Below are 445,806 nucleotides of genomic sequence, written 5' to 3'. Positions count from 1 at the left end.
CGCTGCAGGCTGAGCGAGAGCCTCAACTCGAGCGTGACTTCGGGCATGTGGTACCATGTCGCCTGCAGCCCGTAGCCCGATAGCACCGGATCGTTGTCGATCAGCGTCTGGGTCGCGATGGCGGCGAGGTCCATGGTCCTCTGCGCCTGGGCCACGCCGTCCGCCACCTTGGCGAGCACCTCGCCGAGGGGGCGGACCAGCACGTCCTCGATGTCCGTCGGCACGGCGCACCGTCCTTCCGCTGGGTCGTGAGACTGCCGTTCAGGGCGTGGGGCCCGCGGGTTGCGCCACCGTGATCTTGGGGATGGTCCGTTGCGGCGGCGGTACGGGGCGCAGCACGGTGCGCAGCAGGCTCGCACCCTCCTCCTTGTAGTTGAACTTGCCGGTGTAGGAGGCGTTCATCGTCGCGCTGTAGGCGACCGTGGTCGTGTTCTCCACGCTCGCCTTGGCCGAACCCGCCAGCAGCTTGAGCAAGCCGCCGGACTGGAAGGCGGCGTTGAACTTGGTCTTGTTCTGATAGCTGAAGGTCTGGCCGAAATCGAACTTCGTCGCGCGCTCCACCGCCATGGTGATCGCCATCTTCACCTCGATCACCGTCTCGCTGAAGGCATAGAAGGTCGGGTTGATGCCGTAGACGAGGAGCGGCATCTCCTTGTCGTTGTACAGAACCTCGGTGTTGGTGACGTTGCCGTCGGCATCGACGGTCTCCTTGATCGCGACCACCACCGTGCCCTCGGGCAGAGTGGTGTTGGCGAGGGCCTGCGCCGTCTTCACGCTGTTGAGGTCGAGCGCCATCTGCGCCTCGGCGATCGCGAGGGCGAGCTTCTCGACCATCTCTGGAAACGGCACGTCGAGAAGGGCCTGGCCGACGCTGCGCTGGGTGACTGCCATGGATCTGTCCTCCGGGTTTCGGTTCAGCCGCCGACCGGCCGGCCATCAAGGTCAAGGCGGATGCGGCGGATCGGGCGGGGCGCGAGTTCGACCCCGCCAAGGTGCCGCACGCCGGGCAGGGCAGCGACAGCCTCTTTCATCGCCTCGGCGAAACGGGCGATCACGGCACCCGATGCCAGCGCGATCACGACACGGCCGCCCGAGCCGCGGACCAGTTCCGTCACGCGCCGCTGCGCGTTCGGGCCTTCGGCCAGGATGAGGAAGTGACGCTCTGACATCCTTCGCGACACGGCTCTCGGCAACCGTCGCGAAACCTAAGGAACTTTTTCCTTTGCGTCAACGAAAATGTTTGGCTGGCGTTCCTGCTCGCCGAGCCCGGCGTCCGGAACTCGGCGAACGGCGTCAACCGCGCAGTGCTTTCACCATGGTGCTGCCGAGAGCGGCCGGGCTGTCGGCGACGTGGATGCCGGCGCTGCGCATGGCCTCGATCTTGTACTGCGCGGTGTCCTTGCCGCCGGAGATGACGGCCCCGGCATGGCCCATGCGCCGCCCCGGCGGGGCGGTGGTGCCGGCAATGAACCCGACGACGGGCTTCTTCGTTCCCGAACGCCGGATGAAGTCCGCCGCCTCCACCTCGCTCTGGCCGCCGATCTCGCCGATCATGATGATCGCCTCGGTCTCGGGGTCGGCGAGGAAGAGTTCGAGCACGTCGATGAAGTCCATCCCCTTCACCGGATCCCCGCCGATGCCCACACAGGTGGATTGGCCGAGCCCGGCGGCGGTCGTCTGCGCCACCGCCTCGTAGGTCAGGGTGCCGGAACGGGAGACGATTCCCACCTTGCCGCGGCGGTGGATGTGGCCCGGCATGATGCCGATCTTGCATGCATCGGGCGTGATCACGCCCGGACAATTGGGCCCGATCAGCCGCGTCTTCGACCCCGCCAGCACGCGCTTCACGCGCACCATGTCGAGGACGGGAATGCCTTCGGTGATGCACACCACGAGCTCGAGCCCGGCGTCGATCGCCTCCAGGATCGCATCCGCCGCGAAAGGGGGCGGCACGTAGATGGCCGAAGCCGTGGCGCCGGTCTTCGCCACCGCCTCGGCCACGGTGTCGAACACCGGCAGATCGAGATGAGTCGTGCCGCCCTTGCCCGGTGTCACGCCGCCGACCAGTTTCGTGCCGTAGGCGATCGCCTGTTCCGAGTGGAACGTCCCTTGCGCGCCGGTGAAGCCCTGGGTGATGACCTTGGTGGTGTGATCGACCAGGATCGCCATCGTCAGGCCGCCTTCTTCACTTCGCGCACGATCTTCTCCGCTGCGTCGGCCAGGTTGTCGGCCGAGACGATCGGCAGGCCCGAAGCGGCGAGGATGCGCTTGCCGAGCTCCACGTTCGTGCCCTCGAGCCGGACCACGAGGGGAACGTTGAGGCTCACTTCGCGCGCGGCCGCCACCACGCCTTCCGCGATCACGTCGCAGCGCATGATGCCGCCGAAGATGTTGACCAGGATCCCTTCCACCTTCGGGTCGGAGAGGATGATCTTGAACGCCGCGGTCACGCGCTCCTTCGTCGCCCCACCGCCGACATCGAGGAAGTTGGCGGGCTCGCCGCCGTAGAGCTTGATGATGTCCATCGTCGCCATGGCGAGGCCCGCGCCGTTGACCATGCAGCCGATGTTGCCGTCGAGCGCCACGTAGTTGAGATCGTGCTTGGCGGCCTCGAGCTCGCGAGGGTCCATCTCCGTCTCGTCGCGCAAGGCGGCGAGGTCGGGGTGACGGAACAGGGCGTTGTCGTCGAAGGCCATCTTGGCATCGAGCGCGACCACCGCGCCGTCCTTCGTCACCACGAGCGGGTTGATCTCGAGGATGCCGCAATCGAGGTCGACGAAGGCGCGCGCCGCCGCCGTGACGAAGGCGGTGAACTGGGCGACCTCCTTGCCCTTGAGCCCGAGCCCGAAAGCGAGCTTGCGCGCCTGGAAGGGCATCAGCCCGGTTGCCGGATCGATCGTCTCGCGCAGGATCCGTTCCGGGTGTGTGGCGGCGACTTCCTCGATTTCCACCCCGCCTTCCGAGGAGGCGATGACGGCGACCCGCCCCGCCCCGCGATCGACGAGAAGACCCAGGTAGAGTTCGCGCGCGATGTCGCAGCCCTCTTCGACGTAGACGCGCTGCACCTTCTTCCCCGCCGGTCCCGTCTGGGCGGTGACGAGGACATGCCCGAGCATGGCGCGCGCGTGCTCGGCCGCCTCCTCGGGCGAGCGGGCGAGTCGCACGCCGCCTTTGCCCGACGAATCGCCTTCGAAACGGCCCTTGCCGCGCCCGCCGGCGTGGATCTGCGCCTTCACCACCGACACGGGGCCCGGCAGCGAGGCGGCGATGCGCCCCGCCTCGTCGGCGGTCCACGCCACCCCGCCCTGCAGCACGGCGACGCCGTATTTCCGCAGGAGCTCCTTCGCCTGGTACTCGTGGATGTTCATCGCGACCTCCCTTCCGCGGCGGCGTGCGGGTTCAGCCGACCAGGCGACGGGCGGCCTCGATCAGCTCGCGCACCGCCTCGCAGGAGCGGACGAAGGCAGCCCTCTCCTCATCGTTCAGCGCGATCTCGACGACGCGTTCGACACCGTTGGCGCCGATCACCACCGGCACGCCGACATAGAGGTCGCGCACGCCGTACTGGCCGGTGAGCCAAGCCGCGCAGGGGAGCACCCGCCTCTTGTCCTTGAGGTAGCTCTCCGCCATGGCGATGGCGGAGGCGGCCGGCGCGTAGTAGGCCGAGCCCTTCTCGAGCAGCTTGACGATCTCGCCGCCACCGTTCCGCGTGCGTTCCACGATGGCATCGATCCGCTCGCGCGTCGTCCAGCCCATGGCGATGAGGTCGGGGAGGGGGATGCCGGCGACGGTCGAGTAGCGGACGAGGGGAACCATGGTGTCGCCATGGCCGCCGAGGACGAAGGCCGTCACGTCCTCGACCGAGACGTTGAACTCGTGCGCGAGGAAGAGGCGAAAGCGCGCCGAGTCGAGCACGCCCGCCATGCCGACCACGCGATGATGCGGCAGGCCCGACTTCTCGCGGAACACCCAGACCATCGCATCGAGTGGGTTGGTGATGACGATGACGAAGGCGTCGGGGCAGTGCGTCCTCACCCCTTCCGCCACCTGGGCGATGACGCCGGCGTTCTTGGCGACGAGGTCGTCGCGGCTCATGCCCGGCTGGCGCGGGAAGCCCGCGGTGATGATGACGACGTCCGAACCCGCGATGGCGGCATAGTCGTTGCCGCCGCTCATCATCGCGTCGAACCCTTCAACGGGCCCCGACTGCATGATGTCGAGCGCCTTGCCGGCGGCGACACCGGCGAAGACGTCGAACAGCACGACGTCGCCGAGCTCCTTCAGACCGATCAGGTGGGCGAGCGTGCCGCCGATGTTGCCGGCGCCGATCAGCGCGATCTTCTTGCGGGCCATGCCGGGTTGCTCCGTGGGACGTGCGAACGGGGAGGTGGAGGGGGCTCCTGCCTCGGCCGTGGGAAGGCGAGGCTCCCGTAGCCCGTTTGCCGCGGCGCGACAAGGCGAGGTCGCGCCGTCCCGCCGCCCGGCCGGACATGCGCATCGAGCCGGGGGCCGCTCCGGCGGCGACGCGGTGCCGCAGCAGACGTGAGCGCCGGCCACCAATCTCGGCCCGGTCCGATCGCGGCCCGGGGTGAGGCTGCACCCTGCCTGGCCCGGTGATGCGCGAGGGCCGAATGTCGGCGCCCAGGCAGGTCAACCCGCGCGGCGCTGGCCAGCCTCGTCCAGGGCCGCCTGCTCCTTGCGGGCGCGCCGGCGCGCCTCGTCGGCCGCCCGGCGTTCCGCCATCACCTCCACCGCACGTTCGGCCGCGCGGGCTTCGGCGAGCGCGAGGCGGGCCGCTTCCACCGCCTGTTCCGACGCTTGCGCCTTGGCGGCGGCACTGAGCGCGCGTTCGATGCCGCGCGGCAACCAGGCGGCGTAGAGGGCCGGGTCGGAGGCCGCCTCACGCTCGAGCGCGGCGAAGGCCTCGCGCGCCTCCGTGGCATGGGCCGCCGCCTGAGCCAGCGCATCGGCGAGATCCCGCCGGGCTTCCTCGACCTCGGCGCGGCGGAGCTTCAGCAAGGTGGCGAAGGGGTCGGTGCGACGGCTCATGATCCTGCCCTGACGATCACATCGGTTCGCCCAACACTGCGGCGAGGCGGGCGAAGGCCTCGGCCGGGGGCGAGACCTCGTCCTTCTCCTGGGCGAGGAGTTTTTCGATCTCCGGGGCGAGGCGAACGGCCTCATCGGCCTCGGCGTCGTTGCCTGGGCGATAGGCACCGAGCCGCACCATGTCCTCGAGATCGGCGTAGAGGGAGAGCAGGCGGCGCGCACGGGCGATGAGCGCGCGTTCGCGCGCATCAAGCACCCCGTTCGCTGCCCGGCTGACGCTCCGCAGCACGTCGACGGCCGGGTAGCGGCCGCGTTCGCCGATGCGGCGATCGAGCACGACGTGTCCGTCGAGGATGCCGCGCACCGCGTCCGCCACCGGCTCGTCGTGATCGTCGCCCTCGACGAGGACGGTGAACAGCCCGGTGATCGAGCCGCCCGACCCTTCGAGCCCCGGCCCCGCGCGCTCGAGGAGCCGCGGCAGTTCGGCGAACACGGACGGCGGGTAGCCGCGCGTGGTGGGCGGCTCGCCGGCGGACAGGCCGATCTCGCGGAGCGCGAGACAGAAGCGCGTCACGCTGTCCATCATCAGCAGCACGCGCTTCCCCCGATCGCGGAAATGCTCGGCCACCGTCATGGCGGCGAGCGCGGCTTCGCGGCGGAGAAGCGGCGGCGCGTCCGAGGTGGCGACGACGACGACGGAACGCGCCATCCCCTCGGGGCCGAGATCGTCCTCGACGAACTCGCGCACCTCGCGCCCGCGCTCACCCACCAGAGCGATGACGGCGACATCGCATTCCGCCTTGCGGGCGAGGGAGGCCATGAGCGTCGATTTGCCCACCCCGGAGGCGGCGAACAGACCCAGGCGCTGGCCTTCCCGGCAGGCGGTGAACAGGTCGAGCACGCGCACGCCCAAGCCGAGACGGGGGCCGAGGCGCGCGCGCGCCGTGGCTGGCGGCGGCGAGGCGCGCACGGGCCGCATCTGCCGCCCGCGCGGCAGGGGCCCCTTGCCGTCGATCGGCGCGCCGAGCGGATCGATCACCCGCCCGAGCCAAGCATCGGACGGCGCAAGCCCGGGCGCACCGACGCGCTCCGCCCACAGCCCGGGGCCGAGACCCGCGAGATCGCCGAGCGCCATCGCCTGGGCCAAGCCGCCACGGAAACCGACCACCTCGAGCGGTACCGCCCGGCCGTCGCGCGCGGTCGCGACCAGCCTGTCCCCCACCGCGAGCAGGCGGGCGATGCCATCGACCTCCACCATCAGCCCGGTGAGGCCGACGATGCGGCCGCGGATGCGGGCGAACGGCAAGGCGGCGACGGCGGCGGCGAAGGCCTCGAAACGCTCGGCGACCGAAAGCTCGGCGGTGGTGGCGGAAGCAGGCATCCTGGCCCCGCACAGTGCCAAGCGGTCCGTTAAGCGATCGCCAATGGCGCCTGCCGCAGGCGCGCTCCCTCAGCCGCGCACGGGCCGCTTGCGCCCCTCGGCGTCGAGGGCGACGAAGGTGAAGATCGCCTCCGTCACCTTCACATGCCCCGCCTGGTCGGGCCGGCGTCGCCAGGCGGAGACGCGGTAGCGCAGCGAGGTGGTGCCGACGGCGAGGAGTTCCGCCCACACGCTCACCTCGTCGCCGACCTTGACGGGGCGCTTGAAGGTCATCGCATCGACCGCGACCGTCGCCACGCGCCCTTTCGCCTCCCGGCTCGCCGCCAGCCCTCCGCCCAAGTCCATCTGCGCCATCACCCAGCCGCCGAAGATGTCGCCGGCCGGGTTGGTGTCGGCCGGCATGGCGACGGTGCGCAGGACGGGCTCGAGGGGTGGCGGATGGTCGCCGCCGTTGCGATCCGTCGTCACGGCAGATGGGGCAGGCCGAGATAGTCGCGCGACTGCATCTCCATCAGACGCGAAGCGGTGCGCTTGAACATCTCGGCGTTTTCGCCACGGTCATAGAGGCGGTCGGGATGATCGGCGGCGGAGGCGATCAGCTTCACGCGGTGATCGTAGAGCGCGTCGATCAAGGTGATGAAGCGCCGGGCGGCGTCGAAGTTCTCCGGGCCGAGGCGGGGGATGCGGTCGATCAGCAGCGTGTGCATGTGGGTGGCGAGCGCCAGATAGTCGGCCGGCCCCAGGGCCTGGCCGCAAAGTTCGGTGAAGGAGGCGCGCGCGACCCCGTTCGCCGCACGGGGCAGGGTGAGGCGGCGGCCGAGCACGGAGAGGGTGAGGGGGGCGCCGGGTTCGCCCGCGAACTCGAGGAAGGCGGCATCGAGCGCGGCCTCCGCCGCCGCATCCGCCGGCACGTGCCACACGCCGACGGCGGCGAGCCGATCGCGCCGGTAGTCGCGCCCCACTTCGAGCACGATCACATCGAGGCGCTCCTTGATCAGCCGGATGAAGGGCAGGAAGCGGTCGCGCTGCAGCCCGTCCTTGTAGAGATCGTCGGGCAGGGTGTTCGAGGTGGCGACGACGACGACGCCACGCGCGAACAGGGCCTCGAACAAGCGGCCCAGAATCATCGCATCGACGATGTCGTGCACCTGGAACTCGTCGAAGCAGAGAAGGGCGGCGCGGGCCGCGATCTGGTCGGCGAGCGGCGGGATCGGGTCGATCTCGCGCGCGGCCTTGCGGCGGAATTCGTGCAGGAAGGCGTGCGCCTCCTGCATGAAGCGATGAAAGTGCACGCGGCGCTTGCGGGGGAGCGGGGCGGTGTCGAAGAAGAGGTCCATCAGCATGGACTTGCCGCGGCCGACCGCGCCGACGAGATAGAGACCCTGCGGCGCCTCGGTGCCGTCCTCGCGCGGGGTGCGCAGGCGGTGGAAGCCGAGGCGGGAGCGGAGCGAGGAGAGGAGCCCGCCCGACCGTTCCCGCTGCGGATCGTATCCGGCGAGCGCGCGCCAGAGCTCCTGCAGCCGTTCGGCGGCGAGTGCCTGAGCGGGGTCGTGCTCGAGGAGGCCGGCGGCGACGCGGGCACGCAGGCCGGGGAGGGGCCCCTGGGCCGAGGCGGCGACGACCTCCGCCGGCAAGGCGGGCCCGGGCGGCGGGTGCTGCATGACGGCCCGCGCCCTAGCCCGGGCGGGGCGGCGGCTTCAAGTGCCGCCCGCGCGGTTCAGAGTTGCCAGGGCCTCGGCACGAACAGGTAGCCCTCGCCGTCCGGCACGATGCGGCCGAAGGCGGGCCACGGGAGATGCACCCCGCCCACCAGCATACGCTCGGCGGCGAGCATCGCGAGGGTGGCCAGGCGCGAGGCCACCGCCGCGTCGGGGTCGACGTCGATCGCGAGGCGCCAGCGCGGGTTGGCGAGCTGGATCACCGTCTGGTGCGTCACGTCGCCCCAGATCAGCATCGCCTCGTTGCCGGACGCGATGCGGTAGGAGACATGGCCAGGCGTATGGCCAATGGCGGGGACGGCGGTGATGCCCGGCAGCACCTCGGTCTCTCGCCCGGCGTCGAAGGTGCGGATGCGATCGGCATAGGGCCCGACCGCACGCCGCGCGGCCTGGATGAAGCGCGGGCCTTGGGGGACGCGCGATTCCATCGCCGGGTCGGTCCAGAACGCGTGGTCCTGGGCGGACACGACGACCTCGGCGTTAGGGAAGGCGCGCCGGCCTTCGCCGTCAACGAGGCCGAGCGCGTGCTCGGGGTGGATGTGGGTGAGCAGCACGGCATCGACCTGTTCCGGGCGATAGCCGGAGGCGGCCAGTGCCTGGTGCAGTCGGCCCGTGCCGGGAAAGAACCAGTCGGCACCGCCGCAATCGATCAGCGCAAGATGGCGCCCCGTGTTGATCACGTATGCGCCGACCGGCTGATGCAGGAAGCCCTCGACCCAGAAGGCGCGTTCGCGCAGGCGACGCACGACGGCTTCGTCGTAGTCGCGAAAGAAACGGGGCGCGTTCGCCTCCGGCATGCGCATGCCGCCGTCGAGCAAGGCGGTGATTTCGACCTCGCCGAGGCGGATGCGATGAAAGCCCGGGGCCGCTACCCCGGCCTTCGGTGCTGCGGCGGAGGCGGCCCGGGGCGCGCTCGCCGCGGCGAACGGCAGGGTGGTGAGGCCCACGAGAGCGGGGCGGCGAGGGATCATCGTTCGGTCTCCCAGTTCGATAGGGCACGAGCGGCGCGGTGAGCGGGCGCACACCGTTCCCGGCCGCACTGTCCTACCGTCGTCTTCACCCTTTGGTGACGGTTTCAGCCCATGCTTGCGCATGCCCCGGCTGAAGGGAAGGACACGATGATGAAAGCGCCTCGCCCATCTCCCGCCCGTGCCGCGCCGGCGAGCCCGCTCGTGGTGTCGGACCGGCTGATCACCCTCGCCCAGTCCGCTTCGGCGCATGGTCGACGTGAGGCTGCCCTCGTACTGCTCGCCGCGGCCCATGCCGTGCTCGAGGCGCCGAAACGCACGGCGGCAGGGCGGTCGCGGCGGCCGGCCTCCTGAACCTGCCCCCTCTCTTGCCGCAGGCGGCCCCGCGCGCGTAGAGAGAGGCGCGCTTGGGGCGTCGCCAAGCGGTAAGGCAGCGGATTTTGGTTCCGCCATTCCCAGGTTCGAATCCTGGCGCCCCAACCATAGCCCCATCTTCCGGACCGCGGCGCCACCGACAGGGACACGACGAAGGCCGCGCCCTTTCGGCAGAAAGTGCGGGCAGGGCCGGGGGGCCAGCGCGCGCCGCGCTGCCGGGGCCGCGCGGCGTGCCGGCGCGGGCCCGACGTTGCGGCGCCGCTCCCATCAAAGCCAGAGGGTGTCGTCGAGGCGCACGAGGGCGTCGGCGAACTGCAGCTGCGCCACGCCCGCGAGCAGATCCGTGCCCTCGTCGCCATCGACGGGGTTGAGGTCGACGATGACGAACCGCCCGTCCGGTGCGCGCGTGATGGAGAAGTCCTCGCGCAGCCCGTCGTAGAGCGCGACCACCGTGCCGCCGCGGCCGATGATCACGTCGTCGCCCGCTCCGCCCTTCACCGTCTGCCGCGCCGAGCTGATGGTGCCCGCCGACGCCTCGGCGGCGAAGGCGAGCTCGATCACGTCGTCGCCGGCCCCGCCGTCGACGTAGACCTGAGCGCCACCACGACCCTGCGCGCCGATGGTGATGGCGATCGCGTCATCGCCGAAGCCCGTGAGCACGAAGGCCCAGCGTGCGCCCTCCACCGTCAGCGTCTGCGCCCCATGCCCATCGAGGCGGAGTTGCACGTCCTGGAAGCCGCGCACGGTGAGCGCCTTGCCGGAGAACTCGTCGATTCGCACGCCGCGCACCGCGTCGTAGCCGGCCTCGTTGCGCAACAGGGCGGTGTCGCGATCGATCCAGTCGAGGGTCGCGACGGCGCCGGTCTGCGACGGGCCACGCTCGAAGAACGCCTCCCGAATGGTGACGTCACCGAGCGAAGCGAGGAAGCGATTGACGTGCGAGCCGGTCGAGTCCGTGAGCTCGCGGCTGTCCTGCACGCCTGCCACCCGCTCCGCCTGGTAGCGGAAGCCGGTGGAGAGATTGTCCTGCGCGTTGCGCCCGGGGCCTTCCGCTGTCGGGAAGCGGGTCATCGTCTTCGCGAGGTCGAAGGTGATCGCCCGCGTCGCCTCGACCGTGAATTCACTGACGACGCGCGGCGCCTCGAACGACCCGTCGGGCTTGGCGCGGTAGTCGTCGATGCCCCACGTGCGCACGGTGAGGATCCCCGTGACGGCGTCGACGTCGAACTCCGTCCAGCCATAGGTGTGGGCGGCGAGGTAGTCGCCCTGAAGCAAAGTGGCCTCCAGCAGGGCGCGCGCCTGCGGCAGCACGGCGTTCAGCCCGACCGGGTCGTAGCCGAGCGGGGTGATGTTCTGGTCGATGATCAGCTTGAAGACATCGTCCTTGTCGTTCGGGATGCTGTCCCCATCGGGTGCGATCGGCAGCGACTGCCACAGCGCGAACTGGGCCGGGGTGATGAGACCGAGCGCGCGCGCGAGCCCGATCGCGGCCGGCGCGAAGGGCGGGTCGAACGCGACGGAGCCCGTGGTGATCTCGAAGGACGGCAGCGCGATCTGCGCCCCGCCCGGCGCCCGCTGGTAGGTGAGGTTGTTCGTCACCGTGCCGTGCACGTCGGCGGCGACGAAGACGACGTTGTCGATCCGGTTCTCGTCGATGAAGCGCAGGAGCTCGGTGCGTTCCGCCGCGTAGCCCTCGAAGCGGTCGACCGCGGCGAGCGGGCCGAGGTTCTGGATCGGCTCCGGCACGTGCACGAACTTCCAGGTGATGCCCTTCGCTTCGGCATCGAGCAGATCCGCCTTCAGCCGCTCGATCTGCGGGCGGCCGAGCATGGTGCGGCCGGGCGTGAAGGCCTCGGCGAGGAAGCGCGGCAGGTCGGCCGGCGTGCCGTTCCAGGCGGCGATCGGCGCGTCGCGGAAGGAGCGCGCATCGAGCACGAACACCGCCGCATCCGACCCGAAGGTCTGGTAACGGTAGAGGTCGTAGCGACCGTCGACGCGTGCGTCGCCGGTGCCGGACCAGACCCGGTCCTCGATCGCGTTGTACTCCTGGAACGCCTGCAGCCCGTTGCAGAAGAGTTCCGTCTCGTTGATCAGGCCCGTGGTTTCCGGGAAACGCGGATCGGACGAAGCGGGGGCTCCGCCCGAGAAGTCGTTGATCACCTCGTGGTCGTCGATGGTGGCGAGGATCGGTGTGACCTTCTGCAGCGCGCCCCAGAAGTTCGGCCCCGGCGCCTTGCCGTACACCTCGGCGTGCTTCAGCCGGTACTCGGCGAGGGTCTCGGCCTGCGGCTTCGGCACGAGGGGGGTGGCGTAGTCGGCGTAGATCGTGTCGCCGAGCTTGACGAAGAGGTCGAGGTCACGTGCCGCGGCATTGGCGATCGCCGGGAAGGGAGCGAGTTCGCCCCGCCAATCGCCCGAGACGCCGAAGCGGAACCCCGCGTTGACGCCGAGCGCGTGCGCGGTGGCGAAGGTTCCTTCCTCCATCCGCCCGAGCGAGTCGATGAAGCGGTAGTGGTAGCGCGTGCCGGCCTCGAGCCCTTTGGCGAGCACCTTCACCGGCAGGGTGGGGTCGGTGACGGTGACGGTGGCGGAACCGGCAAGCGTGGCGAAGGTCGGATCCGTCGACCACTCGACGCGCACGGCCCCGCGCACGGGAACGAGGGCCCAGAGCACCGCGCTGTCCTGATCCACGTCGCCCGAGGAGACGGCGTTGGGGAACGGTGCGGGAGCAAGACGAAGCCCGAGCAGGAGCGGGTCGTGGTCGGAGGTGCGCCAGGGCACCATGCCGTCGAAGTAGGTGGGAAGCCGGCCGAAATCGAGGTTGTAGTCAAGCGCATCCGCCTCGTCGGCGTTGATGTGCCAATCCGCGATGCCGGTCATCTGCCCGAACAGGGAGGGCGAGAGCAGCATGTGGTCCAGGCTGCCCTTCTGCCCGTCGAACACGAAGGAATAGGCCTTCGGTGCGTCGAACAGCGGATTGATCCAGCCCCGGTCGAGCAGGAAGCGGATCGGGTCCTCGCGCATGTAGGCATTGAGGTCGCCGAGGATCAGCTTGTCGGGGTCGGTCGAACCGGTCGGGTTGGTGGCGAGCCAGAGGTTCAGCGCCTCGGCGGCGAGCAGGCGCTGGTTGACCCAGTTGCCCTGGCCGTCGAGCCGATCGGCGTCCGCCCCCGTGCCGGTGCCGGATTTCGACTTGAAGTGGTTGATCGCCGCGGTGAAGGTTTCGCCCGAGGCGATCTCCTCGAAGGTGACCGCAAGCACGGCGCGCGAGGTGTCGGGCCCGTCGAAGATGCGGCCGATGGTGGAGCGCGCGAGCAGCGAGGCATCGAGAGAGGCGACGACGGCGTCGGTCAGGATCGCCGGGCGCGTGCCCTCGGCGAGGCGCACCGCGCCGGTGTCGAAGATGAAGCCGACGGCGATGGCGTCGTCGCCCAGGAAGCGCACGCCAGGATCGACCCAAGCGTAGCGGTTCTCGCCCAGCGTCTCGTTCATCAGATCGACGAGGAAGGCGAGCGCATTGCCCGCGCTGCCCGCGAGGAAGTCGTTCTCCAGCTCATTCAGTCCGATGATGTCGGCATCGAGGGTGAGCAGGGTGGTGACGAGTTTCTGCGCCTGGCGGTCGAACTCGGCGGTCGAATTCGCACCGCGCGGCGCAAGCCCGATCGCCGTGCTGGCGCCGGGCGTGTTCAGCGTGGTGAAGAAATTGAGCACGTTGAACGAGGCGACCTTCAGCGTGCCGCCCACATCGGGCACGTCGGGGCGCGGGTTGACGCCGCGGGTGAACTCGTTCGACCCATCCAGCACGGAGCGCACGCGCCAGGTCGACCCCGACGCCGCCGCCCCGGCCCACTGGTAGTCGAGCACGCCGGTGAGCCCGGTGATGGTGTCGCCCATGCGCGGCGCGGTGACGGTGGCGTAGGGGGCGAACCCGTCGAGCAGGTCGACCGGCAGGTTCTGCGCGTTGATGCCGTCGTCGTAGGTGATGGTGCGGGCGCCGACCGCGCGCAGGTGCGCCTCGAACCCGGCGACGGAGGGATCATTCACCTGGGTGAAGGAGAAGGGGCGCTCGCCCGGTTCCTCGCCGGCGTAGAGCCGGATCTCGTTGAAGCGGTCGAGGTTGAACTGCTCGCTGATGGTGAGCGTCTGCGGAAAGCGCACCAGCATGCCCTCGAAGCGCTCGAGGTCGGGCTGGAAGCGGCCGTTCTGGTTCAGCGTCACGCCGGCGGTGGGCAGCGTGACGGGCACGGCGAGGGAGAGGATGTCGGCAGGCTCGACCGCGCCGGCCTGCACCACGGTGATGGCGGAAGCGCGGAGCTGGGTGAGGCCGAAGAACTCCTCGACCGTGCCGGTGACGCGAACGCGATCGCCGAGCGAGACGGCACCCGCGACGGCGGAAGGCTGGAAGATGAAGAGACCCTCCGAGGTGAGCGGGTCGGCATCCCAATCGGCCATCTCCTCCTGCAGGAAGAAGCCGCCCAGGTTGCGCTTGGTGTCGGCATCGCCGTTCTGGAAGTCGCCGATGACGATCGCCTCGACGGTGACGGTCTGGCCCAAGAGCGGCGAGGTGTCGCCCGGGCCCTGCACGGCGGAGATCCTGGTGATGACGGGGCCGGGCGGCGGTGGGGGCGGCGGGGCGTTCAGCGCACCGGGGGTGTTGCGCGCCTCGCCCGCGGCGACCGGCCCGCCGGGCAGGCCCGGGATGCCCTCGCCATTGAAGGCGTTGCGCGTCCAAGCGCCGTCGCCATCCGGGATGCGCGAGGCGCCGCCGGGCGCGAAGGCGCCGCCGGCGAAGGCGGGGCCGAGCACCTCCACCCCCGCGTAGGTGCGATCGTTCGCCCCGCCGTCGCTGACGGCGATGCCGTCGACGATCGCGGCCCACGGGGTTGCGTCGAGCACGCCGTCGTTGTCGGTGTCGAGGTCCTGGTTCAGCGTGCCGGTGAAGTCGCGCACGAGCAGGAGCGTCTGCGTGCCGTTCTGCAGGCTGTCCTGCGGCAGGAAGCCGGTCCACCAGATGCCGTCCGCATTGGTGAGGCCGAGCTGGGTGCGGAAGATGACGTTGCCCAGCGTGGTCCCGCTGTCGCCCTCGATGAGCACGAGCCAGAGGTCGGCGAGGCTCGCGTTCGGGTCGCCGAACACCTCGACGTATTCGCGGGTGTCGATCCCCGTGTGGTTGAAGACGAATTCGTTGATGCGCGGCATGCGGGACATGGCTCACTCCCTCATCGCGGCTCTCGAAGCGAAGCGGGGGGCCGAAGCCCCCCGCCGGTTTCGTCAGATCGGGAACAGGAGATCGTTCAACGCGACGACCTGGTCGGCGAACTTCACCTGCCGCACGCCGAACAAAAGGTCGGTGCCCTCGTCCCCGTTCGTCGGATCGATGTCGGTGATGCGATACTCGCCGGCACCGGTGCGCACGATCTCGTAGCCCGCGCGCGGCCCATCGTAGAGCGCGGTGACGATGGCATTCTCAGTCACGCGGATCACGTCGTCGCCCTCGCCGCCGCGCACGCTGGCGCGGCCGCCCGCGATAATGAACACGTCGTCGCCGGCGCCGAGATCCACCGTGGCGTTGAGGAAACGATCCGACGCCGCCGGCCCCTTGCCGAAGGAGAACGTGCCGGCCGCGCCGAACTCGACGCGATCATCGCCCGCCCCCGTCTCCACCCGGAAGGTCGCACGTGCCGCCTGGTTCGCCGCCGCCACGCCGATGGTGACGACATCCGCCGCATCGCCCGTGAAGACGCTGCCGCGCGAGGCGCCGTCGATCTGCACCACGCGAGCGAGGTCGGGCCGCGGGTCGGCATCGCGCAGGTCGACATCGACGCGCACGAAATCGAGCACCGTCAGCGCGTCGCCGGTGAAGGCGGTGATGTCGATCGCGGCGATCTGCCCGCGCGTCTCGGCGGCCACCGTCGCCTTGCGCGCCTGCCAGTCGATGGTCAGCGCCGGCTTTGCGTCAGACCCCAGCGAGCCCGTGCCGTCGAAGTCGATGCGCGAGACGGTGATGTCGCCGTCGCCGGCGCGGAAGCGGGCGAGCGACGCCCCCGTCGGGTCATCCGCCGCATTGCTGTTGAACGTCCCCGCGACCTTCTCCGCCGTGTAGACGAGGTTGGTCATCGGGTTGCGCAGCGTCTCCGCGTCGCCGCGGAACGTCGCGGTGCGGTGCAGGCCGAACTCGAGCACCGGTTCGACGGTGTCGAGGCGGAACACCGTCTGCTGGATGCGGATATCGAGCTCCACCGGCGTGTTCGGCGCGTTGTAGGCCGTCTCCGGCGTGGCGTGACGGGCGGCGAGGAACTCGGCGAGCGCGTCCTGCTCCGTCCCGTCGTCGGCGAAGGTCGCAACGCCGGTGCGCTGGCCGGGGACGACGAGGTCGACCCGGTCCTTGCCCAGTGTGGCGAAGGGATAACCGTCGCCGCCATTGGCGAGGAAGTTGAGGGTGACGATGCGGATCTCGCGCCCGGCATCGCCGACGAGCTCGCCGTCGCGGACCAGCACGTCGACGATGTCCCCCGCCTCGTTCACGATGACCGCGTTCTGGATCCTCGACCCGGCGGGCCTGGTGAGGTCGAAGCTGAAATTGACCCCTGAGACCTGCGGGAACTGCCCGGGCGTGTTGGTGGCGGTGAGCGTGCTGACGCCGTGCTCAAGCACCTGGCGCAACCCGTCCGCGGTCAGCGTGAGCAGGGTGAGGCTGTTGTTGAAGCGCAGCGCGTTGACGATGTCGAGCTGGCTCACCGCCCCGGCCGGTTTGCCGGCGTCGGGGTTGGCGAGCGGCGGCACCTCCTCGGCGATGGGCGTGCCGACGACCGCGCCGATCGAGTCGCGAATGCCGCCGCCGTTCTTGATCGAGACCATCACCGTCGGGTCGGTCTTCTTCGCCTCTGCGAGGTTGGCGTCCGCCGTGAGGTTGCCGAGGTTGGTCTCCTGCCGGCGCACCTCGATGCGACGCCCGGAGAGGAAGACGTCGGTGAAGCCGAACCAGTTGCCGTCCTGGGCGTTGATCACCGCCCCGACGGCATCGGCGAGGTCCTTCACCAATTGGCCGGTGGAGCCTGGCGCGAAGGCCTCGGAGGCGAACAGGTCTTCCGGTGCGACGCCCCAGGCCTCGGCGACGCGCTCCGGCGTGGTCGCCCATGCGCCGTTGACCGAGACGTAGTCCGCCAGACGGTCGGTGACGATGCGGCCCTCGGCATCGAACTCGACGACCAAGCGGCCGACATACGCGTATTCGTTCGGCGTCGAGACGATCAGCACCGGGTCGCCGTCGGCGTTGAACCGCAGGACCGGATAGCCTTCGGCCGGCACGTCGCCGGGGCGGAGCACGTCGTCGTCGTCGGCGAACAGGGCGTGCGAGCCGGCGGCGAGCACGATGTCGACTCCCTTCAGCCGGGTCGCGAGGTCGAGCTCGAACGCGTACTGCTGCAGATGCGACATCAACACGATCTTGTTGATGCCCTGTTCGGCGAGCGCGTCGATCTTCGGCTGCAGGATGGCGGCGAGTGCGGCCATGTCGTTCTGCTGCGGCCCGATCACGCGCACCGCACCCGGCGAGGAGATGGAGGCGAGGAGCTGCGTCGTCGCGCCGACGAGGCCGATCTTCTCCCCGCCGATCGTCACCACCGCGGTGCCGGCGATCCGCCCCTTGATGGAGGAAGCCTCCTGCCCGTCCGCGGTCACCGCCGCGGCGAGGTTGCCGCCGATCGCCCCCGTGTCGGCCGAGAAGTCGAGATTGGCGGAGAGGTAGGGGAACAGCGCGCCCGGATACTGGCCCGAGGGGCGGATGATGCCGGCGATCGGGTTGGTGCCGAGGTCGAACTCGTGGTTGCCGAAGGATGCCGCGGTGACGCCGACGGCGTTCATCGCCGCCATCGTCACCCGGCCCGAGGTCTGCGCGCCGGAGGGCAGGTTGATCGGCGTGCCGAGGAGCTGGGTGTAGAAGCGTTCGAGCGGAACCTCGAGCGAAGGGTCGGCCTCGGCGGCGTAGAACGGGCCCGGGATCCAGAGGTCGCCCGGAGTGAGCACGATGGTATTGGCGTAGTCCTGCTTGAACCGCTCGTGCAACGACGCCCACAGCGGCATGCGGGAGACGGCCTGCAACCCCGCCTCATGGTCGGAGGAGTGCAGCACCTGCAGGGTGAAGTTCTGCGACAGCGCATAGACCGCCGAGGTGTTCGACACCTCGGAGGGCACGATCAGCAGCGGCTGGCCGCCGGTGTTGGAGGAGACGGGGACGGTGACGAACACCTCCGGCGCCTGGTGGCCCGGGGTGGCGATCACGCCCTGCAGGGTCGCGTCCGGCAAGCCATCGCCGTTCGCGTCGCCGATGCGGAACACCGCCACCGCGTTCGACCGCTCGAGCCCGACGAAGGCGTAAGCGGCGGTTCCGATGGTGGCGATGGTGAGGTGTTCTGGCTCGGGGCCCTTGTTGTCGGAGCGGCTGTCGTCGCCGAGCCCGTCCTTCGTGCCGATCTGGGCAGCGGTGGGCGGTGTCCAGTTCGGATCGAGCAGGGCGATCGCTTGCTCGATCGCATCCCCCGAGTCCCAGACGAGCGTGCCGTCCGTGCTCCAGAAGGAGAGCGAGCGGGCGCCGAAGACGTGGATCTGGTCGAAGCGCCCGTCGCCGTTCGTATCGCCCGTGGCGTTGGATACGGTGAGCCGGCCGAGATTGGCGGCCTGCTTCAGCACCGCGGCATTGGGGAACGTGCCGGGATCGAGCACGTAAGAGGCGGCGCCGACGCGCACCTCCTCGTTGAAGCCCGGCCAATCCCGCGCGTCGCCCTCGTTGGCGGAGGCGATGTACTCTACTCCGTTGAAGGTGAAGGTGGCGATCCCGTCCGGCTGGTACATGCCGAAGACCGGCCAGGTGCGGATGTTGATCGCCGGGCCGTTGCCAGGGCCGTCGCGATCGGAGGCATCGAGCCCGTTGCCGGGGAGCGAGTGGTCCTTGAGCCCGAGCGGGAGGATGGAGACGAAGGCGGCCTGCTCGATGTCGAGCACGGCGATCGCATTGTTCTCCTGCAGCGCGACGAAGGCCGTCTTCCCGTCGGCGGAGACGGTGATGTACTCGGGCTCGAGGTCCTGCGCGACGGTCGCACCGGGGCCGAAGATGCGGACGCCGGCAGCACGCAGCGCGTCGATCTCGCCGTTGAAGGCGGTGAAGTCGGCGGTGCGCACGGTGCCCGAGGCGAGGTCGATGATGGAGACCGAGCCTTCCGGGTCGACGTCGCCCGGGCGGTAGCCGTTCGGCTCGCCCTCGTTGGCGACCAGAAGCTTCGTGCCGTCCGGGGTGAAGGTGATCTGGTCCGGGTTGGCGCCGACCGTGTAGGTGGCGACCGGCGTGACGGTCGGGCGGAAGCCCGCGACCGGGTCGACCTCGCCGCCGATGCGGAACGTCAGCACCGTTCCGGGCTGGGTCTTGTCCGGCCCGGCGAGGGCGATGCCGAGCAGGCCGTCGTGGAAGGCGATGGAATTGGCGTTGCCGCCGAAGGGAGTGACGTCGACGCTGGCGAGGATGGTGCCTGCCGGCTTGCCCGGGCGGGCGACGGCGGTGACGATGTCGACCCCGTTCGGCCCCATGATGAAGGCGAGGCGCAGCACAGGGTCGTAGGCGGCGACCTCGGCTCCGCCGGCGGGTGTTGCCGCGTGGTTCACCGTGAACAGGCGCTGCGCCGTGAACCCCGCCGACGTCGGCAGCGGGATGAACGCGTTCGTCATCCGTGGACCTCTTCCTTCCCCCTTCGCGAGATGCGCTGAGGCTAGAGAGAGTCACGCGCCCGCATGACGACAGTTCGATGAAAGAACAATGACGAATGCAGGTGTAAAGCGGACCGACAGGCGAGGATCGTGTCGGCCTCGTTTCGTCTTCCAGTCGCAGTCGCGCGATCGGTCCTCATGACCAAATCGGCATCTCCGGCACACAATCGTACTTGGTTCGCTTCCGTTCCGACAGTAGTCGCCGCGATCTATCGTTTCGAAGCCGAACACCATCTCGTCGACGGTACTGCACTGGCGCGCGCATCGCGTGGGGGATCTTGGATTGCGAACAGCCGCGGTCAGCTGTGGCTTGCCGGCAGGCGGACCATGCTTGTCGCTGCCGCCGGTGCCTCTGTCATCGATCTGTCGCTGTCGGAAAATTTTACACCGTCGCCGCTGGCAGGCGGGCACGCCGCCCTCGACGCGCCGATCGCGGGAGCGTTCTCGGCGCTCGGCGTGCGATGGCACGCAGCCTGCTTCTCATGCGGCCGCCTGAACGAGGGAGATCGTCCGTGCTGCCACGCCGTCTTCGCGTCGCCGTTGCCTCTGCCGTCGCAGTCGCTTTCGCCCCCGCGCTCGCCCAAGCCGGCGTCGTGCTCGAGGGGCGGTTCCTCAAGTTCCAAATCAGCGATCTGGGCACGATCGGCCCTGGCCTCGACGAGGGCTTCGGCATCGTGGTCGACCCCCGCGGCGGCGGCCGGCACTGCATCGACATGCTGAACGGGCTGCGCCACGAGGGCTTCGGGGTCGTCTCCGACCAGACGGGTTTCGTCGAGAACGCCAACGGCATCGCTGATCTTGGCAGCGGCGCCGTGGAGGCGATCGATGGCGGCGCGCGCTGGACGGGATCGTTCGGCAGCCTCTTCGAGATCTCGCACACCTATCTGTTCGATCCCCACGGTACGAGAATCGTGATCGAGACCACGATCACCGCCCTGCAGGATCTGGAGAGCCTCGCCTTCGTCCGTGCCGTCGACCCGAGCCCCGACGCTTCGCTCGAGCTCGACGACACCGTCGATCCGTTCGAGACCGACAACACGCGGGGCGGTGCCGGCTTGAGCGCAGCCGATCGGATCTTCGGACGCGGTCCGCTGACGGGGCTCGGCCTCGCCCTGATCAACCTCACCACCGACTACCCGAGCAATACGCTCATCGGCGGCGAGTGTTGCACCACCGACTCGCCGCTCACCGTGCTCGAGGGGGCGGGGGCGGTGTCTCCGCGCGTCGAGCGCGGTGACTTCAGCCTGCAGATGGCTTGGTTCATCGGCGATCTCGCCGCCGGCGAGAGCGTGACCCTCCGCTACGCCTATCAGATCGAGGTTCCGATCGAGGTGGTGGAGCCGGCCAGCCTCGCCTTGCTCGGCTTCGGCCTCGCCGCCCTCGGCCTGGCCCGCCGGCGGGTCTGAGCGAAGACGTCACGACACGGCACGGCGCGCGGGTGAGACGCCGGCGCGCCTGTCGTTTCCGCACTCCCGGCGGAACCGCTCAGGCGGCGAGTCGGCCTTCCTCCACCGCGTGGCAAGCGACGAGCGCCTCGCCCTCGGCACGAAGCCGCGGCACCTCCGCCCGACAGCGCGCATCCGCGAACGGGCAGCGCGGATGGAACGCGCAGCCCGGCGGCGGCGCGATCGGGGAGGGCACCTCGCCGCCGACGGGAATGCGCCGCCGCCCCGTCATCTCGAGGTCCGGGATCGCATCGAGCAACATCCGCGTGTAGGGGTGGCGCGGGGCTTCGAACAGCGCATCGGTCGGTGCGAGCTCGACGATCCGCCCGAGATACATCACCCCGATGCGGTCCGACATGTGCCGCACCACCGCGAGATTGTGGCTGATGAAGAGGTAGGTGAGGCCCATCTCCTCCTGCAGGTCCTTCATCAGGTTCAGGATCTGCGCCTGCACCGAGACGTCGAGCGCGCTCGTCGGTTCGTCGCAGACGAGGAAGTCGGGGGTGGCGGAAAGCGCGCGCGCGATGGAGATGCGCTGGCGCTGCCCGCCCGAGAACTCGTGCGGATACTTCTCGCCGTCCTTCGGCGACAGGCCCACGTGCCGGAGGAGCTCGGCCACTCGCTCGGCGATCGCACGCTCGTCCTCGAGCACGCGGAAGGCGCGCAAGGGTTCGGCGATGATGTCGCGCACGCGCCAGCGCGGGTTGAGCGAGGCGTAAGGGTCCTGGAAGATCATGTTGATCCGGCGGCGGATCGATCGCGCCGCGTCGTCCGCCCCGAGCGCCGTGATGTCCGACCCGTCGAAGCGGATCCTGCCCCGTGTTGGCCGATACAGGCCGACGACCAGGCGCGCCACCGTCGTCTTGCCGCAGCCCGACTCGCCGACGAGGGAGAGCGTGGTGCCGCGAGGGATGGCGAACGAGACGCCGGCGACCGCGTGCACGATGCGCCGCGGCTCGCCGTTGAGCACGCGGAACAGCCAAGGCCGCGAGACGTCGAAGTCGCGCGCGAGGTCCTCGACCTCGACCAGCGCCTCCGTGGCGACGGTGCGCGAGGCGTCAGGCGGCATGGCCGAGGGCCTCGTCGCGTGACGACGGATCGTGCAGCCAGCAGGCGGCCCGGTTGGGCCCGTCGGTCGCCATCAGCTCGGGGCGGTCGCGCCGGCAGCGGTCGAAGGCGCGCGGGCAGCGCGGGTTGAAGGCGCAGCCGGGAGGGATGTCGGTCAGCCGCGGCATCGCGCCCTCGATCTGCGCCAGCCGGCGCACGCGATGCGAAAGGGGGGGGATCGAGCCCATCAGCCCCTCGGTGTAGGGGTGGCGGGGGTGCTTCACCACCTCGCGCACGGGGCCGATCTCCGCGATGCGCCCGGCATACATGACCGCCACTCGGTCGGCGGTCTCCGCGATCACGCCCATGTCGTGGGTGATCAGCATCACCGCCGTGCCGTGGTCACGACAGAGACGTTTGAGGAGCGCGATCACCTGGGCCTGGATGGAGACGTCGAGCGCGGTGGTCGGCTCGTCGGCGATCACGAGCTTGGGCTCCGCGCACAGGGCGAGCGCGATCACCACGCGCTGGCGCATGCCCCCCGAGAACTGGTGCGGATAGGCATCGATCCGCTCGGCGGCGGCGGGAATGCCGACCTCCTCCAGCCAGCGAATGGCCCGCGCCCGCGCCTCCTTCGCGCCGAGACCGAGATGGGTCTGCATCGTTTCCGCGAGCTGGCGCCCGATGGTGTAGAGCGGATTGAGCGTGGTCAGCGGGTCCTGGAAGATCGCGCCGATCTCCCGCCCCCGCACGCTGCGCATGCGCTCCGGCGGCAGGGTGTCGATGCGCCGCCCATCCAGCCAGATCTCGCCGCCGGCGATCCGCCCTGGCGGTTCGATCAGGCGGATAATCGCCGCCCCGGTGATCGACTTGCCCGCACCCGATTCGCCGACGACGCCGAGCACCTCCCCGGGCTCGATGCTGAACGAGACGTCATCCACCGCGACGAGCGTGCCGCGCCGGGTGGGGAACTCCACGCGCAGGTTGCGCACATCGAGGAGAGGCATCGCGCGCCGGCCTTGCTAGCGGAGCTTCGGGTTGAGGGCGTCGCGCAGCCAGTCGCCGAGCAGGTTGACCGACAGCACCATGATGGCGAGCGCGGCTCCGGGAAACACCGTGATCCACCACTCGCCGGAGAAGAGGAAGTCGTTGCCGATCCGGATCAGCGTGCCGAGCGAGGGCTGGGTGGGCGGCACGCCGACGCCGAGGAAGGAAAGCGTCGCCTCGGCCAGGATGGCGAAGCCGAGCTGCAGCGTGGCGATGACGAGCACCGGGCCCATCACGTTCGGCAACACGTGCGACCACATGATGCGCGCCGGTGAGAGGCCGATGACGCGCGCGGCCATCACGTACTCCTTGTTCTTCTCCACCATGGTCGAGCCGCGCACGGTGCGGGCGAAGGGCACCCAGTTCGAGATGCCGATGGCGAAGATCAGCACCCAGATCGCAATGCGGTCGTGGAGTTCGCGCGGCAGCACGGCCCGCACGATGCCATCGACGAGCAGCGCGATCAGGATGGCGGGAAAGGTGAGCTTGATGTCGGCGATGCGCATCAGCACCGCATCCACGGCACCCCCCGCGTAGCCGGCGACGAGCCCGATGGTGACGCCGAGCGTCATCGCGAACAGGACGGAGCAGAAACCGACGAACAGGCTGATTCGTGCCCCGTAGAGGATGGTGGACAGCACATCGCGGCCCTGGTCGTCGGTGCCGAGCGGGAAGCGCGCGTCGCCACCCTCGAGCCAGATCGGTGGGGTGAAGGCGTCGAGCAGGTTCAGGGTGGCGAGATCGAACGGGTTGTGCGGCGCGACCCACGGCGCAAAGGCGGCGGAGCCGATCATCGCGACCGCGACGAGGGCGGAGACGACGACGGTCGGCGAACGGGTGAACGACCACCAGAGATCGGAGTCGAAGATGCGCGCGAGGTAGTGCATGCGGGCGAAGGCGCTCATCGGCTCAGCGCCCCGATGAGGCGACGAGCCCGCTGCGCAGCCGCGGGTCGACCGCGTAGTAGAGAAGGTCGACGATCAGGTTGATCACCACGAACAGGAGCGCGATCAGCATCAGGTAGGCGGCCATGATCGGGATGTCGGCGTTCGCCACCGCCTGGATGAAGAGAAGCCCCATGCCCGGCCACTGGAACACCGTTTCGGTGACGATGGCGAAGGCGATGATGGCGCCGAGCTGCAGGCCGGTGATGGTGATCACCGGAACGAGCGTGTTCTTCAGGGCGTGGCCGAAATGCACGATGCGGTCTGGCAGGCCGCGCGCGCGGGCGAACTTGATGTAGTCGGTGCGCAGCACCTCGAGCATCTCGCTGCGCACGAGGCGCATGATCAGAGTCATCTGATAGAGCCCCAAGGTGACGGCGGGCAGAATCAGGGCCTTCAGCCCCGAGGCGGTGAGAAGCCCCGTGCTCCACCACCCGATCGTCACTGTCTCCCCGCGGCCGAACGAGGGCAGCCAGCCGAGGATCACCGCGAACACCAGGATGAGCAGGATGCCGATGAGGAAGGTCGGCAGCGACACCCCGATCAGCGACACGGTGAGGAACACGCGCGACAGCCAGGAGTCGCGATAGAGCCCCGTGTACACCCCCAACGGCACGCCGACGAGGAGGGCAAGCAGGGCGGCGGTGAGCGCGAGTTCGAGCGTGGCGGGGAGGCGTTCGAGGATCAGGTCGGCCACCGGGCGACCGAGGCGATAGGAAATGCCGAAGTCGCCCCGCAGCACGTTTTGCAGGAATTCGACGAACTGTACGAAGAAGGGCTGATCGAGCCCCAACTCGCGCACCAGTGCCTCGCGCTGCGCCTCCGTGTAGTCCTGGCCGAGCATGATCGTCACCGGATCGCCCACGTAGGCGAACATGGCGAAGCTGATCAGGCTCACCGTCAGCATGACGGGGATCGCCTGCAGCAGCCGGGAGACGATGAAGGCGAGCATGCGAAGCCGAACGCTCCGTCTCAGACCGCCGGGGTCGGCGAGGCGGCGTCAAGGTGCCCCTCGCGCTGGAGCGGCGCGAGGGGCCTCCGGGCACGGGCGATCAGTTGACCCGCGCCCAGCGCATGTAGGGCTGGTTGTTCGCCATGTGCGGCATGGTGATGTTGGCGCGCATCGCCCAGGGGATCATCTGGTGGTGCAGCGGGATGTGCGGCACGTCCTCGTGGTAGATGCGCATCGCTTCCGCGATCGCCGCGTTGCGCTTCTCGGGATCGGATTCGTTCTTGATGGTCTCCACGAGCGCATCCATGCGCGGGTTGGAGTAGTTGCCGTAGTTCCAGATGCCGTTGCCGGGGCGGCCGTCCCTGGTCGCGAGCAGCGACTGGATCGAATACAGCGCATCGAGCGTGGGCACGCCCCAGCCCAGCAGGTAGATCGAGGTGTCCTCGCGCTGGATCTTGGGGAAGAACTGGGCGAGCGGCATCGCGTTGAGCCGCGTGTTGACGCCGACCCGCGTCCACATCGCCGCCACCGCCTGGCAGATCTGCTCGTCATTGATGTAGCGGTTGTTCGGGCAATCGAGCGTCACCTCGAAGCCCTGCGGGTAGCCCGCTTCGGCGAGCAGGGCGCGGGCGCGGGCGGGATCGAAGGGCAGACGCTTGTCCCATTCCTTGGCGTAGCCGTTGACCTGCGGCGGAAACAGCGTGCCGGTGACGATCGCCTGACCGCGCATCACGCGGGTGCGGATCGCCTCGATGTCGATCGCGTGGTAGAGCGCCTGGCGCACGCGCAGGTCCTTGAACGGGTTCTTCCCCTTGACGCTGGAATAGAGAAGCTCGTCGCGCTTGACGTCCATTGCGAAGAACAGGGTGCGCACCTCCGGCCCCTCGAGCACGGTGATGTTCGGCGCGCGCTTCAGCCGTTCGAGATCCTGCAGGGGCGGGTCCATGACGAAGTCGACCTCGCCGGAGAGGAGGGCGGCGATGCGCGTCGCATCGGACGCGATCGGGCGATAGACGATCTCGGTGATGTTGCTGTCGTTCCCAGGAACGTTCCAGCCCCACCACTGGTCGTTGCGCACCATCACCGTGCGCACGTCGGGTTCGCGGATGGTCAGGCGGAAGGGGCCGGTGCCGTTGGTGTTGCGCACCGTGTGAGTCTCCTCGCGCGCCCGCGTGTTCTGCGGCTGGCGGACGTTGTTCGCCTCAGACCATTCGCGATCCATGATGTACACCGAGGCGAGCTTGTTCGGCAGGATCGGGTCGGGGATCTTGGTGACCACGTCGACGGTGAAGTCGTCGACCTTCACCGCCGACTGCACGGTGTCGACGAAGATGCCGTAGTTCGAGGTGGGGGCGAGCGCCCGCTCGATCGAGAAGACGACGTCGTCGGCGTTGAAGTCGTTGCCGTTGTGGAACTTGACCCCCCGGCGCAGTTCGAACCGCCAGCGCGTCGGCTCGAGTTGCCGCCAGGCGGTAGCCAAGCCCGGCTCGAGGCCGAGGTCACGCGTGCGCAGGATCAACGGCTCATAGATCTGATTGAGGATCTTCGTCACCGTTCCAAGGTTCTGCGAGTGGGGATCCATGGTGTTGGGATCGCCCGCCGCCGACCAGCGGATGGTCCGCGCCTCGGCGGAAGCGAAAGTCGCGGCGAGGGCGAGGGCCGCCGCAGCGGCAAGGAGCGTGGTGCGCATCGTTGTTCCGTCTCCCGAGCGAAACGGGCGGTGTCGGCCGCCCGAGCACTGGCAGGGACCCTAGCGGATCGCGGGCGCGGGATGAAGCATCGACCCTTCCGCGAGACGCGGCTGCACGAGGCGGCGGTTCGCGGTAAGGTTGCAGCCATGTCGCTGATGCCCCGCCTCGACGCCACCGACGCCCGCTACGAGGTGCTGGCGCGCAACGCCCTGTTCGGCCGCCTGCCGGCGGAGGACATCGCGCGGCTTGCCGCCTACGCGCATGTGCGCCCGATGCGGCGGGGCGAAACGCTGTTCCGCCGCGGCGACCCCGGGGCAGGGCTGATCGCGGTACTCGCCGGCCGGGTGCGCATCGTTCTCCCCTCCGAGGACGGCAAGGATATCGTGTTGAACACAGTGCGCGCAGGCGAGGTGTTCGGCGAGATCGCGCTGCTCGATGGCCGGCCGCGCTCGGCCGATGCGGTGGCGCTGACGGACGGGCGGCTGATGACGCTGGAGCGTCGCGACGTGTTGCCGCTGTTGGAGGCGCGCCCGAAGCTCGCGCTCGCCGTGATCGAGGTGCTCTGCGAGCGGCTGCGGCGCACCTCGGCCCAGGTCGAGGAACTTCTCTTCTTTCCGCTCGAAGTTCGGCTTGCGCGTGCCCTGCTTCGGCTGGCCGCGGCGCAGAACCTCGCCTCCATCCCCGCGACGCAGAAGGAACTCGCCGAGCTCGTCGGTGCGGCGCGGGAGAGCGTCAACCGCGCGCTGAAGGCGTGGGAGGCGGACGGTGTGGTGTCGCTGATCCCGGGCCGGGTGACCATCCGCAACGAGGCGGCGCTCAGGGCCCTGGCGCAGGAAGGGGACGAGCGCTAGCGCGTCGCCCCCGCCGCCCTCTCCGGCCCAAGGCCGCTCAGAGCGCCCGCGCCGCCTCCAGCACCTCCGCGGCGTGCCCGTCCACCTTCACCTTCTTCCACGCCCGCGCGATGCGCCCGTCCTTGTCGATCAGGAACGTGCTGCGGATCAGCCCGATCGAGCGGCGCCCCATGAACACCTTCTCGCCCCACGCGCCGTAGGCCTGGGCGGTGGCGTTCTCCGGGTCGGAGGCGAGCGGGAAGTCGAGCCCGTATTTCTGCGCGAACTTCTCGATCGCCGGCATCTTGTCGGGGCTGACGCCGATCACCTCGAGCCCGAGCCCCTTGAACTGCGTCAGCGCCTCGTTGAAGGCGCAAGCCTCGGTGGTGCAGCCGGGCGTGTCGGCCTTCGGGTAGAAGTAGAGCACGAAGGGCTTGCCCTTCATCGCCTCCAGGCTGACGGTGCGTCCGCCGGTGGCGGGAAGCGAGAAGGGCGGGGCGGGGTCGCCTTCCTTGACGCCGGGCGGAATGGCCGCCGGGGCAGGGGCGGCCTTGGTGGCGGTCGCCTTGCTGGCCGCGGCCTTCGACGCGGTGGCCTTGCTCGCCGCCTTTGCCGCCGTCGCCTTCGCGGCGGCGGCCTTCGCCGTCGTCTTCGTCGCCGTCTTCGCGGCGGCCGTCTTCGGCGGCGTCTTGGCCGCCGTCTTCGCCGCCGGTTTCTTCGTCGTCGCCATCGACGTGACCCCTCTCCGTCGTTCCCTTCGCTCAATCGTCCGCTCGCGCACCGATCGCGTGCTCCGCGATCGGGCCGAGATCGGCGACATGCCGGTTGAAAGCCGCGCGAATTCGTTGCGCAGCGTCTCGCATCTGGGCGGCAAGTTCCCGCAGGTCAACGGCGTCGGCGGCCCCGGAGGCGGCGGCGGCGCGGCAGAGCGCCTCGGCCACCGGCCCGGGGATCTCGGCCTCGGATCGCGGCTTGCCGACGGTGAGGCGCAGCACGCCCTGCACGGCGCGGAAAAGGCGCATGGCGGCGGCGAGCTCCTCCGCCTCCTCGGCGGAAAGCACGCCCACGCGGGCCAGCCGTTCCAGCGCCTCGGTGGTCGTCGTCGCGAGCACCTCGGGGTGGCGTGCGGCGTGGATCAGCTGCAGCACCTGGCAGACGAACTCGCCCTCGAGCAGCCCGCCCGCACGATACTTCACGTCCCATTCGGAGAACGGGGGCAGTTCGCGCGCGATCCGACGGCGGAGCTCGGCCGCGTCCCGCCGCACCGCATCCGCCTCGCGGGGGCGAGCGAGGGCGGCGCGGATGGCGGCGCGTGCCCGCCGCCGCAACGACGGCGGGCCTGCGATGACGCGCGCCCGGGTCAGCGCCAAGTGCTCCCAGGTCCAGGCTTGCTCGAGTTGGTAGCGCGCGAAGCCTTCGATGTGCACGGCGATCGGCCCCTTGTTGCCGGAGGGCCTGAGCCGCATGTCGACCTCGTAGAGCTTGCCCTCGGCGGTGGGCGCGGTGATCGCGGCGATGAACCGCTGCGTCAGCCGCGCGAAGTATTCGGGTGGGGAGAGGGCGCGCCCCGAGGCCCCGACCGCCGCTTCCACCCCCGCCGCGTGGTCGTAGAGCAGGATCAGGTCGAGATCGGAGGCGGCCATCATCTCCCGCCCGCCGAGCTTGCCGAGGGCGACGACGGCGAGCGCACCGCCGGGGATGGTGCCGTGCCGCGAGGCGAAGTCTTGCTCGACCAGCGGCAGCAGGGCGCGCAGGGCGGCGTCCGCGTGGCGGGCGCGCAGGAGGCCGGCGTGATCGACGGCGATCGCGCCCTCGAGGGTGGCAACACCGACCAGGAATTCGCGCTCGCGCACAACCCGCCGCACCACCTCCATCGCCTCCTCGAGGAAGCGCGTCTCGGCGAGCCGTGCGCGCAGCGCCTTGGCGATCGGACGCTCGGGCCCCGCGCCGACGAGCAGCCCATCCAGCACCTGCGGATGGGCGGCGAGGTAATCGGCGAGCAACGGTGCGGCCCCGCAGATCAGCGCCACGCGATCGAGAAGCCCCGGATTGCGCTGCAGCAGGCTCAACAGGTTCACCCCCGCCGGCAGCCGGTTCAGGAATGAATCGAAGCGGCGGAAGGCGGCGTCGGGATCCTTCTGGCGGGCAAGCGCGGCCAGCAAGGCGGGCATCAGCTCGGTGAGGATCTCCCGCGCGCGCGCACTGCGTGTGGCCCGCGGCCGCCCGTGGTGCCAGGCGCGCACCGCCGCTCCCACCGCCTGCGGATTGGCGAAGCCCATACGAGAGAGGGTGGCGAGCGTCTCGGGGTCGTCCTCCACCCCGGTGAAGACGAGGCTTCCCGGCCCGCCGAGCTCGGGCGCTTCCTCGAACAGCGCGCTGTAGTGCCGTTCCACCGCCGAAAGGTGGGCGAGCAGCGCCTCGGCGAACGCCTCCCTGGAGGGGAAGCCGGAGAACCGCGCGACGCGCTCGAGCCCGGCCTCGTCCGCGGGCAGGGTGTGTGTTTGGCGGTCGTCGATCATCTGCAGCCGGTGTTCGATGCGGCGCAGGAAGCGGTAGGCGGCGGACAGCTCACCGAGGGCCACTTCGCCGATCAGCCCCGCCCGGGCGAGGGCGGCGAGGGCGGGGAGGGTGGCCGGCTCGCGCAAGGCGGGATCCCGCCCGCCCCAGATCAACTGCTGCACCTGGGCGAAGAACTCGATCTCGCGGATGCCGCCGCGGCCGAGCTTCAGGTTGTGCCCCGCCACCGCGATCGCGCCGCCGCCGCGATGGGCCTGGATCTGGCGCTTGATGGAGTGGATGTCGCGGATGGCGGCGAAGTCGAGATGGCGTCGCCAGACGAAGGGCCGGAGTTCGGTGAGGAAGGCCCGCCCGGCCTCCCGGTCGCCGGCGATGGGCCGGGCCTTGATCATCGCCGCCCGCTCCCAGTTCTGCCCGAGCGAGCCGTAATAGGTCAGCGCCGCCTCGACGGAGACGGCGAGCGGGGTGGCACCGGGGTCGGGGCGGAGCCGCAGGTCGGTACGAAAGACGTAGCCCCCACCGGTGCGCTCCTCCATCAGCCGCACGAGGTCGCGCGCGAGGCGGACGAAGAAGGCGAGCCGGTCTTCGCCGTGGTAGGGTGCGCGCTCGGGATCGAAGAGGACGACGAGGTCGATATCAGAAGAGTAGTTGAGTTCGCGCGCGCCGAGCTTGCCCATCCCGAGCAGGATCAGGCCCGAAGCGCGCGTCGGGGCGAGGGGGTCGAGGGGGCCGATCAGGCCGCGGCCCGCCGCCTCGAGGAGAAGGAACCCCGCGGCCGCCTCGACGGTCGCCTCCGCCAAGTCGCTCAGCGCACCGGTCACCTGTTCGAGCGACCACCGCCCGAACAGGTCGGCGAGCGCGATGACGAGGGCGGCGCCGCGCTTCGCCGTGCGCAGCGCCTCGGCGAGTTCACTGCGGGTCGCGCGGGCGAGCGCCTCGCCGGTGGGAATGACGGTCATCGCCTGCGCCAGCGCCGCCTCTGCACCTTCGGCGAAGAACCGGTGCAGCGTCTGGGGCTCGCGCAGGGCGAGCGCGGCGAGATGCGGGCTCGATCCGAACACCGCCGCCAGCGCCTCGCGCCATGCGGGCGGCAGCCCGCCCGCCTCGTCGGCGAGCCGGGCGAGCGCGCGCTCTGCGGCCTCGTGGTCGTAGGGAAGCGGCAGGCTTGGGGAGAGGCCGTCCATGCGCGCGGAGGCTGGAGGCCCTTGCCGGGCCGCGTCAATCGGGCCGGCCGACGCGCGGGGGCGGCATGATCCTGGCCTCCGCCCGCCTGCTGCGGCGGATCGCCACGGCCGTCGGAGCGATCCTCGTCCTCGCCTGCGTCGTCGCCGGTGCTCTCGCCTGGCGTCTTGCCCAGGGCCCGCTGCCGCTCGATCCGCTTGCCCGTTTCATCGAGGCCCGGGTGGCGGCCACCGAGGGCGGGCGACGGGTCGAGATCGGCGGGGCGGCCCTGGTGTGGGAGGGGTTCGGCGAGGGGCTCGACCGCCCGATCGACCTGCGCCTCTCCGGGATCCGCTTCATCGACGCGGACGGCACGCTGGTCGCCGAGGTGCCGGAGGGCACGGTGAGCCTCGGGCTGCGCGCCCTCGTCCTGGGCCGCATCGAGCCGCGCGCGCTCGAATTCGCCGGCGTCACCCTGCGTCTGCGGCGCGGAGCGGATGGCGTCTTCGCCGTCGATATCGCCGCCCCGCAGGAGGGGCGCGGCGCGGAAGAAGCACCGGCGGGAGACGATCGGGGGCTTGCCGAACGGCTGCTCGCCGAGCTCGGCCTGGAGGGGGAGGCGCGGGCGGAAAGCCGGATCTCCCGGCTGACGCGTCTGCGGATCCGGCGCGGCACCGTTCTCGTCGAGGACGAGCGGCTCGGCCTGCCCTGGCGGGTCGAGGAGGCGCTGCTCGACCTCCGCCGTCTGCCGGGCGGCGGGGTGGCGGTCGCGCTGGAGGGGCTTGCCTCGGCCGGCCCTGCCCAGGTTGCCATCGCGGCGCGCGGCGAGGTCTCGCCGAGCTTCGCTGCCGATCTGGTGGTCGAGCTTTCGCCCTTCCGCCCGGCGGTGCTCGCGCCGCTTTCGCCGGTGCTGGCCCCGCTCGCCGCGCTCGATGGTCTCGTTTCCGCTTCGGCCCGACTTGCGCTTGCCGAGGGACTGGCGCCGCACTCGGCACGGATCGACGTCACGGTCGGCGCCGGACGACTGGTCCTGCCCGAGGGCGGGGGTGCCCTTCCGCTGACCTCGGCCCGAGCCATCCTGCATCTCGATGCCGACGGGGTGAGGGTGGAGACCGCCCGCCTCGTTTTGCCCGCACAGCATGGCCCTTCGCCGACCGTCACCATCGCCGGCCGGGCAGCGCGCGATGGCGCGTTGTGGCGGGCGGAGGTGCAGCTTGCTGTCGAGAGTGTGGCCTTCGCCGACCTCCCCACCCTCTGGCCGGAGGGGGTCGGGCGCAACGAACGGGCGTGGATCACCACCAACCTGACGGCGGGCGTGGTGCGCGAGGCCCGCTTCGAGGTGGCACTCCGCCTCGATCCCGCGACAGGTGGGGTCGAACCGATCGCCTTCGCGGGCACGGGCCGTGCCGATGACGTAACGGTGCACTACCTGCGGCCGATGCCGCCCGTCACCGGGGTGGCGGCGGAAGCCCGCTTCGCCCTCGACCGGATCGAGATTTCCGCCCGCGACGGGGTGTTGGGCGGCATCCGCGCGCGGGCGGCGACCATCGTGCTCTCGGGCCTCGACACCCGGCCGCAATGGGCCGAGCTTGCCCTGGCCATCGAGGCCCCGGTGGCGGAGGCGATCGCGCTCCTGTCCCACCCGAAACTTGCGTTCTTCGCCCGGCGCGGGCCGCCGCCCCCCGGGTTGGCGGGCCGGGCGCAGGTCGATCTCGCGCTGCGTTTTCCCCTGCTTGATGCGCTGACGTTGGACGATCTCGACGCGCGCGCCACCGCGCGCATCGCGGAGGCGAGTCTGCCCGCCGCCGTGCTCGACCGTCCGCTCGAGCGCGGCCGCTTCACCCTCACCGTCGATCGCGACGGGCTGAAGCTCGAGGGCACGGGGCAGCTTGCGGGGCTCGACTCGCAACTCGCCTACGAGGCCGATTTCCGCGCCGGCCCGCCGTCGCAGGTGATCGAGCGGGCGACGCTTCGCCTCCCGCCGCAGCCGGGGGTGGCCGACGCCTTCGGCGTTCCGCTCGCTCCCTACCTGACGGGGGCGGTGGGGGGCGAAGCCCGCCTCACCGTGCGGCGCGATCGCCAGGCGACCGTCAGCCTGCGCGCCGACCTCACGCGCGCACGCCTCGGCGTGCCCGAGCTCGGCTGGGAGAAACCGGCGGGCGAGCGCGCGTCCGCCGAAGCGACCGCGCGCCTCGCCGGGCCGCGCCTGACCGCGATCGAGCTCACCCGACTGGAGGGGGCGGGGCTGGCGGCGCGCGGCCGGGCGACGTTCGACCGCGAAGGGCGTCTCGAGCGGGTCGAGATCGCCGACCTCGCGCTCGGGCGCAGCCGGGCCGCGGGCGAGGTGCGGGCGCCGAACCGACCCGGCGACCCTTGGGTCGTGTCCTTGCGCGGCCCCCTGCTCGACCTCTCGCGCCGCCCGCGCGACGAACCGGGGGCCGACGATGGCGGCGGCATGCCGATCGTGCTCGACGCCCGGTTCGAGCGCGTGCTGCTCGGGGCCGAGCCGGGGCGCGAGCTGCGCGAGGTGTCGCTGTCGCTGACCCGGCACGGCGGGCGCATCGCCGCCCTCGACACGCGCGGTCGGGCGGGGGCGGAGGGCACGTGGCAAGCCAGCATCCGGCGGTCGGGCGGACGGCGCAGCCTCGAGGCCGAAGCCTCCGATGCCGGCGCCTTCCTCGCCGCGCTCGGCATCGTCTCGACCATGAACGGGGGGCGGCTGCGGCTGAGCGGGGCGTGGGACGAGGGCCGGCCGGACGCGCCTCTGGTCGGCGAAGCGACGATCGAGGAGTTCCGCTTGCGCGAGGCGCCGGCGATCGGGCGCGTGCTGCAGGCGATGACGCTCTACGGGCTGATCGAGGTCGCGCGCGGGCCCGGCCTCTCCTTCCTCCGCCTGGTCGCCCCCTTCTCCTACGACGGCGAACGGCTCGAGCTGCGCGATGCCCGGGCCTTCGGCGCCTCGCTCGGTTTCACCGCGCGCGGAACGGTCGACCTCGCCCGCCGGCGCATCTCCGTCGACGGCACCATCGTGCCGGCTTACGCCTTCAACACCATCCTCGGCCACATCCCGCTGATCGGACGGCTCTTTTCCCCCGAAGCCGGGGGCGGGGTGTTCGCCGCCACCTACCGCGTGCGTGGCTCGCTCGACGACCCGGAGGTCACAGTGAACCCGCTCGCCGCCCTCACCCCGGGCTTCCTGCGTGGCCTGTTCGGCCTGTTCGAGGGTGACGGCACGCCAGCTTCCCAGCCGCAGGGAGAGCCCGAGCGCGGGCGTTGACCTTTGCTTCACCTGACCGGGCGATCTTCGCGCCGGTTTGGCAGGTTGAGGATCCGACCATGAAACCATCGGCACGCCATGCACTGGTCGCCGGCTTGGCCGGCCTTCGTCGCCGGTTCGGCTTGGCCACCCAGGTGGTGGTCTCGGGCGTGGTGGTGACCGCCGCCGCGGTCGCCCTGCTCACCTGGCTGAAGGTGAGCGAGATCGCGGAGAACGAACGTCAGCGGGCGCAGGCCAATCTCGAAATGAACCTGCGCGCGTTGAAGGACCAGGTGCACCGCTTCGGGCGCGAGTTCCGGGTGGACGGGGATCGTCTCCTGGTCGGCGAGACGGCCCTGAACGGGCGGAACGATCTGGTCGATGCGGTGCGCGACATCGCGGGCGGGGTCGCCACCCTCTTCCTGGGCGACCTGCGCATCGCCACCAACGTGGTGCGTCCGGACGGGTCGCGCGGCGTGGGCACGCGGCTCGCTCCCGGCCCGGCCTACGACGCCTCGATCACGCGCGGCCAGATCTACCGCGGCGAGAACGAGATTCTCGGCCGACGCCACCTCACCATCTACGAGCCGATCCGCGACGCCTCCGGGCGCCAGATCGGGCTCTGGTTCGTCGGCGTGCCGATCGACCAGATCGACGCCGTCGTCGCCGCGGCGCGCCGCGAGGCCATCCTGGTCGGGCTTGCCGTGATCGCGGCGGTGGCGCTCGCACTCTGGCTCGTCATCCGCACGTCGCTCCGCCCCGTGCTCGCCCTGCGCGATGCCACCCTGAAGGTGGCGGAGGGCGACACCGAGGCGCCGGTTCCGGGCACGGACCGCGGCGACGTGGTGGGGGCGCTGGCGCGGGCGGTGGTCACCTTGCAGGAGCGTACGCGGGAGGCGAAAGCGGCGCGCGAGCAGGTGGAGGCCGAGCGCGCCCGCAACGCCGAGGAGCGCCGGCAGCAGCGGCTGGAGCTCGCGGGGCGTTTCGAACGCGAGGTGATGGCGGCGGTGGCCGCGGCCACCGAGGCGGCGCAGCGGCTTCGCCTCGCTGCCGATCAGATCGCCGCAGGGGCCAAGGATACCGAGGTCCTGTCCGGCTCGGTCGCCAGCGCCTCGGAGCGGGCGGCCGGCGGCGTGCAGGCTGTGGCCGCGGCCGCCGAAGAGCTCTCCGCCTCCATCCGCGAGATCTCGCGCCAGGTGACGGAGACGGCTTCCGCGGCGCGGTCAGCCGCCGAGGAGTCCGAGCGCACCAACGCCCAGGTGGCGGAGCTCGCCCAAGCCGCCTCCCGCATCGGCGACGTGGTGCGGCTGATCAACGACATCGCCGGGCAGACCAATCTCCTCGCGCTGAATGCAACCATCGAGGCCGCGCGGGCGGGCGAGGCCGGCAAGGGCTTCGCCGTCGTGGCGTCGGAGGTGAAGAACCTCGCCTCGCAGACGGCGAAGGCGACAGAGGAGATCGCGACCCAGATCTCGGCCATGCAGGCGGCGACCGACGGCGCGGTCGGCGCGATCAAGGCCATCGGCAATCGGATCGACGAGATCAGCCGGCTGGCCTCCGCGGTCGCGGCGGCGGTGGAGGAACAAGGCGTGGCGACGGCCGAGATCGCGCGCAGCGTGCAGGATGCCGCTGCCGCGACCTCGGAGGTGTCGCAGGCGATGCGCCAACTCTCCGCCAATGTCGAACGGGCCGCGGCAGGCGGCGAGGCCGCGCGCAGCGAGTCCGCACGGATGGCGGAACAGACCGGCACCGTCCGCCGCGCCGTCGAGACCTTCCTCGGTCACCTGCGGGCGGCCTGACGGCGACCGGCGGCCGGCGGGGGGGTGGCCGTCGGCGCGATCGGCCGCCTCCGCTGGGGGATGGGTGTCGGAGGACTCGGGCGACAGGGACAGGCCCGCCGCCGGCGATGCTCTGTTCGGCGCACGTGCCGGCCGCCGCATGGGCCTAGGCGGTCGCGATCACAGGCGGAGGGCCGAGGAAAGTCGCTCTGTTCCACGCGACAGGTCGCAGTTGCCAGCGCCAACGACGCCGCGGTGGTGCAGGTGTCGACCGCTGAGTCAAACCGCGTCTTCGAGAGGGAGCCTGGCGCTGCCTTGCCGCCCGCCTCACCCGCTCAGCCGAACGAAATTCGCGTGTAGTCCTGGAACCAGTTGCGCGCCTGCACGAAGCCGCGCACGCGCGGCGACAACGCACGCGGGTTGAGGTCGTGCACGACGAAGAGCGCTGCCGCCTCCTCGACCAGGATCTCGTGCAGCCGCGCCATCGCGGCGCGGTTCTCCTCATCGCCGAAGGCGGAACGTGCGGCGGCGAGCTGCGCCTGCACCGCGGGCGAGTCGTATTCGCCCCAGTTCACCCCGCGCGGCGGGGCGAGGTCGCGATCGTAGATGATCCAGCCCGTGGTCGGGTCCATGGTCGGGATGGCGATGTTGATCGCCGCCGCCCCGCGTGCCGTTGGTGCTCGCGCCCCGGCGCGCAACATGTTGATGATGGTGGCGAAATCGACAACCTGGAAGGTGACGTCGATCCAGATCGCGCGCAGCATCTCCTGCAGCGCCTCGTTCATCGGCATCGGCACCATCTGCCCGCCGCCGCCCGAGGCGATGATGACGGAGATCGCCGCCCGGCGATCCGGCCCAAAGCCCGCTTCGCGCATCAGCGCCCGGGCGGCGTCGGGATCGTACCGGAGGTCGAATGACGGCCTGCCGAACCACGGATGATCGGGCGTGATCTTGCCCTTCGCCGGCAGGGCGGAACCCGCCAGCATGGCGACGATCGCGTCACGATCGACGGCGAGGTTGGCGGCGCGGCGGACGCGCACGTCGCGGAACGGGCTGTCGGGCAGGACGGAAAGCCGCCAGGCCCAGACGTGCGGGTAGGCGTTCATCACCACGCGCAGGCCGGCGGCGCGCAGGGACGCGATGGTGTCGGGCGGCACGGTCTCGACCACATCCACCTGCCCCGCGCGCAGGGCCGCCACCCGCGCCGTCCCTTCCGGCATCGGCAGCAGCACCGTGCGCGGCACGCGCGGGATGCGCTCCTTGTCCCAGTAGTCGGTGTTGGGTTCGAATTCGGCGCGCTCGCGCGGACGAAGCGAGACGAAGCGGTAGGGCCCGGTGCCCGAGGGGTTGGCGGCGAAACGCTGCCAGTCTCCGCCGAGCGCGCGCCAGTGCGCGGGCGAAACCATCCACAGGAACGGCGCCTGATAGGGAAAGAGGGCGTCGGGCGCGTGCGTCGTCACCTCGAAGGTCATCGGGTCGATCACCCGCCAGGAGGCGATCGAGGTGAGGCGCGTGCGCACGAGCCCCGCCCTTAGCGCGTCGAACTGCGGCGCGCCCTGATCCAGCACCGAGGCGAAGTTCCACGCACAGGCCTCGGCGTCGAACGGCGAGCCGTCGTGGAACCGCACCCCGGGGCGCAAGGAGAACACCCACTTGCGCCGATCCTCGGGATCGACCCGCCAGGAGGTGGCGAGGCCCGGCACGAGGCCTGAGGGCCGGTCGGCCGAGGAGAGGTCCCAGTTGATCAGCGCGTCGTAGAGGAACAGGGCGCCGAAACGGATGCCCTCGAACCCTGCTTCAGGTCCGCCCCACAGGCGCGGGATGTCCGAGATCGACGTCGCGATGCGCAACGGTGCGGCTTGCGCCTCCGCCGTGCGGGCCGAGAGCCAGTGGGGTGGCGGCAGCTGCGGCGAGCAGGCCGCGGCGGGTGAGCGCGGGTGCAGGTCCGGCCATGGGGGTGCCTCGTCGGTGTGACGGTCGACGCGGGTGCAGCAAGCCGCGTGCCGCCCCGCCGCGGCAAGCCCGACCGGCATGGTCGGCCTTGCCCTGCCCATCGCTCGAGCAGGGGCTGATGCCGCCCCGGGCAGACGGCCGCGGCGTCAGCCGGCGCGAACCAGCACGGCCTGCTTCTTGCCGAGCGACAGGCGCGCCGCCCCGTCGCGCAGGCTTTCGGGGCCGATCAGCTGCGCCTCGTCCGTCACCGGCGCATCGTTCAACCGCACCGCCCCGCCGCGGATCTGGCGCCGTGCTTCCGCGTTCGACGCGAGGCCGAAGGCGCGGGCGACGAGCTGGAAGGCCGGCAAGCCGTTCGACAGTTCCGGAATGGTGACGGAGGGCAGCCCCTCCTCGCCCGCTCCCGACGCGGCCTTGCGCGCCGCTTCCGCCGCCTCGCGGCCGTGCAGGAGTGCGGTCGCCTCGGTGGCGAGCACGATCTTCGCTTCGTTGATCTCCGCCCCGCGCAACGCCTCCAGGCGCACGATCTCGCTCTCCGGCAGTTCGGTGAAGAGCCGGAGGAAGCGGCCCACGTCGGGGTCCTCGGTGTTGCGCCAGAACTGCCAGTAGCCGAAGGGCGCGAGGCGATCCGCGTTCAGCCACACCGCGCCTTGCGCGGTCTTGCCCATCTTCGCCCCCGAGGCGGTGGCCAGCAGCGGCACGGTCAGGCCGAAGCACTCCGCGCGGTCGGTGCGGCGAATCAGGTCGGCCCCCATCACGATGTTCCCCCACTGGTCCGACCCGCCCATCTGCAGGCGCACGCCGAAGCGGCGGTAGAGCTCGCGGAAGTCGTAGGCCTGCAGGATCATGTAGTTGAATTCGAGGAAGGTGAGCGGCTGGTCGCGCTCGAGCCTGAGCCGCACGCTGTCCATCGACAGCATGCGATTGACGGAGAAGTGCACGCCAACCTCGCGCAGGAGCGGGATGTAGCGGAGCTCGTCGAGCCAGTCGGCGTTGTCGGCCTCGATCGCGTCGGTCGGCCCGTCGCCGAACCGAAGGAGGCGCGCGAAGGGCTTGCGAATGCCCTCCTTGTTGGCCGCGATCTCGGCCTCCGACATCAGCCGCCGGCTCTCGTCCCGCCCCGACGGGTCGCCGATCTTGCTCGTGCCGCCGCCGAACAGCACCACGGGCCGGTTGCCGGTGCGCTGCCACAGCCTGAGCAGCATGATCGAGATCATGTGCCCGACATGCAGGCTGTCGGCGGTGAGGTCGTAGCCCACGTAGGCCGAGACGGGGCCGGCCGCGAGCAATGCGTCGAGCGCCTCGAGATCGGTGCACTGGTGGACGAAGCCGCGGGCGTGCGCCTCGGCGAGGAAGTCGGAGCGGAAGCGGGTCATCGTGCGTCCGTTGCGGTGCGGCCGGGCGCCTAGCACAGTCGCGTCATGGGCACAAAAGCCGATGCTTCGGGCCTGTTCATCGGCCTGATGAGCGGCACCTCGCTCGATGGCGTGGACGCCGCGCTGGTGGAGACGGACGGGCGGCGCATCGGCCGTCTCGGCCCTGCACTCACGCTGGCGTACGACGATGCGCTCCGCCGCCGCCTGCGCGCGTTGCTCCATCGCGCGCCGACGCTTCCGCGCGACGATCCCGACCTCCGTTCCGTCGAACGCGCGCTCACCGAGCGGCACCGCGAGGCGGTAGCGGTCCTGCTCGAGCGTGCCGGCCTCGCGGCCGCTGACGTGACCGCGATCGGCTTCCACGGCCAGACCATCCTGCACAGACCGGCGGCCGGGCTCACCTGGCAGATCGGCGACGCCGCCCGGCTGGCCGAGGCGACGGGGATCGCGGTGGTGCACGACTTCCGCACGGCCGACGTGGCTGCGGGCGGGCAGGGGGCGCCGCTCGTTCCCCTCTTTCACGCCGCTCTGGCCGCCGATCTCGCGAAACCTCTGGCGGTGCTGAACCTGGGCGGGGTGGCGAACGTCACCTGGCTCGGCGCGGGGGGCGAGGTGATCGCCTGCGATGTCGGGCCCGGCAACGGACCGCTCGATGATTGGATCGCCTCCCGCACGGGGCAGGCCTACGATGCCGAGGGGCGGATCGCCGGCGCGGGCCGTGCCGACGGAGCCGTGCTCACCCGCCTGCTCGCCGATCCCTTCTTCGCCGCCCCACCGCCGAAATCCCTCGACCGTCTCGCCTTCGCCGGCGTGATCGCCGGCTCGGGTCTCGCCGCGCTCACGACCGAGGACGGGGCGGCGACCCTCGTCGCCTTCACCGCCCGCGCCGCCGCGGCCATCGTTCGCCATTTGCCGGCCGCGCCCGTCCTTTGGATCGTCACCGGAGGCGGGCGGCACAATGCGGCGCTGCTCGCTGCCCTGCGCGAGAGCCTCGGCGCGCCCGTTGTTACCGCCGAGGCCGTCGGCTGGAACGGCGATGCGCTGGAGGCGCAGGCCTTCGCCTTCCTTGCCGCCCGCAGCCTGGCAGGGCTGCCGCTCAGCCTGCCGACCACGACGGGGGTGCCGCGACCGATGCCCGGTGGCCGGGTGGTGCCGCCGCCTGGTCAGGTCCGAACCGCTCGGCGAGGCTGAACCCCGTCACACGCCGGCCCCTCGGCGCCGTCCCTCCGCCTCATGGCCTCGCTCGCGATCGATTCCCGCGGGTTTCCGCCGACGCGATCTGCCGTCCGTCAATCGGCGGCGAGCTTCATCCGCTCGTCGCGGCCGAGCGCGGTCAGCAGGTGGTCCTCCGCCGCTTCGGCGAGGCGGTCGCAGTGGTTGACGAAGAAGTGGTCGCAGTCCTCGAACACCCGGTAGTCGATCCGAATGCCCTTCTGCGCATTGAGCTTGGCGACCAGCTTGGCCACCGCCGGCTCGGGCACGATCTCGTCCTTGCCGCCGGTGACGATCAGCCCCGACTGCGGGCAGGGGGCGAGGAAGCCGAAGTCGAAGTGGTTGGCGGGCGGCGTGACGGAGATGAAGCCGCCCACCTCGGGCCGCCGCATCAAGAGCTGCATGCCGAGCCAAGCGCCATACTGGTAGCCCGCGACCCAGATCGTCTTCGAGCCCGGGTTGATCCGCTGCAGCCAATCCAGCGCTTCGGCGGCATCCGAGAGCTCCCCTTCGCCTCCCGAATAGCGGCCCTGGCTCTTGCCGACCCCGCGGGTGTTGAACCGCATCACCGAGAAGCCGAGCTTCTGGAACACTTGGTACAGCGTGTAGACGACGCGGTTGTTCATGTTGCCGCCGTGCAGCGGGTGCGGATGCAGCACGAGCGCAAGCGGCGGGTTGGTCGTCTTCGCGTGGTGGTAGCGGGCCTCGAGTCGTCCATCGGGCCCCTGGAACATCACCTCGGGCATCGCGTTCCGCTTTCCATCCTGGGGCACCCCTGCGCCCCGACCCCTGACAGGACACCTGTCCGCCGGTGGCGAGCCGGCTTCGCGTCGGGCCGCTCCGGGCACGCCCCAGTCAGCCCCGCGACCGCCACCGTTCATTGACGGCCCTCGGCAGAGTGCCTAGCGTTCCCGGACGAAGACCCGGCGGAAGCGCGCTGTGACGTCCTCGATCGGCCGCTGCCACGCGCTCACCTGCCCGTCGGACAGTCTGTTACTATAGGGACCGTCACACCGAATTCACATAGGAATCGCGCTGAGCATGGCGGGACGCTGGGTTGAAGGAATCGATGCGGTGCTCGCCCGCGATCCGGCCGCCAGGTCCCGGCTCGAGGTGCTGCTCTGCTATCCCGGCGTCCACGCCTTGGGGTTGCACCGAATCGCGCATCGGCTGTGGCGTTGGGGGCTGAAACTGCCGGCCCGCATGGTCGCCCATCTCTCGCGCATGCTGACCGGGATCGAAATCCATCCGGCAGCGCGCATCGGGCGGCGACTCGTCATCGACCACGGCGACGGCATCGTGATCGGGGAGACGGCCGAAATCGGCGACGACGTGCTGATCTACCACCAGGTGACGTTGGGCGGCACCTCCCTCGTCGGCGGCAAGCGGCACCCCACCATCGGCAACAACGTGATTCTCGGCGCCGGCGCCAAGGTGCTGGGGCCGATCACAATCGGCGACGGGGCGCGGGTCGGCGCGAACGCGGTCGTCCTGTCGGACGTCGCACCCGGCCAGACGGTGGTCGGCATTCCGGCGCGCCCCGTGGACCGCCGTCCGGCCGGAGCGGACCTGCTGCTCTACGGCACGCCCTGCGACGAGGGGCTCGACCCCGGCGTGCGGGCGATCGAGGCGTTGCGGGCGGAAGTCGCGGCCCTTTCCGCTCGCCTGGCGGCTTTGGAAGCGGAGCGCGACCGCGTGGTCGCGCCGAAAGGATAGGTCCCATGCGTCTGACCACCCGCGGCCGCTACGCGGTGATGGCGATGGCGGAGCTTGCTGCGCGCACCCTCGCCAACCCCGAGTCGCGGCCGGTGACCCTGGCCGAGATCGCCGCCCGCCAGGGCCTCTCCCTCTCCTACCTCGAACAGTTGTTCGGCCGGCTTCGCCGCGCCGGCCTCGTCACCTCGGTCCGCGGCCCGGGCGGCGGGTACCGGCTGGCGTTTCCGCCCTCGGAGACCCGGATCTCCGACATCATCCTCGCCGCCGACGAGCCGATCCGCGCCACCCGCTGCACGGTGGGCAGCCCCAAGGGCTGCCTCGGCGGCCAAGTGCGCTGCCTCACCCACGACCTGTGGGAGGAGCTCGGCAACCAGATCCACCTCTTCCTCGCTTCCGTCTCGCTCGAGGACGTGGTGAAGAAACGGGTGTTGGGCCGGGCAGGATTGCTGCACGCCAAGCTGCGGCAGGTGGAGGGCCCGAGGGTTGACGGCGAGGAGCACGACCTCGCCGCCGAGTGAGCGGCGGAGGCGGGGGTGACCGTACCGCTTTATCTCGACGCCAACGCCACCGAACCGCTGCGGCCGGAGGCGCGCCGGGCCGTCATCGAGGCGCTCGACGTCGCCGGCAACCCCTCCTCCGTGCATGCGCTGGGGCGGGCGGCGCGGCGCGTTCTGGAGGACGCGCGCGAACGCGTGGCGGCGATGCTGGATGTGGCCGCCTCGGCTGTCTTCTTCACCGCCGGAGCGACGGAGGCGAATGCGATCGCGCTGGCCGGCGCGATGCGTGAGGGCCGGCGCGTGCTGGCCTCGGCGATCGAGCACGACTCCGTGCTGCGGGCGGTACCAGGGATCGAGATGGTGCCGGTCACCGCGGCGGGGGTGATCGATCTCGCCGCGCTCGAGGTGGCCCTCGCCGCCGACCCGCGCCCGGCCCTCGTCGCCGTGATGGCGGCGAACAACGAGGCGGGGGTGATCCAGCCCCTGAATGAGGTCGCCGCGCTCTGCCGCGAGGTCGGCGCTCTTCTCCACGTCGATGCGGCGCAGGCGCCCGGGCGGTTGCCCCTGCGCGAGATCGCGGCGTGCGGGGCGGCCTCGCTCGTTCTCTCCGCCCACAAGGCCGGCGGGCCGAAGGGGGCGGGCGCGCTGGTGCTGCCGACGGGCTGGTGGCCGGGCGCGTTGATCCGCGGCGGCGGTCAGGAGCGGGGCTTGCGCGGCGGCACCGAACCCCTGCCGGCGATCGCGGGCTTTGCGGCAGCACTCGAGGCGGCGGAGGCCTGGCGCGCGGGCGGCGGGGCGGAGCGGATCGCTCGCTTGCGTCGCGCGATCGAGCAGGGCGTGCGGGAGCGGGTGCCGCAGGCGGTGATCGTTGCCGAACACGCGCCGCGTCTGCCGAATACCGTTTGCCTCGCTCTCCCGAGGATCGCCTCCGCCACCCAGGTGATGGCGCTCGACCTCGCCGGGGTCTCCGTGTCCGCCGGCTCGGCCTGCTCCTCCGGCAAGGTGGCGGAGAGCCACGTGCTCTGCGCGATGGGGCTGGGGCCGCTCGCGTCCTCTGCCATCCGCGTCAGCCTGCCCTGGGACGCGGCGGACGATGTGCCGGCGCGCTTCCTCGCCGCCTATGCCGCGATGGCGGGTCGGCTTGCGTCGCGGGCGGTTGAACCCGTGCCGGCCTGACGCGACATCCCCTGCCATGCACGGCCCCGTCGCGCCGCCAAGGCTTCTGTATCTCGACCATCACGCCACCACGCCGTGCGACCCGCGCGTCGTGGCCGCGATGCTGCCCTGGTTCGCCGACCGCTTCGGCAACCCGCACTCGGCGGAACACGCGTTGGGGCGCGAGGCAGAGCAGGCGGTGGAGCAGGCGCGGGCCGAGGTCGCGGCGCTGATCGGGGCGGAGGCGCGCGAGATCGTGTTCACCTCCGGCGCGACGGAGGCGAACAACCTGGCGATCAAGGGCGCGGCCCGCTTCGCGCGCTCCCAAGGGGCGTCGCGCACGCGGATCGTCACCGTCGCCACCGAGCACAAGTGCGTGCTGGAAAGCGTGCGCGACCTCGCCACCGAGGGCTTCGAGCCGGTGATCCTCCCCGTCCGGCCCGACGGGCTGCTCGACCCCGACGTGCTGGCGGGCGCGGTCGATGAGCGCACCCTGCTCGTCTCGGTGATGGCGGCGAACAACGAGATCGGCGTCGTGCAGGATCTTCCCACCCTGGTGCCGATCGCGAAACGGGCGGGCGCTCTCTTCCACACCGACGCCGCCCAGGCCGCGGGCAAGATCCCGCTGGACGTCGAGGCGCTCGGGGTCGATCTCGTCTCGCTCTCCGCCCACAAGATGTACGGGCCGAAGGGGGTCGGCGCGCTCTACGTCCGTCGTCGCCCCCGCGTCCGCCTCACCCCTCTCTTCTCCGGCGGCGGGCAGGAGCGTGGGCTGCGCTCCGGTACCTTGCCCGCGCCCCTCATCGTCGGCTTCGGCGAGGCGGCTCGCCTCGCGCGCGTGGAGATGGCCGAGGAGGCCGAGCGGCTGCGGGGCTTGCGCCGGCGCCTGTGGTCGCGCCTCGTCGACGCGATCCCTGGGCTGAGGCTGAACGGCCACCCCGATGCCCGGCTGCCCGGCAACCTCAACCTCACCTTTCCCGCCGCTCGTGCGGCCGACCTGATCGCCCGCTGCCCGGGCCTCTGCCTCTCCACGGGCTCCGCCTGCTCCTCGGCCGAGATCGAACCCTCCTACGTGCTGCGCGCGATCGGACTGTCGGCGGAGGAGGCCGGCCGCACCTTGCGCATCGGGCTCGGCCGCTCTACCTCCGCCGCCGACATCGACATTGCCGCCGCCGCGCTGATCGCCGCCCACGAGGCCTGCGCCGCGGCCGCCTGAGGACGGACGGTTCTGCCCATGCCCAAGATGGTCTTCATCGAGCGTGACGGGACGCGCCGCGAGGTCGACGCGCCGCTCGGGCTTTCGGTGCTGGAGATCGCGCACCGCCACGGCATCGACATCGAAGGGGCCTGCGAAGGCTCGCTCGCCTGCTCGACCTGCCACGTCATCGTGGAGAAGAAGTGGTTCGACATGCTCGAACCCCCCACCGAGGACGAGGAGGACATGCTCGATCTCGCCTTCGGTCTCGAGGAGACCTCTCGGCTCGGCTGCCAGATCGTGATGACGGAGGAACTCGACGGGCTGACGGTGCGGCTGCCGAAGGCGACGCGCAACGCGATGAAGTCCTGATGCGCGGTCGGGGGGTGGCGTGATGGCGGAAGGGGGATTCTCAGCGAAGGCGCGCGACGCGCTCGCCGCACCGGGGACGCTCTTCGCCCGGCTGCGCGATGCCGCCCGGCCCTCCTGGGAGGCCTACGTCGCGCACCCCTTCGTGCGCGGCCTGACCGACGGGTCGCTGCCCGAGGCCGCGTTCCGCCGCTACCTCACCCAGGACTACCTGTTCCTCATCCACTTCGCCCGCGCCTATGCGCTCGCCGCCTTCAAGCACGCCCGTGTGGCCGACATCCGCGAGGCGGCCGCCACACTGCACGCGCTGATCGACCATGAGATGAAACTCCATGTCGCCTACTGCGCCCAATGGGGCATCGACGAGGCGGCGATGGAGCGCGAGCCGGAGGCCGAGGAGACCATGGCCTACACCCGCTACGTGCTGGAGCGGGGTCTCGCCGGCGACGTGCTCGACCTCGAGGTGGCGCTCGCGCCGTGCGTCATCGGCTACGCCGAGATCGGGGCGCGGATGGCGCGCGACCCGGCTCTGAGAGTCGAGGGCAACCCCTATCGCGCCTGGTTCGAGATGTACTCGGGAGCGGAATTCCGGGGGGTGGCGGAGGCGGCGATCGCGCGGCTCGACCGCCTGGGCGCGGCGCGCGGGGCGGAGGCGCGGTGGGACGACCTCGTGCGCACTTTCGACTCCGCCTGCCGGCTGGAGGCGCGGTTCTGGCAGATGGGCCTCGCCGCCGCCGGCTGAGCGGCGGCTTTACGCCTTTGCCGCTTTGGCGCTGTGCGCCGGGGGCTGATCGGGGCGCGGCGGTGTCGCGGCCGGGGCGAGTATGGGCCGCCCCTCCGTCAATGCCGGACGTGGGCGGCGCGCGCGTCCGGCTGATCGTTACGATTGCATGCGCGCCGCCGGCTTGGGCAGAGTTTCGCCCGTGCCCGAGGCCCCGCTTCCTTCCCGGCCGGCGACGGCGGAGACCCGGCCGGCCGCCTCCGCGCCGCGCCAGCCGAGCTCGTTGCGGCGTTGGCTCCACGCCCGCTGGCCTTGGCTGGCGGCGGCCGTGCTGCTCGCCCTCGCGGCGGGGCTGACGGCGCGGCTGCTGCCCCTTCGTGCGGTGGCGATGGACGAGCCCGCGCCATGGGCGTTGCGCTGATGGATCGAACCACCGGAAACCCACGCCTGGGCGCGGCTGCCCGTCGTGCGGGCTCACCTGGGCGCCGTCGCGCTCTCGGCGGACGGGCGGACGGCGCTGGCGGTGGGGGAAAGGGGGACGATCCTGCGCAGTGCGGACGGCGGCCTGACCTGGAACCGGGTTGGCCTGCACCGGCGCGGTGTGCCGCCCGTCTCCTGGCTCCTGCTCGCGGTCGCCTTCGTCTCCGCCCTGCCCGCCTTCCGCCCGCCGCCATCCCCCGAGCGACGAAAGGCGGCCGGCGACGCCGCCGGCCTGTTCGCCACCGACCGCCCGCGCGCCCCCGGCGACCGCGACGTCGCCGGCGCCGACACCCTCGCCCGCCGGATCTCCGCCTTCCTGCGCAACACCCGCACCGTACCCCCGCTGACGCTGGCCATCGTCGGCCCCTGGGGCAGCGGCAAGAGCAGCGTGCTGAACCGGCTGCACGACGACCTTCGCGCGCACGGGCTGCGCCCGGTGTGGTTCAACGCCTGGCACCACCAGAGGGAGGAGTACCTGTTCGCCGCCCTGCTGCAGGCGGTGCGGGCGAAAGCCGTGCCGGGATGGTTCGCGCCCGGTGGCTTCCGGCGAAGCATCGAACAGCCGTTTCAGAGCGCCGTCGTCCGCGAGGTGGCGTTGCGCCCAGGACAGGACCGACTCGCAAACCCGCACGGTGGGTACAATGGCGCGAGCAGTCGCTCCGTCCGCGCCCGATCGATCAGCCCGGCGAGACGTCCGGCCGACGATCGGAGCCAGCACCCGCAGGCGGCAGCGCCTCCGGCGAGCTGTCCTGCCCGATCCGACGCCGAGCCATCCCCGCCTCGCCTTGCCCGCCACGAGGCTCGGCGACCCAGGACATGACGCTCAGCCAGGCGTTTCGAAGAGGTTTCCCGGGTGCGAGCCGTTGACAAGGAGAGCTCGTGATCTACAGTCATTTCGCTGGATGCTCGCGAAGCGGTGACGAAGCAGCGCCTCCGGCGCGAGTCCGAGCGGCTCCGTCTGCGGCCGCCGGATTGGGCAGGCGTCCCGCAGACGCGAGAGGAAGACATCCCTCCATGCAAGCCATCCGAACTCTGGCACTGGCAGCGTTCGCGAGCGCCTGGTCGCTGTCGGCCCAGGCGGCGCTGCTCGACTTCACCTTCACCTTCTCCAACCGTGCCCTCGGCCTGAGCGGCACCGTCACGGGCATCGTGCGCGGCCTCGCGGACAATGCCACCTCCGCGGCGGGAAGCGTCGAGATCCTCTCGAACACCGATGGGTTCGGGCTGGGCGAATATGTCGGAAGCCCGACCAACAACACCTGGACCGTGGCGGCGGGCATCATCACCGGCTACGACTTCGTCGTCTTCGGGTCCTTCAACACCGCACCGGCCGTCACCTGCTGCACGCTGTACCTCAATTCCCTGTCCGTGAACGGCACGGCCCTGTTCGATGCCCCGGACGGCGGCGCCTTTAGCGGTACCCCCAAGGACATCCTCTTCGCGCGCGCGACGACCGTCGTGCCCGAGCCGGCCTCGGCGCTGCTGTTCGCGGGGGCGCTGGCCGCCGCCGCCCTGCTGCGCCGCCGGCCCACCACCGCCTAAGCCCGAGCCGGAGGACCCGCCCTCCGCGCCGGTAGTCGAGCGACCCGCGATCGTTCAACCCATCGCCGCGCCGCCGCCCGACTGGTGGTGGCTCGCCGTCCTTCCCGTCGTCCTGCTGCTCGGCTTGGCGGCGTGGCTGCAGGGGCGACGGCCTTCCCTCGCGCTGGTCGAGGTGGACACGCCGGAATTCACCCGCGCGCTCGAGGCTTGGGCCGAGGCGGCCTTCCTTGCCCGCGAGAGCCCGCGCGAGATGAAGCGCTTCCTCAACCGCCTGCGCTTCGCCAACACCGGGCCAACGACGCCGGACGGGCCGACCATGGTCGGCCTCGCCGTGCTCGCGCACAAGGACAGGAGACGGGTGGAGGCGTTCCGCGACGGCCGGATCGGGCTCGAGGCGCTCAGCGGCACGTCCCGCAACGACCAGGACGCCTTCGCCGAGGCCGTGGAGCGTGCCATGGCCGCGCTGCGGTCGGACGGGCTGCCGTTCCAGCCCTCGCCCGAGGACGCGCGCGCCTTCCTCGACGCCTGGACCGCGGTGACGGTGCGGGCCTGAAACGAGGACGGCAAGCACGGCGCCGAAACGAAAGCGCGGGAGCCCGCACGCCCCCGCGCCGAAGAAGGCGAGCCGAAGCGCCTTCGCCGCTCAGAACCCATAGCGTACCGCAGCCCCGATGATCCACGGATCGAGGTCGGTCGTCGCCGTCACCGCGCCGCGGTTCACCGACACGTCGGGCCGAAGCCGGCGCTTCTTCACGTCGACGTTGAGCCGCCCGTTCGGGCTGAACTCGTCGTCGAGCTCCATGTTGAGCCCGTAACCCCACGCGTTCTCCACGTCGACAACGGTGATGCCGGCGGAGCGGCTGCCGCCCTCGCTGTAGAACACCGTGCAGTTCACCCTGGCCCGCTTGTTACCGCCGGCGGCATGGGTGTTCTCGACCCCGATCGGAAGAGGGAGATGAGCCGCTGCTTGTGCGGCACACTGTTGCGCCCGTGCCACGCCCGCGGTTGGGGGCGCATGCCACCGCTTTGCCGCCCCAGGTACGGTGAAGGGCTGCGTGTGCGTGACTGCATTCGGAATGGTTTGATCATCCCTCCGAAGTACAATCATCGGTTGCCGACACAATCTGGTGCTTGACCATTCGATGACAGCACGGCGTAGTTTTGGACGCGGTGCACAACGCCGTACCGTTTCTAGCTGCCACCAGGAAATCATCAGGGGGTCCAAGATGAACACGGTTACGAAACTGTTGGGGGTTTGTGCGGTCGCCGCCGGGGTCTCGCTCGCGACACCCGTGCAGGCCGGACCGATCACGCTGCTCGATGTGCGCGCGTTCGACGGCAACCTGCTGGTCCGTAACGTCGGCGGCCCAGCCGGCTTCAACCTGTTCGTCAATCCGCTCGGCGGCCCGGCGACGTTCAGCTATACCATCCCGCCCAACGGCTTCTACCGGGTGTTCGTCACCGCGATCGGCGAGATCGTCGGCGAAACCACCGTCGGCGGCGAGTACATCAATCGCCTTGCCTTCACCGGGCATCTGAGCTTCTCCGGCACGCCCGCGACCGGGCTGACCGCCGCCTTCGACGGTCTGGTCAGCCCCGCACTCACCGCGTTCCTCAACGCCAACGGCATCACCGTGCCCTCGCCGGCGGTGGGGACCATCACCGTCGGGCTCGTCCCCGGCATGGTTCCCGGCCAGATCGGGCTTGCCGTCAGCGGCACCGGCGCCTTCGCCCCGGTCGAAACGATCCTGCTCGGCCTCGTCGGCCTCGACGGTCAAGAGGATCTGTCGCTCGGCATCAAGCAGCTGACCATCACCGCCGAGGCGATCCCCGAGCCCGCCGCACTGGCCCTGCTCGGTCTCGGCTTCGCCGGGCTGATGGCGTTGCGCCGGCGCGAAGCGCAGGCCTGACATCGGCCGCCGATCCCGCAGCGACGCGCTCCGCTGGAATGGGCCTCGGTTCGCCGAGGCCCTTCTTCTTTCCGCGACGGCTGGCCTGCGGGCCGATTGGTGAGACCGTGCCGGCGCCGCCACCGCCTTGACCGCGCCGCACTGCCCCCGCATCTCGCCCGCATGCGCATTCTCGTCGCCATGTCGGGCGGGGTCGACTCCGCCACCGTCGCCGCGCTTCTCGTCGAAGCCGGGCACGAGGTGGTGGGCGTCACCATGCAGCTCTACGACCACGGCCGGGCCGTCGGGCGGAAGGGAGCGTGCTGTGCGGGGCAGGACATTCACGACGCCCGCCGGGTGGCCGACAGCTTGGGCATTCCCCATTACGTGCTCGACATGGAAGCCCGCTTCCGGGAGGCCGTGATCGAGCCCTTCGCCGCAGCCTATGCGCAGGGGATGACCCCGATCCCGTGTGCCGCCTGCAACCGGCACCTGAAGTTCACCGACCTGATCGGGCTTGCCCGCGACCTCGGCTGCGAGGCGCTCGCCACCGGGCATTACGCGCGCATCGAGACCGTCGACGGCGAGCCGGCACTGTTGCGCGCGACCGACCCCGTGCGCGACCAGTCCTATTTCCTCTGGGGCATTCGCCGCGAGGACCTCCCGTTCCTCCGCTTTCCCTTGGGCGGGATGCGCAAGGAAACCGTGCGCGCCGAGGCCGCGCGGCTCGGCCTGCCGGTGGCGGAGAAGCCCGACAGCCAGGACATCTGCTTCGTTCCCGAGGGGCGCTACGACCGCGTGGTGGCAGCGCTTCGCCCCGAGGCCGCCGAGGAGGGCGAGATCGTTGCGCTCGACGGCCGCGTGCTCGGCCGGCATCGCGGCATCGCGCGCTTCACGGTGGGCCAGGCGAAGGGCCTGGGCGAGGCCTCGGCACGGGTGGGCGAGCGTCTGTTCGTGGTGGCGATCGAAGCCGGCCGCCGCCGCATCGTCGTCGGCCCCCGCGCCGCCCTGGGGCGGACCGAGGCTTGGGTCGATGACGTGTCCTGGCTGATCGACCCGCCCGCCGCACCGGTCCGCTGTGCGGTCAAGCTGCGCGGGCGCGAGGCGGCGCAGCCGGCGGTCTTGGCCTGGGACGGGGCGCGGGTGAAGATCAGGCTCGAGGCGCCGGCCGTGGTCGCGCCCGGCCAGGCGGCGGTGTTCTACGACGGCGAGCGCGTCTTGGGCGGCGGCACCCTGGCGGCGTCGCGGGTCGGGGCTGCCGCGGGCGGCGTTGACAGCGACGGGGACGGCGCCCTAACTGCGGCTGAGGCGGCGGCGTAGCTCAGCTGGTCAGAGCACGGCACTCATAATGCCGGGGTCGGCGGTTCAAGTCCGCCCGCCGCTACCACCGCCGCAGACGCCCCGCAGCGTTCCGTCACGAACGAGATCAGCCGCCGCTGCGCTGGGTGGCCGACCGCTCAAAGGTCGAGATCGACCCAGATCGCGTGGTGGTCGGACGCCGCGTGCACAGGCGCCGTGAGCTCCGGATAGACTTCCCAACGCCGAGGCTTCTTTCCGGGCCAGGCGCCCTTGCGGAAGATCCCGCCCTTGGTCACACGCGCGAACAAGGCGGGCGAGAGCAGGATGTAGTCGATCTTCTCGTCGTCGCGCCCGTTGCCGTAGGTGCCGATGCCGCGCCCGCCGGTGCGCGCGCGATACTCGAACTCGGTGAAGGCCTTGTGCTCGCTGACGTCCTTGAGGTCGGTGTCGCGCAGGAGCGGGGCGAGGGGGTCGCTCTCCGGCGTATCGTTGAGGTCGCCGCACACGACGACGTTCTCGTGCCCCTCCTGGCGCAGGCGGCGGTAGATGTCCGCCACCGTCTGCGCCTGCAGCCGTCGCTTGTCGTTGGCGCGGCGCTGCCCGTCCTTGCCGGGGGCGAACTTGCTCTTGAAATGGTTCGGCAACACGACGATCCGCTCGCCCGAGGGGGTGGTGACGACGTATTCCGGGCAGTCGCGGCTGAACACCGGCTCGCCGGAGGGTGCGCGGAGGTCGACGTTCGAGCGCATCAGCCCGATCGGGAAGCCCTCGCGCGTGGCGAGCCCGACATCGATGCCACGTTCGTCGTTGCCGTCGATCAGCATGATGTGGCGGTAGCCCTGGGCGGGCGCGACCCCCAGCTTCGGCAGCAGAAGGTCGTGGAAGCGGCGCAGGACCGGCCGGCTCTCCGCCTCCACCACGGCGAGGATGTCTGCGCCGACGTCGCGGATGACGCGCGCAGTGTTCAGCATCGCGATCTCGTCCACCGCCTCGGTCACGAGTTCGCACCAGCCGACCCAGTCCGACCGCCCGCCCGCGACGATCTCCGGCTCGCCGCCGCGCGGCGTGTGCACGAGCTTGCCGCGAATGCGGCGGATCAGCGCGAACGGCCCGGCGTAGCGCGGCGGGCGAAGCTCGAGCGCCGCCATCAGCGCGAGCATGCGGCGTTTCGTCCGCGCATCGTACGTCGCCTGCTCGAACAGCCGGTTCAGTTCGGCATGGGCGTCGAGCACTGCCTGATGGGCCCCCGGCGTGTCGGCGTTGAGCGCCTTCGCGCGGTCGAACAGGTTCTCGACGTTGAAGGCGGCGATGCGGACGGTCATGGCGGTCTCACCGATGGTTGCCCATCGCGGGCAAGCCTCGCGCAACGGAACCCGCCGCGGAAGCCGTCATCCGCCCGTTGTCACGGAAACGACACGAGCGGGATCAGCCGCGCGCCCTCACGCCATGCGGGCGCGAACGACCGCCGCGAGCCGTCCGATCAGCGGCCAGAGGAGGAGGACGAGACCCGCCGTCATGATGATCCCGGACAGCCAGCCGTGGAAGAACACGGCGAGCGATCCTTCCGAGAGCAGGAGCGACTGGCGGAAGGCCTGTTCCGTGCGGTTGCCGAGCACGAGTGCGAGCACCATCGGCGCGAGCGGGTAGTCGAGCTTCTTCATCACGTACCCGACGAGACCGAACACCAGCATCAGCACCACGTCGAACATCGCGTTGTTCACCGTGTAGGCGCCGATCGCGCAGGCGATGAGGATGAGGGGCGCAATGATGGCGAAGGGAATGCGCAGGATGGCGGCGAAGAGCGGCACGAGGGTGAGCACGACCAGGAAGGCCGCGACGTTGCCCAAGTACATCGAGGCGATCAGGCCCCAGACGAAGTCCTTCTGTTCGACGAACAGCATCGGCCCCGGCTGCAGGCCCCACATGATGAGCCCGCCCAACAGCACCGCCGCAGTGGGCGAGCCCGGCACACCGAGGGCGAGCATCGGCAGCAGCGCCGACACACCAGCGGCATTGTTCGCCACCTCCGGCGCCACAACCCCCTCGATCCGCCCGGTGCCGAAGGCGGCGCCGTCCTTCGAGAGCTTGCGCGCCATCCCGTACGACATGAAGGAGGCCGGCGTGGCGCCTGCCGGTGTGACTCCCATCCAGCAGCCGATGAAGGAGGAGCGGAGCGCGATCGCGGCATAGCGCGGCAACTCCTTCCACACCCGGAACACCACGCCGGAGTCGATGCGCGCCTTGGCACCTTCGAACTTCAAGCCTTCTTCGACCGCGATCAGCACCTCCGAGATTCCGAACAGGCCGATCACCGCGACCAGGAAGTCGAAGCCGCGCATCAGCTCCATCGACCCGAAGGTGAGCCGCAGCAGCCCGGTCACCGTATCGAGCCCGACGCAGGCGAGCAGGAAGCCCGCCATCATGGCCGCGATCGTCTTCCAGGCCGAGCCACGGCCTTGGCCGACGAAGGCGGCGAAGGAGAGGAACATCACGGCGAAGAATTCGGGCGGGCCGAAGCGCAGCGCGAAGCGGGCGACGAGCGGGGCGATCGCGGTGATCATCACGATGGCGACGAAGGCGCCGAAGAAGGAGGAGGTGAAGGCCGCGACCAGCGCCTCCGCCGCGCGCCCCTTCTGCGCCATCGGGTAACCGTCGAAGGTGGTGGCGACCGACCACGGCTCGCCCGGAATATTGAACAGGATGGAGGTGATCGCGCCGCCGAACAGCGCGCCCCAATAGATGCAGGAGAGCATGATGATCGCGCTCACCGGCTCCATCGAAAAGGTGAGCGGCAGCAGGATGGCGATGCCGTTCGCGCCCCCGAGCCCGGGCAGCACGCCGATGACGACGCCGAGCAGCACGCCGACCAGCATCAGCACGAGGTTGGACGGCGTGAGCGCGACCGCGAAGCCCGCGGCAAGCGCGGCGAGGTTCTCCATCGCTCAGTACCCGAGCAGCTCTTCGAGGGGACCCTTGGGGAGCGAGACGAGGAACCAGAGTTCGAAGACGACGAAGACGACGACGGCGGCAGCGATGCCGGAGGCGATCGAGACGAGCCAAGGATACCCGCCGAGTCGGATCATGAACCAGGCGAGCAACCCGGCCGAGGCCACATAGAGCCCGACGAGGTGCATCGCCGCCACGTAGACGGCGGCCGGGATGAAGACGCGTGCGACGGAAGCGAGCTGCTCGTTGGTGGCGAACATCGCCCGCGTGCGCCGCAGCACCGCGCCGGCGAGCACCGCGCCGGAGGCGAGCATGAGCAAGCCCCCGACCCAGTACGGGAAGGTGCCGGATTGCGGCCCGTCGAACCCCCAGCCGAAGCCGATGCGGGCGGAGTCGAACATCGCGAGCCCGCCCAAGGCGGCGAAGGCAAGCGCCGTGGCGATCTCGACGGGGCGCGCGCGCAAGCCCCGCGGCACTTCGCTCATCGCAGTCGATCCGGAACGAGGCGCGCGGTCAACGGGCGAGGAAGCCCGCTTCCGCCATCAGGCTGCGGTGCCGCTCCTCCTCGCGCGCCACCCACTGCGCGAAGGGCTCGCCGGTCATCGTGGTCAGGTTGAACGCGCCCTCGGTCATCAGCTGCTGCCACTCGGGGGTGGCGCGCACGCGATCGAGCAGGTTCACGTAATACTGCACCACGGCGGGTGCGATGCCGGGGGCGCCGAAGATGCCACGCAGCATCAGGTACTCGACGTCGAGCCCGGATTCCCGGCAGGTCGGAATGTCCGACCAGGCCATGGTCTCCGTCACCTTGTCGGTCACGGTCAGGCGCTGCGTGTCGAACACGCAGAGCGGGCGCAGCGTGCCGGAGCGCCAGTGCTGTACCGCCTCGATCGGGTTGTTGACGGTGGAATCGACGTGCCGGCCGACGAGCTGCACGGCGACTTCGCCGCCGCCGCGGAACGGCACGTAGGTGAAACGGGCCCCCGTGGCGCGTTCGATCGCCACCGTGATGATCTGGTCTTCCTGGCGCGAGCCGGTGCCGCCCATGCGCAGCCGGCCCTCGCGCGCGGCGGCGATGAACTCGGGCACGGTGCGCCAGGGGCTCTCCGCGTGCACCCAGAGCACGAACTGATCGAGCGCCATCATCTTGATCGGCGTCATGTCGCGCCAGGACACCGGTACGCCGGTGGCCAGCGGCGTGGTGAACAGGTTCGACAGCGTGATGACCAGAAGGTGTGGGTTGCCGCGGCTGTTCTTCACCTCGAGGAAGGCTTCGGCGCCGGCCCCGCCCGGCTTGTTCTGCACCACGATCGGCTGGCGGGCGAGGTTGTGCTTGGAAACGATGCCCTGGATGGCGCGCGCCATCTGATCCGCCCCGCCACCCGTGCCGGCGGGCACGAGGATGGTGATCGGCCGCGAGGGCTCCCAGGCTTGCGCCGCCGCCCGCTCGGGCAGGGCGGCGAGCGCGAGCGAGACGGCGAACAAAGGTGCTGCCGCGCCGAACAGCGTGCGTCGAGACGTCATGCCATCCCCTTGCGTGTGGTCGAGCCGGGCTCTCATCGGACAAGGGCGGGGAAATAGGGTTGCGCAGGTGGTAAATCAAACGAAAAGTCCTGTCGCAAATTTACATTGCGGCGCAACAGAATAGCTGTCCGCCGATCCGGGGGCTTGCGCCGCGGGCGGTCCCGCTGCATCCGTCCCGCGCTCCATCGTCGAAAGTCGCCCGATGCCCGCTCACGCCACGCTTGCCGACCTGATCGCCGCCCGCGACCCCGCCTCGGTCGCCTTGCGCGCCCCCGGACGCGCCCCGCTCACCTCCGCTGCCCTCGTCGACTTGGCCGAACGCACGCGCGCGAGGCTGAACGCGCTCGGCATCGGCCGGGGCGATCGGGTGGCGATCGTGCTGCCGAACGGGCCCGAGATGGCGGCCGCCTTCCTCGCGGTCGCCACCGTCGCCACCACCGCGCCCCTCAACCCCGCCTATCGCGAGGACGAATTCGCCTTCTATCTCGAGGATCTGCGCGCCAAGGCGCTGATCGTGCTGAAGGGGGCGGAGACGGCGGCGCGGGCGGCGGCGGCGCGGCTCGATGTTCCGGTGCTGGAACTGGTGCCCGGCGAGGCGGCCGGCGATTTCACGTTGGAAGGCGGCTCACCCGGCTCGGCGGCGAACCCGGGGCCGGCCGGCACGGACGACGTCGCCCTCGTGCTGCACACCTCGGGCACCACGGCGCGGCCGAAGATCGTTCCGCTCACCCAGGCCAATCTCTGCGCCTCGGCCAACCACATCGCCACCACGCTGGCACTCTCGCCCGCGGATGCGTGCCTCAACATCATGCCGCTCTTCCACATCCACGGCCTGGTCGCCGCCGTGCTCGCCTCGATGCACGGCGGTGGGGCGGTGATCTGCACCGGGGGCTTCGATGCGCTGCGCTTCTTCCGCCAGCTCGATGAGGAGAGGCCATCCTGGATCACCGCGGTGCCGACCATGTACCAGGCGATCCTCGCCCGGGCCGACCGGAATGGCGAGGTGATTGCGCGGGCGAAACTGCGCTTCCTCCGCTCGTCCTCGGCGTCGCTGCCCGCGCCGGTGATGCTGAAGCTGGAGGAGACCTTCTCCTGCCCGCTCGTCGAGAGCTACGGCATGACCGAGGCCTCGCACCAGATGGCCTCCAATCCGCTGGCCGGGCCGCGCAAGCCGGGCTCGGTCGGCCTGCCGGCCGGGCCAGAGATCGCGATCATGGACGAGGCAGGAAACCTCCTGCCGCAAGGGGCGACCGGTGAGGTGGTCATTCGCGGCCCCAACGTGACCAAGGGCTACGAGAACAACCCGGAAGCGAACGCCAAGGCCTTCACCAATGGCTGGTTCCGCACCGGCGATCAGGGCGCCTTCGATGCCGACGGCTATCTCACGCTGACCGGGCGGCTGAAGGAACTGATCAACCGTGGCGGGGAAAAGGTGAGCCCGCTCGAGGTCGACAATGTGCTCTCGGCCCACCCGGCGGTGGCGCAGGCGCTCACCTTCGCCGCCCCCCACCCGAAGCTCGGCGAGGAGGTGGCGGCGGCGGTGGTGCTGCGCGACGGCATGGAGGTGAGCGAGCAGGGCTTGCGTGACTTCGCCGCCCGAAGCCTCGCCGACTTCAAGGTGCCGAGGCGGATCGTGTTCGTGCCCGAAATCCCGAAGGGAGCGACCGGCAAGCTGCAGCGCATCGGGCTCGCCGAGAAGCTCGGGGTGCGGTTCTGATGCGGATCTGCATTTTCGGGGCGGGCGCGATCGGCGGGTTGATGGCGGCCCGCCTCGCGCACAAGGGCGAGCACGAGGTGACGGTGATCGCGCGCGGGCCGCACCTGGCCGCCATGCAGGAGAAGGGCCTCGTTCTGCGCTCGGAAGGTGCGGAGATCGTCACCCGCCCGCGCGCGGTGGCCACCGCCGCCGAGGCCGGGCCGCAGGACTACGTCGTCGTCACCCTGAAGGCGCATTCCCTGCCCGGGGTGGCCGAGGCGATGCAGCCCCTCTTTGGCCCCGACACCGCGATCGTTTCGGGCGTGAACGGGATTCCGTGGTGGTATTTCCACAAGCACGGCGGGCCGTTCGACGGCCGTCACGTCGAGAGCGTGGATCCGGGCGGCAAACTCCTGCGCCTCCTGCCACCCGAACGCTGCATCGGCTGCGTCGTCTACCCCGCGGCCGAGGTGGTGGAGCCCGGGGTGGTCGAGCACACCTACGGCGACCGCTTCTCGCTCGGCGAACCCGATGGGTCGAAGAGCGAGCGGGCGCAGAAGCTCTCCGAGGCGCTGATCGGCGCCGGCTTCAAGGCGCCCGTGCGACCGCGCATCCGCGACGAGATCTGGGTCAAGCTGTGGGGCAACCTGACCTTCAATCCTGTCTCCGCCCTCACCCTGCAGACGTTGGATGTACTGACCGGTGACCCCGAATTGCGCGCAGTCTGTCGGGCGATGATGGTGGAGGCGCAGGCGATCGGCGAGGCCTTGGGCATCCGTTTCGGCATCGATGTCGACAAGCGCATCGCCGGGGCGGCGGAGGTGGGGGCGCATCGCACCTCCATGCTGCAGGACCTCGAGCGCGGCCGGCCGATGGAGATCGATGCGCTCCTCGGCGTGGTGGTGGAGTTCGCCGACCTCACAGGCGTTCCGGCGCCGACCTGCCGCACCGTGCTCGCGCTTTTGCGGGCTCGCGCGCGGGCGGCGGGGCTCTACCCGCCGCCCGGCTGAGGCGCGTCAGAGCACGGCCGACGAGGTGAGGCGCGCCACGCCGGCGCGTTCCATCTCCGCCCAGGCGCGGGCCAGCGACCCGTCGAGATCGATCGCGCGGCAGGCATCCTCGATCACGGCGCAGGCAAGCCCGAAGCGGCGCGCATCGAGCGCACTCCAGGCGACACAGAAGTCGGTGGCGAGGCCGCAGAGATGCACCTCGCGGATGCCGCGCGACGCGAGATACCCATCGAGCCCGGTCTTCGTCGCCCGATCCGCCTCGAGGAAGGCAGAGTAGGAATCGACCTCGCGCCGATAGCCCTTGCGGATGACGAGTTGCGCGTGCGGGATGTCGAGACCGGGGGCGAAATCGGCGTCGCGCGTGCCCATCACGCAGTGGTCCGGCCACAGCACCTGCGTGCCGTAGGGCATCTGAACCGTCTCGAACGGCTTCCGCCCCGGGTGCTGCGAGGCGAAGGAGAGATGGTCGGCCGGGTGCCAGTCCTGTGTGAGCAGCACGTTGCGGTAGCGCGCGGCGAGGCGGTTGATCAGCGGCACCACCTCGTCGCCTTTCGGCACCGGCAGGTTGCCACCGGGAATGAACCCGACCTGGACGTCGACCACGATCAGGGCGAGGTCGGGGCGGGCGGTGTCGGGGCGGCTCATCGCGGGGCGAGCGGCGAGCAAGGTTGGCGCGGCGGCCGCCGCCGCGACCAGGGTTCGGCGTGTGGTCGGCATCGTCGCACCTCCGCCTCCGTCTTCGACACCATGCGCGAGCGTAGCGCGAGGGAGGTTCGTCCCGCCAGCATGCTGTGGCCGCGAAGGCCTCAGCCCGGCTCGATCACCGCCTCGACCGGACGGCGCAGCGACATCGGCAGGGCGGGGCCGCTGCCGAGACGAAGCACAAGATCCGGTCGTTTGCCGCCAAGGTCGAGTGCGGCGGCGAGTGCTTGGCGAAGGTCGGGCACCTCGACCGCCTGGTTGATGTGGGCGTGGGCGAGGCCGAGCGCGGTCGCCGCCAGGGCGAAGCGGGCGTGGAGACGGCCGGCGGCCAACCAGCCGGCGGGCTCGTCACGGTCGGAGACCACGATCGCCAGCGCGGAGGAGGAACGGATCGGTCGCGCCAGCCGGGCCAGCGCGGCGCGGCGTCGCATGAGAGTGATCAGCAGGCGTCGGCCAAGCCAGCGCGGCAGGGACGAGTTCGGCGAGCGGGGCCGGGTCGGGCAGGGGGCGGCGGATCTCCGCGGCGAGGCGGGCGATGGGGTCGGCCATGCGGCAGACTGGCACGCGCTTCGCGGAAGGAGTTCGATCGGGCGCAAGCGGCGGTGGCGACGCCACCGCCCGCGCCCCCGCGCCGCGTTTCCCGCGAGGGTTCCGTCCTCGCCCGCTGCCTGACTTCGCCCCGGCGCCTCAGTGCACGCTGACCGGGATCATCTCATGCTGCACGATCGCCGCATCCGCCAGCGGCCGGTTCGGCGCCAAGCCGATCTGCTGCCCGTCCGCCGAGAAGATCGCGTAGGCCGTCTGCCCGTTGACGATCACCGGCCGGACGTACGCGAGGCCACCCACGCCGAGGGCGGCGAGCTGCTCCGGGGTGGGAATGGGGAAGTTGCGGACTGGGTGCTTTTCCTTCTGCGTGTTCATCGCTCGGTCCTTCCGCGCGCCATCATGGCCGCGCCCTGGTTGCCGGTCCCTTGACGAGCCCCGGCTTGGTCATGGTCCGCCCGCTCAGACGCCCTCGGCCGGACGCGGGGTGATCCGGATCGGCTTCACCCGGCTTTCCGGCTGCGGGCGAACGAGGTCGATGTGCAGCAGGCCGTTGTCCAGCCACGCGCCCTTCACCTCGATTCCTTCGGCGAGCACGAAGGTGCGCTGGAACTGCCGCGCGGCGATGCCGCGGTGCAGGAACACCCGGTTCTGCCCGTCATCGGCCTGCTTGCCGCGGATCACGAGCTGGCTGTCCTCCAGCGTGATCGAGAGGTCGTCCATCGTGAACCCGGCCACCGCCAGCGTGATGCGCAGGCTGTTCGGCCCGGTCTGTTCGATGTTGTAGGGCGGGTAGGTGTCGCCTCCGTTCTTCGAGAGGCGTTCGAGCATCTGCTCGAGATGGTCGAAGCCCAGGAAGAGCGGGCTGCCGAAGGGGAAGGTGCGGGACACGGGTCTGCCTCCTCGTCGCGAGCGGGCCTTGCGCGCAGGGCCCCGAAGGCACCCCGCGCATCCGGTAAATGGGAAGATGGTCCGGGCGTTGCAAGGGAGGAGTGCTGCGGTCAGACCGAGCCTCCCGTTGCGAGGGCGCGGCCTCGGCGCTACCTCCCCGGGCATGGACGAAACCCTCGTCGCGGCGGTCGCCGACGCCGCGCCCCTGCCGATCCTGATCGCGCCCGACCCGGCGCTGCGCCGCAAGGCCGCCGTGATCGGCCCTGCCGACCAAGCGACGGTGCGTGAGGCGATCCCCCGCCTGTTCGCCGCCATGTACGCCGCCCCCGGCATCGGGCTTGCAGCACCACAGGTCGGCCTCTCCCTCCGCCTGTTCGTCATCGACCTGCAGACGGACGGGCGGCGGGAGCCGATGGTGGTGATCAATCCCGAGATCCTCGAGCGTTCGGCCGAGGTGGAGACGCGCGAGGAGGGGTGTCTGTCCTTCCCCGACCAATACGCGGACGTCACCCGCCCACGCGCCATCCGCGCCCGATGGCTCGATGAGACAGGGGCCCGGCACGAGGGGGCGCTCGAGGGGCTGCTCGCGCGCTGCTTCCAGCACGAGACGGACCATCTCGACGGCATCCTGTTCGTCGATCACATCTCGGCGCTGAAGCGGAACATGATCATGCGCCGGCTCGCCAAGCGCCAGCGCGAGAAGGACGCCCGGCGAGCGTGAGGCTCGCCTTCTTCGGCAGTCCGGATTTCGCCGTTCCCGCCCTGCGCGCCCTGGCGGAGGCGGGGCACGACATTGTCGCCGTCTACTGCCAACCGCCGAAACCGGCCGAGCGGGGGCTGAAGGAGACGAAGTGCGCGGTGCAGCGCGCGGCCGAAGCGCTCGCGCTGCCCGTGCGCACGCCCGTGCGCCTGAGGAACGACACGGACGAGCATCGTTTCTTCGCCTCCCTCGGGCTCGATGCCGCCGTCGTCGCCGCCTACGGCCTGATCCTGCCGAAGCCGATGCTGGAGGCGCCGCGCCGCGGCTGCCTCAACATCCACGCCTCCCTGCTCCCCCGCTGGCGCGGGGCCGCCCCGATCCAGGCCGCGATCCTCGCCGGCGATGCCGAGACCGGCATCACCATCATGCGCATGGACGAGGGCCTCGATACGGGGCCGATGCTGCTCAAGGAAGCCGTGCCGATCGGTCCGCGGGATACCGCCGCCAGCCTGCACGATCGCCTGGCGGAGGTCGGCGCGCGGCTGATCCTGCGTGCGCTGGCCGAGGATCCGCCCGCCGTGCCGCAGCCCGCCGAGGGCGTGACCTACGCGCCCAAGCTCTCCCGCGCCGACGGTGCGATCGACTGGACGAGGCCCGCTTGGGAGATCGACCGCAAGGTCCGCGCCTTCGACCCCTGGCCTGGTACCACCGCGCGGGTCGGGACGGAGACGGTGAAGGTTCTCGCCGCCGAACCGGTCGAGGAACGATGCGAGGCCGCACCGGGCACCCTGCTCGACGACGCGGGCCGTGTGGCCTGCGGAGACGGCACGGTGCTCCGCCTCCTGCGCCTGCAGAGGCCGGGACGGGCCGCCCAGGAGGCCGCGGCGTGCTTGCGCGGACTCAGGCTCGCCCCGGGCACGCGCTTCTCCTGATGCCGCGCTACGCGCTGCTCATCGAATACGACGGGGCGGGCTTCGTCGGCTGGCAGAGGCAAGCGACGGGGCCCTCGGTGCAGCAGGCGATGGAGGAGGCGGCCGCAAGCCTCGCCGGCGGCGCGGTGCCGGAGATCATCGCTGCGGGGCGAACCGACGCCGGCGTCCATGCCGAAGGCCAGGTCGCCCATCTCGACCTCGACCGCACCCTCGAGCCCGACCGCCTCGCCGAGGCGCTCAACTTCCACCTCGGGCAAGCGCGGATCGCGGTGCGCGCGGCCGCCCGCGTGCCCGACGCGTTCCACGCCCGCTTCTCGGCCAAGGGGCGGGCCTATCGTTACGCGATCCTGAACCGCCGCGCTCGCCCGGCCCTCGCCTCGGGACGCGTGTGGCACGTCAAGCACGCGCTCGATCTCGACGCGATGCGGGACGCCGCCCGCCACCTGATCGGCCGGCACGACTTCACCTCCTTCCGCGCCGCCGCCTGTCAGGCCGCCTCGGCGGTGAAGACGCTCGATCGGCTCGAGATCCTGCGCGAGGGCGAAACGATCCTCGTCATCGCCGAGGCGCGTTCCTTCCTCCACCACCAGGTGCGCAACATCGTGGGAACCTTGAAACTGGTCGGCGAAGGCAGGCTTTCGCCGGACGACATGCCGCGCATCCTCGCCGCTCGCGACCGTTCCGCCGCCGGGCCGACCGCGCCGGCGGAAGGGCTCACCCTGACCGCCATCCGCTATGACCCTGATCCGTTCGCCTGAGGCGGATCAGCCTCAGCGCGCGGTGCCGAGCGAGAGCGTGAGCCCGGAGAGGAACAGCCCCAGCACGAGATCGACCCCGACCACGGCGGCCGCCCGCGGCCCCGGGATGACGAAGGCCTCGCGCGCGACGAACCATTGCAGCCACAGCACGTAACCGAGGGCTGCGAAGGTCACCCCACCCGCAAGGGCGGCCGGCAAGGCGGAGGCGACCACGGCGGCGGCGAGGAAGACGGCGAGCTGCACCACGTTCGACCAGTTCCACGCGGCGACAAACAGCGGCCAGCGCGCCTCGCGATCGAGCACGCGCGCCACCGCCAGCATGACGAGGGCGGTCGCGAACCAGCTGACGACGTAGCCGATCGCCTCCGCCGCGACGAGCCGAACGGGGTCGATGCCGCGCGGCAAGGGCGGGGTGGAGACGACCTTCAGCCCGAGATACATCGGAGCGGCGATCAGCATGGCGAGGAAGCTGCGCCACGCCGTCGCGGCGGAACCGTCGAGCAGGCGAAGCCCCTCGGCCCGGCCGCGCGCCATCAGGAAGGCGCAGGCGAGCCCGGCTGCCGTGTGGCGCACGCTCACGCGACGAAGTCCTCGAGCACGCGCTCGTAGATCGCGCTCAGAGCGCGCAGCTCGGCTACCGGCACCCGCTCGTCGGCTTGGTGCATGGTGCTGCCGACGAGACCGAACTCGGCGACCGGGCAGAGCGGGGCGAAGAAGCGCGCATCCGAGATCCCGCCCCCCGTATCGAGGCGCGGCGTCACACCAGAGGCGGCGGCGATGGCGCGGGTCAGCCGCGCCACCTCGGGCCCCGGTTCGGTGAGGAAGGCCTCGCCCGAGCAGGCGATTTCGAGGGTGAACCGTTGCGCATGTCGTTCGGCCGTCGTGCGCAGCATCGCTTCCAGCGAGGCGCGCGTGTGGCGGTCGTTGAAGCGGATGGCGAGGCGGGCCTCCGCGCGCGCGGGGATGACGTTGCCCACCGGGTTGCCGACATCGATCGAGGTGATCTGCAAGGAGGAGGGTTCGAACCACGCGGTGCCCTCGTCGAGCGGACGCGCGATCAGCTCGTGCATGATCCGCACCAGACGATGCACCGGATTGTCGGCCCGCTGCGGATAGGCGACGTGCCCCTGCACGCCGTCCACCGCGAGCCGGGCGGTGAGGCTGCCGCGCCGGCCGATCTTCACCGTGTCGCCGAGCACGGCGACCGAGGTGGGTTCCCCCACCAGCACGAAGCGCGGCATCTCCCCGCGCGCGGCGAGCCACTCGACCACCTTCGCCGTGCCGTCGATCGCTTCCCCTTCCTCGTCGCCGGTGATGACGAGGGCGATCGCGCCGCGCAAGGCGCGCGTGCGGGAAAGGAGGCGGGCGGTGGCGGCGAGGAAGGCGGCGATGTTGCCCTTCATGTCCACCGCACCACGGCCATAGAGCACGCCGTCGCGAACCTCGGCGGCGAACGGATCGACACTCCAGGCGGCGGCACCGGTTGGCACGACGTCCGTGTGGCCGGCGAAACAGAACGCCGCCGGGCCGTCGCCCAAGCGCGCAGAGAGGTTGCGCACCCGGCCGAACGTCAGCTCCGTGCAGGCGAAGCCAAGACGCATCAGCGCCTGGCGCACGACATCGATCGCGCCCGCGTCTTCGGGGGTGACGGAGGGGCAGCGGATCAGCGCCTGCGCGAGCGGCAGCGGGTCGGCGAGATCCGCACCGGCGAAGGCAATCGTGTCAGTCACGCAACAGGTCGTTGATCGAGGTCTTGGCGCGCGTGCGCTCATCCACGCGCTTGACGATCACCGCGCAGGCGAGCCCGGGCCCGGGCGACCCGTCGGGCAGCGGCCGGCCGGGCAGCGTGCCGGGTACGACGACGGAATAGGCCGGCACGCGACCGATGAAGACCTCGCCGGTCGCGCGGTCGATGATTTTGGTCGAGGCGCCGAGGAACACGCCCATCGCCAGCACCGAGCCCCGCTCGACGATCACCCCCTCCGCCACCTCCGAGCGCGCGCCGATGAAGCAATCGTCCTCGATGATCACGGGGTTCGCCTGCAGCGGCTCGAGCACGCCGCCGATCCCGACGCCACCCGAAATGTGGCAGTTCTTGCCGATCTGCGCGCAGGAGCCGACGGTGGCCCAGGTGTCGATCATCGTGCCGCGATCGACATAGGCGCCGACATTGACGAAGCACGGCATCAGGACGACGCCCGGCGCGACATAGGCGGAGCGGCGCACCACGCTGCCCGGCACGGCACGGAAGCCCGCCTCGCGGAAGCGGGTCTCGTCCCAGTCGGTGCACTTGAGGGGAACCTTGTCGAAAGCGCCCGGGTGGGTGGCGACGGGAACCGAATCGTTGAGGCGGAAGGAGAGCAGGACGGCCTTCTTCAGCCACTGGTGCACGATCCAACCCGAGGGGGTCGGTTCCGCCACCCGAGCGGCACCCGAGTCGAGCAGGTCGAGGGCGGCCTCGACTGCCGCCCGTGCCGCCCCCCCGGTCTCGGGCGAGAGTTCACTGCGCTGGTCCCACAGCGCCTCGATGTCCTGCGCCAGCGTGGCGTGCATGCTCCGTTCCTTCCAGCCGTCCGCGGCGGCACCCTCGCGACGGCCTCGCCCGGTGTCAACGAGGACGGCGGCAACCCCGCGTTAACGATCGCGGCGTTCTACTGGCGTCGCCTCCGCGCTTGGGGAGACCATGACCGTCCAGCTCCTCCCGTCCTCGGCCGACGCGGCGCTCCGCGCCGCCCTGCTCGACAGCCGCCAGCGCTGGCGGGACTTCGTCGCCATGGCCGCGGATTTCGCCTGGGAGACGGACGAGGAGGGCAGACTGACCTTCGTCCATCCCGACCCGGCGCTGGGCTGGGCGGCGGCCGAACTGCTCGGTCGCCCGGCCGAGGATCTGCTTGCCGAGGCGGCGACCGGCAAGCCCGCCTTCAGCCCCTTCCGGCCGGTCGAACAGCGGCGGGGCGCGAGGGCCTGGCTGCGGCGGGCCGACGGCGAACTCGTCTGCCTCTCCTTCGCCGCCGTCCCCTTGTTCGATGGCGCCGGGCGGGTCAGCGGGGCGCGCGGTGTGGCGCGCGACGTGACCGAGGAGGAGAAGCGGTCGGCCTGCCTCGCCGCCGCGCTGCGTCGCGAGGCGCTGATCGACGCCATCCTGCAGGAGGCCCGCACCGAAATCCTGGCCCGCGACATGCTGCGCGCGGCGGTGCGCGCCATGCTCCCCGCGCTCGGCGCGGCGGGGGCGGCGGTTCTGGCCGAGCGCAACGGCGGGCTCGCCGTGGTGGCGAAGGACGGCCAGGGCATCGACGGGCTGGTCGCCGTGGCCACACGGCTCTTGCCGCACCTCGGCGCCGGTGCCTGGACCGAGACACCGCCTCGCTCGGGCCCCTTGCTGGCCGTTGCCGCCCGTCAGCCGGGGGGGGAGCTCGGCATGCTGTTGGTCTGGCGTGCGGTGGGTGGACGCGGCTGGGACGAGGAGGAGCAGCATCTGGTCGCCGCTGCCGGCGATTTCGTCGGCCTCATCCTCGCCCAGGACACCATGCAGGCCGAGATGCTGCGCCAGGCCCGCACCGATCCGCTCACGGGCCTGCTCAACCGACGCGCCTTCCTCGAGGAGCTCGAGCGCCGGTTCGATCGCCTCACGCGCGAACGGCGCCCCGGCGCCCTGCTGTTCGTCGATCTCGACAACCTCAAGCAGGTCAACGATCGCCTCGGCCACGACGCGGGTGATGCCGCCATCCGGGCGGCCGCCGAACTGCTGCGCGCCGCCGTCCGGCCGACGGACCTGGTCGCGCGGCTCGGCGGCGACGAATTCGCGCTTTGGCTCGACGGGGCGGACCAGGCGATCGCGGTGGCGCGCGCCGAACGCCTGGTCGCCGACGCGCGGCTTGCCCTCGCGCACACCGCCCCGCCGGACGTCACGTTGTCCCTGTCGATCGGCATCGCCGTGCGCACGGCCGGCGACGAGACCGTCGGCCACCTGCTCATGCGTGCCGACACCGCGATGTACGCAGTGAAGCGTGGCGGCAAAGCGGGGTGGTCGGTCGCGCCATGATGGCAGCGAGGGCGAGGATGAACGCCAACGAGTACGAGGAGGCGAAGCGCATCGCCCGCGCGGGCACGGTGGAGGAGCGCGCCGCCCTCGCTCGCCGCAGCGACATGCCGCCCGAGCTCCTGTTCTATCTCGCTGCCGATCAGGAAGGCGTGGTCAGAGCCGCCGTCGCCGCCAACGACACCACGCCGGCCCAGGCCAACCGTCTGCTCGCCGAGGATGCCGACGAGCAGGTGCGCACGGCGCTGGCCCGCAAGATCGCCGCCCTCGCGCCCACCCTCGATGCCGAAAGCCGCGACCGGCTGCAGCGGTTGACATACGAGACGCTGCAGAAGCTGGTGGAGGACGCCGCCGTCTCCGTGCGCGCCGCGATCGCCGATGTGGTCAAGGACATGCCGGACGCGCCGCGGGACCTGATCCTGCGTCTTGCGCGCGACGTCGAGATCCCGGTGTGCGGGCCGGTGCTGGAATTTTCGCCCCTGCTGACCACGGAGGACCTGCTCGGGCTGATCGATCAGCCGCCGAACCCCGATGCCCTCGCCGCGATCGCCCGCCGGCCGCACCTGAACGAGACCGTCTCCGACGCGATCGCCGCCACCGCCTCGAGCCCGGCAATCGTCGCGCTGCTGCGCAACGGGTCGGCGCAGATCCGCGAGGCCACCCTGGATTCCCTGATCGCGCAGGCTGCCGATCACGTCGAGTGGCATGAGCCGCTGGTCCGGCGGCCGAAACTGTCACCGCGGGCGGCGCGCGCGCTGGCGGCCATCGTGGCCGACCACCTGGTGCGCGCGCTGGCGGAGCGGCCGGACCTCGACGAGGCCACTGCCGAGTTCTTGCGGCGACAGACCGTGAAGCAGATCGCTTGGCGTGGACCGGAAATCCCGACTCACCGGTCCGACCGCCCGCAACCGGCCGAGGCGATGGCGAAGGCAACCGAGCTCACCACGCGCGGCCTGCTGGACGACACCACACTGCTGGCGGCGGCGACGCGCGGCGAGGCCCGCCTGGTCGCCGCCATGCTGGCGCGCGCCGCTTCGCTCCCCCTCGCGGTGGTCGACCGCGCCGCCACGCTGCGCTCGGCCAAGGGGCTCGTTTCGCTCTGTTGGAAGGGCGGGTTTTCGCCCAAGGTGCTGGAGCCGGTGCAGGCCTTGCTCGGTCGTCTGCCCCCCTCCGGCATGCTGGTCGCTGTCGATGACGGCTGGCCGCTGTCCGAAGACGAGATGCGTTGGCAGCTCGCCTTCCTGATGCGCGAAAGCCGCGCCCGCGCCTGAGCGGGTAGCCAGCCGCGGGCGGCGTTTCCCGACGTCCGCAGCCAAGGCAAGCCTGGTCGGGCCCCGCGGCGGCGGGATGACGAGCGCGGCGTCCTGGGTAGGGCTGGTCGGCGCACCGTTTCCGGCAGTGCTCTGACTCTCCGACCAAGTGACCCGGTGCGGGGGCTGCCGTTCCGTCCCGGTCCGACGCGAGCCGACGGGGCCGCCACGGTCGCGACCAGTGTGGGGCGGACGGTCAGCGCGTTCCGGCTGCTTCAGGGCATGTTGCGACGCCGCCTTGGGACGCCATCACGTCCCGCGGGAAGCACGCGTGGGGGTGGCCGATCCTGCGGCCAGGCGGTGCCGGAACGGCGCCGTGCACGGTGCCCTTGCGGTGAGGAAGCCCTCCCAGCGCAGCGGCCAACGCCTCGCCGCCGGAACGGAGGGCGACGAAAGCCCGACCGGGCGTCGGAAACCTGCCGTCCGGGCGGCAACCACACAGGAAACCCGATCCGCGGCCTTCTCGGTGTGATACGGATCACACACATCGGATGTCCGCTCCGGCACGCTGAACGCGGGTTCTGCCGGGGACGGAAAGACGATGATCGGCACGGAGGGCGAGGCGAGGCTCACCTTAGGAGATTTCGCCGTCGAGCGACCGGGGCGGCCCGTCGCATCGCCCGCGAGCGACCCCAGCGCGGCTTGGGCCGCCGAGGAGGCCGTGCTGTGCGCCGAATTGGTGCGGCAGGGCAAGGACGGGCGTGCGATCGGCCCTCTGATCGTCGCTGCCTTGCGCGCCACCGACGCCTTGGCGCAGACGCCGCTGCCGGCGGAAGTTCGGGCCGCGCTCGAGGCCTCCGCCTGGGAAGCCCTGCGTGCGCTCGCCCGCTCCGACGGACGGCAACGCCGCCGCGACCGCCGTCCTGACTAGGCCGCGCGGTGGGCAGCAGCGGTGGCGTGAGGGTCCAGCAGCCGAACCGCATGGGCGAGTGGCGCGACCGCTGGCAAGCCCGCTACCGCGACGGGCCTTGGCTGTTCGGCCGCGAACCCAGCGCCTGGCTGGCCAGCCTTGACTCCGTCCTGCCGCGGCAGGGGCGCGCCCTCTCGCTCGGCGAAGGCGAGGGGCGGAACGCGGTATGGCTCGCGCGACGGGGGCTCTCGGTCACCGCAGTCGATTTCGCCCCGACCGCGCTCGCCCGCGCCGCTTCGCTCGCTGCCGAAGCGTGCGTTCGCCTGACGCTGATCGAGGCGGACGTCACGCGATGGCGCCCGCCGGCGGCGAGCTTCGACCTCGTGCTGCTGATCTTCCTGCAGCTCTCCGCAGATGAACGGGTCCCGGCGCATCGGGCGGCGTGCGAGGCGCTGGCTCCGGGCGGCCTGTTGGTGCTGGAGGCCTTCGCGCGTGGGCCTTGGCGCGACTGCGGCCCGAAGAGCGACGAGGCGCGCTACGACGCGGCAACCCTGGAGCGGGATTTCCGCGACCTCGACATCATCGAGCTGAGCAGCGGTCGGGCCGTGCTCGGCGAGGGGGAAGGGCATCGCGGCGAGGCCTCGGTGGTGCGGCTGATCGCACGCCGCCCAACCCTTGACGGAGAGGGGCGAGCCCCGACCTCGGGAGCATGGACGAGAACGGCTCCTTCGCCGCCCTGAAGCTGTTCCTGGTGTTCGGCCCTCTCCTCGGCCTCCTGCTGCTCGATCGCTACCACCTGATGCGGGACCGCAAGCGCGAGGAGGAGGCGAGGGCCCGCGCGAACACCGCTTCGGCCGACCGATCGCCCACGGGCTGAACCATCGCGCACAGGCGGCCGTTGCACTCTGGGCGCGCCGGCGGTGCCGGACGCTTGTTCGGTGCTAGGGTGACGGAGTGGAGACCCTCGCCCGCTACGAATTCCTGATCTTCCTCGCCCTGCCCCTGATCTGGGGGCTTCGCGAGCTCTGGCTTCTTCGGCGCGAGCGGCGGCGGGCGGAGCGTGAGAGGGAGCGCTGAGGCCTCAGCCGCGCCGCGGCATGCGGAACGGCAGCAGCAGCTTCACCCAGGCCTGCCGGAAGCGATCAAGCGCCAGCGCCTCGTGCACGCCACGCGCCTCCTTGCCCCACAGCCGGCTCGCCACGTCGCTCCGCGCGTAGAACGGCGCGTCCTCCAGCGTGCGCACGAGGCGCGGGTCGGTTCCGGCGTCGGCTCGGGTGGGGCGCGGCACGCGCCACAGCGTGCCGGGCAACCGCGCGGGGGGAGGGGCCTCGCGCTCCTCGATCCGCCCGTCGGGACGGAACAGCAGGGCGAGCGAGAGGGCCGAGCCGTCGCGGCGTTCGACATCATAGAGCACCCCCGTGCCCGACCCGATCGTCGCCCGGCTCCAGGTCCAGAAGCGGAACCCGTCTTCCAGCGGCTCCGCCCCGGCGTTCGAGTCGAGATACCCATGCCCCGACCAGAGAAGGGCGGGTTCGCGCATCGCCACCTCCACGCGCGCGTGCGGCGCAAGCGGCGTCCAGACGTGGCGGCGGCCGGGATCCAGCACGAAGGGGCTGGCCGGCAGGGCGGCCGGAAGCACCCGCACCACCCCGCGCACCCGGCGGGGCAACGGCACCGCGATCTCGTCGATGGCGATGGTCAGCGCGGCACCGTCCCAGGCCAGGGACGACCGCCCGACCCGCCAGCTGGTCGCGTCGCGGGCGAGCGCGGCCCGCCCGCGTTCCGTCATCGTCCAGCGCGCGCGCGGCCCGTAGAGGGCGACGTTCAGGGCGACGTGGTTTTCCGGCTCGGCTCGTCCCCGCCCCCGCGCCCAGGCGTAGTAGGGCGAGAAGACGGAACCGACGAAGGCGATGACGGTCAGGCCGTGGGTTCCGTCGTCGCTGAGCGCATCGACATACCACCAGGCGTAGCCGCCCGGTGGCACCGCCGCGTCGAAGCGTGGTCCGCCATTAGGGCCGAGGCAGCGAGGCGCCCCGACATCAGCGCCATCGGCACCCCCGGCCCCGGGTGCACGCTCCCCCCCGCCAGGTAGAGACCCGGGAGCCGTGTTCTCGCCCCCGGCCTCTGGAACGAGGCGCGCCACCCCGCGAGGTCCCGCCCATAGAGCGCTCCCCCTGTCGCTGGGAACAGCCGCGCCCACTCCGCCGGGCCGGTCCGCCGCACCGCCCCCGGCTCCCAGGCGATCTTCAACCCGCAGCGTGCCAGAAGCGCGAAGGTCGCCTGTTCGCATCGCTCGATCTCCTCTCGCGTGGGTTGGCCGCGATCGCCGCGGGCGGGGGCGTTGACCAGAACGAGCAGCCGTTCCGGCCCGCCCGGGGGCGACCCGTCATCGCCGCGGTCCTGCGCGCACACATAGACGGTGGGCTCGTTCGGCAGGTGGCCGCGCGCGATGCGGTCGAACTCGTCGCGGTAGTCGCGCGAGAAGAACACCGTGTGCCGGGTCAGCGGGAACCCCTCCGCGCGGGCGAGCCCGGTCCACGTCAGCGCCGAGAGCGAGCGCGGCACCCGCCCCTGGTCGGGCACGGCCCGGCGCGCGGCCTCGCCGAACAGCCCCGCCGAGAGGGCGGCGACGTCGGCGTTCACCACCACCCGTTCGGCGGCGATCCGCTCGCCGTCGGCCAACCGCACGCCGGCCACGCGGCCGCCCTCGATGAGGATCTCCGAAACCTCCGCCCCGAAGCGGAAGGTCGCGCCGGCGCGTTCGGCGAGCAGGCCGAGGGTTCGGGCGAGGGTGTGCATACCCCCCTCCACCGCCCACACGCCGCGCTGTTCGACATGGGCGATCAGCATCAAGGTGGCGGGGGCGGTGAACGGGTTGGCCCCGCAGTAGGTGGCGTAGCGGCCGAACAGCTGGCGCAGGCGTGGGTCGCGAAAGTGCTTGCCGAGCTCGTCCCACAGCACGGCGAAGGGTGACACACCCCAAAGCCGGGCCAGTCCCTCCAGTCCCGCCCGCCCGACCAGGGTGAGCGGGTTGGGGCGGGCGGCGCGCATGAAGGTGCGATCAAGGGTGGCATGGATCGCTGCCGCCCGGGCGGCGAAGCCGCGGAAGCCCCGGGCTTCGGCCGCTCCCGCGAAGCGCGCGATCGCCTCCGCACTCGCCTGCTCGTCGGCGGCGAGATCGAACACGCCGTCCGACCCGTCCCAGGCGTGGCGGGCGAGCACGCCGAGCGGGGTGAGGCGGAGGTGCTCGTCGGTGGCAAAGCCCGCCTCGGCCAACAGCTCGTCGAGGATCCAGCGCATGGTGAACACGGTGGGGCCCCCGTCGACCAGCGTCTCGCCGGCCGGCACGGCGCGCATCTTGCCCCCCGGCTGATCGGCCTTCTCCAGCACCGTCACCCTGAAGCCGCGCGCGGCGAGGCTGAGCGCGGCGGCGAGCCCGCCCATGCCGGCGCCGATCACCGCCACCCGTTCGCCGCCCATCCCGTTCCCCTCCGACATCGTCCCGTCGCAGCGGCGATTGTGCTTGACGCCGCTGTCAACTTTCAATGACAGTTGTACTGACAGGCACGCTTGACAGTCGGGCCGTCGGCGACCCGACCCAGGCGAGGTGGAGGGAACGATGGACGCTGTGAACCGAATCGAGAAGGCGCTGGGCGAAGCCCTCGACATCGCGAACGGCCCGGGCCGTCCGCCCAGGCTGGCCGAAGCCATGCACTATGCGGTGTTTCCGCGCGGCGCCCGCGTGCGCCCGCGGCTCGTGCTCGCCGCCGCTGCCGCCTGCGGCGACGACGCGCCACACCTGACCGACGCCGCCGCCGCCGCGATCGAACTGCTCCACTGCGCCTCGCTGGTGCACGACGACCTGCCGTGCTTCGACGACGCCGCCATCCGCCGCGGCAAGCCCGCGCTGCACGTCGCCTACGGCGAACCGCTCGCCGTGCTGGCGGGCGATGCGTTGATCGTGCTCGCCTTCCAGGTTCTTGCCCGCGCCGGCACCACCTCGCCCGACCGCCTGCCGGCTCTGCTGCACATCATCGGGGATGCCGTCGGCATGCCGTTGGGGATCGCCGCCGGCCAGGCCTGGGAGTGCGAACCGCGCGTCGATCTCGGCGCCTACCAGCGCGCCAAGACCGCCTCGCTGTTCTCCGCCGCCACCATGAGCGGGGCGGCCGCCGCCGGGGCCGACCCCGAGCCCTGGCAGCGCCTCGGCGAGAAACTCGGCGAAGCCTACCAGGTGGCGGATGATCTGCGCGACGCGCTAGCCGACGAGGAGGAGGCGGGCAAGACCACCGGGCGCGACGCCGTGCTTGGCCGGCCTTCCGCCGCACTCACCCTCGGCATTCCGGCCTGTCTGCGCCACCTCGAGGATCTGGTGGGCGAGGCGATCGCCGCCATTCCGCCCTGCCCGGGGCGCGAGGCGCTGGAGCAGCTGATCCTGCTCGAGGCCCGGCGGCTGGTGCCGAAGGCCGCCGCGGCGCACGCCGCGTGAGCCTCGCCGCCGCCGCACCCTCCCCTCCCGCCGTGCCGCGCGGCGGCTTCGGCGGCCGGTTGCGCGACCGGCTTCTCGATTGGCGCGACCGCCTGCTCGCCTCGGCCCGCTTCCGCCGCCTCGCCGCCGCCTTTCCCCTCACGCGCGGCATCGCGCGGGCCGAAACCCGCGCCCTGTTCGACCTCTGCGCCGGCTTCGTCTACTCGCAGGTGCTCGCCGCCTGCGTGCGGCTCGACCTCTTTCGCCGCGTGCGCGAGGCGCCGCGCACGGCCGAGGAGGTCGCGGCGCTGACGGGGCTACCGGCCGAGGGGGCGGCGCGCCTGCTCGACGCCGCGGTCGCGCTGCGGCTGCTCGATCGCCGCTCCGGCGGCCGCTACGGCCTCGGCGCCCTCGGAGTCGTCGTTGCCGCCGACGAGGGGGTGGCGGCGATGGTCGCCCACCACGCCGCGCTCTATCGCGACCTCGCCGACCCGGTGGCACTCCTGCGCGGCGAGCGGGCCACGGCGCTCGCCGAGTACTGGCCCTATGCCGGGGCGGAGGACGCCGCATCGCTCGCCGCCGACCGGGTGGCCGACTACTCCGCCCTGATGGCCGCCTCGCAACCGATGGTGGCGGCCGAGATCCTCGCCGCCGGCCGGCTCGACCGCTTTCGGTCCTTGCTCGATGTCGGCGGCGGCGAGGGGGCGTTCCTCGCCGCGGTCGCCGCCCGCCACCCGGGGCTTTCGCTCGCCCTGTTCGATCTGCCGGCGGTGGCGGAGCGGGCGCGGGCACGGCTCGCCGCGTGCGGCGTGCGCGCCGAAGTGTTCGCCGGCGACTTCCGCCGCGACCCGATCCCCCGCGGCTTCGACGCCATCACCCTGGTGCGGATCGCGCACGACCACGACGACGCCACCGTCTCCGCCCTGTTCCGCGCCGTCCGCCGCGCCCTGCCGCCGGGCGGGACCTTGCTCCTTGCCGAACCGCTCGCCGGCACGAAGGGCGCCGAACCGGTCGGGGACGCCTATTTCGGCCTCTATCTCTGGGCGATGGGGCGGGGGCGGCCGCGCACAGCCGACACCTACCGCCGCATGCTGGCCGAGGCGGGGTTCGCGGCGGTGCACGAGCGCCCGACCCGCATCCCCCTGCTCGTGCGCGTGCTGGAGGCGCGGGCTGGGCAAACCGATGCTCACGGTTCCGCGAGTGTCAATCATGCTTGACCTTATCGAGCGTCAAGTTAGACTGACACTCGTCCCAGGGAGGGAACCGGAGCCCCGGATGGACACCGTCGCCGTCCTGCTCGAAGAGCCGATGCGCCTCAGTCTCGCACGGCTCGACCTCGCCGAACCGGGCGAGGCCGACGTGGTGGTCGACGTCGCCTTCTCCGGCATCTCCACCGGCACGGAACGCCTGCTGTGGTCGGGGCGGATGCCGCCCTTCCCCGGGCTCGGCTACCCGCTCGTTCCCGGCTACGAGTCGGTCGGCACTGTCGTTGCCGCCGGCCCCGGTTCGGGGCGGCGGGTCGGCGAGACGGTGTTCGTGCCCGGCTCGAACGGATTCGTCGGCGCGCGCGGCCTGTTCGGCGGTGCCGCACGGCGCATCGTCGCCCGCGGGGCGCGCGTCCTGCCCATCGACCCTGCCTTGGGCGAGGAGGGCGTGCTGCTGGCACTCGCCGCCACCGCGCGGCATGCCTACCCCGACCCCGCTTGGCAGCCCGAGCTGATCGTCGGCCACGGCGTGCTCGGGCGCCTGTTGGCCCGGCTCGGCGTCGCCCACGGCGCGGCCCCCACGGTATGGGAGACCAACCCTGCCCGGCGCGATGGCGCGATGGGCTACACGGTGGTTCATCCCGACGAGGATCGCGGCGGGCCCTATCGCGCGATCTGCGACGTCTCCGGCGACTCCACCATCCTCGATACGCTGATTGCGCGCCTCGCTCCGCAGGGCGAGATCGTGCTCGCCGGCTTCTATGCCGATCGCCTCGCCTTCACCTTTCCTCCGGCCTTCATGCGCGAGGCGAGGATCCGCATCGCGGCGGAATGGAAGCCCGCGGATCTCGTTGCCGTTTCGCAACTCGTCGGCTCGGGGCGTCTCTCGCTCGCGGGGCTGATCACGCACCACGCCACGGCCGACCGCGCGGCGGAGGCCTACGAGACGGCCTTCACCGACCCGGCCTGCCTCAAGATGGTGCTCGACTGGAGGGGAGTGTCATGACCGTCGTCGTCCGCCCCGAGCCGCGCGATCCGCTCGAACGCCGGAAGGAGGCGCTGCGCGCCGAAGCGGCGGCGGAACAACCCGCTCCCGAGACGAGCACGCCGACCAAGGCGACGCAGATCGTCGCCATCTACGGCAAGGGCGGCATCGGCAAGTCGTTCACCCTCGCCAACCTCAGCTACATGATGGCGCAGCAGGGCAAGAAGGTCCTGCTCATCGGCTGCGACCCGAAATCGGACACCACCTCGCTGTTGTTCGGCGGCCGCTCCTGCCCGACCATCATCGAGACCTCCTCGCGCAAGAAGGCGGCCGGCGAGGAGGTGAAGATCGGCGACGTCTGCTTCAAGCGCGACGGCGTGTTCGCGATGGAATTGGGCGGCCCCGAGGTCGGGCGCGGCTGCGGTGGGCGGGGCATCATCCACGGCTTCGAACTCCTTGAGAAACTCGGCTTCCACGAGTGGGACTTCGACTTCGTCCTGCTCGACTTCCTGGGCGACGTGGTGTGCGGCGGCTTCGGCCTGCCGATCGCGCGCGACATGTGCCAGAAGGTGATCGTCGTCGGCTCGAACGACCTGCAGTCGCTCTACGTCGCCAACAACGTCTGTTCCGCGGTGGAATATTTCCGCCGCCTGGGCGGCCATGTCGGCGTCGCCGGCATGGTGGTGAACAAGGACGACGGCACCGGCGAGGCGCAGGCCTTCGCCGCCAAGGCCGAGATCCCCGTGCTCGCCTCCATTCCGGCCGACGAGGACATTCGGCGCAAATCCGCCGCCTACGAGATCATCGGCAAGCCAGGCGGGCGCTGGGGCCCGCTGTTCGAGAGCCTCGCCCGCGCGGTGATCGAAGCCCCGCCGCTGAGGCCGAAGCCGCTGAGCCAGGACGAACTGCTCGGTCTGTTCAAGGGCGAGACGGTCGGGCGCGACGTCGTGCTCGAGCCGGCGACCGAGGCCGACATGTGCGCGGCCGAAAAGATCGTCAGGCCGTCGCTCGAAGTGATCTACGAGGGCGTGTGATGGAGCAGGGCACCTCCCCCATCCCGCCCTCCACCCCGCCCGAGGTGGCGGCGCTCGCCACCGGTGGGGGTTGCCACGGCGGGCGCGAGACGATGGAGCGCGCCGCCCGCGCCGCCGGCAAGGGCGAAGCCCTTGACCGTCTCGCCGAACTCTATCCCCGCGGCCCGCACGACCAGCCGCAGTCGATGTGCCCGGCCTTCGGCTCGCTGCGCGTGGGCCTGCGCATGCGTCGGGTGGCGACCATCCTCTCCGGCTCCGCCTGCTGCGTCTACGGCCTCACCTTCACCAGCCACTTCTACGGGGCGCGCCGCACCGTGGGCTACGTCCCGTTCAACTCCGAAACGCTCGTCACCGGCAAACTGTTCGAGGACATCCGCGAGGCCGTCCACAGGATGGCCGATCCCGCCCAGTACGACGCGATCGTGGTGACCAATCTCTGCGTGCCGACCGCCTCGGGCGTGCCGCTCGATCTGTTGCCGAAACAGATCAACGGCGTGCGCATCGTCGGCATCGACGTGCCGGGGTTCGGCGTGCCGACGCATGCCGAGGCGAAGGATGTGCTGGCAGGAGCGATGCTCGCCTATGCCCGCGCCGAGGCCGAGGCGGGGCCGGTGGCGCGACCCCGTGATTTGGTCGAGGGCGAACCGACGGTGGCGCTGATCGGTGAGCTCTTCCCCGCCGATCCGGTCGGCATCGGCGCGCTCCTCGCGCCCCTGGGGCTCGGCGTCGCTCCACCGACGCCGGCGCGCGAGTGGCGCGATCTCTACGGCGCACTCGACTGCGTCGTCGCTGCCGCCCTGCATCCCTTCTACGTTTCCGCCGTGCGCGAGTTCCGCACTGCCGGTCGCCCCGTCGTGGGCTCCGGTCCGGTCGGGCGCGAGGGCACCGCCGCCTGGCTGGAGGCGGTGGGGCGGGCGGCGAACGTGGGGGCGGAGGCGATCGATCGCGCCAAGGCGAAGGCGCTGCCCGCCATCGAAGGCGCGCTCGCCGCCAACCCGATCCGCGGCACCGTCACGGTCTCCGGCTACGAGGGCTCCGAGCTGCTGGTCGCGCGGCTCCTCATCGAGGCCGGGGCGCGCGTGCCGTATGTCGGTACCGCCGTGCCGCGCACGGAATGGTCAGAGCCCGATCGCGAGTGGCTCGCCGCGCACGGCTGCCACGTGCAGTTCCGCGCCTCGCTCGAACAGGACATCGCGGCGATGTTGGAGGTGCGCCCCGATCTCGCCGTCGGCACCACGCCGCTTGTGCAGAAGGCGAAGGAAGCCGCCATCCCCGCCCTCTACTTCACCAACATGGTCTCCGCCCGGCCGCTGTTCGGCCCGGCGGGAGCGGGCTCGCTCGCCGGCATCGTCGCCGCCCAGGTTCGCCAGGCGGACCGGTTCCGCCGCATGGTGTCGTTCTTCGACGGCGTCGGTTCGGGGCAGACCGCCGGCTACGGCTTCCGCGACATCCCGCGCGAACCGCCGGGCTTCCGGGAGCGGATGGCGCGCGCGCGCGCCGCCCGTGCGAAGGCCCTCGAGGCGGTGGGGAGCTGAGCCGATGCTGGTGCTCGATCACGATCGCGCCGGCGGCTACTGGGGCTGCGTGTACGCCTTCACCGCGGTGCGCGGCCTGCGCGTCGTCATCGACGGGCCGGTGGGCTGCGAGAACCTGCCCGTCACCGCGGTGCTGCACTACACCGACGCGCTTCCCCCGCACGAGCTTCCCGTCGTCGTCACCGGGCTCGACGAGGATGCGCTGTCGCAGACCGGCACCGAGCAGCAGCTCGCCCGTGCCGACACGGTGGGCGATCAGGACCTTCCTTCCGTCGTCGTCACCGGCTCGATCGCGGAGATGATCGGCGGCGGCGTGGTGCCCGAAGGGTCGAACCTTCGGCGGTTCATTCCGCGCACGATCGACGAGGACCAGTGGCAGGCGGCGGATCGCGCCATCTACTGGCTGTGGACGGAGTTCGGCGCGAAGAAGACCCGCATCAAGCGCGCCCGGGCCGAAGGAGCCAAGCCGAAGGTCAACATCATCGGGCCGATCTACGGCACCTTCAACATGCCCTCCGATCTCGCCGAGATCCGCCGTCTCGTCGAGGGCATCGGCTGCGAGGTGAACATGACGTTCCCTCTCGGCGCGCACATCGACGACATCCCCAAGCTCGCCGAGGCCGACGTCAACATCTGCCTCTATCGCGAGTTCGGCCGCAAGCTGTGCGAGGCGCTGGATCGGCCCTACCTGCAGGCGCCGATCGGCCTCTTCGCCACCACCAACTTCCTGCGCACCCTCGGCGAGCTCACGGGGCTCGACCCGGAGCCGTTCATCGAGCGCGAGAAGCACACCACGCTGAAGCCGCTGTGGGATCTCTGGCGCAGCGTCACCCAGGACTTCTTCGCCTCCGCCCCCTACGGCGTGGTGGCGACCGACACCTACGTGCGCGGGCTGACGCGCTTCTTCACCGAGGAGCTCGGCATCCCGCAGGCCTTCGCCTTCGCGCGCAAGCCGGGGCAGAAGCCGGACAACGAGGCGGTGCGGCGGGCCATCCGCGAGAAGCCCGCGCTCGTGCTGTTCGGCTCCTACAACGAGCGCATGTACGCGGCGGAGGCGAAGTCGCGCGCGATCTTCATCCCCGCCTCCTTTCCCGGCGCGATCGTGCGCCGCGCCACCGGCACGCCGTTCATGGGCTACGCCGGTGCCACCTACCTGGTGCAGGAGTTCTGCAACGCGCTGTTCGATGCGCTGTTCCACATCCTGCCCTTGGGGACCGATCTCGACCGCATCGAAGCCACACCGGCCAAGGCCTCCGAGCCTTGGGACGAGGAGGCGCGGGCCTTGCTCGATCGTCATCTCGAGACCGAACCGTTCCTGGTGCGCATCTCCGCCGCGAAGCGCCTGCGCGACGCGGCGGAGCGGGCGGCGCGCGAAGCGGGCGCCGAGCGCGTGACGGTCGATCACGTCGCGCGCGTGCTCGCCGATCAGACCGCGAGGGTGCCGGCATGAGCGCGCCGCGAGGCCTCGAGCTTCCGGTCCGGAGACGGAACAGACCGACTGCGGACCGGTTAACCCGTCGGGCGGGCGGGATCACCCCCGCCCGATCCCTGCCGCGCGGGAGTAGCGCGGTAACGGCCGCAAGGCCATCAGCCGAGAGGTAACGCTATGGCTGATCAACCCGGTGGCTCGCTGTCGGGGCTGACGGAGAATGAGGCGAAGGAGTTCCACAACGTCTTCTCCTCGTCCTTCGTCATCTTCACGGCGGTCGCCATCATCGCCCACATCCTGGCTTGGACGTGGCGTCCGTGGTTGCCTCCCGTCGGGGGCTACCGCGACGCGTCGTTGATCGACGGTCTCGCCACCGTCGCGACCTACCTGACCTGAGGAGGGCCCCGACATGTGGCGGATTTGGCTGATCTTCGACCCGCGCCGCGTGCTCGTCGCACTGGGCACGTTCCTGCTGGTCCTGGCGCTGCTGATCCACTTCATCCTGCTCAGCACCGACCGGTTCAACTGGCTGGACGGCCCGCGTCCGACGGTGGCGGCGGCGCAGAACACCGCGCTTCCGTCCCGCTAGGGACGCGTGGGCAGGCCGGATGACGGACGCCGCTCTGCGCACCGCACGGCGGCGTCCGTCTCCGGCAACCCGCCCGGAAGCGGGTGTGTCAGCACGAGAGAAGGGTGACGCGTCATGTCGATGCTGAGTTTCGAGAAGAAGTACCGGGTGCGCGGCGGAACCCTGATCGGGGGCGACCTGTTCGACTTCTGGGTGGGGCCGTTCTACGTCGGGTTCTTCGGTGTCACCACGCTGTTCTTCACCGTGCTCGGGACCGCGCTGATCCTGTACGGTGCGGCGCTGCAGGGCACGTTCAACGTCTGGACCATCAACATCGCGCCCCCAGACCTGAAGTACGGGCTCGGTTTCGCGCCGCTGAAGGAAGGCGGGCTATGGCAGCTGATCACCATCTGCGCGATCGGAGCCTTCGTCTCCTGGGCGCTGCGGCAGGTCGAGATCAGCCGCAAGCTCGGCATGGGCTACCACATCCCCATCGCCTATTCGGTCGCGGTGTTCGCCTACGTCACGCTGGTGGTGTTCCGCCCGCTGCTGATGGGAGCGTGGGGGCACGGCTTCCCATACGGCATCTTCAGTCATCTCGATTGGGTATCGAACGTCGGCTACCAGTACCTCCATTTCCACTACAACCCGGCGCACATGCTGGCGATCACCTTCTTCTTCACCACCACGCTGGCACTCAGCCTGCACGGCGGCCTGATCCTCTCCGCGCTCAACCCGCCGAAGGGCGAGCCGGTGAAGAGCCCGGATCATGAGAACACCTTCTTCCGCGACCTGATCGGCTATTCGATCGGCGCGCTCGGGATCCACCGCCTCGGTCTCTTCCTCGCGCTTTCCGCCGGGTTCTGGAGTGCCGTCTGCATCATCATCTCGGGTCCGTTCTGGACTCGTGGTTGGCCCGAGTGGTGGGGCTGGTGGCTCAATCTTCCGATCTGGAAGTGAAGGCAGGAGGAGCTCCTCACATGCCGCTCGAATACCAGAACATCTTCACCCGGGTGCAGGTGCACGGGCCTGCACCGAACCCGGGCGTGCCGCTGCCGCCGGGCGACGAACCGCGCCTCGGCAAGGGCACCTTCGTCCACCTCTTCGGCCGCTTCGGCGAAGCGCAACTGGGGCCGATCTATCTCGGCCGGCTGGGCCTGCTCTCGATCGTGTGCGGGCTGATCGCGATCGTCATCATCGGGCTCAACATGTGGGCCTCGGTGAACTGGGATCCGATCCAGTTCGTCCGCCAGTTCTTCTGGCTCGCGCTGGAGCCGCCGCCGCCGCACTACGGTCTGCGCATCCCACCCCTGCAGGACGGCGGGTGGTGGCTGATGGCGGGCTTCTTCCTCACCGCCTCCATCCTGCTGTGGTGGTTGCGCACCTATCGGCGGGCGCGCGCGCTGGGCATGGGCACGCACGTCGCCTGGGCCTTCGCCGCGGCGATCTGGCTCTACCTCGTGCTCGGCTTCATCCGCCCGGTGATGATGGGCTCCTGGGGCGAGGCGGTGCCGTTCGGCATCTTCCCGCACCTCGACTGGACCGCGGCGTTCTCCATCCGCTACGGCAACCTCTTCTACAACCCGTTCCACGCCCTCTCGATCGTCTTCCTCTACGGCTCGACGCTCCTGTTCGCGATGCATGGCGCGACCGTGCTCGCGGTGTCGCGCTACGGCGGCGAGCGCGAGCTCGACCAGACGATCGATCGCGGCACGGCCTATGAGCGCGCCGCGCTGTTCTGGCGCTGGTGCATGGGCTTCAACGCCACCTCGGAGTCGATCCACCGCTGGGCTTGGTGGTTCGCCGTGCTCACACCGCTCACGGGCGGCATCGGCATCCTGCTCACGGGCACCGTGGTCGACAACTGGTACCTCTGGGCGGTGAAGCACGGGTTTGCGCCGATGTACGAGCCCGTCGTGCCCGGCGGGATCGCCGACCCACTCCTTGCGGCCGGGAGATAGGCCATGAGCAAGAAAAAGGACTTCGATCTCGTCTCCACGGTTGGCTGGACGGCGACCGCGGTGCTCGGGGTGGCGGCGGCGTTCTACCTCGCCTCCACCTTCGAGCGGCCCCCGGTCATCGCCATCCAGTGGGGCCCGCGCGGCACCGCGATGGAGCTCGTCTACAACCCGCGCACGGTGGTGCGCGAACTCCCCCGACACGCGGTGCCGCCGAAGGAAGAGGAGGTCGACAAGTCGGGAATCCCCTCGCGCGAGGCCTACCAGAACGTGCAGGTGCTGGGCGATCTCGACTCGGCCGAGTTCCTGCGGCTGATGAACGCGCTCACCGCCTGGGTGTCGCCGCAGCAGGGCTGCAACTACTGCCACAACCCGGAGAACCTGGCCGACGATTCCGTCTACACCAAGGTCGTCGCGCGCAAGATGTTGCAGATGACCAAGGTCATCAACGAATCCTGGCAGGCGCATGTCGGCCAGACGGGCGTCACCTGCTGGACCTGCCATCGCGGCCAGCCGGTGCCGGCCTATGTCTGGGCGACGGAAACGCCGCAGGCGGAGCGGCGCACACGGGGGCTGATGGCCACCGCGGCTGGGCAGAACACCGTCTCCACCGCGGCGGGCCTGTCCTCGCTGCCGACCGATCCGTTCACGCCCTTCCTGCTCGAGGACAAGCAGATCCGCGTCACCACCACCTGGACCCCGATGTCGCTCGGCGACAACCGGATGTCGATCAAGCAAGCCGAGTGGACCTACGCGCTGATGTTCCACTTCTCGGCGGCGACGGGCGCGAACTGCACCTTCTGCCACAACTCGCAGAACTTCGGGAAATGGGAGGGGTCGACGCCGCAACGCGTCACCGCCTGGCACGGCATCTACATGACGCGGGCGATGAACAACGACTGGATCGAACCGCTCACCCCGCTCTGGCGCGAGAACCCGAAGGGCCCGCCCGAGGCGGGTGCGGCGGCCGCTCTCGCGCGGCTCGGCCCGATGGGCGACGCGCTGAAGATCAATTGCATGACCTGCCACCAGGGCGCGCACAAGCCCATGTTGGGCGCGCAGATGTTGGCCGACTATCCGGAACTGAACGCAGTCAGCCTCTCACCCGTGCCGCTGCGCGCGGCGATGCGCTGATCATCCGACGTCTCCCGCACCGTCTCCGGGGGTGCGCTTGGCGCACCCCCGCTCTTTGTTCAGCCAGCTCGGTCCTGCAGCCGAAGCCAAAGGTCGACCGCGTGCGCGATACCGGCGACCGCGAGGGCAGCACCGATCGCCGCGCCGCCCCCGCCCGCCAGCGCGGCGCGGAGTGCCACCAGCAGCGCAGTGCCGGAGACGAGCATCGGCATCAGCCGCCATCGACGTTGCCATAAGAGAACGATCGCCTCGAGAGCGAGGCAGCCGAGGATCGCGTCGATCAGCCGCGGGTCGGCAAGCAGCGTGCTCATGCCCACGGCTTGTCCGTGCTGCCGTTCCTCGGCAACGCCGCGTCGGCGGAGAGACCGGCTTCCGCCCCGGGTTGATGAGGCGGAAGCGATGGTCTAGGCAGCCGGCGCGCTGGGTCGAACAGGAGGGCTCTCGCCGCCATGAACTCCTTCGAGCTGAACAAGATCGCCGCCGCGGTGCTGACGGCGCTGTTCGTGTTCATGATCAGCGGCTTCATCGGCGAGCTCCTGGTGCATCCGAAGCGGCTGGAGAAGAGCGTGCTGGCGATCGACACCACACGGCGGGAGGCGCCGGCGCAGGCGGCGGCGCCCGCGGTGCCGACCATCGAGCCGATCGCGCCGCTGCTCGCCGCCGCCAATGCCGAAAACGGGGCGGCGATCGCGCGCCGGCAGTGCGCCTCCTGCCACTCCTTCGATCAGGGTGGGCGGCACGGGGTGGGGCCCAATCTGTGGGGCATCGTCGGCGCGGATCATGCGCATGTGGATGGCTTCAACTACTCGCAGGCGCTTCTAGGCATGCGCGGCACGCCGTGGGGCTTCGAGGAGCTCAACCGCTTCATCGCCGCACCGCGCGCCTACGCGCCGGGCACGCGGATGGCGTTCAACGGGCTCGCCTCGGCGCAGCAGAGGGCGGACCTGATCGCCTTCCTCCGTTCGCTCGATACGGATCCGAAACCCCTTCCCTGAGGAGAGGCCTCACGCGGCCCCGAGCCGGGCCAGCACCTCCCGCCACGACTCCTCGCGCGCCTCCGCCGCCCGACGGGCCTCCGCCAGCGCGGCCTCGATCGCGATCAGGTCGAGCGTCTCCGCCAGCGCCGCTTCGCGCAACGCGGTCTCCTTCGCTTCCCAGGCGAGGGTCGCCCGCTCATAGGCGGACAGCGCCTGGGCGAGCGCCTCGCCGGCCTCGGGGGAGAGCCCGGCGAGCCGGTCGCGCCAATCGGGCGGCAGCAGGGCGAGGCGTTCGCTGCCCAACGCCTCGATCCGTGGCGCAAGGGCGGCGGCGGGTGGAAGGATGGGCCCCGCCTCGTCCTCGGCGAACCCCATCAGGCGCAGCAGACGCCGGCGTGAGGCCGCCGGCCCCAGGGCTTGGGGGGCGGCGCGGGCAGCAAGGTCGGGCAACGCTTCGGCGAGCGGCGGGTGACGGGCGGCGAGATCGGCGGCCAGTTCCATGGTTTCGGGTGCGGCGGCGAGGCGCCAGAGCAGAAGGGCGGCCTCGCTCCACAGCGCAGCCTCAATGCAGGCTTCCACGAGGTCGAGCGGGGAGGGGCTGTGGCGGGGGCGCAGAGCAGCGGCGCGGGCTGGGGCCGCCTCCTGCAACACCGCAAGCGCCCGGCGGCGAATGGCGGCGTCCAGATCGAGCCTCCGCTCGGCCGGCGCGACATCGGCCTCGACCAGGGCGGCGGCGCGGACGAAGAGGGCAAGACCCGCCTCCTCCCCGACCAGGGCGAGGAGCCGCTCGCTGAAGGCGGACGCTGTCTCGTCGGCGGCCGGGAAGTGCTGCGGGTCGAGCGCGGCGAGCGCCTCGGCCAAGCGACGACGCAGGGCCGCGCCACGATCGCCGAGGCCGAGCAAGGCGAGCAGCCCGGCAGGGGTGAGCCCCCGCGGCGGGGGGCAGACCATGCCCTCGGCGGGCGGCCTACCTCTGTATGCCATGCCCGCGAGCATGCCACGCGACGGTCCGTCACGCTACCGCGACGAAACCCATCTGTCTCAGGCGGCGGCGATGGCGGCCCGCACGGCGGCGACGATGCGATCCTGCGTCGCCTCGTCCAGGTAGGGGTGGAAGGGGATCGAGAACACCTCGCCAGAAAGCCGCTCCGACACCGGCACGCCACCCTCCGCCACGGGGCAGTGCGCGTAGGCGCGCTGCCGGTTCAGCGGTTTCGGATAGTAGATGGCGGTCGGGATGCCTTCGGCCCGAAGCCTGGTCAGGATGGCCTCGCGGTCCCGTCCCGGCACGCGGAGCGTGTACTGCGCCCACACCGAGCGGTTCCCGGGAGCGACGCGGGGGACGATGGCGACGTCGGCGAGGGCGGCGGCGTAGCGGGCGGCGATGCGGTCGCGGGCGGCGCACTCGGCATCGAAGACGGCGAGCTTCGCCAGCAGCACGGCCGCCTGGATGGTGTCCAGACGACCGTTCATGCCGATGCGCACGTTCTCGTACTTGTCCTCCAGGTGCTGGCCATGCACGCGCAGCGACAACAGCGTCTCCAGCGTCTCGCGGTCGTGGCAGAACACCGCGCCACCGTCGCCGTAGCAGCCCAAGGGCTTGGCGGGGAAGAAACTGGTCGCCGCCATGTCGCCCGTCGCCGCCACCTGACGGCCCTGCCAGGTTGCGCCGAAGGCTTGCGCGCAATCGACCAGCACCTTCAGCCCCTCGGCGGCCGCGAGCGGCAGGATGGCGGCATAATCGGCCGCCTGGCCGAACAGGTCGACCGGGATCACCGCGCGCGGGACGAGGCCGAGCCGGCGGGCGGTGGCGATGCCGCGCGCGAGGCTCTCGGGGTCCATGGTGAAGGTGTCCTCGCGCACGTCGACGAACACCGGTGTGGCGCCGAGCCAAGCCACCACCTCGGCGGTGGCGGCGAAGGTGAAGGCCGGCACGAGCACGGCGTCGCCGGGCTTGATCTCCCAGGCCATCAGGGCGAGGGCGAGCGCGTCGGTGCCGTTGGCGCAGCTGACGACGTAGGGGGCGCCGGTGTAGCGGGCGAGCGCGGCCTCGAGTTCCGCCACTTCGGGGCCGAGGATGTAGCGGCCGGAGCGGACCACGCGGAGCACCGCCTCCTCCAGCGCCGGGCCGAGGGCGCGGCGCTGGGCGTCGAGGTCGATGAACGGGATCGGGGCAGGCGGAGAGCCCTCGGGCATCGCGGTCGTGCTCCGGTCGGCGCGGCGGTGTGCTCGGCTCCCCCTATACGACCGCCGGGTGGCCGGAACGAGGCGGCTTCGCCCAGATGCTGCCGTGCTCAGGGCGCGGGGCGCAGCGCGCCCGCCTCGAGGCGGACGCGGTCGCCGACACCGAAACCGACGGCGTCGCGCAGCACCACCGCGACGACGCTGCCTGCGTCGTCGCGCACCAGCACCTCCGCCGCCGCCCCGCCGAGCGGGCGGATGACGGCGACCGTGCCGGTGCGTTCCGCCGGTCGATCCTCCAGCGCCGCCCGGTCCGTCGGAGCCGGCGGCGGAGCGGGCGTGGCACAGGCGGCGAGCAGAAGCGGGACGAGGGCGATGGCGGTACGCATGGGCGGCGGTGCATCGGTGTCGGGTGTGGCGATGCTGCCACCCCGATCGGCGAAATGCGACCCGAAGCCGTGAAGCCGCCGGCAACGGTTGCCGGTTTCGCCACGATTTCTTAGGAGGTTGTCGGCCACTCCTCGCTCGCGGCGTGAAGCTCGTGCGCCAAGCCGCGATGTTCTCTCTCTGTTCTGGAGGATCGCCTCGGATGCGCAACCAACAGGGCTCGGCTGCAGGATGGGCGAGGGGTGGAGGCTGGCGTCTCGCCGGCCTCTTCGCCCTTCTGCTCGCCGCCGCCTGCGCCTCGCAGCCGCCGCCGGTGCGCACGACCCATCAACCGATCCGCAGCTACGAACCGCCCGGCCCCCCGCACGACCCCTGGGGCCCCTACATCCGCGAGGCCGCCGAACGCTTCGACGTCCCGGAGGTGTGGATCCGCGAGGTGATGCGGGTCGAGTCGGGCGGGCGCTGGGATGCGATCTCGCCTGCCGGCGCGATGGGGCTGATGCAAGTGATGCCGGCGACCTACGAGGAACTCCGTCGCAACCACGGGCTTGGCGACGATCCGTTCCATCCGCGCGACAACATCCTCGCCGGTGCCGCCTATTTGCGTGAGATGTACGACCGCTTCGGCCGGCCTGGCATGCTCGCCGCCTACAACGCTGGCCCCGGCACCTTCGAACGCTACCTCGCCGGCCAGCGTGGCCTGCCGGACGAGACGCGCCGCTACGTCGCCGCCATCGCGCCGCGAATCCGGCACGCGAGCCCGCGCAACCCGGCCCCGCCCGAGGTGTACCGCATCGCCGCCATTCCCGAGACCATTCCGCCCGGGCGCCGTCGCCCCGCGGGTCGCCCGACCCAGCTCGCCTGGTCGGCGCCGACTCCGCCCGCACCGCCCGCGCGCGCGCCTGCTCCCGTCACCGCCCCGGTGCGCGAGCCGGTGGTGGCGCAGGCGGCACCGCGTCCGCCAATCCCGCCCGCCATCGTGCTCGCCGCCGCCCCTGCGCCTGCGCCCGCCTCCGGTGGCTTCCGGCTCGTCTCGCAAGCGGTTGCCGCCCCTGCCGCCTCGGCTGGCCGGCCCAACACCCTGCAAGGCGGTTGGGCGATCCAGGTCGGCGCCTTCCAGCGTGACACCGTCGCCCGCGCCGCGATCGAGGACGCCCGCCGTGCGGCACCGGACGTGCTGGGCCGTGCCCGGGCGGTCACCGCGCCGGTCCGCACCTCCTCCGGCACGCTGGTGCGCGCCCGCCTGGCCGGTCTTTCGCAGGACGCGGCCGTCGCCGCCTGCCGCGCGCTCGCCCGCCGCGGCCAGACCTGCGTCGCCCTCGCCCCCGACGCGCAAGGCTGACCCGCGCGCCGACTCGCCCCGTTGCCGAGGCCGCGGCGTCGCGCCATCCTCGCGCCGACGGAGGGAGACGAAAGGCAGCGCATGACGACGGAGCCAAGCCCGGGGCCCGAGGCCCAGTTTCGCGCCTTCCTGGCGGAGGGCCGGCTGATGCTGCAGCGGAGCCGCACGACGGGCCGCTACGTCTTCTTCCCCCGCATCGCCGTCCCCGGAAGCGGCGAGCGCGACCTCGAGTGGGTCGAGGCCTCCGGCCTCGGCACGGTCTACGCCACCACCGTCACCCGCCAGCGGCCGAACCCGGATGGTTCGTCGGCCGACTACAACATCGCGCTGATCGACCTCGATGAGGGGGTGCGGATGATGAGCCGCGTGGAGGGCATCCCCCCCACCGAGGTGCGGATCGGCATGCGGGTGAAGGCGCGCATCGCGACGATCGATGGCGCGCCACAGGTGGTGTTCGACCCCGCCTGAGGGGTCGTTCTCTCAGGGTAGCGTTCCAAAATCATTCCAGTTGCGAAAGGGGCAGGCATGGCACGCGCGCTGAGGGGCAAGGTGGCGGTGGTCGGCATCGGCACCGCTGGCATGGGCGAAGCACCCGGCCGCTCCGCGATCGAACTGCTCGCCGAAGCGGCTCTCGCCGCCCTCGACGACGCGGGTCTCAGCCTCGCCGAGGTCGATGGGCTGTTCACCGCGACCTCGGTGCACGCCTTTCCGACCCTCTCGGTCGGCGAATACCTCGGCATCCGTCCGCGCTTCTTCGACGGCACGAATGTCGGCGGTTCCTCCTTCGAGGCCCATCTCTTGCACGCGGCGATCGCGCTCGAAGCCGGCTTCTGCGATGTCGCGCTGATCGCCTACGGGTCGAACCAGCGCACGGCGGGCGGCAAGTTCGTCTCGTTCTCGGAACCCTACGCGTGGGAGGCGCCGTACAGGCCGCGCGTGCCGCTCACCGCCTACGCGCTCGCCGCCTCGCGCCACATGCACGTCTACGGCACCACGCGCGAGATGCTGGCCGAGGTGGCGGTCGCCGCGCGCGCCTGGGCCAACCTCAACCCGCAGGCCTTCGCCAAGGGCCCGCTCACCATCGCGGACGTGCTCGCCTCGCGCATGGTGTCGGATCCGCTCACCGTGCTCGATTGCTGCCTGGTGACGGACGGGGCGGCCGCTTGCGTGTTGACGCGGGCCGATCGCGCGAAGGACCTGCGCAAGCCGCCCGTCTACTATCTCGGTGCCGCGGGAGCGCAGTGGCACCGCGCGATCAGCGCGATGCCGGATCTCACCATCACCGCCGCCGCCGAGTCGGGGCCGCGTGCGCTCGCCCACGCCGGGGTCTCGATCGGCGAGGTGAACCTCGCCATGCTGTACGACGCCTTCACCATCAACACGATCCTGTTCCTCGAGGATCTCGGCTTCTGTCCGAAGGGCGAGGGCGGGCGCTTCGTGCAGGGCGGCGCGATCGCGCCGGGCGGCAAGCTCGCGGTCAACACCAACGGCGGCGGCCTCTCCTGCGTTCATCCCGGCATGTACGGCATGTTCCTGATCGTCGAGGCGGTGACGCAGCTGCGCGGCGAGGCGGGGGAACGGCAGGTGCGGCCCTGCGACGTGGCGCTGGTGCACGGCAATGGCGGTACGCTGTCGTCGCAGGTGACGGCGATCCTGGGTTCGGCGCGCACGGTGTGAGCACGGCTGCGGGGCGCGTCGCGGCGATGGCTCCCACGGGCGGGCTCGACGCCCTCCTTCGCCCGGCTTCGATCGCCATCCTCGGGGCCTCCGACGATCCCACGCGAATCGGCGGTCGGCCGATCGCCTACATGCGAGCGCGGAACTTTCCGGGCACGATCCATCCGGTGAACCCGAACCGGCGCACCGTGCAGGGACTGCCCGCCTTCCCGAGCCTTGATGCCGTACCGGGGACGGTGGAGGCGGCGATCATCGCCGTGCCGAAGGAGGCCGCGCTCGAGGCGGTGCGGGCTTGCGTGCGCAAGGGGGTGGGGGCGGCGATCGTCTTCACCGCGGGCTTCGGCGAGACCGGGGAGGAGGGCGCAGCGCTGGAACGCGCCTTGGTCGCCGAGGCGCGTGCGGGGGGCTTGCGCCTCCTGGGCCCGAACTGCCTCGGCCTGTTCGATGCCACGCGCGGCTACTTCCCGATCTTCTCCTCCTCCTTCGAGAACGGCTGGCCGCTGCCCGGTCGGGTCGCCATCGCTTCGCAGTCGGGCGCCTTCGGCACCCATCTCTTCGCCCTGTTCCGCGACCGCGGGGTCGGCACGCCGAAACTCGTCACCACCGGCAACGAGGCCGACGTTTCGGTCTCCGAACTGATCGCCGCCTTCGTCGCCGACCCCGAAGTGGACGTGATCGCGGCCTATCTCGAGGGGCTGAAGGATGGTGCGGCCTTCCGCTCCGCCCTCGAGGCGGCGCGGGCCGCGCGCAAGCCGGTGGTGCTGCTGAAGGTCGGGCGGTCGCGCCTCGGTGCGGCGGCGGCGCGCAGCCACACCGCTGCGCTGGCGGGCGACGATGCCGTGTTCGACGCGGTGGTACGCGCGCACGGCGCCCATCGCGCGCGCGACGCCGAGGAACTGGTCGATGTCGTGCAGGCGGCGACGCGCCGCCTCTATCCGCATCCCAACGCGCTCGGCGTGGTCACCATCTCCGGCGGCGGCGGCGTGCTGATCGCGGATGCGGCGGAGGAAGCGGGGCTCGCCATGCCGCCGATGCCCGAAGCGGCACAAGCGAAACTCCGCGCCCTCGTGCCGTTCTGCGCCCCCGCCAATCCGGTCGATTGCACCGCGCAAGCCTTCAACGACATGCGCCTCGTCGGCGCCTTCACGGAAACGATGCTGGCCGAAGGCGGCTACCCTTCGGCGATCGGCTTCTTCACCCAGGTCGGCGCCTCGCCTTCCGTCGCCCCCGCCTTGCGCGCGCAGCTGAAGGAGATCCTCGCCCGTTTCCCCGACCGGCTGTTCATTCTCTCCATCCTCGCCCCACCCGAGGTGCAGCGCGCCTACGAGGAGGACGGTTTCCTCGTCTTCCCCGACCCCTCGCGTGCGGTGCGTGCCGTCGCCGCCATGGGCCGGTTCGGCGAGGCCTTCGCGCGAATGCCGACGCGGCCGCCCCTCGTTCCGATGCCCGACCTGCCGGAGGGGCCGGCGGACGAGACGGAAGCGAAACGTCTCCTGCGCGCGATCGGCATCGCCACACCTGAGGAGGTGGTGTGCGCGACCGCCGAGGAGGCCGTCGCCGCCGCGCGTCGCTTCGGCTTCCCCGTCGTGCTCAAGGCCGTCTCGCCCGACCTCTTGCACAAGAGCGAAGCGGGTGGCGTGCTGCTCGGCCTCGCGGACGAGGCGGCCGTGCGCGAGGGCTTCGCCCGCATCCTGGCCTCCGTCGCCACCCGCGCGCCGCACGCGCGGTTGCGCGGTGTGCTGGTCACCCCGATGCTGCGCCCGATCGCCGAATGCGCCATCGGCTTCGCGCGCGATCCCGTCTTCGGCCCCGTGGCGATGGTGGGCTTGGGGGGAATCTTCGTCGAGGTTCTGCGCGACTTGGCCCTCGCTCCTTGCCCCTTCGGCACGATGGAGGCGGAAGCGATGATCCGGTCCTTGCGCGGCTTTCCCCTGCTCGATGGCGCGCGCGGGCGGCCGAAAGCGGATGTCGCTGCACTCGCCGAGGCGCTCGCGCGCCTTTCCGCCTTCGCCGCCGCCGCCCCGGCCAACCTCAGGGGAATCGACGTCAACCCGCTCGCCGTTCTCGAACGGGGCCGCGGCGTCGTCGCCCTCGATGCGGCGCTCGAGTTCGCCAGCCAGAACGATCCGGCACGCGCATGATCGACAAGATCGTCGCCTCCGCCCGCGAGGCGGTGGAACCGGTCGCAGACGGCATGACGGTGCTGATCGGCGGCTTCGGCCAGGTCGGAACCCCGAACCACCTGATCGAGGCGCTGTGCGAGAAGGGGGTGCGCGACCTCGTCGTCGTCTCCAACAACGCCGGCACCGGCACGCACGGGCTCGCGCGGCTGATGGCCGAGGGACGCGTGCGCAAGGTGATCTGCTCCTATCCGCGCTCGCGCGGCTCGGTGGTGCTGGAGGAGCTCTATCGCGAGGGCCGCATCGAGCTCGAGATCGTGCCGCAGGGCACGCTGGCGGAACGGTTGCGCGCGGCCGGTGCCGGCATTCCGGCCTTCTACACGCCGACCGCCGCCGGCACGCTGCTGGCGGAAGGCAAGGAGACGCGGATTTTCGGCGGCCGCGCCTGCGTGCTGGAACATGCCCTGCCCGGCGACGTCGCGCTGATCGAGGCGTGGGAGGCAGACCGCTGGGGCAACCTCACCTTCCGCAAGTCGGGGCGGAACTTCAACCCGGTGATGGCGATGGCCGCGCGACTGACCATCGCACAGGTGCATCATGTCGTGCCGCTCGGCACCCTCGACCCCGAGCGCATCGTCACCCCGGGCGTGTTCGTGGACCGGGTGGTACACATCCCCTATGGTTCGCCGAGGCTGACGTGACGGGAGGCTGGGGGGTGGCCGTAAAGACGGAGACGATCGGGCTCGCGCGGCGTGATCGGGCGGCGATGGCGGCACGGGTGGCGGCCGACATTCCCGAGGGCTGGGTGGTGAACCTCGGCATCGGCCTGCCCACCCTGGTCGCCGACCACGTGCCGCCCGACCGCGAGGTGATCTTCCAGTCCGAGAACGGCGTGATCGCCATGGGCCCCGCCCCTCTGCCGGGGGAGGAGGATCCCTGGCTGATCAACGCCGGCAAGCAGATGGTCACGCTGCGACCCGGTGGCAGCTTCGTCTCGCAGGCGGACAGTTTCGCGCTGATTCGCGGCGGGCGGCTCGATCTCGCCGTGCTCGGCGCCTTCGAGGTGGCGGAAAACGGGGATCTCGCCAACTGGGCGCTCGCCTCCAACGAGAAGGCGCCCGCCGTCGGCGGTGCCATGGACCTTGCCGCCGGCGCTCGTCGCGTCTGGGTGCTGATGGAGCATACGACCAAGGACGGCACGCCGCGCCTGGTCCGCCGCTGCCGCTATCCCTTGACCGCGCCGCGCTGCGTGTCTCGGGTTTACACGGACCTCGCGGTGATCGACGTCACCGCCGAGGGCTTCCTTGTGCGCGAGATGGTCGCCGGCCTCTCGCGCGAATCCCTGCAGTCCCGCACCGACGCCCCGCTTCGCTTCGCATGAGCCTTGCCGACACGCCCCCCGTCCTCATCGCCCGCGAGGGGCCGCTCGCCATCCTCACCCTCAATCAGCCGGCGAAACGCAACGCGCTCAGCATGGCGATGCGCGCCATGCTCGCGGAGGCGCTCGAGGAGATCGAGAGCGACGGCGACGTGCGCGCCGTGGTGCTGACGGGGGCGGGCGGGCATTTCTGTTCGGGCGGCGATCTCGGCGCGATGGAGATCGCTTCGCTGGCGGCGGGGCGCGAGCGCATGCGCCGCAGCCATCGCCTGATCAGGGCGATGATCGAGGCCCGCGTGCCGATCGTGTGCGCGATCGAGGGGTGGTGTGCGGGGGCGGGAATCTCGCTCGCCTGCGCCTCCGATCACGTGGTCGCCGCCGGTGATGCGTTGTTCCGCGCCACCTTCGGCCAGGTCGGGCTGATTCCCGATCTCGGCCTCTTGCACACTCTGCCGCGGCGGGTGGGCGAGGGGAGAGCGCGCGAAATCCTGCTGTTCGGCGAGACGATCGATGCCGCGCGAGCGCACGAGATGGGCCTGGTCGACCGCCTCGCGCCACCCGGCCGCGCGCTCGAGGAGGCGAAGGCGCGCGCGCTCTTGCTCGCCGCCAAGGCCCCCCTCTCGCTTGCGCTGACCAAGGCCGCCCTTGCCGCGGGACTTGCCGAATCGCTCGCGCGGGAGCGCGACCTGCAGGCGGCCCTCTTCCTCAGCGCCGACCATGCCGAGGGCAAGCGCGCCTTCTTCGACAAGCGCGCGCCGGACTTCCGGGGAGAGTAGAACGGATGAGCGAACTGTGGCGGCTTTCCGCGCTGGCTCAGGCGAGACTCATTCGCACCCGCGCGGCTTCCGCCGTCGAGGTGATGCGGTCGTTCCTGAGCCGCATCGAAGCGGTCAACCGCCGTGTGAACGCCGTGGTGGAGCTCCGCCCCGAGGAGGCGCTCGCGCTGGCCGAGGCCGCCGATCGCGCCGTGGCGGCGGGCGAGGCGGTGGGGCCGCTGCACGGCGTGCCGGTGACGATCAAGGTCAACGTCGACCAGAAGGGCTACGCGACGACGAACGGCGTCGTCGCTTATCGCGACCTGATCGCTCCCGACGACTCGGCGGTGGTGGCGAACCTTCGCCGTGCGGGCGCCATTCCCGCGGGGCGCACCAACACGCCGGCCTACTCGTACCGCTTCTTCACCGACAACGCGCTGCACGGGCGCACGCTGAACCCCTGGAACCCTGCGCTCACCCCCGGCGGCTCCTCCGGCGGTGCGTCGGCCGCGCTCGCCTCCGGCATGGGAGCGATCGCGCACGGCAACGACATCGGCGGTTCCATCCGCTATCCGGCCTATGCCTGTGGCGTGATGGGTATTCGCCCCTCGCTCGGGCGCGTGCCGGCCTTCAACCCGTCGGCCGGCACGACGGAGCGGCCGATCGCGATGCAGCTCTTTTCCGTGCAGGGGCCGCTGGCGCGCACCGTGGCGGATCTGCGCGCTGCGCTGGTCGCCATGATGGCGCCGGGGCACCCCGACCCCTGGCACGCGCCCGTTCCCTTCGAGGGGCCGCCCGCCCCGCGCCCGCGCCGTGTCGCGCTCGCCCTGCTCGGCGCCGACCCGCCGGTCGCCGAGGCGCTGCGTCGTGCTGCCCGCTTCCTCTCGGAAGCCGGTTGCGTGATCGAGGAGGTCGATCCCCCGCATTGGGACGAGGCGGCCGCCCTTTGGCGCGCCGTGCTGATGGCGGATTCCATGCGCTTCATGACGCCACTGATCGAGGCGAACGGCGACGAGGCGACGAAGCGGTCCTGGCGTGGCTGGTGCGCCAACGTGCCGGCGCCGAAGGACGAGGCGTTCCACGCCGGCCTCGCCCGCCGCACCGCCATCCTGCGCGACTGGCAGCGCTTCTTCGCCCGCCACACCGCCCTGCTCTGTCCGGTGAGCCGGGAACCACCCTTCCCGATCGATCTCGATCAGACTCCGGAAGGCCAGAAGCGCATCCTGCGCGCGCAGGAAACGCTCTACGTGTTCAACTTCCTCGGTCTGCCCGGCGCGGTGGTGCCGACCGACCTCGTGCACGACGGGGTGCGGCTCGGCGTGCAGATCGTCGCCGACCGCTTCCGCGAGGATCTCTGCCTGGAGTTGGCCGAAATCATCGAGGCGCGGGCGGGCGAGGCGGCGGTGACCGACCCGGTCGCATCATGATCCGAACGGACAACGAGCGGGAGAACGAACCATGGCCGTCACGCACCGATTGACCATCGCCCTCGCCGCCTGCGGCGTGTTCCTGCTGGCGGCGCCGCTTGGCGCGCAGGAGCGACGGATCGTCTCCACCCCGAACGCGCCGGCCGCGATCGGCCCCTACAGCCAGGCGGTGCAGACCGGAAACATCCTCTGGCTCGCCGGCCAGATCGCGATCGACCCGGCGACCAACCAGGTGCGCCACGGCACGATCGAGGAGGAAACGAAGCTCGTGCTCGACAACCTCAAGGCCGTGGTCGAAGCCGCCGGCATGACGATGGCGAACATCGTCTCGGTCACCGTGTTCCTGAAGGATCTGGACGAGTTCCCGCGCATGAACGCGGTCTATGCCACCTACTTCCCGACCAACCCGCCCGCGCGCGCCACCGTGCAGGTCGCCCGCCTGCCGCGCGACGTGAAGGTCGAGATCGCCGCGGTCGCGGTGCGTTGACTCGTCGCGCATGAGCGCCCCTTCGCTCTCGCAGCGCGTGCAGAACTGGATCATCGCCAAGCCGCCCGCGCGCGGGGCGAGGGGCGTCGTGGTCGCGCAGGCGGGGCGCGCGGCGGAGGTCGGTGCCGAGGTGCTCGCCGCCGGCGGCACGGCGGCGGATGCCGCCGTGGCGGCAGCCTTCGTGCTCGCCGCCGTCGAGCCGTGGAACTCGGGCTTGGGTGGCGTCGGCTTCGCGCTGATCCATCCGGCGGGAGAGGCGCGCGCCCACGTGGTCGACTTCGGCCCCCTCTCGCCGGCGCGGCTCGATCCGGCCGCCTTCCCGATCGTTCCCGGCACGTCGCAGCACCTGTTCGCGTGGCCGAATGTGGCCGGCGAGCGGAACGTGCACGGGCCTCTTTCCTTCGTCGTGCCTGCGGCGGTGGCGGGCTATGCCGAACTCCATCGGCGCTGGGGCCGGCTGCCGTGGCGCGAGCTGCTTCTTCCTGCCATCGCCGAGGCGCGGGCGGGGCTCGCCGCGGACTGGTTCGTTGCGCTGAAGATCGCCTCCGCCGGGGCCGATCTTCGCCGCTACGACGAGGCTGCGCGGATCTATCTGCCGGACGGGCTTGTGCCCGCACCACCCTATGTCGGGCCGCTGAAGCGGCTCAGGCTGGGGCGGCTCGCCGACACGCTGGAGCGGCTTGCCGACGCCGGTGCCGAGGATTTCTATCGCGGTGAGATCGCGCACGCGATCGCCGCCGACGTCGCCGCACTGGGCGGCGTGCTCGACGCCGAGGACCTCGCGCGGTGTGCGGCGCGCGTGACGGCGCCGAGCCTGCACCCGTGGCGCAACACCGCTGTGCAGGGCGCGGGCGGGCTGACCGCGGCGCCCACCCTCGCTCGCGTGCTCGAGGCACTCGCCCCGCTGCGTTTCGCCGGGCCAGACGCGGCCTTCTTCGCCGCCCTCGCCGAAGCCCTGCAGGGGGCCTACCGCGAACGCCTCGCTTCACTCGGTGACCCCGCCGCGCATCCGCGCGCGGCGGAGGCCTGCACCACGCATCTCACCGCGGTGGATGGCGAGGGCACCATGGTCTCGCTCACCTCCACGCTGCTCTCCTCGTTCGGCAGCCGGGTCGTTCTGCCCGCCACGGGGATCCTGATGAACAACGGCGTGTTCTGGTTCGACCCCCGTCCCGGCACGCCGAACGCCATCGGCCCCGCCAAGCGGCCGCTGTGCAACATGTGCCCGGTGATCGTCGCCCGCGATGGCCGCCCCGTGCTCGCCGCCGGCGCCTCGGGCGGACGGCGGATCCTCGCTGCCGTCGTTCAGATCCTCCTTTTCGTGCTCGAATTCGGCATGGACGCGACCGCCGCCGCCCATCATCCGCGGATCGACGTCTCGGGCGAGACCGGCGTGGCGATGGACCCGCGCCTTGATCCCCTGATTCGTGCCGCGCTGCGCGACCGCTTCGGTGCGGAGGAGATCGAGCACACGGTGCTTCCCGTCAACTATGCCTGTCCGAACCTGATCGTCCGCGAAACGGAGGGAACGTGCACCGGCATCTCCGACGTGATGACGCCGGGTAGCGCCGCCATCGCGGTCGCCTGAGCGCGGCATGAGCGACACCGCCACCTTGTCCGCCACCACCCTCGCCCGTGCTTATGCCCGCCGTGATCTCTCGCCGGTCGAGGTGGCGGAGGCCGCCCTTTCCCGCATCGCCCGGCTCGAGCCGACCCTCAACGCGATGGTGCTGGTGGATGCGGAGGGCGCGCTGCGGGCGGCGCGCGAAGCCGAAAACCGCTGGTTCGCGGGCCGCCCGCTCTCCCCGCTGGACGGCGTGCCGGCCACCGTGAAGGACCTGATGGATCTGGCGGGTTTTCCCACCCGTCGCGGCAGCCGCGTCACCGACCCCCGCCCCGCGTCGCACGACGCACCCGCGGTGGCCGCCCTGAAGGCGGCCGGCTGCGTCATCCTCGGCAAAACGACGACGACGGAGTTCGGCTGGAAATCACCGGGCGACTGTCCCTTGAACGGAACGACCCGCAACCCCTGGGATGCGCGGTGCACGCCCGGCGGCTCCTCCTCCGGCGCCGGGGCGGCTGCCGCCGCGGGCTACGGGCCGTTGCACATCGGCACCGATGCCGGCGGCTCGATCCGCATTCCCGCCGCCTGGTGCGGCATCGTCGGCGTGAAACCGACGTTCGGGCGGGTGCCGCAATGGCCGCTCGGTGCCTTCGCGCAGGTGGCGGTGGCCGGGCCGATGACGCGCAGCGTCGCCGACGCCGCACTGATGCTCGCCGCGATGAGCCGCCACGACTGGCGCGATCCGTTCGCCTTGCCCGATCCGCCGCGCGGTTGGCTCGACGACATCGATGCGCCGATCGAGGGGCTGCGCGTGGCGCTCGTGCGCCGCCTCGGCTTCGACCCGCCCGCCGAGGCCAGCCAATGGGCGGCGGTGGAGCGCGCGGCCGAGGCGCTCGGCGAGGCCGGCGCCATCATCGAGGAGGCCGACCCCGTGATCCCGGATGCGCGGGCGGTGTTCGTGCAGGTCTGGGCCAATGCGCTCGCCCGCCTGGTCGCCTCGATTCCTCCCGAACGCCGCGACCTGCTCGATCCTGCCCTTCTTGCGCTCGCCGAACGCGCCCCGCCGATGAGCGCGGGCGAATATCTCTCCGTGCAGGCGGCGGCGATCGAGATCGCGCATGGGCTCGCCGCGTTCCTCCGGCGATACGACGCGCTGCTCTGCCCTGTCGTTCCCGGCCCGGCTCCGCGCGCCGACGAACCGCTCGAGCGGCCGGAGGAGGAGCTCTGGCAACGCTGGGCGCCCTGGACCTTCGCCTTCAACCTCTCGCGCCAGCCGGCCGTGGCGGTGCCGGCAGGGCTCGGTGAAGACGGTTTGCCGCGCGCGGTGCAGATCGTCGCCCCGCTCTACGAGGACGCCCGCGCGCTCAGGCTCGCGCGCACGATCGAAGCCGCCCTCGCGCCGGCAACACTCGCGCCCCTCTAGCCCATGCACGGGCCGGCGATCGGCGTCCTGGCCAAGGCGCCTGTGCCGGGTCTGGCCAAGACGCGGCTGGCCGCCGCGTTCGGTGCGAAGGCGGCCGCGCAGTTGGCGGCGGCGATGCTCCTGGACACCGCGTCCCTCGTGCGCCGCTGCGGCCTGCCCGCGTACCTGATCGTCACGCCAGCGGAGCATTGCGCGAGCGTGTCGTCGCTCGTCGATCTGCCGGGTCTGCCGCAAGGCGACGGCGATCTCGGAGAGCGCATGGCGGCCGCCTTCGCGGCCCTGTTCGCGCTCGGCCACGCCCCGGTGGTGCTGATCGGCACCGACACGCCGCATCTGCCGCCCGCTCATTTGCGGGAGATCCTCGACCTCGCCACTGGCGAACCGAACGTCGCGGTGATCGGCCCCGCCGAGGACGGCGGTTACTGGGCCATCGCGCTCTCGCGAGCGGCCCCGGCGCTGTTCACGGGCATCCCGTGGAGCAGTGCCGACGTGCTGGAGGCGACGCGCCTCGCCGCAATGCGCGCGGGCGTTGCTCTTCGCCATGGTCCGCTCTGCTACGACATCGACACGAGCGACGATCTCGCCCGGCTGTACGCGTCGGAGGGTGCCGAGCCGGATCGCGCGCCGCGCACGCGCGCCGCCGCCGCCGCGTTGATCGCGCCCGGAGGCGGGGCTAGGCTCGTGTCCGAGAACGTACACCCAGGGGAGGATACCGTGTCATGATGATCCGCCGCCGCAGGTTGTTCGCCGCCTCCATCGCCGCCGCGGCGGCCCTGCCGATGCTGGCGCCGCGCACCAGCCGTGCCCAGCAGCGCTTCGACAGCATCTTCATGTTCATCCCCGCCGGTCCCGGCGGCGGGTGGGATTCGACCGGCCGGGCGATCGAGCAGGCGGCGCGCGCGGCAGGGCTCGTCGGCAGCTTCCAGTTCGAGAACGTGGGCGGTGCGGGCGGCATGGTCGGCCTGCCCCGTTTCGTCAACCAGCGCCGCGGCCAGCCGAATGCGCTGATCGTCGGCGGCTCGGTCATGGTCGGCGCCGGGATCACCAACAAGAGCCCGATCACCATCCGCGACGTGGTGCCGATCGCGCGGCTCACCGAGGAAGCGGGCGTGGTGGTGGTGCCGCCGAACAGCCCGCATCGCGACTGGGCGTCGCTCGCCGCCGCGCTGCGCGCCAACCCGGGCTCCGTCCCGGTGGGCGGGGGGTCGGCCGGCGGCACGGACCACATCGCGCTCGGCCTGATCCTGAAGGCCTTGGGGCGCAACCCGCGCGAGGCGTCCTACGTCGCCTTCGCCGGTGGCGGCCCCGCGCAGGCGGCCATCCTCGGCGGGCAGGTGGCGGCCGGCATCAGCGGCTACTCGGAGTTCGCCGAACAGATCAAGGCCGGCCGCATGAGAGCCCTCGCCACCACCGGCAACGAGCGTATTCCGGGCACCGACATTCCCACCTTGAAGGAGCTCGGCGTGAACGTGACGGCGGCCAACTGGCGCGGCGTGTTCGCCGCCCCCGGCATCACGCCCGCGCAGCGCCAAGCGCTGATCGACCTCATCACCGCCGTGCACGCCACCCCGCAGTGGAAGGAGATCCTCGCCCAGCGGGCCTGGACCGACGCCTTCCTGGCCGGCGATGCCTTTGCCGCCTTCCTGCGCGAGGACATCGCCCAAACCGAGGCCGTGCTGAAGGATCTCGGCCTCGCCTGATCGGCCTCGCGTGCGCGCGCGCCCGCGGCGGGACGAGCTCGCCTTCGCGCTTCTGCTCGTCGCGCTCGCTTTGCTTTCGCTCTGGCAGACGCTCGCCATCCCGGTCTCGCCGATCTACGCCCGGGTTGGCCCGACCGCGTTCCCCTGGATCGCCTCCGTCGGGCTGCTCGTCTTCTCGGTGGTGCTTCTTTGGCAGGCCTTGCGCGGCGGCTTTCCCGGCGTGGATCGGCAGAAGGCGGCGGACTGGCGAAGCCTCGGCTGGGTCGGGGCGGGGCTTGCCGCCAACGCGGTGCTGATCACCACCTTGGGCTTCGTCTTCGCCGCCATCGCCCTGTTCGCCTGCACGGCGCGCGGCTTCGGCAGCCAGCGGCCCCTGCGCGACGCGCTGATCGGCGCCCTCGTCGGGCTCGCCGCCTTCCTCGGTTTCGCCCGCCTGCTCGGCGTGAACATCGGGGCCGGCGTGCTGGAGGGGCTCCTGTAGGCGGATGGAGACGCTCGCCCTGCTCGCCGGGGGTTTCGCGACGGCGCTGACGCCGCAGAACCTCCTGTTCGCCTTCGCCGGCTGTTTCCTCGGCACGGCCGTGGGCGTGCTGCCGGGGATCGGGCCAGCGCTCACCGTCGCCCTCCTTCTCCCCATCACCTTCAAGGTGCCGGCGACTGCGGCCTTCATCCTGTTCGCCGGCGTCTACTACGGCGCGATGTATGGCGGCTCGACCACCTCGATCCTGCTCAACACGCCGGGCGAGAGTGCCACCATCATCACCGCCCTCGAGGGCTTCCAGATGGCGAAGCGCGGTCGGGCGGGGCCCGCTCTCGCCACCGCCGCGATCGGCAGTTTCGTTGCCGGAACCATTGCCACGGCCGCACTCACCTTCTTCGCCCCCGTGGTGGTCGAACTCGCGCTGAAGCTCGGGCCCGCCGAGTATTTCTCGCTGATGGTGATCGCCTTCGTCGCGGTCTCCGCCGTGCTCGGCTCTTCGGCGGTGCGCGGGCTCGCCATGCTGTTTCTCGGCCTCGTGCTCGGCATCGTCGGCGTCGATCTGCAGACCGGCCAGCCGCGCTTCACCTTCGGCTTGATCGAGCTTCTCGACGGCATCGAGGTGACGATCGTCGCGGTCGGGCTCTTTGCGGTGGCCGAGACGCTGCATCTCGCCGCGCGCCATCGCTACGGCGAGGACGAACTGCTGCCCCTCTCCGGTTCGATTTGGCTCACGCGCGAGGATTTCGCCCGCTCCTGGAAGGCGTGGCTGAGGGGCGCCTTGATCGGCTTTCCCTTCGGCGCCATTCCGGCAGGCGGTGCCGAGCTCCCGACGTTCTTTTCGTATTACGTCGAGCGCAAACTGTCGCGCCGGCCGGAGGAGTTCGGCCGCGGCGCCATCGAAGGTGTCGCCGGGCCCGAGGCCGCCAACAACGCCTCCGCCGCCGGTGTGCTGATGCCGATGCTCACCTTGGGCCTGCCGACTTCGGTGACGGCGGCGATCATGCTCTCCGCCTTCCAGTCCTACGGCATCCAGCCGGGGCCCTTGCTGTTCCAGAACCAGGCCGACCTCGTGTGGAGCATGATCGCGAGCCTCTACATCGGCAATGCGATGCTGCTCGTGCTGAACTTGCCGCTGATCGGGCTCTGGGTGCGCGTCCTGCGCATTCCCCGCCCCCAGCTCTACGGCGGCATCCTGGTCTTCGCCACCATCGGCGCCTACGGTGTCGCCAATTCCGTCATCGACCTCGCCGTGATGTACGCCGTCGGCGTGTTCGGCATGCTGATGAAGCGTTACGACTTCCCGGTCGCTCCCGTCGTCATCGGCATGATCCTCGGCCCCCTTGCGGAGCAGTCCTTCCGCCAAGCGATGACGATCAGCCAAGGCGATCCGACCACCTTCCTGACGCGGCCGATCTCGGCTTCCTTCCTTGCCATCGCCGCCGCCCTGATCCTCGCCCCGCCGCTCCTGCGCGCGATGGCCGCCTCCCGGCGCCGCGCCTGATCCTCGCCACGATCGGCTGGCAGGCGTGCCGGCATGGTTGCGCGACGCCTCGCCTATCTCTGCTTCGTCGTCGTTCTGGCCGCCATCCCGCTCGCGCTGCTCGCCCGTGCTCTCGCCGAGGGTGGCTGGACGGTGGCGGAAGCCGGGATCCTCGCCCTCGCTTGCCTGATCGCGCCCTGGGTCGCCAATCTCGGCGCCTCGGCCCTGGTCGGTTTCGTCGTGCTGATGCGGCGGGGCGATCCCTTGCGCGCAGTATGGCCGGAGGTGGTGTTCGACGAAACGGCCCCGATCACGATCGACACCGCGCTCGTGCTCTGCATCCGCAACGAGGACACCGCGGCGGTGCTCGCCCGACAGCGCCCCCTGCTCGAGGACCTCGCGGCGCGGGGCCTTGCGCAGCGTTTCGCGCTGGCCGTGCTGTCCGACACGCAGGACGCGGCGCACGCCGAAGAGGAGGAACGGGCGGTGATGGCATTCCGCGCGAGCCTGCCCGACGGCCTGCGGCTTCTCTACCGCCGACGGGAACGCAATGAAGGGTTCAAGGCCGGCAACGTGATGGAGTTCGTGCGCCACCGTGCTGCGGGGTTCGAGGCGATGGTGGTGCTCGACGCGGACTCGGTGATGACGGCCGACTGCGTGCTTCGCCTGGTGCGACTGCTGCAGGCGAATCCGCGCGTGGCCTTGATCCAGACCCTGATCGTCGCCCGCCCCGCCCTGTCGCCCTTTCCGCGCCTCTTTCAGTTCGGCATGCGCCACGGGATGCGCACCTACGCCGCCGGCATCGCCTGGTGGCAGGGGCCGGACGGGCCGTATTGGGGCCACAATGCCATCGTCCGCATCGCTGCCTTCCGCGAGCACGCCGAGTTGCCCACGCTCCCCTCCGGCGCCCGCATTCTGAGCCACGACCAGGTGGAGGCGGCGCTGCTGCGCGGTGCCGGCTGGGAGGTGCGGCTCGACCCGCTGGAACAGGGGTCCTACGAGGCGAACCCGCCGACCTTGCCCGACTTCCTCGCGCGCGACCTGCGGTGGATGGCCGGCAACCTGCAGTATTTTGCGCTGCTGCGCCTGCCGCTGTTCCGACCGATGGGCCGGGTGCAGCTCGTGCTCGCCATCCTGCTCTTCCTCTTCTCGCCCATCGTGTGCGCGATCGCTCTCCTCGCGCTGATCAACGCGCACGATGCCGCCGCTGCCGCCGCGGTGTCCGCTCCGCACGGCCTCGTCGCGACCGCGCTGTTCGCGCTCCTTTTCTTCGCGCCGAAGCTGCTCGGTGCGCTCGAGGTCGCACTGAAACCGACGTCCTTGCGCGCCTGGGGCGGGGGGCCGCGCTTTGCGCTCTCGGTCGCCCTCGAGTTCGTCTTTTACCTCCTGCTGCTGCCGATCTCGGCGATCAACCAGACGGCGGCGATGGCGGCGATGGTCTTCGGCAGACGGATCGGCTGGGCACCGCAGGCGCGCGAGGACCGTTCGGTGCCGCTCGCCGATGCCGTGCGCGCGCTCTGGTGGCACGCGCTGATCGGCATCGGGCTCCTCGCAGCGCTCGCTGCAGCCTCTGTCACCGCGTTCCTGTGGGCCCTACCCCTGCTCGCCGGTGCCGCGGTCGCGATCCCGTTTTGCGTGGTCACCGCGGACCCACGCCTCGGCCGCCTCCTCGCCAAGCGTGGTCTCTGCGCGGTCCCGGAGGAGTTCGACCCGGCCTCGCCCTTCCCGCCCCTTGTTCAGCCGGCGACCGGACGGGCGGTGCGGGCGGCATAGAGGTCGCCGGAATTCGCTGCCGCCGGCAGGCCATCGAGCCATCGACGCAACGTTCCGGTATCGACAGGTCCGGGGAAGACGTAAGCGAGGCTCTCGCCGAGCGAGGCGTTGAAGCGGGCGTAGCCGAGGGCGGCGAGGCGGTCGAGTGCCCGGTGCGCGACCGCGCGCGCGATCGTGGTGAACTCGACGGAGAGGGCGTGCGGGGCGAGGTCGAGCCCGGCGAGGGCGGCGTCCTCGAAGCCTTCGACGTCGATCTTGACGAAGTTCGGACGACCGAACCGGGCGGCGAGTGCCGCGAGGGTGGTGCCGCGCACGCTCGTCCGCCGCGTCCAGGCTTGGCCTTCCCAGCCCGGTGCACCGTCCGCCGCGTGGACGAAATCGACCGAGGCGGTGGAGACCGTCGGGTTCGCTTCGTTGAGATGAAGAACGATCCGCCCTGGCGATGCACCGACCGCCGCCTCCACCACCGCCACGCTGCGGTCTCGCGCGAAGCGGGCGCGCAGGAAGCGCGCGAGTGCCGGCTGTGGTTCGACGGCGACGACGCGTGCGCCGAGGCGACGGAACGCCTCCGTGCGGTCGCCGACATGCGCGCCGATGTCGAAGGCGAGGTCGCCAGGGCGGAGGAAGCGCGCGTACCAGCGGATGAGCGCGGCGCGGCGGATCATGCTGCCGCGATAGAGGGCGACGGAGCGGGCGATGACGGCCGGCGAGACCATGGTTCAGACGAACAGGAGCGCAGCCCCGCCCGCCTGATCGGGCGGCAGGAGAAAACCAAGCTCGGTCTCCCGCCCCGATCCTGCGGCGAGACGACGGATCGCCGCCCCGCCGTCCTCCGTCCGCAACACCACGCCAGCGATCCAGGGAACGGTGGAAGCGGCAACGCCGGGGAAGGGCTCGCCGCGCACCACCCGCACGCGCCCGCGCGGAAGCGCGATCACCCCATCGCGCGCCGCCATGCCGGTCAGACGCGCGAGCCGCGCGATCGTTTCTGCCGGGTCGGCCACCACGAACACCACCTCCTCCAGTGCGACGACGCGGTTGGCGTGGGAGAGAAGGTCATCCCGCCACAGCAGTTCCGGCGTCAGGTGGCGGATGAGCTGCAGACGTCCTTCCGGCGCGTCCGGCAGCGGAAGCCTGGCGAATCGCGCCGTTTCCGTCCGGCCGTCGAGGGCGATCGGCCGTTCGAGCCAGGCGACGCCGTCGATCGCCGCACCGGCGTCACGCAGCCGCGCCAGTTCCGCCCGCTCATCGTCGATGCCGAAGGCGACGATGTGCAGCCCCTCGTAGCGGGCGAGCATGCCGGCGAGGGTGGCGGATGGTCGGGCGGGGTCGATCTGCGCGATCAGTTCGAGATAGCCCTCCCGCAACATCGCGCAGCGGTTGCCGGTGCCCGTCGGTTCGGCCGTGCCTGAGGGGCCTGGTGCGTAATGGGCGGCGCGCGGCGTCAGCGAGAAGCCCAAGCGCTCGTAGAGCGCGGCGGTGCGGTCGAGGTCGCGGCAGGCGAGACCGACATGGTCGAGCGACGACGCGCTCATTGCGGAACCGTCATGTACTTGGTGGTCTTCCATGCCGGTGGTTCCGCCGCCGCCGCCGCGTACCAGTCGCGCATCAGCGGGTGATCGAGCACGGCGCGCACATAGGCCCGGCTCTCTTCGGCAAGTTCGGGGCGCCAGGTGGCGAAGCGCGTCACCACCGGGGCGTAGAACGCATCGGCCAGCGTGAAGCGCTCGCCGAACAGGAAGGGGCCACCGTCGCCGAAGCGCGCGCGCGTCGTGCGCCAGATCGTCTCGATGCGGGCGATGTCGGCGAGCGCCTCCGGGGTGCGTTGTTTGCCGGCAGCCTGTTCGGCGAAACGGGAATCGAGATTCATCCACATGGCGGACCGAAGCCCGCGGAAACCCGCGTGCATTTCCGCCACGATCGACCGCGCATGGGCCCGCGCCCGCAGCTCCGATGGCCACAGCCCGGGGGCGAGTTCGGCGCAGAACTCGGCGATGGCGAGACTGTCCCACACCAGCGCGCCGCGATACGAAAGACACGGCACCATGCCCGAGGGCGACACCTCGGCGAGGCGCGCCTTCGTCTCCGGCTGATCGAGCGGGATCACCACCTCCTCCACGGCGAGCCCGGCGAGCCGCACCGCAAGCCAACCGCGCAAGGACCACGAGGAGAAGGTGCGCGTGCCGATCCAGAGCGTGCCATCCGCCATTCAGGGCATCTCCGTCAGAAGCGGACGGACCCTGCCACGGAAGCCCCTGTCCTGCCAGCCCGCTCGCCCTTGCCGCGGCGGGGCGCGAGTGGCACGGTGCACCCACACCCCGGAGGGCCCGCGATGACCGTCTCCTTCCGTCCGAACGACCTCTCCGCCTTCTGGATGCCGTTCACCGCCAACCGGGCCTTCAAGGCCAATCCGCGCCTGCTCGCGCGTGCGGAGGGGATGCATTACTACACCCCCGAAGGCCGCGAGATCCTCGACGGCACGGCGGGGCTCTGGTGCGTGAACGCCGGTCACGGCCGACGCGAGATCGCGGAGGCGATCAAGCGCCAGGCGGACGCGATGGACTTCGCGCCGACCTTCCAGATGGGCCACCCGATCGCTTTCGAGGCGGCCAACGCGCTCGTCGCCTTCCTGCCCGACCACCTGCCGCACGTGTTCTGGACCAACTCGGGAAGCGAGGCGGCGGACACCGCGCTGAAGATCGCGCTCGCCTACCATCGCGCGCGCGGCGAGGGGCAGCGCGTGCGGCTGATCGGGCGCGAGCGCGGCTATCACGGCTCCGGCTTCGGGGGCATGAGTGTGGGGGGCATCGTCGCCAACCGACGCCAGTTCGGCGCCCAGCTTCCCTTCGTCGACCATTTGCCGCACACGCATCTTCCGCAGACGAACCGTTTCGCCCGCGGTGAACCCGAACACGGCGCCCATCTTGCGGATGCGCTCGAGGACCTCGTGCGGCTGCACGGCGACACCATCGCCGCCGTCATCGTCGAACCCGTCGCCGGCTCGACGGGCGTCCTCGTCCCGCCGCGCGGCTATCTGCAGCGGCTGCGCGAACTTTGCACGAGGCACGGCATCCTGCTCATCTTCGACGAGGTGATCACCGGCTTCTCGCGCCTCGGCGCGCCCTTCGCGGCGGATCGTTTCGGCATCAAGCCGGACATCCTGACCATGGCCAAGGGCCTGACCAACGCGGCGGTGCCGATGGGTGCGGTGGCGGTGACCGCCGAGATCCACGACACCATCGTGCACGGCGCGCCGGCGGGGATCGAGCTGTTTCACGGCTACACCTACTCCGGTCATCCGCTCGCCTGCGCGGCGGCGATCGCGGCGATCGCCATCCACCGCGAGGAGGACTTGCCCGGGCGGGCGCGCGACCTCGAGCCCTACTGGCGCGCGCGCGTGCACGAGCTCGACACAGCACCCGGCGTGGTGGATGTGCGCGACATCGGCATCATCGCGGGGGTCGAGCTCGCGCCGCGCGAAGGGCGGCCCGGCGAGCGCGGGGCGGCGGTGCTGCAGCGCTGCTTCGAGGGGGGCCTGCTCGTTCGTGTCACTGCCGATACGGTCGCGCTTTCTCCGCCGCTCATCGTCGATCGCCCGCACATCGACCGCATGGTTGAGACGCTCGATCGCGCCATTCGGGCGGAGCCGGCTTGACCCCTCCGACGACGTTCGCCATGAGAGGGCTCGTCACCCTCCTCTCCCGCCTCTGGCCGTGCCGGCTGGGATTGGCCGCCGCGCTGGTCGGGCTGGTGGCGGTCGCCCTTGCCGCCACCTTCGTTCGTGAGCGGTCGCTCGAGCCGCTGATTCTGCGTGCGATGGATCGCGCACCACGCATCGCGGCCGGGCTGTCGCTGGCGCACGAGCGGCTGACCCTGTCCGCCCTCGAGGCCCGCGCCGATGCCGCCCCGCCGTCGCGCCTGGCCGGCGACCTCGCCACCTTTCACGCGGCGATCGCGAGCCTCGAGGAGGAGAATCAGCGCGCGCTGTTCGCCGACGTGCCGCGCTTCGCCGACCTGCTCGATCGGCTGCGCGCTTTCCGTGCCGAGACCGAGGCGTTGGAGATCGCGCTGCGGCAAGGCGAGGGGGGACCACCCCCAGCGCTGCTTGCCACGCTGGCTTTGGAACTCGCGCAGCTTCGCGATCCCCTGTCCGACCTGGTCGACAGCGCGATCGCCCGGCAGCGGCTGGAGATCGTCCGTCGGACGCGCGAGGTGCGGCAAGCCGACCGCGTGGTGATCGCCACCTCGACGCTTGCGGGTCTGCTCGGCGGCCTTCTCTTTCTGGTGCTGCTGGCAGGGCCCGGCACCGGCCGTGCCGCCGACGCATCCCCAAGTGCCGGGCAGCCGTCAGTCCCCGGGGTCGATCCGCTGCTGGTCGCGCAAGCGGGGCGCGACCTGGCCGCGAGCTTGCACCGCACCGTGGGCCGGCTCGGCCTGCTCGTCGGCGCGGATGGCGCGGCGGCGGAGCCTCTGCGCGCGAGCCGGGAGAGCGCCGAGACGGCGCTCGCGACGGCCGAACTCCTCGTCGACGCCGTCCTTCTGCTCGCCGGGCAGCGCGTGCCGCAATGCACGTCGTTCGAGCCCGAGCTCGCCCTGCGGCAGGCCCTCGAGGAGCCCGGGGCCCCGCAGGTGCCGGTGCAGACCGATGAGGGCATGCCCCGGTTCTGGCGCGGCGACGCCGCCCGCTTCGTCGCCCTGGTGCGTGCCTTGCTGTGCGATGCCGCCTCGACCGGGCCCGTGCCACCGCGCGTGCTGCTCGCAGCCGAGGCGGACGGCCTGGTGGTGACGATCGGCGAGGGGAACGAGGCACCGTTCGAGCCGCTCGATCCCGCCGCCTCAGCCTCGGGCTTCGCCGCAGCGACGCTGATGGCGCGCGCCCTCGGCGGGCGGCTTCTGCGCGTTCGCCCGACCGCCGGACGGGCGGAGCAGATCCGGCTCCATCTGCCGTTCGTCCCGGTGGCGGGGGAGGAGGCCGTGTCCCCCGAGGGCTCCGGCCTGCGTGTGCTGGCGGTCGACGATGTGGCGGCGAATCGGCAGCTCCTCGTCACCTTGCTCGACCGGTACGGTCATCGCTGCGAGACGGCGGCCGACGCTGAAGCGGCACTTGCCCGTCTTTCCGCAGGCGGCATCGACGTCGTGCTGCTCGATGTGCACATGCCGGGCATCGACGGCGTGGCGGCGGCGCAGCTGATCCGCTCCCTTCCGCCGCCCGTCGGCAGGGTGCCGATCGTCGCCGTCACCGCCAAATCCGCGGCCGAGGAGAGGGACGCGCTGCGTGCCGTCGGCGTGGTCGAGGTGATCGAGAAGCCGATCTCGTCCCCCGAGCTTCTGCTCACCCTCTCCCGCGCCGTCGGCTGCGAGGTGCCGCCGGTCCGCCCCGCCGAACCGGTGATCGATCGTGCCGCCGTCGCCCTCCTGCGCTCCACCCTCTCGGATCAGTCCTTCGACCAGTTGATCGTGGAGACCCTGGCGGTGGCGGAGACGGCGCTGGTGGAGGCGGAGGCGGCCGAAGCGGCTTCGGATCGAGCCCGTCTCGATGCCGCCCTCGACCGCCTGTGCTTGGCCTTCGAGCCCTTCGCCGCGGCGCGGCTCGGCGCAGTCGCGGCGGGGCTCCGTCGCGGCGAGCAGGACCTTGCCGAACTCCGCCGCGTGGTGACGGACACGTCCCGCGCCATCGGCCGTCTGCGCTTCATGCCGGCTGCGGGTGCCTGAGTCGCACGGCGCCGGTTTGGCGGGCCGCGGCGCGCTCTCTATATCCGAGCGGTCTTCGCTGCTTCCTTGCTTGCGGATCTCGTTGCCATGACGACCCCTCGCGCACCCGTTCCCGTCACCGTGCTCACCGGCTTCCTCGGCGCCGGCAAGACCACCTTGCTCAACCGCATCCTCTCCGAAACCCACGGCCGGCGCATCGCCGTCGTCGTCAACGAGTTCGGCGAACTCGGCGTCGACAACGACCTCGTCATCGGCTCCGACGAGGAGGTGTTCGAGATGAACAACGGCTGCATCTGCTGCACCGTGCGCGGCGACCTGATCCGCATCATCGGGGCCCTGATGAAGCGGCGGGACCGTTTCGACCGCATCGTGGTCGAAACCACGGGCCTCGCCGATCCCGCTCCCGTGGCGCAGACCTTCTTCGTCGACGAGGACGTGCGCGCCTCGGCGAAGCTCGACGCCATCGTCACCGTGGTCGACGCCAAGCACTTCCCCGCCCGGCTTGCCGACGCACCGGAGGCCGAGAAGCAGGTGGCGTTCGGCGACGTGATCGTGGTCAACAAGACCGATCTCGTCTCGGCCGAGGAACTCGCTGAGGTCGAGCGCCGCATCAGGGCCATCAACCCGGCGGCCGAGCTGCATCGCGCGGAGCGGTCGCGCGTGCCGCTCGAGGTCGTGCTCGATCGCGACGCCTTCTCGCTCGAACGCGTGCTCGAGCGGATGCCCGATTTCCTCGCCGACGAGGCGCACGCCCACGAGCACGACGCGGGCGTGACCTCCGTGTCGGTCGCGTTGCGCGGCGAGGTCGACCCCCGCCGCTTCGAGGCCTGGGTCACCGATCTGCTCGCGCGCAAGGGGCCCGACCTGTTGCGGACGAAGGGCATCCTCGCCTTTCCGGGCGAGGCCCGCCGCTTCGCCTTCCAGGCCGTGCACATGATCACCGATGGCGACTTCGTCGCCCCCTGGGGCGAGGACGAGGAACGCACCTCGCGCATGGTGTTCATCGGCCGCAACCTGAGCCGGCCCGAACTCCGGCGCGGCTTCGAGGCCTGCCGGGCGTGAGGAACGCCGCGCCGGGGGTGGGGGCGGCCGAGGCGGGCGCGCCGGAGGACGTGCTGCTGCGCGAACGCGGGCGTTCCTTTGCCTGGGACGCCTTCGTCGTCGCCTGCGCCTTCGACCCCGGCGGCGGCTTCGCCGCCTGGGGCCTCGGCGACGGCACGGTGCGGCTCGTCACGTTGGAAGAACGAACTGACCCCGTCACAGTCCCGGCGCATGAGGGCGCGGTGCTGGCTCTCGCGCCGGACTGCACCGCGGGCGGCGTGCTCGCGGGCGGCGATGACGGGCGCCTGATGCGCGTGTCTCCCTCGGGGGTGGAGGAGATCGCCGCTTGGCCCGGGCGCTGGGTCGAGCACGTGCTCGCCTGGGCGGGGAAGTCGCCCTGGCGCGCGGCATCGGTCGGCAAGACCGTGCACCTCTTCGAGGCCGAAGGCGTGCGGCGCAAGAGCCTCGACCACCCCTCCACCGTCACCGGGCTCGCCACCGACGCGAAGGGCAGGCGGCTTGCAGCGAGCCACTACGGCGGGGCCTCGCTCTGGTTCGCCGCGGCGAAGGAGGACCGACCGCTCAAGCTCGAGTGGAAGGGAAGCCACATCGGCATCGCGGTCAGCCCCGATGGCCGCTACGTGGTGACCGCGATGCAGGAAAACGCGCTGCACGGCTGGCGGCTCGAGGACGGCGCGCACATGCGCATGACGGGCTACCCCGCGAAGACGAAGTCGCTCTCCTTTTCCGCCAACGGGCGGTGGCTCGCCACCTCGGGGGCGGAGAGCATCGTCTGCTGGCCCTTCGACGGCAGAGGGCCGATGGGGCGCGCCCCACGCGAACTCGCCGGCGGGGATACGGTGGCGGTCACGCGCGTCGCCTGCCACCCGGAGCACGAGGTGGTGGCGGCGGGCTATGCCGATGGCCTCGTCCTGCTCGCCGAATTCGCCTCCGGCACGGTGCTGCCGGTGGCGGGCCCCGGCCGAGGCCCGGTCAGCGCGCTCGCCTGGAGCACGGATGGGCGCTGGCTCGCCTGGGGAACCGAGACGGGTTTCGCCGCCCTGGTCGACTTCGCCCCGCGCTGAGGGGCTGCGGGAGCAAACCGAGCCCCGCCATCAAGATTTCAATCTTCGGAAGATTGCATTTTGTATCCGCATGCCCGACATGCGGTGTCGGCACGTCGGTGCCGAACGGTTCACGGAGAGAGAAGGAGGTTTTCATGCGTTCCATGCTGTTCGCCGGCGCACTCACCGCCGCCATCGCCGTCGCTGCCCCGGCGCGGGCCGATACCCCGCTCAATCTCGGCGAGCACTTCCTGCTCCGCTCCTACACGGGCCAGGCCATCGGCGCGGGGCTGCGCGACGTGCTCGCGCTGCCTTCGGTCGCGCTGATCGCCAACACGTCTTCGATCTGCTCGGCGCTGACCGGCTCCACCGCTTCGCAGGTGCTGATGAAGCTGCGCGGCGAGCAGGTCTCGCTCGCCGCCACCGCCAACGCCGAAGAGGCGGCGAAGGCGGCGAAAGAGGCCACCCGCATGGCCGGTGTTGCGGTGCTCTACGGCGGCCAGACGCCGGCGCCCGAGAACCAGGCGATGGTCACTGCACTCCTGAAGGAGCTCGCCGCCGCCAACTATCGGGGCCCGGTGTTCTTCCACCTCGCCGTCTGGGCCGGGCAGATGGTGGAGAACGCCGCTCTCGCCGACGAGACCATCGCGAAGTGGATCGCCGGCCACGACAAACTGTTCGCGCTTGCCGTCGACGCGCAGCGCTCGAAGGGCATGATCCTCAACGTCACCGTGCGCGACGGCAAGCAGGCCGTGGTGCGCGTCGCGCACGAGGTGGACATGGACAAGCCCTGGCTCGACCTCTTCCGCCGCTCGCTGCTGCGCCGCGCCTGACGCAACTCACGGGAGGTGCCTTCACACGGGGCACCTCCCACCCTTGCGGGGCCGGGCACCTTCGGGTCAGGCTTCGCGCCATGGACCCCGCCGCACAACCGAAAGTCGAAACGCCCCACCTGGCGATGCCCAAGCTCGGCTTGGGCACGTTCGGCCTGCGCGGCCCGGAGTGTGCCCGCGCCGTCGCCGAAGCGATCCGTCTCGGCTACCGCCACATCGACACCGCCGAGATGTACGACAACGAAGGTCCCGTCGGTCAGGGTGTTCGCGATTCCGGCGTGCCGCGCGAGCAGGTCTTCGTCACCACCAAGGTGTGGTGGACCAATCTCGCCGACCCCGAGGCGGCACTCGCCGCTTCGCTGCGCCGGCTGCGCTTCGACTGGGTCGATCTCTTCCTGATCCACTGGCCGAACCCCGCCGTGCCGCTCGCCCACACACTCGCGGCGATGGTGCGGCTGAAGGAACAGGGGCTCGCGCGCGCGATCGGGGTGGCGAACTTTCCTTCCGCGCTGCTGCGCGAGGCGGTGGCGACGGGGGCACCCATCGCCTGCAACCAGGTCGAGTATCACGTCATGCTGGGCCAGCGCGCCATCCTCGAGGTCGCGCGCGACCACCGCATCGCCGTCACCGCCTATTCGCCGCTCGGCAAGGGCGGTCTCGTGAACGACCCGACCCTCGCCGCGATCGCCAGACGCCACGGCGCCACCCCCGCCCAGGTCGCGCTCGCTTGGCTGATCGGCCAGGATCTGGTGGCGGCGATCCCGAAAACGGGCAATCCGCAGCGGATGCGCGAGAACCTCGGCGCGCTCGCCCTGCGCCTGACCGACGAGGACCGCGCCGCGATCGCCGCCCTGCCGAAGGATCGCCGGGTGATCTCGCCCGCCTGGGCGCCGGTGTGGGACGCGGCGGCCTAACGCGCCGCGCGCAGGGCTGCCGTCGCCGCCGCGTCGATCCTGCCTGCCGCATCGCAAACCACACCGTAGAGCTCCCGCGCGGCATCCACCGAGACGAGCCCGTCGCGCACATCCGCCGCCACCAGGGTGGGGTCGCGCATGCGAGGATCGCCCCAGCCGCCGCCGCCCGGCGAGACGGCGTGGAGTTCGGCCCCGGCGGGGAGGGTTCTCAGCCCGTAGCGCGGCGCGGGTTCCTCCCGGCCGTCGGGGAAACGGAGGGTCATCGCGCCCGGCGCCCCGTCCTGCCCGCCGCCCACCCCGTAGCCGCCGCCCGCGCCCGCACCTTCGCCGCGGAAGGACTGGCTCGAGGGGGCAAGGAGGCGCACCGCGTACCGCACCCCCGTCCCGCCCCGCCAACGCCCGGCCCCGCCGGAATCGCAGCGGAACTCCTGGCGCAGCACGCGGACGGGAAAGTCGCGCTCCTGCGTCTCGACGTTCGGGATGGCGAGGCCGCCCAGCGTACAGAGGTGGCCGATGGAGTCGAACCCGTCACGACCTGCGACCGCACCGGCGCCGGCCGCGGCCTGGGCGTGGTAGCCGACCCAGCGCGAGCCGTCCGCGTGCAGCCCGCTCATCACGCCGAACAGGTTCTTGGCCCACCCGGCCGAGGCACGGGAGGTGTCGGCCTGGGCGAGGGCCTTCCAGACCGCGTGGATGATCTCGTGGGCAAGGAAGACCGTGCACATCGTCACCGGCGCGGGCGGGCGCGGGTTGACGCAGGAACCTTCCGGGGCCACGATCGTGATCGCGCGCAGCCGCCCCTCGTTGCGCGGGATGGCGGGGTCGAAGAAGGCGGCGAGAGCGAGCCCCACGGCGGAGACGGTGTTGGCGTAGGGGCTGTTCTTGAACCCCTCCACCTGCGGCGAGGAGCCGGCGAAGTCGAGACCCGCCGCCCCGTCAGGGCCGATGGTGAGACGGGCGCGCACGCGGATCATCACAGCGTTCCGCCCGTCCGTGTCGGTCGTTTCCTCGCCCTCGTAGACGCCCGGGGGAAGGCTCTGGAAGGCGCGGCGTTGCAGGGCCTCGGCATGCGCGAGGATGGCTTCCGCGATCGCGCCCCACGCCTCGCCCACCTCCTCGGCGAGGCGGGCGATTCCCGCCGCACCGAGCTTCGCCGCGCCCAGCATGGCGCGCAGGTCGCCGTCCAAGAGATCGGGCGTGCGGGTGTTGGCGAGCAGGAGCCGCCAAAGGTCCTCGCGCACGCGCCCGGCCTCGACCAGCCGCAGCACGGGCAGCCTGATCCCCTCGTGGAAGATCTCCGTCGCCTCCGGGTTGTAGGTGCCGGCCGCCCCGCCGCCGATGTCGGACTGGTGCGCGCGCACGCAGGCGAAGCCCACGAGCGCGCCGCGCGCGAAGGCCGGCACCGCCACCACCCAGTCCGGCAGGTGGTTGCCGCCGGCGAGATAGGGGTCGTTCAGCAGGAAGGCGTCGCCGGGTGCCAGCCCCGCTGCGTCGCGCAGCACGGCGCGCACGGCGAAGCCGCCCGACCCGGTGTGGATCGGGATGCCGTCCGCCTGAGCCACCACGAAGCCCCGCGCATCGGCGAGGAAGCAGGAGAAGTCGTGCGCCTGGGCGAAGATCGGGCTGCGCGCCGTGCGCGTCATCGCGTGCCCCATCTGGCGCGAGAGGTGGTCGAGCCTGCTTTGCGCCAGCGCCCGCAGCACGGGGTCGATCCGCCCCTTCATCGTTCGGCCTCCAGAAGGATGTCGCCGGTCGCGAGCGTCCGTGCGGTCCAACCGGGCGGGATGACGACCGTGGTGGTGTCGAGCGCGAGGACGGCGGGGCCGGCGAGGGTCGTCCCGGGCGGGCCAGGAGAGTCGAGCACGCGCGTTGCCATCATGCCGTGGCCGGAGAACCAGACCGCGCGGCAGGTCTCGCGCGGTTTCTCCGCGTCCGCGTGGCGGCGTGCGGCCGGTCGCGGCAGGCGGGCGGAGGCGCTGAGGGAGAGTGCGACGAACTCGACCGCGCCCCCTGGCTGGATGTGGCCGAAGCGCGCCTCGTGTTCGGCCTCGAAGGCGGCGCGCAAACCGGCCGTGTCGCCGAACGCCACCGCGAGCGACCAGTGCTGGCCGCGATAGCGCAAGCACGCTTCCCTGTGCACGGCGATCGTCGCGGCATCGAATCCTTCGCCGGCCAGTTCGGCCCGCGCGTCGTGCTCGAGCGCAGCAAGACGTTCGGCCGCCGCCGCCACCGCCCCTTCATCGAGCGGGGCGGAGAAGGGGGCGGAGCGGTCGAGCCGGATGTCGGCCGCGAGCATGCCGAAGGCGCAGAAGGCGCCGGCGAGCCGGGGGACGAGCACGCGGTCGATGCCGAGGCCCGAAGCCGCGTCGCAGCCGAACATCGGCCCCGCCCCGCCGCCCGCCACCAGCACGAAGCGGCGCGGATCGAGCCCCCGCCGCAGCGTGATCTCCTCCACCGCCTGCACGATGGCTTGCGTGACGAGGCGGAGCACGCCGGCCGCCGCCTCTTCCACCGGGATCCCCAACGGTGCGGCGAGGCGCGCTTCGATGGCGTCGCGTGCGAGGCTCGGGTCAAGCGCAAGCGCGCCCCCCGCAAAGGGCCCCGGCGCCAGGCGGCCGAGCACGAGCTGTGCATCCGTCACCGTCGGGTCCGTTCCGCCGAGCGCATAGGCGGCAGGCCCCGGGCGGGCGCCGGCGCCGCGCGGCCCGGCGAACAGGGCCCCGGCCGCGTCGACGCCGGCGATGGTGCCGCCGCCCGCGCCCACGGTGTGGATCGCGACCGCCGGCACGGCGAGCGGGTGGCCGGCGATCGCCAGGCTTTCCGCGAGTTCCACCCGGCCTGCGCGCATCAGCGTGACGTCGCAGGAGGTGCCGCCGATCTCGATGGCGACGAAATCCTCCCCCGTCTCCGGTCCGGCGAGCGCGGCGAGGGCCGCCACCCCGGCGGCGGGGCCGGAGAGGACGAGGTTGGCGGGCCGCGCGCAGGCCTGGGCGACGGTGCAGGCCCCACCGTTCGATTGCACGAGAAGGAGCCGACGCGCGTAGCCCAAGTGCTTCAGGCGCGCCTCCAGCGCCTCGAGGTAGCGCGCAATACGTGGCGCGAGCGCCGCATGCATGGCGACCGTGGCGATGCGCTCGTACTCGCCGACGATCGGCAGGACCTCGCCCGAACAGAGGATGTGCCGCGCGGCCGGATGCTCGCCCAGCACCTCGCGCAGGAGCGCGGCGGCGCGGCGCTCATGCGCCGCATCGGCGTAGGCGTGCAGGAAGCCGATCGCCACCGCCTGCACGTCGCTCGCGCGGATCGTTTCGGCGGCGGCGAGCACGTCCGCCTCCGCAAGCGGCTCCCATTCCGTGCCGTCGGGCGCGAGCCGCCCCCGCACGGGCAGGCGGAGATGCCGCGGCACGAGGGGAGGGGGGAAGGGCGTGCGGTGGTCCCAGGGGTCTTCCCGCATGCCGCGACGGATGGCGAGGGTGTCGCGGAAGCCTGCCGTGCAGAGCAGTGCGACCGGCGCCAGCTTGCCTTCCAGCACGGCGTTGGTGGCGACCGTCGAGCCGTGCACGAGGAGGGCGGTGTCGGCGAGCAAGCGCGGGACGTCGCGGTCGAGGGCCTGGGCGGCGAGGGCGAGGGCGGCGAACACGCCCTCCTCCGGCGCGGCCGGCGTGGAGGGAGCCTTGCGGACGAGGAGATGCCCCTCGGCGTCCGCCAGCACGAGGTCGGTGAAGGTGCCGCCGACATCGATGCCGATGCGAAACGGCGGGCGGAGGGGAAGCGCAGCCGGGGTCGTCACGGGGCAGGGGGTGTGGAAGAGGGATCCTCGATTGTCGAGCCCCCGTCTTTTCCACAAGCCCCGACCCTGCCATCTCAAGGGCGATGGACGGCTCGGCCCGGCTCCGCACCACGCTTGAGGATCTGCGCGCGCTGATCGCGACCGCTCGCCCGCTGGCGCGGATCGAGCACGTCGCACTGGCGGAGGCCCTGGGGCGGGTGCTTGCCGCGCCCGTCGTCGCCCGAGCCCCCGTGCCGGCGCGGCCGCTGGCGCGCCGCGCCGGGTTCGCCGTCGCCTCGGCCGAAACGCTCGGCGCCGGCCCCTACGCCCCGCTGCCCCTCTCCCGCGCCGTTCCCGTCCGCGCCGGTGCGGCTCTGCCGGAGGGCACCGACGCCGTGCTGGCGGAGGAGGAGGCGGGGTCGTTCGGCTGCGCCGTCCAGGCGCTGGCCGCGGTGGCGCCGGGCGAGAACGCCCTGGCGGCCGGGAGCGAACTCGCGGCCGGGGAGACGGTGCTGGACGCCGGTGCGAGGCTGACCGCGCGCGCCCTCGGCGCGGCGGCCGCGGCGGGCCTGAGCGAGGTCGCGGTGCGGCCGCGCCCGCGTATCGCGGTTTCGCTCGACGGCCCTGCCGGAGCGATGCTGCGCGCCGCCGCCGGCCCGGCCCTGACCAACGACACGGATGGCGCCGACGTCGTCATCCACCCCTCGGATGGCCTGCCCCGTCTCGCCTGCCGCCCGTTGGAGGACGCTTCCCTCGCCCGCGATGGCGAGCGCTGGCGGCTTGGCCTGCCGCAGACCGCCGCCGCGTGGCTCGGGTGGGTGGCCCTCGCCCTGCCCTTGCTCGCCCGGCTGGAGGGCCGATCCTCGCCGCCGCCCAGCCCCGCCCGGCTTGCCGGGCGCGTCGCCTCCGCCGTCGGGGTCGCCGATCTCGTCCTGGTCGCGCTCGACGGTGCTCTCGCCCGCCCGCTCGCCTCGCCGGACCTGCCGACCTGGCGCGCGGTCGCCCACGCCCATGGCTTCGTCGAGATCCCGCCCGCCTCGGAGGGCATTGCCGAGGGCGGCGAGGTCGTGGTCACCCCGTTCGCCTGAGGCCCGATGCCGCCGCTCGACGCCCTCGCCGCTGTCCGCGCCGCCGCCCGCCAGGAGCAGTTCCTCGAGGTCGTTTCCGAGCAGGAGGCGCGGGCGCGGCTCGCCGCCGCTTTTCCTCCCGCCCCGCTGGGCGTCGAGACCGTCCCGCTCGCGGCCGCCCTGGGCCGCGTGCTGGCGGAGGACATCGTCGCCGCGACGGACGTTCCGCCCTTCGATCGTTCCGTGGTCGACGGGTTCGCCGTGCGCGCGGCGGATACGCTGACGGCGAGCGAGACCCGTCCCGTCCGGCTTGCCCTCAACCCGGAGGTGATCGCCTGCGGCCATCCGCCCGGCCTTGCGGTGGAGCTAGGCACCGCGACGGTGATCGCCACCGGGGGGATGCTGCCGCGCGGGGCGGATGCGGTGGTGATGGTGGAGCAGACCGAGGCCGTCGAAGATGACGCGGGGCCCGCCATCCTGATTCGCCGTCCCGTCGCGGCCGGTGCGAACGTGGGCGGGGCGGGCGGTGACATCGCACGCGGTGAGACGGTGCTGCGCGCGCGCACGCGGCTCACCGCGCGCGAGCTCGGCATGCTCGCCGCCGTCGGCTGCGCCGAGGTGCCCGTGTTCCGCCGCCCCCGCGTCGCCGTGCTCTCCACCGGCGACGAGCTCGTCCCGCCCGGCACCCCCCTCCGCCCGGCCGGGCTCTACGACAGCAACGGCACCATCATCGCGGCGGCGGCCGAGGAAGCGGGTGCCGAGACGATGCGCTTCGGCATCGTACCGGATGATGCCGATCTGCTCGCGGCCCGGCTGGCCGAGGCCCTCGCTGTCGCCGACATGGTTGTGCTCTCCGGCGGCACCTCGAAGGGGGCGGGCGATCTCTGCTACCGCGTCGCCACGGGGCTCGGCCGCGTGCTGTTCCACGGGGTGGCGCTGAAACCGGGCAAGCCGCTCTTCGCTGCCGAAGTCTCGGGCAAGCCGCTGATCGTGCTGCCTGGTTTCCCCACCTCGGCGGTGTTCACCTTCCACGCCTTCGTCGCACCGATGATCCGCGCCTTCGCGGGGCTGGCCGAGGCCGAAAGCGAGCGGGTGGCGGCGCGGCTTGCGGTGCGGCTTGGTTCCGAACTCGGCCGCACCGAATACGCCATGGTCTCCCTGGTGCGCGGCGAGGAGGGACTCATCGCCTATCCGCTGGCGAAAGGATCCGGCGCCGTCACGGCCTTCTCGCTCGCGGATGGGTTCTTCGCCATCCCCGCCCTCGCCGATGGCGTGGAGGCCGGGGCATCCATCACGGTCACGCTGCTCGGGCGTGGGCTCAGGCCGCCGGACCTCGTCGTCATCGGCAGCCATTGCGTGGGGCTCGATCGCCTGATCGGGCTCCTTGCCGAGGAGGGGGTGACCGCGAAGGTGCTGAACGTCGGTTCGCAGGGCGGCCTTGCCGCCGCCCGCCGCGGCGAGGCGGATCTCGCCCCGATGCACCTGCTCGATGCGGAGACCGGCCGCTACAACGCGCCCTTCCTGCCGCCCGGGGTGACGCTGATCCCCGGCTGGAGGCGGCTGCAGGGCATCGTGTTCCGCCCGGGCGACGCGCGCTTCGAGGGCAGGACGGCCGAGGCGGCGATCGCGACGGCGCTCGCCGACCCCAACTGTCTGATGGTCAACCGCAACGCCGGCTCCGGCACGCGGGTGTTGATCGACCGCTTGCTCGCGGGTGCGAGGCCCCCCGGCTACCTCAACCAGCCGAAGAGCCACAACGCGGTGGCGGCGGCGGTGGCGCAGGAAAGGGCGGATTGGGGGGTGGCGATCGTGCCGCTCGCCCGGGCGTACGGGCTCGGCTTCATCCCCATCGCCGAGGAGCACTACGACTTCGCCGTGCCCGAATCCCGCCTCTCGCGCGCCCCCGTCGTCCGCTTCCGCGCCGTGCTCGCCTCGGATGCGGGGCGGGCGGCACTGCGCGCCTTGGGCTTCGAACCTGCGTCGTGAGGACAACGCGCATGCGTCGTTTCGCGCTCGTCATCGTCTCGCTGCTCCTCGCCGCGCCTGCGGCTGCCGACCTGCGCGGCCACGGCGGGCCAGTGAAGGCGATCGCCGTGAGCCCTGACGGTTCCCGGGTCGTCTCGGGCAGTTTCGATGCCTCGGCCATCCTGTGGTCTCCCGCCCGCCATGCCGCGGAGGCGGTGCTGCGCGGCCATGATGGGGCGGTGAACGCGATCGCCTTCGCCCGCGATGGGCGTTTCGCCACCGGCGGCGACGACGGGCGGATCCTGCTCTGGCGGGCGGACGGCACGGGTCCGGAACGGATCCTCACGGGCCACGAGGCGAAGGTGACCGCGCTCGCCGTCTCGCCCGACGGGCGGCTCCTTGTCTCCTCGGCCTGGGACCGCACCGTCCGCCTCTGGCACCTCGAGGCCGACGCGCCGGCCCGCGTGCTGGAAGGCCATGCCGACAACGCGGTGAACGCGGTCGGCTGGTTGCCCGACGGCTCCGCTGTCGTTTCGGCGGGTTACGACGGCACGCTGCGGCTGTGGCCGCTGGATGGTTCGGCGCCGAAACCGCTCGCCGAGCTCGGCCTGCCGCTGAACGCGCTGGCCGTTCTCCCCGACGGCACGGTGGCCGTGGCCGGGGCGGAGGGAACGGTGAGCCTCGTCGCGCGCACGGGCGGCGTGCTTCGCAGGCTGGAGGGGGGGGCGGCACCGGTGATCACGCTGGCCGTCGATGCCGCGGGCAACCGCCTCGCGGCGGGCGGCATCCGCGGTTCGGTCGCGATCTGGTCGCTGCCCGATGGGCGGCTCTTGCGCACTCTCTCCGGCCCCGGGCTTCCCGTCTGGGCGGTCGCCTTCGCCCCGGACGGCGTGCTGTGGACGGGCGGGACGGACCGGATGGTGCGGCGCTGGGATGCGGAGACGGGGGTGCATCTCGGTGCGGCAGGGCTCGCCGAAGTCGAGGTCGCCTCCGACCACCCGGGCGCACGGGTGTTCCGCGCCTGTGCGGCCTGCCACACGCTGAAGGGCGACTCCGCCAACCGCGCCGGGCCGACCCTTGCGCGCCTGTTCGGCCGGCGCATCGCCACGGTGCCCGATTATTCCTACTCCGAAGCGTTGCGGCGGATGGACATCGTCTGGACGCGTGAGACGGTGGCCGCACTCTTCACCTTGGGCCCTTCCGCCTACACGCCGGGGACGAAGATGCCCGAGCAGGTGGTGGGCAGCCGCGAGGATCTCGAGGCGCTGCTCGACTTCCTCGAGATCGCCACCGGCGGCTGAACCGTGGCAGCGACCCTGCTCGACAAGCTGTGGCAGGCGCATCGGATCGCTCCGGCCGGCGGTGGCCGGGACGTGATCCACATCGATCGCATCCTGCTGCACGACCTCTCGGGCGCGCGTGCGCTGGCCGAGGTGGCGGAGAAGGGGTATCGCGTGCCCAACCCTGCTCTCGTTTTCGCCACGCCCGATCACGCCGTCTCCACCGCGCCGGGTCGCACCGCCGACACGTTCCGCGCCGGCGCGGCAGGGGTGGCGATGCTGCGCGACGGAGCACGGCGGCACGGCATTCGGTTGTTCGACCTCGGCGAGGACGGGCAGGGCATCGTGCACGTGATGGCGCCGGAGCTCGGCATCGCCTTGCCGGGGCTCTCCATCATCTGCGGCGACAGCCACACCTGCACGCAGGGCGGGCTCGGCGCGCTCGCCTTCGGGGTGGGAAGTTCGGAACTCGCGCATGCGCTTGCCACGCAGACACTGCGGCTCGCCAAGCCGCGCGCCATGCGCGTGCGCTTCGAGGGGCGTTTTCCGACGGGAACGACGGCAAAGGACGCGGTGCTCGCCGCCATCGGCCGCTTCGGCGCCGGCGCAGGTGCCGGTTGCGCGATCGAGTGGGCGGGCGAAGCGGTGCGCGCCCTTCCCGTCGAGGCCCGCCTCACGCTGTGCAACCTCTCGATCGAGATGGGGGCGAGGATCGGCTTTATCGCTCCCGACGAGACGGTGTTCGCCTGGATCGCAGGGCGCGACTTCGCGCCGCGCGGGGCGGCGTGGGACGAGGCCGTCGCCGCCTGGCGGAACTTGCGCAGCGACGACGAGGCCGTGTTCGACATCGATCTTGCCGTGGAGGCGAGCGGGATCGCGCCGCAGGTGACCTGGGGCACGAGTCCCGAGCACGTGATCGCGATCGACCGACCCGTCCCCTCGCCCGATGAGGCGCCGGACGCGACGCGGCGCGAGGCTTGGGCGGCCGCCCTCGCCTATCAGGGGCTCGAGCCCGGCCGACCGCTCGAGGGCGTGCCCGTCGACTGGGTGTTCATCGGCTCCTGCACGAATGCGCGGCTCTCCGACCTGCGCGAGGCGGCGGCGATCGTCGCCGGGCGCAAGGTCGCGCCGCACGTCACCGCTTGGGTCGTGCCCGGCAGCGAACGGGTCAAGCGCGCTGCCGAAGCCGAGGGGCTCGATCGGATCTTCCGCGCCGCCGGCTTCTCCTGGCGCGAGGCCGGCTGTTCGCTCTGTGTCGCGGCGAACGGCGAGGCGGTGCCGGCCGGGGCGCGCTGCCTCTCCACCTCCAACCGCAACTTCATCGGCCGTCAGGGCCGCGGCGCCCGCACCCATCTCGCCTCGCCGGCGACCGCCGCGGCCTCCGCCATCGCCGGGCGCATCGTCGACATCCGCAAGCCGTTCTGAGCATGCAGCGTTTCGACCGCGTCACGGGGCCGGCCGCCCCACTCCTTCAGCCCAACATCGACACCGACGTCATCATCCGTGCCGAGCGCCTGGTCGGCACGCCGAAGGAGGCGATGGGGCGCTTCGCGTTCGAGGTCTGGCGCTTCCGCGCGGACGGATCGGAGGAGCCGGATTTCGTTCTCAATCGCGCCCCGTTTCGCGGCGCCCCGATCCTGCTCGCGGGGCCGAATTTCGGCTGCGGCTCGAGCCGCGAGGCGGCGGTGTGGGCGCTTGCCGGCCTCGGCATCCGCGCCGTCATTGCGCCCTCCTTCTCCGACATCTTCGCCGGCAATGCGCTGCAGAACGGCCTGTTGCCGGTCGTGCTGCCGGAACAGACGGTGCGCGGCCTCGCCGCGCAGATCGAGGCCGACCCCGACCATGCGCGCGTCACGGTCGATCTCGAGCGACAGGCGGTGGTCGGCCCCGACGGCGCGGCGCACGGCTTCGTCATCGACCCCGATCGCCGCGAGGCTCTGCTGCTCGGCCTCGACGACATCGGGCTGACGCTGCGCCAAGCCGAGTTGATCGAAGCCTGGCAGGCGGAGGACCGTCGCCGGCGGCCCTGGGTGTGGCTCGGCGCGGCGGAAACATGACGCGATGTTCATCTTTCGGCCCAACGGCGGAAAGGTGCCGCCGGATACGCTTGAGTTGTTTGGGCGATCGTCTTTCCCGGCGGATGGTCGCCCGCAGAAGGGGCCGGCGGCAGTTCGACCTCCCAGCCGCCGGCCCATTTTCTTGCCAGCCTTCGCCATGCCAAACTGAACCCGCAGGGCGAGGATCGATCGGGCGACCGTGAGCACCGTCGAGAGGCTTCCGCGAGGGGACGATACGCTCTGGGCCGTGGTGGCGACGGTGGCGAAGACCGACCGCATCGCCGAGGTCTATCGCACGCGCGCCGCCGCACTGGCCGATTGCGCGTGGCGGGTGCAGCAGGTTCGCGCCTACGAGCACCTGCTCATTCGCCAGCGCAAGCCGGTGCCGCACTATTCGGTGGCGCCGATCCGCCGCTCCGACATTCCCAAGCGTTGGCGGCCGCTGCCGGCGCTCGGTTTCCTGCTCTCCACCGCCTGATCACCCGCTTCGCCGGCGGCCAGCCACCAGTCCGGGTAGGCGGTGCGGAGCCTGCGCTCGGCGGCGCGGGCTTCCTCGGCCGTGGCGAACAGGGCGAAGGCGGTGGGGCCCGACCCCGAAAGTCGGGCGAGCAGCACGCCTGGCAGGACGGACAGCGCGTCGAGGACCTGGGCGACGGCTGGGCAGAGCGCTCGCGCCGCCGGCTCAAGCCCGTTGCGGAGCCGCGCGAGATCGCGTGCCATGCCCACCACCTCCGGCCACCCCGCGGGGAGGACGGCCGGTGCATCGAAAGGCCCCTGGCGAGCGGCGAACACGGCGGGCGTGGCCAGCGGCACGCCGGGATTGGCGAGCAGGAGCCCGAAGCGGGGCAGGCGTGGGGCGGCTGCGAGCACCTCGCCGATGCCGCCCATCCGTGACGGACGGGACGCGAGGCAGACCGGCACGTCGGCCCCGAGGGACAGCGCGATCGCAGCGAGCCGGGCCTCGTCGAGCCCGAGGCCCCAGAGGCGGTCGAGCGCTCTGAGCGTGGCGGCGGCATCCGCCGACCCGCCGCCGATGCCCGAGGCGACGGGCAGCCGCTTGTCGAGGGTGAGACGCGCCCCAGCACCCGTTCTCGCGGCTTGGGCGAGGGCACGCGCAGCGCGCAGCACGAGGTTGCCACCCCCCGTCTCGAGGCCGGCGGCGAACGGCCCTGTGACGGTCAGAGACAGGGTTTCGGCCGGTGCGGCGGTCACGAGGTCGCCGGCCTCGGCGAACACGACCAGCGAGTCGAGAAGGTGATAGCCGTCCGCGCGGCGGCCGACCACGTGCAGGAACAGGTTGACCTTGGCCCGTGCGAGCTCGGTGACGGCGCCGCTCTCCCGTTCCGACATCGCAGGGCGCGTGAGGGGGCCTCGGTTCAGCGCGGTGTGGGTGCCGCGCTGTCGGCCGCGACCGCCGCCGGTGGGAGGGCGAGGCCGCTGCGCAGCTTGCTCTCGATCTTCGGGATCTCCTCCGGCTCCGGGCCGAGGGCAAGCGCTCGCTGCCACTGGAAGCGCGCCTCGACCTGTCGGCCCACCGCCCAGTAGGCGTCACCGAGGTGGTCGTTGATCACCGGATCGCGCGGTAAAAGTTCGACCGCGCGTTCCAGCCAGCGCACCGCGCCGCGATAGTCGCCCTGGCGGAACAGCACCCAGCCGAGGGAATCGACGATGTGCCCGTCATGCGGCCGAAGCTCCACCGCGCGTTCCAGCATGCGCCGCGCGCGGGCGAGTTCCCGTCCCTGATCCGCCCAGGAGTAGCCGAGGTAGTTCAGCACGTAGGGCTGGTCGGGCGAAAGCTCGAGCGCGCGCAGGAAATCGGCCTCGGCGCCCGGCCAGTTCTTGGCGCGTTCGTGCGCGATCCCCCGCGCGTAGTAGAGCACCCAGTGCCGACGTTCGGGCGGCCCGAGGCGAGCAATCGCGGCGTCGTAGGCCTCCACCGCCTCGCGAAACCGGCTTCTCCCGCGCAGGATGTCGCCCTTGCGGGCGAGGGGCTCCGGGCGGCCCTCCTCGGCGGCGAGCGCGTCGAGCAAAGCGAGGGCCTCGGCCGTACGGTCGAGCCGATCGAGCACGACGGCGAGACGGATTCGGGCGAGCGGCGCGTAGGGGCTCGAGCGATCCACCGCGCGCAGCAGGGCGGCGGCCGCTTCGAAGCGGCGTTCCCCCTCCAGGATGTCGGCGATCAGCAGCTTGGCGGGCGGAAAGTCCGGGCGAAGAAGAAGCGCGATGCGCAGCAGCGCCAGCGCGAACTCGGACGCCTCCTGCTGTCGCAGAGGTGCGGCGAGGGAATAGAGCGCCTCCGCCATCCCTTCCGCTGCCGAATTGACGGCGCGACGGTTCGGAGCGCGCGCGAGGCGTGCCTCGGCGAGAGCCGCCTCCTCGCTGCCGGCGATGGCCGAGGCGAGGATCCGCCCCACCTCCTCCGGTCGCCCCTCGCGGTTGGCGAAACCGGCGAGAAGCTCGGCCGTGCGCAGCGACGGCGAGCCTTCCGCCTCGGCGGCACGGAAGAATCGCTCCGCCTCGCGCGGGCGGCCGGCGAGGTCGGCGATCAGCCCGGCATGCAACGCGTAGACGGCGCGGAAGCGCGGCCCTTCCGCGAGTGGGCGGAGGGTGGCCAGAGCCTGGTCCCAAGCCCCCCGACCGGCTTGCGCCCAGGCGAGCAGAAGAGGCTGCAGCAGCTGGCCTGCTCCCTCGCGCGGCAGCGCCCGCGCCCGGGCCTCGGCGAGGTCGAACCGGCCGGCGCGCACCTCGGAGGCGAGCACCACCAGGTTCGGCATCAGCGCCTGGGGCTGGCGCTCCAGGATCCGGCCGGCGAGCGGAAGCGCGTCCCGCCCGTCGGCGAGTTCGGCGGCGAAGCTCCGCTGCAGGAGTTCCGGATTGGCCGGATCGGCGGCGAGGGCGGAGGCGAAGAAGCGGGCGGCCGCCTCGGTGTCCGCTTCGGCGGTCGCGAACCGGCCGGCGAGATAGGCACCGAAGGCCCCAGTGGGACGGAACCTGGCCTCGCTGCCGGCGCTGATGGATGCCCCACCCGTCGGCGGCGAGGCGGAGGCGCAGGCGGTGAGGAGGACGAGCGCCAGCAGGGCGAGCCGACGCTGCGAACGGGCCTGCGGCGAAAGGCGTCTGCTGAAAGGAAACCCTGCCATGCCGTAAGGCTATCGCAGCGCGGCAACGAGCGCCACGACCCTGCGTCCCTCACATCATCGCATAGGCGGGGCCGCCCCCGCCTTCGGGGGCCACCCAGGTGATGTTCTGCCGAGGGTCCTTGATGTCGCAGGTCTTGCAGTGGACGCAGTTGCCGGCGTTGATGACGAGCCTCGGTTTGCCCTCCTCGGCGCCGACGATCTCGTACACGCCCGCCGGGCAGTAGCGCGTCTCCGGGCTGCGGTAGCGCGCCCAGTTGTGGCTGATGGCGAGGTCCGGGTCGGCGAGCCGCAGGTGCACCGGTTGGTCGTCCTCGTGCGCCACGTTGGCGAGGGCGACCGAGTCGAGCTTGCCGAAGGTGAGCGTGCCGTCCGGCTTCGGGTAGTCGATCGGCGCGGCGCGTGCCGCCTCCTCGAGCGTTTCGTGGTCCGCGTGGTGGGAGAAGGTCCACGGCGCGCGGCCACGCAGCAGATAGGTGTCGAGCCCAGCGTAGACGAGGCCGCCCCAAAGGCCGAAGCGGGCGAAGGCGGGACGGATATTGCGCGCACGGCGAAGCTCGTCCCAGACCCAGGATTTCTCGAGGGCGGAAGGATACGCTTCGAGAACGTCTGGGCGGCTGCCGGCAAGCGCCTCCGCCACCGCTTCCGCCGCCAGCATGCCCGACTTCATCGCCGTATGCGTGCCCTTGATCTTCGGCACGTTGAGGAAACCCGCGGCACAGCCGATGATCGCGCCACCCGGGAAGACGAGGCGAGGAATGGCCTGCAGCCCACCCTCGTTCAACGCGCGCGCCCCGTAGCCGATCCTGCGACCGCCCTCGAAATACGGCCTGATCTTCGGGTGCAGCTTGAAGCGCTGCAGCTCGTCATAGGGCGAAAGCCAAGGGTTGCGGTAGTCGAGCCCGATGACGAAACCGTACGCCATCAGGTTGTCACCGAAATGATACAGGAACGAACCGCCATAGGTGTGCCGATCGAGCGGCCAGCCGATGGTGTGCAGCACGAGCCCGGGCTCGTGCTTGTCCTTCGGTACCTCCCACAGCTCCTTGAGCCCGATGGCGTAGGTCTGCGGGCTTCGCCCCTCGCGCAGGCCATAGCGTGCCTCGAGCGTCTTGGTGAGGTGGCCGCGGCAGCCTTCGGCGAACAGGGTATAGGTGGCGCGCAGTTCGATTCCCGGCTGGTACGAGGGCTTGCGCGTGCCGTCGCGGGCAAGGCCCATGTCGCCGGTGGCGACACCGACCACGCGGTCGCCCTCGTACAGCACCTCGGCGGCGGCGAATCCCGCGTAGATCTCGACCCCGAGCGCCTCCGCCTGGTTCGCGAGCCAGCGGCACACCTGGCCGAGGCTGACGATCCAGTTGCCCTCGTTGTGCATCTGCGGCGGCGTGGGCAGCGGGATGGCGCGGCTTTCGGTGAGGAACAGGAAGCGGTCCTTGCGTGCCGCCGTGGTGATGGGAGCGCCGAGCGCGCGCCAATCGGGCAACAGTTCGTCGAGCGCACGGGTCTCGATCACCGCACCCGAGAGGATGTGCGCCCCCACCTCCGCTCCCTTCTCGAGCACACAGACGGAGACCTCGCGGCCGGCCTGGGCGGCGGCCTGCTTGAGGCGGATCGCGCAGGCGAGCCCGGCGGGCCCCGCACCGACGATCACCACGTCGAACTCCATTCGCTCGCGCGTCATCTCCGCACCCCCGATTGCGCCCGGCCCAGATAAGGCCATTCTGCGCGGTTGGGGAGGGCAGGAGGTGAGGATGCCCGGCGAGACGGTGGGGCGGAGCGGGTCGGAGGCGACGGAGATCCTGTGGGCCCTTGCGCTTCAGATCGCCTGGGGGGCGGACGAGGCGCTCGCGGACGCCCCGCAGGACCGTTTTCGTGCCGTGGCGGCCCGCGGGCTGGTCGCGACGCCGCCGCCGTCTCGGCGCGTCGCTGACGCGTCCGCTGGTCCTGCCGTGCTGCCCGCCGCCCAGCCCGTCGCCGGCCCGGTCGCCGGCCCGGTCGCCGAGGCGGAGCGGCTGGCCGCCTCGGCCGAGACGCTCGAGGCGCTGCGCGAGACCTTTTCCCGCTTCGAGGGCTGCGCCCTGCGCGAGACCGCGACCAACTTCGTCTTCGCCGACGGCTCGCCGGCTGCGCCGGTGATGCTGGTGGGCGAGGGGCCGGGGGCGGAGGAGGACCGCGAGGGATTGCCCTTCGTCGGGCCGTCGGGGCAGCTGCTGGATCGGATGCTCGCCTCGATCGGGCTCTCCCGTCGCGACGGCACGGTGTACATCACCAACGTGTTGCCCTGGCGCCCGCCCGGCAACCGCAGCCCGACCGACGGCGAGATCGCCGTCTGCTTGCCGTTCCTGCGCCGGCACATTGCGCTGGCGCAACCGAAAATCCTCGTGCTCGCGGGCGGGGTGCCGGCGCGGGCGCTGCTCGGCGCGCGCGAGGGCATCACAAGACTGCGCGGACGGTGGCGCCTGTTGGACATCCCGCCTCTCGCCGCGCCGATCCCGACCTTGCCGACGCTGCACCCGGCCTACCTGTTGCGCAACCCGGGAGCGAAACGAGAGGCGTGGGCCGACCTGATACTGTTGCGTCGCCGCCTCGATACGCTGCTGCCACAAGTTGGGCGAAACTAAGGCACACGAGGATCGCTCGATAGCGGATTGATTGCGCGAGGCGGATCTCGATCCGCGGGATTCGTCCCACACATCGGCGTAGACGCCTGCTTTCCCCGTCGGTTAACGCGAGAGTGTCATGCAGGGGATGGATCACGCCGGGCTGCGCGGGCGTACCGCGCGGCTGATCCTGGGGGCGGCTCTCCTTGCCATCGCCGGCGGGCCACCCGCCGCCCGCGGGCAGGATCAGATGGCGCTGATGGTGCCGCGCCCGCACGCGGGACCTTCGGGGCTTCCCGCCGTGCTCGGCCCGACGGACGCAGCGGCCTATCGGCGCATCTTCGCTGCGCAGGCGCAGGGGCGCTTCGCGCAGGCCGATGCCGAGATCGCCAAGCTGCACGATCGCCTGCTCGTCGGTCACGTGCTGGCCGACCGCCTGCTCGGGCCCCATTGGCGGGCGCGCCCCGACGAGCTTACGGCGTGGCTCGCCAATCACGCCGACCATCCCGACGCCGGGCGGATCCATCGCCTGCTCAGGGCACGCAGCCCACGTGGCGCGGTGCTGCCGCCGGAGCCGGAGGAGCCGCTGCTGCCGGATCCGGACGCCTCGGTCGACGAGGCGCCCCAGCCGCCGCGATCGATCGCGCGCAACCCGGCGCTCGACCGGACGATCCGCGCGCACCTGCGCAACGACGATCCCGCCTCCGCGCTCGCCGTCCTGCGCACGGCACGCACCCTCGATGCCGCCTACGCCGCCAGTCTCGCCGGGGAGATCGCCTTGGGCCTGTTCCTGCGCAACCGGGACGCCGAGGCGCTCGCCGTCAGCCGGGAATTCGCCCGCGGGGCAGGTCTCGAGGTCGCCGATCTCGCCTGGGCGGGCGGGCTGGCCGCTTGGCGCCAGGGCCGCATCGAAGACGCGCGTCGCCTGTTCGAGCGCGCCGCCCGCGCCCCCGTCGGCTCCTCGGCGCGCCGCGCGGCGGCCGCCTTCTGGGCGGCACGCTCCGCCCTTCGCCTGCGCGACCATCGCGCCTATGTGCCCTGGCTTCTCGAGGCGGGGCAGGCGACCCGAAGCTTCTACGGCCTGCTCGCCCGCCGCGCCCTCGGCTTGCCGTCCGGCTTCGCCTGGGAACGTGAGATCGTCGGCGAGAACGAGGTCGCGGTGCTGGCCGAGACCGCGCAAGGGTTGCGCGCGCTCGCCCTGCTGCAGGTCGGCCAGGCCGAGCGAGCGGAGGGCGAGCTCCGGCGTCTCGCCGCCGCGGCGCCGGAGAACGCCGCCCTCGCCCGCGCCATCCTGGTCGTCGCCAGCCAATCCGGCATGGCCGATCTGGCGATGCGCATCGCGCCGCTGGTGGAGAGCCGCGACGGCCGGCCGCGCGACTACGCCCTGTTCCCGCTGCCCGCGTGGCGGCCGGACGAGACGGCGGTCGATCCCGCCCTCGTGCTCGCGATCGCCCGTGTCGAGAGCAACTTCAATGCGGGGGCCGTCAGCCGCGCCGGGGCGCGCGGCGTGCTGCAGATCATGCCGCTCACCGCAAGCTACGTCGCCGGCCAGCCGGAGCTCGCCGGCCGCGCCCGGCACCGCCTGCACGAGCTCGAACTCAACCTCGACATCGGCAGCCGCTACATCACCTACCTGGCACGGCGGCCGGAGATCGACGGCGATCTGTTGCGCCTTCTGATCGCCTACAACGCCGGGCCCGGTTCGCTCGTGCGAATGACGCAGTCGATGGTCCATGGGAACGATCCGCTCCTGTTCCTGGAGGCCATCCCGGTGCACGAGACTCGGGCCTACGTGCAGCGCGTGCTCGCCTTCTCCTGGATCTATGCCAGCCGGCTGCGGCGCCCCGCTCCCTCGCTCGACGCCCTCGCCTCTGGGCGCTTCCCCCGCTATGCTCATGCCGAGCAGATGACGGCCGGAGGAATGGGCGGCGATGGCCTGGCCGGACGCCAACGCCTGAACTGACCGCCACGCTCCCACCCGCCGGGAAAGGCAGCAACGATGGCGCGGATTGACGACACGCGACCCTTCATCCCCGTCAACATCGCGGTGCTGACCGTCTCCGACACGCGGTCGCTCGAAACGGACCGTTCCGGCGATACGTTGGTGGAACGGATCACCGGGTCGGGGCACCGCGTGGTCGCGCGCGAGATCGTGCGCGACGAGGCGGATGCGATCGAGGCGGTGCTGCGGCGCTGGATCGCCGACCCCGCGATCGACGTCGTCATCAGCACCGGCGGGACGGGCATCACCGGCCGCGACGTCACACCGGAAGCCTTCGCGCGGGTGATCGAGAAGCCGATCGACGGCTTCGGCGAACTGTTCCGCATGCTGAGCTACCAGAAGATCGGCACCTCGACGATCCAGTCGCGCGCCTTGGGCGGGGTCGCGGCGGGAACCTACCTGTTCGCGCTTCCGGGGTCGCCCTCCGCCTGCCGCGACGCCTGGGACGAGATCCTGCGCTTCCAGCTCGACAATCGCCACCGCCCGTGCAACCTGGTCGAGCTGATGCCGCGCCTGAAGGAGCACCTGCCGGCGGCGGAATGATGCTTCCTGCGAATGGTCTTCAGTAGAGGCGAGCGAGCAGGCGCGGCGGCACCCCTGCGACCCACAGGCCCAGCAGTACGAGGTTGCGGGCGCTGCGTCGCAGGTAGCCGTCGCGGCGGTGACGCGCCGCGCTGGTCACCGCCTCGGCCTCGAGGGCGACGAGCCTGGCGCGCCCGAGGCGGCGGACGAGGTCGACATCTTCCATAAGGGGGATGGGGCGGATGCCGCCGATGGCGCGGAGCAGGCTTGCCGCGATCAGCAGGCCCTGATCGCCATAAGGCAAGGCGAGCACGCGGCAGCGCCAGGCCACCGCGCGCTCGAGCCGCCGCGCCACCGGTGCGTCATCGTCGAGGCGAAAGCGGAAATAGCCGGCCTTGTCCGGACGGGCGGCCATGTGCTGCGCGGCGGCCTCGGCCCAGCCGGGGGCGAGGCGCGTGTCGGCATGCAGGAGGAGGAGCCAGGGTGCCTCTGCCGCGGCGACGCCGGCGGCGAGCTGGCTTCCCCGCCCGCGGGGGGCGACGACGCTTCGGCAGCCGAAGCGGCGAGCGATGTCCAGCGTGTCGTCGCATGAGCCGCCGTCGGCGACGATGATCTCGCGCGGCACGCCGCCGATCGCGCCGAGCGTGGCGGGCAGAGACCGGCCCGCGTTCAGGGTGGGAATGACGACGGCGAGGTCCATGGGCCGAGCCTGCCAGAGCATCAGGCGCGGTTCGAGTTCCCGACCTGGAAGCGTTCTTGTTTTGTTCTTGACCGGTATGGCGCGGGTCGGCATCCTTCCGCCATCGGTTCGCGGGGAGAGGGGAGAGATGGACGGCTCTCTGCATGGGTCTCCGATGGCGCAAGTCCGCAAGGGGCGCGGCGCGGTCTCGAGCCCACCCTGCCGTTATGACCGTTTCGTCTCCGTTGCGGTGGACGACGGCTGGGGCACGCTGGAAGAGGAGATGCGCGACCCTCCGCCGCTGCCCACGACGCTGACCCGCGATGCGACCCGCAGCGTGATCGCCTGGAACGACAGCCCGGACATCGGCTTCGATCGCGCGGTCAACCCCTATCGCGGCTGCGAGCACGGCTGCATCTACTGCTACGCCCGGCCCTCGCACGCTTGGCTCGGCCTGTCGCCCGGGCTCGACTTCGAAACGAAGCTGCTGTTCAAGCCCGAGGCGCCCCGCTTGCTCGCGCGCGAGCTCAGCCGGCCCGGCTACGTGCCGCGTCCGATCGCGCTCGGCTCGAACACCGACCCCTATCAGCCCGTCGAGCGCCGGCTCGGCATCACGCGCGCGATCCTTGAGGTGCTGCTCGGGGCGCGCCACCCCTGCACCATCGTCACCAAGTCGGCTCTCGTGCTGCGCGACCTCGACCTGCTGACCGAGATGGCGCGGCATCGCCTGGTGCGCGTCCACCTCTCCGTGACTACCCTCGATCGGCGACTCGCCCGGCTGATGGAGCCGCGTGCCGCCACCCCTGGCCGCCGACTGCAGGCGATCAACGCGCTTGCAGCGGCGGGCGTTCCCGCGGGCGTGCTCGCCGCGCCGATGATCCCGGGGCTGAACGACGCGGAACTGGAACGGATCCTCGAGGCTGCCGCGCGCGCGGGCGCGACCTCGGCCGCCTACGTGCTGCTGCGCCTGCCGAACGAGTTGCGCGAGCTGTTCACCGAGTGGCTCACCACCCACTACCCGGAGCGTGCGGCGCGCGTGCTTGCGCTCATTCGCGAGACGCGGGGCGGCAAGCTGAACGATCCGCGCTTCGGTACGCGCTTCTCGGGCGAGGGGGTCTACGCCGCCACACTCGCGCGCCGGTTCGAAATCGCCGCGCGGCGTCTCGGCCTCGACGGCCCGCGCGCAGGCCTCGATTGTTCCGCCTTCACGCCGCCCCGCAGGTGGGAGGGGACCGAGGCGCGTCAGCTCGCCCTGCTCTGACGCGCCCTCAGCCCCGCGCCCGCCGTGGTTGCCGGTGGTGGCGCGTGGCGGGGTCAGATGGTCAGCGTGCCGGCCTTCGCGGCAGCATAGCGCTCCGCGATCTTCCCCCAGTCGAGCACGTTCCACCAGTTGCGCACGTACTCCGCCCGGCGGTTCTGGTAGCGCAGGTAATAGGCGTGCTCCCAAACATCGTTGCCCATCAGCACGCGGTTGCCGTCCATCAGCGGGCTGTCCTGGTTCGGCTTCTGCACGATGGCGAGCCGGCCCTCGCGCGAGACGGTGACGAACGCCCAGCCGGAGCCGAACAGCGTGTTCGAGGCGCGCTCGAACTGTTCCTTGAACGCATCGAAGCTGCCGAAGTCGCGGCTGATGGCGGCAGCGAGTTCACCGGTGGGTTCGCCGCCCTTGCCGCCCATGATCAGCCAGAACATCGAGTGGTTGACGTGCCCGCCGCCATTGTTGCGGATGGCGGTGCGCACGCTCTCCGGCATCTCGGCGAGCTTCATCAGGATCTGATCGACCGGCATCTGCGCGATCGCGCTGTGGCCGGCGACGGCCGCGTTGAGGTTGTTCACCTGCGCGCCGTGGTGGAAGCGCCAGTGAATTTCCATCGTCCGCGCGTCGATCGCGGCCTCGTTGGCGTCGAACGGGTAGGGCAGCGGGGGAAGGGTGAACGGCCCCTGCGCCTGTGCGACGGCGATGCGGGCCGAAGGGGCGAGCGCGGCGGCAGCGAGGCCGAGGCCGAGCCGGAGGCTGGTGCGGCGGGTGAGCGTCATCTGGCGTGGTCTCCCGTGCGTGGTCGTGTTTGTCGCCTCTTGTAGCACCGGGCGGCGGCATTGTCCGCCGGCGGCCGACGTCCCTTCACGAAACGCGGATCACACGCTTCCGTGATCGAGTGCGCGGCCGGGCCGTCATATCGTTTCGTTTCCGGGAAGAACGAAGATTGGCGTGGCCGTCGCGGCGGTCGCGCCGGCAGCAACGGCAAGGAGGTTCGTCATGGCAGACGTCATCGTCGGGCACGGGGTCGCCCCCGGCGATGTCTCCCCGACCATCCGGCGGATCACGGTCGCAGACCTCCGCGAGGCGCTCGCACGCGGTTGGCAGGATTTCCGCGCCATGCCGACGCAGATCGTGTTTCTCGGGCTGCTCTACCCGATCGTCGGCTTCATCGCCGCCCGTTTCGCCACCGGCGGCCTGTTGCCGCTGCTCTTCCCCCTGCTCGCCGGCCTGTCGCTGATGGGGCCTCTCGTCGCGCTCGGCCTTTACGAGATCAGCCGCCGGCGCGAGCGCGGCGAGCCCGTCTCCCTGCTGACGGCCTTCGCCGCCCTCCGTTCGCCAGCGCTCGGGTCGATCCTCGTGCTCGGCGCGATGCTGTTCGCGATCTTCCTCGCCTGGCTGGTCTCCGCCCGGCTGATCTGGCTCGCCACTCTCGGCGACGGGCCGCACGGCGAGACGATCGGCGCCCTGCTCGGCGCCGCCCTGTCCAGCCCTGAGGGCTGGCGGCTGATCCTGATCGGCAACGGGGTCGGCTTCCTCTACGCCGTTCTCGTGTTGAGCCTGACCGTGGTCTCCTTCCCGCTCCTGCTCGATCGGCCGACCTATCCGTGGACGGCTGTGCGCACCTCTCTCGCCGCCGTCGCCCGCAATCCGGTTCCCATGATCCTGTGGGGACTCACCGTTGCCGTGCTGCTCGTCCTCGGCGCGCTGCCCCTCCTCATCGGGCTTGCGGTGGTGTTGCCGATCCTCGGCCACGCCACCTGGCACCTGTATCGGCGCGTGGTCGCCTGGTGACACCGGCGGGCCAAGTGGCGGTGAACACGCAGGCCGGCGCGCCGGCCGCCTGGCAGGCCGTCTCCGTCACCTTGGCCTCGGGGTGGATCAAGGCGCGGAAGAGGCCTTCGAAGGTGGCGGCGAAATAAGCGCAAGCGGGAGTGGTGGTGTGCAGCCCGCGGCCGAGCGGGCCATCGGCGATGACGAAGGCAAGCGGTGGCCCGCGATCGACTCGGAAACGACCGGAACCCGCGAAGGTCCAAGCATGGCGCGCGATCGCCCCGGCCAGCACGCCCGCCGCAAGCGCGGGCGGCAGCAGGCGCAAAAGCCGCTGAACGGCCAGGGGAATGCGATGGGCGAGCAGGTAGCGCGCAGTGCGTTCGCCGGCATCGCGCGCCACCGCCTCGAACACCTCGGGCGGGAGCAGCGCGCGGGCGGCCCGATGCAGCGCGACGACGTCGCCTTCCACCACCATCGCCTCGGGCGGGCTGAGGAGGTGGTGCGTGAGGCCCGCTTGCGCGAACACCCGCGCCGTCATCCCTGCTCCGCAGCCCGCCTCCAGCGCTTCGACGAACCGGGTGATCGCATTCGGGCCAATCCGGCCCGCCTGCGGCGCTTCGTTGCCCGCCGGGCGGGGTGCGGCGCCGCCGTCCATCGCCGCCTCAGGCGTTCGGGCGGCTGTCCGCGCTTTGCGGCAACTGCTCGCTGCCGCCGCCGCAGACCTTGACGAACTCGATGCGCTTCGCGGGCTTCGGCGCTTCCGCAGCTTCGGATGCGGTCGGCGCAAGGCTCTCCTCGAGTTGGTCGACCCCGCCACCGCAGACCTTCACCATCTCCGCCGGGCGCAGCGTGCCGCCTTTCGGCTTGCGGCGATGCACCGTCTTCCACACCGCGTTCGGCGGTGCGGCATCGGGCAGGGCCTCGAGCTTGCGCGACATGTCGAAGCCCCACTTCAGCCGCTTCTTCGTCTGCGGGCCCCAGTAGCCGAACTTGCCGAGATCGTAGAATTTCCGCTGGAAGCCGGACTTTACGTACGCCTTCAGGCAGCCCAGCATGTAACGCCGCTTCTCGCGATCGCGGATCCACGGGTAGCCGAGTAACGCCTTGCGCATGTAGAAGCGCCGGTAGTTGTGCATCGTGCGGTCGAGCAACGTGCCGCGATCCATCGCGTCCGGCTTCATGATCGGGGTGACGAAGTTGTACTTCTCGAAGTCGAACACCTCGACCTTGTCGCCGAGCTCCTGGAACAGGTCGCTGAACGGCCAGGGCGTGTACATGGCCCAGTTCGCCATGTCCGGGTCCCAGTCCAGCGCCATGCGATAGGTCTCTTCCAGCGTCTCAACCGTTTCGTTCTCGAGACCGACGATGAATTGCGCCTCAGAAACGATGCCGTTCTTGCGCAACAGTTCGATCGCCTTCTTGTTCTGCGCGATCGTCGTCTCCTTGTTGAAGCGATCGAGCTTGAGCTGGGCGGCAGCCTCGGTGCCGAGGCTGATGTGGATCAGCCCCGCCTTGCGGTACATCGGCAACAGATCCTCGTCGCGCAGGATGTCGGTCACGCGCGTGTTGATGCCCCACAGCACGGGCAGCTTGCGGGCGATCAGCTCCTCGCAGAAGGCGACGAACTTCTTCTTGTTGATGGTCGGTTCCTCGTCGGCAAGGATGAAGAAGCCGACCTGATGCTCCTTCACCAGGTGCTCGATCTCGTCGACCACCTTCCTCGGATCGCGCACGCGGTAGTCGCGCCAGAACTTCCACTGGCTGCAGAAGGTGCAGGTGAAGGGGCAGCCGCGGGCGAAATTCGGGATCGCCACCCGCGTGTTCATCGGGATGTAGATGTATTTCGGCCAGTCGAGGATGCCCCAGTCGGGCGAGATCCGGTCGAGATCGGCGATCGGGGGCTCGGCCGGGGTGGCGACGATGCGATCCTCCTCGCGATAGGCGATGCCGCGCACCGTGTGCCGCTGCTGCGGCCAGCGGCCCTCATCGACGGTACGGACGAGGTTGAGGAACACCTCCTCGCCCTCGCCGCGCACCACGGCATCGATCCACGGCGCCTCGGTCAGCACCTGCGCGTACATGAACGTCCCGTGGATGCCGCCGAGCACGGTGACAATGCCCGGATCAACTTCCTTCGCGATCTGCAGCGTGCGTTCCGCCCGGTAGATCGAGGGCGTGATCGCGGTCACACCGACGACGTCGGGCGAGAATTCGCGCAGACGCTCGCGCAACTGGTCCTCGGAGAGATCGTCCGTCATCGCATCGATGAAGACGATGTCCGAGTAGCCGCCGGCCTTCAGGTAGCCGGCCAAATAGGCCACCCAGGCGGGCGGCCAGTTGCCGGCGATCTCGGCACCGCCGGAGTGGTAGTTGGGGTGGACGAGAACGATACGCATTCGGTTCATCCTTCCCGCGGATCGGCGGGTAGGAGAACCGTAACGAAAAGGCCGCACGTCGCCTTGCGATGGATCAAGCGCGCAGCCTGCTGCCGGTGCGTTCGACGGGCGGCGCGCCGGCCCGACAGGGCTCAGGCGGCGGCCGATGGACCGAGCCGCGGGGCAGGTGCGAGCGTCTCGGCGGCTACGGGGGCGGTGGCGACGGCCGGCATCACCCAGCCCTCCGGCATCGGGCGATACTGCGTCTTCCAGCGCAGCCACACCCCGTAGGCGGCAAGCAGGCCGAGCGCACCGACGAGATCGAGCAGGCCGACACCCAGTGCCTCGCCCGCCACCGCGTAGGCGAGCGTCAGCTTGAGGCCGAGAAAGACGAGGCCGCCCATCATCAGCGGTGGCACGACGTCGCCGATCACCACGAGCGAGGGGTGAAGCGGCGGCCGGGGATCGGGCAGGCCGGCAGCGGCGATCGCGCGTTCCGCCGCGAGGATCTTGCGCCGGCGCGCATAGGCGAACCAGACGATGACAGCGGCGATCAGAAGCAGGGGAGGGCCGATCAGGTTCTGCATGGGTCTCCTCCATCGATCGGAGACGCGGGTGCGTCGATCGGCAATGCTGCAACCGTCGGACCCGTTCAGGTCAACAGGAAACTGGTCAGCGTGCGGCGCGGGCAAGCAAGGTGCGCGGGGCGCGGTCACGCCGTTCCAGCCGGTCGTACAGCGAGACGAGCCAGGCGACGCGCGCATCGAAGCCGCGCGCCGGTGCTGCTGCCGGCGAGGCGGAGGCGGCGGCTTCGACCAGATAGCGCGTGGCCTCGAGCGGCGGGGCGCGCAGATGGGTGAGCGGCCAGAACAGGCTTTTCGCACGGGCGGCCGCGAGCAGCATCACCTTGCGCGACTTCGGCACCACTGCGCGGGCGGAGACGGAATCGAGGCCGTTCCGTTCCACCGCCCGGCCGATCTCGGCGTAGATCAATCGCGCCGCCCCGATCCCTGCCCGGCAATTCGCCGGCAGGCGCGCGATGCCGGCTTCGGCGCGCAGGTACAGGCGCTCGGCCTCGGCGAGCAACCGCGCCACCACGCGCCCGAGGGCCGGCGTGAAGCGCGGCGCGGCCAGGAAGGCATCGGGGTCGATCCCCTCCTCGGCAAGCCAATCGAGCGGCAGATAGAGGCGCCCGGCGCGAGCATCCTCGCCGACGTCGCGCGCGATGTTGGTCAGTTGCATCGCCACCCCGAGGTCGCAGGCGCGGGCGAGCACGTCGGGGTCGCGCTGGTCCATCAGCAGCGCCATGATCGCGCCCACCGAGGCGGCCACACGCGCCGCATAGGCGTGCAGGCTCGCGAGATCGGGGTAGCGTCGCGCCTCGGCATCCCAAGCGAAGCCTTCGAGCAGCGCCTCGGGCAAGGTGCGCGGAATGCCGAAACGCCACACGGCTTCCGCGAAAGCGCGGTCGGCCGAGATCGGGAACGGCCGCCCGGCATAGGCGCGATCGAGCCGTTCGCGCAGGCGCGCGAGCGCGCCGAGCCGACCCTCCTCGATGTCGATCGCGTCATCGGCGAGGCGGCAGAAGGCGTAGATGGCGCAGGCCGGGTCGCGTACGCGCGGCGGCAGCAGAAGCGAGGCGGCGAAGAAGCTCTTCGAGCCCGCGCGCAGGAGTGCCCGGCAGTTGGCGTGGTCGGCCCAGGTGGGCAGGTCAGCGGAAGCGGGCGGCATCGGGCACCACCGTATCGAGCACACGCGCGGAAGAGAGGACACCGGGCACACCCGCGCCGGGATGGGTGCCGGCCCCGACGAGATACAGCCCCGCCACCTCCTCGCTTTCGTTATGCGGGCGGAACCACGCGCTTTGCGTGAGGATCGGCTCAAGCCCGAACCCCGCCCCGCGCGGGGAGAGGACGTCGCGTTCGAAGTCGACCGGGGTCGCGACGTGCGAGACGACGATCTCCGACGACAGCCCGGGCAGCAGCGTCTCCTCGAGGTAACGGGCGATGCGGGCGCGGAAGGGTTCGGCTTCGCGGCCCCAATCCGTTCGCGACTCCAGATTGGGCACCGGGGCGAGCGCGTAGAAGGTGTCGCAGCCGGGAGGGGCCAAGGTCGGGTCGGCCGCGGTCGGCCGGTGCAGGTACAACGAGAAGTCGGGGGCGAGGACCTTGCGGCGGAAGATGTCGCGCAGATGCTCCTCGTAACGCGGCCCGATCATGATGGTGTGGTGGCCGACCGTCTCGTAGCGTCGACGCGTGCCGAAATACCAGACGAACAAGCCGTTCGAGTAGCGGGCGCGGGCGAGCCGGCGGTCGGTCCACCGCCGGCGGGGGAGATGGGCGAGCAGACTCGCGTAGGTGAAGGCCGAATCGGCGTTGGAGACGACGATGTCGGCCGGAACCGTCTCCCCGTCGGCGAGGCGGACGCCGCGCACGCGCCCCGCCTCGACCTCGATCCGCGACACCTCTGCGCGATAGCGGATCGTTCCGCCAACGTGTTTGACCAGGTCAGCGAGGCCCCGCACCAGCGCCCCCGTGCCGCCCATGGCGAAATGCACGCCCCAGCGCGCCTCGAGGGCGGGGATCAGGCAATAGACCGAACTCGCCGCCAGCGGGTTGCCGCCGATCAGCAGCGGGTGGAAGGAGAAGACGATGCGCAGCTTCGGATCGCGGATGTGGTCGGAGACCACCGAATAGACGCTGCGCCAGGCGCGCAACCGGATGAGGTCGGGTACGACGCGCAGCATGTCGGCGAGCGTGCCGAACGGCACGTGGCCCAAGCCCTCGAAGCCGATGCGGCAGGTCTCCTCGGAAAGGCGCATGTAGCGTTCCCAGCCCGGAACGTCATTGGGCGAGAAGCGCGCCACTTCGGCCCGCATCGCCGCCTCGTCGCCCGAGTAGGTGAAGATCGCGCCGTCGTGGAAGCGGATGCGATAGAAGGGCTCGCAGGGTACGATGCGCACGTCGTCGGCCAGCCGCCGGCCGGCCAGCGCCCACAGCTCCTCGAGCAGGAAGGGCGCGGTGATGATGGTGGGGCCGGCGTCGAAGGTGAATCCGTCGCGCTGGAACACGCGAGCCCGGCCACCGGGACGATCGAGCCGCTCCAGCACCGTCACCCGGAAGCCGCGCGCGCCGAGCCGCACCGCGGCGGCAAGGCCGCCGAAGCCCGAGCCGATGACGATGGCGTGCGGGCGTCGATCCTGCGCGATCGTAGGGGCGGGGCGGACGGGCGCTTCGGTCAGCATGGCGCGATCATGGCGAAACGGTTTCCGTTGCCGCCTCGGTGATCAGCGCGGCGACGAGATCGGGGCGCTCCTCGTGCGCGAGATGACCGAGGCGAGGGAGGCGAACGATGCGGGCATGCGGCACGAGGGCCCGCACGCGGTCGGCATCGCCGGGTGGCACGGTGCGGTCGTTCGCGCCGACGACGAGCACGAGGTCGGGGCGAAGCCGCGGCAAGTCGCGCGTCAGCCCGTGCAGGTCCCAGGCCGCCATCATGCCCAAGGCAGCGGCGACATGGCCGGGCCGGCGAAACAGGCGCGTGTAGAACTCGAGCGACTCGCGGCCGATCTCCGACCCTGTGCCGCGCAACACGCGCTCGACCGTGCCGCGATCGGCCGCCTGCCAGGAGAGGAACCACGGCACGACCGGCAGGCTCACCATGAAGCGGGCGAGATCGGAAAACCAGGCGAGATCGCCGGGCCCGTTGCGGATCGGCACGATGGCGCCGTTGATCGAGACGATGACGCGCGGGTCGAGCCGATCGTCGAGCGCGGCACGACAGGCGATCGCCGCGCCGGCGGAATGGCCGGCGATCAGGACGGGGCGAAGGCCGAGGGCGCGCATCAGGTCGCCCACCCCGCGCGCCATGCCGGGCAGGGTGAGGAGCGGTTCGGGCGGTTCGTCGGTGAAGCCGTGCCCCGGCAGATCGGGGGCGACCACGGTGAAGCGCCGCGCGAGCAGCGGCAACACACGCGCCCAGGAGTGCGTCGCCGCCCCCGTGCCATGAAGCAGCAGCACGCAGGGGCCCTCGCCCATCACCTGCACGTGCCAGACGATGCCGGCGGCGGGGAGGAAGCGGCTCGCCTCGCGGTTCGGCCAGTCGCGCCCGTCATGCGCCCAGTCGGGGCGGCGGCTCATGGGTGCAGCTCCATCCCCGCCCGGACCGCGCGCGAGAGACGCTCGGCGTCGGCGTAGGGCAGCGCGAGGTAGCGGGCCCCCATTTCGGCAGCGATCCGTTGCGCCATCGGTTGCGGGCGGGGCGCGGTGTCGATCAGGATCGCCGGCAGCCGCTGCGTACGCAATTGGCGCGCCGCGGCGAGCGCGTCCTCCTCAGCCTTGGGCCGGCCAGGGGTGCCGTCGCGCGCGACGTTGGCGCGGCCGTCCGTCAGCAGCACCGCGATCGGCGTGCGTCCGCGCCGCGCCACCTGGTCGGCGAGCTTGCCGACGAGGTCGAGGGCCGAGGCGAGCGGCGTGCCGCCGCCGCCGGGCAGGCCGGCGAGCGCCCGACGGGCCCGCGCCAGCGCGTTGGTCGGCGGCAGCACGATCTCCGCCGCACTGCCGCGGAAGGCGATGAGGGCGACGGTGTCGCGACGCACGTAGCAGTCGGACAACAGCATCTCGACGGCACCCTTCGCCTCGGCAAGCCGAGCGAGGGCGGCGGAGCCCGAAGCGTCGACGGCGAAGATCGCCGTCCGTTCCGTCGGCGCCTTGAAGCGGACGAGGCGAATGTCCTCGCGGCGCACGATGACGCGCGGCGTGATGCCGCTCGCGGGCCGTTCGGCGCGGCGCAGCCGCTGCCACGGTGCGGCCACCCGGATGGTCTCGACCAGGGCCAGGCGTTCGCCGGGGCGCAGGGCGCCAGGTCGGGTGCCGGCAGGGCGGCCGCGACGGCGCGCCTTCCGTTCGGCACCGAGACGACCGGCCGAGCGTGCGCCACGCCGCGCCCCGAGCCCCGCCTGCAGGTCGGCGAGGAGATCGGGCGGGATCGCCGCCTTGGCTGCCTCGAGGACGAGGTCGTCGAGCGGGCGGGGATCGGTCTCGGTGGTCGGGTCCTCCTCCGGCGGCGGTGGGGGCGGTTCCTCGGGCTCCGGGTTGTCCGCTCCTTCCGGCGGGGCGGGCAGACGGGTGGCGCGGGGGGCGAGCACCAGCCGGGCGGCGAGCGCGATGTCGTCCTCGGCGAGCGCGCTGCGGCCGGCGAGAGCGGCGGCGGCGCGGGCGACGGCGAGCGCGTGCAGGGGAGCGCGCAACGTGTGGATCCCCAAGGCGAGGCCAGCCGACACCAGGGCGGTGATCGCACGCTCATCCGCCGTCACCCGCGGCAGGAGGGCACGCGCGGCATCAAGGTCCGTCTCTCCCATCCGCGTGGGCAGGAGGGCCTCGTCGAGCGCGAGGTGGATGGCGAGACGATCGGCGAGCCCGCGGGGCACGACCTCGTCTTCGGCCAGGCCCTCGTCGAGGGCGACGACGCCGAACCGCGCCGGCAGGCGCCGCGTCAGCCCGTCGCGCTCGAGCACCACCTCGCCCTCATCGATGGCGCGCGCGATCCGCGCCGCGGTGCCGGGTTCGAGACGTTCCGCCATCGCGAGGATGATCGCGCCCCCATCGCACTCGGCGAGCACGCCACGCTCGGCCACGGCACGGCCGGCGGCGAGGGTGGCGGCGAGATCGAGCCCGCCGAGCAGCCGGCTGTCGGGGATGCCGACGGGCACTCGGCGCAACGGGCGATTGTCGGGCCAAAGGCGGCGCAACAGCGCGAGCCAAGCATCGCGCGCAGGGCCGGGGCGGGCGCGCAGCAGCACACCGCAGCCCCTGGGGTCGAGCGCGAACAGGCAGGCGGCCATTGCGGCATCGGCAGCGGGAGAGGCCGGTCCCGCTTCCGCCATGGTCAGCCTCCGAACACTTCGGCGAGCGCCCGCTCGACCCGCGTGGTGGAGGCGGTTTCATCGAGCGGGTTGCGACGCAGCCGATGCCTGAGCGCCGATGGGGCGACGATGCGCAGGTGGTGATCGGTCACTGCCGGGTCGCCCTCGAAGGCGGCAAGCGCGCGGGCGGCGCGCATGAGCGTCAGTTCACCGCGCAGCCCATCCGTGCCGAGGGCGAGGCAAAGTCGGGCGGCGCGATCGAGCGCGCCATCCGGCACCGCGACCTTGCCCAGCCGATTGCGGGCCGAAACGATCTGCCGGCGTAGCTTCGTCTCTTCCTTCGCCCAGGACGCAGCGAAGCCCACGGGGTCGCGCTCGTAGGCATCGCGACGCTTCACCACCTCGATTCGCGTGGCGATGTCCTCGGGCGTGCGGACCTCGACCGAAAGCCCGAAGCGATCGAGAAGCTGCGGGCGCAGCTCGCCCTCCTCCGGGTTGCCGGAACCGACCAGCACGAAGCGCGCAGGGTGGCGGATGGAGATGCCCTCGCGCTCGACCACGTTCTCGCCCGAGGCGGCGACGTCGAGCAGCACGTCGACGAGGTGATCCTCGAGCAGGTTCACCTCATCGATGTAGAGGAAGCCGCGATGGGCCCGAGCGAGCAGGCCCGGTTCGAACGCCTTCACCCCTTCGGCCAGCGCGCGTTCGATGTCGAGCGCACCGAGCACGCGATCCTCGGTCGCACCGAGCGGGAGGTCGACCACGGGCACGGGAACCGAGGCGACCTGCGGTTCGCCCCCGTGCGTGCAGGCCGGGCAGAGGCCGGCGGCATCATCGGGGGCGCAGTTGTAGGGGCAGCCCTGAACGACGCTCATCGGCGGCAGCAGGGCGGCCAGCGCGCGCACGGTGGTCGATTTCCCCGTGCCGCGATCGCCGAAGGCGAGCACGCCGCCGACCGACGGATCGACGGCGGCGATGAGGAGCGCCCGCTTCATCTCCTCCTGGCCGACGATGGCCGTGAAGGGGAAGGGCGGGCGGCGCGTCGGCTTGCGGGTGGCGACGACGGAGGCGCCGCCGCGGCGAGGGATCGCGTCGTCCGGCACGGGAACTCCGCGCGCGCCGCGCCTCAGGCGGCGCGCTTGAGGGCGAGGTCGGACCAGATGGCGGAGAGGGCGCCGACCAGGTGGTCGATGTCCTCCTCGGTGTGCAGCGGCGAGGGCGTGATGCGCAGACGCTCCGTCCCGCGCGGCACGGTCGGGTAGTTGATCGGCTGCACGTAGATGGCGTAGCGCTCGAGCAGGATGTCGCTGATCCGCTTGCACAGCACCGGGTCGCCCACCATCACCGGCACGATGTGGCTCGGGTTGGCGAGGTGCGGCACGCCCACCTCGTCGAGCCGGCGGCGAACTAGGGCGACGTTGGCGTGCATCGCCTCGCGCTCGGCCGAAGAGCGCTTGAGGTGTCGGATGGCGGCAAGCGCGCCGGCGGCGACGGCCGGCGGAAGGGCGGTGGTGAAGATGAAGCCCGAGGCGTAGGAGCGCACGAAGTCGACCAGGTTGGCGGAACCGGTGATGTAGCCGCCGACCACGCCGAAGGCCTTGCCCAGCGTGCCTTCGATGATGTCCACCCGGTGCGCCACCCCGTCGCGTTCGGACACGCCGCCGCCGCGCGCGCCGTAGAGGCCGACCGCGTGCACCTCGTCGAGATAGGTGAGGGCATTGTACTCCTCGGCGAGGTCGCAGAACGCGGCGATGGGGGCGATGTCCCCGTCCATCGAATACACGCTCTCGAAGGCGATGATCTTCGGCCGGTCGCGATCGAGCGCGGCGAGGTGGCGGCGGAGATCATCCACGTCGTTGTGCTTGAAGATGATCCGCTCCGCCCTGGAGTGGCGAATGCCTTCGATCATCGAGGCGTGGTTGCCGGCATCCGACAGCACCACGCAGTTCGGCAGCCGCGCGGCGAGGGTGGAGAGCGTGGCCCAGTTCGACATGTAGCCGGAGTTGAACAGGAGTGCCGCTTCCTTGCCGTGCAGGTCGGCGAGCTCCTTCTCCAGTGCCACGTGATAGATGTTGGTGCCGGCGATGTTGCGCGTCCCGCCGGCGCCGGCGCCGCAGCGATCGAGCGCCTCGTGCATGGCGGCGAGCACCGCCGGATGCTGCCCCATGCCGAGATAGTCGTTCGAGCACCAGACGGTGACCGGCGCGCCGCCTTTCAGGCGATGATGCGTGGCGCGCGGGAAGCGTCCCGCATGGCGCTCGAGATCGGCGAAGGTTCGGTAGCGCCCCTCGCGACGGAGCTGGTCGAGTTCGCGGCGGAAAAAGCCTTCGTAGTTCATGACTGTCCCGTCTCCTCGCCGAATGGGGCTTGTCCCGACGCAGTCGAATGCTCCGCCGGGGGTGTGGTTCTTGCGTTGATGTGGATCAGACCGCAGCGCTTCATGGCACCCGTCTCATGGTGCTGCGGCAGTGCCGTTGCGCTGCGCCCGCTCGCCGAGGGACCAGGCCCAGAGCGCTTCGGTGCGCAGCGGCAACATCAGGAAGGCGTGCTCGATCGCGCCCAGAGCCGCGAGCGTGCCGAGGATGGCGAAGGCGGAGGCGGCGAAGGACCCTTGCTCGGCCGAGAATGCCGCCGCGAGCAGGACCACCGCCAGCACGCCCGCCGCCGTGACCGCCGTCGGAAAGAGTGGGTTCATCTGCGCGCGCGTGAAGTGGCTCGCGATGTGGTGCAGCGCGGGCGGCAGGAGCTGGGCGTAGGTGTTGCGCACGCCGAGGAACAGGTTGAGCTTGGTCGAGGTCCGCATCGCCCAGAGGATGGCGACGGTCCAGGCGCCGACCAGGTTCTCCCCACCCCACGACAGCGCGAACACGACGACGGCGAGGGCGAGGATGAGCAGTTCGTGCCAGAGGATGGCGCCGACCGCGAGCCGGAAACGGCGAGAGAGCGACAACCCGGGCGGGCGTGGCGTGCGGTTGGGCCCGGTGATCAGGCCGGTGAGGAAGGTGAGTTCCACCCAGGCCCAGACCATCAGCCCCGCGGCGAAGGAAAGGTAGGCCCCCGAGGGGGTGGGGTCCTGCGCGGTCGCCGAGATGCCCCAGAGGGCAACGCAGAGGAGGGCGGTGGCGGCACCCACCGTGATCCGATGCGTGCGGCGCGGCAGACCGTCGAGCCAGAAGATCGCTCCGGTGGAGAACCACCAGACGAACAGGGTCGCGAGCATGGCGGCCGCGATCTCCGTCATCGGTGGTGGCTCCCGGGACCGGACGTCATGCGGCGCCTCGCCTCACCAGGCCGGAGAGAGGCGCGGGTTCGCCGGCAAGTCCGCGTGCTTGCCGGGCAGGAGATAGAGGCGGAGGAAGGTCGCAGCCGCCGCGAGCCCGAGCCCGAGGCGGCGCAGCCGACCGGCAAGGCCGCCTTGCTTCTTCGCCTCCCCGAGCTTCTCCGAGATCTCGAACAACCGCTCCATGCCGCGCAGGAAGGCGGGGTTGTCGATGTCGAGCGTGACCGGGAACACCTGCTTGCAGATCTCGCTCGTGATGCGGAAGACGCGCATGTCGTAGTCGGTGGGATCCATGCCGAGCGCCTTGTGGAACTCGGGCCGGCCATGGTCGCGCACGAACATGGTGGCGAACACGGCGAGCTGGAAGAAACGCACCCAGAGCTTGTTCAGGCCGGAGAGGAGTTCCGGATGGGCGCGCATCAAGAGCGCGAAGGCCTCGCCGTGGCGGAACTCGTCGTTGCACCACTTCTCGAACCACTTGAAGATCGGGTGGAAGCGGAGTTCCGGGTGCCGCTCGAGCTGGCGATAGATCGTGATGTAGCGCGCGTAGCCGATCTTCTCCGAGAGGTAGGTGGCGTAGAAGATGAACTTCGGCTTGAAGTAGGTGTACTTCTTTGCCTTGGTGAGGAAGGAGAGATCCACCCCCACACCGCAGTCCTTCAGCGTGTCGTTGATGAAGCCGGCGTGCCGGCTCTCGTCGCGCGCCATGAAGCCGAACAGCTCCTGCATGTCGGGGTTCTTGGTACGCTTCTTGATCTCGGCATAGAGCACGCAGCCGGAGAACTCGGCGGTGACGGAGCTGACCAGGAAGTCGAGGAACTCGGCGCGCAGGCCTTCCGGCAGGTCCTCGAGACGGAAGCGGTCGAACTCCTCCGTGCGCGTGAAGTGGCCCTTGTTCGGGTCGGAGCGGAACTCGGCCATCAGCTTGTCCCACTCCTCGCGGATGGCCGAGACGTCCATCTTGTCCATCGCGTCGAAGTCGGTGGTGTAGAAGCGCGGCGAGAGCACCGTCTCGCGCAGCGCCATGCGCGTGGTTTCGTTGATCTGGCGCGGACCATGCGCGACGCGCTCGGCGACCGCTTCCATCGTCTCGGCGACCGCCTTCTCGGGAGCAGGGCTCACGTCATACATGGACCGCCTCCTTCGGCTCGAAGCCGACATGCCAAAGCTCGGCGAGGTCGAAGATCGCGCTGAACTCGGTCAGCCAGCGATCGAGCCAGCCCGCGCGCAGCACGGTGGCACGGCAGGTCAGTGTCCGCCGTTCGTTCCAGCCAATGCGCGTCGGCACGTCGTGCAGGTAGACCGTATCGCCGGGATTGATCTCGATGCCTTGCGGGATGGCATAGGCATGCAGGCTGTCGGGCGACTGTTCGATGTCCACCTCGCAGGTGATTTCGACGGCTCTTCGCCCGAGCAGGCGATCGATCAGGCTGGGCGTCATCACATGTTCCTCCCCGTTGCGACCAGACGCGCGAAGGTCTGCACCTGAGTCTGACCGAAGGCGCCGAGATCGACCAGACGCCCCGTCGCGGTGTCCTCCAGCGTCAGGCGGCCATCTTCCCAGACGCTGACCCGGAACGGAACGTCCGCGCCGCCGGCTTCGTGCAGGCGTCGCTCGCGGGCGAGTCCGCGCAAGGTGGCACGCACGAACCCGCCCTCGCCGGGTGGGATGAGGGCGACGACCGCCCCGTTGCGCGCATCGACGATGGCGACCGCGCCGTCGGGCCGGTCCTCGAAACGCAGGTCGCGCGTCGCGATCCGTACCCCGCTCGGCGGGTCCTGCGGCTGATGGAAGCCCGGGCCGAGCACCGCGGCGAGCGTGATCGCGATCATCGCGCCGCCCACAACGAGGGGGTTGGCGATCAGACGATCGAACCGCGTGCGCGCCATGGGCGAGCCTCCCTCAGGTTATGCCGGCACCGGGGCGGGGCCGAGCGGTTCCGCCGCCGCGCCGGGCTCAGCCACCGCCGGCACGGGCTGGCCCGCCGCCTGGGCGAGCGCGCGGGCGAGGATGGCGGCGACCTCATCGGCCTGACGGAGGGCGCGCAGGCTGGGCTCCGGGTCGCGCCAGTGCCAGGGCCGCACATGCGGCCAGAGCAGCACGTAGGAAACGCGATGAGGCGGGATCAGCCGCAGCGCGATGTCGCCCGTGCCGTCGCCGAACCGCTTCAGCCCGGCGGAAGCGACGAGGGCGTAGGGCAGGTTCACCGTCACCGGCAAGGCCACCCCGCAGCGGATCACCACGCGCCGGTTGGTGATCGTGTACACGGCGAGCCGTGCGGCGAGCACGGCGAAGGTGAGGATCAGCCCGAGCGCGACGAGGGCGAGGATGGTGAGCGGCACCAGCGCCAGCAAGGCCTCGCGCACCTCCGCCCCCTCGCGCAGCTCGGCATAAAAGCCGATCAGCCAGAGCACCGCGAAGTAGATCGCGACCGCACGCAGCCGATAGGCGCGCAGCGCGAGCGGCCACCAGGCCGGGCCGCCCTGCCAGAGGATGTGTTCACCCTCCGGCAGCGGGCCCGGCAGGCCGCGGATCGGCTCGCTCTCGTGCTTGAGGTAGACCGGGCGGCTCACAGCAGGGGCTCCGAACGGTCGGGCGAGGCATAGAAGTGCCCGCCGCCGAAGTAGGCCGAAATGCGATCCTCCTCCAGGCGCGTGATCTGCTCGGGGTTCTTCAGGGTCGGCGCGGTCGCGAAGTGCTTCGCCATCACGGAGACGACGTTCACCTGGCCCTTCTCGGCATCGATCGTGGTGAGGTTCCACGGCACGACGACGGTGCGCTTGCCGGTGGGCGTCTCCACCTCGACCTCGAGGTAGCGCAGCAGGCACTCCATCTTGTCGACCCAGACGTCGCGGCAGGTGCCGACCACCTGGCCATCCGCCGCGACCACCTTCATCCCCCGCGGGTCGGGGTCGCTCTCGTCGAGATGATAGTCGTTCGCCACCCGCATCGGCACGATGCGGGGAACGTTGCTCATCCACATCGTCTCGGGCTCATCGTCGCGCAGCGCATAGGCGGCGGGCCCCACACCGTCCTGCATGGGGTCGCCCGTCGGCTGCAGCGGCGAGCCCTGGTACATGTAGGCCGGGATGGCGGCGAGCGGCGGTTCGTTGTTCGGCTTGGGCACCGTCACCGTACGCCCGTCCCACAGCAGGAAGGTCTTCGGCGGCGGCGGCTCCGGCCAGCCGCGCACCGTCACACGCCCTCCCGTCCGATCCTCCGCGATCAGCGGATAGCCTTCCCGCTTGTTCTCGCGCAGGAGATAGAAGATCAGCCCGGCGAAGAACGCCCAGAAGATGTAGAGCGTGACGAACGCCAGGTCGTAGTGTTCCGAGAGACCGGCTGTGCCTAGGCTCATGGGTGGTCACCTCGCTGGTTGTGCGGCGACGGCGGAACCCGCCTGCGCCGGGGTTGGGGCGGTCGCGTCCGCCCATGCGGGCTGCACGAGCGGGCCGATCGCCGCCAGGGTTGCGAACAGGAGCGCGATCTCGAGCAGATAGACGGCGCCGTAGCCGACTTCCGGCCCGCTGAGGGCGGGGCCGAGCGCGCCGCCAACGGCGAGGGCAGCCACGGCATCACGGATGAGCCCGCCCGCCGCCATCGCGACACCGGCCGAGGTGGCCGCGACCGCGCCCCAAGCGCCGAGGGCGAGCCCCGTTTCGCTCGCCGGTGCGGTGCGGATGCAGGCGGTGAGCAGACCGACCGAAAACAGGCCGCCGCCGAAGCCGATCAGCACCGTGCCGGCGGCGAACACCGCAAGCGAGCCGGAGGGGGCGGCGGCGAGCACGAAGGTGAAGGCGACGATGCCGGCGAGCGCCCCATGCGCGGCGAGCCGGTGCGGGTCGCTGCCGCGGGCGAGCAGTCTCGCGCCGGTGGCGAAGGCGGCGACACCGCCCGCCGCGAACAGCGCCGTCAGCACCGTCGTCGTGCCCACCGCCAGGCCGAGCACCTGCCCGCCATAGGGCTCGAGCAGAATGTCCTGCATGGTGAAGCCGAGCGTGCCGAGCCCGAGGGCGACCAGGCGGCGATCCCACCGCGCCGTGCGTCGCAGCCGCCGCCAGCTCTCGGCGAAGGAAGGGATCTCGCGGTCGTGCCGCGTCCGTGCCGGATTGCGCGGCTCCTGCTTCCACAGCGCGACCACGTTGAGGATCATGGTGAGCGCCGCCGCGCCCTGGATGACCTGGATCAGCCTCAGCTGGCTGAACTCGGCGAGCGCGGCGCCGAACCCGAGTCCGGCGATCAGCATGCCGAGGAGCAGCATCAGCGACATCAGCGACACCACCGCCGGGTGCTTCTCCCGCGGCGCGAGGTCGGTCGCGAGCGCGAGCCCTGCCGTCTGCACCGTGTGCAGGCCCGCGCCCACCATCAGGAAGGCCAACGCCGCGCCGGCCTGCCCGATCCACATCGGCCCCGTGGTGTCGCCGGAGAGGAGGATGAGCGCGAACGGCATGATGGCGAGGCCGCCGAACTGCATCAGCGTGCCGAACCACAGGTAAGGCACGCGGCGCCAGCCGAGGTAGGACTTGTGGTGGTCGGACCGGAAACCGATCAGCGCGCGCAAGGGCGCGAACAGCACGGGCAGGGCGACCATGGTGGCGACGAGCCCCGCCGCCACGCCGAGCTCGACGATCATCACCCGGTTCAGCGTGCCGAGGAGGAGCACGCTGCACATCCCGACCGAGACCTGAAAGAGCGAGAGGCGAAGCAGGCGCGGCAGCGGAAGGTCAGGGCTCGCCGCATCGGCGAACGGCAGGAAACGGGGGCCGACCCGCTTCCAGGCATCGATGAAGGCGGCCTCGAGCGCTCTCATCGCCGCGCGAGCTCCATCGCTTGCGAGGTGTAGAAGCCGCGGTGGATGCGCTCCGTCCGCCCGATCGCGATGTCGGCCAACGCAGGTTCGGCAGCGATCAGACGGCGCAACGTGCGCTCCGCGACAGGTTCGATCGAGGGCGCGCGGTCGCTCTTCGGGAAGGCGCGACCGACGGCGTGCATGACCGAGAGGAGGGCGGTGCGCGGGGCGAAGGTGAACAGGAGCGAGACGCGGCTGCGCGCGGCGAGCCCGGCGAGGACGCGCACGACGTCGGCGGCGCGGTAGTGGATCAGGCTGTCCATCGCCACCACGTGGTCGAAGGTGCCGAGGGCGGGGTCGAGCATGTCGCCGACCACCCACGCGATCCGCCCCGCGTGAGGTGCGCTTGCGGCGCGCTCGCGGGCAAGCCCGACCAGGGTCGGCGACAGGTCGACCGCCACCACCTCCGCCCCCCGCTTCGCCGCCTCCACCGCCAGCGCGCCCGTGCCGCAGCCGGCATCGAGCACACGGCGTCCCGAGAGGTCCTGCGGCAGCCAGGAAAGCAAGGTGGCGCGCATCCGCTCGCGCCCTTCGCGCACGGTGGCACGGATCCCAGAGACGGGCGCGTCCGAGGTCAGCCTCTTCCAGGCCTCGACCGCGGTGCGGTCGAAGTAGTCGAGGAGCTGGCTGCGGCGCGTCTCGTAGGTCGCGGTCGGCATCAGTCGAACCCCAAGAGGTCGAAGATCTCGCGATCGCGCAAGGGTTGCGCATCGAGCGGTTCGACCCCGGCCCAGAGGGTCTCGGCGAGGCGGATGTACTCGTTCTGCACCCGAATCACCTCGGGGGTCGGCTCCATCTCGAACAAGGTCATCTTCTTCAGCCGCGACTGGCGGATGACGTCCGCCGCCGGCAGATGGGCCAGGAGTTTCATCCCGGAAGCGCGGTTGTACTTCTCGATCTGATCCACGCTCTCCGAACGGTTGGCGATCACGCCCCCGAGCCGCACCGGGTAATTGCGCGCTTTCGCCGCAATGGCGGCGACGATGCGGTTCATCGCGAAGATGGAATCGAAGTCGTTGGCGGCGACGATCAGGCCGCGATCGGCGTGCAGCAACGGTGCGGCAAAGCCGCCGCACACCACGTCGCCCAGGACGTCGAAGATGACGACGTCGGTTTCCTCGAGCAGGTGATGCTCCTTCAGGAGCTTGACCGTCTGCCCGACCACGTAGCCGCCGCAGCCCGTGCCCGCCGGCGGACCGCCCGCCTCGACGCAGAGCACGCCGCCGTAGCCCTCGAACACGAAATCCTCGGGACGGAGCTCCTCGGTGTGGAACTCCACGCTTTCCAGCACGTCGATCACGGTGGGGCAGAGCGACTTCGTCAGCGTGAAGGTGGAATCGTGCTTCGGGTCGCAGCCGATCTGCAGCACCCGCTTGCCGATCCTGGTGAAGGCGACGGAGAGGTTGGACGAGGTCGTGCTCTTGCCGATGCCGCCCTTGCCGTAGACGGCGAACACCTTCGCCCCTTCGATGCGATAGGCGGTGTCGGGGTGGACCTGGACCGAGCCCTCGCCATCGGGGCGGGAGGGAAGGACGCGGGTCCCCTTGCGCTTGAGGTCGATCGTCGTCATGCGCTCGCTCCCGCGGTGATGCCCTCGAGCCGATCTTCCAGTTCCTCTCCGGCACGGCGCAGGCGGTCGATCACCTCCTGCGGTGGCGACCAGTAGCGCCGCTCGTGCGCCTCGATCAGCCGATTGGCGATGCGCGCCGAAGCGGTGGGGTTGAGGCGGGCGAGCCGTTCGCGCATCGCGTCATCCAGCATGAAGGTCTGCGCGAGATGGTCGTACACCCACGGGGCGACCTGCCCCGTCGTCGCCGACCAGCCCATCGTGTTGGTGACATGCGCCTCGATCTGCCGCACGCCCTCGTAGCCGTGGGCGAGCAGCGCCTCGTACCATTTCGGATTGAGCGCGCGCGTGCGCGTCTCCAGCGCCACCTGTTCGGCGATGGTGCGGATTTTGCCTTCGCCGCGCGTCTGATCGCCGATGTAGACGGCGGCGTCGCTGCCCCGCACGCGCTTCACCGCGCGTGAAATGCCGCCCAGCGTGTCGAAGTACTGATCGATGGTGGTCAGCCCCACCTCGATGCTGTCGAGGTTCTGGTAGGTCACCTCGACCTTGGCGAGCAGGTGGTTCAGCACGCGGTCCTGCCGCACGGGCCTGCCATCCGTGCCGTAGGCGAAGCCCTTGCGCCGCACATAGGCCTCGGCCAGCTGATCCTCGTCCTCCCAGGCACCGGAGTCGACGAGCTGATTGACGTTCGCACCATAGGCACCGTCGGCATTGCCGAACACGCGGAGCGCGGCCTCCTCGATGGTACCGCCGTGCTCGGCGAGATAAGCGAGAGCGTGCTTGCGGATGAAATTCCACTCGAGGGGTTCGTCGGCCTGCGCCGCCAGCAGGGCGGCTTCGGCGAGCAGCTTGGTCTGCAGCGGCAACAGGTCGCGGAAGATGCCCGAGAGCGTCACCATCACGTCGATGCGCGGCCGCCCGAGCCGCTGGAGCGGCACCAGTTTCGCGCCGCAGATGCGGCCGTAGGAGTCGTGCCGCGGCTCCGCTCCCATCAGCCACAACGCCTGCGCGATCGGGCAGCCTTCCGTCTTCAGGTTGTCGGTGCCCCACAGCACCATCGCCACCGTCTCGGGCAAATCATGCCCGTCGGTGCGGTAGCGCTCGAGCAGACGTTCCGCCTGGCGCGCGCCGTCGGCAAGCGCGAAGGCGGAGGGGATCTTGAACGGATCGAAGCCGTGCAGGTTGCGCCCCGTGGGCAGCACGTCGGGCGAGCGCAGGAGATCGCCGCCCGGGGCGGGGCGGATGTAGCCGCCATCGAGTGCGTGCAGGATGGCGGGGATCTCGTGGTCGGCGGCGAGCAGCGCATCCAGCCGCGCGCGCTCCGCCTCGTCCGTGATGCCGGCCGCATCCAGAATTTCCGCTCGCTGTTCCGCGGTCGGCGGTTCGCCCACCACGTGCAGGCCGTGCGGGATCAGCGTGTATTCGAGTTCGAGCAGGGCGTCGGTCAGTTTGCGGATGGCGCTCTCCGGATCCGCCCACGGCGGCTCGGCTTCGGCAAGGCCGACCGCGTGGGCCTGCGCCTGGATCAGGCCGGCCAGCGCCAGCTGCGCATTCGGGTCGGTGTCCGGGTCCTGGCTGCGCCAGCGGTCGAGCGAGGCCTTGAGCTCGAGTAGGCCGCGATAGAGCCCGGCATGCGCCACCGGCGGGGTGAGGTGGCTGATCAGGATCGCGCCCGCACGGCGCTTGGCGAGCATGCCCTCGGAGGGGTTGTTCGAGGCGTAGAGATTGATGTTCGGCAAGTCGCCGATCAGCCGATCCGGCCAGCAGGCGGAAGAGAGGCCGGCCTGTTTGCCCGGCATGAACTCGAGCGCGCCGTGCGTGCCGAAGTGCAGCACCGCATGCGCGCCGAAATCCTCGCGGATCCAGCGATAGAAGGCGGAGAAGGCGTGGGTCGGGGCGAAGCCGCGCTCAAAGAGGAGCCGCATCGGGTCGCCCTCGTAGCCGAAGGCGGGCTGCACCAGGACCGAAACGTTGCCGAAACGGGCGCCGAGGACGAAGATCGATCGTCCGTCCGTCTGTGCCCGTCCGGGTGCGGGCCCCCATTGGCGTTCGATCTCGGCGAGATGCGGCTCGCGCCGGACGTGATCGTCGGCCGGGATGGCGGCGAGCACGTTCGCGGGCATGCCGTAGAGGGCGGCATTGCCGTCGCAGACCGCCTTCTGCAGCGCTTCCGCACTTTCCGGCACCTCGACGGTGTAGCCGGCTTGCTTCATCGCGGCGAGCACGTTGCGCACCGAGGCGAAGACGGACAGATACGCCGCCGTGCCGACCGCGCCGGCGTTGGGCGGGAAGTTGAACAGCACGATCGCCACCCGCCGTTCGGCGCGGGAGGACTTGCGCAGGGCGACAAGGCGGGCGACGCGCGCGGCAAGGGTGGCCGCCCGTTCGCGGTGCGAGACCATGTCGCGCAGGCACGCGACGCCGTCGCAGCCGGGGCATGCGGTGCCGTCGGGCGAGGGCGAGCAGCGCCCGCCGAACGTCATCGGCCAGATCGCGCCATCGAGCTCCGGGATGGCGACCATCATGGTCGCTTCGACGGGGGTAAGACCGCGGGGGTCGTTTTCCCAGTGGCGCAGGGTCTGGAACTCGAGCGGATGGGCGGCGAGGTAGGGCACATCCAGCCGAGCGAGGATCTCTTCCGCCGCGCGCGCATCGTTGTAGGCGGGGCCGCCGACCAGCGAGAAACCGGTGAGCGAGACGACCGCATCGACGATCGGCCGGCCATCCTTGATGAAGAAGCGTTCGATCGCCGGTCGCGCATCCAGCCCGGAGGCGAAGGCCGGGATGACGCGCAGCCCGCGCGCCTCGAGGGCGGCGATCGCGCCGTCGTAGTGCCCGGTGTTTCCGGCGAGGAGATAGGAGCGGAGCATCAGCACGCCGACCGTGCCGGCCGATCCTTCCGCCGGCAGATCGGCCAGGCGCTCGGTGATCCGCCCCCGCGCGCGCGGGTGGTAGAGCCCGACCTCGGGGTAGTGGATCGGCGCGCCGACCGAGAGCGTGCCGGCAAGCGCGGCGCGCGGCCCCATCGCGTAACGGTTGACCAGCAGGCGCACCAGGTTGGCGATGTTCTCCTCGCTCCCCGCGAGCCAGTACTGCAGGGCGAGGAAGTAGGCGCGCACGTCCTGCGCGGTGCCGGGAATGAAGCGCAGGAGTTGCGGGATGCGCCGCAACATCGCCATCTGGCCCTGGCCGGACGTGCCGTTGCCGGAACCCTTGCTGCCGCGGAGCTTCTTCAGCAGCGCAAGCGGGCCCTTCGCTTCCCCGCTCATCGAGAAGCGGCCGAGGCGCGTGAGCCGCATCACTTCGCCCGCCGACATCATGCAGAGCATGGCGTCGCAAGCCTCGCGCCGCGCCGCGAGGTCGGGCAGGACGAGGCGGATGTGCTCGTCGAGGAACAGCATGGTGGCGACGACGATGTCGGCCCGCGCGATGTCCTCGCGGCAGCGGGCCAAGGCCGTCTCGTCCGATGCCCACTCGTCGGCGGCGTGGACCGACAGCACGAGCCCCGGCAATTCGCCACGTCGCAGCGTCGCGGCCGCGCGCATCGCGGCCGAGGTGAGATGGCTGTCCATCGTCACGATCGCGACGCGCACGGACGTCGCGTCAGCGTGCGAAGTGCGCTTTGGCATCGTACAGCGTCTCGACCGTGATGGTGCGGATGCCGCGCTCGGCGGCGTAGCGTTCGGTATTGCGGCGCGCCTTGCCGCGGACGAAGAAGGGCACCTTGCCGAGCTCCTTCGTCGCCTCCGGGGTCCAGACCGGTGCCGCGGACGCCTCCTCCGTCGGCTTGGAGAGTGCCACCGCCGCCGCGACCGGGGAGGAGGCAGCCGCGGCGACGGTGGCCGTCGCGCCGAGGTGGGATGGCGCGGCTTCGTCGTGGAACTCGAAGTCCTCGCGGAACATCGCGAGCAGGTGCTCCTCGAGTCCCATCATCAGGGGATGGACGAAGGTGTCGAACAGCACATTGGCACCTTCGAACCCCATTACGGGGGAGTAGCGGGCTGGGAAATCCTGCACGTGCACGGGGGCGGAGATCACCGCGCAGGGAATGCGGTGCTTCTTCGCGATGTGCCGCTCCATCTGCGTGCCCAGCACCAGTTCGGGCGCGGCTTCCGCGATCTTCGCCTCGACCTCGAGATAGTCGTCGGTGATCAGCGCCTCGACGCCGTAACACGCGGCGGCTTCGCGCACCTCGCGCGCGAACTCGCGCGAATAGGTGCCGAGGCCCACCACGGTGAAGCCCAACTCCTCGGCCGCCACACGGGCGCAGCCGATGGCATGCGTGGCATCGCCGAACACGAACACGCGCTTGCCGGTGAGATAGGTGCTGTCGACCGAGCGGCTGTACCAGGGCAGGCGCGAGGCCTCCTCCTCGAGCACGGACGAGGGGTCGACGCCGGCGAGTTCGGCCACCTCGCGGATGAAGTCCCGTGTGGCGCCAACACCGAGCGGCACCGTACGCGTCGCCTTCTGCCCGAAGCTGCGAGCGAGCCAGGACGCCGCCGTGCCCGCGATCTCGGGATAGAGGACGACATTGAAGTCGGCCTCGCCGAGGCGGGCGATGTCGGCGGGCGAGGCACCGAGGGGGGCAACCACGTTGACCGCGACACCGAGGCGCCCGAGCAGGTCGGTCACTTCCCGCAGGTCGTCGCGGTGGCGGAAGCCGAGCGCGGTGGGGCCGAGGATGTTGGCCCGCGGCGGGCGGTCTGCCGGGCGCGGCGGGCGTGGCGTGCCCGGCGGCGGCGCATGGGGCCCGGCGAAGGCGCGCACCACGCGGTAGAAGGTTTCCGCCGCGCCCCAGTTCTCCTTCTTCGCATAGGAGGGGAGCTCGAGCGGCACGACCGGCACCGCAAGCCCCGCCGTGCGTGCCAGGCCTTGCGGATCGTCCTGGATCAGCTCGGCGGTGCAGGAGGCGCCGACCAGGATCGCTTTGGGACGGAAACGGTCGTTCGCCTCGATGAGCGCGTCGCGGAACAGGTTCGCCGTGTCGGCGCCGAGGTCGCGCGCCTGGAAGGTGGTGTAGGTGACGGGCGGGCGCGAGGCGCGCCGCTCGATCATGGTGAACAGCAGGTCGGCGTAGGTGTCGCCTTGCGGAGCGTGCAGCACGAAGTGGACGTCGCGCATGGCGGAGGCGATGCGCATCGCGCCGACGTGCGGTGGCCCTTCGTAGGTCCAGACCGCGAGCTGCATCGGCCTACACCTTCAGCCTCTGCGCCCGATCGACCGGGCGCGCGAACAGGCCGGCGAGATCGCCCGCCTGGTCGTAGCCCTGGATCGGGGTGAAGACGAGTTCGATCGACCACTTCGTCGTGTGGCCCTCGGCCTCCAGCGGGTTGGCGAGGCCGAGTCCGCAGACGGTGATGTCGGGACGAGTGCGGCGGCAGCGGTCGAGCTGGCGATCGACGTGCTGGCCTTCGCTGAGCGTGACGCCCTCGGGCAGGAGCGGCAGTTCGGCGGCGAGCAGGCCGCGATGCAGGTAGGGCGTGCCGATCTCGAGCGGACGCATGCCGCATTCGCGGGCGAGGAAGCGGGCGAGCGGCACCTCGATCTGGCTGTCGGGAAAGAGGAACACGCTCTTGCCCTCGAGCAGCGGGCGGTGCGCGGCGAGCGCCTTCTCCGCCCGCGCGATGCCGAGCGCGGTCGCTTCGCGGAAGCGGGAGGGGGCGACGTCGAACGCCTCGGCGGCGGCGCGCAGCCAGCCGGTGGTGCCTTCGGCGCCGAGCGGGAAGGGGGCGGGGAGGTGGCGGCAGCCGCGCGCTTCGAGGGCGCGGGCGGTGTCGCCGAGCCAGGGCTGGGCAAGGAGGAACAGCGTGCCGGGGGCGATCGCCGGCAGACCGGTCGATCGCCGCGGCGGCAGCACATCGACCCGGTCGAGCCCCATCGCGGCGAAGAGGCGAAGCATCTGGTCCTCGACCACGTCAGGGAGAACGCCGACGACGAGAAGGCGCGGCCCGGGATCCTTCGCTTCGGGGAGTTCCGGCACCAGCGCGGCGAGGCAGGCATCCTCGCCTTGGGTGAAGGTCGTCTCGATGCCGGAACCGGAATAGTTCAGCACGCGCACGCGCGGCGCGAAGCGGCGGTCGAGTCGCTCCGCCGCCCGCTTGAGGTCGAGCTTGATCACTTCGGAGGGGCAGGAGCCGACCAGGAACAGCAACCGGATGTCGGGCCGGCGAGCGAGCAGACGTTCCACCACCCGATCGAGCTCGGCATTGGCGTCGGCCAGCCCGGCGAGGTCGCGCTCCTCGATGATGGCGGTGGCGAAGCGGGGTTCGGCGAAGATCATCACCCCCGCCGCCGACTGCATCAGGTGGGCGCAGGTCCGGCTGCCGACGATCAGAAAGAAGGCGTCCTGGATCTTGCGATGCAGCCAGACGATGCCGGTGAGCCCGCAGAACACCTCGCGCTGGCCGCGCTCGCGCAGCACCGGCAGGTCGGTGCAGCCGGGCGCGGCGCGCGGGGCGGCGGCGGCGCTCATACGGCGGCCCGGGCAGAGAGGGCGGCCTCGTCGCGCCGCGCCTGGCGCAGCTTCAGCACGAACTGGGCGGCGTTGACGACGTAGGCCGCATAGGCGGCGAGGGCCACCGCCATCTGCTCGCGCGCATCGCCGATCGCGAAGATCAGCATGACGAGATACGCCGTGTGCAGGGCGATCACCAGCATCGAGAAGACGTCTTCCCAGAAGAAGGGTCGGGCGAACAGGTAACGCCCGAAGACATCCTTCTCCCAGATCGCGCCGGTGATCATGATCGTGTAAAGAACGATCGTCTTGGCGATCACCGAGATCTCGGCCAAGAGCTGTCCTTCCCCAGTGACGAGGAAGCGGATCACCAGGGCGAGGCTGACCAGGAAGACCGCGAACTGAAGGGGGGCGAGGATCCCCTGCACCACCGTCCAGGGTGAGGCGTCACGCCGCGCCCGTTCCTCCGGCGTGTAGAGCGGCGGGCGGGGGCGTCGGTCGGCGCGGGGCTTGGCGAAGTGCACCTGGGCGCACCCGGCGGAGGCGCCCCACGGGCAGGCGTCGACCGTGTCGATCAGACGATTCAGGCTGCCGAGTGTAAGCATTGCTTGACAAGATCCCCCTCGGTTGGGTCACGCTGGCGTGAGGTCGGGCGTCGCGGAGGCGACAGGTCGTCGTCGATCGCGTGGGGACGGCGGCGGCGACGGCAAATCGTTTCGGTCCCGCAGCATGTACTCCTCCCGGCGCCCGATCGGGCGCGCAGGGGAGAGGCTAGGAAAGGCAGAGGCGGAGTGTCAAGCAGGATTGACGTAAGGCGCGCTTGACAGAGGTCGCCGCATCACGGCTAGATGATCAGCACGGAGGAAGGGTGCCATGGCCGCAGTCCAGGACAGCCAACCGAGCGGCAGAACCGACCGGGCCGACGCCCTTTCCGGGCACCGCTCGCCGCTTCCTCCGCCGATCCTGCCCGATGGGGCCGCTCAAACCGGCCAAGGAGCCGGCCAAGCCCCGCACCCCGGCCTCGCCGCCGCCGTCGAGACCCGCATCCTGCCGTGGATGGTGCTCGCCCACCGCACGCCCAATCACGCCGGGTGCTGCTGCGATGCCGCCGGCGGCGTCAGCGCGGCCGACATCGCCGCGCTCGCCGACGAGGCCCGCCGCAACGACCTGGCCGCCGCCCTCGCTCGGGTCGAGTGCCTCTGGCAGGCGGGGCTGCCGCTTGATCGTCTCTACCTGGAACTCGTTGGTCCGGCCGCCGTCCGACTCGGCCAGATGTGGCACGACGACACCGCGAGCATGGCCGAGGTGACGGTCGGTCTCGCCTGCCTGCAGCGCCTGATCCACGCCCTCGGCCCCGCCTTCCACCAGGACGACCTCCGTCCCGACCCGAAGCGGCGCATCCTGCTCGCGCCGATGCCGGGCGAGCAGCACAGCTTCGCCCTCGTCATCATCGCCGAGTTCCTGCGCCGCGCCGGCTGGGACGTCGATTGCGGCCGCGTGCTCTCGCTCAGCGCGCTGTGCGCCCTGCTCAAGCGCGAGTGGTTCGCCCTGGTCGGCCTTTCCGTCAGCTGCACCGGACGGGTCGATGCGGTCGGCGGCGTCATCCACGCGCTGCGTGCCGCCTCGCGCAACCGTTCGCTCGGCGTGCTGGTCGGCGGGCCGATGTTCGTCGCCAGCCCCGACCTCGTCGCGCAGGTCGGCGCCGATGCCATGGCGGTCGATGCCCGGCACGCGGTCGCCCAGGCCGAAAGCTTGCTCTCGCTGCTTGCGCCGGTGAGTTGAGGATGCGCGGCTCATGCCGTACCCCTCCGCCCCTCACCGAGCCCAATGCTTGGGCGCATGCCGAGGTCGGAGGACGTGATCAGCTTTGCCGCCGCCCGCGAGTCGCTGGGCACACTCGATCCCGAAACCACCGCACGCCTGCTCACGGCGGCCGCGGACGTCGCCCTGGTCGTCGATGAGGATGGCGTGATCCAGGACATCGCCTTCTCCTCCGACGATCTCGCGCGCGACCTCGGCGCGGCCGAACCCCTGCGCGGCCGGCTTTGGGCCGACACGGTGGCGGAGGACAGCCGCGCCAAGGTGATCGAGCTGATCCGCGAGGCCCGCCCGGACGAAGCGACACGCTGGCGCCACGTCAATCACATCGGTGCGGGGGGCACGGCGGTGCCGGTGATGTTCTCGGCGATCAAGGTCGCCGACGCGCCCCGCGCCGTCGCCTTCGGCCGCGATCTCCGCCCGCTCTCCGCCCTGCAGCAGCGACTCGTCGAGGCGCAGGCCTCGATGGAGCGCGACTACTCGCGCCTGCGGCAGGCCGAAACCCGCTATCGCCTGCTCTTTCAGACCGCCACCGAACCGGTCCTGATCCTGGATGCCACTTCGGGCCGCATCGTCGAAGCCAATCCGGCGGCGGCCTCGCTCGCGCGCGACAAGCGTCTCGTCGGCACGCCCTTCGCCGATCTGCTCGACCCCGCCAGCCGCGACACCCTCGTCGCCCTGGTGGCCCAGGTGCGCGCCACCGGCCGCGGCGACGACATCACAGTGCGGCTCGCCACCGACCAGCGCGCGGTGCGGCTCTCCGCCACCCTGTTCCGCCAGGACGGTTCGCTTCTCGTGCTCGTCCGCCTCTCCGACGCACCCAGCGCGGAGGCCGGGCTCGTCCTGCCGCAGGACAAGACCAAGCTCCTGAAACTGGTCGAACGCGCGCCCGATGCCTTCGTGGTGACGGAGACGGACGGGCGGGTGATCACCGCCAATGCCGCCTTCCTCGACATGACTCAGGTCGCGGCCGAGGAACAGGTGCGCGGGCAGTCGCTCGAGCGCTGGCTCGGTCGTTCCGCCGTCGATCTCGATGTGCTGCTCGCCACCTTGCGCGGCGGCGCTCCCGTTCGCCTGTTCGCCACCCAGCTGCGCGGCGAGCTCGGTGCGACCACCGAGGTCGAGATCTCCGCTGTCTCTCTTGTCAACGGCGGCAAGCCCTGCTTCGGCTTCGCCATCCGCGATGTCGGCCGCCGCTTCGCCCCCGCCCAGGCGACGCAGACGCCGGTGACGCGATCGGTGGAGCAGCTCACCGAACTGATCGGGCGCGTCCCGCTCAAGGACCTGGTGCGCGAGGCGACCGACGTGATCGAGCGGCTCTGCATCGAGGCCGCGCTCGAGCTCACCAACGACAACCGCGCCTCCGCCGCCGAGATGCTCGGGCTCTCCCGGCAGAGCCTGTACGTGAAGCTGCGCCGCTACGGTCTCGTCGGCCCCGAGGACGGGGGGGAAGGCTGATGCCGGACGGATCGGCCGCGCTGCGCCTCCTCGCCGCCGAGACCGCGCTGCCTGCGCCGCGCCGGCCCGACCCGCGCGCGGTGCTCGAGCTCCTCAAGCCGATCACCTGGTTCGCGCCGATGTGGGCCTTCGGCTGCGGCGTCGTCTCCGCCGGTGGCCCATCCTGGGCTCAGCTGCCGTGGGTGTTGCTCGGCGTCATCCTCGCGGGGCCGCTCGTGTGCGCGATGAGCCAGGCGGTGAACGATTGGTTCGACCGCCACGTCGATGCGATCAACGAGCCGCACCGGCCCATTCCTTCCGGGCGCCTGCCGGGGCGGTGGGGGCTCTGGGTCGCGCTCGCCTGGACCGCGCTCTCGCTCGCGGTGGCGGCCCTCTTGGGCGGCTTCGTGTTCTGGGCGGGCGTGGTCGCGATCGCCGCCGCCTGGGCCTATTCCGCCCCGCCCATCCGGCTCAAGCGTGAGGGCTGGCTGTCGGCGACCGTGTGCGCCTTCTCCTATGAGGGCCTGCCGTGGGTGACCGGGGCCGCGCTCGTCTCGGGCGGGGTGCCCGATGGACGGATCTTCGCCCTTGCCGCGCTCTACTCCGCCGGCGCGATCGGCATCATGATCCTCAACGACTTCAAGTCGGTCGAGGGCGACCGCGCGTCGGGCCTCGCCTCCGTGCCCGCCGTGCTCGGCATCGACAACGCCGCCAACGTCGCCTGCGTGCTGATGAGCGCTCCGCAGGTGGTGGTGATCGCGCTGCTTGCCGATTGGGGGCGCCCCGTTCATGCCGCGATCGTCGCCGCCCTGCTTGCCGCCCAGGTGGTGTTGATGGCCCGCCTCCTCGGCAACCCGGTCGAGCGCACGCCCTGGTACAACGCGACCGGAACGAGCCTCTACGTGCTCGGCATGCTCGCCTCGGCGTTCGCGGTTGCTCCTCTCGCAAGGGGAACGATCGGATGACGGCACGAAGCCTGTCCTGGGCCGGCATCGTCCGCCTCGGTCTCGTCCAGACCGCACTCGGCGCCATCGTCGTGCTGACCACCTCGGCGCTGAACCGCGTCATGGTGGTCGAACTGGCGCTGCCTGCCACCCTGCCCGGGCTGCTGGTCGCCCTGCACTACGCGGTGCAGATGCTGCGCCCCCGCCTCGGCTACGGGTCGGACATGGGGGGGGCGCGCACGCCCTGGATCATCGGCGGCATGGCGGTGCTCGCGGTAGGCGGCACGTTGGCGGCGGTCGCGACCGCGTGGATGGAGACCGCCCGTTGGTCCGGCATCGCGCTTGCGGTCGTCGCCTTCCTCTTGGTCGGGCTCGGCGTCGGCGCGGCCGGCACCTCGCTCCTCGTGCTGCTCGCCTCGCGCACCGTGCCGCAGCGACGGCCGGCTGCCGCCTCCATCGTCTGGATCATGATGATTGCGGGCTTCGTGGTGACCACCGCCGCCGCCTCGCGCTTCCTCGACCCCTACTCTCCGGCGCGGCTGATCACCGTCTGCGCCGTGGTGTCTCTGGCCGCGTTCCTCGTCGCTTGCCTCGCGGTGTGGGGTGTGGAGCGCGCGACCGCGCCGCAGGCCGAAGAGAAGAAACCGCCCAAGGTGCCGTTCTTCGAGGCGCTGCGCGAGGTCTGGCAGGAGCCGGAGGCGCGGCGGTTCACCGTCTTCGTCTTCGTCTCCATGCTCGCCTATTCGGCACAGGATCTCATCCTCGAGCCGTTCGCCGGCGCGGTGTTCGGCCGCTCCTTGGGCGAGAGCACGCAACTGACGGCGATGCAGAACGGCGGCGTGCTGGCGGGGATGATCCTCGTTGCGGTCGCCGGGTCGGCGTTCGGCGCGCACCGCGTGGCGGCGCTGCGCGGCATCACCATCGCCGGCTGTCTCGCCGCCGCCGCCGCGATCATCGGTCTCGCCGTCGCCGGCTACCACACCGAGGTCTGGCCGCTCGCCACCTCCTATTTCGCGCTCGGCCTCGCCAACGGCGTCTACGCCGCCGCCGCCATCGCCACCATGATGCAACTCGTCGCCCGCGGCCGCGAGAGCCGCGAGGGCCTGCGCATGGGGCTGTGGGGAGCGGCGCAGGCGATCGCCTTCGGTGTCGGCGGGCTGGTCGGTGCGGCGGCGCTCGACGTCGCGCGTCTCGCCACCGGCTCGACGACCGACGGGTTCGCCGCCGTCTTCCTCGTCGACGGCGCGCTGTTCCTGATGTCCGCTTGGCTTGCCTGGGGCATCGCTCGCGACCGCGGCACGGCGCCGGCGATGACCTCGATCAAGGCCGCGCCGTCGCATTGAGCGGAGGATCACGCCCATGACCGGAAACGACTGTTTCGATGTCGTGGTGGTCGGCGGAGGGCCTGCCGGGGCGACGGCGGCGGCCGATCTCGCCCGCGCGGGGCGTCACGTCCTGCTGCTCGACAAGGCGGGGCGGATCAAGCCGTGCGGCGGCGCCATTCCGCCGAAACTCATCACCGACTTCGCCATCCCGGACTCGCTGCTCGTCGCCAAGGTGCGCTCGGCACGCATCGTCTCGCCTTCCGCCCGCGAGGCCTCGATGCCGGTGACGGAGGGGGGCTTCGTCGGCATGGTCGATCGCGAGCATTTCGACGAGTGGCTGCGCAACCGCGCTGCACTCTTGGGCGCGGAGCGGCGGGCCGGCACCTTCGAGCGGGTCGAGCGTGACGAGGACGGAACGACGCGGGTTCTCTACCACCCGAAAGGTGCCCCGCCCGACGCCCCGCTCGAAGCTGTACGCACGCGCGCCGTGATCGGCGCCGACGGGGCGAATTCCGCCGTCGCCCGCCAGTGCATTCCTGGAGCGGAACAGAAGCGGCTCGTCTTCGCCTATCACGAGATCGTCCGCTCGCCGAAGGACGCACCGCGTGCGCAGTTCGATGGCGAGCGCGCGGACGTCTACTACCGTGGCTCGCTGTCGCCCGACTTCTACGCCTGGATCTTCCCGCACGGCGAGACCACCTCCGTCGGCACCGGTTCGGCGCACAAGGGGTTCAGCCTGAAGGGCGCGGTGCGCGAGCTGCGCGAGATCGCGGGGCTTGATCGGGTGGAGACCATCCGCCGCGAAGGGGCGCCGATCCCGCTCAAGCCGCTCAAGCGTTGGGACGACGGACAGAACATCCTGCTCGCTGGTGACGCCGCGGGCGTGGTCGCCCCTGCCTCCGGCGAAGGCATCTACTACGCCATGCTGGGCGGACGTTTCGCCGCCGAGGCGGTGAACGAGTTCCTCGCCACCGGCAAGGCGGCGGCGCTCGCCCAGGCCCGTCGGCGTTTCATGCGCCTGCATGGGCCCGTGTTCTGGATCCTCGGCATCATGCAGGACTACTGGTACGGCAACGATGCGCGCCGGGAACGGTTCGTCTCGATCTGCCGCGACCCCGACGTGCAGTACCTCACCTGGGATGCGTACATGAACAAGGAGCTGGTGAAGGCCCGGCCGCTTGCGCATGTGCGCATCTTCTTCAAGAACCTCGCGCACCTGACCGGCATCGTTCCCGCCTGGTCGCGTGCGCGGACCGCCTGATCCGACCTGCGGAGTGCGGTGATGCCCCCTCTTTCCCCCGACCTCGAGACGAAGCAGGTTCATCTCCACGAGGGGCTGCTCGGCCCCTGCACGCGGGGCATGCCCGATGGCGCGATGGTGCCGCCGCACGGGCCGGACCTGCCCTTGCGCGTCGGCACCCGCGGCTCGCCGCTCGCGTTGTGGCAGACGCGCGACTTCCTCGCCCTCATCACGCGCTTCTGTCCGCTGTTGCGCGAGTTCGAGGCGTTCCGCGAGCACATCATCACCACGACCGGCGATCGCATCCAGGACAGGCGGCTTGCCGACATCGGCGGCAAGGGGCTGTTCGCGAAGGAGATCCACGAGGCGCTGCTCGATCGCCGCATCGACTTCGCGGTGCATTCGCTGAAGGATCTGGAGACGGAATTGCCGCCCGGGATCGTGCTCGCCTGCACGCTCAAGCGCGAGGATCCGCGCGACTCGCTGATCCTGGGCCCCGCCTGCGGTGCGATCGACCCGGCCGATCCCTGGTCGTCGCTGCCGCAGGGCGCGGTGGTCGGTACCTCCTCCGTGCGTCGGCAATCGCAACTGTTGCACGCCCGGCCCGATCTCACCGTCGTCCTCTTGCGCGGCAATGTGCAGACGAGGCTCGCCAGGGTGCGGGACGGGGCGGTGAATGCCTCGCTGCTCGCCATCGCCGGCCTCAAGCGGCTCGATCTCGCGCACGAGGCGGGCTGCGTGATCGACCCCGAGATCATGGTTCCGGCCGCCGGCCAGGGCATCGTCGGCGTCACCGTGCGCGAGGAGGACGAGGAACTGCGCGAACTCCTCGCCGCGATCGCCGACTGGGAATCGACCATCGTCGCCACCGCCGAACGCGCCCTGCTCGCCACGCTCGACGGCTCCTGCCGCACGCCGATCGGTGCCCACGCCGTCATCACGCCCGAACGCACCCTGCGCCTGACTGGCCTGGTGGCGCGCGCCGACGGCTCCTTCCTGCTCAAGCGCACCATCGAGGGTTCGCCGAAGGACGCGGCCCGGCTCGGCCGCGAGCTCGGCCGCAGCCTGAAGCGCGACTCGCCGGCGGACGTGTTCGCGTGACCGCTGCCTCCGCCGCCCTGCTCGACGCGCCTGCCACGCTGCCGCAGGACGAGCGCGTCGTGCTGGTCGATGAGCAGGATCGGGCCGTCGGCACGATGGAGAAGCTCGCCGCGCATCGCGAGGGTCGTTTGCACCGTGCCCTCTCCGTCGTGCTCCGCTCGCCCGAGGGGCGGCTCCTGATGCAGCGTCGCGCCGCCGGGAAGTACCATTCGGGCGGGGTGTGGACGAACACCTGCTGTTCCCACCCGCGGCCCGGTGAAGAGCCGGAGGCGGCGGCGCGACGGCGTCTCGCCGAGGAAATGGGGATCCACCTCCCCCGCCTCGAGCCTCTGTTCGAGACGGTGTATCGGGCCGAGGTGGGCGACGGGCTCGTCGAGCACGAATACGTGCACGTGTTCGGCGCCGTCTGGGATGGTGCGGTCGATCCCGATCCGTCCGAGGTCGAGGACTGGGCCTGGGTCGATCCCGTCGTCCTGAAGCAAGACATGGCGCGCAACCCCGAGCGCTACTCGGCCTGGTTCCGTCGCTACGCCGAGGTGTTCTGGGACCGCATGATCGGCTAACGCCCTCCCGGGCTGAACGGGGGAGGACTACATGGCCGATCTGGCCGTGGTCGGAGCCGGCATCGTTGGTCTCGCCCACGCTCTGGCCGCCACGCGGGCGGGGCTCTCCGTCGTCGTGATCGATCGCGAGGCGCGGGCGAACGGCGCTTCCATTCGCAATTTCGGCTTCGTCACCGTCACCGGGCAGGGATGGCCGGACACGTGGCGGCGATCCCGTCGCGCGCGCGAGATCTGGGCCGAGGTCGCCCCCCGCGCCGGCATCCCGATCCTGCAGCGGGGGCTGTTCGTCGCCGCGCGACGGCCGGACGCGCTTGCGGTGCCGCAACGTTTTGCCGAAGGGACGATGGGCGGGGGCTGCCGTATCCTCTCGGGGGATGACATTCCCCCGCCGTTTCGGCGGGATCTCGCCGGTGCCCTCCACTCGCCGCACGAACTCCGCATCGAGCCCCGCGAGGCGATCCCGCGCCTCGGCGCCCGGCTGGAGGCTGAGTACGGCGTGCGCTTCCTCTGGCGGACCCATGTGCGGGCGATCGATCCGCCGCGGCTCGACATCACCGCCGGCACGATCCGCGCCGACCGCATCGTCGTCTGCCCCGGCAACGACTTCCTCTCGCTCTACCCGGAGACGATCGCGGATCACGCGCCCGTGCGCTGCAAGCTTTCGATGCTTCGGCTTGCTTCTCCCGGCTGGCGGCTGCCCGGGGCGGTGATGAGCGATCTCGGCCTCGTTCGCTACGCGGGCTACGCTGATCTGCCGGGGCTCGATGCTCTCGGCCCAGGAGCTGGCCGCCCTGCCCGAGGAGCAGCGGGGGCCGCTTCGCGCCCGTGCCGAAGCCCCGCTGCCTACGGCGGGCGCGCGCTGGGTGATCGAGTCGGTCGTCGAACTGCCGGCCCTGCTGCCGATGATCGACGCGGCGCTGGCGCGCGGTGAAACACCGTGACGGCGCCGCATATGGTCACGGAACTGCAACCGATCCGTCACGGAACTGACGCCGGCCCCATGGGAGAGTGGGGCGGGCGGAATGACCCGCCCGGTCTTGCCGCAAGGGGAACGCCGGATGTTGCGTCGCACGCTTCTCGCCGCCGCGCTCGTCGCCATTGCTCTGCCCGCCGAGGCGCAGCGCACGCGGCTCACCGTCTACACCGCCTTCGAGAACGACCAGCTCCCCGTCTTCAAGCAGGCGGCGGAGGCGGCGCTGCGCGACGTCGAGATCGTCTGGGTGCGCGACAGCACCGGCGTGGTGACGACGCGCCTGCTTGCGGAGAAGGACAACCCCCGCGCCGACGTCATCTGGGGCCTTTCGGTGTTCAGCCTGATCCGGCTGGAGGCGGAGAACATGCTCGAGCCCTACACGCCGAAGGACGCAATGGCGTTGCGCCCGCAGTTCCGGTCCGCCCGCGACCCGATGACCTGGGTCGGGCTGGATGCCTTCGTCTCCGCCGTCTGCTTCAACACCGCGGTCGCTCGTCAGCGCAACCTGCCGCGCCCCGCCACGTGGGACGATCTGCTCAACCCGGCCTTCCGCGGCCTGATCGCGATGCCGAACCCGGCCTCCTCCGGCACCGGTCTGCTCACCGTGGCGGGCTGGCTCGCCACGCGCGGCGAGCAGGCCGCGTGGGACTACATGACGCGGCTGCACGAGAACATCGCCGTGTACACCCATTCGGGCAGCGCGCCCTGCAACAACGCCGCGCGCGGCGAGTACGCGATCGGACTCTCCTTCGACATGCGCGCGGTCGCGCTGAAGAACCAGGGCGCGCCGATCGAGATCATCGTGCCGACGGACGGTGTCGGCTTCGACCTCGAGGCCGCCGCGATCCATCGCGGCACGCGCCAGCTCGAGGCGGCGAGGCGGTTGATGGATTTCGCCGTTTCGAAGGAGGCGATGGCGCTCTACGGGCGGTACTACGCGCTCCTCGGTCGCGAGGACGTGCAGCCGACCGTGCAGAACTATCCGCCCGAGTTCGCCCAGCGCCTTGCCGCGGTGGACTTCGCCAAGGTCGCTGCCGATCGCGACCGCATCCTCGCCGAGTGGTCGCGTCGCTTCGACGCCAAGTCGGCACCGCGCAACTGACGACGCCCGGCTGTCCGGAGTTGTCGCCGTGGAAGGCTCGGTCGCCCGCCCATCCGTACGGGAGGTGCGCGCGACCGAGCCGGCCCTGATCGTCGAGCGGGTGACGAAACGCTTCGGCGCCTTCGTCGCCCTCGACGACGTGTCGCTCGAAGTGGGCCGCGGCGAGTTCGTCTGCTTCCTCGGCCCATCGGGGTGCGGCAAGACCACCTTGCTTCGGGCCATTGCCGGGCTTGATCCGCAGGATGCGGGACGAATCATTCAGGACGGACGCGACGTGTCCGCCCTGCCGCCGTCGGCACGCGACTTCGGTATCGTCTTCCAATCCTACGCCCTGTTCCCGAACATGACCGTGGCAGCGAATGTCGGCTACGGGCTGGTGTCGCAGCGCAAGCCGAGGGCCGAGATCGAAAAGCGCGTGCGCGAGCTCCTTGAGCTCGTCGGGCTGGCCGACCAGGCATGGAAATATCCGGCGCAGCTGTCGGGGGGGCAGCAGCAGCGCGTGGCGCTTGCGCGCGCGCTTGCGATGGACCCGGGCCTCCTCCTGCTCGATGAGCCGCTTTCCGCCCTCGATGCCCTCGTCCGCGCGCACCTGCGCCTGGAAATCAAGGCCCTGCAGCGCCGGCTCGGCATCACCACCATCATGGTGACTCACGACCAGGAGGAGGCGCTCTCCATCGCCGACCGCGTGGTGGTGATGAACCGGGGTCGAATCGAACAGGTCGGCACGCCGGACGAGGTCTACCGCCAGCCGCGCACCCTGTTCGTCGCCGGCTTCGTCGGTCGGATGAACAGCCTTCCCGCGACGGTGATCGATGCGACGACCGTCCAGGTCGGCGCCGTGCGGTTCGCCTGCACGGCCGCAGCCGGACGGGAGGCGGGGCAGCCGGTGCAGATCTGCCTCCGTCCCGAGGACATCCTGCCCGCGGTGACTGCCGAGGCCGGCACGCGGCTGGCGGCAACGGTGCGCGGTGTCGAGTATCTGGGCTCGATCGCGCGCGCCATGCTCGATGCCGCCGGCCTGCCTCTGGTGATGGAGGTGCAGGACACGGCGTTGCGGCGGCTCGCCCTTCATTCGGGTGCCGCGATCGAGATCGTCATCCCGCCCGACCGCGTGCTTTTGTTCGATCGCGCGGCGTGAGACCATGGCGGTCGCTGCTGCCGTAACCATCCGGCCGGTCTGGTCGGTCGACGACAGGCTCCTCTTCGGTGTGGTCGCGGCGGCCGGCTCGTTCCTCGCCGTCTTCCTGCTCTTTCCGCTCGCCACGCTGTTCCTCGAGAGTTTTCGCGATCAGCGTGGCGCCTTCGTCGGGCTTGCCAACTACCTCCGCTACGTCGAGACACCGGCCCTCGTCGACAGCCTGTGGAACAGCGTCTGGACGGCCGTGCTCACCACCGTGCTCGTCATCCCGGCCGCCTTCGTCTTCGCCTACGCGATGACGCGAAGTGCCATTCCGGGCAAGGCGCTGTTTCGCGCCATTGCGCTGATCCCGATCCTGGCTCCCTCTCTCCTGCCGGCCTTGGCCCTGATCTACCTGTTCGGCAACCAGGGCATGCTGCGCGACCTGCTGTTCGGACACTCGATCTACGGCCCGCTCGGCATTGTCGTCGCCCAGGTGTTCTACACCTTTCCGCATGCGTTCCTGATCCTCGCCACCGCGCTCAGCGGTGCGGATGCGCGTCTGTATGAAGCGGCGGAAGCGCTGCGCGCCTCGCGGCTTCGCGTCCTGCGCACCGTCACCTTGCCCACCGCCCGTTACGGAATCGTCTCGGCCTCGTTCGTCGTCTTCACCCTCGTCATCACGGACTTCGGCATCCCGAAGGTGATCGGGGGCTCGTTCTCCGTGCTGGCGACCGAGGTCTACAAGCAGGTGGTGGGGCAGCAGAACTTCCAGATGGGTGCCGTGGTCGGCGTCGTTCTGCTGATTCCGGCCCTGGTCGCTTTCGCGGCCGACCAGTGGGCGCAGCGCCGCCAGGTCGCGGTGGTCGGGGCGCGGGCCGTGCCCTACGTGCCGAAGCGGCGGCCGTGGCGCGACGGCCCTCTTCTGGTGTTTTGCGTGCTCGTCGCCGCCCTGATGATCGGCCTTGTCGGCGTTGCGGTTTGGGGCAGCCTGGTCACGTTCTGGCCCTGGAACCTTGCGCTGACGTTGCGCAACTATGCCTTCGGTTCCTTCATTGCCGAGGGGTGGGGGACGTGGTGGACCTCCGTCCGCCTCTCGCTCTGGACGGCCCTGATCGGGGCGCCCCTCATCTTCGTCTTCGCCTATGCCATGGAGCGGGCGCGCAAGGGTGCGGTCCTTGCTTCCCTCGTCCGCTTCCTTGCCGTCGTCCCTCTGGCGGTACCGGGGCTCGTGCTCGGCATCGCCTACATCCTCTTCTTCAACGCGCCCGCCAACCCATTGGTTTTCCTGTACGGCACGCTCGCCATCCTGGTGCTCAATTCGATCGTGCATTTCTACACGGTCGGGCACCTCGCCAGCCTGACCCAGTTGAAGAGCCTCGATCCCGAGTTCGAGGCGGTGTCCGCGTCGCTGAAGGTGCCCGTCTGGCGCACCTTTGCCGCCGTCATCCTGCCGATGTCGTTGCCCGTGCTGCTCGACGTCGCGATCTACCTGTTCGTCAACGCGATGACGACCGTCTCGGCGGTGGTTTTCCTCTACGCGCCGGGCATCATGCCGGCTTCGGTCGCGGTGGTGCAGATGGACGAGGCCGGCTTCGCTTCGCCGGCCGCTGCGATGGCGACGGTGATCCTGCTCACCTCCGCCGCGGTGAAGGGGCTGCACGTGGCGGCGGACGGTTGGCTTTCCGCCCGCACCCAGGCCTGGAAGCAACGCTGAGGCCTGTTCCGGCCGGGCGTGCCGCGCGCTAGCCTGCCGGCATGGCAGGGCAGCCCAGGCTGAAACGACCGGACCCCGGCGCCGTAGAGAGCGCGCTTGCCGAACTCCGTCAGCGCTTCGGCGAGCGATGCACGACCAGTTCAGCCGTGCGGGAACGGCACGGCAGCGACGAGTCCTGGCACCCCCCGTCGCTGCCCGATGCGGTCGTTTTCGCCGAGAGTGTGGCCGAGGTGCAGGCCGTCGTCGGCATATGCGCGGCGCACCGCGTTCCGCTTGTTCCTTACGGGACCGGCACGAGTCTCGAGGGCCACGTCGCCGCCCTCGCCGGCGGCATCTCGCTCGACCTGTCGCGGATGAACCGCGTGCTGGCGGTGCGGGCCGAGGATCTCGACTGCACGGTGGAACCCGGCGTGACCCGCAAGCAGCTCAACGCCCATCTCCGCGATACGGGCCTCTTCTTTCCGCTCGATCCGGGGGCCGACGCCTCCCTCGGCGGCATGGCCGCCACCCGCGCCTCGGGCACCAATGCGGTGCGCTACGGCACGATGCGGGATGTCGTCCTCTCCCTCGGCGTGGTGCTGGCCGACGGGCGCTTCATTCGCACCGGGCGACGCGCACGCAAGTCCGCCGCCGGCTACGATCTCACGCGGCTGTTCGTCGGCTCCGAAGGCACGCTCGGCATCATCGGCGAGCTCACGCTGCGCCTGTTCGGCATTCCGGAGCGGATCGCCGCCGCGGTGCTGCCGTTCGCCACCATGGAGGGCGCCGTGCGGACGGTGATCGAGGCGTTGCAGATGCAGATCCCGCTCGCCCGAATCGAGCTCCTCGACGAGGTGCAGATGGCGGCCTGCAACCGCCACTCCGCCCTCGGCCTTGCCGAGGTTCCGACCCTGTTCGTCGAGTTCCACGGCAGCCCGGCTGCGGTCGAGGAGCAGATCGCGCAGCTGCGCGATCTCGCCGCGGCGAACGGGTGTTCCGGCTTTGCCTTCGCTCGCGACGAGGAGGAACGGAACCGGCTCTGGCGCGCGCGGCATGAGGCCTATTACGCCGCCTTGGCGCTTCGGCCGGGGGCGAAGGGTTGGCCGACGGATGTCTGCGTGCCGATTTCGCGGCTGGCCGAGTGCATTCTGGAGACGAAACGGGATCTCGTGCGCTCGAACCTCCTCGCCCCCTTGGTGGGCCATGTCGGCGACGGCAATTTCCACCTCGTCTTTCTCGTCGACCCGAACGATGCGGAGGAGATGGCGCGCGCGTCGGCGGCGAACGATCGGCTCGTCGCGCGTGCCCTGGAGATGGACGGCACCTGCTCCGGCGAGCACGGCGTGGGCTACGGCAAGGCCGCCTTCCTTGCCCTCGAGCATGGCGAGGCGGTCGACGTGATGCGCGCCATCAAGCGCGCGCTCGACCCCTTGGGGCTCCTCAATCCCGGGAAGATTCTCCCCGGCTGATCAGCGCGCCGTTTCGCGCAGACGTCGTCTCTCCGCCTCCGCTGCGGCCGTGATGGCGGGGTCGCCGGCGGCGCGGGCAAGCCGAATCGCGCGTTCGAGCCGCCGCTCGGCCTCGGCGCGCGCCCCGTCGGCGGCCGCACTGCGCCCGGAACGGAAGGCGAGGTCGGCGGCATCGGCAAGCCGTCCCTGGCGCTCGGCCGCCTCCGAGGCGAGCGCGAGTGCACGGGCGAGGCCGGGATAGTCGCGCGCCGCCTGGCGCAGATCGGCCGCGCGCAGGAAGGCGGCGAGGGCTGCGGCGGGATCGCCGGCGAGCAGGGCGTCGCGGCCGGCAAGTTCCGCCGCATCGGCAGCGAAGTCGGGGTGGGCATCGTCGGGCAAGGCGGCGCGAGCCAGCGCGAGCGCGGCTCGATCGCCGCGGTCGGCCGCGATCAGCCCTTCGATGAACCGCGCCCGCGCGCCCGCGTCGCCGGTCGTGATCGTCGCCGTCAGCGCGGAGGCGGCGGCACCGTTGCCCAAGCGATACAGGGCGGCCGCTTCGGCGAGGACGAGTTCGGCCGGCACGGGGACACCGCGGCGAACGAGCTCGGCGCGCGCATCCGACGCCGTGTCGCGGGCCCGGGCCGCCTCGCCGAGCCGCAGTTCGGCCGCGGCAAGGGAGGCCGCCAGATTGCCGATCGCCACCGCGTCGTCGCGCGCGTAGGCGCGCTGCAGGGCATCGCGGAACAGCTCCGCCGCCTGGGCCGGTCGGTCCTGGCTCCAGGCCGCGAGCCCGGCGCGGGTGAGCCGGGCGAGGGTCGGGTCGGGTGGTTCAGGCGGCAGGTCCCGGCTGCCGCAGGCGGCAACGAGCAACGCGACGAGAACGATCCGCTTCACGGACGAATGTCACGCGCCGGCACGCGTGGCTCCTCTTCCGGCGGGCGACCGCCGCCGATCAGCGGATGCGTGCGCAGGGCGACGACGAGCCGCTCGAGCTCGGCCGTCGCCTGCTGCACCTGAACGAGAAGCCCGGGCAGGACGGCAACGGCGGCGGCGGCGTCCCGCGCAAGGCGTGGTGCCTGCGGCGAGGCGCGGGCGAGATCGCCGGTTGCGCTGCGCAGGTTGGCGAGCGCCCCTTCTGCCGCCGCAATCAGGCGCGGCAGTCCCTCGGCGGCCGCACCGGCCGAGCGGACGACACCGCGCAGATCGGCCACCGCGGCTTCGCCCTGCGCCAAGGTGCGATCGAGCTGGGCGGCGGCCGTTTCGAGCTCGCGCACCAGGGTGTCGTCGGCAAGCAGACGGCCCACGGCGCCTTCGCCACGCGCCAACCGATCGGAGATGACGGCGGCGGCGCGCGTGATCGTCGCGACATCCTCGAACACCGGCACGAGGCGCGCCCGGAGATCCTCGATCAGTTCGCCGAGCGATTCGGTCGGTGCCTGTTCGCGCGTGACCTCCAGCACGGCATAGTCCCAATCCAGCGGCTCCCCCGAGCCGCGGGTGATCTCGAGGAAGGCCGCGCCGGCGACGCCGAACTGGCGACGGATGAAGACGCGGGAATCGCGGCGCACGAAGACGTCCATGCCCTTGTCGAGCCGCACGTCCGCGTAAAGCTGCGCGCGCGGGTCGATCACGATGCGGCGCACCTGGCCTGCCCGTGTGCCCAGCACTTCCACGGCGGCACCGGCGGACAACCCCGCCGTGCCCTCCGGGGGCAGGATGACGCGCAAGGTGAGTGCCGGGCGAAGCAGAGGGCCGAGCACGCCCGCCTGCAGCACCGCGGCGACGAACAGCACAAGGGCCGCCAGCACCACCGCGCCGGCGATCTCGTTGGTGCGCGAGAAGCGGGCAGGACCGCTCACGCCGCCACCCGGTCGGTTGGTGCGAGGCGATTGCCGATCAGACGCAGGCGCCTGGTGGCGGGCACGGTGGCCGACACCTCGAGGGCCTCGCCGTAGACGAGCCACAGCACCGCCCCGCCCTCGTCGCGGATGGTCCGCGCCAGCCGAAGGATGGCACCGACGAGCGCCGTGCCGAGCCGCTCGGTCGGGTGCTCGAGCACGACGAGACGCGGCGTACCCACGAAGGCGCGGGCCAGCGCTGCCAGACGGAGATCCTCCTCCGTCGCCTCGCTCGGATAGCCGGACGGAACGCCCGGCAGGCCGAGCAGACGGCAGAGCCGCGACGACTCGATGAGCAGCCCCGAAGGGGAGGTGCGCGTGTGATAGGCGGGTCGCAAGATGATGTTGTCCGCCACGCTGAGGAAAGGCAGCCAGAGATCGTCGCGGAAAGCGCGTCCGATCCGACCGCGCAAGGCCTCCGCAGCGAGCTGCGGCATCTCCTGCCAGTCACGCCCTTCGAACAGGACCCGCCCGGCGAGGGGAGGTACGAGACCCATGAGCGCATCGGCGAAGGCCGCCGCACGGCGAGAATCGCCGAGATCGACCAGGACGAGGTCACCCGCCGTCACCGCGACATCGATCGGGGCGGTGGCACCACCGGCCGGTTCGATCGCCAGGGCCGCCCCTTCGAGGTGCAGGATCGCTTCCGGAACGGACATGAGCGCTCAAAGGAGGATGGAAACGATGCCCGAGACGAGAAGGACGGAGAGAAGGGTGTAGGCGAACCCGCGCGGCACGAGACGGGCCGGGACGCTGGCAAGGGAAGGCGCGCCGACCGGCACGGCACAGCAGACGAGCGCCACGACCGCACCGATCAGGACACCCTTCAGAGGGACGAGGATGAAGTCGTTCGGCGCCATCGCCTGCAGGATATCGTCGAGGAAGGACGGCAGGTCGAGCGGGCGGGCACTGACCAGCACATCCATGGTCCAGCCGCTGACCAGAGCGATGGCGACGAACAGGACCGTCAGCGCCGGTGCGGCAATGGCGAAGGCGACAACGCGCGGCAGGACGAGCAGGAGAAGCGGATCGATGCCGCTCGCCGCGAGCAGACGGAAGCGAGCCCCACCTCGAATTTCGCCCACTTCGATCAGTGTCGCGGTGCCGCTGCGCCCGGCCAGCAGCAGGCCGACGACGAGGGGAGCCACCTCGCGGATCAGCAGACCGGCGATGACCTGGTTGATCAGCGTGTCCTGCCCGGCGGCACCAAGCCAGTAGAGCGCCTGAAACACCATGGCGATGCCGACGAGGATCGCCGCGCCGAGGGTGATCGGGAGAGTTCCTCCCGCTGCCCCGGCAAGCAGGCGGCGCAGCTCGGAACGGACAGGGCGGCGCCAGGAGAGGGGGTCCGCCGCCGCGCGGACGGTGGCGAAAGCCATGCCGGTGACGAAACAGGGCCAACGAATGGCGGCGATCACCACGGCACCGACGGCCGCGAGTTGGCGCCTGACGGTACCGCGATGGGCGTCCAGTGCCGCCGAGCTCATCATGTCCGTGCCATCAGATAGTAGGTTGCCGTCTCGCCGCGTCCCTCCAGCCAGAAGCGACCGCGCGGTCGAACGAAGAAAGTGTCCGCCGCGAGAGCTTGGGTCCGCTCACCGACCTGGATCATGCCCTCGGCGGCCGACTCGGCGAGAGCCGTCGCCGCTTCCACCGCCTCGCCCCACAGGTTGAACCCGCCGCCGTCCTCATCGACCACGACGCCGAGGGCATCTCCCGTTGCGATGCCGATTCGGAATGCCGGGCGCCGGTCGGCCTCCAGGAACAGACTGGTCATGGCTTCCTGCAGGGCGAGCGCGGCCTGGCTCATGCGTCGCGCGCCCGCGGCGGGATCGCCGTCGAGACCGGACGCTGCGATCACGCCTTGCCCGGCAAGCCTGAGATAGCCGACTCCTTCCCGCTCGAGCACGCGGCGGATCGTGCTGACGGCTTCGGCTGCAAGCGGGCGGTCCGACGCGCTGCGGGCTGCAAGGGCGGCAGGATCGGTGAACAGCAGGACGAGGACAGTGGCATCGGTGAAGAGTTCGACGTCACCCTCCTTGGACCGGACGCCGAGAGCGGCGAGACGGCCCAGGAACCCGGTGCCCGGCCGCCGTGCTTCCGCCGTGGCGTGGCCGACTGCGGCGGGTTGAGACACCGGGGCGGTCGAGGAGCGGAGCCCGACCCCGTTTCCGGCCTCCCGGCGGAAACGACGCGCCAGAATGGTGGCGGCCGCCTCAGCGAAGACACGCGCGCCATCGGGCGCAGCGGCGGCATCCTCGATCCAGAGGAGCACGACCGTCTCGCCAGCGGATCGGATCGGCACCGAGAGAAGGCGACGGGTGCCGTTGGTCGCGAGGTAGAGTCGCGTCAGGGCGGCGGATCGCGGCTCGGGGCGCGCGGCATCGACCTCAAGCCGGCCCGTCGCCAGCGGGGCGATCGCCTCGCCGATCGTTTCGGCGGAGAGCTGCACGGCGGCGGAATGCAAAGCTGTTTCGGCATCGAAAATGTCGGCGGCGGCCAGACTGCGCCGGCCGGCGCCGATCCGCCACAGACCGACTCGGCGGGCGGAGACGGCGCGCGCGACCGTCTCCGTGATGCGCTGAAGTCCGCGCGGGGCCTGCGGGTCGCCGACATCGGGATCGGTGGCCAGCAGTGCGAGGGCGTTCGTCTCGGCCTCGGTCTCGCGCCGGTAGCGATCGAGATCGCGGGCCCGCGCATCGGCCCGCAGCCCCTCGCGCATCGACAGGGCGGCGAGAATGAGGGCAAGGAGTGCCACGACCGCGCCGGCAGCGAGGACGACGCGGCTGTTGCGGCCGACGAAACCGACGAGGTCGTCCTCCGGCACGACCAGCATCAGCACCCAGTCCCGGCCGACCAGGGTATCGAGCGGCGTGGAGAGGCTGATGTAGCGTTCCCCGCCGATGGCCATCACCCGCCGCCCCGGGCCCTCGAGGCGAAGCGCGTCGAAGGCGCGGGTGAGCACGGGATCCTCGAGCTGGTCGAGCCGCACCGGCTTCAGCGCCTCGCCGTCCTGGCGGATGGTGCGGTCCGCTTCGGGAAAGGCGACGAGGCGGCCGGCACGATCGAGGATCATCGCCTTGCCTGAGCTGCCGACGCGCAGGCTGGACAGGAAATGGCTCAGCGCATCGAGCCGGATGTCGGCCCCGACGACGGCGGCCGGCCGATCCTCGCGCTCGGGCAAGGCGAGGGAAACGGTGAGGCCCGGGACGCGATCGGTGAAGAAGACGTAGATTTCCGTCCAGTGGATGCCGGCACTCGCCATCGCTCCCTTGAACCAGGGACGGGTGCGCGGATCGAAACCATCATCGACGGCATCGCTCTCACGCACGCTCTCGGCGCCGAGGTCGCGTACCTCGATGAAGACCCGCCGTTGCGGATGGGGCTCGATCGTCTTGATCGCGATCGTCTTCTCCCCCTCCCGCCGCGCCATCACGAAGGCGCCGTCCGCACTGCCGTAGAACACGGCGGCGATCTGGGGCACGGCGCTGAGCAGGCCTGCGCCGAAATCGCGCATCCGCGCCGCATCACGACCCAGCGTCTCACCGGCGTGCAGTTCGGCCATGAGCCTGACCGCCCGCTCAGCCGGGCCGAGCCAGGCCGCGACCTCGGTCTCGATCCGTTTCTCGAGCGCCTCGAGCACCGTGTCGGCAAGACGCAGCGCCTCCGCCCGGGTGCCGATGTGACCGATGGCGACCATGCCGAGAGCAGCGGCAACCAGGGCCGCGGCGGCAAGGAAGGGAACCGCGACCCGGAGCAGGCGACGACGCGAGGCGACTTTGGCCGCGCGCGGATCGCGCGACACGTCGATCACCTCCTCGCCGAGGACGGCACGGCCCTCCCGCATGCGACAACCCTATGCCAGATCACGCGCCGGCGGGAATGCCCGCTTCAGCGGCCGAACAGGGCGCGCGGCAGCCAGGTGGCGAGCGGGGGATGCAAGGCGGTGAGCGCAAGCCCGAGCAGCTGGAGGGCGACGAAGGGCACGATGCCGCGGTAGATCTGCGCCGTACGCACCTCGGCCGGTGCGACGCCACGGAGATAGAAGAGGGCGAAGCCGAAAGGCGGGGTGAGGAAGGAGGTCTGCAGGTTCACCGCGATCAGCACACCGAACCAGATCGGGTCGACGTCCATTTGCAGGATGATCGGACCGACGATCGGAATGACGATGATCGCGATCTCGACGAAGTCGAGGAAGAAGCCCAGGGCGAAGACCACAGCCATCACCGCGGCGAGCGCTCCCGTCACCCCACCGGGCAGGGCGGAGAGGGCGGCATGCACCATGTCATCCCCGCCCAGGCCCCGGAAGACGAGGGCAAAGACCGTCGCCCCGATCAACATGGCGAAGATCATCGCCGTGATCGTCAGCGTGGAGCGGGCGACGGTGGCCAGCACGCCGGCGCGCAGGCTTAGCCACACCGCGTGCGCCAGGGAGACGGCGAGGCCCGCGGAGGCGGCAAGGGCGGCGAGGATGGCGAGGCGTTCGGTCGCGGTAGGTGCGGCGCGCCCGAGCCGAAGATCGAAGGAAGAGGCAAGCGCAACGAGCGCGACGGCGGAAAGCACGGCGAGGAGGGAGGGCCAGCGGGAAGCCGAGAGGCGTCGTGCGGCGAGCAGCAGCGCCCCGGCGGCACCGACGGCGGCAGCCTCGGTCGGCGTGGCGATGCCGCCGAGGATGGAACCGAGGACGGAAACGATCAGCACGATCGGCGGGGCGAGGGCGGCGAGCAGCGCGCCCCGCTCGACCGTGCCGCGGGCATCGGGCGGCAGGGGAGGAGCGAGCTCGGGACGCAGCCAGGCGGCGGCCAACTGGTAGGCGATGTAAAGCCCGACGAGCAGGAGCCCCGGGATCAGCGAACCGGCGAAGAGCTGGCCGACGCTCACCGTGGTGATGGAGAACTTGCCCTGGGCGAGCTGCGCCTGCTGGTAGGCGGCGGAGATGATCTCGCCGAGGATCACCATCACGGTCGAGGGCGGGATGATCTGGCCGAGGGTGCCGGCGGCGCAGATCGTGCCGCAGGCGAAACCCGTATCGTACCGGTTGCGCAGCATTGCCGGCAGGGCCATCAGCCCCATCGTCACCACGGTGGCGCCCACGATTCCGGTCGAGGCGGCCAGCAGGGCACCGACCACCGAGACCGAGACGGCGAGACCACCGCGCACGCCACCGAACAGCCGCCCCATCGTTTCCAGGAGGTCCTCCGCGATCTTCGACCGCTCCAGCATCATGCCCATGAAGACGAAGAGCGGGATCGCGATCAGCACCTCCGAGGTCATGATGCCGAAGATGCGGGGGGCGAGCGCGCCGAGGAGAGCCGGCGAGAACACGCCCATCAGCCAGCCGAGCGCGCCGAACAGGATCGCCGAGCCGGTAAGGATGAAGACGACCGGAAACCCGGACAGGATGCCCGCGCAGAGCGCGAGGAACATCAGGAGATCGAGCACACCGCCGAGCCAGTGGGTCATGGTTCAGCGGCGGGCAGGCGCGAAGGCAGGGCCCCGGTGGTCGGGGCGGTGGCCGGCAAGCGTCAGGACGCAGCGGCAGCCATGCGCGATGGCCTGCAGGAGCAGCAAGATCGCCATCGCCGGGATCAGCGACTTGAGGAGATACTGGAACGGAAGCCCACCATAGGCGATCGCCCCTTCGCGGATTCGCCATGAGGCCGCGACGAAGGGCCAGGACGTCCACAGCACGAGAAGCGCGAACGGGATCGCGGCGAGAAGGACGCCGGCGAAATCGATCAGCGCGCGCCGTTTCGGCGACAGCCCCGCCTGCAGGATGTCCACCCGCACATGGCCCTCGTGCAGCATGGTGTAGGCGATGCCGAGCATGAACAGGGTGGCGTGCGTGTACACCACGCTTTCCTGCAGCTGGATGAAGCTCGTCGAGAACCCGTAGCGCAGCAGGACGACGGCGAGCTGCAGGAAGACGAGCAGGACGGCGAGCCACATCACCACGCGCCCGACCGAGTCGCCGATGCGGTCGAGCCCACGGGCGAGAGCGGCGATCAGCCCCACCGCTGCAGCGCGCGACCGGCGTGCGTCGGCACGTAGGCGGTGCCGAAATACTCCACGCCTTGTTGGCGATAGGCGATGATGCTGCGCACGATGGCGCGCTCGAGCGGGTCGGGGATCTCGGCGAGCTCCTGCATCACCGCCCAGGCCGCCTCCGCCATGGCGCGCACGAGGGGCTCCGGCACGGCGCGGACCTGCACGCCCTGACGCTCGACCATCTCGGCGAGCGCGCGCGGGTTCATGTGGTCCCACTCGGCGATGCTCTCCTCGTTCATGCTTTCGCAGGCGAAACGGACGGCGAGCTTCAGATCCTCGGGCAGGGCATCGAAGCGCGGCTTGTGGATCACCGTCTCCAGGCTGGCGGACGGTTCCTGCCCGCACGGCTGATAGTAGAAGCGCGCCACACGGCCGAGTCCCAGCGGCCCGTCCGACCATGGGCCGGCGAATTCGGCCGCGTCGATGGTGCCGGCCTGCAGGGCCTGGAAGACCTCGCCCACCGGCATCTGCTGCACGGCGGCGCCGAGACGCTGATAGACGGCGCCGATCAGCCCACCCGCCCGGATGCGCAGGCCGCGGAAATCCTCCGGACCCGTCAGTTCGCGGCGGAAGAAGCCGGTCCATTGCGGCCCCGAATTGCCGCAGAGAAAGGGTTTGAGGTTGAACCGCGCGTAGAGCTCGTCCCACTGCGCCTGGCCGCCGCCGAAGCGAAGCCAGCCGACGAGTTCGCTGTTGGTCAGGCCGAACGGGAAGCTGCCGATGATCGCGGCGGCGCGCGAACGGCTGAACCAGAAATGCGAGGTGGCGTGGTAGAGATCGGCCGTACCCTGGCTCACCGCGTCGAACACACCGAAGGGAGGCACGATTTCGCCGGCGGCGAACAGGCGGACCGTGATGCGCCCGCCGGTGAGCTGGGTGATGCGGTCGGCCACCTTCTGCGCCTGCGTGCCCGGGCCCGGCAGATTGCGCGGCCAGGACGTGACCATCCGCCACTCCACCCGCCCTTGCGCGATGGCGGGTGCGGCGAGTGCCGCCGTCGCACCAGCAGCACCCGCACGCAGGACCGTTCGCCGTCTCATCGCCGCCCTCTCCTCCCTCGTCGTCGCGTTCGTTCGCACGCTCCCTCAGCCCCAGCGGATCGGCAGGTCGCGCGCGGCGAACTGGCCCGCGTAGGAGTAGCGCATGTACTCGGCCGACTGGTTGCGGAACGCGACATAGGCCTCGGCGATGCGACGGGTCAGCGGATCCTGGTCCTCGCGCAGGCTCTGCAGCACCTCGCCGGCGGCGTTGCCGAGCGCGATGAGGAGGTCGCGCGGGGCCTCGCGCACCACCACGCCGTGGCGGGTGACGAGTTCGCGCAGCGCGACGGCGTGGCGATGGTCGTATTCCGTCACCACCTCGTCGTGCAGGCTCTGGCAGGCCATGCGGATGGCGAGCTTGAGATCGTCCGGCAGGCGATCATAGGCGGCCTTGTTCACGCCGCATTCCTCGGCCGAGGAGGGTTCCTGCACCCCCGGCCAGTAGTAGTTCTTCGCCACCTGATGGAAGCCCAAGGGCGCGTCCGTCCAGGGTCCGACGAATTCCGCGGCGTCGATGGTGCCCGACTGCAGGGCCTGGAAGATCTCCCCACCCGGCAACGTGACCACCGTCGCCCCGACGCGGCGGAACATCTCTCCGCCCAAGCCGGCGGTGCGGAACCTGAGGCCCCGGAAATCCTCCACGCTGCGGATCTCGCGGCGGAACCACCCGAGCCACTGCGGCCCGGAGTTGCCGCAGAGGAACGGTTTGATGCCGAAACGCGCATAGGCCTCGTCATAGAGCGCCTGGCCGCCGCCATGGTTGATCCAGGCCGACTGCTCCTGCGCGGTGAGACCGAAGGGGAAGGAGCCGAAGAAGCCGATGCCGCGCAGCTTGGAGAGCCACAACGACGGCACGGAGTGATACATCTCGGCCGTGCCCTGGCTCACCGCATCGAACACGCCGAGGGCGGGCACGATCTGGCCGGCGCCGAACACGCGCACCGTCAGCCGGCCCCCGGACAGCGCGGTGATCCGCTCGGCGAGCTTGTTCGCCGCCGTGCCCGGCCCGGGCAGGTTCATCGGCCAGGAGGTCACCATGCGCCACTCGAGCCTGCCTTGCGCGATGGCTGGTGTGGCGAGGGTCGCGGCGGTGGCGGCCGCGGCGGCGGAGAGGACGTTCCTGCGACGCATGGGGGGGGCTCCTTATCGCTCGCTCGCCGTGCTCTGGGGTTTCCGGCGCGATGATAGTCCGACGCGCGGCCGGGGCCAGCCCCCGCTCAGCCGGATCGCGACGGCAAGGCGATGGGAGCGAGCGAGGCGAGCCCCCCTTCCGCCACCAGAGCGCGCAGGGCGGCGATGTCGGTTGCGGCCACACGGTCCTCCTCCCAGCGCGGGGCGCGGGTGCGGATCAGGCTCAGCGCCTGCTCGAGCGCCTCCGAGGAGCGGAGCGGGCGGTGCGCCTCCACCGCCTGGGCGGCCACGAGCGCTTCGATGGCGAGGATCGCCTCCAGGTTGTCCAGCATGGCGCCGAGGCGATGTGCGGCGGCGGTCGCCAAGCTCACGTGGTCCTCCTGGTTGGCGCTGGTCGGGATGGTGTCGGTCGAGCGTGGGTTGGCGAGCGCCTTCGTCTCGGCGGCCAGCGCGGCGGCGGTGACGTGGGCAAGCATGAAGCCCGAATCGAGCCCCGGATCGGCGGCGAGGAAAGGCGGAAGACCCGACAGGGCGGGATCCATCAGCAGGGCGATGCGCCGCTCGCTCAGGTTGGCGATCTCGGTGGTGGCGAGGGCGAGGATGTCGGCGGCGAAAGCCACCGGTTCGGCGTGGAAGTTGCCGCCCGAAAGGATCTCTCCCGTCTCGGCGAAAACGAGCGGGTTGTCGGTGACCGCGTTCGCCTCCGCCAGCAGCGTGGCGGCGGCGAAACGGATCAGATCGAGCACCGCGCCCATCACCTGCGGCTGGCAGCGCAGCGAATAGGGGTCCTGCACACGGGGGTCGCCGACCCGGTGGCTGTCGCGGATCGCGCTGCCCGCCAACAGCTCGCGCAAGCAGGCCGCCACCTCGGCCTGGCCGCGATGCCCCCGCAAATCGTGGATGCGTGCATCGAACGGCGTGTCCGCTCCGCGCGCGCCATCCACCGCGAGCGCACCGGTGACGAGCGCGGTAGCGAAGCAGGTCTCGAGCCGGAACAGGGCATCGAGGGCCAGCGCGGTCGACACCTGCGTGCCGTTCAGCAGCGCGAGCCCCTCCTTCGGGGCAAGCACCAGAGGTTCGAGGTCGGCGAAGAGCAAAGCTTCCGACCCCGCAACGATACGCCCGGACGGCAGCCTCGCCTCGCCTTCGCCGATGAGCACCAGAGTCAGATGCGCAAGCGGAGCGAGATCGCCCGAAGCGCCGACCGAGCCTTGCGAGGGGATCACCGGCAGCGCGTCTGACGAGAGGAGGCCAAGCAGCGCCTCGATGACCGCGGGGCGGACGCCGGAGTAGCCGCGGGCGAGGGCGGCGGCTTTCAGAGCAAGAACGAGACGAACGACCGCGTCGGGCAAGGGGGGGCCGACACCGGCGGCATGGCTGCGCACCAGGTTGAGCTGCAGCCGCGCCAGCTTCTCTTCGGCGATGCGCGTGGTGGCGAGACGTCCGAAGCCGGTGTTCACGCCGTAGGCGGGTTCGCCGCGGGAAACGAGGGCGGCGACGGCGGAGGCGGATGCCTCAACCCCCTCGCGCCAGCCCTCGCAGAGCCCGACGGGCCCGGCCTGACGCAGATCGCGCAGCAGGCGAAGCGGCATCGCCCCCGGAACGATGACGCGGCTCATCGCGCGCCCTGCCTGAGCATCGGCAGATCGAGGCCATGCTCCACCGCGCAGGCGATCGCCTCCTCGTAGCCCGCGTCGGCGTGCCGCATCACGCCCGAGGCGGGGTCGTTCCACAGCACGCGCGCCAACCGCTTGGCCGCCGCCGCCGTACCGTCGGCGACGATGACCATGCCGGCGTGCTGCGAGTAGCCCATGCCCACGCCGCCGCCGTGATGGAGCGACACCCAGGTCGCGCCGGAGGCGCAATTGAGCAGCGCGTTCAACAGCGGCCAGTCGGAAACGGCATCCGAGCCGTCGCGCATCGCCTCGGTTTCCCGGTTCGGCGAGGCGACCGAGCCGGAGTCGAGATGATCGCGCCCGATCACGATCGGCGCGGAGACCTCGCCGCGCGCCACCATCTCGTTGAAGGCGAGCCCGACGCGGTGACGCTGGCCGAGACCCAGCCAGCAGATTCGTGCGGGCAGGCCCTGAAAGCGGATGCGCGCTTGCGCCATGTCGAGCCAGCGATGCAGGTGCGGGTCGTCGGGGATCAGTTCCTTCACCCTCTCGTCGGTGCGCCGGATGTCGTCCGGGTCGCCGGAGAGCGCGACCCAGCGGAAGGGGCCGATGCCGCGGCAGAACAGAGGGCGGATGTAGGCCGGCACGAAGCCCGGGAAGGCGAAGGCGTCCGCAAGTCCCTCGTCCTTCGCCATCTGGCGGATGTTGTTCCCATAGTCGAGCACGGGCACGCCCATGCGGTGCCAGGCGAGCATCGCCTCGACCTGCGCCACCATCGAGCGTTTCGCCGCCTTCGCCGTGCCTTGGGGGTCGGTCCGTCGCCGCTCCTCCCATTCGGCGAGCGTCCAGCCGGCCGGCAGGTAGCCGTTGGTCGGGTCATGCGCGCTGGTTTGATCCGTCACCGCATCGGGGCGAATGCCGCGCCGGACGAGCTCTGGATAGATCTCGGCCGCGTTGCCGAGCACGGCGACACTCTTCGCCTCGCGCTTGGCGCAGGCGTCGCGGATCATCGCCAGCGCCTCGTCGAGATCGCGCGCCCAGGCGTCGAGATAGCCGGTGGCGAGCCGCTTCTCGATGCGCGAGGGCTGGCACTCGACGGCGAGCAGCGCCGCGCCGGCGAACACGGCGGCAAGCGGCTGCGCCCCCCCCATGCCGCCCAAGCCCGCGGTCAGGATCCATCGCCCGGACAGATCGCCGCCGTAATGACGGCGACCCACTTCGGCGAAGGTCTCGTAGGTGCCCTGCACGATGCCCTGGCTGCCGATGTAGATCCAGGACCCCGCCGTCATCTGCCCGTACATCATCAGCCCCGCGCGATCGAGCGCATCGAAATGCTCCCACGTCGCCCAGGCGGGAACGAGGTTGGAATTCGCGATCAGCACGCGCGGGGCGTCCGGGTGCGTGCGGAACACGCCGACGGGCTTGCCCGACTGCACGAGCAGCGTGTGCTCCTCGTCGAGGCGCTTGAGGGTGGCGACGATGGCGTCGAACGACGCCCAGTCCCGCGCCGCCTTGCCGATGCCGCCGTAGACGACGAGTTCGTCCGGCCGTTCCGCCACCTCCGGGTCGAGGTTGTTCATCAGCATCCGCAGTGCGGCCTCGGTGGTCCAGGAGCGGGCCGTGAGCGTGGGGCCGCGCGGGGCGCGGATCTCGGGGACGTTGCGTCTGGCGGGCGATGACATCGCGGGCTCCTCGGAGCAGGAAGGGGACGACGGCGAGGGGGCGATTGTCCAGTCTGGTTCAGGATCGGGTTGTCATCGAGACGTCACTGCCAGGTCACCGTGCTGAAACCGGCGGTTGGTAGGCGACGGTGTCATCGATCGGGAGACGGAGCCATGCCCCACCGCCTGCCACGCCGCGGCCTGCTCGCCGCTGCCGCCAGCCTGCCCATTGCGGCTCTCGCGCAGGAGGAGGATTGGCGGCGTCAGTTCCGGGAACTCCGCTTCGCCATGATCAGCTCGGAGAACGAGCGCGACGTGCTTGCCCGGTTCGACGCCTTCGCGCGCCACTTCACGGAGGCGCTCGGCGTGCCGTTCCGCGTCTTCCGTGCCACCGACTATGCCGCGACCGTCGAGGCGCTGCGCGCCGATCAGGCCGAGTTCGGCTATCTCGGCCCGGCGGCGTACGCGCTCGCCCGCCGTGTGGCGGGGGACAAGATCGTGCCCATCGCCTCCGGCACCGACCTCGACGGCGGGGCCGGCTACCATTCGGTCATCATCGTCCGTGCCGACTCGCCCTTCCGCAGCCTCGCCGACTTGCGCGGGCGCACCCTCGCCTGGGCCGACCCGAACAGCGCCTCCGGCTTCGCCGTGCCGCAGTTCTTCCTTCGCCGCGAGGGCATCGACCCGGCGACGTTCTTCGCTCGCACGCCGTTCTCCGGCAACCACGAGCAGAGCGTGATCGGGCTCCTCAACGGCACCTACGACGCTGCCGCCACCTGGTGGACGAACGAACGCCGCAGCAACCCGCAGCGGATGGAGGAGAAGGGCATGATCCCTCCCGGCCAGTGGCGGATCATCTGGACCAGTCCGCTGATCCCGAACAGCCCCTACGTGATGCGCGCCAACCTGCCCGAGCCGCTGAAGGCGCTCTTCGTCGAGACGCTGATGAACCTGCCCGACCGCAACCCGGAGGCTTGGCGTGGTCTCACCAGCGGGCAGTCGCGCGGCCTGATTCCGCGCAGCCACGACGACTACAAGGACATCGTCGAGATCACCGAGGAGCTCGACCGGCTGCGGCGCCAGCGTCGGACCTGAGGTGTTGCGCACGGCGGCGGGCGACGCCGCGGTCGCCCGCTTCGAAGCGCGGTATCGGGCGGAAGCGCGCCGCAAGGCGCTGACCACGGCACTCGGCGGCGCGCTCTTCCTCGCCGCCTGTACCGCTTCGGCCATCGTCGGCGAGATCGACCCCGCCCGCTTCGCCGCCGGCCTGCCCAACATCGTCGACTACGTCGCGCGCACCCTGCCGCCCGTCTCGCGCGAAACCCCGCTCGCCGATCTCGGCGAGTGGTTCTGGGCAATGGACATCTGGCTCGTCTTGCTGGCGGACACGGTGCTGATGGCGATCGTCGGCACGCTGGCCGGAGCGGGCATGGCCTTCCTATTCTGCTTCCACGCCGCGGCCAACCTCGCGCCGAATGGTTGGTCGTTCTTTCTCGCCCGCCGCAGCTTCGAGCTCGCGCGAACGGTGCCCGAACTCGTCTTCGCCCTGATCTTCGTCTACGCCTTCGGCCCGGGGCCCTTCGCCGGCGTGCTCGCGATCGCCATCCACTCCGCCGGCGCCCTCGGCAAGCTGTTCGCGGAGGCGAACGAGAACGCCGATCCGCGCCCCATCGAGGCGCTCAGCGCGGCCGGCGCGACCTGGGCAGAGACCATGCGCTTCGCCGTGCTGCCGCAGACCTTGCCCGATCTCCTCAGCTACAGCCTGCTCCGTTTCGAGATCAACGTGCGCGCCGCCTCCGTGCTGGGCATCGTCGGCGCGGGCGGCATCGGCGAGGAGCTCTACCTCGTCGTCCGTCGCTTCCTCTACGCCGACATCAGCGCGATCGTGCTGCTGATCCTCGCCACCGTCGCGCTGATCGATCTCGTCTGCGAGCGTCTGCGCAAGGGGCTGATCGAGGCAGGCGAGCGCAAGAGGACGCGATGAGACGGCTGGTGATCACGGAGGATGCGGTGGCGGCGATCCGCGCGGCGCATCCGCGCGTCTTCGCGCGCCCGGCTGCCGAGTGCCTTCGCCTCGCCGCCCTCTGGACGCTGGCGGGGCTTGTGCTCGCGATTGCGCTGTGGCGCGTGCTGCCGGACCGGCAGACCTTCATCGCCGGCTTGGGCAAACTCGGTTTCCTCGTGCGCTTCATGATCCCGCCGGCGCATGGCGGGCATCTCGATCAGATGCTCGCGGGGCTGGCCGAGACCTTGACGATGGCCTTCCTCGGCACGCTGCTCGCCGCGCTGGTGGCCGTCCCTTTGGGTTTCCTCGGCGCGCGCAACGTCGTTCCCGTCGGCCTGTTCCACTTCGGCCTCCGGCGCCTGTTCGACGGGCTCAGGGGCATCGACAGCCTGATCTGGGCGATCGTGTTCGTCGCCGCCGTCGGCATGGGGCCGTTCGCCGGCATCCTCGCCATCGCGGTGCCGGATGCCGGGACGCTGGCCAAGCTGTTCGCCGAGGCGATCGAGAACGTGGAGAAGCGCCAGGTCGAGGGGGTGGAGGCGGCGGGCGGCTCGCCGGTCGAGCGGGCGCGCTTCGGCATCCTGCCGCAGGTGCTGCCGCTGATGCTCGCCAACGTCCTCTATTTCTTCGAGAGCAATACGCGCTCCGCCACCATCCTCGGTGTGGTGGGCGCCGGCGGCATCGGGCTTCAGCTGGCGGAGCGGATCCGGCTCGATGATTGGCAGGAGGTCGCGTTCATCATCCTGCTCATCCTCCTCACCGTTTCGCTGATCGACTGGGTGTCGGGGCGGCTGCGCCGGCGTATCATCCTGCCTTGAACGGGTAGCGGCGAAGGAGGCGGAACGGCGCGCCGGCTTCGGGCTCGACATAAAGCGCGACTTCGCGGAAAGCGGGCGGTGCGGCGAGGGCGGGGGCGAAGCGTTCGGCGAGCGCGGCCCGCAACGGCGCGACCCGATCATCGGGCAGGCGCACCGTCAGCGTCATGTGAAACCGCCACTCCTCCATCACATAGGGGTAGCCCCAGGTGTCGAGCAGCCGTTGCTGGCGCGGGGTGAGACCATTCCGCACGCGTTTCGCCAACTCCTCCGCCGTGGGAGGGGCGCGGAAACGGTCGAAGGCGCGCACGGCGTCGTCGGCGAGGGCGGAGAGGGCGGCGGAGGGTTCGCCCGGCACGACGGCGAGGAAGCCGGCGAGCGAGGCCACGATGAGGGGAGGCGACGGAAAGGGCGTGCGTTCTGCGGCGAACTGCGCGAGGGCCGCGTCGAGCCCGGCTTCGGTTTCCCCCTCGGCGAGGCGGAACGGCGCCTTCAGCGTGGCGTGCCAGCCGTAGCGGGCCGCATCCGCGATCAGGCGGGCATGCTCCTCGCGGCGCGCGATCGGTTCCGGATGCGGATCGATCGTCTCGCCGGTCTCCGGATCGCGCCCGAGCCAAGCGCAGCCGGCCCGCCACAAGGGGTGGTCGCGCGGCGGCGCCCAGTAGATCGCATAGCGATAGGCCACGCCGCCCGCTCCCTCCGCTCCGCCGCCCGACTCAGGCGATGCGGCGGCCTTCCCGCCAGACCTGGCGGACGAGCGGATGGCCATCGGCGAGGTGGACCTGCACGAGATCCGCCCTCAGCCCCGGCGCGATCTCGCCGCGATCGGCAAGCCCCACCATGCGAGCGGGTTCGCGGGAGACGGAGGCGATCGCCGCCGGCAGCGCCACGCCGTGCTTCTCGTGCAGCAGGATGGCGGCCGCAAGCATGGACGCCGGGACGTAGTCGGAGGCGAACACGTCGACTAGACCGCGGCGGACGAGATCGGCCGCCGCGACATTGCCGGAGTGGCTGCCGCCGCGCACGATGTTCGGCCCGCCGGCGACCACGCCCATGCCGCGCGCCTTCGCCGCCTCCGCCGCCTCCAGGCTGACCGGGAACTCGCTGATCGTCACCCCCGCCTCGTGCCAGTGCGCGACCTCCTCCGCGGTGCGATCGTCGTGACTGGCCACCGCCACGTCGCGCCCGCGCACATGGGCGAGGATGATCTCGCGGTTGCGTTCGCGCACGCGCTCGCGCGTCTCCCACCGGCGCTTGGCGTAGGCGCGCGCCTCGTCCTCGGTCATGCCGTAGAGGCGCGCGTGCTTCTTCACATACCGATCGAGGTCGGCGAACTGGCCCACGCCGGGCGTGTGATCCATCAGGCTCACCATGCGCACGAGCGGATCGTCCGCCACCGGCTCGAAGGCCTCCGCCATCGCCTCGACGGAGATCTCGCAGCGCAGGTGCAGGAAGTGCTCGGCGCGCAGAAGCCCGCGCGGGGCGAGCGCGCGCAATTCCGCCACCCCCTCGCGGAACATCTGGTCGCGATAGTCGGCGTGCTCGACCTCGCCGACGCAAAGCGCATCGAGCACGGTGGTGACGCCGGCCGCGGCGACCTGGGCGTCGTGCGCGAGCAGGGCCGCGCGGGCCGACCAGCGAACGCCCGGCCGCGGCATCATGTGCCGCTCGAGATTATCTGTGTGCACGTCGACCAGGCCGGGCAGGAGCAAGTCCCCCTCGAGGTCGAGGGCCGAGGTGAGGTGACTGCGACCACGCTCGACCGCACCGATGCGATCGCCGCGCACCACCACCGTGCCGAGGAAGTCCTCCTCGCCCGTCACCACGCGCGCGTTGGTGAGAACGAGTTCCGCGCTCATGCCGCCTCCGCCAGCGGAGCGAGGGCGAACTCGCGCGTGGCGACACGCCGCCGCACGGCGGGGTCGTGGAAGATGCCGACGATGGCGGCCCCGCGCACGCGCGCCTCTTCGATGAAGGACAGAGCGATGTCGGCGTTCACGGCATCAAGGCTCGCGGTCGGTTCGTCGATCAGCATGATCGGATAGGGGGCGATGAACCCTCGGGCGAGATTCACCCTCTGCTGTTCGCCGCCCGAGAAGGTCGCCGGGGGGAGATGCCATAGCCGTTCGGGCAGGTTCAAGCGCGCGAGCATCGCATCTGCCGCGCGCAACGCCGCCTGCTCGCTCTCGCCCCTGTGAACGAGCGGTTCGGCCACGATCGCGCGCGCCGGCACACGGGGGATCACGCGCAGGAACTGCGACACATAGCCCACCGTGTCGCGCCGAATGGCAAGGATACGCCGCGGGTCGGCGGAGGCGATGTCGATCAACTCGCCGTGGTGGCGAACGAGGATCCTCCCCCCGTGCGGCAGGTAGGTGCCGTAGAGCGCGCGTAGCAGCGTGCTCTTGCCGGCCCCCGAGGGGCCGACGAGGGCGAGGCATTCGCCGGGAAACACGGCGAGCGACAGGTCGCGCAGCACCGGCAGCCGCACACCGCCCTGCAGGTGCAGGGTGAAGGTCTTCGCCAGGCCTTCGACGACGATCGCGGGGTCGCTCATGCGGCAAGCACGGAGGAGACGAGCAGCTGGCTGTAGGGGTGCTGCGGATCGTCCAGCACCTGGTCGGTCAGCCCCGCCTCGACGACCCGGCCACGCTGCATGACCAGGATGCGCTGCGCGAGCAGGCGCGCGACACCGAGGTCGTGCGTCACCACGATCACCGAGAGCCCGAGCTCGGCGACGAGGCGACGGATGAGGTCGAGCAGGCGTGCCTGAACGGAGACGTCGAGCCCGCCGGTCGGTTCGTCCATCAACACGAGGCGCGGATTGATGACGAGCACGCGGGCGATCTGCAGCCTCTGCTGCATGCCCCCCGAAAAGGTGCGCGGCAGGTCATCGATCCTGGCTTGGTCGATCTCGACCCGGTCGAGCCAGACGAGCGCCTGGGCGCGGATGTTGCCCCAGTGCCGGGCGCCGGCGGCCATCAGGCGCTCGCCGACATTGGCACCCGCCGAGTGGGAAAGGCGAAGCCCGTCGCGCGGGTTCTGGTGCACGAAGCCCCACTCGGTGCGGGCGAGCAGGCGACGGCGCGGCTCGTCGAGAACCGTGAGCTCGACTTCGCCGAAGCGGTCGGAGCGGTAGCGGATGGAGCCGGCCGTGGGCCGGAGGAAGCCGTGGATCGCGCGCAACAGGGTGGTCTTGCCCGATCCGCTTTCGCCCACGATGGCGAGCACTTCGCCGGGCCAGAGGTCGAAGGAAACGCCATCGACGGCGGCGAGCGCGCCGAAGCGCACGGAAAGATCGTGCACGGAGAGCAGGGGGGCGTCCGTCATGCCGCCTTGCCTTTCGCCCGGCGGCGTTCGCACCAGTCGGTGTCGCTGCAGATGAAGCGACGTGTGCCGCGATCGTCGATCAGGATCTCATCGAGATAGGAGTCGGTGGCTCCGCACAGCATGCAGGCGGCGTCGGCCTTCCAGGGGCGGAACGGATGGTCCTCGAAGGCGAGCGACACGACATCGGTGTGCGGTGGCACGGCGTAGAGCCGCTTCTCGCGCCCCGCGCCGAACAGGTGGATCGCCGGCGAGCGGTGGAGCTTGGGGTTGTCGAAGGCCGGAATGGGGGAGGGCGCCATCACGTAGCGGCCGTGCACCAGCACGGGATAGTCGTAGGCGAGGGTGATGCGGCCGTGCCGCGCGATGTCCTCGTAGAGCTTGACGTGCATGATGCCGTACTCGGCGAGGGCGTGCAGGCGCCGCGTCTCCGCCCGCGAGGGTTCGAGCCGCCACAGGGGCTCCGGCTGCGGCACCTGGTAGACCATGATCTGGCCCGGGCGCAGCGGTGTTTCGGGGATCCGATGGCGCGTCTGGATGATGGTCGCCTCCTCGGTGCGCGTGGTGGTGCGCACGCCGGCCACCCGGGTGAAGAACTGACGGATGGAGACCGCGTTGGTGGTGTCGTCCGCCCCCTGGTCGATCACCTTCAGCACGTCGTCACGGCCGATGACGGCCGCCGTCACCTGCATCCCGCCCGTGCCCCAGCCGCGGGCGAGCGGCATCTCGCGCGAGGCGAAGGGCACCTGATGGCCGGGGATGGCGAGCGCCTTGAGGAGGGCGCGCCGGATCTCGCGCTTCGTCTGCTCGTCGAGATAGGCGAAATTGTAGGGGGTCGCGCTCATTCCGCAGCCTCGCGGATGGTTTCGGCGCGCCCGGCCGCCTCCGCCCGCAACGCCCTGATCAGTTCGAGTTCGGACTGGAAGTCGACGTAGTGGGGCAGCTTCAGATGCTGCACGAAGCCGGAGGCCTCGACGTGGTCGGCGTGCGAGAGGACGAATTCCTCGTCCTGGGCGGGGGCGACGACGTCCTCGCCGAGTTCGCGCGCCTGCAGCGCGCGATCGACCAGTGCCATGCCCATCGCGCGGCGTTCCGCATGGCCGAAGACGAGGCCGTAGCCGCGGGTGAACTGCGGCGGTTCGGTTTTCGAGCCCTTGAACTGGTTCACCATCTGGCACTCGGTGACCGCGATGTCGCCGATCTCGATCGGGAACCCGAGCTCCTCCGGCACGATCTCGACCGCCACCGTGCCGTAACGGATTTCGGCGGCGAAGGGGTGGGTGCCGCCGTAGCCGCGCTGCGTGGAGTAGCCCATCGCGAGCAGGAATCCCTCGTCGCCGCGGGCGAGAGCCTGCAGGCGCAGCGCGCGCGGGGCCGGAAACAGGAGCGGCTCGCGGGTGAGATCCGGCGGGGGGGTGCCGTCATCCGGCTCGCGGGCGAGCAGCCCTTCTGCTTCGAGCGCGGCGGTGGCGCGCGGCATCTCGGCATCGACCGGGGCGTCGCCGGCGGGCGCGGGGGGAGGCTCCTCGTCCGTGAGCAGACCGAAATCGAGCAGGCGATGGGTGTAGTCGTAGGTCGGGCCGAGAACCTGGCCACCCGGCAGGTCCTTGTAGGTGGCGCTGATGCGGCGCGTGATCGTCATCCGCGCCGTGTCAATGGGCTGGCTCGCGCCGAAGCGGGGCAGGGTGGTGCGGAAGGCGCGCAGCAGGAATGCCGCTTCCTGCAGGTCGCCCTGCGCCTGTTTGACGGCGAGCGCGGCGAGTTCGCGATCGTAGAGGCTCGCTTCCCCCATCACGCGGTCGACGGCGAGGCCGAGCTGCTCTGCGATCTGCGCCACCGCGATTTGCGGCACGGTGCGGTCGCCGCGGCGGGTGTGGGCGAGCAACGTGCGGCTGGCCTCGATCGCCGCCTCACCGCCTTTCACCGCGACATACATCGGCTCAGCCCTCCCGCACCGCGGTGGTGCGCGGCAGGGCGGCGGCCTCTGTCCCGCTGACAAGAATGACGTCCACGCCGCGCGGATAGAGGGCGAAGTTGCACGCGCGCCAGCTCACGAACCCGTTCGGCAGGCCGGCCACCCGCAGCACCGTCTCCCCGGCGATGCCCGGTCCGCTGAGCCGAAGCGCGCAGCCGGTGCCGAAGGCCTCGACGAGGAGGACGAGGGTCGCCGACCGTTCGGGCGCCTCATCCGTGCCGGTGGCGAGCGCATCGAAGGGCGCCGCGACGCCGCAAGCGAAGGCGAAGGTGGCCGCGCCGGGATCGGCAACGATCGGGCTCGCGGCATGAAATCGCAGCCACGCGCGCACGGGTGGGCTGGCCAGCCGGCCGTCAAGCCACACGGGCGTGTCGCCATCGCACAAGGCGAGCGCGATCGCCGCCGCCGCCGGAGGCAAGGGGGGCGGCGTGTCGGGTTGCGGCAAGGAGACGACGGTGCCGGGCCGGGCGGTCGCTTCCAGCAGGGCGCGGAAGGCCGCCTGCGCGTCGTGGACCGGATCGGCGAAGCCGCGCGCCAGCACTGCTCACCCCATGCGCGCGAGGGTTTGGAAATCCACCCGGGTCGCCGCCGCGCGTCGCCGCACCTGCTCGCGTTCCATCGCCTGCCGCCTTTCCTCCGGCTCGATCAGCGCCTCGTTGAGCCGGGCGAACAGCGCGGTCTGCAGCAGGGCGTCGCACACCGCCGCCAGTTCCGCCCGACGCTCATCCCGCCCGGCGAGCCAGGCGTGCCCGACGGTGCCGCACGGCAAGGCGACCGAGCAGCGGGTGACCGTCATCTCACCGAGGTTGAAGGGCGACCCATCGCCGCCGATGCGACCGCGCACCATGATCATGCCCGTTTCCGGCCCGCGCAGCCGTGTCCAGGCCGGGGCCGGGTCGAGGGTGGCGAGCGCCGCCCTCAGGCTCTCACGCGGGGCGCGGGCGAGCACGCCGAGCCAGCGGCGTCGGGGTGCGGACGGATCGGTGGCTTCGGCCGAGGGGTTGGCAGACTGGGTCATGGGCGGTTGAGGCCGAAAAGATCTAGACGTTCGAACATTGGCATGACTACACTGCCGCGACAATAACCGAGCCGTCCGCGCAAACACGTGACCGTATCGTGACAGGCGCCCCCGACGACGCAGCAGGACCGCTCGATGCGGACGACGGCGTGGCCGCCACGGCCATCGCCCGCCGGGCCGGGGTGACGCTTTGGCGCCAGATCGAATCCATCCTCGCCGGCGAACTCGCCTCCGGCGCGATCAAGCCGGGCCAAAAACTGCCGACGGAACAGCAGCTCTCCGCCCGCTTCCGGGTCAACCGCCACACCGTGCGCCGTGCGATGGTGGAGCTGGAGCGGCGCGGTCTGATCCGCATCGAACAGGGCCGCGGCACCTTCGCCGCGGACGACGTGATCGACTACGCGCTGAGCCCGCGCACGCGGTTTTCCGAGATCATCGCCCGGCAGAACCGCGAACCCTCGGGGCGCATCCTCCGCGTGGCGGAGGTGCTGGCCGACGAGGCGGCGGCGAAGGCGCTCGGCGTGCGGTGCGGGCGTCTCCTGTGGCGGATCGATCGCCTCGGCTCCGCCGACGGCAGGCCGGTCAGTTTCGCCCGGCACCACTTTCCGCAAAGCCGCTTCCCGAGGCTGCCGGATGCCGTCTCGGACTCCGGCGGGTCGATCACGCGCGCCCTCGCCGCCAGCGGTGTCGCGGAGTATTTCCGACGCTCGACCCGCATCGGCGCCCGTCTGCCCATGCCTGAGGAGGCGGAGCTCCTCGAGCATCCGCGCAGCCGCGCCGTGCTGGTCACCGAAGCGGTGAACGTCGATGCCGAGGGCGTGCCGATCGAGTACGGGGTCGCCGTCTATCCGGCCGGGCGGGTGCAGCTCTCGGTCGAGTTCTGATCCTTCGCCTTGGGCGGCGATCACGACCGCTCTGTCATCGAACGATCATTCCCCCTGTGCGCCGACTGCGGCTATCTGGCCAGCCGCCTGCACACGCGAGGGAGCATGTTGGAGCTCGTCGGTCTGACCAGACGTTTCGGTCACGTCACTGCTGTCGACTCGGTGTCCCTCGCCATCCCGCAGGGGCAGATGGTCGGCATCATCGGCCGATCCGGTGCGGGCAAATCCACCTTGCTCCGCCTGATCAACCGCCTGATCGAGCCGACCGCCGGACGGGTGGTGTTCGAGGGCCGCGACGTCACCGCGCTGCGCGGGCGCGCCTTGCGGAACTGGCGTACCGACTGCGCGATGATCTTCCAGCAGTTCAACCTGGTCCAGCGGCTGGATGTGCTGACCAACGTGCTGATCGGCCGGCTCAATCACCGCGGCACGCTCTCCTCGCTGTTCAAGCTGTTCTCGGCCGAGGAGCGCGCACTCGCCATCCGCACCCTCGATCGCTTCGACCTCGCGGAGGCCGCTCTGCAGCGCGCCGACACGCTGTCGGGCGGGCAACAGCAGCGTGTGGCGATCGCGCGCGCGCTGATGCAGGAGCCGCGCGTCATCCTCGCCGACGAGCCGATCGCCTCGCTCGATCCGCGCAACGGCAAGGTGGTGATGGATGCGCTGAGGCGGATCAACCGCGAGGACGGGCTGACCGTGCTGTGCAACTTGCACACCCTCGATACCGCCCGGCAGTACTGCGACCGCATCGTCGGCATGAGCCGCGGCCGCGTCGTGTTCGATGGCGTGCCCGCGCAACTGACGGCCGAGATGGTGCGCGAGATCTACGGCATGACCGAGGACGAGCTCGAGGCGGCGGAAACGGTGACCAGCACCGCCCTCGACACGGTCGCGCGAGCCGCTGCCGCCGCCTGACCCCTTCATCGATCTGCAACGCTTTCGTCATCGAACCGCAAGCCTCGCCGGGTAGACCGCGCGGGCAGTTTTGGAGGGAGACCGAACCATGCTCACCCGCCGTCATCTGCTCGCCGGCACCGGCGCCGCCGCCCTAGCCACCCCGGCCATCGCGCAAGGTGCGGCGCCCGCCTGGGCACGCGAGGTGCCGCAGATCCGCCTCGGTCTGCTCGGCGGCGAGAACGAGGCCGACCGGCTTGCCCGCTACGGCGGCTACGCGCGTCTGATCGAGCAGACCTTCCGCGTGCCGACCCGCGTCTTCCCGGCCGGCGACTACGCCGGTGTGATGCAGGGCTTCGCCGCCCGCCAGCTCGAGATCGCTGGGCTCGGTCCATCGGCCTATGCGGGGATCTGGCTCGACACCAACGGCAACATCGAACCCCTCGTCATCACCAAGGAAACGGACGGCTCGATCGGTTACTTCGCGGTGATGTACGTGCGGGCGGACAGCGGCATCACCAGCCTCGAGCAAATGCGCGGGCGGAGCCTCGCCTGGGCCGACCCGAACTCGGCCTCAGGCTACCTCGTGCCGCGTTCGGAACTGCGCGAGGCAGGCATCGACCCCGAGCGGTTCTTCTCGCGCACCGGCTTCGCCGGCGGGCATGAGCAGGCGGTGATTGCGGTGCTGCAGCGCCAGTTCGACGCCGGCGTCACCTGGACCTCTGGCATCGGCGACGAGAGCCAGGGCTTCACCCGCGGCAACCTGCGCTCGATGGTGGACAAGGGGATGCTGAACATGGCCGACCTGCGCATCATCTGGCGGTCGCGTCAGATCCCGAACGGGCCGCTTGCCGTGCGCAAGGACCTGCCCCAGGCGTTCAAGGACGACATGCGCGCGTTCCATCTCCGGCTGCCGACCGAGCATCCGGACATCTTCCGCCAGATCGAGCGCGGGCAGGCCGCCGGTTACGCGGTGGCGAGCCACGAGATCTTCGAGCCGATCATCGCCATGCGCCGGGCCGAAATGGCCGCCCGCCGTCAGCGCGGCTGAGGTGATGGAGCGGGCGCGGTTCGGGCGTCGTTGGCAGCGGCCATGATGACCGGCGCCACCGTCGCCCTGCTCGATTCGATGGACGCCGTCGCGCGCATCGAACGCGCGCGGGCCGAGGCGCGCCAACGGCGGCGCCTCGCCACCTGGGGTTATGGCGCCCTCTTCATCGGCCTCGTCCTCCTCTCCGCCTGGGTGAGCGACTTCTCGCCCGCGACACTCGCCGCCGGCCTGCCGCGCATCGGCGAGTACTTCAGTCTGATCCTGCCCGACCTGCGCGCCGATCGCCTGTTCGCCGACAGCGAGACGGAGGGTAGTCTCGCCTACTGGATGTACCGCCTCGACGAGTGGGCGTGGCTCCTGTTCGAGACCGCGAACATGGCGGCCATGGCCACCCTCGGTGCCTCGGCGGTGGCCGCCCTCCTTGCCTTTCCGGCCGCGCGCACCGTCTCGCCCTCGCCGTGGCTCGCTGCCGCCGTGCGCCGCTTCCTCGAAATCTGCCGCACCGTGCCCGAGATCGTGTTCGCGCTCATCTTCGTCTGGGCCTTCGGGGTGGGGGCCTTCGCCGGCATCCTGGCGATCGCGATCCATTCCGCCGGCGCCCTCGGCAAGCTCTTCGCCGAGGTGGTGGAGAACGCCGACCTTCGCCCCGTCGACGGCGTGGTCGCCTCGGGCGGCACCTGGGTGCAGGCGATGCGCTTCGGGGTTCTGCCGCAGGTGCTGCCGAACTTCGCCTCCTACGCCTTGCTGCGCTTCGAGATCAACGTGCGCGCGGCTTCCGTCATCGGCTTCGTCGGTGCGGGCGGCATCGGCCAGGAACTCTACAAGGTGATCAGCTTCAACTACTACGAGGAGGTGAGCGCCATCCTCGTGCTGATCATCCTCGTCGTCGCCGCGATCGATCTCGCTTCGGAACGGGTCAGGCTCGGCCTGATCGGCGCGGCCCGATAGGGAGCCGAGCCTCGTGCGCCGACCCGTTCCGATCGATCCCGCCGAAGTCGCCCTTTGGCGCGCACGCCTGCCTGAAGCCTTCGGCGTCGGCCCCGCGCGTCGCGCGGCACGGGTCGGCGGTTGGCTCGCGCTCGCTGCCCTCGTCGTGTCCTGGCACGTCTGGTTCGACATCACGCCGAAGCGGATTCTCGAGGGTCTGGGCGGGCTCGGCACCATCGTCGTGCTGATGATCCCGCCCAGCCCCGGCGAGCACTGGGATCAGATCGCCAAGGACCTCGTCGAGACGGCCGCGATGGCCTTCCTCGGCACGCTGGTCGCCGCCAGCTTCGCCGTCCCGTTCGGCTTCCTCGGCGCGAAGACCATCGCGCGCAACCCGCTGTTCCACTTCTCGCTGCGCCGCCTGTTCGACGGCTTCCGCGGCGTGGATCAGCTGATCTGGGCGCTCGTCTTCGTCCGCGCGGTCGGGCTCGGGCCGCTCGCCGGCGTGCTCGCGATCGCCGTCGCCGACGTGATGGTGCTCGCCAAGCTCTACGCCGAGGCGATCGAGAACATCGAACATCGCCAAGTCGAGGGGGTGGAGAGCACCGGGGCACCGCACCCTCTGGTTCTCCGCTTCGGCGTGTTGCCGCAAGTGCTGCCGGTGATGGTCGCCCAGGCGCTTTACTTCTTCGAGAGCAACACGCGATCCGCCACCATCCTCGGCATCGTCGGCGCAGGCGGCATCGGGCTCGCCATCGCCGAGCGCATCCGGATCCGCGCCTGGGACGAGGTGGCGTTCATCATCCTCTGCATCCTGGTCCTGGTCGCGGCCATCGATGCCGTCTCCGCCCGGATCCGGGCCCGCCTGATCGGACGCATGCATCCGGCGCTGGCCTGACCGACGGCCGACCCCCTCTTGCCTTCGGCGCTGTCCACCGGGACCATCCGTACAGGCAGGGAGGGCGAGAATGGCGGGGAGGCTTGCCGGCAAGCGCGCGTTCATCACCGCGGCGGCGAAGGGAATCGGGCGGGCGATCGCGGTGGCGTTCGCCGCCGAGGGGGCTGAGGTCGTCGCCACCGACATCGACGAGACCGCACTCGCCGAGATCGCCGGCTCCGGTGTCGTCACGCGTCGCCTCGACGTGCTTGACGCTCCGGCGATCGCCCGCGCGGCGGCAGAGGCCGGGCCGGTCGACGTCCTGGTGAACTGCGCGGGGTACGTGCACCAGAACACGATCGAGACCTGCAGCGAGGAGGACTGGGCCTTCGCCTTCGACCTCAACGTGCGCAGCGCCTTCCGCGTCACCAAGGCCTTCCTGCCGGGCATGCTGGCGAAGGGGGCGGGCTCGATCATCGTCATCTCCTCCGCCGCCTCCTCCATCAAGGGCGCGCCGAATCGCTTCGTCTACGCAACGACCAAGGCGGCCCTGCTCGGCTTCGTCAAGAGCATCGCCACCGACTACGTGAAGCGCGGCATCCGGGCGAACGCGATCTGCCCAGGCACGATCGACACGCCCTCCCTCGCCGACCGGATTTCCGCCAATGCGGCCGAGGCGGGCAGTGTGGAGGCGGCGCGGGCGGCCTTCGTCGCCCGCCAGGCGATGGGCCGCCTCGGCCGGCCGGAGGAGATCGCCGCGCTCGCCCTCTATCTCGCCTCGGACGAGAGCGCCTTCCTCACCGGCCAGGCCATCGTGATCGATGGCGGCTGGACCCTCTGAGCACGCAGCAGGAAAGCGAATGCGATGAAACTGGTTCGTTTCGGACCGCGGGGGCTGGAAAAGCCAGGGATCCTCGATGCTGAAGGACGGGTGCGCGATCTTGCCGGCATCGTCGAGGAAATCGGACCCGAGGAGCTCTCGCCCGCGGGGCTTGCTCGCCTCGCCACCGTCGACGTCTCCGCCCTGCCGCTCGCCGACCCGGGCGCTCGTCTCGGCGTGCCTTTCACCGGCACGCGAAACTTCGTCTGCATCGGCCTCAACTACGCCGACCATGCGGCGGAGAGCGGGGCCGCGGTGCCGACGGAACCGATCATCTTCCTCAAGGCACTGACCGCGCTTTCGGGCCCGAACGACCCGGTCGAGATCCCCCGCGGCTCGACCAAGACCGACTGGGAGGTCGAACTCGGCGTGGTGATCGGCTCGCGCGCGAAATACGTCACCGAGGCGGAGGCGCTCGATCACGTCGCCGGCTATGTGATCGTCAACGACGTCTCGGAGCGCTCCTTCCAGCTCGAACGCGGCGGAACCTGGGACAAGGGCAAGGGCCACGAGACCTTCGGCCCCGTCGGGCCGTGGCTGGTGACGAAGGACGAGATCCCGGACCCACAGGATCTCGAGATGGGGCTCGAGGTTGATGGGCAAGTGATGCAGCACGGCTCGACCAGGACGATGATCTTCGGCGTGCGCACCCTCGTGTCCTACGTCTCGCAATTCATCACCCTGATGCCGGGCGACATCATTTCCACCGGCACGCCACCTGGCGTGGGCATGGGCAAGAAACCGACGCCGATCTACCTGCGGCCAGGGCAAGACATGCGGGTCTGGATCAAGGGGCTCGGCGAGCAGCGGCAGCGGACGGTCGCCGCCTGAGACGCGGGCGGCGGCTCTCGGAACGAGACCGCAGCGGGCGAGGCCGCGCGAGATTGCCCGCGTGGCCCGTGGAAGAGAGCCCAGCCGCGGCCGCGCGATCAGCCGAAGTGGCCGGTGGTGTACTCCTGGGTCTTGTGGTGTTTCGGCGCGGTGAAGGGTTCGGCCGCTGGCGCGCATTCGATCAGTTCACCGAGGAAGACGAACGCGACCTGGTCCGCACAGCGCGCCGCCTGCTGCAAGTTGTGGGTGACGATGACGATGGTGAAGTCGCGCTTTCAGCTCATCGATCCGTTCCGCGATCTTCGCCGTGCCGATCGGATCGAGCGCGGAGGTCGGCTCGTCGAACAGGATCACCTCCGGACGTACGGCGATGGTGCGCGCGATGCAGAGCCGCTGCTGCTGCCCGCCCGACAGGCCCATGGCGTTGGAGTCGAGACGATCCTTAACCTCGTTCCACAACGCGGCGCGCGACAGCGACGACTCGACGCGCTCGTCCATTTCCTTCTTCGACAACTTCTCGTGCAGGCGCACGCCGAAGGCGATGTTCTCGTAGATGGTCATCGGGAACGGTGTCGCCTTCTGGAACATGATGCCGATCTTGGCGGGCAGGGCGTTGAGATCGACCTTGTTGTCGATCAGGTTCATGCCGTCCATCATCACCCTCCCCATCGGGCGCTGGCCAGGGTAAAGGCTGTACATGCGGTTCAGCACGCCGAGCAGGGTCGACTTGCCGCAGCCCGAGGGTCCGATCATTCCCGTCACTTGCTTGTCGGGGAAGGTGATGTTGATGTTCTTCAGCCCCTTGTTCTCGCCGCAGTAGAAATCGAGGTTCTCACAGACGATCTTCGGGCGGTTCAGCTCCTCGGCCGAGCGCGCCTGCATGCCACCGAAGCTGCCCGTGTCCTCCGCGCCGATGATCCCCTGCGGCAGCATCGTTCCCGCCGCCCCCCCGTCACCCGTCATCGCCTGCTGCATCGGTCACTTCCCTTGCCGTATCTCCATCTGTCGTGCCGTCGCTGGCCGCTTCAGACGCGAACGCCACGCAGGAAGGCGCGCGCGATGGCGAGCAGGATGCCGGTGACGATGCCTTCGCGCGCGGCGCGATAGCAGCCGAAGGTGATCATCCTCCACTTCGGTGCACCGAGCCTGATCGCGGCTTCGCGCAACGTTTCGGGGATCGGTCGCAGCATGTCCTCCGTGGTGCGCACGACGATGGCGATGACGATGATCGCGAGCGCGATCGCGCCGGCCCAGGCGGAGAAACCGCCGGTGTTCACCACGATCAGCGTATAGACGAACAGACCGATCAGGATCGACGGTGCGGAGAGCAGGATCTCGGACACGAACCGCACTGCATTGCCAAGAAACGTGCCGCGGGCAGTCTCCGCGAGGTACGTTCCCACCATGATGCCGATCGGTGTGCCAAGGGCGGTGCCGATCGCGGTCTGGATCAGCGTGCCGACGATGGCGTTGAGGAGCCCGCCCGGCTGATCGGGCGCGCCCGCGATCTCGGTGAACACCTAAACGTTGAGCCCGGCGAAGCCTTTCCAGAACAGCGTGGCCGGGATCCAGGCAAGGAAAGCCACACCGATCATGGTGGCGAGCGTGCACAGGACCTTGAGCACGCGATCGGTCATCGTGCGGCGCCGCGCCAGGCCGAGATCGCGCGTGCCGGAGAAGGTGGCGGTGGTCATGGCGGCCTCCCTCAACCTTTCAGCTTCGGCCGCAGCAGCACGCGGCTGATCGCGAGCACGATGAGCTGATGACGAACAGGATGAAGCCGATCGCGAGCAGGGCGGAGAGCTTCAGGCTGCCCATCTGCGCTTCCGGGAATTCGAGGGCGAGGAGTGAGGCGATGGTGTTGCCGGGGGCGAACAGGCTGGCGGAAAGCCGGTTGGCGTTGCCGATGACGAACGTCACCGCCATCGTCTCACCGAGCGCGCGGCAGAGGCCGAGCATGATGCCGCCGACCACGGAGGTGCGCGTGTCCGGGATGACGACGTGGCGCACGACTTTCCAGGTCGTGGCGCCTAGGCCGTAGGCGCTTTCCTTGGACATCGTCGGCACCTGCATGAGCACGTCGCGCATGGTGGCGGCGATGAACGGCAGCACCATGATGGCGAGCACGATGCCGGCCGTGAGCACGCCGATGCCGAAGGTGGGGCCGCTGAAGGGCGTGTCGAAGATCGGCCAGCCCGCAGTGTTGTCCTTCAGGAACGGTTGGATGTCCTGGCCCAGGATGGGCACAAGCGCGAGGAAGCCCCACATGCCGGAGATGATGGACGGTACCGCGGCCAAGAGTTCGATCGCGACTCCCACCGGGCGACGGAACCACTCGGGCGCGAGCTCGGTCAGATAGAACGCGATCCCGAAACCGAGCGGCACCGCGAAGATCGGCGCGATGACGCTCGTGTCACGGTGCCGAAGATGGACACGAGGGCGTCGTATTCGTCGCTGACCGGATCCCAGATGTCGCTCCGGAGGAAGCCGATGCCGAAGGTCTCGAAGGCCCGCAGCCCGCCCAGGAACAACTCGGCGATGATGCCGCCAAGCAACAGCAGGACGAAGATCCCTGAGGCGGTGGCAAGGCCGCTGAAGACGGCATCGCCGACCCCCCCTCGCCGCACCTGCCGACCGGGGGCGGCGATGACCGCGGTTTCCGCTGCGGCGACGGTCTGTTGCACGGCTTTGTCCTCGATCGCCTTCACATCGCTCGGGCCGCGAACGGCAGGTCTTGGCCGACCGGCCGCCGCGTCAGCCTCGGCTCCTCAGGTCACTCGCTGCGGAAGTTGAACTTGGCGGCCCACATCTGTCGGATCGTGTTCTTCGTGCTGTCCGGCAGCGTGATGAACACCAGCTCTTCCGTGATGCTGTCGCCGTTGCGGAACGCCCACTCGAAGAAGCGCAGCACATTGCGCGTCCGCTGCGGGTCAGCCGCATGGAGGGGAACAAGAATGAACGTGGGGCGATGATCGGCCAGCTGTCCTTGCCGGGCTGGTCGTTCAGCGAAATGCCGAAATGGGGGGCAGAGGACCAGTCGGCGTTGTCCACCGCGGCCTGGAACAACGCCTTGCTCGGCACGACGAAGTTGCCTTCGCGGTTCTGCAGCTGGGTGGAAACGAGCCGGTTCAGCTTCGCGTAGGCATACTCGACGTAGCCGATCGCCCCCCGTGTTGCGCACGGCACCGGCGACACCATCGTTGCCGTGGGCGCTGATCCCCGCAGGCCAGCGAACGGACGTCCCTACCCCTACGCGCGACTTCCACTCCTCGCTCACCTTGGCGAGGTGGTCGGTGAACTGGAATGTGGTCCCTGATGCGTCGGCGCGATGGACGGGCGCGAACGGAAGATTGGGCAGGTTGACGCCCGGATTGAGCTCCGCAATCCGCCGGTCATTCCAGCGGCTGACCTTGCCCATGAAGATCGCGGCCACCAAGGGGCCGGTGGGATTCAACTGCTTGTCCTCGATCCCCGGCACTTTGACGGTGAGGACGATGGCGCCCATCGCGGTCGGGAACTGCTCAAGACGGCCCTTTTCGATGTCTTCGGCCGAGAGCGGCATGTCCGAGTTGCCGAAGTCGACCGTGCGGTTGCGGATCTGATGTATTCCGTAACCGGAACCGATCGCCCGTTAGTTGAGCTCGGGGGCGATGGCAGCCTTCGCCGCCTCTCCCCAACGCTGAGAGAGCGGGGCGGGAAACGCGGCACCGGCACCGCTGATCTGTTGCGCCCCACCGGAGGTGATCGAGAGGATGCCCAGCCCAAGGGCGGCCGCAATCGGGAAGAGTTTCAAGGCACGCTCGTTCCCACCGTGAATGCTCCCGAACCCTAGCCCCTCCACGCGACATGAGGGCTGCGGTTTGATGAAAGTTCCTGGCTGAAAACAGCGCCGTGTTCAGCGCGACGGACCGCGCGACACGTCAGCCAGGATCGCCTCGGCGGCCGCCTGTGACGGGTTGAGCCCGCCCGGGGGGCGGAGCTTGGCGACGATGTCGGCGAAGTCCGTGCGCTGTTCCTTTCGCGCCGGGCCGCCGTCCATTAGGGGGTGCAGTGCCTCGGCCAGTGCCTCTGCCGTGCAGCGTTCCTGCAAACGCTCCGGCACCACCTCCCGCCCGGCGAGGAGATTGACCAAGCTTGCGTACCGGACGCGCACGAGGCGGCGCACGATCGTGGCAGTGAGTGGATTGGCGCGATAGGCGACGACGTGCGGCAGGCCGGCGACCGCGAGTTCGAGCGACGTCGTGCCGGACTTGGCGAGGGCGGCGGTTGCGGCTGCCCAGCCGTCGTGCTTCGTCTGCGCGTCGGTGGCGATGATCGGTGGCACCGGCCAGGGGGCGGCGCGCACGATCGCTTCGAGATGCGGCAGCGTGGGCACGAACAGGGCGAGGTCGGGGTGGCGCTCGCACAGGAGCGCGCAGGCGCGGGTGAAGAGCGGCAGGTGGCGTGCGAGTTCGCCACGCCGGCTGCCCGGCATCACCGCCAGCACCGGCTGCTTGCCCTGCACTCCGAAGCGAGAGCGGAAGGAGACGGCATCGCCACGATCCGCCCCGGACTCGATCACCGGATGGCCGACGAAGTCGGTCGGGATGCCGGCCGCTTGGAAGAATGGCGGTTCGAACGGCAGCAGCGCGAGCATCCGGTCGATCTTGCCTGCGATCTTGCGCACCCGCCCGGGCCGCCACGCCCAGACCTGCGGTGCGACATAGTGGATCGTGCGCACGCCCTTCGCATGCACCCGACCGGCGAGACGAAGGGTGAACGACGGCGCATCGATGGTGATGAGGGCGTCGGGTCGTTTCGCCAACACATCGGCTTCCGTCTCAGCCAGACGTCGCAGCAGCCGCGGCAGCTTGGGCACCACCTCGGCGAGGCCCATCAACGACAGCTCCTCCATGGGGAAGAGCGAGACAAGCCCTTGTTCCGCCATGCGCGCGCCACCGATGCCGGCGAAGGTGAGGTCGGGCTGGCGCGCCCGAAGAGCCTGCATCAGCCGTGCACCCAACACGTCGCCGGAGGCCTCGCCGGCGACGAGGTAGAGAAGGGTCATGCGGGCGAGATGACGGCGGCTTGAAGATCACCGCCCGGCCAATCGGCGTGGTTGCGCACCGCGCCGTCGCGGCGCACGCGCGCGATCGCGGCGGGATCGAGTTCGGCGACGACGAGCCCGGGCGTGTCGAGACGCCCTTCGGCGAGCACGCCGTCGGCGGGAAAGCCGCGATCGGCCGGGCCGTAGATGCCGGCCCGGCCGTGGTTGCGGTCGAGGCTCTCGCACCAGGGCGCCGCACCCACGGTCGGGGCGACGGCGACGAAGACCTGGTTTTCGATCGCTCGTGCGCGGGCCGAGATGGTCACGCGCGTGGCCCCCGCGGGCGTGTCGGTGCAGGCGGGCACCAGGATGAGCCAAGCGCCCGCTTCGACGAGCGCGCGCACGATGGGGGGGAATTCGCAATCGTAACAGATGGCGATGCCCAGGCGGCCCCAGGGCGTGTCGATCGCGCACGGCTCACCGGCGCCGCTGACCGCCCAGCGTTCCGCCTCGAAGCGGGTCATCGTTCGTTTGCGTTGCACGGCGCGCCGTCCATCGGGCGCGAACAGCGTGGCCCGGTTGACCACGCGCTCCCCCTCACGCGCCGGCAGCGAGCCGCCGACGAGCCAAAGACCGTGATGCGCGGCAGCGGAGGCCATCGCGGCTTCGATCGCTTCCGCCCGCGCCACCGTCTCGGCGACTTCCGCCGCCGCGCCGCGCCCGGCCGCGACCGTCGCCCCGACCTCGACCGCGGCGTATTCGGGGAGCAGGACGAGATCGGCGCCGGCCGCGCGCGCCTGTGCCAGCCATGCATCGAGCCTAGCGGCGAAGACGTCGACCGAAGGCGACCGCTCGATTTTCCAGGCGAGGGCGGCGAGCCGCAGCATCACGACGTCTCGCGCAGCCGCTTGAGCCAGAAGGTGAGACGGTGCGGGATCTCCTCCGTCCCGTCCACCTCGCGCCACGCGAGCGTGCAGGCGAGGTCGGGCCGCTTCTCGTAGCCGCGCTTGCCCCAGAAGGAGTCGAGCGGTGTGTAGCCTTCGGGCCGCCGCGGATCGGCCGCATCGCGTTCGACGGCGCAGAAGGTCGACCACAGGATGCGCGGAAACCTGAGCGCCCACGCTTCCCGTTCGGCGAAGAAGGCGACGCCGATGCCACGCCCGCGATACTCGGGCAGCAACACCGACTCGCCGAAATAAAACACCGTATCCGGATCCCATCCCGCCTGGCGGAACGGCGCGCTGATCTCCTCGTCCTCCTCGGCGAGCGGCAGACAGGTCGAGGCGCCGACGACGCGTCCGTCATCCATCGCCAGCACCACCGCCGCACCCGGCGCCTCCGCGTAGCGTGCGAGATAGCGCCGCTCGTACGCCTCGTCGCCCTCGTAGAGATACGGCCACTCGCGGAAGACCGTGATGCGCAGGCGCGCGAGGTCGTCGAGATGCGCGCGGAGCGCCTCGCCCGAGACCGTGCGCAGCGAGATGGCGGTGGACGACATCGCACCGTGGTTTAGGGTGCCGACGGGTGCTGGGCAACGGGAGAGCGTGAGCGTGGATGCGGTGGAGCTGGTCGGGGTGGCGGCCGGAACCTTGACCACGGCGGCCTTCGTGCCACAGGCGGTGAAGACGCTGCGCACGCGTTCGGCCGGCGACTTCGCGCTGCCGATGCTGCTGATGTTCAATCTCGGGCTTGCGCTCTGGCTCGCCTATGGGCTCTTGCGCGCGGCACCGGGGCTGATCCTCGCCAACGGCATCACGCTCGCACTCGCCCTCGCCATTCTCTGGGTGAAGCTGACCACGCGGCGCTGACCGCCCGCCCGTTCACCCGGCGCGCAAGGCGGCGGCCTGGTCCGCCGCCGCGAGGAAGGCGTTCAGCCCCTCCTCGATCACCGCGCGGTCGAGGTCGCGTACGATGAAGACGAGGCGCGACCGCCGCGGCTCGCCCTCGGGCCAGGCGGGCAGCGCTGCCGGCGGGTGGAAGAGATGCTGCACGCCGTGGATGGCGACGGGTCGGTCGTGGCCGATCAGGTCGAGCACGCCCTTGATGCGCAGGAGCGACTCGCTGCGCACGGTGACCATCATCTCGAGCCAAGTGGCGAGCCCCTGCCAGGGGAGAGGCCGGTCGAAGGTGAGGCAGAAGGCCCTGATCCGGTCGTCGTGCCGGTTCGGGTCGTGGTGATGGTGGTCATGGTGGAGGTGGGCACGGCCGTGTTCGCCTTCGCTTGCCACATAGGCCTCGGCGCGCAGCCAGCCGGCGACGTCCGGCGATTTGCGCGAGGGGTCGAAGAGCCCGGCATTCAGGATTGCGGCCGGGTCGAGCCCGCCATGCCGGGCCTCCAGGATCGGTGCGGCCGGGTTGAGCGCAGCCAAGCGAGCGCGCAGGCGCGCCACGCCATCACCTTCCGCGAGATCCGTCTTGCTCAGCACGAGCCGATCCGCGACCGCGGCCTGCTTCACCGCTTCGGGCTGGGTGTCGAGCGTCGCCCAGCCGTTCACCGCATCGACCACGGTGACGATGCCGTCGAGGCGATACGAGGCGAGGACGGAAGGCTCGCCCATCAGCGTGTGCAGGATGGGGGCGGGGTCGGCGAGGCCTGTGGTTTCGATGATCACCCGCTCGAAGGCGAGCTCTCCCGCAGCGCGCCGGGACGCGAGACGGCCGAGGGCGGCGACGAGATCGCCACGTACGGTGCAGCAGAGACAGCCCGAGGCGAGCAGGACGAGATCGTCCGCGACGTGCTCGACCAGCAGGTGATCGAGCCCGATCTCGCCGAACTCGTTGATGAGCACCGCGGTGCGCGCGCCGTCGGGTCGGGCGAGCAGGGCGCGCAGAAGCGTGGTCTTGCCGGCCCCGAGGAACCCCGTGAGCACGGTGACGGGAACGGCGTCCATCAGCGCGCGGCCCCGTAAAGCGTCGCTGGGTCGATGATCGGTTGTGCGATCTCCGCCAGCTCATCGTTGCGGATGGCGGTGAAAAAGCACGACCGCCGCCCGGTATGGCAGGCGACTCCCGTTTGCGCGACGAGGAGCAGGATGGCGTCGCCGTCGCAATCGAGCCGCAGATCGATGAGCCGTTGCACTTGCCCTGAGGTCTCGCCCTTGCGCCACAGCCCGGCGCGCGAGCGCGACCAGTAGCAGACGCGTCCCGTCGCCAGCGTCTCTGCCACCGCATCTCGGTTCATCCAGGCGAGCATCAGCACCTCGCCGCTCGCGTGGTCCTGCGCGATCGCCGGCACCAGGCCGTCGGCATCGAAGCGGATGGCGGCGAGCAAGGCCTCGCGGGCAGCCGGGCTCGGTGGCACATAGTCGACGGGCATGGGCGGCGCTCCTCGCTCCACAATGTTATAGTGTAACGCGCTTCGGTCCAGGAGCGACAGGACGGCAGTGACGACCAGCGGCTTGACCTTTTCCCCCGAGATCGAGGCGCGGCTCGACGCCGCGGCTCGCCTCTGCTCGCAACAGGGGGCGACTCTCACCCCGCTCAGGCGGGAGGTCCTGGGGCTCGTGCTGGCGTCCGACCAGCCGATCGGCGCCTACGCCCTGCTCGACCATCTGCGCCGCAGTCGCGCGACGGCCGCCCCGCCGACCGTCTACCGCGCACTCGAGTTCCTGCTCGAGCGGGGCTTCGTGCACAAGGTGGAGCGGCTCAATGCGTTCATCGGCTGCCCCAGTGCGACGGACCATGCCGGCCACGACCATCCCCACGCGGTCCAGTTCCTGATCTGCACCTGCTGCGGCCGAGTGACGGAGACGGAGGATGAAGGGATCGCATCCGCGATCGCGCGGGCGGCGGAACGAGCAGGCTTCCGGCACACGCGGGCGACGGTGGAGATCGAGGGAGTCTGCCGCGCTTGCGCGGGGTGAGGAGAACCGGGGCTTCAGTCGCGGTGGGCGCGCAGCGCGGCAAGACCGCGTTCGAGATCGGCGATCAGGTCGTCGACGTCCTCGAGACCGATGTGCAGCCGGACCGCCGGGCCGCCCAGATCCTCGCTTGTGACCGTGCGCGTGATGAATCCGGTGGTCGGCAGGGCGAGGCTTTCGTAGCCGCCCCAGGAGGCGCCGATCCCGAACAGCTCCAGCGCATCGACGAAGGCGTGACTGGCGGCGACCGAGTACTCGGGGCGGAAGACGACGCCGAACAGCGAACAGGCGCCGGTGAAGTCGCGTCGCCAGAGGTCGTGTCCGGGTGCGCCAGGAAGCGCGGGATGCAGCACGCGCAGCACCTCGGGTCGTGCGGCCAGCCAACGCGCCACCGCAAGCCCGCTCGCCTCCTGCGCGGCGAGCCGAACGGCGAGCGTGCGCACACCGCGCAGCGCGAGCCAGCAATCGTCCGGCGAGGCATACTGGCCGAGCTGCAACGCGGCGGAACGCACCGCCCTCCAGTCCTCCTCGCAGGCCACGGTGATCGCGCCGAGCAGCACGTCGGAGTGGCCGACGACGTATTTGGTCAGCGCCTGGATCGAGACGTCGACACCGTGGCGGAAGGGCTGGAAGTGATGGAGGCCCCAGGTGTTGTCCATCAGCACCTTGAGCCCTCGCGCGCGGGCGGCGCGCGACAGCGCCGGCACGTCCTGGATCTCGAAGGTGTGGCTGCCGGGGCTCTCGAGATATAGGACGCGCGTATTCGGCCGGATCAGGGCGGCGAGACCCGTTTCGTCAACGCAAGGGTCGTAGTAGGTGGTCTCCACGCCCATGCGGGCGAGGAAGTGATCGGCGAAACCGCGCGTCGGCCCGTAGACGCTGTCGGGCAACAGCAGATGGTCGCCCGACTTGAGGTAGGCGAGCAGCGCGGTGGTGACGGCGGCAAGCCCCGAGGAGACGATCTGGCAGCGCGTGCCCCCTTCGATCTGCGCCACCACGTCCTCGAGCGCGTGGTGGTTGGGTCCGCCGAGCACGCCGTACACGAGCGCCTGGTCGTACCGTTTCTTGCCCGCAGCGGCCCGCTCGGCGCAGGTGGGATAGAGCACGGTCGAGCCGCGCGCGACGGGAAGGTTGACGAAGCCGTGCGTCTTCGTGCCCGGCCGCCCGAGATGGGAGAGGCGGGTGCGCAGGCCGATCTGCCGATGGGGGGGGCGCGTGTCGTCGGGCACGTTCGGTCTCCTCAGCCGATCTCGACCGGCGTGTCGTCGCGTCCGCCCCACTCGGTCCACGACCCGTCATAGACCGCGACCTCGGGCAGGCCGACAAGGTGGGCAGCGAGCGCGATCGCGCAGGCGGTGACACCGGAGCCGCACATGGCGATCGCCGGACGCGTGCCGTCGAGCCCGGCCTGGGCGAGCCGGGCGCGGAGTTCCGCGGCAGGGCGGAAGAGGCACGCGTCGTCGAGCAGGTCGAGATGCGGCAGGCTGCGCGCGCCGGGCACGTGACCGCCGCGGATGCCCGGCCGCGGTTCGGGCGCCTCGGCCCGGAAACGCGCGGCCGGCCGGGCGTCGACGAGCACGAGGTCGCCGTCCGCGAGGCCGCGCCGCACCCGGGCGAGATCAGCGACGAGTTCGGGCCGGAACGAGGCCCGGAAGCGGACGGGTGGTGGGGGCGGAACCTCGCCGGTCTCGAGCGGCAGGCCGGCCGCGCGCCAGGCGGGTAGTCCGCCGTCCAGCACCGCCACGCGGTCGTGGCCGAAGACGCGCATCATCCACCACCCGCGTGCGGCGGAACTCATCCCCTTCTGGTCGTAGAAGACGACGCGGGTGTCGTTGCCGATGCCGAAGGCGCCGATCATGCGCGCGAAGTCCTCGGGCGAAGGCAGCATGTGCGGCAGCTGCGTCGTGCGGTCCGCCACCTCGTCGATGTCGAGGAACAGGGCAGCCGGGATGTGGGCCGCGCGCCACGCCGCGCGATCGTCGCGGTTCTCGTTCGGCAGAGACTTTGTGATGTCGATCACCACGAGGTCCGGCGCGCCGAGCGCAGCGGCGAGCGCGGCGGCGTCGATGAGCGCCTCCGGGTGCGCGAAGCCCCGCTCCGTCACGGCTCGAGCACCAGGACGATGCGGCGGTTCTGCCGCCCCTTGTTCTCCACCTTGGCGATGCTCACGCGACCGATTTCCGCCGTCGCGCGCACATGCGTCCCGCCGCAGGGCTGCAGGTCGACCGGCGGGTCGCCCGCGCCGATGCGCACGAGGCGTACGCGTCCCGCCCCGCGCGGCGGCTTCACCGACAGGGTGCGCACGAGGTGCGGGTTGGCGTCCAACGCCTCTTCGCCGATCCAGTGTTCGCTCACCGGATGGTTGTCGGCGATCAGCCGCGCGAGCCCTTCGTCCAGCGCCGCGCGGTCGGGGGCGGCGGGAAGGTCGAAATCGAGCCTGCCCTTGCCGTCGCCGATCGCGCCTCCCGTCACCGCCGCGCCGGGGATGAGCGCACAGAGGAGATGGAGCGCCGTGTGCATGCGCATCAGCCGGTGCCGCCGCGGCCAATCGATCGCCGCCATCACCTCCTCGCCGGGTTCCGGCACGGCCGCCCCTTCGGCGAGCCGATGCAGGATCGAACCGTTCTCGCCCTTCACCGTGTCGATGACGGCCGCTGCAGTTCCATCGGCGCGGCGAAGCACGCCCGTGTCGCCCGGCTGGCCGCCGGCGGCGGCGTAGAACACGGTGCGGTCGAGCACCACGCCCATCGGTGTCGCGGCGACGACGCGGGCGGTGGCCTCCGCGAGATAGGCATCGGCGCGGAACAGGAGCTCGGTCATCGACCGCCATCCTCGCGCAGGCGGCGAATGCGCAGGGCCTGCAGCGCGATCACCGTGGTGGCGTTGACGATCCGCCCGGCGTCCAGCCAGGCGAAGGCGTCGTCCTCGGCGACGGCGAGCACGCGGATGTGCTCATGCTCGTGCGCCATGCCGGTGAGGCGCAAGGTCCCGTCGGCCGGGGCTGGGGGGATCTCGGTCTCGGCGAGGAAGATGGCGATCGTCTCGTCGGCGACGCCGGGTGTGAGGATGAAGCGCCCGACCGGCTCCAGCGCGCCGACCGTGAGCCCCGTCTCCTCGAGCGTCTCGCGTCGCGCGGCGGCCTTCTCGTCCTCCTCGCCGTCGACCAGGCCGGCGGCGGCCTCGATCAGCATCGGGTCGAGCCCGGCGGCGAGGGCGGGCAGGCGGAACTGCTCGATCAACACGACGCGGCGGCTGCGCGGGTCGTGCGGCAGCACGGCGACGGCCCGGCCACGCCGCACCACCTCCCAGGTGGCGGGGCCGACGCGGCGGCCGTCGAAGCCGGTGAGGCTGTAGCGGACGCGTTGCACCGCCGTCCGTCCGCGCCAGACGGTCTCGATCGCTTCGATGGCGACGGCGGGATGCGGCGGAAAGGAGAGGTCTGCCATGCGGGCGCGGACCGTAGCCCCATCCGTCTGGCGCGGCCAGAGGGGGCGCGCTTAGGCTGGCGGGAAAGGGGGAGGGGGTGCGGCAGGCGGCGGATCAGGCCGAGGCGGCGGGGGAAGGCGAGACGCGGCGACGCCGTGCCCGCGCCATCGCCGCCGTCATCGGCGCCTCCGCCACCTTCGCGGTCGCCGCGGCGATGGTGAAGACGGTGGCCGAGCGCATCCCGACCATCGAGATCGTGTTCTTCCGCTCGATCATCGCGCTCGTCGCGCTGTGGCCGATGATCGCGCGCCAGGGCGGGCTGCGCACCCTCGCCACGCGGCGGCCGTTCTGGCACGTGGTGCGGGTCACGTCGGGCGTGGTCGGCATGGTCACCGCCTTCTACGGCTACGCCGTGCTGCCGATCGCCACCGTCACCGCGCTCGGCTTCACCATGCCGCTCTTCCTCACCGCGCTTTCCATCCCGCTGTTGCGCGAGAAGGTGGGCATCCGGCGCTGGAGCGCGGTGATCGTCGGTTTCGGCGGCGTGCTGCTCATCCTCCGCCCCGGGGGAGGAGAGATCGCGCTGATCCCGGCGCTGATCGTCGTCTTCGGCGCGTTCTGCTGGGCGCTGGCCATGGCGGCGATCCGGCGCATGGGCGAGTTGGGCGAGAGCAACGTCACCATCATCGCCTGGTTCTCGGTCGGTGGCGCGGTGGTGGCGGGGCTCGCCATGATCCCGGTCTGGGTCACGCCCGATTGGTGGGATTTCACGCTGCTGGTCCTGATCGGCGTGATCAGCACGGGGGCGCAACTGTTGATGACGGAGGCCTATCGCCGCGCCGAGGCGTCGATCGTCGCGCCGTTCGAGTATATCGGCATCCTCTGGACGGGCCTCCTCGGCTTCGTGATCTGGGGCGAGCGGCCGTCGCTCTGGACACTCGCCGGCGTGGCCGTCCTCGTCGCTTCGGGCCTTTACATCCTTCACCGCGAGGTGGTGCGGCGCCGGTCGCAATGAGGCGGGTTCAGCGCTCGCGCAACGACAGGATGTAGGCGATCAGGTCGTCCGCCTCCCGGTGGGTGATCTGCAGGTCGGGCATCTGCCCGTGCGGCGTCTGCAGGAACACGCGCAGCGACAGTGCGGTGGTGGAGGCGCGGTCGGCGATCGACTGGAAGGGTTCCGCCCCGTCGCCCGCGGGCCCGACGGGGCGTGGCGAGACGAGGTGGCAGGAGGCGCACCAGCGTTCCGCGAGCTGGCGCCCGACGAAGGGATCGCCCGGCAAGGTCTGCGCGGCGGCGAGGCCCGGGGCGAGGGCAAGGCCGAGCAGGGGAAGAGACCGCAGGCTCACATCCGCCTCCAAACGGTCGTCGGTCGCGCGATCATAGCCCGAACCGCCCGAGCCCGGCGATCGCGCTCGTGAACAGGCCGAGCCCCAGGTTGAGCGTGATGAGCAGCCGGATTCGCCCCAGCGCCTCCGCCGCCTCCGCCGGGCGGCCGGCGGCGAGCGCGGCGCGGAAGGCCTGATGGGGCCCGCTCCAGAGCACGACGAACACCGCGCCCATCACGAGCCCCGTCAGGTTCATCAGGTGCACCGTCCAGTGCGCGCCGGCGAAGCCGCCGTGGAACAGGAACAGCATCGCCCAACCGGAAGCCAGCGTGATCGGCATCGCGTGCCAGACGATGAGGAAGAAGCGGCGGAACACCTCGCGATGCAGCGCGAGCCGCTGCGGTGGCTCGAGCACGGCGAGGGAGGGGCGGAGCACGAGCATGGCGAAGGCCATCCCGCCCACCCAGACGATGGCGCCGAGCAGATGAAGGACGAACAGCAGCGCGTGCATCAGGTCGAGCCCAACCAGTCCGATAGCTCGGCGATCAGGGCGCGCACCTCCGCGGCCGCTTGGCCTTTCGGCGCGCTTTCCGTCACGCCGAGCCCCCTTTGCATGGCAGCCGGATAGGCGCTGCGGTTGCGGAGCGCCGCGGCCAGCACGGGCGCTTCGGCGCGCGCGAGCTCGGCGCGCGTCGCGTCCAGAAGCCGTCCGCGGGCGGGCGCGCGGTTCAGCACCACCCGGACCGCGCGTTTCTCGGCGTGCGCGAGCGCAAGGGTCGGTTCGGTCGCCCAGAGATCGAGCGGGCTCGGCTGGAGGGGAACGAGGACGAGATCGGCCGCGCGCACGGCGAGCCGGGCTTCGGTTTCGGCATGCGGCGGGCTGTCGATCAGCACCACGTCATGGCTGCGGGCCAAGCGCGCGATTTCGCCCGCAAGACGCCAGCCCGCGCAGTCCGCCACGGTGAGCCCTGCCGCCGCAGCCTTGAGTGCCGACTTGCGGGCGGCCTGCCAGCGCATCAGGCTCGCCTGGGGGTCGACATCGAGGGCAGCGACCCGTCGGCTCGCCGCCAGCGCCGCGGCGAGCTGGGCGACGAGCGTGGTCTTGCCCGCTCCACCCTTCTGCTGCGCCACCGTGACGACGATCGCCATGGTGCGAGGCTTAGCGCGACGACTCGCCGCCCTCCAAGCGCGCCGGCCCGTCAGAACCGGGAGGGGGCGAAGGGGGTGGCGTCGATCGGCGGCGGGGAACCGGCGAGGAGGCTGGCCAGCAGCAGAGCCGAGCCGCAGGCGAGCGTCCAGCCGAGCGGGCCGTGCCCGGTATTGAGCCACAGGCCGCGGATGGAGGTGGCACCGATGAGTGGCCGCCCGTCCGGCGTCATCGGCCTCAGCCCCGTCCAGTGCTCGGCGCGCGCGTAGTCGCCGCCATCGGGGAACAGCCTGCGCAGCCGTTCGAGCGTGGCGGCCGCACGCGCGGGCGAGGGGGTGGGGTCGAAGCCTGCGAGTTCGAGCGTGCCGGCGATGCGCAGCCGCTCGCCGAATCGCGCGACGTAGACCTTGTCCGCCTCGTCGATCACCGCATGGCGGGGCGCACCGTTGCGACCGGCGATCGGCACGGTGACGGAATAGCCCTTGCCGGGGTAGATCGGCAGGCGAAGCCCCAAGCGCAGCGCGAGGCGGACGGACCAGGGCCCGGCGGCGAGCACGACGGCATCCGCCGCCACACGCTCTCCGCCCGCGAGGGCGACCCCGCGTGCCCGACCGCCCTCGACGAGGATCTCGGCCACGCGCGTGCGGAACCGGAACACGACGCCGCGCCGTTCCGCTTCGGCGGCGAGGGCGAGGGTGAAGGCGCGGCAGTCGGCGGTCTCGGCATCGGCGGCGAACAGCGCGCCGGCGTAGCGATCCGCCGCCGCGGCGAGCGCGGGTTCGCGCGCGACCATCCCGTTGCGATCGAGCAGCTCGGCCGCGATGCCCTGCGCGGCGAGGCGGTCGCGTTTCTTCTCCGCTGCCGCCAGCGCGCGCGGGTCGCGGTAGAGGGTGAGGACGCCCTCGCGATTGACGTCATCGGCGATGGCGAGTTCTCCCCGCAGCCGGATGGTTTCGTTGAACGACAGCTGCGCCAGGGTGCCGATCGCGCGCGCATTCTCCTCGTGGGCGCGCGCCGTGCAGTTGGCGAGAAACCTCAGGCCCCAGCGCCAGAGCGTAGGGTCCCAGCGTAGGCGAACGAGGAGCGGCGCATCCTCCTGCCCCAGCCAGCGCAGCAGTTTGCCCGGTACGTCGGGCGCGGCCCAGGGCCCGCTCGCGACCGCCAGGTGCCCGGCATTGGCGAAAGAGGTTTCGAGCGCGGGACCTTCCCGGGCTTCGACGACGATGATCTCGGCACCGGCACGCCGGAGCGCCCAGGCTGCCGCCACGCCGACCACGCCGGCGCCGATGACCACGATGCGCATGGCCCTACCCTGCGCTGCCCGCTGGGCAACGCAAGAGCCTCACGGCTGGGGTCAGGCCGGCCGCGGGTTTGCCGTGGCGGGCCGGCTCAGTTGCTGGCGAAGGGATTGGTGAAGGCCGGGCCGCGCTGGCGCCGCGGTGGATAGGCCTGCGCGAGGTAATTGACGATGGTCTCGCGCAGTTCGCCCTCGAGCGGGTTCATGCCATGCCGCTCGGTCATCCAGTCCATCAGCTCGTCCCACTGCTGGCGGGTGAAGCCCGAGCGGCGGATGAGCGCCGTGTTGTGGCAGGCGATGCAGTAGTAGAACGTTTCGTCCCTGCCTTCGCCGGGGGCCAGAACCTCCGGCGTTTCCTCCTCGGCTGAGATCGAAGGTGCCGTGGAAACAAGGGGAACGGCGAGAAGTCCCGCCGCAATCGCCGCAAACAGTCCCTTCACCGTTCCCCGTCCCATCAGTCTCTGCTCTTTCGTTTCGTGGTTAACGTCAGACGCAGTTTCAGCCGACCAGGATCGCGATCCGGCTGATCGGGTTCGCGCCGTAGCCCTGCGGGTTCCAGTTCGCCGGCGCATGCGGCTGCATCCGGCCCTGGCTGTCGGTCGCCCGATACCAGATCTCGAAGTAGCCATCCGAGGGCAGGCGGACGGTGCCGCTCCAGCGCTGCCAGGCGTACTTGTTGGCGGGCGGCTTCACGTCCATCGCCGTCCAGGTCGCGCCGAAATCGACCGACACGTGGACGGCGCGGACGCTGTCCTCGCCCGCCCAGGCATGGCCGCGCACGGCGATCTCGCGCGTGCCGGCGGGGAAGCGACTGCCGTTCGGGATGTTGGTCAGCACCGACCGCACCCACATCGAGTGGATGTCGCGGAAGGTTTTGCCGTCGTCGCGCGAGCCGGGAACGATCGGGATCACCGGCACGCGGTACGAGGTGCCGCCCATGCCTGGCCCGTCATGCTCGCGGTCGCGCACCCACAGCCGCGTCAGCCACTTCTGGCTCAGCGAACCGGGCCAGCCGGGCACGATCAGGCGCAAGGGCGCGCCATGGATGTGCGGGATCGGCTCGCCGTTCATCCGCACCGCGACGATGGTATGCTCCTCCATGCACTTCTCGATCGGCGTCGCGCGGCTGATCACCACGCGATTCGGGTCGCCGGAGAGATGCATGTCGCTGGCATAGGGGGCGACGTGCTTGGCACTGTCCTTCACGCCGGCCGCGCGCAGGAGGTCGCGCAGCCGCACGCCCGTCCACTGGCAGTTCGAGATCGCGCCGTTACCCCACTGGTTGCCGCGGGTCTCGGGAACGAAGAAGCCGCGTCCGTTGCCGCCGCACTCCATTTGCAGCTGGTAGGTGACGAGCGGGAAGCGGCTCTCGAGCTCGCCAACCGTCAATTCGAGCGGCGTGTTCACCTCGCCGTCGATGCGCAGCTTCCATGCCTTCGGATCCGCCGCGGGTTCCGGCGGCAGGCCGTTGTTGCGGACGAAGAACTTGGAGGCCGGTGTGATCTCGTCGTCGAGCAGGTGTTCGGGGGTCTCGAGCACGAGCGGGCGCTGGCCGAGATCGATCAGCGCCTCCTTGCCCTCGAAGCGGAACAGGCGGCGCTCGCCCGCCCCTTGCGCCAGGGCGGCAGGGACGAGGCCCGTCGGCATGCGGTTGGCGAACGGGATGGTCGCCCCGACCGCAGCACCCATGGCGGCCAACGCCGTGCCCTTCAGGGCACCCCGGCGGCCGAACACGATCCAGTCGGCGCGTTCCGGGTCGTCGCGATAAAGTTCGGAGAGGCTCCGTTCAGGCTTGCCGATCCGTGCCATCGACGTTCACTCCCGCTTCGTTGATCTTTCCGTGCGGGAAGATCGCTCCCCGCACATGTTCTAATCATCGAAGAAAGCGAGGGTCAAGCGAATGCGCGACGCCGCGGTGCTGACGGTGGCAGAGATGGGCCGCGCCGATCGGCTGACCATCGCGGGCGGTACGCCCGGAATCGCGCTGATGGAGAACGCCGGCCGTGCGGTGACGCGCGCGATCCTGCGCCGCTTTCGCCCCTGTGCCACGGTGGTGCTCGCCGGGCCCGGCAACAACGGCGGCGACGGGTTGGTGGTCGCGCGCCGGTTGGAAGAGGCGGGTTGGCCGGTGCGGGTGGCGCTGTTGGGGGAGCGGAACGGTCTGCGCGGTGACGCCGCCCTCGCCGCCGCGCGCTGGCGCGGACCCCTCGTTCCCCTCACGCCCGCGGCCCTGGTCGGTGCAAGTCTCGTCGTCGACGCCCTGTTCGGCGCGGGGCTTGCCCGCCCGATCGAGGGTTTGGCGGCCGAAACGATCCGCGCGATCGCCGCACCGGTGGTGGCGATCGACCTGCCCTCAGGCGTGTCGGGTGACACGGGAGCCGTGCTCGGCGTCGCCCCGCAAGCCGTCCTCACCGTCACCTTCTTTCGCCTCAAGCCCGCGCACCTGCTGCTGCCGGGGCGGGATCTCTGCGGCGAGGTGGTCTGCGCACCGATCGGCATCCCGGACGACGTGCTGGACCGGATCGGGCCGACGACGTTCCGGAACGATCCCACGCTGTGGCGACAGTTGCTCCGCCCCCCCGGGTCGGCGGACCACAAGTACAGCCGCGGCACGGTGACCGTCGTGGCCGGCCCGGCCATGACCGGCGCGGCCAGGCTTGCCGCCCGCGCCGCCCGGCGCGCCGGCGCAGGCCTCGTCACCATCGCCGCGCCCGACGCCGCCTCCGCCGCCGCCTGTCGGGCGGGCGAGCCGGGCGTGATCGTCACCGAGGCTTCGCTCCAGGCTCTGCTTGCCGATGAACGCCGCCGGGTCTGGCTGGTCGGCCCGGGCGGAGGGGAGCGCGCTGCGGAGATCGCACGCGCCGTCCTGGCAGCGGGGCGACGCCTGGTGGCCGATGCCGATGCCCTACGCGGGGCGCCGGAGGATCTGCGCGGCACCGCCATCGCGACGCCGCACGCCGCCGAGTTCGCCCGCCTGTTCGGCCCGTTGGGGGCCGACCGGCTCGCCGCGGTGCGCGAGGCCGCACGCCGGCTCGACGGTGTGGTGTTGCTCAAGGGCAGCGACACCATCGTCGCCGCCCCCGATGGGCGGGCGGCGATCAACCCCGCCGCACCGGCGTGGCTCGCCACCGGCGGCACGGGCGACGTGCTCGGTGGCATCGCCGCCGCCCTGCTCGCCCAGGGCCTGCCGGCGTTCGAAGCCGCCTGCGCCGCCGCCTGGCTGCATGCGCAGGCGGCGGGTCGCGCCGGCCCCCACTTGATAGCGGAGGACCTCGCCGACCATCTCCCTGCCGTGGTCGCCGGGCTATACTGACGACCCGAGCGGCCAAGGGAGACCGCGATGGAAGCCGCCACCGTTCAGGAGGGCCTGTTCGATCGGGCGCTGAAGCGTCTCCTCGGCGCCTGGGCAGCGGTTGCCGGCGGGGCGGAGGATGAGGCGGACATCGCCGCCCAGATGCGCGCCTGCCTCGAGGCGAAGGGCGGCGAGGTCTCGGCCCGCGGCCGCTCGGCCCAGCTCGCGCAGGCCTATCGCAAGGCGGATGCCGACGGGCGCACCGCCTTCCTGCGCACGCTTGCCGGCTTCGACGCCGACCCGGCCGCCGTGCAGGCGGCCTGCGCGGCCTTCGCCGCCGCGACCGATTCCGGCGAGAGGGCCATGGCACTCGCCCAGCTGCGCCGCGCCGCCGCCGCGCCGCGCGTCCGCCTCCTCACCCAGTTCACCTCCATCCCTGAGGGGGTGAAGTTCCTGGTCGACCTGCGCGCCGACCTGATGGCACGCGCCAAGGACGACCCGCTGCTCGCCGCCCTCGACGAGGATCTGCGGGGGCTTCTCGCCGCTTGGTTCGATGTCGGCTTCCTCGAGTTGCGCCGCATCGACTGGAACAGCCCCGCCGCCCTGCTCGAGAAGCTCGTCGGCTACGAGGCAGTGCACGAGATCCGCGGCTGGCGCGACCTGAAGAACCGGCTCGATGCCGACCGCCGCTGCTACGCCTTCTTCCACCCCGCGATGGCGGGCGAGCCGCTCATCTTCGTCGAGGTGGCGCTGGTGCGGGGGCTCGCCGACAACGTGCGGGCACTTCTCGACGAGAAGGCCCCCGTGATCGATCCGGCAGGGGCCGATACCGCGATCTTCTACTCGATCTCGAACTGCCAGCGCGGTCTTTCCGGCATCAGTTTCGGCAACTTCCTGATCAAGCAGGTGGTCGATCGCCTCTCGCGCGACCTGCCCAACCTGAAGACCTTCGCCACCCTCTCGCCGATCCCCGGCTTCCGGCGCTGGCTCGAGGAGCGGCTCGCGGCGGGCGACGAGCTGCTCTCGCCGGAGGAGAGTGCGGCGCTCGCCGAGGCGCTGGCGGAGGCCGAGGAGGAGGGGGCGGAGCAGGTGAGCCCGCTCGCGCGCCTCCTGTCCCGCCGCCAGTGGCATCGCGAGCCCGCTCTGGTCGAGGCGGCGAAGGCGCCGCTACTCCGCCTCTGCGCGCGCTACCTGCTGACCGAGAGCGACCGGCGCGGCAAGGCGCGCGATCCGGTGGCGCACTTCCACCTCAGTAACGGTGCGCGAGCGGAACGGCTGAACTGGCTCGCCGACGCGTCCGACAAGGGGCTGCGCGAGAGTCTCGGGCTGATGGTGAACTACCTGTACGATCGCGACACGATCGAGGCGAATCATGAGCTCTACGCGGGCGAGGGCAAGCGCGCGGCGTCCTCCGCCCTGAAGCGTCTCGCCCGCGGCTGAGGCGAGGGGGAAGGGGATGGCGGACGGGCTGGCACGGGAGACGGTCGCCGCGGGCGGGATCGACCCCCGCCGGCTCGCCGTGCTGGAGGCGCTGGAGAAGCGCGTGCTCTGGCTCGCCGCCTGGATCATTCATCACGCCAACCACGTCCGCCCAAATCGCGACGGGCTGAAGGTCGGCGGCCACCAGGCCTCCTGCGCCTCGGTCGCCACCCTGATGACGGCGCTCTATTTCGACATTCTCCGCCCCGAGGATCGGGTGGCGGTGAAGCCGCACGCCGCCCCGGTGTTCCACGCCATCCAGTACCTGATGGGGCGGGTGAGCCGCGACAAGCTCGAACGGTTCCGTGCCTTGGGCGGCATCCAGCCCTATCCGTCGCGGGTGAAAGACGGCGACGACGTCGACTTCTCGACGGGCTCGGTCGGGCTCGGGGTGGCGATCACCACCTTCGCCGCGCTCGTGCGCGACTATGTCCGCCTCAAGCGTCTCGTGCCGGAGGACGCGCCATGGGGCCGCATGGTGGCGGTCGTTGGCGACGCCGAGCTCGACGAGGGCAACATCTACGAGGCGCTCCTCGAGGGCTGGAAGCACGAGGTCGAGGGCGTGTGGTGGGTGATCGACTACAACCGCCAGAGCCTCGATTCGATCGTGCCCGACCGGCTGTTCCACCGCATCGAGGGCCTGTTCCGCGACATGCGGTGGGAGGTGGTGACGCTGAAGTACGGCCGCCTGCTCGAGGCCGCCTTTGCCCGGCCCGGCGGGGCGGCGCTGAAGCAGTGGATCGACGACTGTCCGAACTCCACCTACGCCGCGCTCACCTTCCAGGGGGGTGCCGCCTGGCGCGAGGCGCTGATCGCCGATCTCGGGCGCGATCGTCGGGTGCGCGCGATCATCGATCCCCTCAGCGACGGCGATCTCGCGCGGCTGATGACCAATCTCGGCGGCCACGACATGGGCCTCGTCGTCGACACGTTGCGCCGGGCGGCGACCTCGCGCCAGCCCACCGCCTTCATCGCCTACACCATCAAGGGCATGGGCCTGCCCTTCGCCGGGCACAAGGACAACCATGCCGGGCTGATGACGAAGGAGCAGATGGAGGCGTTCCGCGCCGCGATGGGCATCGCGCCGGGCGAGGAGTGGGAGCCCTTCGCGGGGCTCGGCGCCCTGGAGGCGGAGGCGCGCGCCCTGGTCGCCAGCGCGCCCTTCGCGCAGCACCGGCAAAGCCGCCGTCTCGTCGCCGACCCGGTGCCGATCCCCTCCGCCCTGCCCATCCCGCCGCTTGCGCCGGGCCGGAAGATCTCCACCCAGGAGGGGTTCGGCCAAATCCTGTCCGAGATCGGTCGCGGCGTGGGCGATCTTGCCCCGCTCGCCGCACGCCTCGTCACCATGAGCCCGGACGTGACGGTCTCCACCTCCCTTGGGCCGTGGGTAAACCGCCGCGGCGTGTTCTCGCGCACGCGGCGCAACGACGTCTTTCGCGACGCCAAGGTCGTCTCGCCGCAGAAATGGGTGATGACGCCCGAGGGGCAGCACATCGAACTCGGCATCGCCGAACAGAACCTGTTCCTGCTGCTCGCGGCGGCGGGCCTTGCGCACGACCTGTTCGGCGTGCGGCTGATCCCGCTCGGCACCGTCTACGACACCTTCGTCGGGCGCGGGCTCGATGCGCTGATGTACGGCTGCTACCAGGATGCGCGCTTCATCCTGGTCTCCACGCCCTCGGGCATCACGCTCGCACCCGAGGGCGGTCAGCACCAGTCCGTCTACACGCCGCTGATCGGCATCGGGCAGGACCGCCTCGCCTTCTACGAGCCTGCGTATGTCGACGAGCTCGCGGCCATCCTGGCCTGGGCGTTCCGTCAGCTGCAGGAGCCGGACGGCTCATCCGTGTGGCTCCGGCTTTCGACGCGGGCGATCGAGCAGCCTGCGCGCCTCCTTGACCCCGAGGCGGTGATCCGCGGCGGGTATTGGCTCGTGCCGCCCGAGCCGGGGGCGGCGCTGGCGCTCGTCACGCAGGGTCCGGTCGCGCCGGAGGCGCGCGCCGCGTTCGACACGATCCGGGAGGATGTCCCTGGCGCGGGGTTGCTGACGATCACCAGTCCCGACAGGCTGCACCGGGACTGGCTCGCGGCCTGCCGTGCGCGGCGCGACGGCGCGCCGGCGACGGCCTGGATCGAAACCCTGTTGGCGCCGATCTCGCCGGAGGCGGTTCTCGTGACGGTGCTGGACGGGCACCCGGCCACGCTGGCTTGGCTCGGGTCGGTGCGCGGGCAGAGGGTGGAGCCGCTCGGCGTCGACCGCTTCGGTCAAGCCGGCGATATCCCCTCCCTCTATGCCCTGTATGGCCTAGACAGCGAGGCGATGGTGTCGGCCGCCGCGGCGGGGCTCGTCGCCCGGCTGCGCGGCGGCCGGCGCGGGTGATGCGGCCTCAGCCGGCGACGGCGGTCGCCGGCAGGGCGGAGGTCACCACCGGCGGCGGCGGCTCCTCGGCCACCCGCTCGTCGGAGGGGCAGGCGAAGGCCGGTAGCGAGAGGGCGGCGAACAGCAAGGCAGCGGCGATCAGGCGCATAGGCATCATCCTTATCCTTTCCCGGTCGGTCGACGAATTCATGACACGAGCGCATGGCTCGCATCCAGTTCGGGAATGTGCCGGATCGCGATGGTGCCCTGCAACTGCGACGGCGCATCAGCGGGACGGACGGGTCGGCGCCGGGCGGGCGGCGGAGACTTGGGCGAGCAAGGCGATCGGCCGCACGGCCGCGATCGGCGCGGCGCGGTAGGAGTCGAGATCACGACCGCGCAAGTTCGCCTCCGGCGCCGCCTCGAGCGGAGCGGGTCGGAGGGCAGGAGCGGCAAGGTGGATGATCCGCCCGGCACCGCCCGCCGTTCGCGCCGCCCAGGCCGCCGCCTGCGCCTGCCGATGCGCCTCCGCCGCGTGCCGCGTTTCCTCCGGCCAGGCCGCAAGCACACGGCGCTTGTAGGCCTCGGCGAGCTCTGGCGTCTGCGAGTGGTAGTGTGCCGCGGCCTGCGTCCAGGAGTTTGCCCGCGCCTGCAAATCGACCAGGAAGCGGGCGGCGTAGTCGGCGTTGCGCGCCGGGTCGAAGGCCTCTTCGAGCGAGGCGAAGGCGTCGGGGTGGTGATGCAGGTTCACCTGCATGCACCCGACGTCGATCGAGCGCACGCCGCGTGCCTGCAGGGCGCGCACGGCGGCAATCGCTGCCTCCTTGGTGGGGAAGAACTGCCCCGTTCCCTCGGCATTGATGGTCCAGGGCCAGGGACCGAAGCGGCCGGTTTCGGGATCCCGCCGCCCGCTTTCCACCCGCCCGATGGCGAGCAGGAGTGCGTGCGGGATGCCATGCGTGCGTTCGGCAGCGGCGATCGCCGGCCGGCAGAGGTCGGCCGGCGAGATGGTGGATGGGGCCGTCGCCGCGGTCGGCCGCGCGGCGGGTTCGCCGGTGGGGCAGACCGTCAGCAGCGAAACGGCGAGGGCGGCGAGGAGATGAGGGCGCGGCATGGGGGGTGATCCGGTTGTCGAAATGCCGCTTGCCACTCGCAAGCCGCGTGCCAGCGGATCCCTGAACCATCGCGCGGACGTGATCATGCGTGCGGCGAAAAGGACCCGCGCGCATGCTGCGGCGCAAAAAACCCCTTGTCTCGGATCCGCGCCCTGCTTATCTTTCGCACTGCAGCATCGTCGTTTCGGCCATGCTGTCTGCCTTTCTTGGACGTTTCCTCCCTAAACTCGGCCGCCCTGCGAAGGGCGGCCCTTTTTTTGCGCCAGGGGCTTGCGACAGATTTCTGAGCCCCATCACGCCGCCGATTGCGCAACTCGCGGTTGCCGGCGGTTCGTCCCGGCCGCCCCGCTCAGGGTTTGAGGGAGGACCAGTCGGCGGCGGCGAGTTCGCCGATCACCTGCCCCAGCAGCGCCTTCATCCTCGCAAAGCCGGCCGCGGGCTCGATTCGCCCCTCGTCCATGTAGAGGTTGCGCGCGATCTCGATCTGCAGCGCATGCACGCCCTCCCGCGGCCGCCCGTAGTGGCGGGTGACGTAGCCGCCGGCGTAGGGCTCGTTGCGCCGCACGCGAAGCCCGCGCCGGCTCAGCGCCTCCTCCACCCGGCGGGTCGCGATCGCCGCGCACGACGTGCCATGCGCATCGCCGAGCACGATGTCGGGCGGCCGCTCCCGCGCCGGCAGGGTGGCGAGAGACGGCATCGAGTGGCAGTCGATCAGCAGGCAGCAGCCGAAGCGGTGCAGCGTCTCCGTGATCAGCGCGGCGAGCGCCTGATGGTAGGGGCGCCAGCAGGTGGCGATGCGCGCCTCCGCCTCTTCGAAGGTGAGTTTGCGGCGGTAGATCGCCTCCCCGGTGGACACCACCCGCGCAATAGTGCCGAGGCCTGCGCCCACCCGGGGGCTTGCTGCGTTGACATAGGCCGGAAGCGGGTCGGCGAACATCGCCGGATCGAGCTCCCAAGGCTCGCGGTTCACGTCGCACCAGGTCCGCGGAAAGGTGGCGTGGATCAGCGGGCAGCCGCGGTCGGGAGCAGAGCCGAACAGCTCCTCGACGAAACTGTCCTCGCTTCGGCGCAAGGTCGCCATGTCGAGACGCGAGTCGTTGAGGAAGGCCGGCGGGTAGTCGCGGCCCGAATGTGGGGAGGAGAAGACGAGGGGGGCGGTCTGCACCGCCGGCCGACGCACGACGACGGGCTCAGACCACGGCGGGACGCCAGGACGGGCGTCCGGACGCGTCGCGGAGCCATGCCTGGGCGGCAGCGTGTCCATCGCAGCCATGAAAGCATCGCCCGGGCCGCGATGTCACCCGGCCGCGCTCCGCCGGGCCGGCGGATGCTTGCGTTGCCGCCGCACCGCCGGTACAGACCGAAAAGGGCGGGCGCGTAGCTCAGCGGGAGAGCACCACCTTGACACGGTGGGGGTCAGAGGTTCGATCCCTCTCGCGCCCACCACGGCCGCATTGCTGCCGATCGATGCGGCGGTATGATCCCGGCCAGCGACGGAGTCGCCATTCGATCCAGCCACTCCAGCGACCGCGAGGTGTCCCCTGGCCCTGTTCAAGCGCCCCCGAAGCGATGGCAGCCCGAGTGGCCGCGAAGCAACGCCGCCTGAGCGAACGACGCTGGCGGCCGAGCCCATCGCCCGTCCGACCCCGACCCGCAAGGAGAGCGGCATGGCCCTGAAGCCGACCATCCCCACCCCCGGCATTCCGCCGCAGCCGACGCCGCTCGCGCCGACCCCCGCGGCCGCCGCGCGGCCCCCTTCCCCCGCCCGTCCGGCGAGCGAGCGTCGGGCCCTGGTGGTCGGGCGCGGCATCGCGCTGTCGGGTGGCGCGATCAGCGACTGCGAACGGCTCGAGGTCCACGGCACGGCCGAGGTGTCGATCCGCAACGCGCTCGAACTGGTGATTGCCGACAGCGGCGTGTTCCGCGGCGAGGCCGAGATCGAGGAGGCTGACATCTCCGGCGCCTTCGACGGCGCGCTGACGGCGACCGGGCGCCTCGTCATCCGCGGCACCGGCCGGGTCACCGGCACCATCCGCTGCGCGCGGCTGATGGTCGAGGAGGGGGCGCAGGTCAGCGGTCGGATCGAGATGATCCCGGCCCTCGGCGCTCCCGCCGCCTCTCCCACCCTGGCACAGGCCGCGATGCCGTCGTCGCCGGCCAGCCCGGTGTCGGTGGCCGCCCAGGCCGCGGCGTCGACAACGACGCCGGCGGAGCCCGCGCTGGCGCGGGGCTGAAACCGCTCCGCTTCGCTGCGCGCCGTGGCACCGCGGGTGGCCGCCGGCTTGCTGGTCGCCACCCTTGCCGCCGCTTGCGCCGGTGCACCTGCGGAAGAGGAGAGGGCGGCGCAGCGTGCGCTGGCCGACATCACCGCGGCGCGCGCCGCGCTCGAGGCGATGCGTCAGGGCCTGCCGCCGCACGCGGTCGCGCCACGCCCGGTCGCGCCCCCGCCGCGGGCCGATCGCCCCGCGGTGTTGGCCCGTTCGCCGCGCTCCGCTTCGGATCTGGCAGGGCTCGGCGAGGCGGATCTGCGCGCCCTCCTCGGCGAGCCCGACCTCGTGCGGGAGGAGGGCGAGGTACGCGCCTGGCTCTATCGCGGCCCGTCCTGCCTGCTCGATGTCTTCCTCGAAGGCGAGGGGGACGCACGCGTGGTGCTCGCCGCCGCCCGGGGCGTGGGGCTCGAGCGGGTGCCGGAGGAGGTCTGCCTCCGCTCGCTCTCGCGCGGTCGGGCCGGGCTTCCCCGGAGCTGACGACCCCGCTCAGGCGAGGGCGTAGTCGGCCTCGGCCGTGTAGTGCGCCTGATCCTTCGCGAGGTGCGAGGAGAACAGCGTGAACCGCTCCACCGGCACCGGCTGGGCGCGGAAAAGCCCGTGCAGGCGAAGGAACTCGCCGAGCCGCACCGGGTCGGGGTTGTCGAGCCGGGCAAGGGTGACGTGGGGGACGAAGCGACGCCGCTCCGGCTCGCAGCCCGCCCGCACCACGGCACTCTCCACCTTGGCGCGCAGGTGTTCGAGCGCGGCGTTGCGCTCCACCCCCACCCACAGCGCGTGCGGCCTGCCGCGGGTTTCGAACGTGCCGACCCCGCTCAAGGTGAGGTCGAAGCCGCGCGCGGCGATGGCGGAGAGCCCGGCGTCGATGTCATCCGCCCGGCCGTTGTCCACCTCGCCGATGAAGCGCAGCGTGAGGTGGTAGTTCTCGGGCGGCACCCATTTCGCGCCGGGGAAGCGGTGCGCGATCAGCCCGGCAAGGCGAAGCCGGAGCTCGTAGGGGAGTGCGAGGCCGACGAACAGACGAAGCATCCCGCGCCCTCCTTCACCACCGCCTTCACCCGCGCCCCGCCCGCGCGATCAGCGCCTCGACATAGGGCAGGATGCGCTCGACCATCACGGCCACCCCGCGCGCATTGGGGTGAATCCCGTCCGGCTGGTTGAGCGCGGGTTCGGCCGCCACGCCGTCGAGGAAGAAGGGGTAGAACACGACGTCGTGCTCGCGCGCGAGGCGGGCGTAGGCCTCGCGAAACGCCTCCGCGTATTCAGCGCCGAGGTTCGGCGGCGCGAGCATGCCGGCGAGCAGGGCGGGGATGTTGCGCTCGCGCAAACGTCGCAGGATGGCGTCCAGGTTGGCGTAGGTGGCGGCGGGGTCGATGCCCCGCAGGCCGTCATTGCCCCCGAGAGCGACGATGGCGACGTCGGGCCTGTCGGCGAGCGCCCAGTCGAGCCGGGCCCTGCCTCCCGCCGTGGTGTCCCCCGACACCCCCGCATCCAGCACCCGGGCGGGAATGCCCTTGGCGCGCAGGGCGCGCTCGAGCTGGGCGACGAAGCCGTCGCTGCGGGCGAGGCCGTAGCCCGCGGTCAGGCTGTCGCCGAGGGCGAGGATCCGGATCTCGCGCGTCTCGGCCCTCGTTCCCGCGCCGCACAACGCCGTGATGAGGAAAGCCGCCGCCGCAATCGTTGCTTCCCGCCGTCGCACCCCCGGGCCATATCGCACGCAGCGAAGAGGGGTCAGATCCGACATGGACGCCATCGTTCATCCCGCGCGGGCCGAGGCCGGCCCCGCTGCCGCCGAGCCCATCGTCGTGGTGCGGGACCTCGCCTTCACCGTGGCCTCGGCGGCCGGCCCGGTCAACATCCTGCGCGGCATCTCGCTCAGCATCGGTGCGGGCGAGGCGGTCGGCATCGTCGGCCCTTCGGGCTCGGGCAAATCCACGCTGATGATGCTGCTCGCCGGGCTCGAGCGGCCGAGTGCTGGGTCCGTGCGGGTGGCCGGCGCCGATCTCGGCGCGATGGACGAGGATTCGCTCGCCCGCTTCCGCCGCGCCCACATCGGCATCGTGTTCCAGGCCTTCCACCTGATTCCGACCATGACGGCGGAGGAGAACGTCGCCGTTCCGCTCGAGTTCGCCGGTCGCCGCGACGCCTTCGCCCGCGCCCGCGAGGCGCTGGCCGCGGTGGGGCTGGCGCATCGGCTTTCCCACTATCCCGCCCAGCTGTCGGGCGGCGAACAGCAGCGGGTGGCGCTGGCCCGCGCCCTCGTCGCCGAACCCGCACTCCTGCTCGCCGACGAGCCGACCGGCAACCTCGACCTCGCCACCGGGGCGGCGGTGATGGAGCTGATGTTCGACCTCCGCGCGAGGCTCGGCACCACGCTCGTGCTGATCACGCACGACCCCGCGCTCGCCGAACGCTGCGGGCGGGTCGTCTCGCTTGCCGACGGGCGCGTCGTCTCGGACCGCAGGCTCGGCTGAGCGCGATGGACGGCACCCTCGTCGCCGCCCCGCCGCGGCCGCTCGCTCGCCCCGCGGCTGACGCGCCGCTCCTCGCCACCGCCTGGCGCTTCGCCCGGCGCGAACTGCGCGCGGGCACGCGGGGTTTGCGCATCGTCATCGCCTGTCTCGCCCTCGGGGTCGCCGCCATCGCCGGGGTGGGGTCGCTTGCCTCCGCCGTGCTCGAGGGCATGCGCACGGACGGGCGGCGCATCCTCGGCGGCGACGTCGAGGTCTCGGTCGGCTACCGCCCGATGTCACCCGAGGCGAGGGCCTGGATCGCCGCCCGCGGCGGGCAGGTGGCGGACGTGGTCGAGATGCGCTCGATGCTGATCGCCGAGAAGGGCGCGCGCGAGCGCATGCTGGTCGAACTCAAGGCCGTCGGCCCGACCTGGCCGCTCTATGGCGAGGCGCGGGTGGCCGGCGAGACCGATGTCTTCTCCGCCCTCCGCCCGCGCGACGGGCTGCCGGGGCTCGCTGCCGAACCCCTCGTGCTCGCCCGGCTCGATCTTCGTCCCGGCGACACCGTCCGTCTCGGCGAGGGCCTCTTTCGGGTGGTGGGGGCGGTCGAGAAGGAGCCCGATCGGGTCGCCTCGCCGGCGGTGCTGGGGCCCCGCGCGCTGATCGCGCTCGATTCGCTTCCCGCCACGGGCCTGATCCAGCCGGGCAGCCTGGTGCGCTACGAGTACCGCATCCGCCTGCCCGAGGGTGCGGACCCGCGCGCCTTCGTGCGCGACCTGCGGGCGGCGTTCCCCGATGGCGGCTGGCGAATCCGAACCTACGCCGAAGCCGCCCCGGGGGTGATCCGCTTCGTCGAGCAGACGGCCCTGTTCCTGACGCTGACGGGGCTCACGGCGCTGCTCGTCGGCGGCATCGGGGTGGCGACGGGGGTGCGCACCTGGCTCGAGGCGCGCCGGCGCACCATCGCCACGCTGAAGTGCCTCGGCGCGCCGGCGTCCGTCATCTTCGCCACCTACGGGCTGCAGCTCGGCGTCATTGCGGCTCTGGCGATCGCGATCGGGCTCGCCGTGGGGGCGGCCGTGCCGGCGGTGGCGGCGGTGGCGCTGGCCGACGTGCTGCCTGTACCACCCGCCCTGGGCTTCTACCCGGTCCCGCTCGCCCTCGCCGCCCTGTTCGGGCTGGTCGCCGCCGCGACCTTCGCGCTCTGGCCGCTCGCCCGGGCGCGGGAGGTTCCCGCTGTCGCGCTGTTCCGCGACGAGGTGGCGCGCGCCTCGGCCCGGCCGCGCTGGCCCGTCCTGCTCGCCAACGTCGCGCTCGCGCTGGCGCTTGCCGGGCTCGCTGTCGCGGTGGCGCAGGACCGCCGCTTCGCCGCGGCCTTCTGCGCCGCCGCCGCCGGTACGCTCCTCCTGTTCCGCCTCGGCGCCTGGGCCCTCTCGGCGCTCGCCGCCCGGGCGCCGCGCCACCTGCCGCCCGCGCTTCGCCTCGGCCTCGCCAACCTGCATCGGCCGGGCAACACGACGGCATTGATGCTCGTCTCCCTCGGCATCGGCCTCTCCACCCTGGCGTCGGTGGCGATGATCCAGGGCAACATCCGATCGCAGGTTACGGAAAGCCTGCCCGAACGGGCGCCGGCCTTCTTCTTCATCGACATCCAGTCGGGCGAGGCGGAGCGCTTCGACCGCATCGCCGCCTCCGTTCCCGGTGTGGGGGCGGTCGAGCGGGTGCCGTCGCTGCGCGCGCGCATCGTCGCCGTCAACGGCGTGCCGGCGGAACAGGTGCGCGCGACCGAGGACACTGCCTGGGCGTTGCGCGGCGACCGCGGCCTCACCTACGCCGCCCGCCCGCCCGAGGGCACGCGGATCGTCGCCGGCGCCTGGTGGCCCGAGACCTATCGCGGCGAGCCGCTCGTCTCCTTCGACGCCCGCCTGGCCGCCGGCTGGGGCATCGGGGTCGGCGACGTGCTGACGGTCAATGTGCTCGGGCGCGACATCGACCTGCGCATCGCCAACCTGCGGGTGATCGATTGGCGGTCGATGGGGCTGAACTTCACGCTGATCGCCTCGCCCGGTCTGCTCGAGGCGGCACCCCACACGCACATCGCGACCGTCCATGCCGCGCCGGAGGCCGAAGCACCGCTCCTGCGCGCGGTGACGGATGCGATGCCGAACGTCTCCGCCATCCGGGTGCGCGACGCGCTGGAGGCGGTGAACGGACTGCTGGGCCGAATCGGCGCCGCGCTGTCCGCCACCGGCTCCATCACGCTCCTCTCCGGTGCGCTCGTGCTGGCGGGTGCGGTGGTGGCGGGGCGACGGCGCCGGGTGCGGGATGCGGTGATCCTGAAGACGCTGGGGGCGACTCGGCGGCAGATCCTCGCCGCCTATCTTGTCGAGTTCGGGCTGATCGGCGCCTTCGCGGGCTTGCTTGCCGCCGGTGTGGCCTCCGCCGCCTCCTGGGCGGTGGCGACTTTTGTGCTGCGGGCCGAGTGGGTGTTCCTGCCCGGCACGCTGGCCGCGACGGTCATCGCTTGCGCGGTGCTCGCCGTCGTCTTCGGCTGGGTCGGCACCGCCGCCGCCCTGCGTGCCAAGCCCGCCCCGTATCTGCGCAACGAGTGAGGCAGGATCGGGAATCCGATTGAATCGGAGGCCCCTTGTCCCATATTCGGGGCGTCTTTCCTTGGGAGGTGAAAGAGACCATGGCCTGGAACCCCGATCCTCGCGCCATTGCGGCGACGCAGACGGTACCGACCGCCGGCGTGGACGCCGCGCGGCTCGATGCCGGTCTGCGCAAGTACATGCTGGGCGTCTACAACTGGATGGCGTCCGGCCTTCTGCTGACGGGCATTGTCGCGCTGCTGGTGGCCACCACGCCCGCCATCTTCGACCTCTTCTACCAGCGTGTGGTCACGCCGCGGGGCGTCGTCGCCGGACCGACGATCCTGGGCTGGGTCGCGATGCTGTCCCCGCTCGCCTTCATCCTCGTGCTGTCCTTCGGCGTGAACCGGCTCTCGGCGACCGCCGCCCAGGCGCTCTACTGGGCCTTCTCCGCGGTCATGGGGCTCAGCCTGTCGACCATCTTCGTCGTCTACACGACGGAGTCGATCGCGCGCGTGTTCTTCATCGCCGCTGGCATGTTCGCCGCGATGAGCATCTGGGGCTACACGACCAACCGCGACCTGACGAAGATGGGCTCGTTCCTGATCATGGGCCTGTTCGGCATCATCATCGCGGCGCTGGTCAACATCTTCCTCGCCTCCTCCGCGCTCGCCTTCGCGATCAGCGTGATCGGCGTGATCGTGTTCGTCGGGCTGACGGCGTGGGACACGCAGCGCATCAAGTCCGACTACATCGCCTATGCCTATGCCGAGGGCACGGAGGCGGCGGCGAAGCGGACGGTGTTCGATGCGCTCGCCCTCTACCTGAACTTCATCAATCTCTTCCAGCTCCTGCTCTCGCTCCTCGGCAACCGCCAGAGCGAGTGACGCGAGCGGGATCAAGTCGCGATCACGCGGCGGCCCGGGGGCGACCCCGGGCCGCTTCGTTGCCTATGCCTCGACGACCTCGAGCACCTCGCCGCCCGGCGCGAAGCACGCGGCAACCAAACGCCCGCCGAGGCCCGAACCGGCATCGAGCGTGACCCCGAAGCCGTGCTCGATGGGTCCGTCGGCGCGGCGCGAAAAGCCGCGCACGAGCCGGGCGAAGCCGCCCCAGGGGCGCCAGCTGCCGTCGTCGCCGGCAACCCCCTCCGCCGCGCGTTCGAACCCGCTGTCGTTCCACCAGAAGGCGTCGCCCTGCGCCTCGAACGGGCGGGCGGGGTCGAGCCCGGCGGCGACGAACAGCGTGCCGGGCGCTTCGCCGGCGAGGTCGCGCGGCACGGTGTAGGCAGCGCGCTTCAGCGAGGTGAGCAACGGCTCGTGGCCCGGTCTCGCCCGGATCGAGGCCATCAGCGTGGTCGTCCAGCGCGCCCGCTCAACCGGGCCCTGGGCAGCGACGCGCAGGGCCTCGGCCACCGTGGTGCCGTAGGCGGCGAGGGTGGGCGCGATGCCGTGATCGGCCATCCAGCGCACAGCGTCGACGGCGGTGGCCGGCCCGGGCGCGAAATGGAGGCGCAGCAGCTGGTGCAGCATCTCCTCCTGCGCCCCGCGCAGCACCACGATGTCCTGCGGCTCGAAGCCGGGCCTCGCGAGCACGGCGCGGCGGAACAGCAGGAGTTCGTCCACAGCGCCGGCGACGTCGGGCCCCACCCCCAGAACGTTGCCGAGATAGACCAGCCTGTCGCCGAGCCAGACACGCCGTTCCAGGGCGCCGTGCAGGGCGGCGAGGCGCGCTCGATCCCCGCGGACGGCGGCGACGGCCCAGACCCGACGCGCGCCGGTGAGGCGGGCGAAACGATCCGACTCGGGTGAGGGCGCGGTCATCCGCCTCGGATGATGCCGCGCGTCACCCCGCGACGCGAGCGATGGATCGACGCGACGGGACGAAGCCCGCGCACACCGACGATGCGCCCGCTTCGCCCCACGCCCGCCGACCGGGCCTTCCCCCGACGGGGGCGCGAGGGCTCAGGCTGCCTTCAGGTAGGAGGCGAGCTTCGCCGCCGCCGTCGCCTTGTCCACCTGCTCGATGGCGGCGAGCTCCGCGGCCAGGCGATCGAGCGCCTGCTCGTAGATCTGCCGCTCGGAGAACGACTGGTCAGGCTGTCCGGCGTTGCGGTGCAGGTCGCGCACCACCTCGGCGATCGCCACCGGGTCGCCGGAGTTGATCTTCGCCTCGTACTCCTGCGCCCGCCGGCTCCACATCGTGCGCTTGATGCGGGCGCGGCCCTTCAGCGTGGCGAGCGCCTGCTCGATCGCCTTGCGCGAGGAGAGCTTGCGCAGCCCGGCCGACTTCGCCTTCGCCACCGGCACGCGCAGCACCATCCGGTTGTCCTCGAACTCGACGACGATCAGCGTCAGCCGATGGCCGGCGATTTCCTCGGTGACGATCCCCGTGACCCGGCCCACGCCGTGGGTCGGGTAGACGACATGGTCGCCGACCGCGAACTCGATCGCGGGGGCTGGCGCAGCCGCCGGTTCAGCCTTGCTCGGCTCGGCCGCCGGCTTTGCGGCCGTCGCGGGCGCTGGCGGAGGCGTGGTGGGCGCCGGCGCCGCCGGAGGCTGCTTGGCGCCTGCCGGAGCCGGCGCGGCCGAGGTGTCGGCGGCGGCCGGCGTCGGGGCGGCGGGCGCGGCGCTGGAACCCTGGGTGGTGACCTCGGCCGCGACCATGGCAGGCGGGGCCGCCTTCTCCGTCGCAGCCTGGGCTGCCGGCGTCTTGGCACGTGCCGCCGTCGCCGGCGAAGCCGGCTTCCGGGGCGCGCTGGTCACCTCCTTGCGCGGGGCCTTTACGGCAACCGTCTTCGCAGGGGCCTTGGCGGCCGGCTTGGTCGCCGGTGCGGACGCCCGCTTGGCCGGCTGCTTCGCGGTGCTCTTCGCCACCGCCCGCGCCGCCGGCCGGGTGGCGGTCTTCGTCTGTGCCTTTGTGGTCTTCGCCGTCGTGTCCCGACCGCGCGTCGGGCGCTGAGCCGCGGTCTTCTTGTCCTTGGCCGTCTTGGTGGTGGTGGTCGCTTTGGTGGCCATCGTCCCGTTCGAACCTGTCAGTCGGCGCTGTCCATCGCCAAAAAGACACCTATGGTCGGCGGCGTCCCGCACGACCCAGGCGTCGGTTGGTCTTTGGAGCGAGCCTTCCGGCTCAGAATTTCAATGTAGCACGAAAACCACGTCTCTTCACCCCTCGCGACCCCCTTGCCACCGTCGGCGACGGAGCAGAAACGGTCCTCAGGGATGGCCTGGTTTTTCGCTGAAATAGGCCATCTTGCCGGGCTTGCCCTTCCACTCGTCGGCGTCCGCTGGCGGCTCCCCCTTGCGCGTGATGTTGGGCCAGGCTTGCGCATACTTCCGGTTGAACTCGACCCACTGCGCTGCGCGCTCGTCGGTATCGGGCAGGATGGCTTCCGCCGGGCATTCCGGTTCGCACACCCCGCAGTCGATGCACTCGTCGGGGTGGATGACCAGCATGTTCTCACCCTCGTAGAAGCAGTCGACCGGACAGACCTCGACGCAGTCCATGTATTTGCAGCGGATGCAGGCTTCGGTGACGACGTATGTCATGGGTCAGGCTCCGGTACGGCCGTGCAGAGGATGGGCGTTCCGTGCTGCGTCGCAAGAGCCCGCCCGTCAAGTGGGATTGACGCTGCCCTGCCCCTCCTCGCCGAGGTCGCGGTAGAGGGTGGAGGCTTCGCGTGACGGGCCGCGACGTGCGCCGAGGCCGATCACCTCGACGACGCGGACTCGCCCGCCCACCACGAAGGTGAGGATGTCGCCCGGGCGCACCCGCGCATGGGGCTTCACCGTCGGCTGGCGATTGATGCGCACCCTGCCGTCGGCGGCGAACCGCGCTGCGGCGGCGCGGGTCTTGAGGAAGCGCGCGCACCACAGCCAGTGGTCGAGCCGCTGCCAGTCCGCGGCGGCGTCTCCCTCCCTCTCGCTTCCGCTCACGCGCGGACGCGCAAGGCGGCAAGGGCGGCGAACGGTCCGTCCGCCACCGGGGTGCTGGCCCGCCCGGAGGGTCTTGCGGCGCGCCGCCGCGCCCGCACCAGGATCGCCCCATCCGCTCCCGGACGCAGAGCGAAGCCGAACGCGCGCAGCACCGCGGGAAGGTCGGCAGCGCGGCAGCCGAGGCGGCACGCGAGGCCAGCGGGCGCCGGTCCTGCGCCCTCGCGGGTGAGGGCGGCGAGCATCGCACCGACCCGCTCGGCGACGTCGAGCCGGATCGCGACGGGGCCAGCCGGCAGGAACCCCACCGCACGCGGCCACCCCTCCGGCCAATCCGGCTGGGGGCGCAGCGCCACCGCGCCCGGCGCCGGGAGAGCGGGCGGCGTCAGGCCTTGTCCGATGGCCCAAAGGATGCCGCGCAGCCGCATCGGCTCGGGGCGCAGCAGCCCGGGCAGCCAAACGGCCTTGTGGCCAGCCCGCACGCCGAGGGCGCGAAGCCCGGCCTTCTCCTCGGTTGCAACCCGCGCATCCCAAGCGATGCCGAGGCCCTCCTCGAGCGCGTGGGCAAGACCGCGCCAGGCGGCATGCCGGTCGGAAGCGGCCGAGACGGCGAAGAGGGGCGCGAACACCCCGCTGATCAGCCCTGCCAGCCAACGCGCGAGCCGCGCCCGAACCCGCTCGCGACCCGCCCCGTCGAGGAACTCGGCGCCGGGGACTTCGATCAGCGGCTTGAGGGGGGACGGTCCAGGGCGAAGTCGCGCCACCTCGGCCCCACGCCAGGTGAGGCGGCCCTGATCGGTGAGCGCGAAGGCCTCGTCCCCGTCCGCCTCCAGGGCGGCGATCCGCCGCGGCACTTCCTGCGCCAGTGCCCGGCGTGCCGCCCGCAGCACGGTTTGCCGCGCGATCGCGTCCGCCTGCGCCTCCGCATGGAAGACGAAGCCGTCCATGCGCCCGACCGGGTGGCCCTCGACCACCACAATGCCATCACGGGTGACGGCGGAGAGCAGGTCGTCCGCCCCACCCTCGTCGAGACGCCGGATCAGGTGCGCCGCTCGGCGATCGACGAAGCGGGCGGTCAGCCGCTCGTGGAGCGCATCGGACAGTCGGTCCTCCAACGCGCGGCAGCGTTCCGCCAGCGGCGCGGGGTCGGCGAGCCAGTCCGCCCGGCCGGCGACGTAGGCCCAGGTACGGGTATTGGCGAGCCGCCCCATCAGCGTCTCGATGTCGCCGTCGGTGCGATCGAGCGCCTCGATCTCGCGCGCGACCCAAGCCGGATCGACCCGGTAAGGGGGTGTGCGCAGGGCGCGGAAGATCCGCCCGCACAGGCGGGCATGGCTCTCGTCGCCGAGCTTGCGGTAGTCGGGGATCTGGCAGGCTTCCCAGAGCAGGCGCACGGAGGCGGGGTCGCGGGCGAGGGCGGCGACGTCGGGATCGCGGGAGAGCGCGACGAGGGCGAGGTGGTCGGCGGCCTCAGGCCCGCGCACCAGCCCGGGCGCCGGGGGCGGCGCGTCGAGCGAGGCAAGGAGGGCGCGCAAAGACGAGAAGTCGAGGGCCGAATTCCGCCACACCAGCGCCTCCAGGGGGTCGAAGCGATGGGTCTCGACCGCGTCCACGGTCTCGGGCGACAGGGGAGGGGCATCGGCCGTGGTGCCGAAACTGCCGTCGCTCATGCCGCGCCCGGCACGGCCCGCGATCTGCGCCACCTCGGCCGGCGTGAGGTCGCGCAGACGCCGGCCGTCGAACTTGGCGAGCCCGGCGAAGGCGACATGGTTGACGTCCATGTTCAGCCCCATGCCGATCGCGTCGGTCGCGACCAGGAAGTCGACCTCCTTCGCCTGGTAAAGCGCGACCTGGGCGTTGCGCGTGCGCGGCGAGAGGCGGCCCATCACCACCGCGCAGCCGCCGCGGCGACGGCGGATGGCCTCGGCGATCGCGTAGACCTCGGCGGCCGAGAAGGCGACGATCGCCGTGCGCGGCGGCAGGCGCGAGAGCTTGATCGGGCCTGCATAGGCGAGGGAGGAGAGGCGAGGGCGGGTTTCGATCTCCGCTTCGGGCACGAGGCGGCGAAGCAGGGGGCGGATCGTCTCCGCGCCGAGGAACATGGTCTCGGCCGTCCCCCGCGCGTTGAGCAGCCGGTCGGTGAAGACGTGACCGCGGTCAGGGTCGGCGCAGAGCTGGATCTCGTCGACGGCGAGGAAGGCGAAGCGTCGCTCGAGCGGCATCGCTTCCACCGTGCAGCAGAACCAGCGCGCGGCCGGCGGGACGATCTTCTCCTCGCCGGTGACGAGCGCGACGCGCGCCGGGCCGAGCCGGGCGACGATGCGGTCGTAAGTTTCGCGGGCGAGAAGGCGCAGCGGGAAGCCGATCACCCCGCTCTCGTGCGCGAGCATGCGCTCGACGGCGAGATGGGTCTTGCCCGTGTTGGTGGGCCCGAGAACGGCACGGACCCGGGCGGACTCGGCACGCGGGCTCATCGACACGGAAGGTGGCCGAGATGGGCGGTGGCGTGCAACGCCGAAACCACCCCCGCGCGGTCAGCGCAGCGCGACGCGCCCGGCGGCGAGCAGGGGGCCCTGGCGCGGCCCATGCAGGAGAACGGCGATCCCGTCGGCACGCTCCGCTTCCGGCACGGTGAGATTGAGCTCGACCGGAGCGGCATCGAGCCGCGCCACCGGCGAGGCCCAGCGCACGACGAAGGCGTGCTGCAGCGTGTGGCCGGCATTCTCCCCGTTCGCCACGTGGACCACCTGGTGGGCGAGATAGGCCGCGACCCAAAGCTGGGCCTCGATCAGCGGCTCCTCGAGGGCGGGAATGCGCAGGGCGAGCACCGGCGGCGTTCGGTTCAGCACGCTCACTCCGATGGTGCCGATGCGCGGGGCGGCGGCGATCAGCCGCTCGACCGCGGCGTGGTCGTGGCCGATCGTCTCCGCCGCCCCCTGCACGACCATCTGCGGCGTATAGATCGACCGCTGCTTCAGGCTGCGCGCATAGGCGCGCTGGCGCTGGGCGGAGACCGGCAGCGCGAACGGATCGCGCCAGCCCATGTGATCCCAGTACGGCACGTGGAAGGCGAGCGCGATGATGCCCTCGCGACGCCCGAGCAGGCCGAGCAGCGCATCCGCCGGCGGACAGGCGGAACAGCCCTGGCTCGTGAACAGTTCGAGCACGACCGGCCCCGTCCGCTCCGTCGCCCCGCCGCGTGCGGGCAGGACGGAGGCGAGGATCAGCACGACGAGGACGAGACGCGGCATGGGGGGACAATCGCGGAGGGGGCAGGGCTGGCCAAGGCAAAGCCGCGTGAAAGGCCGGCCCCGCTTGTCGCACCGGGCTTGGCCCCGGATGCTCGCGCCATGCGCGCCGAGCCACGGGTCGCCCTCTTCTACGCCGCGATTTTCGCCGCCCCCGGCGTGACGCTGCCCTTCCTGCCCCTCTTCCTCGAGGCCCGCGGCTTCACCGCCCGGACGCTCGGTTTCGTGATGGGGGCGTCGCAACTCGCCCGCCTGGTCGCCGCACCCCTTGGTGGCGCGGGAGCCGACGCCTTGGGGGACCGTCGCCTCGCCGCGGCGCTGTCCTGTCTCGCCGGCGCGGTCGCTTTTGCCGCCATGCTGCCGGAGCTGGGGCGGACCGTGCTGGCGTTGGCGGTGATCGCGGCGTCGGCCGCCTTGGGGCCCCTGTTTCCGCTGGCGGATGCCGTCGCCCTCGGCGTCGCCGCGCGCGAGGGAGCCGATTTCGGGCGGATGCGCGCGGCGGGCTCGCTCTCCTTCCTGCTCGCCACGCTGGCCGGCGGCCTCGTGCTGGAGCGGACGGGGGCGGAGGCGGTGCCGTGGCTCGCGCTCGCCGGCACGGCGACGGCGTTCGCCTCGGCGCTGGCCTTGCCGGACCTCGGCTTGTCGCAGGCGCGCGGCTTCGGCGGCGTGTGGGCCGTGCTGCGGCTGCGGTCCTTCCTGCTGTTGCTCGTCGTCTCGGGGCTGATCCAGGGCAGCCACGCCCTCTACTACGTCTTCTCCGCCATCGACTGGGCGGCGGCGGGACTGTCCGCGACGGTGATCGCGCTCCTTTGGGTCGAGGCGGTGGCGGCGGAGATCCTGCTGCTGACGTTCGGGCGGCGGATCGTCGCGCGCCTTGGCCCGATCGGGCTGCTCGCCGCCGGCGGGGCGGGGGCGGTGCTGCGCTGGGCGCTGACGGCGACGACCGCCGACGGGCTCGCGCTTGCGCTCATCCAGCCGCTGCATGCGGCGACCTTCGCCATGACCATGCTGGGGGCGGCCGGGCTGATCGCGCGGCTCGTGCCGGCGGAGCGGGGGGCGACGGCGCAGGCGCTGCACGCCTCGCTCGGCCCTGGTCTCGCCACCGCCCTGCTCACCCCGGTCGCCGGCGCGCTCTATGGCCGCTTCGGCCGCCCCTCGTACCTCGCGATGGGCCTGGCCTCGGCCCTCGCGCTCGCTTTCCTGCCGGCGCTCGCCGCGTTCAGACGGAAAGATACTGCGCCTTGACCTCGGGGGCGGCGTCGAGGTCGGCGAAGCTGCCCTGCCAGCGAATGACGCCCTTCTCGATGATGGCGGCGCGATCCGCCACACGGGCGGCGAAGTGCAGGTTCTGTTCCGACAGCAGGACCGTCACTCCGGCCCGCTTCACTGCCGCGATCGCCTCCGCCATCTGCTCGACGATCACCGGCGCGAGCCCCTCCGACGGCTCGTCCAGGAGCAGGAGCGTGGGGTTGCCCATCAGCGTGCGTGCGATGGTCAGCATCTGCTGTTCGCCGCCGCTCATCCGTCCGCCCGGGCGGTCCTTCATCCGCGCGAGATTGGGAAAGAGCGCGAACAGGCGTTCCGGCGTCCATGGCTCGCGCCCGTCGGGCGGCGGACGGCGGCCCACTTCGAGGTTCTCCATCACGGTGAGGTCGGTGAAGATCCGCCTCTCCTCCGGCACGTAGCCGATGCCGAGACGGGCGATCAGGTGCGGCGCGAGGCCCGCGATCTCGCGCCCGGCGAAGCGGATCGAGGAGCCGGGAGCGGGGCGGACGAGGCCGATGATCGACTTCAGCGTGGTCGACTTGCCCGCCCCGTTGCGCCCGAGGAGGACGAGCACCTCGCCGCGCGCGACCGTAAGCGCAAGGTCGCGCAGGATGTGGGCGCGGCCGTAGAAGGCGTTCAGGTGTGCGATCTCCAGCATGCGCGATCAGTGCCCGCCCGAGGTCGTGCCGGAGCCGAGATAGACCTCGCGCACCGCCGGATCGGCGCGCACGGCGGCCGCGTCGCCTTCCGCGATCAGCCGGCCGCGGTTCATCACCAGGATGCGGTCGGCGTGGCCGAACACCACGTCCATGTCGTGTTCGGTGAACAGGCAGGCGATGCCGCGCTCGCGCACCAGGCGTCGTGTGAGCTCCATCAAGGCGATGCGTTCGGCCGGCGCCATGCCGGCGGTCGGTTCGTCCATCAGGAGGAGCTTCGGAGCGTTGGCGAGCGCGATCGCGAGTTCCACGCGCTTGAGGTCGCCATAGGCGAGCACGCCGCAGGGGCGATCGGCCTGTTCGCGCATGCCGACCTGGTCGAGCAAGGCCTCCGCCTCGGCGACGAAGGCGTGGCGTGCGGCGCGCCAGAACCGCCAGATCCGGCGATGGTGGGAAAGAAGCGCCACTTGCACGTTCTCGCGCACCGTCATCGAGGCGAAGGTGGCGGTGATCTGAAAGGTGCGCCCGACGCCGAGCCGCCAGATCGCACGCGGCGGCAGCCCGGCGAGGGAACGGCCCTCGAGCAGGATCTCGCCGGCATCGGCCCGGAGCTGACCGTTGAGCAGATTGAAGCAGGTCGACTTGCCCGCCCCGTTCGGCCCGATCAGGGCGAGCATCTCGCCCGCGCGCAACGAAAGCGAGACCTGATCGACGGCGACGACGCCGCCGAAACGCTTGACGAGGCCGCGCGCCTCGAGGACGGGAGCGATGCTGCTCACGAGGCGGCTCCGAACCGGGCCTCCCAACGCCTCTGCACGAAGCCCGCGATGCCTTCCGGGAAGGCGAGCACGAGGGCGACGATGGCGAGCCCCAACGCGGCGCGCCACCATTCGACCCACTGCAGCAAGGTGAGGAACAGGCCGTGGAAGGCGACTGCGCCGACGATCGGCCCCGAGACGGTCTGCACGCCGCCCAGGAGAACCATGAGCAAGGCATCGACCGATTTCGGAATCGAAATGTAAGTCGGGAACACGCTGCCCTTGGCGTAGGCGTAGACGCCGCCCGCGATGCCGGCGGCGACGGCGGCGAGGACGAAAGCGACGAGGCGCAACCGCGCGGCATCGAGGCCGATCGCCTCGGCGCGGAGTTCGGAGTCGCGCGCGGCCCTGAGCGCGTAGCCGAAGGGGGCGTAGATCGCGCGGCGCAGGAGCAAGGTGGCGCCCAGGCAGAGCACGAGCGCGAGCCACAGGAACAGCGCCTTGTCGCGCGCCCAAGGGGAGGGCCAGACGCCGAGGATGCCGTTGTCGCCGCCGGTGAGTTCCACCCACTGGAAGGCCGCCGCCCAGACGATCTGCGCGAAAGCAAGCGTGAGCATGGCAAGGTAAACGCCCGAGAGGCGGACGACGAACCAGCCGAACACGACGCCGAACAGACCGGCGAGCAGGGGGGCGAGCACGAGCCCCGCCTCCATCGGCACGGCAAGGAAACGAACGCCCAAGGCGGCCCCATAGGCGCCGAGGCCGAAATAGGCGGCATGGCCGAAGCTCACCACGCCGCCGGGGCCCATCAGCAGATGGAGGCTCGCCGCGAACAGGATGAACACGACGAGCTCGATCAGCACCGTCAGCGCATAGGGCCCGGCATAGAGGGGGGCAGCGGCGGCGAGGGCGAGCGCGATCGCGCCCGCGATCTTCAGCACGCCCGGTGCGGCACGGATGACGGGGGCGACGGAGCCGGTCGGTGCCCGCGCATGCGCCTGCGGGCGGCCGAGCAGGCCGTAGGGGCGAACCATCAGCACCGCCGCCATGACCAGGAAGACGAGGACGAGGGTGGCTTTCGGGACCAGCACGATGCCGAAGGCCTGCACCTCGGCGATCAGCAGCGAGGCGAGGAAGGCGCCCGGCACGCTGCCCATGCCGCCGACCACGACGACGACGAAGGCCTCGGCGATGATGGCGAGATCCATCTGCAGGTTGGCGTTCTGCGAGGGCAGTACGATCGCCCCGCCAAGGCCTGCGAGAGCGGAGCCGAGGAAGAACACGCCGGTGAAGAGGGCGCGCTGATCCACGCCGAGGGCGGCGACCATCTCGCGGTCCTGGGTCGCGGCCCGCACCAGGATGCCGAAGCGCGTGCGCTGGAAGAGCAGCCAAAGAAGGCCGAGCACGACCGGGCCGACGAAGATCAGGATCAGGTCGTAGAGCGGGAAGCGTTCGCCGGCGACCTCGACGAAGGCACGCAGCCAGCGCGGCCGCGGCAGCGGCAAATCCTCGGGACCCCAGAGGGCGAGGGTGACGTCCTGGACGATCAGCACCACGCCGAAGGTGGCGAGGAGCTGGAAGAGTTCCGGCGCGCGATAGATGCGGCGGAGCAGGATCATTTCGACCAGCGCGCCGATCGCGCCGACCGCGAGGGCGGCGAGCAGAAGCCCCGAGACGAACAGCCATGGCTCGCGCCCGCCCCATTCCCACAAGGCACGCACGATGGTCCAGGCGAGATAGGCGCCCAGCATGTAGAACGAGCCGTGCGCGAAGTTCACCACCCGCGTCACGCCGAAGATCACCGTCAGCCCCGAGGCGATCAGGAACAGGGCGGAGGCGTTGGCGAGCCCGGTGAGGAACTGGACGAGCAGGAAGTCCACGCGCGCGACCCCGTAGGTGGGCCGAAGCCGAACGCCTCGGCCCCGGAACGGAAACGGTGGCTTGGGGTGAGGGTCAGGTGGTCTGCGGGCGCATCCGGCGCACCTCGTCGTCGGGCGGCAGGTAGTTCGCCCCGTCGGCGTAGCGCCAGTCCACCATCGTGCCGCGTCCGCCGCGCAGCGCGGTCTTGCCGACGAAGGCACCGAGCGTGGACTGGTGGTCGATGGCGCGGAAGATGCAGCGCCCGAACGGCGACTGGAAGGGCAGGCCGCGCATCGCCTCGACCAAGCGCTCCGTGTCGAGCGAGCCCGCGCGCTTGATCGCCTCGGCGATGGCGGTGATGGTGTCGTAGCCGACCACGCTGCCGAGACGGGGGTAGTCGTTGAAGCGTTGCTGGTAGGCGCTGCGGAAGGCCGCGTGTTCAGGCGTGTTCACCTGGTCCCACGGATAGCCGGTGACGATCCAGCCCTCCGGGGTCTCGTCGCCGAGCGGGTCGAGATACTCGGGCTCGCCCGTGAGCAGGCTCACCACCGTGCGGCGCTCGAACAGGCCGCGCGTGTTGCCCTGGCGGACGAAGTTGGTGAGATCGGCGCCGAAGGTGACGTTGTAAATCGCATCCGGGCGTGCCTGGGCAAGCGCGGTGACGGTGGCACCGGCATCGATGCGCCCAAGCGCAGGCCACTGTTCGGCGACGAACTCGACGTCGGGGCGGCGGGCGGAGAGGAGCTGCTTGAACCACTTCACCGCCGACTGGCCGTATTCGTAGTTCGGTGCCACCGTCACCCAGCGCCGGGCGGGCAGTTTCGCCGCCTCCTCCACCAGCATGGCCGCCTGCATGTAGGTGGATGGACGGAGGCGGAAGGTGTAGCGGTTGCCCTTCTCCCACACGAGCGCGTCGGTCAGCGGCTCGGCGGCGACGAACAGGCGTCGCCGCTGCAGCGCGAAGTCGGAAACGGCGAGGCCGATATGGGAGAAGAACGTTCCGGCGAGGAGATCGACCCGTTCGGCGTCGAGGAGTTCGCCGGCGAGGCGCACCGCGTCCTGCGGCCGCCCCGCATCGTCCCGCCAGATCACCTCGAGCGGGCGACCGAGCACGCCGCCCGCCGCGTTGATCTGCTCGACGCGGAGCTGCCAGCCGTTGCGATAGGGGATCGTGAAGGCGGGCAGGGTGGTGTAGGAGTTGATCTCGCCGATGCGGATCGGCTGCGTGCCTTGCGCTCGGATCAAACCGGGTGCGGCGAGCGTGCCGGCGGCGGCGAGGAACAGGCGTCGCGTCGTCTTGGCCATCGTCGGGGCCTCCTTTCCCAGTCGCGTGTGGTCCACTCTAGCGCAAGCCGTCGCGCCCTTCGATCTGATCCACCGTGAGCCCGCCGACGCGCGGCAAGGGCCGACCGCTATCGGTCAGCACCAGGGCGACCAGAATCTCGTCGCGCCGCGGCGCGTGCGGCAGGCGCACCTCCATGGCGTCGAAATGGCTGCGCACATAGGCGGCATCCTTGTGGCCGAGGGGGACGTCGATCGCAGTGCCGATGCCGCCGCGCTTCTTCGCCGACGGAATGAGCGCCGGCCCCTTCTCCAGCACGGCGCGGACGGGCGCGCCGAACTTCGGATGCAGGATGGCGGCGGCGTGCTCGAGCTCGCCGTCCTCGCCGACGATCGCCGCCTTGCCGAAGGAGTGCACGGTACCGCCGGGAATGCCGAGGGCGGCGACCGCGCGTTCCGCGAGCAGCCGGCCCAGCATCGCCCCCACCTCGATCAGCTCCGAGAGGTCCTCGACGAAGCGGCCCGCAAAGGGGTTGCCGATCACCGCCACCGCCGCCGCCTTGCGGGTGGGCGGGTGGATCGCCCGGTCGGCCTCCCGGTGCGTCTCCTCGAGGATCACCGTCAGCGTGCGGATCAGCGGGTCGGACACGAGCACCTCCTCAGGCGGCGAGGGCGAGCGGGGCAGGGCCGACGACGCGACGTTCGCCGCGCAGGAACAGGATGGCGGCGGCGATCAGGCCGCGCGCGCGAAAGCGTTCCGCCTCGGTCACACCGCGGTCGAGCGCGGCGGCGATCTCATCGCCGGTGAGCGGGCCGAGGCCGACGGTGACCGCGCGCGAGCCGAGATCGCTGTCCGGGTCGAGATCGCAGGCGGGCACGCGACGGACCGCCGGGTGGCCTGGAAGATCGACCGCGTTGGCGATGAGCGTGGCGGCCACATCGGCGGTGGCGGCATCGCGCGCAAGCACCGTCACCGCGTCGGCAATGCCCAAGGAGAAGGAGCGACCGCCCGAGCCCTTGGTGGCGCGCCCCGAGGTGGCGATGCCGCCGATCCGGTCCTCGGCGCGGATGGCGGCGACGGCATCGAGCCCCGGTGCGGTAAGGTCGGCGACGATGCCGCAGCGGAACGACTGGGCGGGGTCGAGATGGAGCGCGATGTCGCCGCCGTCGTTGACGTAGGCGCGCGCGAGGGGAGCGGCGGCGCGCATCGCGGCGAGCAGATGGTCGGCGACCGCGCCGGCCACCGCCGCCATCGGCGTGACGAAGGCGGCGGTGGCGAAGGGGAGTGCCGCCTCGTGCATCCGTTGCGCCACCGGGCCTCCGGGACGCGGCGCCGGCAGCGGACGGCGGAGCAAGGAAAGTTCCGCGCACAACGCCTCGAGCAGGCCATGGAATGCGTCGCACGCAGCCCGATACGCGGCGCGCACGGCCTCCACCTCGCCCCAGGCACGGGCGATGACGTCGATCGGCCCGTGCTGCAGGTGAAGCCGCCCGCCTGGCAGCGTGGTCGCCACCGCGCTCATCGCAGCGCAGGCTCCAGCGGCCAGGGGTTGGCCTCGTTCCAGGCGATCGTCGTCGCCCGGCTCTCATCGCGCAAGGTGCCGAGCGGGCGGATGCGATCGACGTGCCCGCCCATCGCGCGGTAGTCCTCGAGCGGCAGGGTGAACTCGATCGGCGCGACCAGGGCCGGAGTCGGGACGGAACCGAAACTGTTGTCCGGCATCGCCAGCACGTCCGCCATGTAGGTGATGCCGCCGCCCGGCCAGAGATAGACGGGGGCTCCGCCGGCGGTGACCCGGGTGAGGCCGCGGCGCACGCTGCGGGTCAGGCGGATCGGGTTCTCCGTCACGCCTGCGCGCAGCGACCCGCCCGCGCCGGCCATGAACAGGATGGAGACGAGGGCGGGTTCGCAGTTCTCGCCGATGCGCGCGACGACACGCGCGACCGCTTCGGGCATCGGTGCGGGTCGCGGTGTCAGGGCCTCGTCCAGCACGTAGAACGCGGCGTGCTCGCCGGTGGTGGACACCATCAGCAGGCGAAGCCCCGGCCAGGCGATGCGCGGGTCGATGCGCTCGATGATCTCGAGCGGATCCTCCACATCCGTGCCGCCCCAGCCGCGCCCGGGGTTCGCCACCTGGAAGTAGCGCCCCGGCGTCGAGCGTCGGCCGCGCACACGAATGCCTGCCGGCCGCATGTCGAGGAAGCGCCCCGCCTGGTGCTCCGTCAGCACGCCGGTGATGTGGTCGTCGACCACGATCACCTCGTCGACATGGCCGAACCATTGGCGCGCGAACATGCCGATGGCGGCCGACCCGCAGCCCACCCGCATGCGCTCCTCGCGCACGCCGTCGATGATCGGCGCCGCCCCGGCCTGCAGCACGACGCGCGCGCCGCCGTCGATCGTCACCTCGACAGCCTGCTTGTTGGCGAGCGCGAGCAGGGTCTCGCAGGTGACCTGACCTTCCTTCTTCGACCCGCCCGTCAGGTGCCGTACGCCGCCCAAGGAGAGCATCTGCGACCCGTATTCCGCCGTGGTGACGTGGCCAATTTGCTCGCCGTCCACGCGCACCGGCGCGCATTCGGGGCCGAGGAAGCGGTCGGTGTCGATCTTCACCTTCAGCCCGCAGTAGCTGAAGATCCCCTCGGTCACCACCGTCACCATCTCCACGCCCTCGACTTCGGAGGAGACGATGAAGGGCGCGGGCTTGTAGTCGGGGTAGGTGGTGCCGGCGCCGATGCCGGTGACGAAGGCGGTGGCGCCGGAGAGGATGGAGCCGTCCCAGTCGGCGCCGAGGAAGGGGATCATGCCGTCCTTGCCGGCGCGCGCGGCGATGACGAGCGGGTCGAGCCGCGCAAGCCGCCCCGCGACGTTGCCGTAGCGGTCGCAGGCGCCGGTTCGCCCGGGCCGGATGCGACAGAGCACGGGGCAGGCGTCGCAGACGACGATGCCGGCGTCGCGGTCCTTCACGTGCGACAGCGCCTCGGCGTCGGGCGTGTCCGTCGATTGCTGCGTCTCGGTCATCATCGGGTGGCGAGGATGGCGGCGCGAAGCCGATCGGGGGTGGCGGGAACGCGCGTGACGCGCACGCCCGTCGCGTGGTCGATCGCGCCGAGGATGGCGGGCGCGGTGGCGATCAGGGCGGGTTCGCCCACGCCCTTCGCGCCGAAGGGGCCGAGCGGTTCGGCGTCCTCGATCAGGATCACCTCGATCGGGGGCACGTCGCCGATGGTCGGGATCAGGTAGTCGTGCAGGTTGTCGTTGCGACCGGGGAGGTACTCCTCCATCAGAGCGAGCCCGATGCCCTGCGCGATGCCGCCGTGGATCTGCCCCTCGACCAGGGTGGGGTTGATGGCGCGGCCGACATCGTGCGCGGCGACCATGCGCAGAACGCGGGTGGTGCCGAGCTCGCGATCGACCTCGACGAGGGCGATCTGCGCGCCGAAGGCGTAGGTCGCGTAAGGGACACCCCTTCCGTCGGCATCGAGGGCGGTGGTCGGCGGGTCGAAGCGCCCGAAGCCCACAAGCACGTCGCCGTTCGCGTCCCGTTCGAGGCGGGAGAGGTCGGGTCGGAGCGTGCGATCGCCGTCGTGGATCTCGACCCCGCCGGGGACGGGAACGATGCGGGCGTCCGGCCCCGCGTTGGCGAGCGCGAGGATCTGGCGGCGCAGGTCGAGTGCCGCGAGCCGTGCGGCGTTGCCGGAGACGAAGGTCTGCCGCGAGGCCGAGGTCTTGCCGGCGTCGCGCGTGCGCGCGGTGTCGCCGGCGACGAGCCGGATCGCGTGGGGAGCAACACCGAGCGCCTCGGCCGAGATCTGCACCATCACCGTGTTCGAGCCCTGGCCGATGTCGACCGCACCCGAATAGAGCGTGATCGTTCCGTCCGCCGCGAGCCCGATCGTCATCTCGGAGGGGTTCGACATCGCGGTGTTGCCGATGCCGTACCACATGCAGGCGATGCCGACACCGCGGCGGAACGGCCCGCTTGAAGAACGATTGAACGCGTCCGCTTCGGCACGCAGCGCCTGCCAGCGGGGGCGCAACGCTTCGAGACAGGCGACGAGGCCGACCGAATGGTCGAGCACCTGGCCGGTGGCGGTGGCGTCGCCGCGGCGCAACGCATTGCGCAGGCGGAACTCGAGGCGATCCATGCCGAGGCGGTCGGCGAGCGCGTCCATCAGCGCCTCGTGCGCGATCGCCGCCTGCGGCACGCCGAAGCCGCGAAAGGCGCCGGCCGGGGTGTCGGTGGTGTGGATGGCGGCGGTGGTGGCGCGCACGTTCGGTATCCGATACGGCCCCATCGCGTGCACCGGTACGCGCGAGGCCACCGTCGGGCCCCAGGAGGCGTAGGCGCCGGTGTTGAAGTCGCCGTGGAAGCGCACGGCGAGAAGCCGCCCCTCCTCGTCGCAACCGGCTTCGGCGACGATGCGGGCGGGGTGCCGCTTCGTCGTGGTGCGCATGCTCTCGGGGCGGGTGTAGACGCAGCGCACGGGCCGGCCTGTGCGCCAAGCGGCGATCGCGATCATCGGCTGCAGCGAGAGGTCGAGCTTGCCGCCGAAGCCTCCCCCCACCGCGGTCGGCACGATGCGCACGCGCTCGGGCGGAATGCCGAGGATGAGCGCGATCTCGTCGCGATCCATGTAGGGCGTCTGGGTACAGGCGACGATCTCGATCCCGTCGCCGATCCGCTCGGCGTAGCCGGCTTCGGGTTCGATGTAGGCATGCTCGACGAAGCCGGTTTCGATCGCGACCGCGGCGCGGTGGGGGGCGGTGGCGAGGGCGGCATCGACGTCGCCGCAGGCGATGCGGCCGCGACAGAGCACGTTGGCGGGCGCGTGCGGGTGGAGGTCAGGGGTCGAACCGGCGAGCGCGTCGTCGAACGAAACGGGCGGGAGGGGCTCCCAGGCGATGGGCACCTCCTCGTCGCGGATGGCGGCGATGGTTTCGGCATCGCCGACCAGGGCGCAGACCGGCTCGCCCAGCATGCGCACGTAGCCCTCGGCGAACACCGGCTGGTCCTTGCCGGTGGGGTAGATGCCGAACCGGTTCGCGCCCGGCACGTCCGCCGCGGTCAGGATGGCGACGAGGCCTGGGTGACGGCGGCGGAAGGCGTCGAGGTCGCCGAAGCGAAACCGTGCGTGCGGGTAGGGGCTGCGCACGGCGCGCAAGGTGAGCCAGGCGCGTTCGGGAAGCCAATCGGCACCGAAACGATCCTCTCCCGTCACCTTGGCGACACCGTCGACGCGCGCGAGACGGGCGCCGACCCCGCCTCCAACAAGGGGCTCCGCCTCGGCACCGCCGCGCGCCGCCTCCAGCACCGCGGCCACGATCTTGCGGTAGCCGGTGCAACGGCAAAGCACGCCGCCGAGCGCGTCCAGCACCTCGGCCTCGGACGGCGAGGGCACGCGCCGCAGCAGGTCCGCCGCCGCCATCAGCATGCCCGGCGTGCAGATGCCGCACTGGGCGGCGCCGTGGCGGAGGAAGGCGGCCTGCAGGGCATGCAGGCGGCCGTCGCGCGCAAGCCCCTCGACGGTCTCGACCGCACGGCCGACGACCTGAGCGACCGGAACAAGGCAGGCGCAGACCTGCGCCCCGTCGACCAGCACGGTGCAGGCGCCGCAGTCGCCGGCGTCGCAGCCGACCTTGGTGCCCTTCAGCCCGAGCACGTCGCGCAGAACCTCGGACAGCCGCATGGCGGGCGGGGCGATCGCCTCGACGTCGCGGCCGTTGACGAAGAACCGGTGCGGCAGGGCGGGCGAGCGCATCAGGCGAGGTCCGCGATGGCGCGACGGACGAGGGCAAGGGCGGCGTCGCGCCGATAGGCGGCGGTGGCGCGCACGTCGTCGATCGGTGCCAAGGGAGCGAGGTCCTCCTCACGCACGAGCGAAGGGTCGGGGCGGCGCCCGATCAGGCGCGCCTCGAGCGAGGGCAGGCGCTGCGCCACTTCGCTCGCCGCCCCGACCGCGATCCGCGCCGACGCGACGGTGCCGTCGGCGGCGAACTCGGCGACGGCGGCGACCATGACGATGGAGATCACCAGGTAGCGCCGGGCGCCGAGCTTGCGGAACGTCCCGCGCGCGGGACGATCGGGGCGGGGAACGTGCACCGCGACCAGCAGTTCGTCTTCGCGCCGCGCGGTGCGGCGATTGCCGAGCACGAACGCGGCGACGGGGAGGCGCCGGCTGCCGGTGGGTGACGCGAGTTCCACCGTCGCGTCGAGGGTAAGCCAGTTCGGCACGCCGTCGGCGGCAGGGCTCGCGTTGCAGAGGTTGCCGCCGATCGTGCCCCGGTTCTGGATCTGCGTCCCACCCACCTCGCGCGCGGCCGCCTTCAGCCCGTCGAACAGGGGCGGGAGGTCGGCGGCGAGCACGTCACGCCACGTCGCGAGCGCGCCGAACCGCCAGCCGCCGTCCGTCACCCCGATGCCGCGCAGCTCCGCGAGGGCGGAGATGTCGAGCAACGTGTCGTCGATCGCACGCCCCACTCGGGCCGGGTACAGATCGGTGCCCCCGGCCAGGACCGTCGCGCCCCCCGTGCAAAGCGCCGCGACCGCCTCACCAAGCGTGGCAGGACGAAGATATCCCGACACCGAGCCCCCACCTTCTGGCCCTCCCGGGACCGGAATGGCCAGCCAATTTGTTTGTGTGCGAACGATGGCGCGAGGGCCGGGCCGGCGTCAAGCCCGTTCGCGCCCCCCTTACCTGCCGCTTCGGTCTTTCTGCCGGCCTTGACGGCGGGGGAGGGGCTGCCGAGAAGGGCGAGCGAAGGAAACGAGGGACAACGACGGCAGGTCATGGCGCGCATCGGCTTCATAGGCCTCGGCAACATGGGCGCCCCGATGGCGCGCAACCTGCTGCGGGCCGGCCATGCCGTGCGCGTGTTCGATGTGTTTCCGGAACGCATCGGCCGGCTCGTGGCGGAGGGCGCGGAGGCCGCCGACAGTCCGGCCGAGGCCGTCGCCGAGGCCGAGTTCGCCATCACCATGCTGCCCTCCGGGCGTGAGGTGCGCGCGGTCTATGGCGGCCCAGGTGGGCTGATCGAGACCGCAGTGCCCGGTACGCTGCTGATCGACTGCTCGACGATCGACGTCGCCACCGCGCGCGAGATGGCCGCTCTCGCGCGCGAGGCGGGGCTCGGCATGATCGACGCGCCGGTCTCCGGTGGGGTCGGCGGGGCCGAGGCCGCGACCCTCACCTTCATGGTCGGCGGCCCCGAGGAGGAGGTGGAGCGCGCGCGCCCCATCCTCTCCGCCATGGGCAAGGCGGTGGTGCGCGCGGGCGAGGCGGGGGCGGGTCAGGCGGCGAAGATCTGCAACAACATGATCCTCGGCATCTCGATGATCGCGGTGTGCGAGGCCTTCGTGCTCGCCGAACGCTTCGGCCTCGACCACCAGGCGCTGTTCGACATCGCCGCGAAGTCCTCCGGCCAGTGCTGGAGCCTCACCAGCTACTGCCCCGTGCCCGGGCCGGTGCCGTCGAGCCCCGCGAACCGCGACTACGCCCCCGGCTTCACTGCCCAGATGATGCTGAAGGATCTCGATCTCGCGGCCTCGGCGGCGGAGGCCACCGGCGCGCGCGTCGAGCTCGGCGCGCACGCAGCGGAGCTCTATCGCCGTTTCGTGGCGAGTGGCGGGGCGAGCACCGATTTCTCGGGGATCATCCGGATGATCCGGGGGGAGTGAAGAGAGTACGTGCCCAAGCGGCGAGGACTGGCCTCACCGCCCGCCGGGCCTCGCTCGCATCACGGATTGCTCTGCCGGCCGCGCCGCTCCGCCGCCTCCACCTCACGCCGGTGGTAATCGTAGAGCAGGCCACCCGCGGTGCCGACACCGGCGCCGATCAGCGCTCCCCACCCGAAATTGCCGGACATCGAGCCGATCAACCCGCCGGCCGCCGCTCCGGTGGCGGCGCCAACGCCGGCGCGCGTCAGGGTGGGGTCGGCGTTCTGGCAGCCGGCAAGCAGCAGGGCAAGACCGGCGGCGAGGGCAACACGCTTCATCATCGCGATCACCTCCTCTGGGCAGAGGGTTGACCAGGGGGCTGGGGCGGACACGGATAAGCGGAGACGAGGAAGGCGAAGATCCCTTCCACCGCCGGGCCGGCAAGACGTGCCGGGTTGGCCTCCGCCCAAGCGAGAAAGTCCTCCCGCACCTTCGGTTCCGAGACGTTCTGCGGGATGCAGAACAGCGGGCGCGCGTTGCGCGGCGTGACGGCGCGGAAGTGGTCGAGCGCACCGCGCCCGTAGCCGTGGCAGAAGCCCATCGCCTCGAGATAGTGCGGGTGGGTGGCGGGAGCGCGGCAGATCGCGACCAAGTCGGCGAGCGAGCGGAGCTGGAACATGCCGGGCTCGATCTCGCCCTGAGGCTGGCGCGGCTGTGCCGTTGCGATGCCGCCCGCGCCCATGGCGAGCGCGAGGGCAAGAACCGGTAACCGCATGCGCGTCCTCCATCGATAATCTGCCGTGGACGCTAGCCCATCGCTCTGGCGCATGCCACCTCGCACGCAACGACGGCGTGTGCCGACCGTTCGTCCGCCGACGCCTCCGTCCTACCGGCCGGGGCTTCGCCTCTCACACGGTGAACTGCTCGGCGATGATGCGTTCGCTGAGCGAATGATCGGGATCGAACAGCATCGTCAACGAGACGGAACGATCCTCCGCCACCGTCACCCGCGCCACGTCGCGCACCTCCGTGTAGTCGGCGACCGCCGCGACGGGACGCTTGTCGGGCTCCAGCACCTCGAAGGTGACGACGGAGGTGGAGGGCAGGAGCGCGCCGCGCCAGCGACGCGGGCGGAAGGCGGAGATCGGGGTGAGGGGGAGAAGGTTGGCGGAGAGCGGCACGATCGGCCCATGGGCGGAGAGGTTGTAGGCGGTGGAGCCGGCCGGGGTGGAAACCAGCACGCCGTCGCAGATCAGCTCCTCCAGTCGCACGCGGCCATCGACCAGGATGCGGATCTTCGCCGCCTGGCGCTGTTCGCGCAAAAGGCTCACCTCGTTGATGGCGAGCGCCTCCGCCACCCCGCCCCGCACCGTTTCGGCATGCATACGCAAGGGGTGCAACACGGCGGCCTGGGCATGCGCGATGCGTTCCGGCAGACCCTCCTCGCGGTAGTCGTTCATCAGGAAGCCGACCGAACCGCGGTTCATGCCGTAGATCGGGCGATTGCGCCCGAGGAAACGGTGCTGCGTTTCGAGCATGAACCCATCGCCGCCGAGGGCGACGATCGCGTCCGCCGTCTCGGGGTCGCAATCGCCGTACAGCGCGACGAGGCGATCGCGTGCGGCTTTCGCCGCCTCGGTGTCGGCGGCGAGGAAGGCAAGGCGTGGGGCGGTCACGCGAGCACGCGATGGTCCATCAGCGGCATGTCGCGCCGCACCCGCGCCGTCAGGCGATGATCGAGCCGCGCGGTGGCCCAGCCCTCGCCGTCGGACGCCTTGGCGACGACGTGGCCCCAGGGGTCGGCGATCAGGCTGTGCCCGTAGGTGAAGCGTGGTTCTCCCCGCTCCTCGTGCCGGCCCCAGGTGGCGGCGGCGGCGAGCCAGCACTGCGTCTCGATCGCACGCGCGCGGATCAGCACTTCCCAATGGTCCTTCCCGGTCTGCAACGTGAAGGCGGCCGGCACCACGATCAGCTCCGCCCCGGCGCGGCGGAGCGCGAGATAGAGTTCCGGAAAGCGGAGATCGTAGCAGATGGTGCAGCCGACGGTGGTGTCGCCCGCGCGGTAGGTGACGATGTCCGCGCCACGGCCGAAAGTGGCGCTTTCGCGATAGCCGGTGCCGTCGGGAGCGACGATGTCGAACAGATGGATCTTGCGGTAGCGGGCGCGTTCCTCGCCGTCGGGACCGAACACGACCGTGGTGTTGTACAGGCGATCCCCGCCATCCTCGGCGATGGAGCCGCCGTGCAGCACGAGGCGGTGGCGTCGCGCAAGGTCGCGCAGCAAGGTGTACGCTTCGCCACCGCGGTTCGCCCCGCCCGGTTCGGGCAGGCGTTCGGCGGCGGCGCGTTTCGTGTCGCGGTCGCCGCCCAAGCAGGTCCACATCTCGGGCAGGACCACGAGGTCGGGGCGATCCTCCGCGGCGGCAGCGGAGACGAGCCGCTCCGCGGCGGCGAGATTGGCCGCCTTGTCGGCCGAAGGGTTCATCTGCACGACGGTGACGCGCATCGATGGCTCGCCGGCCCGACCCGGCTTCGCCCGCGCCGGGCTCAGCCCCCCGTGAGGCTCATGTGGCGGGCGACGGCGGGTCGGTTGCGCCGACGATCGATGACGAAGTCGTGGCCGCGCGGCTTGCGGCCGATCGCCTCCAGGATCGCGGCCTCCAGCACCGCGTCGTCGCGCGAGGCCCGCAGCGGCGTGCGCAGATCGGCGGCATCGTCCTGACCGAGGCACATGTACAGCGTGCCCGTGCAGGTGAGACGGACGCGATTGCAGCTCTCGCAGAAATTGTGCGTCATCGGGGTGATGAAGCCGAGGCGACGTCCGGTCTCCTTCACCACGACGTAACGGGCAGGGCCGCCCGTGCGGTAGTCCGTGTCCACCAGGGTCCAGGTGCGGGCGAGGCGGGCACGCACGAGGGAGAGGGGCAGATACTGGTCTGTCCGATCCTGGTCGATCTCCCCCATCGGCATGGTTTCGATCAGGCAGAGGTCGAACCCGTGCTCGCCGCACCAGGCGATCAGGCGGTCGAACTCGTCCTCGTTCGTGCCCTTCAGCGCCACCGCGTTGATCTTGATCGCGAGGCCGGCCGCCTTGGCGGCGAAAATCCCCTCGAGCGTCTTCTCGAGCTTGCCCCAGCGCGTGATGGCGGCGAAGCGGTCGGGGTCGAGGGTATCGAGGCTGACATTGATCCGTCGCACGCCGGCGGCAAACAGCTCCTCCGCATAACGCGCGAGTTGCGTGCCGTTGGTGGTGAGGGTGAGTTCGGCGAGCCCGCCCGGTCCGATGCGGGCGCCAAGGGCGCGCACGAGGCTCATCACGTTGCGCCGGACGAGAGGCTCGCCCCCCGTCAGCCGGATCTTGCGCACGCCGAGGCGGATGAAGGCGCTCGCCACACGCTCGAGCTCCTCCAGGGTGAGCAGGTCTGCCTTGGGGAGGAAGGTCATCTCCTCCGCCATGCAGTAGACGCAGCGCAGATCGCAGCGGTCGGTGACGGAGATCCTGAGATAGGTGATCTCGCGGCCGAACGGATCGCGCATCCTCTCCCCCCAAACGCGGTGTTTCTTGGCGGGAAGATAGGGGGAGCGGTGTCCGGTGTCCAATGCAGCGGCGGCTTCGGCCCTGGACAGCGTCCGCGAGGCCGGGAAAATGCTGCGATCGCATCGTCCAGTCCCGCCGGCCCCTGCCTCGGCCGGCTCCGCCGGCGGTCGCGCCGAGGCGGTCGATCGAGGGAACGAACGGTTCGGATGAGCAACCCCTGGGCGGATGCCGCGCCGACGCGCGGGTGGCGGAGTGAGGGCGCTGCCGGCGCCATCGTCCGGCGGTGAGCGGCGAAGCGGCAGCCGCCTGCCTCGCGCTGGCCGAGGCCTTGGCGTCGCGGATGGCGCATGACGCCAGTGGATCGTTGCAAGCCCTGGTTGCTGCGGTCGAGCTTCTCTCCGCCGAGGATGAGGCGGTGCGGGCCGAGGCGAGCAGCTTGGCGGCCGAGGCGGTGCAGCGGCTGCGCGCGCGCATCGGCCTGCTGCGCGCTGCCTGGGGCCGGCCGAGCGCGCCGCTGAGCCTTGAGGCGATCGTGCAACTCGTCTCGGAGGGGGTGGGACCGCCGGCGGTCACGATCGATTTCGGCCGGCTTGAGCCCGGGCCGTGGGCGGTCGAGGGCTACGATCGCGTGCTCCTGAACGCGCTGCTGGTGGCGGCGGAAAGCCTGCCGCGCGGGGGCGGCGTGCTCTGCGCCGGCACCACCCAGGGTGAGATCGCACTCGCCATCCTCGGCGAGGGCGCCGCTTGGCTGCCCGGGCTCGCTGCCGTCGCGGCCGGCGAAGATCCGCTCGGTCTGGTGGAGCCGCGGCGACTTGCCGTGTGCATGCTCGCCCTCGTCGCCCGCCGGCATGGGGTGGCGTTGTCCCTCCTGTTGGGGGGCAGCCTGCCCCTGCTTCTGCTCCGGCCCGCCGCGCCCGGCTGAGGCGGGCATGATTTACCGTTTCTTCGATCTCCTCGCGCCACTCTCCCGCTGCCGAAGCACGGAGTGGCGTGATGGACGATCTGCTCGCCGAGTTCCTGACCGAAACGGCCGAGAGCCTGGCTGAATTGGATACGGCCCTGATCCGGCTGGAGCGCCAGCCGGACGATGGCGCGACGCTGTCGCAGATTTTCCGTCTCGTCCACACCATCAAAGGCACGTGCGGCTTTCTTGGCCTGACCAGGCTCGAGCGGGTGGCCCATGCGGCGGAGAACGTGCTCGGCCGTTTCCGCGACGGCGCGCTCGCCCCCACCCCGGCGGCGATCACGGTCGTGCTCGCCGCCATCGACCGCATCAAGGTCATTCTCGCCGGGCTTGAGGCGACCGAGTCGGAGCCGGCCGGGGACGACTCCGCACTGATCGCCGATTTGAACGCCGTGATGGAGGGGCGCCTGCCGGGCGGCGTCGAGGACAGCGGGCAGCCGGCGGAGACTTCGCCGGTTTCCGACATCGCCCCCGCACGGCAGGAGCCCTCGGCGGCAGCGCCAAGCGAGCCCGCGGATGAAGCCGGCGCGGCCGTCGCCGAGGTCGCCGCCGCAGCCGGATCATCATCCGCGAGCGCGGAGACGACGGCGCCGGCCGAAGTTTCCGTCGCCGCGCAGACCATCCGCGTTTCGGTCGAGGTGCTGGAGCACCTCATGACGCTGGTGTCGGAGCTGGTGCTGGCGCGGAATCAGCTGCTCCAGCTCGCCCGCACGCAGGAGAACAGCCCCTTCGCGGTGCCGCTGCAGAGGCTGTCGCACATCACCTCCGATCTGCAGGAAGGGGTGATGAAGACGCGCATGCAACCGATCGGCAACGCCTGGAACAAGCTGCCCCGGCTCGTGCGCGACCTCGCCCGTGAGACGGGCAAGAAGATCGAGCTCGTCATGCTCGGCGCCGACACCGAACTCGACCGTCAGGTGCTCGAATTCATCAAGGATCCGCTCACCCACATGGTGCGCAACTCGGCCGACCATGGGCTGGAGAAGCCCGAGGAGCGGAGGGCCGCGGGCAAACCGGAAACCGGGCGGATCACGCTGAACGCCTACCACGAGGGCGGTCACATCATCATCGAGGTGAGCGACGATGGGCGCGGGCTGAACACCAAGCGCATCGCCGAGAAGGCGATCGCGCTCGGGCTTGCCACCGAGGCGGAGATCGCAGGGCTCTCGGAACAGGCTATCCAGCAGTTCATCTTCCGCCCGGGCTTCTCCACCGCCGCTCAAGTCACGGCCGTCTCCGGCCGCGGAGTCGGCATGGATGTGGTGAAGACCAACATCGAGAAGATCGGCGGCACCATCGACCTGCGCAGCCGCGCGGGCCTCGGCACGACGATCACCATCAAGATCCCGCTCACGCTCGCCATCGTCTCCGCCCTCATCGTGGAGGCGGCCGGCGAGCGCTTCGCCATTCCGCAAATCAGCGTGGTCGAGCTGGTGCGTGCGGGTGGCACCTCGGAGACGCGGATCGAGCGGATCGACCGCACCCCGGTGCTTCGCCTGCGCGATCGGCTGCTGCCGCTCGTCCGCCTGTCCACCCTCCTCCATCTGGAGGGCGAGCCGCAGAGCCTCGACTCGGAAGCCTTCGTCGTGGTCACGAAGGTTGGCACGCAGAGCTTCGGCCTGATCGTCGATCGCGTCTTCGATACCGAGGAGATCGTGGTCAAGCCCGTCGCGCCGATCCTGCGCGACATCACGCTCTTCTCCGGCAACACCATTCTCGGCGACGGCAGCGTGATCATGATCCTCGATCCGAACGGCATCGCGCGCGCCGTCGGGCTGGCGGCGTCCGGCGGGGCCGAGCGCGCGACGATGACGGACCTGCAGGCGGCGGGATCGGAAGAGGGCAGCAAGACCACCCTGCTTCTCTTCCGCGCGGGTGGCACCGAGCAGAAGGCGGTGCCGCTCGGGCTGGTCGCGCGGCTCGAGGAAATCGAAACCGACCGTATCGAGCGGGCAGGTGGCCGCATGCTCGTGCAGTACCGCGGTCAGCTGATGCCGCTCGTCGCCCTCGGCGACGGTCTGGAGACGGCGGGAGCGGAGCGGCGGCCGGTGCTCGTGTTCAGCGATCGCGGCCGCAGCGTCGGGCTCGTCGTCGATGAGATCCTCGATGTGGTGGAGGACCGCATTGACGTGCAGCTCGTGTGCGATCGGCCGGGCATCGTCGGCAGCGCGGTGATCGCGGGCCGGGCGACGGAAGTGATCGACACCGCGCATTGGTTGCGCTGCGCCTTCGACGACTGGTTTCACCTCGACGCAAACCGCGGCTCCGACCGTCGTGCCCGCCTTCTCGTCGTCGACGACAGCGCCTTCTTCCGCCAGATGGTGGCGCCCGTGCTGACCGCCGCCGGCTACGAAGTGACGGCGGTCGACACGGCCGAGGCGGCGCTGAAGCTGCGCGATCAAGGGCGGGTCTTCGACGCCATCATCTCCGACATCGAGATGCCCGGGCTCGACGGCTTCGCGTTCGCCCGCGCCATCCGGTCCGGACCGGCCTGGTCCGACCTGCCGCTGATCGCGCTTACCGGCCGGGTCTCCGAAGCCGACATGGCCCGCGGCCGCGAAGCCGGGTTCACCGACTATATCGCCAAGTTCGATCGCGACGCCTTGGTTGCCGGGATCGGCCAGGCGCTCGCGGCACGCGAGGTTGTGGAGGCCAACTGACATGGCGACCGCTGAGCTCGAGAGGCAGGGGACGTCGGCCGGTGTGACGCCGTCGCGCGGCACTGGGGCGGATCAGGCGCGTGACGTCTTCGTCACCCTGACGGTGGGCGGACAGCTCTGCGGCATCCCGGTCCTCGTCGTCCGCGACGTGCTCGGGCCCCAGCTGATCACCCGCATTCCGCTCGCACCGCGGGAGGTCGCGGGCAGTCTGAATCTGCGTGGTCGCATCGTCACCGCGATCGACCTGCGCACGCGGCTCGGGCTCGAGCGGGCCGATCCACGGCGGGCGATGAGCGTGGTCGTCGAACACCAAGGCGAGCTCTACAGCCTGCTGGTCGACCAGGTCGGCGAAGTTCTGCACCTCGATCCCGAACTGCGGGAGGAGAATCCGCCGACCCTGGATGCGACCTGGCGCGGCCTGTCGAAGGGCGTGTTCCGCCTGTCCGGCCAACTCGTCGTCGTCCTGGACGTGGCCGCGATCCTCGCGATCTGACCGGCGAGGTTTGGACAGAGGCGACCATGAAAACCGTTCTCGTGGTGGATGACAGTCGGATCGTGCGCAAGGTGGCCCGACGGATTCTCGAGGGGCTGGGCTTCGCCGTCGATGAGGCGGAGAACGGTGCTGAGGCTCTTGCCGCTTGCCGGAGCCGGCTCCCAGACGGGATCCTACTGGATTGGAACATGCCGGTGATGAACGGCATCGAATTCCTGCATGCACTCCGTTCGGAATTCGGCCTCGGCGAACCGCGCGTCGTGTTCTGCACGACGGAAAGCGAATTGGACGCGATCCAGCGCGCGATCGAAGGGGGTGCCAACGAATACATCATGAAGCCGTTTGACGCCGAGATCATCGAATCGAAGTTCCAGCAGGTCGGTCTGCTGTGACACCTTACCCCGCACAGCGCCTTCCGGCGTCGCACGAGACGTCGCGGAGCCGCGTTCTCGTCTGCGACGACAGCGCGGTGATCCGCGGTCTTCTGGTGCGCCTGCTGGAGACCGACCCCTCGATCCAGGTCGTGGGCACGGCGGCGAATGGCCGCGAAGTGATCGCCGCGCAGGCGAGGTTCCGCCCGGACGTCATCGTGCTCGATATCGAGATGCCGGTGATGGACGGCCTCACCGCCCTGCCCGAGCTCCTGAAGGCGGATCCCAATGTTCAGGTCGTCATGGCCTCGACGCTGACGACGCGAGGCGCCGAAGTGACGCTGCGCGCCCTGCAACTCGGTGCGGCAGACTACGTGCCGAAGCCGACGGCGGTCGCCGGCATCGCCTCCGCCGAGGAGTTCCGGCGGGAGCTGCTCAACAAGGTGAAGGCGCTGGGGAGCGCCGCGCGGCGACGGTCGCTCAGGGGCCGATCCGTGCCGGCGCCGACCTTCGCGCCGCCGCCGCGCCTGGCTCCGGCACCGGCCGGGCGGCCGGAAATCCTCGCCATCGGCGCCTCGACGGGCGGACCGCAGGCCTTGTTCCGCCTCGTGCGCGATCTCGGTCCAACCTTTGGGCTGCCGGTGGTGATCACCCAGCACATGCCGCCCGCCTTCCTGTCCATTCTGGCCGATCACATCACCAAACTGGGTGCGCTTCCCTGCCGGGAGGCGCACGACGGAGAACGCATCGAACGCGGAAGGATCTACCTCGCGCCGGGGGATCGGCATCTGCTGGTGAAGGGAGATCGCTCCGCGCCGGTGATCGCCCTGTCGAATGCGCCGCCGGAGAACTTCTGTCGCCCGGCGGTGGATCCGATGTTCCGCTCCGTTGCCGAGGTCTACGGCGGGCGGGTTCTGGCCGTCGTCCTGACCGGCATGGGCCACGACGGTCTCGCTGGGGCGCGCGAAATCGTCGCCCGCGGCGGCACCGTGCTCGCGCAGGACGAGGCGAGCTCGGTCGTCTGGGGCATGCCGGGCGCCGTGGCCCAGGCAGCACTCGCGGCGGCAGTGCTGCCGCTCGACCGCATGGCCCAGAAGATCCTCAGCATCTCTTCCGGCGCGGGAGGGGCGTCGTGAACGCCGCGTCGTTCAGCGCTCTTGCCGAGTTCCTGCACGCCCGCTCCGGCATCGTGCTGACGCCGGACAAGGCCTATTTGGTCGAGACCAGACTCGCCCCCCTGATGCGTCGGGAGGGTTGCGCCGATCTCGGTGCGCTCGTCGCCAAGGTGAAGGCCGCGCTGTCCGGCCCGATCGCGGACGAGGTCGTCGAGCTGATGACGACCAACGAGACGCTGTTCTTCCGCGACGGCAAGCCATTCGAACATCTTCGCCAGCAGGTGCTGCCCAAGCTCGCCGCCGCGCGCGGTCCACGCGGCGTGATCCGCGTCTGGTCGGCCGCCTGCAGCACCGGTCAGGAGGCCTTCTCGGTCGCGATGACGGCGCTCGAGATCGCGCCGGCTCTCGCGGGCTGCCGGGTCGAAATTCTCGGCACCGACCTCTCGCGCGAGGTGCTTCGCCGGGCGGAGACAGGCCGCTTCTCCCAGTTCGAGGTGCAGCGCGGCCTGCCCATCACCATGCTGACGAAATATTTCCGCAAGGACGGGAGCGAATGGGTGGTGAAGGACGAGGTCCGCGCGCTGGTCTCGTTCCGAGAGTGGAACCTGCTCAGGCCGCCTCAGCCGCTCGGCCGTTTCGATGTCGTGCTGCTGCGCAACGTCCTGATCTACTTCGACCAGCCGACCAAGACGCGGGTGCTGGAGAACGTCGCGTCGGTCCTGGCCAAGGATGGCGTGCTCTATCTCGGCGGGGCCGAGACGGTGCTCGGCATCAGCAGCCGTTTCGCGCCGCTGGACGGCGCGCGGTCTGCCTACGCCCTCGTCTGATCGGTCTGGCTCGAATCATCGCGCGGGCCGACATCGCAAACACGCAGGTCGGCGGGCGACCCGGCCGAGTGGCGCAAACCTTCTGCAGCGACGCGCGGTGCTGTCCGATCGCGCGGTGACGTGACGGCCCCGTCTCGCGGAGGCGGACGCGCCGGCGGGGCCGCGACGACCACGCCCGAGAACCGTAACGACGCTTGCATCATGACCCGTTTGGGCCGCACTGACGCCCTCGCTCAATCACGCAGGCGACCGGCGCCCCTCTCCCTCACTCCGCGGCGCGCGCGTACACCTCGACGCTGTCACAGGTGCAGTGCAGGTTGCGATCCCCGAACACGTTGTCGACCCGCTTCACGGGGGGCCAGTACTTTGCGGCCGCCACCCAGGGCAGTGGCATCACCGCCTGGCGTCGGGAATACGGGTGCGTCCACGTTTCGGCCGCGATTTCGTCGGCGGTGTGCGGTGCATTCTTCAGCGGGTTGTCGTCGCGCGGCCACTGCCCCTTCTCGATCGCGGCGATCTCGGCGCGGATCGCCAGCATCGCCTCGCAGAAGCGATCGAGCTCCGCCTTCGACTCGCTCTCCGTGGGCTCGATCATCAGCGTCCCGGCCACTGGCCAGGACATGGTGGGGGCGTGGAAACCGTAGTCCTGCAGGCGCTTGGCGATGTCCTCCACCGTCACGCCGGCCGAGGCCTGAAAGTGCCGGCAGTCGATGATGCACTCGTGCGCCACCAGCCCGCCTGCGCCGACGTACAGCACCGGGTAGGCGTCGCGCAGCCGGTGCGCGACGTAGTTGGCGTTGAGGATGGCGATCTCGGATGCGCGCTTGAGGCCCCGCCGGCCCATGAGCGCGATGTAGGCGTAGGAGATGGGCAGGATGCCGGCGCTGCCCCACGGTGCGGCGGCAACGGGCCCTGGGCCGGTCGCCGGTCCCGCCTCGGCCACCAGCGGATGGTTGGGGAGGAACGGTGCCAAGTGAGAGGCGACCGCGATCGGACCGACTCCAGGGCCGCCGCCGCCGTGCGGGATGCAGAACGTCTTGTGCAGGTTCAGGTGGCAGACATCGGCGCCGACCGCGGCGGGACTGGTCAGGCCCACCTGTGCGTTCATGTTCGCACCGTCCATGTACACTTGTCCGCCCGCCGCGTGCACGATGGCGCAGATCTCCCGCACCGCCTCCTCGAACACGCCGTGCGTGGAGGGGTAGGTGATCATCAGGCAGGCGAGCCGGTCGCGATGCGCGTCGACCTTCGCGCGCAGATCCGCCACATCGACATTGCCGTCCCGATCGCACCCAACGGGAACGACGCGCATCCCCGCCATCACGGCGGAGGCAGGGTTCGTCCCGTGCGCCGAGGTCGGGATCAGGCAGATGTCGCGATGGCCCTCGCCCCGGCTCTCGTGCCAGGCGCGGATGGCGAGCAGGCCGGCGTACTCGCCCGCGCTGCCCGCGTTCGGCTGCAGGCTGACGGCGGCAAACCCCGTGATCGCGGCGAGCCAAGTCTCGAGCCGCTTGATGAGCGTGCGATAGCCCACCGCCTGGTCGGCCGGCGCGAAGGGATGGATGTTGGCGAAGCCCGGCCAGGTGATGGGGATCATCTCGGCCGTCGCGTTCAGTTTCATCGTGCAGGAGCCGAGCGGGATCATCGAGCGATTCAGCGCGACGTCCTTGTCCTCGAGCCGCTTGAGATAGCGCAGCATCTCGTGTTCGGAACGATACGCGTTGAACACGTGCTGGCGCAGGAAGGGCGAGGAGCGGAGGAGGGCGGGGGGGATGCTGTCGTCAGCTGCGGCCAGTTTCATCGACCGACCCGCCGCCGCGCCGATCGCCTCGGCAAGCCGCGCGAGCTCGGCCTCGGTCACCGTCTCGTCGAGCGCGATGGCGACCCCCGTGGCGTCGATGCGGCGCAGGTTGAACCCGCGCGCGAGCGCCTCGGCCACCAGCGCGTCCGCCTTCGGGCCCGCCTCGATCGCGATGGTGTCGAAGAAATGCGGATGGCGCAGAGCGAAGCCCGCGCGCCGTGCCGCCTCGCCGAGCAGGCGGGCGGCGAGGTTGCAGCGGCGCGCGATGCGCGCGAGCCCCTCCGGCCCGTGCCAGACGGCGTACATCGCCGCGATCACCGCGAGCAGCACCTGGGCGGTGCAGATGTTGGAGGTCGCCTTCTCGCGCCGGATGTGCTGTTCGCGCGTCTGCAGGGCGAGGCGCAGGGCCGGCCGGCCGGCGGCATCCTGGCTTACCCCGACGAGGCGGCCCGGCATCAGCCGCTTGTGCGCATCGCGCGTGGCGAAGAAGGCGGCGTGCGGCCCGCCATAGCCGAACGGCACGCCGAAGCGCTGCGCCGAACCCACCACCACGTCGGCGCCCATCTCGCCCGGTGGCTTGAGCAGGGCAAGCGACAGCAGGTCGGCGGCGACGACAGCGAGCGCGCCAGCGCGGTGCGCAGCGGCGATTTCGGGGGCGAGATCGCGGATCGCCCCCGTCGTGCCGGGATACTGCAGCACGACCGCGAACGGCGCGGCACGCTCGATCGCCGCCACGTCACCTGCCGTGACCTCGACCACCGTGATGCCGAGCGGGCGGGCCCGCGTGGCGAGCACGGCGCGGGTCTGCGGATGGAGGTCGGAGGCGACGGCGAGCACGGTCGAGGGAGCCACGCGCTTCTGTCCGCGGTGCGCGGCAAGCGCGAGCGCCATCGCCTCCGCCGCCGCCGTCGCCTCGTCGAGCAGCGAGGCGTTGGCGATGTCCATCGCCGTCAGTTCCGTCACCATGGTCTGGAAGTTGAGCAGGGCCTCCAGACGGCCTTGCGCGATCTCCGCCTGGTACGGCGTGTAGGCCGTGTACCAACCGGGGTTCTCGAGCACGTTGCGCAGGATGACGGGTGGCGTGTGCGTGCCGTGGTAGCCGAGTCCGATCAGGCTCTTGATATCGGGCCGATTCTGCGCGGCGAGTGCGGCGAGATCGGCAAGCACGCCCGCCTCGTCCGCGGGCTCCGGCAGCCCCTCGCCGAGTTCCGCCCGGATGGCGCGCGGCACGGCGCGCTCGATCAGTGCCTCCAGGCTCGGCAAGCCCAGTTCGGCGAGCATGGCCGCGATCTCGCCCTCATCGGGCCCGATGTGGCGTGAGGCGAACGAACCGGCAGCGCAAAGGTCGCGGAAGTCCTCGAGTGCGTTCATCTCACAGGGTCTCCAGGTAGGCGGCGTAGGCGGTCTCGTCCATCAAAGCCTCCAGTTCCGCCGCATCCGAAGGTTCGAGGCGGAAGAACCAGCCCTCCTCCAGTGGTGAGGCGTTGACCAGGCCCGGGTTGTCCGAGAGGGCGTGGTTCACTTCCACCACCTTGCCGGAGATGGGGGCGTAGATGTCGGAGGCGGCCTTCACGCTCTCCACCACCGCGCAGGCTTCGCCCGCCGCAACCATGCGGCCGACCTCGGGCAGCTCGACGAAGACGACGTCGCCGAGCGCCGTCTGCGCATGGTCGGTGATGCCGACGGTGGCGACGTCGCCATCGAGCCTGATCCACTCATGGTCCTTGGTGAACTTCATCTCGCTCATGGCTCAGCCGGTCCGGTTGCTGCGTTTGTAACGGTGGGGGACGAAGGGCAGGGGATGGATGCGGGCGGGAACGAGCCGGCCCCGCAACGAGAGCTCGACGGGGGTGCCGTCGCGGGCAAAAGCGGTTGCTACGTAGCCCATGGCGACTGGGCCACCGAAGGAGGGGCCGAAGGTGCCCGAGGTGAGGATCCCGATCGGCGTGCCGTCGGGGCCGACCACCTCGGTGCCGGATCGCGCCGGCTGGCGTCCCTCGGGCACGATGCCGACGCGCAACCGCGCGGGCCCCTCGTCGAGTTCGCGCCTGATCCGCTCCGCCCCGGGAAAGTCCCAGGCGAGACGGCGGCGCTTGCCGATGGTCCAGACGAGGCCCGCTTCCACCGGCGAGGTGGTCTCGTCGATGTCGTTGCCATAGAGGCACAATCCGGCCTCGAGTCGAAGGCTGTCGCGCGCGCCCAGGCCCGCCGGGGCGACGTCCGCATCCGCAAGCAGGATTTCGGCGAGCCGGATCGCGTCCTCGGCCGCGACGCTGATCTCGAACCCGTCCTCGCCGGTGTAGCCGGAGCGCGAGACGAGGGCGGAGACGCCCGCCACCGTCGTCTCCGCCACGCCGAGGAAGGGCAGCGCAACGGCCGCTTGGGCGCCGGCGCGGGCGAGCACGGCCTCGGCCGCAGGTCCCTGCAGCGCGATCAGCGCGCGGTCCTCGAGCGGTGTGACGGTGATCGCGTGCGGCAGGAGCGTGCGCAGACGACCGAGATCGACCGCCTTGCGCGCCGCGTTCAGCACGAGGAAGAACCGATCGTCAGCCAGGCGGGCGATCATCGCGTCATCGAGGACGCCGCCCGAATCGGTCGTCAGCAGGGCATAGCGCTGCCGGCCGGGAGGCAGCGCGACGAGGTCGGCCGGGGTGGCGCGCTCCAGCGCCTCGGCTGCGCCGGGCCCCTCGACCAAGACCTGGCCCATGTGCGAGACGTCGAACAACGCGGCCTTGGCGCGACAGTGCGCGTGCTCGGCGAGGATGCCCGCCGGGTACTGCACCGGCATCGCGTAGCCTGCGAAGGGGACGAGGCGCGCGCCGAGACGGCGGTGCAGCGACTCGAGCGGGGTGGCGAGCAACGTCTCGGTCACAGGCGCTCCGCAAGGCCCTCGCGCCGCAGGCCCCATGCCCGCGACTCGCTGGCCCCCCTCTGTCCCGTGACCTGAGAGATTCGCGGACCCCTCGAGGCCCGCTTACTCCGTCGGTGCGTCGGCCGCCGGTTGCGCTGGGCAGGCTTCTCGTGAGCCCTCTTGCAGCGCCTGCCGGCAGCCGCCGGCTTTCCAGAGGTCCGATCCCTGGGCGGTCCCTGGTGCCTGAGCGTTTCCGGGGGCCGGTTGCGCCTTCGGCGGCGCGGGCGAGCCCGCGCTCTCTTCCGCCCGGGTGGTCCGGACCCCGCCGTTGTGCCCGACTCCCGGCTGCGGTTCAACTCCGGATCGGCGACGTGCCGCGTTCTGCTGCATGGGCGCCGAGCACGGGGGTGGCGGCAGCAAGGTAGGTTTCCACCTCCGACGCCTCGACGCGCAGCACGCTGGCCGCCTGCTGCGGCGACAGCCCGACCAAGCGGACGAGTCGCCAAGCCCGCCGCCAGGCGGTGGGCAGGGCGGTGAGGCCGGGAGGAGCGGGGGGGGCCGCTTCCGCCGCATCGAGAGCGGCGATCAGACGCTCCTCGAACGTCTCGTCCACGCCGGGTTCGGGCGGCAACGCCTCCGGGCCTTCGGCGGCCTCGGCGGGCGCGGAGGCCAGGCTGTCCAGCCGGTCGACCAGCAGCCGATAAAGCCAGGCGAGGAACGCCTGGTCATCCGCCGGCGCCTCGCCGTGGCGAGAGAGCGCGTCCAGCACGACCTCGTCGATCAGTTCGCGCGCCTCGATCAGGTCGGCGGCCGCGATGCCCCGCTCGGCCATCGCCGCCAGATCCTCGGCGGCGAAGCTCCTGAGGCCAGGCAGATGGCGCGCGATGCGGGCAGAGAGGCTTTCCAGGGCGTCCCGCCGCTCCGGCTGCAGGCCGTGCTTCAGCGCGCGCAGCCGTGCCCGGCGCTCGGTCCGACGCCAGTCGCCCTCGCGGCGCAACGCGGCAAGGTGACGCTCCGCCTGGCGGGCGAGCTCATCGAAGGCCCCGCGCAGGGCGGGCAGCACCGAGTCCCCCTCCTCGTCCGCCGTCAGCACGCCGCCGGGAAGGCGAAGCCTCAGGGCCACGCGGTAGGCTTCGCGTCGGCGGCTCCGTTCCAGCCGGCCGGCGAGGGCGATCCGCTCCTCGCCGAACCCCGCGATGGCGGGCTTCAGCCGACGCTCGGCGAGTTCGGCGACCGTCTGCCGGAGATCGGCCTGGGCGGCGCCGGAGATGCCACCGAAGCGGAGGTCGATGCGCATGGGCGGTTGGGATCGTCTGCTGTCTTGCGGTCGGGCAACACCTCGTCTCGAGCCGAGCGGGCAGGGCGCTCAGCGCGGGCGGGCGGCGATCAGCCTGCGGTTGGTGGCGAGTTCCTCTTCGTTCAGCTGGAAGCCGACGAGCACGGTGTAGTCGGAGGCCCGTTCACCGGGCCTCAGCGGCAAATCGACCGTGACCTCCTCGCCGCTCAGGCGGAGCCGGGAGCGGTTGGCGGGGAACTCGACGGGGATCTCGAACACCTGCTTGGCCGGAATGCGGCCCGAGGGGTCGGCGACGGCCACGAAGTAGGGCACCGTCAGGGTTCGCCCGGGTGCCGCGGGGCCGCGCATCACGTCGATGGTCGGTGCCAGCGCCACCCGCACGCCTTCGCGGCGGCGCTCCAGCGGCTCGCAGCGCCCCGTCACCGCGGTGAGCTTGGCCTCGACCACGAGGTCGGTGAGATCGCGACCGGCGCCGCGATAGCGTCGCAGATCGGAGGTCTCGGCGGTGCCGCCGATCTCGGGGCAGTCGAGCCGCCGGGCCTCCGTCTGGGCACCACCGCCGCCGAACATCCCGCAACCGCCCACGGCGAGGGCGACGGCAAGCCAGACGAGAGGGCGGGGCATGTCAGCGGTCGCCGGCGAGGAGCTCGTTGTGGCTGCCGTCGCAGAAGGGCGGCGTCTTCGTCTTCTTGCAACCGCAGAGCCAGACCGTCTCGTCCTTCTCGGCTTTCCACATCAGCGATTTGAGCCCCGTTCCCTTGTGCGCGCCGTCGCAGAAGGGCTGGGTGGCGGAGAGCCCGCAGGAGCACCACCAATACTTCTCGCCGGCCTTCACCTCCACGGGATAGGGCGCGGCCTGCGCCACCTTCGGCAGGGCCTCCCGCACGCTCTCGCTCATCACTCTTCGCCTTGTGTCCTGCGTCGTCCTTTCGCCCGGGGCGACGATGCCGCTTGCCCCGGCCGCGTTCGCAGGCACTATGGGGGCCGAGGTGCAACCCCGCAACCGGGCCGCGACCGATGACCGACGCCAAGCCCCCGCTCACCGTCCTGCTCGCCGGGCCGAGGGGGTTCTGCGCGGGGGTGGATCGCGCGATCAAGATCGTCGAGGAGCTGCTTCGTCGGCACGGGCCGCCCGTCTATGTGCGGCACGAGATCGTGCACAATCGGTTCGTGGTTGAAAGCCTCGCCGCCAAGGGAGCGGTGTTCGTCGAGGAACTGGACGAGATCCCGGAGGAGGACGTGCGGGCCGGCGCGCCGGTGGTGTTCAGCGCGCACGGCGTGCCGAAATCCGTGCCCGAGGCGGCGCGCGCGCGCGGCATGGTGCAGGTGGACGCGACCTGCCCGCTGGTGACCAAGGTGCACCGCGAGGCGGAGAAGCATTTCGCCAAGCGCCGCCACTTGTTCCTCATCGGCCATGCCGGCCATCCGGAGGTGGTGGGCACGATGGGCCAGCTCCCGCCCGGCGCGGTGACGCTGGTGGAGGACGTCGCGGACGCCCGCCGCGTGGCGCCGCCGCCGGAGGCCGAGGCGCTCGCCTACATCACCCAAACGACACTCTCGGTCGATGACACGGCGGAGATCATCGCCGTCCTGCGCGAACGCTTCCCCGACATCGAAGGCCCCCGCCGCGAGGACATCTGCTACGCGACGACCAATCGCCAAGCGGCGGTGAAGGCAGTCGCGCCGCGCGCCGACCTGGTGCTGGTGATCGGCGCGCCGAACTCATCGAATTCGCAGCGTCTGGTCGAGGTCGCGCTGAAGACCGGGGCACCGGCCGCACGACTGATCCAGCGCGCGGCCGACCTCGCCGCGGTTCCCCTTGATGGCGTCGCCACCCTCGGCCTCACCGCCGGTGCCTCCGCCCCCGAGGTGCTGGTCGAGGAGGTGATCGCCGCCTTGCGCGAGCGCTTCGCGGTCAGCCTCGAGGAGGTCGTGGTCGCCGAGGAGGACGTCACCTTCCGCCTGCCGGCCGCGCTTGCCGTCTGACGCGGTTTCCGAATGGCGGTCTACACGGAGGTTTCGGACGAGGCGCTCAGCCTGTTCCTCGAGCGTTACGACTTGGGCGGGCTCGTCTCCTTCAAGGGCATCGCGGAGGGGGTGGAGAACTCGAACTTCCTGCTCGCCACCGAGCGCGGCCAGTTCATCCTCACCCTGTACGAGAAGCGGGTCGATGCGCGGGACCTGCCCTACTTCCTCGGCCTGATGCAGCACCTCGCCGCGCGCGGCGTACGCTGCCCGCTGCCGGTGCGGGATCGCGAGGGGAGGCTTTGGGGCGAGCTCTGCGCCCGCCCCGCCGCCATCGTCACCTTCCTGCCCGGGGTGTGGCCGAGACGGATCCGCAACGAACACTGCGCCGCCGTCGGTGCAGCACTCGCCGAACTGCACGAGGCGGGCGCGGGCTTCGGGCTCGAGCGGAAGAATGCGCTCGGGCCCGGCGGCTGGCCGCCGCTGCTCGCGGCCTCGCTCGGCCGGGCCGACGAGGTCCGGCCGGGGCTCGGCGAAGAGCTCGTCGACTCGCTCGAGGCCATCATTGCCGCCTGGCCGACGGGGCTGCCGCGCGGGCAGATCCACGCCGATCTCTTCCCCGACAACGTGTTCTTCCTGGGCGATGCCGTGTCGGGGCTGATCGACTTCTATTTCGCCTGCACCGACCTCCTCGCCTACGACCTCGCGGTCTGTCTCAACGCCTGGTGCTTCGAGCCGGACGGCTCGTTCAACCTGACCAAGGGGGCGGGGATGATCGCCGCCTACGAGGCGAAACGGCCGCTGTCGCGCGAAGAGGCCGAGGCTCTCCCCGTGCTGTGCGCGGGCGCGGCGATGCGCTTCCTGCTCACCCGCCTGCACGACTGGCTGAACCACCCGCCCGGCGCCTTCGTCACCCCGAAGGATCCGCTCGAATACCTGCGCAAACTCCGCTTCCATCGCGGTGTGAAAACGGCGGCGGACTATGGCCGCGGCGCGTGAGAAGCCCCTGATCGAGGCGTGGACGGACGGCGGCTGCAGGCCGAACCCCGGCCCCGGCGGCTGGGCGGCGATCCTGCGCTGGCGCGATCACGAGAAGGAGCTCTCGGGCGCGGAAGCGGAGACCACCAACAACCGGATGGAGCTCACCGCCGCCATCGCCGCGCTGGAGGCGCCGAAGCGCCCCGCCCGCATGATCATCCACACCGACAGCGAGTATCTGCGCAACGGCGTCACCCGCTGGCTCGAGGGCTGGGTGCGGCGCGGCTGGCGAAACGCGGCGAAGGACCCGGTGGCGAACCGCGATCTCTGGGAGCGCCTGCTCGCCGCGGCCGCCCGTCACGAGGTGGAGTGGCGTTGGGTGCGCGGGCATGCCGGAGACGAAATGAACGAGCGCGCCGATCGGCTCGCGACGGCGGCGCGCGAAGCCCTGCTCGCGTCGCGCGAGAGGTCGGCGGGCTGACCGGTTAGCCTCCCGCCCCTCTCCGTTCGCTTGCGGACGCTCCGGCGCGCCGGGTCAGAGAGCGGCCAGCACGGCCTCGGCCTTGGATACCTCGAAGCCGCCCGGCTCCTCGACGCCGAGATAGGTCACCACGCCGTCCTTGACGATCATCGCGAAGCGTTGCGCGCGGATGCCGAGCCCGCGCGCGGTGAGGTCGAACTCGAGCCCCAAGGCCTTGGTGAACAGCCCCGACCCGTCGGCGAGGAACATGATCTTGTCGATGGCGTTCTGGCTCTTCGCCCACGCCTCCATCACGAACTGATCGTTCACCGCCATGCAGGCGACCGTATCCACGCCCTTCGCCTTCAACGCATCGAGATGCTCGAGGAAGCCCGGCAGGTGCTTGATCGAGCAGGTCGGCGTGAAGGCGCCGGGGACGGCGAACAGCACCACCGTCTTGCCCCCGAAGATCTCCTCCGTCGTCACTTCGCGCGCGCCGTCCGCCGTGACGTGCATCAGCTTGGCGGACGGGATGCGGTCGCCGACCTTGATCGTCATCGTCTCTGGTCTCCCCTTGATGCGGATCAGCCGCCCTATAGCGGCAAAGTGCCGGCGCGTCAGCGCTGGTCGGCGACCGTGTCGCGGCGCTGCGCCCGGGCGATCGCCTCCAGCACGGCGTTTTCGGAAAGCAACTCGGGCAGCACGATGCCTTGTGGCGCGCCGGGGCCATAGACCGCGTTGAACGGGATTCCCACCCGACCGTGCGCGGCGAGGAAGGCGGCGATCGCCGGGTCGGGCCGGGTCCAGTCGCCGCGCATCACCCGCACCTCGTGCTTGAGCAGGTCGGCGACCGCGCCGCGGTTGAGGACCAACGCCTTGTTCACCTGGCAGGTGACGCACCAGTCGGCGGTGATGTCGACCAGGACGACCTCGCCTGCTCGGGCGCGCTCGGGGAGTTCCTCCGGAGCGAAGGGCAAGGCGGTGGCGTCGGCGTAGGCCGCGCGGGTCGCCGGCCCCACCCCGCTCACCAGCGGCAGGGCGACGGCGGCGACGGCAAGCGCCCCGGCGGCCGGGAGCGCGATGCGACGCCCGCGTGCGAGTGCGAGGACGACCCCGGCGATGATCAGGGTGAGCGCGACGGACAGGGCGGCTGTCGCTCCGACCTGTGCGGCGAGCACCGAGACGAGCCAGACCGAGGTGCCGGCAAGGAGAAGGCCGAGTACGAGGCGGAGCCGAACCATCCACGCGCCCGGCCGCGGCAGCCAGGCGATGGCGCCGGGGGCGAAGGCGAACAGGATCCAGGGGGAGGCAAGCCCCAGGCCGAGGGCGGCGAAGACGGCAAGAATCTCGGCAGGGCCGCGCGACAGCGCCCAGGCGGCGGCGGTGCCGACGAAGGGAGCGGAACACGGCGTGGCGAGCAGGGTCGCGAAGGCCCCGGTGGCGACGTCCCCGAGCAGCCCCCGCTTCGGCGCAGCGTCCGCGGCCACGCCGGCCCAGGCGGGGGCGGGAACCGAGAACAGGCCCCAGAGGTTGTAGGCGAAGAGGGCGGTCACCGCCGCCATGAAGGCGAGGAACAGGGGCTCCTGGAACTGCACGCCCCAGCCCACGGCGCCCCCGGCGGCGCGCACGAGGGCGAGTGCCGCCCCGAGCAGCACCATCGCCCCGACCACCCCGGCCGCGGTGGCCGCGAGCTTCGTCCGCACCACTGTGCGGTGTCGGCCCGCCAGGGCGGCCACGCCGCTCACCTTCATCGCCAGCACCGGCAGCACGCAGGGCATCAGGTTCAGGATCAGGCCGCCCGCGAGGGCGATGAGCAGGATCGGCCACAGCCCCGCCGAACCGCGGGCAACCGTGGCGACCCCCTCGACCGCGAGCCCGCCATCGACCAGGGTCAGGCGAAGGGTCTCGGCCGCAAGCGGTGCGGAGGACGCGAAGTGAAACCGCGCGAGCCGCCCCCCTTCGGCGAGCGAGACCGTCGGCGCCGGCAGGTCGGGCGCACCGGCCGCTTCGACGAACAGGTCGGGCGCGGCGAAGGGAAGCGGGGCCCGTGCGGTCACGGTCAGGCCGCGCGCACCCATCTCCGCCGCGAAGGCGATCGACGCCGCCTCTGCCGGGGCGGGAACGCGGCCGAGGAAGCGACCGATCAGGTGCGCGGCGGCAGACGGCGCGCCCTCGCCGCGATCCAGCGCCAAGAAGAGCGCGGCCGCGCCGGGGACGCAGATCTCGCGGCAGACGAGGTACGACACTTCGGCGCGGAACATCGCCGGCGCCCCGGCCTCGGCGAGCCGGGCCTCGACCGGCAGCACGACCTCGCCCTCGTAGCCGAAGCTCTGCAGGCCGAAGAGGGTGAAACGCCTCGGCGCCGGCCACAGGATGGTTGCCGCGGCAAGGTTCTCCGACCCGTCCCAGGCGATCTCCGGCGGCAGGCCGGCTGTCCCTGGGCTTCGCCAATAGAGTTTCCAGCCCTCGTCGAGGCGCACATGAAGGCCGAGACGCACGGTATCGCGCCGTTCCGCCACACTGTCGACTGCGGAGACCAGCCTGAGGTCGGCGCGTTCGGCGCGCACCCACTCGCCGAGGCCCGGCGCGGCGCGCCCAGCCGTCGCCGCGGCGAGGAGCGCGACGCAAACGAGAACCAAGGTGCAAAGGCGTGCGACGGCCATGGCGTTTCCGAGGCGAGACCGTGCGTGGCGCGCCGCAGGGGCGCAAGTCTGCCCGCGCCGCTCTCGCGGCGGATTGACCGTGTTGTGGCCTGACCATCCCGCGGGGTTGTTCGCCACCTGACCCGCCCGACATGCTAAAGTGCGATCCATGGGAACAACGGCCATGTCCATCAGTGGATCCGGCTACCTGACGGGACAGGTGCTGATCGCGATGCCCGGCATGCGCGACCCGCGCTTCGCCCAGACGGTGATCTATCTGTGCGCCCACTCGGCCGACGGCGCGATGGGCCTCATCATCAACAAGCCGCTCACCGGGCTCACCTTCGAGGGTCTTTTGAAGCAACTCGGCATCGAGCCCGTGCCGCCCTCGCGGACCATCCGCATGCATGCGGGGGGGCCGGTCGAAACGGGGCGCGGCTTCGTGCTGCACACCACCGACTGGATCCAGGAGGGGTCGCTCAAGGTGGACGAGGCGTTCGCGATCACCGCCTCCATCGACGTGCTGAAGGAGATCGCGCGCGGCGGCGGCCCGCGCCAGGGGTTCCTCGCGCTGGGCTACGCGGGCTGGGGCCCCGGCCAGCTCGACGATGAGATCGCGCAAAACGCGTGGCTCTCCGCCCCTGCCGACGAGGCGCTGCTGTTCGGTGCCGATCTCGGCGCGAAGTGGCGCGAGGCGCTTGCACGGCTGAAGGTCGACCCCCTGCTGCTGTCGGGCTCGGCCGGCCGCGCCTGAGCGCGTTGGGCGCGACGGCGAAGCGGCGCTAGAGCAGGGCCCGGCGGCTGCCGACGAACAGGATCGCCTGGCAGAGCGCGGCGGAGGCCAGCATGGCGGCGGCGGTGGCAACGCCGGAGCCGGTCTCCGTTGCACCGACCAGCACGGTCGCCAGCGCGCCGAACCCCATCTGTAGCGCCCCGGCCAGGCCCGAGGCCGTGCCGGCGAGGCCGGGCCGCACGCTGACCGCGCCGGCGAGCGCGTTCGCCTGGGCGATGCCGTTGCCCACCGCCATCAGGAGCGCCGGCCCGAACAGGTTGAGCAAGGAGGGCGGGCGGAGAAGCACCAAGGCGAGCGCGAGTGCCGCGCCGAGGAAGGTCAGGGCCGTGCCGAACCGGAGCAGACGGACGATGCCGAAGCGTTGCGCAAGACGCGCGGTGATCATGTTGCCCCCCGCATAGGCGATGGAGACGAGGGCGAAGGCGAGGCCGTAGGTGGTGGGGGCGAGGCCGAGGCCGGAGACGACAACGAAGGGCGCGCCGCCGAGGAAGGAGAAGAACACGCCCGAGGAGGCGGAGAAGGCGCCTGCGAACAGCAGGAACCCGGGCAGGCGGAGGAGGCCGAGATTGGCGCGCAGGAAGCCCGCCACGCCGGGAAGGGGGTGCGGCGCCGGCAGGGTCTCCTCGAGCCTGAGCAGCACGGCGGCGAGCAGCGCCGCCCCGGCGAGCGCGGTGAGCAGCAGGATCGCGCGCCAGCCGAAGGCTTCGTCGAGCAAGCCCCCGACCACGGGGGCGAGCATCGGGGCTGCCGTCATCCCTGCCAGCACGAAGGCCATGACGGAGGCGGCACGGTCGCGCGGGAAGCAGTCGCGGATCATCGCCCGCGCCAGCACCATGCCCGAACAGCCGCCCACCGCCTGCACGATGCGACCGAGGATCAGCCCGCCCACCGTGGTGGCGAAGGCAGAACCCAGCGAGGCGGCGAGGAAGAGGGCAAGCCCTGCCACAGCGAGCGGCTTGCGCCCGTAGCGGTCCGACAACGGCCCGTACAGCAACTGGCCGACCGCGACCCCGGCGAGATAGCCGGTGAGCGCGAGTTGCGCCGAAGCGGCCGGCACGCCGAAGACGTGGGCGAGCCCGGGTAGCGACGGTACCAGGATCTGCAGGGTGAACGGCCCGATCGAGGTGAGCGCCACCAGAAGCCAGGTCGGCGGGGCGGGGCGTAGGCCTCGGGCCGGAGCGGCCTCGGCGGTCACGTCGGCGCCGGCGTCATCGCGCGGGCTCATCGCGCAAGCCTAAGGGGACCTGTGGCTGGCGGCCAGCCGCTCACCAGCGGAAGGCCGCGAGCGCGGCCACCGGGGCAAGCCCCGCGCGAGCGACCGCTGCCTCCAGGACGGGCGCGGGCGGCAGTCCGCCCGCGGGGGCGCCGAGCTCCGCCGCGTGGATGCCGCCGATCACCCAGGCGGAGTCGATCCCGGCCGCTTTGGCCCCCGCGATGTCGGTGCGCAGCGAGTCGCCCACGGCGAGGACGCGGGCGCGATCCGCCACACCGAGCAGGTCGAAGACGGTGCCGTAGATGGCGGGGTCGGGCTTGCCCACCGCGCGGACATCGCCGCCGAGCCCGGCATAGGCTTCCGCGAGGGCGCCTGCGCACAACACGCGCACCCCGCCGCGTATCACCTCGAGGTCGGGGTTGGCGCAGATCATCGGCAGGCCGGCCGCCCGGCAGCGGTCGAGCAGCGGCAGGAACTGCTCGAGCGTCTGCCCGGCGAGATGGTCGTCGGGACCGGTGTTCAGCACGAAGCCCGCCTGTTCGGGTTCACGCGCCTCTGGCAGGCCGAGCGTGTCGAACACGTTGCGATCGCGCGCGGGACCCAGGTGGTAGAGCGGCGGGGTGAGGCGGGCGAACCAGGGGTCGGTGCGATCACGCAACGCCCGGTGCACCGCCTCGCCCGAGGTGAGGATGGCGTCGTAGAGATCGTCGCCGATACCCATCGCGCGCATCGCCGCCGCCGCCGCCTCGGCCCGGCGCGGCGCGTTGGAGAGCAGCACCACGCGCTTGCCGAGACGTTTCAGGCGTTCAAGCGTGTCGATGGCGCCCGGATAGGGCGCCACGCCGTCATGCACCACGCCCCAGAGATCGACGATGAAGCCGTCATAGGCCTCGGCGAGCGGGGCGAAGCCCTCGAGCAGCCTCATGCCTGCGCCTCGGCGAGATCGGCGCCGACGGCGTCGGTGACGGAGGCGAAGCCGTCGGCAGCGATGCGGGCCGAAAGTCCCGCCAGGATCCGCCCGACCAAGCCCGGCCCTTCGTAGATCAGCCCGGTGTAGAGCTGAACGAGCGACGCCCCGGCGCGGATCTTGGCGTAGGCTTGGTCGGCCGAGGCGACCCCGCCGCAGCCGATCAGGACCAGACGCCCGCGGGCGAGGCGGGCCGCCTCGCGCAGGAGCGCGGTGGAGGGGGCGAAGAGCGGCGCGCCGGAGAGACCACCGGTCTCGCGCGCGGACCGGCTGCGCAACGAGGGCGGCCTTGCGATCGTGGTGTTCGACACGATCAGCCCATCGACACCGTGCGCGATCGCGGTGTCCACGATCGCTGCGAGGGCGGGGCGATCGAGATCGGGCGCGATCTTCACCAGAAGCCGCGCTGTCGCCGCCCCGCGCGCCGCCTTCGCCGCCGCAAGCAGGGCGGCGAGCCGTTCGGCCTCCTGCCAGTCGCGCAGGCCCGGCGTGTTGGGGGACGACACGTTGAGCACGCAGCCTTCGACGAGGGGGGAGGCTTCCGCCACCAGCCGCGCGGTGTCGGCGACCGGATCGGTCGAGTCCTTGTTCGGTGCGACGTTGAGGAAGAGCGGGCCGGGCAGAGGCCCTTCCGCCCGCAGCCGCTCAAGCCGCCGCTTCACCACCGCCCAGCCGGCCGAATTGAGGCCGAGGCGGTTGATCACCGCGCGATCCTCGGTGAGCCGGAAGACGCGCGGGCGCGGGTTGCCCGGCTGGGGGCGGAGTGTGACGCCACCCGCTTCGATGAAGCCGAAGCCGAGACCGAACAGCGGGCGAATCGCCTCGGCATCCTTGTCGAACCCGGCGGCGAGGCCGAGCGGATTGGCGAAGCGGAGCCCCATGGCGGAGACCGCAAGACGCGGGTCCGGGGGCGGCGGGGCGACGGCGACAAGGCGATGGCGCAGCGCGGCAAGCGCGGCGCGGTGCGCGGTCTCGGGGTCGAGACAGCGCACGAGCGGCATCAGGCGCGAGACGAGCGAGGAGGGAACCATCGCCCGCCCTTTGCCCGAGGTGAGGGGCGGGCGGAAGTCTGGACGCGGGCGCGCGCGGCAGGCATGAGCGGCGCGCACACGGTCAAAGGGGGGAGGGGGTGCGCGGGCCCGCGCTGATGCTGACGGCGATCGCCCTGTTCGCCGTGCTCGATACGATCGCGAAGTGGCTTTCCGTGGGCTACGGCTCGGCGCAAGTGATCGCGCTGCGCAGCGCGGTGGGGCTTCTGCTCACCGCGCCCTTCGCGGCCAGGGCGGGGGCGATCGCGCGCGAGCGCCTGTCGCTGCATCTCCTGCGCGGCCTGCTGATCCTCGCCTCCGCCTTCTTCTTCTTCCAGGCCTTCGCGCTCCTTCCCCTGCTCGACGCCTACATCGTGTTCTTCCTCGCTCCCTTCTTCACCATGGGGCTTGCGGTTGCGGTGCTCGGCGAGCGGGTGGGCGCGCGCGCCTGGGCCTGGGCGGGCTTGGCCTTCCTCGGGGTTCTGGTGCCGATCGTGCCTGCGCTGACGGGAGGTGGGCCGCTGGTCGGCTACCTCGCCGCCCTGGTCGGGACGGCAGCGACGGCAGGTGTGATGATCACCACGCGCAAGCTCGGCACGCATGAGGGGTTGGCGGTGGCGATGGCGGTGCCGGCGCTGCTGGGTGCGGTCCTGTTCGGGCCCGTCGCGGTGGCGGTGTGGGTTCCGCCGGGCACGCGCGATCTTGCCTTGCTGCTGGTCAACGGCGTCGTGTGGACGGGGGCCAACCTCGCGCTCACCGCCGCAGTACGGGCGGCGGAGCCGTCGCGGCTCGCTCCCCTCGACTTCACCGCCATGCTGTGGGCGGTGCTGTTCGATGCGCTGGTGTTCGGCCTCGCGCCGGGCGTGCTCGACGTGATCGGTGCGGCCGTCGTCGTCCTCGCCACCCTCGGCCATCAGGCCGAGCAGAGACGGACGCCGCGATGACGGGACGGGCTCAGTCGTGCAGCGGTTCAGCCTCGGTGCGACGTGGGCGGGCGCGCGGCCCCAGAACGTCGAGTTTCTCCTCGATGCGCATCAGCTGCAGCGACATGCGTCGGTCGAGTTCGCGCATCATCTGGATGGGCACGTAGCCGCGCGCGACCTCGAGCTTGAAGGAGGCGATCTCGGCGCGCAGTTCGGCCGTCGTTTCGGCGTGGCGCAATTCGATCCGCTCGATGCGGGCGATCAGATCCTTCTTGATGTCCCACATCAGCTTGAACAGGCCGGCGAGGATGGGCAGTTCGATGAACCGGATCCACCACTCGAAGCTGATCCCGCTTCCGTCCATGGTCGTTGCTCCGTCGCTTGCGGCTCGCCCTTGCGCGACGCGCGGGCCGGGGCGATATCCCAGCCGGGATGTGGAACGAGCCCTACCTGGAAACCTGTTGCCGCTCCGCCCTGCATCGGCTTCGCATGGCGGGCCGCATCGGTCGCCCGCCCGGGATGAAGGATGGGCCCTGCCTCGTGCGCCTCGCCGGCATGGGGTTCTGCCGGGAACGCGCCGATGGCTGGTTCGAGATCACCGCCGCCGGGCTGGAACGCCACCGCAGCGAGATCCTGAAACAAGCCGAACCGGCAGCAGCGTGAGGGCGTCCGCCCTCAGGGCGTGAAGTCCTCGCGGGCGCGAAACCCGCCACCGGGGCGCCAGTCCGTCTCGCGCACGACCGGCGCGATTCGGCCGAGGCGGGCGGGTTCGGCGAGGATGGCGCCGGCCACCGCATCGAGCCCGTCGTCGGCCGCCGCGCGCGCCTCGGGCCGCCACTCGCGCATCTCCTCAATCAGCCGGGTGGCGAACACGCTGCGGTGCGCCCACAGCCTGCGCGCCGCGAGCAGGGGCTCGAAGGCGGCCAGGATCCGTTCCGCCTTCGACTTCGTCGAGGCGCGCTCGAGCACCGAGCACGGCACACGGGCCCGCGCCATCTCCGCCCGCAGCAGGCCGGGCAGGAAGCGGCCGAGACCGTTGTTCTCCACCGTCACCGACGGCAGGTGCAGCTCCTGCGCAAGCCGCGCGACCTGGCGGCAGAGCTGGGTCGCGGCATCGGTCCCCGATTGCGGGTCGTGCGTGAGGTAGGCGACGCGGTGCAGGTAGCGCGTGCCTTCGGTGTCGGTGAACACCGCGGCGAAGACCGAGGCGTCGCCGCGGCCCGGCACACCGAAGGCCGGATCCCAGAAGGCGGAAGCCGAGACCAGGGTGCGCTCGCCGAGGAGAAGCCTCAGCCCCTGGTTGGCGGCGTGCAGGATGAGCTCCTCATCGTAGGGCATGAGGTGCGCCGGATCGAGGCGCGCGTCCTCGGGTGGTTGCGGCTCGAGCTGCATCTGCGCGGCGAAAGCGCGCGGACCGACGCGGGCGCGCAACTCGGCGATCCGTTCGGGCGTGAATCGTTCCGGCCAGGCCGAGCGTCCCTGTTCGTCGAGCAGGGGGATCACCAGGCGTCGGAAGCCGGCGAGGAAGGGAGCCTCGCGACCCGGCCGGGTCTCGGTGGCGTAGATCGTGTCCGGCGTGTGCGGGGTGCCGATGAAGAGCATCTGCCCGCCGGGCACCAGCACGAAGGCGATCTCGGCCAGACGCTCGCGCAAATCGGCCCGCTTCGCCGCCGTGTCGCTGTTGCCGGGCACCTCGACGTCGTCGCAGATCACCACGTCGGCACGGCTGCCCGTGATGTTGGCTTCGATGCCGCGCGCGATCATCGAGGGATCGCGCGACGCACCGGGACGGTTCACGGTGAAGCGATCGGCCGCCCATTCGCCGCCGTGCCTGGGGTGGAGATGCCGGCAAAACGGATGGCGGCGGATGATCTGGCGCACGTTGCGCACCATTCGCGTGGCGAGTCCCTGTTCCGCCGACAGCACGAGCAAGCGGAGGTCGGGGCGCTGCGAGAGGAGCCACGCGCAGTAGAGACCGACCACCGTCGACTTGCCCGCACCGCGGAAGCACATCAGCAAGAGGCGCGTCTCGCCCTCTTCCCAGGCGTGGCCGAGCCATCGCGCGATGCGCAGGTGATGGGCCGGTGTCGCCGCGGTGTTCAGCCGGTTCCAGATCCAGACGAATTCGGGGAAGCGGAGCTCGGTCCGCGCCGTCATGCCTCGTCCTCGCCCGCGTCATCGGAGCAGAGCGCGGCGCGCGCCTCGGCGACCAGGGCGAGGCGTTCGTCGTCCGCTTGTCCTTCCGTCGTCGGAACTTCCGTGATCCTGGCGATCTTCAGGAGCAGGTCGAGATGGGCGAGGGCCGCCTTGCAGGCGGCATGGTGGGCGGCAAACTCTTTCGCATCCGCAACCGTCGGGCCCGAGGCTGCGAAGGCCCGGTAGGAGGACACGACACGCTCGATCGCGCGGTCGATCTCGGCACTGACGAGGCCCTTGAGCCGGCTCACGCCTTGACCACGCGGACCCGAAGCGTGCCTCCCGCGAGGTCGATCGCGATGGTCGAGCGGTTCCAGGCGATCACCGTCACCACACCGCCCGCACCGACGGTGGCGAGAAACACCACGCCGGTGGTGGAGACGGAAAACGAAGCCTGCACGAAGTCGCCCGGAAACGCGCCAGGAACCGAAATGTTGAGCTGCGTTGTCGCGCCCGGATTGAGGGAAGGCGGATCCCAGCTCGTTTCGACCACGATCTCGCGCGACCCGTGCGGGAGGTTCGGCAGTCCGTAAAGGATCGGCGGAGCATGGCGCGGCTCGCAATAGAGCCGAAGGGCGCGAACCTCGTAGTCGCGATCGATGCGCGCGACGCCGATCACTGCGGTGGCGACCTCGGGCGCGAGCCGGATCGCCTGCAGGCGCGTCAGCGTCGCATCGGCAAGATCGGCCGAGCTTTGCCACCAGCGGGCGGTGGGGCTCCAGATGAGCGTCTGGTTCGAGGCGCGCGCCATGCGCCCCGCGGCCTCGGTCAGGATTTGCCCCGCAGCATCGAAGCACTGCACGAACAGGCGGGGCTCGTCGGCATCGACGGCGAGCGCGAAATCCTTGCAGGCGCGTGTATCGACCACGAAACCGAGCCCACGCGAGGGGCCCAGGATGACGCCGCGGGATGTCAGCGTATAGCCATCGAGCCCGGGGAAGACGAAGTCACCGAGCGAAGAGGGACTGCCGGCGACCGCCGTGCTCACACAGGCGAGCTGGTCGAACCCTAAGGTTTGGCCCTGCCAGCGAAAGGCCGCCGTGCGGAGATTGGGCTGGTTGGCGATCAGCCGCGTGGTGGCGATGTGCGCCGCGGCCTGATGACGTGTGCGCAGGATCGCGCCGGCGCGCGTGGTCGCCGCCCCATAGGCCACATCGAGACTATAGGCTTGGCTCGCCCAAGCGACGTCGTAGCGGCAGTCGGTCGCGTTCGCCTCATGTTGGGCAACGATGGGTGAGCAACCTTCCATGCGGATGTCCCGCGCGATGATCGATCGCGCATCGACCTCGACCAGGAAGGGGATCGCACGGTTCGAGCCCTGTTGGCGGAGCTCGAAGTTCTGCGCGTCGAAGACGTGCCGGTCGTGCAGCCGGTAGGCGCCGGGTTCGGCGGAGAAGCGGACCCCGTAGCGGTCGAGCGCCGGCCAGGAGGTCGAACTGACGGCGAAATGGCCGCCATAGTAGCGTACCGAAGCGTTCCATCCTTCGGCTGTGGCGCAGCGGACGTCGAGGCCGATGCGGTTGTCGACGATGCGGCCGAGGATGAACGTGGTGTCCTCCACCCCGCGACGATCGCCCAAGGTCCGAACGCCGATGGTGAAGCGGCTGGCTTCGGCAATGTAGACCAGGCTTGCATCGACATTGCGGACGAGCACGCCGATCTCACGCTCATCCAGCCAGGACGAGAGCGAAGCGCGCGTCACACGGATGTTCCAGTAGAGCTTCTCGCCGTTGCGGGCGGTTCCCCCTTCACCGAGGGTCAGGGCCGGTTCCGGTTGCGCGAGGTCGGCGAGAATCCGGCCTTCCATGATCAGCCCCGTCGCCCCCCCTGGCAGGACGAGCCCGCGGGTGATGCGGAACGTGCCCGCGGGGATCAGGAGCGTGCGCTGCAGAGCGCCGGCTGCGGCGAAGGCGGCCGCCAGCGCCTCGGTGTCGTCAGCGACGCCATCACCGACCGTGCCGAAATCGGCCGCCGAAAGGGCATCGGCGAGCTTGTCCTGCGCGGTGCGCAGAACCGCACCGGCGCCGTCCTGGCGGAACAGCACCTGCCCGCCGCCGGCTTCCGCCGGATAGAGCTGGATCGAGCCGCCCGCGTCGAAGCCCAAGAGGCGCGAGGCGCGCGCCGAGCGTGGCGGCAGGACCAGAGGGCCGCCGAAATCGGTGGGCTCGGTCTGCACGGTGCGCGTCAGATCGTCAGCGAGCTGCTGCAGCGCGGCGGTCTGGTAGTCGAGCTCGTCATTCAGGACGCGAGCCCTGAGCTCGCCGCTTTCCTGGAAGTCGCTGACCCGTTCGATGCGCAACCGGCGCCGCAAGGTGATCACGGACCCGCTGCGCGGCGGATCGACGAAGATGACCGTTCCGCCGTCGGACCGTCCGGCACCGGAGATGGTAAATCCGTCGGTCAGGCGCGCCCCATCGACGAAGACCTGCAGATCCGATGGCTTGAAGATGGGAAACGGAAAGGTGAAGGCGGTCTGCGAGCCTGAGGCCAGATATTGGATGCGCGGCGCGACGTCGCCGATGACGATGTGCTCGGGCATGGTCGGGGCCTCGGGGTCAGAGGTTCAGCAAGCTGCGGATGCTCTGCGACAGGCCGGTCGCGAGCTGGGTTCCGGCGCGGATGAACGGCGTCAGGTTACCGGTGGGCTCGAGCAGCGAGCGGCGGCCAGCGGAAAGCCGCAACGCGAGTTGCTGTTCCTCGAACGCGTCCTGCTCATTCGCTTCCTTCTCGAGACCTGCGAGCAGGGCAGCGCTCGAGCCTTCGCTGGCGCCCACGCCGCTGGCGGCGAGACGGGCACGGGTGGAGGCGATGGTGCGGGCGAGCATCTCGCGTCGGCGACGTTGGGATTCTTCGGTCGCGGCGCGAAGTTGGGCTTCGCGCGCCTCGGCGGCCTGGGCCTGTGCGGCGAGCGCGCGGCGCTGCGCCTGGTACTGCTGCTGGGCCCCGACGAGACCGGCGACCCCGGTGACGATCGAGGCAATGGGGACGAGCTGAGCCATCAGGCGTTGAGCCTCATCTCGGTGGTGACGGAAAGCAGCGTCATCGGCAGCGGCACGTCGCTTTCGATGCGCCAGAGGGGAGAGGCGACGTCGCGGCGCCAGCCGAGGGCACGGATCGTCCGATCGCCGGTGAAGCGCGGCGGGGCGGCGTCGAGCACGCCGGGGCCGAGGCGGCGGAACGGCAGCGCGACCGGCCCGCGGCCGAGATCGACGGAGAGGGCCGCCGTCTCGAGCAGGCGGAAGGTGACCGCGACCAAGCGCACGGGGCCGGTGCGCGCGCCGATGGCGGTCAGAAGCTCGGGCGGCAGCGGTTCGACGATGTGGGTGTAAGGAAGGCCCACTTCGACGCGCTTCGCGGGCGGATGGGTCTCGATCCGGCCGGCCACCACTGTCTCGCGCCCGCGTGGGGCGGAATCGCCGACCACGACGACCTCGCGCCCCTCCAGGTGCGACAGCCCCGACCAGACGGTGGCCCCTGCGGGATTCTCCCCGGTCGCCGCGGCGTCGGTGAGCACGGACTCATCGAAACGTTCGAGCCGAAGCGTGTCGAAACGCTCGACGACGACGTAGACCGCACCGTCGATCTCCGCGATCGACCGAAAAGCCCCTTGCGTCTCCTGCCGCGACCACGCGGTGACCTGTTCGGCGCGGTAGAGGGTGAGGGTGGCGAGCCGGCCGTCGGCCATGACGACGTGCAGCAGGCGACGGGTCTGATCGTAGGCCATGCTGACAGGGTCGCGCACGAGGTGGCGGGCCAGCACGGCGAGATCGGCCGCCTGGTAGGCCTGCTCGATGTCCGTGTAGGCGAATTCGTGGACGGAACGACCCGACCGCGCGACGAAGATGGTCGCTCCGTCGACGTCGACGGGAGGGACGGTGCGATCGACCGGGCTGCCGACGCGGGTCTGGCGGTTGAGCTGGATGTTCGCAGGCGTCAGCGGGTCGCCCGAGACCATCCATTCCGCGCCTGAGGTGAACACCTGCAGGTGGCGGCCGGAGAACACGGCGCGGATCGCGTTCACCTGGTCGGAGACGAGAGCGAACTCGATGGCCTGATCGTCGAGCCCCGTGCCGAGATCGAAGTTGAACAGGTCGCCCGTGCGCGACAGCCAAAGCCGGTTGGGCAAGTCGCGCGAGCCGCCGATGACGAGGCGATCCTGGTGGAAGCAGAGCGAGACCGGCCAGCCCCGGACGGGGGAGAAGGCTGCCTCGTCCCAGTCCGCGGTCGGCACGGTGCCGGAGAGCGGCTCGAGCAGGGTGGCGGTGGCGGAGGTCGGCGAGGCGACGGCGTCGATGCGCAGTCGTTTCTTGCCGATACGGAACGTCACTCCCGCATGGCCGGGCAGGAAGACCGGCGCCGAGGCGGTCACCGTGATGCTTCCCATGGTGCCGGATGGAGTGAGGGTGACGGCTTCGGCAGCGAAGCGGTGGAAGGGTTCGGCACGGAAGACCCAAGGCGCTATGCTCCAGTCCGTATGGCTGGTGCGCGTGATGCGCTGCGGGGGCACGTCCGGGTGGGCGACGAGCAGCGTGTCGGCACTCTGCGTCCAGGAAAGATTGCCGAGCTGCGACGATGTCCACGGTGTCGCGATGGCGGCGATCTCCACGTCGTTCCGCCACACCGCCATGCGCCGGTCGGTGAAGACCAGGAGGTAGGTCTGCTCGGTGGAGAATTCGAACGCGATCAGCCGTGCCGGTCCGGGCAGCACGCCGAGATGCCGCAGGCCGGGCCGACGACGCAGCCCGCCCGTGGGCAGGATGAACACGTTGGTGAGACGAGCGGCACCGTTCTCGTAGGCGCGCAGATCGCTCCGCCCGATCAGTTCGGGCGAAAGCTCGCCGGCGGCGAAGCTCGTCTTGATCCGCCTCACCTGGTTCATCTCAGCCGCGTGCTCCGATCAGGGAGAAGTCCTGCACGGCGAGCGGCGTGTCCTGTTGGCTGTCGGTCAGCCGGGCAGCACGGAACTCGGCCTCGGCGAGACGGAACAGGAATTCCGCCCGCGCCGTGTTCTCGGTCAACGGAATGGTGAACTCGGCGGCAAGCCGCGCGATCAGGGCAGAGTCGAAGAAGGGCGGGAAGTTCTGCTCCGGCGGGCGGAAGATGTAGGTGAGGACGATCTCCGGCGGGTCCGCGTGCAGGCGGTTCTCGGCGATGCGATAGGGGATCCCGCGCCCCTGGCCTGGGCGGCCGGCGGACAGCGCGCGCAGGAAGTCGGCCGGCAGCTGGAAGGCGTGCGCGTAGTCGGCGACAGGAGCAGCGATCAGTCTCGGCAGCGTCGCCTGGGCGGTCGCGAACGACCACGGATAGGCGGAAAGGAGCGAGTCGCGGACGGAAGGATAAAGGTTCGCCGCGACCTCGGCCTCGGCGGTGCCTTCGTCGAAGGAGGCGATCGGGGTCGCGCCGATCTTCAGCAGCGCGCGCGCGCAAAGGGCGAGGGCGGAGAGCGCCATCGGTCGGGCTCCTCGAGGCGAAAGCGGAACGGTCGTGAGAAGGAACCAAGGAGAGGCGGCACCCCGAGCCTTGGCTCAGGGCGCCGCCCGTGGGTCAGGGGCTCATTCCTTGCAGCGCAGGCGCACGACACCCTCGGCGTCGATCAGCACCGCGCCCTGGCTCATCATGTTGTTGACGAACCAGGCCGCGCGTTCGCCATGCCAGGTGATGTCGGTCTGCACCTCGGCCCCCACCGCGTGGCCGATCGCCGTGCGGTGATACCAATAGCAGAAGCGGAGATTGCCGGTTCGCGTCAGCCCCGAATGCGGGATCCAGAGCGTGCCGAGCCAGCGCTTCGCCTGCGTGCCGCGCCAGGGGAGCTCGTCCGGGCCCACGTAGTCGGCATTGGCGAACTCGGGGATCTTGAGCAGATCCGACCACTGCTTCCAGCCGATCACGGCGTAACGCTCGCCGTCATCCGGCACGTCCGCCTGGCCGAGCATCTCGAAGGCGAGCAGGATCTTCTCACGCGTCAGCCCGTCGTTGTCGGTGAGGCCGGGGTCCGTTCCCGTCGCTTCGCGCGTCGCCTGGTCGAGGGCGGCGATGATCAGCTCATCCGTCTTGCGCCCGAGGGCATAGGCGCCGGCATTGGCGATCACCGCACGCTCGTCGTGGTTGACCTTCAGCTCGTCGAGCTTGTCGATCCAGTCGCCGGCGTAATAGTCGGCGAGGAAGCACTCGACCGGCGAGTGGTCGAGGTTCATCACCGGCACGGCGCCGTGGCGGGCCTTGGTGCCGGCGACACCCTTGCCGACGCGCTGGAAGACGGTCGACGCACCCTTCACGCCGGACTTGGAGCGGACGGTGGGGCGGAGCTTGGAGCCGAGGCGCTGGTAGGCCTCGTGCACCTCCGTCTGGAAGTGCTTGACGAAGGCGCGGTCGATGGAGGTGGACACGGGTCGGTCTCTCTCGATCGGGTTGCGGGGGCGGGTGAGGCGGGCCCAGCACGGTTGTCACGCCGCTCTGCTGCGGCGCGGCCGACGATGGGCGCGCGAGCCCGAGGGCCCCGGGACGGGGTTGACCGCGGGCGAAAAGGAAGGCGGCCGGGGCGAGCGCGGGGAGGAGGGAGGCGGGCACGCTCAAGCCCCGGCCGCAACGCCCGCGCGACATGCCAGGCGCGGGCGGAACGAGGCGACGGCGGAGCGAGGCGTTCAGCGCTCCTCGGGGTAGAGACGGCGGAAACCTTCCGTCACCCGCTCGACGATCGCCGGGTCGCGGCGGCGCCAGTACCGCGGGTCGCGCATCAGCGCCCGCAGGTCGTCCTCGTTCATCGCACGGGCGGCTTCCGCATCCTTGAGGATGCCGGGCTCGTTCTTCTCCATCATCTTCTGCATCGCGAGCACGCCCTCGTAGGTGGAGGAGAGGGCGTCGAACACGGCCTCCGGCAGGTTCGCCTTGCCCCAGGCGGCGAGCTGCTTGGCGGCGCGCTGCCAGCGCTCCTCGCCGCCGAAATGGTCCTTCAGCCGCTCGATCTGCCGCTCCGCCTCGAAGATCTGCGCCGCTTCCGCGATCAGAGGAAGCAGCCGCTCGGCGGCAAGGTCGTAGACGAGCTGCACCTGCGCGGGGGTGAACCCCGCCTCGTGCAGGCGGCGATTGACGTCCGGATCGGCGGTCACCAGGGGGTGACGCGGTTCGATGTGATACTCCTCGGGGCTCTCCGGCACGCCGAGCGCGCGCAGGAAACGACGGCGTTCCTCCTCGTCGGAGTCGTCGCCCGGCAGGCTCACCATGCGCGAGAGCTTGCGCTCGAGCTCCCGATAGGACTTGAGCAGCGCATCCAACCGCACCTCGCCCTTCTCCTCGTCCCAGAACTTCTCCGGCACCTCCGGCGGACAGGGCTTGCCGCGCTTCGGCTCGGCGGGTTCCGGCTTGGCGTTGTCGAGTGTCATCTCGATCAGGTTGTCGGCCATGGGTCTTGGTCCTCGTCAGGCGGAAGGATCGGGGGCGAGGGGGGTGGGGGCGAGGGCGGCGAGCGCGGCGCGTTCTTCCGCTGCCGAGACGACGAGGTCGGGCGGCACGCCGTAGAGGGAAGCGAGCCAGCGCGAGGCGGCGGCGAGGTCGGCGGTGCCGGCGGCGGCGGGGCCGAGCGCGCGCACCACCTCGAGCCAGGCGAGGACGCCGGAGGCCTCGGAACGGGCCTGCCACTGCGCGAGGGGCGAGCGCCAGACGATCGCCGCGTCCGTTCCGTCGATCGCGAAGCGCGGCACGAGGCCGCGGCGGCGCAGCACGGCGAGGCAGCGCTCGATCAGCGGGTAGAGGAGCTCGGTCTGCAGGCGGCCGAAGGTGGCCCCCAGCAGGCGCGCCATCTCGGCCGAGCGCTCCATCACTTCGGTCGCGGTCATGCGCGCCCCCTGCACGGGGCCGAGCCTGTCGGCGAGCAGGGCGTGGCGGATGCGCGCGCGCAGATCCTCGAGCACGAGCTGGCTGACGTCGAAGCGGCCGGGGGCGGCGAGCGGCGTGAGGCCCGAGGAGCCGACCGCCTTCGGAATGATCGCGCCCGGGACGAGGCGGATGTTGGCGGGGTTGAGCACCCCGTCGTCGTCCGCCTGCCAGATCCCGGTCACCGCGATCGAGGCGTTCTTCAAGATCAGCTCCACCACCTTGTTGGCGGTGCGGATGTCGGGCAGCGCCTTCATCACCGGGCTGCGGCCGTAGGTTTCGCCGGGCGCCTTCATCCAGCGGAAGGCGATGAAGGGCGAGGAATCGAAGCGGCCGCGGGCGAGCAGGAGGGGCTCGTCATCGGCGCGTAGCACGGCGGCGTAGGCGTAGGCGCCGCCCTCGGGAATCACCGCCTCGATGACGGTATGGCGGGCCGCTTCACCTTCGCCCTGGTGCCGCGTCAGCGCCTCCGGCAGGCGGGCGGCGGGGAAACGGTCCCGGATCTCCGCCACGGTCAGCCGCAAGGTGCGGAAGACGGTGTCGAGCGGGCGGGTCGGGCCATCCTCGAGGGCGAGGTCGGTGAGGGGGACGGCGGTGAAGCGGAGCGCGCTCGGCTCGCCCGGGGGGAGCTCCTCGACGGCGAGGCAGGCGGTGCCGGCGACGACGAGGTCGAGGAAGCACTGGTGCAGTTCGACCACGAAGTTCGAACGGTCGAGTTCGCCAGCGAGCGTCTCGGCCGCACTTTCCAACGCCTCGGCTGCGGCGTCACGGGCCAGCGTGGCGGGCAGGGCGCGGCCGGGAACGAAGGAGAACCAGCGGGTCCAGGGCGGCGTCAGTTCTGCCAGGAGCGAGGCGGCGAGCTGCTCCACCGCGTCGGGGGCGGTGCCGTCGTAGAGAGGAACGCCCCCTTCTCCGGGACGGGCGGGCAGGGCGTGGTCGTAGCAATCCTTCCACACGCTTTCCCAAGCGCGGCGCCGAGCGAGCGCGCGGTCGGCCTGGGCGAGGATCGCCTCCGGCGACAGGGCCATGGTCACTCGCCGAGCAGGGACTTGCGGCCGACGGCGGGCAGCGAGTCGGCAAGCACGCCGCGCCAGGAGGTGGCGAGCGTGCCGGAAAGGCCGCGCCGGCGAGCCTCAAGGGCGGCGAGGCGGCGGGCGCGCTCCTCCTCCTCGGCGTCGGGACGCACCGGCGGAGGCTGCGGGGCCGGTTGGGGCGCAGGCTGCGGCGCAGGCGGCGTCGGCGCGCGGAACAGGCCACCCATCGGGATCACTCCATCGTCAGGCCAAGTTGCGGAGAAAAATCCGGCGGCCGGGTGAGAGGCCCGGCCGCCGTAGTCGTCGGGGGAGGGAGGATGGCGCCGTCGGGGCAGAGAACGCCCCTTGGCGCGATCCTTCTACGCGGAAGGAGAGCGGCTGGTCAAGACTTTTTTCCTATCTACGGTGGCAAGCTGCCGCGCGAGACGGTGGTAGAGCGCACGCGGCGTGAAGACGAAAGCGTCGTCGCGGCCGAGCAGGCGAAGGCAGACCGTGACACAGGTGACGGGCGCGAGAAGGGAGAGCAGGCGGCGTCGCGGCGGGGCAGGACGGAACGGTCCGAGCACGCGAAATCCGGCCCGCCGCCAAAATTCCGGCAGGTCGAAATCCGGCGCGACGGCGAGCCGTTCTACCACAATCCGCCCGGCGAGCGGGTCGACCACCGTCCAGCCCTGCGCGTCGACGAGGGCGGCGAAGCAGTGACGGAAGCCGGGACGGAGCAGGCGCTGCCAGGCGAGGTCGGCCCGCCCGGAGAAGGCGATCCAGACGAGCGACTCGTCGCTGCGACAGGGCAGCCGGCTCACGCCACGATTCCCTTCATCTTCAGGGGCCACTCCAGACGGGACATCGCCTCGCGCCACAGCACGAGCGCGGTGCGATCGCCGGGATGGGTGGGGTCGGGCGCGCGCTGCATGTCGCCGAAGCGGCGCATGACGCGCAAATGCGCGATCTCGATGCGACGCTGGCGATACAGACGGTCGAGGCAGCGGATGATGTCGTCCGGCTCGCAGGGGCGGACCTTCAATCCCTGCCCGGCGACGATGCGCGCCCCCGCATTGCGCGCGGCGAGCGCGGCCATGGTCCAGAACCACGCTTCCTCGACGCTGGCGAAGGGTTCGGCGCGCGAGAGGTCGGCGAGGACAGGTCCGGAGCGGCGTTGGGCTGCGGCTGGCATGGCGAACCTCGTGGGCGGTTGCGAACAAAACAGGAACATTTACCCAGGGTTGCGCCAGGACTGCAAGCCTAAACGGAACTGATTCCTACTGCAGCGCGGGGCGGGATATAGGAGAATGTGCCTACAATGAATCCTCGGCACGAAGACGTCTGGAAGGCGATCGACGCCCTCGCCGCCGAACACGGGCTCACCCCCTCAGGGCTCGCCCGCAAGGCCGGCCTCGATCCCACCACCTTCAACCCCTCCAAGCGCAAGCAAGGAGGCAAGCCGCGCTGGCCCTCCTTCGAGACGATCATCAAGGCGCTCGACGCGGTGGGTGACACGCTGGAGAACTTCACGGCGCTGATGACCGGCAGTGCACCGCAGGCGCGCCGGCCGGGAGCGCCGGGGCCGCGACGGGTGCCGCTGATCGGCCTCGCCCAGGCGGGGTCCGACGCCTTCTTCGACGATGCGGGCTATCCGACGGGAGGCGGCTGGGACGAGATCGAATTGCCGTCCATCAACGACCCGCACGCATACGCGCTCGAGATCAGCGGCGATTCGATGGAGCCCGTCTACCGCGACGGCGACGTCGTCGTCGTCTCGCCCGCCGCTCCAATCCGACGCGGCGACCGCGTGGTGGTCAAAACGCGCGACGGCGAGGTGATGGCGAAGGAGCTTGTGCGCAAATCGGCGCGCAAGATCGAACTCGCCTCGCTGAACCCCGCCTATCCCGGCCGGAGCCTCGACATCGACGACGTCGCCTGGATCGCCCGCATCGTCTGGGCGAGCCAGTAGCGGGGCGTCTCAGGCCGGCTCGCGCGCCGGTTCCGCCGTGCGCTCGAACGCCGTCACCACCGGCAACAGGCGCACGAGGTCGCGCTCCGCCTTGCAGACGAGGTAGGCGCGGGCGGGCGGCGCATCGCCCAGGCTCTCCGGCGCGACCTCGCCCTCCTCGGTGATCGGAAAGGCGGTCAACCCGAGATCGGCATAGACCGAGAGCAACTCCGGGCCGACGCGCCAGAACGCAGGGTCGACCCCCTCCTGGTCGCAGAGGTCGCGAAAGCGCCAGATCGCGGAGACGCGGTCGGTCGCGTCACCCGCCGGGTCGCCGATGGCGAGCCAAATGCCCGGCAAGCGGCGGAACGGGATCGCCGCCCGCCCATCCTCACCAAACACCAAAGCTTCCGCGCGCTCCGGCGGCGGCGCCCCGGCGATCGCCCGCCAGCGCGCCCGCGCGGCGGGCGAGAGGTCGACCCACGCAATGCGGGCCGGGCGGAGAAGACGAACGAGTGCCGCCAGCAGGAGAACGATGCCGAGCAGGATGGTGGCGCGGAGCGACCACGGCGCCTCGCCGGCCAGCACGAACTGCCACCAGGTCTCCGCCATCCAGTCGCGCCTGAGGTGCGTGAACAGGGCGAGGCTCACCGTGCAGACGGCCAGCGCCACGACCGCCGCCACCCAGCCTGCCGTGAACGGTTCCGCGACGAGACGCGTGTCGCGATAGAAGGCGCGGCGGAACGGCACCACCGAAACGGCGATCGCCAGCATCAGCGCCGGCACCGGCCAGCCGTGCCCCTTGGCGGCGGCGAGCCCGGCGGCCAGCACCAGGGTCACCAGCACCGAGGCCCAGGCCATCGTCACTCGACGCCACAGCCCGTAGGCGAGCACGAGCAGGATCGCGCCGAGGAGCGAGGCGACGAAGTGGCTGACCTCGGCGATCGGCGCCCGCATGGTCGCGCCGGCCCAGGCGAACGGAGCCTCGAAAGGCGGCATGGTGCCGAGGAACAGCATCACCAGCCCCGCGAGCGTCACGGTGGCGGAGAGCGCCGGGGCGACGAACGGCGCCCCCCAACGGGCGACCTGGTCGAAGGCGCGCGCCATCGCCACCCGACGCAGCACGATCTCGTTCACCGCAAAGAGGCCGCCGGCCAGCAACAGCGGCAGGATGTAGTAGAGCAGGCGGAAGACGAGCAGCGCGCCGACCGCGGTCGCCGTCGGCACCAGCCCAGAGAGGCCGAGCAGCACCGTGCCGTCGAACACGCCCAAGCCCCCCGGCACGTGGCTGGCCATCGCCGCCGTGTAGGCGGTGACGTAGACGGCGAGGAAGACGAGGAAATCGAGACCGGGGGCTGATGGCAGGAGCGCGTAGAAGATCGCCGCCGTCAGCGCCACGTCGAACGAGGCGAGCGCGACCTGCATGAGGGCAAGCCGCGGTCCCGGCAGCGGCACCTCGGTGCGGCCGAAGCGCAAGGGGCGTCCGCGCAGCCGCCCCGCGACAACGTAGAAGCTTACCAAGCCGAGCATGACGACACCGACCGCATACATCACCGGTGTGGGCATCCACGGCCCGAAGCCGGGGATTGCGTGCGGTACGGCGAGCAGCACGATTCCCCCCAAAGTGAGCCCGCCGAGCACGAAGGTGAGGCTACAGAAGGCGACCACGCCGGCGATCTGCAGCCCCGACATGCCCCAGAGCGCATAGAGCCGGTAGCGGATCGCCGCCCCCGACACCATCGCGAAGCCGATGTTGTGCGACAGCGCATAGGCGGTGAACGAGGCGAAGGCGATCCGCCCGTACGACAGCGGGTGGCCGACGAAGCGCGTGCCGAGCGCGTCGTAGAGCGTCAGCACCAGGTAGGCGGCGACGGTGAGCGCCGTGGCCAGGGCGAGCGAGCGGTGGGGAATCGCCGCCATCGCTGCCAGCACGTCATCGAGGCGAAGCGAGGCGAGTTCGCGCTGGACGACGTAGAGCGCGCCGATCAGGAGCGCAAGGCCGAGCAGGGCCGGCAGGTGGCGCCTGACGCCCGCCGTCCAGCCTGCCCGCATGGTCACGCCTCGCGGCTGCTTCGGCGCCTCAGGCCGCACCCGCCGGCGCTTGCCTGCGCGCCAGCGCGGCCCTGATCAGCGCCACCGTCTCCGCGACACCGTAAAGGGCGACGAAGCCGCCGAAGCGCGGGCCCTCCGCCTGGCCGAGCAGCACCTGATAGAGGCAGCCGAACCACTCGCGCAGCCGCTCCTTGCCGAAGTGGCGCTTGCCCGCTTCGTAGACGAGGTCCTGCAGGGCTTCGGCATCCGCCCCGGCCGGGGCGCTCTCGAGCGCGTCGGCGAGATCGGCGAGCGCCGCGCGCTCTTCCGCCGAGGGCTGGCGAAAGCGTTTCGCGGGCAGCACGAAGTCGCGGTAGTAAGTGACGGCGTGGGACACGAGCCGCGCCAGCATGGGAAACCGCTCGGCCGTCGCTTCAGGGTTGTAGCGGCGGATGAAACCCCAGAGCATGTCGGGCCGATCCGCGTTCACCACCGAGGCGAGGTTGAGCAGCATCGAGAAGGGGATCGGCGAGCCCGCATCGTCGGGAATGTGGCCGAGATGGATGTGCCAAGCGGGGTTCTCCGGCAGCGCCTCGGGTGGTTCGCGCCGTGCGCGGTCGACATTGGCGAGATACTCGTCCACCGTGCGCGGGATGACGTCGAAATACAGACGCTTCGCCGTCTGCGGCTTGTTGTACATGAACTGGGCGAGGCTTTCGGGCGGCGCGTAGGCGAGCCACTCCTCCACCGACAGTCCGTTGCCCTTCGACTTCGAGATCTTCTCCCCCTTCTCGTCGAGGAAGAGTTCGTAGGTGAAGGACTCGGGCGGCTCGGCACCGAGGATGCGGCAGATTCGCGACGAGAGGCGGACGGAATCGATCAGGTCCTTGCCCGACATCTCGTAATCCACGCCGAGCGCGTACCAGCGCATCGCCCAGTCCGCCTTCCACTGCAGTTTGCAGTGGCCGCCGGTGACGGGGGTCTCGACGAGCCGCCCCGTCTCCTCGTCGCGCCACACCACCGTACCAGCGTCCAGCTTGCGCTCGAGGATGGGCACCTGCATCACCCGCCCCGTGCGCGGACAGATCGGCAAGAACGGCGAGTAGGTGGCCCGCCGTTCCGGCCCCAGCGTGGGAAGGATGACGGCGATCACCTCGTCATAGGCCTCCAGCACGCGCGTGAGCGCGCGGTCGAATCGGCCCGAACGGTAGTACTCGGTGGAGGAGGCGAACTCGTAGTCGAAGCCGAACTGGTCGAGGAAGGCGCGCAGCCGGGCGTTGTTGTGATGACCGAACGACTCATGCGTGCCGAAAGGATCGGGCACCGCCGTCAGCGGCTTGCCCAGGTGCTGGGCCAGCATCTCGCGATTGGGCACGTTCTCGGGCACCTTGCGCAGCCCGTCCATGTCGTCGGAGAAGGCGACCAGACGCGAGGGCAGGGGCGAGAGGCGCGAAAAGGCGTGGCGAACCATGGTGGTGCGCACCACCTCGCCGAAGGTGCCGATGTGCGGCAGGCCCGAGGGCCCGTAGCCGGTCTCGAACAGCGCCTCGCGCTTGCCCGACCGGGCGAGGCGATCGACGACGCGCAGCGCCTCCTGGAACGGCCAGGCGCGGACATGCCGCAGATCGGCGGAGGACGGGGCAGGCTCGGTGGTCATCGCGGCAACCTAGGAACGGCCCCCCAGGCGGTCAATGCGAGGGGGCGGGAGTGAGCGCGCGTTCGCCCCCGCGGCTTCTGCTGCCGGACGGGCCGGTGGTCGCCGCGCGCCACGGCCGCGCCGTCCTGCTCGAGCCATCGGGCGAGATCATCACCGCCGACCCTGCCGCCGTGCGGGCGCGGCTGAAGCGAAGCGGCGTGCCGATCGTCTGCCACGCGCCGGCGACGGCACGCCGCCTTGGCCTCGGCGCCTTCCCGGCCGCCGACGTGCTCGAACTCTTCGCCTTCGTCCGCCCCGCCGACGTGATCGTGCCTTCGCCCACGGGGCTTGCCGACGCCCTTGGCCTCGGCCGACCCGTCGGCCTGGAGGCGGAGGCCGGGCTGATCCGCGACGCGGCGGTGGCGCTGCTGCGCGGTCTCGCTGCGGTGCGCGCCGCGCCGGCCAACGCGACTGCGGCCGGACTCGCCGCCCTGATGGGACAGGCGGGGTGGCCCTGGGCGGTTTCCGTTCTCGCCGCGCTCGCCGCCCCCGACGCGACCCCTGACGCGCGGGCGCTTCGGGTTTGGGAGCGGCTTGCCGAGTGGGAGGAGATCCCGCTTCCCCCGCCGCCGGCCCAGAACGCGATCGTGCCGGCTGAGGCGCGACGGCGTCTGGCCGAAATGCTCGGTCCCGAGGCCGAGAACCGACCGGGCCAGGCCGATTTCGCCTCCGCCGCCTGCGCCGCCTTCGCCCCACGGATCGCCGAGCGTGCTCCGCACGTGGTGCTGGCGGAAGCCGGCACGGGAACCGGCAAGACGGCGGGCTACCTGGCGCCCGCAAGCCTGTGGGCGGAACGAAACGGCGCCCCGGTCTGGATCAGCACCTACACCCGAAACCTGCAGCGCCAAGTGGAGGCGGAGACCGCGCGCCTCTATCCGGACGAAGGGGAACGCCGCGCCCGCGTCGTCGTGCGCAAGGGGCGGGAGAACTACCTTTGCCTGCTTAATCTCGAGGAGGCGATCGCGGGGCTCGGCCGCGGCGGCGGCGCGACGGTCGCGCTCGGGCTGATGAGCCGCTGGGCGGAAGCAACGCGCGATGGCGACCTGGTGGGCGGGGATTTCCCCGGCTGGCTGCCGGAGCTGTTGGGCCAAGCCAGCACGCTCGGCCTCGCCGACCGACGTGGCGAGTGCATCCACGCCGCCTGCCCGCACTACCGGGTGTGCTTCATCGAACGCACGGTGCGTCGCGCCCGCGCGGCGAGCCTCGTCGTCGCCAACCACGCGCTCGTCATGGTGCAGGCCGCCTGGGGCGGGCTCGACGACCCTGCCCTGCCCTACCGCTACGTGTTCGACGAGGGCCACCATCTGTTCGATGCGGCGGACTCGGTGTTCTCCGCCGTGCTGTCGGGGGTGGAGGCGGCCGAGCTCAGGCGCTGGATCAGGGGCGCGGAGGGCGGACGGAGCCGGGCACGCGGCCTACGCCGTCGGCTCGAGGATCTGGTGGCCGACAGGCCCGCCCTCGCCGAGGCGCTCGATGCGGCGATCGTCGCCGCCAAGGCCCTGCCAGAGCAGGGCTGGCTCGCGCGCCTCGCGGACGCCGAGCGGCCGGAACTGGGTGGGCTCGACCCCGGCGCGGCGAACCCCTGCGAGGCCTTCCTCCGCCTCGTCCGTGCCCAGGTCCTCGCCCGCTCCCGTGAGGCCGAGGGGGCGGCGCGCGAGACCGAGGTGATGCCGACGATCCCCGGCCTCGCCGAAGCGGCGGAGCGTCTCGAGCGGGCGCTCGCGGGGCTCGAACGGCCGCTCGAACGGCTGCGGCAAGGGCTTCTCGATCGGCTCACGGCGGAGGCCGATATGCTTGAGACCGAGACGCGGCGGCGGATCGAGAGTGCTTCGAAGAGCCTCGCCAAGCGCGCGCTCGAACCGATCGCGGCATGGCGGGCGATGCTGCGCGCGGTGGCGGAGGGGACGGCGGAGAGCGGGGGCCCGGGCGAACGGTTCGTCGACTGGTTCGAGATCGCCTACCGTCAGGGGCACGAGGCCGATGTCGGCATGCGGCGGCACTGGGTCGATCCGACCGTGCCCTTCATTCGGGTCGTGGCCGAACCAGCACACGGACTGCTCGTTACCTCCGCCACGCTGCGTGACTCGGGCGCAGGCAGCGAGGAGGGCGCTTGGGCGGCGGCGGAGGAGATGACGGGTGCGATCCACCTGCTCGCTCCGCCCGTGCGCGCCGCCGTCGCCTCGCCCTTCGACTATGCCGCGGCGACTCGCGCCTTCGTCGTCACCGACGTGGCACGCGACGATCCGGCCCAGGTCGCCGCCGCTTACCGCGTGCTGTTCGAAGCGGCGGGTGGTGGGGCTTTGGGCCTGTTCACCGCGATCGCGCGCCTGCGCGAGGTGCACCGGCGCATTGCGGGCCCCCTCGCCGAAGCGGGCATCACGCTCTACGCCCAACACGTCGACGCGATGGACAACGCCACTCTGGTCGAGGTGTTCCGCGCCGAGGAGAATTCGTGCCTGCTGGGGACGGACGCGATGCGCGATGGCGTGGACGTGCCCGGCCGGTCGCTGCGGCTGATCGTGTTCGACCGCGTGCCCTGGCCCCGCCCGACCATCCTGCACCGTGCGAGGCGGGCGCGGTTCGGTGGCGCCAATCCCAGCGCGATCGACGACCGCATCGTGCGCGCCCGTCTGCGCCAGGCGTTCGGAAGGCTGATCCGCACCGAGACCGATTGCGGCTGCTTCGTCCTGCTCGACGCCCGTGCGCCCTCGCGCCTGCTTGCGGCGCTGCCGGAGGGCGTCGCCGTGCAGCGGGTCGGGCTCGCCCAGGCGGCGGCGGAGATTCGGGCCTTCCTCACCCGCGCTTGACGCGGCGCGCAGTCGGGGCTCACCTCCGGCGCATGGACGGAGGGCGCTTGGGCATGGTCGAGGGAGTTCCGCTGTCGCCGGCGGAGGCGCTGGTGTTCGCGATGGTCCTCGTTTCGGCGGCGGATCGCAACATGACGGATCGGGAACTGACGACGATCGGCCGCATCGTCACCCAGGCGCCGGCCTTCGAGGGGTTCGATACGTCGGGGCTCAGCGCGATCGCCAACCGTTGTGTGGCGGTGCTCGACGAAGAGGACGGGCTGGACAAGGCGCTCGCGCTGATCGCGGACGCCCTGCCCAAGCGCCTGCGCGAGACGGCTTATGCCTTCGCGGTCGAGGTGGCGGCGGCGGACGGAGCAGCCGCGCAGGAGGAACTCCGCGTGCTTGAATTGATCCGCCATCGTCTCGAGGTCGATCGGCTGGCGGCGGCGGCGATCGAACGCGGCGCGCGGGCGCGGCACGCGCGGCTTTGATGCGGTTCCAAGAGGCGACTTGAGCGTCGGCTCAGGGTCGCTGTGGAGGGTAGCCGCGTGGAGCCGGCACGCCGGGGCGGACGATGTAAGCCTTGCCGTCGCGCAGCGGCCAGGCACGGCCAACAATCTCGTCCCGCTCCGGTGGGTCGAAGAGCCCGGTGCCGGCATTGTCGGTCGGGGTGAGTTCGCCGAACCAGTGGCGACCGTTGACCCAGAGGAAATCCACCCGCATCGCATCGAAATCGGCGCTGAGAAGTCGGGCGAGGGCCGCGAGGCCGTCCCAGTCGAAATCTGCGGGCATACGCTCGGTCAGCGGCTCGCGGCCGTTGTGCCGGAACGGCAGGGGCTCGCGGGCCACGAGATCGAACCACGTGGCGCGCGGTTTCGTGTCGCCCACGTGGCGACCACAGACGACCTTGAGGAAGCGCGGCTCGCCGTTGAACACAAACACGGAATGATCCGGCGGCGAGCCGCCGTCGGGGGCGTTGGGCAGGAGCGGCTCGGCGAGAATGCGCGGCGGGATGTCGCGGTAGCGCCACTCGCCCGGCCCCTGGCGGTAGAAGTCGTGGGCGAGCCAGCCGCGAAGGGTCGCGGTGACGCGAGCGCGATCGAGCCTCGCCTTCTCCTCGACCTTCAGGATCTGGCCCGAACTGTGCGAGGGCTTGAGCACGAACGACTCGGGCAGCGCCTCCCAGTCGATGTCCTCGGCCCGCCACCAGGCGCCGAGGAGGGGCAGCACCCATTCCGCGCCGATCCGGGACGCGACGTAGTCGCGCACCGCGATCTTGTCGGAGCAGAGGGCCAGCAGCGGATGGTGGTCGGTCAGGCTCGCCGCGATGATCTTCTCGTTGAAGGTGACGGGCGGGTCGAGCCGCGGCGGTTTGCCGTGCGCCCGCGTGTAGTGCCCGATCAGGCGCCTCCGTTCGCGGAGCCGCTCGAGCGGCGGAAAAGTCCGCTCGGCCAGAAGCCCGAGCTTGCGCCGATACCACCGCCAGCGCGCAGCGAAGGTAACGACCTGCGTCTTGGACGCGGTGGCGGCGGATCCGGTCGTTTCGGCGATGCTGGAGGACGATGGCATGACGTTGGGGTTGCCTGGTCAAGTCCGAGCGCAACGAAGCAGCATGGTTGCTACGCGGCAACAGTCGCACGATCAAGTTAATCCCCGATTGCTGCGGCTCCGGCTCGGGGTCATGCCGGCATCGGCGCGCCGAGCACGCGGTGGCGGAACACCGAAAGGTCGATGTTGCCGCCGCACAGGATCGCGCCGGCGCGCCTGCCCGAGAGCTTGGCCCGCTCCTGCATCAAAGCCGCGAAGGCCGCCGCGCCCGCACCTTCAGCAAGGTTGTGCGTGTCCGTCCACAGGGCACGGATGGCTTCTGCGATCTCGTCGTCGGTGACGGTGACGATTCGCGCCGCGCCGGCGCGAATGATGGCGAAGGCCTCCGGATCGGGGATACGGGTGGCCATGCCGTCGGCGAACGTGTCGGCGCGCTCGGTGGTCACGATTCGGCCGGCGGCGAAGGAGCGTGCATAGGCATCGGCCCCCGCCGCCTGCACGCCGACGATCTCCGTGTCAAGGCCGAGCAGGTCGCGCGTGCGGATCAGCCCGCAGATACCTGAGCCGAGACCGATCGGCACGTAGACGACATCGAGCGCCGGCGTGGTACGGAAGAACTCGAGCGCGTAGGTCGCGACGCCGAGCACGAGGTCGCACGCGAAGGACGGCACGAACAGCAGGTTCCGTTCGGCAGCGAGCCGTTCCGCTTCCGCACGGGCGGCGTCGAAATCCTCTCCGGCCTCGATCAGCTCAGCGCCGAAGGCGCGCATCGCCCGGTTCTTCTCCACCGCATTGCCGTGCGGGACAACGATGGTGACCGGGATGCCGAAACGCGCGCCGGCGAAGGCCAGCGACTGGCCGTGGTTGCCGCGCGTCGCACTGATGATGCCCGCGAGGTCGGGCCGTTCGCGGGCGAGACGGGCGAGGGCGACCAGGCCCCCGCGTACCTTGAATGCGCCCGTGGGCAGGTGGTTCTCGTGCTTGAGCCAGACCTCGCACCCCGCGCGCGCGGCCAGCAGCGGCCAAGCGTATTGCGGTGTCGGTGGAACGAAACGGTGGATGAGTGCGAGCGCGGACTCGAGGTCGTCGAGATCGAACATGCGCGCGGTGTGGCAGAAAGCCCACGCGAAGGAAAAGGGGCCGACCCTCGCGGGCCGGCCCCCTCGTCGTGGCGGGAAGGCGCGCTCAGATCGCGCGCAGCATTCCCGCGGCCGGCTTGCCGCGCTCCATCGAGACCTCGAAGCTGACCTTCTGTCCCTCGTTCAAGCCGCGCAAGCCTGCCGCCTGGACGGCGGTGATGTGGACGAACACGTCCTTGCCGCCGTCATCGGGGACGATGAAGCCGTAGCCCTTCGTCGCGTTGAACCACTTCACGGTACCAGTGGCCATGATGGCCTCCTTCGCTTCTGCACGTTGACGTGAAGCGGAAATGCTCCACGCCGACAACCGGGTCCTCGTCAGCCAAGCGAACCCGGACGTGCGGGAAGCCAAGGCGAGCCAAACGCGATTGCGGGAGGGAGTAGGCGCAGGTTCCGCCCTTGAGGTCAAGCGGGAGAGGCGAGAAACCCGCACACGAAAACGGGGGCGCCCCGAGAGGCGCCCCCGCAGATCGCACTTGGTCGAACGGTCGTGGGCGATCAGAAGTCCATGTCGCCCATGCCGCCGCCCCCACCACCGGCCGGCGCCGTCTTCTTCTCCGGCCGCTCGGCGACCATCGCCTCGGTGGTGATCAGCAGCGAGGCCACGGACGCCGCGTCCTGCAGCGCAGTGCGCACGACCTTGGTCGGGTCGATGATGCCGGCCTTGACGAGGTCCTTGAACTCGCCGGCCTGGGCGTCATAGCCCCAGTTGTAGTCGTCGTTGTCCAGCACCTTGCCGAGGATCACCGGGCCGTCCTCGCCCGCGTTCTCCGCGATCTGGCGCAGCGGCGCGGTGATCGCCCGACGGACGATGTCCACACCGAAGCGCTGGTCGTCGTTGTCGACCTTCAGCTTGCTGAGGATCTGCGAGGCGCGGGCGAGCGCCACACCACCGCCGGGCACGATGCCTTCCTCGACGGCCGCGCGCGTCGCATGCAGCGCGTCGTCCACGCGGTCCTTGCGCTCCTTCACCTCGACCTCGGTCGCGCCACCGACGCGGATCACGGCGACACCGCCGGCGAGCTTGGCGAGCCGTTCCTGCAGCTTCTCACGGTCGTAGTCCGAGGTGGTCTCCTCGATCTGCGCCTTGATCTGGTTGCAGCGGCCCTGGATGTCGGACTTCTTGCCGGCACCCTCGACGATGGTGGTGTTCTCCTTCTCGATGATCACCTTCTTCGCGCGGCCGAGCATGTTCAGCGTCACGTTCTCGAGCTTGATGCCGAGATCCTCGCTGATCACCTGGCCGCCGGTGAGGATGGCGATGTCCTCGAGCATCGCCTTGCGGCGATCACCGAAGCCCGGCGCCTTCACCGCGGCGACCTTCAGCCCGCCGCGCAGCTTGTTGACGACGAGGGTGGCCAAAGCCTCACCCTCCACGTCCTCGGCGATGACGAGCAGCGGCTTGCCGGACTGCACCACCGCCTCAAGGAGCGGCAGCAGCGGCTGCAGGCCCGAGAGCTTCTTCTCGTGGATCAGGATGTAGGGGTTCTCGAGCTCGGCGATCATCTTCTCCGCGTTCGTGATGAAGTACGGAGAGACGTAGCCGCGGTCGAACTGCATGCCCTCGACGACGTCGAGCTCGGTCTGGATGCCCTTCGCTTCCTCGACCGTGATGACGCCCTCGTTGCCGACCTTCTCCATCGCCTTGGCGATCATCTCGCCGATCTCGCGCTCGCCGTTGGCGGAGATGGCGCCGACCTGAGCGACCTCGGCCGAGGTGGTGATCTTCTTCGAGCGCTTCTTCAGCTCCTCGACCACCGCGGCGACGGCCTTATCGATGCCGCGCTTGAGGTCCATCGGGTTCATGCCGGCGGCGACCGCCTTCGCACCCTCGCGCACGATGGCCTGAGCGAGCACGGTCGCGGTGGTGGTGCCGTCACCGGCGACGTCGTTGGTCTTCGACGCCACCTCGCGCACCATCTGGGCGCCCATGTTCTCGAACTTGTCGGCGAGTTCGATCTCCTTGGCGACCGTCACGCCATCCTTGGTGATGCGGGGCGCGCCGAAGCTCTTGTCGATGACGACGTTGCGGCCCTTCGGGCCCAGCGTGACCTTCACCGCATCAGCGAGGATGTCGACGCCGCGCAGAAGCCGCTGGCGCGCCTCGGCGCCAAACTTCACGTCCTTCGCAGGCATGGTTCCTTACCCGTTCGTTTGCGTTAAGGAGTGGTTCTCGGCGTTGCCGGAGAGGCGACCTCAGGCGGCCTTCTTCGCGGCCTTGGCATCCTCGAGGATGCCCATGATGTCGCTCTCCTTCATGATCAGGAGCTCTTCGCCGTCGATCTTCACCTCGGTGCCCGACCACTTGCCGAACAGCACGCGGTCGCCGACCTTCACCTCGAGCGGCACGAGCTCGCCCTTCTCGTTGCGGGCGCCGGGGCCGACCGCGACCACCTCGCCCTCCTGAGGCTTCTCCTTCGCGGTGTCGGGGATGATGATGCCGCCGGCGGTCTTCTCCTCCGCCGACACGCGCTTCACCACCACCCGATCGTGCAGGGGACGGAACTTCATCGATCGTCTCCGTGGCTTGCCAACGTGAGGTTGCGATCTCGCCGGGGAGGGGACCGGGCGGCCCCGGAGTTGTTAGCACTCCCCGCACGCGAGTGCCAGCGATCTAGGGGAGTCGCCCGATCCCGTCAACCCCCGGCAGCACTCGCCCGCCGCTGCTGCCAAGATCCTGATTCCACACGATTTTTATTGGTCGTTCAGCAATCCCGTGTCATCGTTCCGACACGAGGACGCGGAGGACACGCCACCCGACACGGAGAGACGACGGAGACGGAGACGAACGACGAATGCCCACCTCAGCGATCGAACGGCAGCTTCTGGGCTATCGCCTGACCACCGCGAAGATCCTCTACCACCTGCCGGACCATCCCTCGCTGTTGCAGACCTTCATCTGGCAGAACCTGGACCTCGCTCCCCACTTCCCCGAGCTCAACCGCTTCCTCGCCTTCTGGCAGCGCGAGATCGAGGGCAAGCTCCATTCGGTGACGGTCGCGACGGCGGGGCTGATCCGCGGCGCCGAATTGCGCTACGCCGGCGGCCACTTCACGCTGCACTGAGACGACTGGTCGCCCGCCTTCGTGCCGTAAACCCGGCTGTCCGCCGCGGGGCGCTCGTGAGGCGAGATGGGCGGGCGGCGTGCATGGGTGGGTGCACGCCGGCCGGCCGCTCACGCCGCGGCGAGAGCCGGCGGCCGCGCCATCAGCCGGGCGACGATGGCGCGCCGGACAGGCGCGAGCGCTGCGCCGGCCGCCAGCACGGCCGCACGCGCCAGGAACGCCGGCGCCCGTTCGTCGGTGTAAAGCCGGGCGATCGCGTTCGTCGCGTGATACATGGGAAGGCTTGCCCGGCGATGCGCCGCCGCGTAGGCGAGCAAAGGACGTGCCCCGCCGGGGTCGGCGCCGCGCGAGGCCGCCTCGCGCAGGCATTCCGCCAGCGTCCAGGCGCCGGACAGGCCGAGGTTGTAACCGTGCGCCGTGGTCGGGTGCATGCCGACCGCGGCGTCGCCCGCGAGCGCGAAGCGCCGGGCGACGAAGCGGCGGGCGTAGACGGCGACCAGCGGGTAGGGGTGGCGGGTCGAGACGAGCCGCATGCGTCCGAGCCGTCCCTCGTAGCGCCGGGTGACCTCCGCTCCGTAGGCCTCGTCGGACAGCGCCATCAGCCGCGCGGCTTCCGCCGGTGAGACGGTGAGCACGGCGGAGGAGACGTGATCGCGCAGCGGCAGCATGGCGATGGTGTAGCCGTGCGCATACCATTCGGTGGCCACCCGCCCGTTCGGCCGGTCGTGCTCCACGCGGGCGACGATCATGGTCTTGCCGAAGTCGAGGCGGTCGGCGGCGATCCCGGCAAGCCCGCGCAAGATCGAGAAGCGCGTGTCGGCTGCGACCACCAAGCGGGCGTCGATCGCGCTTCCGTCATCGAGGGAGAGCCGCGCCTCGCGACCGCCGAGTTCGAGCCCGACCGCGCTGCGCTCGCACAGGAACCGCGCCTCGCCCTGGGCGACGACCGTCTCGAACAGGCTGCGCCGGATGGCGTGGTTCGGCACGAACCACCCCAGCGGCTCGCCGGCCCGCTCGGGCGGCGACAGCCGAAGGGCGAGCGGCATGTGACCGTTCAGCACCCGCGCCTCGCCGATCGGCGCGATGTCCGCCTCCGACAGTCGTCCCCACGCGCCGAGGCGGGCGAGCATCGCCTGCGAGGCGTGAGTGAGCGCGATCTCGCGCCCATCGAAGGGCGGGTCGGCGAGCACCGTCTCGGGCTGCCGCTCGACCAGCACGATCCCGAGCCCGCTGCCGGCAAGACAGGCGGCGAGCGAGAGCCCCGCAGGCCCCGCCCCGACGATCGCCACGTCCGTCCGCATGCACGCACCTCCTCGTCCGACGGCCCCAGCTGGGCCTCACCCGCGGTAGGTCGGCATCCCTGCCGTGGGCGCAAGGATGCCCTCCGGCCCCGCTTCGGCGACCATGCGCGCCTGGCGGTGGCGGCGGAGCAGAACGAGGCCAAGGGCGCCGGAGACGGCGAACAGCGCCACCCCGACCGCGATCTGCACTGCGCCGTCGACCCTAACCCCTTTTCCCAATAGGGAAAAGACCACGGTCTGCGGGACGTAACCCAGCGCCGAAGCGGCGAAGAACGGCAGCGCGGGGATGCCGGACAGGCCGGCCAGCAGGTTCAGCGCGAGGTTGTTGCCGACCGGCAGGAGCCGGAGCGTGAGGGTGGCGGTGAAGGGGTTCTCGGCCAGGAAGCGGTCGAGCCGGGCGAAGCCTCCTTTGAGCCGTCGCCGCGCCCACTCCCGCCCGATCGCTCTCGCGTAGAAGAAACTCGCCGCCGCCCCCAACAGCATGGCGAGGAGCGAAAGCTGGGCGCCGACCAGCGCGCCGAAGGCGGTGCCGCCGGCAAAGGCGACCACCTGACGCGGCACGCCGACGGCGCAGGCAGCGGCGCCGAGAGCGACGAAGGTGAGCCCGCGCGGCAGCCCCCACAGACCGAGCACGCGGTCGAGCACCCCCGGCTCGAGCAGCCCCTGCGCCTGACCCTCGCGCAGGAGTACGCCCGCCAGCACGAGCCCCGCCATCAGGGCGGCCGGCTTCCACAGACGCAGCAGGATCGCCTTCACGCCTGATCCGGCCCCGGCAGGATTTCGATCTCGGGCCGCTTGCCTCGTCGCTTCAACCACATCACGCCGATCAGGTCGAAGAGCGCGACCGAAGCGCGGTCGAACACACCGTAGTTGGAGCGTCCGCGCACCCGCGGGCGGTGGTTCACCGGCACGCTCAGCACGCGCCCCCCGGCGCGCAGAAAGAGGGCCGGCAGAAAGCGGTGCATGTGGTCGAAGCGCGGCAGGTCGAGGAAGTCGGCGCGGCGGAAGACCTTCAACCCGCAGCCGGTGTCCGGCGTGGCGTCACCGAGCAGCCGCGCCCGCACCGTGTTGGCGATCCGGCTGGTGATGCGCTTGAGCCGCGTGTCCTTGCGGTTGACGCGATGTCCCGCGATGAGGACGGGGGCCGGGTCGCGTTCGGCCTCGGCCAGGGCGAGGGCGAACAGGCGTGGAATGTCGGCGGGGTCGTTCTGGCCGTCGCCGTCGAGGGTGGCGATCCAGGCGCCGCGGGCCGCCTTCACCCCGGTGATGATCGCCGCGCTCTGACCGCAGGAGACGCGATGGCGCCGCCGGACCACGTCACCAGCGGCGGCCGCGCGCGCCAACTCGGCCGCCGTCTCGTCGGTCGATCCGTCATCGACATAGACGATCTCGTAGGGGCCAAGCCCGGCCACGGCGGCACGGATTTCGGCGATCAGGGGCGCGATGTTGGGGCCCTCGTTGCGCACCGGCACCACCACGGAGAGGAGGGGCGCCTCAGCCGCGGCGCGCGGTGCGGCCGGACCGGCCTGGCCGATCGACTGGTCCTGGGCGCTGGCGGCGGTGCGGGGAACGGTGTCGGGCATCGTTGGCGCGCGCCGCGCGGGCAGAGGCGCGTGCCGACGGGGGCGACGCTTGCGTCCTGGCGCGATCCGGCCATACCAGAGGGGGGAGGGGGCGGCAAGGCGATGCCCGCCGCGGATCAGACCGCCCGCACGCGCGGCGTGTGGCCCTTCCCGCACGGCCGAGGACCTCCGAGAGATGCCCTTCGACACCACGGCACCCCCCCTCGCCACCGGGCAGGTGAAGGGTGCGGCTGCACCCGGCGACCGCGCCGTCGGGCTCTGGCTTCTCCTCGTTGCCGCCATGGTTGTCGTCATGGTCGCGCTCGGCGGTGCCACCCGGCTCACCGGCTCCGGGCTTTCGATCATGGAATGGCGGCCGCTCACCGGCTGGCTTCCGCCCCTTTCCGAGGCCGAATGGCAGCGCCTGTTCGACCTCTACCGCACCATCCCGCAGTATCGCCTGGTCAATCAGGGCTTCGGGCTCGAGGGGTTCAAGCGAATCTTCTGGCTCGAATACGTCCATCGCGTTTGGGGCCAGCTGATCGGCGTGGTGTTCGCCGGGGGCCTCGTGTGGCTGTGGGCGTCGGGTCGCATTCGCCGCGCTCTGCTGCCGCGCCTGCTATTGCTGTTCGCCCTGGGCGGGCTTCAGGGCTTCCTCGGCTGGTTCATGGTCGCCTCGGGCTTCTTCGAACACCGGACCGCCGTCTCGCCCTACCGGCTGGTGATCCATCTCGGCATGGCGTTCTTCATCTTCGCGCTGCTGCTGGCGACCGCGCTCTCCTTGCTTCGTCCCGCTCCTTCCACTCCGGCCGAGCCGTGGCTGAGGCGCGGCACCATCGCGGTCGGCGTGCTCGCGATCCTGACCATGCTGGCAGGCGGCTTCGTCGCCGGCACCCGCGCCGGCTTCACCTACAACACGTTCCCGCTGATGGACGGGAGGCTGGTTCCGGCAGGGTACGGTGACCTGTCGCCCTGGCTGCTGAACCTGACCGAAAACCTCGCCGCCGTTCAGTTCAATCACCGCCTTCTCGCCACACTCGCGCTCCTCGGGGCGCTCGTTCTCGCCTGGCGTGCCCTTCGCGGCTCGGAATCGGAGGCGCGCGGCCCGGTTCTCCTCTTCGCCGGGCTGGTCGCAGTGCAGTATGCTGTGGGTGTGGCGACACTGCTTTGGGTTGTGCCGGTCGGGCTCGGTACACTGCATCAGACGATGGCCGTGCTCGTCCTGGCCGCCTTCGTCAACGCGCTCGATCGGCTCGGTACCATCCGTCGCGAGGGGGCGTGAGCGAACAGGAGGCCGCTCGTCTTCGGGCCGAACTCGTCGCCCTGCAGACCGCCTACGAGGCGCTGGCCGAGCGCGAGAAGCGCCTGCTCGACTTCACCGAGGCCTCCGGCGACTGGTTCTGGGAACAAGACGAGCAGTTGCGCTTCACCTTCATCTCCGTGCGCGAGCCCGGACAGGGGGCACGCGCGCTGACGCAGCGGCCGAACGATCCGCTGCTCGGCCGAACGCGCGAGGAGCACGCGCTGCGCGAGGAGGGCGACGAGGAGGCCTGGGCCGCGCACCGCGCCGACCTCGCCGCGCAGCGTCCCTTCCGCGACTTCGTCTACCGCGCCAACGCAGCACAAGGGCCGATCTGGGTGCGGGTCAGCGGCGTGCCGGTCTTCGGCCGCGACGGCCGCTTCCGCGGCTACCGCGGGGTCGGGCGCGAGGTCACGGCCGAGATCGAGGCCGCGCGCGCGACGGCCCGCTCGGAACGTCTGTTCCGCGACACGCTCGATCGGCTCCCCGTCGGCATCTGCGTGTTCGATGCCGAGAAGCGGCTCATCTGGGCGAATCGGACCTACGCCCTCGAGGCGGGCCTCGAGCCCGAGCGGCTCGTGCCGGGCCTCGCGCTTGCGGACGTCGTCCGTCTTTTGGTCGCCGCCGGTTGGTACGGCGAGGTGGCTGACGCCGAGGCGGTGGTGGCGGCGCGACTGGCCGTCGATCGCAGCCGGCCGCTGCGCTGGACACGCCGTCACCCGCTGTCGGGGCGGACCTACGAGATCCGCAGCGAGCCGATCCCAGGCGGTGGGCACGTCGTCTGCTCGGTCGATGTGACTCCGATCGTCGAAGCGGAGGCACACGCGCGACAGGAGGCGGAGCGCCTCGACACCGTGCTGTCGCGTCTGCGCACCGGGGTCTGCGTGTTCGGGCCGGACCGGCGGATCGTGCTGTTCAACCGCCGCTTCGAGGAGCTGGTCGGCCTGCCAGCGGGGTTCCTCAGCCCCGGGCTCGGCTTCGCGGCCATGTTGGAGCATTTGGCGCGGGCCGGCGAATTCTCCGCCTTCTCCGACCCCTGGGCCTACGTGGCTGAGATGTTGGCAGCGGACCGTTCAGTGCCGCGCACGCGACGGCGCCGACGCCCGGACGGGACCGTGCTCGACCTCGCCTCCGTTCCCCTGCCGGATGGCGGGTTCATGGTGTCGGCGAACGACATCACCGCGCTCGCCGTCGCTGAAGCGCAGGCGCAGGAGCGGGCTGGCCTGCTGCAGGCGATCCTGAGCGCTCTGCCGCACGGTGTCGCAGTCTACGGCCCCGACCGACGTCTCGCGATGGTCAACCCGGCCTACAGCCAGATCATGGCCGGAGCGCCGATCAGCATCGGCGAAAGTGTCGAGGAGGTGGTTCGGCGGCGGGCTGCGGCGGGCGAGTACGGGCCGGGCGATGTGGAGGACATCGTTCGACGCGAACTCGCCCGCGACATCACGCGGCCGCAGCGTCGCCGCCGGGTGCGCCCGAACGGCACCGCCATCGACGTGCGCACAGCGCCGCTGCCGGACGGCGGCCACATCTCGGTGGTCACCGACATCACGCCGGTGGTCGAGGCCGAAGAGGAAGCGATGCGGCGCGCCGCCGTGCTCGACACCATGCTGGAGCACATCCGGCATGGCATCTGCCTCTTCGATTGCGACCGGCGCATCGTCGCCGCCAACCGGGTCGCTGCGCAACTGCTCGGCCGTTCGCCCGAGGTGCTTCGCCCCGGCCGGACCTTGGAGGAACTCGCTCGTCTGCTCGACCCGCGCTCCGCCGGGGAAGGCACGCCGGATGCAAGCCTGCTCGTCCCCGATCCCTCGGTTCCCACCGTCACCTGGCATACGCGCCCGGACCAACGGATCCTCGAGGTGCGCTCGGACCCCACGCCGGATGGCGGCTTCGTGCTGACCTGGACGGACGTGACGGAGCAGAAGGCTGCCGAAGCGGCGTTGCGCCGGGCGGCCGACGAGGCGGAGGCGGCGAGCCGCGCGAAGAGCCAATTCCTCGCCACCATGAGCCATGAGCTGCGCACCCCCCTCAATGCCGTCATCGGCTTCTCGGAGGCGCTGCTGCACGAGGCTGCCCGCCGCGACCCGGCACGGATCGAGGAATACGCCTCGGCCATCAACGAGGCTGGCCGCCATTTGCTCGCGCTGATCAACGACATCCTCGACGTCGCCCGCATCGAGGCGGGCCGGCTCGATCTCGCCGAGGACACGGTGGATCTCCTGCGCGTCGCGGAAGCGGCCCGTCGGCTGCTCGAACCCGCCGCGCGCGCCGCCGGCGTGGCGCTGAGCCTCGCGCTCGATCCGGCTTTGCCTCACGTGCGCGGCGATGAACGGCGGCTGCGCCAGGTGCTGCTCAATCTTCTCTCCAACGCCGTCAAGTTCACCCGCGCCGGCGGATCGGTCCGCATCGAGGGCGGCCGCACCGCCGACGGCGGGGTGGAGCTGCGTGTCATCGACACCGGGATCGGCATCGCCAAGGCCGATCTTGCGCGGATCTTCCAACCCTTCACGCAGGTCGATTCCTCGCTTGCCCGCCGTTATCCGGGATCAGGGCTCGGCCTGTTCCTGTCCCGCGCCCTGATGGTGGCGCATGGCGGCACGCTGCAGCTGGAGAGCGAGCCCGGGCGGGGCACGACCGCGGTGCTGAGCCTGCCGGCGGAGCGTGTGCTGGCGCAACCTGAGGCGTCTCCGCTCCGGCGGGTTGGCAGCGGCGACTGACCGGGGCCCGTTTAGAGGGCGGCCTCTTCGAACACCCGGCGCACCTCGCCGCCCCAGGCCTCGTTGCACCGCGCAATCCAGTGGTCCGCCTGGCTGCGGCCCGAGGCGACGATTTCCTCGAGCGGCGCGAGGTAGATTTCCTCGCCCAAGCCGCGGGCGCGCAGGCCACGGTGGGCGATCGCGACCATCTCGCGCGCGAGCCACCGCACGGTGGTGTCGCAAAAGGGCGCCTCGAGGCCGAATTTCGGCACTTCCCGGTGCAGCGTCTGCCAGTCGCGGCAAGGGTGATCGCGGATCAGCGCCGCCGCCTCGCCCTGCGCGCCGCGATCATAGAGGAGCCCGACCCAGAGTGCGGGCAGCGCCAAGGTCATGGCGGGCGAGCCGGCATCCGCCCCGCGCATCTCGAGGTAGCGTTTGAGGCGGACCTCGGTGAACACGGTGGTCAGGTGGTCGGCGAAGTCGCCGATGGTCGGTGTGGCGCCTTCCGTTTCGGCAGCAAGACGCCCCGCCAAAAAGTCGCGGAAGCTCCGCCCCGCGACGTCGAAGTACCGGCCCTGCCGCTGCACGAAATACATCGGCACGTCGAGCACCCACTCGACCCAGCGCTCGTAGCCGAAGCCCTCCTCGAACACGACCGACGGAATGCCGCACCGGTCCGGGTCGGTATCGGTCCACACCTGGGCACGATAGCTGCGGTAGCCGTTGAGCCTGCCCTCGGTGAAGGGGGAGTTGGCGAACAGCGCGATCGCCACCGGCTGCAGCGCGAGCCCGATGCGGAACTTCTCGACCATGTCGGCCTCGTTCTCGGCATCGAGGTTCACCTGCACCGTGCAGGTGCGCAGCATCATGTCGAGACCCAAACGACCCTTGCTCGGCATGTAGCGGCGCATGATCGCGTAGCGGCTCTTCGGCATCCACGGCATCGCCTCGCGCGTCGCCAGCGGGTGGAAGCCCAAGGGGAGGAAGCCGAGGCCCAAGCGGTCGGCGACCGAGCGCGCCTCGGCGAGGTGAAGCTCGAGTTCGGCCTTCGTTTCGTGCAGATCGGTCAGCGGCGCGCCGGAAAGCTCGAACTGGCCGCCCGGCTCGAGGCTGATGTTCGCCCGCCCGCGTGCGAGACCGACGACGTTCGCCCCGTCCCGTACCGGCTGCCAACCATGTGCAAGGTGGCCCTCGAGCAGGGCGCGGATGCCGTCCGGGCCGTCATAGGGCGGGGGGGAGAGGTCGGCGCGGCGAAACACGAACTTCTCGTGCTCGGTGCCGATCCGCCACTGCGCGCGCGGCTTCGCCCCACCCGCCACGTACTCGACGAGTTGGCGGACAGAGGTGATCGGGGTCGCGTCACCCTCCGAGGGGCCGGACATGCGGGTTCCTTTCGCAAGGCGTTACGACGGGACGGACAGGCCGGCAGCCTGCGGGCTTCGCCAGTCTCCCGCCAGCGCCTGGACGAGCGCGAGGCTCGCCAGTGCCGCCGTCTCCGCGCGCAAGGTTCGGGGACCGAGCGAGGCCGGCAGAGAGAAGGGGAGATCGCGCAGCCGGTCAAGTTCGCCCGGCGTGAAGCCGCCTTCGGGTCCGACCAGGATGGCGGGCGGGCGAGGTGAGCGCTCGGCGGCAGCCAGGAGCGCGGCGAGCGGCGGCGAGGTGCCGGTCTCGTCGCAGACGACGAGCTTCCTCTCGGCCGGCCAGTTGGCCAAGCGCCGCTCCAGGGCTTGGGGCGGATCGATCCGCGGCACGGTGAGACGGCCGCACTGTTCCGCGGCTTCGGTTGCGATCGCCGCCAAGCGGGCGGGGTTGGTCCGCGTCACCGCACTGCGGGCACTGGTGGTGAGCAGGATGGCGGCCGCACCGAGTTCGGTCGCCTTCTCCACCATCCACTCGGTGGTCTCGCGGCGCAGGACCGGAGCGAGCAGGATCGGGCCATCCTCGCTGGTTTGCTCCCGAATGCGGGCGAGGAGCAGCACCTCGCCCCCGCGGCGCGAGAGGGTGGTAATGCGCCCTCGCCACTCGCCATCGCGGCCGTTGAACAGGCGCATTGTCTGCCCGGGGTTGCGCCGCAGCACGGTGGCGAGATAGTGCGCCTGCGACTCGTCGAGCCGGATTGCTGCCCCCTCGGCCAGGGGGCTGGCGACGAACAGCCGCGGCTCGGTCACGACCGGGTTGTCGGGTGGGGGATCATGCCGAGACTATAGGGGCGATGAACGGCACGGTGCAGGCGAGCGACATCCGGATCGGTGGCCTTGTCGGGGCGCTGCCCTCGGGGCTTCGCCCCTATGCGCTGCTGATGCGGCTCGATCGGCCGATCGGCACGTGGCTCCTGTTCCTGCCGGGGCTCTGGGGGCTGGCGCTCGGCGGCACACCATGGCCCGATCCTTGGCTGGTCGCGCTGTTCGCCTTCGGTGCGGTGGTCATGCGCGGGGCGGGCTGCGTCATCAACGATCTGTGGGATCGCGACATCGATCGCCTCGTCGCACGCACCGCCGCGCGACCGCTCGCTTCCGGCGCGGTCGATCCGCTGCGGGCCATGGGCTTGCTCGCCCTCCTGCTGGCGATCGGCTTCGCCGTCCTGATCCAGCTCCATCCCTTGGCGATCGTGCTCGGCATCGCCTCGCTCATTCCGGTGACGATCTATCCGGCGATGAAGCGGATCACGTGGTGGCCGCAGGCCTTCCTCGGTCTGACCTTCAATTGGGGCGTTCCGATGGGCTACGCGGCGGCGACCGGGACGGTCGACGCCGCGGCCCTGGTGCTCTATGCCGGCGCCTTCTTCTGGACCCTCGGTTACGACACGATCTACGCCCATCAGGATCGGGATGACGATGCGCTGATCGGCGTACGCTCGACCGCACTCCTGTTCGGTGACGCCACGCGGCCGTTCCTCGCCGTCTGCTACGGGGCCGCGGTCGCGCTGATCGCTGCTGCCGGCATACTCGCCGGGCTTTCGGTCTGGTTCTACGTGGTGCTGGCGGCGGCGGCGCTGCTGCTCGCCCGCCAGGTGGTCGTGCTCGACATCCGCGATGCGCCGCTCTGCGGTCGCCTGTTCCGTGCCAACCGTGAGGTCGGGCTCGTGATCGCGGCGGCGGTCATCGCCGGCCGGGTGGCATGACGCCCGAACGGGCGGCCGCGTTCGTCGAGCGCCACACCCGCATCCTCCACCCCCCGCTGGTACCCGAAATCGCGCTGCGCCTCGCCGACCGGATGATGCCGATCTGGCAGGCGACGGAAGCTTGGCTGGCGCGGGAAGGTGTCGAACCGCCCTATTGGGCCTTTGCGTGGCCAGGGGGGCAGGCACTCGCCCGCCTCGTGCTCGATGAGCCGGCCATGGTCGAGGGGCGGACGGTGCTCGACCTCGCCGCGGGCTGCGGCGTGGCGGCGATCGCGGCGGCGCGGGCCAAAGCCGCCCGTGTCACCGCGGCTGAGATCGACCCGCTCGCCGCGGCGGCGATCGCCGCAAATGCCGCACTGAACCGTGTCGCGGTGGAGGTCGCCCTCGGCGATCCGCTGCATGGGGAACCGTCGGCCGAGGTCATTCTCGCCGGCGATGTCTGTTACGAGCGCGCGATGACATCGCGCGTCTGGCCCTGGCTCCGGGCTGCCGCCGGCCGAGGGGCGGTGGTTCTGCTCGCCGACCCGGGTCGGGCCTATCTGCCGCGCGAGGGCTTGGTGCCGCTCACGCGCTTTCGGGTGCGGGTGAGCCGGGATCTCGAGGATCGAGAAGAGCGCGAAACGACCGTCTATCGTGTGCTGGGGTAAGCGGATTCCCACCCACCGGGCACGGTCACGCCGGCACTGGCGCGAGCGCTGCAGCGAGGGCCTCGACGTCGCGTGCGGCGTCGCTCGTCGGATGGCGAGTCAGGAAGGCCTGTTGGCGACGGATGGCGTCCGGAACGCGGGGATCGCGCCGAATGATGCCGGCGAGCGGCGGCGTCGTGCCGAGGAAGCGGGCGCAGGATTTCTGCAGGATCGAGGCGGTGCGCTCGCCGGCGCTGCGCGAGGAGGCGAAGTTGACGACGATCCGACGATCGCCGTTCGGGTTGTCCAGCGTGGCGAGCTTGAGGCACGCGTAGGCGTCGGTCAGCGCGGTCGGTTCGTCGGTGGTGAGTACGAGGAGCGTGTCGGCCGAGGCGGCGAGGTGGCGCTGCAGGCGCTCGATTCCCGCTCCGAGATCGAGGATGGCGAGATCGTAGGGAAGGGGGGCCGCGAGCGCGGTGATGATCCGCTCTCCCGTCGTTTCGTCAGCCCCCGCGAGCAGGCCGGAGCCGGAACGACCGGCGACGACGTCGAAGCCGAGATCAGGCAGGGGCGTGATGCAGGCGCCGATCGGCTCGCCGCGCAGCAGGGCGGACAAGTCGCGCTTCGGATCAAGGCCGAGCTGCACGTCGACGTTGGCGAGGCCGACATCGGCGTCCACCAGCAGCACGCGGACCCGCTGCGCGGCCAGCGCCTGAGCGAGGCTGATCGCAAGCCAAGTCTTACCCACCCCGCCCTTGCCGGAAGCGATGGCGAGCAGCCTTGGAGGCCGTGGGAGAAGTCGGGATCGCTCGATCATGCGGCAAGCTCCGGTCGTGCGCTCCGCCGCTCGGCCGGCGGCGAAAGGAGCCAGTTGGCGAGGGTCTCGGGGTCGAGGGGAACGAGGCCGTCGGCGGCGCCGGGACCGATGCCGCCCTCGCCGAGGGCGAGCCCCGCCGCGGCGGCGGACACGACGGCGCCCAGGCGGCGCGCGAGGTCGAGCCGGGTCGGCAACAGGTGTTTAACCCCCCGGGCCGACATGGCCGCGGCGATTTCGCCGGCCTCCTCGGCATCGCTTCCCGCCGGGAGCACGAGCACCGCTTCGGCATCGAAGGCCTGAATGACAGCGGCGAGTTCAGTGCCGTCCGGCTCGGAAAACGGATCGGTTCCGGCATAGTCGACCAGCGTCGGCGTCGCCGGGGCGCGTCGCGCAATCGCCTTGGCCAGCCGCGGGATGTCCGGCGCGACGACAAGGTTGAGGCCGAGCAGACGGGTGAACGCAGCAAGCTGGTCGACGGCGCCGGCGCGGCGGCCGTCGGCGGCGATCACGGTCGGGCTGATCCCGGCAAGGCGAAGCCGGGTGGCGAGCTTCGCGGTGGTGAGGGTTTTGCCGGCACCAGGCGGACCGCAGAGGATGAGCACGCGGCCGGGCTCCAGCGGGAGCGGGGCGAAACGGAACGCCCGCGCCATGGCCGCTGCGAGCGGTTGTCCAGCAGGCAGGCGCGTCAGACACTGCTGTGGCACCCCGTGGGCGCGAAGGGCTGAAGCCTCCTTGGTGGCGTGCGCTGCCTCCCTCGCGGGCGGAGCCGGCGACAGCGGCGGCGGTTCGTCGGCATCCGGCAGTGCTGCGGTGACTTCCACCCCGCCTGCGCTGCGTCGGGTGGAGAGGATGAACGCGTCCTCTCCCAGTTCCGCGCGGGCGCGCGCCAGGGCCTGCGCGGAGGTCGGGGCGTGGAAGACGCGCAGCCGCATTGCTCAGATTGATCCCACGGTCCGGACCCGCGCGCGAGGATGGATCTCGGCTTGGCTGAGCACCGGCGTGGCCGGCCGGAACCGCTCGATCACCGCGCGCAGGTGCGGTCGCAAATGCGGACTGACGAGCAGTGCAGCCTGCTCGCCCGCCGCCGCGGCGCGGTCGAAGGCATCGCGCAGACGGGTGAGAAACTCCTGCAGCTTGGAGGGAGCCATGGCGAGCTGACGGTCTTCCGCCGGGCCGGTGAGCGCCTCGGCGAAGGCGCGCTCCCATTCGGCCGACAGGGTGATGAGCGGCACATACCCCTTCGGACCGGTAAGACTGTCCGTGATCTGCCGCGCCAGCCGCATGCGCACCGTGGCGAGAAGGGCGGGGAAACCTCTCGCGGACGGCGCGCCCTCCAGGATGCCCTCGAGAATGGTCGGCAAATCGCGGATGGAGACCCGCTCGGCGAGAAGGGCCTGCAGAACGCGCTGGATCGTTCCGGTCCCAACCTGTTGCGCGGCCAGATCGGAGACGAGCTTCTGGTGCTCGCGCGGCAGCTCGTCGAGCAGCTTCTGGGTGTCTGCGAAGGAGAGGAGCTCGGCCAAGTGATCGCGCACCAGTTCGGTGAGGTGCGTGACCAGGACGGAGGCCGGGTCGACGACGGTGTAGCCGCGCGCCTGCGCTTCGTCGCGAAGGGTCTCGTCGACCCACACCGCGGGCAGGCCGAAGGCGGGCTCCGTCGTCCGTTCGCCGGGAAGCTGCACCGGTGCGCCGGTCGCATCCATGACAAGGAGCATCGTCGGGCGCAGCTCGGCACGTCCCGCCTCGATCTCCTTCAGGCGCACCACGTAGGTGTTCGGCGGCAGCTGAACATTGTCCTGAATGCGCACGGGGGGAAGAACGAAGCCGAACTCCTGAGCCAGGCTTCGGCGAAGCGCCCGGATCTGCTCCGTCAGGCGCTGCCCGGCTTCGCCGGTGGCGAGACGCAGCAGTCCGTAACCGAGTTCGAGGCGAACCGCGTCGATGCGGAGCACTTGCGCGGGATCGTCGACCGGGGTCGATGTCTCCGGCTGAGCCGCCGCATGCTCCGCCGCCGTGGGCTCGACGGATCCCTGCGCACGATGCCGGGCCCACGCCGCGGCGCCGGCGGCGCCAGCGAGGAGAAGGAACGGCAACGCCGGCAGACCGGGCAGAAGGGCGAGGGCGCCCGCGGCGGCGGAAGCGAGCGCGAGTGGTTTTGGCGAACCAGCAAGTTCGCGCGCCAGCGCCTGATCCGTCGCCCCATCCACCCCCGCCTTGGTGACGACGATGCCCGCCGCTGTGGAGACGAGGAGGGCAGGGATCTGGCTGACCAGGCCGTCCCCGATGGTGAGCAGCGTGTAGGTGCGCGCGGCTTCGGCCAGTGGCATGCCGGCACGACCCATGCCGAGCGCGAGCCCGCCGAGGATGTTGATCAGGGTGATGACCAGGCCGGCGATGGCGTCGCCGCGCACGAACTTCGCCGCACCGTCCATGGCGCCGAAGAATGCGCTCTCCTCCTCGAGCTGCTTGCGGCGTGCTCGTGCCCCCGCCTCGTCGATCAATCCTGCGGAAAGATCGGCATCGATGGCCATCTGCTTGCCCGGCATCGCGTCCAGGCTGAAGCGGGCCGCCACTTCCGCGATCCGCCCGGAGCCCTTGGTGATGACGACGAAGTTCACGAGCACGAGGATCGCAAACACGATCAACCCGATCACCACGTCACCTGCCATCAGGAAGCCGCCGAATGCCGCGATGACAGCGCCGGCTGCCTGCGGCCCTTCATGCCCGGCGCTGAGGATCAATCGCGTCGACGCGATGTTCAGCCCCAGCCTGAGCAGGGTGGTGATCAACAACACCGTGGGGAACGACGTGAAGTCGAGCGGCCTCTGCATCAGCACGGCCGTCATCAGCACGAGGATGGAGGCGGTAAGGGAGAGGGCCAAGCCGAAATCGAGCAGGATCGTCGGCAGAGGCACGACGAGGATGACGACGAGCAGCCCGACGCCCGCCGCCATCAGCACGTCCGACCCGGGGCGGACGGCGTTCAGCCGACCGAGCACCGCGGTCAGGGGCGCGCTCGCCTGAACCTCGCCTGCCATCGCGTCGGACCCGTCGTCTCCGCGCGATGGTGTCAGGCTGGCACGCGGTCAGCCACGCCGACGGCATTCGGCGCGGCCGGGATCTTGACGCCCGCGGCTGAATATTCGCGGAGCTTGTTGCGCAAGGTGCGGATCGAAATCCCGAGCAATGCGGCGGCGTGGGTCCGATTGCCGAGGCAGTGCGTGAGCGTCTCCAGGATCAGATCGCGCTCGACGTCGGCGACGGTTCGACCGACGAGGCTTGCGGCGCCAGGTGCTGGGGCGATGCTGGCAGTGCTTGGCCCTCGCGTGATGGCGGGGCCGCCCGCAGAGGTGCTGATTGCCGCCTCGGCGACGGGGAGTTCGATCGCGTCCACGTCGATCACGTCGCCGGAGGCGAGCAGGACCGCGCGATGGATGGTGTTCTCGAGCTCGCGCACGTTGCCGCGCCAAGGCTGCGCTTCGAGCAGCCGCTTCGCCTCTGCCGAAAGTGGCCGATGCGGCAGGCCGTTCACCTCCGCGTACCGGCGGGCGAACATTTCGGCGAGCGGGACGATGTCGCGCGGCCGCTCGCGCAAAGGAGGCAGGGTGAGGGTGATGACGTTCAGCCGGAAATAGAGATCCTCGCGGAACGTTCCCTTGCGCACCTCGGCTTCGAGGGGGCGGTTCGTGGTCGCCAGGATGCGCACGTTCACCTTCACCGGCTCGGTGCCGCCGAGACGGTCGATCTCGCGTTCCTGGATCGCGCGCAGGAGCTTCGCCTGAAGGCGGACGTCCATCTCGCTGATCTCGTCGAGCAGGAGAGTCCCGCCATCCGCAGCCTCGAAACGCCCGATCCGGCGAGCGATCGCGCCCGAGAACGCGCCTTTCTCGTGGCCGAACAGCTCGCTTTCCAGGAGGTTCTCCGGGATTGCGGCGCAGTTGACGGCGATGAAGGGACCGGCAGCCCGGCGCGAACGGCGATGGATGTGGCGCGCGAGGACTTCCTTCCCGGTTCCGCTCTCGCCCCGGATCAGGACCGAGGCGTCTGAGGCCGCGATCTGCTCGGCCCGCCGCAGCGTGGCAACCATGGCGGGATCGACGGCAACGGGTGCCCGGCCATCGCCGCCGAGGGTCTCGAGCAGGGCGGCGATCAATTCGGCATCGGGCGGTAGTGGCAGATATTCCCGTGCGCCGGCTCGGATCGCGGCGGCAGCCCGCACCGCATCGGAGCGCGTGCCGCAGGCGATGACCGGTGCCGCAATCCGCTCGGACGTCATTTGCGTGATCAGGTCTTCGATCGGAAGCTGTACGTCGCACAAGACGACGTCGGCGCCTCGGCCGCTGCGCAGTTCGGCCAGCGCCGAAGGAACGTCGTCCGCCTGCGCGATCTTCGCGCCGCGGGCGATCGCGATGCGCGCCGCTTCACCCAGCTCCGCGGCCATCGATCCGACGATCATCACGCGCATGTGGAGATGCTCCCTGTCCGTCACCCTGTCGGCGGTCACACGCCGCGATCACCCTTGACGATCTCGGTCATCGTCACGCCGAGACGGTCGTCATCGACCATCACAACTTCACCGCGCGCGACGAGGCGGTTGTTGACGTAGATGTCGATCGCCTCGCCGAGCTTACGGTCGAGTTCGACCACTGCACCGCGTCCGAGCTTCAGCAGCTGGCTCACCTGCATCACCGATTTGCCGAGAACAGCCGAGACCTGGACGGGAATGTCGTAGACCGCCTCGAGGTCCCGAGCCGATCTTTGGATGGGCGGATCGCCGGTGCCGGCGGGAGTGGGAAGCGACGGGTCGAGGTCCTTCAGCTCGATCGAGGGTTCATTGCTCATGGCTTCACTCCGCATTCAGGGTCGTCGCTGGGGAGTTGGGGAGGAGATCGGCGAGGATCCGACGCAGCGCTTCGGCGACTGTTGCCAGATCGATCTCCGCCTCGGCGGAAGACCAAGCGATGCGCACGGCCGTCGCAGGCAACGAGGAGTCAACTTCGAGCTTTGTGGGGAGGGTCGGGCCCTCGCGGTGCCGCACGCGTTCGAGGGCGCTGGCGATCGCATCGGCGACGTCCGGTGCCGCGCGTACCAGAAGAGCAACCTCTGCACCGAGGCTTGCGCGGAGTTCGCCAACCAGTCGCTCGACGCGGTCCGCGAGCAGTGTCTGTGCGGAGTTGGGAAGGAGAGTTGCAAAACTGTCGAACACGGCACGGCCAAGGGCGGCCACGGTGGCGTCGGCTGCTCTGCGCGCTTCGGCCACGCTCTCGCCGATGGCTGTGACGCAGGCCTCGAGCGCTGCCGAATGCCGGGCCGCCACGCTTGCCTGCGCTTCGGCCATGCCGGCTTTACGGCCCTCGGCGAAGGCATCGGCGCGGGCAAGCTCCAAGTCCTCAAGCGTGAACGAGGGCGCAATGATCTCCGGCTCCGGCGCTGCGGCCGGGGGCGGCGGAGCGGGGTCGAAGCTCTCCCCGAACAGCACGCGACGCGGCCGTTCCGCCGCCGGGGCGGGTCGGGTGACGAGCGCGGAGAGCGGGACGGGACGCGGTCGTGCGGCTGCTGGCACGGCGGGGCGCTCGGTCATGTCAATACACCAGTTCCTCTTCGCGACCGTCCGAGAGGACGATCTGCCCGCTCGCCGCGAGATCCTTCGCGGTTGCGACGATGCTCGCCTGCGCCTCCTCCACGTCCTTCAGGCGAACTGGTCCGAGGGCCTCGATGTCTTCCCGCAGCATCTTTCCGGCGCGCTCGGAAAGGTTGCTGAAGAACAGCTCCTTGATGGTGTCGGAGGCGCCCTTGAGCGCGAGCGCGAGCTTCTCCTTCTCGACCGAACGCATGAGAAGCTGGATGCCCTGGCTGTTGATGCGCGTCAGGTCATCGAAGGTGAACATCAGGCTCTTGATGCGTTCGGCGGCATCGCGATTGCGCTCCTCGAGGGCGGCGAGGAAGCGCGCCTCGGCGGACCGATCGAGATTGTTGAAGATGTCCGCCATCACCTCGTGCGCGTCGCGGCGTTGCGTACGCGCAAGGTTCGACATGAATTCCTGGCGGAGTGTGCGCTCGACGCCCTCCAGGATCTCCTTCTGCACGGCTTCCATGCGCAGCATGCGCATGATCACCTCCATCGCGAAGGCCTCCGGGAGGAGCTGCAGCACCCGGGCGGCGTGGTCCGGCTTGATGCGGGAAAGCACGAGGGCGACCGTCTGGGGGTATTCATTCTTCAGGTAGTTGGCGAGCACCACCTCGTTGACGTTGCCGAGCTTGTCCCACATCGTGCGGCCGGCAGGGCCGCGGATCTCCTCCATGATTTGCGTCACACGGTCGCGCGGCAGCGTCTTCAGCAGCAGCCGTTCCGTACTCTCGAACGTGCCCACCAGATTGCCCGCCGCACTGATTTGGCTGGCGAACTCCTGGCACAGTCTTTCCACCACGGAGGCCGCGACGGGGCCGAGGGTGGCCATGGCGGCGGAAACCTCCTTGATCTCGTCCTCGTGCATCTGGGCGAAGAGTTTGGCGGCGTTCTCCTCGCCCAGGGTCAGCATCAGCACGGCGGCCTTCTGCGCCCCCGTCAGACTGCGATAATCGTCGCGCACGCGGGCCATCGCTCAGCTCTCCTGCGCCATCCAGCTGCGCACCACGGCGACTGCCTCTTCCGGGTGCTTTTCCACCAGTTCGGCGATGCGACGGATCGAGGAAGCGCGCATCTTTCCTTCGATGTTGGCGACGTTGATCATGCTCTCGGGTTCCGGCGGAGCGCCGAGCGTGTCACCGGCGGCCGCGATCTGCGGTGTTGTGTCGGTCGAAGCGATTGGGGTCGTGATCCCGCTCGGGCCCGGAAGAGCAGCGACCGTGCCGCCCGTCGCGGGCAGGGCGCCGGCGGGCTCGGAACCGGGACGGCCGATCCGCTCCAGAGCACGGCCGGCGAGCGGGCGCGCGACGAGCAGGAGCGCGAGCAAGGCGACGATGCCGAAGACAAGCGTCTCGACCAGTCGCACGAGCTCGGCGCGACCGATCGGCAGGCCGAACAGGCTCTCTTCGGCAGACGCCGTACCGTCCGCGTCGGCGAACCGCAGATTGACGATCTCCACGCGATCGCCACGCGTTTCATCGAAGCCCACGGCGGATCGAACAAGGGCTGCCAAGCGGTCAAGTTCTTCCGCCGTGCGCGGGCGTGGCTCGCCGCCCGCGACCGGAGCGTGGTCCACCAGCACGGCGATGGAGAGGCGGCGAACGGTCGGCGTGTCGCGCGTGATCTGGCGAAGTACCCGGCCAATCTCGTAGTTCGTCGTCTCTTCCGTTCGACTTTCTTGCGACCCGCCCTGGCTCCCTTGCGGCTGCGCATTCGGCAGATTGTTGCCGACGGTGACATTCTCCGCGCGATCGACCGTGCGGCTTTCCTCGGTCACGCTGTGGACCGAGCGGGCGACCTGCTGATCGGGGTCGAAGCTTTCGCGGCTCTCCGTGAACCGATCGAAATCCATCTCGACCGTCGCCTCGGCGCGCACCCGTCCGACGCCGACGGTGCGCTCAAGCATCTCCTCGACCGCACGGGCGAGGCGGAGTTCGTGGGCGCGACGCAGTTCCTCGGCATTCAGCGCAAGACCAAGCCCGCCGACCGCCTGGCCCGAGCGGGCGAGCAGCGAGCCGCGATTGTCGATCACCGAGATGTTCTGCGGCTTCAGGCCGGGCACGGCGGCGGCGACCAGATGAACGATCGCCTGCACCTGTTCCCGATCCAGACGCTGCACCCCGTTCATGGTCAGCACGATCGAGGCCTGAGCGTCGGCCTCGCGGCGGGAGAAGGGATCCCGCCTTGGCAAGACGAGGTGGACGCGAGCGGCGCGCACGCCGGAGAGCGAGCGGATGGTCCGCGCCAGTTCGCCCTCGAGCGCGCGCAGCCGGTTCATTTCCTGCTGGAAGGAAGAGGCCGTCAGGCCATCCGAACGGTCGAAGATTTCGTAGCCCACCGAGCCGCCCGCCGGCAGCCCTTCGGCAGCGAGCGCCAGACGCAGACGAGGCACTTGATCGACCGGGACGAGAACCTGCGTGCCGTTGCCCGCGAGGCGGTAAGGCACGCGCTGGCGTTCCAGTGCCTGCACGATTTGAGCGGCGTCCCGCTGGTCGAGCTCACCATAAAGCAGCGCCAGCGGCGGCTCGCTGGCGCGGACCGCCAGGAACAGAATGACGCCCAGCACCACCGCGCCGACCGCGCCGAGAACCGCGAGCCGGACGGGCCCCAGTGTCTTCAGCCCGATGAGCAGACCGTTCAAGGCACCTTCGCTCCCTCGTGCGCTGCGCCCGCTGACGCCTGGTCGGTGGCGCGGCGCGATCACACGCAAGCGTGGAGGAAAGGTGTTGCGGCAGAGTTAACGCGGCAAAACTTGCCCAGTGGAAAATCTTGCCTGCAGAGCCGTGTCCCCTTCCTCCGGGCGCTCAGCGGTCGGGCGTTACGGACCGGATCGCGCCGGGCTCGATCGCGAGCCGCCCGATTGTGAGCTTCAACCCGCCATCGGCCCGTTCCGCCCCCGTGATGCGGCCGATCACGGTGGTGGGCACGGCCTCAATGGTCGAGCCATACGAGGCCTCGACCCGGATCGTATAGGCCCCATCGGGCAGCCGGCGGCCGACCAGGTCGCGGCCATCCCAGGCGATCTCATGGCGGCCGGCGCGGGTCTGCCCGGGCGATTGGGCGACGATGCGTCCCGAGGCGTCGCGGATCGTTATGGTCGTTGCGGTGGCGTCCGCACGCAGCACGTAAGCGCCGCGCGCCGTCCCGTCCTGCAGCACGATCGAGCCGGACTCCGCTTCCACCAGCCGGCCGATCAGGGGCGTCAGAGCGGTGAGTTGCGACGTCTCCTGCAGCCGGATCAGCCGTTCGAGGCTCTGGTTGGTGGCGAGCTGCTGCTCGACCTGGGCGAACATCACCAACTGTTGGGTGAACTGATTGGTGTCGAGCGGCGCGGTCGGGTCCTGGTTGCGCAGCTGGGTGGTGAGAAGCCTGAGGAAGTCCTGGAAATTCGAAGCGATCTGCCGGCGCGAGGCGATCGCGTTCTGCACGCGCTCGGTCGGCGTCAGGGTGGCGGCAGGGGTGGTCATGGCATCCGTCTCCGTTCAGACCGCGAGGTCAAGCAGCGTGCGTACGGGGGTGGGCTGAGCGGCCTCCGCCGCGGCATCACCAGCCGGTTCTTCGCGCGAACTGGGCCGGCCCGGCCGATCGTCGCCACGCCCACCGGACCCACCGAAGGCGAAAGCGAGACTACGGCCTTCCGCGCCGACCCCGGCCTGCGCCAGCGCGCGGTCGAGCAGGGCGGAATCGCGCTGCAGCAGATGCAGCGTCTCTGGTCGATCCGCCACCACCGTGATGGCGAGCCGCGCTTCGCCAGTGCGTTCGACGGCGACCTCGATCCGACCGAGCTCCTCCGGCTCGAGGGTCAGCGTCAGCCGCGTTGCCGCGCCCTGGTCGAGTGCGGAGAGGGTGATGACGATCGGTGCCAGTTGCAGGGCAGGAGGGATGACGGGGCGGTCGGGAGCCCGCGCCGCTTGCAGAACCGTGGGGGCGGACGGATCCGTCGGGGCGGGGAAAAGGGTCGCGGTTGCCAGCGGGAGGGTGTTGATCGCCCCCGGTCCTCCTGCGGGCAGCGCGACGTTCAGCCCTGCCCCCTCGGTTCCCGCCCCGGGCACGAAGTCGGTCCCGCGGGAAGACTTCGCACCGCCAGCGATGACCGGCTCGTCGCCGCTCCGGCCAGGTGGTGTCGGTGGCTCGTCACTTGCGTCAGCTCCAGGATCGTCGGCGGCCGAACCCCTGAATACGTCCGTGGTCGGGTCGAGAGCATGGTGGTCCGGATCACCGTTGGCGACGGAGGCGCCGCCGGGCGGCGTGAGAGCGGGTGTCCGCCGCGTCGCCTCGGAGACAGTGAGCGGCAGCCCGACGAGCCGATCCGACGTTTCCCCCGCTTGGAGGAACCGAGCCGTCTCGGTCGCTGCCGGCGGACTGGGCTCCAGGGCGGCAGTGACCGGGGCGGGATCGATGGTTGCCGCCGGCGCCGCTGGCGAGCGTGATGTTTCGGTTGGCTCTTGCGCGTCGGACGGCGGCAGCCCGCGCTCTGGCTCGGACCCCATTTCGCTAGACGCGGCGGGGCGTGCGGGGCGGGCGGAGCACGTCTCCGGCAAGAATTCCCCGTCCTGGCTCGTTTTGGTCTCGGTGGCCCGGCGGAGCACCGCTGGAAGATGGGTGGGTCGGTTCGCCGCGGCGGGAGCAGGGGGCGGCAGCGGTTCAGGCGGAGGCGGCGCACCCTCCGACGCATCGGGGCTGCTGGCCGCATCTCCTTCCACAGGTGTCGAGGAAGGAGGTCGCAGTGGAACCGCCTCCAACGTCGGCCTGCCGAGCCGCGGCACCGGCCAATCGGCTTGGGGTGCGACAGGCCCGCGTTCCGAGGACGCATCCAAGGCGTCGGGCAAGGCCACAGGGCTCGGTTGAAGATCGACCGCGACGCGGTCGGCAGTGGGATCGGCGGGGTCGGCGGAGGGAAGGGAGGGAAGAAGGCCGGCCGCAGCGTCTTCCGCCGGTACCGCCGCGGTCGCGGCTGTCTCGGCCGGCTCAGCCGCAAGGGCTGCGCCCAGCAGAGCCTCGAAGCCCGCGCCGCCGGACAAGGGCTGTGCGTCTGCCGTCGCGACAGCCTGCCGCGGCAGCGGAACACCTGGGATGGCCTCAACCTGGGGAAGCATGGCGGCTCCCCCCGCGCAAATCTCGGGCCAGAGCCCACCATCTGCCGAAGAGCCCGCGCGACCCAGCGCATCACTCCCCATGAGGCATCAGGAAGCGGCAAGCTCTTCCCCCCGAGTGCGGCACATCCTGCCCAGTGGGGGCCGAGACTGCCGAGCCGACAGCGTATCGGGCCGCGCGAACCCTCGGTGGGACTGCTCTTCGGATGCGGCACGGCGGTTGCTGCGCCTTGTTGGCCGCAACTGTCGCGGCAGCACGCAAGAAATCTGGAGGGGCAGGATGCCGCTGAAGGTTGTTCTGCGTCCGGGCGAAACCATGGTGGTGAACGGCGCGGTGATCGGCGCCGGTGACCGGACGGCGACCATCTTCCTGCACAATCGCGCGCAGTTCCTGCGCGGACGCGACATGCTTCGCCCGCAGGACATCGACGGCCCTGAACGCGCGCTCTACTACGCCATCCAGTGCCGTTACCTCGGCACCGACGAGAGCGATGTCGACGCCGCGCTGGCCCGAGTCCGCGCCGTTCGCCCCGATGCGACCGAGGTGCTGGAGCGCGTCCGCGCACTTGTGGCCGAGGGCCGCGCCTACGAAGCGCTGCGTCTCTGCGCCCGTCTCTTCCCCGCGCGCGGCTGAGACCGGACGGATCTGCCCGGCAAGCCCTGCCGAGCGGAGCGAAACGACGCGAACCCGTGTGCGGGAGAGGTCGAAAAAAGCGCCATCCTTTCCCCGATCAGCGCTTGGCACGCCGCCTGCTCGACCAATTCCGACCAAGGCGCGAACAGGAGCACGAATCCCATGTCCCTCTTCGGAGCGATGACCACCGCGATCGGCGGCCTCAGCGCCCAGTCCCGCGCGCTCGGCCACATCTCGGACAACGTCGCCAACAGCCAGACCGTCGGCTTCAAGCGGATCGACACCAATTTCGTCAGCTTGGTGACGAACTCCAGCCAGCGGTTGCACTCGCCGGGCGGGGTGGTGGCGCGGCCGGACTTCGCGCACACGGTGCAGGGCGCCATCGAGCAGGTGGAGAACCGCACCGCACTCGCCATCGCCGGCCAGGGCTTCTTTCCGGTTGCGCAATCGAATGGCGAGGTGAACGGGCTTCCCACCTTCGACCCGCGCCCGTTCTTCACGCGAGCAGGTGACTTCGCGCTCGATCGCAACGGCTATCTCGTCAACAGCGCCGGCTATTTCCTGCAGGGCTGGGGCGTGGATCCGACGAGCCGGCAGATTGATCGCACCGGCCTGCAGCCGATCCGGGTCAGCCAACTCGTCTCCAACCCAGTTGCGACCAGCGAAATCACCCTGGCCGCGAACCTTCCGGCCAACCCGCGCGAGGGAGAGACGACCTTTGCCTCCTCGGTGGCGATTTACGACGCCTTGGGTCAGCAGCGGACCCTCGAGCTCGTCTGGACCAAGGCCGGCATGAACAACTGGCGTCTCGACATCGCCGCTCCCGGCTCCACGCTCGATCCCGTGGGTGGTGCGGCCAGCATTCCGGGCTTCAACGATCAGGACATCAGCGCTTACAACATCGCGGCCACCGTGCAGCCCGTGCGGCAAACGCAGGAAGTGAACATCGACACGGTCACCGCCGGCCAAACCTACAGCGTGGTCATCAACGGCATCACCCTCAGCTACACCGCGACCCCGGTCGATACCGCGACCACGATCCGCAACCAACTGATCAGCCGCATCAACAGCGAAAGTGCCACCCTCGGTGTCACCGCCGTGGTGATCGATGCCGATACCTTCGAACTGCGGGCGGTCACGCCCGGCACGCCGTTCACCCTCGGCTCGCTTCCCTCCGTCATGAGCCTCGGGGCGACGACCGCGAATGTGCCGGCATCGTATCAGACGGATGGCTTCATCTTCACGGGCACTGTCGGCGAGGTCGGGGACACGTTCACCATCTCGCTCTCCGGCATCACGGGTGGTTATCCGGCAACGCGGTCCTGGACCTACACCACGACGGGAACCGAGGGCTCGATCAACGCGATCGCCAACGGGCTTGCCGCGCTGATCAACGCCGATCCGGACAGCCCGGCGGTGGCTTCGGTGCAGGGCGGAATCCTCACCCTGAAAGCGAAGCCTGGCGTGCCGATACCTTCGTGGACCGTCGACCCGCCGGCGACGACGAATGGCACGATCCCGCCGCACATCGCCGTCACCTTCGGCGCCCCCGGCGATTCGTCGCGAGCCGGCACGATCACCGGGCTTTCGGCGGCGAACGTCGCCGGCGGCACCGCGACCGTACCGGCGAACCAGCTGACCGGCGACCGCGCCTATGTCGACATCGTCGTCAACTACGGCTCCGGGCCGCAGAACGTGCGCGTCTTCCTTGGCACCTTCGGCCAGGCCGACGGCGTGACGCAGTTCGCCGGGACGGATTACGCGGTGCGCAGCCTGGAACAGAACGGCGTACCGCAGGGCAGCTTCTCCTCGCTCTCCATCCGCGAGACCGGTGATGTCGTCATCAATTACGATAACGGCCAAAGCCGCGTCATCAACCGCATCCCTGTCGTCACCTTCAATGAACCCGACAAGCTCGAGCGAGTGGATGGTCAGGCCTTCATGCGCACGATCGAGTCCGGTGAAGCCCGCGTGCTCGATCCCTCGCGCGACGGGGCCGGCAAACTGGTGGTGGGGTCGATCGAGCGTTCGAACGTCGACATCGCTGCCGAATTTTCCAAGCTCATCCTGGCCCAGCGCGCTTACACCGCAAACACGCGCATCGTCTCGGCCTCCGACGAGATGCTGCTCGACACCATCAACATGAAGCGGTGAGCGGACGGCGGGTCAGGCGACTGAGCGGACGGCGCCATGGGGCTCGATACCTCCCTCGGCATCTCGGTGAGCGGGCTGCGCGCCATCGGCGAGCAGCTGCGGGTGGTGTCGAACAACATCGCCAACGCCGAGGTTGAGGGCTACACGGCGAAACGTCTTGCCCAGCGATCGGTGACGGCGGACGGGCGCGGCATCGGGGTCGCCACCGGGCTTGTCCTGCGCAACACGGAAACCGTTCTGCAGCGTGCGGTCTGGGCCCGGGAGGCTGCGGTGGCGGCGGCCGGCGTCCGCGTCGAGGTGCTCGGCCCCTTGGAGGCCTTGCATGGCGCGCCCGAGGACGGGGCGAGCCTGGCCGGCCTCGTGTCGCGATTGCGCGACGCCTTCATCGGCCTTGACGCCGCGCCATCCTCCTCTGGCGCACAGGTCGCCGTCGTGGATGCGGCACAGGCGCTGGCAGGCAAGCTGAACGCGCTCGCCGAGGCGGTCACCGAGGCGCGCAACCGAACCCAGGGGTTGATCGCCGAAGGTGTGATCGAGGCCAATCGGCTGCTCGGCGAAGCCGGCGAACTGACGCGCGACATCATGCGTCTGAAGGGAGAGGGGCGAAGCACGGCTGATCTCGAGGATCGCCGCGACGCCGTGATCGGACGGCTCAGCGCCTTGCTCGATCTGCGCGTCGTGCTGCGCGAGGACGGGGGCATGCTGGCAGTGACCGCGACCGGCCGCACCGTGCCCCTTTCCGCCGACGCGCTCTCCTTCGTCGCTTCGCCTCTTGCCGCCGGGGCGTTCTACCAACCGAGCGGCGGCACCGTTCCGCCGCTGCTGTTGCGCGACGGTGTCCTGGCCAACGGTGGCACCGACATCACGCTCGGTCATCTCGGCGGGCGCCTCGGCGCCCTGCTCTCGTTGCGCGACCGCGAACTGCCCACGCTGCAGGCGGAGCTCGACGAGTTCGCGCAGAAGCTGGCCGTGCGATTCGATCAGCAGGGGCTCAGGCTGTTCACCGACCCGTCGGGCCAGGTTCCGGCAGAGGGCGGCGGTATCGTGCAGGCGGGCTATGTCGGCTTCGCCGCCACTATTCGGGTGTCGCGCGACGTCGCGGCCGCGCCACGGCTCGTGCGTGACGGCACGCACGCGGTCTCCTTTCCGTTCGAGCCGTTCTATTTCACGCCGAATCCGCCAGGCGGTCCCGCCGGGTTCGACACGCTGACGAAGCGCGTCCTCGCCTTCACGTTTGGCACCGAGCTGGCGCGCGGCACGCCGCACGATCCGCCGTTTCGCACGCTGGGACTTGGGCCGCAAGGGGCACTCGACAGCCGTCTCACCAGCACCGGTACCCTCACCGACTTCGCCACCGCGCTCGTCTCCGGCCAGACGGGGCGACTGGCTGCGGCGCGCGCCGAGCTCGAGAGCGAGCGCACGACGCGCGACCTCCTCGTCAACCGCTACGCCGATGCGGTCGGCGTCAATCTGGACAAGGAGATGGCCTTGCTCGTGCAGCTGCAGAACGCCTACGCGGCGAACGCGCGGGTGATGGCCGCCGCCCAGGCGATGTGGGACTCGCTCATCGCCTCGGTGCGTTAGGAGGGTGACGATGGAAATCGGCTCGTCCTTCGGCACGATCGGGCGTCTTCTCGGTGGGGCGCTTTCGGTGCGTGACCGGCTCGATCTGCTGGTTCGCCAGGCCTCCGACGGACGTCGCGCCGAATCCTATGCTGGCCTTGGTGTGGATGCCCGGCGCAGCATCGATCTGCGGGCGGAGGTTGCGCGCCGCGACTCCTACACGCGGGCGATCGACGTCGCTCAGGCTCGGATTGCCGTGATGCAGGCGGCGCTGGGGCGGATCGGCGAGATTGCCTCGGACATGGCGGCGAAGGCGCTCAGCCTCATCACCCTCGATACGCCCGCGGTCGCGGCGACGGCGGTCGCCGCCCGCGAGGCGTTGCGCGAGGTTGCGAGCCTGTTGAACGCGCAGGCTGGGGAGGTGTTCGTCTTCGGCGGCGCCGACACCGCGCGTCCCCCCGTGCCGAACGCCGACGCCATCCTCTCTTCGCCGTTCTTTCTCGCGATCGAAGCGGCGACCCGTCAGCTCGGCGAGCCGTGGGATCATGACAACGACACCCTCACGCCGGACATTCCGCGCTCCGCTGCGCAGGTTCTGCTCGATACGCGCGACATCGCGGCCTCCGACGACCCTGCGGTGACGCCGTTCTCCCCGTTTCTTTCCGAGCTTTCGCCCGACGGGGCGGTGAATGCGCCGCGCGCCTCGCTTCTGGCGGAAGACGGTGCGCGCGTCACTTACGGCATCGTCGCCAATGCGAATGCGGTGTCCACCGTCGTCTCCTCGGAGCCGACCACGGGTAGCTACATGCGCGACATCCTGCGCGGGATTGCGATGCTCGCCAGCCTCACCGAGGACGAGGCGGCGTCTGAGGAGTTCGCCCCCCTGTTGCAGGGCATTGCTGCCAGCCTGCGCGCCGCCCATCAAGCGCTGGAGGACGATCGGGCCGCCCTTGGCGTGGCCGAGCAGCGGCTTTCGCGGGCGAAGGAGGCGCATGCCGACGTCAAGGTGGTTCTCGCCGCGCAGATCGCCTCCGTCGAGGATGTGGACATCGCGGAGGTCACCGCGCGGCTGCAGCTTCTGCAGGTGCAGCTCGAAATGTCGTACCGTCTGATCGGAGCGCTCCGCGACCTGAACCTCGCCCGCTATCTCTGAGAAGCACCTCTGGCGAAAACAGCCTGCCCGTGCTGCACTCGAAGCCTGGTGCAGAGGGGCAGGGGAGAGAATGAAGCACAAGATCGCCGTGGTGACCGGAGCGAGCTCGGGTATTGGCCGCGCCGCGGCCCTCGCACTCGCCGAAGCGGGGTGGGCGGTCGTGCTCGCCGGGCGGCGGCGCGAGGCGCTCGAAGAGACGGCCGCCCTCGCGCCTGCGGGCGCTCGCACGCTGGTCGTGCCGACCGACGTCGCCGACGAGGCTTCCGTCGAGTCACTATTCGCCGAGACGCGGCGGGTGTTCGGCCGCCTCGATCTCCTGTTCAACAATGCCGGCTCGAACGCGCCCGCCGTTCCGTTCGAGGAGCTTTCGCTCGCGCAGTGGAATGCGGTCGTCGCGGTCAATCTCACCGGCGCCTTCCTCTGCGCGCGTGCCGCGTTCCGCCTGATGAAGGAGCAGGATCCCCGCGGCGGGCGCATCATCAACAACGGTTCGATCAGCGCACACGCCCCACGCCCCCTCAGCGCCCCCTACACGGCGACCAAGCATGCGATCACCGGCCTGACCAAGTCGCTCGCCCTCGACGGGCGCCCGTACGACATCGCCTGCGGACAGATCGACATCGGCAATGCCGCAACGCCGATGACCGAGCGCATGGCCGAAGGGGTGCGCCAGGCGGATGGCCGGATCGCGCCCGAACCGCGCATGGACGTCGCGCATGTCGGGGCGGCGATCGTGCACATGGCGAGCCTTCCGCTCGAGGCCAACATTCTGTTCATGACGATCATGGCGACGAAGATGCCGTTCGTCGGCCGCGGATGAGACGGCGTTCGTTGCTGGCGGCGGCGGTTGCTTGCGCGGCCGGCCCTGCCTTCGGGCGCGAGCCGGTCGATGTCGCTCTCGTGCTGGCCACCGATGCCTCGGGCTCGATCGACGACGACGAATTCCGCCTGCAGAAGGAAGGCATCGCCGAGGCGATCGCCGATCCGCGCGTGCTTGCTGCCATCGCCTCGCAGCCGATCGGACGGTCGACCTTCGCCTATCTCGAATGGGGCTCGCCCGGCGCGCCAAGCCTGATCGTGCCCTGGACCGTGATCGCCGGAGCGGCGGATGCGGCATGCTTCGGCGAGGCAATCATGCGCGCCCCGCGCTCGCTGCAGTCCTGGAACGCGATCGGCGACGCGATCGTTCTGGCGACCGACCTTCTGCGCGACTGCCCGTTCGAGGCGACGCGCGGTGTGATCGATGTCGCCGGTGACGGGCCCGACATGCGCAGTCTCACGCCGGCGTCGCGGGCGCGCGATGCGGCCGTGCGCGAAGGTTACGTGATCAATGCGCTCGCCATTGTGCTTCGGCCGGCGGCGAGAGGGCTCGTCGACCACTATGCGCGCGACGTGATCGGTGGCCCCGGCGCCTTCGTCGAGGTGGCGGAAGGGAGGGGTGATTTCGTCACCGCGTTGCGCCGGAAATTGTTGCGCGAGATCGCCTGAGCACTGGCGAGGCGTGGACGCTTCTCAGCGCCGCGGCAGCAGCGCGAACGCGGCGATGGCGATAAGCCCGGCGCCGATGAACAGGGGGCGATGGTCGCCGAAGGCGGCGAAGGCGGTCGCGGTCGCCCAAGCGCCGAAGGCTTGGCCGACGGCATAGCCGATCGTCGCCCTCCGCCAGGTGCGTGCCGCCTCTTCGGCGCCGGCAAGCTCGACGGCGCGGTTCAACACCAGCGGCGGCAAGCCCGGCGTGAGTGCGCCGACGATCAGGGCGGAGACGATCGCGGCGGGAACCGTAGGCATCGGCGCAGGCGCGGCCACGGCTGCGACCTGCGCCAGGATCGCGAGCGACAGCACGCGCCGGAAGCCGAGGCGATCGCCGAGCCTTCCTCCGAGAACGGAACCGAGTGCTGCACCGAAGCCGTAGGCCACGAAGGCGAACGCGCCGAGCACCACGCCGCCTGCGAGCGGGCGGGCGACGAAATCGGAGATCAGCAGCATGTGCGGAACGAGCGCGACGGCGGAAACGGTATAGGCCCCGACCAAGCGGAGCAGGTCGCCGTGGGCGAGGCTGCGTTCGGCCGGCGCAGGCGGCAGAGCGGGCGGCCAGCCGTGCCAGGCAACGGCGGTCGCCATCGCTCCCCCTGCGGCGAGACCCCACCAGGCGGATGCGACACCGAAACGGAGCAGGACAGGCAGCAGGCTCGAGGCCGCGGCGATGCCGCGCCCGACGCCAGCGAACATCCAACCGCCGGTGCGGCCCCGGCGCGTCGCCGGTACCGTTGCGAGAAGTGCGGGCGGGCCGAGCACCATGATCGCGCCACCCGCGATGCCGGCGAGACCGCGGAGGAGAAGAAAAGGCCACAGGCCCGGTCGTGTCGCGCAGCCGGCGAACGTCGCCGCCGTCATCGCCATCGCGATGCGCATCAGCGACGGCAGCGGGATCAGGCTCGAGGTGGGGCGGGCGAGCGCCGCACCGATGAGATGGGCGATGAGGTTCGCCGCCCCGGCCGATGTCGCTTCCGCCGCGGAGAACCAGCCTTCGGCGACCATTGCCGGCAGGAGCGGCGTGTAGGCGAAGCGACCGAGCCCCAAGCCCACCAGCAAGGCCGCGAGGCCGATGCGGGCGGCTCGCGATGCGTCCTGCGGTTCCGTCGGGCTCGACGTCATGCTGCGCTACGCTAGGCGAACCGTGCCCGGCTTGACGCCCGTTTTCACCACCGCTCACAGTTGCGTTCGCTGCGCACGTCGTCGCACGACGCCATCGTCGGCGACGGCAATCGATCGCGCGGGGAGAGCGTTGCATGGTGCGGATGACGGCAGGGAGATGAGCGAAGGCGCGCGCGCGGAGCTGCTGATCGCGGGCGGCCCGATCTGGTGCGGCAAGCGGGAAGGCTTTGCCGAGGCTCTCGCCATCGGCGGCGGGCGCATCCTTGCGGTGGGAAAGGCGGCGGACGTCGAGGGCATCGTCGGCGCCGCGACGCGCCGCTTCGATCTCGCCGGCCGCCTGGCCGTGCCGGGGTTGGTCGAGGCGCACATGCACCTCCTGCCCTATGGCCTCGGCCTTTCCCAGGTGAACCTTCGCCCGGACAACGGCGTACGCACGCTCGACGAACTCCTGCGCCGGGTGGCGGCGGCTGCGGCGCGGCAGCGGCCCGGCACCTGGGTCCTCGGCCGCGGCTACGATCAAGGCGCGCTCGACATCGGACGCCATCCGACGGCGGAGGAGCTCGACCGCGCGGCACCCGACCACGCGGTCGTCATCAAGCGCACCTGCGGCCACATGCTGGTGGCGAACAGCGCAGCGTTGCGGCTCGCTCGCGTCACGGCGGACACGCCCGATCCGGAGGGTGGTGCGATCGGCCGCGACGGCGGAAGGCTCACCGGCCTGTTCCAGGAACGGGCCATGCGCCTGGTCCTCGACCGCGTACCGCCGCCCGACGTGACGGCGATGGTGGAGGCGATCGCCGCTGCTTGCCGAAGCCTCGCCGCCTTTGGCTTCACGTCCGCGACCGACATGAATGTCGGCGCGACGGCGGGTCTTGCCGAGATCGACGCCTATTCTCGCGCCGAACGCGATGGCGCCCTGTCGCTGCGCCTGTGGCAGGTGCTGGCCGGCAACCCCGAGGGCATCGCGGACGCGGCGTGGGAGGCCGGACTGCGGCCGATGTCGGGCGGGCCTTTGCTGCGCTGGGGGGGCGTGAAGGTGTTCGCCGACGGTTCGGCCGGCGGGCTGACCGCCGCCTTCTCTGAACCCTATCTCGAGGAAGCAGGCGGCGGATCCGGGCTCCTCTGTTTCACAACCGAGACGATGCACGCTCTCCTCGCGCACTACCATCGCCGCGGCTGGCAGCTCGCCATCCACGCCATCGGCGATGCGGCGATCGAGCAGGTGCTGAGCGGGATGGAGGCGGCGGACACGCCCGAGCATCCTGTGACGGGCCGCCGCCATCGCATCGAGCATTGCGGCTTCGTCACGGCGGATCAGCGGCGCCGCATGCAGGCCCGTGGCATCGTCCCCGTCCCGCAGCCGGTGTTCATCCACGAATTCGGTGACCTCTATGTCGCCAATCTCGGGCGCGCGCGTGCCGAGGCCTCGTATCCGATGCGGACTTGGATCGACGAGGGCGCGGATCCTTCCGCGAGTTCCGATGCTCCCGTCTCCACCGTCGATCCTTTCGTCAACCTGCACGCGATGCTGACACGGCGGACCCATCGCGGCACCGTGCTCGGGCCCGATCAGCGGATCACGCTCGCCGAGGCGCTGCACGCCTATACTCGTGCCGGCGCCTTCACCCAGTTCGCCGAGGCCGAACGCGGCACGCTCTCACCCGGCATGCGGGCGGATATCGCGGTGATCGACCGCAATCTGTTCGCCTGCGAGCCGCACGAGATCCTGGGCGCGAAAGTCGATCTCACGCTGCGCGATGGTGCCGTGCTGTTCGACCGGCACGGCGAGCTCGCCGCGGCCGCTGCCTGAGCTGCACGATGCTCGGCCACATCCTTCGCCGCCTCGCCACCGCCGTGCCGGTGATGGTCGGCGTTCTCCTCATCGGCTTCGTCCTCCTTCAGGTCGTGCCGACGGATCCCGCCACCGTCCGCGCGGGGCCGATGGCGAGTGCCGAGACCATCGCCGCCATTCGGGCCGATCTCGGCCTCGATCGCCCGCTGTGGGAGCAGTTCCTGCGCTACCTCTGGCGTCTGGCGCAGGGCGATCTGGGCGTGTCCATCATCAACAACGTGCCCGTCGCGCAGGAACTCGCGGCGACCATTCCGCCGACCCTAGAGCTGATGGTCGCCTCCCTGGTCTGGGCGATCCCCTTGGGCCTGCTGCTCGGCACGGTGGCTGCCTATTGGCGGGGGTCGCTCTTCGATCGCGCGGTGATGGCCTTCGCCGTCGCCGGCGTCTCCGTCCCGGTCTTCTTCCTTGGCCTGCTGCTGATCTGGTTCGTCGGCTTCAAGTGGCAGCTCCTGCCCTTCACCGGACGGGCGGGCCCACTGTGGACGCTCGAGGGACTGCGCGCGATCGCGCTGCCTGCGCTCACCCTTGGCGGCGTCTTCGTCGGGCCCGTGGCGCGGATGACGCGCACCGCCGTGCTGGACGTGCTCTCCGCCGACCACGTGCGCACCGCCCGCGCCAAGGGTTTGGCCGAGCGTCTCGTCGTGCTGCGCCACGCCTTGCGAAACGCGCTCATTCCCGTCGTCACCCTGATCGGGCTTCAGATTGGGTTCCTGCTCGGCGGGGCGGTGGTCACGGAGACCATCTTCTCCTGGCCAGGCGTGGGGCGGCTTGCGGTCGGCGCCATCCTGTCGTCGGATTTCCCGATGGCGCAGGGGACGATCATCGTGCTCAGCCTCGGCTTCATCGTGATCAACCTGGTGGTGGACGTGCTCTACGCCGTGCTCGATCCGCGGGTACGTGCGGCATGACAGCCGGCGTGCAGGGAATGACGGGGGCCTTGCCCGACGTCACACCGCGCGGCCCGAGCCTTCTGCGTCGCGTCCTGGCCGATCCTGGGGCTACGTTTGCCGCGTTGCTCGTTCTGCTCTTCGTCGCCGCGGCCCTGTTCGCCCCGCTGATCGCCTGGGTCGATCCGTACGAGACGAACCTTGCTGCGACCCTTCGCCCGCCTTCCGCCGAGCATTGGTTCGGCACCGATGCGCAGGGGCGCGATCTCGTCGTGCGCTGCCTCTACGGGCTCAGGCTGACGCTCTTGATCGGTCTCGTTTCGGTTGCGATCGGCGGCGGGCTTGGCATCCTCGTCGGCTTCCTCGCCGCCTTCTACCCGCGCCTCGATGGCGTGCTGATGCGGCTGATGGACATGCTCCTTTCCTTCCCCGCCATCCTGTTCGGGCTCGCGCTCGCCGCCATCTTCGGGCCCGGCGTGGTGGCGGTGGTGACGGCGCTCGCGATCGCCACCGTGCCGCTGATGGCACGGATCGTGCGCGGCGCGGCCCTCGTCGTGATGAAGCAAGACTACATCGAAGCCGCGCGCGCGATTGGCATGAGCGATGCGCGGCTGATCTGGCGCCACGTCGCCCCGAATGCGGCGAGCGCGATCTTCGTCTTCGCCACCCTGCGCTTCGGCCAGGTGATCCTGCTCGGCTCCGCCCTCTCCTTCCTCGGGCTCGGCGCGCAGCCGCCGACCGCGGAACTCGGCGCCATGGCGGCCGAGGGGCGCAACTTCCTGTTCTTCGCCCCCCACATCTCCGTGGTGCCGAGCGTGATCATCTTCCTCGTGGTGCTGGCCTTCAACATCCTGGGCGATGCGCTGCGTGACGCGCTCGACCCGAGGCTTCGCGTGTGACGAACAGACGGGAGACGACGATGCGACGGACGACACGACGCCTGCTTCTCGCGGCATCCGCCATGCTCGGGCTCGGTCTCGCGGAAGCCACCGCGCAGACCGCGCCGCGCGACACGCTCGTCATCCTGCGCGAGATCGACGCCGACCGCTACGATCCGCACCGCGCGGTCGCCTTCGCCGCCGGCGAGGTCATCTTCATGATGACCGACACCCTGGTCAGCATGGACTGGGACCAGCAGACCATCCGGCCGGGGCTTGCGACCTCCTGGACGGTCAGCGAGGACGGCAAGCTCTATACCTTCCGCCTGCGCGAGGACGTGACGTTCTGCGACGGACGAAAGATGACCGCGCACGACGTGGTCTATTCGCTCAATCGCTGGATCGATCCCGCCATTCGCGGCCCCGTGCGCTGGCGTGCAGGCCCGGTGAAGGAGATCAGGGCGAAGGACGACTACACCGTCGAGTACGAACTCACCGAGCCCTACGCCGAGCTCCTCTTTCAGCTCACCCTGTTCTTCGCCGGCGTGGTCGATCGGCATACGGTGGAACGGCTCGGCGAGAATTTCGGCACGCAGGGCTTCAACGGCACCGGGCCGTATTGCTGGGTGTCGTGGACGCCGCGCCAGGAGCTCATCCTGCAGCGCCACCCGACCTATTCCTGGGGGCCGCCGATCTACCAGAACCCGCGGCCGCAGATCGAGCGCGTGATCTGGCGGATCATTCCGGATCCGAACACGCGCGTTGCCGCGCTCATTACCGGACAGGGCGACATCACGCAGTACATCCCGAACTTCGCGCTCGAGACGCTGCGCCGCACGCCGGGCATCACGCTCGCCAAGCAGCCGAACTACTTCGTCGACTTCTTCATGGGCTTCAAGATCGACAAGCCGGTGGTGAACGATCCGGCGATCCGGCGCGCGATCAATCTCGCGGTGGATCGCGATGCGATGGTGCGCGCGGTGTTCTTCGGCGCGGCCGACCCGATGCGCGGTCTGATCCACCCGGCCGCACCCGGTCACGACCCGGATCCGCGCGCGCGCGTTCCCGCGCACAACCCGGCCGAGGCGCGGCGAATCCTCGATGAGGCGGGCTGGCGGCCGGGGCCGGACGGCATCCGGGTGAAGGACGGCCAGCGCGCCTCGTTCCTGCTCTACGGCATCACCACGCAGGTCAACCGCCAGATGGCGGAGGCGATGCAGGCCGACCTTCGTCGTGTCGGCATCGAGATGCGCGTGCAGCTGTTCGACGCCACCGTCGCCTGGGGACGGCTCGCCACCCAGGAGTTCGATGCCTTCTTCATGAGCTACCCATACGTGTCGGCAACCGATGCCCTGAACCTCTACTTCCGCAGCGAAGCCGCGCCGACGCCGAACCGGATGAACTGGAAAGACCCGCAGACGGACAGCTGGTTGCGTGAGGCGCGTTCCGCCCTCGACGCCGCGGTGCGGCAGACGGCGGTGGCCAATGTGCAGCGCCAACTGACCGAAGCCGACGTCTGGTTTCCGATCGCGCACAGCCAGCTCTGGCTTGCCTCGGGGCCCCGCGTGGCGGGGGCGCGTCCGCACGGCGTCTACGGCTCCGCCCTCTACCGCGGCCTCGATCTCAGGCTGACGCGCTGAGACGGGAGCGAAGGGCGATGGCGGATCGGACGGCGAGCGGAACGACACTGATCCGCAATGCCGAGGTGGTCGTCGCGTGGGATGCAGCCGCGCGGCGCCACGTTTACCTCGACGGCGGCGATGTCGCCTTTGCCGACGGCACGCTTCGCCACGTCGGCCGCGGCTATGCTGGGCCGGCGGAGCGGGTGATCGACGGGGCTGGGCTCATGGTCATGCCCGGCCTCGTCAACATCCACAGCCATCCATCGTCGGAGCCGAAGAACAAGGGCATCACCGACGAAATCGGCAGCCCCGCACTATACCATTCGACCCTGTACGAGTACCTCCCCGCGCTCGTCATCGACGAGGCGGGGGCGAAGGCAGCGGCGCGCGTGGCGTTGGCGGAGCTCGCGCTTTCCGGCGTGACGACGGTGGTCGATCTCTCCGTCGCCTATGACGGCTGGCTGGATCTTCTCGCCGAGAGCGGGCTGCGTGCCGTCGTCGCGCCTATGGTGCGTTCCGCCCGCTGGTTCACGCGCAACGGCCACGTCGTCGAGTACGAGTGGGACGAGGCTACCGGCGAACGGGCGCTCGTCACCTCGCTTTCGCTCATCGAGCGTGCCTGCCAGCATCCTTCGGGGCGGCTCTCCGGCATGGTCGCGCCGGCGCAGATCGACACCTGCACGCCGCACCTGATCCGCGACAGCTTCGCCGAAGCGAAGCGACGCGGACTCGCCTGGCAGATCCACGCCGCGCAGAGCGTGGTCGAGTTCCACGAGATCACGCGCCGGCACGGTGTGACTCCCATCCAGTGGCTCGCCGAACTCGACGTGCTGTCCGACCGCAGCATCGTCGGCCACGGCATCTTTCTCGACGATCATCCGCGCACGCGGTGGTGGACGGATCGCGACCTCGCCCTCCTTGCCGAGACGGGAACCACCGTCGCGCATTGCCCGACGGTCTTCCTGCGGCGGGGGATCGCGCTGCGCGATTTCGGCCGCTACCGCCGCGCGGGTGTTCGCCTCGGGCTCGGGACCGACACCTTCCCGCACAACATGCTGGAGGAGATGCGCCACGCCGCCTATGTGGCGCGGCTGGTGGCGGAAACGCCGCGCACCCTCTCCACCGCCGATGTGTTCGAGGCGGCGACGGTGGCGGGAGCAGCGGCGCTCGGGCGTGACGACATCGGCCGCCTAGCACCCGGCTGCCGTGCCGATCTCGTGCTCGTCGACCTGCGTCACCCGGCGATGCGGCCGGTGCGCGACCCCTTGCGCAGCCTCGTCTATTCGGCCGCCGAACGGGCGGTGCGCTCGGTCTTCGTCGATGGCGAGGAGATCGTGCGCGAGGGGCGGATGCTGACCATCGACCTCGAGGCGGCTGCGGCGGAGCTCGAGGCGGCGCAGGCGCGCATGCTGGCCCGCGTGCCGGAGCGCGACCGGGCTCGCCGCCCCATCGACGCGCTCGCGCCCGCCGTGTTGCCCCATGCCTGAGGCGCCGCTGCTCGAGATCGACAACCTGCGCACGGTGTTCCGCACGGGGCACGGCGAGTTGCCGGCGGTCGACGGCGTCTCGCTCGTGATCGACACCGGTCGCACGCTGTGTATCGTCGGCGAATCGGGCTGCGGCAAGAGCGTGCTCGCCCTGTCCATTCTCCGCCTCGTCCCAAGGCCGGGGCGCATCGCCGGCGGCGCGATCCGGCTTGCCGGGCGCGACCTCACGGCCCTGTCGGAGGCGGAGATGCGCGGCGTGCGCGGTGCCGAGATCGCGATGATCTTCCAGGAGCCGATGACCAGCCTCAATCCGGTGCACACCGTGGGTTTCCAGATCGAGGAAGCCGTGCTCGCGCATCGTGCCGTCTCCCGCCGCGAGGCGCGGGAGATCGCCATCGAGTCGCTTGCCCGCGTGCGGATCCCCGACCCGAAGCGTCGCGCGGAGGAGTATCCCCATCGGCTGTCGGGCGGGATGCGCCAGCGGGTGATGATCGCGATGGCGCTGGCCTGCCGGCCGAAATTGCTGATCGCGGACGAACCGACGACCGCGCTCGACGTGACCATCCAGGCGCAGATCCTCGATCTCTTGCGCGAGTTACAGGCCGAGACGGGGATGGCGATCCTGCTCATCACGCACGATCTCGGCGTGGTGGCGGAAATGGCGGACGAGGTCGCGGTGATGTACGCCGGACGGGTGGTGGAGCGCGGCCCGGCAGAGGCGATCTTCAGCGATGCGCAGCACCCCTACACGCTCGGCCTGTTCGGCTCGCTTCCCCGGCTCGATGCGGAAGCAGAACGGCTGCTTGCGATCGAAGGGACCGTGCCGCCACCGTTCGCCCTCCCCTCGGGGTGCCGCTTCCATCCGCGTTGCGCTTTCGCCGACGGTCGGTGCGCGAACGACACACCAGCGCTGCGACGCTTCGGCGAACGGCACGAGGCGGCCTGCTTCCGCGCACCGTTGGAGGCGATGGCGGCGTGACGGCCCCGCTGCTCGCCGTTCGCGACCTCCGGAAGCACTTCGCGGTCTCGCGCGGCGTTCTGCTGGCGCGGCGAACCGGCACCGTGCGCGCGGTGGATGGCGTCTCGTTCGAGCTTGCCGAGGGCGAGACGCTGGCGCTGGTCGGAGAGTCCGGCTGCGGCAAGAGCACCACGGCGCGGCTGGTGCTGCGTCTGATCGATCCGACGGACGGCGCGATCCTCTTCCAGGGCAGCGACATCGCTCGGCTGCCCCCGGCGGCGCTCAGGCCCTTGCGGCGCGCGATGCAGCCCGTGTTCCAGGATCCCTTCGCCTCGCTCAATCCGCGCATGACGGTCGGGCGCATCATCGAGGAGCCGATGGAGGTGCACGGTCTCGGCGATGCCGCCTTCCGGCGCGCGCGCGTCGCTGAGCTGCTTCGCCTCGTCGGCCTCGCCCCCTATCACGCCGAGCGGTTCCCGCATCAGTTCTCGGGCGGGCAGAGGCAGCGCATCGGCATCGCGCGCGCGCTGGCGCTGGATCCCAAGCTCGTCGTGCTGGATGAACCCGTCTCGGCGCTTGACGTCTCCATTCAGGCCCAGGTGCTGAACCTGCTCGCCGACCTGCAGGAGCGGCTCGGCCTCGCCTATCTCTTCATCGCGCACGACCTCGCCGTGGTGCGCCACGTCGCCGATCGCATCGCGGTGATGTATCTCGGGCGGATCGTGGAACTGGCCGACAAGCGCTCGCTGTATCGCGCACCGCGTCACCCTTACACCCAGGCGCTGCTTTCCGCGATCCCCGTGCCCGACCCGCGGCGACGGCGCCGAGCACCGCTGCTCACCGGCGATCCGCCGAGCCCCCTCGATGTGCCGGCCGGTTGCGCCTTCCGCTCCCGCTGTTCCCACGCGCGCGCGCGATGCGGCGAGGAGAGGCCGGAACTGCGCGAGGTCGTGCCCGGCCATCATGTCGCCTGCCACTTCGCCGAGACGATTCCGGCGCCCGAACTTGCCTCCCTGGCTCCGGCCCCGACCCCGCCCGCGCTCGCCCGCCGGCTTGCCCTGCATGCGGCGCGCCGGGCGGCCAGGGCCTGAGCCGGCTCAGACGTCCACCGCCTCGGCGTCGAGTTTCCTGGCGTTTTCCTGGATGAAGGCGAAGCGAAGTTCCGGGCGGCGCCCCATCAGCGCCTCGACGATGTCGCGCGTGCGCGCAAAGGCCTCCGGTGGCATGACGACGCGGAGAAGCGTCCGCTTCGCCGGATCCATCGTCGTCTCGCGCAGCACGGCGGGCGGCATCTCGCCCAGGCCCTTGAAGCGACTGACCTCGACCTTGGTCCCTGGCTTGAAGCTCGCCCGTGCGCGGTCGAGATCGGCATCGTCACGGGCATAGACCGTCCGCCCCGCCCCGACGAGCCGATAGAGCGGCGGCTGGGCGAGGAAGAGCCGGCCGCGGCGGACGAGCTCCGGCAGTTCGCGCCAGAAGAACGTCATCAGCAGGGCGGCGATGTGCGCGCCATCCACGTCGGCATCCGTCATGATGATGACGCGACCGTAACGGAGACGATCGAGGTCGGCCTGCGGCCCGGAGCCGCAGCCCAGCGCCTCGATCAGGTCCTTGAGCTCCTGGTTCGCCTTCAGCTTGTCGGCCGAAGCGGAGGCGACGTTGAGGATCTTGCCGCGCAACGGCAGCACGGCCTGGGTTTCGCGGTCGCGCGCCTGCTTGGCGGAGCCGCCGGCGCTGTCGCCCTCGACGATGAACAGCTCCGTGCCGTCGCGCTCCTCGCGCGTGCAGTCGGCGAGCTTGCCGGGCAGGCGCAGCTTGCGGGTCGCGCTCTTGCGGGCGGTGGTCGCCGTCTCCTTGCGCGCGAGCCGCTCTTCGGCGCGGGCGAGGGCGAAGGCGAGCAGGTTGGCCGCTTCCTCTGGGTCGGCGGTGAGCCAATGATCGAAACGGTCGCGCACCGCCGCCTCGACCCAGCGGGCAGCCCCCGGTGTCGCGAGTTTCTCCTTCGTCTGGCCCTGGAACAGGGGCTCGCGGATGAAGACCGAAAGGAGGGCGGCGGCTCCGCCCATGACGTCCTCGGCCTGGATCTGCGCCGCCCGGCGGTTGTTGGTCAGTTCGCCATAGGCGCGCAGGCCCTTGACCAGGGCGGCGCGGAAGCCTGCTTCGTGCGTTCCTCCTTGCGGGGTCGGAACGGTATTGCAGTAGGTGTTGACGAAGCCCTCGCCGGAGAGCAGCCAAGTGACGGCCCATTCGACCCTGCCGCCGCCCTCCAGCGGGGCTTCGCCGGCGAAGGGACGGGGGGTGAGGATCTCCGCCCCCTCGGTGGCCGAGTTCAGGAAATCGACGAGACCGCCCGGGAAGTGCAGCACCGCCTCAGGCGGTGTCGGGTCGTTCGGGGCAAGCAGGGCTGGGTCGCAGCGCCAGCGAATTTCCACGCCGCGGAACAGGTAAGCCTTGCTGCGGCACATGCGGAACAGGCGGGCCGGGCGGAAGCGGGCATCGCCGAAGATCGCGGGATCGGGCGTGAAGCGCACCAGCGTGCCGCGGCGGTTCGGCGCCGGTCCGCGCTCCTCGAGCCGCCCGAGCGGGCGGCCTTTCGCGAAGCGCATCGCCCAGAGTTTGCGATCCCGCGCCACCTCGACTTCGAGATGTTCCGAGAGTGCATTGACGACCGAAGCGCCCACCCCATGCAGACCGCCCGAGGTCGCGTACACCTTGCCGCTGAATTTGCCGCCCGAATGCAGGGTGGTGAAGATCACCTCGAGAGCGGAACGATCCTTGAACTTCGGATGCGGATCGATGGGGATGCCGCGTCCGTTGTCGCGCACCGCCACACGGTTCGCCGCCTCCAGCGTCACCTCGATCACGCTCGCGTGCCCCGCCACCGCCTCGTCCATCGCGTTGTCGAGAATTTCGGCGAACAGATGATGCAGTGCGTTCTCGTCCGTCCCGCCGATGTACATGCCGGGGCGGCGGCGGACGGGTTCGAGACCCTCGAGGACCTCGATGTCCTTCGCCGTGTAGGCGTCGTCCTTGGTCGTGGCGCGGCTGAAAAGATCGTTCATGGTCCGTTCCGGAAGACGCGAGGGACAGTAGGGCAATCAGGGTGATCGCCACAAGCACTTGGGGCGGGCGAAGCCGCCGAAACGAAGGCGGCGGTCTCCAACCTTCCCCGAGCCCGCGTCCGGCGGCGGAGGCAGGGCCAGCGATTACCCCCGCTTAACCGGATTGTCGCCACTCTCGCCGGGGCTCGCGTCGGGAGGGCTAGGTGATGGCGCCGCGTTTGCGCTCGTTGGGACAGACCATCGGGGTCGTGCTCGTCGGTGTGACGGTGGTGATCGCCGCCGGGCTCGTGCTGGTCGCCGAACAGGCGCAGCGGCGGCTGGGCGAGGTCCTGGTCGAGCGGGAGATCGCGGCGATCGATGGGGCGGTCGGTGCCATCGTGCAGGCCGAGGCGGAGCAGGCGGCGTCGGTGGCGTCCGCCGTTGCCGCCATGCCGGCGGTGACGGAGGCCTTCCTCGCGCAGGACAGACAACGACTGCTCGCCCTCACCGCACCGATCTTCGAGGGGCTGAAGGCGCGCGGTGTCGCCGTCGACCAGTTCCAGTTCCACCTGCCGCCGGCCATCTCGTTCCTGCGCGTCCATCAGCCGGGACGCTTCGGCGATGACCTGTCTTCCTTCCGGGCCACCGTCGTCGCCGCCAACCGCGACCGCCGCCCCGTCGTCGGGCTGGAGGGAGGGGTGGCGGGGATCGGCATCCGTGGCGTGGTGCCGATCGCCTCGGCGGGCCAGCACCGCGGGACGGTGGAGATCGGTCTGTCGATCGGGCGGAGCCTCGTAGAGGAGATCGGTGCGCGTCTCGGCGCCGAGGTGGCGTTGACCGCCGCGACGCGGGACGGTCCGCGCCTGATGGCGACGACGCGGCCAGAATTCGGCGGCATTGCGCCGGCCGCGTTCGACGCCGCTCTCGCCACGGGCATCGCCACCGGCGCTCTCGACACCACGGGGGCCCGGCCCGTCATCCGCGGCACGGTGCCGCTGCGCGACTTCTCGGGCCGTCCGGTCGCCCTCGTCGTGCTCGAGCGTGATGCGACCGCCATCGTCGCCGCGCAGCATCGCGCGCGCTTACTGCTGTTTGGCTTGTCAGCCGCCCTCCTCCTGCTCGCCGTGGCGGTGGCGTTCTGGATCGGGCGCAGCCTGTCGCGCCCGGTGCGCGCCCTGGCAGCGGAGACCGAACGCATCACAGGAGGCGAGCTCGAGACGACGGTCAGCGGTGTCGCCCGGCGCGATGAGATCGGCGTCCTGGCCCGCGCTCTCGACGGGTTCCGCGAGGCCCTGCAGGAGAAGCGCCTGCAGGAGGAACGAGCGGCCGAGGCGAAGGCGGAGCGCGAGCGGGCGCAGCGCGAAATGGTGGCCGCGATGCGCAACTTCGGCGGTTCGATCGGCGGTGTGCTGAACGAACTTGGCGAGGCCTCCCGCCGCATGTTGGGCGTGGCGGAGCAGATGCGCGGCATCGCGGCCGCCGTCCAGACCCGTGCGACGCAGTCGCGGTCACGGGCGGAGGAGGCGGCCGTCGACCTCAACGGTGTCGCCGCCGCGACGGAGGAGCTGGCCAGCTCCGCGAAGGAAGTGCGCCGACAGGCAGAAACCACGGCACAGACCACCCGCGATGCCGTGGCGCGGGCGGGCGAGGTGGACCGTCTGGTCGATAGCTTGGCGCGCACCGCCGGCGAGATCGGTGGCGTGGTCAGGGTGATCGACGAAATCGCCGCCAAGACCAACCTGCTGGCCCTGAACGCCACCATCGAGGCAGCTCGTGCCGGCGACGCCGGCAAGGGCTTCGCCGTGGTCGCGCAGGAGGTGAAGACTCTCGCGGCGCAAACGGCGCGCGGCACGGCGGAGATCGCGGAGCGGATCGAGGCGGTCAAGGCCGCAACGGCAGAGGCGGTCGCTGGCGTGCGCGGTATCCTCGCCATCGTGCAGCAGATCGATGAGGTCGCCCGTGGCATTGCAACGGCCGTCGATCAGCAGGCCCTGGCCACCGGCGAGATCACCGAGATCGTCGGCCGCCTTGCCGGCAGAACGGCTGAGGTCGCGCAAGGCAACGCGGCACTTGCGGGGGAGGCGGACCGCGCGACGGGGGCGGCGGACGACGTCCACGAGACCGCCTCGATGCTGTCGAACCAGACTGCGGCCATCGAGCGTGAGGTGCGGACGTTCATCGAGGCCCTGGACCTGGACAGCGATCTGCGCCGCTTCGAGCGCTATGTCTGCGACCTCGCCCTGCGCGTCATCGCGCCGGAGGGAACGGTTGAGGCGAGAGCCATCGATGTCGGCCGGTTCGGGGTGGGTGGTATCGCGCGGTCGGTGCCCGCGTGGTTCAAGCCCGGCCACCCGGTCGAGGTCATGATCGACGGCGTGCCACGCGCGGTGCGCGGCCGCCTTGCCCACGTCAGCGCGGATCGGTTCGGTGTCATGCTGCTCGAAACCGAACAGACCGCGACGGCCTTGGCGGGACTGCTCGATCGGCTGCAGCGGAGCGAACGCCGCGCCGCTTGAGGCTGGGGCGGAAGACTCGCGGGAATTCGCCGCCGCCTGACAACTCCGGCAACGATGGCTTTTCGCCGGTGTCGTATCGGCCCCGCACCGATCAGCGAAGGGCAGGCGCCCTGCAGCAGGATGGGTCGGGCCAGGGCGAGAGGGCCGCTCTCTCGCTACGTGACCGAACACAGCCTGGCGTTGAGGGGCGGTCGATCGCGTCTGCTCCGCCTCAGGCGTCCCGCCGCGCCTAGGCTGCTTCCCGCGGCGCCGGCAAGCGATGCGGCAGGCCTAGCCAATCGTCGCAAGCCGCCAGCGCCCGCTCGCAAAAAGCGCGCTTGCGTTCCTTGCCGCGGACCGACTCAGCGAGTGGGGGAAACAGGCCGAAATTCACGTTCATCGGCTGGAAGGTCTCGGCCTCGGCTCCGCCCGTGATGTGGGCGAGCAAGGCGCCCAGCGCAGTCTCGGCCGGTGGCGGAGACGGAGAGCGACCAAGCGCGTCCGCCACCGCGAAGCGTCCCGCGAGGAGGCCGATGGCTGCCGATTCCACGTACCCCTCGACACCGGTGATCTGGCCGGCGAAACGAAGGTATGGGGCGGCCTTCAATCGCAGTGTTGCGTCCAGAAGGCGCGGCGCGTTGATGAAGGTGTTGCGGTGCAAGCCGCCGAGGCGGGCGAACTCTGCCCGCTCGAGCCCGGGGATCATGCGGAACACCCGCACCTGCTCGGCATGTTTCAGCTTGGTCTGGAACCCGACCATGTTCCACAGCGTGCCGAGCGCGTTGTCCTGCCGCAGTTGCACGACCGCGTAGGGCTTGCGCCCGGTGCGCGGATCGATCAAACCCACGGGCTTCATCGGCCCGAAGCGAAGCGTGTCGAGCCCACGCTCGGCCATCACCTCGATGGGCAGGCATCCTTCGAAATACGGTGTGGACTTTTCCCAGTCCTTGAACTCCGTCTTCTCCGCCGCAAGCAGGGCGGCGACGAAGGCCTCGTATTGCGCGCGGTCGAGCGGACAGTTGATGTAGTCCCGCCCCGATCCCTTGTCGTAACGGGACTGGAACCAGGCGATCTCGAGGTCGATCGTGTCCTGATGCACGATCGGCGCGATCGCGTCGAAGAAGGCGAGCGACTCTTCGCCCGTCATGCGCCGGATGTCCTCCGCGAGCGCCGTTGACGTCAAGGGACCTGTCGCCAGCACACAGAGGCCCCAGGACGGCGGCGGCAAGGCGGTCACCTCCTCGCGTACCACCGTGACGAGCGGGTGACCGCTGAGACGTCGGGTCACTTCGGCCGAGAAACCGTCGCGGTCGACAGCGAGCGCCCCACCCGCGGGCAGTCGATGCGCGTCGGCGACCGCCATGATGAGGCTGCCCGCGCGTCGCATCTCCTCGTGCAACAGACCAACCGCGTTGTACAGCGGATCATCGGCGCGGAACGAGTTCGAGCAGACGAGCTCGGCGAAACGCTCCGTGCGGTGGGCCTCGGTCATCCGCCGAGGGCGCATTTCGTGCACGATGACGGGGACACCGGCATTGGCGATTTGCCAAGCCGCCTCGCTGCCGGCGAGGCCGGCGCCGATGACATGGACGGGTCCGCTCATGCCCGTCACATAGGCGCGGGAGGGATGCCCCTCAATCCGCCTTGGACCGACACGGCACTGGCGGCTAAACGAATGGGGTGGTGGTCTACCGGCGATTCGTCTTACTTGTTTTCGCCGTCAGCGGCTGCGCCGAGCGGGGGCGGTCGGAACGGGCAGCTGGCGGTCGCACGGTCGCCGTCCTCACCCCCGCTGTCGCGCGCGATCCGTCGGCGCCGACGACCTTGCCTTGGTCGCTGCCCTTCGGGACGATCGGACGCTTCGTCGACGTCGCCCAGCAACTCGGTCGCGAACGGATGCTGGCGGAAGCGATTGCGGTGCAGCGCTTTCGCGTGCGCGAGCGTTTCGCCGCCCACCTCGGCGCGGCATTGGAGGCCCGCGGAGACCGTGCGCTGATCGTGCCGGCGGCCCGGTTCGACGCCGACCTTCTACCGCGCCCGCCCCCGTGGCGTGGCGATCTGCTGCTCGACGTCGTGGTCGAGGAGTTCGGCTATGCCGCACCGACTCCGGACGGTCCTTTCGTGCCGTACGCTGTGGCCCTCGTTCGCGGGCTGCGCAACGACGGCACGGTTGCCGTCGCGGGTCGCGTGGCGGTGAACGTGCCCAGGCCGCCGTCGCTTTCTTGGGTGCCGGGACCGCAGGAACCAACCCTGGGCGCGGATTTCGGGGCGCATGTGGACCCCGAGGCAACGGTGGGCGGCATTGATGCCGCCCTGCGCACCCTCGCTTTCGCCGTCGCGGCCAGAATTCCGTGATGCGGAGAAGGCCCGGCTCGCGGGCCGGGCCCTCGTCTCCGCTCGGCGGCGAAGTCCGTTACTCCTTGTTCACCGGCGATTCGGGGTCGAACAGGAAAGCGAGGATGTGGGTGATGTCCTCGATGGAGAGGATCTTCTGCGTGCCGTAGCGCGGCATGGTCGAACAGGCGAGGGTCGCATTGGAATTGTAGATCTTGATGTAGGCGGTCCGGATCGCCTCGGCGTCGTAGTCCCTGATCTTGCCGTATTGCAGGAGCGACGGCCCGAGCGTGCCGTAAGCCACCTCTTGCGGCGCCATCTGATGGCAGGCGTAGCAGTTGCCGCCCACGCCGCGGCGCGGATCGTCGCGCATGCGCAGGCCCTGGCCGGCCAGCGAGAGTTGCTCGCCGCGCCGCCAGTCGCCGAGGAACTTGCCGTCCGAAGGAAACACGACCGCCTCCTCGGATAACTTCTGGATCCGTTCGGCGACATCGGCCGGCGGTTCATTTCGATACTGAGAGCACAGACGTTGCACTTCGTCCTGCTCCAATCGAGCTTTCAGGTCCGGAGGCAAGCGATCGTAGTCGAAGCTCGACCGAATGGCTTGCTCCAGACGTTCCGCGCTGATCTCGGGCAGATCCCGCGGCCGTTCGGCCAAGGCGGAGCCGGCGAGCAGGCCGAGGATGCAGGCAGACAGGAGATAACGGCGCATCACACATCCCCCTTCAGCGCTTGATCGACGGCACTTCGAGTTCGCCGCCCTCGGCGTTCTTCGTCAGCCAGGTGATCAGGGCAATCGACACCTCGGAGCCATGCACGAGATCAGGCATGCGCATCTGCCAGAAGCAGTCCCACATGCGGTGCTGCATGGTGCGCAGCGTCTCGTGTGAGACGCGATAGGTCGGCCAGGAGGTCAATGCGCGTGCCGCATCCTCCTGCTTGCGCATGTTGCCGAGTTCCTGAAGCCGGATCCTCAACCCATCCTGGCTGTGGCACGTGGCGCAGGAGAAATCGAAGAAGGACCCGCGGCGATAGAACACCGCTTCGCCGAGAGCATAAGCCTCCTTTTCCTTCGGATGGGTCAGCGGGATCGAGAACTTGTGCCCGGAGGACTTCTCAGCCACGAACGCGACCAGCGCCTCGAGCTCCGACTTGCGGTCGCGCGTGGAGAAGGCGCGGCGACGGATCTCCGCCTCGTCGAAGCCCTGCAGGGTCACCATGCAGTGCACGATGCGGCTTTCCGCATCCATCACCTTGTCGACATCTGGAAAATAACGCGGCAGCTGCGCGTAGGCGCCATCCAGCACGCCGGGACCGAGGCCGAGATCGCACTGTTCGAGCGAGGCGTTCTTCGGTCCGCGCTTCTCGTTCCAGAGCCGCTCGCCCTCGTCGACCCACAGGAACCCGGGGTTGGCGAAGGGATCCGCCAGCATCCGGCGATATTCCTCGACCGGGTTGTCGGACTGCGCGAGCCCGGCGGAGATCGCAATCGAGGCGCCGGCCGCCGCGCCGATCGCCCACAACGTCACTTTCATTCCGTTCCTCCCCCCAACGTTCGTCTTGCGACGCGTCGGTTCACGATGGTGCGAGTATCGAACCATCGAAGGTCGGAAGGCAAGTGCCTTCCTCGGGTCGGCCGGATCTAGACCCGTTCCGCGACGCGGCTGCCTTTCTTTCCCGGTTTCGCCGCCGACTCCGGCCCGGGGCCGGCGGGCCTCAGGCCGGCAGCACGGTCGCGCTGCAGGATCGGCGCCAGGAAGCGCCCAGTGTGGCTTTCCGGGTTGGCCGCCATCTCCTCCGGCGTGCCGGCGGCCACCACCCGCCCCCCGCCCTCGCCCCCCTCGGGGCCGAGATCGATGATCCAGTCGGCGGTCTTGATGACGTCGAGGTTGTGCTCGATCACGACCACGGTGTTGCCGGCCTCGACGAGCGCGTGCAGCACGTCGAGCAGGCGCCGCACGTCCTCGAAATGCAGGCCCGTGGTCGGTTCGTCGAGGATGTAGAGGGTGCGGCCGGTCGCCCGTCGCGACAGTTCCTTGGCGAGCTTCACCCGCTGCGCCTCGCCGCCCGACAGCGTCGTCGCCGGCTGACCGAGCTTGACGTAAGCAAGGCCAACCTCGTTCAGCGTGCGCAGCTTGTCGCGGATGGCAGGTACGGCGGAGAAGAAGTCGAGCGCTTCCTCCACCGTCATCTCCAGCACGTCGGCGATCGACTTGTCCCGGAACCGGATCTCCAGCGTTTCGCGATTGTAGCGTTTGCCTTTGCAGGCGTCGCAGGTGACGTAGACGTCGGGCAGGAAGTGCATCTCGATCTTGATCACGCCGTCGCCCTGACAGGCCTCGCAGCGGCCGCCCTTGACGTTGAAGGAGAACCGCCCCGGCGCGTAGCCGCGCGCCCGCGCCTCGGGCAATTCGGCGAACCAGTCGCGGATCGGGGTGAAGGCCCCGGTGTAGGTGGCGGGATTGGACCGCGGCGTGCGCCCGATCGGCGACTGGTCGATGTCGATCACCTTGTCGAGGTGCTCGAGCCCCTCGATTCGCTCGTGCGGCGCGGGGTGGTCGCGCGTGCCCATCAGCCGCCGCGCCACCGCCTTGTACAGCGTGTCGATCACCAGGGTGGATTTGCCGCCGCCCGACACCCCGGTGACGCAGACGAAGAGGCCCAAGGGAAAGTCGACGGTGAGGTTCTTCAGGTTGTTTCCCGTTGCGCCGACGACGCGCAGCACGCGTTTGCGATCGACCGGGCGGCGGCGGGCCGGGACCGGAATGCAGGTGCGGCCCGACAGGTAGGCCGCGGTCAGGCTGGTCGGGTGGGCGAAGACCTGCTCAGGGGGGCCGGAGGCGACGACCTGGCCGCCGTGCACGCCGGCACCCGGCCCCATGTCGATCAGCCAGTCGGCCGCACGGATCGCGTCCTCGTCGTGCTCGACGACGATCACCGTGTTGCCGAGGTCGCGCAGCCGTTTCAGCGTCGCAAGCAAGCGCGCATTGTCGCGCTGATGCAGCCCGATCGAGGGCTCATCCAGCACGTAGAGCACGCCCGTCAGCCCCGAACCGATCTGCGAGGCGAGCCGGATGCGCTGGCTCTCGCCGCCCGACAGTGTCGCCGAGCCACGCGCGAGCGTGAGATAATCGAGCCCGACATCGATCAGGAAGCCCAGCCGGTCGGTGATCTCGCGCAGGATCCGGCGCGCGATCTCGCGCTTCTGCGGCGAGAGCTTCTCGGGCAGGGCGCGGAACCAGGCATCGGCCTCGCGGATGGACAGGGCGGAGATCTCGCCGATGTGCCGCCCGTCGATCTTCACCGCCAGCGCCTCGGGCTTCAGGCGATGGCCGCCGCAGGCCTCGCAGGGCGCTTCGCTCTGGTAGCGGGAGAGTTCCTCGCGCACCCAGGCGCTGTCGGTTTCCCGCCAGCGCCGATCGAGATTGGCGATCACGCCCTCGAAGGGCTTCTTCGTCTCGAACGCGCGCAGCCCGTCCTCGTAACGGATCGTCACCGGATCGTCTCCGGTGCCGAACAGGATCGCCCGCCGCGCCCGCTCCGGCAGATCCTTCCACGGCGTGCGCATGGAGATCCTGAGGTGCCGTGCGAGCGCCTCCAGCGTCTGCCGGTAGTAGGGCGAGGAGACGCCCTCCCAAGGCGCGATCGCGCCGTCGGCCAGGCTCTTCGTCTCGTCCGGCACGACGAGGTCGGGGTCGAAGAAGAGGGTGACGCCGAGCCCATCGCAGGCCGGACAGGCGCCGACCGGGTTGTTGAAGGAGAAGAGGCGCGGTTCGAGTTCGGCGATGGTGAAGCCCGAGACGGGGCAGGCGAACTTGGCGCTGAACACCGTGCGTTCGCCGCTGTCGGCGTTCTCGGCGAAGGCGATGCCGTCGGCCAGCGCAAGCGCGGTCTCCAGGCTGTCGGCGAGCCGTGTGGCTAGACCTTCGCGCACGACGATGCGGTCCACCACCACCTCGATGTCGTGCTTGCGCTTCTTGTCGAGCGCAGGCACGGCGTCGATGTCGTGCAGCGTCCCGTCCACCTTGACCCGGGTGAAACCGCGCTTCTGCAGCTCGGCGAGGTCCTTGCGGTACTCGCCCTTGCGCCCGCGCACGACGGGGGCGAGCAGCAGGAGCCGCGTGCCCTCCGGCATGGCGAGGATGCGATCCACCATCTGGCTCACCGTCTGCGCCTCGATCGGCAGGCCGGTCGCGGGCGAATGGGGCACGCCGATGCGCGCCCAGAGCAGCCGCATGTAGTCGTGAATCTCGGTCACCGTGCCGACGGTGGAGCGCGGGTTGCGCGAGGTGGTCTTCTGGTCGATGGAGATCGCGGGCGAGAGGCCCTCGATCGACTCGACGTCGGGCTTCTGCATCAGTTCGAGGAACTGGCGCGCGTAGGCCGACAGGCTCTCGACGTAGCGCCGCTGCCCCTCGGCATAGATGGTGTCGAAGGCGAGCGAGGACTTGCCCGACCCGGAAAGCCCCGTGATGACGGTGAGCGTGTTGCGTGGGATGTCGACGTCGATGTTCTTCAGGTTGTGTTCGCGCGCGCCGCGCACGCGGATCAGGTCGGTCATTCGGGGCACCATCGCAACGTCCGAAGGAGCGAATGCGCCTCAGATGGGCCCTCCGCCGCAAGGGGCGAGGGGCGCGGCACGCGGGGGTGTGACGAGAGGCGGGCGGCAGCCTAAAGTCCGGGACGGAGTCGGAGGGCGAAGGCGATGGCCGGAAGCGTGAACAAGGTGATCCTCGTCGGCAATCTCGGGCGCGACCCCGAGGTGCGCACGACGCAGTCGGGGATGAAGGTGGTGAACCTGTCGGTCGCGACCTCCGACTCGTGGTCGGACAAGGCCACGGGCGAGCGGCAGGAGCGCACCGAGTGGCACCGCGTGGTGATCATGAACGACCGCCTGGCCGAGGTGGCGGAGAAGTACCTGCGCAAGGGCAGCAAGGTCTATCTCGAGGGCAAGCTGCAGACGCGGAAATGGACGGACCAGTCCGGCCAGGAGCGCTACACGACGGAGATCCTGCTTGGTCGGATCGGGGCGGAGATGGTGCTGCTCGATCGCCGCGAGGGGGCGGGGCCGGCGATCGAGGAGGAGGAGCGGGGCTATGGCGGGGGCCGCCAGCCGGCGCCGGCCGGCCGGGGCGGCTGGGACGCTTCTGTGCGCAAGACCGATCTCGATGACGACATTCCGTTCTGAGGGTGATCCCGTCGTCGCCTGCCGTCCGACGTTGGGGCTGAAACGACCCGAGGGTCACGACGAGTGGCCGGACGGTCGCCCCTGGCCCCTCGGCTGCGGGGCGCCCCATCGCCCTGGGCCGAGGCGGGCGGAGCGGTGGATTGTCGCTCGGGCGGAGTGCGGCGAATGCGCCGAACGCCCTGGGTCCATTGGTGCGAACCGCAAACGATGCGGTTGGGGGTCCCCCTATGCGGCCTCCCAGGCATGCGAAGTTTTGCTTTTCGACCGGCCGTCGGGAGCCGGCGTGACCCGAGGCAAATGCCTCACCGCCCGGGCACCAGCCCCGACAGCCCTCGCAGGAACGCCTCGCGCCGGCCCTCCCGCGTCACCTCATACAGCGGGTTGTCCACCGCCAGCCTCTGCCCGCCGTCGCGGATCAGCGGGCGGATCAGGATCTGCCCGCGCGACGGTGTCGCCGCGCCGAACACGTCGAACGGGAAACGGATGAAGAGCCCTTGTCGAAACTGCCCTCGCCGAACTTGTCGAACCCCGCATCCGTCAGCGTGGCGAAGCCGCCGATCTCCACCCCGTTGTCGAACCGCCGGCCGAGCTCCAGCGTCGCCCCCCAGTCCCGCGCGAGATACCGCCCCGCGCGCAGGATGGCGTAAAGATCGCGGTACGGAAGATCGACGTAGAGCGAGAGGTGCCCGGTCACTGTCTCGTCGTCGCGGAAGCGGAACGCCCGGTCGAAGTCGCGCTGCTTCACCCAGGCGAGATCCGCCCCGATCGCGAAGCGGGAGTCGACCGGGCGCCACAGGATCTCGCCCTGCACGCCGCCGTACATCATCTCGAGAAGCCCGGCGGTGACGCGGGCGAAGAGGTCGGTGCCGACGGTCCAGATCCCCTCCGCGGTCAGGCTCAGCACGGGGAAGCGGGTCACTTCCAGATAGGAGCCGATCTCCGTCCGCACCGGGGCGAGCTCGGTGTCCGGAGGTCGAGGCCGGCCGCGCAGGTTGCCGATCAGGTCCGCCCCGGGTTCGCCTCCCACCGAAAGCCCATGGCCGAAGGCGACTCGCCCGCCACCCACCGCCATCAGTTCGCCGGACAGCGGGTCGAAGGGTCCATCAGCGCCAGCACGACATGCAGTTCGGCGCCGACGGCCGAAAGCCGCATCGGCGGCATGCCGTCGGCACGCAGGCGGGCGATCAGCGCGCCTTGCCAATCGGTTGCGAGAATCGGGCCGCGGCGGCGGCGGCAGGACCGGCGTGGGCAGCACGCGCGGCGGAGAGGCCGGGTCGGCGATCAGGCTCGCGCGCAGCACGCGGTCCTTGCCGTGCACGAACCCGGCCGAAAGCTCGACGCCATCGATGGGGCGCCAGACGAGGCGGGCGTTCAGCCGCATCTCGCTCCGCCCGAGACCGCGCCGACGTTCGTCGCGGCGGATCTCGTAGAGCCCGGGGCGGACGAACTCGCCGGCGAGCCGAACCGGTCCGAGGTCGCGGTCGATGAACAGGCGGGCGAAACGGACGGTGTCGCGCGGGCTCACCCGCACCGCGGCGAAGTTGCGCGAGGTGATGTCGAGGGGGAGCCGCTCGATCGGCGCGGTCGTCGCACCGGGCACCGTCAGCACCCGGCTGAGTTCGACGTTGCGCAGGTCCGCCGTGTCCGACACGCCGCCGGCGACGGCAAGGAGGTCGGCGAGGGTGACGTCGCGCGCGACCGGATGGAGACCCGGCCGCTGCACTTCGCCGAGCAGCAGGATGGCGGCTTCGAGCGCGGCGGCGGCGAGGTCGGGGTGATCGCGGAACACCTCCGGGCAGCCGCCCGGGCCGCTCTCGATCATCCCCACCCCGCGGGCATGGACGAAACGTTCGGGCCCGGCGGCGGCCAGCGCGGCGATCCGTGCCAGCGCGGGGCAGTCCTGCTCGGGCGCCTCGCCCCGCACCACCTTCTGCACGGCCGGACCCGACAGCCAAGGCGATGTCGGCACGGCTCAAGATCACCACTTCATGCTCGTCGGCGAGCGGCAGGTCGTGCCGGCCGGCCAGCACCTGGCCGAGGTCGAAGGCCTCGATCCGTTTCACCCGCGTGGTCGGCTCGACCCGCACCACGGCGGCGTAGCGGAGATCGGGATCGGGCCGGATCTGTCTCTGGTCCCCGATCAGCCGGCGCACGGTGCCGGCAGCGCCGCGCGAGCGCACCTGCGGTAGCAGCACGTGACCCGAGAGGCGCACTTGGCCGACCAAGACCGAGAGGGCGGGCAGGACGAGCACGAGATCGCCGCGTCGGAGGTTACGGTCAGGGCCGATCTCGGCGAAGGCGGAGCGGCCAGAGGCGTCGAACTGCTGCAGCAGGAAGCGGACGCCTTGCGGCCGAAGCGAGTCGCCCGCGAGGGCCAACGCCTCGATGAGCGGCAGCACCGGCAGGCCAGGCGGCAGTTCGTCGATGCCGGGCCGGCCCACTTCGCCCGCAATGGCGATGGTCGGGCCGAGCGGCGGGACGACGATGCGATCGCCGGGGCGGAGCGCGAGGTCGGGGGCGGGACCTCGCCCGGCCAACACGCCGTACAGGTCGACCACGCGGGCGCCGCCACGGCCTTCGACGCGGATCGCGCGCAACGAGCCGGTGCGCTTGACGCCGCCGGCGGCGTCGATCGGCGCCTGATCGGGCAGGATCAGCCGGCCGTCGCGATCGATCCGCGCCGAAACCGTGCGGGAGATGCAGCCGCGCAGGGTGACCACGAGCGCGTCGTCACGGCCGAGCACGTTGTCGTCGGGGAGGCCAGCCACGGCCGGCGGACCACCGACGGGAAGGGACAGGAAGGCGTCGTAGCCGAACAGGCGCAGCGGCTGCATGCCGGGTGGCAGGCGCGCGGCATAGAAGGCCTCGACGGGGCTTTCCCGCTCGACTGTGCGAGGCGGCGCGGGGGGCGCGGCTTGGGGAGGCGGCGCCGGGGTGGCCAGGGTAGGGGGTGCGGTGTCGCGGCCCGCCGCGCCGGCAAGGTCGAGGATCTGCTGGATCGTCGCCGCTGCCCTCCCGTCCGGACGATGATCGCCCGTGCCATCGGGTTTCCCTCTACGCCTTCGGCGATGTGCGCCTGGACTGGGAGGGAGGGCGATGGGGCATCTTGCCGAGGCTTGGCTGGCTCGTCCGCACCCTGCGTCACCCCGACCTTCTCGTCCGGCTCGAGCGCGAGATCGCGACCTTTCTGCGCTCTGCCCGCCCTGTCGCGGCGCGATGTGGGCTAGCGCCCAGGAGGCGGCGATCCGTCTTTTGCACCTCGTCGTTGCGGCCCGGTTCATCGATGCCGAGCCGACGGCGGCGGGGCGTGCGCTTGCCGCGTTGCTCGTCGATCGGATCCTGGCCACCCTCGACTACGAACGCTCGCTCGCCAACTACCACGGTCTCGTCTGCGCCGCCGCCTCGGCGGTCGCCGGCGCCTGGCTCGACGATGCGCCGTTGCGGCGCGCGGGACGGCGGTGCTGGTTGCGGACGTGCCGCCGCTGGTGACGGCGGAGGGCGGGTTCGCCCAGGTCTCCACGCGGTATCACCGCATGGCGCTCGATGCGCTCGCGGTTGCGGCCTTGCTCGCCGGCCCTCTCACCGAGTCGGTCTTGCGTGCGGGGCGGGCGATGACCCTGTGGCCCGCGCGGCTCGCCGATCCGGGGACGGGGCGGGTGCCGAGGCTCGGCCACGATGACGGCACCCTGCTGTGCGACGCGCTGGGCGCTGAACCGGACGATGTGCGGCCGAATCTCGTGCGGGCGGAGGCGGCGTTCGGCGGCCGCCGCATCGATCCGCTGGCTGCGCTCGCCGGCATCGGTTCTCCCAGCCGGCCGGCGGAGGGAGGCTGGGCCGATGCGGACGGCGGCACGGCGGGACCGCGACTGAAGCACACCGGCGCCCTCCTCCGACTGCCCTGCGGCCGGTTCACCCCGGGTCAGGGCGACGTGATGCACCTCTCACTGCTGCACGCGGGCGAGGAGATCCTGCGCGACGGCGGCTCATGGCTCTACAACCCTCCGGCGGGGGAGACGGACCTCGCCGGCACCCGCCACCACAACACCGCGCAATGGGGTGACGAGGACCGTCCGCCTCGGCTCTTAGGCTGGCTGTTTGCCCCGCGCCGCGGATGGCCCCGGTCGAGGTCGAGCCGGGGAGGCTGTGCACGCGCGACCGCCACCACGAACGGACCGTGGTGCTGCGGCAGGGGCTTGGCACGGTGATCGACCGGCTCGACCGACCCGGTGCGGTGGTGCGCTGGCGCCTCGCTCCCGCCCTTTGGCGGCAGACCGGAACGGGCGCCGCGAGTTCCCTCGCCTGCCTGACCGTGCGGGCGGACGGCGAGGTTGCGACCGCGCTCGGCCACGGTTGGGAGGCGCCGCGTTACGGGCGCAGGCGATTGATCCCGTTGCTGGAGATCCGCCCCGCGCCGGACACGCGGACGATCATCACCGCCGTGCGGTTTGCCGGCGCCGCGTCCGGCGACTGAGGCCCGATGGCAACGTCGGTCAGCTGCCCACCTTCTCCTCTTCGCTCGCCGCCATGTGCCCGACCTCGCCCTTGCGGCGGCGGCGGGTGCGCTGGGCATAGGCGCCCTGTTCGCGCTGCGGATCGGAACAGGGTTTGACCACCGTCTCCTCATAGGCGGCCCATTCCGCTTCGCCGAAATCCGCGAGACGCAGCTTGAGCTCGACCGACTGCATCGTCTCGTTGCCGTAAAGGGACCGCGGGAGGGGCACCACCTGGAAGATCGGCCAATCGGGCTCGAAACGAATCTGCACGTCGGTCTTGGTGAGGCGGATGTTCGACAGGAGCGGCCCGAACCAGCGGTCGGTCTCGATGATCCCTTCGTACACCTCCCAGTTTCCGCGGGGCATGTTGGCAGGGGCGCGCACAAGGAGCCCCCAGCCGGGAGCGGTGCGGGCGATCAGGCCGGACCAGAACTGCACGACGCCGGGCTCCTTGAGGGCGGAGATGAACGGCGGCGAGAAGCCGCGGCAGGAGGGGGGAGCCACCTCGTCGAACCTCTGCGCGAAGTAGGGGAACTGCGCGCTGCCGTTGAGCGGGATCCAGCCGTCGTGCTCCGCCCCGTCATAGGTCCAGAAAATCTGCGATCCGTCCCAGGTCAGGGTGATGCCGATCGGGGGAAACACGTACCAACCGAAGGCCGAGGCCGTGCACACCGCTTCGCAGTAGCGGAAGGCACGTGTCGGCAGGGTGCCGATCGCCGAGCGGTCCGCCCGCATCGGCGGGCGTGCGGTCTCGATCAGCCGGTGGAAGGTGAGGATGGGGCTGGGTTTCGCGGTCTCGGTCATGGGTCTGTCCTTGCGACGATGGCGCGAGGTGGGCTGGCAGCGACACAACCTAGCGGCGAGCCTGCACGCCTGAAAGCGGTGGCGATCAGCGTCGGCCGAGCGTGGTCACCATCGTGATTCCGAGCGTGGCCGAAATGCCGCACGGGAGGCGAAGAATTCACGTCGGATGATGCGATTCTCACGCGCTTCGAAGAACGGCACGCGTCAGTCTGCGACGCAGCGGGGTGGCCATGGGCGGCCGTCTGGCGAAGCGGACGAGAGGGACTGGGATGGGCGAGGAGGCAGAGGACGCAGCCGCCATCTCGGGCGATGCGGTAGTGATTCAGGTGCTTGCAGCAGCGCAGCGGTTCGCCGCCTGGTACGTCGAGTTCCTCTCCTGCGACGTCACGCCGGAGGGTGACGACGAGTCGGAGAGTGCGGCAGGGCGCGATCATGTGGCGGCCCGAGTGCAGCACGCCGTGTTCGACCTGATCGCCGCGGTCCATGCCATGAACCGCCATTACAGCGGCAGCGACGCGCGGATGGTTACCGCCTCGCCCGGCAAAGGCCGGCGGGTCACGCCCGAACCGGTGCACTGACGCGCCACCGCGAGGCGGCACGGCGGGGCGCGATGGGTCGGCCCGGGACGGTGGCGGCGGGGATGTCCGCGCCCGTCCCGGGCCGCCGGGTCCGCGGCGGCCCCCCGGCCAGGATCCTGAAGATGCGGTTCCGCCGACGAACCCGGCCGATCAGGCGAGCCAGGGTGGAATCGGCAGACCCTTGCCGCGCAGGAACTCCGGGTTGAACAGCTTCGACTGGTAGCGCGCGCCGCCGTCGCAGAGGATGGTTACCACGGTGTGCCCGGGCCCGAGGTCGCGCGCGACCCGGATCGCCGCCGCCACGTTGAGCCCGGCCGACCCGCCGACGCAGAGCCCCTCGTGTATCGTCAGCTCGAACACCTGTTCGAGCGCCTCCTCGTCCGTCACCCGGATGGCGTCGTCGATCGGCGCGCCCTGGAGGTTGCCGGGCACGCGGCTCTGCCCGATGCCTTCGGTGATCGAGGAGCCCTCGAGCTCGAGCGTGCCGTGCTTGACCCAGGAGTAGAGGGCGCTGCCCATCGGGTCGGCGAGCACGATGCGCACATGGGGGTTGCGCTCCTTCAACGCCAGCGCCACGCCGGCGAGCGTGCCGCCCGTGCCGCAGGCGCAGGTGAAGGCGTCGATCCGCCCGCCGGTCTCGTCCCAGAGCTCCGCGCCGGTGGTGGCGCGATGGCCCTCGCGGTTGGCGAGGTTGTCGAACTGGTTGGCCCAGATCGCGCCTTGCGGCTCCGTCGCGGCCAACTCCTCGGCGAGCCGGCGCGAGACGTGCACGTAGTTGCCGGGATCGCGGTAGGGCACGGCGGGAACGAGCCTGAGATCGGCCCCGATCATGCGCAGGAACTCGATCTTCTCGCGGCTCTGCGTCTCCGGCATCACGATCACCGAGCGATAGCCGCGTGCGTTGCCCACCAGGGTTAGGCCGATTCCGGTGTTGCCGGCGGTGCCCTCGACGATCACGCCGCCGGGCCGCAACAGGCCCTTCGCCTCCGCGTCGGCGATGATGGCGAGGGCGGCGCGGTCCTTCACCGACCCGCCGGGGTTCATGAACTCGGCCTTGCCGAGGATGGTGCAGCCGGTCGCCTCCGAGGCGCGCCGTAGGCGGATGAGCGGCGTGCGCCCGATCGCCCCGACCAACCCCTCGACCCAACGCGGCATCACCCCCATCCTCCCCGGCTGTCGTGCGGCGCCACGCGGCGCGCACCGGAGGAGGGTACGATGAGCGACATCCCGGAGGTGACGTCGGCCGAGGCCTGGCGGGCCCTGAACGAGGACCCGCAGGCGATGCTCATCGATGTCCGGACGGACGCCGAATGGACTTTCGTCGGCATGCCCGACCTCTCGGCAGCCGGCAAGCCCGTGTTCCCGATCGCCTGGCAGCTCTATCCGTCGATGGCGGTCAATCCGGGCTTCGTCGAGGAGCTGCACCGGGCGGGGCTCGGGCCCGAGCACAGGCTCTACTTCCTTTGCCGCTCCGGCGCCCGCTCGCTCGCCGCGGCGCGGGCGGCGCGCGCGGCCGGCTACCCGCACGTCTACAACATCGCCGACGGCTTCGAGGGCCCGACCGACCCCGAAGGCCATCGCCGGACCGTCTGCGGCTGGATCAAGGAGGGGCTTCCTTGGCGCCAGCGTTGAGCCGGCGCCAGGGAGAGGGGACGCGGGTCAGGCGGCGATGCGGCGGACGAGGAAGGTTGCTGCCGTGCCGCTGTCGGCCACGCACTCGATCGCGATCTCGTCCCACTGCGCCGTCGTCGCGATCGGCCCTGTGGCCGGGGCGAAGGTGACGCCCGACCCTGCGGTCGCGGTCAGGTTCCCGGTGCCGACCCGGCGCAGCAGGCAGGAGAAGCCCTTGCCGAGCCCTGCCGGCAGGGTGAGGGTGACGTCCGTCGCCCCGCCCTCGAGCACGCGCCCGTTGTCGGCTGCGGTCAGCGTTCGGCTCGCCGTCACAGCCGTGTAGGAGGTGCTGGAAGCGACCACTGCGATGGTGGCCTGGCGGGTCGCGCCGCTGCCCGAGTAGCTGACGGAAATGTTCGCGCCCGCGACCAGCATGCCTTCGACTTGACTCCGCGTCGCCGCGGCGAAGTCGCTGATGTCGGCGGAGGCGTGACCGTGCGTCGCCGGTGCGGCGCCGATGGTGGCGCGGGCCTGGGCGGCGTCGGTGTCGTCGAGCAACGAGCGGGCGAAGGAGGTAAGGGGGGTGAGCGAGGCGGTGTTGGCGCCGGTGTAGAAGGCGATGCGATCGGCCGCCGGGGTGAGGTTGTCGATCGCGTCGATCGCGGCCGGGAGGTCGGTGATGGCGCTCCAGGCGACCGAGCCGCCGCCTGAGCCCGCCTCGTCCGGAGCGGGCGCCCAGGCCGAGCCGTTCCACTTCAGCACTTGGCCGGTCTGCGCGCCTGCCTGGTCGAGCCGGGCGGGCGGGATCTGGCCGACGATGTCGGCGACGCCGTGGGTGTGGGAGGCGGGGGCGAGACCGGCGCGCAGTTGGCCGACCGTCACCTTGCGCGTGGTGCCGGACTGGTTGGCGACGAGCTCGTCGCCGGCCTGGGCGGACGAGGCCGCGGGAAACTGCGAGATCCTCTGGCCAGACATGGAGCGAAATCCTTCTCAGTGGGCGGAGGCGAAAGGGGGAAGGGCGCGCGGCGCGGCTCCGCTCTCGACGGGAGCGGGGGCTTTGCGCTAAGGGGCGCCTAAGCGTCGGCGATCGGGCGGCGCGTCGGGCTGCCGTAGCTCAGTGGTAGAGCACTCCCTTGGTAAGGGAGAGGTCGAGAGTTCAATCCTCTCCGGCAGCACCATCGCCGGTTCGGAGCGGTGGCCTCAGACGATCGGGGCGACCGTCACTGTCGTGCCGGTGTGGGCGGTCACGTGCAGGATGGAGAAGGCATCCGCGCTGCGGGCAAGGATCATGTCACCGCGGCGCACGAGATGGGCCGCCGGGTTGAAATAGCCCGCGGCGAGAAGCTGCGCCCGCGTATCCGTGTCGTTGCGGTAGTGCCACAGCGTGAAGCCGTTGGCGTAGGCGAGCACGGAGAGGCTCTGGATCTCGAAGGGCATCGATCGGCTCCTGCGGTTGGTCGGAGGGCAAGGGGCTGAGGGGGGCGCCGCACCTCAATCGGCGAGGACGAAGGCTCCGTTTTCGGCGAGGATGGGCAGGCCGTTCTCGGCCAGGATGGCGCCCGTCGGGATCGCCGGAGGTGGCGGCGGCTCACCCCCGGTTAGGGATTGCAGCGTGACGCCGGTTGGGCTGGCCGTTGCGACGAAGGCGATCGCTGCACCGTCGCGGGCGGAAATCAGCACCACGTCGTCGCGTCGCAAGCGGGCCAGCGCCGGGTCGAAGTAACCGGGGGCGAGGACGGCGCCGACCGTGTCCTCGACGGAGGAATAGTTCCAGAGCGTGCAGCCGGCCGCGTAGGACAGCACGGCGAGGTTCACCGGCACGAACGCCATCGGCTCGAGGTTCCCGAAAGGGCAGCACCGACCCCGCCCGAGGGGCGGGGCCGGCGGCAGGTTGCGCGGAGGAAGGGAGGGCGTCGGGGCGGGCGGGGACACACCACGCCCGTGACGGTCGGCAGAGTGCCTAGGAGCGACGTCCACGTCAAGGAAAAAAATCACAGAAGCGATGTCGGCCGATGCCGCAATGCTCTTGTCATGGTCCGAGCGTGCAAACGTGCTAGGAAGCGCCGTGGCCGGTTTCGCCGATGCCGTCGCCTGACGACGCCTTCGAGGGAGAGACCCAGATGACGCCAGCCCCTGCTTTTCGCCGCCGTCGCCTGCTCCGCGGGCTTGCGGCCGTCCTCCTTGGTCTCCTTCCGCTCGCCGAGGCGCGCGCTCAGGCGCCGACGCTGAACGTCTTCAACTGGACCGACTACATCGATCCCGCGGTGGTGGAGCGGTTCACCCGCGAGACGGGGATCCAGGTCCGCTACGATGTCTTCGACAGTCTCGAGACGCTGGAGGCCAAGCTGCTCGCTGGGCGCTCCGGCTACGACATCGTGGTGCCGACCAACGAGCCCTCCTTCTCGCGCCTGATCGCTGCCGGCGCCCTGCAGCCGATCGACCGCGCGCGGGTGCCGAACTGGGCCAATCTCGATCCTGCGCTGATGAAGCAGCTCGAGACCTCGGATCCCGGCAACCGTCACGGCGCGATCTACCTCTGGGGCACGATCGGCCTCGCCTACAATGTGGGCCGGGTGCGCGAGCTTGCGCCCGATGCGCCGAGGGATTCCTGGCGTCTCCTGTTCGATCCCGCCGTGGCGCGCCGACTTGCCCCCTGCGGCATCGTGATGATGGACAGCCAGATCGACGTCATCCCCTCGGTGCTGCGCTTCCTCGGCCTGAACGTGAACTCGACCGCCGAGGCCGACCTGCGCCGGGTTGAGCAGACGCTGATGGGGATTCGCCCGCACATCCGCACCTTCGCCTCGGGCGGCGCGATCGAGCTTCTCGCCTCCGGCCAGGCCTGCCTCGCCTTCACCTACTCGGGAGACGCGATCCAGGCGGCGGACCGCGCACGCGAAGCCGGCCGCGGCGTGGAGATCCGCTACGTCGCGCCGAAGGAAGGCGCGCAGCTCTGGTTCGACGTGCTCGCCATCCCGCGCGATGCGCCGAACCCCGCCGCCGCGCACCGGTTCATCGACTTCCTGTTGCAGCCCGACGTGATGGCGGCGATCACCAACGCTGTGCACTATCCGAACGCGGTGCCCGCCTCCAAGCCCTTGGTGGAGGAGGCGATCAAGAACGACCGCAACGTCTATCCGTCGGAGGAGGACTTCGCCCGCTTCTTCACCGTGACCGCCGTGCCGCAGGCGGCGGAGCGGGCGCGTTCGCGCCTGTGGGCGCGCTTCAAGGCCGGACGCTGATCGATCTGCCCTCGGAACGGTGCAGCAGGCGAACATCGCCCGCCCCGGCTCGGCCGAGCCCTGGCGTGACCCGGAGGCCGAGCCCTATGTCCGGATCCTGAACGTCACCAAGCGCTTCGGCGCGACGGTGGCGGTGGACGACGTCTCGCTCGACATCTACCGCGGCGAACTCTTCGCCCTGCTCGGCGGCTCGGGGTCGGGTAAGACGACGCTTCTGCGCATGCTCGCGGGCTTCGAGCGCCCCGATTCGGGCCGCATCCTGCTGGATGGACAGGATGTGGCGGACGTGCCGCCTTACGAGCGGCCCGTAAACATGATGTTCCAGTCCTACGCGCTGTTCCCGCACATGACGGTGGAGCAGAACATCGCCTTCGGGCTGAAGATGGACGGGCTGCCGAGGGCCGAGATCCGCGACCGCGTGGCGGCGATGCTCGACCTGGTCCAGTTGAAAGGCTTCGAGAAGCGTCGCCCGCACGAGCTTTCGGGCGGCCAGCGCCAGCGCGTGGCGCTGGCGCGCTCGCTCGTCAAGCAGCCGAAACTGCTGCTGCTCGACGAACCGTTGGGCGCGCTCGACAAGAACCTGCGCGAGCAGACGCAGTTCGAACTGGTCAGCATCCAGGAGAAGCTCGGCATCACCTTCATCATGGTCACGCACGACCAGGAGGAGGCGATGACCATGGCGACGAGGCTCGCCGTGATGAACCACGGCTACCTCGCCCAGGTGGGCACGCCCGCCGAGGTGTACGAATACCCGCAGTCGCGCTTCGTCGCCGAGTTTCTCGGCACCGCCAACGTGTTCGAGGGGCTGATCCGGGCGGAAGGTCCTACCGGCGCGCTGATCGAATCGACCGAGTTCGACGCCTTCTTCCAGAGCGACACCGATCCGCCCAAGCCCGAAGGGGCACGCGTCTTCGTCGCCGTTCGGCCCGAGAAGATGCGCATCCGCCGCGCGGAAGCGGGCGAGATGGCGGGCACCAACCGTCTGATCGGCACCGTGCGCGACATCGCCTACTATGGCGACTTCTTCATGTTCGTCGTCGAATTGCCCGAGGGGAAGAGCATTCGCGTCAGCCGCCCCAACCTCGCACGCCTGACCGAGCTCCCCATCACCTGGGATGATCGGGTGGCGGTGGAGTGGGAGCCCTTCGCCACCGTGGTGCTGCCGGAATGAGGCTGCGGCTGCCGTCGGGACGGACCCTCGTCCTCGCCCTGCCGTTCCTCTGGCTCGGTCTCTTTTTTCTCGCCCCGTTCCTGATCGTCGCCAAGATCGCGCTGTCGGAAGGCGCGCTCGGGATCCCGCCCTACGCCCCGCTGCTGCGCTGGACCGACGAGGGCGTGCTGACCATCGTGCTAAACTTGGGCAATCTCGCCACGCTCGTTTCGGACTCGTTCTACATCGAGGCCTATCTCCGTTCGCTCCGCGTCGCCGCGATCTCCGGCGTGCTCTGCCTGCTGATCGGCTACCCGATGGCCTACGCCATCGCCCGCGCGCCCGAACATCGCCGCAACCTGCTGCTCATGCTCGTCGTGCTGCCGTTCTGGACGAGCTTCCTGCTCCGCGTGATGGCCTGGATCGGCCTGCTCGCCGACAACGGCGTGGTCAACAATCTCCTACTCGGCCTCGGGCTCGTTTCGCAGCCGGTCGCACTTCTCTACACCGACTTCGCACTCTACGCCGGCATCGTCTACTGCTACCTGCCGTTCATGGTGCTGCCGCTCTACGCCACCCTCTCGAAGCTCGACCCCGTGCTGCTGGAGGCGGCGGCCGATCTCGGCGCACGACCCTGGCGCGCCTTCCTCACCGTCACCCTGCCGCTCTCTCTGCCCGGCATCATCGCCGGCTTCATGCTGGTGTTCATCCCGGCGGTCGGCGAATTCGTCATCCCCGAACTGCTCGGGGGCCCGGGGGCGCAGCTCATCGGCCGCGTGCTTTGGACCGAGTTCTTCCAGAACCGCGACTGGCCGATGGCTTCGGCTCTGGCCGTGGTGTTGCTCCTTCTGCTCGTGCTGCCCATCGCCTGGTTCCAGCACGTGCAGGGGAAGGGGGCGCGATGAGCCGCCGGCTCGGCCGGCTCGGGCTTTTCCTCGGCGTCGGCTACGCCTTCCTCTACATCCCGATCGCGCTGCTCGTCGTCCTCTCCTTCAACGATTCCCGCCTGATCACCGTCTGGTCGGGCTTCTCCTTCCGCTGGTATGTCGCGCTGTGGAACAACGAGCGTCTGATCGACGCGGCGCTGCTCTCCTTGCGCATCGCCGCGGTCGCCGCCACCGGAGCGACCGTGATCGGCATGGCGGCCGGCTTCGCCCTCGCCCGTTTCGGCGCCTTCCGCGGGCGCGGACTGTTCGGTGCCATGGTCGCCGCCCCCCTCGTCATGCCGGAGGTGATCACCGGCCTCTCCTTGCTCCTCCTCTTCGTCGCCCTTGCCGAAAGCGTCGGTTGGCCTGCCGAGCGGGGGGTGACCACGGTCACCATCGCGCACATCACTTTCGCCACCGCCTACGTCGCGGTGGTGGTGCAATCCCGCCTCGCCGACTTCGACCGTTCGCTCGAGGAAGCCGCCCTCGATCTGGGTGCGCGGCCCTGGAAGGTGTTCCTGCTGATCACCCTGCCGTTGATCGCACCCGCCCTGGCCTCGGGCTGGCTCTTGGCCTTCACCCTCTCGCTCGATGATCTGGTCATCGCCTCCTTCACCTCGGGCCCCGGCGCCTCGACGCTGCCGATGGTGATCTTCTCCGCCCTCCGCCTCGGGCTCACGCCCGAACTGTTCGCGCTCGCCACCGTGATCATCGTCGTGGTCAGCCTGGGCCTCTTGGTTGCCTTGAAGCTGGGGCGGGTTGCCTCGGCCCGGGTCGGGGGGTAGCGTCCGCGGCTCGATCCCGCCTCGCTCGGACGCTTGCCATGTCGCTCACCGCCGCCCGTCTCGACCGCATCTCCCCCTCGCAGACGATCGCCATCAGCCAGAAGGCGCGCGCACTCGCCGCCCAGGGGCGCGACATCATCAGCCTCTCCGCCGGCGAGCCCGACTTCGACACGCCCGCCAACGTCAAGCGCGCGGCGATCGCGGCGATCGAGCGCGGCGAAACCAAGTACACCGACGTCTCCGGCACCAAGGCGCTGCGTGAGGCGGTGTGCGCCAAGTTCCGCCGCGAGAACGGCATCGACTACGCGGTCGACGAGGTGATGGTCTCGACGGGCGGCAAACAGGTGATCTTCAACGCCATGCTGGCCACACTCGACCCGGGCGACGAGGTGATCATCCCGACCCCCTGCTGGGTCTCCTACCCCGACATCGTGAGCCTCGCCGAAGGCAAGCCGGTCTTCGTCGCCTGCCCGCAGAACAACGGTTTCAAGCTGCGCGCCGAGGACCTGGAGGCGGCGATCACGCCGCGCACGAAATGGTTCATCCTCAACAACCCCTGCAACCCCACCGGCGCTGCCTATTCCGCAGACGAACTGAAGCCGCTCACCGACGTCCTGCTTCGCCACCCGCATGTCTGGGTGTTCACCGACGACATCTACGAACACCTCGCCTATGACGGCTTCAAGCCGGCCACCGTGGTGCAGGTCGAACCGCGGCTGAAGGAACGCACGCTGACGATGAACGGCTGCTCCAAGGCCTACGCCATGACCGGCTGGCGCATCGGCTTCTGCGGCGGACCCAAGGCGCTGATCAAGGCGATGGACAAGCTGCAGAGCCAATCGACCTCCAACACCTCCTCGATCAGCCAGGCGGCGGCGGTGGAGGCGCTCACCGGCCCGCAGGACTTCATCGCCGAGATGGTCGCCGTCTATCGCGAACGGCGCGACCTCGTCGTCGCCGCCCTCAACGAGTGCCCAGGAATCGTCTGCGGCAAGCCGGAGGGCGCGTTCTACGTCTTCGCCTCCATCCACGGCTGCCTGGGCAAGACCTCGGCGGGCGGGCGCAAGATCGAAACGGACGAGGATTTCGTCACCGCTTTGCTGGAGGAGGAAGGGGTGGCCGCTGTGCACGGCACGGCCTTCATCGCCCCCGGCCACATGCGGATCTCCTACGCGACCTCGACCGAAGCGCTGCGCGAGGCCTGCGCCCGCATCAAGCGGTTCTGCGAGGGGCTGCACTGAGCGACGGTGCGGGGGAGGGGAGGGTGCCCGCGCTCGCCGCACGGCTCGCCGACGTCGCGGTCTCGGCCTCGGTGACGATGACGGTGCGCGCGCGGGCGTTGCGCGCGGCCGGCCACCGCGTGATCAGCCTCGCCATCGGCGAACCCGACTTCGATACGCCCGCGCACGCCATCGAGGCCGCGCATCGCGCCGCCCTCGCCGGCGACACGCACTACCCGCCGCAGGACGGCACGCCCGCGCTGAAGGAGGCGATCCGCCGCAAGTTCGCCCGCGACAACGGGCTCGACTACGCCCTAGACGAGATCATGGTGGCGAACGGCGGCAAGCAGATCATCGCCAATGCCTTCCTCGCCACCATCGATCCGGGGGACGAGGTACTCATTCCTGCACCGTACTGGATATCCTATGCCGACCAGGCGAAGTTCGCCGGCGGCGTGCCGCGCTTCGTCGCCTGCCCGCAGAACAACGGCTTCCGGTTGCGCGCCGAGGACCTCGCGGCGGCGATCACGCCGCGCACCAAGTGGGTGGTGCTGAACAGTCCGAACAATCCCTCCGGTGCCGCGCTCGGCGAGGAGGACCTGCGCGCCATCGCCGAGGTGGTGCGACGCCACCCCCATGTGTGGGTGCTCTCGGACGACATCTACGAGCACCTGATCTACGACGGCTTCCGCTTCGCCACCCTCGCCCAGGTGGCGCCCGATTTGCGCGACCGCGTGCTGACGGTGAACGGTGCTTCCAAGGCCTATGCGATGACGGGCTGGCGGATCGGCTTCTGCGGCGGCCCGCGCGCCCTCATCAAGGCCATGGTCAACGTGCAGGGCCAGCTCACCTCCGGCGTGTGCACGGTGGCGCAGGCGGCGGCCGCTGCCGCGCTCGACGGCCCGCAGGACGTGCTCGGCGAGCGCGCCGAACTCTACCGCCGCCGGCGCGACCTCGTGGTCGCGATGCTGAACGAAGCACCGGGCCTCTCCTGTCACCGCCCGGAAGGCGCGTTCTATGTCTATCCTTCCGTCGCCGGTCTGATCGGACGCACCACGCCGGCGGGGCGTCGGCTCGAGACCGATCTCGATGTCGCGATGGCGCTGCTCGAGGAGGCGCATGTCGCGGTGGTGCACGGCGGAGCCTACGGGATGAGCCCCTATGTCCGCATCAGTTATGCCACCGACGAGGAAAGCCTGCGCGAGGCCTGCGCGCGGATTGCGGACTGGTGCGCGCGGTTGCGGTGACGGGCGTCCAGGTTCGTCCCGGCAGGGACGAGGACGCGGAAGGGTTCATCGCGCTGATCGGAGCGTGCTGGGCCGAGTACCCGGGCTGCGTCCTCGACGTGGACGGCGAGGTGCCGGAATTGCGCGCGCTCGCCTCCCATTTCGCGGCCAAGGGCGGGGCGCTGTGGGCGGCCGAGCTCGAGGGCTCCATCATCGGCATGGTCGGGATTGCGCCCGCGGCCCTGGAGGAGGCGTGGGAACTCTCCCGGCTCTACGTTGCTGCCCGCCACCGCGGCACGGGGTTGGCCGCTCACCTCCTGGCGCTCGCCGAGCACCATGCGGTGGCACGCGGCGCGAACCGGCTCCTGCTATGGAGCGATACGCGCTTCACGCGCGCGCATCGCTTCTACGAGAAGCACGGCTGGCAGCGGACTGGCGAGACGCGGTCGCTCGCCGATCTCTCGGCCACCGTGGAGTTCCGTTTTGAAAAGGCGGTCGCTTGCGGTGGGCGGACCAGAGGGTGAGGAAACGCCGGAGCGCGGCCACCGTTTCCTCGAGCTCCTCATCGGCGAGGTCATGCTCGGAAAAATTGCTTCGCCGCTCGGGTGACGATCGAGCCGGAAACCGGGGGCGGCGCGGAGCAGGATCTCCTGTCGGTGGAGGGACGGGGAAGCGATCACGGAGCGAGCCCGGGGGGAACGACAGGGCGGCGTGCGCGAAACGCTCCGGAATCGGCAGGATCGAGTGGGTCACGGGACGCTCAACCCGCGTCAGATGGCCGAGGGCGATACGGTCTGCGACGCCAGCCGCACGCTCTAGGGTGGATGGGGTGCCGTGGCGGTGCACGACGACGGGATCCGCCCCACGATTTCGCGCGGGCAGCGCTGGCGCCCGGCTGGGCGGCAGGTGGCCGAGGTGAGAGGAGCAAACAGGCAGTCGCGCCATCCAACCGGAGGCCGCATCCTGCGTGATGTGTAAGCGCGGCGACCCGGCGCGAAGATTGATCTCGCGTCAGGCCAAGCGCCCGCGCTGGCGAAGAGCGGCCCGGCGCGACGACGGCATGACCCTCCGAAAAGTCGCAACGGTCAGCTGACGGAGGGTCGGCAAAACGTCGGCACGCGGAGAAAAAAGAGCCCCGCGACCTGGCGGACGCGGGGCAGTCAACAGGGAGGCTTCACGTCTGGGAGACGAAAAGGGTCCGAAGACCCAAGCTTCCGGCGAAACCGCGCCGGAACCTGCACGGCCTAAGGCCGAAACCGGAATGCACTAACGAATGCCGACGTCCCGATCCCTCGTTGTTATCATCGATGCTGCGAAGATAACAAAACATCGGCCGTGTTGCATCGCGAAAATGCAGAGACGGACATGCGGGTGCTGCATAGCCCAGTCCACAACCTATACGAGTGCGAGCGCCGCCTGTCCACCCCTGAGCCGGCGCCCGGCACGCCGCCTCGCGGTCAGGCGGCCGTGCGCTCGGCCAATTCAGCCAGCAGGAAATCGCGGAACACCGCCACACGCTTCGAGTTCCGGAGCTCCTCCGGATACACGAAATAGGCCTCCACCTTCGGCGCCTTGAGATCGGGCAGAAGGCGCACGAGCCCCTCCTCGTGCTCGACCAGGTAATCGGGCAGGGCGGCGATGCCGAGCCCGCTTTTCACCGCGAGCAGCAGGCCGAGGATCGAATTCATCTCCAGCACGGGCTTGCGCGGCGTGCCCGGCCGGCTGCCCGCCTCGAGAAGCCAGTTGATGTCCGGCACCGGCGGGTGGTGGCCACCGAAGACGAGCAGGCGGTGACGGTCGAGATCCTCCGCCCGTTCGGGCACGCCTGCGCTCTTGAGATAGTCGGGTGAGGCGACCACCACCCAGCCCATCGTCATCAGGTGGCGTTGGATCAGGTCGGGCTGACGCGGCGGATGCATCCGGATCGCCACGTCCGCCTCGCGCATCGCGAGATCGAGGTCCTGGTCATCCAGCACCACGGACATGGTGATCTCGGGGTAGCGATCGAGGAAGGCCTTGATCCGCGGCGCAAGCCAAGTCGAGCCGAAGGCGACGGTGGTGGTCACCTTGAGCCGGCCGGTCGGCTTCTCCTTGCTTTCGGTGAGCAAGGCCTCGGTCATCGCCAGCTTGGCGAACACCTCGCGCACGGTGCGGTTCAGAGTCTCGCCCTGCTCCGTCAGGATCAGGCCCCGCGCGTGGCGGTGGAACAGCGGCACCTGCAGCGCCTCCTCGAGGGCCGAGATTTGGCGCGACACCGCGGATTGCGACAGGTTCAGCGCCTCGCCGGCATGCGTGAAGCTGCCGGCCTCGGCCACCGCGTGGAACACGCGCAGCTTGTCCCAGTCGATCATCGCCGCGTCCTACCTCCCTTGTCTTGCTGGCCGGCCGCGCCCCCGTCGCCCCGGGCCTCGACCCGGCTGTCTCCCCTTTCGCGCTCCCCTCGCCCGGCTCAGGCTTCGGCGAGCGCCGTGGCGGGGATGGAGGCGAGGTATCGTTCCGCCTCCAAGGCCGCCATGCAGCCCGTGCCGGCCGCCGTCACCGCCTGGCGGAACACCTTGTCCTGCACGTCGCCAGCGGCGAACACGCCGGGGATGGAGGTGCGGGTCGAGCCGGGCACGGTGACGACATACCCTTCGGCGTCGAGCTCGAGCTGGCCGCGCACGAGGCCGGTGTTGGGTACGTGCCCGATGGCGATGAACACGCCATCGACCTCGATCTCCCGCGTCTCGCCGGTCGTCACGTGACGGAGCCTGAGCCCGGTGACGCCAAGCGGGTCGTCGCTGCCGAGAATCTCGTCCACCACGTGGTTCCAGATCACCGAGATCTTCGGGTTGGCGAACAGGCGGCTCTGCAGGATCTTCTCCGCCCGCAGGGAGTCGCGGCGATGGATGAGCGTGACCTCGGCCGCGTGATGGGTGAGGAACAGCGCCTCCTCGACCGCCGAGTTGCCGCCGCCGATCACGGCGACCTTCTTGCCGCGAAAGAAGAACCCGTCGCAGGTGGCGCAAGCCGAGACGCCGAAGCCGCGAAACTTCCGCTCCGAGGGCAGGCCGAGCCACCGCGCCTCGGCGCCGGTGGCCAGGATGAGCGTATCGCCGCGATAAAGACGCCCCGAGTCGCCGTTCGCCTCGAAGGGCCGGCGTGACAGGTCGACGGAGACGATGATGTCCTCGACGATCCGCGCGCCGACGTGCTCCGCCTGCAGGCGCATCTGCTCCATCAGCCACGGCCCCTGCACGGGTTCGGCGAAGCCCGGATAGTTCTCGACATCGGTGGTGATGGTGAGCTGCCCGCCCGGTTGCAGGCCGCAGACGACCACAGGGCGGAGGGCGGCGCGCGCGGCGTAGATTGCCGCCGTGTAGCCCGCAGGGCCGGAGCCGATGATCAGCACCGGCGTCGCAATCGTTTCGCTCATTCCTCGTCCTTCCCCGGACAGGATATTGCGTGCACCTAGCGCGGGACAAGGCGAAGCGACGAGGCGGCCTTTGCCGGCCGGCAACCTTGTAATAATCTTGCGCGGCCAAGCCACGGAACGAACGGACGATCGCGATGCGCAAGACGCCGCCCGATCAGCCCCCCCTGCTCGACCAGATCGACCGGCGAATCCTCGCCGAACTGCAGGAGGACGGGCGGATGACCAACGTCGAACTCGCCCGCCGCGTGGGTATCTCGGCCCCGCCCTGCCTCAGGCGGGTGCGCCGCCTTGAGGAAGCGGGGGTGATTCGCGGCTACCACGCCGACACCGATCCCGCCCTGCTCGGCTGGCAGGTGATGTTCTTCGCCATCGTCGGGCTGGAGAGCCAGAAGCAGTCCGTCCTCGATGCCTTCGAGCAGATGGTGGGCGCGTGGCCCGAAGTGCGGGAATGTCACATGATTCGGGGCGGCGGAGACTTTATCCTCAAGCTGGTTGCCCGGGACACCGCGCACGAGAACGAGTTGACGCGCAGGCTCACGGGTGCGGCCTCCGTCGCTCGCGTCACCACGCTGCAAACCATCCGAACGGCGAAGGACGCGGCCGGGGTGCCGATACCGCCGGAGTGAGCCGGCCAGAGAGGAAAGGCATCGACCACGATGAGACTGCAGGGGAAGACCGCGATCGTCACCGGCGCCGCGTCGGGCATCGGGCGCGCGATCGCGGAACGTTTCGCCAACGAAGGAGCCAAGGTCGCGCTCGCCGACCTCAACGCCGAGGCAGCGGAAGCCGCGGTCGAAGGGATTCGTGGCGCGGGCGGCGAGGCGATGGCGGTCGCGATGGACGTCGCCGACGAGGGGGCGGTGAACGCGGGCGTCCAGCGGGTGCTCGACGCCTGGGGTAAGGTGGACATCCTGGTCAGCAACGCCGGCATCCAAATCGTCAAGCCGGTGGAGCAGTTCAGCTACGCCGAGTGGCGACAGATGATCGCCATTCATCTCGACGGCGCCTTCCTACTCACCAAGGCCTGCCTGCCGTCGATGTACGCGAACCGGTTTGGGCGTGTGATCTACATGGGCTCGGTGCACTCCAAGCTCGCCTCGCCCTTGAAGGCGCCCTACGTGGCGGCGAAGCATGCGTTGCTGGGCCTCGCCCGCGTCGTCGCCAAGGAGGGCGGGCCGAAGGGGGTGACGGCGAACGTCATCTGTCCGGGCTTCGTGCGCACGCCGCTCGTCGAGCGGCAGATTCCCGATCTCGCCCGCCAGTACGGCCTCAGCGAAGAGGAGGTGGCGCGGACGGTGATGCTGAAGGACACGGTGGACGGCGAGTTCACCACCGTCGACGACATCGCCGAGATCGCCGTGCTGTTCGCCGCCTGGCCCAACGCCGCGCTCACCGGGCAGAGCCTGATCGCCTCGCACGGCTGGTGCATGGAGTGAGGCGGGGGCGGTGGAGGCGGTTACAGACGCCGCACGGCCAGCGCCGCGCCCTCCAGGGCCTCCAGGATTTCCGCCCCGTGCGCCCCGTCGCGCGCCTCGATCAGGAGGTCGAGTTCGGCCGCCCGTACCGAGGGGGCGGCGAACAGGCGCTGGTGCTCGACCTCGATGATGTTGCCGCCCGCGCGCGCGATCCGTCCCGCGATGTCGGCGAGCACGCCCGGGCGATCGGGGATGTCGAGGCTGACGCGCAGGAGACGTCCGTCGCGCACCAGGTTGCGCAAGAGCACGTTGGCGAGGATCCGCGCATCGAGGTTCGCCCCGCACAGGATGGTGCCGACGCGCAGCCCCGCGAAGAGGGGCGCATGGGCGAGCACGGCGGCGATGCCGGCCGCTCCGGCCCCCTCCGCCACCAGTTTCGCCTCCTCGATCAGCAGCCCGATCGCGGTCTCGATCGCGGTCTCGGGCACGACGAGCACGCGCTCGACATGCTCGCGGATGATGGCGAATGGGGCCTCGCCGATGTCGCGCACGGCGATGCCTTCGGCGATGGTGGTGCCACCGACGCGAACCGGCTCGCCGGCGAGGCGTTGCGCGCAGGCAGTCCAGCCCTCGACCTCGACGCCGATCAGGCGAGGGGAGTTCGGCCTCCCCTGCGCGGCCAGGGCAGCCCCGGCGATCAGCCCGCCACCGCCGACGGGGACGACGAGCACGTCGAGATCGGGATGGTCGTCGAGGAGCTCCGCTGTCGCCGTGCCCTGGCCGGCGATCACCGCCGCGTCGTCGTAGGGGTGGATCAGCACGAGTCCCCGCTCGGCCTGCAACCGACGCACCTCTTCTGCGGCTTCGACCAGGGTCTCGCCGGCGAGCACCACCTCCGCGCCGTGGGCGCGGGTGCGCGCGACCTTCGCGTTCGGCGTATGTCGCGGCATCACCACGGTGGCGGGGATGCCGAGCCGGGCCGCGTGATAGGCCACACCCTGCGCGTGATTGCCGGCGGAGAGCGTGATGACGCCGCGTCGCCGCTCCTCCTCCGAGAGGAGAAGCAGACGGTTCAGGGCGCCCCGTTCCTTGAAGCTGCCCGTTCGCTGCAGCGTCTCGAGCTTCAGCACGAGGGAGCCGACGCCGAGGCGTTGCGCCAGGGCCGGCGAGGGAACGGCGGGCGTCCGTAACACACCACCCGCGATCCGTTGCGCCGCTGCGTCGACCGCGCGCGGATCAGCCGCCACGGTCACAACACCCCGCGCCATATGCGCCGGTTGGATCGCGTCGCCACGGCGTTCGGGGAGCGTGTCAGCTTGCCGAGGCCAGGCTCAACCGAAGCTGACCGCGACGATCTCGTAGCTCTTCGCCCCACCCGGTGCGGGCACCTCGACCACGTCGCCGACCTTCTTGCCGAGCAGCGCGCGGGCGAGGGGGGAGGAGATGCTGATCAGCCCCTTCTTGATGTCGGCTTCATCCGCACCGACGATGCGCCAGGTCTTCTCCTCCTCGGTCTCCTCGTCGAGCAGCGTGACCTTGGCGCCGAAGGAGACCGTGTTGCCGGAGAGCTTGGAGATGTCGATCACCTCGGCGGCGGCGATGCGCGCCTCGAGCTCCGCCACCCGTCCCTCGATGAAACTCTGCCGTTCGCGCGCGGCGTGATACTCTGCGTTCTCCGACAAGTCGCCGTGCGAGCGGGCCTCCGCAATGGCGCGGATCACGGCGGGACGTTCGACGGTCTTCAGGTAACGCAGTTCCTCTTCGAGCTTCGCGAGCCCTTCCGCGGTCATCGGAAATTTCTGCACGGCGGAACCTTTCCGTCCTCGTGTCCTGGCGTGACGACCGAACTTTTGATCGTCACCCGGCCACGCTCGGCCGGGCGACGAAACGAACACGCCACCTCCGCCGCCGCGCGGCGGGGCGCGCATCCGCCCTAGAACGATCCGCGAAAATACGACTGAAGGGGGGCCACTTCAAGAGTGCCCGCTTTCAGCGCGGCGATCGCATGCACCGCGGCGCGGGCGCCGGCCAGCGTGGTGTAGTGCGCCACGTGATGGGTGAGGGCGGAGCGCCGGATGTCGAAACTGTCGGACACGCTGCGGCCACCCGACGTGGTGTTGATGACGATCTGGAACGCGCCCGACTTGATCGCATCGACGCAGTGCGGTCGGCCCTCGAGCACCTTGTTCACCACCGCGACCTCGAGCCCCGCCTCGCGGATGGCCGCCGCCGTGCCCCGCGTCGCCGCCACCTTGAATCCCATGTCGACGAGCCGGCGCGCGAGGGCGACGGCCGCCGGCTTGTCGCCGTCCTTCACGCTGATGAAGGCCGTACCCTCGAGCGGGAGCCGCACGCCGGCGCCGATCTGGCTCTTGGCGAAGGCGCGCTCGAAACTCGAATCAAGCCCCATCACCTCGCCCGTCGATTTCATTTCGGGGCCAAGGAGCACGTCGACGTTGGGAAAGCGCGCGAAGGGAAACACGCTCTCCTTGACCGCCACGTGGCGGCTCACCGCCTCGTCGTCGAGCCGGAAGGCGGCGAGTTTCGCCCCCGCCATCACCTTCGCCCCGATCTTCGCCACCGCAACCCCGGTCGCCTTGGCGACGAAAGGAACGGTGCGCGAGGCGCGCGGGTTGACCTCAAGCACATAGATCGCGCCGTCCTGGATCGCGTACTGCACGTTCATCAGGCCGACCACCTTCAACGCCTTGGCGAGCGCCTCCGTTTCGGCGCGCAGTTCGGCGACGATGGCGGGCGAGAGCGAATAGGGCGGCAGCGAACAGGCGGAGTCGCCGGAGTGGATGCCGGCTTCCTCGATGTGCTCCATCACCCCCGCGACGTAGACGGTCTCGCCATCCGCGATGCAGTCGACATCGACCTCGATCGCGTCGTTCAGGTAGCGGTCGATCAGCACCGGGTTGTCGCCGGAGACGCGCACCGCCTCGCGGATGTAGCGGGCAAGCGCCGCACGATCGTGCACGATCTCCATCGCCCGCCCACCGAGCACGTAGGAGGGGCGGATCACCACCGGGTAGCCGATGCGCTCCGCCACCGCTTCCGCCTCCTCCGCCGAACGCGCGGTGCCGTTCTCGGGCTGACGCAAACCGAGCCGCTTGAGGAGCTCCTGGAACCTCTCGCGGTCCTCGGCGATGTCGATCGCCTCAGCCGAGGTGCCGAGCAGCGGGATCCCGGCCTCGGCGAGCGCCTTGGAGAGGCGAAGTGGTGTTTGCCCGCCGTACTGCACGATGCAGCCGAGCAGCGCGCCGCGCTCCGCCTCGCGCCGGACGATGGCGATCACGTCCTCGGCGGTGAGCGGTTCGAAGTAGAGACGATCGGAGGTGTCGGGGTCGGTGGAGACCGTTTCCGGGTTGCAATTGACCATGATGGTCTCGAAGCCGGCCTCCTTGAGCGCGTAGGCGGCGTGCACGCAGCAATAGTCGAACTCGATGCCCTGGCCGATGCGGTTTGGGCCACCGCCGAGGATCACCACCTTGGTGCGATCGGAGGGATCGGCCTCGCATTCCGGCGGCGCGAGCGTGGTCCCCTCGTAGGTCGAGTACATGTAGGGCGTGAGGCTCTCGAACTCGGCCGCGCAGGTGTCGATGCGCTTGAACACCGGGCGCACGCCGAGCCTTTCGCGCAGCCGCGCGACGTCGGTTTCCTTCACGCCGGCGAGGTGGGCGAGGCGGCGGTCGGAGAAGCCCATCGCCTTCAGACGACGCAACGCCGCCGCTTCGCGCGGCAGGCCCGCCGCGCGCACCATTGCCTCAGTCTGCACGATCTCCTCGATCTCGCGCAGGAACCAAGGATCGTAGCGCGTCGCCTGGTGCACTTCCTCCACCGTGAGCCCCTCGCGAAAGGCTTGCGCCACGGCGAGGATCCGATCGGGTGTGGGCGTGGAGAGCGCGGCGAGGATTTCGCCCCTGTCCGCGCCCACGAGTTCCTCCACCTCGTCGAAGCCGGCAAGCCCGGTCTCCAGGCTGCGCAATCCCTTCTGGATCGCTTCGGCGAAGGTGCGGCCGATCGCCATCGCCTCACCGACCGACTTCATGCTGGTGGTGAGAAGCCTCGGCGTGCCGGGAAACTTCTCGAAGGTGAAGCGCGGCATCTTGACGACGACGTAGTCGATCGTCGGTTCGAACGACGCCGGAGTGACCCGCGTGATGTCGTTGGCGAGCTCATCCAGCGTGTAGCCCACGGCGAGCTTGGCGGCGACCTTGGCGATCGGAAACCCGGTCGCCTTGGAAGCGAGTGCGGAGGAGCGCGAGACGCGCGGGTTCATCTCGATGATCACCATCCGCCCCGAGGCGGGGTCGATGGCGAACTGCACGTTCGACCCGCCGGTATCGACGCCGATCTCGCGCAGGCAGGCGATGGAGGCGTCGCGCATCCGCTGATACTCCTTGTCGGTCAGCGTCAGCGCCGGCGCGACGGTGATCGAATCGCCGGTGTGGATGCCCATCGGATCGAGGTTCTCGATCGAGCAGACGATGATGCAGTTATCGGCGCGGTCGCGCACGACCTCCATCTCGAATTCCTTCCACCCGAGCACGCTCTCCTCGATCAGCACCTCGCGCGTGGGCGAGGCGTCGAGACCGCCCGAAACGATCGCCTCGAATTCCTCCATGTTGTAGGCGATGCCGCCCCCCGTGCCGCCCAAGGTGAAGGACGGGCGGATGACCGCCGGCAGGCCGACGAGCTTCAGCGCCTCCTTCGCCTCGGCGAGGCTGTGCGCGATCGCGCTTCTTGGGCTCTCGATGCCGATCCGGCTCATCGCGTCGCGGAACTTCTGCCGGTCCTCGGCCTTCTCGATCGCCTCGCGCTTGGCTCCGATCAGTTCGACGCCGTAGCGATCGAGCACGCCCGCATCGGCGAGTTTCATCGCCGTATTCAGCGCCGTCTGCCCGCCCATGGTGGGAAGCAGCGCATCGGGGCGTTCGCGCGCGATGATCTTCTCCACCATCTCCGGGGTGATCGGTTCGATGTAGGTCGCATCCGCGAGCCCCGGGTCGGTCATGATGGTCGCCGGGTTGGAGTTGACCAGGATGACGCGGTAGCCCTCGGCCTTCAGCGCCTTGCAGGCCTGCGCGCCCGAGTAGTCGAACTCGCAGGCCTGGCCGATGACGATGGGGCCGGCGCCGATGATCAGGATGCTCTCGATGTCGGTGCGCTTCGGCATGACGCTGTCGATTCGGAACGGTGCGTGTGCAGAACGGGTCAGATTGCCGCGGCGTACCCGCCGTCCACGGGGATGGCGGCGCCGGTGACGAAGCCCGCCTCGCGGGAGGCGAGAAAGACGGCGATGCCGCCGAGGTCCTCCGGCAAGCCCCAACGGCCCATCGGCGTGCGGGCGAGCACCTTCTCGTGCAGACCGGGCACCTGGTCGCGCGCGGTGCGGGTGAGGTCGGTGTCGATCCAGCCGGGCAGGATGGCATTGGCGGTGATGCCGTCCGCCGCCCAGGCGACGGCCAGGGATTTCGCGAGCTGCACGATGCCGCCCTTGGCCGCGCCGTAGGCCGGGGCGAAGGCGGCGCCGAACAGCGAGAGCATGGAGCCGATGGCGATGACGCGGCCGCGCCCCGAGCCCTTCAGGGCGGGGTAGGCGGCACGGGCGCAGAGGAAGGCGCTGTCGAGATCGGCGGCGAGCACCGCGCGCCACTCCTCGAAGCTCATCTCCTGGGCTGGCTTTCGGATGTTGATTCCCGCGTTCAGCACCAGGATGTCGAGGCGGCCGAAGCGGGTGAGGGTGGTTTCGATCATGCCTTGCACCGCCGCCTCGTCGGTGACGTCGGCGATCACCGCCGCGGCGCGGTCGGCGAAGGCGGCAAGCGCCGCCGCGTTCTTCGCGTCGTTGCGGCCGGCGATCATCACCGCCGCCCCCGCCGCGTGCAGGGCGCGCGCGATGGCAAGCCCGATGCCGCCATTGCCGCCGGTGACGAGGGCGACGGTGCCGGCAAGGTCGAAGGGGCGGCTCACGACGCCCTCGCGCGGTCCATCATGGCGACGAAACGGTCGAACAGGTGCCGCGCGTCCGAGGGGCCGGGGCTCGCTTCGGGGTGGTACTGCACCGAGAAGGCGGGCCGGTCCTCGCAGGCAAGCCCTTCGTTCGTGCCGTCGAACAGCGAGACGTGGGTAACGCGCACGGTTTCGGGCAGGCTTTCGGGGATCACCGCGAAGCCATGGTTCTGCGAGGTGATCTCCACCCGGCCGGTGGCGAGCTCCTTCACCGGGTGGTTGGCGCCGCGGTGGCCCTGATGCAGCTTGCGGGTCTTGCCGCCGAGAGCAAGGGCAAGCAGCTGGTGGCCGAGGCAGATGCCGAACAGGGGAATGCGCCGCTCCAGCACCGCCCGGATGGTCGGCACCGCGTAGGCGGCGGTCGCCGCCGGATCGCCTGGACCGTTGGAGAGGAACACCCCATCGGGCGAGAGGGCGAACACCTCCTCGGCGGTGGCGGTCGCCGGCAGTACGGTGACCCGGCAGCCGGCGGAGGCGAGGCTGCGCAGGATGTTCCGCTTCGCCCCGTAGTCGATGGCGACGACGTGGAAGCGCGGTGCCTCGTGCCGCCCGTAGCCGGCCGGCCACGCCCACACCGTCTCGTCCCAGGCGTAGCGCTGACGCGTGGTGACCTCGAGGGCGAGATCCATCCCCTCAAGCCCCGGCCAGGCGCGCGCCTGGTCTGTCAGGGCGTCGAGGTCGAAGCGCCCGTCGGCCGGGAAGGCGAGCACTCCGTTCGGCGCGCCCCCGAGGCGGATGCGACGCGTGAGCGCCCGGGTGTCGATCCCGGCGAGGCCGGGCAGGCCCTGGGCAGCGCACCACTCTGGCAGCGACCGCGCCGCACGCCAGTTCGAGGGCGGCGTCGGCTCGTCCTTCACCACCAGCCCGCGCGCGAAGGGCGTGGTCGCCTCGATGTCCTCGGCATTGGCGCCGACATTGCCGATGTGGGGAAAGGTGAAGGTGATGATCTGGCCGGCGAAGGAGGGGTCGGTGAGCGTCTCCTGGTAGCCGGTCATGCCGGTGGTGAAGCAGACTTCGCCCACGGCGGTGCCGTGCGCGCCGAAGCCGCGGCCCCAGAAGACGGACCCATCGGCCAGCACGAGGGCGGCGGTGGCGCCGGGCGGCGGCGCGTCAACCGCCGGGGCGGGGGGCGTCTCGCTACCGGGCATGTCGGTCAGCGTAAGCCCCGTTTCCTTCAGGATCACCGGCCAGTGGCGGGAGGGAATGGCGCGCGCCTGGCGCCATTTGCGCACCGCTTCGACGGTGACGCCGGTCAGGGAAGCGGCGCGCTCGGCGCCGCCGAGCCGGTCGATGATCTTGTCCACGCTGGCCATGGCCGGCGGGTAGCGGAAATTTCTTCCCGCCGCAAGAAGGACGGAGAGGGCGGGAAGGAATTTCCGGGAAACTCAGCCCCCGCCACGGCGGATGTCGCGTCCTGACGCAACTCGACTATAGTGTGCGGCTCGACCGAACACGGGGACCGACGATGGGCCTGCGCGAGCAGTTCATGGAAGCGCTGAAGGCGTCGATGAAATCGGGCGACGCCGCCACCACCTCGACGATCCGCATGATCCTCGCCGAACTGAAGAAGGTGGACATCGAGGCCCGTCCGCGCGGAGTTGAGAAGGTGGAGGATGCCGAGATCCTCGCCATGCTGCGGCGGATGGTGAAATCCCGCCGTGAGAGCATCGAGATGTATCGGCAAGGCGGTCGGCAGGACTTGGTCGACAAGGAAGCGGCGGAGATCGCGGTGATCGAGCGCTTCCTGCCGCCCGAGCTCGAGGGCGAGGCGCTAGAGGCGGCCGTGCGGGCGGCGATCGGCGAGACCGGTGCGGCTTCGGTGAAGGACATGGGCAAGGTGATGGCGGCGCTGAAGGCCAAGCACGGCGGTGCCCTCGACATGGCCAAGGCCGGACCGGTGGTGAAGGCCGCCCTCGGGGGCTGACGGGTCGGGATGGCCCTGCCGCCCGCCTTCCTCGACGAGCTGCGCGCCCGCATTCCGCTCGGCGCGCTGATCGGTCGGCGCGTGCGGCTCACGCGCGCGGGGCGGGAGCTCAAGGGCCTTTGCCCGTTCCACGCCGAGAAGACCCCCTCGTTCCACGTTGTCGAGGACAAGGGGTTCTTCCACTGCTTCGGCTGCGGCGCGCATGGCGACGCCATCGGCTTCCTGATGCGGGCGGAGGGGCTCTCCTTCATGGAGGCGGTGGAACGTCTCGCGGCGGAAGCGGGGCTCGCCGTGCCGCGCCCCACGCCGGAGGCGGCGGCGGCCGCCGAACGCGCCGCTTCGCTGAGCGCGATCGCCGAGGCCGCCGCTGAGGCCTTCGCCCGCCGTCTGCGCCTGCCTGAGGGCCGCGCGGCGCTCGCCTATCTGCACGAGCGTGGCCTGATGGACGAGACGATCGCCCTCTTCTCCCTCGGCTGGTCGGGCGAGGGGCGGGGGGCCCTGCTCGCCGACCTGCGCCGGCAGGGGGTGACGGCGGAGCAGTTGGTCGCGATCGGGTTGATGAAACAGGACGAGCCGTCGCGACCGGCAGTCGATCTCTTCTTCAACCGCGTCATGTTCCCGATCCGCGACCGGCGCGGGCGGGTGATCGGCTTCGGTGGCCGGGTCCTCGGGGAGGGGCAACCGAAGTATCTGAACGGCCCCGAAACCTCGCTCTTTGTCAAAAGAAAGACGCTCTACGGTCTTGATCTTGCGGCAAAGGCGATCCGCTGCGGGGCCTCCGCCCTGGTCGTCGAGGGCTATCTCGACGTGATCGCGCTCCATCAGGCGGGCTTCGGTGGCGCGGTCGCTCCCCTCGGCACCGCACTGACCGAGGAGCAGCTCGCCGAACTCTGGCGCCTGTCGCCCGAACCGGTGCTCTGCTTCGACGGCGACGCCGCCGGCGCGCGCGCCGCGCTGCGGGCGGCCGAGCTCGCCCTGCCGCTGATCGGGCCCGGCCGCAGCCTCGCCTTCGTCTCGCTCCCCGCCGGCGAGGACCCGGACAGCCTGGTGCGACGACGCGGGCCCGACGCGTTCTCCGTCATCCTCTCCCGCCGGCGCAGTCTCGCCGACCTCCTGTACGAGACGATCGCCGGCGAGCCAGGGCCGACGCCCGAGGCGCGGGCGGCGGCGCGGCGGCGGCTCGAGGAGCTGGCGGGCAGGATCGGCGATCGCACCCTACAAGAGGAGTATCGACGCCACTTCCGCGATCGCTGGTATGCCGAGCTGCGGGCGAAGCGAACCGTCGGCCCGTTGCGGGGGGTGGCGCCGCGTCCCGCTCGTCCCCCGCTCGCGCCGGCGCGCACTCGGGCGCTGCGGGAAAGGTCGCTCATCGCCCTCATTCTCGCCCACCCCTGGCTGCTCGCGGAAGCGGAGGAGGCGTTGGCGGCGGAGCGGTTCTCCGCCGCGCCGCTCGAGCGCATCAGGGCCGCGCTGGTCGCAAACGCGGGCGAGATCGCCGCCCTTGATCCCCCGAGCGTGATCGACCACTTGCGCGAGTCGGGACTGGGCGACGCGCTCGAGGCCGTGCTCGCGAAGGGTTTTTCCGACTTGCCGCAGACCACCTTGGCCGGGGCCACACCGGACGAAGTGCGCACGGCCTTCCTCGCCGGCCTGCAGGCGCTCGACCCCGGCCGTCTCGAGCAGGATCTCGCCGAGGCGCGCGCCCGCCTCGCGGCCGAGTTCACCGAAGAGAACGTCCGACGCCTGGCGCGGCTGGTCGAGGCGCGCGAGCGGCTGTTGGCCGAGGAGCATGCGCCCTGAAGCGGCCCGGACGAGGCCCGAAGCGGGCGAAACCCAACCCGTAGAGTAGGGGGCCCCGTGTTCCCCCGAACCGTGAAACCGCATTCGAGGTGACCCGAATGGCGAAGCCCACCACAACCCCGACCGCAGAGCCCGCCGCCGAGGACGTCGCCGAGCAGGCCCTGCTCGACAGCCAGTCGGCCGCCGTCAAGAAGCTGATCGCGCGCGGGCGCGAACGCGGCTACGTGACCTACGACGAGATCAACGCCGCCCTCCCGCAGGGCCAAGTCTCCTCCGAGCAGATCGAGGACACGCTCGCCCAGCTGAACGAGCTCGGCATCAACGTCGTCGAGTCCGAGGAGACCGAGGACCCGGAGGCTCCGCCTGCCAAGGCGATCAAGGCCGAGGAGGACGAGGACGAGGAGGGGTCGGGCGGCAACGTCGACGAGGCCGAGCTCGGCCGCACCGACGACCCGGTGCGCATGTACCTGCGCGAGATGGGGCAGGTCGAGCTCCTTTCGCGCGAGGGCGAAATCGCCATCGCCAAGCGGATCGAGGCGGGCCGCGAGATGATGATCGGCGGCCTCTGCGAATCGCCGCTCACCTTCAAGGCCATCGTCGCCTGGCACGACGCCCTGAAGGAAGGGCGGATGCTGCTGCGCGACATCATCGACCTCGAAGCCACCCACGGCGCGGGCCAGACCCCGGAGGAGGGGGGTGGCCCTCCGGTCGAGGAGGCGGAGGACTTCGACGAGGACGAGGCCGCACTCTCGCTCTCCGCCCTCGAGGAGAAGCTGAAGCCCGAGGTGCTCGCCACCTTCGAGGCGATCGCCGCCGCCTACAAGAAACTCGCCAAGCTGCAGGAGGCGCGCCTCAAGACGCTCTCCGAGGGGGGCACGCCCTCTACCCAGGCCGAGAAGAAGTACGCCAAGGCCAAGGAGGAGGTGGTCGAGCTCGTCAAGAAGGTCCACCTCAACAACGCCCGCATCGAGCAGCTCGTCGAGGAGCTGCGCGAGCTCAACCAGCGGCTCACCCAGTACGAGGGCCAGCTCCTGCGGCTCGCCGAGAGTGCCAAGGTGAAGCGCGAGGAGTTCCTCGAGCAGTATCGCGGCCACGAACTCGACCCGGGCTGGCTCGAGCGGGTGGCGACCCTCTCCAAGACCTGGAAGGCCTTCGCCACCAAGCACGGCGAGGAGGTGGAGGCGATCCGCGCCAAAATCGCCGACATCGTCAACGAGGTGCACCTGCCGGTCGGCGAGTTCCGCCGTGTCGTCACCACCGTGCAAAAGGGTGAGCGCGACGCGGCACGGGCGAAAAAGGAGATGATCGAGGCCAACCTGCGCCTCGTGATCTCCATCGCCAAGAAGTACACCAACCGCGGGCTGCAGTTCCTCGACCTGATCCAGGAAGGCAACATCGGCCTGATGAAGGCGGTGGACAAGTTCGAGTACCGCCGCGGCTACAAGTTCTCGACCTACGCCACGTGGTGGATCCGGCAGGCGATCACGCGCTCGATCGCCGATCAGGCGCGCACCATCCGCATCCCCGTGCACATGATCGAGACGATCAACAAGCTGGTGCGCACCTCGCGCCAGATGCTGCACGAGATCGGGCGCGAACCCCAGCCGGAGGAGCTCGCCGAGAAGCTCGGCATGCCGCTCGAGAAGGTGCGCAAGGTGCTGAAGATCGCCAAGGAGCCGATCAGCCTGGAGACGCCGATCGGCGACGAGGAGGACAGCCATCTCGGCGACTTCATCGAGGACAAGAACGCGGTGATCCCGCTCGATGCGGCAATCCAGTCGAACCTGCGCGAGGCGACGACGCGCGTGCTCTCCACCCTCACGCCCCGCGAGGAGCGCGTGCTGCGCATGCGCTTCGGCATCGGGATGAACACCGACCACACGCTCGAGGAGGTCGGGCAGCAGTTCAATGTCACGCGCGAGCGCATCCGCCAGATCGAGGCGAAGGCGCTGCGCAAGCTGAAGCACCCCTCGCGGTCGCGCAAGCTGCGCAGCTTCCTCGACGACTGAAAAACCGGCGGGGGAAGGGACACGTCCCTTCCCCCTGCACCCCCATCCCGGGAGAGGGGTGCGGGGAGAGGGCCTATCGGCCCTTTCCCCGCCCTTTTAAGTTGGATCCCTCAGCACGCGGTAGACGGCCGGGATCACCAGCACCGTCAGCAAGGTGGAGGAGATTAGGCCGAACATCAGGCTGAGCGCGAGGCCCTGGAAGATCGGGTCGGCGAGGATGAAGGCCGCCCCGATGATCGCCGCCGCCGCGGTGAGCAGGATCGGGCGGAAACGCACCGCCCCCGCCTCGAGCGCGATCGCGCGCACGCTTCGCCCTTCCGCCGGGGTGTGCCGGATGAAATCGACGAGCAGGATCGAGTTGCGCACGATGATGCCGGCGAGCGCGATGAAGCCGATCATCGACGGAGCGGTGAACGGGGCCGAGAATAACCAGTGCCCGCCCACCACGCCGATGAAGGTGAGCGGGACGGGAACGAGAATGACGAGCGGAACCCGGAACGAGGAGAACTGCCCGACGACGAGGGCGTAGATTCCGAGCAGCGCCACACCGAACGCGATCCCCATGTCGCGGAAGGTGACACGCGTCACCTCCCACTCGCCTTCCCACAGCAGGGCTGGGCGCGAGGCGTCCAGCGGCTGCCCGGCGAGGCGGATTTCGGGCACGGCGCGACCCTCGGCGGCCATCTCGCGCAACGCGTCGCGCACCGCGAGCATGCCGTAGATCGGCGCCTCGAAAGCGCCCGCGAGCTCCGCGCTCACCATCTCGGCAGGGAAACCGTTGCGGCGGAAGATCGGGAACGACGCGCGCTCGACCTCGATGCGCACGAGATCGCCGAGCTCGACGGGACCGTTACGACCGGGGACCGGGGTGGCGAGCAGACGCTCCGAGACGAAGAGCTCGCCTTTCGGCAGGCGCACGGTGATCGGCAGCGGGTTGCGGCCCTCGCCGCGGTGCGAATAGCCGATGGTCTGTCCGCCCAGGAGAACCCGCAGCGTGTCGTAGACGGCCGCTTCCTCCACGCCGTGGAACTCGAGCTGATCCGACAGCAATCGGATGCGCAGCCGCTGGCCGGGGTCGGCGAGGGTGTCGTCGAGATCGACCAGGAACGGCACGCGCGCGAAGGCCTCGCGCACGGTGCGCGCCGCCTCGCGGCGGGCCTCGGTGTCGGGGCCGTAGATTTCGGCGAGAAGCGTGGCCAGCACCGGCGGCCCCGGCGGCACCTCCACCACCTTCCATCGCGCGCCCTCCGGCCAGGCGACGTCCTTCAGCCGCTCGCGCACCTCGAGCGCGATGTCGTGCGAGGTGCGCGACCGCTCGGCCTTCGGGGTGAGCCGAATCTCGAGGTCGCCCTGGTTCGGCGCCTGGCGCAGGAAGTAGTGGCGAACGAGGCCGTTGAAGTTGAACGGCGCTGCGGTACCCGCGTGCGCGGTGACGGCCACCACCTCGGGCACCGCGCGCAGGCGGTCGGCGGCGGCGAACAGAACCCGCTCCGTGTCCTCGACCGAAGCCCCACCGGGCAGGTCGACGACGACGGAGAGCTCCGATTTGTTGTCGAACGGCAACAGTTTCACCGTCACGTCGCGGGTGACGAAGAGCGAGAGCGAAGCAAGCGTCGCGATGCCGACGGCGAGCAGGAAGGCCCAGGCGCGAAGCTTGGTTTCGATCAGGGGCGCGGCCACCGCGCGATAGGCGCGGGAGAGGAAACCAGGGCCGTGGTGCTCGGCGCTCGCCGGCGTGCGGCCGGAAAGCTTCACCATCAGCCACGGTGTGAGAATCATCGCGACGAAGAAGGAAAAGAGCATCGCCCCCGAAGCGACCGCCGGGATGGGCGCCATGTACGGGCCCATCAGCCCGGAGACGAACATCATCGGCAGCAGCGCGACGATGACGGTGAGGGTGGCGATGAGCGTAGGGTTGCCGACCTCGGCCACCGCATCGATCGCCGCCTCGATGCGCGACCGCCCGTCCTTCATCGCCCAGTGCCGGTCGATGTTCTCGACCACGACGATCGCGTCATCGACCAGGATGCCGATGGCGAAGATGAGCGCGAACAGAGAGACGCGGTTCAGCGTGTAGCCGAGGATCCAGGCACCGAACAGGGTGAGCAGGATGGTGACCGGGATGACGACGAAGGTGACCATCGCCTCGCGCCGGCCGATGGCGAGCCAGATCAGCGCGACGATGGAAAGGGTGGCGAGCCCGAGATGGAACAGGAGCTCGTCCGCCTTTTCCTGCGCGGTCTCGCCGTAGTCGCGCACCACCTCGGCGACGACGCCGGGCGGAATGACGTTGCCGCGCAAGGCCTCGAGGCGGTCGCGCACGGCATGGGTGAGCACGACGGCGTTCGCGCCGGGTCGCTTCGCGATGGCGATGGAGACCGCCGGCTGGGCGGTCCAGCCGTCGCCCACGCGCGTCAGTTCCCACACCCGCGCCTCGTCGGGTCGTTCGCTGATCGCGATGCGGGCGACGTCGCCGACATAGACCGGCCGCCCGTCGCGCGTCGCGATCTGCAGCAGGCCGACATCGGGGATGCCCTGCAGCGTCTGCCCGCCGTGCACGGGAAGCGTGGCCCCGCCCTCGCGCACGATGCCGATGCGGAACGAGCGGTTCGCGCCCGAGAGCTTATCGACGAGCTGATTGAGCGTGATGCCGAAGCGCGCGAGGGCGGCGGGGTCGGGTTCGACGACGATTTCGGGGGGCGAGCCGCCGACGAGGTAGGTGAGGCCGACATCGGGCAGCTTGACGAGCTCGGAGAGCACGCGGTCGGCGAGTTCGCGCAAGGCGGACCCGGTCCAGCGCGGATCGCGCGGGTCGGCGGCACGCAGCGTGACTACGGCGACGGCGACGTCGTTGATGCCGCGCCCGACGATCAGCGGTTCGGGGATCCCCAAGGGGATGCGGTCGAAATTGGCACGCACCTTCTCGTGCACGCGCAGGATGGCGTCGTCGAAATCGGTACCGACGAAGAACCGCGCGGTGACGATCGCACCGTCGTCGCGCGAGGAGGAGTAGACGTGCTCCACGCCCGGAATGCCGAGCACGATCGCCTCGAGCGGGCGGGTGACGAGCTCGACCACGTCGGGGGCGGAGAGCCCGTCGGCACGGACGTGGATGTCGATCATCGGCACCGAGATCTGCGGCTCCTCCTCGCGCGGGAGCGCGACGAGCGCCATCAACCCGAGCGCGAGTGAGGCGAGCAGCAGAAGCGGCGTGAGCTTGGAGGCGATGAAGGCCTTGGCGAGGTGGCCGGAGATGCCGAGCGGGATCCGGCTCATGGGCGCAGCACCACGTCGCCGGCGCGAAGGCCCGAGAGGATCTCCCGCATCACCACACCGGCCCGGGCGTGCGCAGGGCCGGTCTGCACCGGCACGGTCGCTCCGCTCTCGAGGCGCACCAGATCCACGCCGGCGCCACGGATGAGGAACGCTTCGGGGATCAGGATGGTTTCGCGGCGATCGCCGACGATGGTGACCTCCACCCGTTCGCCGACGAAGAAGTCGCCCAATCCCGCCACTTCGGCATCGGCCACCACCTGGCCCGCCTCGAGTCGCGGATAGACGAGCACGATTCGGCCTTCGCCGAGTGCCGCACCCTCCTTCGGCGCGAGGCCCCGCGCGCCGACGCGCACCGGGTCGCCCGCGCGCAGGAACCGCGCGTGGCGTTCGGGGATCCGCAGGCGGAGCACGTAGCGATCGGTGGCGATGGTGGCGATGGGTTCTCCGGGCATCACCACCGCGCCGGTAACGGCGTGCACGGCGAGCACGCGGCCCGCTTGCGGGGCGAGCACCTCGCCTTCGCGCATCTGCTGGTCCACCACCGCCCGTTCGGCGCGTACGGCGGCCGCCTGGGCGTCGATCACCTGCACGGCGGTCTCGGCCTCATCGAGCCGGGCCTGGGTGGCGGCCCCCGTGAGACGGAGCTGGCGGGTGCGCTCGAGCTCGAGCTGGGCCTGGCGGCGCTGCGCGGCGAGGGCATCGAGCCGGGCGTCGAGGGCGGCGCGCTGCAGGCCGAGCTTGGGGTCGGCGACGAGGGCGACGACCTCGCCCGCCGTGACCGCATCGCCTTCGCGAATGGCGAGACGGTCGAGCGTGCCGGCGATCCGGGTGCGCGCCTCGACGGTGCGGACGGATTCGACGGTGGCGAAGACGGGCTTGAGGTCGTCGACGGTGGTGGGGGCGACGACGAGGCGGTCCTGGGCGAGGGCGGGGGTGGCGGCGAGGGCGAGGAGGGTGAGGGCGGTGACGAGGCGGGGCGCGGGCATGGGCGGCTCCGGATTGTCTTCGGAGCAGTGAAGGTAATCCGGAGCGCCGGTTCAAGCCCGCGCCGCGGGGGGCAGCCCCGCGAGGGGGAGGGGGTCAGGCCCGCCGCAGCCCGGCGGCGGCAAGGCCGAGCAGGGCGACGGCGAACAGGGGCAGCGCCGCCGGGGCGGGAATGGGCTCGGGCCGCGGGTTCGGATCCGTCGTCCGCTCGACGATGAAGCCCTTCAGCCAAAGGTTGGGCAGGTTCGCGAAGTTCGGATCCGAAGCCAGGTAGCCGGCCTCGCGCGCGTCGTTCCAGCCGCCCGGAAGTGGAGATGTGGGGTCGGGTCGCCAGACGAGCTGCAGGTAGTCCTCGCCGTTGGCGTCGCCGAACGGGAAAGAGCTGTTGTTGTCAGGTTGGCCAGAACCCCAGTTGGTGAACGACCAGGGCTCGCCCGTGACCCACGTCCATGTGCCTTCGCTCTCCGCATCGGTGCCGCCGAGCCACCAGGAGCCGCGGAGCGTCTCGTTGAACGGACTGCTGCCCCCGAAGAGGGCGGAGTTGACGAAGAGCTGCTCGCCGGCGCTGGTGATGGTGGCGAGGTCGCCGCCGAACTCCGTCTGCGCTCGCGCGCGCGCCGCGGTCCAGCCGCTCGTGCTGTCCTCGACCAGTCGGTACCAGTTGCCCGTCGCTCCGGGCCCCGTCCACTGCACCCAGGCGGCCTGCGCCGCACCGACGGACAGCACCATCGCGGCGGCGACGGCCATGCCGGTGATCGTTTTCGTTCTCATGCCGACCTCCCCCAACCGGAACGAAACCCCCAGACGCGAAAAAGGTATCGGACCGGACGGATCAGCGCCATCGACGCGGAGTTGCAACCGTATGAGAGAGTTCCCCCTGCCGTTGGCGCAGTCCTCCGCGCCGAGCCCCGCGTCGGTCGCAGGCGTGACCCGTGCCGTCGCCGCTTCCACGGTCGCAGGCCAACGGCGAGCCTCGCCGCGTGTTGCCGCTCGCCATTCTCCTTCCGTTCTTCGCCCTGATCGCGCTCGGCTGGCTGCTCGGCCGCGGCGCTCTCGCCGACGCACGGGCGCAAACGGGGCTTCGGCTGTTCGTCCTCTACGCCGCCCTGCCGGCGTTCCTGTTCCGCTTCGTGGTCGAGGCCGCCGCGCCGCCGGCCTCGGCGCTTCTGGCCCCTCTGGCCTATCTCGCCGCCACCTTGGTCTCGGGTCTGATCGTCGCCGGCTTGGCGCCGCGGGCGCGGCGGCTTGCCGCCATGGGCTCGGTGTCGGCCAATGTCGGCTACATGGGCCTGCCGGCGATCGCGGTCTCCCCGCTCGGGGCCGATCCGGCGGCGGTGGGGGCGGCGATCGCCGTCTTGGTCGCCGACGTGTTCGTGGTGATGAACGCGAACATGGTGCTGCTCGCCTCGGGCGGGCTGCGTGCCGGGCTGCGGGCGGTGATGCGCGCGCCGCTGGTGTGGGCGACGGCGGCGGGGCTTGCCGTGCGCCTCGCCGCCTTGCCCGTGCCGGAGCCGCTCTCACGCCTGGTCGCGCTGCTCGCCGGCGGCGCGATCCCGGGGGCACTCATCTCGCTCGGCGCCGCGCTCGCCTCGGGGGCGGGGGCGCTGGCGCTCTCACCCCTGCGGCCGGTGATTGCTGCCCTGCCCGGCAAGCTCCTGCTGCACCCGGCCCTTGCCTGGGCGGCGGTGAGCGCCCTCGGCCTGCCCCCCGGCGCAGCGAGCGCGGCCGTGCTGATGGCCGCCACCCCGACCGCGCTCAACCATTTCCTGATCGCGGCCGCCGGTGGGGCGGACGCGCGCGCCGCCGCCGCCCTCTGCCTGTGGACGACCATCGGCGCCCTGCCCACGCTCGCCGGCTGGAGTGCGATCCTCGCTCAGGCATAGTGGGCGGCGGCGTTCTTGGCGGCTTCCGCCCGCCTGATGCTGTCCAGGATTAGCCGTTCGGCCACCTCGGGCCCCGCCCACTCGCCAAGGCTCACTTCCTTGCCCTTCTCGAGATCCTTGTAGTGCTTGAAGAAGTGGGCGATCTGCTCCGTCAGGATCGCGGGCAGGTCGCGGAACGACTTCACGCCCGTGTAGAACGGGTGAAGCTTGTCCACCGGCACGGCGAGGATCTTCTCGTCCGGCCCCGCCTCGTCGCGCATCATCAGCACGCCGACGGGGCGGCAGCGCACGATGCAGCCGGGCACCAGGGCGGCTTGCGTGACGATCATCACGTCCATCGGGTCGCCATCCTCGGCCAGCGTGTGCGGGATGAACCCGTAGTTGCCTGGGTAGTACATCGCGGTGTGCAGGAAGCGATCGACCATCAGCGCCCCTGACTCCTTGTCGAGCTCGTACTTCACCGGCACCCCGCCTTGGGGGATCTCGACGATGACGTTGATGTCGGTCGGCGGGTTGCGGCCGATGCTGATGCGGCTGATGTCCACGACGGGATCTCCTCGGCTTGCTCGGCCGCCCATCTAGCGGAACCGCCTGCCGCGCGCCATGGACGAGGCCGCCGCGCCCGGGCAGACTGGCAGCAAAACGAGAAAGGAGGGCCGTCCATGCCAAGACGCCGCACCTTGATCGCTTCGCTGGCTGCGGTCCTGGTCGCCGCCGCGCTGCCCGCCCTCGCCCAGGGCGAGCTTGTGGTCGAGAAGCGCGCCTTCGAGATCCCGCGCTTCACCACTGAGGCCGGGCAGACCATCCCTCGGCTCAGGATCGGCTACCAGACGGCGGGGCAGCTCAACGAGGCGCGCGACAACGCGGTGCTGATCGCCCACTTCTTCTCCGGCACCTCGCACGCTTTCGGCCGGCTTTCTCCCGGCGGCCCGCCCGGCTACTGGGACGCCATCATCGGCCCCGGCAAGCCGATCGACACCAACCGCTTCTTCGTCGTCTCCGCGGATACGCCGGTGAACCTGAATACCGGCGACCCGAGCGTGATCACCACCGGCCCCGCCACGCCGAACCCTGAGACCGGGCGGCCCTGGGGCCTCGCCTTCCCCGTGCTGTCCATCCGCGACTTCGTCGAGACGCAGAAGGCGCTGCTCGACCATCTCGGCGTGCGTCGGCTCGCTCTCGTCGCCGGCGCCTCGATGGGCGCGTTTCAGACCATCGAATGGGCGGCGGCCTATCCCGACATGGTGGTCCGCGCGATGCCGGTCGTCGGCTCCGACCGTGCCGATGCTTGGCTTCTCGGCTGGATGGACATCTGGACCGCGCCGATCCGGCTCGACCCCGAGTGGAAGGGCGGCGCGTACTACGGCGGGCCGGGGCCGGTGCGGGGGCTCGCCGAGGCGCTGAAGATCGTCACCCACCACGCGCGCGACTGGCCCTGGGCCGACACCATCGGGGTGAAAGCGGCGGAGGGGCAGGACCCGCGGGCTTCGGTGACGCAACGTTTCGCCATCGAGAAGTGGCTCGACGATGCGGCGGCGGCGCGTGCGCGGGTGGCGGATGCGAACCACTTCCTCTATCTCGCCCGCGCCAACCAGTTGTTCCTCAAGCAGTACGAGAGCCCCGAGGCGGCGCTCGCGCGCTCGCGCGCCCGCTGGCTCGTGGTCGCGGCGACGGGGGACCGCATCTTCCCGATCGAGGCGAACCGGCGTCTGGCCGCCACGCTGCGCGCGCAGGGGCGGGCGGTGGAGCTTGTCGAGCTCGACGGCGCGCTCGGCCATCTCGAGGGCATCGTGTCGATCGCCAAGGCGGGCGACGCGATCCGGCGCCTGTTGGCGGAGTGACGGCGTCGCACCGGCCGCGCAACGTAACGAACTGTTCAAGGAAGCGTCACGCGGCCCGGCTCCCCCGGCGGTAGTGTGCGCACGCTGACGCACACCTCAGGGGGAGCCATGCCGCGTCTTGTTCTCGCCGGCGCACTCGCGTTCGGCGTCCTCACCTCGTCCGTCATGGCGGGGCCGCTGGTCGATCGTCCGCTGGTCATCGCGCATCGCGGCGCGAGCCAATACCTGCCCGAGCACACGATGGAGGCCTACCGCCTCGCCGTCGCCATGGGCGCCGATTTCATCGAACCCGACCTCTTCATCACCCAGGATGGCGTGCTTGTTGCGCGGCACGATCGTTCCCTCAACGCGACCACCAACATCGTCTCGGTCGCCGCCACCAACCCCGCCCTGTTCGCCAAGGGCACGGGCAGCGGCGCGTCGCGCCAGTACAACATCGACAATCTGACCTACGACGACATCCTGCTCGTCTCGGCCCGCTCGCGCGGCACCACCGGCTACGCCGTGCCGCCGAACGCGTATTACACGGGCAGCGAGAGCTTCGTCGTGCCGCGCTTCACCGACGTGCTCGATTACCTGTTCGACCTCTGGCGGGAGACCGGCAGGGTGGTCGGCGTCTATCCGGAGGTGAAGACGATTTCCGGCCAAGCCGCCTACAACCGCTCGATCGCGGACGCGATGCTCGCCGCGCTCGCCGATCCGCGCTACGAGGGGCTGTTCGACGGCAGCCGCAACAACGTCTTCCTGCAGTCGTTCGACCTCTCGATCATCCAGCACCTGGCCGAGCGGACCAGCCTGCCGCTCGTGTTCCTCACCGGCATCTGTCCGACGGCGGCTCAGCTCGCTCAGATCGCCGAGGTGGCGCAGGGAATCGGCGTCTCGGTGGCGAACGTCAACGAGGCCTGCGTCGATCGCGTGCATCAGGCGGGGCTGCTGATCCATGTCTACACGTTGTCGAACGCCAACCCCGGCCTGCACGAGACCGTCTACGCGCTCGGCGTGGACGGGATCTTCAGCAACGCGCCCGATACCGCGAAGCGGTTCCGCGACGCGCTTTATCCGGAGCCGGTGAGCGAGCCGGCCTCGCTCGCCCTCTTCGGCTTGGCGCTGATCGGGTTCGCCGGCCTCCGTCGCCGCCTCGCGACCTGAGGGGAGGGTGCGGTCGGCCCCTTGTGCGGTCGGCCCCCTGAGTCGACGGAACGGGGGGCTTGCGTAGGCCTGCCCCCTCGCCGCATCAGAGGGGTCAAGGGGGCCGGTAGCTCAACGGTCAGAGCGGGCCGCTCATAACGGCTTGGTTGCGGGTTCGAATCCTGCCCGGCCCACCGCGGCACCGGCGCGATTTCGCCACCCACCGGGCGCGACGCCGGTGCCTCCACCGACGCCGCCAGCGCGCCTTTAGGGACCGACCGAACCGCGCGCGCCCGTGTCCGCGCAAGCGGCAGCCCGCGGCGCCGGCTCCGCCACCTCGCCACCCGGGGCGAGCCACGACAGCGCGGCCTCGGGCCAGGCCCAGGCCTCGCCCGCATGCCAGATGCGGAGCGGGGGGATGGCGGCGAGGCGGGAGAGTGCCTGCACGAAGGCGAGCGGCCAGCCCGCCACGAACCAGCGCCCGTGCGGTGACCGCGCACTCCAGCTTCGGAGCCCCTGGACGAGCCCGTGCCAGTCGGCCCGGCTCAGCGGCGGTCGCGGCGACAGCGGCGCCTCCGCCGATGCCCAGGACGGTGCGATCCAGACGAGGTCGTCGGCGCGCGCCTGGCCGACCGCCTTGAACCACGCGCGCGCCGCGATCGCGGGCGGCGTCGGCGCCCCATCCTGCCACGCCGCGTCGCGCCGCCCGTCGGCCGAACCGCTCGGCAGCCAAGCCGCGTCGTCCCAGCGGTCGGGTGCCGGCGCCGACGGCAACGGCGGCAGGGCATCGAGCGAGCGCTCCTCGCCCACCACGACGAGATAAGGCGCACATGGCCCCGACGGCTCGTGCCAGGCTGGGGGGCCACTGCCGTTGTGGTCGAGCGCCTGCGGCCAGACCGCACCCAGGACGGGCACCATGCCCTTGGCGCGCCAAACCCCCTCGGGCAGGGCATTCGCCCACTCCTCCCACGCCCGCCTTTCGGCCCATTGGCGGACCGGGATGGTTCGTGACCCCATCCCCACATGCGGGGGCACCGCGTCGCCGCAGCGGCGCAGGCTCGACGCGGCGCGATCGGGCGCTCCCGCCAACGTCGCCAGCGCGTCGGGCCAGCGCGCATCGAGCACCCCCGCGTCCCGCCGCCACACGGAGACCGGTCGCGGTCGGTGTCGGCACAGCGCCTCGTTCAGCCGCGTGATCTCGGCAGGCGGCATCTCCTCGGCGGCGGTGACGAAGATCCAGTCGGCCAGGGCGAGCTGCCCCTGCACCGGCGCGAGAGGCAGCCGTTCCCGCCAGGTCGGTCCGTGCACCAGGGCGAGCACGACCAGGTCGGTCAGTCCGTGCGACCGCAAGGCCTCCAGGATCGGGCCGGGATCGGCCAGCCCCGAGCCTTCGATCACCACCGGCCGGTGCTCGCCCCGCGCCAGTCGCGCCACCGCCTCGGCCATCGCACCTCCAACCGCGCAACAGCCGCACCCGCCGGCGACCGATACGACCGGCACGCCGGCGTCCGCCAGACGGTCGGCGTCGAAGTTCTCCGCCCCCGAGTCGTTGACGAGCAGGGCAGGCCGGTGGCGTCGGATAAGCCACGGCAGCAGCACGTGACGGAGGAAACTCGTCTTGCCGGCGCCGAGGAAGCCGGTGACCAGGATCCCCTCCGGCAAATCCCCCCCACCGCCCGCGGCGGCGGGCGCGGTCACGCGAGGACGGCCCGGCTCCCGACGCGCTCGAACACCGCGTAGTGCGTGTTCAGCACCATGCCCTGGGCCTGGCCGCTCGTTCCGGTGGCGATTCGTCCTGCGATCGCCCACTGCGCGGTGTCGACCACCAGCACCTCGTCGCTCCTGCGGTTGCTGATGTAGGCCTTGCGGCCGTCCGTCGTGAAGGCGACGTGCCCGAGATGGCCACCTCGCCCGGCATCGATCGTGGCCACGGTACGGAAAGTCTGCAGGTCGAGGACGGGAACCCGCGTGTCGTTGTACTGGGTGATCAGGGCGAACCGTCCGTCCGGCGTCAGATAGGCGTGTCCGGCGCCCCGGATGCCGAGCTGGAGCGTGGCGAGGCGCCGCCGCGTGCGGGCGTCGAACACTTCGACCGAGCCGCCTTCCAGGGCGCCGCCGCTGCCGCGATTGCAGACGATGAAGGCGTCGCCGGCCGTCGTGAAGGTGCCGTGATGCCCCTCGATCCGCGCGGGATTGGCCACCTCGTCGGCGGAGAGGGTCATCGCGACCTGCCCCGTCCGTCGCAGGGCCATCGGCTGGCTGGCGTCGAAGATGACGACGAGGGGCCGCGAGCGCGCGGTCTTCGGCTCGACCGCCTCGAGCGTGACCCAGAGCTCGCGCCCGAGGCCGTCGAAATAGTGGGGATTGCCCTCGACCGGAACGGTGTGGACCTGCAACGACTCTGCGTCGATCACGACCACCGCGTTGTCGGCGTAGTTCCCGATCGCGTAGTGCCGGCCGTCGTGCAGCCACAGACCGTGCATGGTGACGTCGCCGCTGTGCTGGGTGTTGCGGACCGGGATCTCGACCGTGCGGACCCGGTCGGAGGCGACGTCGACGAAGGCGATGCGGGTCTTGCCGTCATCGAGCCCCGAGTGGTTCAGCGCCACCGTCTGCCCGTCGGGCGAGACCACCGGGTGCTTCGGCCGGTTGCCGGTCTCCAGGGTCGAGGCGACGCGCAGGGTCTGGGCGTCGATCTTGACCAGCGTCCGCTGCCCGGGCGCGTTGTTGGCGACGTACAGCCAGCGCCCGTCCGGGGTGAGGCTGCCGAGCGTTCCGCCCGCGCCGCCGGTGACGATGCGTGCCGCGATGCTGTCCGTCGCGGGATCGATCGCCACCACGGCACCGTCGCCGCGCAGGGCGAACACCGGCCGTAACGACGCCGCTCCGCCCTCGCCGGTCCCGCTCGCGCATCCTCCGAGAGCCCAAAGCGGCACGGTCGCGGACAGCCCTGCCGTGGCCAGGATCCTGCGGCGATCGATCATGGACGTTTCCCCTTCGTTCCTTCGATTGTTTCGAGACGATACGATCGAAGCGGGCGATCGGAAAGGGGTTTGCTCGGCCGGGATGATCCGATCGTGTCTTCCGCCCGGCGGTCGATCGATGCCGAGCCGTTATGGCAGGGCATCGAGCGGAAACATCGCGACCCATCAGCGGTGTCATCCGGCCTCCGACGCCGATCGGGCGATGGATCGCGACGCGCGCGCGACCGCGGGCCGCGCGCGAGCCGGCGAGGGGAGAGTGGGTCGGAGGCGAACGGTCCGCCGTGGAGAACGGACGGCGGCCCGGCGAACGGAAGGCTTTGCGCTAACCGATCGCCCGCATCGCCTCGGGCGATTCGGGCAGCACCTGCCCGCCGTCGACCACGAGCGTCTGGCCGGTGATGTAGGCCGCCTCATCGGAGGCGAAGAACAGGGCGGCGTAGGCGACGTCCTCCACCGAGCCCAGGCGACGCAGCGGGATCGCTGCCGTCATCTCCTGCAGGTAGCTCTCGCCGAGACCAGCGAGCCCCTCGGTCGCGATATTGCCGGGCAACACGGCATTGATGGTCATCCCCAAGGGCGCGAGTTCCATCGCTGCGGTGCGCAGGAACCCGAGCTGCCCGGCCTTCGCCACGCACGCGCGTCAGCCTGATCACGGTGTCGGAGAACGCGACCTTCCGCGCCGACGACCCCGACCGCGACCAGCCCGTGATCATCCGCGTCTATCGCCCGGGCTACCACACGCTCGACGAGATCGAGGGCGAACTCGCCTGGCTGGAGGCGTTGCGGCGCGACCGCATCGTGACCACGCCCGAGGTGCTGCGCACGCGCGCGGGCGAACGCGTGATCGCGGTCGCCGACGGCGGCGAGACGCGGGCGCTGGCGGCCTTCTCCTTCCTGCCCGGTCGGGAGCCGTCGGCCGACGAGGCGCTGGTCGATGGGTTCCGCACCCTCGGCGAAATCAGCGCCCGGCTGCACGCTCACGCCCGCGCCTGGCGGCCGCCGGCAGGGTTTCGGCGCAAGCGCTGGGACTTCGCCACCACGCTCGGCGAATCGCCGCACTGGGGCCCCTGGCGCGCTGCCCTGGGCCTTGAGCGCGAGGGCGAAGCGGTACTCGCCCGTGCCGTCGCCCGGCTGGCCGAGCGACTTGCCGCCTACGGCACGGGGGAGGATCGGTTCGGCCTCATTCATGCCGATCTGCGGCTGGCCAATCTCCTCGTCGACGAGGAGAGGATCGGCGTCATCGACTTCGACGACTGCGGCTACGGCTGGTTCGCCTACGATTTCGCCGCCGCGGTGAGTTTCCTCGAGCACGATCCGATCGTGCCCGCGCTGATGGAGGCCTGGGTCGAGGGCTATGCTCGGGTCGCTCCGCTGGAGGCTGCGGATCGCGCCATGCTGGAAGATTTCGTCATGCTGCGGCGGATCCTGCTCACCGCCTGGATCGCGAGCCACGCCGAGACGCCGACGGCGCGCGAGGCCGGGCTCGAGCGCTACACGGCGGGCACGGTGATGCTGGCGGAGCGCTACCTGCAGCGGCGGTGAGACGGAGCCTTCGCCAGGGAGCGCGTCGAGCGGGAGGATGTCGGGGAATGACCGCGCGGCCGAAGACGATCCTGGAGATGAACGCGTTCCGCGGTGGCGAGGCGCACGATCTGCTCGCCCGCCGCCTCGCCAACACAGGGGCGGCGACGGTGCTGTTCTACCGCGACCCGCTGGTTCTGGTGCGCGGCCGCGGTGCCTGGGTCGAGGCGGCGGATGGTCGGCGCTTCCTCGACGCCTACAACAACGTCTTCCCGCTCGGTCACGCCCATCCGCGGGTCGTGGCCGCCCTTGCGCGCCAGGCGGGCGAGATCGCGATCAACAGCCGATACCTGAACGAAACGACGGAACGCTACCTGGAACGCCTCAAGGCCACCCTGCCGGCCGCCCTCGAGAACGTGGTCCTGGTCTGCACCGGCAGCGAGGCGAACGATCTCGCCCTGCGGATCGCCCGTGCCGCAACCGGCCGCCAGGGCGTCATCGTCACCGAGACGGCCTATCACGGGAACACTGCGGCCGTGACGGAGATTTCGCCGGCGTCCTGGAAGCGCGGTGGGCCGCCGCCGTTCGTTCGTCTCGTTCCCGCGCCGTCGGCCGCGCACTCCGGCGATGATGTCGCCACCGGCTTCGCGCAGGCGATCGCGCTCGCTGCGCGGAGCCTCGAGGAAGCCGGCTACGGCCTCGCCTCCTTCATCTGCGACACAGTCTTCTCCTCGGACGGGGTGCATGTCGATCCGCCGGGCTTCCTCGCTCCTGCCGTGGCGATGGTTCGCCGGCATGGTGGGTTGTTCGTCGCCGATGAGGTGCAGCCTGGCTTCGGGCGGACGGGGCAGGGGATGTGGGGGTTCGCCCGCCACGGCGTCGTGCCGGACGTGGTGACCATGGGCAAGCCGATGGGCAACGGTTACCCGATGGCGGCCGTCGCCACACGGCACGAACTCCTCGCCGCCCTGTGCGAGCGGGCGGGGTATTTCAACACCTTCGCCGCGACGCCGGTGGCGGCGGCGGTCGGGAACGCCGTGCTCGACGTGCTCGAGGAGGAGGGGCTGATCGCCAATGCCGCCCGCCGCGGCCACCAGCTGAAGGCCGGCCTGCTCGCCATGGCGCAACGCTCGCCGCTCATCGCCGCTGTCCGTGGCGCCGGCCTGTTCATCGGGGTCGAACTCGCGGGCGACGACGCGCCCGCCCGGGTGGAGGCACTCGTGGATGCGCTGCGCGAGCGCGGTGTGCTGGTCGGGGCGGCAGGGCGTTACGGCGAGACGGTGAAGATCCGCCCTCCGCTCTGCCTCAGTGAAGAGGAGGCCGGGTTCTTCCTCGACGCCTTTGGCGATGCCCTCGCTGCGGTGGCGCAGCGCGCCCTCGGCTGATCCCGACGCTCACGCCCGCCGGGCGCGGTGCTGTCGAGCAATGCGCCGGCGCGTTGCGTTGCCGTCCCTGCACCGGTCCAGGCGTCGGTCGTCCATTGCGGCGGAAGCGGGAAGGCCCGTGGCCAACCGGGTGAAAGAAGGGCGGCTTGGGCGGGTGGTGGAGCTGAGGGGAATCGAACCCCTGACCTCCTCATTGCGAACGAGGCGCTCTCCCAACTGAGCTACAGCCCCGCCTCCGAGCCTCGGTGTATTGGGCGGAGCGAACAACAAGTCAAGAACACCGCGGGTCTGCCTCGTCTGCCGCCACGCCATGCCCTCCGCCCGGCATGCCTTGCATCGGCCGAGCCCCCGCCGCTAGGGTCCGCCCGCCCGCCAACCGCCGGACTCCACCCGATGTATGCCCTGTTCTGGCTGATCGACACCGTCCTCGAGCTGATGATCTGGCTGCTGATCATCGCGGCGGTGTTCTCCATTCTGCTCGCCTTCAACATTCTCGATACGCGCAACCGGTTCGTCTGGACGGTGGGCGATTTCCTGCATCGGGCGACGGAGCCGCTGCTGGCGCCGATCCGCCGCTTTTTGCCCAACTTGGGGGGGATCGACCTCTCGCCGCTCGTCTTGATCCTGCTCCTGCAATTCCTGCGCATCTTCCTCGCCACCACCATCGTTCCGGCTCTGCGGTGACCTTGCCCGATGCGTTTTTCTTCCCGGTGCGCGTGTCGCCCCGCGCCCGCAAGGCGGGTGTCCTCGGCCGAACAGTGAAGCCCGACGGCAGTGTCGCGCTGCGGGTCGCCGTCACCGAACCGCCCGAGGAGGGCCGGGCGAATGCCGCCCTCTGCGCCTTGCTCGCCGACGCCTTCGGCGTGCCGTCCGCCGCCTGCCGCGTCGTTCGAGGGGCCAGCGCTCGCGACAAGCTGGTTCGCATTGCGGGCGACCCGACCGCCCTGGCCGCGCGCTTCCAGGCCCTCACACGATGACCGCGGTCGTGCTCGACGGCCGGGCACTTGCCGCGCGGGTGCGGGCCCGCGTGCGCGAGGAGGCCCGCGCCGCCGGCGTAGTGCCCTCGCTGGCCGTGGTCATCGTCGGCGAGGATCCGGCCAGCCGCCTCTACGTGCGCAACAAGACGCGCGCCGCCGCCGAAGCAGGCTTCCGCGAGCAGACCATCGCCCTCTCCGCCGACACCTCCGAAGCCGCCCTCCTCTCCGTCGTCCGGCGCCTGAACGACGACCCGGGTGTGGACGGGATCCTGGTCCAGCTCCCCCTGCCGCCGCAGATCAGGCCCCAGGCCGTGATCGAAGCGATCGACCCGGCGAAGGACGTCGACGGGTTTCATCCGCTGAACGCGGGCCGCCTTGCCATCGGCAAACCCGCCCTCGTGCCCTGCACGCCGAAGGGCGTGATGACCATGCTGCGCGAGGCGGGCGTGCCGGTCGCCGGGGCGCGCGCCCTCGTGCTCGGCCGCTCCACCATCGTCGGCCGGCCGATGGCGGCCCTGCTCACGCTCGCCGATGCAACGGTCACCCTCGCGCACAGCCGCACCCGTGACCTCGCCACCGAGTGCCGCCGGGCCGAGATCCTGATCGCCGCGGTCGGGCGGGCGGAGCTCGTGCGGGGGGACTGGGTCGCGCCGGGGGCGGCGGTGATCGATGTCGGGATCAACCGGACCGGCGAGGGGCGGCTGGTCGGCGACGTCGCCTTCGCCGAGGCTTTGCCGCGCGCGGGCTGGATTTCGCCCGTGCCGGGCGGGGTGGGGCCGATGACGATCGCCTCCCTGCTCGAGAACACCCTCGCCGCCGCGCTCGCGCGACGGGGGGGCGCGGTGGGGTCCGCGGCATGATCGGCTGGCGGACCCTGCAGGTGATCGCGGTCGTTGCCCTGATCGCTTGCCTCGATCTCGCGCTGAAGGCGACCCCCGTTCTCGGCCCGGAGTGGAACCCGGGGCGGCTGCTCTACGCCGGCTCCGGCATGGTCACCGCGCTCACCCTGTTCGCGCTCGGCGCGATCGGCATCGGGCAGAGACGGCTCGCGGAGAAGCTCGAGCGGTTGCTTGAGCGTCGCGACCGCGACGACTCGCGGGGCTGAGGGGAAGGCAGGTCAGCCCCAGTCGAGCGGCGGGGCGCCGTGCTTGGTGTGGATGGCGTCGATCAGCGCCCGCTCGAGCCCGAGCCGGCCGGCGAGGCGACGCAGCCAGGCGTGCTCCTCGGCATGCGCGAGATCGATCGCCTCGAGGCTCGCGATGTAGAGCTCGACCGCGCGCAGGCGGGACTCGCAGCAGCCCTCCACCACCGCTTCGATGTCGAGGGGGGCGCGGAATTCGCGCTCGATCCAGTCCATCACGTCGGGGTGGAACTCGGCAGAGCCGATGCGATCGAGCAGACGTTCCCGTTCGGCTTCCGTCAGCGCGCCATCGCATTTCGCCGCCGCGATCATCGCCCGGATCAGGCGCAAGCTGTGATCGGTGGCGGCAGGCCCGTGCGGCATCAGCGTGCCGTCGTGGCCTTCCGCCTGCTCGGTGGCGACGATGTGGCGCGCGCGTTCGGCGATGCGGCCCGCCAAGGATGCGGCGACAGGGGTGGCGCTGTTCATCGGATCGTCCTCCCTCATTCCACCACACTGCGGCGGCGGCTTCGGGTCGGCCTTGATTTGAGTCAGGCGCACACGTGGCCCCTTGGTCCTGCGCCTCGCTTCGTGCGGTCATTCCACGTCCGTGCCGATTTGTTGCCGTTCGGTGACAGGCGTGGCGGGAAGGAGCGAGGCGATGATTGCACGACGCGGCATGATGGTGCGCATTCTGTCCCTGGCAGTGGTCGGGCCGGCCGCTGGTCAGCAGAGGTTGGGGCTCGTGGATCGGCGCGGCATCGCGGCCTACCAGGAGCGCGTGCTGCCGGGGTTGCTGCGGGAGATCCACCGCGTGGCCGGGTTCGAGCTTCCGGTGGAGATCGACTGGGAGAACGTGGTGGTCGAGCCGCTTATCGGTCAGGGCGAGCAGTTCACCGAACCGGAGTTCTTCACCGCGATTTACTTCCTTCCCCTGATCGAGGCGCTGAAGGCGATTGACCGCGATGAGATGGGGCGTGATGCGCTGCGGGCCGGGTTGAAGCGCGTCGTCGTGGCCTACAAGCCGTGGGAGGAGCACCCGCTGTTCGAGAACGGCGTGCTGTCGTTGCGCTGGCGGGCATGAACCAACGCGGCGGATGTGCCGTACTGGACGCGGCAGATCGTCGAGGTGTTGGAGAAGGGGCTGTAGGGCTGCCGTGGTTGCCGGGGCGCGGAGCGCCCTGCCGGGCTGGCGGGCCGCACCGGCGGCCTGCCGGACCGGCCGCTGCGGTTTGCGGCCGCACCGGGCATCGCTACACTCCTTCCCCGCGCCGCCCGCCGATGCCCGCAGCTGCGGTTTGCGGCCGCACCGGGCATCGCTACACTCCTCGTCGTGCAGGCGGCCGAGCGCGCGCAGCTGCGGTTTGCGGCCGCACCGGGCATCGCTACACTCGAGCTTGCGCCGCGCCCAGGGGCCGACGAGCTGCGGTTTGCGGCCGCACCGGGCATCGCTACACTCAAGCGACGGATCGGGATGAGATGTTGCTTGCTGCGGTTTGCGGCCGCACCGGGCATCGCTACACTGGATCTGGCGCGACTTCGTCGAGACCCCCAGCTGCGGTTTGCGGCCGCACCGGGCATCGCTACACTCTGCCGCCGAGGCGCCGCCCGCTGCGCCAAGCTGCGGTTTGCGGCCGCACCGGGCATCGCTACACTCCGCTGCCCGAAGGGCTCTGCGGCTGCCACGCTGCGGTTTGCGGCCGCACCGGGCATCGCTACACTGCTGCGGCGGAGGCCCTCACCATCCTCTCGGCTGCGGTTTGCGGCCGCACCGGGCATCGCTACACTCAGTTCGGTGCGTTCGCCCGAGCCTGGGGCGCTGCGGTTTGCGGCCGCACCGGGCATCGCTACACTCCGACCGGCATCTCAGCCGCCCTCGCTTGCGCTGCGGTTTGCGGCCGCACCGGGCATCGCTACACTGGCGCACCGAAAAGATGGAAGCCTTGGTGCGCTGCGGTTTGCGGCCGCACCGGGCATCGCTACACTACGAGCAACGTATTCATCCGCCGCCGCGCCGCTGCGGTTTGCGGCCGCACCGGGCATCGCTACACTCATAGGTCATGACTCCTTTCAGCGTTTCACGCTGCGGTTTGCGGCCGCACCGGGCATCGCTACACTTGATGTGGCCGCCCACGATCTTCGAGTTCGGCTGCGGTTTGCGGCCGCACCGGGCATCGCTACACTGCGTATCAAGATTGGCGATCCACCACGTTGGCTGCGGTTTGCGGCCGCACCGGGCATCGCTACACTTCATCGCGAACGCGTTTGCTACTTGATCTGGCTGCGGTTTGCGGCCGCACCGGGCATCGCTACACTCGACCTCCCCTGCGTGCCAGTCCGATAGTAGCTGCGGTTTGCGGCCGCACCGGGCATCGCTACACTTTGATGCTGCACTCGCTTGTCATCGTGCCAGCTGCGGTTTGCGGCCGCACCGGGCATCGCTACACTTTGGGGATTAGACGAAAACAAGACCGCCGAGCTGCGGTTTGCGGCCGCACCGGGCATCGCTACACTTTGATGCTGCACTCGCTTGTCATCGTGCCAGCTGCGGTTTGCGGCCGCACCGGGCATCGCTACACTCCGCCGGGCTGGGAGTATCGAACAAAACAAGCTGCGGTTTGCGGCCGCACCGGGCATCGCTACACTTGCCCCTTGCAGCGGCGACCCCGCCTGGGAGCTGCGGTTTGCGGCCGCACCGGGCATCGCTACACTACGATGGCAGAGAACGAGACCGCCGCGATGGCTGCGGTTTGCGGCCGCACCGGGCATCGCTACACTTCAGCCGATCAGCTGGCGCCGCTCCGCGTAGCTGCGGTTTGCGGCCGCACCGGGCATCGCTACACTTGGCGCGGGTGCTCGACCTCTATCCCTCTCGCTGCGGTTTGCGGCCGCACCGGGCATCGCTACACTTGCCTCGAGGCGCAGGAAGCGGCGGCCGCGGCTGCGGTTTGCGGCCGCACCGGGCATCGCTACACTTCCGCGTTCATGACTGCATGCCCCGATTGGGCTGCGGTTTGCGGCCGCACCGGGCATCGCTACACTCGATGGTGGCACGATCCCCCGCCGACAGGCGCTGCGGTTTGCGGCCGCACCGGGCATCGCTACACTCGAAGGCGGCGAGTGCCGCCGCCTCGATCAGCTGCGGTTTGCGGCCGCACCGGGCATCGCTACACTCCTTCCCCGCGCCGCCCGCCGATGCCCGCAGCTGCGGTTTGCGGCCGCACCGGGCATCGCTACACTTGTTCCATTCTGGACCACCAATTGCCCCGGGCTGCGGTTTGCGGCCGCACCGGGCATCGCTACACTGCTACCAATTCCGGGTGAATCTCTCCGGAAGCTGCGGTTTGCGGCCGCACCGGGCATCGCTACACTGTCGCGCTGCCTCGGGCACGGTTCGGGCGGGCTGCGGTTTGCGGCCGCACCGGGCATCGCTACACTCGCGCCCGACCGCGATAGCGACCACGGCCAGCTGCGGTTTGCGGCCGCACCGGGCATCGCTACACTATGGAGGACCCGCATCGCCGCAGGCGACGCGCTGCGGTTTGCGGCCGCACCGGGCATCGCTACACTCACCGGGCGTCGACCCAGGGGTCATCTGCCGCTGCGGTTTGCGGCCGCACCGGGCATCGCTACACTATGGAGGACCCGCATCGCCGCAGGCGACGCGCTGCGGTTTGCGGCCGCACCGGGCATCGCTACACTTCGTTCCTTCGAAAGAACACTCCCGTTCTGGCTGCGGTTTGCGGCCGCACCGGGCATCGCTACACTTCATGCTGTCCGACGGCACGTTGCGCGGAGCTGCGGTTTGCGGCCGCACCGGGCATCGCTACACTGTCACGCACGTAGCGCACCAGCTCGGGGATGCTGCGGTTTGCGGCCGCACCGGGCATCGCTACACTGAATTCGGCCCGCGCTCGATCAACCTGAAAGCTGCGGTTTGCGGCCGCACCGGGCATCGCTACACTCCGCGCGCGCAGCGTGCCACTCGGAAGTCTGCTGCGGTTTGCGGCCGCACCGGGCATCGCTACACTGTGGACGTGCTGTTGGCGGAGCGGCTGGAGGCTGCGGTTTGCGGCCGCACCGGGCATCGCTACACTGGCGCGGCGCGCCCATCCCGTGGGGCGACAGCTGCGGTTTGCGGCCGCACCGGGCATCGCTACACTGCGGAGCTTGCTCTTGGTGCGGGGCTTTGTGCTGCGGTTTGCGGCCGCACCGGGCATCGCTACACTAGTTATTTGTCGCGATGATGGAACATTTCGGCTGCGGTTTGCGGCCGCACCGGGCATCGCTACACTGCCCTCCGGCCAAGCTGTTGAGAGGGCAGGAGAAATCGCCGGCGCAGCTCAGAAGAACTCGAGCTGCGCCGGCGGCGTCTCGGGCGGCCTGCGCCGTTTTCCAGCGAACACCCGAATGCGGGCGAATTGCGCATCCGTCACCACCAGGAACCGAACCTCGCCCTCGGGCGGCACCCGCGCGCCCATCTTGCGAATGTGCGCCTCGGCCGAATCGAGGCTCGCACAATGCCGGAAGTAGATGCTGAACTGCATCATGGTGAACCCATCCGCCAGCAGGTCCTTGCGGAAGCGGGCATAGTCGCGGCGCTGCTTCTGCGTCTCCACCGGCAGGTCGAACATCGCGAACACCCACACGGTGCGCCAGGCGATTGGGTTAAGGAGCGGGGGCCGCTTCGGGCGGGGTAGCGTCGCCATCGGACCCTCCGTCATCTCCGCCGTCGGCGGCAGGCAGGCCCTCCGCGTTTTCCGGCAGGCGCAGCAGCACTCGGCGGGCACCGAAACTCGCCGCAAGCGAGGCGGCACTTCGCCCGAGTGCCAGGCCGAGCGGCATGGCTTTGCCTTCGATGCCGACCGCGAGGTTGAGCACGCCGAGGAGATGCGCCTTCACCTCGCGATCGAGCGCACCCTCCGCGCGGCCCGCTTGCGCGAGGTCCCACACCACCCCGTCGACGAACGGGCGGTAGGGTTCCATCAGGTCGGAGGCGAGGGCGAAGGCGTCGCCGCGGTTGGCGTGGAAGAGGCCCAAGGCCGGCAGCAGCCCGGCCGCGACCACGGCGCGGGCGGTGGCGGCGCGCAGCACGGCGTAGCCGTAGTTGAGAAGCCGGTTCGCCCCCTCGCCGGTGCGGTCGCGCCGGAACCCGGAGCCGAACAGGGCCGGCCAATAGCGCTGTGCGCCTTGGGCCTCCAGGTTTTCCGGGTCGCCGGAGCGCACCCGCCGCGCCATGGCGGCCAAGCCGAGGTCGCTGCCCGCCGCCCGGCGCAACAGGTCGGCCTGGCGACGCAGCTTGGCGGCGACGATCGCCTGCCACAGCCGTTTGGCGAGCGGCCGGGGGCAGCCGAGCTGGGCGCGCTGCCGTTCGCCGGCCAGTGCATTGGCCTGGTAGGGCAGAAGCACGCCGGCCGGCATGTGATCGGCCCCGCAGACGACGAGCGCCGCCTTCGCCTCCATCAGCGCCGCCAGCAGGGCGTGGGTGTAGGTCGCCTGCGGCTCCTCGACGAGAAGAAGGGCAAGGTCCTCCAAAGGCACAGTGGGCGAGGAGCCGTCGGCCCGAGCCACCACGAGCTGGCGATGACGGAGCGACAGCCGGGCGGGGGAGGAGACGACGACGGTGCGCGTCATTTGGCGAACCGCCAGCGGCCGATGGGGTCGACCGCGACCTTGCGCCAGCCATCGCGCACACAACTCGGACCAAACGAAACCTCTGGTCTAGGTTCTTTGGAAGAATGGAGCACTTTATAGAAGATGCGCCCGTTTGCATTGAACTTTCGGACCAAAACGAAGGCTTGCGCCCCATCAACTTCCCGCCGCAGCACATCGCCGGGCCTGAGCGCCATGACGAGCCGCCCACCCTCGGGGTGAACGGGAAGAACCGCGGGCTCGCCGCGCCGCACCCGCTCATAGGCCTCGCGCTTGGTCGCGACCAAAAAGCGCACCGTCTCCCCGTCCCGGTAGATGGCGATGTGGTCGTTGGTGCCGGGGCCGAGTTCGGCGTGGATATTCTTGTGCCTGTGCACCGGCATCACCCCGTCCTTGCGGCGCAGGTTCAGCCGCACGCGCTTGATGATCGGACCCGTTTCCGCCGCCACGCCATGGTCGGCCCAACGACGCTTCGTCTCCTCGCGCAGCGGCAGCCGGATCTCCATCGCGAGCAGGCGTTTGAGCTCGCGCTCGGCCTTGGCGTCCTTCTCCGCCCCGCGCTTCCTCCTCTCCAGCACCACGCCGTGGCGGGCGAGATGGTCGAGGATGGCCTGCCGCACGCCGGCATCGGCGATCCAGACGTCCCGCCCACCGAGGATCTCCGACGCCGTCAACTCCGCCACGGGCTTGCGCTTGGCGTAGATCACCGATCCGTCCGGCTCGCGCTCGCCCGTGTCGCCGAGGCGGGTTTCCTCGTGCAGCGGACCAGAAAGCTTCGCCTGCACGCGGTGGCTGACCAGGATCGACGCCACCTTCGCCTTCGCCTCCTCCCGGAAGCCAGGCCAGGGGAAGTCGAACGGCGGCGGACGAAGCCCCGTCTCCTTCACCTGCCACCAGCGCGACAGCGCCTGCACGGTGCGCGGTTCCGTCAGGGCGACGACGAGGGCATCGACCGCATGGTGGCGCAGGTCGTCGCGCACCTTGTCGCCCTCGTCGCCCCCGCCGAGCAGCTTGCCGAGCCCCACGCCCCAGGCACGGCGCAGCAGCGCCGTGGCGCGGCCGGACACCGGCTGCACCGCATTCAGCCCGGCCTGCCCGCCGCCGAACAGGAGACCGAGATAGTCCCTGGCGGCGCGCGCAATGTAGGCGGTGTCGACGAGCTGGCGGGCGGTGAAGCCCTCCGCGTCGGCCTCCGGGTCCTCGAGCGCCGCCTTCAGGCAGCGCCGCCGCTTCGCCTCCGGCCAGCCCGCCTCCACCATCCTCGGCCAAACCACCTGGGTGAGGTGGGTCCAGCGGTCCGCGTCGGCCGAGAGCCACTCGTGGGGCGTACGCCGACCCTTCGCGGCGTTTTCCCCCGCCAACACCAGCACCTTGTTGGCCTGCGAGTCGTCGAAGCTGCGGCTGACGGGGAAGATGTGGTCGATCTGGGTGGCGGCGGCATCCAACGCCTCCGCCGCCCCGATCGGCTCGCCCGAGTAGGGCGAAACCCCGCCTTGCTCGTGCCAGAGGAGCCAGCGCAGGACGTTCTCCTCCCCTTCCGGCCCCTCGGCGGGCCTGCCGAGCTTGCGCACTTCCTCGCGCGCCTGCTTGCGCAGCCGCTCCCGGTCGGCCTGGGCGCGGTCGGTCTCGTCGCGCTGCTTCGGCCCTTCCTTCAGCCCGCGGGCGAATTCGAGCCGGATCACGTCGGGCCTGCCGTAAACGCGAAGGAGCGTGTTCACCACCTTCTGCAACTCGCCCAGGGTGCGCAGCACGGTCGGGTTGCGGATGCCGGCGAGCAGAGCGCGCATCCGTTCCCGCACCACCGGGTCGCCGATCCTGTGCAGCTCTCCGGCGTTGGGGCCGGGTAGGGCGGGAAGGGGGGCGGTCGCGTCGCGGCGTGAGCCGTATTCCCGCTCGACCGCCTCCATGTAGGTCAGGCCCGCCTCGAGGTGAGGGAGAAGGCGTTCGATCGCCTTCAGGCTGTGCCGCGCCGTGCCGTCGGGGAGCGAGATCGCGGCGAGACGCTCCGCCTCCTCGTGCGCGAGGCCCCACTCCGCCCGCGCGCGTTCGGCGAGTTTCGCCCTCTCCTGCGCGATGCCCTGCCAGTCGCGGATCTCGAGGATGCCGCCTCCCTTCACCGGCCGATACTCGATGCGATGCCAGGCCGGCCCGATCTCGCGGCGGATCGCATCGCGCAAGCCGGGCTCGAGGCGATCCCAGGTCTCGCCGAGCGCGGTGCGCAGCGCGGCTTCGGTGGCGTTGCCGCGCAGCGTCTCCTTCGCTCCCCGCTCGTGGGTGAACCGCTCGGCGCGGGAGAGGCCGATGGCATCGCGCAGTCCTTTCCAGGTCGGCCGCGCGACGCGCTCGAGAAAGTCAAGCGCCTTGGCGCGTTCCTCGGCGTCGAGGCGGCGCTGGTTGCCGCCTTCGAGCCGCAGCGAGTTGACGAGCTGCAGCGTCTCGAAACGCTGCACCAGCCAGTGCGCCTTCAGGGCACGCGGCTCGCCGGGTTCGAGATCGTCCTCGCCGAAGGAGCGGGCGCGGAAGAAGGTGGGGCGCTGGGCGAGGGCGACCGTTTCGATCCGCGCCTTCAGCGCGGGGGTGAAGAGCCCTGGATGATGGCGCGCCTGTTCCGCCCACAATGCCTCGAACTCCGCGCGCACCATGTCGCGCGTCTGCCCAACGCCACGGCGGCGAGCGAGGTCCCACACGGGGGTTTCCTCGCCTTTCGGTCTCAGGTGCTCGTCCGATTGGAGAAAGACGGCAAGCGGGCGACCTGCGAGCCGCGCGGCGAGGGCCTTGCCCCGCTCCTCCGCCTCCCGCTCGTCGCTGTCACGGGCCTGTGTGCCCGCGGAGGCGGACTGGGAACTGCTCTCCTCCGTCTTCCGGCGCCTGCCGCGTTTTGGCGTTTCCCTCGCGGCCAGCGGCTCCGTCGTCGGCGGACCGACCTTGCGGCTGCCGAGAAAGCCTCGGCGCTTGAGAAGGTGAAAGATCGCCCAGCCCGCCTCCTCGGCGCCAAGCGGGCCGGCGAGCCCACGGGCGCGCAGCGCGTACGGGTCTTGCCCCTGCGGCGGCGTGGCGTCCTTTCCCGGCAGGAGCCCCGCTTCGGCGAGCAGGGCGCGCAGATGCACGCGACGCCAGCGCCGCCGCCGCACCTGACGCCGCATGAGCCGTTTCCGCCGCCGCTCGGCGTTCAGCGGCTCCTTGCTCTTCTCGTCGCGCGTCTCGCTGAAGGCGCGCACGCCGAGGGCGAGGATCTCCCCCTCACCGTCGGGGCTTCGCCAGCCGTCCCAGCACACGACGGCGAAGCCGACTGACGCCACACCGAGATCGAATCCCCACGAAGTCCGCACCGCCGCCTCCCTTGGACATGGCCTCGAGACGCGTTAGTGTAATGGATGTGTAGCGATGCCCGGTGTGGCGCCGGCCGTCGCGGCGAAGGCAACCCTCGCCCCGCTCGCGCTCGGCCGCTTGCCGCAGGCAAAACAAAACGTCCACACCTGGTGCGGGCTGGGCCTCCCGCGGACGATCGGGCCCGTCGACCCCCGCCTCGCGCGGGGGTCGTGTTTTCGGCGGCCTGTTGCGCTGCCGCTACAGCGCCCCGCCGCGCCGCCCCGCCATCGCGCCGAGCCGGAGCCTGAGCGCTTGGAGGCGGATGAACCCTTCAGCGTCCTTCTGGTCGTAGGCGCCCTGATCGTCCTCGAAGGTGACGTAGCGGGTGGCGTAGAGGCTGTACGGGCTCTCGCGCCCCGCGACGATCACGTTGCCCTTGTAGAGCTTGAGCCGCACCCGCCCCGTGACGTGCTCCTGGCTCGCGTCGATCGCCGCCTGCAGCATGCGCCGTTCGGGGGCGAACCAGAAACCGTAATAGACGAGTTCGGCATAGCGCGGCATCAGGCTGTCCTTCAGGTGCGCCACCTCGCGATCGAGCGTGATGCTCTCCATCGCCCGGTGCGCCACGTGCAGGATCGTGCCGCCCGGCGTCTCGTAGACGCCGCGGCTCTTCATGCCGACGAAACGATTCTCCACGAGATCGACCCGGCCGATGCCGTTCTCCCGCCCGAGCGCGTTGAGGCGCGTGAGCAAGGTGGCGGGCGAGAGGCGCTCGCCGTTCAGCGCCACCGCATCGCCGCGTTCGAAGTCGATCGCGATCTCGGTGACGCGATCGGGCGCGCTCATCGGCGAGACGGTGCGCTGATAGACGATCTCGTCCGGCTCCACCGCCGGATCCTCGAGGATCTTCCCTTCCGAGGAGGAGTGCAGCAGGTTCGCGTCCACGCTGAAGGGCGCCTCGCCGCGCTTGTCCTTGCTGATGGGGATCTGGTGCTTCTCGGCGAAATCGAGCAACGCCGTGCGCGAGCTGAGCTCCCACTCCCGCCACGGCGCGATCACCGTCACGTCCGGCTTCAGCGCATAGTAGGAGAGCTCGAAGCGCACCTGGTCGTTGCCCTTGCCGGTGGCCCCGTGCGCCACCGCATCCGCCCCGACCGCTTCGGCGATCTCGATCTGCCGCTTGGCGATCAGCGGCCGCGCGATCGAGGTGCCGAGCAGATACACCCCCTCGTAGAGCGCGTTCGCGCGGAACATCGGGAAGACGAAGTCGCGTACGAATTCCTCGCGCAGGTCCTCGATGAAGATGTTCTCCTCCCTGATGCCGAGGAGCCTTGCCTTGTCGCGCGCGGGGCCGAGCTCCTCGCCCTGGCCGAGGTCGGCGGTGAAGGTGACCACCTCCGCCCCGTAGGTCGTCTGCAGCCACTTCAGGATGACGGAGGTGTCGAGCCCGCCCGAATAGGCGAGCACGACTTTCTTCACCGGTTTGCGCATGATCGGAACGGGGTGTGGGTTGCGAGGAGCCGGGACCATGCCAGCGAGGACAGCGTGGCACAAGGCCGGGGCGATGGTCGCCCTGGTGGTCGCTTTGGGCGCCTGGGGCGGGTCGGTCCGCGGGCAGTCGCCGCCGATTGCCGACCCCGCCGGCCCGCCGGGGCTCTCGGCGGAGGCGCGCGCGTTGTGGGCCCGCTTCATCGCCTTCGACGTGCACCGGGCCTTCGCGGTCGGCCCCGGTGGCGCCTTCGGGGCGGCCTGGAACCATCGCTCCCTCGAGGAGGCCAAGCAGCAGGCGCTGCAGAACTGCGGGCGGCGGGCGGGAGCGGCGTGTCGGCTGCTCGCGGTCGATCTCGCCATCGTCGACCCCGCCCGGGCCTGGTCGCCGCCGAAGGACGCGCCGGCTGCCATCGGCATCGGCGGCATGGGGTGGGAGATCGTGCCCGATGCACGCTATCTCTGGCGTGGCCCGGCCGAGGCGCGTGGCGCCATCGTGTTCGGCCACGGCCGCAGCGCGGATGCCGACCCGCGAGGGCTGCAGCCGCAGACGTGGGTGCGGCGGTTCAATCTCGCCGGCTACGACGTGTTCCGCTTCGACCGCCACCCGAACAGCGACGAGACGGAGCGCGCCGCCGGCTGGTTGCGCGACGGTCTCGCCCGCCTGCGGGCCCTCGGCTACCGCCACATCGTGGTGGGCGGACAGTCGCGCGGCGGGTGGAACGCGCTGCAGGTGCTGGATCGGCCCGGGCTTGCCGACGTCGCGATCGCGATCGCGCCGGCCGCGCACGGCCAGGGTGGATCCCTGAACCTGCTCGCGCAGACCGACCAGCTCCGCACCATCGCCGGGCGGATGCATGCGCCGGCGGCGCGGCTCGCCTTCGTCCAGTTCGCGAACGATCCGTTCGTGCTCGACCCGGAGGGGCGGGCGCGGATCGTGCGCGAGCGGATGGCGCCCCGGCTCGAGGCCGTACTGCTGATCGATCGGCCGGAGGGCTTCGAGGGGCACGGGGCAGGCCAGGGCTGGCGCTTCGCCGAGCGTTTCGGCGCCTGCCTTCTCGCCTTCGCCACGGGGCCCGTGCCGGCGGAGCGGTGTTGACGCCCGCTCAGCCTTCCGCCTGCGGGCCGTAGAGCTCGGGCATCAGCCGCGCCCAGAGCGCGTTCGGGATGGTGGCGACGAAAGCGCGGTGGGCGGTGAGTTCCGCCGCGCTCGGCACGATCGGGCGCGGCGTGCGGCGCTCGCTCGGCGCGGCGGACATGGCGCGCAGGCGAAGCCTGGGCGGCGCGGCAAGACCGAGCCCGGGCTGCCGTCCGCCGCGCAGCTGGAGATAGACCTCGGCCAGCAGCTGGCAGTCGAGCAGCGCGTTGTGCGTGGTGCGCATCGACGTGTCGATGCCGAAACGGCGACAGAGCGCGTCGAGGCTGGCGGGAAGCCCCGGGAAGCGTTCGCGGGCGAGCTTCACGGTGTCGATCGCGCGGGCGGCGGCGATCGGCGGCAGGTCGAGCCGCGCGAGCTCGGCGTTGAGGAAGGCGAGGTCGAAAGGGGCGTTGTGCGCCACGATCGGATCGTCGGCGAGGAAAGCGAGCAGCTCGTCCACGATCTCGGCGAAGGCGGGTTTGCCGATCAGCGCCGCCCGAGTGAAGCCGTGGATGCGTTCCGCTTCCGGGTCGACGTCGCGCCCGGGATCGAGCAGCCGATGCAGCACCCGCCCCGTCGGCACGTGGTTGCGCAGCTCGAGGCAGCAGATCTCGAGGATGCGATGGCCGGCCAGCGGGTCGAGCCCGGTCGTTTCGGTATCCAGCAGAACCTCGCGCCCGCTCATCCTCGCCTTCGCCTCCGCCGCCGCAGCGGCATCGCGCCCGCCCGCAACTTCGCCACCAGGCGCCGGATCCGCGCCTGGGCGTGATGGCGCGACAGCCCCGTGCGCACCACCACGTCGGCGCGCCGTCGCCTCGCCGAATCCGGCATCTGGCGGGCGAGGATGGCGTGGAGCCGGTTTTCCGTCATCCCGCCGCGCGCCAGCACGCGCGCCCTCTGCACCGCGGGCGGCGCCGTGACGACGACGACGAGATCGACCCGGGCATCGGCGCCGGTTTCGAACAGCAGCGGGATGTCGAGCACGCAGAACGGGCGACGGGCGCGCCGGCAGCGGGCGAGGAAGCGTGCCTCCTCGCGCCGCACCAGCGGGTGGACCGCCGCCTCCAGCCGAGCGAGCAGGGACGGGTCGGCGAGGGCGTGCCGGCGCAGCACGTCGCGCGACACCGCGCCACCCACCACCGCCTCCGGCACCAGGCGGGCGACCGCCGCCACCCCCGCCCCGCCTTTCGCGTAGAGGCGATGCACCGCGGCATCGGCGTCGTGCACCGGCACGCGCAGGCGGCGGAACACCTTGGCTGCGGTCGACTTGCCCATGCCGATGCCGCCCGTCAGCCCGATGACGATCACGCGGCTTCGTCCGTCTCGGGGATGTCGGCGGCGACGAAGGCCTCGAGTTCGGCATCGACGACGGGGTCGATGCCGAACCAAGCGGCGAAGCCGGGCCGGGCTTGGTGCAGCAGCATGCCGAGCCCGCCCACCGTGCAGAGCCCGCGCCGCTCCGCCGCACAGAGGAGCCCCGTGCGCCTCGGCACGTAGACGATGTCGGCGACGATCGCGTGATCGGGCAGGCGCTCGAGCGGCAGCACCGGGGAGGGCGTGCCCTTCATGCCGAGGGCGGTGGTATTGATCAGAAGATCGGCGGCCGGAAGGAGAGCGTGCACCGCGTCCCAGGCGTGCGCGGCGATCGCGCCGCCCAAGGCGCGGGCCAGTGCGGCGGCCCGGTCGGGCGTGCGGTTGACCAGGGCGACCTGCGCGCCCTCATCGAGCAGGGCGGCGGCAATGGCGCGCGCCGCGCCGCCCGCACCGAGCACGACCGCCGTGCGGCCGGCGAGGTCGAGGGCGGGGATGGCGGTGCGGAGGGATTCGAGGAAGCCCCAGCCGTCGGTGTTGTCGCCCGCGATTGTGCCGTCGGCGTCGAAGACGAGGGTGTTGACCGCCCCGGCGCGCTCGGCGCGGCGGGTCACGCGGTCACAGACGGCGAAGGCGGCTTCCTTGTGCGGGATGGTGACGTTGCCGCCGCGGAAGCCGAGGTCGCGCAGGGCGCGCACCGCATCCGCGAAGCGATCGGGGCGGACGGGAAGTGGGACGTAGGCGCCGTCGATGCGGTGGCGGTCGAGCCAGAAGCCGTGCAGGCGAGGGCTGCGCGAATGCGCCACCGGCCAGCCGAACACGCCGGCGAGCCTGGCCGAGCCGGAGAGGATCATGCGCCGACGATAGGCGAGACGCAGATGGGCGGCGAGGGGGCCGAGCGCCTCCGCAAGCCGCACGGGGGCTCAAGCTGCCGTCTTGACGCTCTTGCTTGCCCTGACGCGAGGGGACCGGTCCTCGGCTCCGGCGGACTGTCGATCACCCGAGATGCACTGACGGGGCAACGGTCACCTTGCCAGATCGGCAGCCCTGCTGCCGGGGACGCGGGCCCACCCCTGGACCACGAGACCCGAAATGCTCCGACGCGGTCTCGGGACTTCCCGTCTGGGACCGCAACGCCCGCGAGGCCCCGCCCCCAAAGTTGGGCCTGGCAGCGTCAGCCCCCCCGAGCGACGGCGGGGGCGCGAAGGCGCAAGGTTTCAAGCAACCGCAGCACCTCGGCCGAGGCCGCCTCCACCTTGGCGATCTCGGCCAAGGCTTCATCGGTTCGGCCTTCACCGAACAGGCGGGCGGCCGCTTTGCCGTGCTCGTGCACCTGGCGGTGCGGCTCCTCGAGCTCGATGAAGGCGGGCTCGCACCGGAAGGCCTTCGAGCCCTCGCCGTAGTACCATTTGCCAAGGCGGCACGCGTGGTGATCGGCGAGCTCCTCCGCTTTCAGCTTCAGCCGTCCCGCCGCCATCGCGATCAGGCGACGCTTCCACATCACGTGGTCGGCCTTGGCGAGAATGATCACCTTCTCGGGGAACTCGGCCGCGGCGGCGCGCTTCAGCTGCCGGCCGATCGTGGTGTCCAGCCGGTCGAACGACTCCGCCATGTCCTCAACCGAGGCGGCGGTCTCACGCGCCATCGCCGCCACCTTGCCGATGCTTTCCGCGATCTCGTTCGTCGCCTGCGACTGCTGTGAGACGGCGATCGCGATTTCGCGGATGCTGCGGGTCGCGGAGTCGATCCGCTCGCCCGCTCCCTGCACCTCCGCCCCGAGCCGTTCCATCCGCGCCCGCCCGTCGCGCGCATGCTCGTCGCAGCGACTCATGCTCTCGACGACGGAGACAACGCGCGAGAGCAGCCCGTCGATCCGCCGCCGGATGTCCTCCGTCGCCTGCGCCGTCTGCTGCGCCAGCGTCTTCACCTCCTTCGCCACCACCGCGAAGCCGCGCCCCGCCTCGCCGGCGCGCGCCGCCTCGATGGTCGCGTTCAGGGCAAGAAGCCGGGTCTGCGCCGCGATCCGCTCGATCGCCCCGACGATGCCGCCGATCTCCTCCGACGCCTTGCCCAGTTCGCGCACCTCGGCGGCGTTCCTCTGCACGAGGCGCGCGAGCTGCTCGATCGCCTCGATGGTGGCGCGCGTCTGATCCACGCTCGAGCGCATCGAGGCTTCCGCCGCCTCCGCCGCCTGCGCGGCGGAACGGGCGGACTGGTCGATGCTGCCGACAGTCGCCACCATTTCCTGGGTGGCCGCCGCCATCGCGGCCGCGCTCTCGCTCACGCTCTTCGCCGGCGTGACGAGGCGGGCGGCGACGATGCCCACCTCGTTGGCGACGATCGCGGTCTCGACGATTTCCGCTGCATTCTCGGCCGCCTCCCGCGCCAGCGCGGCGGCGAGGCGCGCGCAGGCGTCGCGATGCGGCCCAGCCGGGGGTTCGGCGCAGAATTCGCCGCGCGCCACGGCGTCGAGGAAGCGGGCGACGCCACCGTCCGGTCCGCCGCCGGCCTGCCCGAGTGCGGCCACCGGCGCGGTGCCGGCCTGGCCGGAGCCGATGGCGTTGCGGAGCCGTTCGAGTGTGGTCATGGGCGATTCGATCCCCGCTCTCTGCGTTCGCGGTGAACCTCGCACGCGCCTCTCAACCGCCGGTTAATGCGGCGCCCGCAGCGGTGGGGCCCGCATCCGTGGCGATGCCGTTCCATCCGCCCGTCATTTGACTTCGGCCCCCGCCCGACCCACAGTCTCGGCTTCCCCGCCGATCTGCGGGGCGAACCGAGAGGAGGATGGTGGACCGCCCGTGATCCCGCCCCTGATGCCGACCTACGCCCGCGCCGACCTCGCCTTCGAGCGGGGGGAGGGCGCGCGCCTGTGGTCGACGGACGGGCGATGCTTCCTCGACTTCGGCTCCGGCATCGCCACCAACGCGTTGGGTCACGCCCACCCGCACCTGGTGCAGGCGATTTGCCAGCAGGCCGGGCGGGTGATGCACGTCTCCAACCTCTACCGCATCCCCGAGGCCGAGCGCCTCGCCGCCCGCCATGTCGAGGCCTCCTTCGCCGACAGCGTGTTCTTCTGCAACTCGGGGGCGGAGGCGAACGAGGGCATGGTCAAGGCGATGCGCAAGACGATGGCCGAGACCGGACGGCCGGAGCGCTGGCGCATCATCACCTTCGAGGGCGCCTTCCACGGTCGCACCCTCGCCATGCTCGCCGCCACCGGCAACCCGAAATACCTCGAGGGGTTCGGGCCGAAGGTGGATGGCTTCGACCAGGTGCCGTTCGGCAACATGAACGCGGTGCGCGACGCCATCACCCCCGCCACCGCCGGCATCATCGTCGAGCCCGTGCAGGGCGAGGGCGGCGTGCGCCCGGCCTCGCTGCAGTTCCTGCGCGACCTGCGCGCCACCTGCGACGAGTTCGGCCTGCTCCTCGGACTCGACGAGGTGCAGATCGGCATGGGGCGTTCGGGCAGGCTGTGGGCGCACGAATGGGCGGGCATCGAGCCCGACGTGATGTCCTCCGCCAAGGGCATCGGCGGCGGCTTCCCGCTCGGCGCCATCCTCGCCAAGGAGCATGTGGCGAAGCACCTCAAGCCCGGCAGCCACGGCACCACCTTCGGCGGCAACCCGCTCGCCTGCGCGGCCGGCAATGCGGTACTCGACATCATCCTCGCCCCGGGCTTCCTCGCGCGCGTCGACCGCGTCGCGCGCCACCTCTGGCGCTCCCTCCTCGCGCTCAAGGATCGGCACGGCGACCTGATCGAGGATGTCCGCGGCGCCGGGTTGCTGGTCGGGCTCAAGCTGCGTGAACCGGCGACCAACACGGAGTTGCAGGCGCGCGCCCTCGCCGAGGGCTTGCTGACGGTCGCCGCCGGCCAGAACGTGCTGAGACTCGCCCCGCCGCTGATCATCACCGAGGCGGAGGCCGACGAGGCGGTCGATCTGCTGGATCGCGCGCTCGCGCGGCTTCGCGCCGCCCTGCCCGAGCCCGTGGCGGCCGCATGAAGGCCATGGCTCCGCGGTCCGCCCTCCGACCGTCGCCGCTCGCGACCTCCGCCACCGCGGCGGCGCCGCGCCACTTCCTCGACGTCTCTGCGCTGGATCGCGGCACGCTCCGGCGCATTCTCGAGCTCGGCACCGCGTTCAAGCGCGGCGAAGGGCCTGCCGCCACCCGCCCGCTGGTCGGGCGCACGCTCGCGCTGATCTTCGAGAAGCCCTCGACGCGCACGCGCGTCAGCTTCGAGGTCGCCATGCGTCGGTTGGGCGGCGACGTGGTCGTGCTCAGCGCGAAGGAGATGCAGCTCGGCCGCGGCGAGACGGTGGCGGATACGGCGCGCGTGCTGTCGCGCTACGTCGATGCGATCATGCTGCGCACGGACAGCGCGGCCAAGCTTACGGAACTCGCCGCCGCCGCCACCGTGCCGGTGATCAACGGGCTGACGGATCAGTCGCATCCGTGCCAAATCATGGCCGACGTGATGACCTTCGAGGAGCACAAGGGGCCGATCGCGGGCCGCGTCGTCGCCTGGTGCGGCGACGGCAACAACGTCGCGCGCAGCTGGATCCACGCTGCCGCCCGCTTCGGCTTCACGCTTCGCCTCGCGACCCCTGAGAGCCTTCGCCCGCCGGCCGAGCTGATCGCCTGGGCGCGCAACGAGGGGGCGACGATCGAGCTGACCGAAGACCCCGTGGCGGCGGTGCGCGGGGCGGATGCGGTGGTGACGGATGCCTGGGTCAGCATGAGCGACGCACCCGGCACCTCGCGCCACAATCTCCTTCGTCCCTACCAGGTGAACGAGGCGCTGATGAGCCACGCGCCGAACGCGATCTTCCTCCATTGCCTGCCGGCGCATCGCGGCGAGGAGGTGACGGACGGCGTGCTCGACGGCGCGCAATCGGTCGTGCTCGATGAGGCGGAGAACCGCCTGCATGCCCAGGCCGGCGTGCTGGCCTGGTGCCTCGAACCGCTCTCGGCGCGGCCGTGAGCGGCACCGGCCCTTCTCCCCGCGCGCGCACGCCGCCGCCCATCCTGACCGTCCCGTCGGCGGTCCGCCCGTTCTACCTCGAGGGCGCGCCCGTGCGCGGCCAGCTCGTTCGCCTCGGCCCGCTCGCCGATGCGCTGCTCACGCGCCACGATCTGGCCGAGCCGGTGGCACGGCTGCTCGGCGAGGCGCTGGCGTTGACGGCCGGGCTTGCGGCGGCGCTGAAGTTCGAGGGCTCGTTCTCGCTGCAGGTGCGCGGCTCAGGTCCGGTCGACATGCTGCTCGCCGACTGCACGGGGCAGGGCGCGTTGCGGGGCTATGCGCGGGCGGCGGCCGACGGGGTGGCGGCGCTCGGCCCTCTGCCCTCCGCCGCCGCGTTGCTCGGCAGCGGGCATCTCGCCTTCACCCTCGACCAGGGGCCTGGGATGGACCGCTACCAGGGCATCGTGCCGCTCGAGGGCGAAACGCTCGCGGATCTCGCGCTCACCTGGTTCTCGGTCAGCCAGCAGCTGGAAGCCGCGGTGGTTCTGGCCGCGGCCCCCACCGCTTCGGGTTGGCGTGCTTCGGCGCTGCTGTGCGAGCGCATCGCCTTCGCGGGTGGGGAGGGGCGGCGGCGTACGCCGGAAGAGGATGACGAGGCGTGGCGTCAGGCGGCGCTGTTCGCAGGATCCGTCACGCTGGAGGAGCTCCTGGACGACAGCCTGCCGGCGGAACGCCTGCTGTGGCGCCTGTTTCACGAACTCGAGCCGCGCGCGCAGGCCCCCAAACCCCTCTCCTACGGCTGCCGCTGTTCGCGCGAACGCATCGGTCGCGTGCTGGCGGGGTTCGATGCGGCCGACCTCGACGAGATGGCCGAGGACGGCACCATCACGGTTACCTGCGAGTTCTGCAACGTCGACTTCCGCTTCGCCCGCGACGATGTGGCGGTGGTCAGCGGCTCGGCCTGAAACGGAACGAGCGATCCCTCTCCGATGCCTGCATCTCGCCGTACCCTCGTTGTCGCCATCGGCGCCGTCCTCGCCGGCTGTGCCGCACCGGCGGAGCCGCCCAGGCCGGTGCTGCGCCCGTTCGACTACACGCACCTGCTGCCGATCCGGCTCGATGTCGCGGAGGTCGAAATCCTTGAGGCCTGGGTGCCGCCACGCACTCCCCCATACGTCGATCACCGTGCGCCGATCGAACCCCGCCTCGCCGTGCGGCGTATGCTGGAAGACCGCGTGCAGGCCTGGGGCCGGCAGGGGCGGGCGCGTGCCGTCATCCTCGAGGCGTCGCTGATCGAACAGCGCCTGCCGCGCGAGGGGGGCGTCGCCGCCCTGTTCACCACGCAGCAGAGCGAGCGCTACACGCTCACCCTCTCGGTCCGGCTCGAGGTGGAAGGGGCGCCGGGCGGATCGGGGACGGCGCAGGCGACGGTGACGCGCACGCGCACGGTGGCGGAAGGTACCTCGCTCGCCGCCCGCGAGGCGGTCTGGCACGAGATGCTGGTGAGTGCGATGGATGATCCGCAAGGGCTGAACGTGGAGTTCGAGTTCCAGGTGCGCCGCGCCCTGCGCGCCATGCTGGCGCCGGAGGGTGCGACGAGGGCGCCGGCTGGCGGCGGCATCGAGCGGCAGGAGCTCCCGTCTCCGACCGCGCCGCAGCCCACCCCCCAAGTGGTGCCGAGCGGGCTCGCGCCGGCTGCCGGCACGCTCGGAACCATCCCGCTCCGCTGATCGTCGTCGCATCTGCCTCGGTGCGGAGGGTCGGCGCATGGGCGCGGAACTGGAACGCCTGATCGCTGCCCTCGCCCGGCTGCCGGGCTTGGGCCCGCGGAGCGCGCGGCGGGCGGCGCTCGCTCTCGTCGAGAAACGCGAAACCCTGCTCGAGCCGCTGGTCGCGGCCCTTGAGGCCGCCGCGGCAACGATCCGCCCCTGTTCCGTCTGCGGCAATCTCGACAGTGTCGATCCGTGTTCGATCTGCACCGATGCGACGCGCGAGAAGCGCGTGCTCTGCGTCGTCGAGACGGTGGCCGATCTCTGGGCGCTCGAGCGGGCGCGGGCGCATCGCGGGCTCTACCACGTGCTGGGCGGCACGCTGTCGGCGCTGGCAGGGCGCGGCCCCGACGAGCTGCGCATCGATCCGCTGGTGAAACGCGTGGCGTCGGGCGAGGTGAGCGAGGTGATCCTCGCCACCTCGGCCACGGTGGACGGACAGGCGACGGCGCACCTGGTGGCCGATCGGCTTTCGGCGTTCCCCGTAACGCTCACGCGGCTTGCTTACGGCCTGCCGATCGGCGGCGAACTCGGCTCACTCGACGACGGCACCCTCGCCGCCGCCCTGCGCGCGCGCCGTCCGCTCTGAGCCGTCAGCCGGGCGTGAGCACGCCGACCGCAGCACCGGTCATCAGGCAGGCGATGGTTCCCGCCACCACCGCCGGTACGCCGAGGCGCGCGATGTCGTCGCGCCGATCGGGCACGAGCGCGATCAGCCCGCCCAGCATGATGCCGAGACTGCCCGGGTTGGCGAAGCCGCAGAGCGCATAAGCGAGGATGATCCGGCTCCTTTCCGACATCGTTTCGCCACTGCGCGCGAACTCGAGATAGGCGACGAACTCGTTGATGATGGTCTTCAGCCCCAGCAGGCGGCCGGCCTCCGCACTCTCCGCCCACGGGATGCCGAGGGCGAAGGCGACGGGGTGCATCGCCAGCCCAGCCCAGTGCTGCAGGGTCTGTCCGGTGAGCGGAACGATCGCCTCGTTGGCCAGCGCGACGAGGGCGACGAAGACGATCAGCGAGGCGATCACACCGAGCATGATGGCGAGCCCTTCCGCCGTGCCGCGCGCGATCGCCTCCATCGCACTCGCATAGGGCTGCGTGGGAGTGCTCTCCGGCCCGCGATCGACCGCGGCCTCGGCCGGCATCATCAGTCGCGCGACGAGGACCGCGGCGGGCGCGCTGATCACGCTCGCGGTGAGCAGGTGCCCGGCCGCGTCGGGCAGGGCATCGCGCAGGAAGACGGCGTAGATCGCGAGGGTGTTGCCGCTGATCGTCGCCATGCCGGCCGTCATCACCACGAACAGCTCGGGCCGCGACAGCCCCGCGAGATAGGGGCGCACGAGCAGCGGTGCCTCGACCATGCCGACGAAGACGTTGGCCGCGGTGGCGAAGCCCGCAGCACCCGAGAGCGCGAAACCGCGGCGCAGGAGGCGGGCGAGCGCGCCGACGAGCAACGGCAGCACGCCGAGGCGATAAAGCAAGGCCGAAAGCGCGCCGACGACCAGGATCAAGGGCAGGGCGCGGAAGGCGAGGATGAAGGAGGCACCCGGCGCGGTTTCGGCGAAGGGGAGAGGGCCGCCGCCGAGATAGCCGAAGACGAAGGCGGTGCCCGACTCGGTTGCGCGCTGCAGGGCGTCGATGGCAGCACCGATCGCACCGAGGGCGGAGCGGATGGGCGGCAGCGAGAGAACGAGCGCGGCCAGCCCGAGTTGGAGAGCGATCCCGAAGGCCATCGCGCCCCACGGAGGCGCGGCCCAGCGCCGGGTGGCGACGAGCCCCCAAGCCCAGGCGACGGCGACGAGGAGGAGGAGGCCGAACGCCGAGGCGATCTGCGCCGTCACGCCGCCTCCGGCCCCTCGATCAGTGGCGGAAATGCCGCGTGCCGGTGAACACCATCGCCAAGCCGCGTTCGTCGGCGGCGGCGATCACCTCGGCGTCGCGCACGCTGCCGCCGGGCTGGATCACGGCGGTGGCTCCTGCCTCGGCCGCGGCGATCAGCCCATCGGCGAAGGGAAAGAACGCATCCGAGGCGACGACGGACCCGCGTGCGAGGCTCTCGCCGAGGCCCGCCTGCTTCGCGGCTTCGGCTGCCTTCCAGGCGGCGATGCGCGCGGAGTCGACCCGGCTCATCTGCCCCGCCCCGATGCCGACGGTCGCCTGGTCCTTCGCATAGACGATGGCGTTCGACTTGACGTGCTTGGCGACCCGGAAGGCGAAGATCAGGTCGGCGAGCTCGGCTTCCGTCGGCGCGCGCTTCGTCACCACGCGCAGGCCCGCGCGATCGATGCGCGCGGCATCGCGCGTCTGGGCGAGAAAGCCGCCCGAGACGGTGCGCAAGGCAAGCCCCGGGGCGGCCGGGTCGGGCAGCCCGCCCGCGAGCAGAAGGCGAAGATTCTTCTTCGCGGCGAACACGGCCTTGGCGTCCTCGGTCGCGTCGGGCGCGATCACCACCTCGGTGAAGATGGCGGTGATCCTTTCGGCCACGGCGCGATCGAGCGGACGGTTGGCGGCGACGATGCCGCCGAAGGCCGAGACGGGATCGCACCGCAGCGCCCTCTCCCACGCCTCGGCGAGGGTGCGTGCTGCCGCCACCCCGCACGGGTTGGCGTGCTTGACGATGACGATCGCCGGGTCGTCGAACTCGGCCACGCATTCATAGGCGGCGTCGGTGTCGGCGATGTTGTTGTAGGAGAGCTCCTTGCCCTGCACCTGCACGGCGGTGGCGACACCGGGCCGGGCTTCGGTGACGTAGAACGCGGCCTCCTGGTGCGGGTTTTCGCCGTAGCGCAACGTCTGCACGCGGGTACCGCCGAAGGTGAGGCGAGGGGGGAACAGCACGCCCTCCTGGTCGGCGAACCAGGAGGCGATGGCGGCGTCGTAGGCTGCCGTGCGCGCGAAGGCTTCCTGTGCGAGCCGCCGCCGTGTGGCAAGCGTGGTGCCGCCGTGCTGCGCGACCTCCTCGGCGATCCGTGCGTAGTGCGATGGGTCGGTGGCCACCGCGACCGCGGCATGGTTTTTCGCCGCCGCACGGATCATCGCTGGGCCCCCGATGTCGATCCGCTCGATGCAGTCGGCGAAGGGAGCGCGCCCGCGCACGGTGTCCTCGAATGGGTAGAGGGTGACGGCAACCAAGTCGATCGGTGCGATGCCGTGGCGATCGAGGTCGGCCAGATGATCGGGCTTTTCGCGGCGCGCGAGGATGCCGCCATGGATCTGGGGAGTGAGGGTCTTCACCCGCCCCTCCAGGATTTCCGGAAAACCGGTGACAGCGGATACCTCGGTGACGGCGAGCCCCGCCTCGCGCAGGGCACGCGCGGTGCCGCCCGTCGAGATCAGTTCGGCGCCGGACCGGGCAAGTGCACGGGCGAACTCGACCAATCCCGTCTTGTCGGAGACGGAAAGAAGGGCGCGGCGAACGGGAACGACGGATTCGGTCATGGCGCGGACCATAGCGGAACCGCGCCGCGGCAGAAGGGGCTCTTGGCGAGCGTCGCTGTGCCTTCCGCCCTACTTCTCGACGAAGGCCTTCTCGATGACGTAGGTGCCGGGGCGCCCCGATGATCCTTCCTCGAAGCCTTCGCGTTCGGCGATGGCGCGGAGTTCCGCCAGCATGTCGGGCCCGCCGCAGATCATGATGCGATCCTGAGCGGGGTCGAAGCCGCCCCTGTCCAGGTCGCGGAACAGGGTGCCGTCCTCGATGAAGGTGGTGATGCGGCCCTGGCGGTGGAACGGCTCGCGCGTCACCGTCGGGTAGTAGACGAGCTTCGCCCGCACCTCCTCGCCGAGGAACTCGTGTTCGGGGAGCTCCTTGGTGATCCGGTCGCGGTAGGCGAGTTCGCGCTCGAACCGGCAGGTGTGGGTGAGCACCACGCGGTCGAAGCGGGCGTAGGTTTCGGGATCCTTGATGATGGCCATGAAGGGGGCGAGACCCGTTCCGGTGGCGAACAGGAAGAGGGTGCGGCCGGGCAGGAGGTAGGAGACGACGAGCGTGCCCGTCGGCTTGCGCCCGATGTAGACCTGATCGCCGGGGCGGATGTGCTGCAGCCGCGAGGTCAGCGGCCCGTTCGGCACCTTGATGGAGAGGAACTCGAGCTGGTCCTCCCAGTTCGCCGACACCATGGAGTAGGCGCGGAGGAGAGGCTTGCCGTCCACCCGGATGCCGATCATCGTGAACTCGCCGTTCTCGAAGCGGAACGACGGATCCCGCGTGGCGGTGAAGGAGAACAGCGTCTCGGTCCAGTGGTGGACGGAGGTCACCGTCTCGACGAGGAGGGTGCCCGTCGGTTCGAGGCGGGTCTGCAGGACGTCCGTGCTCATGCGAAGGCCATCCGGGTCAGGAGTTTCAGGAAGAGGGCGCGTTCCGCCTCATCGAGCGGAGCGAGGGTGGCATCGCTGATCTCGCGCGCGATCGGCAGCGTCGCCGTGACGAGCGCGTGGCCCGCCTGGGTGGCGGCGAGCAGGCGGGTGCGGCGATCGGAGGGGTCGGCGGAGCGGACGACCAGGCCGCGCGCGACCAGGCGGCGCACCACGCCTTGGATGGTCGCCGGGTCCATGGCGGTGAGCCGCCCGAGCCTGTTCTGCGTCGTTGGCCCGTGCCGGACGAGCGAAAACAGGGCGGCCCACTGCATCGGTGTCAGTGCGGCCGAGCCGATCCGCTCCTGAAACAGCGCGGCGTGCCGCTGATGGGCGCGACGGAGCAGGTGACCCACCTGCCGTTCCAGCACATACTCATCGGCGGCGGACCGGTCGCGGTCGGTGTCCAGTCTCTCGGAGGCGGCGGTGGTCACGGACGGGTCGATCTCGCATTCGTTCGTGTACAAATGATCTCGCAAAAACCTCGGGTTGTCAAAGGCCAAGACTGGGCACATCGAAGCAGCCTACGATGGTATTTGGAACGTCGTGTCCCCGAGGAGAGTCTTGCAGGCAACGGGGCGCTGTGGTTTGACCCAAGTCACCAGCCTCGCCCGGTGATGCCGCGGTGTGCGGCTTCTCCGGCCGGATCCAGGGAGGGAGACGAGATGACCGAAACCAGAATGCCCCGCGCGAACCGGCGCGGCTTTCTCAAGAGTGCCGCGCTCGGCGGCGCGGTGGTGGCCGCCGGCACCTTGGCTGCACCGCAGGTCAGTCGTGCCCAGACGGTGACGTGGCGCTTCCAGTCCACCTGGCCGTCGCGCGACATCTTCCACGAATTCGCCGGCGACTTCGTCAAGCGTGTCAACGACATGGGAGGGGGGCGGCTTCGTCTTGAGCTGCTTCCGGCAGGGGCGGTGGTGCCCGCCTTCCAGCTGATCGATGCCGTGCATGCGGGCACGCTCGATGGCGGCCACGGCGTTTCCGCCTACTGGTTCGGGCGCAACAAGGCCTTCAGCCTGTTCGGTACCGCGCCGCCGTGGTTCCGCGATGCCAACAATTACCTGGGCTGGTTCCATTATGGCGGCGGGCGCGAGCTCTATGACGAGCTCATCCAGGACATCCTGAAGCTGAACGTGGTCGGCTTCCAGAGCGGCCCCATGCCCTGCCAACCGCTGGGGTGGTTCAAAAACCCGATTGAGCGTGTGGATCAGCTGCGCGGACTGAAGTATCGGACCGTCGGCCTCGCCACCGATCTGTTCAACGAGCTCGGCGCCGCCGTCGTCGCCCTGCCCGGTGGCGAGATCGTGCCGGCTCTGGAGCGTGGCGTGATCGACGGCGCGGAGTTCAACAATCCCTCCTCCGACCGCGCGCTCGGTTTCCCCGATGTCTCCAAGGTCTACATGCTGCAGTCCTTCCACCAGCACACCGAGACCTTCGAGATCCTGTTCAACAAGACGAAGTTCGACGAACTGCCGGACGAGCTGAAGGCGGTCATCCGCCACGCGGCGGAAGCCGCTTCGGCCGACATGTCGTGGAAGCTGCAGGACCGCTACCCGAAGGACCTGATCGCGATGACGCAGCAGCAGGGCGTGCGCGCGATCACCACGCCGCGGCCGATCCTGGAGGCCCAGCTGCAGGCGTGGGACCGCGTGGTGGCGCGCCTCGAGGCCGACACCTCCTCGCCCGCTGCAGGTCCCTTCTTCAAGAAGGTCTGCGACAGCCAGCGCGCCTGGTGCCGCACCACCGGCACCTACTTCCTGCGCAACGAGGCGCCATCGGTGCTCGCCTTCAACCACTTCTTCGCCCGCGGCTGAACGCCGCGACGTGCAGGCGCCCGCTCCGGCAACCCCGGGGCGGGCGTTTTGCATGGAGACAGGATCTCCGCCCGCATGCAGCCCGTCCTGCTCGCGATCGACCGCCTCAGTGCCTTCGCCGGCAAGGTCGGCGGGTGGGCGATCGTCGCGCTCACGCTCGCCATCTGCTACGAGGTATTCGCGCGCTATCTGTTCCGCGCACCGACATCCTGGGCCTACGACGTCTCCTACATGCTGTACGGCGCGCTCTTCATGCTCGCCGGCGCCTACACGCTCAGCCGCAACGGGCACGTGCGGGCCGACTTCCTCTACCGCAGCCTGAGCCCCCGCCGGCAGGCGATGCTCGACCTGCCCCTCTATATTCTCTTCTTCGTGCCGGGGATGGTCGCTCTGATCTGGTTCGGCTGGAAGTTTTTCGAACTGTCCTACCTGCAGAACGAACGCTCCTCGGTGAGCCCGACAGGCCCGCTGATCTGGCCCTACAAGTTCCTGATCCCCTTCTGCGGCGCGCTGATGCTGATCCAGGGGGTTGCCGAAATGATCCGCTGCGTGATCGCGATCCGCACCGGGGTATGGCCCGACAAGCTCGCCGACGTGGAGGAGACGGAGACGAAGGCGCTGGCACTCGCCGAGGCGCAACGTGCGGCGGAAGCGGCGCGGGCGAAGGCCCAGGCGGAGGCCGCGCGATGAGCGATCCCGTCCTCGGCATGGTGATGCTGGGCAGCTTCATCCTGGTGGTGCTGTTCGGCTTTCCGGTCGCCTTCACCCTGATGGCGATGGGCATCGGCTTCGGCTACGTCAGCCTTGGCGATCGCGTGTTCGACCTGCTGGTGCAGCGCACCTATTCGGTGATGGCGAACGACGTGCTGATCAGCGTGCCGTTGTTCATCTTCATGGGCTACATCATCGAGCGCGCGAACATCCTCGATCGCCTGTTCCACGCGCTGCAGCTCGCCTCGCGCGCCCTGCCCGGGGCGCTCGCCATCGCCACCCTCGTCACCTGCGCGATGTTCGCCACCGCCACCGGCATCGTGGGCGCGGTGGTCACGCTCATGGGTCTTCTCGCCTATCCGGCCATGCTGCGGGCCGGCTACGACACGCGGCTCGCTTCCGGCATCACCTGCGCGGGCGGCTGCCTCGGCATTCTCATTCCGCCCTCGATCATGTTCATCCTGTACGGCGCGACGGCGGGCGTGTCGGTGGCGCGCCTCTATGCGGCGGCCTTCCTGCCGGGTCTGCTGTTGGCCGGGCTCTACATCGTCTATGTCCTCGTCCTCGCCGTGCTCCGCCCCTCGCTTGCGCCCCGGCTGCCGGCGCACATGGCGGCGGGGTCGGTGGGCGAAGTGATCGTCGCCCTGCTCACCTCCTTCGTCCCGCTCGCGGTGCTGATCGCCGCCGTGCTCGGCGCCATCCTGTTCGGCCTCGCCACCCCTTCCGAAGCGGCGGCGATGGGCAGTCTCGGCTCCCTGCTGCTGGCCGCCGCCTATCGCGGGCTGACCTGGGAGCGGCTGAAGGAGAGCGTGTTCCTCACCGCCCGCACCTCGGCCATGGTGTGCTGGCTGTTCGTCGGCGCCTACGTGTTCACGAGCGTCTTCGGCTGGCTTGGCGGCCACCACGTGGTCGAGACCTTCATCGTCGACTATCTCGACCTCTCCTCGGTCGGCTTCCTCATCCTCACCCAGCTCATCATCTTCCTGCTCGGCTGGCCGCTCGAATGGTCCGAGATCGTGCTGATCTTCGTGCCGATCTTCCTGCCCCTGCTCGACAATTTCGGTATCGATCCGATCTTCTTCGGCGTGCTGGTGGGGCTCAACCTGCAGACCTCGTTCATGACCCCGCCCGTCGCGATGGCCGCCTATTACCTGAAGGGTGTCGCTCCGCCCTCGGTGCGCATCCAGGAGATCTTCGCCGGCTGCCTGCCCTTCGTCGCCATCGTCATTGTCTGCATGGTGGTGATGTACGTCTTTCCCGAGGTTGCGCTCTGGTTGCCCGAGACGCTCTACGCCACGCCGCCCCTGCCGGCGGGCGAGGACCCGATGGCGATCCCCGAAGGCGGGTTCCGCGTCCTCGACGACCTGATCCCGCAACTGCCGTCGCTCGACTGACGCGACCATGCCCAGGCTCTCCGCCGAAGCGGTGCGGGCGGCCGCCGGGCTCGTGCTCGAGGCGGTGCAAGAGGGTGGCACCCTGCCGCCCTTTCCCGCGTCTTGGGCGCCGACTACGGCGGCGCAGGGACGGCGCATCGCTGCCGTCGTCATCGGCGAACTCGGCGTGCCGGTCGTCGGGTTGCGGCTCGCCCCGGTTCCGGCACTGGGTGGCGAAGCCCTCGGACCGGTCCTTGCGCCGCGGCTCTTGCCCGGGCCGGTCGCGGTGCCGAGGGGCGAGCGCCGCACCATCACCCTTGCCCTCGTCGCCCAGCTCGGCGAATCGCTGCCCGCGCGCGAGCGGGCCTACAGCCGGCGCTTCGCGCTCGGCCGACTCGCATCGCTGCATGTCGCGCTCGATCTCGGCGAAACGCGGTTTACCAAGGGCCCCCCCGACCTCCCCTCCCATCTCGCCGATCTGGCGGGGCTCGGCCTCGTCGTCTTCGGCAAGCCAGCGCGGGCCGGCTGGCGCGAGGCGATTGCGGAGCCGCTCGCTGCCACCGTTGCGGGCGACGGGGGAACGGTGTGGCGCGGTGAGATCGAAGGCGCCCGCGCGCTGATCGCGGCTGCCGATGCGGCAAGACTAGCAGGCGGCTTGCCCGCGGGCGCGGTGCTGGTCGTCGCCGGTCTCTCACCGCCGCTGCCCGACGAGGCGATGGAGGCTCGGATCAGGCGCTTGGGGTCGGTACGGCGCGACGCGGTGTGAGGCTTCAGGCCGGAGCGAGAGCGCCGCGCAGCACCCGCGACAGCCAGAGCAGGAACGCCACACCCCAGAACAGGAGTGCCACAGCGGCCGCACGATCGGCGTGCCACAGGTAGCGCTCGCGCAGGACGCCGCCGAGCAGGGCCTGCACGCGATCCCGCGACAGCGGCATCGACCGTCCGACCACGGACCAGAGTTCGGTCCGCCGCACGTCGTAGCGGGGCGCGCGGTAACCGAGATAGAGCAGCGCCACCAGAACGAAGGAGGTGAGCACCGCGCCCACGCGGAACGCGAGCACCACGTCGAAGGAGAGGGCGAGCATGGTCGCGCCGATGCCGAGGCCCGCGAACCCACAGGCCCGCCGGATCGTCTGATCGGCCACCGCTCGGATGTGCTCCATGCTCTCCCCCACCCGAGGTGGGCGGAGTGTGCGCTCAAGCGAAACCGAGCGCCAATCCCGCCAGCGTGAGCAGCACTGCCGAGACGAGCCAGACCGTCATCGAGGCCGTCGTCGCCGCACGCGTGCCGCTCAGCCGCTCGTAGAGGGCCGCCGGCACGCCCGACAGCATCAGGGTGACGGTCGCGATCAGCAGCGACGAGGCGTAGACGAGAACGGAGAGATAGTAGCCGAAGACCTCCGGCCACCACAGCGGCGCGGTGGCGAGGACGATGCGGAACAGCATCGATCCGCCGATCATGTGCAGGAGCGACCCCGCAAGACAGACACCCATGGTCAGCACGAACAGGGTTTGCGGCGTCATCGCGCTCAGCCTCCCTGCATCTGGGACAGACGCGGGGCAAGACCCGCGGCGAACATGGCGAGCGCGATGACGAAGCGCAGCAGGAAGGCCCAGAGCGCACCGAGCAAGGGAAGGAAGACGGGCGCGACATAGGCCGGCGTGATGCCCCGTACCAGCCTCAGCCAGAAATCGGTGAGGAAGCGGAAGCCGCGCCAGATGTAGTTGGGATGATCGGGCGCGAAGAACGCCTGCAGGGCGAAGCGGCCCATGCAGGTCCAGGCCAGCACGGCGAACCCGTACACCACGACCCAGAACGGCAGATAGGACCAGATGAAGTGCGGGTGGTCCATGGCCGGTCAAAGCGAAGGGGCGAGGCGGCGTCCCGCCTCGCCCCGAGCGCGGTGCCGTGCCGCGGCGGTCAGTCGACCGCCTGCTCCTTGTCGAGCAGCTTCACGCCACCCTTGGGGATGCGGATCGATTCGACGAACTCCTGCATCGCCTTCGAGGGGGCAGGCGTGATCTGGCTGACCAGGTAGGTGACCAGGAAGGCCAGAGGCACACCGAAGATGCCGCCCGCGATGTTGTTGATCCCCCAGAGCTGGACGACCACGCGGTTGCGCAGCACCACGCTGTTCGCCCAGAAGAACCAAGAGTGCAGCGGGCCATCGCTGATCGCGGCGGTGTTGTTCAGCAGGGCCTGGATCGGCGCCTTGGCTTCCGCCGAAATCGTGGCGATGCCGACGAACTGGCGGTAGGCGGCGATGATCGCATCCTTCGAGCCGACGAGTTCGATCAGGCTGAGCCCGTAGAACTCCGACCAGATCAGATAGCCGAAGGTGACCGTGTAGCCGACGATCATGCCGAGGATGGCGCCGGCGTTGGTGGTGCGCTTGTACCACACGCCCATCACGAGGGCAGCGAACAAGCCGGCGGCGGCGATCGAGAACGCCCAGGCGACGAGGAACAGGATGTCGGCGCCCAGGTGCCCCGCCGTATAGGCCGCCACCACCGCCACCGAGATCAGCAGCACGCGCGCCACGATGAGACGACGCTTGGTCGGCGCATGCCGGTCGATCATCCGGTAGTAGATGTCGTGGCTGAGCGCGTTGGCGAGAGCGAGTAGGAGCCCATCCGCGGTGGAGAGGGCTGCCGCCAGACCACCCGCCGCGACCAGGCCGGCGATCACGTACGGAAGGCCCGCGATCTCGGGGGTCGCCAGCACGACGACGTCCGGGTGGATGCGGAACTCGTTCCACTGCAGCACGCCGTCGCGGTTGACGTCGACGATGTTCACCCAGTTCACGCCGTAGGGCGACATCAGCTGCCAGTTCTTCAGCCATTCGGGGAGCTGGTCGATGCGCTGGCCGATGACGTTCGAGTAGATCTCGAGCTTGGCGAACGCCGCGTAGGCCGGCGCGGTGAAGTAGAGCAGGAAGATGAAGAACAGCGACCAAGCGACACTCTGACGCGCTTCACGCACGGAGGGCGTGGTGAAGTAGCGCATCAGGATGTGCGGCAGCGAAGCGGTGCCCACCATCAGGCAGAAGATCAAGGCGAAGAAGTTGATCGCCCGATTCAGCTCGAACTGCCCCTGCAGATTGACGAAGGGCGCGGTGTGGAAGGCGACCACGCCCGGCGGCGGCACCATGCCTGCGGCCCGGAACGACGCCTCGAGCGCCTCGATCTTCTCGAGCGCCACGCCGTACATGATCTGCGGCACCGGCACGCCGGTGATCTTGGTCGACATCAGGATGGCCGGGATCAGGTAGGCGATGATCAGCACGATGTACTGCGCCACCTGAGTCCAGGTGACGGCGCGCATGCCGCCCATCATCGAGCAGACCAGGATGCCGGCGAGCCCGATGAACACCGCGATGGTGAAGGAGACGTCGAGGAAGCGCTGGGTGATGATGCCCACGCCGACGATCTGCGCCACCACGTAGACGAACGACGCGGTGATCAGGATCAGCACGCCGATCAGGCGTGCGAAGTTGCCGCCGTAGCGCGCGCCGAGGAAGTCCGGCACGGTGTATTGGCCGAACTTGCGCAGGAACGGCGCGATCAGCACCGCCACCAGCATGTAGCCGCCGGTCCAGCCCAGGATGAACGCGAGCCCGCCGTAGCCCAGGGCGTACAGGCTTCCGGCCATGCCGATGAAGGAGGCGGCGGACATCCAGTCCGACCCCGTCGCCATCCCGTTGTAGATCGCAGGCACGCGTCGGCCGGCGACGTAGTACTCGCTCACCTGCATCGTGCGGCTGAGGATGCCGATGTAGGCGTAGACGCCGATCGTCAGGGCGACGAAGAGGTAGCCGATGACGCGATCGGGAACGCCGATCTGCTCGAGGCCGGCGAGGATCAAGACGAAGACGGCGAAGCCGCCGACATAGCCGCCGTAGATCTTGTTCAGTTGGCGGAGGAAGGCGTCCTGTTGCTGGGCCATGGTGGTTTCCTCACTCCTCCGCCACGTCGAACTCTTCGTCGATCTTGTTTTGGGCGCGGGCGAACCAGAACAGGGCGACCACGTAGATGATCAGGCTGCCCTGCGCCGCCATGTAGAAACCGAGCGGAAAGCCCAGGATGTGGATCGGGTTCAGCGACGGCGCGAAGAGATGGACGACGAAGCTCGCGAAGAACCAGATGCCGAGCGTGATCCACATCAGGCGAATGGTCTTCGCCCAGTAGGCTTCCGCCTTGCGGGGATCGATCTCCACCGGCGGGGGCGCCTTGGTCGGCGGCGCTTCGTCAGGAACCAAAGCCATGCGTTCTCTCCCCACTTGCGCTTCTGCCTGCGCGCTGCCTGGCCGCTGCGCCCCTCCTGCCCCCGGCGAAGGCGGCCTGCGGCATTACTCACGCATCAGTTACCATGCCGTTCCGTGGTATGCAAAGAGCACTCGTTACGAGCCCAAGAGGTGCCGTGAACTTTTTCAACCGACTCGGTCGGCTGGTGCGCCAGAAGCGTTCCGCCAAGCCGGCCGATCTCGCCCTCTTCATCGCACGTTGGGGCGCGTTCGTCGCGCAGAAGACGGTGCTCGACTATTGCGCGGTCAAATTGGGCCTGAACTGGGAACAGGCGAGGCGCGAGCCCGCCTTCGCCGCGGCACTCCGGGATTGTCGCTGGCGCGTCTATTTCGCCACGCAGGGCGACGTGGCCGCCCTGGTGGAAGCCCGTCTGAGGCCCCACGCCCGCGGCGCGGAAGGGCGTCTTGCGGATCGCGTGGCCGCCATGGCGGAGGAGGCGCTGGCGGCGACCGAACCGCCCGAACATCTGCGCGGCGAGGCGCAGGCGGCGGCCGCAGGCTATCGGTCAACCCTTGCCCGACTGCAGATGGCGCGCGAACACGGCGCAACCACCTTGCCGCTGCAGGCCGGTCCGATCCTGCTCGAGACCCTGCCGATTCACCCCGATCTGCGTCGCGGAGAGGCGGTCTCCATCCTGGGGGCGTTGCGCATGCACGTCGTCTCCGCCGACCAGGAGCTCGAGCGGCGGTTCGATCTTGCCGCCCTCGCCTCGGCCCTGCTCGCGGCGGAGGGCGAACGGTGAGCGCGACCACGCTGTTCTCCGGCCGCGTCGCGCCGGCGATGCAGCCGGTGCCACCGATCGTCTCGCCCGACACCCCCGTGGCGGAAGCCTGTCGCCGGATGGCGGAGGCGAAACAGACGAGCGTCCTGGTCGCCGATGAGGCGGGGCGCGTCGTCGGCATCCTGACCGAACAGGACGTCGTCCGTCGTGTCGCCTTCCGGCTCGATCCCGCCACCCCTGTGCAGGCGGCGATGACCTCTCCGGTATTGCACGCCGCGCCGGACGAGTACCTCTACCGCGCGGTCGGCTTGATGCGCACGCGGGGGCTTCGCCACCTGCCCGTGCTCGACGCGGATCGCCGGCCGGTCGGCATGCTGCTACGGTTCGAGACCTACGCCGCCGCCTCGGGCCGTCTCCTTGCGGCGGTGGAACGCCTCGCTCAGCCCGAGGACGAGCGAGGCTTCGCCGCCACGCGCGCTGCACAGGCGGAGCTCGCGCGCACCCTGCTCGATGAGCGCGTGCCGGCAGCGGACGTGATCGGGGTGGTGTCCGAGATCAACATCGATCTGCACCGCCGCATCGTCGAGCGCGCGCTGGCGGCACGGCCCTCGCCGCCGCCCGTCCCGTTCACGCTGCTGGTGATGGGCTCGGCCGGGCGCGGCGAATCGCTGTTGGCCCCCGATCAGGACAACGGGCTCATCCTCGGCGACTACCCGGACGAAGCGCACGGCGAGATCGATGCCTGGTTCATTTCGTTCGCTGAGGACCTCAACGACCGCTTGGCAGCCGCCGGTTTCCCGCTCTGCAAGGGCCACGTGATGGCGCGCAACCCGCTGTGGCGGAAGCGGGCCGCCGAGTGGCGGGAGCAGTTTCGCCTCTGGGCCGATCGGCGCAGCCCGGTCGCGCTCCTGTTCGGCGACATCGCCTTCGATTTCCGGCCCGTTTGGGGAGACCCCGCACCCGCCGCCGCACTGCGCGCCGCACTCGCGCGCATCCTCGCTGCCCGCCCGGCGTTTCTCGCCGCACTGGCCGGCCAACTCGGCGAACTCTCGGTCGGCCTCTCCTTCTGGGGCGGTTTCCGCGACGACGAGGCGGGGCCGGGGGCGCGGACGGACCTTAAGAAGTCGGGACTGATGCCGCTGGTGGCGAGTGCGCGGTTGCTTGCCCTGAAGCACGGCATCGCCGAGACCGGCACCCGGGCCCGGCTCGAGGCGCTGGCGGAGGTCGGAGCGATCTCGCGGGGCGAAGCGGAGGGGCTGATCGCAGCGTTCGGCGATGTCGCCGGCGCTCTCCTTCGCCAGCAGCTCGCCGATGTGGCGGAGGGCCGCCCGCCCGGAACGCTGGTCGATCTGCGCGGTGCCGCGAAGGCGGAGCAGACGGCCGTGCGCGAAGCGTTGAAACGGATCGGCGCCTTCCAGAAGGAGGTGGTGGCCGCGTTCTCAGGGAGCCTGTGGTGAGAGCCGGCCCGCCGGCGCGCGATCCGCGTGCGGGGGTGGGGCGGAGGAACCGAGGAGGTCACGCAACTCGGCAAGGCCAAGAGGCTTCGGTCGCACCGCGATCTCCGTCCGCCCGGCAGCCTCCTGCGGCGTGCCGGTGAGGATCACGAAGCGACAGCCGGGGCAAAGCCGGTGCAGCCGGGCGATGGTCTCGATGCCATCGATCCCGGGCATGATCAGATCGACGATGGCGAGCTCGGGGCAGCGTTCGGCCGCGCGTGCGCAGGCTTGCTCGCCCCCCGAGGCCGTGCGGACGCTGTGACCGAGCAGCCGCGTCGCCCGCTCGAGCGAGCGGAGGAGCGCGTCCTCGTCGTCGACGATCAGCACGTCCATCCGCCGAATCCCTAGTCTGCCGTCGCGGAGCCGACGAGGGCCGTCTTCGCAGGCACGTGCCGGGCAGGCAGGAGGAGCGTCACCGTCGTGCCCTGACCAGGGGCCGACTGGACCCGAACCGAGCCGCCCGCTTCCTCGACGAACAGGCGCACGCTCATCATCCCGATGCCACGGACGCGCTGCGCGGCGTTCAGCCTCTTGGTGCTGAAACCAGGCTCGAAGATCCGCGACACCGTCTCCGGATCGATCCCAAGGCCGCGGTCAATCACCTCAACCGCCACGGTTGCATCGGCATTGCTGTCGGCCGCGTTCACCGTACGCTCCGCCCCACGCAGCCGCAGAACGATGGGGTCGCGTCGTCCCGCCGCTTCCGTCGCCTCGCACGCATTGGTCAACAAGTTCACCACGGCGTCGGCGAAGCGCCAAGGGTCGACCATCACCGTGAGCGGGCTCTCGAGCGCGTTCTCGAACACGACGCGATCGGCGAAACCGATGAGGGAGCGCCGACACTCCGCCACGGGATCGACCGGAACACGCCGCTGTTCGGTCGGCAGCGCGATCGCCTGCAGCCGTCCGGTCAAGGCGCGCGCCCGCTCGAGGACCTGCTTGATGTCGGACACCGCCGCCCGCAGCAGCTCGAGGTCGGGACGATCGGCAAGCCCGTGCTCGATGAAATCGATCGAGAGCTGGACGGTGCTCAGGGTGTTGTTCAGGTCGTGCCCCGCGATGGCGGCGACAGCGGCGATCAGGCCTTCCCGTTCGCGGGCGAACCGTTCCGACTCCCGTTTCTTTTCCTCGGTGATGTCCTGAACCGTGGTCAGCTTGAAGCGTGCCCCAGATGGCGAGACGAGGCGCGCGGCATCGACCAGGATGTCGCGCAACGCACCGTCCTTGCGCAGGACGCGCCATTCGCCGGGCGTCTCATCCGTGCGCCCGTCGAGAAAGTCGTCGTGAAGCCTGGCCGCGTAGGCGCGATCTTCCTCCGGCAGGACGAGGATGAATTCGCGTCCCAAGAGCTCGTCCTCGCGATAGCCGTAGATACGGCAGTAGGCGGGGTTGACCAGGACGAAGCGGCGTGCGCGATCGGTCACGCAAATGCCGATCGGTGCCAAACGAACGAGTTCGTGAAACGCCTCCTCGCTGCTGAACAGGTCTGTCGCGGGCGTGGGCATGGAGGGGGCTGGGCTCTCCGGAACAGGCGCGGCGGGCTGGGACCTTGGCCGCGCGACAGCTGGTGACGCGATCAGCTCGTTTCGCGCCCCGAGGCTGCAGTGTACGGAAGGAACGGCAGCGTTACAACGCTGGCTACGCGCCAGGGTTGTGGCGGCGGCGGCGCGTCAGTCCCGCCGCAGGGCGAAGCGGCCCGAGCCGGCGAGCGCGAGCAGGATCAGAAGGCCCGCCACCGCAATGTTCTTCAGCGCGATCCCGGTCT

The 445,806-nt window shown here is 70.8% G+C and carries 414 protein-coding genes, 6 tRNA genes, 4 pseudogenes, 1 CRISPR repeat array and 2 riboswitches (2 of these 427 only partly in view); of the genes and pseudogenes, 191 read left to right on the top strand and 233 right to left on the bottom strand.

All coding sequences use genetic code 11. The features are described 5' to 3' along the window. The 11 genes from DWB05_RS06325 to DWB05_RS06275 form a co-directional block, all read right to left on the bottom strand. Nucleotides 1-224, bottom strand: the 5' portion of a protein-coding gene (locus DWB05_RS06325; RefSeq protein WP_114376089.1) for a hypothetical protein. 169 nt of this gene lie to the left of the window's left edge; 224 of the gene's 393 nt are visible here — the first part of the coding sequence; it begins with the start codon at nucleotides 222-224; its stop codon lies off the left edge, out of view. Nucleotides 225-261: 37 nt separating this feature from the next. Beyond that, complete coding sequence (locus DWB05_RS06320; protein WP_114376087.1) at nucleotides 262-891, bottom strand: hypothetical protein; 630 nt, start codon at nucleotides 889-891, stop codon at nucleotides 262-264. Between the two features lie 23 nt (nucleotides 892-914). Beyond that, the gene (locus tag DWB05_RS06315; RefSeq protein WP_114376085.1) at nucleotides 915-1,169 is read right to left on the bottom strand and encodes a hypothetical protein; all 255 of its coding nucleotides are present in this window, start codon (nucleotides 1,167-1,169) and stop codon (nucleotides 915-917) included. Nucleotides 1,170-1,293: 124 nt separating this feature from the next. Further along, on the bottom strand, nucleotides 1,294-2,169 hold the full coding sequence (sucD, locus tag DWB05_RS06310; protein ID WP_114376083.1) for a succinate--CoA ligase subunit alpha: 876 nt from the start codon (nucleotides 2,167-2,169) through the stop codon (nucleotides 1,294-1,296). Between the two features lie 2 nt (nucleotides 2,170-2,171). After that, nucleotides 2,172-3,368 (bottom strand): ADP-forming succinate--CoA ligase subunit beta, encoded by a 1,197-nt coding sequence (gene sucC, locus DWB05_RS06305; protein WP_114376081.1) that lies wholly within the window; start codon nucleotides 3,366-3,368, stop codon nucleotides 2,172-2,174. A gap of 31 nt (nucleotides 3,369-3,399) precedes the next feature. Then, entirely contained in the window at nucleotides 3,400-4,353 is a 954-nt protein-coding gene (gene mdh, locus DWB05_RS06300; protein WP_114376079.1) for a malate dehydrogenase, read from the bottom strand. A gap of 297 nt (nucleotides 4,354-4,650) precedes the next feature. Further along, nucleotides 4,651-5,049 (bottom strand): hypothetical protein, encoded by a 399-nt coding sequence (locus DWB05_RS06295; RefSeq protein WP_114376077.1) that lies wholly within the window; start codon nucleotides 5,047-5,049, stop codon nucleotides 4,651-4,653. Between the two features lie 16 nt (nucleotides 5,050-5,065). After that, complete coding sequence (gene fliI / locus DWB05_RS06290; protein ID WP_114376075.1) at nucleotides 5,066-6,430, bottom strand: flagellar protein export ATPase FliI; 1,365 nt, start codon at nucleotides 6,428-6,430, stop codon at nucleotides 5,066-5,068. Nucleotides 6,431-6,499: 69 nt separating this feature from the next. Beyond that, a complete protein-coding gene (locus DWB05_RS06285) occupies nucleotides 6,500-6,832 on the bottom strand; it encodes an acyl-CoA thioesterase (RefSeq protein WP_114376586.1) in 333 nt (110 codons plus the stop codon). A 62-nt stretch (nucleotides 6,833-6,894) separates the two neighbouring features. Beyond that, entirely contained in the window at nucleotides 6,895-8,091 is a 1,197-nt protein-coding gene (zapE, locus tag DWB05_RS06280) for a cell division protein ZapE (RefSeq protein WP_114376073.1), read from the bottom strand. A 56-nt stretch (nucleotides 8,092-8,147) separates the two neighbouring features. Beyond that, complete coding sequence (locus DWB05_RS06275) at nucleotides 8,148-9,119, bottom strand: MBL fold metallo-hydrolase (RefSeq protein WP_157967100.1); 972 nt, start codon at nucleotides 9,117-9,119, stop codon at nucleotides 8,148-8,150. 150 nt (nucleotides 9,120-9,269) lie between these two features. On the opposite strand from DWB05_RS06275, the gene DWB05_RS14635 reads away from it, so the two are divergent. Both DWB05_RS14635 and DWB05_RS06270 read left to right on the top strand, forming a co-directional pair. After that, entirely contained in the window at nucleotides 9,270-9,470 is a 201-nt protein-coding gene (locus DWB05_RS14635; RefSeq protein ID WP_157967099.1) for a hypothetical protein, read from the top strand. 54 nt (nucleotides 9,471-9,524) lie between these two features. Further along, a tRNA-Gln gene (locus tag DWB05_RS06270) sits at nucleotides 9,525-9,599 on the top strand. Nucleotides 9,600-9,758: 159 nt separating this feature from the next. Here DWB05_RS06270 and DWB05_RS14850 read toward each other — a convergent pair. Both DWB05_RS14850 and DWB05_RS06260 read right to left on the bottom strand, forming a co-directional pair. Beyond that, on the bottom strand, nucleotides 9,759-14,699 hold the full coding sequence (locus DWB05_RS14850) for an ExeM/NucH family extracellular endonuclease (RefSeq protein ID WP_198669059.1): 4,941 nt from the start codon (nucleotides 14,697-14,699) through the stop codon (nucleotides 9,759-9,761). Nucleotides 14,700-14,762: 63 nt separating this feature from the next. Next, nucleotides 14,763-19,208 (bottom strand): choice-of-anchor I family protein, encoded by a 4,446-nt coding sequence (locus DWB05_RS06260; RefSeq protein ID WP_114376069.1) that lies wholly within the window; start codon nucleotides 19,206-19,208, stop codon nucleotides 14,763-14,765. 551 nt (nucleotides 19,209-19,759) lie between these two features. Between DWB05_RS06260 and DWB05_RS06255 the strand changes: the two genes are divergently transcribed. Beyond that, complete coding sequence (locus tag DWB05_RS06255; RefSeq protein WP_114376067.1) at nucleotides 19,760-20,653, top strand: PEP-CTERM sorting domain-containing protein; 894 nt, start codon at nucleotides 19,760-19,762, stop codon at nucleotides 20,651-20,653. A gap of 79 nt (nucleotides 20,654-20,732) precedes the next feature. On the opposite strand, the gene DWB05_RS06250 is transcribed toward DWB05_RS06255, so the two are convergent. The 5 genes from DWB05_RS06250 to DWB05_RS06230 all read right to left on the bottom strand — a co-directional run bounded on the left by DWB05_RS06250 (nucleotide 20,733) and on the right by DWB05_RS06230 (nucleotide 26,372). Continuing rightward, a complete protein-coding gene (locus DWB05_RS06250) occupies nucleotides 20,733-21,761 on the bottom strand; it encodes an ABC transporter ATP-binding protein (protein WP_114376065.1) in 1,029 nt (342 codons plus the stop codon). Beyond that, nucleotides 21,751-22,746, bottom strand: a complete 996-nt coding sequence (locus DWB05_RS06245; RefSeq protein ID WP_114376062.1) for an ABC transporter ATP-binding protein — start codon at nucleotides 22,744-22,746, stop codon at nucleotides 21,751-21,753. The genes DWB05_RS06250 and DWB05_RS06245 overlap by 11 nt, the downstream gene beginning before the upstream one ends. Nucleotides 22,747-22,761: 15 nt before the next feature. Beyond that, a complete protein-coding gene (locus tag DWB05_RS06240) occupies nucleotides 22,762-23,691 on the bottom strand; it encodes an ABC transporter permease (protein ID WP_114376060.1) in 930 nt (309 codons plus the stop codon). 4 nt (nucleotides 23,692-23,695) lie between these two features. Further along, nucleotides 23,696-24,682, bottom strand: a complete 987-nt coding sequence (locus DWB05_RS06235; RefSeq protein ID WP_114376058.1) for an ABC transporter permease — start codon at nucleotides 24,680-24,682, stop codon at nucleotides 23,696-23,698. Between the two features lie 100 nt (nucleotides 24,683-24,782). Next, nucleotides 24,783-26,372: an ABC transporter substrate-binding protein gene (locus DWB05_RS06230; protein WP_114376056.1), complete on the bottom strand. Its 1,590-nt coding sequence runs from the start codon at nucleotides 26,370-26,372 to the stop codon at nucleotides 24,783-24,785. A gap of 147 nt (nucleotides 26,373-26,519) precedes the next feature. Between DWB05_RS06230 and DWB05_RS06225 the strand changes: the two genes are divergently transcribed. Then, nucleotides 26,520-27,224: a Crp/Fnr family transcriptional regulator gene (locus tag DWB05_RS06225; protein ID WP_198669058.1), complete on the top strand. Its 705-nt coding sequence runs from the start codon at nucleotides 26,520-26,522 to the stop codon at nucleotides 27,222-27,224. Between the two features lie 37 nt (nucleotides 27,225-27,261). Here DWB05_RS06225 and bcp read toward each other — a convergent pair whose 3' ends face one another. After that, entirely contained in the window at nucleotides 27,262-27,732 is a 471-nt protein-coding gene (gene bcp, locus DWB05_RS06220; protein WP_114376585.1) for a thioredoxin-dependent thiol peroxidase, read from the bottom strand. Nucleotides 27,733-27,964: 232 nt separating this feature from the next. After that, entirely contained in the window at nucleotides 27,965-30,904 is a 2,940-nt protein-coding gene (locus DWB05_RS06215) for a bifunctional [glutamine synthetase] adenylyltransferase/[glutamine synthetase]-adenylyl-L-tyrosine phosphorylase (protein WP_114376051.1), read from the bottom strand. Nucleotides 30,905-30,969: 65 nt separating this feature from the next. Between DWB05_RS06215 and DWB05_RS06210 the strand changes: the two genes are divergently transcribed. Both DWB05_RS06210 and DWB05_RS06205 read left to right on the top strand, forming a co-directional pair. Then, entirely contained in the window at nucleotides 30,970-34,158 is a 3,189-nt protein-coding gene (locus tag DWB05_RS06210) for a YhdP family protein (RefSeq protein WP_114376049.1), read from the top strand. A gap of 59 nt (nucleotides 34,159-34,217) precedes the next feature. Next, nucleotides 34,218-35,936 (top strand): methyl-accepting chemotaxis protein, encoded by a 1,719-nt coding sequence (locus tag DWB05_RS06205; RefSeq protein ID WP_114376047.1) that lies wholly within the window; start codon nucleotides 34,218-34,220, stop codon nucleotides 35,934-35,936. A 314-nt stretch (nucleotides 35,937-36,250) separates the two neighbouring features. Here the strand turns inward: DWB05_RS06205 and DWB05_RS06200 are convergent, their stop codons facing one another. Further along, nucleotides 36,251-37,948, bottom strand: coding sequence for an ABC transporter substrate-binding protein (locus DWB05_RS06200; protein ID WP_157967098.1), 1,698 nt, complete (start codon nucleotides 37,946-37,948; stop codon nucleotides 36,251-36,253). Nucleotides 37,949-38,014: 66 nt separating this feature from the next. Beyond that, the gene (gene tyrS, locus DWB05_RS06195; RefSeq protein ID WP_114376043.1) at nucleotides 38,015-39,244 is read right to left on the bottom strand and encodes a tyrosine--tRNA ligase; all 1,230 of its coding nucleotides are present in this window, start codon (nucleotides 39,242-39,244) and stop codon (nucleotides 38,015-38,017) included. Nucleotides 39,245-39,289: 45 nt separating this feature from the next. Between tyrS and DWB05_RS06190 the strand changes: the two genes are divergently transcribed. Beyond that, nucleotides 39,290-40,435: an anhydro-N-acetylmuramic acid kinase gene (locus DWB05_RS06190; RefSeq protein WP_232818413.1), complete on the top strand. Its 1,146-nt coding sequence runs from the start codon at nucleotides 39,290-39,292 to the stop codon at nucleotides 40,433-40,435. Nucleotides 40,436-40,533: 98 nt separating this feature from the next. Here the strand turns inward: DWB05_RS06190 and DWB05_RS06185 are convergent, their stop codons facing one another. Then, nucleotides 40,534-41,202, bottom strand: a complete 669-nt coding sequence (locus DWB05_RS06185; protein WP_114376041.1) for an alpha/beta hydrolase — start codon at nucleotides 41,200-41,202, stop codon at nucleotides 40,534-40,536. Between the two features lie 295 nt (nucleotides 41,203-41,497). Here DWB05_RS06185 and cysE point away from each other — a divergent pair, with 295 nt between their 5' ends. The 10 genes from cysE to DWB05_RS06135 all read left to right on the top strand — a co-directional run bounded on the left by cysE (nucleotide 41,498) and on the right by DWB05_RS06135 (nucleotide 48,684). Next, a complete protein-coding gene (cysE, locus tag DWB05_RS06180) occupies nucleotides 41,498-42,172 on the top strand; it encodes a serine O-acetyltransferase (protein WP_114376039.1) in 675 nt (224 codons plus the stop codon). A gap of 5 nt (nucleotides 42,173-42,177) precedes the next feature. Beyond that, nucleotides 42,178-42,690, top strand: a complete 513-nt coding sequence (locus tag DWB05_RS06175) for an Rrf2 family transcriptional regulator (RefSeq protein WP_114376037.1) — start codon at nucleotides 42,178-42,180, stop codon at nucleotides 42,688-42,690. 15 nt (nucleotides 42,691-42,705) lie between these two features. Further along, nucleotides 42,706-43,845 carry a cysteine desulfurase family protein gene (locus DWB05_RS06170; RefSeq protein WP_114376035.1) on the top strand — a complete coding sequence of 380 codons (1,140 nt, stop codon included), beginning with the start codon at nucleotides 42,706-42,708 and terminating at the stop codon, nucleotides 43,843-43,845. A gap of 16 nt (nucleotides 43,846-43,861) precedes the next feature. Beyond that, nucleotides 43,862-45,040: a cysteine desulfurase family protein gene (locus DWB05_RS06165; protein WP_114376033.1), complete on the top strand. Its 1,179-nt coding sequence runs from the start codon at nucleotides 43,862-43,864 to the stop codon at nucleotides 45,038-45,040. 18 nt (nucleotides 45,041-45,058) lie between these two features. After that, entirely contained in the window at nucleotides 45,059-45,391 is a 333-nt protein-coding gene (locus tag DWB05_RS06160) for a ferredoxin family 2Fe-2S iron-sulfur cluster binding protein (RefSeq protein WP_114376031.1), read from the top strand. Nucleotides 45,392-45,413: 22 nt separating this feature from the next. Continuing rightward, nucleotides 45,414-46,130 (top strand): thiaminase II, encoded by a 717-nt coding sequence (gene tenA, locus DWB05_RS06155; protein WP_114376029.1) that lies wholly within the window; start codon nucleotides 45,414-45,416, stop codon nucleotides 46,128-46,130. Between the two features lie 181 nt (nucleotides 46,131-46,311). Then, nucleotides 46,312-46,530, top strand: a complete 219-nt coding sequence (locus DWB05_RS06150) for a hypothetical protein (protein WP_198669057.1) — start codon at nucleotides 46,312-46,314, stop codon at nucleotides 46,528-46,530. A 45-nt stretch (nucleotides 46,531-46,575) separates the two neighbouring features. Next, nucleotides 46,576-47,409, top strand: coding sequence for a P-loop NTPase fold protein (locus DWB05_RS06145; RefSeq protein WP_157967097.1), 834 nt, complete (start codon nucleotides 46,576-46,578; stop codon nucleotides 47,407-47,409). A gap of 194 nt (nucleotides 47,410-47,603) precedes the next feature. Beyond that, complete coding sequence (locus DWB05_RS06140) at nucleotides 47,604-48,131, top strand: PEP-CTERM sorting domain-containing protein (RefSeq protein WP_114376022.1); 528 nt, start codon at nucleotides 47,604-47,606, stop codon at nucleotides 48,129-48,131. 124 nt (nucleotides 48,132-48,255) lie between these two features. After that, nucleotides 48,256-48,684 carry a hypothetical protein gene (locus DWB05_RS06135; protein ID WP_114376020.1) on the top strand — a complete coding sequence of 143 codons (429 nt, stop codon included), beginning with the start codon at nucleotides 48,256-48,258 and terminating at the stop codon, nucleotides 48,682-48,684. 90 nt (nucleotides 48,685-48,774) lie between these two features. Here the strand turns inward: DWB05_RS06135 and DWB05_RS14990 are convergent, their stop codons facing one another. Then, nucleotides 48,775-49,026 carry an OmpW family outer membrane protein gene (locus DWB05_RS14990; protein WP_232818412.1) on the bottom strand — a complete coding sequence of 84 codons (252 nt, stop codon included), beginning with the start codon at nucleotides 49,024-49,026 and terminating at the stop codon, nucleotides 48,775-48,777. Between the two features lie 331 nt (nucleotides 49,027-49,357). On the opposite strand from DWB05_RS14990, the gene DWB05_RS06125 reads away from it, so the two are divergent. From DWB05_RS06125 to DWB05_RS06115, 3 genes are all read left to right on the top strand, one after another. Beyond that, entirely contained in the window at nucleotides 49,358-50,041 is a 684-nt protein-coding gene (locus DWB05_RS06125; RefSeq protein ID WP_157967096.1) for a PEP-CTERM sorting domain-containing protein, read from the top strand. 162 nt (nucleotides 50,042-50,203) lie between these two features. Then, nucleotides 50,204-51,340, top strand: coding sequence for a tRNA 2-thiouridine(34) synthase MnmA (gene mnmA / locus DWB05_RS06120; protein WP_114376013.1), 1,137 nt, complete (start codon nucleotides 50,204-50,206; stop codon nucleotides 51,338-51,340). Further along, a tRNA-Met gene (locus tag DWB05_RS06115) sits at nucleotides 51,331-51,407 on the top strand. The genes mnmA and DWB05_RS06115 overlap by 10 nt, the downstream gene beginning before the upstream one ends. 70 nt (nucleotides 51,408-51,477) lie before the next feature. Here DWB05_RS06115 and DWB05_RS06110 read toward each other — a convergent pair. The 4 genes from DWB05_RS06110 to DWB05_RS06095 all read right to left on the bottom strand — a co-directional run bounded on the left by DWB05_RS06110 (nucleotide 51,478) and on the right by DWB05_RS06095 (nucleotide 55,789). Then, on the bottom strand, nucleotides 51,478-52,641 hold the full coding sequence (locus DWB05_RS06110) for an endonuclease/exonuclease/phosphatase family protein (RefSeq protein WP_114376011.1): 1,164 nt from the start codon (nucleotides 52,639-52,641) through the stop codon (nucleotides 51,478-51,480). A 117-nt stretch (nucleotides 52,642-52,758) separates the two neighbouring features. Further along, the gene (locus tag DWB05_RS06105; RefSeq protein WP_114376009.1) at nucleotides 52,759-54,258 is read right to left on the bottom strand and encodes a tripartite tricarboxylate transporter permease; all 1,500 of its coding nucleotides are present in this window, start codon (nucleotides 54,256-54,258) and stop codon (nucleotides 52,759-52,761) included. A 3-nt stretch (nucleotides 54,259-54,261) separates the two neighbouring features. Then, nucleotides 54,262-54,750, bottom strand: a complete 489-nt coding sequence (locus tag DWB05_RS06100; RefSeq protein ID WP_114376007.1) for a tripartite tricarboxylate transporter TctB family protein — start codon at nucleotides 54,748-54,750, stop codon at nucleotides 54,262-54,264. A 28-nt stretch (nucleotides 54,751-54,778) separates the two neighbouring features. Then, nucleotides 54,779-55,789, bottom strand: coding sequence for a Bug family tripartite tricarboxylate transporter substrate binding protein (locus tag DWB05_RS06095; RefSeq protein ID WP_114376005.1), 1,011 nt, complete (start codon nucleotides 55,787-55,789; stop codon nucleotides 54,779-54,781). 202 nt (nucleotides 55,790-55,991) lie between these two features. On the opposite strand from DWB05_RS06095, the gene DWB05_RS06090 reads away from it, so the two are divergent. After that, entirely contained in the window at nucleotides 55,992-57,506 is a 1,515-nt protein-coding gene (locus DWB05_RS06090; protein WP_114376003.1) for an acyl--CoA ligase, read from the top strand. Next, nucleotides 57,506-58,495 carry a 2-dehydropantoate 2-reductase gene (locus DWB05_RS06085; RefSeq protein WP_114376001.1) on the top strand — a complete coding sequence of 330 codons (990 nt, stop codon included), beginning with the start codon at nucleotides 57,506-57,508 and terminating at the stop codon, nucleotides 58,493-58,495. The genes DWB05_RS06090 and DWB05_RS06085 overlap by 1 nt, the downstream gene beginning before the upstream one ends. A 6-nt stretch (nucleotides 58,496-58,501) precedes the next feature. Here the strand turns inward: DWB05_RS06085 and pncA are convergent, their stop codons facing one another. The 4 genes from pncA to DWB05_RS06065 all read right to left on the bottom strand — a co-directional run bounded on the left by pncA (nucleotide 58,502) and on the right by DWB05_RS06065 (nucleotide 60,631). Then, nucleotides 58,502-59,212 (bottom strand): bifunctional nicotinamidase/pyrazinamidase, encoded by a 711-nt coding sequence (gene pncA, locus DWB05_RS06080; protein ID WP_114375999.1) that lies wholly within the window; start codon nucleotides 59,210-59,212, stop codon nucleotides 58,502-58,504. Nucleotides 59,213-59,301: 89 nt separating this feature from the next. After that, the gene (locus tag DWB05_RS06075; protein WP_114375996.1) at nucleotides 59,302-59,628 is read right to left on the bottom strand and encodes a hypothetical protein; all 327 of its coding nucleotides are present in this window, start codon (nucleotides 59,626-59,628) and stop codon (nucleotides 59,302-59,304) included. A 256-nt stretch (nucleotides 59,629-59,884) separates the two neighbouring features. Then, on the bottom strand, nucleotides 59,885-60,118 hold the full coding sequence (locus DWB05_RS06070) for a DUF1150 family protein (protein WP_114375995.1): 234 nt from the start codon (nucleotides 60,116-60,118) through the stop codon (nucleotides 59,885-59,887). Between the two features lie 84 nt (nucleotides 60,119-60,202). After that, nucleotides 60,203-60,631 (bottom strand): Hsp20 family protein, encoded by a 429-nt coding sequence (locus DWB05_RS06065; protein WP_232818411.1) that lies wholly within the window; start codon nucleotides 60,629-60,631, stop codon nucleotides 60,203-60,205. A gap of 163 nt (nucleotides 60,632-60,794) precedes the next feature. Here DWB05_RS06065 and def point away from each other — a divergent pair, with 163 nt between their 5' ends. From def to truA, 3 genes are read left to right on the top strand one after another with little or no spacing between them, the layout of a single operon-like run. Further along, on the top strand, nucleotides 60,795-61,352 hold the full coding sequence (def, locus tag DWB05_RS06060; RefSeq protein WP_114375988.1) for a peptide deformylase: 558 nt from the start codon (nucleotides 60,795-60,797) through the stop codon (nucleotides 61,350-61,352). Continuing rightward, complete coding sequence (fmt, locus tag DWB05_RS06055; RefSeq protein WP_114375986.1) at nucleotides 61,349-62,263, top strand: methionyl-tRNA formyltransferase; 915 nt, start codon at nucleotides 61,349-61,351, stop codon at nucleotides 62,261-62,263. Before def ends, fmt begins: the two co-directional genes overlap by 4 nt. Then, nucleotides 62,263-63,021 carry a tRNA pseudouridine(38-40) synthase TruA gene (truA, locus tag DWB05_RS06050; protein ID WP_114376582.1) on the top strand — a complete coding sequence of 253 codons (759 nt, stop codon included), beginning with the start codon at nucleotides 62,263-62,265 and terminating at the stop codon, nucleotides 63,019-63,021. Before fmt ends, truA begins: the two co-directional genes overlap by 1 nt. A 12-nt stretch (nucleotides 63,022-63,033) precedes the next feature. On the opposite strand, the gene DWB05_RS06045 is transcribed toward truA, so the two are convergent. From DWB05_RS06045 to dapD, 3 genes are read right to left on the bottom strand one after another with little or no spacing between them, the layout of a single operon-like run. Beyond that, a complete protein-coding gene (locus DWB05_RS06045) occupies nucleotides 63,034-63,600 on the bottom strand; it encodes a hypothetical protein (protein ID WP_114375984.1) in 567 nt (188 codons plus the stop codon). Further along, entirely contained in the window at nucleotides 63,597-64,751 is a 1,155-nt protein-coding gene (dapE, locus tag DWB05_RS06040) for a succinyl-diaminopimelate desuccinylase (RefSeq protein ID WP_232818410.1), read from the bottom strand. The genes DWB05_RS06045 and dapE overlap by 4 nt, the downstream gene beginning before the upstream one ends. After that, nucleotides 64,744-65,574, bottom strand: a complete 831-nt coding sequence (gene dapD / locus DWB05_RS06035) for a 2,3,4,5-tetrahydropyridine-2,6-dicarboxylate N-succinyltransferase (RefSeq protein ID WP_114375979.1) — start codon at nucleotides 65,572-65,574, stop codon at nucleotides 64,744-64,746. The genes dapE and dapD overlap by 8 nt, the downstream gene beginning before the upstream one ends. A 130-nt stretch (nucleotides 65,575-65,704) precedes the next feature. On the opposite strand from dapD, the gene DWB05_RS06030 reads away from it, so the two are divergent. The 6 genes from DWB05_RS06030 (at nucleotide 65,705) to DWB05_RS15185 (ending at nucleotide 70,297) form a co-directional block, all read left to right on the top strand. Further along, nucleotides 65,705-67,063, top strand: a complete 1,359-nt coding sequence (locus DWB05_RS06030) for a sensor domain-containing diguanylate cyclase (protein WP_114375977.1) — start codon at nucleotides 65,705-65,707, stop codon at nucleotides 67,061-67,063. Between the two features lie 17 nt (nucleotides 67,064-67,080). Beyond that, the gene (locus DWB05_RS06025; protein ID WP_157967095.1) at nucleotides 67,081-68,331 is read left to right on the top strand and encodes a DUF2336 domain-containing protein; all 1,251 of its coding nucleotides are present in this window, start codon (nucleotides 67,081-67,083) and stop codon (nucleotides 68,329-68,331) included. Nucleotides 68,332-68,911: 580 nt separating this feature from the next. Further along, nucleotides 68,912-69,241 carry a hypothetical protein gene (locus DWB05_RS06020; protein WP_114375973.1) on the top strand — a complete coding sequence of 110 codons (330 nt, stop codon included), beginning with the start codon at nucleotides 68,912-68,914 and terminating at the stop codon, nucleotides 69,239-69,241. A 26-nt stretch (nucleotides 69,242-69,267) separates the two neighbouring features. Continuing rightward, nucleotides 69,268-69,960 (top strand): class I SAM-dependent methyltransferase, encoded by a 693-nt coding sequence (locus DWB05_RS06015; RefSeq protein WP_157967094.1) that lies wholly within the window; start codon nucleotides 69,268-69,270, stop codon nucleotides 69,958-69,960. After that, nucleotides 69,930-70,097: a hypothetical protein gene (locus DWB05_RS14625; protein ID WP_157967093.1), complete on the top strand. Its 168-nt coding sequence runs from the start codon at nucleotides 69,930-69,932 to the stop codon at nucleotides 70,095-70,097. Before DWB05_RS06015 ends, DWB05_RS14625 begins: the two co-directional genes overlap by 31 nt. Nucleotides 70,098-70,174: 77 nt before the next feature. After that, a complete protein-coding gene (locus DWB05_RS15185) occupies nucleotides 70,175-70,297 on the top strand; it encodes a hypothetical protein (protein ID WP_269815555.1) in 123 nt (40 codons plus the stop codon). A 4-nt stretch (nucleotides 70,298-70,301) separates the two neighbouring features. Here DWB05_RS15185 and DWB05_RS06010 read toward each other — a convergent pair whose 3' ends face one another. Both DWB05_RS06010 and crtD read right to left on the bottom strand, forming a co-directional pair. Then, nucleotides 70,302-71,204 (bottom strand): carotenoid 1,2-hydratase, encoded by a 903-nt coding sequence (locus DWB05_RS06010; RefSeq protein ID WP_114375968.1) that lies wholly within the window; start codon nucleotides 71,202-71,204, stop codon nucleotides 70,302-70,304. Then, the gene (gene crtD / locus DWB05_RS06005; protein ID WP_232818409.1) at nucleotides 71,138-72,718 is read right to left on the bottom strand and encodes a 1-hydroxycarotenoid 3,4-desaturase CrtD; all 1,581 of its coding nucleotides are present in this window, start codon (nucleotides 72,716-72,718) and stop codon (nucleotides 71,138-71,140) included. Before crtD ends, DWB05_RS06010 begins: the two co-directional genes overlap by 67 nt. 121 nt (nucleotides 72,719-72,839) lie before the next feature. Here crtD and DWB05_RS06000 point away from each other — a divergent pair, with 121 nt between their 5' ends. From DWB05_RS06000 to pufC, 11 genes are all read left to right on the top strand, one after another. Further along, entirely contained in the window at nucleotides 72,840-73,709 is an 870-nt protein-coding gene (locus DWB05_RS06000; RefSeq protein ID WP_114375962.1) for a polyprenyl synthetase family protein, read from the top strand. Then, nucleotides 73,706-74,905, top strand: coding sequence for a methyltransferase (locus tag DWB05_RS05995; RefSeq protein ID WP_232818408.1), 1,200 nt, complete (start codon nucleotides 73,706-73,708; stop codon nucleotides 74,903-74,905). The genes DWB05_RS06000 and DWB05_RS05995 overlap by 4 nt, the downstream gene beginning before the upstream one ends. A 58-nt stretch (nucleotides 74,906-74,963) precedes the next feature. Further along, nucleotides 74,964-75,899, top strand: a complete 936-nt coding sequence (bchC, locus tag DWB05_RS05990) for a chlorophyll synthesis pathway protein BchC (protein WP_114375960.1) — start codon at nucleotides 74,964-74,966, stop codon at nucleotides 75,897-75,899. After that, the gene (locus DWB05_RS05985; protein WP_114375958.1) at nucleotides 75,896-76,912 is read left to right on the top strand and encodes a chlorophyllide a reductase iron protein subunit X; all 1,017 of its coding nucleotides are present in this window, start codon (nucleotides 75,896-75,898) and stop codon (nucleotides 76,910-76,912) included. Before bchC ends, DWB05_RS05985 begins: the two co-directional genes overlap by 4 nt. After that, a complete protein-coding gene (gene bchY, locus DWB05_RS05980; protein ID WP_114375956.1) occupies nucleotides 76,912-78,447 on the top strand; it encodes a chlorophyllide a reductase subunit Y in 1,536 nt (511 codons plus the stop codon). Before DWB05_RS05985 ends, bchY begins: the two co-directional genes overlap by 1 nt. Before the next feature lie 4 nt (nucleotides 78,448-78,451). Then, complete coding sequence (gene bchZ, locus DWB05_RS05975; protein WP_114375954.1) at nucleotides 78,452-79,897, top strand: chlorophyllide a reductase subunit Z; 1,446 nt, start codon at nucleotides 78,452-78,454, stop codon at nucleotides 79,895-79,897. A gap of 156 nt (nucleotides 79,898-80,053) precedes the next feature. Beyond that, complete coding sequence (gene pufB, locus DWB05_RS05970; RefSeq protein ID WP_114375952.1) at nucleotides 80,054-80,272, top strand: light-harvesting antenna LH1, beta subunit; 219 nt, start codon at nucleotides 80,054-80,056, stop codon at nucleotides 80,270-80,272. Between the two features lie 13 nt (nucleotides 80,273-80,285). After that, nucleotides 80,286-80,465: a light-harvesting antenna LH1, alpha subunit gene (gene pufA / locus DWB05_RS05965; RefSeq protein WP_114375950.1), complete on the top strand. Its 180-nt coding sequence runs from the start codon at nucleotides 80,286-80,288 to the stop codon at nucleotides 80,463-80,465. Between the two features lie 114 nt (nucleotides 80,466-80,579). Further along, complete coding sequence (gene pufL, locus DWB05_RS05960) at nucleotides 80,580-81,404, top strand: photosynthetic reaction center subunit L (RefSeq protein ID WP_114375948.1); 825 nt, start codon at nucleotides 80,580-80,582, stop codon at nucleotides 81,402-81,404. 20 nt (nucleotides 81,405-81,424) lie between these two features. Continuing rightward, nucleotides 81,425-82,405 (top strand): photosynthetic reaction center subunit M, encoded by a 981-nt coding sequence (gene pufM, locus DWB05_RS05955; protein ID WP_114375946.1) that lies wholly within the window; start codon nucleotides 81,425-81,427, stop codon nucleotides 82,403-82,405. A gap of 3 nt (nucleotides 82,406-82,408) precedes the next feature. Beyond that, a complete protein-coding gene (gene pufC / locus DWB05_RS05950; RefSeq protein WP_114375944.1) occupies nucleotides 82,409-83,536 on the top strand; it encodes a photosynthetic reaction center cytochrome PufC in 1,128 nt (375 codons plus the stop codon). Nucleotides 83,537-83,595: 59 nt separating this feature from the next. Here the strand turns inward: pufC and DWB05_RS05945 are convergent, their stop codons facing one another. Then, complete coding sequence (locus tag DWB05_RS05945) at nucleotides 83,596-83,847, bottom strand: hypothetical protein (protein WP_114375942.1); 252 nt, start codon at nucleotides 83,845-83,847, stop codon at nucleotides 83,596-83,598. Nucleotides 83,848-83,985: 138 nt separating this feature from the next. On the opposite strand from DWB05_RS05945, the gene DWB05_RS05940 reads away from it, so the two are divergent. Continuing rightward, the gene (locus DWB05_RS05940; protein WP_114375940.1) at nucleotides 83,986-84,531 is read left to right on the top strand and encodes a c-type cytochrome; all 546 of its coding nucleotides are present in this window, start codon (nucleotides 83,986-83,988) and stop codon (nucleotides 84,529-84,531) included. A 9-nt stretch (nucleotides 84,532-84,540) separates the two neighbouring features. Here the strand turns inward: DWB05_RS05940 and DWB05_RS05935 are convergent, their stop codons facing one another. The 3 genes from DWB05_RS05935 to DWB05_RS05925 form a co-directional block, all read right to left on the bottom strand. Next, complete coding sequence (locus DWB05_RS05935; protein ID WP_157967092.1) at nucleotides 84,541-85,497, bottom strand: hypothetical protein; 957 nt, start codon at nucleotides 85,495-85,497, stop codon at nucleotides 84,541-84,543. Nucleotides 85,498-85,554: 57 nt separating this feature from the next. Beyond that, nucleotides 85,555-86,709, bottom strand: coding sequence for a DegT/DnrJ/EryC1/StrS family aminotransferase (locus DWB05_RS05930; RefSeq protein ID WP_114375936.1), 1,155 nt, complete (start codon nucleotides 86,707-86,709; stop codon nucleotides 85,555-85,557). A gap of 98 nt (nucleotides 86,710-86,807) precedes the next feature. Continuing rightward, nucleotides 86,808-87,083 (bottom strand): hypothetical protein, encoded by a 276-nt coding sequence (locus DWB05_RS05925; protein WP_157967091.1) that lies wholly within the window; start codon nucleotides 87,081-87,083, stop codon nucleotides 86,808-86,810. Nucleotides 87,084-87,283: 200 nt separating this feature from the next. Between DWB05_RS05925 and DWB05_RS05920 the strand changes: the two genes are divergently transcribed. The 16 genes and pseudogenes from DWB05_RS05920 to mdoH form a co-directional block, all read left to right on the top strand. Beyond that, nucleotides 87,284-88,423, top strand: a complete 1,140-nt coding sequence (locus tag DWB05_RS05920) for a lytic transglycosylase domain-containing protein (RefSeq protein WP_114375932.1) — start codon at nucleotides 87,284-87,286, stop codon at nucleotides 88,421-88,423. Nucleotides 88,424-88,504: 81 nt separating this feature from the next. Then, nucleotides 88,505-88,891: a Zn-ribbon domain-containing OB-fold protein gene (locus DWB05_RS05915; RefSeq protein ID WP_114375930.1), complete on the top strand. Its 387-nt coding sequence runs from the start codon at nucleotides 88,505-88,507 to the stop codon at nucleotides 88,889-88,891. 57 nt (nucleotides 88,892-88,948) lie between these two features. Further along, nucleotides 88,949-90,100 (top strand): thiolase family protein, encoded by a 1,152-nt coding sequence (locus DWB05_RS05910; protein ID WP_114375928.1) that lies wholly within the window; start codon nucleotides 88,949-88,951, stop codon nucleotides 90,098-90,100. A gap of 26 nt (nucleotides 90,101-90,126) precedes the next feature. Continuing rightward, nucleotides 90,127-92,241: an acetate--CoA ligase family protein gene (locus DWB05_RS05905; RefSeq protein WP_114376580.1), complete on the top strand. Its 2,115-nt coding sequence runs from the start codon at nucleotides 90,127-90,129 to the stop codon at nucleotides 92,239-92,241. Beyond that, nucleotides 92,238-92,921, top strand: a complete 684-nt coding sequence (locus DWB05_RS05900; protein WP_114375925.1) for a 3-oxoacid CoA-transferase subunit A — start codon at nucleotides 92,238-92,240, stop codon at nucleotides 92,919-92,921. The genes DWB05_RS05905 and DWB05_RS05900 overlap by 4 nt, the downstream gene beginning before the upstream one ends. Before the next feature lie 65 nt (nucleotides 92,922-92,986). Then, nucleotides 92,987-93,601 (top strand): 3-oxoacid CoA-transferase subunit B, encoded by a 615-nt coding sequence (locus tag DWB05_RS05895; RefSeq protein ID WP_114376579.1) that lies wholly within the window; start codon nucleotides 92,987-92,989, stop codon nucleotides 93,599-93,601. Continuing rightward, nucleotides 93,598-94,374, top strand: coding sequence for an enoyl-CoA hydratase/isomerase family protein (locus DWB05_RS05890; RefSeq protein ID WP_114375923.1), 777 nt, complete (start codon nucleotides 93,598-93,600; stop codon nucleotides 94,372-94,374). Before DWB05_RS05895 ends, DWB05_RS05890 begins: the two co-directional genes overlap by 4 nt. 5 nt (nucleotides 94,375-94,379) lie before the next feature. Continuing rightward, on the top strand, nucleotides 94,380-95,780 hold the full coding sequence (locus DWB05_RS05885) for an amidase family protein (RefSeq protein ID WP_114375921.1): 1,401 nt from the start codon (nucleotides 94,380-94,382) through the stop codon (nucleotides 95,778-95,780). A 31-nt stretch (nucleotides 95,781-95,811) separates the two neighbouring features. Further along, the gene (locus tag DWB05_RS05880) at nucleotides 95,812-96,267 is read left to right on the top strand and encodes a RidA family protein (protein WP_114375919.1); all 456 of its coding nucleotides are present in this window, start codon (nucleotides 95,812-95,814) and stop codon (nucleotides 96,265-96,267) included. 10 nt (nucleotides 96,268-96,277) lie between these two features. After that, nucleotides 96,278-97,855, top strand: a complete 1,578-nt coding sequence (locus tag DWB05_RS05875) for a gamma-glutamyltransferase (RefSeq protein ID WP_114375917.1) — start codon at nucleotides 96,278-96,280, stop codon at nucleotides 97,853-97,855. A 7-nt stretch (nucleotides 97,856-97,862) separates the two neighbouring features. Further along, nucleotides 97,863-99,254, top strand: coding sequence for an amidase (locus DWB05_RS05870; protein WP_114375915.1), 1,392 nt, complete (start codon nucleotides 97,863-97,865; stop codon nucleotides 99,252-99,254). A gap of 3 nt (nucleotides 99,255-99,257) precedes the next feature. Continuing rightward, entirely contained in the window at nucleotides 99,258-99,977 is a 720-nt protein-coding gene (locus tag DWB05_RS05865) for a TIGR04282 family arsenosugar biosynthesis glycosyltransferase (protein WP_114375912.1), read from the top strand. Continuing rightward, complete coding sequence (locus tag DWB05_RS05860) at nucleotides 99,974-100,954, top strand: Bug family tripartite tricarboxylate transporter substrate binding protein (RefSeq protein WP_114375910.1); 981 nt, start codon at nucleotides 99,974-99,976, stop codon at nucleotides 100,952-100,954. The genes DWB05_RS05865 and DWB05_RS05860 overlap by 4 nt, the downstream gene beginning before the upstream one ends. 10 nt (nucleotides 100,955-100,964) lie before the next feature. Continuing rightward, nucleotides 100,965-101,435 (top strand): tripartite tricarboxylate transporter TctB family protein, encoded by a 471-nt coding sequence (locus DWB05_RS05855; protein WP_114375908.1) that lies wholly within the window; start codon nucleotides 100,965-100,967, stop codon nucleotides 101,433-101,435. Between the two features lie 4 nt (nucleotides 101,436-101,439). Further along, entirely contained in the window at nucleotides 101,440-102,936 is a 1,497-nt protein-coding gene (locus DWB05_RS05850; protein WP_114375906.1) for a tripartite tricarboxylate transporter permease, read from the top strand. 30 nt (nucleotides 102,937-102,966) lie between these two features. Next, a pseudogene (gene mdoH, locus DWB05_RS05845) lies at nucleotides 102,967-104,688 on the top strand (glucans biosynthesis glucosyltransferase MdoH); the annotation flags it as partial. Here the strand turns inward: mdoH and DWB05_RS05840 are convergent. Genes DWB05_RS05840 through DWB05_RS05830 form a run of 3 tightly spaced genes read right to left on the bottom strand, consistent with a single transcriptional unit; the run spans nucleotide 104,652 to nucleotide 106,897 of the window. Continuing rightward, complete coding sequence (locus DWB05_RS05840; protein ID WP_114375902.1) at nucleotides 104,652-105,404, bottom strand: FkbM family methyltransferase; 753 nt, start codon at nucleotides 105,402-105,404, stop codon at nucleotides 104,652-104,654. The pseudogene mdoH and the gene DWB05_RS05840 sit on opposite strands and share 37 nt — an antisense overlap. 3 nt (nucleotides 105,405-105,407) lie before the next feature. Further along, entirely contained in the window at nucleotides 105,408-106,223 is an 816-nt protein-coding gene (locus DWB05_RS05835; protein ID WP_114375899.1) for a VOC family protein, read from the bottom strand. After that, nucleotides 106,220-106,897, bottom strand: a complete 678-nt coding sequence (locus DWB05_RS05830) for a glutathione S-transferase family protein (RefSeq protein ID WP_114375897.1) — start codon at nucleotides 106,895-106,897, stop codon at nucleotides 106,220-106,222. The genes DWB05_RS05835 and DWB05_RS05830 overlap by 4 nt, the downstream gene beginning before the upstream one ends. 123 nt (nucleotides 106,898-107,020) lie before the next feature. Between DWB05_RS05830 and DWB05_RS05825 the strand changes: the two genes are divergently transcribed. The 6 genes from DWB05_RS05825 to DWB05_RS05800 all read left to right on the top strand — a co-directional run bounded on the left by DWB05_RS05825 (nucleotide 107,021) and on the right by DWB05_RS05800 (nucleotide 114,252). Further along, on the top strand, nucleotides 107,021-108,343 hold the full coding sequence (locus DWB05_RS05825; protein ID WP_114375895.1) for an omega-aminotransferase AptA: 1,323 nt from the start codon (nucleotides 107,021-107,023) through the stop codon (nucleotides 108,341-108,343). Between the two features lie 20 nt (nucleotides 108,344-108,363). Then, on the top strand, nucleotides 108,364-110,400 hold the full coding sequence (locus DWB05_RS05820) for a response regulator (protein ID WP_114375893.1): 2,037 nt from the start codon (nucleotides 108,364-108,366) through the stop codon (nucleotides 110,398-110,400). 87 nt (nucleotides 110,401-110,487) lie between these two features. After that, a complete protein-coding gene (locus tag DWB05_RS05815; protein WP_114375891.1) occupies nucleotides 110,488-111,462 on the top strand; it encodes a CobW family GTP-binding protein in 975 nt (324 codons plus the stop codon). After that, the gene (locus tag DWB05_RS05810; RefSeq protein ID WP_232818407.1) at nucleotides 111,459-112,526 is read left to right on the top strand and encodes a WD40 repeat domain-containing protein; all 1,068 of its coding nucleotides are present in this window, start codon (nucleotides 111,459-111,461) and stop codon (nucleotides 112,524-112,526) included. The genes DWB05_RS05815 and DWB05_RS05810 overlap by 4 nt, the downstream gene beginning before the upstream one ends. Before the next feature lie 134 nt (nucleotides 112,527-112,660). Further along, on the top strand, nucleotides 112,661-113,338 hold the full coding sequence (locus DWB05_RS05805) for a hypothetical protein (RefSeq protein WP_114375889.1): 678 nt from the start codon (nucleotides 112,661-112,663) through the stop codon (nucleotides 113,336-113,338). A 125-nt stretch (nucleotides 113,339-113,463) separates the two neighbouring features. Continuing rightward, on the top strand, nucleotides 113,464-114,252 hold the full coding sequence (locus tag DWB05_RS05800; RefSeq protein WP_232818406.1) for an aldo/keto reductase: 789 nt from the start codon (nucleotides 113,464-113,466) through the stop codon (nucleotides 114,250-114,252). Here the strand turns inward: DWB05_RS05800 and DWB05_RS05795 are convergent. Further along, on the bottom strand, nucleotides 114,249-115,976 hold the full coding sequence (locus DWB05_RS05795; protein ID WP_114375885.1) for a hydantoinase B/oxoprolinase family protein: 1,728 nt from the start codon (nucleotides 115,974-115,976) through the stop codon (nucleotides 114,249-114,251). The two genes, DWB05_RS05800 and DWB05_RS05795, sit on opposite strands and share 4 nt — an antisense overlap. Further along, on the bottom strand, nucleotides 115,973-118,042 hold the full coding sequence (locus DWB05_RS05790) for a hydantoinase/oxoprolinase family protein (protein ID WP_198669056.1): 2,070 nt from the start codon (nucleotides 118,040-118,042) through the stop codon (nucleotides 115,973-115,975). The genes DWB05_RS05795 and DWB05_RS05790 overlap by 4 nt, the downstream gene beginning before the upstream one ends. An 83-nt stretch (nucleotides 118,043-118,125) precedes the next feature. Here DWB05_RS05790 and DWB05_RS05785 point away from each other — a divergent pair, with 83 nt between their 5' ends. From DWB05_RS05785 to DWB05_RS05760, 6 genes are all read left to right on the top strand, one after another. After that, on the top strand, nucleotides 118,126-119,109 hold the full coding sequence (locus tag DWB05_RS05785; RefSeq protein ID WP_114375881.1) for a molybdopterin-binding domain-containing protein: 984 nt from the start codon (nucleotides 118,126-118,128) through the stop codon (nucleotides 119,107-119,109). 6 nt (nucleotides 119,110-119,115) lie between these two features. Then, entirely contained in the window at nucleotides 119,116-121,074 is a 1,959-nt protein-coding gene (locus DWB05_RS05780) for a molybdopterin biosynthesis protein (protein WP_114375879.1), read from the top strand. An 11-nt stretch (nucleotides 121,075-121,085) separates the two neighbouring features. After that, nucleotides 121,086-122,354: a c-type cytochrome gene (locus DWB05_RS05775; RefSeq protein WP_114375877.1), complete on the top strand. Its 1,269-nt coding sequence runs from the start codon at nucleotides 121,086-121,088 to the stop codon at nucleotides 122,352-122,354. A 3-nt stretch (nucleotides 122,355-122,357) separates the two neighbouring features. Next, a complete protein-coding gene (leuC, locus tag DWB05_RS05770) occupies nucleotides 122,358-123,758 on the top strand; it encodes a 3-isopropylmalate dehydratase large subunit (protein ID WP_114375874.1) in 1,401 nt (466 codons plus the stop codon). A gap of 2 nt (nucleotides 123,759-123,760) precedes the next feature. Next, nucleotides 123,761-124,390: a 3-isopropylmalate dehydratase small subunit gene (leuD, locus tag DWB05_RS05765; protein WP_114375872.1), complete on the top strand. Its 630-nt coding sequence runs from the start codon at nucleotides 123,761-123,763 to the stop codon at nucleotides 124,388-124,390. Between the two features lie 199 nt (nucleotides 124,391-124,589). Then, entirely contained in the window at nucleotides 124,590-124,868 is a 279-nt protein-coding gene (locus tag DWB05_RS05760; protein WP_114375870.1) for a hypothetical protein, read from the top strand. Here the strand turns inward: DWB05_RS05760 and DWB05_RS05755 are convergent. The 3 genes and pseudogenes from DWB05_RS05755 to DWB05_RS05745 form a co-directional block, all read right to left on the bottom strand. Then, nucleotides 124,853-125,740 (bottom strand): annotated as a pseudogene (locus DWB05_RS05755) (4-(cytidine 5'-diphospho)-2-C-methyl-D-erythritol kinase); the annotation flags it as partial. The gene DWB05_RS05760 and the pseudogene DWB05_RS05755 overlap by 16 nt on opposite strands. A gap of 26 nt (nucleotides 125,741-125,766) precedes the next feature. Further along, on the bottom strand, nucleotides 125,767-127,530 hold the full coding sequence (locus DWB05_RS05750; RefSeq protein ID WP_114375866.1) for a tetratricopeptide repeat protein: 1,764 nt from the start codon (nucleotides 127,528-127,530) through the stop codon (nucleotides 125,767-125,769). A 49-nt stretch (nucleotides 127,531-127,579) separates the two neighbouring features. Next, nucleotides 127,580-129,208 (bottom strand): electron transfer flavoprotein-ubiquinone oxidoreductase, encoded by a 1,629-nt coding sequence (locus tag DWB05_RS05745; protein ID WP_114375863.1) that lies wholly within the window; start codon nucleotides 129,206-129,208, stop codon nucleotides 127,580-127,582. A 70-nt stretch (nucleotides 129,209-129,278) separates the two neighbouring features. Between DWB05_RS05745 and DWB05_RS05740 the strand changes: the two genes are divergently transcribed. From DWB05_RS05740 to moaB, 3 genes are all read left to right on the top strand, one after another. Then, nucleotides 129,279-130,148 (top strand): uracil-DNA glycosylase, encoded by an 870-nt coding sequence (locus tag DWB05_RS05740; protein ID WP_114375861.1) that lies wholly within the window; start codon nucleotides 129,279-129,281, stop codon nucleotides 130,146-130,148. A 118-nt stretch (nucleotides 130,149-130,266) separates the two neighbouring features. Continuing rightward, nucleotides 130,267-132,090, top strand: coding sequence for a lytic transglycosylase domain-containing protein (locus DWB05_RS05735; RefSeq protein ID WP_114375859.1), 1,824 nt, complete (start codon nucleotides 130,267-130,269; stop codon nucleotides 132,088-132,090). Between the two features lie 36 nt (nucleotides 132,091-132,126). Continuing rightward, entirely contained in the window at nucleotides 132,127-132,672 is a 546-nt protein-coding gene (moaB, locus tag DWB05_RS05730) for a molybdenum cofactor biosynthesis protein B (RefSeq protein WP_114375857.1), read from the top strand. A 19-nt stretch (nucleotides 132,673-132,691) separates the two neighbouring features. On the opposite strand, the gene DWB05_RS05725 is transcribed toward moaB, so the two are convergent. Then, the gene (locus DWB05_RS05725; protein ID WP_114376577.1) at nucleotides 132,692-133,351 is read right to left on the bottom strand and encodes a TIGR04283 family arsenosugar biosynthesis glycosyltransferase; all 660 of its coding nucleotides are present in this window, start codon (nucleotides 133,349-133,351) and stop codon (nucleotides 132,692-132,694) included. 127 nt (nucleotides 133,352-133,478) lie between these two features. Between DWB05_RS05725 and DWB05_RS05720 the strand changes: the two genes are divergently transcribed. Next, on the top strand, nucleotides 133,479-134,591 hold the full coding sequence (locus DWB05_RS05720; protein WP_232818405.1) for a PA0069 family radical SAM protein: 1,113 nt from the start codon (nucleotides 133,479-133,481) through the stop codon (nucleotides 134,589-134,591). 53 nt (nucleotides 134,592-134,644) lie between these two features. On the opposite strand, the gene DWB05_RS05715 is transcribed toward DWB05_RS05720, so the two are convergent. Beyond that, a complete protein-coding gene (locus DWB05_RS05715) occupies nucleotides 134,645-135,367 on the bottom strand; it encodes a superoxide dismutase (RefSeq protein WP_114375852.1) in 723 nt (240 codons plus the stop codon). A 220-nt stretch (nucleotides 135,368-135,587) separates the two neighbouring features. On the opposite strand from DWB05_RS05715, the gene DWB05_RS05710 reads away from it, so the two are divergent. After that, nucleotides 135,588-136,382, top strand: a complete 795-nt coding sequence (locus tag DWB05_RS05710) for a DUF2189 domain-containing protein (RefSeq protein ID WP_114375850.1) — start codon at nucleotides 135,588-135,590, stop codon at nucleotides 136,380-136,382. Here the strand turns inward: DWB05_RS05710 and bchJ are convergent. From bchJ to bchF, 22 genes are all read right to left on the bottom strand, one after another. Then, the gene (gene bchJ, locus DWB05_RS05705; protein WP_114375848.1) at nucleotides 136,306-137,016 is read right to left on the bottom strand and encodes a bacteriochlorophyll 4-vinyl reductase; all 711 of its coding nucleotides are present in this window, start codon (nucleotides 137,014-137,016) and stop codon (nucleotides 136,306-136,308) included. The two genes, DWB05_RS05710 and bchJ, sit on opposite strands and share 77 nt — an antisense overlap. A 7-nt stretch (nucleotides 137,017-137,023) precedes the next feature. Next, nucleotides 137,024-138,757: a magnesium-protoporphyrin IX monomethyl ester anaerobic oxidative cyclase gene (gene bchE, locus DWB05_RS05700; protein WP_114375846.1), complete on the bottom strand. Its 1,734-nt coding sequence runs from the start codon at nucleotides 138,755-138,757 to the stop codon at nucleotides 137,024-137,026. A gap of 131 nt (nucleotides 138,758-138,888) precedes the next feature. Further along, nucleotides 138,889-139,323 (bottom strand): hypothetical protein, encoded by a 435-nt coding sequence (locus DWB05_RS05695; RefSeq protein WP_114375844.1) that lies wholly within the window; start codon nucleotides 139,321-139,323, stop codon nucleotides 138,889-138,891. A gap of 85 nt (nucleotides 139,324-139,408) precedes the next feature. Beyond that, a complete protein-coding gene (locus tag DWB05_RS05690) occupies nucleotides 139,409-140,467 on the bottom strand; it encodes a phytoene/squalene synthase family protein (RefSeq protein WP_114375842.1) in 1,059 nt (352 codons plus the stop codon). Beyond that, on the bottom strand, nucleotides 140,448-141,980 hold the full coding sequence (locus tag DWB05_RS05685) for a phytoene desaturase (protein WP_114375841.1): 1,533 nt from the start codon (nucleotides 141,978-141,980) through the stop codon (nucleotides 140,448-140,450). Before DWB05_RS05685 ends, DWB05_RS05690 begins: the two co-directional genes overlap by 20 nt. A 7-nt stretch (nucleotides 141,981-141,987) precedes the next feature. Then, nucleotides 141,988-142,875: an alpha/beta fold hydrolase BchO gene (bchO, locus tag DWB05_RS05680; RefSeq protein ID WP_114375839.1), complete on the bottom strand. Its 888-nt coding sequence runs from the start codon at nucleotides 142,873-142,875 to the stop codon at nucleotides 141,988-141,990. After that, nucleotides 142,872-144,620, bottom strand: coding sequence for a magnesium chelatase subunit D (locus DWB05_RS05675; RefSeq protein ID WP_114375836.1), 1,749 nt, complete (start codon nucleotides 144,618-144,620; stop codon nucleotides 142,872-142,874). Before DWB05_RS05675 ends, bchO begins: the two co-directional genes overlap by 4 nt. Nucleotides 144,621-144,622: 2 nt before the next feature. Beyond that, the gene (gene bchI / locus DWB05_RS05670; RefSeq protein ID WP_456298223.1) at nucleotides 144,623-145,702 is read right to left on the bottom strand and encodes a magnesium chelatase ATPase subunit I; all 1,080 of its coding nucleotides are present in this window, start codon (nucleotides 145,700-145,702) and stop codon (nucleotides 144,623-144,625) included. Between the two features lie 23 nt (nucleotides 145,703-145,725). After that, nucleotides 145,726-146,937, bottom strand: coding sequence for a 5-aminolevulinate synthase (gene hemA / locus DWB05_RS05665; RefSeq protein ID WP_114375835.1), 1,212 nt, complete (start codon nucleotides 146,935-146,937; stop codon nucleotides 145,726-145,728). 114 nt (nucleotides 146,938-147,051) lie between these two features. After that, nucleotides 147,052-147,840, bottom strand: a complete 789-nt coding sequence (gene puhE, locus DWB05_RS05660; protein WP_114375834.1) for a putative photosynthetic complex assembly protein PuhE — start codon at nucleotides 147,838-147,840, stop codon at nucleotides 147,052-147,054. 42 nt (nucleotides 147,841-147,882) lie between these two features. Next, a complete protein-coding gene (gene acsF / locus DWB05_RS05655) occupies nucleotides 147,883-149,010 on the bottom strand; it encodes a magnesium-protoporphyrin IX monomethyl ester (oxidative) cyclase (RefSeq protein ID WP_198669055.1) in 1,128 nt (375 codons plus the stop codon). Then, complete coding sequence (locus tag DWB05_RS05650; protein WP_198669054.1) at nucleotides 149,003-149,320, bottom strand: hypothetical protein; 318 nt, start codon at nucleotides 149,318-149,320, stop codon at nucleotides 149,003-149,005. Before DWB05_RS05650 ends, acsF begins: the two co-directional genes overlap by 8 nt. Beyond that, complete coding sequence (puhC, locus tag DWB05_RS05645) at nucleotides 149,320-149,769, bottom strand: photosynthetic complex assembly protein PuhC (RefSeq protein ID WP_114375833.1); 450 nt, start codon at nucleotides 149,767-149,769, stop codon at nucleotides 149,320-149,322. The genes DWB05_RS05650 and puhC overlap by 1 nt, the downstream gene beginning before the upstream one ends. Nucleotides 149,770-149,787: 18 nt before the next feature. Continuing rightward, on the bottom strand, nucleotides 149,788-150,453 hold the full coding sequence (gene puhB, locus DWB05_RS05640) for a photosynthetic complex putative assembly protein PuhB (protein WP_114375832.1): 666 nt from the start codon (nucleotides 150,451-150,453) through the stop codon (nucleotides 149,788-149,790). After that, complete coding sequence (gene puhA / locus DWB05_RS05635) at nucleotides 150,450-151,238, bottom strand: photosynthetic reaction center subunit H (RefSeq protein ID WP_114375831.1); 789 nt, start codon at nucleotides 151,236-151,238, stop codon at nucleotides 150,450-150,452. The genes puhB and puhA overlap by 4 nt, the downstream gene beginning before the upstream one ends. Before the next feature lie 6 nt (nucleotides 151,239-151,244). Continuing rightward, nucleotides 151,245-152,690 (bottom strand): MFS transporter, encoded by a 1,446-nt coding sequence (locus tag DWB05_RS05630; RefSeq protein ID WP_114375830.1) that lies wholly within the window; start codon nucleotides 152,688-152,690, stop codon nucleotides 151,245-151,247. After that, nucleotides 152,687-153,388, bottom strand: a complete 702-nt coding sequence (bchM, locus tag DWB05_RS05625) for a magnesium protoporphyrin IX methyltransferase (protein WP_114375829.1) — start codon at nucleotides 153,386-153,388, stop codon at nucleotides 152,687-152,689. Before bchM ends, DWB05_RS05630 begins: the two co-directional genes overlap by 4 nt. Then, the gene (bchL, locus tag DWB05_RS05620) at nucleotides 153,388-154,299 is read right to left on the bottom strand and encodes a ferredoxin:protochlorophyllide reductase (ATP-dependent) iron-sulfur ATP-binding protein (RefSeq protein ID WP_114375828.1); all 912 of its coding nucleotides are present in this window, start codon (nucleotides 154,297-154,299) and stop codon (nucleotides 153,388-153,390) included. The genes bchM and bchL overlap by 1 nt, the downstream gene beginning before the upstream one ends. Next, complete coding sequence (locus tag DWB05_RS05615) at nucleotides 154,296-157,892, bottom strand: magnesium chelatase subunit H (RefSeq protein WP_456298222.1); 3,597 nt, start codon at nucleotides 157,890-157,892, stop codon at nucleotides 154,296-154,298. The genes bchL and DWB05_RS05615 overlap by 4 nt, the downstream gene beginning before the upstream one ends. A gap of 10 nt (nucleotides 157,893-157,902) precedes the next feature. Then, the gene (bchB, locus tag DWB05_RS05610; protein WP_114375826.1) at nucleotides 157,903-159,489 is read right to left on the bottom strand and encodes a ferredoxin:protochlorophyllide reductase (ATP-dependent) subunit B; all 1,587 of its coding nucleotides are present in this window, start codon (nucleotides 159,487-159,489) and stop codon (nucleotides 157,903-157,905) included. A gap of 4 nt (nucleotides 159,490-159,493) precedes the next feature. Continuing rightward, the gene (locus DWB05_RS05605) at nucleotides 159,494-160,774 is read right to left on the bottom strand and encodes a ferredoxin:protochlorophyllide reductase (ATP-dependent) subunit N (protein ID WP_114375825.1); all 1,281 of its coding nucleotides are present in this window, start codon (nucleotides 160,772-160,774) and stop codon (nucleotides 159,494-159,496) included. Further along, the gene (bchF, locus tag DWB05_RS05600) at nucleotides 160,771-161,361 is read right to left on the bottom strand and encodes a 2-vinyl bacteriochlorophyllide hydratase (RefSeq protein WP_114375824.1); all 591 of its coding nucleotides are present in this window, start codon (nucleotides 161,359-161,361) and stop codon (nucleotides 160,771-160,773) included. Before bchF ends, DWB05_RS05605 begins: the two co-directional genes overlap by 4 nt. A gap of 268 nt (nucleotides 161,362-161,629) precedes the next feature. Here bchF and DWB05_RS05595 point away from each other — a divergent pair, with 268 nt between their 5' ends. The 12 genes from DWB05_RS05595 to DWB05_RS05540 all read left to right on the top strand — a co-directional run bounded on the left by DWB05_RS05595 (nucleotide 161,630) and on the right by DWB05_RS05540 (nucleotide 175,541). Next, nucleotides 161,630-162,538, top strand: coding sequence for a cobalamin B12-binding domain-containing protein (locus DWB05_RS05595; protein ID WP_114375823.1), 909 nt, complete (start codon nucleotides 161,630-161,632; stop codon nucleotides 162,536-162,538). Between the two features lie 57 nt (nucleotides 162,539-162,595). Further along, a complete protein-coding gene (gene ppsR / locus DWB05_RS05590) occupies nucleotides 162,596-164,032 on the top strand; it encodes a transcriptional regulator PpsR (protein ID WP_198669053.1) in 1,437 nt (478 codons plus the stop codon). Next, on the top strand, nucleotides 164,032-164,976 hold the full coding sequence (gene chlG, locus DWB05_RS05585; protein WP_114375820.1) for a chlorophyll synthase ChlG: 945 nt from the start codon (nucleotides 164,032-164,034) through the stop codon (nucleotides 164,974-164,976). Before ppsR ends, chlG begins: the two co-directional genes overlap by 1 nt. Continuing rightward, entirely contained in the window at nucleotides 164,973-166,298 is a 1,326-nt protein-coding gene (locus tag DWB05_RS05580; protein WP_114375818.1) for a BCD family MFS transporter, read from the top strand. The genes chlG and DWB05_RS05580 overlap by 4 nt, the downstream gene beginning before the upstream one ends. A gap of 16 nt (nucleotides 166,299-166,314) precedes the next feature. Continuing rightward, nucleotides 166,315-167,541 (top strand): geranylgeranyl diphosphate reductase, encoded by a 1,227-nt coding sequence (locus DWB05_RS05575; protein ID WP_114375816.1) that lies wholly within the window; start codon nucleotides 166,315-166,317, stop codon nucleotides 167,539-167,541. A 99-nt stretch (nucleotides 167,542-167,640) separates the two neighbouring features. Continuing rightward, the gene (gene hemC / locus DWB05_RS05570; RefSeq protein WP_232818447.1) at nucleotides 167,641-168,621 is read left to right on the top strand and encodes a hydroxymethylbilane synthase; all 981 of its coding nucleotides are present in this window, start codon (nucleotides 167,641-167,643) and stop codon (nucleotides 168,619-168,621) included. Continuing rightward, nucleotides 168,618-169,184 (top strand): isopentenyl-diphosphate Delta-isomerase, encoded by a 567-nt coding sequence (gene idi, locus DWB05_RS05565; RefSeq protein WP_114375812.1) that lies wholly within the window; start codon nucleotides 168,618-168,620, stop codon nucleotides 169,182-169,184. Before hemC ends, idi begins: the two co-directional genes overlap by 4 nt. Before the next feature lie 31 nt (nucleotides 169,185-169,215). Beyond that, nucleotides 169,216-170,115, top strand: a complete 900-nt coding sequence (locus DWB05_RS05560) for an FAD-dependent oxidoreductase (protein WP_232818404.1) — start codon at nucleotides 169,216-169,218, stop codon at nucleotides 170,113-170,115. 127 nt (nucleotides 170,116-170,242) lie between these two features. Further along, on the top strand, nucleotides 170,243-171,259 hold the full coding sequence (locus tag DWB05_RS05555; RefSeq protein WP_232818403.1) for a putative 2-aminoethylphosphonate ABC transporter substrate-binding protein: 1,017 nt from the start codon (nucleotides 170,243-170,245) through the stop codon (nucleotides 171,257-171,259). A gap of 28 nt (nucleotides 171,260-171,287) precedes the next feature. After that, complete coding sequence (locus DWB05_RS05550) at nucleotides 171,288-172,397, top strand: putative 2-aminoethylphosphonate ABC transporter ATP-binding protein (RefSeq protein ID WP_232818402.1); 1,110 nt, start codon at nucleotides 171,288-171,290, stop codon at nucleotides 172,395-172,397. A 4-nt stretch (nucleotides 172,398-172,401) separates the two neighbouring features. Then, a complete protein-coding gene (locus tag DWB05_RS05545) occupies nucleotides 172,402-174,093 on the top strand; it encodes a putative 2-aminoethylphosphonate ABC transporter permease subunit (RefSeq protein WP_114375810.1) in 1,692 nt (563 codons plus the stop codon). Nucleotides 174,094-174,134: 41 nt separating this feature from the next. Further along, nucleotides 174,135-175,541 carry an FAD-binding oxidoreductase gene (locus tag DWB05_RS05540; protein ID WP_114375808.1) on the top strand — a complete coding sequence of 469 codons (1,407 nt, stop codon included), beginning with the start codon at nucleotides 174,135-174,137 and terminating at the stop codon, nucleotides 175,539-175,541. Here DWB05_RS05540 and DWB05_RS05535 read toward each other — a convergent pair whose 3' ends face one another. From DWB05_RS05535 to hutU, 11 genes are all read right to left on the bottom strand, one after another. Continuing rightward, on the bottom strand, nucleotides 175,542-176,414 hold the full coding sequence (locus tag DWB05_RS05535) for a hypothetical protein (protein WP_114375807.1): 873 nt from the start codon (nucleotides 176,412-176,414) through the stop codon (nucleotides 175,542-175,544). It abuts the gene before it with no gap. Next, nucleotides 176,411-177,379: an MlaD family protein gene (locus DWB05_RS05530; RefSeq protein WP_157967090.1), complete on the bottom strand. Its 969-nt coding sequence runs from the start codon at nucleotides 177,377-177,379 to the stop codon at nucleotides 176,411-176,413. Before DWB05_RS05530 ends, DWB05_RS05535 begins: the two co-directional genes overlap by 4 nt. Continuing rightward, nucleotides 177,376-178,077 (bottom strand): P-loop NTPase family protein, encoded by a 702-nt coding sequence (locus DWB05_RS14620; RefSeq protein ID WP_157967089.1) that lies wholly within the window; start codon nucleotides 178,075-178,077, stop codon nucleotides 177,376-177,378. Before DWB05_RS14620 ends, DWB05_RS05530 begins: the two co-directional genes overlap by 4 nt. Nucleotides 178,078-178,083: 6 nt before the next feature. Further along, nucleotides 178,084-178,908 (bottom strand): MlaE family ABC transporter permease, encoded by an 825-nt coding sequence (locus tag DWB05_RS05525; RefSeq protein ID WP_114375803.1) that lies wholly within the window; start codon nucleotides 178,906-178,908, stop codon nucleotides 178,084-178,086. Then, nucleotides 178,905-181,265, bottom strand: coding sequence for a cache domain-containing protein (locus DWB05_RS05520; protein WP_114375801.1), 2,361 nt, complete (start codon nucleotides 181,263-181,265; stop codon nucleotides 178,905-178,907). Before DWB05_RS05520 ends, DWB05_RS05525 begins: the two co-directional genes overlap by 4 nt. 44 nt (nucleotides 181,266-181,309) lie before the next feature. Further along, nucleotides 181,310-182,881 carry a TRAP transporter large permease gene (locus tag DWB05_RS05515; RefSeq protein WP_114375799.1) on the bottom strand — a complete coding sequence of 524 codons (1,572 nt, stop codon included), beginning with the start codon at nucleotides 182,879-182,881 and terminating at the stop codon, nucleotides 181,310-181,312. A gap of 3 nt (nucleotides 182,882-182,884) precedes the next feature. Continuing rightward, complete coding sequence (locus DWB05_RS05510; protein ID WP_114375797.1) at nucleotides 182,885-183,433, bottom strand: TRAP transporter small permease subunit; 549 nt, start codon at nucleotides 183,431-183,433, stop codon at nucleotides 182,885-182,887. Further along, nucleotides 183,424-184,506, bottom strand: coding sequence for a TRAP transporter substrate-binding protein (locus DWB05_RS05505; RefSeq protein ID WP_114375795.1), 1,083 nt, complete (start codon nucleotides 184,504-184,506; stop codon nucleotides 183,424-183,426). The genes DWB05_RS05510 and DWB05_RS05505 overlap by 10 nt, the downstream gene beginning before the upstream one ends. A gap of 45 nt (nucleotides 184,507-184,551) precedes the next feature. Beyond that, complete coding sequence (locus DWB05_RS05500) at nucleotides 184,552-185,637, bottom strand: TRAP transporter substrate-binding protein (protein WP_114375793.1); 1,086 nt, start codon at nucleotides 185,635-185,637, stop codon at nucleotides 184,552-184,554. An 86-nt stretch (nucleotides 185,638-185,723) separates the two neighbouring features. Then, on the bottom strand, nucleotides 185,724-187,256 hold the full coding sequence (gene hutH / locus DWB05_RS05495; protein ID WP_114375791.1) for a histidine ammonia-lyase: 1,533 nt from the start codon (nucleotides 187,254-187,256) through the stop codon (nucleotides 185,724-185,726). After that, nucleotides 187,253-188,935 carry a urocanate hydratase gene (hutU, locus tag DWB05_RS05490; protein ID WP_114375788.1) on the bottom strand — a complete coding sequence of 561 codons (1,683 nt, stop codon included), beginning with the start codon at nucleotides 188,933-188,935 and terminating at the stop codon, nucleotides 187,253-187,255. Before hutU ends, hutH begins: the two co-directional genes overlap by 4 nt. Nucleotides 188,936-189,088: 153 nt before the next feature. Between hutU and phnD (DWB05_RS05485) the strand changes: the two genes are divergently transcribed. The 3 genes from phnD (DWB05_RS05485) to phnE (DWB05_RS05475) are packed head-to-tail and all read left to right on the top strand — an operon-like array spanning nucleotide 189,089 to nucleotide 191,737. Continuing rightward, on the top strand, nucleotides 189,089-190,009 hold the full coding sequence (gene phnD / locus DWB05_RS05485; protein WP_114375787.1) for a phosphate/phosphite/phosphonate ABC transporter substrate-binding protein: 921 nt from the start codon (nucleotides 189,089-189,091) through the stop codon (nucleotides 190,007-190,009). A gap of 1 nt (nucleotide 190,010) precedes the next feature. After that, nucleotides 190,011-190,898 carry a phosphonate ABC transporter, permease protein PhnE gene (phnE, locus tag DWB05_RS05480; RefSeq protein WP_114375785.1) on the top strand — a complete coding sequence of 296 codons (888 nt, stop codon included), beginning with the start codon at nucleotides 190,011-190,013 and terminating at the stop codon, nucleotides 190,896-190,898. Continuing rightward, nucleotides 190,895-191,737 carry a phosphonate ABC transporter, permease protein PhnE gene (gene phnE, locus DWB05_RS05475; RefSeq protein ID WP_114375782.1) on the top strand — a complete coding sequence of 281 codons (843 nt, stop codon included), beginning with the start codon at nucleotides 190,895-190,897 and terminating at the stop codon, nucleotides 191,735-191,737. The genes phnE (DWB05_RS05480) and phnE (DWB05_RS05475) overlap by 4 nt, the downstream gene beginning before the upstream one ends. On the opposite strand, the gene DWB05_RS05470 is transcribed toward phnE (DWB05_RS05475), so the two are convergent. The 8 genes from DWB05_RS05470 to phnG are packed head-to-tail and all read right to left on the bottom strand — an operon-like array spanning nucleotide 191,724 to nucleotide 198,054. Then, nucleotides 191,724-192,419, bottom strand: coding sequence for a DUF1045 domain-containing protein (locus DWB05_RS05470; protein WP_198669052.1), 696 nt, complete (start codon nucleotides 192,417-192,419; stop codon nucleotides 191,724-191,726). The two genes, phnE (DWB05_RS05475) and DWB05_RS05470, sit on opposite strands and share 14 nt — an antisense overlap. A 31-nt stretch (nucleotides 192,420-192,450) precedes the next feature. Then, entirely contained in the window at nucleotides 192,451-193,593 is a 1,143-nt protein-coding gene (locus DWB05_RS05465) for an alpha-D-ribose 1-methylphosphonate 5-triphosphate diphosphatase (RefSeq protein WP_114375778.1), read from the bottom strand. Continuing rightward, entirely contained in the window at nucleotides 193,590-194,291 is a 702-nt protein-coding gene (gene phnL / locus DWB05_RS05460) for a phosphonate C-P lyase system protein PhnL (RefSeq protein ID WP_114375775.1), read from the bottom strand. Before phnL ends, DWB05_RS05465 begins: the two co-directional genes overlap by 4 nt. Then, the gene (gene phnK, locus DWB05_RS05455) at nucleotides 194,288-195,064 is read right to left on the bottom strand and encodes a phosphonate C-P lyase system protein PhnK (protein WP_114375773.1); all 777 of its coding nucleotides are present in this window, start codon (nucleotides 195,062-195,064) and stop codon (nucleotides 194,288-194,290) included. The genes phnL and phnK overlap by 4 nt, the downstream gene beginning before the upstream one ends. Beyond that, nucleotides 195,061-195,906: an alpha-D-ribose 1-methylphosphonate 5-phosphate C-P-lyase PhnJ gene (locus DWB05_RS05450; protein ID WP_114375770.1), complete on the bottom strand. Its 846-nt coding sequence runs from the start codon at nucleotides 195,904-195,906 to the stop codon at nucleotides 195,061-195,063. The genes phnK and DWB05_RS05450 overlap by 4 nt, the downstream gene beginning before the upstream one ends. Further along, nucleotides 195,903-196,997: a carbon-phosphorus lyase complex subunit gene (locus DWB05_RS05445; RefSeq protein WP_114375768.1), complete on the bottom strand. Its 1,095-nt coding sequence runs from the start codon at nucleotides 196,995-196,997 to the stop codon at nucleotides 195,903-195,905. The genes DWB05_RS05450 and DWB05_RS05445 overlap by 4 nt, the downstream gene beginning before the upstream one ends. A gap of 4 nt (nucleotides 196,998-197,001) precedes the next feature. Further along, nucleotides 197,002-197,577: a phosphonate C-P lyase system protein PhnH gene (gene phnH / locus DWB05_RS05440; protein WP_114375766.1), complete on the bottom strand. Its 576-nt coding sequence runs from the start codon at nucleotides 197,575-197,577 to the stop codon at nucleotides 197,002-197,004. A gap of 3 nt (nucleotides 197,578-197,580) precedes the next feature. Continuing rightward, nucleotides 197,581-198,054 carry a phosphonate C-P lyase system protein PhnG gene (phnG, locus tag DWB05_RS05435; RefSeq protein WP_114375763.1) on the bottom strand — a complete coding sequence of 158 codons (474 nt, stop codon included), beginning with the start codon at nucleotides 198,052-198,054 and terminating at the stop codon, nucleotides 197,581-197,583. Nucleotides 198,055-198,203: 149 nt separating this feature from the next. On the opposite strand from phnG, the gene phnF reads away from it, so the two are divergent. The 7 genes from phnF (at nucleotide 198,204) to DWB05_RS05400 (ending at nucleotide 204,398) form a co-directional block, all read left to right on the top strand. Then, nucleotides 198,204-198,938: a phosphonate metabolism transcriptional regulator PhnF gene (phnF, locus tag DWB05_RS05430; RefSeq protein ID WP_232818401.1), complete on the top strand. Its 735-nt coding sequence runs from the start codon at nucleotides 198,204-198,206 to the stop codon at nucleotides 198,936-198,938. 105 nt (nucleotides 198,939-199,043) lie between these two features. Further along, on the top strand, nucleotides 199,044-199,853 hold the full coding sequence (gene phnC / locus DWB05_RS05425; RefSeq protein WP_114375761.1) for a phosphonate ABC transporter ATP-binding protein: 810 nt from the start codon (nucleotides 199,044-199,046) through the stop codon (nucleotides 199,851-199,853). Between the two features lie 88 nt (nucleotides 199,854-199,941). Beyond that, on the top strand, nucleotides 199,942-200,883 hold the full coding sequence (gene phnD, locus DWB05_RS05420; protein WP_114375759.1) for a phosphate/phosphite/phosphonate ABC transporter substrate-binding protein: 942 nt from the start codon (nucleotides 199,942-199,944) through the stop codon (nucleotides 200,881-200,883). Nucleotides 200,884-200,928: 45 nt separating this feature from the next. Beyond that, on the top strand, nucleotides 200,929-201,831 hold the full coding sequence (gene phnE, locus DWB05_RS05415) for a phosphonate ABC transporter, permease protein PhnE (RefSeq protein WP_232818400.1): 903 nt from the start codon (nucleotides 200,929-200,931) through the stop codon (nucleotides 201,829-201,831). 13 nt (nucleotides 201,832-201,844) lie between these two features. Further along, entirely contained in the window at nucleotides 201,845-202,708 is an 864-nt protein-coding gene (gene phnE, locus DWB05_RS05410) for a phosphonate ABC transporter, permease protein PhnE (RefSeq protein WP_232818399.1), read from the top strand. A gap of 70 nt (nucleotides 202,709-202,778) precedes the next feature. Then, entirely contained in the window at nucleotides 202,779-203,528 is a 750-nt protein-coding gene (locus DWB05_RS05405; protein ID WP_114375756.1) for an SDR family oxidoreductase, read from the top strand. A gap of 24 nt (nucleotides 203,529-203,552) precedes the next feature. Then, entirely contained in the window at nucleotides 203,553-204,398 is an 846-nt protein-coding gene (locus DWB05_RS05400) for a fumarylacetoacetate hydrolase family protein (RefSeq protein WP_114375754.1), read from the top strand. A gap of 98 nt (nucleotides 204,399-204,496) precedes the next feature. On the opposite strand, the pseudogene pstB reads toward DWB05_RS05400, so the two are convergent. The 10 genes and pseudogenes from pstB to DWB05_RS05365 all read right to left on the bottom strand — a co-directional run bounded on the left by pstB (nucleotide 204,497) and on the right by DWB05_RS05365 (nucleotide 210,922). Further along, nucleotides 204,497-205,280: pseudogene (pstB, locus tag DWB05_RS05395) on the bottom strand (phosphate ABC transporter ATP-binding protein PstB). 143 nt (nucleotides 205,281-205,423) lie between these two features. After that, on the bottom strand, nucleotides 205,424-205,918 hold the full coding sequence (locus DWB05_RS05390) for an ABC transporter permease subunit (RefSeq protein ID WP_232818398.1): 495 nt from the start codon (nucleotides 205,916-205,918) through the stop codon (nucleotides 205,424-205,426). After that, a complete protein-coding gene (locus tag DWB05_RS14985) occupies nucleotides 205,919-206,092 on the bottom strand; it encodes a hypothetical protein (RefSeq protein ID WP_232818397.1) in 174 nt (57 codons plus the stop codon). It lies immediately after the preceding gene. A 19-nt stretch (nucleotides 206,093-206,111) separates the two neighbouring features. Next, entirely contained in the window at nucleotides 206,112-206,783 is a 672-nt protein-coding gene (gene pstC, locus DWB05_RS05385) for a phosphate ABC transporter permease subunit PstC (protein WP_332871705.1), read from the bottom strand. Continuing rightward, nucleotides 206,750-207,106 (bottom strand): ABC transporter permease, encoded by a 357-nt coding sequence (locus DWB05_RS15285; RefSeq protein ID WP_332871704.1) that lies wholly within the window; start codon nucleotides 207,104-207,106, stop codon nucleotides 206,750-206,752. Before DWB05_RS15285 ends, pstC begins: the two co-directional genes overlap by 34 nt. Nucleotides 207,107-207,171: 65 nt before the next feature. Next, nucleotides 207,172-208,023 carry a substrate-binding domain-containing protein gene (locus DWB05_RS05380; protein WP_114375752.1) on the bottom strand — a complete coding sequence of 284 codons (852 nt, stop codon included), beginning with the start codon at nucleotides 208,021-208,023 and terminating at the stop codon, nucleotides 207,172-207,174. A gap of 6 nt (nucleotides 208,024-208,029) precedes the next feature. Then, nucleotides 208,030-208,191, bottom strand: coding sequence for a hypothetical protein (locus tag DWB05_RS14615; RefSeq protein ID WP_157967088.1), 162 nt, complete (start codon nucleotides 208,189-208,191; stop codon nucleotides 208,030-208,032). 102 nt (nucleotides 208,192-208,293) lie between these two features. Continuing rightward, the gene (gene lpxB / locus DWB05_RS05375; RefSeq protein WP_114375750.1) at nucleotides 208,294-209,445 is read right to left on the bottom strand and encodes a lipid-A-disaccharide synthase; all 1,152 of its coding nucleotides are present in this window, start codon (nucleotides 209,443-209,445) and stop codon (nucleotides 208,294-208,296) included. Continuing rightward, nucleotides 209,442-210,311: a carbon-nitrogen hydrolase family protein gene (locus DWB05_RS05370; RefSeq protein WP_114375748.1), complete on the bottom strand. Its 870-nt coding sequence runs from the start codon at nucleotides 210,309-210,311 to the stop codon at nucleotides 209,442-209,444. The genes lpxB and DWB05_RS05370 overlap by 4 nt, the downstream gene beginning before the upstream one ends. Continuing rightward, a complete protein-coding gene (locus DWB05_RS05365) occupies nucleotides 210,311-210,922 on the bottom strand; it encodes a GNAT family N-acetyltransferase (RefSeq protein ID WP_114375746.1) in 612 nt (203 codons plus the stop codon). The genes DWB05_RS05370 and DWB05_RS05365 overlap by 1 nt, the downstream gene beginning before the upstream one ends. On the opposite strand from DWB05_RS05365, the gene DWB05_RS05360 reads away from it, so the two are divergent. Next, the gene (locus tag DWB05_RS05360) at nucleotides 210,912-211,232 is read left to right on the top strand and encodes a SemiSWEET family sugar transporter (RefSeq protein WP_232818395.1); all 321 of its coding nucleotides are present in this window, start codon (nucleotides 210,912-210,914) and stop codon (nucleotides 211,230-211,232) included. The genes DWB05_RS05365 and DWB05_RS05360 overlap by 11 nt on opposite strands. Before the next feature lie 12 nt (nucleotides 211,233-211,244). On the opposite strand, the gene DWB05_RS05355 is transcribed toward DWB05_RS05360, so the two are convergent. Further along, nucleotides 211,245-212,315 (bottom strand): CobW family GTP-binding protein, encoded by a 1,071-nt coding sequence (locus DWB05_RS05355; protein WP_114375741.1) that lies wholly within the window; start codon nucleotides 212,313-212,315, stop codon nucleotides 211,245-211,247. Next, nucleotides 212,315-212,740: a phosphoribosyl-AMP cyclohydrolase gene (hisI, locus tag DWB05_RS05350; RefSeq protein ID WP_114375739.1), complete on the bottom strand. Its 426-nt coding sequence runs from the start codon at nucleotides 212,738-212,740 to the stop codon at nucleotides 212,315-212,317. The genes DWB05_RS05355 and hisI overlap by 1 nt, the downstream gene beginning before the upstream one ends. An 82-nt stretch (nucleotides 212,741-212,822) precedes the next feature. Here hisI and DWB05_RS05345 point away from each other — a divergent pair, with 82 nt between their 5' ends. Then, on the top strand, nucleotides 212,823-213,287 hold the full coding sequence (locus tag DWB05_RS05345) for a transcriptional repressor (protein WP_232818394.1): 465 nt from the start codon (nucleotides 212,823-212,825) through the stop codon (nucleotides 213,285-213,287). 14 nt (nucleotides 213,288-213,301) lie between these two features. Here the strand turns inward: DWB05_RS05345 and metC are convergent, their stop codons facing one another. The 4 genes from metC to DWB05_RS05325 are packed head-to-tail and all read right to left on the bottom strand — an operon-like array spanning nucleotide 213,302 to nucleotide 216,730. Further along, complete coding sequence (gene metC / locus DWB05_RS05340) at nucleotides 213,302-214,513, bottom strand: cystathionine beta-lyase (RefSeq protein WP_198669051.1); 1,212 nt, start codon at nucleotides 214,511-214,513, stop codon at nucleotides 213,302-213,304. 11 nt (nucleotides 214,514-214,524) lie between these two features. Next, nucleotides 214,525-215,388, bottom strand: coding sequence for a 3-mercaptopyruvate sulfurtransferase (gene sseA / locus DWB05_RS05335; RefSeq protein WP_198669050.1), 864 nt, complete (start codon nucleotides 215,386-215,388; stop codon nucleotides 214,525-214,527). Further along, a complete protein-coding gene (locus DWB05_RS05330) occupies nucleotides 215,385-216,104 on the bottom strand; it encodes an alanyl-tRNA editing protein (protein ID WP_114375734.1) in 720 nt (239 codons plus the stop codon). The genes sseA and DWB05_RS05330 overlap by 4 nt, the downstream gene beginning before the upstream one ends. Next, entirely contained in the window at nucleotides 216,101-216,730 is a 630-nt protein-coding gene (locus DWB05_RS05325; RefSeq protein ID WP_114375732.1) for an NUDIX domain-containing protein, read from the bottom strand. Before DWB05_RS05325 ends, DWB05_RS05330 begins: the two co-directional genes overlap by 4 nt. Before the next feature lie 77 nt (nucleotides 216,731-216,807). Between DWB05_RS05325 and DWB05_RS05320 the strand changes: the two genes are divergently transcribed. Continuing rightward, nucleotides 216,808-217,725: a DMT family transporter gene (locus DWB05_RS05320; RefSeq protein WP_114375730.1), complete on the top strand. Its 918-nt coding sequence runs from the start codon at nucleotides 216,808-216,810 to the stop codon at nucleotides 217,723-217,725. 7 nt (nucleotides 217,726-217,732) lie between these two features. Here the strand turns inward: DWB05_RS05320 and DWB05_RS05315 are convergent, their stop codons facing one another. The 6 genes from DWB05_RS05315 to DWB05_RS05290 all read right to left on the bottom strand — a co-directional run bounded on the left by DWB05_RS05315 (nucleotide 217,733) and on the right by DWB05_RS05290 (nucleotide 222,288). Then, nucleotides 217,733-218,056, bottom strand: coding sequence for a c-type cytochrome (locus tag DWB05_RS05315; protein WP_157967087.1), 324 nt, complete (start codon nucleotides 218,054-218,056; stop codon nucleotides 217,733-217,735). Between the two features lie 31 nt (nucleotides 218,057-218,087). Further along, nucleotides 218,088-218,546, bottom strand: a complete 459-nt coding sequence (locus DWB05_RS05310; protein ID WP_114375725.1) for a CopD family protein — start codon at nucleotides 218,544-218,546, stop codon at nucleotides 218,088-218,090. Further along, a complete protein-coding gene (gene parA / locus DWB05_RS05305) occupies nucleotides 218,546-219,184 on the bottom strand; it encodes a ParA family partition ATPase (protein WP_114375723.1) in 639 nt (212 codons plus the stop codon). The genes DWB05_RS05310 and parA overlap by 1 nt, the downstream gene beginning before the upstream one ends. Before the next feature lie 50 nt (nucleotides 219,185-219,234). Further along, nucleotides 219,235-220,485 carry a D-amino acid dehydrogenase gene (locus DWB05_RS05300; RefSeq protein WP_114375721.1) on the bottom strand — a complete coding sequence of 417 codons (1,251 nt, stop codon included), beginning with the start codon at nucleotides 220,483-220,485 and terminating at the stop codon, nucleotides 219,235-219,237. An 86-nt stretch (nucleotides 220,486-220,571) separates the two neighbouring features. Beyond that, nucleotides 220,572-220,934, bottom strand: a complete 363-nt coding sequence (locus DWB05_RS05295) for a hypothetical protein (protein ID WP_114375719.1) — start codon at nucleotides 220,932-220,934, stop codon at nucleotides 220,572-220,574. 43 nt (nucleotides 220,935-220,977) lie between these two features. Further along, complete coding sequence (locus DWB05_RS05290; RefSeq protein ID WP_114375716.1) at nucleotides 220,978-222,288, bottom strand: sulfite oxidase; 1,311 nt, start codon at nucleotides 222,286-222,288, stop codon at nucleotides 220,978-220,980. A 91-nt stretch (nucleotides 222,289-222,379) separates the two neighbouring features. On the opposite strand from DWB05_RS05290, the gene DWB05_RS05285 reads away from it, so the two are divergent. From DWB05_RS05285 to DWB05_RS05275, 3 genes are read left to right on the top strand one after another with little or no spacing between them, the layout of a single operon-like run. Continuing rightward, nucleotides 222,380-223,792: an NAD(P)H-hydrate dehydratase gene (locus tag DWB05_RS05285; protein WP_114375714.1), complete on the top strand. Its 1,413-nt coding sequence runs from the start codon at nucleotides 222,380-222,382 to the stop codon at nucleotides 223,790-223,792. A gap of 27 nt (nucleotides 223,793-223,819) precedes the next feature. Then, complete coding sequence (locus DWB05_RS05280; RefSeq protein WP_114375712.1) at nucleotides 223,820-225,211, top strand: malonyl-CoA decarboxylase domain-containing protein; 1,392 nt, start codon at nucleotides 223,820-223,822, stop codon at nucleotides 225,209-225,211. A 16-nt stretch (nucleotides 225,212-225,227) separates the two neighbouring features. Continuing rightward, nucleotides 225,228-227,630, top strand: a complete 2,403-nt coding sequence (locus DWB05_RS05275; protein ID WP_114375710.1) for a transketolase — start codon at nucleotides 225,228-225,230, stop codon at nucleotides 227,628-227,630. Between the two features lie 7 nt (nucleotides 227,631-227,637). Here the strand turns inward: DWB05_RS05275 and DWB05_RS14610 are convergent, their stop codons facing one another. The 3 genes from DWB05_RS14610 to DWB05_RS05265 form a co-directional block, all read right to left on the bottom strand. Continuing rightward, on the bottom strand, nucleotides 227,638-227,784 hold the full coding sequence (locus tag DWB05_RS14610; protein ID WP_157967086.1) for a hypothetical protein: 147 nt from the start codon (nucleotides 227,782-227,784) through the stop codon (nucleotides 227,638-227,640). Nucleotides 227,785-227,895: 111 nt separating this feature from the next. After that, the gene (locus DWB05_RS05270; protein ID WP_157967085.1) at nucleotides 227,896-228,723 is read right to left on the bottom strand and encodes a lytic transglycosylase domain-containing protein; all 828 of its coding nucleotides are present in this window, start codon (nucleotides 228,721-228,723) and stop codon (nucleotides 227,896-227,898) included. 350 nt (nucleotides 228,724-229,073) lie between these two features. Next, nucleotides 229,074-229,988: an N-formylglutamate amidohydrolase gene (locus tag DWB05_RS05265; RefSeq protein WP_114376565.1), complete on the bottom strand. Its 915-nt coding sequence runs from the start codon at nucleotides 229,986-229,988 to the stop codon at nucleotides 229,074-229,076. Nucleotides 229,989-230,095: 107 nt separating this feature from the next. Between DWB05_RS05265 and DWB05_RS05260 the strand changes: the two genes are divergently transcribed. The 3 genes from DWB05_RS05260 (at nucleotide 230,096) to DWB05_RS05250 (ending at nucleotide 231,471) form a co-directional block, all read left to right on the top strand. Beyond that, nucleotides 230,096-230,170: transfer RNA gene (locus DWB05_RS05260), tRNA-Val, on the top strand. 221 nt (nucleotides 230,171-230,391) lie between these two features. Further along, complete coding sequence (locus DWB05_RS05255; protein ID WP_114375706.1) at nucleotides 230,392-230,958, top strand: bactofilin family protein; 567 nt, start codon at nucleotides 230,392-230,394, stop codon at nucleotides 230,956-230,958. A gap of 24 nt (nucleotides 230,959-230,982) precedes the next feature. Next, nucleotides 230,983-231,471: a hypothetical protein gene (locus DWB05_RS05250; RefSeq protein ID WP_157967084.1), complete on the top strand. Its 489-nt coding sequence runs from the start codon at nucleotides 230,983-230,985 to the stop codon at nucleotides 231,469-231,471. A gap of 9 nt (nucleotides 231,472-231,480) precedes the next feature. Here the strand turns inward: DWB05_RS05250 and thpR are convergent, their stop codons facing one another. Together thpR and DWB05_RS05240 are read right to left on the bottom strand one after the other, a co-directional pair. Continuing rightward, nucleotides 231,481-232,020: an RNA 2',3'-cyclic phosphodiesterase gene (gene thpR, locus DWB05_RS05245; protein ID WP_114375702.1), complete on the bottom strand. Its 540-nt coding sequence runs from the start codon at nucleotides 232,018-232,020 to the stop codon at nucleotides 231,481-231,483. Between the two features lie 25 nt (nucleotides 232,021-232,045). After that, nucleotides 232,046-232,735 carry an arylesterase gene (locus DWB05_RS05240; protein ID WP_232818393.1) on the bottom strand — a complete coding sequence of 230 codons (690 nt, stop codon included), beginning with the start codon at nucleotides 232,733-232,735 and terminating at the stop codon, nucleotides 232,046-232,048. On the opposite strand from DWB05_RS05240, the gene DWB05_RS05235 reads away from it, so the two are divergent. The 3 genes from DWB05_RS05235 to DWB05_RS05225 all read left to right on the top strand — a co-directional run bounded on the left by DWB05_RS05235 (nucleotide 232,734) and on the right by DWB05_RS05225 (nucleotide 236,922). After that, complete coding sequence (locus tag DWB05_RS05235) at nucleotides 232,734-233,465, top strand: ABC transporter ATP-binding protein (RefSeq protein WP_114375698.1); 732 nt, start codon at nucleotides 232,734-232,736, stop codon at nucleotides 233,463-233,465. The two genes, DWB05_RS05240 and DWB05_RS05235, sit on opposite strands and share 2 nt — an antisense overlap. A gap of 5 nt (nucleotides 233,466-233,470) precedes the next feature. Next, the gene (locus tag DWB05_RS05230) at nucleotides 233,471-236,056 is read left to right on the top strand and encodes an ABC transporter permease (protein WP_114375695.1); all 2,586 of its coding nucleotides are present in this window, start codon (nucleotides 233,471-233,473) and stop codon (nucleotides 236,054-236,056) included. A gap of 80 nt (nucleotides 236,057-236,136) precedes the next feature. After that, nucleotides 236,137-236,922, top strand: coding sequence for a Bax inhibitor-1/YccA family protein (locus tag DWB05_RS05225; RefSeq protein ID WP_114375693.1), 786 nt, complete (start codon nucleotides 236,137-236,139; stop codon nucleotides 236,920-236,922). A gap of 63 nt (nucleotides 236,923-236,985) precedes the next feature. Here DWB05_RS05225 and DWB05_RS05220 read toward each other — a convergent pair whose 3' ends face one another. From DWB05_RS05220 to DWB05_RS05195, 6 genes are all read right to left on the bottom strand, one after another. Next, on the bottom strand, nucleotides 236,986-237,858 hold the full coding sequence (locus tag DWB05_RS05220) for a hypothetical protein (RefSeq protein ID WP_114375691.1): 873 nt from the start codon (nucleotides 237,856-237,858) through the stop codon (nucleotides 236,986-236,988). A 141-nt stretch (nucleotides 237,859-237,999) separates the two neighbouring features. Next, nucleotides 238,000-239,124 (bottom strand): CarD family transcriptional regulator, encoded by a 1,125-nt coding sequence (locus DWB05_RS14980; RefSeq protein WP_232818392.1) that lies wholly within the window; start codon nucleotides 239,122-239,124, stop codon nucleotides 238,000-238,002. A gap of 126 nt (nucleotides 239,125-239,250) precedes the next feature. Then, entirely contained in the window at nucleotides 239,251-239,583 is a 333-nt protein-coding gene (gene fdxA / locus DWB05_RS05210) for a ferredoxin FdxA (RefSeq protein WP_114375689.1), read from the bottom strand. A gap of 66 nt (nucleotides 239,584-239,649) precedes the next feature. Beyond that, complete coding sequence (locus tag DWB05_RS05205; protein ID WP_114375687.1) at nucleotides 239,650-239,970, bottom strand: S4 domain-containing protein; 321 nt, start codon at nucleotides 239,968-239,970, stop codon at nucleotides 239,650-239,652. Next, on the bottom strand, nucleotides 239,967-242,441 hold the full coding sequence (locus DWB05_RS05200; protein ID WP_114376563.1) for a helicase-related protein: 2,475 nt from the start codon (nucleotides 242,439-242,441) through the stop codon (nucleotides 239,967-239,969). The genes DWB05_RS05205 and DWB05_RS05200 overlap by 4 nt, the downstream gene beginning before the upstream one ends. A gap of 60 nt (nucleotides 242,442-242,501) precedes the next feature. Next, the gene (locus tag DWB05_RS05195; protein WP_114375685.1) at nucleotides 242,502-243,218 is read right to left on the bottom strand and encodes a DUF1223 domain-containing protein; all 717 of its coding nucleotides are present in this window, start codon (nucleotides 243,216-243,218) and stop codon (nucleotides 242,502-242,504) included. Nucleotides 243,219-243,317: 99 nt separating this feature from the next. On the opposite strand from DWB05_RS05195, the gene DWB05_RS05190 reads away from it, so the two are divergent. Next, on the top strand, nucleotides 243,318-244,460 hold the full coding sequence (locus DWB05_RS05190; protein ID WP_114375683.1) for an MFS transporter: 1,143 nt from the start codon (nucleotides 243,318-243,320) through the stop codon (nucleotides 244,458-244,460). On the opposite strand, the gene DWB05_RS05185 is transcribed toward DWB05_RS05190, so the two are convergent. From DWB05_RS05185 to DWB05_RS05145, 9 genes are all read right to left on the bottom strand, one after another. Next, nucleotides 244,435-245,139, bottom strand: coding sequence for an ABC transporter ATP-binding protein (locus DWB05_RS05185; protein ID WP_114375681.1), 705 nt, complete (start codon nucleotides 245,137-245,139; stop codon nucleotides 244,435-244,437). The two genes, DWB05_RS05190 and DWB05_RS05185, sit on opposite strands and share 26 nt — an antisense overlap. Nucleotides 245,140-245,145: 6 nt before the next feature. After that, the gene (locus DWB05_RS05180) at nucleotides 245,146-245,916 is read right to left on the bottom strand and encodes an ABC transporter ATP-binding protein (protein ID WP_456298221.1); all 771 of its coding nucleotides are present in this window, start codon (nucleotides 245,914-245,916) and stop codon (nucleotides 245,146-245,148) included. Further along, on the bottom strand, nucleotides 245,913-247,775 hold the full coding sequence (locus DWB05_RS05175) for an ABC transporter permease (RefSeq protein ID WP_114375677.1): 1,863 nt from the start codon (nucleotides 247,773-247,775) through the stop codon (nucleotides 245,913-245,915). Before DWB05_RS05175 ends, DWB05_RS05180 begins: the two co-directional genes overlap by 4 nt. A 73-nt stretch (nucleotides 247,776-247,848) precedes the next feature. Continuing rightward, the gene (locus DWB05_RS05170; RefSeq protein ID WP_114375675.1) at nucleotides 247,849-249,060 is read right to left on the bottom strand and encodes an ABC transporter substrate-binding protein; all 1,212 of its coding nucleotides are present in this window, start codon (nucleotides 249,058-249,060) and stop codon (nucleotides 247,849-247,851) included. A 37-nt stretch (nucleotides 249,061-249,097) separates the two neighbouring features. Continuing rightward, nucleotides 249,098-249,685: an amino acid synthesis family protein gene (locus DWB05_RS05165; RefSeq protein WP_232818391.1), complete on the bottom strand. Its 588-nt coding sequence runs from the start codon at nucleotides 249,683-249,685 to the stop codon at nucleotides 249,098-249,100. Nucleotides 249,686-249,695: 10 nt separating this feature from the next. After that, on the bottom strand, nucleotides 249,696-250,559 hold the full coding sequence (locus DWB05_RS05160) for a UPF0280 family protein (RefSeq protein ID WP_114375673.1): 864 nt from the start codon (nucleotides 250,557-250,559) through the stop codon (nucleotides 249,696-249,698). Then, nucleotides 250,556-252,058 carry a 6-hydroxynicotinate reductase gene (locus DWB05_RS05155; protein ID WP_114375670.1) on the bottom strand — a complete coding sequence of 501 codons (1,503 nt, stop codon included), beginning with the start codon at nucleotides 252,056-252,058 and terminating at the stop codon, nucleotides 250,556-250,558. Before DWB05_RS05155 ends, DWB05_RS05160 begins: the two co-directional genes overlap by 4 nt. Continuing rightward, a complete protein-coding gene (locus DWB05_RS05150; RefSeq protein WP_114375668.1) occupies nucleotides 252,058-254,799 on the bottom strand; it encodes a molybdopterin-dependent oxidoreductase in 2,742 nt (913 codons plus the stop codon). Before DWB05_RS05150 ends, DWB05_RS05155 begins: the two co-directional genes overlap by 1 nt. Further along, nucleotides 254,799-255,623, bottom strand: a complete 825-nt coding sequence (locus DWB05_RS05145; RefSeq protein WP_114375666.1) for an FAD binding domain-containing protein — start codon at nucleotides 255,621-255,623, stop codon at nucleotides 254,799-254,801. Before DWB05_RS05145 ends, DWB05_RS05150 begins: the two co-directional genes overlap by 1 nt. Before the next feature lie 204 nt (nucleotides 255,624-255,827). Here DWB05_RS05145 and mmsB point away from each other — a divergent pair, with 204 nt between their 5' ends. After that, complete coding sequence (gene mmsB / locus DWB05_RS05140; RefSeq protein WP_114375664.1) at nucleotides 255,828-256,715, top strand: 3-hydroxyisobutyrate dehydrogenase; 888 nt, start codon at nucleotides 255,828-255,830, stop codon at nucleotides 256,713-256,715. A gap of 59 nt (nucleotides 256,716-256,774) precedes the next feature. Here mmsB and DWB05_RS05135 read toward each other — a convergent pair whose 3' ends face one another. The 5 genes from DWB05_RS05135 to moaA form a co-directional block, all read right to left on the bottom strand. Further along, nucleotides 256,775-257,035 carry a YMGG-like glycine zipper-containing protein gene (locus DWB05_RS05135; protein WP_232818390.1) on the bottom strand — a complete coding sequence of 87 codons (261 nt, stop codon included), beginning with the start codon at nucleotides 257,033-257,035 and terminating at the stop codon, nucleotides 256,775-256,777. A 5-nt stretch (nucleotides 257,036-257,040) separates the two neighbouring features. Next, nucleotides 257,041-257,469 (bottom strand): Rap1a/Tai family immunity protein, encoded by a 429-nt coding sequence (locus tag DWB05_RS05130; protein ID WP_114375662.1) that lies wholly within the window; start codon nucleotides 257,467-257,469, stop codon nucleotides 257,041-257,043. Nucleotides 257,470-257,602: 133 nt separating this feature from the next. Next, nucleotides 257,603-258,370: an NAD kinase gene (locus DWB05_RS05125; protein ID WP_114375660.1), complete on the bottom strand. Its 768-nt coding sequence runs from the start codon at nucleotides 258,368-258,370 to the stop codon at nucleotides 257,603-257,605. Further along, complete coding sequence (locus DWB05_RS05120) at nucleotides 258,367-259,200, bottom strand: carbon-nitrogen hydrolase family protein (RefSeq protein ID WP_114375658.1); 834 nt, start codon at nucleotides 259,198-259,200, stop codon at nucleotides 258,367-258,369. Before DWB05_RS05120 ends, DWB05_RS05125 begins: the two co-directional genes overlap by 4 nt. Before the next feature lie 41 nt (nucleotides 259,201-259,241). After that, on the bottom strand, nucleotides 259,242-260,231 hold the full coding sequence (gene moaA, locus DWB05_RS05115; protein WP_114375656.1) for a GTP 3',8-cyclase MoaA: 990 nt from the start codon (nucleotides 260,229-260,231) through the stop codon (nucleotides 259,242-259,244). A 284-nt stretch (nucleotides 260,232-260,515) separates the two neighbouring features. Between moaA and DWB05_RS05110 the strand changes: the two genes are divergently transcribed. The 6 genes from DWB05_RS05110 (at nucleotide 260,516) to DWB05_RS05085 (ending at nucleotide 266,662) form a co-directional block, all read left to right on the top strand. Further along, complete coding sequence (locus DWB05_RS05110) at nucleotides 260,516-261,154, top strand: histidine phosphotransferase family protein (RefSeq protein ID WP_114375654.1); 639 nt, start codon at nucleotides 260,516-260,518, stop codon at nucleotides 261,152-261,154. A gap of 71 nt (nucleotides 261,155-261,225) precedes the next feature. Then, complete coding sequence (locus DWB05_RS05105; protein ID WP_114375652.1) at nucleotides 261,226-263,856, top strand: hybrid sensor histidine kinase/response regulator; 2,631 nt, start codon at nucleotides 261,226-261,228, stop codon at nucleotides 263,854-263,856. Nucleotide 263,857: 1 nt separating this feature from the next. Further along, nucleotides 263,858-264,349, top strand: a complete 492-nt coding sequence (locus tag DWB05_RS05100; protein ID WP_114375649.1) for a chemotaxis protein CheW — start codon at nucleotides 263,858-263,860, stop codon at nucleotides 264,347-264,349. A gap of 26 nt (nucleotides 264,350-264,375) precedes the next feature. Continuing rightward, nucleotides 264,376-264,741, top strand: coding sequence for a response regulator (locus tag DWB05_RS05095; RefSeq protein ID WP_114375647.1), 366 nt, complete (start codon nucleotides 264,376-264,378; stop codon nucleotides 264,739-264,741). After that, entirely contained in the window at nucleotides 264,738-265,856 is a 1,119-nt protein-coding gene (locus tag DWB05_RS05090) for a protein-glutamate methylesterase/protein-glutamine glutaminase (RefSeq protein ID WP_114375645.1), read from the top strand. The genes DWB05_RS05095 and DWB05_RS05090 overlap by 4 nt, the downstream gene beginning before the upstream one ends. Further along, nucleotides 265,853-266,662, top strand: coding sequence for a CheR family methyltransferase (locus DWB05_RS05085; RefSeq protein WP_114375642.1), 810 nt, complete (start codon nucleotides 265,853-265,855; stop codon nucleotides 266,660-266,662). Before DWB05_RS05090 ends, DWB05_RS05085 begins: the two co-directional genes overlap by 4 nt. A gap of 265 nt (nucleotides 266,663-266,927) precedes the next feature. Here DWB05_RS05085 and gcvP read toward each other — a convergent pair whose 3' ends face one another. The 6 genes from gcvP to DWB05_RS05055 form a co-directional block, all read right to left on the bottom strand. Next, nucleotides 266,928-269,834, bottom strand: coding sequence for an aminomethyl-transferring glycine dehydrogenase (gcvP, locus tag DWB05_RS05080; RefSeq protein ID WP_114375640.1), 2,907 nt, complete (start codon nucleotides 269,832-269,834; stop codon nucleotides 266,928-266,930). A 1-nt stretch (nucleotide 269,835) separates the two neighbouring features. Further along, the gene (gcvH, locus tag DWB05_RS05075; RefSeq protein ID WP_114375638.1) at nucleotides 269,836-270,210 is read right to left on the bottom strand and encodes a glycine cleavage system protein GcvH; all 375 of its coding nucleotides are present in this window, start codon (nucleotides 270,208-270,210) and stop codon (nucleotides 269,836-269,838) included. A 3-nt stretch (nucleotides 270,211-270,213) separates the two neighbouring features. Further along, nucleotides 270,214-271,335 carry a glycine cleavage system aminomethyltransferase GcvT gene (gene gcvT / locus DWB05_RS05070; protein ID WP_232818389.1) on the bottom strand — a complete coding sequence of 374 codons (1,122 nt, stop codon included), beginning with the start codon at nucleotides 271,333-271,335 and terminating at the stop codon, nucleotides 270,214-270,216. Nucleotides 271,336-271,391: 56 nt separating this feature from the next. Next, a riboswitch (glycine riboswitch) is annotated at nucleotides 271,392-271,531 on the bottom strand. Between the two features lie 3 nt (nucleotides 271,532-271,534). Continuing rightward, nucleotides 271,535-271,629, bottom strand: a riboswitch (glycine riboswitch). Nucleotides 271,630-271,666: 37 nt separating this feature from the next. Further along, nucleotides 271,667-272,611: a hypothetical protein gene (locus DWB05_RS05065; RefSeq protein WP_114375634.1), complete on the bottom strand. Its 945-nt coding sequence runs from the start codon at nucleotides 272,609-272,611 to the stop codon at nucleotides 271,667-271,669. Between the two features lie 69 nt (nucleotides 272,612-272,680). Further along, nucleotides 272,681-273,235: a hypothetical protein gene (locus DWB05_RS05060; RefSeq protein ID WP_114375632.1), complete on the bottom strand. Its 555-nt coding sequence runs from the start codon at nucleotides 273,233-273,235 to the stop codon at nucleotides 272,681-272,683. 1 nt (nucleotide 273,236) lies between these two features. Further along, a complete protein-coding gene (locus DWB05_RS05055) occupies nucleotides 273,237-273,509 on the bottom strand; it encodes a CDGSH iron-sulfur domain-containing protein (protein ID WP_114375630.1) in 273 nt (90 codons plus the stop codon). A 119-nt stretch (nucleotides 273,510-273,628) separates the two neighbouring features. Here DWB05_RS05055 and ispH point away from each other — a divergent pair, with 119 nt between their 5' ends. The 3 genes from ispH to rnhA are packed head-to-tail and all read left to right on the top strand — an operon-like array spanning nucleotide 273,629 to nucleotide 276,035. After that, nucleotides 273,629-274,597 carry a 4-hydroxy-3-methylbut-2-enyl diphosphate reductase gene (gene ispH / locus DWB05_RS05050; protein WP_114375627.1) on the top strand — a complete coding sequence of 323 codons (969 nt, stop codon included), beginning with the start codon at nucleotides 273,629-273,631 and terminating at the stop codon, nucleotides 274,595-274,597. A 12-nt stretch (nucleotides 274,598-274,609) separates the two neighbouring features. Next, nucleotides 274,610-275,575 carry a homoserine kinase gene (locus DWB05_RS05045; protein ID WP_114375625.1) on the top strand — a complete coding sequence of 322 codons (966 nt, stop codon included), beginning with the start codon at nucleotides 274,610-274,612 and terminating at the stop codon, nucleotides 275,573-275,575. Then, the gene (rnhA, locus tag DWB05_RS05040; protein WP_114375623.1) at nucleotides 275,559-276,035 is read left to right on the top strand and encodes a ribonuclease HI; all 477 of its coding nucleotides are present in this window, start codon (nucleotides 275,559-275,561) and stop codon (nucleotides 276,033-276,035) included. The genes DWB05_RS05045 and rnhA overlap by 17 nt, the downstream gene beginning before the upstream one ends. 54 nt (nucleotides 276,036-276,089) lie before the next feature. Here rnhA and DWB05_RS05035 read toward each other — a convergent pair whose 3' ends face one another. Both DWB05_RS05035 and DWB05_RS05030 read right to left on the bottom strand, forming a co-directional pair. Continuing rightward, complete coding sequence (locus tag DWB05_RS05035; protein WP_114375621.1) at nucleotides 276,090-276,572, bottom strand: peroxiredoxin; 483 nt, start codon at nucleotides 276,570-276,572, stop codon at nucleotides 276,090-276,092. Nucleotides 276,573-276,631: 59 nt separating this feature from the next. Further along, nucleotides 276,632-278,677 (bottom strand): protein-disulfide reductase DsbD family protein, encoded by a 2,046-nt coding sequence (locus DWB05_RS05030; protein ID WP_114375619.1) that lies wholly within the window; start codon nucleotides 278,675-278,677, stop codon nucleotides 276,632-276,634. Nucleotides 278,678-278,840: 163 nt separating this feature from the next. Here DWB05_RS05030 and DWB05_RS05025 point away from each other — a divergent pair, with 163 nt between their 5' ends. Then, nucleotides 278,841-279,410 (top strand): YqgE/AlgH family protein, encoded by a 570-nt coding sequence (locus tag DWB05_RS05025; protein ID WP_114375617.1) that lies wholly within the window; start codon nucleotides 278,841-278,843, stop codon nucleotides 279,408-279,410. 28 nt (nucleotides 279,411-279,438) lie between these two features. Here the strand turns inward: DWB05_RS05025 and DWB05_RS05020 are convergent, their stop codons facing one another. From DWB05_RS05020 to DWB05_RS05010, 3 genes are read right to left on the bottom strand one after another with little or no spacing between them, the layout of a single operon-like run. Then, nucleotides 279,439-280,674 (bottom strand): multidrug effflux MFS transporter, encoded by a 1,236-nt coding sequence (locus DWB05_RS05020; RefSeq protein ID WP_114375615.1) that lies wholly within the window; start codon nucleotides 280,672-280,674, stop codon nucleotides 279,439-279,441. 40 nt (nucleotides 280,675-280,714) lie between these two features. Continuing rightward, entirely contained in the window at nucleotides 280,715-281,587 is an 873-nt protein-coding gene (locus DWB05_RS05015) for a TIGR01459 family HAD-type hydrolase (RefSeq protein ID WP_114375613.1), read from the bottom strand. Next, entirely contained in the window at nucleotides 281,584-282,660 is a 1,077-nt protein-coding gene (locus DWB05_RS05010; RefSeq protein WP_114375611.1) for a quinone-dependent dihydroorotate dehydrogenase, read from the bottom strand. The genes DWB05_RS05015 and DWB05_RS05010 overlap by 4 nt, the downstream gene beginning before the upstream one ends. A gap of 98 nt (nucleotides 282,661-282,758) precedes the next feature. Between DWB05_RS05010 and DWB05_RS05005 the strand changes: the two genes are divergently transcribed. Next, the gene (locus DWB05_RS05005; RefSeq protein WP_114375609.1) at nucleotides 282,759-283,601 is read left to right on the top strand and encodes a DMT family transporter; all 843 of its coding nucleotides are present in this window, start codon (nucleotides 282,759-282,761) and stop codon (nucleotides 283,599-283,601) included. Between the two features lie 10 nt (nucleotides 283,602-283,611). Here the strand turns inward: DWB05_RS05005 and DWB05_RS05000 are convergent, their stop codons facing one another. Continuing rightward, the gene (locus DWB05_RS05000) at nucleotides 283,612-283,944 is read right to left on the bottom strand and encodes a hypothetical protein (protein ID WP_114375607.1); all 333 of its coding nucleotides are present in this window, start codon (nucleotides 283,942-283,944) and stop codon (nucleotides 283,612-283,614) included. 68 nt (nucleotides 283,945-284,012) lie between these two features. Here DWB05_RS05000 and DWB05_RS04995 point away from each other — a divergent pair, with 68 nt between their 5' ends. Continuing rightward, complete coding sequence (locus DWB05_RS04995) at nucleotides 284,013-284,243, top strand: hypothetical protein (RefSeq protein WP_114375605.1); 231 nt, start codon at nucleotides 284,013-284,015, stop codon at nucleotides 284,241-284,243. Between the two features lie 12 nt (nucleotides 284,244-284,255). On the opposite strand, the gene terL is transcribed toward DWB05_RS04995, so the two are convergent. The 12 genes from terL to DWB05_RS04935 form a co-directional block, all read right to left on the bottom strand. Continuing rightward, the gene (gene terL, locus DWB05_RS04990; RefSeq protein ID WP_114375603.1) at nucleotides 284,256-285,737 is read right to left on the bottom strand and encodes a phage terminase large subunit; all 1,482 of its coding nucleotides are present in this window, start codon (nucleotides 285,735-285,737) and stop codon (nucleotides 284,256-284,258) included. Next, entirely contained in the window at nucleotides 285,734-286,027 is a 294-nt protein-coding gene (locus DWB05_RS04985) for a hypothetical protein (RefSeq protein ID WP_114375601.1), read from the bottom strand. Before DWB05_RS04985 ends, terL begins: the two co-directional genes overlap by 4 nt. Continuing rightward, nucleotides 286,024-288,315 carry a glycosyl hydrolase family 28-related protein gene (locus DWB05_RS04980; RefSeq protein ID WP_114375599.1) on the bottom strand — a complete coding sequence of 764 codons (2,292 nt, stop codon included), beginning with the start codon at nucleotides 288,313-288,315 and terminating at the stop codon, nucleotides 286,024-286,026. The genes DWB05_RS04985 and DWB05_RS04980 overlap by 4 nt, the downstream gene beginning before the upstream one ends. Before the next feature lie 16 nt (nucleotides 288,316-288,331). Continuing rightward, nucleotides 288,332-288,775, bottom strand: a complete 444-nt coding sequence (locus tag DWB05_RS04975; protein WP_114375597.1) for a hypothetical protein — start codon at nucleotides 288,773-288,775, stop codon at nucleotides 288,332-288,334. After that, complete coding sequence (locus DWB05_RS04970) at nucleotides 288,775-290,655, bottom strand: phage tail protein (protein ID WP_114375595.1); 1,881 nt, start codon at nucleotides 290,653-290,655, stop codon at nucleotides 288,775-288,777. Before DWB05_RS04970 ends, DWB05_RS04975 begins: the two co-directional genes overlap by 1 nt. A gap of 1 nt (nucleotide 290,656) precedes the next feature. After that, the gene (locus DWB05_RS04965) at nucleotides 290,657-291,226 is read right to left on the bottom strand and encodes a phage connector family protein (protein WP_114375593.1); all 570 of its coding nucleotides are present in this window, start codon (nucleotides 291,224-291,226) and stop codon (nucleotides 290,657-290,659) included. 102 nt (nucleotides 291,227-291,328) lie between these two features. Continuing rightward, on the bottom strand, nucleotides 291,329-292,162 hold the full coding sequence (locus DWB05_RS04960) for a phage capsid protein (RefSeq protein WP_114375591.1): 834 nt from the start codon (nucleotides 292,160-292,162) through the stop codon (nucleotides 291,329-291,331). Between the two features lie 255 nt (nucleotides 292,163-292,417). Further along, nucleotides 292,418-293,176: a capsid assembly protein gene (locus DWB05_RS04955; RefSeq protein ID WP_114375589.1), complete on the bottom strand. Its 759-nt coding sequence runs from the start codon at nucleotides 293,174-293,176 to the stop codon at nucleotides 292,418-292,420. 15 nt (nucleotides 293,177-293,191) lie between these two features. After that, nucleotides 293,192-294,673 (bottom strand): portal protein, encoded by a 1,482-nt coding sequence (locus DWB05_RS04950; protein WP_114375587.1) that lies wholly within the window; start codon nucleotides 294,671-294,673, stop codon nucleotides 293,192-293,194. Between the two features lie 2 nt (nucleotides 294,674-294,675). Then, nucleotides 294,676-294,831 (bottom strand): hypothetical protein, encoded by a 156-nt coding sequence (locus DWB05_RS04945; RefSeq protein WP_232818388.1) that lies wholly within the window; start codon nucleotides 294,829-294,831, stop codon nucleotides 294,676-294,678. A 207-nt stretch (nucleotides 294,832-295,038) separates the two neighbouring features. Next, nucleotides 295,039-295,482 carry a hypothetical protein gene (locus tag DWB05_RS04940; protein WP_232818387.1) on the bottom strand — a complete coding sequence of 148 codons (444 nt, stop codon included), beginning with the start codon at nucleotides 295,480-295,482 and terminating at the stop codon, nucleotides 295,039-295,041. Beyond that, complete coding sequence (locus DWB05_RS04935) at nucleotides 295,479-295,853, bottom strand: hypothetical protein (RefSeq protein ID WP_114375583.1); 375 nt, start codon at nucleotides 295,851-295,853, stop codon at nucleotides 295,479-295,481. Before DWB05_RS04935 ends, DWB05_RS04940 begins: the two co-directional genes overlap by 4 nt. Nucleotides 295,854-295,979: 126 nt before the next feature. Here DWB05_RS04935 and DWB05_RS04930 point away from each other — a divergent pair, with 126 nt between their 5' ends. Then, nucleotides 295,980-296,630 carry a S24 family peptidase gene (locus DWB05_RS04930; protein ID WP_114375581.1) on the top strand — a complete coding sequence of 217 codons (651 nt, stop codon included), beginning with the start codon at nucleotides 295,980-295,982 and terminating at the stop codon, nucleotides 296,628-296,630. Nucleotides 296,631-296,639: 9 nt separating this feature from the next. On the opposite strand, the gene DWB05_RS04925 is transcribed toward DWB05_RS04930, so the two are convergent. Both DWB05_RS04925 and DWB05_RS04920 read right to left on the bottom strand, forming a co-directional pair. Continuing rightward, nucleotides 296,640-298,661 (bottom strand): phosphatidylglycerol lysyltransferase domain-containing protein, encoded by a 2,022-nt coding sequence (locus DWB05_RS04925; RefSeq protein WP_232818445.1) that lies wholly within the window; start codon nucleotides 298,659-298,661, stop codon nucleotides 296,640-296,642. 28 nt (nucleotides 298,662-298,689) lie between these two features. Next, nucleotides 298,690-300,297 carry a lysine--tRNA ligase gene (locus DWB05_RS04920; protein WP_114375577.1) on the bottom strand — a complete coding sequence of 536 codons (1,608 nt, stop codon included), beginning with the start codon at nucleotides 300,295-300,297 and terminating at the stop codon, nucleotides 298,690-298,692. Nucleotides 300,298-300,347: 50 nt separating this feature from the next. On the opposite strand from DWB05_RS04920, the gene DWB05_RS04915 reads away from it, so the two are divergent. Then, nucleotides 300,348-303,143 (top strand): ATP-dependent DNA helicase, encoded by a 2,796-nt coding sequence (locus DWB05_RS04915; RefSeq protein WP_114375575.1) that lies wholly within the window; start codon nucleotides 300,348-300,350, stop codon nucleotides 303,141-303,143. 53 nt (nucleotides 303,144-303,196) lie between these two features. Beyond that, nucleotides 303,197-303,616 (top strand): tellurite resistance TerB family protein, encoded by a 420-nt coding sequence (locus DWB05_RS04910; RefSeq protein ID WP_114375573.1) that lies wholly within the window; start codon nucleotides 303,197-303,199, stop codon nucleotides 303,614-303,616. 31 nt (nucleotides 303,617-303,647) lie between these two features. On the opposite strand, the gene DWB05_RS04905 is transcribed toward DWB05_RS04910, so the two are convergent. The 5 genes from DWB05_RS04905 to groES form a co-directional block, all read right to left on the bottom strand. Then, entirely contained in the window at nucleotides 303,648-304,694 is a 1,047-nt protein-coding gene (locus tag DWB05_RS04905) for an ATP-grasp fold amidoligase family protein (RefSeq protein ID WP_114375571.1), read from the bottom strand. Between the two features lie 110 nt (nucleotides 304,695-304,804). Then, on the bottom strand, nucleotides 304,805-305,773 hold the full coding sequence (locus DWB05_RS04900; RefSeq protein ID WP_114375569.1) for a threonine dehydratase: 969 nt from the start codon (nucleotides 305,771-305,773) through the stop codon (nucleotides 304,805-304,807). Nucleotides 305,774-305,858: 85 nt separating this feature from the next. Next, nucleotides 305,859-306,062: a cold-shock protein gene (locus tag DWB05_RS04895; RefSeq protein WP_114375567.1), complete on the bottom strand. Its 204-nt coding sequence runs from the start codon at nucleotides 306,060-306,062 to the stop codon at nucleotides 305,859-305,861. A 248-nt stretch (nucleotides 306,063-306,310) separates the two neighbouring features. After that, nucleotides 306,311-307,948: a chaperonin GroEL gene (groL, locus tag DWB05_RS04890; RefSeq protein ID WP_114375565.1), complete on the bottom strand. Its 1,638-nt coding sequence runs from the start codon at nucleotides 307,946-307,948 to the stop codon at nucleotides 306,311-306,313. Nucleotides 307,949-308,008: 60 nt separating this feature from the next. Continuing rightward, nucleotides 308,009-308,323, bottom strand: coding sequence for a co-chaperone GroES (gene groES, locus DWB05_RS04885; RefSeq protein WP_114375563.1), 315 nt, complete (start codon nucleotides 308,321-308,323; stop codon nucleotides 308,009-308,011). Between the two features lie 284 nt (nucleotides 308,324-308,607). Here groES and DWB05_RS04880 point away from each other — a divergent pair, with 284 nt between their 5' ends. Then, nucleotides 308,608-308,877 (top strand): usg protein, encoded by a 270-nt coding sequence (locus DWB05_RS04880; protein ID WP_114375561.1) that lies wholly within the window; start codon nucleotides 308,608-308,610, stop codon nucleotides 308,875-308,877. Nucleotides 308,878-308,987: 110 nt separating this feature from the next. Here DWB05_RS04880 and ubiM read toward each other — a convergent pair whose 3' ends face one another. Genes ubiM through DWB05_RS04865 form a run of 3 tightly spaced genes read right to left on the bottom strand, consistent with a single transcriptional unit; the run spans nucleotide 308,988 to nucleotide 311,761 of the window. Beyond that, nucleotides 308,988-310,178, bottom strand: coding sequence for a 5-demethoxyubiquinol-8 5-hydroxylase UbiM (gene ubiM, locus DWB05_RS04875; RefSeq protein WP_114375559.1), 1,191 nt, complete (start codon nucleotides 310,176-310,178; stop codon nucleotides 308,988-308,990). A gap of 36 nt (nucleotides 310,179-310,214) precedes the next feature. Continuing rightward, the gene (locus DWB05_RS04870) at nucleotides 310,215-310,934 is read right to left on the bottom strand and encodes a TVP38/TMEM64 family protein (protein ID WP_232818386.1); all 720 of its coding nucleotides are present in this window, start codon (nucleotides 310,932-310,934) and stop codon (nucleotides 310,215-310,217) included. Next, nucleotides 310,931-311,761 carry a glycosyltransferase gene (locus DWB05_RS04865; protein WP_114375557.1) on the bottom strand — a complete coding sequence of 277 codons (831 nt, stop codon included), beginning with the start codon at nucleotides 311,759-311,761 and terminating at the stop codon, nucleotides 310,931-310,933. The genes DWB05_RS04870 and DWB05_RS04865 overlap by 4 nt, the downstream gene beginning before the upstream one ends. 175 nt (nucleotides 311,762-311,936) lie before the next feature. Here DWB05_RS04865 and DWB05_RS04860 point away from each other — a divergent pair, with 175 nt between their 5' ends. Both DWB05_RS04860 and DWB05_RS04855 read left to right on the top strand, forming a co-directional pair. Continuing rightward, on the top strand, nucleotides 311,937-313,022 hold the full coding sequence (locus tag DWB05_RS04860) for a COX15/CtaA family protein (protein ID WP_114375555.1): 1,086 nt from the start codon (nucleotides 311,937-311,939) through the stop codon (nucleotides 313,020-313,022). Then, complete coding sequence (locus DWB05_RS04855; RefSeq protein WP_157967083.1) at nucleotides 313,019-315,760, top strand: sensor histidine kinase; 2,742 nt, start codon at nucleotides 313,019-313,021, stop codon at nucleotides 315,758-315,760. Before DWB05_RS04860 ends, DWB05_RS04855 begins: the two co-directional genes overlap by 4 nt. 11 nt (nucleotides 315,761-315,771) lie before the next feature. On the opposite strand, the gene DWB05_RS04850 is transcribed toward DWB05_RS04855, so the two are convergent. Both DWB05_RS04850 and DWB05_RS04845 read right to left on the bottom strand, forming a co-directional pair. Continuing rightward, nucleotides 315,772-317,121 carry a glutamate--cysteine ligase gene (locus tag DWB05_RS04850; protein WP_114375551.1) on the bottom strand — a complete coding sequence of 450 codons (1,350 nt, stop codon included), beginning with the start codon at nucleotides 317,119-317,121 and terminating at the stop codon, nucleotides 315,772-315,774. Nucleotides 317,122-317,142: 21 nt separating this feature from the next. Continuing rightward, nucleotides 317,143-317,907: a 16S rRNA (uracil(1498)-N(3))-methyltransferase gene (locus DWB05_RS04845; protein WP_114375548.1), complete on the bottom strand. Its 765-nt coding sequence runs from the start codon at nucleotides 317,905-317,907 to the stop codon at nucleotides 317,143-317,145. Between the two features lie 44 nt (nucleotides 317,908-317,951). Here DWB05_RS04845 and ubiA point away from each other — a divergent pair, with 44 nt between their 5' ends. Continuing rightward, entirely contained in the window at nucleotides 317,952-318,860 is a 909-nt protein-coding gene (ubiA, locus tag DWB05_RS04840; RefSeq protein WP_114375546.1) for a 4-hydroxybenzoate octaprenyltransferase, read from the top strand. After that, nucleotides 318,857-319,507: a class I SAM-dependent methyltransferase gene (locus DWB05_RS04835; protein WP_114375543.1), complete on the top strand. Its 651-nt coding sequence runs from the start codon at nucleotides 318,857-318,859 to the stop codon at nucleotides 319,505-319,507. Before ubiA ends, DWB05_RS04835 begins: the two co-directional genes overlap by 4 nt. Before the next feature lie 25 nt (nucleotides 319,508-319,532). Here the strand turns inward: DWB05_RS04835 and DWB05_RS04830 are convergent, their stop codons facing one another. The 10 genes from DWB05_RS04830 to DWB05_RS14605 form a co-directional block, all read right to left on the bottom strand. Continuing rightward, a complete protein-coding gene (locus DWB05_RS04830; protein WP_114375541.1) occupies nucleotides 319,533-320,303 on the bottom strand; it encodes a nucleotide-binding protein in 771 nt (256 codons plus the stop codon). Then, entirely contained in the window at nucleotides 320,300-321,235 is a 936-nt protein-coding gene (locus tag DWB05_RS04825) for a flagellar biosynthesis protein FlhF (protein WP_114375539.1), read from the bottom strand. The genes DWB05_RS04830 and DWB05_RS04825 overlap by 4 nt, the downstream gene beginning before the upstream one ends. A gap of 3 nt (nucleotides 321,236-321,238) precedes the next feature. Beyond that, on the bottom strand, nucleotides 321,239-323,341 hold the full coding sequence (gene flhA, locus DWB05_RS04820; RefSeq protein ID WP_114375537.1) for a flagellar biosynthesis protein FlhA: 2,103 nt from the start codon (nucleotides 323,339-323,341) through the stop codon (nucleotides 321,239-321,241). A 32-nt stretch (nucleotides 323,342-323,373) separates the two neighbouring features. Further along, a complete protein-coding gene (locus DWB05_RS04815; protein WP_114375535.1) occupies nucleotides 323,374-324,768 on the bottom strand; it encodes a sigma-54 interaction domain-containing protein in 1,395 nt (464 codons plus the stop codon). A gap of 35 nt (nucleotides 324,769-324,803) precedes the next feature. Then, nucleotides 324,804-325,145, bottom strand: a complete 342-nt coding sequence (gene fliN, locus DWB05_RS04810; RefSeq protein ID WP_114375533.1) for a flagellar motor switch protein FliN — start codon at nucleotides 325,143-325,145, stop codon at nucleotides 324,804-324,806. 4 nt (nucleotides 325,146-325,149) lie between these two features. Then, nucleotides 325,150-325,782, bottom strand: coding sequence for a FliH/SctL family protein (locus tag DWB05_RS04805; RefSeq protein ID WP_157967082.1), 633 nt, complete (start codon nucleotides 325,780-325,782; stop codon nucleotides 325,150-325,152). Between the two features lie 103 nt (nucleotides 325,783-325,885). Beyond that, the gene (gene fliG, locus DWB05_RS04800) at nucleotides 325,886-326,902 is read right to left on the bottom strand and encodes a flagellar motor switch protein FliG (protein ID WP_114375529.1); all 1,017 of its coding nucleotides are present in this window, start codon (nucleotides 326,900-326,902) and stop codon (nucleotides 325,886-325,888) included. Between the two features lie 3 nt (nucleotides 326,903-326,905). Next, nucleotides 326,906-328,633, bottom strand: coding sequence for a flagellar basal-body MS-ring/collar protein FliF (gene fliF / locus DWB05_RS04795; RefSeq protein ID WP_232818385.1), 1,728 nt, complete (start codon nucleotides 328,631-328,633; stop codon nucleotides 326,906-326,908). A gap of 100 nt (nucleotides 328,634-328,733) precedes the next feature. After that, a complete protein-coding gene (locus tag DWB05_RS04790) occupies nucleotides 328,734-329,396 on the bottom strand; it encodes a flagellar hook assembly protein FlgD (RefSeq protein ID WP_114375525.1) in 663 nt (220 codons plus the stop codon). A gap of 15 nt (nucleotides 329,397-329,411) precedes the next feature. Continuing rightward, complete coding sequence (locus tag DWB05_RS14605; RefSeq protein WP_157967081.1) at nucleotides 329,412-329,981, bottom strand: flagellar hook-length control protein FliK; 570 nt, start codon at nucleotides 329,979-329,981, stop codon at nucleotides 329,412-329,414. Nucleotides 329,982-331,302: 1,321 nt separating this feature from the next. On the opposite strand from DWB05_RS14605, the gene DWB05_RS14600 reads away from it, so the two are divergent. From DWB05_RS14600 to DWB05_RS04755, 6 genes are all read left to right on the top strand, one after another. Beyond that, nucleotides 331,303-331,656: a flagellar biosynthesis repressor FlbT gene (locus DWB05_RS14600; RefSeq protein ID WP_157967080.1), complete on the top strand. Its 354-nt coding sequence runs from the start codon at nucleotides 331,303-331,305 to the stop codon at nucleotides 331,654-331,656. A 180-nt stretch (nucleotides 331,657-331,836) separates the two neighbouring features. Then, on the top strand, nucleotides 331,837-333,810 hold the full coding sequence (locus DWB05_RS04775; protein WP_157967079.1) for a flagellar hook-basal body complex protein: 1,974 nt from the start codon (nucleotides 331,837-331,839) through the stop codon (nucleotides 333,808-333,810). A gap of 36 nt (nucleotides 333,811-333,846) precedes the next feature. Further along, nucleotides 333,847-335,394: a flagellar hook-associated protein FlgK gene (locus DWB05_RS04770; protein ID WP_114375519.1), complete on the top strand. Its 1,548-nt coding sequence runs from the start codon at nucleotides 333,847-333,849 to the stop codon at nucleotides 335,392-335,394. A 10-nt stretch (nucleotides 335,395-335,404) separates the two neighbouring features. Then, on the top strand, nucleotides 335,405-336,526 hold the full coding sequence (locus DWB05_RS04765; protein WP_114375517.1) for a flagellin: 1,122 nt from the start codon (nucleotides 335,405-335,407) through the stop codon (nucleotides 336,524-336,526). Nucleotides 336,527-336,596: 70 nt separating this feature from the next. Then, nucleotides 336,597-337,346 (top strand): SDR family oxidoreductase, encoded by a 750-nt coding sequence (locus tag DWB05_RS04760; RefSeq protein WP_114375514.1) that lies wholly within the window; start codon nucleotides 336,597-336,599, stop codon nucleotides 337,344-337,346. Next, nucleotides 337,343-338,014: a DUF1194 domain-containing protein gene (locus DWB05_RS04755; RefSeq protein WP_114375512.1), complete on the top strand. Its 672-nt coding sequence runs from the start codon at nucleotides 337,343-337,345 to the stop codon at nucleotides 338,012-338,014. The genes DWB05_RS04760 and DWB05_RS04755 overlap by 4 nt, the downstream gene beginning before the upstream one ends. A 24-nt stretch (nucleotides 338,015-338,038) precedes the next feature. Here the strand turns inward: DWB05_RS04755 and DWB05_RS04750 are convergent, their stop codons facing one another. Next, nucleotides 338,039-339,181, bottom strand: coding sequence for a YbfB/YjiJ family MFS transporter (locus DWB05_RS04750; protein WP_114375510.1), 1,143 nt, complete (start codon nucleotides 339,179-339,181; stop codon nucleotides 338,039-338,041). Nucleotides 339,182-339,338: 157 nt separating this feature from the next. Between DWB05_RS04750 and DWB05_RS04745 the strand changes: the two genes are divergently transcribed. The 7 genes from DWB05_RS04745 to DWB05_RS04715 are packed head-to-tail and all read left to right on the top strand — an operon-like array spanning nucleotide 339,339 to nucleotide 347,956. Next, nucleotides 339,339-340,991: an amidohydrolase gene (locus tag DWB05_RS04745; protein WP_114375508.1), complete on the top strand. Its 1,653-nt coding sequence runs from the start codon at nucleotides 339,339-339,341 to the stop codon at nucleotides 340,989-340,991. An 8-nt stretch (nucleotides 340,992-340,999) separates the two neighbouring features. After that, a complete protein-coding gene (locus DWB05_RS04740; protein WP_114375506.1) occupies nucleotides 341,000-341,941 on the top strand; it encodes an ABC transporter permease in 942 nt (313 codons plus the stop codon). Continuing rightward, nucleotides 341,938-342,819 (top strand): ABC transporter permease, encoded by an 882-nt coding sequence (locus tag DWB05_RS04735; RefSeq protein WP_114375504.1) that lies wholly within the window; start codon nucleotides 341,938-341,940, stop codon nucleotides 342,817-342,819. The genes DWB05_RS04740 and DWB05_RS04735 overlap by 4 nt, the downstream gene beginning before the upstream one ends. A 20-nt stretch (nucleotides 342,820-342,839) precedes the next feature. After that, nucleotides 342,840-344,438 carry an ABC transporter substrate-binding protein gene (locus DWB05_RS04730; RefSeq protein ID WP_114375501.1) on the top strand — a complete coding sequence of 533 codons (1,599 nt, stop codon included), beginning with the start codon at nucleotides 342,840-342,842 and terminating at the stop codon, nucleotides 344,436-344,438. Nucleotides 344,439-344,455: 17 nt separating this feature from the next. Then, nucleotides 344,456-345,907 (top strand): amidohydrolase family protein, encoded by a 1,452-nt coding sequence (locus DWB05_RS04725; protein ID WP_114375499.1) that lies wholly within the window; start codon nucleotides 344,456-344,458, stop codon nucleotides 345,905-345,907. Next, nucleotides 345,900-346,886 (top strand): ABC transporter ATP-binding protein, encoded by a 987-nt coding sequence (locus DWB05_RS04720; protein WP_114375497.1) that lies wholly within the window; start codon nucleotides 345,900-345,902, stop codon nucleotides 346,884-346,886. The genes DWB05_RS04725 and DWB05_RS04720 overlap by 8 nt, the downstream gene beginning before the upstream one ends. Continuing rightward, complete coding sequence (locus DWB05_RS04715; RefSeq protein ID WP_114375495.1) at nucleotides 346,883-347,956, top strand: ABC transporter ATP-binding protein; 1,074 nt, start codon at nucleotides 346,883-346,885, stop codon at nucleotides 347,954-347,956. Before DWB05_RS04720 ends, DWB05_RS04715 begins: the two co-directional genes overlap by 4 nt. A 6-nt stretch (nucleotides 347,957-347,962) precedes the next feature. Here DWB05_RS04715 and parE read toward each other — a convergent pair whose 3' ends face one another. Further along, the gene (gene parE, locus DWB05_RS04710; protein ID WP_114375493.1) at nucleotides 347,963-349,927 is read right to left on the bottom strand and encodes a DNA topoisomerase IV subunit B; all 1,965 of its coding nucleotides are present in this window, start codon (nucleotides 349,925-349,927) and stop codon (nucleotides 347,963-347,965) included. Between the two features lie 206 nt (nucleotides 349,928-350,133). Here parE and DWB05_RS04705 point away from each other — a divergent pair, with 206 nt between their 5' ends. Continuing rightward, the gene (locus DWB05_RS04705; RefSeq protein ID WP_114375491.1) at nucleotides 350,134-352,422 is read left to right on the top strand and encodes a methyl-accepting chemotaxis protein; all 2,289 of its coding nucleotides are present in this window, start codon (nucleotides 350,134-350,136) and stop codon (nucleotides 352,420-352,422) included. 229 nt (nucleotides 352,423-352,651) lie between these two features. Here the strand turns inward: DWB05_RS04705 and trmFO are convergent, their stop codons facing one another. Next, nucleotides 352,652-354,004, bottom strand: a complete 1,353-nt coding sequence (trmFO, locus tag DWB05_RS04700; RefSeq protein WP_114375489.1) for a methylenetetrahydrofolate--tRNA-(uracil(54)-C(5))-methyltransferase (FADH(2)-oxidizing) TrmFO — start codon at nucleotides 354,002-354,004, stop codon at nucleotides 352,652-352,654. Nucleotides 354,005-354,081: 77 nt separating this feature from the next. Here trmFO and DWB05_RS04695 point away from each other — a divergent pair, with 77 nt between their 5' ends. Continuing rightward, nucleotides 354,082-354,756: a hypothetical protein gene (locus tag DWB05_RS04695; protein WP_157967078.1), complete on the top strand. Its 675-nt coding sequence runs from the start codon at nucleotides 354,082-354,084 to the stop codon at nucleotides 354,754-354,756. Nucleotides 354,757-354,814: 58 nt separating this feature from the next. Here DWB05_RS04695 and soxX read toward each other — a convergent pair whose 3' ends face one another. The 3 genes from soxX to uvrA all read right to left on the bottom strand — a co-directional run bounded on the left by soxX (nucleotide 354,815) and on the right by uvrA (nucleotide 359,296). Beyond that, entirely contained in the window at nucleotides 354,815-355,447 is a 633-nt protein-coding gene (soxX, locus tag DWB05_RS04690; RefSeq protein ID WP_114375485.1) for a sulfur oxidation c-type cytochrome SoxX, read from the bottom strand. Between the two features lie 13 nt (nucleotides 355,448-355,460). Then, complete coding sequence (gene soxA / locus DWB05_RS04685; RefSeq protein ID WP_114375482.1) at nucleotides 355,461-356,270, bottom strand: sulfur oxidation c-type cytochrome SoxA; 810 nt, start codon at nucleotides 356,268-356,270, stop codon at nucleotides 355,461-355,463. Nucleotides 356,271-356,377: 107 nt separating this feature from the next. Continuing rightward, complete coding sequence (uvrA, locus tag DWB05_RS04680; RefSeq protein ID WP_114375480.1) at nucleotides 356,378-359,296, bottom strand: excinuclease ABC subunit UvrA; 2,919 nt, start codon at nucleotides 359,294-359,296, stop codon at nucleotides 356,378-356,380. Nucleotides 359,297-359,440: 144 nt separating this feature from the next. Between uvrA and ssb the strand changes: the two genes are divergently transcribed. After that, entirely contained in the window at nucleotides 359,441-359,923 is a 483-nt protein-coding gene (gene ssb, locus DWB05_RS04675) for a single-stranded DNA-binding protein (protein WP_114375478.1), read from the top strand. 302 nt (nucleotides 359,924-360,225) lie between these two features. Here the strand turns inward: ssb and DWB05_RS04665 are convergent. Further along, nucleotides 360,226-361,745 (bottom strand): annotated as a pseudogene (locus DWB05_RS04665) (YjbH domain-containing protein). Nucleotides 361,746-361,911: 166 nt separating this feature from the next. Between DWB05_RS04665 and DWB05_RS04660 the strand changes: the two are divergent. Genes DWB05_RS04660 through DWB05_RS04640 form a run of 5 tightly spaced genes read left to right on the top strand, consistent with a single transcriptional unit; the run spans nucleotide 361,912 to nucleotide 364,394 of the window. Then, nucleotides 361,912-362,112, top strand: a complete 201-nt coding sequence (locus DWB05_RS04660) for a hypothetical protein (RefSeq protein ID WP_114375474.1) — start codon at nucleotides 361,912-361,914, stop codon at nucleotides 362,110-362,112. A 24-nt stretch (nucleotides 362,113-362,136) separates the two neighbouring features. Then, nucleotides 362,137-363,150, top strand: a complete 1,014-nt coding sequence (locus DWB05_RS04655) for a hypothetical protein (protein WP_157967076.1) — start codon at nucleotides 362,137-362,139, stop codon at nucleotides 363,148-363,150. Continuing rightward, complete coding sequence (locus DWB05_RS04650; RefSeq protein WP_157967075.1) at nucleotides 363,140-363,412, top strand: hypothetical protein; 273 nt, start codon at nucleotides 363,140-363,142, stop codon at nucleotides 363,410-363,412. The genes DWB05_RS04655 and DWB05_RS04650 overlap by 11 nt, the downstream gene beginning before the upstream one ends. After that, a complete protein-coding gene (locus tag DWB05_RS04645) occupies nucleotides 363,382-364,128 on the top strand; it encodes a hypothetical protein (protein ID WP_114375468.1) in 747 nt (248 codons plus the stop codon). The genes DWB05_RS04650 and DWB05_RS04645 overlap by 31 nt, the downstream gene beginning before the upstream one ends. Further along, nucleotides 364,098-364,394: a hypothetical protein gene (locus DWB05_RS04640; RefSeq protein WP_114375466.1), complete on the top strand. Its 297-nt coding sequence runs from the start codon at nucleotides 364,098-364,100 to the stop codon at nucleotides 364,392-364,394. The genes DWB05_RS04645 and DWB05_RS04640 overlap by 31 nt, the downstream gene beginning before the upstream one ends. A gap of 19 nt (nucleotides 364,395-364,413) precedes the next feature. Here the strand turns inward: DWB05_RS04640 and DWB05_RS04635 are convergent, their stop codons facing one another. Then, on the bottom strand, nucleotides 364,414-365,220 hold the full coding sequence (locus DWB05_RS04635) for a DUF6065 family protein (protein ID WP_114375464.1): 807 nt from the start codon (nucleotides 365,218-365,220) through the stop codon (nucleotides 364,414-364,416). 269 nt (nucleotides 365,221-365,489) lie between these two features. Between DWB05_RS04635 and DWB05_RS14595 the strand changes: the two genes are divergently transcribed. Then, nucleotides 365,490-365,798, top strand: a complete 309-nt coding sequence (locus DWB05_RS14595) for a hypothetical protein (RefSeq protein WP_157967074.1) — start codon at nucleotides 365,490-365,492, stop codon at nucleotides 365,796-365,798. A gap of 150 nt (nucleotides 365,799-365,948) precedes the next feature. Here DWB05_RS14595 and DWB05_RS04625 read toward each other — a convergent pair whose 3' ends face one another. After that, nucleotides 365,949-366,953 carry a cysteine synthase A gene (locus tag DWB05_RS04625; RefSeq protein ID WP_232818384.1) on the bottom strand — a complete coding sequence of 335 codons (1,005 nt, stop codon included), beginning with the start codon at nucleotides 366,951-366,953 and terminating at the stop codon, nucleotides 365,949-365,951. A 60-nt stretch (nucleotides 366,954-367,013) separates the two neighbouring features. On the opposite strand from DWB05_RS04625, the gene DWB05_RS04620 reads away from it, so the two are divergent. Continuing rightward, nucleotides 367,014-367,430, top strand: a complete 417-nt coding sequence (locus DWB05_RS04620) for a rhodanese-like domain-containing protein (RefSeq protein ID WP_114375460.1) — start codon at nucleotides 367,014-367,016, stop codon at nucleotides 367,428-367,430. 27 nt (nucleotides 367,431-367,457) lie between these two features. Here the strand turns inward: DWB05_RS04620 and DWB05_RS04615 are convergent, their stop codons facing one another. After that, entirely contained in the window at nucleotides 367,458-368,384 is a 927-nt protein-coding gene (locus tag DWB05_RS04615) for a hypothetical protein (RefSeq protein WP_114375458.1), read from the bottom strand. A gap of 128 nt (nucleotides 368,385-368,512) precedes the next feature. Between DWB05_RS04615 and DWB05_RS04610 the strand changes: the two genes are divergently transcribed. After that, nucleotides 368,513-368,587 (top strand) — tRNA-Thr (locus tag DWB05_RS04610). A gap of 22 nt (nucleotides 368,588-368,609) precedes the next feature. On the opposite strand, the gene DWB05_RS04605 is transcribed toward DWB05_RS04610, so the two are convergent. Both DWB05_RS04605 and DWB05_RS04600 read right to left on the bottom strand, forming a co-directional pair. Next, nucleotides 368,610-368,846 (bottom strand): hypothetical protein, encoded by a 237-nt coding sequence (locus DWB05_RS04605; RefSeq protein ID WP_114375456.1) that lies wholly within the window; start codon nucleotides 368,844-368,846, stop codon nucleotides 368,610-368,612. 54 nt (nucleotides 368,847-368,900) lie between these two features. Then, complete coding sequence (locus tag DWB05_RS04600) at nucleotides 368,901-369,239, bottom strand: hypothetical protein (protein ID WP_114375454.1); 339 nt, start codon at nucleotides 369,237-369,239, stop codon at nucleotides 368,901-368,903. Nucleotides 369,240-369,529: 290 nt separating this feature from the next. Between DWB05_RS04600 and DWB05_RS04595 the strand changes: the two genes are divergently transcribed. The 7 genes from DWB05_RS04595 to DWB05_RS04565 are packed head-to-tail and all read left to right on the top strand — an operon-like array spanning nucleotide 369,530 to nucleotide 376,482. Beyond that, entirely contained in the window at nucleotides 369,530-370,651 is a 1,122-nt protein-coding gene (locus DWB05_RS04595; protein ID WP_114376556.1) for a polyamine ABC transporter substrate-binding protein, read from the top strand. Between the two features lie 19 nt (nucleotides 370,652-370,670). Further along, nucleotides 370,671-371,822 carry an ABC transporter ATP-binding protein gene (locus tag DWB05_RS04590; protein ID WP_114375452.1) on the top strand — a complete coding sequence of 384 codons (1,152 nt, stop codon included), beginning with the start codon at nucleotides 370,671-370,673 and terminating at the stop codon, nucleotides 371,820-371,822. Then, nucleotides 371,819-372,706, top strand: a complete 888-nt coding sequence (locus DWB05_RS04585) for an ABC transporter permease subunit (RefSeq protein WP_114375450.1) — start codon at nucleotides 371,819-371,821, stop codon at nucleotides 372,704-372,706. The genes DWB05_RS04590 and DWB05_RS04585 overlap by 4 nt, the downstream gene beginning before the upstream one ends. Beyond that, nucleotides 372,703-373,512, top strand: coding sequence for an ABC transporter permease subunit (locus tag DWB05_RS04580; RefSeq protein ID WP_114375448.1), 810 nt, complete (start codon nucleotides 372,703-372,705; stop codon nucleotides 373,510-373,512). Before DWB05_RS04585 ends, DWB05_RS04580 begins: the two co-directional genes overlap by 4 nt. A gap of 38 nt (nucleotides 373,513-373,550) precedes the next feature. Further along, on the top strand, nucleotides 373,551-374,753 hold the full coding sequence (locus tag DWB05_RS04575) for a pyridoxal phosphate-dependent aminotransferase (RefSeq protein WP_114375446.1): 1,203 nt from the start codon (nucleotides 373,551-373,553) through the stop codon (nucleotides 374,751-374,753). A 23-nt stretch (nucleotides 374,754-374,776) separates the two neighbouring features. Continuing rightward, a complete protein-coding gene (locus tag DWB05_RS04570; protein WP_114375444.1) occupies nucleotides 374,777-375,979 on the top strand; it encodes a pyridoxal phosphate-dependent aminotransferase in 1,203 nt (400 codons plus the stop codon). Continuing rightward, nucleotides 375,961-376,482 (top strand): GNAT family N-acetyltransferase, encoded by a 522-nt coding sequence (locus DWB05_RS04565; protein WP_232818383.1) that lies wholly within the window; start codon nucleotides 375,961-375,963, stop codon nucleotides 376,480-376,482. The genes DWB05_RS04570 and DWB05_RS04565 overlap by 19 nt, the downstream gene beginning before the upstream one ends. Before the next feature lie 933 nt (nucleotides 376,483-377,415). Here the strand turns inward: DWB05_RS04565 and DWB05_RS04560 are convergent. Continuing rightward, nucleotides 377,416-378,309 (bottom strand): LysR family transcriptional regulator, encoded by an 894-nt coding sequence (locus DWB05_RS04560; protein ID WP_198669048.1) that lies wholly within the window; start codon nucleotides 378,307-378,309, stop codon nucleotides 377,416-377,418. A 98-nt stretch (nucleotides 378,310-378,407) separates the two neighbouring features. Then, nucleotides 378,408-379,373, bottom strand: coding sequence for a thioredoxin-disulfide reductase (gene trxB / locus DWB05_RS04555; protein WP_114375442.1), 966 nt, complete (start codon nucleotides 379,371-379,373; stop codon nucleotides 378,408-378,410). 134 nt (nucleotides 379,374-379,507) lie between these two features. Between trxB and DWB05_RS04550 the strand changes: the two genes are divergently transcribed. Together DWB05_RS04550 and DWB05_RS04545 are read left to right on the top strand one after the other, a co-directional pair. Further along, entirely contained in the window at nucleotides 379,508-379,999 is a 492-nt protein-coding gene (locus DWB05_RS04550; protein WP_114375440.1) for an Lrp/AsnC family transcriptional regulator, read from the top strand. Nucleotides 380,000-380,029: 30 nt separating this feature from the next. Further along, entirely contained in the window at nucleotides 380,030-380,809 is a 780-nt protein-coding gene (locus tag DWB05_RS04545) for a 3-hydroxybutyrate dehydrogenase (protein WP_114375438.1), read from the top strand. A gap of 20 nt (nucleotides 380,810-380,829) precedes the next feature. Here DWB05_RS04545 and DWB05_RS04540 read toward each other — a convergent pair whose 3' ends face one another. From DWB05_RS04540 to carA, 5 genes are all read right to left on the bottom strand, one after another. After that, complete coding sequence (locus tag DWB05_RS04540; RefSeq protein WP_114375436.1) at nucleotides 380,830-382,056, bottom strand: threonine ammonia-lyase; 1,227 nt, start codon at nucleotides 382,054-382,056, stop codon at nucleotides 380,830-380,832. Nucleotides 382,057-382,119: 63 nt separating this feature from the next. After that, on the bottom strand, nucleotides 382,120-382,593 hold the full coding sequence (gene greA / locus DWB05_RS04535; protein WP_114375434.1) for a transcription elongation factor GreA: 474 nt from the start codon (nucleotides 382,591-382,593) through the stop codon (nucleotides 382,120-382,122). 128 nt (nucleotides 382,594-382,721) lie between these two features. Continuing rightward, the gene (gene carB, locus DWB05_RS04530) at nucleotides 382,722-385,967 is read right to left on the bottom strand and encodes a carbamoyl-phosphate synthase large subunit (protein ID WP_114375432.1); all 3,246 of its coding nucleotides are present in this window, start codon (nucleotides 385,965-385,967) and stop codon (nucleotides 382,722-382,724) included. Nucleotides 385,968-386,005: 38 nt separating this feature from the next. Beyond that, on the bottom strand, nucleotides 386,006-386,764 hold the full coding sequence (locus DWB05_RS04525) for an SDR family NAD(P)-dependent oxidoreductase (RefSeq protein ID WP_114375430.1): 759 nt from the start codon (nucleotides 386,762-386,764) through the stop codon (nucleotides 386,006-386,008). After that, on the bottom strand, nucleotides 386,761-388,116 hold the full coding sequence (gene carA, locus DWB05_RS04520) for a glutamine-hydrolyzing carbamoyl-phosphate synthase small subunit (protein WP_114375427.1): 1,356 nt from the start codon (nucleotides 388,114-388,116) through the stop codon (nucleotides 386,761-386,763). Before carA ends, DWB05_RS04525 begins: the two co-directional genes overlap by 4 nt. A gap of 152 nt (nucleotides 388,117-388,268) precedes the next feature. On the opposite strand from carA, the gene DWB05_RS04515 reads away from it, so the two are divergent. From DWB05_RS04515 to rpoD, 3 genes are all read left to right on the top strand, one after another. Then, entirely contained in the window at nucleotides 388,269-388,727 is a 459-nt protein-coding gene (locus DWB05_RS04515; RefSeq protein ID WP_114375425.1) for a GatB/YqeY domain-containing protein, read from the top strand. 9 nt (nucleotides 388,728-388,736) lie between these two features. Further along, entirely contained in the window at nucleotides 388,737-390,527 is a 1,791-nt protein-coding gene (gene dnaG / locus DWB05_RS04510; RefSeq protein ID WP_114375423.1) for a DNA primase, read from the top strand. 98 nt (nucleotides 390,528-390,625) lie between these two features. Then, entirely contained in the window at nucleotides 390,626-392,536 is a 1,911-nt protein-coding gene (rpoD, locus tag DWB05_RS04505) for an RNA polymerase sigma factor RpoD (protein ID WP_114375420.1), read from the top strand. Between the two features lie 96 nt (nucleotides 392,537-392,632). Here rpoD and DWB05_RS04500 read toward each other — a convergent pair whose 3' ends face one another. From DWB05_RS04500 to DWB05_RS04490, 3 genes are all read right to left on the bottom strand, one after another. Continuing rightward, entirely contained in the window at nucleotides 392,633-395,812 is a 3,180-nt protein-coding gene (locus DWB05_RS04500) for an efflux RND transporter permease subunit (RefSeq protein ID WP_232818382.1), read from the bottom strand. Further along, the gene (locus tag DWB05_RS04495; RefSeq protein WP_114375417.1) at nucleotides 395,809-396,798 is read right to left on the bottom strand and encodes an efflux RND transporter periplasmic adaptor subunit; all 990 of its coding nucleotides are present in this window, start codon (nucleotides 396,796-396,798) and stop codon (nucleotides 395,809-395,811) included. Before DWB05_RS04495 ends, DWB05_RS04500 begins: the two co-directional genes overlap by 4 nt. A 94-nt stretch (nucleotides 396,799-396,892) precedes the next feature. Next, entirely contained in the window at nucleotides 396,893-397,567 is a 675-nt protein-coding gene (locus tag DWB05_RS04490; RefSeq protein ID WP_114375415.1) for a lectin-like protein, read from the bottom strand. 209 nt (nucleotides 397,568-397,776) lie between these two features. Between DWB05_RS04490 and DWB05_RS04485 the strand changes: the two genes are divergently transcribed. Further along, entirely contained in the window at nucleotides 397,777-398,679 is a 903-nt protein-coding gene (locus tag DWB05_RS04485; RefSeq protein ID WP_114375413.1) for an AEC family transporter, read from the top strand. On the opposite strand, the gene ppa is transcribed toward DWB05_RS04485, so the two are convergent. Next, on the bottom strand, nucleotides 398,670-399,224 hold the full coding sequence (gene ppa, locus DWB05_RS04480; RefSeq protein ID WP_114375411.1) for an inorganic diphosphatase: 555 nt from the start codon (nucleotides 399,222-399,224) through the stop codon (nucleotides 398,670-398,672). The two genes, DWB05_RS04485 and ppa, sit on opposite strands and share 10 nt — an antisense overlap. A 117-nt stretch (nucleotides 399,225-399,341) precedes the next feature. On the opposite strand from ppa, the gene DWB05_RS04475 reads away from it, so the two are divergent. The 3 genes from DWB05_RS04475 (at nucleotide 399,342) to DWB05_RS04465 (ending at nucleotide 401,842) form a co-directional block, all read left to right on the top strand. Continuing rightward, nucleotides 399,342-400,520: an E22 family MetX-like putative esterase gene (locus DWB05_RS04475; protein WP_114375409.1), complete on the top strand. Its 1,179-nt coding sequence runs from the start codon at nucleotides 399,342-399,344 to the stop codon at nucleotides 400,518-400,520. 108 nt (nucleotides 400,521-400,628) lie between these two features. Continuing rightward, on the top strand, nucleotides 400,629-401,669 hold the full coding sequence (locus DWB05_RS04470; RefSeq protein ID WP_114376552.1) for a glycerophosphodiester phosphodiesterase family protein: 1,041 nt from the start codon (nucleotides 400,629-400,631) through the stop codon (nucleotides 401,667-401,669). Between the two features lie 100 nt (nucleotides 401,670-401,769). Continuing rightward, a tRNA-Ile gene (locus DWB05_RS04465) sits at nucleotides 401,770-401,842 on the top strand. A gap of 73 nt (nucleotides 401,843-401,915) precedes the next feature. On the opposite strand, the gene DWB05_RS14835 is transcribed toward DWB05_RS04465, so the two are convergent. The 3 genes from DWB05_RS14835 to DWB05_RS04450 form a co-directional block, all read right to left on the bottom strand. Next, complete coding sequence (locus DWB05_RS14835) at nucleotides 401,916-403,346, bottom strand: GTP-binding protein (protein ID WP_198669047.1); 1,431 nt, start codon at nucleotides 403,344-403,346, stop codon at nucleotides 401,916-401,918. Then, nucleotides 403,343-404,632, bottom strand: a complete 1,290-nt coding sequence (locus tag DWB05_RS14830; RefSeq protein WP_198669046.1) for a YncE family protein — start codon at nucleotides 404,630-404,632, stop codon at nucleotides 403,343-403,345. The genes DWB05_RS14835 and DWB05_RS14830 overlap by 4 nt, the downstream gene beginning before the upstream one ends. 322 nt (nucleotides 404,633-404,954) lie before the next feature. Continuing rightward, nucleotides 404,955-405,263 (bottom strand): SDR family oxidoreductase, encoded by a 309-nt coding sequence (locus tag DWB05_RS04450; protein WP_232818381.1) that lies wholly within the window; start codon nucleotides 405,261-405,263, stop codon nucleotides 404,955-404,957. Nucleotides 405,264-405,286: 23 nt separating this feature from the next. On the opposite strand from DWB05_RS04450, the gene DWB05_RS04445 reads away from it, so the two are divergent. Both DWB05_RS04445 and DWB05_RS04440 read left to right on the top strand, forming a co-directional pair. Then, complete coding sequence (locus DWB05_RS04445) at nucleotides 405,287-406,174, top strand: phosphotransferase enzyme family protein (RefSeq protein ID WP_232818380.1); 888 nt, start codon at nucleotides 405,287-405,289, stop codon at nucleotides 406,172-406,174. 47 nt (nucleotides 406,175-406,221) lie between these two features. Beyond that, the gene (locus DWB05_RS04440) at nucleotides 406,222-407,538 is read left to right on the top strand and encodes an aspartate aminotransferase family protein (RefSeq protein WP_114375403.1); all 1,317 of its coding nucleotides are present in this window, start codon (nucleotides 406,222-406,224) and stop codon (nucleotides 407,536-407,538) included. Nucleotides 407,539-407,693: 155 nt separating this feature from the next. Here the strand turns inward: DWB05_RS04440 and DWB05_RS04435 are convergent. Continuing rightward, a tRNA-Ala gene (locus DWB05_RS04435) sits at nucleotides 407,694-407,769 on the bottom strand. A gap of 162 nt (nucleotides 407,770-407,931) precedes the next feature. On the opposite strand from DWB05_RS04435, the gene DWB05_RS04430 reads away from it, so the two are divergent. The 4 genes from DWB05_RS04430 to DWB05_RS04415 are packed head-to-tail and all read left to right on the top strand — an operon-like array spanning nucleotide 407,932 to nucleotide 409,620. Then, nucleotides 407,932-408,222 carry a YggT family protein gene (locus DWB05_RS04430; RefSeq protein WP_114375401.1) on the top strand — a complete coding sequence of 97 codons (291 nt, stop codon included), beginning with the start codon at nucleotides 407,932-407,934 and terminating at the stop codon, nucleotides 408,220-408,222. Beyond that, complete coding sequence (locus DWB05_RS04425) at nucleotides 408,219-408,515, top strand: DUF167 family protein (protein ID WP_114375399.1); 297 nt, start codon at nucleotides 408,219-408,221, stop codon at nucleotides 408,513-408,515. Before DWB05_RS04430 ends, DWB05_RS04425 begins: the two co-directional genes overlap by 4 nt. Continuing rightward, nucleotides 408,512-409,375: a bifunctional methylenetetrahydrofolate dehydrogenase/methenyltetrahydrofolate cyclohydrolase FolD gene (gene folD, locus DWB05_RS04420; RefSeq protein WP_114375397.1), complete on the top strand. Its 864-nt coding sequence runs from the start codon at nucleotides 408,512-408,514 to the stop codon at nucleotides 409,373-409,375. The genes DWB05_RS04425 and folD overlap by 4 nt, the downstream gene beginning before the upstream one ends. Further along, nucleotides 409,372-409,620, top strand: coding sequence for a hypothetical protein (locus DWB05_RS04415; protein ID WP_114375395.1), 249 nt, complete (start codon nucleotides 409,372-409,374; stop codon nucleotides 409,618-409,620). The genes folD and DWB05_RS04415 overlap by 4 nt, the downstream gene beginning before the upstream one ends. A 12-nt stretch (nucleotides 409,621-409,632) precedes the next feature. On the opposite strand, the gene DWB05_RS04410 is transcribed toward DWB05_RS04415, so the two are convergent. After that, nucleotides 409,633-410,124 (bottom strand): DUF533 domain-containing protein, encoded by a 492-nt coding sequence (locus tag DWB05_RS04410; protein WP_157967073.1) that lies wholly within the window; start codon nucleotides 410,122-410,124, stop codon nucleotides 409,633-409,635. Nucleotides 410,125-410,296: 172 nt separating this feature from the next. Between DWB05_RS04410 and DWB05_RS04405 the strand changes: the two genes are divergently transcribed. After that, complete coding sequence (locus DWB05_RS04405) at nucleotides 410,297-410,719, top strand: hypothetical protein (RefSeq protein WP_114375391.1); 423 nt, start codon at nucleotides 410,297-410,299, stop codon at nucleotides 410,717-410,719. Nucleotides 410,720-410,859: 140 nt separating this feature from the next. Next, nucleotides 410,860-413,930: direct repeats of the CRISPR family, unit length 36 nt; unit sequence GCTGCGGTTTGCGGCCGCACCGGGCATCGCTACACT. Between the two features lie 48 nt (nucleotides 413,931-413,978). Here DWB05_RS04405 and cas2 read toward each other — a convergent pair. From cas2 to DWB05_RS04385, 4 genes are all read right to left on the bottom strand, one after another. Continuing rightward, on the bottom strand, nucleotides 413,979-414,344 hold the full coding sequence (gene cas2, locus DWB05_RS04400; protein WP_198669045.1) for a CRISPR-associated endonuclease Cas2: 366 nt from the start codon (nucleotides 414,342-414,344) through the stop codon (nucleotides 413,979-413,981). Then, the gene (gene cas1 / locus DWB05_RS04395) at nucleotides 414,304-415,269 is read right to left on the bottom strand and encodes a type II CRISPR-associated endonuclease Cas1 (RefSeq protein WP_114375389.1); all 966 of its coding nucleotides are present in this window, start codon (nucleotides 415,267-415,269) and stop codon (nucleotides 414,304-414,306) included. Before cas1 ends, cas2 begins: the two co-directional genes overlap by 41 nt. After that, nucleotides 415,266-418,616, bottom strand: coding sequence for a type II CRISPR RNA-guided endonuclease Cas9 (gene cas9 / locus DWB05_RS04390; protein ID WP_114375387.1), 3,351 nt, complete (start codon nucleotides 418,614-418,616; stop codon nucleotides 415,266-415,268). Before cas9 ends, cas1 begins: the two co-directional genes overlap by 4 nt. Before the next feature lie 238 nt (nucleotides 418,617-418,854). Next, nucleotides 418,855-420,090, bottom strand: coding sequence for an argininosuccinate synthase (locus tag DWB05_RS04385; RefSeq protein ID WP_114376550.1), 1,236 nt, complete (start codon nucleotides 420,088-420,090; stop codon nucleotides 418,855-418,857). A 34-nt stretch (nucleotides 420,091-420,124) separates the two neighbouring features. On the opposite strand from DWB05_RS04385, the gene DWB05_RS04380 reads away from it, so the two are divergent. Continuing rightward, entirely contained in the window at nucleotides 420,125-421,183 is a 1,059-nt protein-coding gene (locus DWB05_RS04380; RefSeq protein WP_157967072.1) for a DUF4189 domain-containing protein, read from the top strand. Between the two features lie 7 nt (nucleotides 421,184-421,190). On the opposite strand, the gene dnaQ is transcribed toward DWB05_RS04380, so the two are convergent. The 4 genes from dnaQ to DWB05_RS04360 all read right to left on the bottom strand — a co-directional run bounded on the left by dnaQ (nucleotide 421,191) and on the right by DWB05_RS04360 (nucleotide 425,120). Then, entirely contained in the window at nucleotides 421,191-421,907 is a 717-nt protein-coding gene (dnaQ, locus tag DWB05_RS04375) for a DNA polymerase III subunit epsilon (protein WP_114375385.1), read from the bottom strand. After that, a complete protein-coding gene (coaE, locus tag DWB05_RS04370; RefSeq protein WP_114375383.1) occupies nucleotides 421,904-422,530 on the bottom strand; it encodes a dephospho-CoA kinase in 627 nt (208 codons plus the stop codon). Before coaE ends, dnaQ begins: the two co-directional genes overlap by 4 nt. Then, nucleotides 422,527-423,387, bottom strand: a complete 861-nt coding sequence (locus DWB05_RS04365; RefSeq protein ID WP_114376548.1) for a shikimate dehydrogenase — start codon at nucleotides 423,385-423,387, stop codon at nucleotides 422,527-422,529. Before DWB05_RS04365 ends, coaE begins: the two co-directional genes overlap by 4 nt. 320 nt (nucleotides 423,388-423,707) lie before the next feature. Continuing rightward, on the bottom strand, nucleotides 423,708-425,120 hold the full coding sequence (locus DWB05_RS04360; RefSeq protein WP_114375381.1) for a methyl-accepting chemotaxis protein: 1,413 nt from the start codon (nucleotides 425,118-425,120) through the stop codon (nucleotides 423,708-423,710). A gap of 211 nt (nucleotides 425,121-425,331) precedes the next feature. Here DWB05_RS04360 and DWB05_RS04355 point away from each other — a divergent pair, with 211 nt between their 5' ends. The 5 genes from DWB05_RS04355 to recR are packed head-to-tail and all read left to right on the top strand — an operon-like array spanning nucleotide 425,332 to nucleotide 429,854. Further along, entirely contained in the window at nucleotides 425,332-426,537 is a 1,206-nt protein-coding gene (locus tag DWB05_RS04355; protein WP_198669044.1) for an aspartate aminotransferase family protein, read from the top strand. 5 nt (nucleotides 426,538-426,542) lie between these two features. After that, nucleotides 426,543-427,517, top strand: a complete 975-nt coding sequence (gene argF / locus DWB05_RS04350) for an ornithine carbamoyltransferase (RefSeq protein ID WP_114376546.1) — start codon at nucleotides 426,543-426,545, stop codon at nucleotides 427,515-427,517. Next, nucleotides 427,514-428,461, top strand: coding sequence for an Hsp33 family molecular chaperone HslO (hslO, locus tag DWB05_RS04345; RefSeq protein ID WP_114376545.1), 948 nt, complete (start codon nucleotides 427,514-427,516; stop codon nucleotides 428,459-428,461). Before argF ends, hslO begins: the two co-directional genes overlap by 4 nt. A gap of 24 nt (nucleotides 428,462-428,485) precedes the next feature. After that, nucleotides 428,486-429,226 carry a hypothetical protein gene (locus tag DWB05_RS04340; RefSeq protein ID WP_114375379.1) on the top strand — a complete coding sequence of 247 codons (741 nt, stop codon included), beginning with the start codon at nucleotides 428,486-428,488 and terminating at the stop codon, nucleotides 429,224-429,226. Nucleotides 429,227-429,263: 37 nt separating this feature from the next. After that, nucleotides 429,264-429,854: a recombination mediator RecR gene (gene recR / locus DWB05_RS04335; protein WP_114375377.1), complete on the top strand. Its 591-nt coding sequence runs from the start codon at nucleotides 429,264-429,266 to the stop codon at nucleotides 429,852-429,854. A 4-nt stretch (nucleotides 429,855-429,858) separates the two neighbouring features. On the opposite strand, the gene DWB05_RS04330 is transcribed toward recR, so the two are convergent. From DWB05_RS04330 to DWB05_RS04315, 4 genes are all read right to left on the bottom strand, one after another. Further along, nucleotides 429,859-431,109 (bottom strand): NupC/NupG family nucleoside CNT transporter, encoded by a 1,251-nt coding sequence (locus DWB05_RS04330; RefSeq protein ID WP_114375375.1) that lies wholly within the window; start codon nucleotides 431,107-431,109, stop codon nucleotides 429,859-429,861. Nucleotides 431,110-431,128: 19 nt separating this feature from the next. Then, on the bottom strand, nucleotides 431,129-432,706 hold the full coding sequence (gene purH, locus DWB05_RS04325; protein WP_114376544.1) for a bifunctional phosphoribosylaminoimidazolecarboxamide formyltransferase/IMP cyclohydrolase: 1,578 nt from the start codon (nucleotides 432,704-432,706) through the stop codon (nucleotides 431,129-431,131). 69 nt (nucleotides 432,707-432,775) lie between these two features. Then, nucleotides 432,776-433,585: a ferredoxin--NADP reductase gene (locus tag DWB05_RS04320; protein ID WP_114375373.1), complete on the bottom strand. Its 810-nt coding sequence runs from the start codon at nucleotides 433,583-433,585 to the stop codon at nucleotides 432,776-432,778. Continuing rightward, complete coding sequence (locus DWB05_RS04315) at nucleotides 433,582-434,055, bottom strand: MarR family winged helix-turn-helix transcriptional regulator (RefSeq protein WP_232818378.1); 474 nt, start codon at nucleotides 434,053-434,055, stop codon at nucleotides 433,582-433,584. Before DWB05_RS04315 ends, DWB05_RS04320 begins: the two co-directional genes overlap by 4 nt. Before the next feature lie 231 nt (nucleotides 434,056-434,286). On the opposite strand from DWB05_RS04315, the gene DWB05_RS04310 reads away from it, so the two are divergent. From DWB05_RS04310 to DWB05_RS04295, 4 genes are all read left to right on the top strand, one after another. After that, nucleotides 434,287-435,435: a TRAP transporter substrate-binding protein gene (locus DWB05_RS04310; protein ID WP_114375369.1), complete on the top strand. Its 1,149-nt coding sequence runs from the start codon at nucleotides 434,287-434,289 to the stop codon at nucleotides 435,433-435,435. Between the two features lie 75 nt (nucleotides 435,436-435,510). Continuing rightward, nucleotides 435,511-436,125 (top strand): TRAP transporter small permease subunit, encoded by a 615-nt coding sequence (locus DWB05_RS04305; RefSeq protein ID WP_114375367.1) that lies wholly within the window; start codon nucleotides 435,511-435,513, stop codon nucleotides 436,123-436,125. Further along, a complete protein-coding gene (locus DWB05_RS04300; RefSeq protein WP_114375365.1) occupies nucleotides 436,122-437,540 on the top strand; it encodes a TRAP transporter large permease in 1,419 nt (472 codons plus the stop codon). The genes DWB05_RS04305 and DWB05_RS04300 overlap by 4 nt, the downstream gene beginning before the upstream one ends. 7 nt (nucleotides 437,541-437,547) lie before the next feature. Continuing rightward, the gene (locus DWB05_RS04295) at nucleotides 437,548-438,285 is read left to right on the top strand and encodes a hypothetical protein (RefSeq protein ID WP_114375363.1); all 738 of its coding nucleotides are present in this window, start codon (nucleotides 437,548-437,550) and stop codon (nucleotides 438,283-438,285) included. A 4-nt stretch (nucleotides 438,286-438,289) separates the two neighbouring features. Here the strand turns inward: DWB05_RS04295 and DWB05_RS04290 are convergent, their stop codons facing one another. The 5 genes from DWB05_RS04290 to DWB05_RS04270 all read right to left on the bottom strand — a co-directional run bounded on the left by DWB05_RS04290 (nucleotide 438,290) and on the right by DWB05_RS04270 (nucleotide 441,784). Beyond that, nucleotides 438,290-438,682 carry a hypothetical protein gene (locus tag DWB05_RS04290; protein ID WP_114375360.1) on the bottom strand — a complete coding sequence of 131 codons (393 nt, stop codon included), beginning with the start codon at nucleotides 438,680-438,682 and terminating at the stop codon, nucleotides 438,290-438,292. Between the two features lie 34 nt (nucleotides 438,683-438,716). Then, nucleotides 438,717-439,043, bottom strand: a complete 327-nt coding sequence (locus DWB05_RS04285) for a hypothetical protein (RefSeq protein WP_114375358.1) — start codon at nucleotides 439,041-439,043, stop codon at nucleotides 438,717-438,719. A gap of 5 nt (nucleotides 439,044-439,048) precedes the next feature. Then, nucleotides 439,049-439,372 (bottom strand): YggT family protein, encoded by a 324-nt coding sequence (locus DWB05_RS04280; RefSeq protein WP_114375356.1) that lies wholly within the window; start codon nucleotides 439,370-439,372, stop codon nucleotides 439,049-439,051. A 68-nt stretch (nucleotides 439,373-439,440) separates the two neighbouring features. Beyond that, complete coding sequence (locus DWB05_RS04275) at nucleotides 439,441-441,465, bottom strand: sodium:solute symporter family protein (RefSeq protein WP_114375353.1); 2,025 nt, start codon at nucleotides 441,463-441,465, stop codon at nucleotides 439,441-439,443. A 10-nt stretch (nucleotides 441,466-441,475) separates the two neighbouring features. Next, nucleotides 441,476-441,784, bottom strand: coding sequence for a DUF4212 domain-containing protein (locus DWB05_RS04270; protein WP_198669043.1), 309 nt, complete (start codon nucleotides 441,782-441,784; stop codon nucleotides 441,476-441,478). 155 nt (nucleotides 441,785-441,939) lie between these two features. On the opposite strand from DWB05_RS04270, the gene DWB05_RS14825 reads away from it, so the two are divergent. Next, nucleotides 441,940-442,566, top strand: coding sequence for a hypothetical protein (locus tag DWB05_RS14825; protein WP_198669042.1), 627 nt, complete (start codon nucleotides 441,940-441,942; stop codon nucleotides 442,564-442,566). Continuing rightward, nucleotides 442,563-444,002: a DUF294 nucleotidyltransferase-like domain-containing protein gene (locus DWB05_RS14820; protein WP_198669041.1), complete on the top strand. Its 1,440-nt coding sequence runs from the start codon at nucleotides 442,563-442,565 to the stop codon at nucleotides 444,000-444,002. The genes DWB05_RS14825 and DWB05_RS14820 overlap by 4 nt, the downstream gene beginning before the upstream one ends. On the opposite strand, the gene DWB05_RS04260 is transcribed toward DWB05_RS14820, so the two are convergent. The 3 genes from DWB05_RS04260 to DWB05_RS04250 form a co-directional block, all read right to left on the bottom strand. Beyond that, nucleotides 443,985-444,374, bottom strand: a complete 390-nt coding sequence (locus DWB05_RS04260) for a response regulator (protein WP_114375349.1) — start codon at nucleotides 444,372-444,374, stop codon at nucleotides 443,985-443,987. The genes DWB05_RS14820 and DWB05_RS04260 overlap by 18 nt on opposite strands. 11 nt (nucleotides 444,375-444,385) lie before the next feature. Continuing rightward, nucleotides 444,386-445,546, bottom strand: a complete 1,161-nt coding sequence (locus DWB05_RS04255; RefSeq protein WP_114375347.1) for a two-component system sensor histidine kinase NtrB — start codon at nucleotides 445,544-445,546, stop codon at nucleotides 444,386-444,388. A gap of 165 nt (nucleotides 445,547-445,711) precedes the next feature. Beyond that, nucleotides 445,712-445,806, bottom strand: the final stretch of a protein-coding gene (locus tag DWB05_RS04250; RefSeq protein WP_114375345.1) for a DoxX family protein. The gene runs 304 nt beyond the window's last position; 95 of the gene's 399 nt are visible here — the last part of the coding sequence; its start codon lies off the right edge, out of view; it ends in the stop codon at nucleotides 445,712-445,714.

This window comes from Elioraea thermophila (ex Habib et al. 2022) (assembly GCF_003336755.1).
GTDB lineage: Bacteria > Pseudomonadota > Alphaproteobacteria > Acetobacterales > Acetobacteraceae > Elioraea > Elioraea thermophila.
This window is presented reverse-complemented; position numbering and strand designations above follow the sequence as displayed.

What these genes read in the sequence shown, in the direction of transcription:
- DWB05_RS05300 (WP_114375721.1), bottom strand. Translation starts at nt 220,485, where the DNA reads ATGCGCATCGTGGTCATCGGCGCCGGCGTGGTCGGCGTGGCGGCAGCC.
- phnD (WP_114375759.1), top strand. Translation starts at nt 199,942, where the DNA reads ATGCTCACCCGCCGTCATCTGCTCGCCGGCACCGGCGCCGCCGCCCTA.
- DWB05_RS05605 (WP_114375825.1), bottom strand. Translation starts at nt 160,774, where the DNA reads ATGAGCGCCGCCGCCGCCCCGCGCGCCGCGCCCGGCTGCACCGACCTG.
- terL (WP_114375603.1), bottom strand. Translation starts at nt 285,737, where the DNA reads ATGACGGCGCGGACCGAGCTCCGCTTCCCCGAATTCGTCTGGATCTGG.
- fdxA (WP_114375689.1), bottom strand. Translation starts at nt 239,583, where the DNA reads ATGACATACGTCGTCACCGAAGCCTGCATCCGCTGCAAATACATGGAC.
- DWB05_RS05580 (WP_114375818.1), top strand. Translation starts at nt 164,973, where the DNA reads ATGACGGCACGAAGCCTGTCCTGGGCCGGCATCGTCCGCCTCGGTCTC.
- DWB05_RS05230 (WP_114375695.1), top strand. Translation starts at nt 233,471, where the DNA reads ATGGACGGCACCCTCGTCGCCGCCCCGCCGCGGCCGCTCGCTCGCCCC.
- DWB05_RS14600 (WP_157967080.1), top strand. Translation starts at nt 331,303, where the DNA reads ATGCCGCTGAAGGTTGTTCTGCGTCCGGGCGAAACCATGGTGGTGAAC.
- DWB05_RS05445 (WP_114375768.1), bottom strand. Translation starts at nt 196,997, where the DNA reads ATGTATGTCGCGGTGAAAGGCGGTGAGGCGGCGATCGAGGCCAGCCGC.
- DWB05_RS05185 (WP_114375681.1), bottom strand. Translation starts at nt 245,139, where the DNA reads ATGCTGGAGATCGCACACCTGAACGCCTTCTACGGCCGCGCCCACATC.
- DWB05_RS14850 (WP_198669059.1), bottom strand. Translation starts at nt 14,699, where the DNA reads ATGTCCCGCATGCCGCGCATCAACGAATTCGTCTTCAACCACACGGGG.
- fliN (WP_114375533.1), bottom strand. Translation starts at nt 325,145, where the DNA reads ATGAGCAATGAACCCTCGATCGAGCTGAAGGACCTCGACCCGTCGCTT.
- DWB05_RS04830 (WP_114375541.1), bottom strand. Translation starts at nt 320,303, where the DNA reads ATGATCGAGCGATCCCGACTTCTCCCACGGCCTCCAAGGCTGCTCGCC.
- DWB05_RS04955 (WP_114375589.1), bottom strand. Translation starts at nt 293,176, where the DNA reads ATGGCCGACAACCTGATCGAGATGACACTCGACAACGCCAAGCCGGAA.
- DWB05_RS06105 (WP_114376009.1), bottom strand. Translation starts at nt 54,258, where the DNA reads ATGGAGAACCTCGCCGCGCTTGCCGCGGGCTTCGCGGTCGCGCTCACG.
- DWB05_RS05120 (WP_114375658.1), bottom strand. Translation starts at nt 259,200, where the DNA reads ATGCGCGTCACCGTCGTGCAGATGAACCCTTCGGCCGACAAGGCGGCC.
- phnG (WP_114375763.1), bottom strand. Translation starts at nt 198,054, where the DNA reads ATGACCCAGTCTGCCAACCCCTCGGCCGAAGCCACCGATCCGTCCGCA.
- DWB05_RS04575 (WP_114375446.1), top strand. Translation starts at nt 373,551, where the DNA reads ATGTCGCTCACCGCCGCCCGTCTCGACCGCATCTCCCCCTCGCAGACG.
- DWB05_RS05780 (WP_114375879.1), top strand. Translation starts at nt 119,116, where the DNA reads ATGCCGCCGCTCGACGCCCTCGCCGCTGTCCGCGCCGCCGCCCGCCAG.
- DWB05_RS05225 (WP_114375693.1), top strand. Translation starts at nt 236,137, where the DNA reads ATGGCCTGGAACCCCGATCCTCGCGCCATTGCGGCGACGCAGACGGTA.
- DWB05_RS05290 (WP_114375716.1), bottom strand. Translation starts at nt 222,288, where the DNA reads ATGGCACGGATCGGCAAGCCTGAACGGAGCCTCTCCGAACTTTATCGC.
- DWB05_RS05860 (WP_114375910.1), top strand. Translation starts at nt 99,974, where the DNA reads ATGATGATCCGCCGCCGCAGGTTGTTCGCCGCCTCCATCGCCGCCGCG.
- DWB05_RS05400 (WP_114375754.1), top strand. Translation starts at nt 203,553, where the DNA reads ATGAAACTGGTTCGTTTCGGACCGCGGGGGCTGGAAAAGCCAGGGATC.
- DWB05_RS04755 (WP_114375512.1), top strand. Translation starts at nt 337,343, where the DNA reads ATGAGACGGCGTTCGTTGCTGGCGGCGGCGGTTGCTTGCGCGGCCGGC.
- DWB05_RS05715 (WP_114375852.1), bottom strand. Translation starts at nt 135,367, where the DNA reads ATGACGCTCACCCGCCGCACCAGCCTCCGGCTCGGCCTCGGCCTCGCT.
- DWB05_RS05595 (WP_114375823.1), top strand. Translation starts at nt 161,630, where the DNA reads ATGGCCGCAGTCCAGGACAGCCAACCGAGCGGCAGAACCGACCGGGCC.
- DWB05_RS04585 (WP_114375450.1), top strand. Translation starts at nt 371,819, where the DNA reads ATGAGGCTGCGGCTGCCGTCGGGACGGACCCTCGTCCTCGCCCTGCCG.
- DWB05_RS05985 (WP_114375958.1), top strand. Translation starts at nt 75,896, where the DNA reads ATGACCGTCGTCGTCCGCCCCGAGCCGCGCGATCCGCTCGAACGCCGG.
- DWB05_RS04815 (WP_114375535.1), bottom strand. Translation starts at nt 324,768, where the DNA reads ATGCGCGTGATGATCGTCGGATCGATGGCCGCGGAGCTGGGTGAAGCG.
- DWB05_RS05540 (WP_114375808.1), top strand. Translation starts at nt 174,135, where the DNA reads ATGGCAGGGCAGCCCAGGCTGAAACGACCGGACCCCGGCGCCGTAGAG.
- mdh (WP_114376079.1), bottom strand. Translation starts at nt 4,353, where the DNA reads ATGGCCCGCAAGAAGATCGCGCTGATCGGCGCCGGCAACATCGGCGGC.
- DWB05_RS04895 (WP_114375567.1), bottom strand. Translation starts at nt 306,062, where the DNA reads ATGGCCACTGGTACCGTGAAGTGGTTCAACGCGACGAAGGGCTACGGC.
- DWB05_RS04615 (WP_114375458.1), bottom strand. Translation starts at nt 368,384, where the DNA reads ATGTCTGGCCAGAGGATCTCGCAGTTTCCCGCGGCCTCGTCCGCCCAG.
- DWB05_RS05740 (WP_114375861.1), top strand. Translation starts at nt 129,279, where the DNA reads ATGCCCGGCGAGACGGTGGGGCGGAGCGGGTCGGAGGCGACGGAGATC.
- DWB05_RS05520 (WP_114375801.1), bottom strand. Translation starts at nt 181,265, where the DNA reads ATGCGGGAGGGCCGTGCCGTCCTCGGCGAGGAGGTGATCGACGTGTCG.
- DWB05_RS04790 (WP_114375525.1), bottom strand. Translation starts at nt 329,396, where the DNA reads ATGACCACCCCTGCCGCCACCCTGACGCCGACCGAGCGCGTGCAGAAC.
- bchY (WP_114375956.1), top strand. Translation starts at nt 76,912, where the DNA reads ATGGAGCAGGGCACCTCCCCCATCCCGCCCTCCACCCCGCCCGAGGTG.
- DWB05_RS05515 (WP_114375799.1), bottom strand. Translation starts at nt 182,881, where the DNA reads ATGACCCACTGGCTCGGCGGTGTGCTCGATCTCCTGATGTTCCTCGCG.
- DWB05_RS04500 (WP_232818382.1), bottom strand. Translation starts at nt 395,812, where the DNA reads ATGAGCCGGATCCCGCTCGGCATCTCCGGCCACCTCGCCAAGGCCTTC.
- DWB05_RS06295 (WP_114376077.1), bottom strand. Translation starts at nt 5,049, where the DNA reads ATGAGCCGTCGCACCGACCCCTTCGCCACCTTGCTGAAGCTCCGCCGC.
- DWB05_RS06210 (WP_114376049.1), top strand. Translation starts at nt 30,970, where the DNA reads ATGATCCTGGCCTCCGCCCGCCTGCTGCGGCGGATCGCCACGGCCGTC.
- DWB05_RS04495 (WP_114375417.1), bottom strand. Translation starts at nt 396,798, where the DNA reads ATGCCCGCGCCCCGCCTCGTCACCGCCCTCACCCTCCTCGCCCTCGCC.
- dapD (WP_114375979.1), bottom strand. Translation starts at nt 65,574, where the DNA reads ATGCACGCCACGCTGGCGCAGGACATCGAGGCGCTGTGGGACCAGCGC.
- DWB05_RS06100 (WP_114376007.1), bottom strand. Translation starts at nt 54,750, where the DNA reads ATGAGCGAAGTGCCGCGGGGCTTGCGCGCGCGCCCCGTCGAGATCGCC.
- DWB05_RS05060 (WP_114375632.1), bottom strand. Translation starts at nt 273,235, where the DNA reads ATGCCCCGCCCTCTCGTCTGGCTTGCCGTCGCCCTCGCCGTGGGCGGT.
- hemC (WP_232818447.1), top strand. Translation starts at nt 167,641, where the DNA reads ATGCCCGATGGCGCGATGGTGCCGCCGCACGGGCCGGACCTGCCCTTG.
- DWB05_RS05545 (WP_114375810.1), top strand. Translation starts at nt 172,402, where the DNA reads ATGGCGGTCGCTGCTGCCGTAACCATCCGGCCGGTCTGGTCGGTCGAC.
- bchF (WP_114375824.1), bottom strand. Translation starts at nt 161,361, where the DNA reads ATGCTTACACTCGGCAGCCTGAATCGTCTGATCGACACGGTCGACGCC.
- DWB05_RS06000 (WP_114375962.1), top strand. Translation starts at nt 72,840, where the DNA reads ATGGACGCTGTGAACCGAATCGAGAAGGCGCTGGGCGAAGCCCTCGAC.
- hutH (WP_114375791.1), bottom strand. Translation starts at nt 187,256, where the DNA reads ATGAGCCGCGTCATCGTTCCGGGGGCGATGCCGCTTCGCCTGCTGCGC.
- DWB05_RS06215 (WP_114376051.1), bottom strand. Translation starts at nt 30,904, where the DNA reads ATGGACGGCCTCTCCCCAAGCCTGCCGCTTCCCTACGACCACGAGGCC.
- bchB (WP_114375826.1), bottom strand. Translation starts at nt 159,489, where the DNA reads ATGCAGCTCGCGGTCTGGACCTACGAAGGGCCACCGCACGTCGGCGCG.
- DWB05_RS05575 (WP_114375816.1), top strand. Translation starts at nt 166,315, where the DNA reads ATGACCGGAAACGACTGTTTCGATGTCGTGGTGGTCGGCGGAGGGCCT.
- DWB05_RS06030 (WP_114375977.1), top strand. Translation starts at nt 65,705, where the DNA reads ATGACCGTCCAGCTCCTCCCGTCCTCGGCCGACGCGGCGCTCCGCGCC.
- DWB05_RS05925 (WP_157967091.1), bottom strand. Translation starts at nt 87,083, where the DNA reads ATGCGTACCGCCATCGCCCTCGTCCCGCTTCTGCTCGCCGCCTGTGCC.
- DWB05_RS05825 (WP_114375895.1), top strand. Translation starts at nt 107,021, where the DNA reads ATGACCGTCTCCTTCCGTCCGAACGACCTCTCCGCCTTCTGGATGCCG.
- DWB05_RS06260 (WP_114376069.1), bottom strand. Translation starts at nt 19,208, where the DNA reads ATGACGAACGCGTTCATCCCGCTGCCGACGTCGGCGGGGTTCACGGCG.
- DWB05_RS04880 (WP_114375561.1), top strand. Translation starts at nt 308,608, where the DNA reads ATGCCCACCTCAGCGATCGAACGGCAGCTTCTGGGCTATCGCCTGACC.
- sucD (WP_114376083.1), bottom strand. Translation starts at nt 2,169, where the DNA reads ATGGCGATCCTGGTCGATCACACCACCAAGGTCATCACCCAGGGCTTC.
- DWB05_RS04295 (WP_114375363.1), top strand. Translation starts at nt 437,548, where the DNA reads ATGCCCAGGCTCTCCGCCGAAGCGGTGCGGGCGGCCGCCGGGCTCGTG.
- DWB05_RS05275 (WP_114375710.1), top strand. Translation starts at nt 225,228, where the DNA reads ATGGCGGACGGGCTGGCACGGGAGACGGTCGCCGCGGGCGGGATCGAC.
- DWB05_RS04950 (WP_114375587.1), bottom strand. Translation starts at nt 294,673, where the DNA reads ATGGCCCTGTCGCCGGAGGCGATCCTCGCCCAGGCCGACCGCGCGCTC.
- DWB05_RS05355 (WP_114375741.1), bottom strand. Translation starts at nt 212,315, where the DNA reads ATGGACGCCGTTCCCGTCACCGTGCTCACGGGGTTCCTCGGGGCCGGC.
- DWB05_RS06275 (WP_157967100.1), bottom strand. Translation starts at nt 9,119, where the DNA reads ATGATCCCTCGCCGCCCCGCTCTCGTGGGCCTCACCACCCTGCCGTTC.
- DWB05_RS04320 (WP_114375373.1), bottom strand. Translation starts at nt 433,585, where the DNA reads ATGAGCACGGACGTCCTGCAGACCCGCCTCGAACCGACGGGCACCCTC.
- DWB05_RS04635 (WP_114375464.1), bottom strand. Translation starts at nt 365,220, where the DNA reads ATGACCGAGACCGCGAAACCCAGCCCCATCCTCACCTTCCACCGGCTG.
- DWB05_RS06320 (WP_114376087.1), bottom strand. Translation starts at nt 891, where the DNA reads ATGGCAGTCACCCAGCGCAGCGTCGGCCAGGCCCTTCTCGACGTGCCG.
- recR (WP_114375377.1), top strand. Translation starts at nt 429,264, where the DNA reads ATGGGCGCGGAACTGGAACGCCTGATCGCTGCCCTCGCCCGGCTGCCG.
- DWB05_RS05500 (WP_114375793.1), bottom strand. Translation starts at nt 185,637, where the DNA reads ATGCGTCGCAGGAACGTCCTCTCCGCCGCCGCGGCCGCCACCGCCGCG.
- DWB05_RS04825 (WP_114375539.1), bottom strand. Translation starts at nt 321,235, where the DNA reads ATGCGGCTGCGCGTCTTCCACGCCCCGACCTCCGCGCAGGCCCTGGCG.
- DWB05_RS04430 (WP_114375401.1), top strand. Translation starts at nt 407,932, where the DNA reads ATGTATGCCCTGTTCTGGCTGATCGACACCGTCCTCGAGCTGATGATC.
- tenA (WP_114376029.1), top strand. Translation starts at nt 45,414, where the DNA reads ATGGCGGAAGGGGGATTCTCAGCGAAGGCGCGCGACGCGCTCGCCGCA.
- DWB05_RS05220 (WP_114375691.1), bottom strand. Translation starts at nt 237,858, where the DNA reads ATGACCGCGCCCTCACCCGAGTCGGATCGTTTCGCCCGCCTCACCGGC.
- argF (WP_114376546.1), top strand. Translation starts at nt 426,543, where the DNA reads ATGGCTCCGCGGTCCGCCCTCCGACCGTCGCCGCTCGCGACCTCCGCC.
- DWB05_RS05830 (WP_114375897.1), bottom strand. Translation starts at nt 106,897, where the DNA reads ATGGCGGATGGCACGCTCTGGATCGGCACGCGCACCTTCTCCTCGTGG.
- DWB05_RS04760 (WP_114375514.1), top strand. Translation starts at nt 336,597, where the DNA reads ATGAAGCACAAGATCGCCGTGGTGACCGGAGCGAGCTCGGGTATTGGC.
- DWB05_RS04580 (WP_114375448.1), top strand. Translation starts at nt 372,703, where the DNA reads ATGAGCCGCCGGCTCGGCCGGCTCGGGCTTTTCCTCGGCGTCGGCTAC.
- DWB05_RS04910 (WP_114375573.1), top strand. Translation starts at nt 303,197, where the DNA reads ATGGTCGAGGGAGTTCCGCTGTCGCCGGCGGAGGCGCTGGTGTTCGCG.
- pncA (WP_114375999.1), bottom strand. Translation starts at nt 59,212, where the DNA reads ATGCCGACCACACGCCGAACCCTGGTCGCGGCGGCGGCCGCCGCGCCA.
- dnaG (WP_114375423.1), top strand. Translation starts at nt 388,737, where the DNA reads ATGGCCCTGCCGCCCGCCTTCCTCGACGAGCTGCGCGCCCGCATTCCG.
- DWB05_RS05325 (WP_114375732.1), bottom strand. Translation starts at nt 216,730, where the DNA reads ATGGCAGACCTCTCCTTTCCGCCGCATCCCGCCGTCGCCATCGAAGCG.
- DWB05_RS05930 (WP_114375936.1), bottom strand. Translation starts at nt 86,709, where the DNA reads ATGCCCGAGGGCTCTCCGCCTGCCCCGATCCCGTTCATCGACCTCGAC.
- DWB05_RS05935 (WP_157967092.1), bottom strand. Translation starts at nt 85,497, where the DNA reads ATGGCATACAGAGGTAGGCCGCCCGCCGAGGGCATGGTCTGCCCCCCG.
- DWB05_RS04935 (WP_114375583.1), bottom strand. Translation starts at nt 295,853, where the DNA reads ATGCCAGCCGCAGCCCAACGCCGCTCCGGACCTGTCCTCGCCGACCTC.
- DWB05_RS04925 (WP_232818445.1), bottom strand. Translation starts at nt 298,661, where the DNA reads ATGCGGGCAGGCTGGACGGCGGGCGTCAGGCGCCACCTGCCGGCCCTG.
- hemA (WP_114375835.1), bottom strand. Translation starts at nt 146,937, where the DNA reads ATGAACTACGAAGGCTTTTTCCGCCGCGAACTCGACCAGCTCCGTCGC.
- DWB05_RS05195 (WP_114375685.1), bottom strand. Translation starts at nt 243,218, where the DNA reads ATGCCGCGTCTCGTCCTCGTCGTGCTGATCCTCGCCTCCGTCCTGCCC.
- DWB05_RS05505 (WP_114375795.1), bottom strand. Translation starts at nt 184,506, where the DNA reads ATGAGACGGCGAACGGTCCTGCGTGCGGGTGCTGCTGGTGCGACGGCG.
- ubiM (WP_114375559.1), bottom strand. Translation starts at nt 310,178, where the DNA reads ATGCGGACGGACGTGGCGATCGTCGGGGCGGGGCCTGCGGGGCTCTCG.
- DWB05_RS04765 (WP_114375517.1), top strand. Translation starts at nt 335,405, where the DNA reads ATGGAAATCGGCTCGTCCTTCGGCACGATCGGGCGTCTTCTCGGTGGG.
- DWB05_RS05105 (WP_114375652.1), top strand. Translation starts at nt 261,226, where the DNA reads ATGGACGATCTGCTCGCCGAGTTCCTGACCGAAACGGCCGAGAGCCTG.
- DWB05_RS05650 (WP_198669054.1), bottom strand. Translation starts at nt 149,320, where the DNA reads ATGACGCCCAGCCTGATCGATCGCCTGCTCGGGCGAAGAGCCGTCGAA.
- DWB05_RS04750 (WP_114375510.1), bottom strand. Translation starts at nt 339,181, where the DNA reads ATGACGTCGAGCCCGACGGAACCGCAGGACGCATCGCGAGCCGCCCGC.
- cysE (WP_114376039.1), top strand. Translation starts at nt 41,498, where the DNA reads ATGGCGGGACGCTGGGTTGAAGGAATCGATGCGGTGCTCGCCCGCGAT.
- hisI (WP_114375739.1), bottom strand. Translation starts at nt 212,740, where the DNA reads ATGCCCGTCGACTATGTGCCACCGAGCCCGGCTGCCCGCGAGGCCTTG.
- DWB05_RS06240 (WP_114376060.1), bottom strand. Translation starts at nt 23,691, where the DNA reads ATGAGCGCCTTCGCCCGCATGCACTACCTCGCGCGCATCTTCGACTCC.
- bchO (WP_114375839.1), bottom strand. Translation starts at nt 142,875, where the DNA reads ATGAGCCGCCGCCCCGACTGGGCGCATGACGGGCGCGACTGGCCGAAC.
- puhA (WP_114375831.1), bottom strand. Translation starts at nt 151,238, where the DNA reads ATGAGCCTAGGCACAGCCGGTCTCTCGGAACACTACGACCTGGCGTTC.
- DWB05_RS05865 (WP_114375912.1), top strand. Translation starts at nt 99,258, where the DNA reads ATGCACGGGCCGGCGATCGGCGTCCTGGCCAAGGCGCCTGTGCCGGGT.
- moaA (WP_114375656.1), bottom strand. Translation starts at nt 260,231, where the DNA reads ATGCGCGATCCGTTCGGCCGCGAGATCACCTATCTCAGGATCTCCGTC.
- DWB05_RS04260 (WP_114375349.1), bottom strand. Translation starts at nt 444,374, where the DNA reads ATGGACGTGCTGATCGTCGACGACGAGGACGCGCTCCTCCGCTCGCTC.
- DWB05_RS05800 (WP_232818406.1), top strand. Translation starts at nt 113,464, where the DNA reads ATGCCCAAGCTCGGCTTGGGCACGTTCGGCCTGCGCGGCCCGGAGTGT.
- DWB05_RS04280 (WP_114375356.1), bottom strand. Translation starts at nt 439,372, where the DNA reads ATGGACCACCCGCACTTCATCTGGTCCTATCTGCCGTTCTGGGTCGTG.
- bchZ (WP_114375954.1), top strand. Translation starts at nt 78,452, where the DNA reads ATGCTGGTGCTCGATCACGATCGCGCCGGCGGCTACTGGGGCTGCGTG.
- DWB05_RS05725 (WP_114376577.1), bottom strand. Translation starts at nt 133,351, where the DNA reads ATGGACCTCGCCGTCGTCATTCCCACCCTGAACGCGGGCCGGTCTCTG.
- DWB05_RS04410 (WP_157967073.1), bottom strand. Translation starts at nt 410,124, where the DNA reads ATGAACAGCGCCACCCCTGTCGCCGCATCCTTGGCGGGCCGCATCGCC.
- DWB05_RS04550 (WP_114375440.1), top strand. Translation starts at nt 379,508, where the DNA reads ATGCGCAAGACGCCGCCCGATCAGCCCCCCCTGCTCGACCAGATCGAC.
- DWB05_RS04440 (WP_114375403.1), top strand. Translation starts at nt 406,222, where the DNA reads ATGACCGCGCGGCCGAAGACGATCCTGGAGATGAACGCGTTCCGCGGT.
- DWB05_RS05015 (WP_114375613.1), bottom strand. Translation starts at nt 281,587, where the DNA reads ATGAGGCTGCTCGAGGGCTTCGCCCCGCTCGCCGAGGCCTATGACGGC.
- DWB05_RS04835 (WP_114375543.1), top strand. Translation starts at nt 318,857, where the DNA reads ATGACGCCCGAACGGGCGGCCGCGTTCGTCGAGCGCCACACCCGCATC.
- thpR (WP_114375702.1), bottom strand. Translation starts at nt 232,020, where the DNA reads ATGCTTCGTCTGTTCGTCGGCCTCGCACTCCCCTACGAGCTCCGGCTT.
- DWB05_RS06140 (WP_114376022.1), top strand. Translation starts at nt 47,604, where the DNA reads ATGCAAGCCATCCGAACTCTGGCACTGGCAGCGTTCGCGAGCGCCTGG.
- DWB05_RS04620 (WP_114375460.1), top strand. Translation starts at nt 367,014, where the DNA reads ATGAGCGACATCCCGGAGGTGACGTCGGCCGAGGCCTGGCGGGCCCTG.
- fliG (WP_114375529.1), bottom strand. Translation starts at nt 326,902, where the DNA reads ATGGCCCGCGTGCGCGACGATTATCGCAGTCTGACGGGGGCGCAGAAG.
- DWB05_RS04560 (WP_198669048.1), bottom strand. Translation starts at nt 378,309, where the DNA reads ATGATCGACTGGGACAAGCTGCGCGTGTTCCACGCGGTGGCCGAGGCC.
- DWB05_RS06225 (WP_198669058.1), top strand. Translation starts at nt 26,520, where the DNA reads ATGTCGCTGATGCCCCGCCTCGACGCCACCGACGCCCGCTACGAGGTG.
- DWB05_RS05235 (WP_114375698.1), top strand. Translation starts at nt 232,734, where the DNA reads ATGGACGCCATCGTTCATCCCGCGCGGGCCGAGGCCGGCCCCGCTGCC.
- DWB05_RS04720 (WP_114375497.1), top strand. Translation starts at nt 345,900, where the DNA reads ATGCCTGAGGCGCCGCTGCTCGAGATCGACAACCTGCGCACGGTGTTC.
- ispH (WP_114375627.1), top strand. Translation starts at nt 273,629, where the DNA reads ATGACCGACGCCAAGCCCCCGCTCACCGTCCTGCTCGCCGGGCCGAGG.
- dnaQ (WP_114375385.1), bottom strand. Translation starts at nt 421,907, where the DNA reads ATGAGCGGGCGCGAGGTTCTGCTGGATACCGAAACGACCGGGCTCGAC.
- DWB05_RS06025 (WP_157967095.1), top strand. Translation starts at nt 67,081, where the DNA reads ATGAACGCCAACGAGTACGAGGAGGCGAAGCGCATCGCCCGCGCGGGC.
- groL (WP_114375565.1), bottom strand. Translation starts at nt 307,948, where the DNA reads ATGCCTGCGAAGGACGTGAAGTTTGGCGCCGAGGCGCGCCAGCGGCTT.
- DWB05_RS05095 (WP_114375647.1), top strand. Translation starts at nt 264,376, where the DNA reads ATGAAAACCGTTCTCGTGGTGGATGACAGTCGGATCGTGCGCAAGGTG.
- DWB05_RS04965 (WP_114375593.1), bottom strand. Translation starts at nt 291,226, where the DNA reads ATGGCGCTCTCCGCCCTCGCCCTTTGCGCGCGCGCGCTGCTGAAGATC.
- DWB05_RS05035 (WP_114375621.1), bottom strand. Translation starts at nt 276,572, where the DNA reads ATGACGATCAAGGTCGGCGACCGCATCCCGTCCGCCAAGCTGATGCAC.
- DWB05_RS05065 (WP_114375634.1), bottom strand. Translation starts at nt 272,611, where the DNA reads ATGCGCATCGACCTCCGCTTCGGTGGCATCTCCGGCGCCGCCCAGGCC.
- DWB05_RS04625 (WP_232818384.1), bottom strand. Translation starts at nt 366,953, where the DNA reads ATGCCGCGTTGGGTCGAGGGGTTGGTCGGGGCGATCGGGCGCACGCCG.
- DWB05_RS14595 (WP_157967074.1), top strand. Translation starts at nt 365,490, where the DNA reads ATGGGCGAGGAGGCAGAGGACGCAGCCGCCATCTCGGGCGATGCGGTA.
- DWB05_RS04360 (WP_114375381.1), bottom strand. Translation starts at nt 425,120, where the DNA reads ATGACCACACTCGAACGGCTCCGCAACGCCATCGGCTCCGGCCAGGCC.
- ppsR (WP_198669053.1), top strand. Translation starts at nt 162,596, where the DNA reads ATGCCGAGGTCGGAGGACGTGATCAGCTTTGCCGCCGCCCGCGAGTCG.
- DWB05_RS06230 (WP_114376056.1), bottom strand. Translation starts at nt 26,372, where the DNA reads ATGCGCACCACGCTCCTTGCCGCTGCGGCGGCCCTCGCCCTCGCCGCG.
- DWB05_RS05675 (WP_114375836.1), bottom strand. Translation starts at nt 144,620, where the DNA reads ATGGCGGAAGCGGGACCGGCCTCTCCCGCTGCCGATGCCGCAATGGCC.
- pufB (WP_114375952.1), top strand. Translation starts at nt 80,054, where the DNA reads ATGGCTGATCAACCCGGTGGCTCGCTGTCGGGGCTGACGGAGAATGAG.
- DWB05_RS05200 (WP_114376563.1), bottom strand. Translation starts at nt 242,441, where the DNA reads ATGAGCCCGCGTGCCGAGTCCGCCCGGGTCCGTGCCGTTCTCGGGCCC.
- DWB05_RS06165 (WP_114376033.1), top strand. Translation starts at nt 43,862, where the DNA reads ATGCACGGCCCCGTCGCGCCGCCAAGGCTTCTGTATCTCGACCATCAC.
- parE (WP_114375493.1), bottom strand. Translation starts at nt 349,927, where the DNA reads ATGAACGATCTTTTCAGCCGCGCCACGACCAAGGACGACGCCTACACG.
- DWB05_RS06095 (WP_114376005.1), bottom strand. Translation starts at nt 55,789, where the DNA reads ATGACGTCTCGACGCACGCTGTTCGGCGCGGCAGCACCTTTGTTCGCC.
- DWB05_RS06235 (WP_114376058.1), bottom strand. Translation starts at nt 24,682, where the DNA reads ATGCTCGCCTTCATCGTCTCCCGGCTGCTGCAGGCGATCCCCGTCATG.
- DWB05_RS05900 (WP_114375925.1), top strand. Translation starts at nt 92,238, where the DNA reads ATGATCGACAAGATCGTCGCCTCCGCCCGCGAGGCGGTGGAACCGGTC.
- DWB05_RS04405 (WP_114375391.1), top strand. Translation starts at nt 410,297, where the DNA reads ATGATTGCACGACGCGGCATGATGGTGCGCATTCTGTCCCTGGCAGTG.
- mnmA (WP_114376013.1), top strand. Translation starts at nt 50,204, where the DNA reads ATGCGCATTCTCGTCGCCATGTCGGGCGGGGTCGACTCCGCCACCGTC.
- DWB05_RS05690 (WP_114375842.1), bottom strand. Translation starts at nt 140,467, where the DNA reads ATGCCGCCCGCTTCCGCTGACCTGCCCACCTGGGCCGACCACGCCAAC.
- purH (WP_114376544.1), bottom strand. Translation starts at nt 432,706, where the DNA reads ATGACCGAATCCGTCGTTCCCGTTCGCCGCGCCCTTCTTTCCGTCTCC.
- sucC (WP_114376081.1), bottom strand. Translation starts at nt 3,368, where the DNA reads ATGAACATCCACGAGTACCAGGCGAAGGAGCTCCTGCGGAAATACGGC.
- DWB05_RS06085 (WP_114376001.1), top strand. Translation starts at nt 57,506, where the DNA reads ATGCGGATCTGCATTTTCGGGGCGGGCGCGATCGGCGGGTTGATGGCG.
- ubiA (WP_114375546.1), top strand. Translation starts at nt 317,952, where the DNA reads ATGAACGGCACGGTGCAGGCGAGCGACATCCGGATCGGTGGCCTTGTC.
- DWB05_RS05150 (WP_114375668.1), bottom strand. Translation starts at nt 254,799, where the DNA reads ATGCGCTCGCCCGCCCTGCCGCACCGGTTCTTCGTCAACGGCCGCGAC.
- DWB05_RS05265 (WP_114376565.1), bottom strand. Translation starts at nt 229,988, where the DNA reads ATGGACACGCTGCCGCCCAGGCATGGCTCCGCGACGCGTCCGGACGCC.
- DWB05_RS05555 (WP_232818403.1), top strand. Translation starts at nt 170,243, where the DNA reads ATGTTGCGTCGCACGCTTCTCGCCGCCGCGCTCGTCGCCATTGCTCTG.
- parA (WP_114375723.1), bottom strand. Translation starts at nt 219,184, where the DNA reads ATGGCGATCGTCGTCACGGTGGCGCAGCAGAAGGGTGGAGCGGGCAAG.
- gcvH (WP_114375638.1), bottom strand. Translation starts at nt 270,210, where the DNA reads ATGAGCGAGATGAAGTTCACCAAGGACCATGAGTGGATCAGGCTCGAT.
- DWB05_RS04920 (WP_114375577.1), bottom strand. Translation starts at nt 300,297, where the DNA reads ATGACCACCGAGCCTGCCCCGTCCTCCGCCGATCTGCGGCATGTCCGC.
- DWB05_RS05895 (WP_114376579.1), top strand. Translation starts at nt 92,987, where the DNA reads ATGGCGGCACGGGTGGCGGCCGACATTCCCGAGGGCTGGGTGGTGAAC.
- DWB05_RS05915 (WP_114375930.1), top strand. Translation starts at nt 88,505, where the DNA reads ATGACGACGGAGCCAAGCCCGGGGCCCGAGGCCCAGTTTCGCGCCTTC.
- DWB05_RS06245 (WP_114376062.1), bottom strand. Translation starts at nt 22,746, where the DNA reads ATGCCTCTCCTCGATGTGCGCAACCTGCGCGTGGAGTTCCCCACCCGG.
- bchJ (WP_114375848.1), bottom strand. Translation starts at nt 137,016, where the DNA reads ATGGACGGCGGCGCCGCACCCCGCCCGGCGGGCAACGAAGCGCCGCAG.
- DWB05_RS05945 (WP_114375942.1), bottom strand. Translation starts at nt 83,847, where the DNA reads ATGAGCACGCTGCTTGCCGACCCGCGGCTGATCGACGCGATCCTCGGC.
- crtD (WP_232818409.1), bottom strand. Translation starts at nt 72,718, where the DNA reads ATGTCGGAGGGGAACGGGATGGGCGGCGAACGGGTGGCGGTGATCGGC.
- DWB05_RS05820 (WP_114375893.1), top strand. Translation starts at nt 108,364, where the DNA reads ATGAGAGGGCTCGTCACCCTCCTCTCCCGCCTCTGGCCGTGCCGGCTG.
- DWB05_RS06160 (WP_114376031.1), top strand. Translation starts at nt 45,059, where the DNA reads ATGCCCAAGATGGTCTTCATCGAGCGTGACGGGACGCGCCGCGAGGTC.
- DWB05_RS04775 (WP_157967079.1), top strand. Translation starts at nt 331,837, where the DNA reads ATGACCACCGCGATCGGCGGCCTCAGCGCCCAGTCCCGCGCGCTCGGC.
- DWB05_RS05890 (WP_114375923.1), top strand. Translation starts at nt 93,598, where the DNA reads ATGAGCCTTGCCGACACGCCCCCCGTCCTCATCGCCCGCGAGGGGCCG.
- DWB05_RS05020 (WP_114375615.1), bottom strand. Translation starts at nt 280,674, where the DNA reads ATGAGCCCGCGCGATGACGCCGGCGCCGACGTGACCGCCGAGGCCGCT.
- DWB05_RS05155 (WP_114375670.1), bottom strand. Translation starts at nt 252,058, where the DNA reads ATGACCGAGACGCAGCAATCGACGGACACGCCCGACGCCGAGGCGCTG.
- DWB05_RS04475 (WP_114375409.1), top strand. Translation starts at nt 399,342, where the DNA reads ATGCCAAGACGCCGCACCTTGATCGCTTCGCTGGCTGCGGTCCTGGTC.
- bchL (WP_114375828.1), bottom strand. Translation starts at nt 154,299, where the DNA reads ATGACGACGATCGACCTCAAGCGCAAGGGGACCCGCGTCCTTCCCTCC.
- DWB05_RS05190 (WP_114375683.1), top strand. Translation starts at nt 243,318, where the DNA reads ATGCGCGCCGAGCCACGGGTCGCCCTCTTCTACGCCGCGATTTTCGCC.
- DWB05_RS05030 (WP_114375619.1), bottom strand. Translation starts at nt 278,677, where the DNA reads ATGGCCGTCGCACGCCTTTGCACCTTGGTTCTCGTTTGCGTCGCGCTC.
- DWB05_RS04515 (WP_114375425.1), top strand. Translation starts at nt 388,269, where the DNA reads ATGGGCCTGCGCGAGCAGTTCATGGAAGCGCTGAAGGCGTCGATGAAA.
- cas2 (WP_198669045.1), bottom strand. Translation starts at nt 414,344, where the DNA reads ATGGCGACGCTACCCCGCCCGAAGCGGCCCCCGCTCCTTAACCCAATC.
- leuD (WP_114375872.1), top strand. Translation starts at nt 123,761, where the DNA reads ATGCAGCGTTTCGACCGCGTCACGGGGCCGGCCGCCCCACTCCTTCAG.
- DWB05_RS06075 (WP_114375996.1), bottom strand. Translation starts at nt 59,628, where the DNA reads ATGCGACGCCGCGCCGCGCTGGCCCGGCTGGCGCGACCGATCCGTTCC.
- phnL (WP_114375775.1), bottom strand. Translation starts at nt 194,291, where the DNA reads ATGAGCGACCCCGCGATCGTCGTCGAAGGCCTGGCGAAGACCTTCACC.
- DWB05_RS04365 (WP_114376548.1), bottom strand. Translation starts at nt 423,387, where the DNA reads ATGATCCTCTCCGGCTCGGCCAGGCTCGCCGGCGTGTTCGGCTGGCCG.
- DWB05_RS05100 (WP_114375649.1), top strand. Translation starts at nt 263,858, where the DNA reads ATGGCGACCGCTGAGCTCGAGAGGCAGGGGACGTCGGCCGGTGTGACG.
- DWB05_RS04595 (WP_114376556.1), top strand. Translation starts at nt 369,530, where the DNA reads ATGACGCCAGCCCCTGCTTTTCGCCGCCGTCGCCTGCTCCGCGGGCTT.
- cas1 (WP_114375389.1), bottom strand. Translation starts at nt 415,269, where the DNA reads ATGACGCGCACCGTCGTCGTCTCCTCCCCCGCCCGGCTGTCGCTCCGT.
- DWB05_RS04770 (WP_114375519.1), top strand. Translation starts at nt 333,847, where the DNA reads ATGGGGCTCGATACCTCCCTCGGCATCTCGGTGAGCGGGCTGCGCGCC.
- DWB05_RS05170 (WP_114375675.1), bottom strand. Translation starts at nt 249,060, where the DNA reads ATGGCCAAGACGACGCGACGCCTGTTCCTCGCCGCCGCCGGCACGCTC.
- bchE (WP_114375846.1), bottom strand. Translation starts at nt 138,757, where the DNA reads ATGCGTATCGTTCTCGTCCACCCCAACTACCACTCCGGCGGTGCCGAG.
- DWB05_RS14985 (WP_232818397.1), bottom strand. Translation starts at nt 206,092, where the DNA reads ATGACCACCGCCACCTTCTCCGGCACGCGCGATCTCGGCCTGGCGCGG.
- DWB05_RS05405 (WP_114375756.1), top strand. Translation starts at nt 202,779, where the DNA reads ATGGCGGGGAGGCTTGCCGGCAAGCGCGCGTTCATCACCGCGGCGGCG.
- mmsB (WP_114375664.1), top strand. Translation starts at nt 255,828, where the DNA reads ATGGCGCGCATCGGCTTCATAGGCCTCGGCAACATGGGCGCCCCGATG.
- DWB05_RS05735 (WP_114375859.1), top strand. Translation starts at nt 130,267, where the DNA reads ATGCAGGGGATGGATCACGCCGGGCTGCGCGGGCGTACCGCGCGGCTG.
- def (WP_114375988.1), top strand. Translation starts at nt 60,795, where the DNA reads ATGGACGAAACCCTCGTCGCGGCGGTCGCCGACGCCGCGCCCCTGCCG.
- DWB05_RS05310 (WP_114375725.1), bottom strand. Translation starts at nt 218,546, where the DNA reads ATGCACGCGCTGCTGTTCGTCCTTCATCTGCTCGGCGCCATCGTCTGG.
- DWB05_RS05795 (WP_114375885.1), bottom strand. Translation starts at nt 115,976, where the DNA reads ATGAAGGGGCGGATCGACCCCGTGCTGCGGGCGCTGGCGCAAAGCAGG.
- DWB05_RS04850 (WP_114375551.1), bottom strand. Translation starts at nt 317,121, where the DNA reads ATGTCCGGCCCCTCGGAGGGTGACGCGACCCCGATCACCTCTGTCCGC.
- gcvP (WP_114375640.1), bottom strand. Translation starts at nt 269,834, where the DNA reads ATGAACGCACTCGAGGACTTCCGCGACCTTTGCGCTGCCGGTTCGTTC.
- DWB05_RS05330 (WP_114375734.1), bottom strand. Translation starts at nt 216,104, where the DNA reads ATGACCGAGCTCCTGTTCCGCGCCGATGCCTATCTCGCGGAGGCCACC.
- DWB05_RS04305 (WP_114375367.1), top strand. Translation starts at nt 435,511, where the DNA reads ATGCAGCCCGTCCTGCTCGCGATCGACCGCCTCAGTGCCTTCGCCGGC.
- DWB05_RS05270 (WP_157967085.1), bottom strand. Translation starts at nt 228,723, where the DNA reads ATGCCGCGCCCTCATCTCCTCGCCGCCCTCGCCGTTTCGCTGCTGACG.
- DWB05_RS05010 (WP_114375611.1), bottom strand. Translation starts at nt 282,660, where the DNA reads ATGGTTCCCTCCTCGCTCGTCTCGCGCCTGATGCCGCTCGTGCGCTGT.
- DWB05_RS05465 (WP_114375778.1), bottom strand. Translation starts at nt 193,593, where the DNA reads ATGAGCGCGGAACTCGTTCTCACCAACGCGCGCGTGGTGACGGGCGAG.
- DWB05_RS04660 (WP_114375474.1), top strand. Translation starts at nt 361,912, where the DNA reads ATGCTCGTCGGCGAGCGGCAGGTCGTGCCGGCCGGCCAGCACCTGGCC.
- DWB05_RS05450 (WP_114375770.1), bottom strand. Translation starts at nt 195,906, where the DNA reads ATGAGCGCGACCCCCTACAATTTCGCCTATCTCGACGAGCAGACGAAG.
- trxB (WP_114375442.1), bottom strand. Translation starts at nt 379,373, where the DNA reads ATGAGCGAAACGATTGCGACGCCGGTGCTGATCATCGGCTCCGGCCCT.
- DWB05_RS05055 (WP_114375630.1), bottom strand. Translation starts at nt 273,509, where the DNA reads ATGAGCGAGAGCGTGCGGGAGGCCCTGCCGAAGGTGGCGCAGGCCGCG.
- DWB05_RS06315 (WP_114376085.1), bottom strand. Translation starts at nt 1,169, where the DNA reads ATGTCAGAGCGTCACTTCCTCATCCTGGCCGAAGGCCCGAACGCGCAG.
- DWB05_RS04380 (WP_157967072.1), top strand. Translation starts at nt 420,125, where the DNA reads ATGCCAGCGAGGACAGCGTGGCACAAGGCCGGGGCGATGGTCGCCCTG.
- DWB05_RS05045 (WP_114375625.1), top strand. Translation starts at nt 274,610, where the DNA reads ATGGCGGTCTACACGGAGGTTTCGGACGAGGCGCTCAGCCTGTTCCTC.
- rpoD (WP_114375420.1), top strand. Translation starts at nt 390,626, where the DNA reads ATGGCGAAGCCCACCACAACCCCGACCGCAGAGCCCGCCGCCGAGGAC.
- DWB05_RS04285 (WP_114375358.1), bottom strand. Translation starts at nt 439,043, where the DNA reads ATGACGCCGCAAACCCTGTTCGTGCTGACCATGGGTGTCTGTCTTGCG.
- DWB05_RS04745 (WP_114375508.1), top strand. Translation starts at nt 339,339, where the DNA reads ATGAGCGAAGGCGCGCGCGCGGAGCTGCTGATCGCGGGCGGCCCGATC.
- DWB05_RS04490 (WP_114375415.1), bottom strand. Translation starts at nt 397,567, where the DNA reads ATGAGAACGAAAACGATCACCGGCATGGCCGTCGCCGCCGCGATGGTG.
- DWB05_RS04275 (WP_114375353.1), bottom strand. Translation starts at nt 441,465, where the DNA reads ATGGCCCAGCAACAGGACGCCTTCCTCCGCCAACTGAACAAGATCTAC.
- DWB05_RS06190 (WP_232818413.1), top strand. Translation starts at nt 39,290, where the DNA reads ATGGGCACAAAAGCCGATGCTTCGGGCCTGTTCATCGGCCTGATGAGC.
- DWB05_RS04300 (WP_114375365.1), top strand. Translation starts at nt 436,122, where the DNA reads ATGAGCGATCCCGTCCTCGGCATGGTGATGCTGGGCAGCTTCATCCTG.
- DWB05_RS04975 (WP_114375597.1), bottom strand. Translation starts at nt 288,775, where the DNA reads ATGGCTCAGCTCGTCCCCATTGCCTCGATCGTCACCGGGGTCGCCGGT.
- DWB05_RS04980 (WP_114375599.1), bottom strand. Translation starts at nt 288,315, where the DNA reads ATGCCCGAGCACATCGTCATCGGCGACGTCGCGCCGCGCATCCAATAT.
- pufM (WP_114375946.1), top strand. Translation starts at nt 81,425, where the DNA reads ATGCCGCTCGAATACCAGAACATCTTCACCCGGGTGCAGGTGCACGGG.
- pufA (WP_114375950.1), top strand. Translation starts at nt 80,286, where the DNA reads ATGTGGCGGATTTGGCTGATCTTCGACCCGCGCCGCGTGCTCGTCGCA.
- DWB05_RS05880 (WP_114375919.1), top strand. Translation starts at nt 95,812, where the DNA reads ATGGCCGTCACGCACCGATTGACCATCGCCCTCGCCGCCTGCGGCGTG.
- phnK (WP_114375773.1), bottom strand. Translation starts at nt 195,064, where the DNA reads ATGACGGACGCCCCCCTGCTCTCCGTGCACGATCTTTCCGTGCGCTTC.
- puhC (WP_114375833.1), bottom strand. Translation starts at nt 149,769, where the DNA reads ATGGCGCGCACGCGGTTCGATCGTCTGATCGCCAACCCCCTCGTTGTG.
- DWB05_RS14830 (WP_198669046.1), bottom strand. Translation starts at nt 404,632, where the DNA reads ATGATCGATCGCCGCAGGATCCTGGCCACGGCAGGGCTGTCCGCGACC.
- DWB05_RS05905 (WP_114376580.1), top strand. Translation starts at nt 90,127, where the DNA reads ATGGCTCCCACGGGCGGGCTCGACGCCCTCCTTCGCCCGGCTTCGATC.
- phnC (WP_114375761.1), top strand. Translation starts at nt 199,044, where the DNA reads ATGTTGGAGCTCGTCGGTCTGACCAGACGTTTCGGTCACGTCACTGCT.
- DWB05_RS05910 (WP_114375928.1), top strand. Translation starts at nt 88,949, where the DNA reads ATGGCACGCGCGCTGAGGGGCAAGGTGGCGGTGGTCGGCATCGGCACC.
- DWB05_RS04905 (WP_114375571.1), bottom strand. Translation starts at nt 304,694, where the DNA reads ATGCCATCGTCCTCCAGCATCGCCGAAACGACCGGATCCGCCGCCACC.
- DWB05_RS05160 (WP_114375673.1), bottom strand. Translation starts at nt 250,559, where the DNA reads ATGAGCGCGGTGGCGACCACGCTGCCAGGCGGGCGGCTTCACCTGCAG.
- truA (WP_114376582.1), top strand. Translation starts at nt 62,263, where the DNA reads ATGCCGCGCTACGCGCTGCTCATCGAATACGACGGGGCGGGCTTCGTC.
- DWB05_RS04470 (WP_114376552.1), top strand. Translation starts at nt 400,629, where the DNA reads ATGCCGCGTCTTGTTCTCGCCGGCGCACTCGCGTTCGGCGTCCTCACC.
- phnE (WP_232818400.1), top strand. Translation starts at nt 200,929, where the DNA reads ATGACCGGCGCCACCGTCGCCCTGCTCGATTCGATGGACGCCGTCGCG.
- DWB05_RS04540 (WP_114375436.1), bottom strand. Translation starts at nt 382,056, where the DNA reads ATGGCGCGGGGTGTTGTGACCGTGGCGGCTGATCCGCGCGCGGTCGAC.
- rnhA (WP_114375623.1), top strand. Translation starts at nt 275,559, where the DNA reads ATGGCCGCGGCGCGTGAGAAGCCCCTGATCGAGGCGTGGACGGACGGC.
- hutU (WP_114375788.1), bottom strand. Translation starts at nt 188,935, where the DNA reads ATGTCATCGCCCGCCAGACGCAACGTCCCCGAGATCCGCGCCCCGCGC.
- DWB05_RS04290 (WP_114375360.1), bottom strand. Translation starts at nt 438,682, where the DNA reads ATGGAGCACATCCGAGCGGTGGCCGATCAGACGATCCGGCGGGCCTGT.
- DWB05_RS06200 (WP_157967098.1), bottom strand. Translation starts at nt 37,948, where the DNA reads ATGCCGGTCGGGCTTGCCGCGGCGGGGCGGCACGCGGCTTGCTGCACC.
- soxX (WP_114375485.1), bottom strand. Translation starts at nt 355,447, where the DNA reads ATGCGCCGTTATCTCCTGTCTGCCTGCATCCTCGGCCTGCTCGCCGGC.
- DWB05_RS14635 (WP_157967099.1), top strand. Translation starts at nt 9,270, where the DNA reads ATGAAAGCGCCTCGCCCATCTCCCGCCCGTGCCGCGCCGGCGAGCCCG.
- DWB05_RS05130 (WP_114375662.1), bottom strand. Translation starts at nt 257,469, where the DNA reads ATGCGGTTACCGGTTCTTGCCCTCGCGCTCGCCATGGGCGCGGGCGGC.
- DWB05_RS05560 (WP_232818404.1), top strand. Translation starts at nt 169,216, where the DNA reads ATGGCCGATCTGGCCGTGGTCGGAGCCGGCATCGTTGGTCTCGCCCAC.
- DWB05_RS05885 (WP_114375921.1), top strand. Translation starts at nt 94,380, where the DNA reads ATGAGCGAACTGTGGCGGCTTTCCGCGCTGGCTCAGGCGAGACTCATT.
- phnD (WP_114375787.1), top strand. Translation starts at nt 189,089, where the DNA reads ATGCCCCACCGCCTGCCACGCCGCGGCCTGCTCGCCGCTGCCGCCAGC.
- DWB05_RS04900 (WP_114375569.1), bottom strand. Translation starts at nt 305,773, where the DNA reads ATGTTCGATCTCGACGACCTCGAGTCCGCGCTCGCACTCATCCACCGT.
- DWB05_RS06020 (WP_114375973.1), top strand. Translation starts at nt 68,912, where the DNA reads ATGATCGGCACGGAGGGCGAGGCGAGGCTCACCTTAGGAGATTTCGCC.
- DWB05_RS05720 (WP_232818405.1), top strand. Translation starts at nt 133,479, where the DNA reads ATGGACGGCTCTCTGCATGGGTCTCCGATGGCGCAAGTCCGCAAGGGG.
- lpxB (WP_114375750.1), bottom strand. Translation starts at nt 209,445, where the DNA reads ATGACCCTTCTCTACCTCGTCGCCGGCGAGGCCTCCGGCGACGTGTTG.
- DWB05_RS05370 (WP_114375748.1), bottom strand. Translation starts at nt 210,311, where the DNA reads ATGCTGCGGCTCGCCGCCCTCGCCTGGAAAATCGAGCGGTCGCCTTCG.
- DWB05_RS04310 (WP_114375369.1), top strand. Translation starts at nt 434,287, where the DNA reads ATGACCGAAACCAGAATGCCCCGCGCGAACCGGCGCGGCTTTCTCAAG.
- DWB05_RS06250 (WP_114376065.1), bottom strand. Translation starts at nt 21,761, where the DNA reads ATGCCGCCTGACGCCTCGCGCACCGTCGCCACGGAGGCGCTGGTCGAG.
- DWB05_RS05840 (WP_114375902.1), bottom strand. Translation starts at nt 105,404, where the DNA reads ATGGTCTCGCCGGCCGTCATCGCCCGCTCCGTCGCCCTCTATCGCGGC.
- DWB05_RS04255 (WP_114375347.1), bottom strand. Translation starts at nt 445,546, where the DNA reads ATGCCCACGCCCGCGACAGACCTGTTCAGCAGCGAGGAGGCGTTTCAC.
- DWB05_RS05685 (WP_114375841.1), bottom strand. Translation starts at nt 141,980, where the DNA reads ATGCTGACCGAAGCGCCCGTCCGCCCCGCCCCTACGATCGCGCAGGAT.
- DWB05_RS04995 (WP_114375605.1), top strand. Translation starts at nt 284,013, where the DNA reads ATGTGGAACGAGCCCTACCTGGAAACCTGTTGCCGCTCCGCCCTGCAT.
- DWB05_RS05875 (WP_114375917.1), top strand. Translation starts at nt 96,278, where the DNA reads ATGAGCGCCCCTTCGCTCTCGCAGCGCGTGCAGAACTGGATCATCGCC.
- pufC (WP_114375944.1), top strand. Translation starts at nt 82,409, where the DNA reads ATGAGCAAGAAAAAGGACTTCGATCTCGTCTCCACGGTTGGCTGGACG.
- zapE (WP_114376073.1), bottom strand. Translation starts at nt 8,091, where the DNA reads ATGCAGCACCCGCCGCCCGGGCCCGCCTTGCCGGCGGAGGTCGTCGCC.
- groES (WP_114375563.1), bottom strand. Translation starts at nt 308,323, where the DNA reads ATGAAGTTCCGTCCCCTGCACGATCGGGTGGTGGTGAAGCGCGTGTCG.
- DWB05_RS05745 (WP_114375863.1), bottom strand. Translation starts at nt 129,208, where the DNA reads ATGACGCGCGAGCGAATGGAGTTCGACGTGGTGATCGTCGGTGCGGGG.
- DWB05_RS04930 (WP_114375581.1), top strand. Translation starts at nt 295,980, where the DNA reads ATGAATCCTCGGCACGAAGACGTCTGGAAGGCGATCGACGCCCTCGCC.
- acsF (WP_198669055.1), bottom strand. Translation starts at nt 149,010, where the DNA reads ATGTATGACGTGAGCCCTGCTCCCGAGAAGGCGGTCGCCGAGACGATG.
- fliI (WP_114376075.1), bottom strand. Translation starts at nt 6,430, where the DNA reads ATGCCTGCTTCCGCCACCACCGCCGAGCTTTCGGTCGCCGAGCGTTTC.
- chlG (WP_114375820.1), top strand. Translation starts at nt 164,032, where the DNA reads ATGCCGGACGGATCGGCCGCGCTGCGCCTCCTCGCCGCCGAGACCGCG.
- DWB05_RS05835 (WP_114375899.1), bottom strand. Translation starts at nt 106,223, where the DNA reads ATGAGCGCGTCGTCGCTCGACCATGTCGGTCTCGCCTGCCGCGACCTC.
- DWB05_RS04730 (WP_114375501.1), top strand. Translation starts at nt 342,840, where the DNA reads ATGCGACGGACGACACGACGCCTGCTTCTCGCGGCATCCGCCATGCTC.
- DWB05_RS05285 (WP_114375714.1), top strand. Translation starts at nt 222,380, where the DNA reads ATGCGCGACGCCGCGGTGCTGACGGTGGCAGAGATGGGCCGCGCCGAT.
- flhA (WP_114375537.1), bottom strand. Translation starts at nt 323,341, where the DNA reads ATGGCAGGCGAGGTTCAGGCGAGCGCGCCCCTGACCGCGGTGCTCGGT.
- DWB05_RS06070 (WP_114375995.1), bottom strand. Translation starts at nt 60,118, where the DNA reads ATGAACACGCAGAAGGAAAAGCACCCAGTCCGCAACTTCCCCATTCCC.
- ssb (WP_114375478.1), top strand. Translation starts at nt 359,441, where the DNA reads ATGGCCGGAAGCGTGAACAAGGTGATCCTCGTCGGCAATCTCGGGCGC.
- folD (WP_114375397.1), top strand. Translation starts at nt 408,512, where the DNA reads ATGACCGCGGTCGTGCTCGACGGCCGGGCACTTGCCGCGCGGGTGCGG.
- DWB05_RS04705 (WP_114375491.1), top strand. Translation starts at nt 350,134, where the DNA reads ATGGCGCCGCGTTTGCGCTCGTTGGGACAGACCATCGGGGTCGTGCTC.
- DWB05_RS06110 (WP_114376011.1), bottom strand. Translation starts at nt 52,641, where the DNA reads ATGACCGTCCGCATCGCCGCCTTCAACGTCGAGAACCTGTTCGACCGC.
- DWB05_RS04545 (WP_114375438.1), top strand. Translation starts at nt 380,030, where the DNA reads ATGAGACTGCAGGGGAAGACCGCGATCGTCACCGGCGCCGCGTCGGGC.
- DWB05_RS05365 (WP_114375746.1), bottom strand. Translation starts at nt 210,922, where the DNA reads ATGTCGTCCACCGCCATCTCGCTGCGCACGGTCTCGGGCGAGGCGCTC.
- phnE (WP_114375782.1), top strand. Translation starts at nt 190,895, where the DNA reads ATGAGACGGCTGGTGATCACGGAGGATGCGGTGGCGGCGATCCGCGCG.
- DWB05_RS04735 (WP_114375504.1), top strand. Translation starts at nt 341,938, where the DNA reads ATGACAGCCGGCGTGCAGGGAATGACGGGGGCCTTGCCCGACGTCACA.
- DWB05_RS05775 (WP_114375877.1), top strand. Translation starts at nt 121,086, where the DNA reads ATGCGTCGTTTCGCGCTCGTCATCGTCTCGCTGCTCCTCGCCGCGCCT.
- trmFO (WP_114375489.1), bottom strand. Translation starts at nt 354,004, where the DNA reads ATGAGCGGACCCGTCCATGTCATCGGCGCCGGCCTCGCCGGCAGCGAG.
- DWB05_RS04600 (WP_114375454.1), bottom strand. Translation starts at nt 369,239, where the DNA reads ATGGCGTTCGTGCCGGTGAACCTCGCCGTGCTGTCCTACGCGGCCGGC.
- DWB05_RS05710 (WP_114375850.1), top strand. Translation starts at nt 135,588, where the DNA reads ATGGCAGACGTCATCGTCGGGCACGGGGTCGCCCCCGGCGATGTCTCC.
- DWB05_RS05940 (WP_114375940.1), top strand. Translation starts at nt 83,986, where the DNA reads ATGAACTCCTTCGAGCTGAACAAGATCGCCGCCGCGGTGCTGACGGCG.
- carA (WP_114375427.1), bottom strand. Translation starts at nt 388,116, where the DNA reads ATGGCCAGCGTGGACAAGATCATCGACCGGCTCGGCGGCGCCGAGCGC.
- DWB05_RS14625 (WP_157967093.1), top strand. Translation starts at nt 69,930, where the DNA reads ATGGACGAGAACGGCTCCTTCGCCGCCCTGAAGCTGTTCCTGGTGTTC.
- bchM (WP_114375829.1), bottom strand. Translation starts at nt 153,388, where the DNA reads ATGCCGACCGCGACCTACGAGACGCGCCGCAGCCAGCTCCTCGACTAC.
- DWB05_RS14610 (WP_157967086.1), bottom strand. Translation starts at nt 227,784, where the DNA reads ATGCCTATGCGCCTGATCGCCGCTGCCTTGCTGTTCGCCGCCCTCTCG.
- pufL (WP_114375948.1), top strand. Translation starts at nt 80,580, where the DNA reads ATGTCGATGCTGAGTTTCGAGAAGAAGTACCGGGTGCGCGGCGGAACC.
- DWB05_RS05695 (WP_114375844.1), bottom strand. Translation starts at nt 139,323, where the DNA reads ATGCAGAACCTGATCGGCCCTCCCCTGCTTCTGATCGCCGCTGTCATC.
- DWB05_RS04740 (WP_114375506.1), top strand. Translation starts at nt 341,000, where the DNA reads ATGCTCGGCCACATCCTTCGCCGCCTCGCCACCGCCGTGCCGGTGATG.
- DWB05_RS05295 (WP_114375719.1), bottom strand. Translation starts at nt 220,934, where the DNA reads ATGGGACGGGGAACGGTGAAGGGACTGTTTGCGGCGATTGCGGCGGGA.
- DWB05_RS05815 (WP_114375891.1), top strand. Translation starts at nt 110,488, where the DNA reads ATGACGACCCCTCGCGCACCCGTTCCCGTCACCGTGCTCACCGGCTTC.
- DWB05_RS05240 (WP_232818393.1), bottom strand. Translation starts at nt 232,735, where the DNA reads ATGTCGGATCTGACCCCTCTTCGCTGCGTGCGATATGGCCCGGGGGTG.
- DWB05_RS05870 (WP_114375915.1), top strand. Translation starts at nt 97,863, where the DNA reads ATGAGCGACACCGCCACCTTGTCCGCCACCACCCTCGCCCGTGCTTAT.
- DWB05_RS04340 (WP_114375379.1), top strand. Translation starts at nt 428,486, where the DNA reads ATGCCTGCATCTCGCCGTACCCTCGTTGTCGCCATCGGCGCCGTCCTC.
- DWB05_RS05525 (WP_114375803.1), bottom strand. Translation starts at nt 178,908, where the DNA reads ATGATGAGCTCGGCGGCACTGGACGCCCATCGCGGTACCGTCAGGCGC.
- DWB05_RS04650 (WP_157967075.1), top strand. Translation starts at nt 363,140, where the DNA reads ATGTGGGCTAGCGCCCAGGAGGCGGCGATCCGTCTTTTGCACCTCGTC.
- DWB05_RS04605 (WP_114375456.1), bottom strand. Translation starts at nt 368,846, where the DNA reads ATGCCCTTCGAGATCCAGAGCCTCTCCGTGCTCGCCTACGCCAACGGC.
- DWB05_RS04970 (WP_114375595.1), bottom strand. Translation starts at nt 290,655, where the DNA reads ATGAACCAGGTGAGGCGGATCAAGACGAGCTTCGCCGCCGGCGAGCTT.
- DWB05_RS06285 (WP_114376586.1), bottom strand. Translation starts at nt 6,832, where the DNA reads ATGCCGGCCGACACCAACCCGGCCGGCGACATCTTCGGCGGCTGGGTG.
- DWB05_RS05785 (WP_114375881.1), top strand. Translation starts at nt 118,126, where the DNA reads ATGGACGGCTCGGCCCGGCTCCGCACCACGCTTGAGGATCTGCGCGCG.
- DWB05_RS05850 (WP_114375906.1), top strand. Translation starts at nt 101,440, where the DNA reads ATGGAGACGCTCGCCCTGCTCGCCGGGGGTTTCGCGACGGCGCTGACG.
- moaB (WP_114375857.1), top strand. Translation starts at nt 132,127, where the DNA reads ATGGCGCGGATTGACGACACGCGACCCTTCATCCCCGTCAACATCGCG.
- DWB05_RS05920 (WP_114375932.1), top strand. Translation starts at nt 87,284, where the DNA reads ATGCGCAACCAACAGGGCTCGGCTGCAGGATGGGCGAGGGGTGGAGGC.
- puhE (WP_114375834.1), bottom strand. Translation starts at nt 147,840, where the DNA reads ATGACGGAGATCGCGGCCGCCATGCTCGCGACCCTGTTCGTCTGGTGG.
- DWB05_RS06185 (WP_114376041.1), bottom strand. Translation starts at nt 41,202, where the DNA reads ATGCCCGAGGTGATGTTCCAGGGGCCCGATGGACGACTCGAGGCCCGC.
- DWB05_RS05255 (WP_114375706.1), top strand. Translation starts at nt 230,392, where the DNA reads ATGGCCCTGAAGCCGACCATCCCCACCCCCGGCATTCCGCCGCAGCCG.
- DWB05_RS06125 (WP_157967096.1), top strand. Translation starts at nt 49,358, where the DNA reads ATGAACACGGTTACGAAACTGTTGGGGGTTTGTGCGGTCGCCGCCGGG.
- DWB05_RS05630 (WP_114375830.1), bottom strand. Translation starts at nt 152,690, where the DNA reads ATGAGAGCGCTCGAGGCCGCCTTCATCGATGCCTGGAAGCGGGTCGGC.
- DWB05_RS04725 (WP_114375499.1), top strand. Translation starts at nt 344,456, where the DNA reads ATGGCGGATCGGACGGCGAGCGGAACGACACTGATCCGCAATGCCGAG.
- tyrS (WP_114376043.1), bottom strand. Translation starts at nt 39,244, where the DNA reads ATGACCCGCTTCCGCTCCGACTTCCTCGCCGAGGCGCACGCCCGCGGC.
- DWB05_RS05805 (WP_114375889.1), top strand. Translation starts at nt 112,661, where the DNA reads ATGCGTTCCATGCTGTTCGCCGGCGCACTCACCGCCGCCATCGCCGTC.
- DWB05_RS05025 (WP_114375617.1), top strand. Translation starts at nt 278,841, where the DNA reads ATGTCCATCAGTGGATCCGGCTACCTGACGGGACAGGTGCTGATCGCG.
- DWB05_RS04860 (WP_114375555.1), top strand. Translation starts at nt 311,937, where the DNA reads ATGCCCTTCGACACCACGGCACCCCCCCTCGCCACCGGGCAGGTGAAG.
- DWB05_RS06090 (WP_114376003.1), top strand. Translation starts at nt 55,992, where the DNA reads ATGCCCGCTCACGCCACGCTTGCCGACCTGATCGCCGCCCGCGACCCC.
- DWB05_RS05280 (WP_114375712.1), top strand. Translation starts at nt 223,820, where the DNA reads ATGGAAGCCGCCACCGTTCAGGAGGGCCTGTTCGATCGGGCGCTGAAG.
- DWB05_RS06205 (WP_114376047.1), top strand. Translation starts at nt 34,218, where the DNA reads ATGAAACCATCGGCACGCCATGCACTGGTCGCCGGCTTGGCCGGCCTT.
- DWB05_RS06175 (WP_114376037.1), top strand. Translation starts at nt 42,178, where the DNA reads ATGCGTCTGACCACCCGCGGCCGCTACGCGGTGATGGCGATGGCGGAG.
- DWB05_RS04415 (WP_114375395.1), top strand. Translation starts at nt 409,372, where the DNA reads ATGATCGGCTGGCGGACCCTGCAGGTGATCGCGGTCGTTGCCCTGATC.
- DWB05_RS05000 (WP_114375607.1), bottom strand. Translation starts at nt 283,944, where the DNA reads ATGGACGGAAGCGGGATCAGCTTCGAGTGGTGGATCCGGTTCATCGAA.
- DWB05_RS04865 (WP_114375557.1), bottom strand. Translation starts at nt 311,761, where the DNA reads ATGCCCGACACCGTTCCCCGCACCGCCGCCAGCGCCCAGGACCAGTCG.
- DWB05_RS04270 (WP_198669043.1), bottom strand. Translation starts at nt 441,784, where the DNA reads ATGGCTTTGGTTCCTGACGAAGCGCCGCCGACCAAGGCGCCCCCGCCG.
- DWB05_RS05135 (WP_232818390.1), bottom strand. Translation starts at nt 257,035, where the DNA reads ATGATGAAGCGTGTTGCCCTCGCCGCCGGTCTTGCCCTGCTGCTTGCC.
- DWB05_RS05750 (WP_114375866.1), bottom strand. Translation starts at nt 127,530, where the DNA reads ATGGCAGGGTTTCCTTTCAGCAGACGCCTTTCGCCGCAGGCCCGTTCG.
- carB (WP_114375432.1), bottom strand. Translation starts at nt 385,967, where the DNA reads ATGCCGAAGCGCACCGACATCGAGAGCATCCTGATCATCGGCGCCGGC.
- uvrA (WP_114375480.1), bottom strand. Translation starts at nt 359,296, where the DNA reads ATGACCGACCTGATCCGCGTGCGCGGCGCGCGCGAACACAACCTGAAG.
- soxA (WP_114375482.1), bottom strand. Translation starts at nt 356,270, where the DNA reads ATGAAAGTGACGTTGTGGGCGATCGGCGCGGCGGCCGGCGCCTCGATT.
- DWB05_RS14620 (WP_157967089.1), bottom strand. Translation starts at nt 178,077, where the DNA reads ATGTCCGTTCCGGAAGCGATCCTGCACCTCGAAGGGGCGGCCCTGGCG.
- bchC (WP_114375960.1), top strand. Translation starts at nt 74,964, where the DNA reads ATGGACACCGTCGCCGTCCTGCTCGAAGAGCCGATGCGCCTCAGTCTC.